Origin of the sequence: Robinsoniella sp. KNHs210 (assembly GCF_000686105.1) — a bacterium.
GTDB lineage: Bacteria > Bacillota > Clostridia > Lachnospirales > Lachnospiraceae > Robinsoniella > Robinsoniella peoriensis.
Map to the genome: position 1 here is coordinate 980,415 of NZ_JMLZ01000001.1, position 461,373 is coordinate 1,441,787.

At 41.4% G+C, this 461,373-nt stretch carries 365 protein-coding genes, 8 pseudogenes and 2 riboswitches (2 of these 375 running past the window's edge); of the genes and pseudogenes, 293 read left to right on the plus strand and 80 right to left on the minus strand.

Annotated features, from left to right (window positions below; all coding sequences use genetic code 11):
- The 8 genes from srtB (CD03_RS32255) to CD03_RS32265 all read left to right on the plus strand — a co-directional run.
- A protein-coding gene (gene srtB, locus CD03_RS32255; RefSeq protein ID WP_052377647.1) for a class B sortase crosses the window boundary here: on the plus strand, window positions 1–531 show its 3' portion. It extends 198 nt beyond the left edge of the window; only the last 531 of its 729 coding nucleotides appear in the window; its start codon lies off the left edge, out of view; the stop codon is at window positions 529–531.
- A 39-nt stretch (window positions 532–570) separates the two neighbouring features.
- A complete protein-coding gene (locus CD03_RS0103750; RefSeq protein ID WP_027292489.1) occupies window positions 571–1,470 on the plus strand; it encodes a peptidylprolyl isomerase in 900 nt (299 codons plus the stop codon).
- 18 nt (window positions 1,471–1,488) lie between these two features.
- On the plus strand, window positions 1,489–1,980 hold the full coding sequence (locus tag CD03_RS35740) for a hypothetical protein (RefSeq protein ID WP_052377648.1): 492 nt from the start codon (window positions 1,489–1,491) through the stop codon (window positions 1,978–1,980).
- 35 nt (window positions 1,981–2,015) lie between these two features.
- Window positions 2,016–2,549: a V4R domain-containing protein gene (locus CD03_RS0103760; RefSeq protein WP_044288883.1), complete on the plus strand. Its 534-nt coding sequence runs from the start codon at window positions 2,016–2,018 to the stop codon at window positions 2,547–2,549.
- A 23-nt stretch (window positions 2,550–2,572) separates the two neighbouring features.
- Complete coding sequence (locus CD03_RS0103765; RefSeq protein WP_027292491.1) at window positions 2,573–3,646, plus strand: ATP-binding protein; 1,074 nt, start codon at window positions 2,573–2,575, stop codon at window positions 3,644–3,646.
- 28 nt (window positions 3,647–3,674) lie between these two features.
- Complete coding sequence (locus tag CD03_RS0103770; protein ID WP_027292492.1) at window positions 3,675–4,400, plus strand: LytR/AlgR family response regulator transcription factor; 726 nt, start codon at window positions 3,675–3,677, stop codon at window positions 4,398–4,400.
- A gap of 4 nt (window positions 4,401–4,404) precedes the next feature.
- A complete protein-coding gene (locus CD03_RS0103775) occupies window positions 4,405–5,208 on the plus strand; it encodes a LytR/AlgR family response regulator transcription factor (protein ID WP_047833785.1) in 804 nt (267 codons plus the stop codon).
- A 67-nt stretch (window positions 5,209–5,275) separates the two neighbouring features.
- Complete coding sequence (locus CD03_RS32265; RefSeq protein ID WP_052377649.1) at window positions 5,276–5,902, plus strand: HD-GYP domain-containing protein; 627 nt, start codon at window positions 5,276–5,278, stop codon at window positions 5,900–5,902.
- Here CD03_RS32265 and CD03_RS32270 read toward each other — a convergent pair.
- On the minus strand, window positions 5,891–6,868 hold the full coding sequence (locus CD03_RS32270) for a LysR family transcriptional regulator (protein WP_063837227.1): 978 nt from the start codon (window positions 6,866–6,868) through the stop codon (window positions 5,891–5,893). The two genes, CD03_RS32265 and CD03_RS32270, sit on opposite strands and share 12 nt — an antisense overlap.
- A gap of 79 nt (window positions 6,869–6,947) precedes the next feature.
- A riboswitch (cobalamin riboswitch) is annotated at window positions 6,948–7,136 on the plus strand.
- 117 nt (window positions 7,137–7,253) lie between these two features.
- Between CD03_RS32270 and CD03_RS0103790 the strand changes: the two genes are divergently transcribed.
- The 12 genes and pseudogenes from CD03_RS0103790 (at window position 7,254) to CD03_RS0103845 (ending at window position 21,844) form a co-directional block, all read left to right on the plus strand.
- Window positions 7,254–8,405, plus strand: coding sequence for an ABC transporter substrate-binding protein (locus tag CD03_RS0103790; RefSeq protein ID WP_242849033.1), 1,152 nt, complete (start codon window positions 7,254–7,256; stop codon window positions 8,403–8,405).
- A 99-nt stretch (window positions 8,406–8,504) separates the two neighbouring features.
- Window positions 8,505–9,451, plus strand: a pseudogene (locus CD03_RS32275) (FecCD family ABC transporter permease).
- A complete protein-coding gene (locus tag CD03_RS32280) occupies window positions 9,448–10,266 on the plus strand; it encodes an ABC transporter ATP-binding protein (RefSeq protein ID WP_044288884.1) in 819 nt (272 codons plus the stop codon). Before CD03_RS32275 ends, CD03_RS32280 begins: the two are co-directional and overlap by 4 nt.
- Window positions 10,232–10,408, plus strand: coding sequence for a hypothetical protein (locus CD03_RS37710; RefSeq protein WP_156042762.1), 177 nt, complete (start codon window positions 10,232–10,234; stop codon window positions 10,406–10,408). The genes CD03_RS32280 and CD03_RS37710 overlap by 35 nt, the downstream gene beginning before the upstream one ends.
- A complete protein-coding gene (locus CD03_RS0103810) occupies window positions 10,395–11,255 on the plus strand; it encodes a nitrogenase iron protein NifH (RefSeq protein ID WP_044288885.1) in 861 nt (286 codons plus the stop codon). Before CD03_RS37710 ends, CD03_RS0103810 begins: the two co-directional genes overlap by 14 nt.
- 19 nt (window positions 11,256–11,274) lie before the next feature.
- Window positions 11,275–12,888: a cell envelope integrity protein TolA gene (locus CD03_RS0103815; RefSeq protein ID WP_081820102.1), complete on the plus strand. Its 1,614-nt coding sequence runs from the start codon at window positions 11,275–11,277 to the stop codon at window positions 12,886–12,888.
- Window positions 12,889–13,310: 422 nt separating this feature from the next.
- Window positions 13,311–15,110 carry a cache domain-containing sensor histidine kinase gene (locus CD03_RS32285; protein ID WP_197041618.1) on the plus strand — a complete coding sequence of 600 codons (1,800 nt, stop codon included), beginning with the start codon at window positions 13,311–13,313 and terminating at the stop codon, window positions 15,108–15,110.
- Window positions 15,083–16,705 carry a response regulator transcription factor gene (locus tag CD03_RS0103830; RefSeq protein ID WP_027292498.1) on the plus strand — a complete coding sequence of 541 codons (1,623 nt, stop codon included), beginning with the start codon at window positions 15,083–15,085 and terminating at the stop codon, window positions 16,703–16,705. The genes CD03_RS32285 and CD03_RS0103830 overlap by 28 nt, the downstream gene beginning before the upstream one ends.
- 122 nt (window positions 16,706–16,827) lie before the next feature.
- Window positions 16,828–18,066, plus strand: coding sequence for an ABC transporter substrate-binding protein (locus tag CD03_RS0103835; RefSeq protein WP_197041619.1), 1,239 nt, complete (start codon window positions 16,828–16,830; stop codon window positions 18,064–18,066).
- 250 nt (window positions 18,067–18,316) lie between these two features.
- A complete protein-coding gene (locus CD03_RS0103840; protein ID WP_027292500.1) occupies window positions 18,317–19,990 on the plus strand; it encodes an AAA family ATPase in 1,674 nt (557 codons plus the stop codon).
- 14 nt (window positions 19,991–20,004) lie between these two features.
- Window positions 20,005–20,169, plus strand: a pseudogene (locus CD03_RS39800) (glycosyltransferase); the annotation flags it as partial.
- A gap of 97 nt (window positions 20,170–20,266) precedes the next feature.
- Entirely contained in the window at window positions 20,267–21,844 is a 1,578-nt protein-coding gene (locus CD03_RS0103845) for a glycosyltransferase family 39 protein (protein WP_027292501.1), read from the plus strand.
- A gap of 191 nt (window positions 21,845–22,035) precedes the next feature.
- Here CD03_RS0103845 and CD03_RS0103850 read toward each other — a convergent pair whose 3' ends face one another.
- From CD03_RS0103850 to CD03_RS0103860, 3 genes are all read right to left on the minus strand, one after another.
- The gene (locus CD03_RS0103850) at window positions 22,036–24,102 is read right to left on the minus strand and encodes a HelD family protein (protein ID WP_027292502.1); all 2,067 of its coding nucleotides are present in this window, start codon (window positions 24,100–24,102) and stop codon (window positions 22,036–22,038) included.
- A complete protein-coding gene (locus tag CD03_RS0103855) occupies window positions 24,083–24,946 on the minus strand; it encodes a helix-turn-helix domain-containing protein (protein WP_027292503.1) in 864 nt (287 codons plus the stop codon). Before CD03_RS0103855 ends, CD03_RS0103850 begins: the two co-directional genes overlap by 20 nt.
- 526 nt (window positions 24,947–25,472) lie before the next feature.
- Window positions 25,473–25,664, minus strand: a complete 192-nt coding sequence (locus CD03_RS0103860; RefSeq protein WP_027292504.1) for a hypothetical protein — start codon at window positions 25,662–25,664, stop codon at window positions 25,473–25,475.
- Window positions 25,665–25,840: 176 nt separating this feature from the next.
- Here CD03_RS0103860 and CD03_RS0103865 point away from each other — a divergent pair, with 176 nt between their 5' ends.
- The 5 genes from CD03_RS0103865 to CD03_RS0103885 all read left to right on the plus strand — a co-directional run bounded on the left by CD03_RS0103865 (window position 25,841) and on the right by CD03_RS0103885 (window position 36,897).
- Window positions 25,841–31,060 carry a bacterial Ig-like domain-containing protein gene (locus CD03_RS0103865; RefSeq protein WP_027292505.1) on the plus strand — a complete coding sequence of 1,740 codons (5,220 nt, stop codon included), beginning with the start codon at window positions 25,841–25,843 and terminating at the stop codon, window positions 31,058–31,060.
- A gap of 192 nt (window positions 31,061–31,252) precedes the next feature.
- The gene (locus CD03_RS0103870) at window positions 31,253–32,677 is read left to right on the plus strand and encodes an ABC transporter substrate-binding protein (protein WP_027292506.1); all 1,425 of its coding nucleotides are present in this window, start codon (window positions 31,253–31,255) and stop codon (window positions 32,675–32,677) included.
- Between the two features lie 150 nt (window positions 32,678–32,827).
- The gene (locus CD03_RS0103875; RefSeq protein WP_160295815.1) at window positions 32,828–33,694 is read left to right on the plus strand and encodes a carbohydrate ABC transporter permease; all 867 of its coding nucleotides are present in this window, start codon (window positions 32,828–32,830) and stop codon (window positions 33,692–33,694) included.
- On the plus strand, window positions 33,694–34,560 hold the full coding sequence (locus CD03_RS0103880; protein WP_027292508.1) for a carbohydrate ABC transporter permease: 867 nt from the start codon (window positions 33,694–33,696) through the stop codon (window positions 34,558–34,560). The genes CD03_RS0103875 and CD03_RS0103880 overlap by 1 nt, the downstream gene beginning before the upstream one ends.
- Before the next feature lie 231 nt (window positions 34,561–34,791).
- Window positions 34,792–36,897, plus strand: a complete 2,106-nt coding sequence (locus tag CD03_RS0103885) for a glycoside hydrolase family 36 protein (protein WP_027292509.1) — start codon at window positions 34,792–34,794, stop codon at window positions 36,895–36,897.
- Window positions 36,898–37,012: 115 nt separating this feature from the next.
- Here CD03_RS0103885 and CD03_RS0103890 read toward each other — a convergent pair whose 3' ends face one another.
- On the minus strand, window positions 37,013–38,092 hold the full coding sequence (locus tag CD03_RS0103890) for a helix-turn-helix transcriptional regulator (RefSeq protein WP_027292510.1): 1,080 nt from the start codon (window positions 38,090–38,092) through the stop codon (window positions 37,013–37,015).
- Window positions 38,093–38,319: 227 nt separating this feature from the next.
- Here CD03_RS0103890 and CD03_RS32290 point away from each other — a divergent pair, with 227 nt between their 5' ends.
- From CD03_RS32290 to CD03_RS39805, 5 genes and pseudogenes are all read left to right on the plus strand, one after another.
- Window positions 38,320–42,396, plus strand: coding sequence for a glycosyl hydrolase (locus CD03_RS32290; RefSeq protein ID WP_044288886.1), 4,077 nt, complete (start codon window positions 38,320–38,322; stop codon window positions 42,394–42,396).
- Between the two features lie 222 nt (window positions 42,397–42,618).
- Entirely contained in the window at window positions 42,619–43,104 is a 486-nt protein-coding gene (locus tag CD03_RS0103900) for an amidase domain-containing protein (RefSeq protein WP_027292511.1), read from the plus strand.
- 314 nt (window positions 43,105–43,418) lie between these two features.
- On the plus strand, window positions 43,419–43,790 hold the full coding sequence (locus CD03_RS0103905; RefSeq protein ID WP_027292512.1) for a VOC family protein: 372 nt from the start codon (window positions 43,419–43,421) through the stop codon (window positions 43,788–43,790).
- Window positions 43,791–43,847: 57 nt separating this feature from the next.
- Entirely contained in the window at window positions 43,848–44,843 is a 996-nt protein-coding gene (locus CD03_RS32295; protein WP_052377651.1) for a M15 family metallopeptidase, read from the plus strand.
- A pseudogene (locus CD03_RS39805) lies at window positions 44,803–44,925 on the plus strand (hypothetical protein); the annotation flags it as partial. The gene CD03_RS32295 and the pseudogene CD03_RS39805, both read left to right, overlap by 41 nt.
- Here the strand turns inward: CD03_RS39805 and CD03_RS39810 are convergent.
- Together CD03_RS39810 and CD03_RS0103915 are read right to left on the minus strand one after the other, a co-directional pair.
- Window positions 44,899–44,958: pseudogene (locus tag CD03_RS39810) on the minus strand (hypothetical protein); the annotation flags it as partial. The pseudogenes CD03_RS39805 and CD03_RS39810 overlap by 27 nt on opposite strands.
- Before the next feature lie 107 nt (window positions 44,959–45,065).
- Complete coding sequence (locus CD03_RS0103915) at window positions 45,066–47,516, minus strand: ATP-binding cassette domain-containing protein (protein WP_027292513.1); 2,451 nt, start codon at window positions 47,514–47,516, stop codon at window positions 45,066–45,068.
- Window positions 47,517–47,996: 480 nt separating this feature from the next.
- On the opposite strand from CD03_RS0103915, the gene CD03_RS39815 reads away from it, so the two are divergent.
- The gene (locus tag CD03_RS39815; protein WP_141728711.1) at window positions 47,997–48,116 is read left to right on the plus strand and encodes a MerR family transcriptional regulator; all 120 of its coding nucleotides are present in this window, start codon (window positions 47,997–47,999) and stop codon (window positions 48,114–48,116) included.
- Window positions 48,117–48,192: 76 nt separating this feature from the next.
- On the opposite strand, the gene CD03_RS0103920 is transcribed toward CD03_RS39815, so the two are convergent.
- Window positions 48,193–48,480, minus strand: coding sequence for a CD3324 family protein (locus CD03_RS0103920; RefSeq protein ID WP_027292514.1), 288 nt, complete (start codon window positions 48,478–48,480; stop codon window positions 48,193–48,195).
- A gap of 311 nt (window positions 48,481–48,791) precedes the next feature.
- Between CD03_RS0103920 and CD03_RS0103925 the strand changes: the two genes are divergently transcribed.
- From CD03_RS0103925 to CD03_RS32320, 15 genes are all read left to right on the plus strand, one after another.
- Window positions 48,792–50,240 carry a DEAD/DEAH box helicase gene (locus CD03_RS0103925; protein WP_044288890.1) on the plus strand — a complete coding sequence of 483 codons (1,449 nt, stop codon included), beginning with the start codon at window positions 48,792–48,794 and terminating at the stop codon, window positions 50,238–50,240.
- 397 nt (window positions 50,241–50,637) lie between these two features.
- Entirely contained in the window at window positions 50,638–51,675 is a 1,038-nt protein-coding gene (locus CD03_RS35745) for a LacI family DNA-binding transcriptional regulator (RefSeq protein WP_052377652.1), read from the plus strand.
- 47 nt (window positions 51,676–51,722) lie between these two features.
- Window positions 51,723–52,961, plus strand: a complete 1,239-nt coding sequence (locus CD03_RS32310; protein ID WP_044288891.1) for an anhydro-N-acetylmuramic acid kinase — start codon at window positions 51,723–51,725, stop codon at window positions 52,959–52,961.
- A 233-nt stretch (window positions 52,962–53,194) separates the two neighbouring features.
- Entirely contained in the window at window positions 53,195–54,196 is a 1,002-nt protein-coding gene (locus tag CD03_RS32315; RefSeq protein ID WP_052377653.1) for a sugar ABC transporter substrate-binding protein, read from the plus strand.
- A gap of 24 nt (window positions 54,197–54,220) precedes the next feature.
- Window positions 54,221–55,738 (plus strand): sugar ABC transporter ATP-binding protein, encoded by a 1,518-nt coding sequence (locus CD03_RS0103945; protein ID WP_027292516.1) that lies wholly within the window; start codon window positions 54,221–54,223, stop codon window positions 55,736–55,738.
- Window positions 55,735–56,685 carry an ABC transporter permease gene (locus CD03_RS0103950; RefSeq protein WP_052377654.1) on the plus strand — a complete coding sequence of 317 codons (951 nt, stop codon included), beginning with the start codon at window positions 55,735–55,737 and terminating at the stop codon, window positions 56,683–56,685. Before CD03_RS0103945 ends, CD03_RS0103950 begins: the two co-directional genes overlap by 4 nt.
- A gap of 97 nt (window positions 56,686–56,782) precedes the next feature.
- A complete protein-coding gene (locus tag CD03_RS0103955; protein ID WP_027292518.1) occupies window positions 56,783–57,460 on the plus strand; it encodes a transaldolase family protein in 678 nt (225 codons plus the stop codon).
- A 196-nt stretch (window positions 57,461–57,656) separates the two neighbouring features.
- Entirely contained in the window at window positions 57,657–58,328 is a 672-nt protein-coding gene (locus tag CD03_RS0103960) for a response regulator transcription factor (RefSeq protein ID WP_027292519.1), read from the plus strand.
- 41 nt (window positions 58,329–58,369) lie between these two features.
- A complete protein-coding gene (locus CD03_RS0103965; protein ID WP_027292520.1) occupies window positions 58,370–59,377 on the plus strand; it encodes a sensor histidine kinase in 1,008 nt (335 codons plus the stop codon).
- A gap of 131 nt (window positions 59,378–59,508) precedes the next feature.
- Window positions 59,509–60,192, plus strand: coding sequence for an ABC transporter ATP-binding protein (locus CD03_RS0103970; RefSeq protein ID WP_027292521.1), 684 nt, complete (start codon window positions 59,509–59,511; stop codon window positions 60,190–60,192).
- 46 nt (window positions 60,193–60,238) lie between these two features.
- On the plus strand, window positions 60,239–60,928 hold the full coding sequence (locus CD03_RS0103975) for an ABC transporter ATP-binding protein (protein WP_027292522.1): 690 nt from the start codon (window positions 60,239–60,241) through the stop codon (window positions 60,926–60,928).
- A gap of 17 nt (window positions 60,929–60,945) precedes the next feature.
- The gene (locus CD03_RS0103980; RefSeq protein WP_027292523.1) at window positions 60,946–63,162 is read left to right on the plus strand and encodes an ABC transporter permease; all 2,217 of its coding nucleotides are present in this window, start codon (window positions 60,946–60,948) and stop codon (window positions 63,160–63,162) included.
- A gap of 3 nt (window positions 63,163–63,165) precedes the next feature.
- Window positions 63,166–63,291 carry a hypothetical protein gene (locus CD03_RS38760; RefSeq protein WP_255348058.1) on the plus strand — a complete coding sequence of 42 codons (126 nt, stop codon included), beginning with the start codon at window positions 63,166–63,168 and terminating at the stop codon, window positions 63,289–63,291.
- Window positions 63,292–63,422: 131 nt separating this feature from the next.
- Complete coding sequence (locus tag CD03_RS39820; protein WP_377145220.1) at window positions 63,423–63,491, plus strand: hypothetical protein; 69 nt, start codon at window positions 63,423–63,425, stop codon at window positions 63,489–63,491.
- On the plus strand, window positions 63,464–64,660 hold the full coding sequence (locus CD03_RS32320) for an adenosylcobinamide amidohydrolase (protein ID WP_052377655.1): 1,197 nt from the start codon (window positions 63,464–63,466) through the stop codon (window positions 64,658–64,660). The genes CD03_RS39820 and CD03_RS32320 overlap by 28 nt, the downstream gene beginning before the upstream one ends.
- A 55-nt stretch (window positions 64,661–64,715) precedes the next feature.
- On the opposite strand, the gene CD03_RS0103995 is transcribed toward CD03_RS32320, so the two are convergent.
- Window positions 64,716–65,384, minus strand: a complete 669-nt coding sequence (locus tag CD03_RS0103995; protein WP_027292524.1) for an SdpI family protein — start codon at window positions 65,382–65,384, stop codon at window positions 64,716–64,718.
- The gene (locus tag CD03_RS0104000; RefSeq protein WP_027292525.1) at window positions 65,377–65,652 is read right to left on the minus strand and encodes an autorepressor SdpR family transcription factor; all 276 of its coding nucleotides are present in this window, start codon (window positions 65,650–65,652) and stop codon (window positions 65,377–65,379) included. The genes CD03_RS0103995 and CD03_RS0104000 overlap by 8 nt, the downstream gene beginning before the upstream one ends.
- Window positions 65,653–66,102: 450 nt before the next feature.
- Between CD03_RS0104000 and CD03_RS0104005 the strand changes: the two genes are divergently transcribed.
- Together CD03_RS0104005 and CD03_RS0104010 are read left to right on the plus strand one after the other, a co-directional pair.
- A complete protein-coding gene (locus CD03_RS0104005) occupies window positions 66,103–66,798 on the plus strand; it encodes a response regulator transcription factor (RefSeq protein ID WP_027292526.1) in 696 nt (231 codons plus the stop codon).
- Window positions 66,783–67,838 carry a sensor histidine kinase gene (locus CD03_RS0104010; protein WP_156042765.1) on the plus strand — a complete coding sequence of 352 codons (1,056 nt, stop codon included), beginning with the start codon at window positions 66,783–66,785 and terminating at the stop codon, window positions 67,836–67,838. The genes CD03_RS0104005 and CD03_RS0104010 overlap by 16 nt, the downstream gene beginning before the upstream one ends.
- A gap of 47 nt (window positions 67,839–67,885) precedes the next feature.
- On the opposite strand, the pseudogene CD03_RS39825 reads toward CD03_RS0104010, so the two are convergent.
- A pseudogene (locus tag CD03_RS39825) lies at window positions 67,886–68,149 on the minus strand (DUF6783 domain-containing protein).
- On the opposite strand from CD03_RS39825, the pseudogene CD03_RS0104015 reads away from it, so the two are divergent.
- Window positions 68,030–68,635, plus strand: a pseudogene (locus CD03_RS0104015) (DUF6783 domain-containing protein); the annotation flags it as partial. The pseudogenes CD03_RS39825 and CD03_RS0104015 sit on opposite strands and share 120 nt — an antisense overlap.
- Before the next feature lie 208 nt (window positions 68,636–68,843).
- Here the strand turns inward: CD03_RS0104015 and CD03_RS0104020 are convergent.
- Window positions 68,844–69,395, minus strand: a complete 552-nt coding sequence (locus CD03_RS0104020; protein ID WP_027292529.1) for a GNAT family N-acetyltransferase — start codon at window positions 69,393–69,395, stop codon at window positions 68,844–68,846.
- Between the two features lie 408 nt (window positions 69,396–69,803).
- Here CD03_RS0104020 and CD03_RS0104025 point away from each other — a divergent pair, with 408 nt between their 5' ends.
- From CD03_RS0104025 to CD03_RS0104090, 14 genes are all read left to right on the plus strand, one after another.
- Window positions 69,804–70,490: a response regulator transcription factor gene (locus CD03_RS0104025; protein ID WP_027292530.1), complete on the plus strand. Its 687-nt coding sequence runs from the start codon at window positions 69,804–69,806 to the stop codon at window positions 70,488–70,490.
- On the plus strand, window positions 70,477–71,466 hold the full coding sequence (locus CD03_RS0104030) for a sensor histidine kinase (protein WP_027292531.1): 990 nt from the start codon (window positions 70,477–70,479) through the stop codon (window positions 71,464–71,466). The genes CD03_RS0104025 and CD03_RS0104030 overlap by 14 nt, the downstream gene beginning before the upstream one ends.
- Window positions 71,467–71,580: 114 nt before the next feature.
- Complete coding sequence (locus CD03_RS0104035; protein ID WP_027292532.1) at window positions 71,581–72,270, plus strand: ABC transporter ATP-binding protein; 690 nt, start codon at window positions 71,581–71,583, stop codon at window positions 72,268–72,270.
- Entirely contained in the window at window positions 72,267–74,849 is a 2,583-nt protein-coding gene (locus CD03_RS0104040; RefSeq protein ID WP_027292533.1) for an ABC transporter permease, read from the plus strand. The genes CD03_RS0104035 and CD03_RS0104040 overlap by 4 nt, the downstream gene beginning before the upstream one ends.
- Before the next feature lie 139 nt (window positions 74,850–74,988).
- Window positions 74,989–77,337, plus strand: a complete 2,349-nt coding sequence (locus tag CD03_RS0104045; protein ID WP_027292534.1) for a helix-turn-helix domain-containing protein — start codon at window positions 74,989–74,991, stop codon at window positions 77,335–77,337.
- Window positions 77,338–77,636: 299 nt separating this feature from the next.
- Window positions 77,637–78,587 carry an ABC transporter permease gene (locus tag CD03_RS0104050; protein WP_242849034.1) on the plus strand — a complete coding sequence of 317 codons (951 nt, stop codon included), beginning with the start codon at window positions 77,637–77,639 and terminating at the stop codon, window positions 78,585–78,587.
- A 12-nt stretch (window positions 78,588–78,599) separates the two neighbouring features.
- Window positions 78,600–79,493, plus strand: coding sequence for a carbohydrate ABC transporter permease (locus tag CD03_RS0104055; RefSeq protein ID WP_027292536.1), 894 nt, complete (start codon window positions 78,600–78,602; stop codon window positions 79,491–79,493).
- A gap of 48 nt (window positions 79,494–79,541) precedes the next feature.
- On the plus strand, window positions 79,542–81,113 hold the full coding sequence (locus CD03_RS0104060; RefSeq protein ID WP_027292537.1) for an ABC transporter substrate-binding protein: 1,572 nt from the start codon (window positions 79,542–79,544) through the stop codon (window positions 81,111–81,113).
- 75 nt (window positions 81,114–81,188) lie between these two features.
- Window positions 81,189–82,211 carry a uroporphyrinogen decarboxylase family protein gene (locus tag CD03_RS0104065; protein ID WP_027292538.1) on the plus strand — a complete coding sequence of 341 codons (1,023 nt, stop codon included), beginning with the start codon at window positions 81,189–81,191 and terminating at the stop codon, window positions 82,209–82,211.
- A gap of 44 nt (window positions 82,212–82,255) precedes the next feature.
- Complete coding sequence (locus CD03_RS37715) at window positions 82,256–82,414, plus strand: hypothetical protein (RefSeq protein WP_156042766.1); 159 nt, start codon at window positions 82,256–82,258, stop codon at window positions 82,412–82,414.
- A complete protein-coding gene (locus CD03_RS36985; protein ID WP_156042767.1) occupies window positions 82,362–83,495 on the plus strand; it encodes a uroporphyrinogen decarboxylase family protein in 1,134 nt (377 codons plus the stop codon). Before CD03_RS37715 ends, CD03_RS36985 begins: the two co-directional genes overlap by 53 nt.
- 45 nt (window positions 83,496–83,540) lie before the next feature.
- Complete coding sequence (locus CD03_RS35750) at window positions 83,541–85,307, plus strand: hypothetical protein (RefSeq protein WP_052377656.1); 1,767 nt, start codon at window positions 83,541–83,543, stop codon at window positions 85,305–85,307.
- A 54-nt stretch (window positions 85,308–85,361) separates the two neighbouring features.
- Entirely contained in the window at window positions 85,362–94,769 is a 9,408-nt protein-coding gene (locus CD03_RS0104085; protein WP_027292540.1) for an InlB B-repeat-containing protein, read from the plus strand.
- Between the two features lie 76 nt (window positions 94,770–94,845).
- Window positions 94,846–95,997: a hypothetical protein gene (locus tag CD03_RS0104090; RefSeq protein WP_027292541.1), complete on the plus strand. Its 1,152-nt coding sequence runs from the start codon at window positions 94,846–94,848 to the stop codon at window positions 95,995–95,997.
- A gap of 294 nt (window positions 95,998–96,291) precedes the next feature.
- Here CD03_RS0104090 and CD03_RS0104095 read toward each other — a convergent pair whose 3' ends face one another.
- From CD03_RS0104095 to CD03_RS0104120, 6 genes are all read right to left on the minus strand, one after another.
- Window positions 96,292–96,837, minus strand: coding sequence for a TlpA family protein disulfide reductase (locus tag CD03_RS0104095; RefSeq protein ID WP_027292542.1), 546 nt, complete (start codon window positions 96,835–96,837; stop codon window positions 96,292–96,294).
- On the minus strand, window positions 96,834–97,685 hold the full coding sequence (locus CD03_RS0104100) for a 4Fe-4S binding protein (protein WP_027292543.1): 852 nt from the start codon (window positions 97,683–97,685) through the stop codon (window positions 96,834–96,836). Before CD03_RS0104100 ends, CD03_RS0104095 begins: the two co-directional genes overlap by 4 nt.
- Entirely contained in the window at window positions 97,678–97,812 is a 135-nt protein-coding gene (locus CD03_RS38765; RefSeq protein WP_255348059.1) for a CD1871A family CXXC motif-containing protein, read from the minus strand. The genes CD03_RS0104100 and CD03_RS38765 overlap by 8 nt, the downstream gene beginning before the upstream one ends.
- Complete coding sequence (locus CD03_RS0104110) at window positions 97,802–98,416, minus strand: hypothetical protein (RefSeq protein ID WP_242849035.1); 615 nt, start codon at window positions 98,414–98,416, stop codon at window positions 97,802–97,804. Before CD03_RS0104110 ends, CD03_RS38765 begins: the two co-directional genes overlap by 11 nt.
- Before the next feature lie 136 nt (window positions 98,417–98,552).
- Window positions 98,553–99,734 carry a sensor histidine kinase gene (locus CD03_RS0104115; protein WP_044288892.1) on the minus strand — a complete coding sequence of 394 codons (1,182 nt, stop codon included), beginning with the start codon at window positions 99,732–99,734 and terminating at the stop codon, window positions 98,553–98,555.
- Window positions 99,734–100,411 carry a response regulator transcription factor gene (locus CD03_RS0104120; RefSeq protein ID WP_027292546.1) on the minus strand — a complete coding sequence of 226 codons (678 nt, stop codon included), beginning with the start codon at window positions 100,409–100,411 and terminating at the stop codon, window positions 99,734–99,736. Before CD03_RS0104120 ends, CD03_RS0104115 begins: the two co-directional genes overlap by 1 nt.
- Before the next feature lie 183 nt (window positions 100,412–100,594).
- Here CD03_RS0104120 and CD03_RS0104125 point away from each other — a divergent pair, with 183 nt between their 5' ends.
- From CD03_RS0104125 to CD03_RS39355, 11 genes are all read left to right on the plus strand, one after another.
- The gene (locus CD03_RS0104125) at window positions 100,595–102,574 is read left to right on the plus strand and encodes an ABC transporter ATP-binding protein/permease (protein ID WP_027292547.1); all 1,980 of its coding nucleotides are present in this window, start codon (window positions 100,595–100,597) and stop codon (window positions 102,572–102,574) included.
- 2 nt (window positions 102,575–102,576) lie between these two features.
- Window positions 102,577–104,373 (plus strand): ABC transporter ATP-binding protein/permease, encoded by a 1,797-nt coding sequence (locus CD03_RS0104130; RefSeq protein WP_027292548.1) that lies wholly within the window; start codon window positions 102,577–102,579, stop codon window positions 104,371–104,373.
- A gap of 293 nt (window positions 104,374–104,666) precedes the next feature.
- On the plus strand, window positions 104,667–114,290 hold the full coding sequence (locus CD03_RS32330) for an NPCBM/NEW2 domain-containing protein (RefSeq protein WP_081820105.1): 9,624 nt from the start codon (window positions 104,667–104,669) through the stop codon (window positions 114,288–114,290).
- Window positions 114,291–114,626: 336 nt separating this feature from the next.
- Window positions 114,627–115,286, plus strand: a complete 660-nt coding sequence (locus CD03_RS32335) for a TetR/AcrR family transcriptional regulator (RefSeq protein WP_044288894.1) — start codon at window positions 114,627–114,629, stop codon at window positions 115,284–115,286.
- Window positions 115,287–115,979 (plus strand): M23 family metallopeptidase, encoded by a 693-nt coding sequence (locus tag CD03_RS0104145; protein WP_027292549.1) that lies wholly within the window; start codon window positions 115,287–115,289, stop codon window positions 115,977–115,979.
- Window positions 115,980–115,990: 11 nt separating this feature from the next.
- Window positions 115,991–116,539 carry a TetR/AcrR family transcriptional regulator gene (locus CD03_RS35755; RefSeq protein ID WP_052377657.1) on the plus strand — a complete coding sequence of 183 codons (549 nt, stop codon included), beginning with the start codon at window positions 115,991–115,993 and terminating at the stop codon, window positions 116,537–116,539.
- Between the two features lie 250 nt (window positions 116,540–116,789).
- Window positions 116,790–119,027, plus strand: coding sequence for a bifunctional diguanylate cyclase/phosphodiesterase (locus CD03_RS0104155; protein WP_330377156.1), 2,238 nt, complete (start codon window positions 116,790–116,792; stop codon window positions 119,025–119,027).
- A gap of 12 nt (window positions 119,028–119,039) precedes the next feature.
- Window positions 119,040–120,941: an extracellular solute-binding protein gene (locus CD03_RS0104160; protein WP_027292551.1), complete on the plus strand. Its 1,902-nt coding sequence runs from the start codon at window positions 119,040–119,042 to the stop codon at window positions 120,939–120,941.
- Between the two features lie 145 nt (window positions 120,942–121,086).
- Complete coding sequence (locus tag CD03_RS0104165) at window positions 121,087–122,355, plus strand: Y-family DNA polymerase (RefSeq protein ID WP_027292552.1); 1,269 nt, start codon at window positions 121,087–121,089, stop codon at window positions 122,353–122,355.
- A 1-nt stretch (window position 122,356) separates the two neighbouring features.
- A complete protein-coding gene (locus CD03_RS0104170) occupies window positions 122,357–122,677 on the plus strand; it encodes a YolD-like family protein (protein ID WP_027292553.1) in 321 nt (106 codons plus the stop codon).
- Window positions 122,678–122,697: 20 nt separating this feature from the next.
- Entirely contained in the window at window positions 122,698–122,895 is a 198-nt protein-coding gene (locus CD03_RS39355) for a DUF6783 domain-containing protein (protein WP_081820107.1), read from the plus strand.
- Between the two features lie 204 nt (window positions 122,896–123,099).
- Here CD03_RS39355 and CD03_RS0104180 read toward each other — a convergent pair whose 3' ends face one another.
- The 4 genes from CD03_RS0104180 to CD03_RS35760 all read right to left on the minus strand — a co-directional run bounded on the left by CD03_RS0104180 (window position 123,100) and on the right by CD03_RS35760 (window position 126,935).
- Window positions 123,100–123,843, minus strand: coding sequence for an ABC transporter permease (locus CD03_RS0104180; RefSeq protein WP_052377658.1), 744 nt, complete (start codon window positions 123,841–123,843; stop codon window positions 123,100–123,102).
- Complete coding sequence (locus tag CD03_RS0104185; protein WP_027292555.1) at window positions 123,840–124,691, minus strand: ABC transporter ATP-binding protein; 852 nt, start codon at window positions 124,689–124,691, stop codon at window positions 123,840–123,842. The genes CD03_RS0104180 and CD03_RS0104185 overlap by 4 nt, the downstream gene beginning before the upstream one ends.
- Before the next feature lie 155 nt (window positions 124,692–124,846).
- Window positions 124,847–125,602, minus strand: a complete 756-nt coding sequence (locus CD03_RS0104190; protein WP_027292556.1) for a LytR/AlgR family response regulator transcription factor — start codon at window positions 125,600–125,602, stop codon at window positions 124,847–124,849.
- A gap of 4 nt (window positions 125,603–125,606) precedes the next feature.
- Entirely contained in the window at window positions 125,607–126,935 is a 1,329-nt protein-coding gene (locus tag CD03_RS35760; protein ID WP_156042769.1) for a sensor histidine kinase, read from the minus strand.
- 326 nt (window positions 126,936–127,261) lie between these two features.
- Between CD03_RS35760 and CD03_RS0104205 the strand changes: the two genes are divergently transcribed.
- The 4 genes from CD03_RS0104205 to CD03_RS0104220 all read left to right on the plus strand — a co-directional run bounded on the left by CD03_RS0104205 (window position 127,262) and on the right by CD03_RS0104220 (window position 129,275).
- Window positions 127,262–127,495, plus strand: coding sequence for a hypothetical protein (locus tag CD03_RS0104205; RefSeq protein ID WP_027292557.1), 234 nt, complete (start codon window positions 127,262–127,264; stop codon window positions 127,493–127,495).
- A 165-nt stretch (window positions 127,496–127,660) separates the two neighbouring features.
- Window positions 127,661–127,825 (plus strand): hypothetical protein, encoded by a 165-nt coding sequence (locus tag CD03_RS37720; protein ID WP_156042771.1) that lies wholly within the window; start codon window positions 127,661–127,663, stop codon window positions 127,823–127,825.
- Window positions 127,826–128,136: 311 nt separating this feature from the next.
- The gene (locus CD03_RS0104215; RefSeq protein ID WP_027292558.1) at window positions 128,137–128,745 is read left to right on the plus strand and encodes a hypothetical protein; all 609 of its coding nucleotides are present in this window, start codon (window positions 128,137–128,139) and stop codon (window positions 128,743–128,745) included.
- Window positions 128,746–128,768: 23 nt separating this feature from the next.
- Entirely contained in the window at window positions 128,769–129,275 is a 507-nt protein-coding gene (locus CD03_RS0104220) for a hypothetical protein (protein ID WP_138002892.1), read from the plus strand.
- 139 nt (window positions 129,276–129,414) lie between these two features.
- Here CD03_RS0104220 and CD03_RS0104225 read toward each other — a convergent pair whose 3' ends face one another.
- Window positions 129,415–129,633, minus strand: a complete 219-nt coding sequence (locus tag CD03_RS0104225; RefSeq protein WP_027292560.1) for a helix-turn-helix domain-containing protein — start codon at window positions 129,631–129,633, stop codon at window positions 129,415–129,417.
- Window positions 129,634–129,969: 336 nt separating this feature from the next.
- A complete protein-coding gene (locus CD03_RS0104230) occupies window positions 129,970–130,329 on the minus strand; it encodes a hypothetical protein (RefSeq protein WP_027292561.1) in 360 nt (119 codons plus the stop codon).
- A gap of 486 nt (window positions 130,330–130,815) precedes the next feature.
- On the opposite strand from CD03_RS0104230, the gene CD03_RS0104235 reads away from it, so the two are divergent.
- The 19 genes from CD03_RS0104235 to CD03_RS32360 all read left to right on the plus strand — a co-directional run bounded on the left by CD03_RS0104235 (window position 130,816) and on the right by CD03_RS32360 (window position 164,054).
- Window positions 130,816–131,085 (plus strand): CD3324 family protein, encoded by a 270-nt coding sequence (locus tag CD03_RS0104235; protein WP_027292562.1) that lies wholly within the window; start codon window positions 130,816–130,818, stop codon window positions 131,083–131,085.
- Window positions 131,086–131,203: 118 nt separating this feature from the next.
- Entirely contained in the window at window positions 131,204–131,965 is a 762-nt protein-coding gene (locus tag CD03_RS0104240; RefSeq protein WP_027292563.1) for an alpha/beta fold hydrolase, read from the plus strand.
- 385 nt (window positions 131,966–132,350) lie between these two features.
- Window positions 132,351–133,199: a hypothetical protein gene (locus CD03_RS0104245; protein WP_197041620.1), complete on the plus strand. Its 849-nt coding sequence runs from the start codon at window positions 132,351–132,353 to the stop codon at window positions 133,197–133,199.
- 102 nt (window positions 133,200–133,301) lie between these two features.
- Complete coding sequence (locus tag CD03_RS0104250) at window positions 133,302–135,311, plus strand: glycosyl hydrolase 115 family protein (RefSeq protein WP_044288897.1); 2,010 nt, start codon at window positions 133,302–133,304, stop codon at window positions 135,309–135,311.
- 63 nt (window positions 135,312–135,374) lie between these two features.
- Window positions 135,375–136,211, plus strand: a complete 837-nt coding sequence (locus CD03_RS0104255; protein WP_027292566.1) for an alpha/beta hydrolase — start codon at window positions 135,375–135,377, stop codon at window positions 136,209–136,211.
- Window positions 136,212–136,633: 422 nt separating this feature from the next.
- The gene (locus CD03_RS0104260) at window positions 136,634–141,193 is read left to right on the plus strand and encodes an Ig-like domain-containing protein (RefSeq protein ID WP_027292567.1); all 4,560 of its coding nucleotides are present in this window, start codon (window positions 136,634–136,636) and stop codon (window positions 141,191–141,193) included.
- A 78-nt stretch (window positions 141,194–141,271) separates the two neighbouring features.
- Window positions 141,272–145,666 carry an InlB B-repeat-containing protein gene (locus CD03_RS35765; protein WP_027292568.1) on the plus strand — a complete coding sequence of 1,465 codons (4,395 nt, stop codon included), beginning with the start codon at window positions 141,272–141,274 and terminating at the stop codon, window positions 145,664–145,666.
- A 474-nt stretch (window positions 145,667–146,140) separates the two neighbouring features.
- Window positions 146,141–147,106 (plus strand): Rpn family recombination-promoting nuclease/putative transposase, encoded by a 966-nt coding sequence (locus tag CD03_RS0104270; RefSeq protein WP_044288898.1) that lies wholly within the window; start codon window positions 146,141–146,143, stop codon window positions 147,104–147,106.
- Between the two features lie 364 nt (window positions 147,107–147,470).
- Window positions 147,471–147,947 (plus strand): IS200/IS605 family transposase, encoded by a 477-nt coding sequence (tnpA, locus tag CD03_RS0104275; protein WP_027292570.1) that lies wholly within the window; start codon window positions 147,471–147,473, stop codon window positions 147,945–147,947.
- A gap of 471 nt (window positions 147,948–148,418) precedes the next feature.
- On the plus strand, window positions 148,419–149,198 hold the full coding sequence (locus CD03_RS0104280) for a DeoR/GlpR family DNA-binding transcription regulator (protein ID WP_027292571.1): 780 nt from the start codon (window positions 148,419–148,421) through the stop codon (window positions 149,196–149,198).
- Window positions 149,199–149,308: 110 nt separating this feature from the next.
- A complete protein-coding gene (locus CD03_RS0104285) occupies window positions 149,309–150,403 on the plus strand; it encodes a substrate-binding domain-containing protein (RefSeq protein ID WP_027292572.1) in 1,095 nt (364 codons plus the stop codon).
- Between the two features lie 95 nt (window positions 150,404–150,498).
- Window positions 150,499–151,995: a sugar ABC transporter ATP-binding protein gene (locus CD03_RS0104290; protein WP_197041621.1), complete on the plus strand. Its 1,497-nt coding sequence runs from the start codon at window positions 150,499–150,501 to the stop codon at window positions 151,993–151,995.
- Window positions 151,996–152,037: 42 nt separating this feature from the next.
- The gene (locus CD03_RS0104295; protein WP_027292574.1) at window positions 152,038–153,003 is read left to right on the plus strand and encodes an ABC transporter permease; all 966 of its coding nucleotides are present in this window, start codon (window positions 152,038–152,040) and stop codon (window positions 153,001–153,003) included.
- Between the two features lie 39 nt (window positions 153,004–153,042).
- Window positions 153,043–154,044 (plus strand): dihydroxyacetone kinase subunit DhaK, encoded by a 1,002-nt coding sequence (locus tag CD03_RS0104300; RefSeq protein ID WP_027292575.1) that lies wholly within the window; start codon window positions 153,043–153,045, stop codon window positions 154,042–154,044.
- A 17-nt stretch (window positions 154,045–154,061) separates the two neighbouring features.
- Window positions 154,062–154,715, plus strand: coding sequence for a dihydroxyacetone kinase subunit DhaL (dhaL, locus tag CD03_RS0104305; RefSeq protein WP_044288899.1), 654 nt, complete (start codon window positions 154,062–154,064; stop codon window positions 154,713–154,715).
- Window positions 154,712–155,956, plus strand: coding sequence for a uroporphyrinogen decarboxylase family protein (locus CD03_RS35770; RefSeq protein ID WP_081820110.1), 1,245 nt, complete (start codon window positions 154,712–154,714; stop codon window positions 155,954–155,956). The genes dhaL and CD03_RS35770 overlap by 4 nt, the downstream gene beginning before the upstream one ends.
- An 18-nt stretch (window positions 155,957–155,974) precedes the next feature.
- Window positions 155,975–156,913, plus strand: a complete 939-nt coding sequence (locus CD03_RS0104315; protein ID WP_027292577.1) for a 1-phosphofructokinase family hexose kinase — start codon at window positions 155,975–155,977, stop codon at window positions 156,911–156,913.
- A gap of 1 nt (window position 156,914) precedes the next feature.
- The gene (locus tag CD03_RS0104320; RefSeq protein ID WP_027292578.1) at window positions 156,915–157,748 is read left to right on the plus strand and encodes a class II fructose-bisphosphate aldolase; all 834 of its coding nucleotides are present in this window, start codon (window positions 156,915–156,917) and stop codon (window positions 157,746–157,748) included.
- A 276-nt stretch (window positions 157,749–158,024) separates the two neighbouring features.
- The gene (locus CD03_RS32360; RefSeq protein ID WP_052377661.1) at window positions 158,025–164,054 is read left to right on the plus strand and encodes an Ig-like domain-containing protein; all 6,030 of its coding nucleotides are present in this window, start codon (window positions 158,025–158,027) and stop codon (window positions 164,052–164,054) included.
- 122 nt (window positions 164,055–164,176) lie between these two features.
- Here the strand turns inward: CD03_RS32360 and CD03_RS0104330 are convergent, their stop codons facing one another.
- From CD03_RS0104330 to CD03_RS0104340, 3 genes are all read right to left on the minus strand, one after another.
- On the minus strand, window positions 164,177–166,930 hold the full coding sequence (locus CD03_RS0104330; protein ID WP_242849037.1) for a PAS domain-containing hybrid sensor histidine kinase/response regulator: 2,754 nt from the start codon (window positions 166,928–166,930) through the stop codon (window positions 164,177–164,179).
- A gap of 304 nt (window positions 166,931–167,234) precedes the next feature.
- Complete coding sequence (locus CD03_RS0104335) at window positions 167,235–167,441, minus strand: helix-turn-helix transcriptional regulator (protein ID WP_027292580.1); 207 nt, start codon at window positions 167,439–167,441, stop codon at window positions 167,235–167,237.
- Window positions 167,442–167,445: 4 nt separating this feature from the next.
- On the minus strand, window positions 167,446–167,757 hold the full coding sequence (locus CD03_RS0104340; RefSeq protein WP_027292581.1) for a DUF6442 family protein: 312 nt from the start codon (window positions 167,755–167,757) through the stop codon (window positions 167,446–167,448).
- 231 nt (window positions 167,758–167,988) lie between these two features.
- Here CD03_RS0104340 and CD03_RS0104350 point away from each other — a divergent pair, with 231 nt between their 5' ends.
- Window positions 167,989–168,222: a hypothetical protein gene (locus CD03_RS0104350; protein ID WP_027292582.1), complete on the plus strand. Its 234-nt coding sequence runs from the start codon at window positions 167,989–167,991 to the stop codon at window positions 168,220–168,222.
- A gap of 19 nt (window positions 168,223–168,241) precedes the next feature.
- Here the strand turns inward: CD03_RS0104350 and CD03_RS0104355 are convergent, their stop codons facing one another.
- Window positions 168,242–168,598, minus strand: a complete 357-nt coding sequence (locus CD03_RS0104355; protein WP_027292583.1) for a winged helix-turn-helix transcriptional regulator — start codon at window positions 168,596–168,598, stop codon at window positions 168,242–168,244.
- A 178-nt stretch (window positions 168,599–168,776) separates the two neighbouring features.
- Between CD03_RS0104355 and CD03_RS0104360 the strand changes: the two genes are divergently transcribed.
- Complete coding sequence (locus tag CD03_RS0104360; protein WP_027292584.1) at window positions 168,777–169,295, plus strand: nitroreductase family protein; 519 nt, start codon at window positions 168,777–168,779, stop codon at window positions 169,293–169,295.
- Between the two features lie 193 nt (window positions 169,296–169,488).
- Here CD03_RS0104360 and CD03_RS0104370 read toward each other — a convergent pair whose 3' ends face one another.
- Window positions 169,489–170,400, minus strand: coding sequence for a DUF2268 domain-containing protein (locus tag CD03_RS0104370; protein ID WP_027292585.1), 912 nt, complete (start codon window positions 170,398–170,400; stop codon window positions 169,489–169,491).
- A gap of 216 nt (window positions 170,401–170,616) precedes the next feature.
- Here CD03_RS0104370 and CD03_RS39830 point away from each other — a divergent pair, with 216 nt between their 5' ends.
- Entirely contained in the window at window positions 170,617–170,733 is a 117-nt protein-coding gene (locus tag CD03_RS39830) for a DUF1648 domain-containing protein (protein WP_442969719.1), read from the plus strand.
- Window positions 170,734–170,950: 217 nt separating this feature from the next.
- Here the strand turns inward: CD03_RS39830 and CD03_RS0104380 are convergent, their stop codons facing one another.
- A complete protein-coding gene (locus CD03_RS0104380) occupies window positions 170,951–171,718 on the minus strand; it encodes an EFR1 family ferrodoxin (RefSeq protein WP_027292586.1) in 768 nt (255 codons plus the stop codon).
- Between the two features lie 272 nt (window positions 171,719–171,990).
- Between CD03_RS0104380 and CD03_RS35775 the strand changes: the two genes are divergently transcribed.
- Together CD03_RS35775 and CD03_RS35780 are read left to right on the plus strand one after the other, a co-directional pair.
- Entirely contained in the window at window positions 171,991–173,622 is a 1,632-nt protein-coding gene (locus CD03_RS35775) for a response regulator (RefSeq protein ID WP_027292587.1), read from the plus strand.
- Window positions 173,619–175,352: a cache domain-containing sensor histidine kinase gene (locus CD03_RS35780; RefSeq protein ID WP_052377662.1), complete on the plus strand. Its 1,734-nt coding sequence runs from the start codon at window positions 173,619–173,621 to the stop codon at window positions 175,350–175,352. The genes CD03_RS35775 and CD03_RS35780 overlap by 4 nt, the downstream gene beginning before the upstream one ends.
- Before the next feature lie 142 nt (window positions 175,353–175,494).
- Here the strand turns inward: CD03_RS35780 and CD03_RS0104395 are convergent, their stop codons facing one another.
- Window positions 175,495–175,890: a hypothetical protein gene (locus CD03_RS0104395; protein ID WP_027292588.1), complete on the minus strand. Its 396-nt coding sequence runs from the start codon at window positions 175,888–175,890 to the stop codon at window positions 175,495–175,497.
- A gap of 384 nt (window positions 175,891–176,274) precedes the next feature.
- Between CD03_RS0104395 and CD03_RS0104400 the strand changes: the two genes are divergently transcribed.
- The 5 genes from CD03_RS0104400 (at window position 176,275) to CD03_RS0104420 (ending at window position 184,766) form a co-directional block, all read left to right on the plus strand.
- A complete protein-coding gene (locus CD03_RS0104400) occupies window positions 176,275–177,672 on the plus strand; it encodes an ABC transporter substrate-binding protein (protein ID WP_027292589.1) in 1,398 nt (465 codons plus the stop codon).
- A 14-nt stretch (window positions 177,673–177,686) separates the two neighbouring features.
- Window positions 177,687–178,589, plus strand: a complete 903-nt coding sequence (locus CD03_RS0104405) for a carbohydrate ABC transporter permease (RefSeq protein WP_242849038.1) — start codon at window positions 177,687–177,689, stop codon at window positions 178,587–178,589.
- Window positions 178,579–179,418 (plus strand): carbohydrate ABC transporter permease, encoded by an 840-nt coding sequence (locus tag CD03_RS0104410; RefSeq protein ID WP_027292591.1) that lies wholly within the window; start codon window positions 178,579–178,581, stop codon window positions 179,416–179,418. The genes CD03_RS0104405 and CD03_RS0104410 overlap by 11 nt, the downstream gene beginning before the upstream one ends.
- 34 nt (window positions 179,419–179,452) lie before the next feature.
- Entirely contained in the window at window positions 179,453–181,495 is a 2,043-nt protein-coding gene (locus CD03_RS0104415) for an alpha-amylase family protein (protein WP_027292592.1), read from the plus strand.
- 121 nt (window positions 181,496–181,616) lie between these two features.
- The gene (locus CD03_RS0104420) at window positions 181,617–184,766 is read left to right on the plus strand and encodes an alpha-mannosidase (RefSeq protein WP_027292593.1); all 3,150 of its coding nucleotides are present in this window, start codon (window positions 181,617–181,619) and stop codon (window positions 184,764–184,766) included.
- On the opposite strand, the pseudogene CD03_RS39835 reads toward CD03_RS0104420, so the two are convergent.
- Window positions 184,756–184,896 (minus strand): annotated as a pseudogene (locus tag CD03_RS39835) (DUF6783 domain-containing protein); the annotation flags it as partial. The gene CD03_RS0104420 and the pseudogene CD03_RS39835 sit on opposite strands and share 11 nt — an antisense overlap.
- On the opposite strand from CD03_RS39835, the pseudogene CD03_RS39840 reads away from it, so the two are divergent.
- From CD03_RS39840 to CD03_RS0104430, 3 genes and pseudogenes are all read left to right on the plus strand, one after another.
- Window positions 184,873–184,923, plus strand: a pseudogene (locus CD03_RS39840) (hypothetical protein); the annotation flags it as partial. The pseudogenes CD03_RS39835 and CD03_RS39840 sit on opposite strands and share 24 nt — an antisense overlap.
- Before the next feature lie 112 nt (window positions 184,924–185,035).
- Entirely contained in the window at window positions 185,036–185,158 is a 123-nt protein-coding gene (locus CD03_RS38770) for a hypothetical protein (protein WP_255348060.1), read from the plus strand.
- 777 nt (window positions 185,159–185,935) lie between these two features.
- Window positions 185,936–186,316 carry a hypothetical protein gene (locus CD03_RS0104430; protein ID WP_027292594.1) on the plus strand — a complete coding sequence of 127 codons (381 nt, stop codon included), beginning with the start codon at window positions 185,936–185,938 and terminating at the stop codon, window positions 186,314–186,316.
- Between the two features lie 201 nt (window positions 186,317–186,517).
- Here CD03_RS0104430 and CD03_RS32375 read toward each other — a convergent pair whose 3' ends face one another.
- On the minus strand, window positions 186,518–186,877 hold the full coding sequence (locus CD03_RS32375) for a zinc ribbon domain-containing protein (RefSeq protein ID WP_081820113.1): 360 nt from the start codon (window positions 186,875–186,877) through the stop codon (window positions 186,518–186,520).
- Between the two features lie 305 nt (window positions 186,878–187,182).
- On the opposite strand from CD03_RS32375, the gene CD03_RS0104440 reads away from it, so the two are divergent.
- The 8 genes from CD03_RS0104440 to CD03_RS0104475 all read left to right on the plus strand — a co-directional run bounded on the left by CD03_RS0104440 (window position 187,183) and on the right by CD03_RS0104475 (window position 197,817).
- A complete protein-coding gene (locus CD03_RS0104440; protein ID WP_027292595.1) occupies window positions 187,183–188,301 on the plus strand; it encodes a sugar ABC transporter substrate-binding protein in 1,119 nt (372 codons plus the stop codon).
- A 4-nt stretch (window positions 188,302–188,305) separates the two neighbouring features.
- Complete coding sequence (locus CD03_RS0104445; RefSeq protein ID WP_027292596.1) at window positions 188,306–189,802, plus strand: sugar ABC transporter ATP-binding protein; 1,497 nt, start codon at window positions 188,306–188,308, stop codon at window positions 189,800–189,802.
- The gene (locus CD03_RS0104450) at window positions 189,799–190,797 is read left to right on the plus strand and encodes an ABC transporter permease (RefSeq protein ID WP_052377663.1); all 999 of its coding nucleotides are present in this window, start codon (window positions 189,799–189,801) and stop codon (window positions 190,795–190,797) included. Before CD03_RS0104445 ends, CD03_RS0104450 begins: the two co-directional genes overlap by 4 nt.
- Before the next feature lie 13 nt (window positions 190,798–190,810).
- Window positions 190,811–192,055, plus strand: coding sequence for a uroporphyrinogen decarboxylase family protein (locus tag CD03_RS0104455; RefSeq protein WP_027292598.1), 1,245 nt, complete (start codon window positions 190,811–190,813; stop codon window positions 192,053–192,055).
- Between the two features lies 1 nt (window position 192,056).
- Window positions 192,057–192,890 (plus strand): substrate-binding domain-containing protein, encoded by an 834-nt coding sequence (locus tag CD03_RS0104460; RefSeq protein WP_027292599.1) that lies wholly within the window; start codon window positions 192,057–192,059, stop codon window positions 192,888–192,890.
- A gap of 283 nt (window positions 192,891–193,173) precedes the next feature.
- Window positions 193,174–194,820: a sensor histidine kinase gene (locus tag CD03_RS0104465; protein WP_197041622.1), complete on the plus strand. Its 1,647-nt coding sequence runs from the start codon at window positions 193,174–193,176 to the stop codon at window positions 194,818–194,820.
- Window positions 194,798–196,006 (plus strand): response regulator transcription factor, encoded by a 1,209-nt coding sequence (locus CD03_RS0104470; RefSeq protein WP_027292601.1) that lies wholly within the window; start codon window positions 194,798–194,800, stop codon window positions 196,004–196,006. Before CD03_RS0104465 ends, CD03_RS0104470 begins: the two co-directional genes overlap by 23 nt.
- Window positions 196,003–197,817 (plus strand): extracellular solute-binding protein, encoded by a 1,815-nt coding sequence (locus CD03_RS0104475; RefSeq protein WP_027292602.1) that lies wholly within the window; start codon window positions 196,003–196,005, stop codon window positions 197,815–197,817. Before CD03_RS0104470 ends, CD03_RS0104475 begins: the two co-directional genes overlap by 4 nt.
- A 5-nt stretch (window positions 197,818–197,822) precedes the next feature.
- Here the strand turns inward: CD03_RS0104475 and CD03_RS0104480 are convergent, their stop codons facing one another.
- Together CD03_RS0104480 and CD03_RS0104485 are read right to left on the minus strand one after the other, a co-directional pair.
- Window positions 197,823–199,415, minus strand: coding sequence for a response regulator (locus CD03_RS0104480; RefSeq protein WP_027292603.1), 1,593 nt, complete (start codon window positions 199,413–199,415; stop codon window positions 197,823–197,825).
- The gene (locus tag CD03_RS0104485; RefSeq protein WP_027292604.1) at window positions 199,393–201,237 is read right to left on the minus strand and encodes a cache domain-containing sensor histidine kinase; all 1,845 of its coding nucleotides are present in this window, start codon (window positions 201,235–201,237) and stop codon (window positions 199,393–199,395) included. The genes CD03_RS0104480 and CD03_RS0104485 overlap by 23 nt, the downstream gene beginning before the upstream one ends.
- Window positions 201,238–201,452: 215 nt before the next feature.
- Between CD03_RS0104485 and CD03_RS0104490 the strand changes: the two genes are divergently transcribed.
- The 4 genes from CD03_RS0104490 to CD03_RS0104505 all read left to right on the plus strand — a co-directional run bounded on the left by CD03_RS0104490 (window position 201,453) and on the right by CD03_RS0104505 (window position 206,252).
- On the plus strand, window positions 201,453–202,775 hold the full coding sequence (locus CD03_RS0104490) for an ABC transporter substrate-binding protein (protein WP_027292605.1): 1,323 nt from the start codon (window positions 201,453–201,455) through the stop codon (window positions 202,773–202,775).
- 60 nt (window positions 202,776–202,835) lie between these two features.
- Window positions 202,836–203,699 (plus strand): carbohydrate ABC transporter permease, encoded by an 864-nt coding sequence (locus CD03_RS0104495; RefSeq protein ID WP_027292606.1) that lies wholly within the window; start codon window positions 202,836–202,838, stop codon window positions 203,697–203,699.
- A 12-nt stretch (window positions 203,700–203,711) separates the two neighbouring features.
- On the plus strand, window positions 203,712–204,536 hold the full coding sequence (locus CD03_RS0104500; protein WP_027292607.1) for a carbohydrate ABC transporter permease: 825 nt from the start codon (window positions 203,712–203,714) through the stop codon (window positions 204,534–204,536).
- Window positions 204,537–204,599: 63 nt separating this feature from the next.
- Window positions 204,600–206,252: a glycoside hydrolase family 66 protein gene (locus tag CD03_RS0104505; RefSeq protein ID WP_027292608.1), complete on the plus strand. Its 1,653-nt coding sequence runs from the start codon at window positions 204,600–204,602 to the stop codon at window positions 206,250–206,252.
- Window positions 206,253–206,357: 105 nt separating this feature from the next.
- On the opposite strand, the gene CD03_RS0104515 is transcribed toward CD03_RS0104505, so the two are convergent.
- The 3 genes from CD03_RS0104515 to CD03_RS0104525 all read right to left on the minus strand — a co-directional run bounded on the left by CD03_RS0104515 (window position 206,358) and on the right by CD03_RS0104525 (window position 207,878).
- The gene (locus CD03_RS0104515) at window positions 206,358–206,864 is read right to left on the minus strand and encodes a YbhB/YbcL family Raf kinase inhibitor-like protein (protein ID WP_027292609.1); all 507 of its coding nucleotides are present in this window, start codon (window positions 206,862–206,864) and stop codon (window positions 206,358–206,360) included.
- Window positions 206,865–206,946: 82 nt separating this feature from the next.
- Window positions 206,947–207,312 (minus strand): winged helix-turn-helix transcriptional regulator, encoded by a 366-nt coding sequence (locus CD03_RS0104520; protein WP_027292610.1) that lies wholly within the window; start codon window positions 207,310–207,312, stop codon window positions 206,947–206,949.
- Between the two features lie 185 nt (window positions 207,313–207,497).
- The gene (locus tag CD03_RS0104525; RefSeq protein ID WP_027292611.1) at window positions 207,498–207,878 is read right to left on the minus strand and encodes a carboxymuconolactone decarboxylase family protein; all 381 of its coding nucleotides are present in this window, start codon (window positions 207,876–207,878) and stop codon (window positions 207,498–207,500) included.
- A gap of 179 nt (window positions 207,879–208,057) precedes the next feature.
- Here CD03_RS0104525 and CD03_RS32380 point away from each other — a divergent pair, with 179 nt between their 5' ends.
- From CD03_RS32380 to CD03_RS39845, 8 genes are all read left to right on the plus strand, one after another.
- Window positions 208,058–208,399: a MerR family transcriptional regulator gene (locus CD03_RS32380; protein ID WP_330377139.1), complete on the plus strand. Its 342-nt coding sequence runs from the start codon at window positions 208,058–208,060 to the stop codon at window positions 208,397–208,399.
- A 74-nt stretch (window positions 208,400–208,473) separates the two neighbouring features.
- Complete coding sequence (locus CD03_RS0104535) at window positions 208,474–209,487, plus strand: transglutaminase domain-containing protein (RefSeq protein ID WP_027292612.1); 1,014 nt, start codon at window positions 208,474–208,476, stop codon at window positions 209,485–209,487.
- On the plus strand, window positions 209,484–209,612 hold the full coding sequence (locus tag CD03_RS38775; RefSeq protein ID WP_255348061.1) for a hypothetical protein: 129 nt from the start codon (window positions 209,484–209,486) through the stop codon (window positions 209,610–209,612). Before CD03_RS0104535 ends, CD03_RS38775 begins: the two co-directional genes overlap by 4 nt.
- Before the next feature lie 56 nt (window positions 209,613–209,668).
- Window positions 209,669–210,109 (plus strand): LytTR family DNA-binding domain-containing protein, encoded by a 441-nt coding sequence (locus CD03_RS0104540; RefSeq protein WP_027292613.1) that lies wholly within the window; start codon window positions 209,669–209,671, stop codon window positions 210,107–210,109.
- A 10-nt stretch (window positions 210,110–210,119) separates the two neighbouring features.
- Window positions 210,120–210,581: a DUF3021 domain-containing protein gene (locus CD03_RS0104545; RefSeq protein WP_027292614.1), complete on the plus strand. Its 462-nt coding sequence runs from the start codon at window positions 210,120–210,122 to the stop codon at window positions 210,579–210,581.
- Window positions 210,582–210,587: 6 nt separating this feature from the next.
- Window positions 210,588–211,337 carry an ABC transporter ATP-binding protein gene (locus CD03_RS0104550; protein WP_027292615.1) on the plus strand — a complete coding sequence of 250 codons (750 nt, stop codon included), beginning with the start codon at window positions 210,588–210,590 and terminating at the stop codon, window positions 211,335–211,337.
- 27 nt (window positions 211,338–211,364) lie between these two features.
- A complete protein-coding gene (locus CD03_RS0104555; RefSeq protein ID WP_081820117.1) occupies window positions 211,365–212,129 on the plus strand; it encodes an ABC transporter permease in 765 nt (254 codons plus the stop codon).
- A 14-nt stretch (window positions 212,130–212,143) separates the two neighbouring features.
- Window positions 212,144–212,260 (plus strand): DUF6783 domain-containing protein, encoded by a 117-nt coding sequence (locus CD03_RS39845; protein ID WP_377146505.1) that lies wholly within the window; start codon window positions 212,144–212,146, stop codon window positions 212,258–212,260.
- Here the strand turns inward: CD03_RS39845 and CD03_RS0104560 are convergent.
- From CD03_RS0104560 to CD03_RS0104575, 4 genes are all read right to left on the minus strand, one after another.
- Entirely contained in the window at window positions 212,257–212,898 is a 642-nt protein-coding gene (locus CD03_RS0104560; RefSeq protein WP_027292617.1) for a TrkA C-terminal domain-containing protein, read from the minus strand. The two genes, CD03_RS39845 and CD03_RS0104560, sit on opposite strands and share 4 nt — an antisense overlap.
- 103 nt (window positions 212,899–213,001) lie before the next feature.
- The gene (locus CD03_RS0104565; protein ID WP_027292618.1) at window positions 213,002–214,567 is read right to left on the minus strand and encodes an ABC transporter permease/substrate-binding protein; all 1,566 of its coding nucleotides are present in this window, start codon (window positions 214,565–214,567) and stop codon (window positions 213,002–213,004) included.
- Complete coding sequence (locus CD03_RS0104570; protein ID WP_027292619.1) at window positions 214,564–215,700, minus strand: ABC transporter ATP-binding protein; 1,137 nt, start codon at window positions 215,698–215,700, stop codon at window positions 214,564–214,566. Before CD03_RS0104570 ends, CD03_RS0104565 begins: the two co-directional genes overlap by 4 nt.
- A gap of 294 nt (window positions 215,701–215,994) precedes the next feature.
- Window positions 215,995–217,125, minus strand: a complete 1,131-nt coding sequence (locus CD03_RS0104575; protein WP_027292620.1) for an ROK family transcriptional regulator — start codon at window positions 217,123–217,125, stop codon at window positions 215,995–215,997.
- A gap of 230 nt (window positions 217,126–217,355) precedes the next feature.
- On the opposite strand from CD03_RS0104575, the gene CD03_RS0104580 reads away from it, so the two are divergent.
- Window positions 217,356–218,381, plus strand: a complete 1,026-nt coding sequence (locus tag CD03_RS0104580; protein WP_027292621.1) for a zinc-dependent alcohol dehydrogenase family protein — start codon at window positions 217,356–217,358, stop codon at window positions 218,379–218,381.
- A 338-nt stretch (window positions 218,382–218,719) separates the two neighbouring features.
- Window positions 218,720–219,217, plus strand: coding sequence for a GNAT family N-acetyltransferase (locus CD03_RS32385; RefSeq protein ID WP_242849039.1), 498 nt, complete (start codon window positions 218,720–218,722; stop codon window positions 219,215–219,217).
- Between the two features lie 116 nt (window positions 219,218–219,333).
- Here the strand turns inward: CD03_RS32385 and CD03_RS0104590 are convergent, their stop codons facing one another.
- Window positions 219,334–220,179 carry a class I SAM-dependent methyltransferase gene (locus CD03_RS0104590; RefSeq protein ID WP_027292622.1) on the minus strand — a complete coding sequence of 282 codons (846 nt, stop codon included), beginning with the start codon at window positions 220,177–220,179 and terminating at the stop codon, window positions 219,334–219,336.
- Window positions 220,180–220,536: 357 nt separating this feature from the next.
- A complete protein-coding gene (locus CD03_RS32390) occupies window positions 220,537–221,037 on the minus strand; it encodes a methyltransferase domain-containing protein (protein WP_052377664.1) in 501 nt (166 codons plus the stop codon).
- A 257-nt stretch (window positions 221,038–221,294) separates the two neighbouring features.
- Here CD03_RS32390 and CD03_RS0104600 point away from each other — a divergent pair, with 257 nt between their 5' ends.
- The 6 genes from CD03_RS0104600 (at window position 221,295) to CD03_RS0104625 (ending at window position 226,613) form a co-directional block, all read left to right on the plus strand.
- A complete protein-coding gene (locus CD03_RS0104600; protein WP_044288903.1) occupies window positions 221,295–221,972 on the plus strand; it encodes a TetR/AcrR family transcriptional regulator in 678 nt (225 codons plus the stop codon).
- Between the two features lie 4 nt (window positions 221,973–221,976).
- Complete coding sequence (locus tag CD03_RS0104605; protein ID WP_027292624.1) at window positions 221,977–222,687, plus strand: flavodoxin family protein; 711 nt, start codon at window positions 221,977–221,979, stop codon at window positions 222,685–222,687.
- Between the two features lie 175 nt (window positions 222,688–222,862).
- A complete protein-coding gene (locus CD03_RS32395) occupies window positions 222,863–223,648 on the plus strand; it encodes an APH(3') family aminoglycoside O-phosphotransferase (protein WP_052377665.1) in 786 nt (261 codons plus the stop codon).
- 252 nt (window positions 223,649–223,900) lie between these two features.
- A complete protein-coding gene (locus tag CD03_RS0104615) occupies window positions 223,901–224,665 on the plus strand; it encodes an SDR family oxidoreductase (RefSeq protein WP_197041623.1) in 765 nt (254 codons plus the stop codon).
- Window positions 224,666–224,932: 267 nt separating this feature from the next.
- Entirely contained in the window at window positions 224,933–225,229 is a 297-nt protein-coding gene (locus CD03_RS38210; RefSeq protein ID WP_197041624.1) for a hypothetical protein, read from the plus strand.
- Window positions 225,230–225,476: 247 nt separating this feature from the next.
- Window positions 225,477–226,613 (plus strand): ROK family transcriptional regulator, encoded by a 1,137-nt coding sequence (locus CD03_RS0104625; RefSeq protein ID WP_242849041.1) that lies wholly within the window; start codon window positions 225,477–225,479, stop codon window positions 226,611–226,613.
- A gap of 565 nt (window positions 226,614–227,178) precedes the next feature.
- Here CD03_RS0104625 and CD03_RS38505 read toward each other — a convergent pair.
- The 5 genes from CD03_RS38505 to CD03_RS0104650 all read right to left on the minus strand — a co-directional run bounded on the left by CD03_RS38505 (window position 227,179) and on the right by CD03_RS0104650 (window position 231,291).
- Window positions 227,179–227,370, minus strand: a complete 192-nt coding sequence (locus tag CD03_RS38505; RefSeq protein WP_242849042.1) for a hypothetical protein — start codon at window positions 227,368–227,370, stop codon at window positions 227,179–227,181.
- 104 nt (window positions 227,371–227,474) lie between these two features.
- Window positions 227,475–227,927: a GNAT family N-acetyltransferase gene (locus CD03_RS0104635; RefSeq protein ID WP_027292628.1), complete on the minus strand. Its 453-nt coding sequence runs from the start codon at window positions 227,925–227,927 to the stop codon at window positions 227,475–227,477.
- A 21-nt stretch (window positions 227,928–227,948) separates the two neighbouring features.
- Window positions 227,949–228,698, minus strand: a complete 750-nt coding sequence (locus CD03_RS0104640) for a M23 family metallopeptidase (RefSeq protein ID WP_027292629.1) — start codon at window positions 228,696–228,698, stop codon at window positions 227,949–227,951.
- A gap of 454 nt (window positions 228,699–229,152) precedes the next feature.
- Window positions 229,153–229,797 carry a cobalamin B12-binding domain-containing protein gene (locus tag CD03_RS0104645; RefSeq protein WP_027292630.1) on the minus strand — a complete coding sequence of 215 codons (645 nt, stop codon included), beginning with the start codon at window positions 229,795–229,797 and terminating at the stop codon, window positions 229,153–229,155.
- Between the two features lie 231 nt (window positions 229,798–230,028).
- Entirely contained in the window at window positions 230,029–231,291 is a 1,263-nt protein-coding gene (locus CD03_RS0104650; RefSeq protein ID WP_027292631.1) for a uroporphyrinogen decarboxylase family protein, read from the minus strand.
- Window positions 231,292–231,692: 401 nt separating this feature from the next.
- Here CD03_RS0104650 and CD03_RS37730 point away from each other — a divergent pair, with 401 nt between their 5' ends.
- From CD03_RS37730 to CD03_RS0104810, 35 genes are all read left to right on the plus strand, one after another.
- On the plus strand, window positions 231,693–231,986 hold the full coding sequence (locus tag CD03_RS37730; protein WP_156042777.1) for a hypothetical protein: 294 nt from the start codon (window positions 231,693–231,695) through the stop codon (window positions 231,984–231,986).
- Window positions 231,913–232,956: a GNAT family N-acetyltransferase gene (locus tag CD03_RS0104655; RefSeq protein WP_027292632.1), complete on the plus strand. Its 1,044-nt coding sequence runs from the start codon at window positions 231,913–231,915 to the stop codon at window positions 232,954–232,956. Before CD03_RS37730 ends, CD03_RS0104655 begins: the two co-directional genes overlap by 74 nt.
- A 112-nt stretch (window positions 232,957–233,068) precedes the next feature.
- Window positions 233,069–233,251 (plus strand): DUF6783 domain-containing protein, encoded by a 183-nt coding sequence (locus CD03_RS39365; RefSeq protein WP_081820118.1) that lies wholly within the window; start codon window positions 233,069–233,071, stop codon window positions 233,249–233,251.
- 77 nt (window positions 233,252–233,328) lie between these two features.
- Window positions 233,329–234,675 carry a sensor domain-containing diguanylate cyclase gene (locus CD03_RS32410; RefSeq protein ID WP_052377666.1) on the plus strand — a complete coding sequence of 449 codons (1,347 nt, stop codon included), beginning with the start codon at window positions 233,329–233,331 and terminating at the stop codon, window positions 234,673–234,675.
- A 297-nt stretch (window positions 234,676–234,972) separates the two neighbouring features.
- Window positions 234,973–235,725 carry a LytR/AlgR family response regulator transcription factor gene (locus tag CD03_RS0104665; RefSeq protein WP_027292633.1) on the plus strand — a complete coding sequence of 251 codons (753 nt, stop codon included), beginning with the start codon at window positions 234,973–234,975 and terminating at the stop codon, window positions 235,723–235,725.
- A gap of 34 nt (window positions 235,726–235,759) precedes the next feature.
- Window positions 235,760–235,891 (plus strand): hypothetical protein, encoded by a 132-nt coding sequence (locus CD03_RS38780; protein ID WP_255348062.1) that lies wholly within the window; start codon window positions 235,760–235,762, stop codon window positions 235,889–235,891.
- 212 nt (window positions 235,892–236,103) lie between these two features.
- Window positions 236,104–236,946, plus strand: a complete 843-nt coding sequence (locus tag CD03_RS0104670) for a tyrosine-type recombinase/integrase (RefSeq protein WP_027292634.1) — start codon at window positions 236,104–236,106, stop codon at window positions 236,944–236,946.
- Between the two features lie 414 nt (window positions 236,947–237,360).
- Entirely contained in the window at window positions 237,361–238,080 is a 720-nt protein-coding gene (locus CD03_RS0104675; RefSeq protein WP_176731048.1) for a helicase associated domain-containing protein, read from the plus strand.
- Between the two features lie 31 nt (window positions 238,081–238,111).
- The gene (locus tag CD03_RS0104680; protein ID WP_027292636.1) at window positions 238,112–239,536 is read left to right on the plus strand and encodes a sugar transferase; all 1,425 of its coding nucleotides are present in this window, start codon (window positions 238,112–238,114) and stop codon (window positions 239,534–239,536) included.
- A 61-nt stretch (window positions 239,537–239,597) separates the two neighbouring features.
- A complete protein-coding gene (cps2T, locus tag CD03_RS0104685) occupies window positions 239,598–240,824 on the plus strand; it encodes a beta 1-4 rhamnosyltransferase Cps2T (RefSeq protein WP_044288905.1) in 1,227 nt (408 codons plus the stop codon).
- A 7-nt stretch (window positions 240,825–240,831) separates the two neighbouring features.
- Window positions 240,832–242,094: a glycosyltransferase gene (locus CD03_RS32415; RefSeq protein ID WP_044288906.1), complete on the plus strand. Its 1,263-nt coding sequence runs from the start codon at window positions 240,832–240,834 to the stop codon at window positions 242,092–242,094.
- The gene (locus tag CD03_RS0104695; protein WP_027292638.1) at window positions 242,063–243,205 is read left to right on the plus strand and encodes a polysaccharide pyruvyl transferase family protein; all 1,143 of its coding nucleotides are present in this window, start codon (window positions 242,063–242,065) and stop codon (window positions 243,203–243,205) included. Before CD03_RS32415 ends, CD03_RS0104695 begins: the two co-directional genes overlap by 32 nt.
- Entirely contained in the window at window positions 243,198–244,448 is a 1,251-nt protein-coding gene (locus CD03_RS0104700; RefSeq protein ID WP_027292639.1) for an O-antigen ligase family protein, read from the plus strand. Before CD03_RS0104695 ends, CD03_RS0104700 begins: the two co-directional genes overlap by 8 nt.
- Window positions 244,449–244,450: 2 nt before the next feature.
- Window positions 244,451–245,998, plus strand: coding sequence for a lipopolysaccharide biosynthesis protein (locus CD03_RS0104705; RefSeq protein ID WP_156042779.1), 1,548 nt, complete (start codon window positions 244,451–244,453; stop codon window positions 245,996–245,998).
- The gene (locus CD03_RS32420) at window positions 245,988–247,100 is read left to right on the plus strand and encodes a glycosyltransferase family 4 protein (protein WP_052377667.1); all 1,113 of its coding nucleotides are present in this window, start codon (window positions 245,988–245,990) and stop codon (window positions 247,098–247,100) included. Before CD03_RS0104705 ends, CD03_RS32420 begins: the two co-directional genes overlap by 11 nt.
- 84 nt (window positions 247,101–247,184) lie before the next feature.
- Window positions 247,185–248,516, plus strand: coding sequence for a UDP-glucose dehydrogenase family protein (locus tag CD03_RS0104715; RefSeq protein WP_027292641.1), 1,332 nt, complete (start codon window positions 247,185–247,187; stop codon window positions 248,514–248,516).
- A 33-nt stretch (window positions 248,517–248,549) separates the two neighbouring features.
- A complete protein-coding gene (locus tag CD03_RS35785; protein ID WP_027292642.1) occupies window positions 248,550–249,641 on the plus strand; it encodes a glycosyltransferase in 1,092 nt (363 codons plus the stop codon).
- Between the two features lie 14 nt (window positions 249,642–249,655).
- On the plus strand, window positions 249,656–250,597 hold the full coding sequence (locus CD03_RS0104725) for a UDP-glucuronic acid decarboxylase family protein (RefSeq protein ID WP_027292643.1): 942 nt from the start codon (window positions 249,656–249,658) through the stop codon (window positions 250,595–250,597).
- Between the two features lie 7 nt (window positions 250,598–250,604).
- Window positions 250,605–251,348 carry a glycosyltransferase family 32 protein gene (locus CD03_RS0104730; RefSeq protein ID WP_027292644.1) on the plus strand — a complete coding sequence of 248 codons (744 nt, stop codon included), beginning with the start codon at window positions 250,605–250,607 and terminating at the stop codon, window positions 251,346–251,348.
- A gap of 6 nt (window positions 251,349–251,354) precedes the next feature.
- Window positions 251,355–252,581, plus strand: coding sequence for a glycosyltransferase family 4 protein (locus tag CD03_RS0104735; RefSeq protein ID WP_027292645.1), 1,227 nt, complete (start codon window positions 251,355–251,357; stop codon window positions 252,579–252,581).
- 37 nt (window positions 252,582–252,618) lie between these two features.
- Window positions 252,619–253,602 carry a glycosyltransferase gene (locus CD03_RS35790; protein WP_197041625.1) on the plus strand — a complete coding sequence of 328 codons (984 nt, stop codon included), beginning with the start codon at window positions 252,619–252,621 and terminating at the stop codon, window positions 253,600–253,602.
- Entirely contained in the window at window positions 253,603–254,634 is a 1,032-nt protein-coding gene (locus CD03_RS0104745) for an acyltransferase family protein (RefSeq protein ID WP_027292647.1), read from the plus strand.
- Window positions 254,635–254,646: 12 nt separating this feature from the next.
- Window positions 254,647–255,390, plus strand: coding sequence for a tyrosine-protein phosphatase (locus CD03_RS0104750; RefSeq protein WP_027292648.1), 744 nt, complete (start codon window positions 254,647–254,649; stop codon window positions 255,388–255,390).
- A 23-nt stretch (window positions 255,391–255,413) separates the two neighbouring features.
- Window positions 255,414–256,349, plus strand: coding sequence for a hypothetical protein (locus tag CD03_RS0104755; protein ID WP_027292649.1), 936 nt, complete (start codon window positions 255,414–255,416; stop codon window positions 256,347–256,349).
- 9 nt (window positions 256,350–256,358) lie between these two features.
- Window positions 256,359–257,783 (plus strand): CpsD/CapB family tyrosine-protein kinase, encoded by a 1,425-nt coding sequence (locus CD03_RS0104760; protein ID WP_027292650.1) that lies wholly within the window; start codon window positions 256,359–256,361, stop codon window positions 257,781–257,783.
- 1 nt (window position 257,784) lies between these two features.
- Entirely contained in the window at window positions 257,785–259,221 is a 1,437-nt protein-coding gene (locus tag CD03_RS0104765) for a polysaccharide biosynthesis tyrosine autokinase (protein WP_027292651.1), read from the plus strand.
- A gap of 43 nt (window positions 259,222–259,264) precedes the next feature.
- Window positions 259,265–260,938, plus strand: a complete 1,674-nt coding sequence (locus CD03_RS35795; RefSeq protein WP_052377668.1) for an LCP family glycopolymer transferase — start codon at window positions 259,265–259,267, stop codon at window positions 260,936–260,938.
- On the plus strand, window positions 260,935–261,786 hold the full coding sequence (srtB, locus tag CD03_RS0104775) for a class B sortase (protein ID WP_052377669.1): 852 nt from the start codon (window positions 260,935–260,937) through the stop codon (window positions 261,784–261,786). The genes CD03_RS35795 and srtB (CD03_RS0104775) overlap by 4 nt, the downstream gene beginning before the upstream one ends.
- The gene (locus CD03_RS0104780) at window positions 261,779–262,903 is read left to right on the plus strand and encodes a hypothetical protein (protein WP_027292653.1); all 1,125 of its coding nucleotides are present in this window, start codon (window positions 261,779–261,781) and stop codon (window positions 262,901–262,903) included. Before srtB (CD03_RS0104775) ends, CD03_RS0104780 begins: the two co-directional genes overlap by 8 nt.
- 2 nt (window positions 262,904–262,905) lie before the next feature.
- Window positions 262,906–264,327: an MBOAT family O-acyltransferase gene (locus CD03_RS32440; RefSeq protein ID WP_052377670.1), complete on the plus strand. Its 1,422-nt coding sequence runs from the start codon at window positions 262,906–262,908 to the stop codon at window positions 264,325–264,327.
- Window positions 264,328–264,515: 188 nt separating this feature from the next.
- Window positions 264,516–265,193, plus strand: coding sequence for an LPXTG cell wall anchor domain-containing protein (locus CD03_RS0104790; RefSeq protein ID WP_027292654.1), 678 nt, complete (start codon window positions 264,516–264,518; stop codon window positions 265,191–265,193).
- A gap of 95 nt (window positions 265,194–265,288) precedes the next feature.
- A complete protein-coding gene (locus tag CD03_RS0104795; protein WP_156042781.1) occupies window positions 265,289–268,138 on the plus strand; it encodes a SpaA isopeptide-forming pilin-related protein in 2,850 nt (949 codons plus the stop codon).
- Window positions 268,135–269,676, plus strand: a complete 1,542-nt coding sequence (locus CD03_RS0104800) for a SpaH/EbpB family LPXTG-anchored major pilin (protein ID WP_027292656.1) — start codon at window positions 268,135–268,137, stop codon at window positions 269,674–269,676. Before CD03_RS0104795 ends, CD03_RS0104800 begins: the two co-directional genes overlap by 4 nt.
- 145 nt (window positions 269,677–269,821) lie before the next feature.
- Window positions 269,822–270,658, plus strand: a complete 837-nt coding sequence (locus CD03_RS0104805) for a class C sortase (protein ID WP_044288907.1) — start codon at window positions 269,822–269,824, stop codon at window positions 270,656–270,658.
- Window positions 270,655–271,404 (plus strand): class C sortase, encoded by a 750-nt coding sequence (locus CD03_RS0104810; protein ID WP_027292658.1) that lies wholly within the window; start codon window positions 270,655–270,657, stop codon window positions 271,402–271,404. Before CD03_RS0104805 ends, CD03_RS0104810 begins: the two co-directional genes overlap by 4 nt.
- Window positions 271,405–271,429: 25 nt before the next feature.
- Here CD03_RS0104810 and CD03_RS0104815 read toward each other — a convergent pair whose 3' ends face one another.
- The gene (locus tag CD03_RS0104815) at window positions 271,430–272,368 is read right to left on the minus strand and encodes an AraC family transcriptional regulator (protein WP_242849043.1); all 939 of its coding nucleotides are present in this window, start codon (window positions 272,366–272,368) and stop codon (window positions 271,430–271,432) included.
- Between the two features lie 141 nt (window positions 272,369–272,509).
- Here CD03_RS0104815 and xylB (CD03_RS0104820) point away from each other — a divergent pair, with 141 nt between their 5' ends.
- The 4 genes from xylB (CD03_RS0104820) to CD03_RS0104835 all read left to right on the plus strand — a co-directional run bounded on the left by xylB (CD03_RS0104820) (window position 272,510) and on the right by CD03_RS0104835 (window position 276,524).
- Window positions 272,510–274,021, plus strand: coding sequence for a xylulokinase (gene xylB / locus CD03_RS0104820; protein ID WP_027292660.1), 1,512 nt, complete (start codon window positions 272,510–272,512; stop codon window positions 274,019–274,021).
- A 106-nt stretch (window positions 274,022–274,127) separates the two neighbouring features.
- Window positions 274,128–275,135 (plus strand): aldo/keto reductase family protein, encoded by a 1,008-nt coding sequence (locus tag CD03_RS0104825; RefSeq protein WP_027292661.1) that lies wholly within the window; start codon window positions 274,128–274,130, stop codon window positions 275,133–275,135.
- Window positions 275,136–275,138: 3 nt separating this feature from the next.
- Window positions 275,139–276,080, plus strand: coding sequence for a 2-keto-3-deoxygluconate permease (locus CD03_RS32445; protein WP_044288909.1), 942 nt, complete (start codon window positions 275,139–275,141; stop codon window positions 276,078–276,080).
- A gap of 3 nt (window positions 276,081–276,083) precedes the next feature.
- Entirely contained in the window at window positions 276,084–276,524 is a 441-nt protein-coding gene (locus CD03_RS0104835; RefSeq protein ID WP_027292662.1) for an RbsD/FucU family protein, read from the plus strand.
- 104 nt (window positions 276,525–276,628) lie between these two features.
- Here CD03_RS0104835 and CD03_RS0104840 read toward each other — a convergent pair whose 3' ends face one another.
- Window positions 276,629–277,012, minus strand: a complete 384-nt coding sequence (locus tag CD03_RS0104840) for an iron chaperone (protein ID WP_242849044.1) — start codon at window positions 277,010–277,012, stop codon at window positions 276,629–276,631.
- Between the two features lie 490 nt (window positions 277,013–277,502).
- On the opposite strand from CD03_RS0104840, the gene CD03_RS0104845 reads away from it, so the two are divergent.
- The 3 genes from CD03_RS0104845 (at window position 277,503) to CD03_RS0104855 (ending at window position 280,654) form a co-directional block, all read left to right on the plus strand.
- On the plus strand, window positions 277,503–278,636 hold the full coding sequence (locus CD03_RS0104845) for a tyrosine-type recombinase/integrase (protein ID WP_027292664.1): 1,134 nt from the start codon (window positions 277,503–277,505) through the stop codon (window positions 278,634–278,636).
- 246 nt (window positions 278,637–278,882) lie between these two features.
- Window positions 278,883–279,491 carry an HD-GYP domain-containing protein gene (locus CD03_RS32450; protein WP_052377671.1) on the plus strand — a complete coding sequence of 203 codons (609 nt, stop codon included), beginning with the start codon at window positions 278,883–278,885 and terminating at the stop codon, window positions 279,489–279,491.
- A gap of 155 nt (window positions 279,492–279,646) precedes the next feature.
- The gene (locus tag CD03_RS0104855) at window positions 279,647–280,654 is read left to right on the plus strand and encodes a MerR family transcriptional regulator (protein WP_027292665.1); all 1,008 of its coding nucleotides are present in this window, start codon (window positions 279,647–279,649) and stop codon (window positions 280,652–280,654) included.
- A gap of 64 nt (window positions 280,655–280,718) precedes the next feature.
- Here CD03_RS0104855 and CD03_RS39370 read toward each other — a convergent pair whose 3' ends face one another.
- The 3 genes from CD03_RS39370 to CD03_RS0104870 all read right to left on the minus strand — a co-directional run bounded on the left by CD03_RS39370 (window position 280,719) and on the right by CD03_RS0104870 (window position 282,785).
- Complete coding sequence (locus tag CD03_RS39370; RefSeq protein WP_027292666.1) at window positions 280,719–281,126, minus strand: DUF3795 domain-containing protein; 408 nt, start codon at window positions 281,124–281,126, stop codon at window positions 280,719–280,721.
- A 54-nt stretch (window positions 281,127–281,180) separates the two neighbouring features.
- Window positions 281,181–282,089, minus strand: coding sequence for a helix-turn-helix transcriptional regulator (locus CD03_RS0104865; protein ID WP_027292667.1), 909 nt, complete (start codon window positions 282,087–282,089; stop codon window positions 281,181–281,183).
- Window positions 282,090–282,152: 63 nt separating this feature from the next.
- Window positions 282,153–282,785: a GyrI-like domain-containing protein gene (locus tag CD03_RS0104870; protein WP_027292668.1), complete on the minus strand. Its 633-nt coding sequence runs from the start codon at window positions 282,783–282,785 to the stop codon at window positions 282,153–282,155.
- A 152-nt stretch (window positions 282,786–282,937) separates the two neighbouring features.
- Between CD03_RS0104870 and CD03_RS32455 the strand changes: the two genes are divergently transcribed.
- From CD03_RS32455 to CD03_RS32465, 11 genes are all read left to right on the plus strand, one after another.
- Window positions 282,938–283,366, plus strand: coding sequence for a MarR family winged helix-turn-helix transcriptional regulator (locus CD03_RS32455; RefSeq protein WP_044288911.1), 429 nt, complete (start codon window positions 282,938–282,940; stop codon window positions 283,364–283,366).
- A gap of 149 nt (window positions 283,367–283,515) precedes the next feature.
- Window positions 283,516–285,261, plus strand: a complete 1,746-nt coding sequence (locus tag CD03_RS0104880; RefSeq protein ID WP_027292669.1) for an ABC transporter ATP-binding protein — start codon at window positions 283,516–283,518, stop codon at window positions 285,259–285,261.
- Window positions 285,251–287,131, plus strand: coding sequence for an ABC transporter ATP-binding protein (locus CD03_RS0104885; protein ID WP_044288913.1), 1,881 nt, complete (start codon window positions 285,251–285,253; stop codon window positions 287,129–287,131). The genes CD03_RS0104880 and CD03_RS0104885 overlap by 11 nt, the downstream gene beginning before the upstream one ends.
- Before the next feature lie 340 nt (window positions 287,132–287,471).
- Window positions 287,472–290,075, plus strand: coding sequence for a hypothetical protein (locus CD03_RS0104890; protein ID WP_027292671.1), 2,604 nt, complete (start codon window positions 287,472–287,474; stop codon window positions 290,073–290,075).
- Window positions 290,076–290,217: 142 nt separating this feature from the next.
- Window positions 290,218–291,138 (plus strand): ABC transporter permease, encoded by a 921-nt coding sequence (locus CD03_RS32460; protein ID WP_044288914.1) that lies wholly within the window; start codon window positions 290,218–290,220, stop codon window positions 291,136–291,138.
- Window positions 291,139–291,185: 47 nt separating this feature from the next.
- Entirely contained in the window at window positions 291,186–292,106 is a 921-nt protein-coding gene (locus tag CD03_RS0104900; protein ID WP_027292672.1) for a carbohydrate ABC transporter permease, read from the plus strand.
- 61 nt (window positions 292,107–292,167) lie between these two features.
- The gene (locus CD03_RS0104905; RefSeq protein ID WP_027292673.1) at window positions 292,168–293,871 is read left to right on the plus strand and encodes an extracellular solute-binding protein; all 1,704 of its coding nucleotides are present in this window, start codon (window positions 292,168–292,170) and stop codon (window positions 293,869–293,871) included.
- A 7-nt stretch (window positions 293,872–293,878) separates the two neighbouring features.
- Window positions 293,879–297,022 carry an alpha-mannosidase gene (locus CD03_RS0104910; RefSeq protein ID WP_027292674.1) on the plus strand — a complete coding sequence of 1,048 codons (3,144 nt, stop codon included), beginning with the start codon at window positions 293,879–293,881 and terminating at the stop codon, window positions 297,020–297,022.
- Between the two features lie 34 nt (window positions 297,023–297,056).
- Window positions 297,057–299,345 carry a helix-turn-helix domain-containing protein gene (locus tag CD03_RS0104915; RefSeq protein WP_027292675.1) on the plus strand — a complete coding sequence of 763 codons (2,289 nt, stop codon included), beginning with the start codon at window positions 297,057–297,059 and terminating at the stop codon, window positions 299,343–299,345.
- A 29-nt stretch (window positions 299,346–299,374) separates the two neighbouring features.
- Window positions 299,375–301,588, plus strand: coding sequence for a glycosyl hydrolase family 95 catalytic domain-containing protein (locus CD03_RS0104920; protein ID WP_027292676.1), 2,214 nt, complete (start codon window positions 299,375–299,377; stop codon window positions 301,586–301,588).
- A gap of 57 nt (window positions 301,589–301,645) precedes the next feature.
- Window positions 301,646–304,249, plus strand: a complete 2,604-nt coding sequence (locus CD03_RS32465; RefSeq protein ID WP_052377672.1) for a glycoside hydrolase family 38 C-terminal domain-containing protein — start codon at window positions 301,646–301,648, stop codon at window positions 304,247–304,249.
- 38 nt (window positions 304,250–304,287) lie between these two features.
- Here CD03_RS32465 and CD03_RS35800 read toward each other — a convergent pair whose 3' ends face one another.
- Window positions 304,288–306,126: a sensor histidine kinase gene (locus CD03_RS35800; protein ID WP_052377673.1), complete on the minus strand. Its 1,839-nt coding sequence runs from the start codon at window positions 306,124–306,126 to the stop codon at window positions 304,288–304,290.
- A gap of 363 nt (window positions 306,127–306,489) precedes the next feature.
- On the opposite strand from CD03_RS35800, the gene CD03_RS0104935 reads away from it, so the two are divergent.
- From CD03_RS0104935 to CD03_RS0104950, 4 genes are all read left to right on the plus strand, one after another.
- On the plus strand, window positions 306,490–307,239 hold the full coding sequence (locus tag CD03_RS0104935) for a cyclase family protein (RefSeq protein ID WP_027292677.1): 750 nt from the start codon (window positions 306,490–306,492) through the stop codon (window positions 307,237–307,239).
- Window positions 307,240–307,322: 83 nt separating this feature from the next.
- Window positions 307,323–307,814, plus strand: a complete 492-nt coding sequence (locus CD03_RS0104940) for a hypothetical protein (RefSeq protein WP_156042783.1) — start codon at window positions 307,323–307,325, stop codon at window positions 307,812–307,814.
- Window positions 307,815–307,951: 137 nt separating this feature from the next.
- Window positions 307,952–308,839: a DUF2935 domain-containing protein gene (locus CD03_RS0104945; RefSeq protein WP_027292679.1), complete on the plus strand. Its 888-nt coding sequence runs from the start codon at window positions 307,952–307,954 to the stop codon at window positions 308,837–308,839.
- Between the two features lie 175 nt (window positions 308,840–309,014).
- Window positions 309,015–309,839 (plus strand): SDR family NAD(P)-dependent oxidoreductase, encoded by an 825-nt coding sequence (locus CD03_RS0104950; protein WP_027292680.1) that lies wholly within the window; start codon window positions 309,015–309,017, stop codon window positions 309,837–309,839.
- Between the two features lie 33 nt (window positions 309,840–309,872).
- Here CD03_RS0104950 and CD03_RS0104955 read toward each other — a convergent pair whose 3' ends face one another.
- Window positions 309,873–311,027: an ROK family transcriptional regulator gene (locus CD03_RS0104955; RefSeq protein WP_027292681.1), complete on the minus strand. Its 1,155-nt coding sequence runs from the start codon at window positions 311,025–311,027 to the stop codon at window positions 309,873–309,875.
- Between the two features lie 286 nt (window positions 311,028–311,313).
- Here CD03_RS0104955 and CD03_RS0104960 point away from each other — a divergent pair, with 286 nt between their 5' ends.
- Genes CD03_RS0104960 through CD03_RS0104970 form a run of 3 tightly spaced genes read left to right on the plus strand, consistent with a single transcriptional unit; the run spans window position 311,314 to window position 315,026 of the window.
- Window positions 311,314–312,090, plus strand: a complete 777-nt coding sequence (locus CD03_RS0104960; protein ID WP_027292682.1) for an SDR family oxidoreductase — start codon at window positions 311,314–311,316, stop codon at window positions 312,088–312,090.
- Between the two features lie 45 nt (window positions 312,091–312,135).
- Window positions 312,136–313,656: an FGGY-family carbohydrate kinase gene (locus CD03_RS0104965; RefSeq protein WP_027292683.1), complete on the plus strand. Its 1,521-nt coding sequence runs from the start codon at window positions 312,136–312,138 to the stop codon at window positions 313,654–313,656.
- 29 nt (window positions 313,657–313,685) lie between these two features.
- Window positions 313,686–315,026: an MFS transporter gene (locus CD03_RS0104970; protein ID WP_027292684.1), complete on the plus strand. Its 1,341-nt coding sequence runs from the start codon at window positions 313,686–313,688 to the stop codon at window positions 315,024–315,026.
- Here the strand turns inward: CD03_RS0104970 and CD03_RS0104975 are convergent.
- A complete protein-coding gene (locus CD03_RS0104975) occupies window positions 315,019–315,765 on the minus strand; it encodes a DeoR/GlpR family DNA-binding transcription regulator (RefSeq protein WP_027292685.1) in 747 nt (248 codons plus the stop codon). The two genes, CD03_RS0104970 and CD03_RS0104975, sit on opposite strands and share 8 nt — an antisense overlap.
- 278 nt (window positions 315,766–316,043) lie before the next feature.
- Here CD03_RS0104975 and CD03_RS0104980 point away from each other — a divergent pair, with 278 nt between their 5' ends.
- The 3 genes from CD03_RS0104980 (at window position 316,044) to CD03_RS32475 (ending at window position 318,999) form a co-directional block, all read left to right on the plus strand.
- Window positions 316,044–316,721: a fructose-6-phosphate aldolase gene (locus tag CD03_RS0104980; RefSeq protein ID WP_027292686.1), complete on the plus strand. Its 678-nt coding sequence runs from the start codon at window positions 316,044–316,046 to the stop codon at window positions 316,719–316,721.
- A 41-nt stretch (window positions 316,722–316,762) separates the two neighbouring features.
- On the plus strand, window positions 316,763–318,244 hold the full coding sequence (gene xylB / locus CD03_RS0104985) for a xylulokinase (RefSeq protein ID WP_027292687.1): 1,482 nt from the start codon (window positions 316,763–316,765) through the stop codon (window positions 318,242–318,244).
- 230 nt (window positions 318,245–318,474) lie between these two features.
- Entirely contained in the window at window positions 318,475–318,999 is a 525-nt protein-coding gene (locus CD03_RS32475) for a TetR/AcrR family transcriptional regulator (RefSeq protein WP_052377674.1), read from the plus strand.
- Window positions 319,000–319,800: 801 nt separating this feature from the next.
- Here CD03_RS32475 and CD03_RS38785 read toward each other — a convergent pair.
- Window positions 319,801–319,932 carry a hypothetical protein gene (locus CD03_RS38785; RefSeq protein ID WP_255348063.1) on the minus strand — a complete coding sequence of 44 codons (132 nt, stop codon included), beginning with the start codon at window positions 319,930–319,932 and terminating at the stop codon, window positions 319,801–319,803.
- Between the two features lie 116 nt (window positions 319,933–320,048).
- On the opposite strand from CD03_RS38785, the gene CD03_RS0105000 reads away from it, so the two are divergent.
- The 4 genes from CD03_RS0105000 to CD03_RS0105015 all read left to right on the plus strand — a co-directional run bounded on the left by CD03_RS0105000 (window position 320,049) and on the right by CD03_RS0105015 (window position 323,311).
- The gene (locus CD03_RS0105000; protein ID WP_197041626.1) at window positions 320,049–320,789 is read left to right on the plus strand and encodes a hypothetical protein; all 741 of its coding nucleotides are present in this window, start codon (window positions 320,049–320,051) and stop codon (window positions 320,787–320,789) included.
- 253 nt (window positions 320,790–321,042) lie between these two features.
- A complete protein-coding gene (locus CD03_RS0105005) occupies window positions 321,043–321,792 on the plus strand; it encodes a DUF2087 domain-containing protein (protein WP_027292689.1) in 750 nt (249 codons plus the stop codon).
- A gap of 48 nt (window positions 321,793–321,840) precedes the next feature.
- On the plus strand, window positions 321,841–321,963 hold the full coding sequence (locus CD03_RS38790) for a hypothetical protein (protein WP_255348064.1): 123 nt from the start codon (window positions 321,841–321,843) through the stop codon (window positions 321,961–321,963).
- A gap of 928 nt (window positions 321,964–322,891) precedes the next feature.
- A complete protein-coding gene (locus CD03_RS0105015; RefSeq protein ID WP_242849045.1) occupies window positions 322,892–323,311 on the plus strand; it encodes a VOC family protein in 420 nt (139 codons plus the stop codon).
- 228 nt (window positions 323,312–323,539) lie between these two features.
- Here CD03_RS0105015 and CD03_RS0105020 read toward each other — a convergent pair whose 3' ends face one another.
- Window positions 323,540–324,610, minus strand: a complete 1,071-nt coding sequence (locus tag CD03_RS0105020) for a uroporphyrinogen decarboxylase family protein (protein ID WP_027292691.1) — start codon at window positions 324,608–324,610, stop codon at window positions 323,540–323,542.
- 72 nt (window positions 324,611–324,682) lie between these two features.
- Between CD03_RS0105020 and CD03_RS0105025 the strand changes: the two genes are divergently transcribed.
- Entirely contained in the window at window positions 324,683–325,600 is a 918-nt protein-coding gene (locus tag CD03_RS0105025) for a helix-turn-helix transcriptional regulator (protein WP_027292692.1), read from the plus strand.
- 445 nt (window positions 325,601–326,045) lie between these two features.
- Window positions 326,046–327,242 (plus strand): MFS transporter, encoded by a 1,197-nt coding sequence (locus CD03_RS0105030; protein WP_027292693.1) that lies wholly within the window; start codon window positions 326,046–326,048, stop codon window positions 327,240–327,242.
- Here CD03_RS0105030 and CD03_RS0105035 read toward each other — a convergent pair.
- Window positions 327,235–327,543 (minus strand): hypothetical protein, encoded by a 309-nt coding sequence (locus tag CD03_RS0105035; protein ID WP_027292694.1) that lies wholly within the window; start codon window positions 327,541–327,543, stop codon window positions 327,235–327,237. The two genes, CD03_RS0105030 and CD03_RS0105035, sit on opposite strands and share 8 nt — an antisense overlap.
- A 21-nt stretch (window positions 327,544–327,564) precedes the next feature.
- Window positions 327,565–327,864: a hypothetical protein gene (locus tag CD03_RS0105040; protein WP_027292695.1), complete on the minus strand. Its 300-nt coding sequence runs from the start codon at window positions 327,862–327,864 to the stop codon at window positions 327,565–327,567.
- A 10-nt stretch (window positions 327,865–327,874) separates the two neighbouring features.
- Here CD03_RS0105040 and CD03_RS37015 point away from each other — a divergent pair, with 10 nt between their 5' ends.
- From CD03_RS37015 to CD03_RS0105060, 4 genes are all read left to right on the plus strand, one after another.
- Window positions 327,875–328,099, plus strand: a complete 225-nt coding sequence (locus tag CD03_RS37015; protein ID WP_255348068.1) for an EamA family transporter — start codon at window positions 327,875–327,877, stop codon at window positions 328,097–328,099.
- Between the two features lie 173 nt (window positions 328,100–328,272).
- Window positions 328,273–328,920, plus strand: a complete 648-nt coding sequence (locus tag CD03_RS0105050) for a hypothetical protein (RefSeq protein ID WP_027292697.1) — start codon at window positions 328,273–328,275, stop codon at window positions 328,918–328,920.
- Window positions 328,921–329,107: 187 nt separating this feature from the next.
- Window positions 329,108–330,625 (plus strand): catalase, encoded by a 1,518-nt coding sequence (locus CD03_RS0105055; RefSeq protein ID WP_027292698.1) that lies wholly within the window; start codon window positions 329,108–329,110, stop codon window positions 330,623–330,625.
- 24 nt (window positions 330,626–330,649) lie between these two features.
- Window positions 330,650–331,048, plus strand: a complete 399-nt coding sequence (locus tag CD03_RS0105060; RefSeq protein ID WP_027292699.1) for a Fur family transcriptional regulator — start codon at window positions 330,650–330,652, stop codon at window positions 331,046–331,048.
- 160 nt (window positions 331,049–331,208) lie between these two features.
- Here CD03_RS0105060 and CD03_RS0105065 read toward each other — a convergent pair whose 3' ends face one another.
- The 4 genes from CD03_RS0105065 to CD03_RS0105080 all read right to left on the minus strand — a co-directional run bounded on the left by CD03_RS0105065 (window position 331,209) and on the right by CD03_RS0105080 (window position 335,140).
- Window positions 331,209–332,051: a sugar phosphate isomerase/epimerase family protein gene (locus CD03_RS0105065; RefSeq protein ID WP_027292700.1), complete on the minus strand. Its 843-nt coding sequence runs from the start codon at window positions 332,049–332,051 to the stop codon at window positions 331,209–331,211.
- Between the two features lie 62 nt (window positions 332,052–332,113).
- A complete protein-coding gene (locus tag CD03_RS0105070; protein WP_027292701.1) occupies window positions 332,114–333,118 on the minus strand; it encodes a Gfo/Idh/MocA family protein in 1,005 nt (334 codons plus the stop codon).
- Window positions 333,115–334,287, minus strand: coding sequence for a Gfo/Idh/MocA family protein (locus CD03_RS0105075; RefSeq protein WP_027292702.1), 1,173 nt, complete (start codon window positions 334,285–334,287; stop codon window positions 333,115–333,117). Before CD03_RS0105075 ends, CD03_RS0105070 begins: the two co-directional genes overlap by 4 nt.
- A 94-nt stretch (window positions 334,288–334,381) precedes the next feature.
- Window positions 334,382–335,140: a sugar phosphate isomerase/epimerase family protein gene (locus CD03_RS0105080; protein WP_027292703.1), complete on the minus strand. Its 759-nt coding sequence runs from the start codon at window positions 335,138–335,140 to the stop codon at window positions 334,382–334,384.
- A gap of 166 nt (window positions 335,141–335,306) precedes the next feature.
- On the opposite strand from CD03_RS0105080, the gene CD03_RS32480 reads away from it, so the two are divergent.
- From CD03_RS32480 to CD03_RS0105145, 12 genes are all read left to right on the plus strand, one after another.
- Window positions 335,307–336,206: an AraC family transcriptional regulator gene (locus CD03_RS32480; protein ID WP_044288915.1), complete on the plus strand. Its 900-nt coding sequence runs from the start codon at window positions 335,307–335,309 to the stop codon at window positions 336,204–336,206.
- A gap of 34 nt (window positions 336,207–336,240) precedes the next feature.
- Window positions 336,241–336,366, plus strand: coding sequence for a hypothetical protein (locus CD03_RS38795; RefSeq protein WP_255348065.1), 126 nt, complete (start codon window positions 336,241–336,243; stop codon window positions 336,364–336,366).
- A 48-nt stretch (window positions 336,367–336,414) separates the two neighbouring features.
- Entirely contained in the window at window positions 336,415–336,819 is a 405-nt protein-coding gene (locus tag CD03_RS0105095) for a Fur family transcriptional regulator (protein ID WP_027292704.1), read from the plus strand.
- Between the two features lie 42 nt (window positions 336,820–336,861).
- Window positions 336,862–337,185, plus strand: a complete 324-nt coding sequence (locus CD03_RS32485) for a hypothetical protein (protein ID WP_052377675.1) — start codon at window positions 336,862–336,864, stop codon at window positions 337,183–337,185.
- A gap of 211 nt (window positions 337,186–337,396) precedes the next feature.
- Complete coding sequence (locus CD03_RS0105110) at window positions 337,397–338,347, plus strand: metal ABC transporter substrate-binding protein (RefSeq protein ID WP_442969720.1); 951 nt, start codon at window positions 337,397–337,399, stop codon at window positions 338,345–338,347.
- Between the two features lie 45 nt (window positions 338,348–338,392).
- Window positions 338,393–339,055 (plus strand): metal ABC transporter ATP-binding protein, encoded by a 663-nt coding sequence (locus CD03_RS0105115; protein ID WP_027292706.1) that lies wholly within the window; start codon window positions 338,393–338,395, stop codon window positions 339,053–339,055.
- Window positions 339,052–339,852: a metal ABC transporter permease gene (locus tag CD03_RS0105120; RefSeq protein ID WP_027292707.1), complete on the plus strand. Its 801-nt coding sequence runs from the start codon at window positions 339,052–339,054 to the stop codon at window positions 339,850–339,852. The genes CD03_RS0105115 and CD03_RS0105120 overlap by 4 nt, the downstream gene beginning before the upstream one ends.
- A gap of 14 nt (window positions 339,853–339,866) precedes the next feature.
- Window positions 339,867–341,429 (plus strand): permease, encoded by a 1,563-nt coding sequence (locus CD03_RS0105125; RefSeq protein WP_027292708.1) that lies wholly within the window; start codon window positions 339,867–339,869, stop codon window positions 341,427–341,429.
- Window positions 341,426–342,316 carry a TIGR03943 family putative permease subunit gene (locus CD03_RS0105130; RefSeq protein WP_027292709.1) on the plus strand — a complete coding sequence of 297 codons (891 nt, stop codon included), beginning with the start codon at window positions 341,426–341,428 and terminating at the stop codon, window positions 342,314–342,316. The genes CD03_RS0105125 and CD03_RS0105130 overlap by 4 nt, the downstream gene beginning before the upstream one ends.
- 53 nt (window positions 342,317–342,369) lie before the next feature.
- Window positions 342,370–343,359, plus strand: a complete 990-nt coding sequence (locus CD03_RS0105135) for a CobW family GTP-binding protein (RefSeq protein WP_027292710.1) — start codon at window positions 342,370–342,372, stop codon at window positions 343,357–343,359.
- A gap of 66 nt (window positions 343,360–343,425) precedes the next feature.
- Window positions 343,426–343,659, plus strand: a complete 234-nt coding sequence (locus CD03_RS0105140) for a helix-turn-helix transcriptional regulator (RefSeq protein ID WP_027292711.1) — start codon at window positions 343,426–343,428, stop codon at window positions 343,657–343,659.
- Window positions 343,643–344,056, plus strand: a complete 414-nt coding sequence (locus tag CD03_RS0105145; protein WP_027292712.1) for a hypothetical protein — start codon at window positions 343,643–343,645, stop codon at window positions 344,054–344,056. The genes CD03_RS0105140 and CD03_RS0105145 overlap by 17 nt, the downstream gene beginning before the upstream one ends.
- Window positions 344,057–344,132: 76 nt before the next feature.
- Here the strand turns inward: CD03_RS0105145 and CD03_RS0105150 are convergent, their stop codons facing one another.
- On the minus strand, window positions 344,133–346,307 hold the full coding sequence (locus CD03_RS0105150; RefSeq protein WP_027292713.1) for an alpha-L-rhamnosidase: 2,175 nt from the start codon (window positions 346,305–346,307) through the stop codon (window positions 344,133–344,135).
- A gap of 145 nt (window positions 346,308–346,452) precedes the next feature.
- Between CD03_RS0105150 and CD03_RS32490 the strand changes: the two genes are divergently transcribed.
- The 6 genes from CD03_RS32490 (at window position 346,453) to CD03_RS0105180 (ending at window position 353,567) form a co-directional block, all read left to right on the plus strand.
- Window positions 346,453–347,313 carry an AraC family transcriptional regulator gene (locus CD03_RS32490; RefSeq protein ID WP_044288916.1) on the plus strand — a complete coding sequence of 287 codons (861 nt, stop codon included), beginning with the start codon at window positions 346,453–346,455 and terminating at the stop codon, window positions 347,311–347,313.
- A 234-nt stretch (window positions 347,314–347,547) separates the two neighbouring features.
- The gene (locus CD03_RS0105160) at window positions 347,548–348,621 is read left to right on the plus strand and encodes a LacI family DNA-binding transcriptional regulator (protein WP_027292714.1); all 1,074 of its coding nucleotides are present in this window, start codon (window positions 347,548–347,550) and stop codon (window positions 348,619–348,621) included.
- A 170-nt stretch (window positions 348,622–348,791) separates the two neighbouring features.
- Window positions 348,792–350,093, plus strand: coding sequence for an ABC transporter substrate-binding protein (locus CD03_RS0105165; protein ID WP_027292715.1), 1,302 nt, complete (start codon window positions 348,792–348,794; stop codon window positions 350,091–350,093).
- Window positions 350,094–350,203: 110 nt separating this feature from the next.
- Window positions 350,204–351,112 (plus strand): carbohydrate ABC transporter permease, encoded by a 909-nt coding sequence (locus tag CD03_RS0105170; RefSeq protein ID WP_027292716.1) that lies wholly within the window; start codon window positions 350,204–350,206, stop codon window positions 351,110–351,112.
- 17 nt (window positions 351,113–351,129) lie between these two features.
- Window positions 351,130–351,981 carry a carbohydrate ABC transporter permease gene (locus CD03_RS0105175; RefSeq protein ID WP_027292717.1) on the plus strand — a complete coding sequence of 284 codons (852 nt, stop codon included), beginning with the start codon at window positions 351,130–351,132 and terminating at the stop codon, window positions 351,979–351,981.
- A gap of 53 nt (window positions 351,982–352,034) precedes the next feature.
- Entirely contained in the window at window positions 352,035–353,567 is a 1,533-nt protein-coding gene (locus tag CD03_RS0105180) for a glycoside hydrolase family 43 protein (RefSeq protein WP_027292718.1), read from the plus strand.
- Window positions 353,568–353,666: 99 nt separating this feature from the next.
- On the opposite strand, the gene CD03_RS0105185 is transcribed toward CD03_RS0105180, so the two are convergent.
- Window positions 353,667–355,421: a S8 family peptidase gene (locus CD03_RS0105185; protein WP_027292719.1), complete on the minus strand. Its 1,755-nt coding sequence runs from the start codon at window positions 355,419–355,421 to the stop codon at window positions 353,667–353,669.
- 100 nt (window positions 355,422–355,521) lie between these two features.
- On the opposite strand from CD03_RS0105185, the gene CD03_RS0105190 reads away from it, so the two are divergent.
- From CD03_RS0105190 to yicI, 4 genes are all read left to right on the plus strand, one after another.
- Entirely contained in the window at window positions 355,522–355,731 is a 210-nt protein-coding gene (locus CD03_RS0105190) for a hypothetical protein (RefSeq protein ID WP_027292720.1), read from the plus strand.
- On the plus strand, window positions 355,728–356,306 hold the full coding sequence (locus CD03_RS0105195) for a LemA family protein (protein ID WP_027292721.1): 579 nt from the start codon (window positions 355,728–355,730) through the stop codon (window positions 356,304–356,306). Before CD03_RS0105190 ends, CD03_RS0105195 begins: the two co-directional genes overlap by 4 nt.
- 22 nt (window positions 356,307–356,328) lie before the next feature.
- On the plus strand, window positions 356,329–357,147 hold the full coding sequence (locus CD03_RS0105200; RefSeq protein WP_027292722.1) for a TPM domain-containing protein: 819 nt from the start codon (window positions 356,329–356,331) through the stop codon (window positions 357,145–357,147).
- A 204-nt stretch (window positions 357,148–357,351) separates the two neighbouring features.
- Window positions 357,352–359,721, plus strand: coding sequence for an alpha-xylosidase (gene yicI / locus CD03_RS0105205; protein WP_027292723.1), 2,370 nt, complete (start codon window positions 357,352–357,354; stop codon window positions 359,719–359,721).
- A gap of 57 nt (window positions 359,722–359,778) precedes the next feature.
- Here the strand turns inward: yicI and CD03_RS32495 are convergent, their stop codons facing one another.
- Window positions 359,779–360,732 carry a helix-turn-helix domain-containing protein gene (locus tag CD03_RS32495; protein WP_052377676.1) on the minus strand — a complete coding sequence of 318 codons (954 nt, stop codon included), beginning with the start codon at window positions 360,730–360,732 and terminating at the stop codon, window positions 359,779–359,781.
- Window positions 360,733–360,801: 69 nt separating this feature from the next.
- Here CD03_RS32495 and CD03_RS35805 point away from each other — a divergent pair, with 69 nt between their 5' ends.
- Entirely contained in the window at window positions 360,802–362,580 is a 1,779-nt protein-coding gene (locus CD03_RS35805) for a sensor histidine kinase (RefSeq protein WP_052377677.1), read from the plus strand.
- A 12-nt stretch (window positions 362,581–362,592) separates the two neighbouring features.
- Window positions 362,593–363,321: a response regulator transcription factor gene (locus CD03_RS0105220; protein WP_044288918.1), complete on the plus strand. Its 729-nt coding sequence runs from the start codon at window positions 362,593–362,595 to the stop codon at window positions 363,319–363,321.
- Window positions 363,322–363,333: 12 nt separating this feature from the next.
- On the opposite strand, the gene CD03_RS0105225 is transcribed toward CD03_RS0105220, so the two are convergent.
- Window positions 363,334–365,496, minus strand: coding sequence for a HelD family protein (locus CD03_RS0105225; protein ID WP_027292725.1), 2,163 nt, complete (start codon window positions 365,494–365,496; stop codon window positions 363,334–363,336).
- Between the two features lie 332 nt (window positions 365,497–365,828).
- On the opposite strand from CD03_RS0105225, the gene CD03_RS0105230 reads away from it, so the two are divergent.
- The 6 genes from CD03_RS0105230 (at window position 365,829) to CD03_RS0105255 (ending at window position 372,542) form a co-directional block, all read left to right on the plus strand.
- Window positions 365,829–367,202: an ABC transporter substrate-binding protein gene (locus CD03_RS0105230; RefSeq protein WP_027292726.1), complete on the plus strand. Its 1,374-nt coding sequence runs from the start codon at window positions 365,829–365,831 to the stop codon at window positions 367,200–367,202.
- A gap of 146 nt (window positions 367,203–367,348) precedes the next feature.
- Complete coding sequence (locus CD03_RS0105235; RefSeq protein ID WP_044289149.1) at window positions 367,349–368,257, plus strand: carbohydrate ABC transporter permease; 909 nt, start codon at window positions 367,349–367,351, stop codon at window positions 368,255–368,257.
- A 1-nt stretch (window position 368,258) separates the two neighbouring features.
- Window positions 368,259–369,104 carry a carbohydrate ABC transporter permease gene (locus tag CD03_RS0105240; RefSeq protein WP_027292728.1) on the plus strand — a complete coding sequence of 282 codons (846 nt, stop codon included), beginning with the start codon at window positions 368,259–368,261 and terminating at the stop codon, window positions 369,102–369,104.
- 45 nt (window positions 369,105–369,149) lie between these two features.
- A complete protein-coding gene (locus CD03_RS0105245) occupies window positions 369,150–371,156 on the plus strand; it encodes a glycoside hydrolase family 31 protein (RefSeq protein ID WP_027292729.1) in 2,007 nt (668 codons plus the stop codon).
- A 148-nt stretch (window positions 371,157–371,304) separates the two neighbouring features.
- A complete protein-coding gene (locus CD03_RS0105250) occupies window positions 371,305–372,096 on the plus strand; it encodes a nitroreductase family protein (protein ID WP_027292730.1) in 792 nt (263 codons plus the stop codon).
- Window positions 372,097–372,326: 230 nt separating this feature from the next.
- Entirely contained in the window at window positions 372,327–372,542 is a 216-nt protein-coding gene (locus tag CD03_RS0105255) for a hypothetical protein (RefSeq protein ID WP_027292731.1), read from the plus strand.
- A 360-nt stretch (window positions 372,543–372,902) separates the two neighbouring features.
- Here CD03_RS0105255 and CD03_RS0105265 read toward each other — a convergent pair whose 3' ends face one another.
- Window positions 372,903–373,529, minus strand: a complete 627-nt coding sequence (locus CD03_RS0105265) for a Crp/Fnr family transcriptional regulator (RefSeq protein WP_027292733.1) — start codon at window positions 373,527–373,529, stop codon at window positions 372,903–372,905.
- Between the two features lie 179 nt (window positions 373,530–373,708).
- Here CD03_RS0105265 and CD03_RS0105270 point away from each other — a divergent pair, with 179 nt between their 5' ends.
- The 5 genes from CD03_RS0105270 (at window position 373,709) to CD03_RS35815 (ending at window position 384,187) form a co-directional block, all read left to right on the plus strand.
- Window positions 373,709–374,455 (plus strand): Nif3-like dinuclear metal center hexameric protein, encoded by a 747-nt coding sequence (locus CD03_RS0105270; protein ID WP_027292734.1) that lies wholly within the window; start codon window positions 373,709–373,711, stop codon window positions 374,453–374,455.
- A gap of 318 nt (window positions 374,456–374,773) precedes the next feature.
- Window positions 374,774–376,732, plus strand: coding sequence for a hypothetical protein (locus CD03_RS35810; RefSeq protein ID WP_052377678.1), 1,959 nt, complete (start codon window positions 374,774–374,776; stop codon window positions 376,730–376,732).
- A gap of 13 nt (window positions 376,733–376,745) precedes the next feature.
- A complete protein-coding gene (locus tag CD03_RS32510; RefSeq protein WP_044288921.1) occupies window positions 376,746–377,714 on the plus strand; it encodes a glycosyltransferase family 2 protein in 969 nt (322 codons plus the stop codon).
- A gap of 196 nt (window positions 377,715–377,910) precedes the next feature.
- Entirely contained in the window at window positions 377,911–378,084 is a 174-nt protein-coding gene (locus CD03_RS39850) for a DUF6783 domain-containing protein (protein ID WP_442969721.1), read from the plus strand.
- A 13-nt stretch (window positions 378,085–378,097) separates the two neighbouring features.
- The gene (locus tag CD03_RS35815; protein ID WP_052377679.1) at window positions 378,098–384,187 is read left to right on the plus strand and encodes a family 78 glycoside hydrolase catalytic domain; all 6,090 of its coding nucleotides are present in this window, start codon (window positions 378,098–378,100) and stop codon (window positions 384,185–384,187) included.
- A gap of 86 nt (window positions 384,188–384,273) precedes the next feature.
- Here the strand turns inward: CD03_RS35815 and CD03_RS32520 are convergent, their stop codons facing one another.
- The gene (locus CD03_RS32520; protein WP_044288922.1) at window positions 384,274–385,692 is read right to left on the minus strand and encodes an MATE family efflux transporter; all 1,419 of its coding nucleotides are present in this window, start codon (window positions 385,690–385,692) and stop codon (window positions 384,274–384,276) included.
- 10 nt (window positions 385,693–385,702) lie between these two features.
- Window positions 385,703–386,326 (minus strand): sugar O-acetyltransferase, encoded by a 624-nt coding sequence (locus CD03_RS0105295; RefSeq protein ID WP_027292735.1) that lies wholly within the window; start codon window positions 386,324–386,326, stop codon window positions 385,703–385,705.
- A gap of 203 nt (window positions 386,327–386,529) precedes the next feature.
- Here CD03_RS0105295 and CD03_RS0105300 point away from each other — a divergent pair, with 203 nt between their 5' ends.
- Window positions 386,530–387,429 (plus strand): AraC family transcriptional regulator, encoded by a 900-nt coding sequence (locus CD03_RS0105300; protein ID WP_027292736.1) that lies wholly within the window; start codon window positions 386,530–386,532, stop codon window positions 387,427–387,429.
- A gap of 173 nt (window positions 387,430–387,602) precedes the next feature.
- Here the strand turns inward: CD03_RS0105300 and CD03_RS0105305 are convergent, their stop codons facing one another.
- Window positions 387,603–390,323: a YfhO family protein gene (locus CD03_RS0105305; protein ID WP_027292737.1), complete on the minus strand. Its 2,721-nt coding sequence runs from the start codon at window positions 390,321–390,323 to the stop codon at window positions 387,603–387,605.
- 192 nt (window positions 390,324–390,515) lie between these two features.
- On the opposite strand from CD03_RS0105305, the gene CD03_RS0105310 reads away from it, so the two are divergent.
- The 6 genes from CD03_RS0105310 (at window position 390,516) to CD03_RS0105335 (ending at window position 398,806) form a co-directional block, all read left to right on the plus strand.
- Window positions 390,516–392,270: a S8 family peptidase gene (locus tag CD03_RS0105310; RefSeq protein WP_027292738.1), complete on the plus strand. Its 1,755-nt coding sequence runs from the start codon at window positions 390,516–390,518 to the stop codon at window positions 392,268–392,270.
- An 85-nt stretch (window positions 392,271–392,355) separates the two neighbouring features.
- Window positions 392,356–393,402, plus strand: a complete 1,047-nt coding sequence (locus CD03_RS0105315) for a LacI family DNA-binding transcriptional regulator (RefSeq protein WP_027292739.1) — start codon at window positions 392,356–392,358, stop codon at window positions 393,400–393,402.
- A 384-nt stretch (window positions 393,403–393,786) separates the two neighbouring features.
- The gene (locus CD03_RS32525) at window positions 393,787–395,676 is read left to right on the plus strand and encodes a beta-glucoside-specific PTS transporter subunit IIABC (RefSeq protein ID WP_052377680.1); all 1,890 of its coding nucleotides are present in this window, start codon (window positions 393,787–393,789) and stop codon (window positions 395,674–395,676) included.
- Entirely contained in the window at window positions 395,663–396,943 is a 1,281-nt protein-coding gene (locus CD03_RS0105325; RefSeq protein WP_242849046.1) for an apiosidase-like domain-containing protein, read from the plus strand. Before CD03_RS32525 ends, CD03_RS0105325 begins: the two co-directional genes overlap by 14 nt.
- Before the next feature lie 16 nt (window positions 396,944–396,959).
- Window positions 396,960–398,366: a glycoside hydrolase family 1 protein gene (locus tag CD03_RS0105330; protein ID WP_027292741.1), complete on the plus strand. Its 1,407-nt coding sequence runs from the start codon at window positions 396,960–396,962 to the stop codon at window positions 398,364–398,366.
- Between the two features lie 182 nt (window positions 398,367–398,548).
- Window positions 398,549–398,806: a hypothetical protein gene (locus CD03_RS0105335; protein ID WP_027292742.1), complete on the plus strand. Its 258-nt coding sequence runs from the start codon at window positions 398,549–398,551 to the stop codon at window positions 398,804–398,806.
- A 91-nt stretch (window positions 398,807–398,897) separates the two neighbouring features.
- Here the strand turns inward: CD03_RS0105335 and CD03_RS38800 are convergent, their stop codons facing one another.
- Together CD03_RS38800 and CD03_RS0105345 are read right to left on the minus strand one after the other, a co-directional pair.
- Window positions 398,898–399,020: a hypothetical protein gene (locus tag CD03_RS38800; protein ID WP_255348045.1), complete on the minus strand. Its 123-nt coding sequence runs from the start codon at window positions 399,018–399,020 to the stop codon at window positions 398,898–398,900.
- 86 nt (window positions 399,021–399,106) lie between these two features.
- Window positions 399,107–399,397, minus strand: coding sequence for a DUF3795 domain-containing protein (locus CD03_RS0105345; protein WP_027292743.1), 291 nt, complete (start codon window positions 399,395–399,397; stop codon window positions 399,107–399,109).
- 198 nt (window positions 399,398–399,595) lie between these two features.
- Between CD03_RS0105345 and CD03_RS37020 the strand changes: the two genes are divergently transcribed.
- The 18 genes from CD03_RS37020 to CD03_RS0105435 all read left to right on the plus strand — a co-directional run bounded on the left by CD03_RS37020 (window position 399,596) and on the right by CD03_RS0105435 (window position 422,670).
- The gene (locus CD03_RS37020) at window positions 399,596–400,120 is read left to right on the plus strand and encodes a GNAT family N-acetyltransferase (RefSeq protein WP_052377681.1); all 525 of its coding nucleotides are present in this window, start codon (window positions 399,596–399,598) and stop codon (window positions 400,118–400,120) included.
- A gap of 106 nt (window positions 400,121–400,226) precedes the next feature.
- Window positions 400,227–400,790, plus strand: coding sequence for a TetR/AcrR family transcriptional regulator (locus CD03_RS0105355; RefSeq protein ID WP_027292745.1), 564 nt, complete (start codon window positions 400,227–400,229; stop codon window positions 400,788–400,790).
- 245 nt (window positions 400,791–401,035) lie between these two features.
- Window positions 401,036–401,659 (plus strand): class I SAM-dependent methyltransferase, encoded by a 624-nt coding sequence (locus tag CD03_RS0105360; RefSeq protein ID WP_027292746.1) that lies wholly within the window; start codon window positions 401,036–401,038, stop codon window positions 401,657–401,659.
- Between the two features lie 87 nt (window positions 401,660–401,746).
- Complete coding sequence (locus CD03_RS0105365) at window positions 401,747–404,098, plus strand: glycoside hydrolase family 3 N-terminal domain-containing protein (protein ID WP_027292747.1); 2,352 nt, start codon at window positions 401,747–401,749, stop codon at window positions 404,096–404,098.
- 3 nt (window positions 404,099–404,101) lie between these two features.
- Window positions 404,102–405,190: a hypothetical protein gene (locus tag CD03_RS0105370; protein ID WP_027292748.1), complete on the plus strand. Its 1,089-nt coding sequence runs from the start codon at window positions 404,102–404,104 to the stop codon at window positions 405,188–405,190.
- Window positions 405,191–405,204: 14 nt separating this feature from the next.
- Window positions 405,205–406,650, plus strand: coding sequence for an alpha-L-fucosidase (locus tag CD03_RS32530; RefSeq protein ID WP_052377682.1), 1,446 nt, complete (start codon window positions 405,205–405,207; stop codon window positions 406,648–406,650).
- Window positions 406,651–406,847: 197 nt separating this feature from the next.
- A complete protein-coding gene (locus CD03_RS0105380; protein ID WP_027292749.1) occupies window positions 406,848–408,437 on the plus strand; it encodes a response regulator in 1,590 nt (529 codons plus the stop codon).
- Between the two features lie 57 nt (window positions 408,438–408,494).
- The gene (locus CD03_RS0105385; RefSeq protein ID WP_197041628.1) at window positions 408,495–410,297 is read left to right on the plus strand and encodes a cache domain-containing sensor histidine kinase; all 1,803 of its coding nucleotides are present in this window, start codon (window positions 408,495–408,497) and stop codon (window positions 410,295–410,297) included.
- A 260-nt stretch (window positions 410,298–410,557) separates the two neighbouring features.
- Complete coding sequence (locus tag CD03_RS0105390) at window positions 410,558–411,484, plus strand: ABC transporter permease subunit (RefSeq protein WP_027292751.1); 927 nt, start codon at window positions 410,558–410,560, stop codon at window positions 411,482–411,484.
- A 12-nt stretch (window positions 411,485–411,496) separates the two neighbouring features.
- Window positions 411,497–412,399: a carbohydrate ABC transporter permease gene (locus CD03_RS0105395; RefSeq protein WP_081820126.1), complete on the plus strand. Its 903-nt coding sequence runs from the start codon at window positions 411,497–411,499 to the stop codon at window positions 412,397–412,399.
- A 68-nt stretch (window positions 412,400–412,467) separates the two neighbouring features.
- Complete coding sequence (locus tag CD03_RS0105400; RefSeq protein WP_027292753.1) at window positions 412,468–414,240, plus strand: extracellular solute-binding protein; 1,773 nt, start codon at window positions 412,468–412,470, stop codon at window positions 414,238–414,240.
- Window positions 414,241–414,366: 126 nt separating this feature from the next.
- Entirely contained in the window at window positions 414,367–416,460 is a 2,094-nt protein-coding gene (locus CD03_RS0105405; RefSeq protein ID WP_044288929.1) for a glycoside hydrolase family 52 protein, read from the plus strand.
- On the plus strand, window positions 416,457–417,629 hold the full coding sequence (locus CD03_RS0105410; protein ID WP_242849047.1) for an iron-containing alcohol dehydrogenase: 1,173 nt from the start codon (window positions 416,457–416,459) through the stop codon (window positions 417,627–417,629). The genes CD03_RS0105405 and CD03_RS0105410 overlap by 4 nt, the downstream gene beginning before the upstream one ends.
- A gap of 39 nt (window positions 417,630–417,668) precedes the next feature.
- Window positions 417,669–418,733: a uroporphyrinogen decarboxylase family protein gene (locus tag CD03_RS32535; protein WP_052377683.1), complete on the plus strand. Its 1,065-nt coding sequence runs from the start codon at window positions 417,669–417,671 to the stop codon at window positions 418,731–418,733.
- Between the two features lie 27 nt (window positions 418,734–418,760).
- Window positions 418,761–418,945, plus strand: a riboswitch (cobalamin riboswitch).
- Window positions 418,946–419,264: 319 nt separating this feature from the next.
- Entirely contained in the window at window positions 419,265–420,440 is a 1,176-nt protein-coding gene (locus CD03_RS32540; protein WP_052377684.1) for an ABC transporter substrate-binding protein, read from the plus strand.
- Between the two features lie 69 nt (window positions 420,441–420,509).
- Entirely contained in the window at window positions 420,510–421,559 is a 1,050-nt protein-coding gene (locus CD03_RS0105425; RefSeq protein WP_027292756.1) for a FecCD family ABC transporter permease, read from the plus strand.
- Window positions 421,559–422,326, plus strand: coding sequence for an ABC transporter ATP-binding protein (locus CD03_RS0105430; RefSeq protein WP_027292757.1), 768 nt, complete (start codon window positions 421,559–421,561; stop codon window positions 422,324–422,326). The genes CD03_RS0105425 and CD03_RS0105430 overlap by 1 nt, the downstream gene beginning before the upstream one ends.
- Before the next feature lie 5 nt (window positions 422,327–422,331).
- Window positions 422,332–422,670, plus strand: a complete 339-nt coding sequence (locus tag CD03_RS0105435; protein WP_027292758.1) for a CGGC domain-containing protein — start codon at window positions 422,332–422,334, stop codon at window positions 422,668–422,670.
- 140 nt (window positions 422,671–422,810) lie between these two features.
- On the opposite strand, the gene CD03_RS35820 is transcribed toward CD03_RS0105435, so the two are convergent.
- Together CD03_RS35820 and CD03_RS0105445 are read right to left on the minus strand one after the other, a co-directional pair.
- Window positions 422,811–424,601, minus strand: coding sequence for a M56 family metallopeptidase (locus CD03_RS35820; protein ID WP_197041629.1), 1,791 nt, complete (start codon window positions 424,599–424,601; stop codon window positions 422,811–422,813).
- A gap of 26 nt (window positions 424,602–424,627) precedes the next feature.
- Entirely contained in the window at window positions 424,628–424,987 is a 360-nt protein-coding gene (locus tag CD03_RS0105445; protein ID WP_027292759.1) for a BlaI/MecI/CopY family transcriptional regulator, read from the minus strand.
- A 470-nt stretch (window positions 424,988–425,457) separates the two neighbouring features.
- Here CD03_RS0105445 and CD03_RS0105455 point away from each other — a divergent pair, with 470 nt between their 5' ends.
- The 14 genes from CD03_RS0105455 to CD03_RS38215 all read left to right on the plus strand — a co-directional run bounded on the left by CD03_RS0105455 (window position 425,458) and on the right by CD03_RS38215 (window position 450,052).
- Window positions 425,458–427,242, plus strand: coding sequence for an ABC transporter substrate-binding protein (locus tag CD03_RS0105455; RefSeq protein WP_027292761.1), 1,785 nt, complete (start codon window positions 425,458–425,460; stop codon window positions 427,240–427,242).
- A 126-nt stretch (window positions 427,243–427,368) separates the two neighbouring features.
- Window positions 427,369–428,370 carry an ABC transporter permease gene (locus tag CD03_RS0105460; RefSeq protein ID WP_027292762.1) on the plus strand — a complete coding sequence of 334 codons (1,002 nt, stop codon included), beginning with the start codon at window positions 427,369–427,371 and terminating at the stop codon, window positions 428,368–428,370.
- 28 nt (window positions 428,371–428,398) lie between these two features.
- A complete protein-coding gene (locus CD03_RS0105465; RefSeq protein ID WP_044289157.1) occupies window positions 428,399–429,220 on the plus strand; it encodes an ABC transporter permease in 822 nt (273 codons plus the stop codon).
- Between the two features lie 9 nt (window positions 429,221–429,229).
- A complete protein-coding gene (locus CD03_RS0105470) occupies window positions 429,230–430,177 on the plus strand; it encodes an ABC transporter ATP-binding protein (RefSeq protein WP_027292764.1) in 948 nt (315 codons plus the stop codon).
- Complete coding sequence (locus CD03_RS0105475; RefSeq protein WP_027292765.1) at window positions 430,167–430,781, plus strand: ABC transporter ATP-binding protein; 615 nt, start codon at window positions 430,167–430,169, stop codon at window positions 430,779–430,781. Before CD03_RS0105470 ends, CD03_RS0105475 begins: the two co-directional genes overlap by 11 nt.
- A 1,465-nt stretch (window positions 430,782–432,246) precedes the next feature.
- Window positions 432,247–433,092, plus strand: a complete 846-nt coding sequence (locus CD03_RS32550; RefSeq protein ID WP_052377686.1) for a hypothetical protein — start codon at window positions 432,247–432,249, stop codon at window positions 433,090–433,092.
- 379 nt (window positions 433,093–433,471) lie between these two features.
- Window positions 433,472–434,113, plus strand: coding sequence for a DUF2291 domain-containing protein (locus CD03_RS0105490; protein WP_027292767.1), 642 nt, complete (start codon window positions 433,472–433,474; stop codon window positions 434,111–434,113).
- Window positions 434,114–434,137: 24 nt separating this feature from the next.
- On the plus strand, window positions 434,138–435,670 hold the full coding sequence (locus CD03_RS0105495) for a sugar ABC transporter ATP-binding protein (protein ID WP_027292768.1): 1,533 nt from the start codon (window positions 434,138–434,140) through the stop codon (window positions 435,668–435,670).
- 17 nt (window positions 435,671–435,687) lie between these two features.
- Complete coding sequence (locus CD03_RS0105500; protein ID WP_027292769.1) at window positions 435,688–436,737, plus strand: ABC transporter permease; 1,050 nt, start codon at window positions 435,688–435,690, stop codon at window positions 436,735–436,737.
- 271 nt (window positions 436,738–437,008) lie between these two features.
- Window positions 437,009–438,604: a response regulator transcription factor gene (locus tag CD03_RS0105505; protein WP_027292770.1), complete on the plus strand. Its 1,596-nt coding sequence runs from the start codon at window positions 437,009–437,011 to the stop codon at window positions 438,602–438,604.
- Between the two features lie 7 nt (window positions 438,605–438,611).
- On the plus strand, window positions 438,612–440,306 hold the full coding sequence (locus tag CD03_RS35825; RefSeq protein WP_052377687.1) for a sensor histidine kinase: 1,695 nt from the start codon (window positions 438,612–438,614) through the stop codon (window positions 440,304–440,306).
- A gap of 64 nt (window positions 440,307–440,370) precedes the next feature.
- Window positions 440,371–441,855 (plus strand): ABC transporter substrate-binding protein, encoded by a 1,485-nt coding sequence (locus CD03_RS0105515; RefSeq protein ID WP_027292771.1) that lies wholly within the window; start codon window positions 440,371–440,373, stop codon window positions 441,853–441,855.
- A gap of 124 nt (window positions 441,856–441,979) precedes the next feature.
- Window positions 441,980–443,098 (plus strand): D-ribose ABC transporter substrate-binding protein, encoded by a 1,119-nt coding sequence (locus CD03_RS0105520; protein WP_027292772.1) that lies wholly within the window; start codon window positions 441,980–441,982, stop codon window positions 443,096–443,098.
- A 51-nt stretch (window positions 443,099–443,149) separates the two neighbouring features.
- Window positions 443,150–450,052 (plus strand): nucleoside hydrolase-like domain-containing protein, encoded by a 6,903-nt coding sequence (locus tag CD03_RS38215; protein WP_052377688.1) that lies wholly within the window; start codon window positions 443,150–443,152, stop codon window positions 450,050–450,052.
- A gap of 191 nt (window positions 450,053–450,243) precedes the next feature.
- Here CD03_RS38215 and CD03_RS0105535 read toward each other — a convergent pair whose 3' ends face one another.
- Window positions 450,244–450,987, minus strand: a complete 744-nt coding sequence (locus CD03_RS0105535; RefSeq protein ID WP_027292773.1) for a 6-phosphogluconolactonase — start codon at window positions 450,985–450,987, stop codon at window positions 450,244–450,246.
- The gene (locus CD03_RS0105540) at window positions 450,984–452,381 is read right to left on the minus strand and encodes a trimethylamine methyltransferase family protein (protein WP_027292774.1); all 1,398 of its coding nucleotides are present in this window, start codon (window positions 452,379–452,381) and stop codon (window positions 450,984–450,986) included. Before CD03_RS0105540 ends, CD03_RS0105535 begins: the two co-directional genes overlap by 4 nt.
- A 178-nt stretch (window positions 452,382–452,559) precedes the next feature.
- On the opposite strand from CD03_RS0105540, the gene CD03_RS0105545 reads away from it, so the two are divergent.
- The 7 genes from CD03_RS0105545 (at window position 452,560) to CD03_RS0105575 (ending at window position 460,538) form a co-directional block, all read left to right on the plus strand.
- Window positions 452,560–453,717, plus strand: a complete 1,158-nt coding sequence (locus CD03_RS0105545) for an ROK family transcriptional regulator (protein WP_027292775.1) — start codon at window positions 452,560–452,562, stop codon at window positions 453,715–453,717.
- A 145-nt stretch (window positions 453,718–453,862) separates the two neighbouring features.
- A complete protein-coding gene (locus CD03_RS0105550) occupies window positions 453,863–455,005 on the plus strand; it encodes a PfkB family carbohydrate kinase (protein WP_027292776.1) in 1,143 nt (380 codons plus the stop codon).
- A complete protein-coding gene (locus tag CD03_RS0105555; protein WP_027292777.1) occupies window positions 454,977–455,999 on the plus strand; it encodes a uroporphyrinogen decarboxylase family protein in 1,023 nt (340 codons plus the stop codon). The genes CD03_RS0105550 and CD03_RS0105555 overlap by 29 nt, the downstream gene beginning before the upstream one ends.
- An 11-nt stretch (window positions 456,000–456,010) precedes the next feature.
- Entirely contained in the window at window positions 456,011–457,285 is a 1,275-nt protein-coding gene (locus tag CD03_RS0105560) for a family 4 glycosyl hydrolase (RefSeq protein ID WP_197041630.1), read from the plus strand.
- A 46-nt stretch (window positions 457,286–457,331) separates the two neighbouring features.
- Window positions 457,332–458,681 carry an ABC transporter substrate-binding protein gene (locus tag CD03_RS0105565; RefSeq protein WP_027292779.1) on the plus strand — a complete coding sequence of 450 codons (1,350 nt, stop codon included), beginning with the start codon at window positions 457,332–457,334 and terminating at the stop codon, window positions 458,679–458,681.
- Between the two features lie 109 nt (window positions 458,682–458,790).
- Window positions 458,791–459,711, plus strand: coding sequence for a carbohydrate ABC transporter permease (locus CD03_RS0105570; RefSeq protein ID WP_081820128.1), 921 nt, complete (start codon window positions 458,791–458,793; stop codon window positions 459,709–459,711).
- Complete coding sequence (locus CD03_RS0105575; protein ID WP_027292781.1) at window positions 459,708–460,538, plus strand: carbohydrate ABC transporter permease; 831 nt, start codon at window positions 459,708–459,710, stop codon at window positions 460,536–460,538. Before CD03_RS0105570 ends, CD03_RS0105575 begins: the two co-directional genes overlap by 4 nt.
- A 116-nt stretch (window positions 460,539–460,654) precedes the next feature.
- Here the strand turns inward: CD03_RS0105575 and CD03_RS0105580 are convergent, their stop codons facing one another.
- On the minus strand, window positions 460,655–460,960 hold the full coding sequence (locus CD03_RS0105580) for a hypothetical protein (RefSeq protein ID WP_027292782.1): 306 nt from the start codon (window positions 460,958–460,960) through the stop codon (window positions 460,655–460,657).
- A gap of 205 nt (window positions 460,961–461,165) precedes the next feature.
- Between CD03_RS0105580 and CD03_RS0105585 the strand changes: the two genes are divergently transcribed.
- Window positions 461,166–461,373, plus strand: the 5' portion of a protein-coding gene (locus CD03_RS0105585) for a helix-turn-helix transcriptional regulator (protein WP_027292783.1). Its footprint extends 707 nt past the window's final position; 208 of the gene's 915 nt are visible here — the first part of the coding sequence; the start codon lies at window positions 461,166–461,168; the stop codon falls past the right edge of the window.

Sequence of the window (461,373 nt, forward strand, 5' to 3'; positions counted from 1 at the left end):
GGTCTGAATCAGGACGGGGTTGCCTGGCTTACAAGCCCGGGTACTACCATAGATTATCCGGTGGTACAGGGGAAGGACAATGAATATTACCTTCACCACCTGTCGGATGGAACACCTAATGAAATAGGGGCTGTTTTTTTAGATTACCAGAACAATCCGGATTTCACCGGTGAGATATCTATGATATACGGACACCATATCACTTTGGGGAGAATGTTTTCCCCACTGTCTTCGTATAAAGAGCAGCGCTATTACGAGGAACATCCCCGGATGATACTCTACACGAAGGAGAAAACCTATCATATAGAATTATTTGCAGGAAATATCCTGAGTGGAAGCGAGGGATTCCCTTTGAGCTTCCAATCCGGTAAAGATAAAAAAGAATGGATTCAGGAGATCATCCGTAAATCCACTTTTTCCAGCAACGTTACACCGGCAAAGAATGACAGAATTCTGATTCTGTGTACCTGTTCTTATGAATTTTCCAATGCCCGGTATGCGGTGTTTGGAAAACTGACGGAAGTGAAGTAAGTTCTGTACAAACAGGGTCGTATACTTAGGAGATGAAGCATGAAGAAACAAATATTATTTACAATATGCGCCGTTATGGCAATGGCAGTACTGGAAGGCTGCAGCACCAATCAAAACTATGTAACGAAAAGTGCGGACATATCAGAAACGTTTCCGATTGAAGCCACAGATGCAGGAGAGAATCCCCAAACGGCGAAGAGTGATGGACCTTATGCCATTTTCCATACTACAGCCGGAGATATAACCGTGATCCTCTATCCTGATCAGGCACCGGAAACGGTTGCGTATTTTATAAGCCTGGCAGAACAGGGATATTACAATGGCAGCCCGTTTGACTACATTGATAAAGATAATACCATACAGGCGGGAACAAAAGGAACCGATGAAGAAAAAACCGATGAAGAAAAAACTGATGGAGAAATGACCGGTGCGGAAAAGTCTCCGGCAAAAGAATATGATGACGGCCTTCACCATTTTCCAGGTGCGCTGGCTATGGCGGGAGGCAAAACGGATGCGGAAAAAAGCCAGTTTTATTTCATAGTAAACCAGGAGATACCGGAAGACCAAAAGTTAGTTTCTGCAAATTTGTACATGAATGAACTGGTTCGGGATGGTACGTTGGAATTAAATGAAAAAAACAAAGAAAGCAAAATGAGTGAAGAAGAAATTAAAGAATACGAAGACCAGTTAAATCAGAAGATACAATCAATTGGTACAGAAGGCGTACCGGAAAACGTTTTGCAGAGATACCAGACAGCATTAGATACTTATATGAAGATTGGCGGAGCTTACTATCTGGATTATAAGAGTACCGTATTCGGTCAGGTGATCAAAGGCCTGAATGTAGCCGAAGATCTTTCTAAGGTTCATGTAGACGCAGTAAAAAAACCAAAGCAAGAGCTGGTGGTTAACAGCATTGAGATAAAAGATAATCTGTAGTAAAGGAGGTACCGGTACATGCAGAGAAAACATGGGCAGATGGGTGTGCGCAGATGGAAAAAGGGGGTATTGTGGGGCGGAGTGTGTATAATCGTGTGTCTGGCAGGTGGATTTCACATATATGAAGGTTACAAACTGGATCAGAATGCAAAAACAGGGGTACCTGTAATAGAAGACCTGCAAAAGAAGGCGGATACGGAAAATTTCCGGTTTCAGATATTGGTGCATCCTCAGTTTGAGAGTGCAGATGAAAAGGGAGAGGTTATGATTACAAATCCGGCAGAGAATCCCTACAAGATGTCTGTGAAAATAACACTGGATGAGTCTGATAAAGAAATATATGCATCCAAAATATTAAGTCCGGGTGAGCGGATCCGCTATGCCAGATTATCAGGCCATCTGGACAAAGGTGAATACCCGGCAACAGCTGTCTTTTCCGTTCTGGATCAGGAGACGGAAGAGGTGGTAGGGGCAGTAGAAGCAGGAATGATAATCACTGTGAAAAGCTGAAGAAAAGTTAAATATAATGAAAAGAGATGACAGATATGCAAAAATATGAAAGCAAAAAACAAAATATATATTCTCTCGATGTTCTGGGAGATGTGGAGACAGGAAGAAAAAACCTGGGACCGGAGATGCCCGTAATTGTCTATCGTTTATTTATGTACAGTATGAGGGATACATTGGAGCAGCAGTATGGGATAGAAAAAACAGTTCAGATCCTGAGGATCTGCGGTAAAAAAGCCGGTATGGAATTTGCAGAAAAAGTGCTGGATCTATCGCTGGATATGGATACATTTCTGATCCACCTGCAAAAAACTCTTTCCGATTTTAAAATAGGGATTCTGAGAATGGAATCCTTTGATGACAAAAAACGCAAGGCGGTATTTACTATCAGTGAAGATGTAGACTGTTCCGGACTTCCGATACTGGGGATGGCAGTTTGTAACTATGATGAGGGATTTCTGGATGGCATTTTGGAAAAATATACGGGACATTCCTACACGGTTACAGAAATAGACTGCTGGGCAAAGGGGGATCGTGTCTGCAGGTTTGAGGCTGTGGAAGGCAGCAATTAAGATCATGAAAACAGGTGAAGTTTATGGATAAAAATATAGAACGGATGCAGAATTATGTGAATCATGTTCTCTATGACCATCCCTCGGCTTATCTGGATCCGGAGCAGTTCGACCCGCCGTACAGGGAATTTTCCCAATCATTACTGTTTTTGGGGAAATCTATATTGGACATGTATGAATATATCTGTGAAATGTCAGATGGGGTGCTGGACCGGCAGATGGAAAGACAAAATCCGCTCCTTGGGCCTTTAAAAGATTTACAATCGAAACTTAGCCATATTACATGGCAGACCAAGCAGGTGGCAAAAGGAAATTTTGATATCCAGATCCAGTATCTGGGAGAGTTTTCGGAAGCATTTAAAATGATGGTGGATCAGCTGAGAAAACGTGCTGAGATAGCAAGACGAAATGCGGAGATGGAGAAGCAGATTCTGGAAACAGAAAAACAGCTTCTGGAACATGAGATGGAAAACCAGGTAAGGCATTATAAGTCAATCGTGAACATGAATCAGGAAATAAGGGCATACCAGCACGATATAAAAAATCATTTATTATGCCTGGGAAGCCTGTTAGAAGACGGCAATACAGAAAAGGCAAAAGAGTATCTGAAAGGGATCTCAAAACAGGTATACCACAATGAAAAGATTGTACATACGGATAATTACATATTAGATGCCCTTATATCAGAAAAAGCCCAGATAGCAAAAGAAAAAAATATCCGGTTGACAATGGACCTGAAATTGAAGAAAGAACTGAACATACAGCCGGCAGATTGGTGTGCAATTTTTGGAAATGCTTTGGATAATGCCATTGAAGCATGTGAAAAGGTAGAAGAAAGTAAAAGATATATCCATGTAGTTGCGTACTGTGTGGGGAGCCTGCTGAAAATTAAAATAGAAAACGCAATGCAGGGAACCATCGAAGTCAATGGCAGCGGGTTTGAAACTACCAAAAAAAGAAAAGAGTATCATGGATTTGGATTAAAGAATATAGAAAAAACAGTACAGCGTTATGACGGCATCATGGAACTGACTACCGAAAAAGGAATATTTATTATGCAGATACTGCTTTGCGATATTATGAGCCAGGCTGTTTAAATATTTAAAAGAGACAGGGAGTGATATTATGGTAAATATTTGTTTATGCGATGATAATACCGTAATCTTGGAAAAATATGAAGCATGTTTGAAGAAAATTGCTGAAAAATACAATCTTGATGTTTACATTAAGTTATTTACCAGTGGTGAGGAAGTCATTGATTATTTTGAAATATTTTCAGAAAGCCATATAGATATTATTTTTATGGATATAATTATGGACAGGATGAATGGTGTGGAGACTTCAAGGATGCTGAGAGAAAAAGGATATAAAGGAGAAATTATTTACCTAACCTCCAGCAAAGAATTTGCGGTAGATGCGTATGATACTTTTCCCTTCTACTATTTAATGAAAAGTGAATACTCAAAAAAACTGGAAGATGTGTTCCTTCAGGTAATGGGACGTAAGAAGGAAAAAATTAAAGACGGGATATTATGTAAAAAAGGCAGTGTGATGAAGAGAATCCAGCTGGATGATATTCAGTTTATGGAAGTTTACGGGAGAAATATCATCATACATATGCAAAAAGATGTGTTTGAATTTATTGCGAATATGGAAATAATAGAAGATAAGATTAGAAACAAGGGATTTTTAAGAACCAGCAGGTCTTATATTGTAAACTTAAAATATGTGAAAAATATCATGAAAAATAAACTGGAAATGTATTCCGGGGACATGGTTCCGCTGAGTACAAAGAATAGTCTTGCAGTAAAAAAAGAAATTTTACAGATAAATCCGGATAGCTGGAATTAATATTATGATTAACGAAACAGAAAGCAGGATGGTGACCATGAAAGATATGTCAGATTCCGGTATATCTGCGGATGAGAAGACACTATATATTTTATTATGCAATGCATCCTTTTACCTGCTGCAGGTTTATGAGAGCCTGATCCGGTATGTAGCACACAAGTATGGATATCAGACAAATTTTCTTGTATATGAAAATGGAAAAGAAGCAGTTTTCTGTAAAGATGACTGGATGCAGGAAGTAGATATTTTGGTGATTGGATGGGAGCCTGGAAGGATGAAAGGAATAGAAATCGCAAGGGCTTTTCGTGAAGATCAATGCCAGGCCCAGATTCTTTTTCTGGGCAATCAGAAACAAGATATTATAGAATCTTATGAAGTGAATCCATTCTACTATTTTATCGAAAATGAGGTTACTCATAAGAAATTTGAATTGGTTATGAAAAAATGTTTTTGGGAGATTGTGAGAAGCAAGAAGAACTCCCTGCAATTTATCAGCAATGGGAAAATACAGCGTGTTCAATTAGAACTTATCGTATATCTGAAAGTAGACCACCGTATGATTAGCATAACATGCAGGGATAAGAGAGAGATTCTTTTTTATGACAGTTTAAAAAATATTGAAGAGAAAATAAAAGATGACACATTTATGAGGACTCACAGAGGATATATTGTGAATCTGAAATATGTAGATTATTTAGATAAAAATGAATTGTTTTTAAACACCGGAGAATCAATTCCTATTGCCCGAAAATATAAACAGGAACTTGTAGAACGGATGATGGATCAGGAAAAGAATATACTGATCTGATCATAACAATAGAAAGCCGGTTAAGCAGGCTTTCTGTTTTGAAATGAGCGGTAAAGGAGGGAAACGCATGCAAACACTAACAACAAATACAATGCAGAAAATTATATTAAGATTGTATCAAAATCTGCCAAGAGAGGTCTATATTCATCAGAGTTTTACAGCAAAGAATGCCTGCCAGCTTTTTAAGAAATCCTGTGAAGAACAGATCTATCCGGATGAAATCGCACAGATTTGTCTGGAAGGCATAAGACTGGGTGCACTTTATCATGATGCCGGTAAGATATTGGTACCGAAAGAAGTACTGTGCAAAAAAGATCTGCTTACGGAAAAAGAACGCTCTATGATTTACTGGCACGCGCTGTATGGCGGAGATATTGCGATCAGCTTGTTAAAGGAATCACATCATAAATATCGGCAGACAGTATGGGCAATGGCGGAGTACCATCATGAGCGCTGGGATGGTCAGGGTTATCCCAAAGGCCTGAAAGGAAAGAAAATCCCTGTAGCGGCAAGAATCTGTGCAATAGCAGACAGTTATGATGCCATGGTCAGCTGCCGTCCCTATAACAAAGACATTTCCAAGGAATATGCCTGCAATGAAATAGAGCGTAATGCAGGGAGCCAGTTCGATCCTTTGCTGGCAAAATTGTTTTTATCCTATCAGAAACAAGAAGATGCGGTTTTATGTATCTGAGGATTTAACCGGGGAAATTTGGTCTGTCAGTTTCACAGACGCATTCTGAATCAGTGCCACATCTTCCAGCAGAAAATCCAGATATTTTTCTCCCAGAGTGGTTTTGTTATGACCTTTTTTCTTAATGTAGCCAAGATGCAGCCTGCCAATTTCCTCCTGGAGCGGTTTGGCAAGGATTTCACCCATGCCTTTGTGGAAAGTATCGGCATTGCTGTTGGTTAAATCGGGTCCGATGCTGAAACAATCCGTTTTTCGCACCAAGGCAATCTTAGTACAGCGGTCACAGACATGGACATTTTTATTCAAAATGTTAAAAAATAAAGGCTCTTCTGTGAAGTGTGAGGTTTTTGTCTCCTGATCATAGGTGACAAAAGGGAAATCCTCCAGGTCTTTTAATGTGATCCGGGATTTTCCGGAAAGGGGATGGCCGTTACGGAAGAATACGTAATTCTGCATCAGGGCAATTTCATGGAACTCAATATCATAGGAAGTTAATAATGTCTGAAGTGTACGAAGGTTGGATTCCTGTATTGCCAAAATGCCCAGTTCGCTTTTGCTGCTGGAAACATCATGGATCACGGAATTTGTATCACATTCCCGTATTGCCATATCATAGGTATTAAAATCCAGTTCTGATAAAAACCGGGTAAATGCCCGAATAGCGAAAGGAAGATGCTGGGAGGATACAGAAAAGCGCATTGGGATAGAATTTCTGGCTCGATAGCGCTGTTCCAGATACTGTGTCTGTCCAACGATTTCCTTTGCATACCGGATAAAATCTTCTCCGTCATAAGTCAGGGTTATGCCGCGGTTGGTGCGGTGAAACAGTGTAATCCCCAGATCCTGTTCTATTTCTTTTACGGCTGTAGAAAGTGTGGATTGGGAGACAAACAATACCTGAGCGGCTTTTGAAAATGACTGGTAATTAGATATTTCAATAATATATTTTAAGTTCTGTAAGGTCATGACCGTATCCTCCTTTGGTTTATACTATCAAAAAAATTGATAGCAGGCAATAGAAAAATACTTTTAGATAAGCGGTTGTATTAATAAAGTTGATATGTTATATTAAAAATAGTTTAAGCAGAATATTTTATGGAAGCCGGTCTGAAGCCGGCGCGGTGCCGCCACTGTAGGACGGAGCTGTAACAAAAATGACACTGGAGGAAACTCCGGGAAGTCTGTTGCAGCAGTGAAGTCGAGCCAGGATACTTGAATATTTTGCCGGAACCCTTTATTTAACGAAACATTGAATGAGGGTATAGCAAAGGGGAGTACCTCTCTTTTTTGCATATCCTTTTCTGATGTTCGGAAAAGGATTTTTTTAATTTAGAAAAGTGAGGATAAGAACATGAAGAAGGAAATGCAAAAGAACAGCACAAGCAAACTGACAGGCAAAATCGGTAAAAAGGCAGCGGCTGTGATCCTGACAGCGGCTATGTGTATGTCACTGTTTGCCGGATGCGGGCAGGGAACAAAAACAGGTGAAACGAATGGGGCGCAGGAAACCGCTGCAGAGGAAGCTGTCCGGGAAGTAACGGATGCGGCAGGAAATGTAGTAAAGGTGCCGGCAGATATTTCAAAAATTGCAGTAACGCCGCTGCCCTGGTCGTCCGTTATCTATGCGATAGACGGAAGTTCTGACCGAATGGTTTCCATTAATCCAGGAGCTATGAAGGCATATACCGGTAATTTCTTTGAAAAGCTGGACAGCCATTACGGCACACTGGATACTTCCAGTATCGGGAAAGATTTTTCAATCAATATGGAAGAAATGGTAAAGGCAGGCGTACAGGCTGTAGTCATCTGGGATTATCAGACAGATGAAGCGAAGCAGCTGAAGGATTTGGGAATAGTTCCGGTCATGGTGAAAAACGAAACCGTTGAGGAGCTGCAGAACAGTTTTAACGCAATCGGACAGCTGCTTGGCAAGGAAGACAGGGCACAGGAATTTATTGATCTCTATGGGAACACCTATGACCGTATCAAATCTTATCAGGACAAGACAGCCGGAGCTGAAAAGCCAAAGGTTTTGTATTTAAGGAATACCGAATTAAAGCTGCAGGGAAACGATAATTTTATCAAAGAAGCGCTGGAATTGGCAGGAGCAGATAATGTGGCAGCCGATATCTCTGATATTACCATGGAAGAAATAATAAAAATCAACCCGGATATTATTTTATTGAGCTGGTTTGATGATTTTGTCCCTGAGGATTTATATGAGAATAAGATTGACGGTCAGGACTGGAGTAATGTAAATGCCGTAATCAATAAAAAAGTGTATAAGACGCCCCTGGGAATTTACCGCTGGGATGCTCCCGGTGTGGAAACCCCTCTGATGATGATGTGGCTGGCAACGTTAATACAGCCGGATATTTTCTCGGATATCAATATAGAACAAGAAGTGAAAGATTATTTCACTAATTATTTCCAATATACATTAACGGATGAGGACTTGGCACAGATCATGAGTGACGCGGCTAATGCAGACAGTGTAAAATAGAAACGGGAGAGGCACCTTATGGAATCAAAAATAAAAAAGAAGAAAACCTATGGGGTGATTTTAACTTTCATGATATTGCTGCTGCTGGCACTGACAATAATGGCGATTGGATTGGGGAGATACTTTATCTCTCCAATTGATGTTATAAAAATAATTTTTTCAAAGATTCTGGACATTCCCCAAACATGGGAGAAGCAGGCGGAAGGAGTTGTTTTTACGCTGCGGCTACCTCGTATCCTGGCGGCGCTTCTTGTAGGAGCAGCGTTATCCTTATCGGGTGCATCTTATCAGGGAGTCTTAAAAATCCATTAGTGGCACCGGATATGCTGGGCGTATCCGCAGGAGCCTGTGTCGGGGCATCTTTGGCAATTTTGTTTCAGTCAAATCAACTGGTAATCCAGATAGCTGCTTTTGGAGGTGGAATAATAGCCGTAATGGCGGCCACTGCAATTCCCAGATTTATCCGGAATAACTCCATGATGACTTTGGTGCTGGCAGGGGTAATTGTGGGAGGACTGATGAACTCTGTATTAGGGCTGCTAAAATACCTGGCAGACCCGGATACACAGCTTGCATCCATAACCCACTGGCAGTTAGGAAGTCTTTCCAGCATAGTGTGGCGGGATATTTTTTATGCAGGACCCGCGATTATTGTGTCTATGCTGGTATTATTGCTGATCCGCTGGAGGATCAATATTCTTTCCCTGGGAGAAGATGAGGCAAAAACTCTGGGGACAAATATTAAAAAATCCAGAGGGCTGGTTATATTTTGTGCTACGGTTCTTACAGCCAGTGCGGTATGTATCAGCGGAACAATCGGATGGATCGGTCTGGTCATTCCACATTTTGGAAGAATGCTGGTGGGGCCTGATAACAGAAAACTGCTTCCGGTTTCTGCAGTACTGGGTGCCATATTTTTGCTGTTGATTGATACGCTGGCAAGAAATTTAACCAGTGCAGAGCTGCCGCTTTCTATCTTGACAGGATTAATTGGAGCGCCGTTTTATTTTTACTTATTATTAAAGCAAAGGATGAAGCTGTCATGATTTTAGAAGTAAAAGACCTTGCATTTTCTTATCATAGTGATCATAGCCGGATGCTGTTTCAGGATGTTAATTTCACTCTGCAAAAAGGAGAAATCTTCTCCATTTTGGGAGCGAATGGTGCAGGAAAATCCACTCTTCTGAATTGCCTGGCTAACTTATTGCGTCCGGCAAAAGGGCAAATATTATTAAACGGACATAATCTCACTGATTCTTCTCTGAAAAAAATAGCCCAGACAATCGGCTACGTTCCCCAATCCCATACCCCGGCATATGCTTACTCCACCGAAGAGTTTATCGTCATGGGTAGGGCACCCTACCTTGGATTATGTGCACAGCCAGGGGAACAGGATTATGAACTGGTCAGGGAAGCGATGGGGGAATTGGGGATTACTCATCTGTCAGAACGTCCTTATACGGAATTAAGCGGAGGGGAACGGCAGCAGGTAATCATTGCCAGGGCAATCGTACAGCAGCCCGATATAATCATGCTGGACGAGCCAACCAACCACTTGGACTACGGTAATCAACTGCGCATGATCCAGCTCATTCAAAGATTAGCGCAGAAAGGTTATAGTGTCATTATTACCAGCCATATGCCCGATCACGTTCTGCTATTAGGAGGTGCGGTGGGTATGCTTGGAACGGATGGCAGACTGCAGGTGGGAAGTACGGAAGAAATCATGACGGAAGAGAATCTGAAACGTCTGTATGATATTGATGTCCATATGGTTTATATAAAAGAAGTTGGAAGGAAAGCCTGTGTAGCCGGGATGGAAGGCAGTGAAAAGGAAGGCAGTGAAATGGAAGGCATTTAATAGTTATGCAGTTAATAGGAATGCAGTGAATAGGAAGGTAGTAAAAAGAAAGGCAGTGAAATGGAAAGCAGTAAATATGGAAAGCAGTAAAATTGCAGGGGAATCTGCAGTAAGATATGGGGAGAAAGATGAAAACTATTAGAATTGCATTTTATGGAAAAGGAGGTATCGGGAAATCAACGATTGCCTCTAATGTATCGGCAGTACTGGCCTTGGAAGGGAAAAAAGTATTACATATAGGCTGTGATCCCAAAGCGGATTCCACAAGAGGTCTGACAGGGAAGAGGATACCCACTCTTTTGGATCAGCTGAATCAGAAAGATGAGTTATTAGTCCGGGAGGATGTGCTGTTTGCAGGAGTAAACGGTGTGCAGTGTCTGGAGGCAGGTGGCCCTCAGGCAGGCTGCGGCTGTGCAGGACTTGGAATAACGGCAGCTATGGATGAACTGGAACGTATGGGAATCCTGGATGAATCATGGGATGTCATTGTGTACGATGTTCTGGGAGATGTGGTATGCGGCGGCTTCTCAGTACCGATGAGACAGCACTATGCGGATCAGGTATATATTGTTACTTCACCGGATTATATGTCCATTTATGCTGCAAATAATATTTTAAAAGGCATCAGGCGCTATTCAGCAGAGGATAACAGTTTATTGGGCGGCCTGGTTTTGAATCATGTGAAAGATGAACGGGATATACGGATCGGTGAGAGGTTTTCAGTAAAAACCGGAGCACCGATCACCGTAACAATCCGGGAGAGCAGCGAAATGAGGATGGCTGAATTTCAAAGAATGCTCTTTACGCAGGAATTTCCGTACGGCATGAATACGGCTGCATTAAAAAAATTTGCAAATGCTCTGTCTGGACACAAGGCAGTAAGGTGTTTCCGGGGATTGGATGCAGAGGAAATGGAGCAGTTTGGAATGGAGATATTTAGAGAGGAAATATCGGAATGGGATGAGGCTGCGGAAGGAACATCCTATTAAACACCGGTAAGGAAAATGGATGATGAATAAATGTGAAATTGAAATTGTTCTGACAGACGAATCACCTGATATGCAGAAAATTCCGGATCAGATTTTAAAGGAGAAAGGGCTGGCATTGGTAGCAGCAGGCTCTTTAGCCTGTGTACGGATACTATATTTTCGGGCCTGCAAGCTGGGAAAGCTGCAGCAATTTTTTGGCTGTCCGGTGACTGCCCGGGAATATGGAATGGGAATGCAGGGTAGAAAACTGAGAAATTGCATTGGGAAGGCGCTGAAAATGGAAGGCATACGGGGTGTTATTGTCTATGCATCCTGTATGGAAGTTCTGACTCTATGGGATTTTCAAAAAGAGTTGGAACAAGTATCCAATCCACATAACATTCCGGTCAAAATACTGTACCGGGGCCCGCTGGTGAAAAGAAGAAAACCTCCGGCGGAATCCTTACGACGAATCCTGGCGGAGATAGAGAAGAATCAGGAGGCAGTCCAGGCAGAGCAGGAGGCCGTCCAGGCAGAGCAGGAGGCAGTCCAGGCGGATCGGGAGGCGGTCTATACAGAGCAGCAGCCAGCTCATACAGAGCAGGAGGCATCCCAGGCAGAGCAGGAGGCAGCTCAGCCAGATCAGCAGCCAGATATCCCGCTGCCTCCGCCTGCGCCGGATTTTTCCGGGATTGCGTCACTGCTTCAGGAATGGAACTGTGAGACTTTACTGCTTACACCCGGAGGATGTAAAAGCTGTATTGAAAGTGCTGATGGAACAGACGGTATGCATGACCTGAAAAGCACCAGATTTCATGATGCCAACGTCTGTCTGGGATGTGAAAAACAGCTTATAGATGCAGCTGTCCATCAACTTACCGGTAAGGGACTTTTATGCCTGTTGGGAAGTGCGGTCATTAAAACGGTTGGAATGGATGTAAGAGGCATAACCGGAGAACTTGAAAAATCCGGCAGACCCTGTGTATATCTGCCAAGCGACGGATTTGAGGGAGCGCCCCCGGCAATGGCTCAGGCATGGCTTATGCTGGGACAGAAACTGCTCTTAAAGCATTCGCCTGATGAAAGGAACAGCTGCCACATCTGGATTTTGGGATATTCAAGATTAGGAACAGGTAAAATCGAACATCTGAATCCTGTAATAGAGAGTTTAAACAACATTGGATGCAGTATTACGATCTGGAGTAACAAGGAAACAGAAAGTAATGCCCCACTCCCTTTTCTGACTTGGGTTGTGAGTACGGAAGGATTGAAACTGGCACAGTGGATAAAAGATAAATACAACATACCATATGTGGATGCAATGCCAGTGGGTGAAAGGATGCTGGAAGGTTTTATAAATAAAATCGCATCCATCAAAAATAAAACCCTGTATTTGGAACAGGTAATGAAGCAGGCTGAGAGTCCAGACAGTAGGGACAGCAGAAATGTTGTGATCATTGGTGAACCTGTGCTGTCTTATGGAATTAAAAATTATCTTCAAACGGAAAAAGGGTTTACAAATGTGCAAATATCAGCATATGCCCCAACCCGGGGATGCAGTCCTTTTACCGCCAATATGCAAAAGAGGTGTTACAATTCACCTCTCCTGAAGAATTGTGTGGGCAATTGTGTGGACAAAAGGCAGACATTGTAATTGCAGATCCTTTGTTACTGCAGGTATTTCAAGGAGATATTGTGCGCATACCATTACCCTATCCGATATTCAGCGGACGCATTTTTGCAGAAGATTTCTATGAATATGCGGGTGGGCCTGGAGCAGAGTATTTGAATCGTTATTTAGATTAATAGAGTAGGCATGTCCCTTCATCTGTTGTGAAATATGACACGGATTGAAGGGATATTTTTTATCAAAAAGTATTTTTACACAAAAACAGGGTGTTTGACATTTGCAAATTTATAAATATATGATAATATGGTAACAGTTGACAGGACAGTTTATACAACGAAAATACAGCGGTATAAAATAACAGTGCAAAGGACAGGTACCATTTAAATATGAAAGACCATGACAAAGAAAAAAGGAAAAAAAGATTGGAGTTAAATCTTAAGATGAGGGTGAAAATATTAATCCTGTGCCTGGGATTGACTTTGTTTGCACTTATTTTACAGACCATCCTGTTTGAAAATTCTTCATCAGGTCTGATCTATAATCAGGCGAAAGAGGAAAGTTTTGCTTCGCTGCAAAACATGCAGAACGAAATATATGGATTTGTAAAAAATATGGAAAGCAATATGATCGAAATTTACAGTGAAAAAGACTTGATTCAAGGACTGAAAAATAAAGAGAAAATAGAAAATCTGAGAACCGGTTATTATCGTTTGGCTTATAATTTTGGCACCAGCCATTTTGCCACTACAGATGGAGTGGTGGCAATGTATCTATACAATCCGCAGCACGAGATTATCAGCACTTATCGAAGGGCAGTTACGCCCAAGCATAATTATCAGACGGATATTTATGAGGATGCGGAGAACCAAAACGCAGGGGTTGTGAAAGAGTATGTGGAGTCGGACGACACGACGATGCTGATATCCAGTTATTATAACCAATACCGGGAAACGGATATTATTCGGTTGGTTTTGAAGATTTATAATAACAGCAATTTAAATGATGTAATCGGATATGCGGTCTGCGATATTGACAGCAAAGTTATCCGTTCCATCATGGAAAAGTACAGTACGGATAAAACCATGTTTATGTGGATTCAGCCATCCGGAGACAGGCCGGCGGTAAGTATCGGCAGCCTGGAAGGCAAGGATGTGGAATACTACAATGAAATCAGCGCCAAGATACAGACTACATCATCCAGTGATGTAGCAAAATTATTAACTACATCGAAACGGGTGTTTTTCCAGGTTCCTCAGAAGAAGTATAACATGGATGCCTATTCTCTCATGCCCAGGTCACTGCTGGTGCAGAATCAGAAGGCGCTTACAAAGAATCTGATTTTCATTGCATTGATTATGATTATAGCCGCAGCCATATTGACGATTCTGGTATCCCGGGGACTGACAAAGCCTCTTGATAAGCTGATGCAGACCATAGAGCGGATCAAAGGCGGAGAAACCCATTTGCGGGTAGATGTACATAACAAAGATGAGGTAGGGATTCTGGGACAGAGTTTCAACGAGATGCTGGATCAGATGGAGGTACTGATCAGCCAGGAGTATGAGACGAAGCTGCTGCTAAACAGGGCAGAATACAAGGCGCTTCAGGCGCAGATCAATCCACATTTCCTGTACAATACCCTGGACACCATGAGCAGTATCGCTCAGATTCAGAATTGTCCCGAAGTCAGTGGACTCAGCCAGTCCCTTTCTAATATTTTCCGGTACAGCCTGGATATGAAAAATCCCTTTTCTACGGTAGCAAAAGAAATTGTGCATCTGAAAAATTATATTTATGTTATGAATGTAAGGATGCGGGATAATGTGAAATATAGCTTTGATATAGATGAAACAGTGCTTCAGGATACAGTTCCCAGAATTTCCATACAGCCATTAGTAGAGAATGCTTTAAACCATGGACTGCGCAACACCAGGGGGGACAAGGAGATTATAGTCTGCGCCCAGGTGCGGGAGGGAAATTTATGGATCAGTGTGCAGGACAACGGAGTTGGAATGGATGCTGCAAAAGTGAATGAGATTCTGGAGAAAAACGATATTAACCTGGTGGAAAAAGGAAGCTCCATCGGATTAAATAATATTAATGCCCGTATGAAAATGCTGTATGGCAGAGAGTATGGAATCCATGTGGAAAGTGAGGTGGGAAAAGGAACCAGAATATATCTGAAAATACCAAGAGTAAAAATGGAGGAGGTCAGTTCATGGATGCAGCAGCCTATAAAGTCCTGATTGCAGATGATGAGTATTGGACAAGGGAGAAAATAAGGAATATGATATGTTGGGAGAAATATTCCTTAGAGTTTATGGAACCGGCAGTAGACGGGGAAGATGTGTTAAATAAAATCCAACTGGAAGAGCCGGATATACTGATAACCGATATAAACATGCCTTTTATAAATGGAGTAGAACTTCTGTCCATTATCAAAGACAAATACCCTGATATAATTACTTTCGTCATAAGTGGGTATGATGATTTTCAATACGTAAAGGATACATTTATGTCAGGGGCAATAAACTATCTGGTAAAGCCTGTGACCAAAATCGATCTGGTAAATGCGCTGTCGAAGGCGCTTGAAATTATCAGCACCCGCAGGTGTGCAAAACAGGAGGAAGAAGAACGGCAAATGAAGCTGCTAAAAGCAGCCTCGCTGATACAGGACCGTGAATTCAGCCTTTTGGTGGAACGGGAAGATACGCCGTTTACACCAACCATTACTATGAACAGTGAAATTAATTTTGCAGGCGCAAGCCTGATGCTGATTAAAATACATAACTTGAATGAGCTTATGAAGAAGTATCAATATGATATGAATAAGCTTTCTTATCATGTGAAAAAGGAAATCAAAAATATTGTTTCAAAAGAGAGCTCTATGGTATTTAATCATATTTTCCGATCCAACGAGTTTATTGTAGTTTCTGAAATCGAAAATGAAGAATTGAAGAAGGCGGCTGAAAAACTTATTATATATCTTGCACCGGCAGCGAATTCTCCGGTAACAGCCTGCATCAGTGAGCACAGCTATACCATGGACAGCATACATATGGCATATATTCAGACCGTGGCGCTTTTTATGACCAGAATTTACGAAAATCGAAATGAGATTCTCATTGCCGGCAGGGGCACGGAAAACCAGAAAAAGGTTCATAACCAGTTGAGCAGTGAGTATGAAAAACAGATTAAGAGCCTCTTGCAAAGGGGAAATAAATCAGCGTTAAAACAATTGATCTTTGATACTATTGGACTGCGAAGATGTCAGGAAGAAAAGTGGGAGTATCTGGAGGTAAAGCAGACAGTCAAGAAAATCCTTAATATTTTTACAGATTATACCGCAGAGCAGGGAAATCCGAAAAAATTAATGGATATGGAAAATATGGCAGATGTGGCAGATAAGATCATCGAACTTCTGGATGCGGATGTGCTGTGTGAAGTGCTTTGTGACATTATAGAGTTTGCCGTCACCAATCAGGGAGAAGCTGCAACAGACTCTATACGAAGTGTAGTAAAACAGGCAGTACAGTTTATAGACAGCAACTACTTTGAAGAACTGAGCCTGTCCTCTCTTGCTCAGCAGTTCAATGTGGAAAGTTCTTATTTTTCCAAGATGTTCCGGCAGGAAACAGGGGAAAATTTAATGGTCTATATCACTCGATTAAGAGTTGAAAAGGCAAAAGAATTTATGGCTAATAAAGAGGTAAGCCTTACCGAAATCGCCTTTATGGTTGGATACGATGATTACACTTATTTTAGCCGTGTATTCCGGAAAGTAGAGGGGAAAAGTCCGAGAGACTACAGAACGGGTATTACCGGTCAGAGGGAAGTATGAGAAAATATCACGATTACAAAAAACCAGCCCGCAGCGCCCCCTTCATGCGGGCAAATTCTCCCGCAAACTGTGATGTACAGCCAACGGAAAGCAATTTTAAAACATGCCAAAAAATAATCCTGATGTGCATAGCTGTCCTTTTGTTTCTTACAGGATGCGGGCAGAAGGAAGTGCCGGTGTACCATCAGGACGAAGACGGGATTTTGCTGACGGTTCTGGCGGGACAATCGACTTCCGATGCAGGTATAGAAGATATGATTGATGAAGTTATCGCTGAAGAATATCCAAATGTAAAACTCCAGTGGGAGTGCGTGGATTGGGGAGAAAAATTCAATTCCCAAATGCAGGGCAGGTTTGCGGCAGGAGACATTCCCGATATTATGATTGGAAAAGCGCAGGATGTTCAGGCATATGCCCACACCGGGAATCTGTCTGTTCTGCCGGAAGATTATACAGACAGAATCAGAGCAGAAGCGTTAAAAGCAGTGACGGTAGACGGGGCTGTGTATGGAATGCCATATAATGCCTGGTATCAGGGCGTCATTTATAACAAAGAGATATTCAGAAAGTATAATCTGAAAGTGCCGGAAACACAGAAAGGGCTGAGTGATATTATAAAAGTTCTAAAAGAAAATGGTGTAACACCCTTTGCCAGCCATTTCAGGGAGAGTTGGAAAGTGGGAAATATGACCATGCAGTTCTTTATGAATGAAATATTCAGCAGCACACCTGAATGGGGAGACCGGTTCAGGCAGGGTGGGGTTAACTTTACGGACAGCCCGGTTATAAGGCGCTGTCTGTCTTATAACAAAATGATACTGGATGCCAGCTGGCAGGACGCACTATTGATTGATCAGTTTGAAAGTGACAGCCGGTTTACGCAAGGACAGGCTGCAATGTATCTGACCGGATCCTGGTCCATGCAGTTTACGAGCCAGTATAACGAGAATATGGAGCTGGGAATCTTTCCATTTCCCAATGAAAATGGTGATGCCCGGCTCATCAGGGAGACAAACATGACCTTTATGAAAAGTTCCAAAACAAAGCACAGTGAATTGATTAACGATATCTTCAGCACCCTGCTGACAAGCGAAAAACTGGAACGTGAAATTCTGGACTTTACCCAGACGGCTTCAGTCGTAAAAGGAGTAGAACCGGCCAGCCGCAGCAGGATTCAGGATGACATAGACAGATATGAGAAAGATGGCAAGGTCGTAGAAGTGAGCCTGGGCAACTCTCAGTTTGTCTGGTCCTTTCAGAATGATCTGGCTGCCCAGCAGCTTTTATGGCTCCAGGGGGAGAAAACCCTGGATGAAGTATTGACATATGCGGATCGGGAGCGGGAGGAGAGTGCGTATTGAATTAGTAGCTGAAAATATTGATTATATTTTATCACATAATAGGTTAGATTATAGGTTAAATGATAGCTAAATTAGAAGTTAAATTAGAAGCTAAATTAGAATCAGATGTCTCCCTTTTCAGATTGATTAGAGAATGGTATAATGTTTATAATTAATAATATAGTGCAGCATATGTTAAGAACAATATGACATTTATAGAAAAGTCATAATGATTGCAAATAAATATGTTGGATAGAGATGAGGTGGGTATTTGGAACTTAAAAAATTACCGGTTGGAATTGATGACTTCAAAAAAATAATTTTACAGGGATATTATTATGTAGATAAAACATTGCTTATTAAAGAACTTATAGACTTAAAAGGTGAAGTAAACTTATTCACAAGGCCAAGAAGATTCGGTAAAACCCTGAATATGAGCATGTTACAATATTTCTTCGAAATATCAGAAGAAAATAATAAAGAAATTTTTCTGGATTTAAAGATCGCCCGGACCGGGGAACAATACATGAAATATCAAGGAAAGTATCCCGTCATTAATCTTACATTAAAGGGTGCAAAGCAAGCAAACTTTGAGTATGCTATCTTAAGCATTAAGAGAGCAATTTCAAGTGAATTTCAGAGGCACAGAAAAGAAGTACTGGAATATGAAGCAGAAAAAGACCGTATTCTAAAAATACTGGACGCAGAAGGTGATACAGGTGTTTATCTGGATTCCATACAGCTTTTATCCAAGTGTCTGTATGAGTATTATCAGACGCCGGTAATTATTCTGATCGATGAATATGATGTTCCTTTGGAAAATGCATACTTCAGCGGATTTTATAATGAAATGGTTTTTTTCGTGAGATCCTTATTTGAATCGGCATTAAAAACTAATAAATATCTGGAATTTGCCGTAATGACGGGGTGTCTGCGCATCTCAAAAGAAAGCATTTTTACAGGCTTAAATAATCTGGAAATTATTTCAATCCTAAGTGTGCACTACTCAGAGCATTTTGGCTTTACAGAAATTGAAATAGATGATATGTTAAAGTATTATGGTTTGGAAGAAAAGAAGGAAGCAATCAAAGACTGGTATGACGGTTACTTGTTTGGAAACACAGAAGTCTATAATCCCTGGAGTATCGTGCGTTATGTAAAGGATAGTTACTATGGGTCACATGGTTTTCCCATATCCTATTGGGGAACAACCAGTTCCAATTCAATAGTCCGTACAATGGTAGAAAAGGCAAATGATCTCCAGACAAAGAGCGATCTGGAAATGTTAATGCAGGGAGATGAAATAGAGAAGCCCGTACATGAAGATGTCACTTATGATGAGATATACAACAGTACCAATAACCTGTGGAATTTTATGTTTTTTACAGGTTATCTGAAAAAGGTAAGTGAAAGATTTGATGATAACGGAGATCATTTCATAACATTGAAAATACCAAATAAAGAAGTAGCTTACATTTTCCGGCACAAGATAATGGGATGGTTTCAGGAAATGATTCAATCCAGAAATTTACAGAAATTGTATTTAGCAATTCTCAGATCAGATGAGGCAGAGGTAGAGCAGGAATTAAAACAGTTGTTAAGAGATACCATCAGCTACGAAGATTATAATGAAAACTTTTATCATGGATTTCTGTTGGGATGCCTTTCCGGAATGAGTGATTATTATGTAAAATCAAACAGGGAAAGCGGAGATGGACGCAGTGATATTATCATTCGTCATCCGGATTTTAACGAAAAGGCCGTCATCATAGAATTAAAGTGCACTGCCAGTCCCCGGAAAATGGAAGATAAGTGCCAGGAAGCCCTGAATCAGATTGAAGTAAAACACTATGATGATGAACTGATAGAAGAAGGGTATGAAGACATTATTAAATATGGTATAGCATTCTGTAAGAAAAATTGTTTGGTGAGAGTTAAAAAATAGTGTTGAAATTATAAGGCGATCCGGTTGCTGGCTGGCCATCTTTGGCCTGTATTATTTTATTTATTGGTGGTATTCCATTATTTTGTATAGGGATACTGGGATAATATATGGCCAAAGCCTATCTGGAAGTGAAGGAACGTCCAATTTTGTTTGTAAAGAAAAATGCTGTTCCTGGCTGATCCCTTCAGGTGGGAAGGTCAGACTGGTGCAATAATTTCTAAAACACGCTCCAGGAAAACTGATATATAGAAAAAATAATAACGGAGTAAATATCTGATGGAAAAGAAAAAACATGGTAAAATAATTGTAGGCATATTAGTGGTTCTTATTTTGCAAAGCCTAATTTATATTTATTTTGGCAATCAAAAAGTAGGATTTCACATAGATGAATTTTATACATATGCATTATCTAACGGTCAGGAACGCGCCAATGACTTCATAGAAGATGGCAGAATCTATTCTGGCGGCAGTCCATTTACAGAACATTATACAACTAATAAGGATAACAGATTTGATTATGAGATGGTTTGGAGGAACCAGGCAGAAGATGTCCATCCACCATTGTACTATTTTTTTATACACACAATTTCTTCTTTTCTTCCTGAGGTATTTACAAAATGGATTGGATTAGGAGTTAATATATTTTTTTCTCTAGTTGTGACAATATTGGTTTATTTAGTGTCAAAAGAACTAATAAAAGATAAAAAAGCAGTTTTTTTGTCTACAGTTCTTTTTTCAGTATGTCCGGCCGTCATTAACAGTATCATGTTTTTACGAATGTATATCCTTTTAAATATTTGGATATTAGCGGTGGTGTGGCTATTCTTATTATACTATGACAAGAAGAAGCTGGATAAACTTTTTTATGTGGCTTTATTGTGTATTACAGTTCTGGGGACATTGACACAATACTATTTTCTTATATTTTTGTTTTTTCTTTGTCTTTATTTTGGAATAAATCTATTGATAAAAAAAAGATGGAAGGATGTGGTTGGGTATATTTTTACCCTTGCTGCGGCAGGGATAATATCCATAGCAGTATTTCCAGCAATGCTTAATCAAATCTTTGGTGATGGCTACAGGGGAGAGCAGTCATTTGAAAACCTTGCTAAAGGAGGAGATTTTTTTGAGCGCCTTGATAAATATTTGGAGATATTCAAAAATAGTTTCTTTGGAAATAAGTTTGGAATTTTTGCATTTATTATAATAATATTAGCGGTAATAGCAATTTTAATGAATATAAAAGACTTGAAAAAGAAGACTGTAGTTTGTTTTTTTAAAGGCAAAGTGATGATGGTTATTTTCACTGTTTTGGCATATACAATATTGGTTATTAAAATATCTCCATTCCAGACACCTCGTTATATATTCTGTATTTATCCATTTATTATAATCGGACTTACAGGCATTTTATTTCGTAGTATGATAACCATATTCAGAGGCAGGGCAAACACTATAGTATTGACCATAGTCAGCCTTATATGTTTATTATCTTTTTATTCCAGTTATAAACAAGGGATGTCCTATTTATTTCTGGAGGAAGAGAATATAATTGATATCGCAAAACAACACAAAGATGAACCAATGATTTGCATCTATGATGGTAAGCAGTGGAAGCTAATGGGAAGTTATTTTGAATTATCTTATAATGAATCAATAATTTATATATCAAAAAAGAATCTTAAGAAACTAGAGAATATAGATATAACAGGTTTTGATAAGATGCAGGTTTATGTAAGTGACTCATTAAATCAGGATAAGATGGTCAATAAAATTTTATCTAAAAATAAAAATTTTAAAACCAGTACACTATTATATAAAGTATCTTATGGGAGTGTTTATGAGTTAGAGTAAGACGTGAAAAATAGATTAATTTCTTTTTCCAATTTTATAAATTTATGGATGCATTTTTCTTCAAAATATATTATACTGTTAATCATAGAGAACACTTCTTTTGTATGTATTTGGTTTGGTCGCCTAATACAGTTTAACACAAAGTAGTGTTCTCTTTTTATATTTTTCATCAAGGCGAATAATATTTTACGTTAGTCATCCCTTTTTCTAATCAATTCAGTCATCTCCCCAACAAACATCAGCGTCAAACGGTGCATCGCCCGCGTGCAGGCAATATAAAGCAGGTTTCTGTCATATGCAGTAGTATAGGTTTTCCTGTCTGCCTCAGGAATGATGACTTCATCAAATTCAAGACCTTTTGACATCTGGATAGAGGTGATGGATACCCCGTTAATAAAATTAGTACTTTCCGGTGTAATCAGATGTATAGGGCAAGGGCAAGTTGCTGCAAGCTGGTCATAGAGAACTTTTGCTGCCTGATTTGTCTTGGTTATGATTCCAAGAGAAGCATTTTCACGTTTCAGAAACTGTTCAATTTCCATTTGGATTCGTTTGATTTCGTTTGGGCTGCTGCTGCATTGTATCAGCCCAGGGTCATCACCGTGGCGTTCCATAGGTTCCAGGGATGTCACATGCTGTATGCGTTTGGCAAAGGTTATAATTTCATATGTAGACCGGTAACTTTTATTTAGTTCGATTAGTTCGGCATCCTCATATAATGCCTTTAAATCCTCCAATGTATGCACATGGTTTGGATTGATAAACTGGCCAAAGTCCCCCAGTATTGTTTTCTGGCATTTAAACAAAATATTGATGACCGCATATTGGATGGGCGTGTAATCCTGCATTTCATCAATAACCAGATGTTTGATCCTTTTACTTTCCTGCAACCCGGCAAATGCCGCGTGAAGGTAGAGAAATGGATATACATCTGCCCATTCCAGAGTCTTGCCGGACGCCATTACAAGCATGTCCGAAGCTTCTAGCTGTCTGTAGAATTCCCGGTATAGTGAAAGTGTATTTTTAATTTTAAGCATAGTATTCAGACTCTTCAGTATGGAGTTGATCCTGGGTAAATCATGTTCCATGATATTATCGGTCTCAAAGCGTTCACGTATATCTTCTGCGATCATTCGCAGACGCTTCTTTACAGGGTAGCTGCCGTAGGCATGGTAGCGTGCATGTATCCAATTAGATTTAGCGGTAAATGGTCCAAAAGTATAATCTGAGGGTTGGAATATCTGGTCATGCATCTGTCCGATATACTTGTCCATAAGCCGGACAAATTCAAGTGTTGATTTAAAACGGACTCTTCTGTTCCAGGATTCATCCTTTGACTCCAGCGGATCATGGTCAGGTTCAAATCCAATCACTCCTTCTAACTGAATTTCAGCGATATCAGCAAATCCGGATTCATAAATAGGTTCCTCTCCAAGCTCGGGCAGGACGCTGGAAATATAATCGCCAAAAACTTTATTAGGGGATAGTATCGTGATATTTTTGGCGGACAGCCGGTCTTTAAATCGATAGAGCAGAAAAGCAATCCGGTGCAGTGCGATAGAGGTTTTTCCTGACCCGGCAACACCCTGGATGATCAATGTTCCGGATTTTTCATTTCGGATAATGCGGTTTTGATCTTTTTGAATAGTGGAAATAATAGATTTCATCTTTTCATCTGAGGTGTGGCTAAGTTCCCGTTGTAAGACATCATCCTGAATATTAACGGAGCTTTCAAGAGCATACTCCAGCTTCCCATTTTTGATTTTAAACTGGCGTTTGCGGGTTAAATTGCCGTTTACCCTTCCGGAGGGGGCATCAAATCCTGCAGGACCTGTCTCATAGTCATAAAACATGCCGGCTATGGGCGCACGCCAGTCGAAGACAAGGAGTTTATTCTCATGGCTGAATGTGAAGCGGCCAATATAATGCTTCATTGCATGATCTTCATCTTCCGGGCAAAAATCAATGCGGGCAAAATATGGGGAATCTTTCAGTTTGTATATTTTATCCCGTACTCCTACCGCAAAAGCACCAATGTGGTCTATTTGCTTTAAAGCAAGTTCATTTTGAAACATTTCGTGGGGGTCAATTTCACCACGGTAATCTGCCATGTAGCGTTTGGCTTCCATATAGTCTTTATCCAGCCGGTCTACTTTCGATTCCGCTTCCTGCAGAGCGTCTTTTAGTTTTTCGTTCATTTCAGCGAGATGGGTGATTTCATCCGGAAAAGGAATTTCATTATTCAGATCGTTTGACATTTTTCCCCTCCCCCGGCAATACAAATCGTTGAGTGGGATAACCGTATTCTACCAACAGCTCCGCCTCTGCAAAACCCAGCTCCAGAATTTCTCTGCGATGTCCGGTGTCCGCCCTGTCACCTTCTCTGTAGGTGGTAATGCTGATGTCTTTCCCTTTTAGCAGTTCACTCATTACTTTATTCAGAAAAGCCTTGGGAACACCCTTATTACGATAGAGCGGGTGGGTTCCCATGAAATCAATGCTTCCGTTCTGATAAGAAAAAAGCATAATTCCCGTTGCAATTCCGCCATCTTTTAAGATCAATGCCTGCTTTGTGTCTATTCGCTGTTTAAGTACCTGAATATATTCTTCTTCATACAAATGAGGAAAACCATCAATAACAAGCCGGACTAAATCCATCCAGCATGGAATATCTTCTTTTGATGCAAAAGTAACTTCCCATGCAGGTTTTTTATCACTGTGAAGCATATGATACCTCCCTTTAAACTCAAATTTTAATTGCAGCGGGTAAAATTTTTCATTTTCCCTGTATTTATTAGGAGGCTGCTTGTACATCGCAGTAAAAATATTTGTAAATGCCTGCTGGCTCTCATATCCGGCAATCAGGGCAATTTCCAATATCGATTTATCAGAAAATACCAATAATTTGGCTGCTTCTGTTAATTTTCTCCGCTGGATGTAATCATGAATAGTAAGACCGACACTGGTAGTGAATGTGCGGTGTAAATAGTACTTAGAATAGTGGACCGCGCTAGCAACCACATCCAGATCGGTTTTTTCTGACAAGTGTGATTCGATATAATCAATAGCGGATATAATTTTTTCAATGCTCTTATTCTGCATTCTTTTTCCTCCTTTCAACTGCAATAATTTAAGATTATAACAAAAATGTACGGCTTATTTTTAATCATTCTTGCTGTTTTTCCGGGTGGGTTAAAATGAGCTCTTTACACAAGTTCTTGCTTAAAAAATAAAAACGGCGGCTTTGATCGTTATTTCAAAACCGTCGTTAAGCTATTTATTTTTTTCTGGCAATGTAATTCTGCTTCCCCAAAAATGTTTTTGTGTTACCGCTGGACAGCAGTGGCATGATAATTATTTTGATTTCAAGGCTGAAATTATCCGGTTAAATCCATATTTATTTTTAACGCTGCCGCTAACCCCGCGCAAACCGTTCATAGTGCTATTGTTACCAATAGAGTAAACCAATGTGGAGCTTAACGGAAGGTAATACCACCGGATTTTAAGCATCAGCGGGTTAAGCTGCAAATGCGTAAACCGCCTTCTTATTCTCATCATCTCTAATTATATACATACATACAAACAATATCAATAAATAAACTTCAAACCGCGGAAATCCAAACAGATTCTAATTCTGCCGGGCAAATTCATTTATTTTTTGCTGGGATTCTAAGATATTTTTCTCCACTCTGCTCAGATTCTCCTGTAATTCATCATCGGTTTTTTCAATAGATGCCAGTTGTTCCTTTATATTTTCAATATTATCTTTCATTGGCTGTATGATGCTTGTGATTGCCTGTAGTAATTCATTATCTGTCATGGGGACACCTCCTGTTTTATATACGACTGTTCTTTAAGTGAGTCAATACACCTTAGTGTTCCACTGAATTTTCCAAATATTCACAAGAAAGTACAAGTCCGTTTTTCAATTTTGTCCTACAAGAACATTTTGCAATGCTGTTAAAATAAAGCTATCAAATTGCAAGGAGGAAGAAAATGAAGAAGAAAGCAGTTAAGAAACTATTGTCGGCAGTTTTGGCAGCAGCTATGGTTGTGACATCAGGAGTTCCGGCGGCGTCTTTGACGGCGCAGGCTGCAGGTAATGAAAACAGTCCTGTTTTAACGGTGGATATGTCCTCGCAAGGACGGGCACTGAAGCATGGGGCTACCGGATGGCTTTACGGACAGGGAGATGACCAGGTTCCAACATCCAATATGATTACACCGTTAAAACCCAACACGGCTGTGCAGAAAGCGCCAAATGGCATGCAGCATCCCAATGGTGATGTTCTGGATACGGCGAAGACATTTCTGGATTCAGGCGGCAAGCATATTCAGATCTATGTACCGGATTATTATGCCCTTTGGTTCTATGAGTTTACCGGTACAGAGTACTATCTGGAAATTCTGAAAATGCAGGCTCAGGCTTGTATTGATCAGGGTATCCAGGATGAAGCAGTCTATGTATTATACAATGAACCCAGTGAAAACTGGGTAGGCGAATATCATGATGACAAAGGAAATAAGGTAACAGGCTGGAATAGCATGTTCTGGTTCTGGAATGACATGGTTAACGCCCTCAGAGAAGTATACCGGGAAAACGGCATAGAGACAGAACCAAAGACAGCAGGGCTTAACCTGGCTGGCTACAATAATTCAGTTATGGAGCAATACATTAAGTTTTGCGTAGAACATAGCTGTATGCCGCAGATTATCTCCTGGCACGACTTATCCACCTGGCAGTTTAACAACTTTGGCAATGAGTACAATCATTACCGCAGTCTTGAGGCGAAGTACCTTACAGAAGAAAACCAGGAGAAATACGGGGTGGATATTACCCCAAGGGAAATTGTAATTAATGAGTATGCAGACCGTTATGAATGCGCCTCACCCGGCAATCTGGTTCGCTGGATAGGCTTGTTCGAGGATTACGATGTTGCCGGATGCCTTCCGTTCTGGCACTTTTCCAATAACTTAAATGGCCTTGCCGCAGATAACAACGAGGGCAGCGGAGCATGGTGGCTGTTCAAATGGTATGGGGATATGTCCGGCAGTTATTTGAATGTACAGACATCCAACGCAGAAAAATCTGATTTTTATGGTGCGGCATCCATTGATGAGAACAAAAAAAGTGCAAATGTTATTTTTGGCGGAAAAAGCGGAAATGCAAATATTGTGCTGGACAACTTAGACAGTACACAGACTTTTGGTGAGGCGTCAAAAGTCCATGTAAAGGTAGAAGCTACGGATTACACCGGTTTCCATGGTGTTGCAGATGAGCCGCGTACGGTAAAAGAAGGCGCTGCGACGGTAGAGAACGGAACCGTAACAATTCCCATGAGCGACATGAATTCTATGAGCGGATACCGTGTAACGGTGACTCAGGCAAGTGATGATGAGGCAGTAGGGCTTCTTGGCAGCACCTGGAAAGCACTGTATGAGGCGGAAGATGGTATTCTGGGCGGAAATGCCAAAATTGGAAGTGCGGATCAGTTCTATGCGTGCTCCAACAGAAAAAAAGTGGATTACGTAGACACCGCAAATGACAGTGTAACTTTAAATGTATCTGTTCCAAAAGACGGTTACTATAAATACGATATGGTTTATTCTGCGGCAACCGGTGTGAATACCGGAGATCCGGACAAGAACACGCCATATACGGCGATTCAGACTCTGACCGTTGATGGTAATGAGACGATACAAATGGAGCTTCCCAATACCCTGCATTGGTCAATGGGAGGTATGTACAGCACTTATCTGAAACTGACAGCCGGGAACCATACACTGAAAATTGCAGGTTCCGACAGCCAGGGTAAGGCGACTCCGGACTGTGTTTACCTGACTTACAAGGGAACAGAGGAAGAAGATACCCGGTATAATACAACATATGAAGCGGAACTGGGAGAATTTAATGAGCTGAAGGGTGAGCAGACAACCCTTACAACCGTAAAGGAAGGTGCAAGAGGCTATATAACCGGACTTGGAGACCGCAAAGTTACAGAGGGCGGTGGTGTCCGCTTTAACGTAGTCGTACCGGAAAACGGAATGTATACAATTGCCCTGAACTATTCGGCAGAACAGGATGGGACAGCCAATATTTATATTGATAATGATGCAGTGAACCTGGACAATCTCCGTGCATCCATTGCACTTGTGGCAACCGGTGATAACTGGATGAAAGCATATCAGACCGTATTCCTGCAAAAAGGAATTAACATCCTGGATATTGATGCTGACGGCAGCGTAAATCTGGATTATGTAAATGTAAGACTTGCCGGAGACAGCCAGCCGGTATCCGTGGTAGAGGCAGAATCTGGAGAACTGACAGGAGCGGCAGCAGTAGGAAACAGCCGGAATGTACAGGCATTTGCATCAGAAGGCGGTTATGTAAGCGGTATAAAGGCTGCAAACAGCGTAGAATTAATTCCGGAAGATGATCCCGACTTTACCATCCTTGGTTTGGGACGTGTGAAAGACCTGGGAGAAGCTGCAGATCAGAACAGTCTGGTACTTCACGTAAATGTGCCTGAAGACGGCGCTTATAAAATGGCGGTTTATCAATCCAGCGGTGAGCTGTTTGGAAAGCATGACTATAATGCACAGATGACGGAACGCTATGCATCCTTCTCTGTAAACGGCGGTGAAGCAGTAAAATATGTATTCAGAAATACTTACAGCGATGAAACATTCCGTGCACAGGTAGTAGATGTAAGCCTGAAAGCCGGAGATAATACAATTCGTATTTTCAATGACAATTCTAAGGTCGTTACAAATGGAGTACTGAAAGAAGGAAAATGGGAACACCGTCCGGAGAACATTGATTATGGCGTATTGACAAATTACACCCCCAATTTTGATAAGTTTGAAATATATAAAACCACAGGTGAAACTGCTGTGGAAGAAAATACTACCTGTAAAGTCACCACAAAGTCTACAGACGGAGGCCAGGTAAACGCAGACAGAACCAATGTACAAAAAGGAGAAGACGTAATACTGACCTTTACAGCTAATCAGGGCTGTACTCTAACGGAGGCTTTTGCCGGTGGAAAAAGTATCATGGATCAGCTGACGGCAGACGGAGGGATTGTCCGCATCACCGATGTGCAGAAAGACATGGATGTGCAAGCTTATTATGAAGTTAAAGAATATAAAACCCAGAAGAAACAGCTGGAATATGTATATGCAGTAAACGCAGGAGATGTTGACCCATCTACGGTAAGTTCGGGAGACAGCTTTGGTTCCAGAAATACGGTAACAGACCAGTTCTATGGGGAAGATCCCGCAACCGGATACAAATGGGGCGTGGTAGATAATTATGTGTATAATGACCGGTATCCGAATCTCTTAACCGGTGAGAAGACATGGCCATGTGAAAATGATGGTGCTACCGATGCATCACCCAAATCCAAATCATTCCGCTATGCGAAGGATCAGAGTGTGGACGATATAGGAGTTGAATATCAGTTTGACCTGGATGCAGGAACCACTTATGATGTGGAAGTGGGATATTATGTGCCGGCTAACTGGACAAATGCAGGGAACCCCAGAACAATGAAGCTAACATTTAATAACGAAGTAATTGAAGACGGTTTTAAGGCTTCTAATGATTCCTACAATCCATATATCATTAAAGCTAAGGCCACGCCAGATGAAAACAGACAGCTGGTAATACAGACTTCCTGTGCAGCAAATGCCGTTTGGGGACCTGTGATCAGCTATATCAATATCATGAACCAGGCGGATACCAACGAATTACAGGCAGCAGTTGATAAATATTATGATCTGAAGGAAGAAGACTATGATCCGGATACCTGGTCAGCGTTTGCCAGTGCCTATGAATATGCCGAAGGGATCATTGGTTCCGATAGCATTACCATGGCTGATGTGAATAATGCACTCTACGATCTGGAATTAGCAGTAGAAAAACTGGAAAAAGCAGTCCATAAAGATGAATTGGATAGTTTATTTAAGAAATATGAGCATTATGAAGCGGAGACCGGACAGGGAATTACATCTGATGAGGACTGGAACGAGTTCCTGATCTCTATGGAAAATGCAGCCTTTATTCTGAATAAAGACCAGGTACGCCAGGAGAGTGTGGAAGCAGTTCAAAGCCGTCTGGAAAATGCAGCAGATAAGCTGAACGCAATCGCCCGTATTGAAATTACGAAGACGCCGGACCGGATGTCTTATTATGTAGGAGACGGTTTTGATCCGTCCGGACTTGTGGTTACAGCTGAGGATACAAAAGGAAATAAAAAAGTGCTGGCAGATGATGCGTATACCTTAAGCGGGTATGATTTTGATACCGCGGGAACGAAAGAAATCACAGTTTCTTATATGGGTAAATCCGCAGCATTTACGGTAGAAGTATCGGTAGCACCGGTACCGGATCCTGTATTAAGGAATATTACTGCATGGGTAAATAAGGCAGTCTATATGACTGGGGAAGCATTTGATAAATCCTCTCTGTGGGTGACTGCGCTTTACAGTGACGGAACCACCAAAACGGTATCCGATTATACGATAGCGGGATTTGATTCAGGTAAAGGCGGTAAAATAACCCTTACCATAGGCTATCAGGGATATACTGCAAATGTAGAGCTGTATATTCAGGAGAAAACTACGCAGCCGGAACCTTCACCGGATAAAGCAGTTCAGTCACCAAAGGTAAAAGCGTCACCGGCTGGTTATAATAGTATTCAGGTAAAATGGAATAAAGTCAGTGATGCGGATGGCTATGTCATTTACCGCTCCACAACGAAAAAAGGAAAATACAACAAGGTAAAAACCATCACCAAAGGCTCTGTCATAACATATAAAGACACCAGACGTGTGTTTAACCGCACCTATTACTATAAAGTAAAAGCATACAAAAAAGCGGAGGGTCAGACAAAGTACTCCGATTATTCCAACATAGTAAGTGTGAAGACAAAAGTAGCGGCACCTGTTGTAACTCTGAAAAAATCATCATCCACCAGCCTGCGCCTGTCCTGGAAAAAGGTGAGTGGTGCCTCCGGATACCAGATTGCTTACTCCACCAAAAAAAGTTCCGGATATCAAACGGTTAAGGTGAAAAAGAGCAGTACCGGATATACCATAAAGAATCTTAAAAAAGGCAAAACCTATTATGTAAAAGTGCGGGGATACCGTACCGTAAAAGGAAAAAATGTCAATGGCAGCTGGTCGGCTGTTAAAAGTATCAAATTGAAATAAGATGTGCATAAACGGGAGCCGGTTCATGGTGATACATGAACCGGCTCCCGGTTTTTTGTAACACATAGAACAAAAAGAATTTTAATTTTCAAAATTGTACAACTTATTTTTTCCGTTTTGTCCTACCTGCTGCCTAATTGAAAACGCTATAATTTAGACATAACAAAGACAAGTCCTAAGGAGGAATAAAAAATGAAGAAGAAAACAGTGATCAGTTTTATGTTAATTACATCTATGACAGCTTCCATGCTGGCAGGCTGCGGTGGAGGAGCAAAGGAAACAGAAGCTAAAAGCGAGGCGAAGACAGAGGGGCAGACAGAAGCGAAAACAGAAGCGAAAACAGAAGCAAAGACAGATGCCGTGACGGAAGCGAAGACAGAAGCAAAGACAGATGCGGCAGAAACCCAGGCAAAAGCAGAGGGCAGTGCAGCAGCTGTTAATCCGGAGGAAGAAGTAACCCTTTCCGTATTGGCAGGACAGTCAACCACGGATGCAGGTATTGAAGATATGATTGATGCAGCATTAGCTGAGAAATACCCAAATGTTAAACTGGAATGGGAATGTGTAGACTGGGGAAATGATTTTCAGCCTAAAATGCAGCAGTACATGCAGTCAGGGCTGCCGGATATCATGATCGGAAAGGCTCAGGATGTAGCCACTTATGCACCCCAGGGTGTGTTGGGAGAAATCGACAGTACATACCTGGACAGAGGGCTGGATGCAGCCAGAGAAAATGTAACGATTGACGGCAAGACTTATGGTATGGTTTACAATGCACTTTACCAGGGTGTTTATTATAACAAGACTATGTTCAAAGACAACGGATGGGAAGTTCCTAAGACAATGGACGACCTGCAGAAAATAATTGACGACTGTAAAGCGAAAAACATTACCCCATTTGCAAGCCATATGGTGGATACCTGGTCTATCGGAAATGTAACCATGCAGTTTGCCATGAATGATGTATTTAACAAAGATCCTGAATGGGGAAATAAATTCAGGGCAGGAGAAGTATCCTTCAGCGACAGCACAGAAATGCAGGCAGCTTATCAGAACAACAAATTAATCTTTGATAATACATTTGAAAATACATTCTCCATGGAACAGACAGATTGTGACGCAAAAATGGTATTAGGCGAAGCGGCAATGAAAGTTTCCGGATCCTGGTCCATTCAGAATTTCCTTGACATTGATGAGAACTTTGACTTTGGCATTTTCCCGTTCCCGAATCAGACAGGTGATTCCAAATTAATATTCGAACCAAATATCACAGTTATGACAAGTGCAAAGAGCGAAAATCAAAATGCGATCAACTGTGTACTGGATGTGCTTACATCTGACCAGGAGCTTGCAGTAGAAATCTATGACTATACCAAGACAGCATCCATGTTAAAAGACGTATCACCAACCTTTACAAATCCCAGCCAGGAAGATATTGATCAATATGCAGCCGATGGTATGATCGTAGACGTAACTCTTGGTAATAACCAGCTGGTATGGGGCGGATTCCAGGAAGAGAATGCAAAAGATATAGCAGCATGGCTTCAGGGAGATGAGACTTTTGAAGAATGCCTGAAAGCGTCTGATGCAAGGGTAGATGCCAGCTCAGCAAACTAATTCCTTCCGGACATTAACAATAGTGACAGCACTGTCCGGCTGGAGCACACTTTATAGCAGGCTTCGGGGGAAAAGGAATTTTCCCCCGCTGTCTTTTACACTTTTCAATGAAAGGAAGCGGAAATAATGACTAAATATAAGAAAAAAAGCATGGATAAAAAACTGTTCCGCCAATACCTGATACTGGTTCTGCCGGGTTTTATTATTTTTACGATCGGATTAATTATACCAATGTTAATGGCATTTCGGTATTCGCTCACCAGCTGGGACGGTATGTCTGCGGTGAAGCCATTTGTAGGATTAAAAAATTATATAGACCTGTTTCAGGATTCCGATTTCAGGTCGGCATGGTGGTTCACAATATTATTTACTATTGGCAATACCGTTATCCAGAATATTGTTGCACTTTTATTTGCAGTAGCTCTGGACAGTGGAATTAAAGGTCAGAAAATTTACCGTACCGCATTCTTTGTGCCTTGTCTGATCAGTGCGGTCATCGTAGGTTTTGTATGGCTGAAAATGTATTCCAATGTACTGCCGGCAATCAATGATGCACTGGGAACCAATATCAACTTTATGTTGTTTGGAGACGGGAAAACAGTATTGTCAGGATTATTGATAGCGAATAACTGGCAGTGGATCGGTTACTGGATGCTGATTTATCTGGCTGGACTGCAGTCAATTCCGTCAGAACTTTATGAAGCAGCCAAAGTGGATGGGGCCGGAGCCGTAAAAAGATTTTTTAACGTTACCATTCCCATGCTGGCACCTGCAATCACGATTTGTGTGGTAGGGATCACCACAGGCTCTTTAAAAGTATATGATCTGCTGGTTTCCTCCACAAAGGGAGGGCCTGGAAGGGCATCCACATCCATTATTTATCAGACTTATACAACGGCAATTAACGGGAGGCAGTATGGTTATGGTTCTGCGATGTCCGTAACTCTGGTGCTGGTACTGTTCCTGGTAGCACTGATACAGGTAAAAGGATTAAAGAAGAAGGAGGTGCAGGCATAATGTTTGGAAGAAAAAAGATAAAAGAAGATACGCCTTCCCAGCCATATACAAAAAGCACCTTAATCATTCAAATCATAATGAGCCTGTGTGCAGTTGCTTTTATGGCTCCAATCTTCATGATTTTAAATTACTCCTTTAAGACAAAGAAAGAACTTTATCTGAGCAGCCCGATTGCACTTCCCGAAAATTTCAGCCTGGATAATTATGTACAGGCATTTAAAAAACTGAACCTGGTAACTACGTTTGGAAATACATTTTTATATACGGCAATCAGTGTTCTGATCCTGGCACTGCTGTGCGGGACAACAGCCTGGGCAATCGCCAGATGCAATCATAAATTCTTCAAATTCTGTTACATTTATTTTATAATCGGAATCCTGATTCCATATCAGGCATTGTTTTTACCAATCTACATTATTGGGTTCAATATGCATTTGACTAATACCAGAATTGGAATTATCTTTATGTATATTGCCACAGGGGTTTCCTTTGGGGTTTTTCTGATGAACAGCTTCATGTCCACTGTTCCCGTAGAACTGGAAGAATCCGCGCGTATTGACGGATGCTCCGTATTTAAAACTTATTATAAAATCGTTCTGCCGCTGTTGAAACCTGCTATGGCTACACTGGTAATCATGCAGTCATTCCAGATCTGGAATGATTATCTGCTGGCAAGCCTCTATGTGAGCAAGAAACAGTTAAAAACGCTGACAGTTGCAATCCAGTCCCTGTTTTCTGCACAGTCCAGTGATTATACCACGGCTATGGCGGCGATTGTCATATCGGTTCTGCCCATAGCGATATTGTTTATCTGCCTGCAGAAGTATTTTATTAAAGGAATGACAGTAGGAGCTGTAAAGGGCTGAATTTTTGCAGTATAGCAGAGGAGCACAACCCAGACTGTGCTAGTCATTGGGTTAAGTGTGAAAGAAAATCGCTTTCACACTGCTGATTTTGGAATAGAACAAGCCATCTTGCGCTATTCATTGGGTAAAAATTGAAAGAAAATAAAGAGGAAGGATGCCACTGGATAAATCTTTCAAATCATTTATTGTGGCAGTATAGCCGGACTACCAGCTATATAAAGAGGTGAAAACATGATTCAGATTTTAGAAGAATATTTATTTGGCGATATGACGGCAAGATATGTAACAGACCAGAAAAAAGAAAAGGTCGGACTCATACTGCTTCCAGCGTCAGAACCGGCACCTGCCGATATTGAAAAAAAACAGGAACCGGATTCCCTGGTTCAGATAAAGGTTGCCGGAGATACCTATGGAGGCGCATATTCACAGGGCAGTACCCTGCGTAATTCCCAGACGGTGCAGCAGTTAAAATTTTGGAAACAGGAACATTTGCAGGAGGAAAAAAAGCAAACAGTCGTTACCAGTTTAAAGGATGAGCGGGGGTATGTTGTCCGCCATTTTCTCACATGGACAAAAGGCGACCTCTTCTGCCGAAGCTTTTGTGAATTTGAAAATAACAGCGGTGAAGCGGCAGAGCTTGAGATGTTCGAAAGTTTTTCGCTGGGAGGAATTTCTCCATATATAGAAGGTGACTGCCACGATCAGATTGTAGTTCACAGACTGCGCAGCAGATGGAGTCAGGAAGGCCGCCTGGAATCCCTGCCCATTGAACGCCTGGAGTTAGAACCGGCATGGGCAGATCATGCGGTACGATGCGAACGGTTTGGGCAGGCAGGATCCATGCCGGTGAATAAGTTTTTCCCTTACCTGGTTCTGGAAGACAGGAAAAACCACATTTTCTGGGGAGCACAGATTGCACATGGGGCGTCCTGGCAGATGGAAATATACAGAAAAGATGAAGGAATTGCAATGAGCGGCGGTCTGGCTGACCGGGAGTTCGGGCATTGGATGAAAATTGTAGAAGCAGGTGCCTGCTTTCAAACGCCTCAGGCAATTTTAAGTGTTGGGAAATGCAGGGATATTGATGACATCTCTTACCGGCTTACAAAGTCAGGAGAGGAAGGCGCAAATCAGGCACCTGAGGCAGAACAGGATCTGCCCATTGTATTTAATGAATATTGTACCACCTGGGGATGTCCGTCCCATAAGAATATCAGCAGCATATTGGAGGCAGTGAAGGGAAAAGGATTCACCTATTTCGTAATTGACTGTGGCTGGTATAAAGAAGAAGGAGTGCCCTGGGATATCAGTATGGGAGACTATGAGGTATCGGCAGACCTGTTCCCGGAGGGGCTGGCTAAGACTGTAAATGCAATCAAAGAAGCAGGTTTACAGCCTGGAATCTGGTTTGAAATTGAAAATACGGGACGTGCATCCAAGGCATACCAAATGACGGAACATTTGCTGAAACGGGATGGAAAAGTACTGACCACAGATATGAGAAGGTTTTGGGATATGCAGGACCCCTGGGTAGAGGCTTATCTCACTGAACGGGTAATCGGCACTTTAAAAAAATACGGATTTACCTACATGAAAATTGATTATAATGATACCATTGGAATCGGCTGTGACGGTGCGGAATCCCAGGGTGAGGCACTGCGTCAGAAAATCGAAGCAACGATGAAATTTCTGGAGAAAATAAAAGCTGAGGTTCCAGGTATCGTCCTGGAAAATTGTGCTTCCGGAGGACACCGTCTGGAACCCGGCTTCATGCAGGCAACCAGCATGGCATCGTTTTCCGATGCACACGAATGTGTGGAGATCCCGATTATAGCAGCCAATCTGCACCGGTGCATTCTTCCAAGACAGAGCCAGATCTGGGCGGTGATACGCAAAGAAGATTCATTGAAAAGAATTGCCTATTCAGTTGCCAATACATTTCTGGGCAGGATGTGTATTTCCGGTGATGTTACGAATTTAAATGAAGGCCAGTGGGAAGTAATCGATTCCGGGATCACTTTCTACAAAAAGATTGCAAAAATTATTAAGAACGGTAAATCCTTCCGTTTTGGTCCGGATATCAACAGTGTACGAAATCCGGAAGGATGGCAGGGACTGCTTCGAACCGGAGAAGAGGAGAATGCCTATATAGTACTGCATACCTTTGGAGGTGTATTGCCGGAAACGATCCAAATTCCACTTCCCGATGACAGATCCTGGGAACTGGCTGATATTTATTCTGATACATCGGAGGTTGTCAGTTTGAAAGAGCGGACATTATCTTACCAGCCGGCAGAAAACTTTAAAGCGGTGGCAATACTGCTAAAATGCATATAGACCAGATCGTTAGATAATACAGGGAAAATGAAACCCTGACAGTCACAGTATAAAATCTGTGTAACTGTCAGGGTTTTGTTTTCCCCATATTATATTTTCAGTGCAAGAACCTTTCTTATATCCCGCGTTTGGATTGCGGAAGCGGTTCAGACTGCATTTCCCTGAATTTCACAGGCGGCATATGATATTCTCTTGCGAAGATGCGGCAAAAATGGCTGGCATCAGAGCAGTTAATTTCCGCAGCTATTTCAGAGACTGTCATATCCGTTTCTTTTAAGAGCCAGCGCGCTTTCTCCATACGCTTATGCTGAATGATCTGAGAGAATGACAGCCCAAATGATTTTTTGATTAAACGGCTCAGATAAGAAGAAGAATAATTAAAATGCCGGCATACATCAGAAAAAGTAACCGTATTATAATTCTTCTGTATGTATTCCAGAATGCCCAGCAGCCGCTGGTCACAGGATGGTTTCTGTGAAGTAATAACATCAGAGATATGATGCCGGAGAAGATTAATTAAAACGGTATTCAGATAATTGCTGATCATATTCTGATGGTACTGTTTCTTCTCAAGGAACTCATCGTAGATCAGATACATATAATACCGGATCATAATATTCTCACCGGTTCTGAAAATAATCATTGGATGATCGGTATTTCCATACAGAATACTCTTAAAATAATGAGATAAAATACTCTGTTCCGATAACAGTTCAAAAAAAATAGAGTCAAATGAATTCTGTCGGATCAAAATATTGATTCCGATAAAATCATCAGAGTAGGAACGTATCTCGTGAGGTGAATTAAATTCCCAAAAACAAAAATCTCCTTTCTTTAAATGGTAATCATGTGAGCGGCAGGTGTGGATACATTCTCCCCTGGCAATATAAAATAATTCAAAGAAGGAATGGGTGTGAGGACGGGGAGGAAGGAACCGGCAGTGCTTTATTACCACAATATTGGATTCCATATGAAACATCTCCTCCGTTAGTACATGGGATATTTCATCAGCCGGTCTGGAAGCAGCAGAGAAAAACTTACGATATTTTTCCGCGCGGCGTCTTTGCTCCGATGGAGAGCAATGATCTAACCCGTGTTCCATCCGGTACATATCCCGGCACACAATTTCCAATGGGTTAAATTCCATTAATTTCACTTCAATAGCTTGCATGATGTCTAAAACAGGATTTTCCATAATATTTACGACGAAACCTTTCTTTTTGGTTGAAATGACGATTCATCATAAACTTTTAAAATCATATTTTCCTTATATGAGTATTATTGTACAACAAATTTGTGGAATATGGAAGAGTAAAGAGCAAAAAGTCATAAAAATACAACTATAAAGAGAGATATATACAATAAAAGAAAAATGGAAAGTGTTAAAATAGGGAAACAAAAGAAGAATCAGGAGGGCCTAAGATGAGAAAAAGAAAAAAAGTAATAGCCGCTTTACTGGCGGTATCCATGACCGCAGGATTGTGGTCGGTACCGGGAGTAGAAGTACTAAATGTTCAGGCTGCTGCTGCAAGTGCAATCAGCAGTGAGGAATTTATGCAGCCGGGAATGGATTACAGACCGGGAGTCCGCTGGTGGTGGCCGGGGGGTGCCGTGGATGAAACGGAGCTCCAGACAGAGATAGACTATCTGGCTGCAAATGGATTCGGTTATGTTGAAATCAATCCCTTTGGCAAAATCGAAGCAGTAAACGGTGATGAGGACCGGATAAAGTCCATCTATACACCTGAGTTTTACAAATTGCTTGACAAGGCAATAACAATGGCAGAAGAAAAAGGTATAGTGGTTGATCTTAATATGGGTTCCGGATGGAATGCCAATAGCCAGAATGTAACACTTGCAGATTCTATGGGGAACATGGCGCTTGGAAGGGTTACAATCAGCGGAAATAGTCTTGCGGGAGAAGAAACACTATCGGAAAATAAAGCCGCAGAAGCAATTACCCTGCCGGAGTTGGAACAAAGTCTGTTCTATACTGAGAATAATCCAAAGGGAACTTTGGATGAAAGTATGGTAGAACTTCAGGGTGTGCTGATTGGTGAACTGACCGGAAATCAGGGTATGGAGTTTGTTCCCGGATCTTCCTTTATGGGTCCCACACCTGCCTATAATGAATTCCAAACCAAAGATGCGAATGGGGATATTATTACCAAAACCTATAGTAATCAGCTGGAACTGAATATGGACAACAGCTACTTTATAGATGCCGGGGATGAAATGATTCAGGACGGACAAGTGGTACTCAGCCAGGATATTCTGGACAAAATAGATAAGGAAAAAGATTATGAAGTGATTGCGCTGTATTACCTTCCGTCCGGCGGAAAGGCCATTGACTGTGCTAATGACTGGTTTGTGGTTGACCATATGGACAGCGCTAAAGTTACGGACTATATCAATGATTGGCTGGGGGAAGCAAATTTAAATCAGATCCTTCAGGGCCATCAGAATATCAGAGCCGTATTCAATGACAGCTACGAATTTTATTCTGATATGTATTATACGAAAGATCTGTATGCGCTGGCAAAAGACAGCATAGCAAATGGTCTGGGTTACGATTTTACAAAGTATCTGCCAACGGTGTATAAACAGTACAGTGCGGCTCCATTTTATATGGGTCTTGGGACAAAAGACAGCTTTTTAACGTATTCCCTGGATGCTAATGAAAAAAGCAGGATTACATATGACTATAATACACTGGTAAATCAAAAATTCCAGGAAGGCCTTGCCGCTTTTGAATTTTCCGCAAACAGCTATGGGCTATTATACCGTCAGGAAGCATACAATCCGCCAATTGACACCATTGGTGCTGCTAAATATGTGGATATACCGGAAGCAGAGCAGGCAAATGAATTCTCTCTGATCAGAGTAGCCTCCGGTGCACATCTGTATGGCAGAAATCTGGTTACCTGTGAGCAGTATACACTTGGATGCACACCATTTAAGAATACCCTGGAACAGGTAAAAGCAGGATACGACATCATGGCAACCAGCGGCGTGAATAACTTTTTCTATCATGGTTTTAATTACCGCTATGGTGCCGGCTCTGAACAGTACGGAGAAGAGGGGTGGTCACCAATGCCGACTACCGGAATCAACGTTACCCAGAGTAATACTCTGTCACCTTATTTTACCGAGATGAATGCTTATGCATCCCGTGCCAATTATCTGATGCAGCAGGGAAAAGCCAGCAAAGACGTCGCCCTGTATATGCCATTTAACGGCAGTTTATCAGAGACGGATGCGGTAAAGGCAATGAACTACAACGGATATACCTGGGATGCTATTAATGATGACAGCATCGTTACAGCAGATACACAGTATTCAGATGGAAAGATTCAGGTAAATGGCGGAAACATGACTTACGATGCAATCATAGTGGAGACATCGAAACTGCCTGTTGATACCATGATGAAACTGGCACAGATGGCAGAAGCGGGAGCAAATATTATTTTCTATGGAACTCTTCCTAATGCGCAGCCGGGATATGCTGATGGCAATTATGAGACAGAGGACCAGAAGGTAGCGGATGCCGCGGCAGCCTTGCTGGAGAACCAGACGGGTGTTCTGGCAAATTCTGTGGAGGAACTGGCATCTGTTCTTGCAAATGTATCCGCTCCTAAGGTATCCTATGCTGAGAATACCAGCCTCAGATTCAACAGACGTACCTTAGAAGATGGCGGAGAACTGGTATATATCAGAAATATTGGTGAAAGCCAGAATGAAGTTACTCTTCAGATCAATGGCGATTATCAGAATTATTACTGGATGGATCTGAATAATGGAAAAATATATGAAGCCCGGGCTAATGGGGATCACACCATAACAATGACGATGAAAGCCGGCACCGATACGCTGTCATCTACAAGAAGTATGGCAATTGCACTGCTGTGTGAACCGGCAGGCGCAGGATTTGAAGAAACTGTTATCAGCAAAGGAGCTCCGGACACCTTAGATGTTGCCCCAGCGGATAAAACAGAGGAAGTTTCCGTAGAAAAACTTACGGTAACAGCTGATAATATTGGTGGGGATAGTGGAAATACCAGAACGGTGACTTATACCGGAGAGGTTCTTGGAAAATGGAACGACCAGGAATTTCAGGGCGGTGAACTGCAGAAAGTTTCCGCTGACGGTGTATATCAGGCAACTTATACATTAAATGGTGATCTAAATGGACAGAAAGCAGTACTGGATCTTGGAAATGTATATACTGCGGCAAAAGTAACAGTCAATGGCAAAGAAGCCGGAAATGTGCTTTATACTCCATATACGCTGGATATCTCCAATTTATTAAAGACAGGTAAAAATGATATTCAGATTACTGTGACACCAAGGAAATATAACCGGCATTACGACACGCTGGTAGACACCGGATTGGAAGGCCCCGTTACCATTGGATTTACCCAGAAAGAAATAAAGGCGCTTACCATTACTAAAAATCCGGTAAAAACCACTTATACAGCAGGAGAAGATCTGGATTTAACCGGGCTTGAGGTGAGTGCTTCCTATGCAGATGGCACAACCAGTAAGATTACGGGTTATACCGTAAGCGGATACGATAAAACGAAGGCAGGAACCCAGGCAGTCACCGTGTCTTTCCAGGGGATGACAGCATCTTTTTCCGTAAACGTAAATGAAAAAGCAGTTGCAGTAAGTAAAGTCACCTTAAATTTCAGTGCGAAAACGCTGGATATCGGGAAAACAATTCAGCTGTCCACAGCTATCTATCCGGATAATGCGTCAAACAAAAAGGTTGCTTATACTTCCAGTGATTCCGCCATTGCAGCAGTAGATGGAAACACAGGAAAAGTAACTGCGAAATCAGCAGGAAAAGCTGTGATAAAAGTAACGGCACAGGACGGAAGCAGTCAATCGGCACAGTGTACCGTTACTGTGAAACCTGCAAAGGTAACGTCTCTGAAAGTAAAGAGCCGCACGACAAACAGTATCGAATTGAAGTGGAACAAATCAGCGAAAGCAGATGGTTATGCTATCCTGCGCTATGACAGCAGCAAGAAAAAATATGTATCAATAGCTGACGTAAAAGGAACCAAAAACACTTATAAAGTAAGCCGCCTGAAAGGTAAATCCGGTTCAAAATTATCTCCGGGATACATTTATAAATTCAAAGTACAGGCATATAAAATGATAGCCGGTAAAAAAGTATATGCGAACGGAGCAGTTCTGAAGACAGCAACTAAGCCAAATACAGCTGTAATTACAAAATTGACAGGTAAATCATCAAAAGTAACCATTACATGGAAAAAACAGAGCAGGGTAAGCGGCTATGAAGTATGGATGTCCAATAAAAAAGGAAGTGGATATAAGAAAATTAAAACGATTTCAAAAGGAAAGACTGTTTCTTATACGAAGAAAGGGCTGAAAAAGAATAAAAAATATTATTTCAAAGTAAGAAGCTACCGATTAGTTAATAATCAGAAAGTTTATGGAAAACTATCTGGTGCTAAGGGTTATCAAATCTAAATTCCAGTGTAAATAGTGAAGTCCGTATCAGAAAGCATGCGCTTTTTGATGCGGATTTTTACGGCCTGCCAAACCAAGGACCGTTCAACATGAAAAAAGCCGGCCGCCAAGTCAAATAAATGGTCATATATAAATCAAAGTCACCATTTAAAGCAGCGGGCATAAAATATAAAAAAGCCGGCCGATATGGCAAGTCTGCTTGCGATATAAATGGAGTCAAAGATGAGACAGTTGGAATATCAAAGAAATAAAGTATTAGATTATGCAAAAAAATGGGCATTTGGGCGAAATCCGGCATACCTTGATTTCGAGAATCTGGGTGGTGATTGTACAAACTTTGCGTCTCAATGTATCTATGCAGGAAGCCAGGTTATGAATCCTACAAAAGTTTATGGATGGTATTATTACAGCAGCACTAACCGTACTGCTTCCTGGACAGGAGTGCAATACCTGTATAATTTCCTTACCAAGAATAAAGGGGTGGGACCGTATGCAGCGGAGGTTAAGGCAGAGGATGCAGTACCCGGAGATATCTTGCAGCTGGGAACTTCCGGCGGGTTCTTTTACCACAGCCCTGTAATTGTAAAAGTAACAGATCAGAATATTTATGTGGCTGCACACACATTTGATGCATACTTAAGACCCTTGGATAGTTATATCTACGAAGAGATAAGATTTTTGCATATATTGGGAGTACGGGGGTACTGATTTTATTTTCTTGTTGTTTGATAAAAATAAATGCGGTATACTATTAATAAGAAAAAATGTAATCCGTAAAACCTGGAGTTATCTATCTGTATTATATGAAATAGAAGTATTAATAATATTGGAAGCAAAATACATGAAATCACTTGTAGTATTGGTACAATGAATTTGGATGTGATAATTTTTACATTCAGAACAACAGGAGATAAAGGTTGAAAGAAAAATATGATATAGAAAGGATGCCACGGTGTGATGCTTTCAACTTGTTTTATTGTGGCAGTATTGCAGGCAGGCCTGCAATATGCAATGGTATAAATATGATTAAAAAAATTGACCATATCGTTATTACTACCGCAGATATAAATGCCTGTACTGCATTTTACAGGGCACTTGGATTTGACTGCCGGGAAGCAAATGGACGCTGGGAACTATTTTCCGGAGATTTTAAGATCAATGTACATAGGAAAGGGTTTGAATTGGAACCCAAGGCGCAGAATGTGGCAACCGGAAGTGCGGATTTATGTTTTGAACTGTGTGATCCAATTGAGGTGTGCAAGGATAGGCTGCTGGAGCAGGGGCTGGAAATTGAGTTAGGAATAGTGTTGCGCCATGGTGTTTTAGGAGAAATGAAATCACTTTATCTCAGAGATCCCGATGGCAACCTGATTGAATTGTGCAGCTACGAATAGAGGTATCTTCTAAGAGGCATAAAAGCCTGTTAGAACTGACAGGAGATAAGATTTATTATGAGAGAACAAAAGAACAAGCCGTTCAACCATTTACCGGGAAAACGGAAGATAAAAAAAATATTAGGGGTATCTGTCCTGTCCCTGGCTGTTATGACCGGAGTTGGCGGCTGCAAAAAAATCGACCGCATTCCGGAAAAAGATACGGCTCAGATTCTGACATCTGTAAGTGTAAAGAAGTCAGGGGTGAGTACGTCTGGCTCAAGAATGACAGATCAGCTGAAGGAGAGTCAGCTGCAATTGAGTCAGTTACAGTTGAGTCAGTTACAGTTGAGTCAGTTACAGGAGACTCAGTTGCAGGAGAGTCAGGAACAGACAGCAGATAAACAAGAAAAACAGAATGTCACAAAGCAAAATAAGAAGCAGGACAATTTGTCAGCTGAAAGCCAGAAACAGGATAAAAAGAAAGCAGATCAGATAAACCGTGAACAGTCAGATCTCCTCGTTCTGGTAAACAAAGAACATCCTTTGAGCGAGGACTACAATGTCAAGATGAAGACATTGGAAAACAGTGATAAAGTTGTAGCGGAAATGATAATTCAGGATCTGCAGGATATGCTGGCTGATGGTACGAAAGAAGGGCTCAGGTTCTGCATTGCTTCTGCCTACCGCAGTTCTGAGCGCCAACAGGAAATCCTGGATGCAGATATAAGAAAGCTGACGGATAAAGGTATGACTGATGAGGAAGCCTATGAGCAGGCTACCAGAACCGTAATGCCGGCAGGTTACAGCGAGCATGAAACAGGTTTGGCGGTGGATATCGTGGCACTTAGCAACCAGCTGTTGGACGACAGCCAGGAGAATACGCCTGAAACACAATGGCTTCAGGAGAATTGTGATCAATACGGCTTTATTCTTCGATACCCGAAAGGAAAAACAGATATTACCGGGATCGATTATGAATCCTGGCATTATCGTTATGTAGGAAAAGAAGCAGCGGCTTATATCAAAAAGCATGATCTCACATTTGAGGAATATCTTGAGGAAAAAATATAACCCTAGAGCGTGTTTTGAAATTGCTTTCTGGCAGCTGTGCGTCACAGTTTGTGGGAGATTTGCCCCGGATGAAGGGCGCGTAGCGGGCTACGTAACCTGAATTCGGGGGAAATATGCCGCAAAGCGTCCCTTAATCAGCAAAACCCAAATTCAAGAAATTGTTCGCTCTAAAGCTCTGCACAGATCCCGTAAATGCACTCCTGAGATCTATGCAGGGCTATATTACAAATATTTTGCCGTTACACTATTGCTTGTCTCCTTCATTTCTATTGGTGTTCCCGCAAAGATAATCTGGCCGCCCTTTATACCGCCCTCCGGTCCTAGGTCTATGACCCAATCGCTGTTTCTGATAATCTGAGTATTATGTTCAACGACTACCACAGTATTCCCGGCATCCACCATACGATTCAGAAGAACAAGAAAATGTTCCACATCTTTAGGATGCAAACCGGTTGTAGGTTCATCCAGCAAATAAAGATTCCGCTTTCCAGAGCTGCTTCCGATCAGTTCTTTCGCAAGCTTAAGACGTTGTCCTTCCCCGCCGGATAAGGTGGTCAGAGTTTGTCCAAGTTCCAGATATCCAAGTCCCACATCCATAAGAAGACTCAGGATCTTTCTGATTTTGGGATGCCCTGCAAAGAAATGGGAGGCTTCTTCCACAGAGAGATTCAGTACATCTTTAATGGAAAGTCCTTCATACTTTACTTGCAGCACATCATAATGGAACTGATTTCCATTGCAGACAGGGCAGACAACTTCAACATTGGAAAAAAACAGCATGTTGCTGTCTACATATCCCAGTCCCTGGCAATTCTCACATCTGCCGCCAGGTGTGTTGAAAGAGAAATGCTTTGCGGTAAATCCTGCTTTTTTTGCTGTATCAGTCTTGGAAAATACAGTTCTGATTTCGGAATAAACCTCGGAATATGTTGCAACGTTGGAACGCTTCATCTTTGTGACTGCCGACTGGTCAATTTCAACCAGTTTATCAAATTGTTCAAGTCCAGAAACATAATTGTTCTGTCCATGATGATTCCCTTTGGCAAGCACTTCAAATATTAAAGTTGATTTTCCGGAACCGGAAGGACCTGTTATAGCAGTCAGGCATCCCGCTGGAATATCTACATTGATCTTTTTTAAATTAAATTTATCCGCATTTCCGATATGGACGATATCTCTGTCAGCTTTTCTAAAAGTTGTTTTACCAGGCGGTGGATTTTGCAGATAACTGCCGGTTAGTGAAGTTTCCCGGCTTTTTATTTCGTCAAATGATCCGGCGGCTATAACCTTACCGCCATATTTTCCGGAGCCGGGACCAATATCTACGATATAATCTGCACTTGCCATGGTATCCACATCATGCTCAATTACAAGTACAGTATTGTCCAGATCACGTAATTTTTTAAGAATTTTTATCAATCCTGCGGTATCTTTTGGGTGCAGACCTACCGTTGGCTCATCTAAAATATAGATCACACCTGACAAATCCGAATCCAGGATTGCCGCTAGCCTCAACCTCTGTAATTCGCCCCCTGACAGAGTCACGGTCTGGCGGTCAAGAGAGAGATAGCCAAGTCCCACGTTGATAAAGCGGTTAAGCTTAGTCCGGATATCCAGAAGATACGCTTTAACGTAATTTTCATGCTGTTTTGTAAGTGAGGCACTAAGTTCCAGAATCCATTGATTCAGTTCCTCTAAAGAAAAGTTTGAAAGCTGTGGCAGGCGTGTACCGTTTACTGTAACGGTTCTGCCTGATTCAGCGAGCCGCTCGCCTTTGCAGTCGGGGCATTCTATGGTCTCAAAATATGGAGTAAACTGTTTCATATCTCCGTTTTTTTCGGTAAACCTGCGCCATAATATAGGCAAGACACCTTCAAATTTACCCAGTGCCACAGTTTTAGGAGGAGCCAGATTAGGAAAAGTACTTTTCATTCTTTCGCTTTCAATGCCATCATACAAAATAGATTTTTGCAGCTCACTAAAATGCTGTACAGGGGTGTTTACAGGAACTGGGATGCCGTAATGTTTAAATGCAGCGTATAATACAGCGGTCTGATATTCCCCGTATTTTTTCTCCCAGTAATTTACCGCGCCTTCTTCCAGGGACAGTTCTTCATTCACTGCCTGTTCTTTTAGTATCGTATGGATTTTTCCCAGACCTTCACAAGTGGGACAGGCTCCCTCTTTGGTATTGAAAGAAAAATTCGTGCGGGTAATCTTATCCATGCGTTTGCCGCATTCGCAGCAATACATATAAACAAAAAAATCATTCCCTGCTTTTCCGGTTTCTTCTTTGCAGTCGGATGCCTTAATTATTTTCCCGCAATAGGGACAGGCCCTGACCCCAAGTTTTTCATATACCATTCGCAGGTCGGTGTAAATATCGGAAATGGTTCCTACTGTTGAACGGGGATTTTTGTTGGCGTCTGTCTGGGAAATTACAATGGCGGGAGAAACTCCCCGTATGCGGTCCACCTTAGGTTTATGAATACCTTGAAGAGACATAGCCTCCAGGTATTGCCTCTGACATTCATTAAAAAGAACATCAATGAGTAATGTTGATTTCCCGGAACCGGAAACTCCTGTAAATACCACAAGCTGGTTCTTGGGTATTTCTAAGGAAACATTTTTTAAATTACCTTCATTCGCGTTTTCTATTTTAATACTTTGCATAAATTCCTCCTGTCAGTTCAATCTTCATACCTATATTATACAACATGAAAGCAATAAAGGAAGATTTATGGCGGAAAGTACTTGATTTATGGAGCAAACCTTATATTTGTGTTAGAACCTGGTACTACAGCTAACAATTTCATCTTGTATTTGGGTTTAGCTGAGGAATGACGCTTTGTAGATGTAGGTAGTGTACGGAAAGAGAAGGGGGCGGACCAGGACATTGGTTTGGAAGGCTTACCGCAGAACTGGTATTTTCTAACCTTCCCGGAGCACTTTTTGGCGGCACGCGGGCATTCGCTCCGAAATCCTGATGCATTTCGCAGCTCACTGCCCGCTTAGTATTCGACTGGCTCCCATCGGATACTAAGCGGGCAGTGACTCATAAATAAGGCATTGACAGTGCTTCAAAAGGATAATGTCATCTGTACCCAGATTAAACAGAGATTTTTACAGAAAAAGAATGATGATGCATCACGGATGTTTTCCATTGATGATGTAAGTAAGGCTACGGGGATAACCCCGACTACAATAAGATATTGGGACAAGATAGGGCTTATATCGGCTAATCGGTGTGCGGAGTATATCTGCATTATATAATCTGTGCAGACATGTTGAGCTAAACAAATATGATGGCGATGGGTAAAATATCCCATCGCCATGTTACGAACTGCTATCAGTTATTTTGTGAATCATTTTTCAGGCACTGCCGGATGATTCTCTGGATACTTTTCAATGAAAGAAAATATTTCTTCGCCAGATCATCTTTATTAATTCCGGATAGAAAATCCTGATAAATTTGCCGGTTTCTTGATTCCAATTCTTCCCGGATATATGTTCTTTCACCCCAGGCTTTTTTATTGCCTGACATTCTTGGAATATAAATATATTCACCGTCTATATATTCCTGGATTTGTTCCACTAATTCCGGTGGTAAAATATGTGTAGCTTTTATATAGCTCATTATGCACTCCTAATTTATTTAATAATGAAATAGGAATAGCAAAGGCTATTAAATAATACTTTATGTAATTTTCTACACTGCATCAGCCTTTGCTATGCAGTAATAACGATAGGATTAAGCATAAGTCATCCGCCCCCCTGATTCTTTTTAGGGCAAGTATATCATTGGTATTTGGGGGTGTCAAGAATAACGTAGAGGGATTGCTGATCTGGCAGTGACAAATTAAACGTTTTGCATATATTTTTCATGTAAAAGATGTTACAATAAAAACAGAAAACAGATAACAGAAAGAATAGGAATAAATCCAAACTATGAAAACAGAAAACAATCTATTTAAAGAATATAATTTATCCGGAGAAATCCTGGAGGCTTTGACAGGACTAGGCTACCTGAAACCAACGGAAATACAAAAAGAAGTCATTCCTACAGCTTTGAGGGGAAGAGATATTGTAGCGAAATCACAGACAGGAACCGGGAAAACGGCAGCATTTGCAATACCCTTATGTGAGAAAGTAATCTGGGAGGAAAATTCACCCCAGGCTTTAGTCTTGGAACCAACCAGGGAACTGGCGGTGCAGGTGGGGATGGAGATCTTTCATATCGGCAGGAAAAAACGTCTGAAGGTTCCGGCAGTCTTTGGAGGATTTCCCATTGACAAACAGATACAGACTTTAAAACAGAAATCTCACATTGTAGCGGGAACACCCGGGCGCGTTATGGATCACGTCCGCAGAGAAACATTAAAGCTGAATCAGATTAAATATCTGGTTATTGATGAGGCGGATCTCATGTTGGATATGGGATTTTTGGAGGAGGTAAAGGAAATTATCTCACTGCTTCCGGGAGACAGACAGATTCTTCTGTTTTCAGCAACTTTAGATGAAGGTGTAAAGCAGCTAATTGAAGGATATATGAATGAAGCGGTATCCATAATACTGGAATCAGAAACGGAAACCGTTGCAGGCATCCGGCAGACCGTATATGAAGTGGATCAGGAAGAAAAATACCAGGCACTGCTTCGGATACTGATTAAGGAAAACCCCGTGGACTGCATGATTTTCTGTGGAACCCGGGAGATGGTAAATGTACTCTGCCATAAGCTTGGAAGGGATAGGATACCATGTGGTATGATTCATGGGGAACTGGAACAGAGAGAAAGGCTCAGGATGATCGATGGATTTCGGGAAGGGCGTTTTCATTATCTGATTGCTACTGATGTAGCGGCAAGAGGAGTTGATTTTGAGAACATTACCCATGTGATCAACTATGATTTTCCAACGGGAAGGGAGACTTACGTACATCGGGTGGGAAGAACCGGAAGAAACGGAAAAGAAGGAACTGCTATTAGTCTGGTCAGTGAATCTGATCAGAAAATGAAACAAATGGTGGAGGCATATACCGGTGACAGATTGCCTATAGAAGAGCTGCCGGAAATCAATTCAGAGGATGAGAAAAGATTCTGGGCATATCTAAAGAAAAAGGCGGTACTGAAACCAAAAAAAGGTGCAGCTCTAAATAAATCTATAACGAGATTATCGGTAGGCGGCGGGAAGAAGTCTAAAATGCGTGCAGTGGATGTCGTGGGAGCAGTCTGCAATATTCAGGGAATGACGGCAGAGGATATAGGAATTATTGATGTAAGGGACAGCTTAACATATGTAGAAATCTTAAATGGAAAAGGTAAAGCCGTTCTGGAAGCATTACAGGAAAAACCAATTAAAGGAAAAATACGTAAAGTGCGGATAACCAGAAATGTATGAGTGAAATACAGTTACGGAATGTAGTAATGAAATGATGTGACGAAATCAGATAATAGTATACCCTCAAGAAATCAGGTAACGGTATGCTGCAAAGAAATAAAGTGTGTATTGAATAGCAGTAACAAAAAGCGATGCAGTTTCGAGAAATCGGAATTGTGACCGCTTTTTTATTGTCATAAAAGATGATACTGATGGTGTATAAAAAGGAGAACGTTAACATTTTATAACATAAATAGTTAAATATGAAAAATACCTATTATACATTATGCATAAAATATAAAGCATAAATCTGTTATAATTGGTGAAAATAATTTATATAATTGACATATTAGAAAATAGATGTATAATGTAATTAAAGAGAACGTTCTCAAAAAAATTCATTAGTGAGGTTGGACATATGGGGGATAATGGAGAAAATAAGGAAAAGACAATCAAAGATGTGGCGATATTAGCCGGTGTATCGGTTGCAACTGTGGGCAGAGTAATCGGCAATTATGGATCTGTTTCAGAGAAGACCAGAGATAAAGTAATGAATGCAGTCAGGGAATTAAATTATTCGCCTAATGCCATTGCTCAGGGTATGAGAGGCCGGAGTATGAAGACTATCGGCATTGTAATCGGAAGTATTAAAAATAGTTTTTTTGGAGAAATGGTATATTCCATAGAACGGGTAGCAAGAAAAAATGGTTACAATACATTGATCTGCAATACCCATGAGAAACCGGAATTAGAATTACAGCACATGGAAATGCTTCGTACAAAGCAGGTAGACGGCATTATTCTGGCATCCATATTTGACAATATTAAGGCAATTCCCAAAGACAAGCGGGTTTTGTATAATGGTCCGATTCCGGTTGTTTGTGTTGACCGGAAAATCGAAGGCTTAAACCGTGATTTGATTGAAACTGCAAACAAAGATGTGGCTTGTGAGGCTACATCCTACTTATTGGATTTGGGTCATCGTAAGATTGGTGTCTTTGGGGCAGGGCGTCCCATGATCACTACTGTCAGGGATCGTGTGGAAGGCTACCGCAAAGCCTTTCGGGATAAAGGAATTGATTTAGATGAAAGGTACATAGAAACCTTCGACTGGGAGGAAGAAGCGGTAGAGAAAGAAATTGATGAGTATCTGAATAAAAACGAAGATATTACAGCCATTCTTATTTTAAACGGATCACTTACAACTGCTATATTCAGGGAACTGAAACTTCGTTCTGAAAACTGGCTGAGTGAAAGGTCCATTATTACATGGGATGAAGAAGATATGATACAGTTGATGGATATTACTACAGTTGAACAGCAGGTTGAGAAGATGGGAAGAATTGCGGCTGAGAGAGTATTTACTCAGGTGGAACATCCCGAAAGAGAAGAAGATGGAATGAAGATTGTATTAAAAGGACATTTGAATATCCGAAAGTCCTGTAAAAAACGATAGCAAACCGGTAAGGTTACTATAAATAAAACAAAAATGGAGGTAAACAAATGGATTTAATTATGGGAATGAACAGTGGTTCATCATTTGATGGTATTGACGTTGTTCTGGCTGAAACTGAAATGGATGCAGATGGGTTTCCAAAGGCACCGAGATTTATTGCGGGAGGCTCATACGACTGGCCCGAAGAGGTTAAGGAAATCGTTACAGCTTCCTTTGAAAACAAAGTGGATATGGTGGGACTGAACCGATTAAATTATATCTGCGGCGCAGTCTTTGCAGAAAAAGCGGTTCAATTTATGAAAGAAAATAATATTAACTCCAGAGATATCAAGGTTCTTGGACTGGATACCCAGACTATTTACCAGGAACAGCCGGATCACAAAGCAATCGCTGAGATGACGGTAGAACAGAAAGCGGACTGGCCGGGCAGGTGGCTGTCGAAAGCATATCCTGCAGGCTTCCAGATGGGTGAAAGTTCCGTGATTGCAAATCTTACAGATATTGATACCGTTACGCATTTTCGTCCGGCAGATCATACCTGGGGCGGCAGTGCAGCACCTCTTATGCCGTATCTGGATTTTATTATGTTTAGAAAAAAAGAAAATCCATCCATGACATTAAATATCGGAGGTATTGCAAATCTTCATCTGGCAAGTAAGGACAGACGCCAAATGTTTGGATTTGATACAGGTCCGGGGAATGTAATTTCTAATTATATGTGCAAAAAGCTTTTTGGCCTGGAATATGATAAAGATGGTATGATTGCGGAGCGTGGGAATGTCAATGCAGATTTACTGGATCATTTTATGAAGCATCCGTTTTTTGACAGGCCGGTACCAAGATCCGGATGGATTGCGGACTATAGTGCTGAGTACATAGATAGTGTTATAGAAAAGTTCAAATATCTGCCAAAAGAAGATATTATTGCAACTGCATGTGCCTTTACCGGTGCGGCGGTAGCAAAATCAATGACGGATAACATTCCGGCTGATATTGTTGCAAAGACAAATACTCTTTATGCAAGCGGCGGAGGTGTGAGGAATCCGGCGATTATGAAAGAAATTCAGGCAAGAATTCCTCAAAATATCAGATTGACTACTTCTGCAGAGATTGGAATTCCTCCGGAATACAAAGAAGCAGTAAAATTTGCAACAATCGCATATTCCACGATTCATTGTGTACCTGGAAATATTCCGGCAGCAGGACACGCATCACAATATGCAATTCTTGGTAAGATCGCTTTGGCTCCAAGAAATATTAAAGGCGGAGCAGAGTTTGTGAGATAAATCTATAATAAAGTGATAGTAAAACGATAGATAATACCATGAATAAAAGATTGCTGGGCTTAGCTCTTCCCGGGATTTCATTTGGGATCAATCCCAGGAAGGGCTTCACATAAACATAAAACATCTTCATTATAATATAGGTATAGTATTAATTCAAGCATCATTATACGGCAAAATATAAAATAAGGTAAAAAATCGGGCAGGCAGCCTGATTATATATAAGGAGGATTCATATGAAGAAGAAAATATTATCAGTTTTATGCTGTGCTGCATTGGCAGTTAGTTTCGCAGGCTGTGGATCAAATGATGCGGGTACCGCTTCTTCCTCTGCCGCAGGAGTCACGGAAGTGAAAGAATCTGATTCCAAGGCAAAATCAGATATTGCACTTGGTATTTCATTTGGGCAGAACGTACATCCATTTTTTAAGGCAATGCAAAAAGGTGCGGAAGATGCGGCAAAAGAATTGGGTGTGGAACTAGTTGTACAGTCAGCAGACAGCAGTGTAGAAAAACAGACAACACAGATAGAAAACCTGGTACAAAGCGGTGTAAAAGCAATTTTATTAAACCCATATGATTCTGCAGCAGTGGCACCAGCTTGTCAGGCTGCACTGGATAAAAACATAGGCATATTTACGATGGACATCACAGTAGACGGGGCGGAAGCAACTTCCTTTATTGCTTCTGATAATGTGAAAATCGGTGAAATGCTGGCTCAGTATATAGATGAACAACTGGGTGGTAAGGGAAAAATTGCATTGTTAGTTGACCCTTCTGTTTCTTCATTAAAAGACCGTGAAAAAGGATTTACCGACTATATTAAGGCAAAAACCCAGATTGAAATGGTAGCAACCCAGAACGGTGCTATTGAGCGAACAAAATCTTTGGAATCAGCAGAAACTATTCTCCAGGCACATCCCGATATACAGGCATTTCCGGGAATAAATGAGAACTCCGCATTGGGAATAGCAAGCGCTGTTAAGGCTTCCGGATTAAAGGATATTATCCTTACCGGAGTTGATGCTACGGAAGATGTTATGAATGGAATCAAAGACGAAACGCTGGCGATTGGCGTTGCCCAGGATCCATATCAGATGGGATATGAATCCGTAAAAAATGCAGTAAAGTGGATCAACGGCGAAACAGTAGATAAAGAAATTAAACTGGAATGTGAATACATGACAAAAGACAATATCCAGGAATACATAGACAGAGAAGCTCAGTATCTAAAATAATCGCAAAAATTATGAGGTGAAGCTGTGGGAAAAACAATAGTAAAGATGGAAAATATAACAAAATCATTTGCAGGTATCAAGGCACTTAATAATGTACAGCTGGATCTCAGAGAAGGCGAAGTACATGCTCTGATGGGGGAAAACGGGGCAGGAAAGTCAACCCTGATGAAGATTCTTACCGGAGTATATACAAAGACAGAAGGGAAGACTATGATCGCCAATGCTGCAGGACAATTGGAAGAGATAGACATCAAGACGCCTTTGCAGGCACAGCAGTTAGGGATCAGTATGGTGTTTCAGGAATTTAATCTTCTGGAAAATATGAATATAGCAGAAAATATATTCCTGGGTAGAGAGCATTTAGACAAAAAGCACTGTATCGATAAAGCTGCCATGTATGCGGATGCGGCAATGGAATTGGGAAAAGTCAATTTAAAGCTGGATCCAAAGACAACGATCAGTTCTCTGAGCTGCGGACATAAACAGTTAATTGAAATTGCAAAATGCTTATCTTTCCATGCAAAGGTAATCATTTTAGATGAGCCCACAGCCAGTCTGACCGATAATGAATCACACATTCTATTCGAGATTATACGGGAACTGAAGTCTCGGGGAATCAGTATCGTCTACATTTCACACCGTATGGAAGAAGTTTTTGATCTGGCAGACAGAATTACAGTTTTTCGTGACGGGGCTTATATCAGCACGGTAGAACGGGATGATTTTGATGAAAAGGCAATCATTAAAATGATGATCGGACGGGAGCTGGAAGAAAAGATTCCAAAAGGGAATGTGACGGTGGATGAGAATAACGTTGTGCTGGAAGTCAGAAATGTAAAAATATATCCTGGATCCATACCTGTTAATTTTAAACTTTATAAGAAAGAAATTCTTGGATTTTTTGGACTTGTGGGAGCGGGCAGAACAGAGCTTTCCAGGATCATATTCGGAATTGACTCCATTGCAGACGGTGAAATTTATATAAAAGGGAAAAAAGTAAGTATTGGATGCCCAAGAGATGCAATTAATGCCGGAATCGGGCTTGTTCCGGAGGACAGAAAGGATTTGGGGCTGGTGCTTGGAATGAGTATAAAAGATAATATGCTGCTGTCGAAACTGGCTCAGTTTAAGCATGAGATTCTAAGAAAAGAAGAATTGCAGGATATCACGGGGACATATATTAAAGACCTGGCAATAGCCCTTGCCAATGAGAACCAGGCAGTGAAAGAATTGAGCGGAGGAAATCAACAGAAAGTGGTAATTGCGAAGTGGCTTTCCATGGCACCGGACGTACTGATTATGGATGAACCTACCAGAGGAATTGATATCGGTGCAAAGACAGAGATCTATAACCTTATGCGCAGGCTCACCGAACAGGGAATGAGCATTATTATGATTTCGTCTGAGATGGCTGAAATCATGAAAATAAGTGACCGTGTGGTAGTTATGCATGAGGGAAGTAAAACAGGGGAAATGAATTCCCAGGAAGTTACACAGGAGGCACTTATGAGCGCAGCTATCGGAGGAGGAAAGGGATTATGACTACTGCAAACAAGAAAAAATTGAGTTTTGATACAATGAGACAACTGGTGCTCGTTTTCATCCTTATATTTATCTGTCTGTTATGGACGGTGTTAACACCCACATTTCTGACATTTAACAATATTATTAATGTAATCCGCCAGGCATCTTATACAGCAATAGCATCTATTGGTATGACGATGGTTATTATCGTTGGGGAGATTGATTTGTCTGCCGGTTCTCTTGTTGCAGTAAGCGGTTTGGTTGCAACCTGGACATTTAAAATGACCAATTCTGTAATTCTCGCTGTTTTAGCAGCGATATTCATGGGAGTTGCCGTTGGATTATTTAATGGATTTCTTACGGCAAAAGGAGATCTGCCGGGGTTCATAGCAACTTTGGCAAGTATGACGATCTTAAGAGGAATGGCGTATATTGTAACGGGCGGTGATCCTATTTCAATTACAGATGACAGGTACCTAAATATTGGTACGGGATATGTGGGGTTTTTACCGATTCCGGTAATAATTATGGCAGTCTGCGTGATAGCCGGTTCATTTATCATGAATAAGTTACGTTTTGGGCGATATGTCTATGCAGTGGGTGGCAATGCAGAGGCCAGTAAGTGGTCAGGGCTGAATGTAGATAAAGTTAAAATTATTGTATACCTGATTATGGGCGTACTGACAGCGGTTGCAGGTCTTATAGTTTCAGCCAGACTTGGTTCAGGCCAGCCTTCCGCCGGGCAGAGTTTTGAAATGGATTGTATTACTGCTGCGGTTGTAGGCGGTACCAGTATGTCAGGCGGAAAAGGCAAGTTATTCGGAACAATTGTGGGTGTTTTACTGCTGAGTGTACTAAGTAACGGGATGACGCTGATCGACATTAACTCTTATTGGCAGCAGGTTATAAAAGGCGGAATTATCGTGGTAGCTGTATTAATTGATACAAAAACAAAGAAACGTTAAATATGTTTGGGACTTTAAGAAATTGTAGAATTAATTTTCAGAACACGTTTAACATCATAAAATATCACGTAATTCGTGAGAATAAGTGGAGGTAAGCATGCAGTTAATTTTAGATACGGCAAATTTGGATCAGATTAAATTGGCAAATGAATGGTTTCGCATATCCGGGGTCACTACAAATCCAACCATTATAGCAAGAGAAAACACTGATTTTCTCCAAAGGCTTTATGATATTAAGAATATTATTGGAAATAAGCAGCTTCATGTTCAGGTGGCGGGAACATCCTGGCAGGAAATGGTTGCAGATGGACTTGCTCTAGTGGAGAAAGTGGATAGAGATATCTTTGTAAAAATACCATCAAATTTTGAAGGCTACAGAGCAATGAAAGAGCTGAAGGAAAAGGATATTCATGTTACAGCTACGGTAGTATATTCACCAGAACAGGCATATATAGACGGTTTGGCAGGAGCAGATTACATAGCAGTATATTATAATAAAATGTATAACAGTAATATGGACCCTGCAAAAACTGTTCGGGAGATTACTCAGCTGTTTGAAATGAATCATATAAGCAGTAAAGTCCTTGGAGCAAGCTATCGCAATACAAGACAGGTAATCGATACTTTTCTGGCTGGAGCAAGGGCAGTCACATTACCGTATCCTATTCTGGAAGAGTTTTGCAAAAATGCATGTGTTTCTGCAGCGGTGGAGGGATTTGCAAATGATTGGAGAAAAGTCTATGGTAAAAAAACGGTAAAAGATCTGCTTGCCTAAAACGCTGATACAGGGGCAGCCGTGATGTGCCGGAAAAAGATGGGCTGGCAGATTTTTTGCAGAAAGAATGAATTTTCATATAGCAATTATCTTGAGAATGAAATATACTGAAATAATATCTGTAGTTCATAAAGTTAAGATCGGGCTGCAGATCAGTAGTAGTTTATGGCAGCTGTTCTATGGAAATGAGGTATACATGATCAGGATATTACTTATAGAAGATAATGAGGATATTATAAAAAACCTAACAGAGTTGTTAAAGGAGGAAGGTTTTGCGGCTGTATCCGGCAGGACCAGAAGTGAGGCAATGGAAATACTGGAGCAGGAGCAGTTTGACCTGGTATTATTAGATTTAATGCTGCCGGATGGAAGTGGTTATTCTATCTGCAGGTATATTAAGCAGGAGTGGGAGCTGCCGGTTATCATGCTGACAGCATTGGGAGATGAAGCAAGTGTAGTCACAGGATTTGACCAGGGTGCAGACGATTATATTGCAAAACCATTCCGGCCGTTGGAATTAATATCAAGGGTTAAAAATGTATTGCGGCGGTGCGGAAAATCGCAGTCTGTATTTCGGATTTCTAATTTAAACGTAGATACGGTAAAAGCATATGTTTCTAAAGATGGGAGGGAAATCAACCTCTCTTCTTTAGAGTACAGGCTTTTATTGGTATTTTTGAATCATCAGGGAGAGGTGCTGTCCAGAAACCGCCTGCTGGAAGAAATCTGGGACATTGCCGGGGATTTTGTGAATGACAATACGCTTACGGTCTATATTAAACGGCTCAGGGAAAAGGTGGAGGATGATCCTGCGAATCCTGTGATCATCAGGACGATCCGGGGACAAGGCTATAAAATAGGAGATTAAGAGAGACTGCAAATCCGCCAAAGGCAATAAGGAGTGTCGATATGAATTTTCTAAGAAACTCAGAAGTAAAAAGACAATGTATACTTTATGCCGTTTTCTCAGTTCTGGCTGTTTTCGGCGGTGTTTGGATATCAGTACCTAGCGGTATTTATGCAGGGATGATCTGCGTCATTGGGGGTGTGATCTATTATTTATTTACCCGCAGGCGTTATAAAAAAATATCTGTCATGAATGAGGGGCTGGATCAGATACTGCATGGTGATTATAGCATGGATTTTATGCAGGATCAGGAAGGGGAGCTGGCGATTTTAAGCTGTGAGATCTATAAGATGACTGTCAGATTAAGGGAACAGGCAGAAATGCTGCAAAGAGACAAAGTCTATCTTAGCAATTCGATTGCAGATATCTCGCATCAGATTCGGACTCCTCTTACGTCCATACGTATGATTACGCAGCGGCTGCAGCGGGAACAAATTTCTGCAGAAGAACGGGTAAGAAAAGTACAGGAAGTGAACAGCCTGTTATCCCGTGTAGATTGGCTGATCGCCTCTCTGCTGAAGATTTCACAGCTGGAATCCGGTACGGTGAAATTCCATTTCGAATCTGTTCCAGTGAGCACACTGGTGAAAAAAGCAATGGAACCACTGGAAATTCCCCTGGAGTTAAAGGAACAGAGGTTCCTTATGGAAGTCGGAGATGAGATCAGCTTCAGAGGGGATGTTTTATGGAGTGTGGAAGCGATTGGTAATATCATAAAAAACTGTATGGAACATACTCCGGCAGGCGGAAGTCTATGTATAACAGCAGAGGAAAACCCTGTATACACTAAAATAGTAATTTCAGACAACGGTGAGGGGATTGCGCCTGAGGATCTTCCGCATATTTTTGAAAGGTTCTATAAAGGAAAAGGATCCGGCCAAGGGAGTTTTGGAATCGGACTGGCGTTGTCTCAAATGATTATTAGCCGGCAGAATGGTACAGTGAAAGTTCAAAATGGAATAAATAGCGGTGCAGAATTTCAGATTTGCTTTTATAAGGGGGCTGTGTAAGGCCTTCTTTTTTTGCTTTCAAAACAGAGGCATTGTATAATAAACTTCAGTTGTTAATGACAATATTGTAATTTTAGAGTCACGGCAGAGTCACTTTATTTTGCTATAATAATTTCAGGGAGAGGTGCAGCATGGAAATTTTAAGGGTGGAAAATTTAAATAAGAAATATGGAAGTGGAAGTAATCAGGTTCATGCTTTACAGGATGTTTCTTTTTCGATAGAGAAGGGAGAGTTTGTTGTTATAACCGGACCCTCTGGTTCCGGAAAATCTACACTGCTTCATCTGCTTGGAGGTGTGGATACTCCATCCTCAGGCAGTATTTCTGTGGATGGAAGAAATATTCTGCAAAAAACAATTGACGAAATGGCAATCTACAGGCGCCGCCAGATTGGTCTGGTCTATCAGTTTTACAATCTGATTCCTACCCTTAATGTGGAAGATAACATCACACTTCCTCTAAAACTGGATGGACGTAAGGTTAATCAGGAACATTTATCCAGGCTTTTAGATATTCTGGATCTGAGTAAGGCAGTAAAACAATTGCCCCGGCAATTGTCCGGCGGCCAGCAGCAGAAAGTTGCTATTGGACGCGCCCTGATCCATGCGCCGGCATTTCTTCTGGCAGATGAACCAACTGGTAATCTGGACAGCGTAACCAGACAGGAAATAGTGGAGCTGTTGAAATATTCAAATAAGTATTATAAACAAACGCTGATTGTTATTACACATGATGAAAGCATCGCTTTGCAGGCAGGCCATTTAATTGAAATCTGTGATGGTAAGGTAAAGACAGACAAAGTCATAAATGAATAGGCGAATAGGCCACTTGAAGTACGTATAGAAACAGGAGGTTTGATAAATGGACATAGTGAAATGTGTTGGTCTGACTAAAATTTATGGTTCAGACAGTAACCAGGTAACAGCTCTTAAAAATGTAGACCTAACCGTAGAAAAAGGGGAATTTGTAGCAGTGATCGGATCATCCGGATCTGGCAAATCCACATTGCTGCATCTGATTGGTGCGGTTGACCGTCCTACGAAAGGAAAGATTCATATAGAGGGTGTTGATATAACTGCTCTCGATGCGGTTAATGCAGCAATCCTGAGACGGAGGCGGGTAGGGCTAATTTACCAGTTTTATAATCTGATACCTACTCTGACGGTGGAAAAGAATATCATGCTTCCGTTACTATTAGACAAGAAAAAACCGGATATGGAGTATTTTAATGAAATTGTGAATGCATTAGGGCTTGCAGATAAAAAGAAATTTTTGCCAAGCCAGTTATCCGGCGGCCAGCAGCAGAGAGTGGCAATTGCCCGATCTTTACTATACCGTCCGGCTATTCTGCTGGCAGATGAGCCCACCGGTAATCTGGACCAAAAAAATTCCAATGAAATTATGGAATTATTAAAATTTTCCAACCGTAATTATGAACAGACAATACTGATTATTACTCATGATCAGAAAGTAGCGCTGGAGACAGATCGGATCATAACAATCGGAGATGGGAGAATCCTGTCAGATGAACCAGTGGAAAGCTTGCGATAAATCGGGGGGAAGATGAAATGTGGAAAGTGTACTCAAAGAGTTATATTAAAAATAATAGAGCTGCAAGTATTTCAATTATAGTGGCGGTCCTGATATCCTCCGTATTTATATCTGCAATCAGTGCAATTTTTTATAATATGTGGACAGATAACATAGACCGCATTGTGGCTAAGGAGGGGGCATGGCATGGAAAGATCGTTGGAAATGCCACAATGGAAGAAATAAAGGCAATAGAAAACAGTCCCAAAGTTGAGAAAGTAATGCTCAGCCAGGATACAAATGGGGAAACCAGTATTGAAATTTATTTAAAAAATCCCAGAAGTATTTATAAGGAATTACCGGAGCTTATAAAGCAGGCAGGGATAGATATACAGGGGGATGCAGAATTACAATACCACAATATGCTACTCTCCCAGTATTATATTTATTCTCCGGAGGAAAAGAAAAATCCTCCGCTGCTCATGACTTTTTATATATTTGTTATGATAGTTACCTGTTTTTCTCTGGCTATGATTATCTATAATGCATTTGGAATTACCATGAAGTCCAGACTGCATCAGCTCGGTATCCTGCAGAGCGTCGGTGCGACACCAAAACAGATACGTGCAGCGTTGATGCAGGAATCTTTTGCATTAAGCCTGCTGCCAATCCTGGCAGGGATGGTTTTTGGAATTGGGATTGATATTCTCTTCCTGAAGTTTGCCAATGTGATCGGAGACATTGATAATAGAGCAGATGCGCGGTTTTGCTATCACCCACTGGTATTTCTTGTTGCCTCTGCAGTTTGCGTGCTGACTGTTTATGCGGCATCTGCAAGAGCTGCCAGAAAATTAAGTAAAGTAATGCCTTTGGACGCTATTAGCGGAGGGGCTGAACCGCCGGTTAAGAACGTTAAAAAATACCGTCTGCTTTCTGCCATATTTGGGATAGAAGGAGAGCTTGCCAGAAAATCACTGTATACAAGAAGGAAAGCCTTTCGCACGGCCAGTATTTCACTTACACTGTCCATCCTGATGTTCAGCTTTTTCTTAAACTTTATGACCCTGTCCGATATGAGCACCCAGCAGACCTACTTTGAAAGGTATAAAGACGCCTGGGATTTTGTGGTTACGATAAATGGAACAGAAGAACAGGAGAATCGACTGTTAAATGAGTTCCGTAATATACCGGGAGTCTCTGATTGTACAGCTTACCAAAAGGCAGAAACCTATACATGGATAGATAAAAACATGCTGTCTGAGGAACTGAAAGACCTGGGGAGCATAGACAGCCTTGGTGATGTGGGTATTCTGAAAGAGGGAGAAAAATACCGGGTACCTGTTCCCATTGTAATACTGGATGATAAAAGTTTCCAGGCTTACTGCAAAGAGATTGGGATAGAGGATATGCTGTCTATAGGAAGCAGCGTGGTTACTGTAAACAGAATCTGGGATAACATTCACAGTGATTTCCGAAACAGAGAGTTTCTTCCTTTCATAAAAGAAGGGGAGGGGAAGATTCTGGAACTGGAGCCGAAGAAAGAAGGAAAGAAGGAATCAAAAAAGGAAAAGAAACCGATACCCGTAAAAATAGGTGCTTATACAGATCAGACACCAAATCTTCGGGAAGAATATAATTATTTTTCGCTGCTGCAGATTATGTCAGCTAGTTTCGAGCAGAGATTTCCAGATCGCATTGTGGGAAATGAGCGGTACGTTCGAATACTGACTGATTCAGATAAGGAAATAGGACAAGTGGCAGTAAAGCTCACGGAAGTTCTGGATAAAAGTGGTTGTAACTACACTCTGGAAAACCGTAAATCAGAAGAAGCGTATAATACGTTGTCCAGAAAAGGAATGAATATTATAATGGGTATCTTGTGCGGAATGTTATCCTTTATTGGAATAGCCAATGTTTTTGCTAATACACTTGGGAGTATTTATCAACGCAAACGGGAATTTGCCCGGTACATATCGATTGGACTTACTCCGGGCGGGGTTAAGAAGATTCTATTTATGGAAGCGCTGATTATCAGCATGAAACCGATTTTAATCTGTCTGCCCCTGAATATTATGTTCGTGGTATTCTCTGTATATTTAAAATATGGGGATTTTGTGAAAATTTTGCCGATTAAGCCCCTTTTCATAATGGCATTGTTTATTATAGTGACAGTAGGTTTTGCTTATTACTTTTCTGGCAGGAAAATTTGCAGGGCGGATATAGTGGAAGCATTGAAAGATGAAACTATGCTTTAAATTTTGGAGTGCGGGTATGCGGCTGGAGTCAGTGGATCAGTGACCCTTGCTTATGTGGACGCTGTGGCACTGGCTATGATCTGCACTGGAATGTACAGCCAGCCCGGGAATCAGGCAAACATTCAATGAGAATTTATCATATTTTTAGGACGCACTTAATAAAATGTGGAGATAGACAGCGTACCGGAACATTAGCTGATTACGGGATAATCATTGTGGGAAGCTAACGGAACAAATTCCCCAAAAAGTGTGATGAACAGCTGTCAGAAAGCAATTTTAAAACACGTTCCCGAGCAGCTGCATGTATAAGGAAATGGGGTATGAAATGAAAATTTATAAGCTCTCCTCACAAGATGATGTTTACCGTTATAAAAAATCAGTTGTAATATGCTTTAAAGGAAAACGCAAGGTATTGAGTACCGGGCCAAATAACGGCGGATACCGCACGGACCTGACTGCTGTATTTAACAATGACGGGAACCCGGGAGCCGGGATGGCATCTGCATTGCGGGCGGCTACCTATGAAGAACATATGCATATCATAGCAAAAGAAGATCTGGGAATTGATCCCAAAAGGGCTACGGGACTGAATACGGCGGCATATATGGAGAACCTTTCGATAAAATCATTGACGTTCCAAGATTTTACGGTTACGGCTTTAGTAACAGCGGGTATTCGTGTAAATGGAGGGAGGGTGGGAGATCCGGCAACATGGCATGAAAAGTCCGGTGTCTCTTATGAAGTAAAACCCGGTACCATTAATATTATCTTGTTTATTGATGCGGATCTTTCGCCGGATGCCCTTGCAAGGGCGCTGGTTACCTGTACGGAAGCTAAGACAGCAGTTTTGCAGGAACTTCTGGCACCCAGCCGATATTCTATGGGAATTGCCACTGGTTCAGGTACAGATGGAAGTATTATTGTGTGCAATGCAGAATCGGATACCCACCTGACGAATGCCGGTAAGCATTGCAAGCTTGGAGAGTATATCGGAAAAGTGGTAATGGATGCGGTAAGAGAAGCACTGTTTTTACAAAGCGGGATGAACCAGGAATCTCAGCACAATATCATTTGCCGCATGGACCGGTTTGGGATTACGGAAGATCTGATATGGGCGATTTATGATAAAATGAATATCCCCGATAAACTTAGCCGGGCTGAGTATACCCATCGTCTGCATGTATTATGCCGGGATGATAAAATGGTTACATATACCTCCCTTTACGCTCATCTGCTGGACCAACTTCTATGGGGGATGATTAGTGAAAAAGAGGCATGGATGGCGGGCAGGGAGCTGCTATATCTGATGGGGATGGAGCCGGAAGGGGATGAGGCAGATTTACAAAAAATGATTGGTCATTTCCGGGATGGGCTGGCAGAGCTGGCACAAAAGGATATTTCATCATTTGCAGCATGCAGCAGTAAAAATAGTGATGCAAAAGAAGGGAGTATAGTCCAAGAAGAAAGTGGAGAGATTTCAAAAAGATATGGACTGTAAAACAGAGGCATGAAAAATAAAAATGACCCTGTTTTACAGTCTTATAAAGGTGCAATTATTGTTTTTCCTGTCCTTTATACAAAAAGAAAGAATACATTACGGGTACAATTGCAAGAATTAGTACCACTGTGATGGTAAGAGGTACTCCATAAACCAGATTATTCGTAAGTAAAAATGCGGAAACAATGATAATGATGCCTCCGAATATCCACAAGATGCCTGCCAAACGGTGTGTTTTATTCCAATTGTCATCGCTGTGCAGTGTCCAGGGTAATTTCAGGCCTATCGTATAATTGCGTCTGCATTTTGGAAGATAGTTACCGCAGATAATCATAAGTCCGCCGGCTGTTACCAATGAAATCAGGGCAATTGGTATGTTCACTCCCATGCTGATAAAAAGGGTTACCGGTACGATGATCAGGGACAGCAAAGGGATCAGCCATATGCTTAATAATCTTAACGCTTCGGAGTGTGCTGCTCTTTTGGGATCGCCAAATAAACGTATTTTGGAATATAGATTTACTGCCAAAAATAATATTGGAAGCCCTATGGCGGCAATGGACTTCGGCAGATATCCGTCCGCAGTTCCGGTATTATTCCAGTGGACTGCAATTTGAACCGGCAGATCCTGATAGATTACAACAGATAAAATAATCGGCAGTAAACAGATAAAGGATGTTATCCACATAATGATCGTATCTTTTTTTTCTATTCTTTTATTCATTTTTATTACCTCCATTGAATTGTGAAATCCATAGCATTAATTCTTCAAAGACGGATACATTCAGCTCGTAATAAATGTAGTTTTTATACTTGCTTTCATATATTAATCCAGCCTTTTTTAACTGTGACAAATGATAGGAAACAGTAGCACCGGTCATCTCAAAGTTTTTAGCAATTTCTCCAGCAGACATTTTCCCTTCCTTAAGCATAATGAGAATATCACGTCTGACCGGATCAGAAAGTGCTTTGAATGTTTCTGCAAATCCCAATGGATCACCTCCTGACTATTTAGAAATATTTCTAAATAGATTCTAGTACAAACGAAATGAAAAGTCAACTCTATTTAGAAAAAATTCTAAATAGAAATATTTACCAGACAGAGGAAAACTCATTGATGTTATCCGGGACTGCATATATAATGTTAGAATACTGTTATCATATTTTGCAGATACCAGAATTTGTTTGAAAATTCATTTCCTTTATCTGCATGCCCCTGTTTGCGTGGAATTTACCCGCTGCGCCTCCATATATGGCGCATCCCTACCGGTTCGCATATATTGATATAAGCAATTTTAAATACGCTCTGGGACGATCAGGAGTCAGGAGAGATAAGGCTGAAAGAAAATTATGATATAGAAGGGAAGCCACGGTGTGATTCTTTCAACCTGTTTTATTGTGGCAGTATTGCAGACAAGTCTGCAATATGCATGGGTATAAAAATGGAGAAAACATATAACATACTGCTTGTGGAAGATGATTTAAGTCTTCTGGACGGACTGGTCTATTCGCTGGAGAAGCATCACTTTTCTGTAACAGTTGCCAGAACGGTCAGAGATGCAATAACGCTGTATGCAGCTGGATCTTATGATTTAATACTGCTGGATCTGACCCTCCCCGACGGCTTAGGGTTTGAAGTCTGCACCTATGTGCGGGAGTGTTCTGCAGTTCCGGTTATTTTTGTCACTGCTTCTGATGAAGAGGTGAACATTGTGAAAGGGCTGGATATAGGCGGGGATGATTACATTACCAAACCCTTTAAACTGAACGAGTTAATTTCCAGAATAAAAGCCCTCATGAGGCGTGCCGGGATGTCCGGGCAAAATAGCGGGGTGGTGCTGAAATCCAATGGGATTACCATTAAATTTCTGGAAAACCAGGTCATCTGCGATGGTGAAACACTGGATTTGATCGGAAATGAATACAAGCTTCTTTGCCTTTTTATGCAGAATCCCAATATTGTACTTACCCGGCAAATGATACTGGACAGGCTCTGGGATGACAAAGGAAACTTTGTGGATGATAATACCTTATCCGTTTATGTACGAAGGCTGAGAAATAAAATAGAAGAAAACCCTGACCGCCCGGCGAAGATTTTGACTGTACGGGGGGTTGGATATCAGTGGAAGGTCAGGTGAGTGACATGATTGTACTGCGTCAGAAAGAAATGAATAAGATGCTTACGGCAATAGCGGGCATTGTATTTGCAGCTGTTGTAATAGGGCAAATCACTGCCGGCTGGTTTTCCGGTCAGTATACCCGGTTTATCATTTTAGTTTTAACGCTGCTGCCGGGGATCACAATTCTGATAATTGTGCATGTTCATTTTCGCAAACAACTGCTGGAGGTTGAGCAGTCCATTAAGACCATCAATTCTTTTATCGATGGCAACAGTGAAGCCAGACTGGAAGATGACAGTGAAGGCAGTTTTTCAAAATTATATCATACAGTTAACCGAATGGCTACCGTGCTGGAAGCCCAGGCAGCCAGGCAGAAGAACACAAAAGATTTCTTAAAAGATACCATTTCCGATATTTCACATCAGCTGAAAACGCCTCTAGCAGCGCTTAATATGTACACCGAAATCATACAGGATAATCCCGAGGACAGCAGCACGGTCAAAAACTTTATGGTTAAGACTCAAAGGGAGCTGGACCGCATGGAGATGCTGATTCAAAATCTGTTAAAAATTACTAGACTGGATGCTGGTGCAGTAATAATGAATAAAAAGATAGAAAATGTATCCGAATTAATGAATGAAATAAAACAGCGTTTTGAAACCCGCACAATCAGGGAAGAAAAGCTGATGACCCTGTCAGGAGATACATCCCAGAACTTACTGTGTGACCAGGACTGGATTTTGGAGGCAGTGAGCAATATTGTTAAAAATGCGCTGGATCATACAAAAGCGGGAGATGAGATTCATATATGCTGGAAACAGCTTCCGGCAGTGAAACAGATTATCATAGAAGACAACGGGAGCGGCATCCATTCCGATGATATTCATCATGTCTTTAAAAGGTTTTACCGCAGCCGTTTTTCAAAGGATTCGCAGGGAGTCGGACTTGGACTCCCCCTTGCAAAATCCATTGTGGATGCCCATGAAGGAGATATACTGGTTGAGAGTGAGTTGGGTAAAGGCTGCAAATTTACGCTTAGTTTTTTAAATCTTACATAAATATGTTTTCTTATTAGTACTTATAGATAAATAATCAAAACCATTCATTAAAAATTATTAACAATTTCTGAACTTAATGTCATTAGACACCATGCATGGTATAATAAATTTCGTGGGATGTTAGAGCGTGTTTGAAAATTCATTCCTGCCATCTGTACGCCCCACTTTGCGGCATATTTGCCCCGAATTCAGGTTACGTAGCCCGCTACGCGCCCTTCATCCGGGACAAATCTCCCACAAACTGTGACGCACAGCTGCCAGAAAGCAATTTTAAAACACGCTCTAGGCAGATAGATACTAAAATAAGTTATGAAGGGGATGGTGAGTTTATGAATAATCCAATATCAAAAAAAGTAGTATTTGGCTTTATCGGTGTTGTTTTGGCTTTTTTTCTTGTGATTTTTGCACTAAGCTTTCCTTCGTATTCCAAACATCATCTTTTTGGCTCAGAATTGAGCAAAGTTGTAAAAGAATATGATAAGGATAAGCAGGTAGAATTATTTGGCGATAATGAGGCTTATGAAATGGGATTAAATGCGGAAGATCATCCTGTTTTTAAGGATAAATTTAGAGCGTTGGCTCAGCTTAAAAAAGATTGTCCGGAAGGTATAAAGTATATTAAAAAAGAACGTAAGCTGGGAAGAAACCTTTCCATATTTTATTGGGATTGGTATGCTACTTATTCTGGTTATATATATGAAGATGCGGATGAAGAGATTCAGCCACAATTAACAAAGATTCAAGAGTTCTTTTATGTTTATGATAATAGCTTTAAAGATCCGGAAAATGAGTTATAAAAAATAGGAGGGCAGACATTAATCTGCTCTCCTAATATATTTTAAAGAAATTTTAAATTTTAATTAATTCGAAGGAAATTATACTTCTAACCGAGCCATTCTAATAAAACATGTGACTATATTGAGAATGAAATAAACAAAAATTGCTATATTGAAAAGAATTCGATTATTTCTAAAATATGTTTTCCATTCTTTTATAAAGTCCCGATTAAATTTCTTGCATGCGAAGATCAGTCCCCAGATTATTAAAAGGGTAATCCCTTATTAAAGCATACATTTTCATATCTGTCACTTTTCCGTTTTTGATGGCATTGCTATGTAAAGTGCCTTCAAATTGAAAGCCTGCATTTTCCAGAACGTGACAAGAAGCAGTATTATAAGCAAATGGTTCAGCAAAAATTCTTATAATATCAGTATGGTCAAATATATACTTACTTATTTGCTTAATGGCATTTGTTGCAAAACCTTTTCCCCAATATTGTTCGCCTATATAGTAGCCCATTTCTGCAGTCTGAAAATGAATATTGTCACAACGGAATACTCCGATGCTACCAATAACCATATCATTTAAAGTGATAGCAAAAGCAAAAGTTTTCGTTTTGTCTGCCGATAGCATTGATGTGATAAATTCTTCAGCATCTTTGACTTTATAAGGATATGGTAGTCCATCACGTAAATTGTTCAAGATGTTTTTATTATTCAATATTTCTGCCAAATTGTATTTATCTTCAATTCTCCATTCCCGTATATCGCAATCCATATATGTCACCTCACTTAAATTTAATTATTTAATAGTATATAATTTTTTAGAATAAATGTCATTAGGCTTAATTATTATTTTTTACTAATAGTGAACACATTTGCCAGTATCTTTAAGAATATACGCAAGTATTTAATGAATATATAATATATCTTCCAAGTTAGTTAGTCAATTAGTATTGACTAACTGGTTTGATATATTGATTACTTGGTAATAAATGCATTTATAAAACTTAAATTTATCGAGTATTTTAAGTTAACACCCGTATACAGCGTTTACAAGCAACAATCATAGGGCGAATGTTACACAATGTTGAATTCAAAGTCCCCGGCTTGTATATTTCTGCAAAAAGAAATATAATAGAGCAAAAAGAAATAAAACCAGTAAAGTAAAGGTTGGTGAATATAAATGAAACAGATATTTTTAGTTGAAGATGATAAGGAAATTGCAAAAAACCTTGGGCGTTTGCTTCGTTCGGAAGGATTTATAGTTACCCATGCCCCCACCCAGAAAGATGCCATTGCTATGCTGGCTGAAAATAAATTTGATTTGGCGCTGGTGGATATCTCTTTGCCGGATGGGAATGGATTTACCGTCTGCACAGAGATCAGGCAGAAGCAGGATATTCCCGTGATCTTTCTGACGGCTTCCGGTGATGAAGCGAGTGTCGTTACAGGGCTGAACATGGGGGCAGATGATTATGTCACGAAACCTTTCCGCCCACGGGAATTGATTGCGCGGATAGGAACAGCTCTTCGAAAATACGGCCGTTCTCCATCTGCATTTGAATTATTCGGACTCCAGGCCGATACGGCCAATGGCGTTGTGAAAAAAGATGGCAAAGAAGTTTTCCTGTCGGCATTAGAATATCGCCTGCTGTTGATATTTATTAACAACCCCAAAAGCATTATCACCCGGAACAGACTGTTGGACGAACTGTGGGATGCGGCAGGGGAGTTCGTCAATAACAATACCTTGACCGTCTACATCAAACGTCTGCGGGAGAAAATTGAGGATGATCCGGCTAACCCGAAAATCATTCTGACTGTTCATGGAACAGGGTATCGATTGGGAGGCAGCTATGTTTCGGAATAGAGAGATTCAACAGTTTTCAGCCTTGTTTGCCGCAATAACCGCCGTAGCTGCTGCGGTGGGATTTGTCATCCATCCGGCGGCTGGAATCCTGACCCTTATCTTTGCCGCCGCCGCTGGAGCGGCATTTTTAGCTTTTACCAAAGCCCGCTACCAAAGTCTGGCACAGCTCGCCAGCCAAATTGATCTTGTACTGCATAACGATGACCACCTGTATATTACCGAATTGGACGAGGGCGAACTTTCTATTTTGCAAAGCGAGATTACCAAGATGATGCTGCGTATTCGAGAGCAAAACGTCGCATTGAAAAAAGAGAAAAATCATCTTGCGGATTCTCTTGCCGATATTGCACATCAGCTTCGTACTCCGCTTACCTCTGCCAATCTGATTCTGACTTTGCTGCAAAATAACCCCGAAGAAAAAGAAAGGAAAGACCTGCTTCGGGAAACTGAGGAACTGTATATACAGATGGACTGGCTGATTACTTCTTTGCTGAAATTGTCCCGTTTGGATGCTGGCATTGTGGTTTTAAAAAAGGAGCCGGTAAATCTAAACTGTCTGATAAACACTGCAATTCACCCGTTTCTGATTTCAATGGAACTGCACAATGTACAGGTACAAATAGACGTACCCAAAGGAATTGAGATTACAGGCGATTCAGGCTGGCTATCCGAGGCAATCCGGAATATACTGAAAAACTGTATGGAGAGCGCAGGCGACAACGGGAAGATTGAAATTGTTTGCGAGGACACGCTGCTGTATACGAAGATTATGATTCACGACAGTGGCGCGGGTTTTGAAAAAGAAGATCTGCCCCATCTGTTTGACCGGTTTTATCGTGGAAAAAATACAGGAGCCGCGGGATATGGGATTGGACTGGCGCTTTGCAAAATGATTATAACCCGGCAGGGTGGGAGAATTACTGTTAAAAATCACCCCCAGGGTGGTGCGGTTTTTTCGATTCGCTTTTCAAAGTGACAAAATTCAAATTAAAAAGTGACGGATCTCTCACAAAAAAGTCACTAAAATGTAAGTGAAAAGTTCTATTATTTGGGTATAGCACAAGACATGTTTGAAAAGGAGGCTCACATAATGGAGTTTTTGAAAGTTGAAGATTTATGTAAAGTTTACGGGAAGGAAGATAACCAGGTCACTGCGCTTGACCACGTTTCGCTTTCCATTCGAAAAGGAGATTTTACTGCAATCATAGGTTCCTCAGGTTCTGGTAAATCCACTTTGCTTCACGCGATTGCCGGCGTGGATGTGCCCACAAGCGGAAAAGTATATTTGGATGGTCAGGATGTATACGGCCAAAGCAATGAAAAACTTGCTATATTCCGCAGACGGCAAGTTGGACTGATCTATCAGTTCCACAATCTCATTCCCACTTTGAATGTAGTGGAAAACATGACTCTGCCAATCCTGATGGATAAACGGAAGGTCAATAGAGAACGGCTGGACGATCTGCTGGATCTTCTTGGACTGCAGGAACGAAAAACACATTTGCCAAACCAGCTGTCAGGCGGTCAGCAACAGCGTGTCGCCATCGGCCGCGCTTTAATGAATGCCCCGGCAGTCATGCTTGCAGATGAACCCACCGGAAGCCTGGACAGCCATAATGGACAGGAAATCATCCATCTGCTGAAAGAAAGTCACCGTAAATACCATCAGACGCTGATTATCGTCACTCATGATGAAAATATCGCCTTGCAGGCAGACCGCATTATTACCATTGCAGACGGAAAAGTGGTGCGGGACGAGAGGCAGGTGGCGTGGTCATGAACATTTTCCATAAAGTTGCCCTGCAAGGGCTTATAAAGAACCGGACAAGAACGTTAGTAACAATCATCGGAGTTGCCCTGTCTGCTGCCCTGATTACCGCAGTCGCAGCCTTTGCTGTTTCCCTGCAAACCTATATGGTAAATGGAGCCATCATGAAATACGGCGGCTGGCACGTTGAGTTTCCGTATGAAGATTCTGCTTTTGCACAGGAACAGGCGAAAGACAGCAGAGTTTCCAATACTGCAACTTTTGAAAATGTTGGCTACGCAAAGCTAGAAGGAGGACAAAATCCCGACAAACCATATTTATTCATCGCCGGGTTTAATAAGGAAACGTTTGATACTCTGCCCCTTGAACTTCTATCAGGCAGATTGCCGGAAAACAGCAATGAGATAGTTGCTCCGGCGCACATTTCATCAAACGGCGGTGTAAAGATTGCGGTTGGGGATACCCTTACCCTTGCAGTTGGAACCCGTCAGGCTGGAGAAGAAACACTCAGCCAGCATAATGTGTATCAATCCGGAGAAGAAACACTGACACCCTTGACAGAGAAAACTTACACAGTTGTTGGCATTTGCCAAAGACCCTCATTTGAGGAACGCTCTGCGCCCGGCTATACCATGATTACAACAGCCGGTTCCATGGATGCTGCAAAGAGCCTGAGCGTATTCGTCACACTGAAAAAGCCCTCCATGGTCCGCACATATGCAGGAGAAGCTGCTGGAAACCCTGCTTATCTCCTGAACGATGATGTGCTGCGCTTCATGGGAATTTCGGATGATACAATATTCAATACCCTTCTCTATTCTATAGGGGGAGTTTTGGTGGCGCTGATTATGCTGGGGTCGGTATTTCTGATTTATAACTCTTTTCATATCTCCCTGGGCGAACGAACGCATCAGTTTGGCATTCTGATGTCGGTAGGTGCCACGGAAAAGCAGCTGCGTAATTCTGTATTGGTGGAGGGACTTTGTATCGGTGCAATCGGTATTCCGATTGGCATATTAATTAGTATCCCAAGCATCAGGCTCGTACTTGCTCTTGTGGCAAAGAATTTCGCCAATGTACTGTATGCCAATGTGCCGTTGACTTTAAAGGTGTCTGCTCCTTCACTTGTGGCGGCAGTCGTGATCAGTATGATCACCATTTTGATTTCGGCATATATTCCGGCAAAGAAAGCAGCCGGTATACCTGTGATGGAGTGCATTCGCCAGACCAATGAAATAAAGGTTGAAGCAAAAGCCATAAAAACATCGAAATTTATACGGCGTATTTATGGTTTGGAAGAAACGCTTGCTTTAAAAAACTTTAAGAGGAACAAGCGGCGTTACCGCAGCATTATTCTGTCGCTTACTTTAAGTGTTGTGCTGTTTGTCTCAGCCAGTGCCTTTCGAACAGGTTTGAATCAGGCAGCAGAGCAGGCAAAAGCAGTTACGGACTATGACATTGGTTTTGGCACACAGGATATGGATGAAGGCGAAATGCCTGCACTTTATGATAAACTGAAGACCACAGAAGGTGTTACCAAAAGCTCCAGTCAGATTGTTATGAAGTATACCTGCGCTGTTCAGGCAAGTGATCTGTCGGAGGATTACCTGAATGCTGCAGGAGAAACTTTGCCGGAAGAAACGGTGAAATTACCGATAGAGATTCAATTTCTGGATGACAACACCTATTACGAAATCATCAATGGTCTGGGCCTGCCTGCTGAAGAATATACCGGAGAAAATGCAAAGCTCACAGCGGTTGCCAAAATGGAGGATCAAAGTGGTCAGGCGGAGGATGTCAGCCAGCTTCGGGATGTATTCAGGAGTTCTTCGGCCAGTGTCACTGTCATACCACAGGAAAATGGCAAGCCTGTCATGGAACAGGGGCAAAACATAAATATTACCTGTGTGGAAACGGTACCGCCGGATACACCCCCATATTCAGGAACCAGCCGGCAGCAGCCATATTTCTTTCAGATCATGGCTCCCTGGTCGCTAAAGGAGAAGCTTGCGCCCCCGGATACCGCTGTGGATGTGAAGGTCAAAGGATTTACGTTTCAGTCAGAAAATCCCTCGCTGTCAACAGCCATGATGCAGACTTTGATTGAAGGATCGGGGATTACCGCAAGCTACAGTTTATACAATGTTCATGCGATGATGGAGTTAAACCGTAATATTTTATTCATTGTTAATCTGTTTACGGTTGTTTTTATTCTGATGATTTCACTGATTGCAGTTGCAAATGTATTCAACACTATCGCTACCAATATCAAGCTGCGCAGGCGTGAGCTTGCCATGCTCCGCTCGGTAGGGATGTCCGACCGCGATTTCAATAAGATGATGCGTTTTGAGTGTGTTCTATACGGGGGAAGGACGTTGCTGTTCGGTCTTCCCATTTCAGGAATTTTATCATGGCTGATCTATAAGGGAATGGTGGCAGGCGGCGCAGCCATAGATTTTAAGTTCCCGTGGACCAGTATCGTGATTAGTATGCTTGGGGTGTTCTTTGTAATATTTATTACAATGCTGTACGCTGTGAGTAAAATCAGAAAAGAAAATATCATTGATGCTCTTCGGGATGATATGGCATAATAAAGATTGACGGCAGTGAGGATTCTGATCCTCATTGCCGTTTGTTCGATAAATAGGTGAAAACAGATAAAAATTTATGGTAATATTCAAAGCTTTATGATAATATATCCAATAGACAGGGAAAGGAGGGTGAAAACCGTTGTTAAAAAAATACAAATCCAAAAATTATTTAAACCAGATTGTAGTTTCTATGTTTATCTTTTTTACCCTGATTAGTATCCCGTTTTCCTATGCCGTATATCATCTGGCTGAAAAAACTTATCTTGAGACGACGAATAACACAAATAGAAAACTACTTCAGCAGATGCGTTTTAACTTTGATTATAACAGAGATACTGTCGGGAGTGTGATGCAGTCCATTTACCATCAGTCATCCGTTACCTCTCTTTTATATAATGAAGATATAGAAGGGTATCAGATCTACTCTACACTAGACGGGCTGAAAAAAAATGTGCTTAGTGCGAATCCGTCCTTACATTCCATCTACATATATAATCAAAACAGTGACAGTATGGTATCTGTGGAAGCTTCCGGCGATTTTAAAGACAGGCAGCTTATTGAGTTTATGGAAAAGAATAAGCCGCTTACCAGGATGCAGCCCTATTTGAGAAAGGTACAGCGATCCCCCGATGATCCGGATACTTACATCTATGTTTTTACTTATTTTATCTATGATTTTGAGGGCAGTGATTCACAGCCGCAAAGTTTTCTGGCAGTGAATCAAAGAACGAACTGGATTCTGGACAATTTGGTTACAATGAATAAGCCCAGCGGCGGCAGCAGTGAATTTTTATTGATTGACGGAGAGGGAAATATATGCAATAACAATGTGAAAATTGAAAATAATGAGGAATATCAGGCGATTATCCGGGAATTTCTTGCAAAGGAAAATCAATTAAAAGAACAAAATGAGGATGGTTTAGGTTTTTATACGGCAAAAATAAAGGAATCTAAATATCTGATATCTTACGTAAATATAGGTTCCTATAATAATCATATACTTTCCATACAGGAATATGATCAGGTATTTCATGCGCTGAATCAATTAAGAAGAAATTTTATTCTATGTACCTTGGTGTTATTTGGTTTCTCCATGATGTTATTGTGGATTCTGGCGAAAAGAATTTACAGGCCCATAAATAATTTAGTAAAAGATGTATCCAGTTTACTTCCGCCAGATACCAAAGAAGCGGTGAAAGAGAATGAATTTGATTATCTAAAAAATGCTTATGTAAAAATCAGTGAGAAATATGTGAGCATTGAAAATCAAACCCTGGCAAACCAGGATATTGTGGCTCAATATTACCTTGAAAATCTTCTTCTAAGCAGTCAGGAACAGCATATTGATAAATTGCGGAAGAAGTTTGCAGGTCATTGGATTTTTGAAGCTGGTATGCGTTTTTGTGTGCTGGTAATTCGGCTTGATGATGAAAAGTATATTTTGGAACATAATACAGTCAAAGAAAAGCAATTATTGGTTTTTGGAGTACAGAATATTCTGTTAGAATTACTGAAAACGAAGGTAGAATGTGAAGTGGCACGCGTTGAGGAAAATTCTTTTGTCGTACTTCTTGGCGGGAGGGATGCAGGACGTGTTTATGGCGGAGATTTAAAGGAGTCTGTTCTCGAATGCCAAAAATATGTGAAAGAATATTTTAATATCACATTTTCATTGGCTTTTAGCGAGGCAGATTCAGATAAATATAAGATATCGGCTATGTACCGGCAGGCAGAACAGGCCATGGATTACCGGTTTGCCTTAGGAAGAGCAGTGATCATAGACTGGAAAAAATGCACCCCGAACATTCAGAATGCAGAGCTTTTCGATCCAAAAGAGCTGGCATCTGAAATGGCGGCAAAGGCAGGTGACGCACAGGTAAGGGAAAGCGTTATTTTGCAGCTAAGCCATGAGATTCAAAAGTTAAATTATGATAATATGGTAATTGTATTACTGGACTTTTTGACGGCTTTAAAATATCAGATGGATCATATGAGAACATGTGCTGTCGATGTGGAAACATTTGATTTCAGATTCTTATTTAAAAGTGTAACCAATATGGAATATCTGGATGATATTATGGATCTGATACGGAAGCGGTTTGAAGAAGCCTTTTCATCTCAGAAAAAAGAGGCAGATACTAAAGAAGTAAATCTGGTGAAGACTGTGACTGAGTATATGAACAGAAACTATATGGACAGCAGTTTTTGCCTGAATATGATTGCGGATGAGCTTGGAATTTCATCGAAATACCTGGCATCTGTTTTTAAAAAGCATACCGGGATGTCTGTTGGAGAATATATGTTAAGCGCCAGAATGGTTAAAGCGGCGGAAATGATGGCGGACTCCAATCAGACAATCACCTCAATTGCAAACAAAGTCGGGATGGAAAATGAAAGTTACTTTTACCGTATGTTTAAAAAATATTATGGCTGTACACCAAGAGAATATGCGATCCAGTGTAAGATGGAAAAAATAGCAAAGGAATGACATGAAAGGCAGGATAACAGGACTTTTTAAGCCCGGTTATCCTGTTTTTTTCTCTTTTGTACAGGAAATTCCGATTTGTACATAGCCTTGTACAGTAAAATCTGATATGTACAGTAGCAATATAAAGGGAAAGAAGATAAGATAATCCCAGTAGAGCAAAAGCAAAACAAAAATTAAAATGAGGAGGAAATTGTTAAGTGTGAAAGTGAGGGTTCGTGTAAAAGAATAACACTTTCATGGCTGAGAGAAAATTAAATAAGAAAGGAAGCCACGCGACGATTCTTTCAGCTTGTTTATTTGTGGCTGTATTGCAGGCGGGTCTGCGGTACACAATGGGTGGTTTAAAAATGAAGAAAGTAAAAAAGTTTAATTGGAAACTTTTTATCCTGGCAGTTCCGGGGTTAGCTTTTTTAATAGCATTTAATTATGTGCCCCTATTTGGTTTAATTATTCCATTTAAAAAGATGGACTATGCAAAAGGGATACTGGGGAGTGACTGGGTAGGATTGAAAAATTTCGAATTCTTCTTTCAATCACAGGATGCATTTCGGATAACCAGAAATACCATCTGCCTGAATCTTCTATTTATCAGTGTTACCATTTTCCTATCTGTTCTCTTGGCGGTACTGCTGTTTGAACGGTCGAAAAGGCAGGTAAAGGTGTTTCAGACAGCGATGTTTGTTCCTTACTTTATATCGTGGGTAGTAGGAGGATATATTCTATACGCTTTGATTAGCCCGCAGCTGGGTGTTGTGCCGAATATGATCAAGGATGCCGGAGGGGTTTCACCAAGCTTTTACTTTGAACCAAAATATTGGCCGGCAATCTTATTAATTGCTTATTTCTGGAAAAATGTGGGATATATGACTCTGATGTTTTACACGGCACTGATGAGTATCGATATTTCTTATTTAGAAGCAGCTTCTATAGATGGTGCCAACCGGATACAGCGAACGCTCAGAATTACGATTCCATTTATTGCACCCACGATTGTAATGATTACCTTATTGCAAATTGGTAAGATATTCTATTCAGATTTTGGAATGTTCTATTTCTTAACAAAGGATTCCGGTGCATTATATCCGGTGGCAGATGTAATAGATACTTATGTATACAGGGCGCTGCGGGTCAGCGGTGATATTGGAATGGCATCAGCCGTGGGCTTATATCAATCATTGGTAGGATTTATTCTGGTATTGATCAGCAATTATACCGTAAAACGATTTGATAAAGATTATGGAATATTCTAAGGGGAGGTTACTATGGTTACAGAAAAAAGAAAGAAGTATTCGGCTTCAGACGTGGTCAGCATAATTATTTTCAGTATACTTTCTATCTGCTGTGTTGTTCCGATATTGTATATTGTGTCGGCGTCATTTACAAGTGAGGCATCATTGGCACAGCACGGATATTCGCTTATTCCCAGCGACTGGTCGCTGGATGCTTATGAGTTTGTACTGAAAAGCCCCGGACAGATTTTAAATTCATATGGAATTTCGATTCTGGTTACGATAGCAGGAGGGGGAACAAGTTTGCTTTTTACCGCAATGTTAGGTTATGTAATGTCAAGAAGGGATTTTTCGGGATCTAAGATTATTTCCTTTCTGGTAGTATTCACATTGCTGTTTAATGCGGGTATGGTTCCGGCATATATTACGATTACCCGGTATTACCATCTGAAAGATACGATATTCGCCTTAATACTGCCCTATATTATTGTTCCATGGCATGTGATGCTGATGAGGGGATTCTTAAATGACACACCGGTGTCTCTGATTGAAGCAGCAAAATTGGATGGTTCCAGTGAGGTTGGCATTTTCTTTAAAATCATTATGCCCATATCAAAACCGGCACTGGCAACCGTTGGTTTATTTGGAGCTTTTATGTACTGGAATGATTGGTGGCTTGCAATGTTATACATAGATAATCAGAAGCTGATTCCGCTGCAGTATTACTTATATAGAATCATGAATAATATACAATTCCTGGCATCCTCCCTGCAGGCAGGAAATCTTGGAATTGACGTATCTAAGTTACCAAATGAGACAGCCAGAATGGCATTATGCGTTTTAGCTGTAGCGCCCATGTTATTTGTATTTCCTTTTTTCCAAAAACATTTTGTAAAAGGATTAACAGTTGGTGCGGTCAAGGGATGATTGTATAATGATATACAATATAGAAAGCAAAATAAGGAGGATTTAGAAATGAAAAGAAGAAGAGCAATGGCACTTTTATTGGCGGCGGCAATGAGTGTTACGGCGTTGGCAGGATGTTCTGCAAATACGTCAAATGAGGAGACGAAGGCAGGGACAGAAACGAAAGCGGAGACAGGAGAGACAAAAGCAGGTGAAGAATCAGCAGCGGCTGACGGCGAAGAATCCCAGTCGGCATCAGGAGATGTGGTAGAGATAAAATGGTATGCCCCTATGTCGGAGATTCAGGCAGATCAGGAATCTGTCCAGAATGCGGTTAATGAATATTTAAAGGATAAATTAAATGTACAGGTTAAATTTATATCCACAGATTTCGGAAGCTTTGATCAGAAAATGCAGATGGTGATCTCATCCCAGGAAGAATTTGATCTTTGCTTTACATCAAACTGGTGCAATAACTTCTATAATAATGTAAATAAAAATGCATTTTTAGATATCGGTGAAATCGTAGAGAAAGAAGCACCAAAATTAAAAGAAATTATGCCGGAGTCAGGATTTGCTGCGGCAACGGTTGGCGGGAAATTGTATGCAATTCCCAATTACCAGATCTGGGCAATGACCAATGGCGGTTACATCGTAAAGGATTATGTGGATAAAAGCGGCGTTGATATCAGCAGCGTAAAATCACTGAAAGATTTGGATCCTATTTTTGAAAGCATTAAAAAGGATAATCCGGATGTATTCCCGATGATTAATTCAAAACAAAGTATATATGGGTTCACAGCGGCAGCATTAGGACTTGACGAGTTATCCGGCATGAATGTTCCGGGAGCAGTTAAATATGATGACAAAGAATTAAAAGTGGTGAATCAGTTTGCGCTGCCGGAGGTTATGGAACATTTCAAATTGATGAGAGAATGGAATCAGAAAGGATATTTCAGACCGGATGCAGCTACGATTACCGATTATAAAGCAGAACAAAAAGCAGGTAAGTATGCAGCTATTATGGCGGGAACCCTTAAGCCCGGAGAAACGCCTGTACAAAAAGCAGATTTTGGTAATAAGGACGTGGAACAATTCCGTATATCGGATTCCATTTTAAAGACCAGCGGCATTAATGCAACTATGATCGCTGTGAGCAGAACATCCAAGCACCCGGTAGAAGCGGTTAAATTACTGGAATTAGTAAATACAGATCCGGTTCTCTATAACTTACTCTGCTTTGGTATTGAGGGAACACATTATACAAAAACAGAAGATGGACATGTAAAGCCAATCGAAAATTCAGGCTATAATCCTAACGTAGACTGGACCTTTGGAAATCAGTTTAACGGATATCTTAGAGAAGGTCAGGAAGATGGCGTCTGGGAAGAAACGAAAGCATTGAATGAAGCAGCAATTCCATCTGAAGCATTAGGATTTGTATTTGATCCGGAAAAGGTTCAGACAGAAATTGCAAGCACCAGTGCAATTGTTACGGAGTATCTGCTGATGCTGGATACCGGTGCAGTTGATCCGGAGGAAAAGATGCCTGAATTCCTGGACAAGTTAGAAAAAGCAGGATCCCAGAAAATTATTGATGAAATGCAGACACAGATTGATGCATGGAAAGCAGCGAAATAAAAAGGATATGAAGTTATCATAATAATGCCCATCTCTTTGGTGGGCATTATTCATAAAAAACAAAGAGGTGACATCATGACTTCAAAGGAGAGAGTGATAAAAGCAATAGAATTTTCATGTCCCGATCGAATTCCTTATAATTTTGATTCTAACCGGACCCCAGCAATACCGGAAAAGTACGGTGATGACTTTGAATGGGTATTTGTTAATCAATATCAACATGCTGCTGAATCTGCCTCAGGGAGAAAAAGCTGGGAAACGGAATGGGGTATAGTGTACGAGACGATACATACAGAGTTGGGAGAAGCGGTTGATTTTCCATTATCGGACATCACAAAGGTATACGAATATCAGATTCCCGATTTTACAAAAGAAGAACGGTACGCGGAGCTTGAGAAGGCTGTAAACCAGAATGAAGAAAAATATATTCTGGGTATGTTTCCACATTTTCTGTTTCTGCAAATGCTGGATCTGGTTGGATTTGAAAATCTGATGTATGAGTTTATAGACAGCCCGGATGAGATTGAATACTTAATCGCAGAGCTGACCGGAAGCTGCCTTCGTGTGGTGGATTGTATGCATGATCGCGGTGTGGACGGAATGATTGCGATTGAGGATCTGGGTGTACAGGATCGACTGATCATCAGCCCGGTTTTATGGAGGCAGATCTTTAAGCCGGCATATAAAAAGATTATAGAAAAGCTATATCAGTATGGTATGCATTTCTTTATCCATTCCTGTGGATATATTATGGATCTCATTGAAGATTTTATTGAAATCGGAGTAGATGTGGTTCAAATAGACCAGCAGGACAATATGGGAATCGAAAACTTGAGTGAAAAATACAGAGGAAGAATCTGCTTTTTCTGCCCATGTGATATCCAGACAATATTGCCAGATGGTTCAAAGGAGCAAATCGAAGAGAGTGTGCAGAAATTAATCCATCTGCTGGGCAGCGAAAAAGGTGGATTTATGGCAAAAACTTATCCACAGCCGGAATCCATCTGTCTTCCAGAGGAAAGTGTAAAGTATATGTGTGAACTGTTCAAACGACATGGAGCAGGAGAGGAAGGAATCAAGGTTGAAAGAAAATTATAATATAGAAAGGATGCCAGGGTGTGATTCTTTCAACCTGTTTTATTGTGGCAGTATTGCAGGCAAGCCTGCAATATGCGATGGGTATAAGGTTGAAAGAAAATTATGATATAGAAAGGATGCCACGGTGTGATTCTTTCAACCTGTTTTATTGTGGCAGTATTGCAGGCAAGCCTGCAATATGCGATGGGTATAAATATGAATAGCTATGAGCGGGTGAAAAATACCATTCTGCATCAGCCGGCAGACCGCGTGCCCTGTGATTTCATTGCGGAGGATATAGTATGGGACCGGATGAAGGAATATTTCAAAGTGAATACCAGAGATGCAGTGCTGGATATTTTAGATATTGATTTACGTTCGGTCGGTCCCAGATACATTGGACCTGAGCTTTTAACTGATGAGCATGGATATGAAGAAATTATTGTAAGCGGAGGACCCAGAAACCGGAAGATCTATAATGATGCAGGAGACTATACGACAGCGATTGCATATCATCCCTGGGGTGATATCGAAGAGATCGGAGACCTGGAAGGAAGAACCGGATGGGATGGGAAAATGGAATGGTGGGATTTTTCCAATATCGAAGAGGACATTGACCGCATCAATGAAAACGGCCGGCGATGGATTAAGACTCACGGAGATCCATCAGGCCTGCAGCATCTCACTATGTGGGCAGGTGATGAGAAGTTTCTCTGTGACTTGATTGCAGATGAAGAACTTGCCGTGGCAATGATCGAAAAGCACAATGAAATCCGTCTGGAACATGCCCTGAAGACACTGGAAGCGGGAAAAGGAAAAATTCATGAGCTGGATGGGGGCGGGGACTATGGTTCTCAGGCGGGGCTGCTGATCTCCAAAGAGATGTTCCGTAAGTTTTTTAAAGATCTCTATGTAAAATTTTATAGAGAGATCAGGAAAAACTTCGATGTAGAGATTTTTTTCCATAGCTGCGGGAGTATCCAGGAATTAATTCCGGAACTGGTGGATGTTGGCGTAACCATCTTAGATCCCATTCAGGTGAGTGCAAAAAATATGGATATTGAAGTGATAAAAAGAAGATTTGGAAATCAATTGACCTTTCATGGCGGAATTGATGTACAGCAGGTACTTCCTTACTATACGATACCTGAGCTTCGGAAAAATGTGAGAAACAGCATAAAGGTGCTTGGGGAAAATGGCGGATACATCCTGGCACCTACACATAATATTCAATTTGATACAAAAATTGAGAATATTATTGCAATGTATGAAGAAGCACAAAACCGTGTCATTGCAAAATTATGATGATTTTCAGACTGCTTGGCGAAGAATTCAGAAAGGAAAAAGAAAATGTCCAGAATACAAATTAACATAGAAAACTGTACCGGTAAGGAATATATACTTTTCCCCGCCTGTGCGTACAAAGGGAATCAATTTGACGTTCTGCCAAAAGAATATCCTCCGCTATTAGAGCCGGAAGAAATGGGGGTGAATCTAAATACCATAATCACGGATGTGCCGCGTTTGAATAAGGATGGAAGCGGCAGGATAGAAGTAACCACGGGAGATGTATCTGTGCCCTGCGTTGGAATCTTTGTGCAGGCGGAAAAAAAGGCTGTTTTTGTATTTACCATTCAGCAGATCAAAGGCAGAAATATAGGTCTTGCCTATGAAAAAGGGTGTGTCATTTTGACCTGGCCGGCATATCGCGAGATGATATACCGATGGCCGCATATGGTTAAAAATGATGAAAAATATGTGGATGAAGAGGCTGAAATCCCATTTCAGAAATTAGAAGTGCCCTGCAAATCAATAGCAGAGTTCTACGAGATTTTCTTCCGGAACAGAAAGCTAATGAAACTGAATGATGAACTGCCGGACGAACCTTCCTGGGAAGAACTGAGACAGATTCAATTAGAAAAGCATAACACCATGAACTGGTTTGAAGAAGGTCAGTTTTACGGGAGCACTACTACAGGAAGTGAAGGAAATGCCTGGGAGACAGGCTGGGTAGGCGGCGGTATCTCCAGTTACGCTCTCATGAAGCTTGGGGGAAAAACGGAATACGAAAGGAGTATCAAAACGCTCGCGCATTTATTCCGTCTGCAGGGAGAAAGCGGCATATTCTATTCCGGGAGTAATGCAAAGGGCGAAGTAATAAAGGAAAAAAAATACGAAGAAACAGACGGACTGAGGGAGTTCAGTTCTGTCCGGGACAGCGGTGATGCACTTTATTTTCTCTTTCAGCACTTTGCGCTTATGAAAGAGGTGCCGGAAAGTATGAGAAAAGGCACAAAGGGATGTGCTGATGCATTTGTAAAATTATGGAATACCTATGGGCAGTTGGGACAATTTGTAAATGCGGTGACAGGTGAAATCCTGGTGGGGGGATCCACAGCAGGAGGCATTGTTCCGGCTGGTCTGGTGTCTGCATATGAATATTTTGGTGACCGGAAATATCTCGATGCGGCGGAAGAAATCGCAGCTTTTTTCTATCATAACTTTGTAGAAAGAGGATACACAACCGGAGGACCAAATGAGATTTTACAATGTCCCGACAGTGAGAGTGCCTTTGCGCTTCTGGAAAGTTATACAGAATTGTACCGGGTTACATTAAAGCCCGAATGGCTCTCTTATGCAAAGACAGCGGCGCATCTGTGCAGCAGCTGGGTAGCTGCTTATAATTATGAATTTCCGCCGGCCAGTGAATTTAACAGACTGGAGATGAAGACAATCGGCACAGTCTTTGCCAATGTACAGAATAAGCATTCTGCACCGGGAATCTGTACCTTATCGGGGGGCAGCCTTAAAAAGCTCTATGATTGGACAAAAGAAGAATGCTATCGCCGGCTATATGAGGAAATTACCATTACAATCAGCCAGTATATGTCTACGGATAAAAGACCTATTTATTCCTGGGACGTTCCGAAAGATGCGACTTCCAAAGGGCTGAATCATGTAACGGTACCCCGGGAGAAACTTCCGGCAGGATTTATCTGCGAGCGTGTGAATATGTCCGATTGGGAAACGGACAGATGTGTGGGGGGTGTCTTTAATGGGAGCTGTTGGAGTGAGGTGAGTAATTTATTGGTTTTAACGGAACGCTTAGCACGGTAAGTTACTAAGGTTCCGAAAGCAGTAAAACACTATATAATATGGAGGAAACCCAGGATGAAAAAGAGAGTGATAGCACTTGTATTATCAGTATTTATGGTTTTAAATCCGTTAACGTCTTATGCAGCAGCTCCGGAAAAGACGGAAGCTTCGGAAACGACGGAAGTCGCGGAAACTACAGAAGTCCCGGAAACGACGGAAGTCGCGGAAACTACAGAAGTCCCGGAAACGACGGCAGTTACGGAAACTACAGAAGTCCCGGAAACGACGGCAGTTACGGAAACTACAGAAGTCCCGGAAACGACGGCAGTTACGAATACAGCAGCAGCTTCGAATACAGCAGCAGAATCTGTGGCTGTAGCAGACCGGTTCCTGCTGAATTATCAGGAAATCAGTATAAATATGGAAAGCGGTTATCCATTGCCTTTATATCTGACAACGGGATATTACACGGAACCCAGCGGTACCGGAAAGATTACGTGGAGCAGCTCTGATGAGTCCATTGCAGCTGTTGATGGAGAAGGCCGCGTAACCCCGGTCAAACCTGGTGAGGCAATTATAAAGGCAGTACATAAAGATTATGCCGGAAAAACGGCGCAATGCAAGGTAACAGTTTATCAAAGCAAAGAATGTGAGACATTTTATTATGTGTCACCACAAGGCTCTGACAACAATCCGGGTACGGAAGCACAGCCTTTTCAGACAATCCAGGCAGCCAGAGACACGATTCGTGGACTGGATCAACTTCCGGATGGCGGAATCACAGTCCTGTTAGAAGACGGGAAGTATTATGAACAGGAGACAATTGTATTCACACCACAGGACAGCGGTACACAGGAGAATCCGATTGTATATAAAGCCAGAAACGAAGGGAAAGCGGTCATTACCGGCGAGGTACCAATTACAGGCTGGGGAAAAGCTGAAGACGTGGAGGGCATGAATCTGGCGGCAGAAGGAAAGCTGTATGTGGCTGATGTAGATCAGGGCTGGCGTTTCCATGATTTGTATGTAAATGGAGAGCGTCAGCAGGTATCGCGCAGCTTCAATACGGATAAGTGGCGGGACTGGCCTGTGTTTTACGGACGGGCACCACTTAGTTATGATCCTGAGAAAGGCGCGCGGGTTGTATTTGGGGACGGTGAGCTGGATGGCCTTGACGGAAATGAGGATGTAGAAGTGGTTCTGCTTCCTGTTATGTACTGGAATACGATTCCCCTTGTAAAACACATTGATTCCAGTAATAATACGGCATATCTCCAATCCCAGATCCCCTCCAATTTCTGGCCGGACCATTTTGGTACTGGTGAGGGCTATTACAATATCATCAATACTCTGAAATATCTGGATCAGCCCGGTGAGTGGTGTATCGACAGCCAGGCGGGAAAGGTCTATTATTGGCCTAAGAATGAGGAAACAATTAATACGGATGAAATTGCAGCTCCAAAACCCTATGAGCTTCTGCGTCTTCAGGGTGACGGCATTGATGAAGATTTCAAAAATATGGTAGAGTATCTGACCTTTGACGGAATTACGTTCCAGTATACAGACCGTCTGCCGGAGAATGAATTTCCAGAAGACTGGATCATCCGAAATGCAGAGAACCCGGATGCTGCCATTTACTTTGACGGAACCAGAAACTGCCGTTTAATCAATAATGAAATACGGCATTCAGGAAGCTATGGCGTTACCGTGAACCACTACGGTCAGAATAACGAAATCCTTCATAATCAGATGCACGATCTGGGAAGCGGCGGTGTGCAGCTCTATGGATACGGGGTAGGAACTGTTGATGTAAACTATAATAATATCGTGATGTACAACTCTATTTATAACATGGGTGTGGCGCCGTATCAGCATGCACCCGGATTAGGTGTTTTTGGAAGCGGCACGAACACGATGGCATTCAATTATATTGCAGGGGCTCCCTATGCGGGTATTTCCATTGTGGGAACTGATGAAAACTCAATCAGCAGGACAAAACCGGATACACGTGCAGCTTATGATATGTTCGGCAGACAGAGCAGCCAGTACGGCATTCGGTTTGAAGATCTGAACCAGCTGCCCCAAAGCGAGCTGGACGGTAGTAACGGAGAATATTTTTCCATTGGAAATCTGGCACAAAAATATCAGCATTCGGAAAGAAATGTGGCTGAATATAATATCTTAGAAGATTATTCACAGTCCATGGATGACGGAGGTGCATTATATTCCTGGTATTGCGGACTGGGGAATGTGTATGCCTATAATGTACTGAAGGAACAATTGGAGGGCTCCAGAACATGGGTATTCTGGCAGTACATGGATGACCGGGCAATCGGGTTTACGTTACAGAATAATCTCTGTACAGGCAACTTTAATGCAACGATTGATAAATCCTTTGCACCGTATTCAAACAGGCGCGTTGATAATGTCTACGCTAAATTCCCTCAGGTTCCCGCAGGATATGATGTGCAAAAGGAAAAAGTATTGGATAACGTGCAGGATGCTATGGGGGGATATAAGCTGGCAGAAACGAAAAAGCCTGCAATTCTCAGCCCGGAAAATGGCAGTGAAAATGCTAAAATTCCAACCACAATCGTTTTGAATCACTGTGAAAATGCTTCTCTCTATAAGATAGAAATCGCCACAGATGAAGCATTTAAAAATATTGCAGAGACAATCGAAACCCGCCTAAGCGTTGCGACTACGGATAAGCTGGAGTATGATTCTTCATACTATGTCCGTGTGACGACCAGAGAATATTTAGGCACTCCCCAGGTGAGTGATGCTGTGTCATTTAAGACGGCAAAACAATCAGCCCCGGATGAAGTGCTCCGTAATGCAAAGCTGACAAATGATATTGATGCCGTTCTTGTACAGTGGACTCCTGTGGCAAAGAACAGGGTAAATGTATATCGGAAAGCGGAGGGGGAAGCAGACTATACACTGATAGGAGAAAATGTGGAAGGCAAGGGCTTCCTTGACAGCCAGATAAAAGAGAAAACAACTTATACATATCAGATAGCGGGAGTAAATGCTTCCGGAGAAGGTCCGCGCAGTGAAGAATTGAAAATTAACACGCGGGAACTGAATATGCTGTTCAGTGATGATTTTGAAAATGAAACCATTAGTGACCGGTGGACGGATCAGTCCGGAAAGCAGACAAATTTAAATCCTGCGGATGCTGTTGTAAAGGATGGAAAATGGGAACCTTCCGGCAGCTGGCGTGAATATTATGTAGGACTTAATAATAAGAATTGGGACGATTATGCAGTAGAAGCGGACATTACATTCAAAGATCTGCAGCCGGGTGCAGAGAACTATTCAGCATTCGGGTTAATCACACGTGCATCCACGGAAAAGGGAAGAAAATTCTATCAATTTTTGATTCGTTCAAATGGACAAAAGCAGATGGAACTTCAGAAGGCGGATGGTAATTACTGGACGCAGCTTGCAGCTGTAAAAATGAAGGAAAATCCGGTACCAGGAACGCTTTACCGTATGCGGGCGGAAAGTGTGGGAAAATCACTTCGTATTTATCTGAACGGAAGCTTGTTTGCAGAAATTGAGGATGAATCTCTTACCTATGGAGGTATCGGATTCGGGTATGGCAAGGATTATATATCCGTTGATAATGTGAGAGTTTCTCAGCCAAAGCAATATAAGATCCATGTGGATGAATCTATGAAAGGCGGAACTGTTACCGCAGATCAAAGCCAGGCGGCCCAGGGAAAACCGATATTCCTTACCGTGAAGCCGGATAAAGGCTATACATATGAAGAGGGATCACTGAAAGTAAACGGTAAACAGCTTACAGATACCTTGTTCACTATGCCGGGTGAAGATGTAACGGTCACTGCTTCATTCCGATTAGCAGCAGCAGATGGAAACCGGATCTATGTATCACCGGATGGTTCCGATGACTCGGGCAATGGCTCTTTTGAAGCGCCTTATCAGTCATTGGCTATGGCACAGGAGGCCGTGCACAATCTGGTGGCAAAAGGATTGGACAGTGATGTGCAGGTAATCCTGAGAGGTGGAAACTATTATCTGAAGGATGCTGTTCATATCGGTCCGGAGGATTGTGATGATACTTATCGAATTACCTATAAAAATTATGAAGAGGAAGAAGTACGTGTTGTAGGAGGTTCTCCCGTTACCGGATGGACAGATAAAGACGGGGACGGCATTTATGAAGCTGATATTACAGGTCGGGAAGGATTTTATTCTCTGTTTGCAAATGGAGAACGCCTGCCAAATGCCAAAGAAGTGAAGTGGCAGAATGTTAAGGTTGAGGATCAGTCACATATGCAGGCTGTATTAGGAGGTGCTACCAGCTGGTTTGGCGAAGTGCTGAAAGTAACTTCAGTAAATGGCAGCAATCTGGCAACCGATTTTCCAGGGGGGCAATTCTCCGGAGGAGTGCAGTATCTGCAGGGTGCAAAGGAATATATCAATGAGCCGGGTGAATGGGCGATTGCAGGCAGCACGCTTTACTACAAACCGTTAGATGGAACGTTGCCGGAAAACAGTGAAATCATTGCACCGTCCACAGACAGAATTTTTTATCTGCAGGGAACAAATGAAAATCCGGTCCGGAATATTACAATTGACGGATTGCAGCTGGAAATGAATGGATTCGGGGAAAATCTGCTGGCACATGCCGGTCGCAAAGGTGACAAGACGGAGGAATATGAGAGCAACCTGAAAGGTATTGTTGATTTGGACAATACATCCAACGTTACCGTAAGCAATTGTATTCTGAAGAATGCCGGATATATGGCGGTAGTGATGAACCATTACAGTCAGGAAAATACAATCTCCGGAAATGATATCCAGGATACCGGATATGCGGGAATTTTCATGATAGGAGAAAATCCCGGAAGCTTAAATTATATCAACAAGAACAATACGGTTACCAACAATAGAATTAAAGATGCAGGGAAATTCGTCAGCCATGGATCTGGGATTTATCTCATGAACAGCGGAGATAATACGATTACGCATAATAATATTTCAGAAGTTCCACGTTATGGAATTTCCATGAAGGGTGTAAGGTATGGTGTCTTTTCTGCAATCGGTGTAGATGTACCGTTTGAAGATCATTGGAAATATAACCAGACAATGAATAATTATATCGGGTACAATACCATATTCAATACCGGTATCCGTTCCGGTGACGGCGGAGGAATTGAAGGCTGGGGAACCGGACGGGACAACTGGATCGACCACAATATTATCTATAATGCATACCGTGGGGTAGCGACTACCGGCTGGAGGGGACATAGTATTTTTACGGACGATGCCACCCATCACACTATGGTAACCAACAATGTTATATACGATGAAAATGCAGTTTCAGTTAACGCGGGAACGATGATGAAGAGTATCTCCAACTATGTGGCAAATAATGTGTTTGATATTGGATACGCCTATAATGGTGCAGCAAATATAGGGCCGTATATTGAGCCGAGCGGAGGCATGGCATTCAAAAATAATATTGTTTATTCGAATACAGGCGGAACTTTGCATAATAACGGTACGTGGAGTGAAGACGGAGCGGGAGATCGTGTTCTTCTGAAATTTGATGATGGGTCCTATAATGTATCGGGTACAGCAGCGCTGGATTCTCTAAGCGTTATGGACAATAACCTCTACTTCAATGCAAAGGGCAAGGCGGAATTTGAGGTGCTGGGCAGCAAACTCAGCCTGTCAGACTGGAAGCAAAGCAGTAAAAATAAGCATAAATATGACCAAAACAGTATCATGGAAGATCCGCAGTTTGTGGATGCCCAAAATCGTGATTACCGCTTAAAAGCAGACTCACCGGCAATGGCAATTGGAATTTCTCCAATAGATACAAGCGGAATTGGATTATTGCCGGAATTCCGTTATGGTGATAAGAACGATACACCGAAAACATTATTTATATCGGCTGAAGATAACGGTCAGGCATCTGCGGCAGTCAATCCGGGTCAAACGATTCAGATGTCGGTATCAATGAGAACCGAAAAAGGCTATTCCGTGGAAAATCCGGAAGGGACAACCTTTGCCAGCAGTGACGAATCAATTGCCTCGGTAGGAGAAAATGGGCTGGTCACAGCAATTGCTCCGGGAACCGCAGTCATAACGGCAGAAGGAAAAGGTCTGAGAGACCAGTATACAATCTATGTAGGAGAACAGGGAGCGGAATTGACTGCAGATGACGTGAACCTGGTACTGGAAAAGAATGACACCGCATGGATTGATGTGAAGGCTAAGACCTCGGCAGGACATTATGTATTACCGATAAATATCAGCTATGAATCCGGCAACGAAGAAGTAGTTACTGTTGATGACAGAGGATTTCTTAAGGCACAGGCAGAAGGTGAAGCTGAGATTCGGATACAGGCATCAGTTAATGGAGAAAATCTGACTAAGGATGTGAAGGTAAGTGTTCATAAGACGGCCATTCAAACGAGAGATCTGTATGAAAAGGCAGATGCAGTAACGGCAGATACTTATGGAAATGGTGCTGTTAACCAGGGAACCAAGGCCGGGATGGATAAAAACGGAAGCTACGTTGCATTTAAGAATGTGGATTTCAAAGAAGGGGCAAAAAGGTTCACTGCAGTCTATGAGACAGGAAATTTATCAAGGGTTGGAAGCATAGACCTGCGATTGGATTCCAGCACAGGTCCATTGATTGGCAGAGTAGATTGCGAAACTACAGGAGCATGGGGAATTTCCGGACAATCCTGGATTGATGTAAATCCGGAACAGGTGAAAGGAATCCATGACTTATACATTGTTGCAAATCCAGGAGCTTTAAATCTGGTTAATTTACAATTTTCACAAAAGGATGCAGGATCAAGTGTTCAGAGCCTGGAGCTGTCCGGTGAGGATATTGTATGTGCACCTCAGGACGGGGAAACAGAATATACATTGACCGCATTAACATTGGATGATCTGGGTTACAGGACAGAAGAAAAGGCAGTTACCTGGGAACTGGATGGAAATGCTGCCAACATTTCCATAGATGAGGCAACCGGAGTATTAACAGTTGGTATACCGGAAGAAAAGGAAACGAATCTTGTCATTAAGGCAGTATTAAATTCTGATCATTCTATAAAAGCTGAGAAACCGGTAATGGTTTATGACGGTACTATCGTTGAATTGAAAGGTGCCGAGGCTGATGAGAAGAGTTCTACAGCTGCTGATGGAGTCAGCGGGGTGGCATTTCAGGGAAAAGATGCCTATATCCTCTATAAGAAAGTGGACTTTAAAAATGGTATAGAAAAATATCAGGTAAAATACAGCTATCCGAATGCCAGAAATATCCTGAAACTGCATACCGGATCTGCTGCAGGTGAAGTGTTCTCTTCTGTATCACTCAGCAGCGGAAGCTGGGCGAATTATGTAGTCACAGACCAGAGTATATCAGAAGGATGCCCTGTGGGAATACAAGATCTGGCAATTACACAGAGCGACTGGCTCAATTTTCACTGGATACGTATGTTCATGCCGAATAACAGAGTACCAGTACAATCTTATGAAATTACAATTGATACCAATATGACAAATGGAAAAATTGAGAGTGATAAGACGGAAGCGGTAGCAGGAGAAGAGGTAAACCTGACCGTTGAACCTGATGAAGGCTATATTCTGAAAGAGGGAAGCCTGAAGGTTAACAATGGTGATGTGGAAGTGACTGACAACAGGTTTATCATGCCGGAACAGGATGTAATGGTTACGGCGGAATTTGAACAGCAGCCTGCACAAATGCATACAGTCACCATAGATCCGGCAATGGAACACGGTAGAATTGAGGCAGATAAGACAGAGGCAGCAGCAGGAGATACAGTTACGCTGACGGTTACACCGGAAGAGGGATATCTGCTGACCGAGGGAAGTCTGCAAGTGAATGGCGGTGAAGTAGAAGTAACAGATAACAGCTTCCTTATGCCGGAACAGGATGTAATGATTACGGCAGAGTTTGAACAGCTGTCTGCAGAAACGCATACAGTTACGATTGACCCGTCTATGGAACACGGAAGAATTGAGGCAGATAAGACAGAGGCAGCAGAAGGAGAGACAGTTACACTGTCGATTATTCCGCAAGAAGGATATATGCTGACAGCGGGAAGCCTGAAAGTAAATGACGGTGCCGTAGAAGTGGCAAATAACAGCTTTGTTATGCCAGGGCAGGATGTAACGATTAAGGCAGAGTTTGAACAGACGACAGAAGAGATGCATACAATTTCAATTGATCCGGCAATGGAACACGGAAAAGTCGAAGCGGATAAATCAGAAGCAGCAGCGGGAGAAATGGTTGCGCTGACGATTGTACCGGAAGAAGGATATCAGCTGAAAGAAGGAAGCCTGAAGGTTAATGACGGCGCTGTGGAAGTGACAGATAACAGCTTCCTTATGCCGGAACAGGATGTAATTATTACCGCAGAGTTTGAACAGCTGGCAGCAGAAACGTTTAAAGTAATAATAGATCCGGCTATGGAACACGGAAACGTTGCAGCAGACAAACCGGAAGCGGCAGCTGGAGAATTAATTACGCTGACGGTTGTACCTAATGACGGATATTTCTTGAAAGCAGGAAGTCTGAAGGTCAATAATGGAAATGTGAAACTGACCGGCAGCAGCTTCGTTATGCCGGAACAGAACGTAAACGTCACCGCAGAGTTTGAGCAAAAGACAGTAATCACAACTTACAAGTTAGCATTTGACCCAAGAGGCGGAAAAGTAAGCCCTGCTTCGATTACGGTAACAAAGGAAGCAGCATATGGCAGGCTTCCGGTTCCGTCAAGAGAAGGCTATTCCTTCAAGGGCTGGTTTACCGCAGCATCGGGCGGAACCCAGATCAGGGAAGGCGAAGTATGCAGGTTAAACGCAAATACGACTGTCTATGCACAGTGGAGCAAGTTGATCCTGAAGAAACCAGGAAAGCCAACCGGATTAAAAGCATCCAGACATAAGTCAGGCAGCCTTCAGATCAGCTGGAAGAAAGCATCGAATGCCAAGGGCTATGTCGTATACCGATATAACAGCACTGCAAAGAAATGGACAAAAATAAAGACTACAGCATCCACGAGTTATGTGGATACGGGACTGAAATCAGCATCAGACTACAAATACAAGGTAAAGGCATACAGCCAGCTTGGAAAAGAAAAGAAGTATGGCTCCTGCTCATCCGTAATGACCACGGCAACGGCACCGAAAAAACCTCATCTGCTTAAAGTAAAGAAAGACGGAAAAGGAAAAGTCACCATTAACTGGAGCAGAAGGTCAGGAACGGACGGATATGTGATCTATATGAAGACAAATAAAGGTGATTATAAGAAGATAGCTACAAAATCATCCAAAGTTTCTTCCTATACCAAATCCGGATTGAAAAAGGGCAGATCCTACCGGTTTAAAGTAAGAGGATACAATAAGGCGGGAAGCAAGAGAATCTATAGTTCGTATTCTGACAGTAAGAAAATAAAATTTTAGTATTTAGTTCAGCTGCAGGCCCATGTGGCCTGCAGACACAGAAACAAGGAAAATGCCGGGAAAGAAGGAATTATAAATGAGCATACATTTCAGCAAAGAACGCTGGTCAGAGACAGAGAAAAATTACAGTGCATGGTGGAAAGGGGAATTAGGCAGGCCGCTGTTTAAGGTTACAGTAAAACATGCCTTTGAGCCAGAACGGAAGAAGCCCCCGGTTCCATTGCTTTCCCAGAAAACATGCCATGATTTTCAATATAGTGCAGAAGAATTAATAGATGCCCTGGATTATGAATTATCCCAGAGTGAGTTTTTGGGGGATGCATTCCCCTTTGTGAACATGGCGGCATTCGGACCGGGATCACTGGCGGGATTCTGCGGGGCCAGGATGGATAACAGTACAGGAAGCGTCTGGTATTTTCCGGAGGAAAGAAAAGAAATTCAGGATATCCATATACAATACGACAGGGAAAATAAATGGGTCAGACGTATCAAGGATATTTACCGCGCAGGACAGAAAAAGTGGGGCGGGATGGTACTGATGTCCATGCCCGATCTGGGCGGGCCCCAGGATGTAGCCGCAATCTTCGCGGACAGTACGGAACTTATGTGCCAGCTGATGGATGAGCCGGAGGAAGTGCACCGCCTGCAGACGGAGGTCTACCAGGCATTTCAGGAAGCCTATGAGGATCTTAATTCCGTATTAAAGCCGTTAAATCCGGGATACAGCGACTGGGGAGGACTTTACAGCAAAGATCCGTCCTATATCCTGCAGGACGATTTTGCATATATGATCAGCCCTCAGATGTTTGCGGAGTTCGGGCTGCCGGATATTCGGAAATTTAGCAAATATTTTACCAATACCATATACCACCTAGATGGAATTGGAAATCTAAACCACCTGGACTATTTGTTAAAAGAAGATATCAATGCGGTCCAGTGGGTCTACGGCGCAGGACAGCCAGGCGCACGGCATTGGATGGAGATCTATGAAAAAATATATAATGCCGGGAAGGGAATTGAGGTAATCGGGGATTTAGATGATTTTCTTGCATTGTACGGGAAGTATCCGGAGCGTCTGTACTATCATGTGCTGGTAGATGATGAGGAAGGAAATGCAATGAAAACGATGGATGAAAAGGATTGTCTGAATGATTACTGTGTGGTATCCCGAGATAGAAAGGAAGAAGTGGTAAGATTATTAGACGAAGTTTTAAGGATTGAGGCTTGAACCCGGAAATCGATTCTTATGCTTCGGGTAAACGTGTGTCACACCCACATATAAAAATATCCGGAAATTCTTTATTATTTAAAGATTTCCCGGATATTTTTTCAGGTTATATTAATTAACACTCAGACATGAGAAAGATTCGCTTTGTAAGCAATTACCATGAGAAAGAACTGCCTCGCAAGTACTTACCCGAATATGTTTTTATGCGATCATTTATTATATGATATTTGTTTTGTAGGACAGAAATAATGGTTCCTATTTTATTGATCAAGATATCTCGAAGCTTATAATTCATTATTTCTGAATAATCTTATCTAACCGTTTCATCAAATTCTCTTCCTGCTTTTTCACAACCCCAACCAGCGGAGCACCGACCATATTACCTTCGCTGTCCACGATATAAGTCATCGGATATCCGGATATTTCACCAATAAAATCCTGATAAAAGCTGCTTGCGTTATCGGGAATAAGGTTTGGATAGGTCACTCCTTTTTCCTTCAGAATTGTTTCTGCCGTCCCTTTCGATTCGTCCGACTCTCCGGCACTTGCAGCCACCCCGATCAGGTTAACGTTGATATCTTTGAAATCCTGAAAATAGGCTTCTAATTCCGGCATCTCGGCAATACAGCTGCCGCAGCCATTTGTCCAGAAATTAATGACGGTGGCATCGTAGTCTTTAAAGATATCATTGGTAATTTTATTTCCTTCAAAATCCACACCTTCAAATTCAGGAAATGGTTCTTTCGAAGCTTCTATATCCGAGTTGCCGCAGCCAGCTAAAGAAAGCATGCATACAGCACTTAATGTAATACACAATAATTTTTTTCTATTTATTTTCAAACCTTGTCCTCTTTTCTTAAATTGATACTTTTACATATTGCACTCCGGGGGCATGTGCGGATGCAGTCACCGCAGCGGATACATTCCGGGTGGTTTGGGGTCTTACAGACTTCCACATCCATTTTACAAACCTTTGTACAGGCTCCGCAGCTGTTACATTTATCCTGATCAATATGAAACTTATAGAAGGATATTTTATTAAACAGGGCATAGAATGCGCCAAGCGGACAGATCCATTTGCAGAATGGTCTGTAAAAAAAGATGGATAAAGTTATAATTCCAACCAGCAAACAGCTTTTCCATGTGAATAAGGCACCAAGTGCTGCCCGGATGCCGCTGTCTGCGAGAGAGAGAGGAATCGCACCTTCTAAGATTCCTGCCGGACAGATCCACTTGCAGAACCAGGGATCTCCCATACCGACTTCATTTAGGATAGTCATGGGCAGTATGATGACAAACAGCAGTAATATAACATATTTAAGCCAGGTTAGTGCTGCAAGTTTTTTTGTGCTGAATTTTTTAGAGGGAATCTTATGAAGCAGCTCCTGAAACCAGCCAAAAGGACATAGAAAGCCGCATACCAATCGTCCAAACAGCACACCGAACAAAATCAGCAGGCCTACAATGTAGTAGGAAAATTTGAATTTTGAGGAACCAATCACCGCCTGCAGGGAACCAATTGGGCAGGAACCTACTGCTCCGGGACAGGAATAGCAGTTAAGGCCGGGAACGCAGATCCCCTTTAAATTTCCTTTGTAGATTTTACCGGTAAAGAAGCCTGTAATGTGGGCATTCGTCAGCAGTGTGGCGCCTGCCTGTATCTTCCAGCGATTTTTATTCTTAGCCAATACCCACACACTCCAGACATAAGTTTATTCCCTTTGAGAGTACTTCGTAAGCTTCGCCACGGCAGGCACCAATACAGATAAGGACAATAGCCAGCAATAAGGTACCTACCGTATATTTACTCTTCATCTTTCAACTTCCTTGCAAATGACAGTAATTCGTCCCCTTCGGGATTACTGTTCCAGGCAGTATAAAAGCCACCTTGTTTTGTAAATATGGATACCAGATCAGAGTTAATAAGTTCTTCATAGCTCTTTAAAGATTGCTGCATGGAATCATTGTATACAATTATGGGGAACTTTATATCTGCCAGTTTCTCTTTTGCCGCGCCGAAGTCTTTGTCCGTGATAATACCAATAACAGGAACGCCGGCAGTCGTCATTTCATCAGAGATATCGTTGAAAACCTGCAGTTTTTCCAGCGTTTCCTCACCCTGGGTATTAAAAAAGACCAGGCATGTTTCTCCTTCAATGATATTGGAAGAAGCGGGTGTTCCATCCAGATATGTAGTTTCAAAGGGATCAAACAGGTAAATTTTTGATTTTGCTTCCACTGTTTCGTAATTCGCTTTTATCCAGTCATCATCAATCCATCCCTTCTCTTTTGCATCCTCTACGGTAATAGTACCTTCATCCAGAGCAGATTTTATTTTTTCTTCCGAAGGCTTGGAACTGCAGCCGCCAAGAGAAAGAATCAATAGGGATGAAATTATAATGACAAATTTTTTTTTCATTTCGATACCTCACTTTTTCGTTGATGAGGCCATTGTAGCAAATCTAACATAAAATTTGTGTTAAGAGAAAATGTATTTCATCAAAACATCTCTCCGTCTTATTTTGTTTCTTCGTTCACAGCAGCAAAGCATGAGGCTATAATTGGTTATTGCCGTACGGCAGCAAGATTTCAAAAATAGTTCCGCCGCCCTGATGATCTGATACAGAAATTGTGCCGTTGTGCTTTTCAATAATGGATTTCACAATGGAAAGACCAAGTCCCGCCCCGCCCATCTTCCTGGAACGGGATTTATCCACACGGAAAAATGGTTCAAAAATAAGAGGCTGCATTTCAATTGGGATGCCGATACCATGATCTTTTATGGTGATTGCCGTATTTCCCTCCCGGGTGGAAATAGTAATTTCAACCATACCATTTTCAACGTTGTATTTTACAGCATTCTCAATGACATTATAAAATGCTCTGTGCAGCAGGTTTTTGTTGCCGGTTAGGATGGGGGCCTCACCGCTGACCGTAATATAGATATTTTTTTCCTTTGCCAGTGGAGACAATTCTTCTGCAGCATTAATCAGCAGTTCGTTTGCCTCAATTCTTTGATCACACACCAGAGCATCCATATTTGTAAGATCTAAGAGCTCTTTTACCAGATCAGACATTCGATTTGTATGGGCAGATATGATGGATAATAATTTACTGTATTCCTCCGGAGTATGGTCATTTTTCTTTTTAAATACGTCCACTTTTGTTTTGAGTACGGTGAGAGGAGTGCGAAGCTCGTGCGCCGCACTTTGGGAAAAGCGTTTTTGCATTGCAAAGGCATCATTTAATTTATTCGACATTTCATTAAAAGAGCGGGTTAAATCAGCGATTTCATCATGGGTTTCCGGTACCATTAAATCTTCGGAAAGGTTATGAACGGTACAATTTCGCATCTGTCTGCTTAGTATATGCAGAGGCTTTAAGGCTTTGCCGGAAATATAGTAGGTTAAAAATCCGCCAATAACCAGCAGCAATATCATATAAAAGATACTCTGGTATAAAAAAATCTGACGTGCTGCCTGTGAGTTCCGGGTTGAAGCAGAAGGCATGGTACTATTAGCAGCAGTATCAGGATTGAGCTGCGTATTAAGTTCCGTATTTGCAGAATCCGTATCCTGCTCAACCTGAATTGCGGGAGTCACAACAGTAGCTTCGATTACATTTGCCATCCGGTTTGCCGAAAAGTTTAAAATGATGGTCAGGACGACGCAGCAGATGGTAAGCAGAATAACATTCAGGATCGTAAGGCGAAGACGGATAGATATTTTATTTAACATTATTTACTACCTCCGATTAAATAATACCCGGCACCAATTTTAGTTGCAATGGTGTCGTAAGACAGAGCGGCTTTTAATTTTTTTCTTAATGATGCAATATGTACGCGAACAGCATTACTCAGGCTGTCTGCTTCCATATTCCAGACATGTTCCATCATTTCTTCCTGGCTGATTACTTTGTCTGGATGAAGGAGAAAATATTCAAGCAGTGCCAGTTCCTTTTTTGTCAAGGCCAATTCTTCGCCATTTACGGATGCAGAACGTCTCACAGTATCCAAAGATATACTGTCCCAGACGAGTATAGTGTCTTCCTGTATAAAGGTGCGCCGCAGTAAACAGCGGATTCTGGCTTCTAATTCTTCAAAATCAAAGGGCTTAGCCAGGTAATCATTTGCTCCGGAATCCAGTCCGGTTACTTTATCAGAGACGGTGCTTCTTGCGGATAAGATCAGGATTTTTATATTTTTATCCTGACTGCGTACTTTTGAAAGTATATCAATGCCGTCCATTCCCGGCAGATTTAAATCAAGTACAACAAGATCATAGGTTTCCGTTGTGATAAGTTCATAGGCTTCCTCACCATCATAGCACGTGTCTACCGCATAGCCATCTATCTGCAGCCCCTCAGCAATGGAGTCACATAAATCTGTTTCATCTTCTACAATTAAAATTCTCATTTGCCCACCTCCTGGATCTTACATTATTATACCACGTACACATAAAATCTTTGTTAAGAAAATCATTAACTGCCTTAACAAAGATTTTATGTCGGACGTGATAATATATTCGTATTAAAACCGAAACCGGGTAAAATCGTAAAGCAGAAATGAAATTACCTGGCAATTAGAGGAGATTACTATATGTTTGAAATTAAAAATGTATCAAAACAATTTGGAGATGAATTTGCCCTGCGGGGAATTTCAATGACCATAGGCAAAGGACTTCATTTTATTGTAGGATCCTCCGGAAGCGGAAAGACTACATTATTAAAAATTATCAGTGGAATGGAACAGTCTTTTGACGGGGAGGTTTTTTACCGGGGACAAGATATCAAAAAGCTAACAGAACGGGATAAGAGTTATTACTATAATAATATCTTTGGATTTGTATGGCAGGATTTTAACCTGCTGGATGACCTTACCGTTTTAGAAAATATCATGCTTCCCGGGTATCTGAAAATGAAACAGAATAAAAAAGAAGTCATGAAAGTCCTGGCGTATCTGAAAATTGACGGGCTGGCAATGCAAAAGACAGGCAGGCTGTCAGGCGGACAGAAACAGCGCGTGGCAATTGCCCGTGAACTGCTGAAAGACCCACAGGTAATCATAGCAGATGAACCAACAAGTGCATTAGATGAACAGTCTTCAAAAATTATTATGAAAATTTTGCGGGAAATTTCAAAGAAAAGAACCGTGATCATAGTAACCCATAATACTGCATTGATTGATCAAAAGGATAAAGTACATGAATTGGACAAAGGGGAACTGGTCAGCACAACTGATGAAACAGACAGAAAGGAGATTAAAACCAATCGATATGAAAACAAAGCCGGCCAAAACAAAGCCGGCCAAAACAAAGCACATAGCCTGGGCATATATCATGCAATAAGGCTGGCCTGGAGCAACCTGAAAAGCAAGTGGGGAAGTTTTGCCATCCATGTGCTGTCGCTCATGGTGGGGGCGGTTTTATTACTTGTCACAGTGAGCGGCGGGATTACCGATACGGGTCAATCAGCCTTTGATGAACTGTTTCGTACATATGGTGACAGCATTTTGGATATCAGCGTTGTTAACAGTTTTATGAGTGCAGGAGGTACGGACGGAAAAGAAAATGATGAGCCGGATGCAAATGTATCACAGGATATTGACGGGCTGTACGAGAAGTATTTATCTGATGACCGGGTTTCACATATCGTTTTTACCCAGGCGTATAGCGATATCCAGGTAACCGTTGACGGTAATGACATAAAAATTGATACAAGTAATTCCGTACCCGTTATAAACAAGCTGACTGCAGGGGTAATGCCAATGGGAAACGAAAATGAAATTGTTGTTCCGCAGAGCTTCGTGAAGAAATTAGGGTGGGCTGACAAAGAGGCATTGGGTAAGACGGTTACTTTTACCGGTGCAGTCTATAATTGGGATAGCGGAGAACCTGTTTTGATGCCGGTTACATCGGATTGTAAAATTGTGGGAGTGATGGATACAACGGTAAAATATGATGCTGGTGAGGAGTTAATGGAATATTCTGTGGATGATGCCTTTTTCTTCACTAAATCAGCCATTGATGAAATGAGGAACCAGGCGGGGATTAAGAACGAAGAAGTTAATTTTTCCATTCGGGCGAAAACTCCGGCAGATATGATAGCAATAAAAGACGAATTGAATGCAGACGGTATTGTGCCTTTAGGACGATTCGAGCTTGTGGAGGATATGGTACGTTTAAACCAGCAGACGAGCCAGCAGTCCGGGGCGGCAGTTGTTGTTATTGGGATCATGTCGGTTGTCATTATTCTGGCAGTGTCAATCATCACTGCCTTGATTCGGAAACGGGAATATGCGATTTATAAAGTCAGCGGTTATGCCGGAAGACATCTGGCACTGATGTCATTTACTGAGGCGTTTTTTTCCATAGTGGTGTCAGCCGTTTTATTCTTGTGTATGTCACCGATAGCTGATTTTGCAGCTACTGCATTCTGGAATGTGAATATTTTAAATGGTAAGATGCTTGGAGCGGGGGTATTACTTGTCCTTGCAATGGGTATGCTTTCCGGAAGTGTAACAACTCTGGTGAGTTTGTCAGCGAAAATTACGAATTCCCTTAAGACAGGAGACCGGTAAAGATGATCAGAATAAAAGATGTTACAAAAAAATATGGGAATAACGTTATACTGGAGCACAGCAGTTTTGATTTCCCCGATACCGGGATTGTATGTCTCATGGGACCTTCCGGAGGCGGTAAAACCACCTTACTGAATCTGCTTGCGGGATTTGATACCGATTACAGTGGTGAGATTTTAGCAGGAGGGGTTTCCATCAGTAAGATGAAGGCTGATTCTCTTTGTGAATACCGCAGGGATAACATAGGCTTTGTATTTCAAAACTATCATCTGCTTCCCGGATATACCGTTCTGGAAAATGTATTACTAGCCTGTGAATCGGAAAAGGAAGGGAAGGAATTTCAGAAAAAAGGAAAGGCCCTACTGAAAAGGCTGGGTCTGGAAGAAAAAGAAAATCAGATGTCAGAGACTCTTTCGGGCGGTCAGAAACAGCGGGTTGCCATAGCCAGAGCCCTGGTAAATGACCCGCAGATTATTTTTGCAGATGAACCTACCGGTGCACTGGATCGTGCAGCGTCTACAGAAATCATGAATTTGCTCAGGGAAATTTCCCGGGACAGACTGGTGGTTGTAATTACGCATGACCAAAAAATAAGCGCATTTGCAGATGAGGTTATTCAGATTAAGGAGAAAAAAATATTAGAAGACCAATCGTCAAATCGAAAAGAATTAAATGAAAATAAAAATACATTTAAGAAAAGTAGTCCGGATAAAAGATCTATGGTATCCAAAGCAGTTAAAAATTTTAAGGTTCACATAAAGCGTTATATCGCCGTTTCACTGGCAATATCCATCGGTATGCTGGCATTTTTATTTTCCCTTTCCTTTGGCAATGTGATGGATCAGTCTATTCAGGAGTTTGAGGCAAAGAACACGGCATTTAATAACGGATACATCAGGGGTGCTGATGACGGGACTATTTTATCCTATTTAAAATCGGACGAACGTATAGAAAATGTTTATTACCAATATAAATTAGAAAATATATCTTTGCATATCAATGGAAAAAGCGAGGTTCTGGCTGAAAAATTTCCAGTCCCAAAGGCAGCACAGGGGCTGTCGTATGGGATTATGCCAAGGAAAGGAATGAATGAGATTGCAATTACCCCAAGCCTTGCCAGGAAAATGGCAGCAGATATTAAAACATTGCCTGGCAGGGAGCTTGTTTTGGAATTGGATGGTCAAAGTTATACCGTTACAATTAGCGGTATCTATAATGCGGGTTATGACGATTTTACCATCAGCTCGGATATAGAACAGAAGTTCTATCAGAATCTAACGGACCAGGACAATTATTCCATCAGTTATGATGTGAAAAAATTCTCTGATATCGTGGCGGTCAGCAACCGGCTCAAACTGCAGGGACTGGATTCCACCAATGCTTCAGACGAAGTATACGCATTACAGAATACCTTTCAAAGTCTGGGTAAGCTGTTTCTGGTACTGTCTGTTCTGATTCTGGGGATCGGACTGTTTATCTGTGCCGTACTTCTGATTAAGCTGCAAAATACGCGATACCGGGAGGCAGGGTTATTGTCTGCGCTGGGTTATTACAGGCATCAGATCACAGGTATGATCCTCCGGGAGAATCTGTTTCTCTCCATACTCACAGCAGTGGTGGAACTGGGATTACTTGGGGGAAGTATGTTAATCAGCAGTCTGTTTGGGTTACCCCTTGTTGTGTCCGGTACACAGGCCGTTTTGACAATCATCGCTGCTTTTGCTGTTGTTATGGTTATAAGCGGTGGTGCAAGTCTGCCGTTAGTGCATACGGAGCCGGCGGCTGCATTGCGGAAATAATAATATCCGTGGCAAACGGGCAGCGACCAATGTTCAGGACCCGGATCCTGAACATTGGAAATATCATAATAAAATTCTAAATTCTAAAGAAAGTTCTAAAGCCTGACAGAAATCCCAAAATAGTGAAAAATACCAGGTAAATAGTCCTAAAAGATCTTAAAATCACCATGCTATAATAATTCCAGGAAAGTCCCATTCGATAGAGCGAGTTTGAAAATTCATTCCCGCCATCTGCACCACTTCGCGGTATATTAGCTCAACACGCTCTAGGGGACGGTAATTATGGAGGGTACATGATGAAGAGAAGAGGAATTACATGGGTTTTTGTTCTGATGATGGCAGTCGGACTGGTGTTATCCCCGCGTATGATACTGTCTGCAAAAGATGACATTGTGCAGATAGAAGCGGAACAGGCACGGGAGAAACTGCATTTTAACCAGGGATGGAAGTTTGTAAGGCGGAATATTCCGGAAGCAATAAAGCCAGATTATGATATGGCGGAGCTGGAACGGTGGGAGAACGTAGATCTGCCCCATTCCGTAAGACTTGAGGAAGAAAATACCAGCGGAGGAAAAAACTATCAGGGGCCTGCCATGTACAGAAAACATTTTTATCTGTCAGATTCGTACAAAGATAAAAAGCTGTATATAGAATTTGAAGGTGTCATGGGTGTGACGGACGTATGGGTAAATGGCAAGCATCTCCAGGGACATATGGCGGAAAAAACAGGAGAAAATACCCAATACGGCGGATATCTGCCGTTTATTCTGGATATTACAGATGCTGTTCATTGTGACGGCGAGGCAAATGTAATCACCGTTTTAACCGATAACAGCGATAATGTAAATGTTCCCCCGGGTAAACCCCAGGGTCAGCTGGATTTCACTTATTTTGGAGGAATCTATAGAAATGTCTGGCTTCATTCCGTGAATAACGTTCATATTACAGATGAGCTTTTTGAGGATGAGACAGCAGGAGGCGGGATCTTGGTAGATTTTCCGGAGGTGTCCCCGGAACAAGCTATTGTGGATATTAAGACGCATATCAGAAATGAAGATAAAGAAGAAAAGCAGATTTCTCTGGTTACAAAAATTGTAAATCAAGATGGTACCGTGGTAGGTGAAGACAGGAAAACATTGTCCTTGCCGGGTGCTGGCGCCGGAGAGGTAAAACAATCGGTTACTGTTGAAAATCCTGAATTATGGGATCTGGATCATCCGTATATGCATACCATTGTGTCTGAAGTATATGCTGACGGTGCAGAGACAGACCGGACAGAGACTCCGGCAGGTATTCGGAAAATCGAGATGGACGCACAAAAAGGTATTTTGATAAACAATAAGCATGCCGGGTTTTTATCAGGTGTCAACAGGCATCAGGAATATCCCTATATCGGATATGCGGCATCTGATTCCCTCCAGAGGAGAGATGCCATAAAGTTTAAATCGGCCGGGTTTCATATTGTGAGAACAGCACATCATCCCCAGTCGGAAGAATTTTTAAAGGCCTGTGATGAACTGGGAATTTTAGTCATCGAGGCGATACCTGGATGGCAGCATTGGTCGGATGATAAAATTTTTGCACAGCGTGTGAAAAATGATATCAGGCAGATGGTTCGAAGAGACAGAAATCATCCCAGTATTCTTACTTTTGAGATATCACTAAATGAATCTCCCGGTGTACCGGAAGGATTTACAAATGAACTGGAGCAAGTGGCAAAAGAAGAGCATCCCTCACTGAAAACTTCTGCAGAAAATCCACATGGGGGAGCAAAAGGAGATATCTTATACGGGACACCGGAAGAAGTAGAATCCTGGTCAGATACTGCACTGTCCCTTATTCGGGAATATGGAGATCACTGGGAAGAGCAGTTTGGTAATTTTATTAATGACTGCCGCGTTACAAGGGGAAAAGAGTCATTTTATCCCGGTGGTGAGGCAAGAATGGTGAAACAGGCTAATAACAGACTATGGAAGGGATACTCATTTGAAGGAACCGGAGCGGTCTCTCTGTCAGAAGGAATACAGAATTACAAGGATAGCGCACATCGTTTTGCAGGCATGACCATGTGGATTGGAATTGACCACAACAGAGGATATCATGAAACGATGTCTCCTTGCGGAATATGGGATTTAAAGAGAATACCGAAATATTCCTACTATGCTTTTGCAAGCCAGAGATCAACCGCAGAGGATGAATACCTGGAATCTCAGGATGTTGCGACAGGCCCAATGATTTTTATAGCCAGCAGTTGGGGGACGAAGGCGCCTGTGGTGGATAAGTCTAATCAGGAAACGGTGGGAACAGATAGCAAAAGAATGATCTATGTGTACAGTAATGCCGACAAAGTTAAACTTTGTGTTATGGGCAAGAATGAAGAAATATTATGGGAACAGGAAAATGTCCCGCTGGATGAGGGAACATCTTCTAATCTGGAACACCCGCCCTATTATTTTGAAAATGTACCATATACGGAAGGTTCTTATTTAAAGGCGGAAGGTTATGATGCAGATGGAAATGTAATTGCCGGTCAGGAAGTACATACGGCAAAGGAACCGGCCAGACTCAGGCTGGAAGTGGATGATTCGGGTAATGGACTCACAGCGGATGGTTCTGACCAGGTTATGGTATATGCATATGTGCTGGATGAAGAAGGAAACGTATGCGCAGAAGCCGACAATAAATTAAAGTTTTCGGTAGAAGGACAGGGAAGTATTATCGGAAATGGTGATAAAAGAGTAGGTGCTAATCCTGTTAATGCAGAAGCAGGAGTTGCAGGAATCTTTATTCAGGCTGGTAAGAACCCGGGGAAAATCCAGGTAACGGTCAGTTCGCCCGGTATGGAGCCGGAATCCGTTGAGCTTCAAACCAGGGAGATGACAGATAAAAGGGTTCCTTATGAAGAGATTGCACAGGGCACGCCTATGGACCAGGTGTCAATGTATCTGACGGACAAACAGGAAAGTGTTCCCGGAGAGGATCCTCCTGGGATTGTAAAAGACACGGTCTCTATAGATGGAGAGGATTATACCAAAAGCATGGAAGTGAAAAACATGGCTCCTGTTATGTTCGAACTGGACGGAGGCTATGAGAAGCTGACTGGGAAAGCCGCTGTTAAAAATCCGGAAAAGACAAAAAGCGGAGTGAAATTTAAGATATATGGAGACGGTGCGCTTTTGTATGTAAGTGACCCGGTAACGTCAAAAGCAGCAGAGATCGATGTGGATATTACAGGAGTAAAAACCCTGATGCTCTGTGCGGAAGATGAAAAAGGACTAAATGAAGTTATTCCATGCTGGCTGTCTCTTTATATAACAGAAGGAAAGGGAAATCCCGATGAAAGTGAATTGCAAGAGAATGTGGCTGTAAAAGCTGCAGTTACGGCAACAAGCAGTGATGTGGGTACCGTACCGGACAATGCGGTGGATGGCGACATTCTCACCCTGTGGAGAAGCGGAAATAAAGTAACAGAACAGAACAGTGAATCCCTGTATCTGGATTTGGGACAGGAATACGATATCCGGAATGCCAGACTGGCTGTGGAACATGATTATCTGAAGTGTACCTATACAATCTACACGTCTTCGGATAATGTAAATTGGGATAAAAAGTCTGAGTCTTCAAAAACTGCCCATGCAAATGGCGAACTGGACTATTTTACTGCATCTAAGATCCGTTATATTAAAATAGAATTTACGAAAGTAGAATCCACCCAGGGAGAAACAGGAGGCAGCCTGCCCCGTGCTTCCATAAAAGAATTGGAACTATTTAAAGATAAAGGTGTGGATACGGTTAAAGATTATAATCTGTCGGGACTTTCAGTGGCAGGTCATGACATTTTATTCCGGCAGAACCAGACAGCGTATGAGATAAGCTTAACCGGTAATGAAAAGGAAGTCTGGGTGAAAGCATTTCCGGCAAACACTGCTTCACAGATTACCATTAATGGAGAAAAAGTGGAAACCGGGCATGGGGATACTTTGATGGATATGGAGTATATCCGTATAGTGCCCGATGAAAATAATAATATTACGGCAGAGGTTGTCTCCCCAGACAAAAAGGGTGTGAAACAATACAAGATTCACATCAGGGAAGAAGAGCGCAAACAAAGGTATGGAGCCTGGGAAAGTTTTGTGCCGGGTGTAAATGGTGCTAACGGATGGACATACCGGAAAATGGATAAAGAAAGCGGTGACATTTCCGATTTAGAAGGCAAAGGAGGTTATATAGCAGGTGAATATGCATGGGAAGGCGGTAACTGGCTGTATGCAGGTCCCAGATATATGCACCCTGCATCCAATGTAAATGCTGTCCGTACCTTTGAGGCACCACAGGCAGGACGGCTGTCCCTTCGGGCATCTGCACAGAAATATCTGAACCAGCCTGGGCAGGTTTCCCTTTCGGTATTAAAAAACGGGGAAAGAATATGGCCGGTAAATAAAGATAAGGAAGTACTGGAAGCCGGAAAGACACTGCAGATTCTTAACACCAGTCAAGTACTAAAGGGAGATCTGATCCAGATTGTACTTGATGCAGAAGGTGACAATGGAGGAGATGCCACTTATATTGAATCTTACGCAGAATACCAGCAGGATGCACAGGAGGAAAATGCCGTATATTTATCCGATCTTGAATGGAAAAGCGCAGAAGCAGGATATGGTTCGGTAAACAGGGATGTTTCCTCATCAGGGCAGCAGATCTGTCTAACGGATGAAGAACAGAATCCGGCAGTATATGAAAAGGGTCTGGGAACCCACGCAGAGTCCAGGATCGTATATGATATCAAGAATAAAGGTTACACGCGGTTCAGAAGTAATGTGGGAATAGATTATTCTCAGAACTCAGCAGGCAATCCCGCAAGTGTAAGGTTTAAAGTATATTTTAATGATGAAAAGCAGGATCCGGTATATGACAGCGGTGAAATGGTCAGTAATACACCCCAAAAAACGATTGATCTGGAAATCGGCGGCTTAACGGAGAAAATCATACTTGTTGCAGAGCAGGGAGAAAATAACTGGTCGGATCACGCGGACTGGGCAGATGCCAGATTTCTGACAGAGTATCAGAGAGGAGATAAAACACTACTGGGTAAACTTTTGCAAGAGGCACAGGATATAGTACTGCAGGATTATACCGATCCTGACGGTGATGGATTCCGGAAATTCAAGGCATCACTGCTTCAGGCAGAAAATGTCTTCCAGGATGAAAGGGCCAGTCAGGAAGAGATCAATGCTGCACATGATGAGCTCGACCGGGAAATGAAGAGGCTGAAAGAAAAAGAACCGGAAAAGCCAGAGGATTATATCATTCACGTCACTGATTACGGAGCAGATCCCAAAGGAAGCAAGGACAGTGCCCAGGCCGTTATAAAAGCACTGGACAGAGCTGCATATCTGAGAAAGAAAAATCCGGAACAGGAAATTGTAATTGATTTTCCTCAGGGTAAATACCAGATTTATCCGGATAAGGCAGAAGAAAGAGAGCTTTATGTCTCGAATACAGTAGGTGCCGATTCGGCTTATAAAGATAAAAAAATAGGTATTCTGATAGAAGACCTCAATCACATTGTGATGGAAGGCAATGGTTCAGTCATTAATTTTCATGGGAAAATGACGGCTTTTGCGGCGATCCGTAGTGAAAATGTAAGATTTCAGAATTTTACCGTTGATTTCGAGGTACCCACCGTTGTAGATATAACCGTGGAATCTGTGGATGGAAATACAGCTACCGTATATATTCCGGAGTGCTACGAGTATTCCATAGAGAATGGCCAGATTAACTGGTTCAGTGACAAAAGCCCCTATACAGGCAAATACTACTGGACAGGTACAGACAAGTTTGAAAATAATTATGCCCAGAGCATAGACCTGAGGACAGGGATAACTACACGCAGCAATGAACTTTTTGATAACCGGGCAGGAATGGAAGACTTGGGCAATCGAAGAGTAAAAATTACCTACAATGGAAAGCCGGACAGTGTGACAACCGGCATGTGTTACCAGATGCGTCCTACCCGCAGAGATACACCGGGAGCTTTTTTCTGGCTCAGTAAGGATATTGAGATGGAAAATTTAGATATCCGGTATCTCCACGGATTTGGAATGGTGGGGCAGACTACGGATAATATTTCACTGCGGGATGTAGACTTCCGGGCACCGGAGGAAACCGGCCGAACTACGGCAGGATATGCGGATTTTCTCCAGATGTCAGGCTGTGGAGGAAAGATTCTGGTAGAGGACTGTTATTTTGCAAATCCTCATGATGATCCGATTAATATACACGGAACTTTCCAGCAGGTAGTGAGTATCAGCGGTGACAGAAGAGAAGTGACAGTAAGATATAATCACGATGAAACAGCAGGATTTCCAAGTTTCTTTGAAGGAGATCAGGTAGAGTTTACAAGGCAGAGCAACATGCTTCCCCTGGAGGATTCCATTTGTACAGTGGAGGAAATCATCAGCGGCCCTACCGGCAGCAGCAGTGAAGGAATCAGTCTTACGGATACCGTAATACGGTTTACAGAGCCGATTCCGGATGAGGTACAGGAATGGCAGTTTGTGGCAGAGAATATTACCGATACGCCGGAAGTGGAGATTCGCAGAAATACATTTAAGCAGATCCCAACCAGAGGAATACTGGTTACAACACGCAAACCGGTGCTGATTGAGGAAAATGTGTTTGAGGGCACGTCCATGGCGGCAATCTATATTTCCTGTGATGCACAGAGCTGGTATGAGTCTGGAAGAGTGGAAGATGTAACGATACAGAATAATAAGTTTTACCGCTGCCAGGGAAATGGTGTGATCTTTATTGAACCCACAAATCCCAATGTCTCGGTAGACAGTACCGTTCATAAAAACATTCAGATTACAGGAAATGAATTTTACCAGTCGGGCAGCAAGGTAGTAGATGCCAAGAGTGTGGACGGAATAACGATAGAAGGCAACCGTATATTCCGATTTGAACCAAATGTGGATCTGGCGTTGACTTTAAACGGCAAAACGGCACAAGAATGTACGATAAGTGTTGGAGAAGGTCTGCAGGCAGAAGTGAAATCTTCAGCAAGCCAGCTGGATAATGATCTGTATTCCTTTAACGGATGCAAGAATGTCTCGATACAAAATAATGAATATGATGCAGGAATGAAAATGAATGTGTCCATAAATAATATGGACGTTAGTGATATTAATTTGTCAGATAAGGAAGGGATATCCATAGGAGAGGGGGAAAAAGCTGCTGCTCTGGGAGAAGTTTATTATGAAAGCAGCTCACCGGATATTGCAAAAGTTTCAGCAGATGGAAAGATATTGGGAATTTCCAAAGGAGAGGCATTGATCCGGGCATATAGTGTTATAAATGACCGAAAATATGCTTCCGCCCCGCTGCAGGTAAATGTGGGAGCCCAGACAGAAATAATCTACCCCCAGTCTGTAAAGCTAATTTCTGAAAGTGATGTGCTGGATGGGGCAGGAAGTACCCTGCAGATTACCGCTGCCCTATATCCGGAAAATGCGCAGATGAAAGATGTGGTTTATACGGTGGAGGATATCAGGACAGGAGCGGCTTCTGACGTAGCAGCTATCAGCCAGGACGGTCTTCTTACCGCCAAAAAAGCAGGTGCGGTACTTGTGAAGGGAACTGCTTCCAACGGTATATCAGCAGCAAAGCTGGTAGTGATCAGGGAGAATACCAAGGTTCTTTCCAATGCACTTACGATTCTAAATCCGGTGAAAGGAACCTGGGGACTGGATCAGGAGGATCTTTATATATGTCCTTCGGGAGCGGGAGATTGGGAGTCAGGCAATGGCGCTACGAATATTGTACTTGCGGAACTGGCTGATTCCAGTCAGGCTGTCATAACTGTAGAAATGGAAGGAAAGACACATCAGGGATACGAAGAAACGGGGCTTGTCTTCTACCGTGATGCAGATAATTATACTGCGATTCAGAGAAAACATGCCAATGGAAATCCAAAGCTGAATGTAATTACAGAAAAAGAAGGAAACCCATCCGAATCAGGGATTGATGATATCTTTGGAGAAATCATATATCTGAAACTGGAAAAAACAGAGTCTGTTATCCGCGGCTATTACAGTACGGACGGCAGCACCTGGAATCTGGTACAGGAAGTGGAAAATACAGGGCTTGATGATTCCTTAAAGGCGGGCATTCTTTGTACCTGCGGTGACGGAACATCGGTTATCCGGTTCCGGGATTTTATGGTAAATGAAGAAGCGGTTCCGTTTGGAGAAGAAGCGGTGATTCAGGAAGTCAGCAGTGTGGAGGCGGCCTATGATGAAAATAGCCGGAGTCTGACTGCAGATTATCTGACAAGTGCAGAAAAAGTAAACGATGTAATCCGCTGGATGGTTTCGGATGCCCCCGATGGTAATTATGAGATTCTGGATGGATATCAGGGAACTGAAATCAGGGTGCCCTACAGTTTGAATGGATTTTACTTTAAACCGGTCGTGATACCAATGCTTTCCAATGGGGCGGCAGGTGTGCCGGTGGTGGCAGCAGAGCCTGTTCAGACAAATATGAAGATACCGGAAGCAGCTTCCAACAGCAATCTGGAGACTGTGTTATGTGAAGAGACGGATTTTGGAGAATTTGATAAAAATCAGAAGTATTATATTGCAGCAGAATATGAGAATAAGGCAGTTCGTTTCCAGGTAGTTCCAACAGAGGGTGCGTCGGTGCAGGTACTTTTAAATGGTAATGAATTAGGCAATATTCAAACAGATACCATAACGGTTCCGCTGTTTAGAGGAATTAATGCGGTTGAGATGTTTGTCACTGCAGAGGACGGCATCACCCAGAGCGTATACCGATACGTAATACTTCACTATGTGGAGAAAGGAAGCGAGGCACCGGATGCAGATCTGACGAGCCTGAATCTGGCAATTTCCATGGCAGAGGCAATGGAAAAGGAACAGGAAGAAAACCAGTGTTATACGGAAGAAACCTGGGCAGCAGTGGCGAAAGCTTTAAATGCAGCAAGAGCGATTCTAAAAGACCCGTCTGTCACTCAGGAGCAGGCAGATGAAGCTTTTATAAATCTGATTACAGCATGCTTTCTTGTAGAAAACGGCCCACAGAAGACAGGCCTGAAGGCAGCCATAGAAGGGACAGAGGCAATTCTTGCAGATACAGCAGGCCTGTCTCAGTACACAGAGGAAAGCGTGGCAGAAGTCAGAAAAGCACTTTTGCAGGCACAGCAGGTATTTGACAGCAATCTTGCAGATCAGGGAACAATCAACGAAGCAACTACAAGACTGCTGACGGCAGTGACATCTATGATGGTAGAAAAAGCAGACACAAGGCTGGATATCCTGATTCAGAAGGCAGAAGAAATATTGAAAATGCAAGATCAGTATACAGCTATAAGCGTACAGAACCTGAAGGATATACTGGCTCAGGCAAAAGAAACAGCAGAAAACAGCCAGGCATCCCCGGAGGAGATGAATACGGCTTATGAAAAACTGGCAGATGCCATGGTATCACTTGTAAGAAAAGGCAACAAAGAAGAATTGAAAAACGCACTGGATAAAGCAAATGAAATCCTTAAAGATGCCAAAAAATATCTCGAAGCCAGTATGGAGGGGCTGTCGGAGATGACTGCAGAAGCGCAGACAGTTTATGATAACCGGAATGCAGATCAGGATATGACAGGAGAAGCCCTGAAGAAGCTGATTATAGAAATCCTGGAGGTACGGTTGTTGGGAGATGTTGATTTAAACGGTGTGGTAGATACGAAAGATGCTGCTAAACTGTTGAAATATAATGCAGAGAAGGAAGAACTGTCAGAGGAACAGCTGCAGATCGCAGACATGAATGGAGATAATCTGGCAGATAGCAGGGATGCGGTCACTATACTTCGGTACGCAGCAGAATTAACAGTTTTTGAACCATAATAAAGCGGGAATCATTGTATTTACGAATGATTTTGCCTTATTGGTAATAAGGATATAACAGATTATAAACCGGGCTTTCTATGATCAAGAATGAATCATAGAAAGCCCGGTTTCTGACTACGTTTGTAAATAAATGTATTATTTAATTATTACCATATACCAAAAAGTTCGTCTATGCATTATTTTTCTAATCTAATAGTCCATAAAGTTTGAATAGATGCCGAAAAATCCATTGACCTGTCAGGTAAAAAGATGTACAATGGCATTAACCTATAAGGTCAATATCATCGCATATATATGAACCTATATAAAAGCCAGCAGATGAGGAGGAAATACATGCCAGCCAAATTATCAGATTTAGATACAAGCCGCCGCAATGCTATTTTGAATGCCGCACTAAAAGAATTTGCACTACGGGGATTTGACAACGCTTCAACAAATGTGATTGCGAAGGAAGCCGGATTTTCCAAAGCCTTAATGTTTCATTATATAGGAAGTAAACAAGAACTTTTTCTATTTGTTTTTGACTACTTTTCGGAACTGCTTAATAAAGAATATTACCAGTTAATCAATTATGATGAATTGGATTTATTAAAGAGGCTGCATCAATCTTATTTACTGCAGATTAAATTATTAAAAGAATATCCTTGGATATTTGAATTTAATAAACTTTCTGCGGTTACCAATTCCAGTGAAATAAATAATGAATTAAAGGAGAGAAGCAGCAAGAAGGATGCAGATTGCTATCCAACAATATTTGATACCATAGACAAATCCAAATTCAGACCGGATTTAGAGATCGAAAAAAGTAAACATATAATTTTATGGTCGTGTACTGGATTTGCCAATCAGATGTTAGAAGACATCAGAAATTCCGAGTATTCGCATTTAGACTATACAGCTATGGAAAAAGCATTGGATGATTTATTTACAGAATTGAGGCATGTTTTTTATAAGCCGGAAGCTTATAATCCGGAAGCTCAAATGGAGGTGTAAATGGAAGAACTCATGAAACCAATTGTTGTTGATTTTCCTCTACGGGGTGAATGGTCCGTCCCGAATACGCCGGGGACACGTATTCCCAGCCACGGAACAAATATATTAGGAACGAGATATGCCTACGACTTTCTTCAGGTGGATTGGATGCAAAAAGGGAATCCCTGTTATAGCGTCACTCCCTTACACTATCTTCTGTCCGGTGTACCTGTGAACAAGTGTTATTGTTATGGAAAGGATATCTATGCTCCATGTGAGGGTACCATTGTAGAAATAGAAGAGCATTGCCTCGAAAGAGAAAAGGCACGATTGTTTTCAGATTTCAAACGTGCCAGAGCTAACAGTAAATTTAATCCTGGGAGCGATGATATAAAAAATTTAACCGGTAATTACATCATTCTGAAACATGGTAATGGTGTCTATGCAGCATTCTGCCATCTGCAACCTGATTCTATCAGAGTGTCAGTCGGGCAAACGGTGAAAAGAGGAGATGTTCTGGGGAACATTGGCCATACTGGAAACTCCATGTTTCCCCATCTGCATTTTCAGCTTATGGACAGTTCTGATATCACCGCTGCAAATGGCCTGCCCTGTTCCTTTGCACAATATGAACTGTTACATAATGGAAAGTGGGAAAAAATTTATGGGGGTATTCCAAAATCTACGCAGAGAATACGGTTTTTGTGCCAATAAGGAGTAGATCGATGAATTTGAAGGAAGAAAACAAAACTAAAAAATGGATTATAGATGCACTATTTGATTTATTGAGGCGTAAAGATTATCAGGATATTACAATTTCCCAGATAGTCAATAAAGCCGGATTGGGAAGAAGAACCTTTTACCGCTATTTTAAAACAAAAAACGAAGTGATCGAATATACTACGAAGCTTCTCATGAATGAATTTGCAAATACAATTATAATTAATCATGCAGAAACACAGGAAAGTATTGCGAAATCATATTTTGAGTTCTGGGAAAATCATGTTGATATACTGATGTTAATGAACAAAGCACATCTGCTTTATTTTATAGAAGATCATCTGCTTTCACTTATATATGAGGTTGCCAAAAAAGTGGGACATGTGCCGGACCATCTGGATGAAGAAGAACTGGCGGAATATTACAAAAGATATAAATTTGCTTTTGCAGTGAAACTTGCAGGGTTCTGGAAAGCAACGGTTCTGTGGTCTGAGGAAGAACCACGCAGGTCGCCGGAAGAAATGAGCCGACTTATTAACGATATTTTAAAATAAAAATATGCTCCGGCATGCCTTTTGGGCTGAAAACAGTCTGTGCTTATGTTAATTGCGAATTTTACGACAATTAAGGTATATATAAAGAAATTTTTTTCAAAAAAATTGATTATATATTCACTATACACATATCGACAGATTTTAAAATTGTGTTATAATAATACTATAAAATCAACTGTTCTCATAAAAGAAAGTGGGAGGAAGCAAAATGATCCGGAAGGAAAAGAAAAATCCTTTTTTTAGTTTAAGGATGTATCACAGAGTATTTTTGATATTTTTTATTATATGTATCCTTATTACTATATTTAGCTTTCAATATTACAGTCGGTTATCTTCCACAATACGGGAGGAGAGTGAAGCATATCTCCAGGAGATCTCAAGACGTATAGGAGAAAATGTGGATCGTATTGTTAATGACAATTACGATGTCCTTCATACAATGGCGGCTTCCCTGGAATATGCAGACATCAGTCGAATGGATGAAGCTAAGAAAATGCTGCAGAAGCAAAAGGAAGGCTTGAGCTATGAGAGCATTTTTCTTATCGATACGGATGGCACGGCATATGATTTAAGCAATACACAGACCTTTCTCACACTTGATAAATCGGTTCGGAAGGATCTGCTCAGTGGAAAGGACTCGATGTCAACCACTCAGATAATCCAAAATAAGGAGTACATACTGTTTTCCGTTCCACTGGACAACATGAGCATTGACGGTAAAAACATAGTTGCACTGGCTGTGAGCTACGCTCCGTCTTCTTTTGACCAGGTGCTGTCAATGTCATCATTCAACGATCAGGCATATTCCCAGATTGTAACCATGAAGGGGGCTGTTGTGGTACGTTCATCTTCCACTTATGCCTTTAAGAGCGGATACAATATCTTTTCTACCCTGGAAGGATTAATCATCGGGGAAAAGGAACTGGACGATGTGATGCAGGAAATGTCTGTCAATGCATCCGGGCAGATCCGTTTTAAATTGGATGGTCAGGAGACTTATATGGTCTATACTCCGGTAGCTCCGGATGACTGGTACCTGCTTTCCTTTGTTCCGGTAGAGGTTGTAAACGAAAAGTCAAATTTACTGCTGCAATCTACGCTGATAATATGTGGATTGATCACCATTACTTTTGCCGGACTGGCGGCGGCACTGGTGTATATTTTTAACAATCATAAACGCAAGCTGGAACAGATTGCTTATGTGGATGATATAACCGGTGGACATACGATACAGCGTTTTTATGAGTTGGCAGAGGAGCTGCTTACTTCGGATCATAATATGCAATATGCACTGGTTTACACCAATATTGTCAAGTTCAAAGTGCTTAATGATGAAATTGGACGTATTAACTGTGATGCCATTTTGCGGTTTTTCAGCGAATTTATGAACAAAAAGATATCGGAAAGAGAGTGTATGGGAAGGCAGTCAGCAGATAATTTCTGTATACTAATGGAGTTTTCCAATGAATCGGAATTACTGGAGAAATTCGGCAGATGGCACACAGAAGCGGAGCAGAATGTTCTGGATATGAATGTGGCATGGAGCCTGCCGATTATGGAATTTGGCATTTATGTGATTGAGAACAGTACTCTGACATTCCCGCAAATGATTGACAGGGCAAAGCTGGCTTTACGTGAAACACACCGTACAGTTGACAGTAAGCTGCGATGTGCTTTTTATGACGATGGGGTGCGCCGTCAGCTTCTCCGTGAAAAGCAGCTGGAAGACAGAATGGAAACAGCGCTTAACAACGGAGAGTTTGTGGTATTTTTACAACCCAAGTACCGGTTGCCGGAGGAACGAATTGGCGGTGCGGAGGCTCTTGTCCGCTGGAAGAGTGTCACGGAGGGTATGATATATCCGGATGAGTTTATTCCACTCTTTGAAAAAAACGGTTTTATCATCCAACTGGATTTATTTGTGTTTGAAACGGTTTGCCGCACATTACGCAGATGGATTGATCAGGGAATGACACAGGTAAGAATATCAGTGAACTGTTCCCGTCTGCATTTCAGAGATAACAATTTCCTTTTTGAATACATCCGGATCGCCGATAAGTATAACATGGATAGGTCACTGATTGAAATTGAGGTAACAGAAAGTATGGTGCTGGAAAATAGCAGCCGTCTGATTCATATTATCCGGAATATTAAGGCAGCAGGATTTGAATGCTCAATGGACGACTTTGGCAGCGGATATTCTTCACTGAATCTGATACAGACGATTCCGGTTGATGTACTTAAACTGGATAAAATATTTTTCCATGGAGAAGGTGTTGATTTGAGCCGCACAGAGGCTGTGGTAACAAATATTATAAGCATGGCAAAAGCGTTGTCAATGGAAACAGTTGCCGAAGGCGTGGAAGAACGGGAGCAGGTAGACATGCTCAAACGCGCAGGCTGCGACTACATACAGGGGTACGTTTTTGCAAGGCCAATGGATATCCCAGCGTTTGAAAAATTAGTGACAGATAACGTTTCTTGTTAAGAGGGGGAACTGATGAGAGTGCTTAAACGATCTGAGAAGATTCAGAGGCGAGTGTTAATGATCATAATTATGATGACACTTCTGCTATGTTTGCCGGGCTGTGGGGCAAAGGTTTCGGACAATGAAGATATTTTAACCCAGAAGGCTATCGCTAAGGGTAAGACACCAATAACAGTTCTGGTTAAGTATGCATTTTCCATTAATGAGTTTGAAAAGGCGGTAGAGGAAAAGTTTCCTGAAATTGATATCGTACAGGTTGGAAATTTTACACGTAATATGGGAATAGAGGAATATGCTGCACGATTGGAACATGACGATCTTCCGGATATCGTCATGACCTGGCCTTTAGATGTGGGCAAGGAGTATTGGAGTGACCGGCTGCTGGATCTTTCCGGAATGGAATTCTCCAGCCGCTATAATACATCCATGTTAAATGATATTTCCACAGATGGAAAGCTCTATTATCTGCCCGGACCGGCTCAGGTAAGGGGGATTGTATATAATAAAACGCTGTTTCAGGAAAATGGCTGGGAAATACCCGAGGACTTTGAAGGCTTTCTGAAATTGTGTCAGACAATTGAAGCCAGTGGTATCCGTTCCATTCAATTGGGATTTGAGAATCCCGAAGTACTGGCTACTGCTTTTACGGGCTACAATTTTGGCAGTTACTTTAGCCGTCCACAGGATTTGGAATGGATGGATGATTACAATCAGGGAAAAGGCAGCTTCGGCAAGCACTTTGACGGGGCACTGGATGTGTTCCGGCAAATGATAGATGCCGGCGTATGGAAATCGTCTGATTTGGATATTAATTATTCGGAACGGGAGAAGATGCTTTTTACCCGTCAATGTGCAATGGTGGAGGATTCATCATTGATGGCAAAAATGGGATATGAACAAACCGGTACTACGGATGAATTTGCCCTTATGCCATTTTTTAATCCCGGTAGTAATAATGACTGGGCACGTCTCTATATGGTATGTTATATTGGGCTCAACAAGCATCTGGCAGAGTCGGACAACAAGGAGAAATATGAACTTGTTATGGAGCTGATGAATTATATATCTACAGTTGAAGGCCAGCAGACACTTGCGGCGGATACAGGCGCGATGTTCTCAAGCCTGATTGATGCAGCACCGCCGGATGTTCCTGAAATAGAAGAGCTGCTTCCGGCATTGAACCAGGGCCGCTATGCAGTATTTCCTACATTGGAGAATGCCCAGGATGCATTGCAGGAAGGTCTTGCCGGGATGTTGGAGGGGAAGCTTAGCAAGGCAGCGGTTATCAGCATGGTAGATGAACAGAATCTGTCACCGCCGGCGGCGGAGCCTTCAAAGGTACTGGGCAAAGCAAGCGAGAGTTTTACACTGACAGACACAGGCAGCTTTGTGGCTGATGCCATGCGTGCCTGGGGAGACTGTGAACTGGCACTTATTCTTGACAATGGCAAGGATGGATGCTACAACGGCAAGGGTATCAGCGGACGGATATATGCCGGGGATATTACTGCTGCAGATATAGACCGCATTATGCCGGATTTAAAAGCCAACGATAGTGGAGCATTATGGAAGGCATCCATAAGTGGTGAGGATTTACGGAAAGTACTTGAATATTCTGTGAGTGTGGAGAATAACCAGACCGGATGGTTTTATTATTTTTCCGGACTTAAAATAGAATTTGACCCTACGGCAGAGCCTGGCAGCAGAGTGAAAAAAATCACTGCGGCGGATGGGAAGGCAATTGATACTGCGCGCAGTTACACAATTGCTGTTACGGAAGGCTCCGTACCAGAAGAGTGTCTGCAAAATTGTTCAAAGACGGATATCTTATCATATGATATTGTAACTAAGGCGGTTACATCAGCAGGTACCATTACTCCGGCTAAAGATGGACGATTCATCGTGTATCAATAAAATGTAATTAAAAGATAAACAGGAATAGTGATTATGAAAATAGTTGCAGCAAGTAGTCCTGCCAGGTTAAATGGCAGGGCTTTTGCGTGCAGATGGATGAATATTCTGACACGGTCCGGATTAAAATAAGAGTGAGGTGAAATGGATGTCACAAAATAAAATCTATGTCTGTATTGATTTGAAATCATTCTACGCTTCGGTGGAGTGCGTAGAGCGCGGTCTTGATCCAATGACAACCAATCTTGTAGTAGCGGATCCGGAACGGACAGAGAAGACAATATGTCTGGCTGTTTCACCGTCCATGAAGGAGCAGGGGGTTCCGGGCAGATGCAGGGTATTCCAGATTCCGGCACATATAGATTATATAATGGCACCGCCCAGAATGCAGTTATATATGGAATATTCCGCAGAAATCTATGCCATCTATCTGAAATATATAGCAAAAGAAGATATCCATGTCTACTCGATTGATGAAGTATTTATGGACGTAACGGACTATTTAGCCATGTATCAGATGACGTCAAAAGAACTGAGTATGCAAATCATGAAGGATATCCTTGATACTACAGGAATTACGGCAACCTGTGGGATTGGAACAAACCTGTATCTTGCGAAGATTGCCCTTGATATAACGGCAAAACACGTGGAAGACCATATTGGTATTCTGGATGAAGAAGCTTACCGGAAGACGTTGAGCAGCCATAAGCCGCTCACAGATTTCTGGAGGGTAGGTGCAGGAATTGCAAAACGGCTGGAACGGATGGGCATATATACGATGAAGCAGGTTGCGGCAGCAGATGAGTCGATGCTGTACAAGCTGTTTGGTATTGATGCGGAATTACTGATTGATCATGCCTGGGGAAGAGAAACGACTACAATGGCAGATATCAAAGCATATAAGTCCAAGTCAAATTCCATATCCAGCGGTCAGGTATTGGGCTGCGATTATGACTATGAAAAAGGAAAGCTTATCGTAAAAGAAATGGCGGATTTACTCTGTCTGGAATTGGTGGATAAAGGTCTTGTTACGGATTCCATTACCCTCTATGTGGGCTATTCTAACCGCATTGAGAAGAAATCGTCACATGGGACAACATCCATGACCGTGACCACCAGCTCCGCAAAGCAGATCATCGCCTATACACAGAGGCTGTATGAAAAGATCGTGGACAGGCACACTCCTGTGCACAGAGTATATTTAACTTTTAATAACGTTGTGGATGAGATGTATCAGCAGTATGATTTATTTACGGATCCTGCAGAGCTGGAAAGGGAACATAAGATGCAGAAAGCAATGCTGGATATCAAAGAGAAGTTCGGAAAAAATGCAATTCTAAAGGGGATGAACCTGCAGGAAGGGGCAACTACAATGGAGCGGAACCGCCAGATAGGAGGGCATAAAAGTGGTGTCTAAAATGACCAGAGAAGAACGGGCAAAACAGTTTATGCCGTTCGCTGCATTAAAAGGGTATCCGGAAGTTTTACGGAAGAAAGAAAAAATTGTGGTCCCGAAGATTGAACTATTAGAAGAATATCAGGAAGAACTGAGCCGGAAACTTCGCCAGGTGCAGAAAAATGATATTGTAACAGTCGTATATTTCTGTAAAAATGAATACCTGAAGTTGACGGGTATGGTGTCCAGAATAGATGATACTGCAAGAATCCTGAAGATTGTGAATACTAAGATATCTTTTGAGGATTTGTATGATATTGTGGAGATGCGAAGGGAGAGATAGGGGCTGGTACTAGAGCGTGTTTGAAAATTCATTCCTGCCATCTGCACGCCCCACTTTGCGGCATATTTGCCCCGAATTCAGGTTACGTAGCCCGCTACGCGCCCTTCATCCGGGACAAATCTCCCACAAACTGTGACGCACAGCTGCCAGAAAGCAATTTTAAAACACGCTCTAGTGCTACAGCGAACAATTTCTTGAATTTGGGTTTCGCTGATTAAGACGCTTTGTAAATGATAGGTAGTGTGCAGAAAGATGGGTGTGGGAAACTGGCATGGACTCCGTCAGCTCTGCTCTACGTTTCCTCCGCCCATACCAGTTTCCCACACCCATCTTTCCGAGATAGCATTCGTTGATACAAAGCTGGGTTTCTCAACTAAACCCAATATTTTATCTCCCCATACATTTATCGCTCTGTGCGTCTTCTAATCTTTCTCAAATCCATTTTTTTTATAAAAGAAGAGAAAAACAAAAATAGAAAGTACAATCTCTGCCAGCATTATGGCAATACTTCCGACATTCAGAATCTTATCGGGATTGGATGCCATATTCATGGTCATTTCCATAAGAATTCCGGTAAACATAAATTTCGAGATATCTGCCAGCGATTTAATAATTTCTGAGAATATGGGGATGAAAATAAATATCATCAGTACTGGAGTCATAAGCGTTCCGGCACTGACCTGATTCTTAGCAAAAATGCCCAGAATCATGCCAATAATACAGCTGATCAGGGAGGAAATAACAGACACAATGGTAAACAGCACCAGGTTGCTGCCTGTAATGATAAAGCCGCTGATTGGCATCAAAATGTAGTTTAAGATAACGGTAACAATAAATACGGGTAAAATACTTCCTAAAAAGAACTCTAATCCATTCACAGAGGATGTCATAAGAACTCTCAGCGTTTTTTTCTCTTTTTCTTCCGCCAGCAGCAGACAGGGGCAATAAATACCCGTCATGCCGATATTCATAACCAGTCCCATACTTAATACATATGCGTTGAGTGATTCCGGAGAGGAAGATGAACCCATTTTGCTGTAGAGAAATTTCATGAGAAGCGTGAATCCCAATGCAAAAACCGGCATGATAATACAGTTCTTGCCCATAAATGCTTTCGTTTTTACCTGTGCAATTGCCAGGACCTTGTTTAGATGGATTGTTTTCATGATAATTCCCTCCCGGTAACTTCTAAGAATACACTTTCTAATGTTGGTTCACAAGAATGAATCGTCTGGATTTTATTTTCTGTCATCCAGCTGTTGATCTGTCTGATGCTTTTTTCATCCTGCTCCAGAAGATGTTCAGAACCATCCTCTAATTGAATGCTGTATTTTCTGACCTTGTTATACTTCAGACAGATCTCTTTGGGTGTACCGTATTCAACAATGATTCCTTCATTGAGCAATGCCACATGATCGCACATTTTTGTAGCTTCTTCCATGTTGTGAGTAGTCAGAAAGATTGCCATGCCTTCATTTTTCATTTGCAGCAGCATTTTATGGATTTCAATAGCTGTGGATGGATCTAATCCAGACGTTGGTTCATCCAGAAACAGAACTTTTGGCTTATGAAGAACAGCTCTGGCAAGAACCAGCCGCTGTGTCTGACCTTTTGATAATTTACCAGCTGTTTTTTTCTGGTGTTCATATAGTCCGACCTGCTTTAAAACTTCTGTAATTCTCTCTTTTCCCACTTTTAGGATTTTTGCAAAATACTCCAGGTTCTGATAGACACTCAGATATTCATAGATACCGCTGCTGTCGGTTACGATGCCAATCTGTTCATAGATGGTTTCGTCAATATTTTGGGCATTAATGCCCAGAATATAGGCTTCACCCGATGTCTGCTTTAACTGCCCGGTAATGATTTTAATCGTTGTAGTTTTGCCGGCTCCGCTTGGACCCAGAAAGCCCAGGATTTCGCCCTTGTTAAGCTTTGCATCGATATCTTTTAGCACAAGTCCATCACTGAATTTCTTTGAAATATGTTCTAACCTGATAAATTCTTTATTCATGTTCCTTCCTCCTCATATAAAAGTTTGCAGCCAGGTTTAACAGGCTCTTCGTACATGAATATATCATTTTCTGTCAGAATATGGTACGTTAATTCCTGAATGGCAGCCGGGAATTCCTAAACGGTTAAAAAAGAGAAATAGAACAGTGAAAAGGGTCAGGCTGGCCGCAATGAATTTCCGATACGTTCCAGCAGCTTAGATTTTTCTTTACGGGAAATACTGCAGATTTCCCCGCCGATGGTAACGGTGTTATGCTTTAAATCGATTTCTTCAATTTTATTGACGGCTACCAGAAAAGAACGGTGAATCTTAATAAAGCGCTCGCCCAGGTTATTTTCTATATTGCTCAGATTTCCCAGAAATTCAATTCTTTGTTTCAGTCCATGGAGGATTATAAAATGAGATTTTGGAGAGGTTTCAAAAAAAAGAATATCATCCAATGGTACATTTCGTATGCAGTCACCGGTTTTAACAGTGTAATATTCTGTGGGATCAGCTTTTTCCTTCTTCAATCGGTTTTCCAGGGAAGACAGACATCCTGAGACTGCATTTGTAAGCGCCTGTGGATTATCCTTTACAATATAATCAAAGGCCTCTATATGATACTGAAACGTCTTATATGCCAGGTCTTTAAAACTTGTAATATAAACGATGGTTCCATTTGGATCCAGTTCCCGGATTTTCTTTCCCAGGAGAAATCCGTCATATTCCGGGTGATTTAAGTCAACATCCAGAAAGTAGATATTTCTTTTCGTAACTATCTTTTTTAATTCTTCCAACAGGATAACCGGGCTGTCACAACTGACAGCAATCTCCATATCATACTGCTGAATCAGAATCTGGTTGTTAACTTGCCTTGCAATTTCATTTCTTATTTTGTCATCATCATCACATAACAGTATTGGTATCATTAATCTAAACTCCTATTCTTAATTCCTGATAAAAACGTTCATCTCTGCAGTCAGTCAAACAGCTGACATTTGCATATTGATTTGCGATCTGCTGATAGCTGTACAGCCCCAGCCCCCTGTTAACCCCTTTTGTGGAATAGCCCTTTTTCCAGATTTTCAATAAATCCGGCTGTTCTTTAATAGAATTGCTAATGAAAAAATCCACGTAGTCACTCTGGGCTGTAATTATGATTTCGATATTACCGGCTGTATTTTTAACTTCTTCTATGGCATTGTCAATCAGGATTCCAATACATCTTAAAAGATCCTGAATATTTATACCACATTTTTTAACCGGATACATCACTTCAAAATGATATGGAATATGGAGTGTCTGCATCAGGGTGAGTTTCGTCATAAGAAGGCTTTTTAATTCAATAATTTCAAGATTCATCATTTGATTTGCAATCTGAATCTTGGCACCGATACGCTGGTCGAAATCATTTAACATCCCCTGCATATAATTTTCGATGGCCTCTGTCTTTCCTTCTTTTACGTCCAGGTACATGCCTGTCATAATATTTCTGAAATCATGACGATAAATACGCACATCCTTTTGTATCTCTTCCAGGCTTTGAATGTAGGCATTCTGCTGGGTAATAATATTTTTTTGGGATTTCTCATTTTCTTCATGAATTATATTTCTCGTGGCAAATTGATAAAACACGGCAAATAAAAACAGCAGACCTAAACCGATGACAGCCACCAGGGTATTGTAATCTTTGATAATGCGGGATAGTACCACAAAATAATTTGAAGAGCCGGCCAGTAAAAATCCGGTGATGGATCCGTAAATCCGATGTTTCCTATTTGCCATACAGCGGTTTACAAAGGAGATCACGTTAAGCCTGGTAATCACTTTTCCAATCAATAGCGTAAATAGGATCAAAACAGAACAGGATATGAATTGATTTGTAATGCTGTTATATGCAAACTGCATTGGTACAAATAAGAATGAAATCAGATACGTCTGGTAAAAGATAAAATAGGCAAACGTACCCGAAATGATGATCTTAAAAACATTGCGTTCAAAAATGATGTACATAGATACAAGATTTATGATTACTACTGACATATCCAGTAAATAGTACAGCAGGTTATTAGGAAGAAATGTTTTGAGGTATCCTGTCATAAACAGATATAAAACAGGAGATATTGTTAAATTGATGATAAGAGATGCAATGATAATACGAATCCAGGGAACTCTTTTATTCAGAATCTTACACCCTAAATAATGAATTACTATTTCTGTACAATAACTTGCTGCGATATAAATGGTTAAACCTGTTATCATGGAGATCTGCCGCCTTTTATTATTTTTTTCATTATCGCACTTTCTGGAAAGATTGACAATATTTTTGTGAATATCTTTAATGCTGGCAGATAAGAAAACGATTGCCAATGGATGAATTGGGGGGCATTTTTATGAATGATTCCTATATTTTAAAAGAACTGGAGAAATATATCTATACAACATTTGTGAAAGAGATTTGAGGAGAAAAGAATGTTCATCCATAAGTATATAAACTTTTATAAAATACCTATATAAAACATAGACAAAAAGTCAATAATGATTTACAATATTAGAAAAAAATGTAAATTATATTGGAGGAATTTATTATGTCAAGAGGTCAAAGAAAAACAATTGACGATCAAATCGCAGTTTTGGATGAACAAATTGCAAAAGTGCAATCAAAAATGGATGCTTTGTTAGAGCAGAGAAAAGGATTAGAGCAGAAGAAAAGAGAAGATGCCCTGGGCCTGCTCTATGATATGATTCAGGAGAGAGGAAAGACAATTGATGATATTATGTCTATCATCACAACAGAAAATATTAATATAAATGACCTTTAATTTTCGCTGAAAAACCTAGTAAAATCAAGGACTCACAGCACTTACATCAACCACTAAAATACACCGCTTTTAAAAACATCAACAATAACAACCAAAATAAGTGTCGTAAAATTGTCGTAAAAATAATAACAACCTAAAGGAAAAATTGATGATCAGATCGCAGTTTTGGATGAGCAAATTGCAAAAGTTCAGTCAAAAATGGACGTATTATTAGAAGAGAAAAAAGGTTTAGAGCAGAAGAAACGTGAAAAAGCTTTAGGTCAGCTTTACGATATGATTCAGGAAAGCGGAAAATCTATTGAAGATATTATGATGTTGATTACGGATTGATTTTAACTTATATGTGAATAAAATGTAGATAAAAGAGTAGAGATGTACAGTTATATAACTGTATGTCTCTATTTTTTTATTCATGTTATGCTCAAAATAAATGGAGATTACAACCAACTAGTCAAGAATTATGACCAGTTAAGCAAATGATATTGTGTATAGCATACTCTTGTGATATAAATATGATATTACAAAACAAAGTTAAGCCAATATATAATAAAAGGAAAGTAGGTGGATAGTGTTCAACGAGATTGCTTAACTTTCTTGAGAAAGAAACCAAATAATTCAACAGATGAAGGGAGTAAGAGCATATGAGAAAAAAATTTTTTAGAGGAATTATAGTTACATTTTTGTTGGCACTTATGTTATCTGTTAATGTTTTTGCAGAAGAACAAGATGACCTATCATTGAAAAATGAAGCCATCGTATTAGAGGACGAAGATTACAATGGTGGAATCTCTACATACGATTATAGTTATTACGATGTTAATGTGTGGGCATATAAATCAAAAGGGACACCAACTAATGTCTCAAAGGGTGGTTGGATAAAACTGGGGATACCGTTTACTGCCAAATCAAAGGGGGAGCAAGCGACTATAGGAAGCATTTCAGGTTATTCAAGCGAATTATCTGGAAGCGTAAGTGTTACTTTAAAAAAACAGATTGAAATTAAGTTGGGTTACACTTTTACAAAACATAGCGCTTTTTATGTAGGTGCAGTGAGTAAACCTTTGAAAGTAAACCAATCAGCGACAAGATATTATAAAAAATGTTACGAAAAAACGCTGGTGACTCTAAAAGAAGTTAAAAAAACATATAAAAATGGTCAAGTAATACGTCATAAGGACACAGGAAAAACGAAGACTGTGTATGCTTATAAGGCGGTAGAACCAGATTTCCACTTTACATATTCTAAATAATAGAATTTAGGGACGTGAAAATATTGAAAAAAAAGACTTTATTAATAGTTATAATAGTGGTGGTAATTATTTTGATAATAATTAGTGGATTGTTTTGGAAAGTGGCAAAAAAAGAAGCACTATCAATAACATATGGAGATTGGGAATTCCAAAGAGAAATCACAATAAAGGAAGATGGAGAATCGGCTTTTACAATTGGAGAATACACCTATGATGATTCTAAAAATAAAGGTATTCCATCTTACATTATCTCATCGCTTTCACTTAAATCAATATATGAGATTAATGCAGCTGATGGGTTGAGTATGCATGAATTACCAAGTGGTGCAATTGTAAAATATTATATTCAGCCAGTATACCAACAATCGGAAATTACAATTAAAAATATGTATACACAGAAAAGTTGTATATTATTAGAGCCACTACCACCTAAAATGAAAATGATCTTTACTAATTTAGGAGAACAGAAAGATTTTGAAGAAGTATATGAAGCAGGTGAGGACGGAAAGTACAGATATGCAAACAAATGATAAGCGGTAACAGTAGACGTATATGTTTGTATACCTCTATTTTAATTAATAGAATTATGAAGAAGTAAGGGGCGTAAATGATACGTCCCTATTCTTGTTTGTGAATAGAGCGCTTGCGCACGTGCCCTTTAAATTTCACCTACTCCCCAAATGGTCTCTTTATATCCGAGACACCCAAAAGATAATCCACACTGCAATTATAATGCTCTGCCAATTTTATAGCTGCCCACACCGGAATTTCCCTGATACCTTGCTCATATCGTCTGTAAACCTCTCTTTGACACATTAGCAATTCAGCTATTTGCTCCTGTGTTTCATCATGATCAATTCTAAAATCACCTATTCTTCTAAAGAACATAAATTCACCTCTTGGTTATGCTACCATACAGTGGCATAATATATTCGTAAATGCTGCTATTTGGTTGCAAATGCGCAATAATTAATAACGCTTGGATAATTGGGCTGTTGAGAGTAAATGGTTCGTAGGTTGTTGGTGTGGAACCTTCTTCCAACTGGATATTCGTGTAAGTATTTGTGTAAGTTTCTGTGGAACTGGTGCCAAAAATATTTGCATAAAACTTTATCCGATAGAAGTAACCTGCTTTATTGTTATAGCTGATACTCCTGAAAGAGTTCTATTCTCAAAATTTTTATCAGTTGCTTCATCCAAATTTATTCCAGTATTTTTCCCAGTTTAAACCGAAGACGGCTTATATGTTTTTCCAACTGTCAATCCGTTAAGTTCAAAAAAGATAAGTGAATACATTTTTGGGCTTGTGCAGCTTAATGTGAGTGAGAATGCATCTTTGACGTTATAGGATGATATACCGATGTCATTTCCGACTTTTGGAGTTAACTTAGTTAAATCCAGTAAATTCTTCCCCAGCGTACTCTGCACCTGCTCCGACTTCCCCTGTATTTCTGTAACCCTGACACATCCCTGATCCTGTGCGTGAGTACATTCGATGAGTCCGGTTGTGGTGTCGTGGGTACAGATGTCTTCGTAGGTATGTTCTTCTATATTAAGTATTGTTAATTGATTACTTGCTTTCATTTTTGATTTCTCCTTCCTGTGCCTCGTATTCTTATATAGGCATAAAAATAACAAGGCACTGAAAGACCTTGTTTATCTATTCGACTTCTACGACAAAAGTACATTTACTGTCAATGATAAATATAAAATAAAAGTAAGCCATTGAATATTCATATACGCATATTCAATGGCTTACTTTTGTCCAAAATTTGTATACCATAGGAAAGTCTATTAAAAAGAAGGAAATAAATCTTCAGGTAAGGGGTGGAAAGGTTATCTGAATTGTTTAATTTTGGTGTTAATTCTTAAATAAAAAATAAAGACAGTTGTTAGTAAATATGCTAAAATATTTTTAACATAAAGAAAGAGGGGTATCTTATGGGAATGAGAATTTGTGCATAGCAAAGGCTACTGCACGTAACAGCTAAATATATTGTATATCGTGAGTAATAATAGCCTTTGTTAATCCAAAAAGATTTGAAATCAGTGGAATCAGGAGGATGCAGAATGAGCTATCAAAACTCAATTAATTTATTGCCGAAAGAGCTTTTAGAACAAGTGCAGAAATATGTGGAGGGCAAAGTGATTTATATTCCCAAAAAGAAAGCTAACAAAAAACATTGGGGAGAAAATACAGATACTAAAGAATTGCTGGCTTCCCGCAACCATCAAATGTACTTAGATTTTCAAAATGGAATGAGTGTCCAGCGATTATCAGAGAAATATTTTTTGACAACAAAAAGCATACAAAGGATCATTAAACAGAATAATTTATAATTAGAAATGTGCCATGATAACAGTGGCACATTTTTGTTTTAAGAAAGAACGTGAGGTTTTGTATCCATACTTTTACTGATATAATGAAAATAAAAAATCGAATAGGAGGAACAAATAAATGGCCGATTTTAAGTATGGAGATAAGAATATTTTCTATGAAGAAGTTGGTTCAGGCTTCCCATTAATATTGCTGCATGGTAATACCCTATCATCAAAAATGTTTACTCAAATTATTGATTTATATAAAAAGGATTTCAAAGTGATTCTAATCGACTTTTTGGGGCATGGAAACTCTGACAGGCTGGAACAGTTTCCGATCGACTTTTGGTATGACCAAGCCATGCAGGTTGTACAGCTCATAACTCTCAACGACTATGGTAAAGTTAATTTAATTGGTACAAGTGGCGGTGCATTAACTGCGTTAAATGTCGCTTTAGAGCATGAAGAGTTAGTTAACAAAGTGATAGCAGACAGCCTGGAAGGAGAAACCCCCCTTAACGCATGGACAAGTACTATATCTGAGGAACGAAATAAATCGAAAACGCGAGAGTTTGTATGTATGCTTTGGGAATATTGTCATGGCGAGGATTGGGAAAGTGTTGTAGATAATGATACAGAAGTTATAATCAGACATGACAGGTTTATTAAAAATTTTTTTCATAAAGATTTAACCCAGCTTAAAGTGCCGGTTATGATGTCTGTCAGTCTTAAAGATGATGAATACGCAGCTATTATGGATATTGAAGAGGTATACCAGAGCATGTTAAGAAAAATACCAGATGGAAAACTGCATTTATTTCCGGATGGTGCGCACCCGTCTATGTTGACAAATGCAAAAGAATTTGCAAGTGTGGCAAAAGTGTTTTTGAAGAATAAATAAAAGTATATCAATATTAAGAAATGAGCCTGAGGAGGAGTCTTTTAACTTTCTCAGGCTTTTGGCGTTTGTGCAGGTGAATCACGGCAGAATAAAGTGATCTGTAAATTAAGTAATAAAGAGGTAATCTGGAGCAACTGTTGTAATAATATGCACATAGAAAATACATAAGCAAGCATTTATAATAGAAATAATCATTTATGTTGATAGAGCATACTTGAGACATGGCAACGGAACGGTCCTTAAATGTCAGATGAGAAAAAATATTTTTTGATTGAGGAATGGCAATTCGCTTTAAACAAAGGTTTGCAATTGTGTCGTAGCGGCGCAACCCGTACGTTATGAAAATGAGGAACCGAATGTCTTTTTGCTGGACAGATGTAATTATGTGTTAGATAATGGAACATATCATGAAGAGTCCGACATGCTAAGTATTGATAATCGTTTAAGGGAACAGCTGGGATATGAAAAGCGCAGCGAGTTTGTAGCTCAGCCATATGTGGATCAGGAAGCGGATATCAGAGATCATGTACTGCATCTGAAATTCCGGTTTTTCTCAGAAGAAGCTGTGAGTGGGTGCCGTCTGGCACTGGAAGAAGCTGCATATACCCAAGGAGAGCTGAATGGAAATAAAATAGACAGGAATCCAGATGGTTACTATGTAGATGAATGTATTCAGACAATTCCCCTAACGGATGTAAAAGCCGGAGAAAATGAACTGGTACTGCACATGCAATTTGGAAAACGTACAAATCTGGAGTGGATGTATCTACTTGGAGAATTTGGCGTACAGGTTATGGGACCGGAAAAGAAATTGTGTAAGAAACTGAAAACATTATACTTTGGAAATTATGGAGAACAGGGATTTCCGTTCTATACAGGAAATCTTACTTATAAAATGGAAGTAGATAACGGCGGACAAGATATGCTCGTGGGGGTGCCATATTATGCTGGCGCGGCACTCAGAGTATCTTTAAATGGAGTAAAAAAGGGGTACATTGCATTTCTGCCTGATGAAATCTTGATTACCGATGTACCTGTTGGAAAAAATACCCTGGAGATTACTTGTCTGGGAAACCGGTTTAATGGATTTGGACAGGTACATCTGATTGGCGATGATTTAGCATGGGTTGGTGCGGATTCCTGGAGAACTGAAGGCAATTCCTGGGCAGAGGAGTATCAGCTTAAGCCTATGGGAATATTAAGGGCGCCTGTGATCAGAACCAATCGTGCTTGAGTATAAATTGGCAAAACCGGTCAGGTACAAACAGATATTCTTATTACCTATCACAGCGTAAATAAATTGAGTTATGGAAGAATCATAAAGGAGAGTGAGACAATGTTCTTCAACAGAAACACAAAGATTAACTGTTCTAAGGTGGATACGGCTATTTACCATGCCATTGATAACCTCAAAAGAGATATACAGGATGTATTTCTCCCTTCTGATGAACAGTCAGGCGAGGTTATACTGACAGAAAGGCATATGGAAGAGGAACAATTCTATTTAAAGGAAAAGGAAGGAAATCTGGTACTGCAGGCTGGAGATACGCTTGGATTTGTTTATGGAATTTATGAGATCAGCCGTCGTTTCCTTGGTGTGGAAAACTTCTGGTTCTGGAATGAACAGCGCTTGGAACCGAAGCCTTTCATAAATATAGCAGAAGGTTTTGCTTATGCTTCAGAACCTTTCCGGGTGAAGCTGAGAGGGTGGTTCATCAATGATGAGGTTTTGCTGCAGGGATGGCAGATTGACCGGGATAAAGCAAAGCCATGGGAAATGGTATTCGAAGCACTGCTTCGCCTTGGCGGAAATATGGTAATACCAGGAACAGATAAAAACTCTGGAATTTATTGTCATCTGGCATCTCAAATGGGGCTTTACATTACACATCATCATGCAGAGCCGCTGGGTGCAGAAATGTTTGCAAGACGTTATCCAAATCTGAATCCATCCTATGATGAGTATCCGGAATTGTTTCAGGGGCTTTGGAAGGAAGCAATAGAAAATCAGAGAGGGCAGAAAGTCGTGTGGAATCTCGGCTTTCGAGGTCAGGGGGACTGCCCGTTCTGGGAGCATGATTCCAGGTATGTAACAGAAGCAGAACGGGGGGCTTTAATCAGTTCTTTAATTCGTTTGCAGTACGATCTGGTCAGGGCGGAAGATCCAAAAGCATTGTGTTGTACAAATCTCTATGGAGAAACCATGGAACTTTATCAGAAAGGTTTTATGAATATGCCAACAGACGTGATTAAAATCTGGGCTGATAACGGCTATGGAAAAATGGTATCCAGACGTCAGAATAATCATAACCCGCGTATAATGGCTTTACCGGATAATCCGGGAAAGCTGACAGGATGCCATGGAATCTATTATCATGCATCTTTTTACGATCTGCAGGCAGCAAATCATATGACAATGTTTGTGAATTCCATGGAATTTGTAAAAAAAGAACTTCAGCAGGCTTTGGACCGTGGTGTGGATGATTACTGGATTATTAATTGCTCGAATGTGAAACCTCATACATATGTGCTGGATTTTCTGGCTGCTATGTGGAAGGACGGAAAAACAGAGGCTGCTGATCACCGGCATGAATATGTGAAAAAATATTACTGTCAGTCAGCAGAAAATTTGGAAATCGAAGAACGTATCCGGGAGTATGCAGAATTTGCCCTGCCATACGGAGATCAGGAGGATGAACATGCGGGAGAGCAATTCGCCAATTACACAACCCGTATGCTTGTAAGCCAATGGATGAAAAACACCGGTAATCCCGTGGATGAACTTAGATGGGCAGTAAAAGCAGATTCCCTGCAACAACAGATGAACTGGTATGAAAGACTGTGTAAAAAAGCAAGGATTTCTTATGGGGAATATCTGGAAAAATGCCAGGTCACGCGTATGAAGCTGTCGGGACATGCCAGAACATTCTTTGAACATTCTATTCTTTTACAGGCTGAGATTTATTTTTATTGTTATGAGGGGGGAGTAAATGTCTGCCAGGCATTTTCCGAGTCGGAGAAAGGAAACTATGCAAAGGCTTTTTATCTGACGGGGAAGGCAAGGGACAGTTACCGTATGGCGAATGACAGTATGCGAATTACGGAAAGTGGAAAATGGAATGGATTTTATGCGAATGACTGTCTGACTGATATGAAACAAACTGCCTGGGTGCTGGATATGCTCATGAGCCATTTGAGAAATCTTGGTGATGGGCCGCATTTTTATCAATGGCAAAGAGAATTTTTATATCCGGAATCGGACAGGCGTGTATGCCTTGTTACAAATATGGAAAATCATATGCAGAATGAGGAAATATACGGGTTGATGCAGGAAAAATGGGGATAATGTAATACTTTGTATTTCAGGTAAGTCCCGGAAAAGTTGTATTGTTTAATAGGAGGATGAAGTATGGCACTTATACAAGTAAATTTTATGTCACAATGTCTGATGCGGACGGTAACGATTAATGCAGTTATACCCTTTGATAAGATCTATATGCCCGGAGAGGCGCCAGGGGAGAAAAAGCCTTTTCAGACTTTATATCTGCTCCATGGTATTTTTGGGAGTTATACAGACTGGATCAGCGGAACCTGTATACAGCGTTGGGCGGAAGAAAAGAATCTGGCAGTGATTATGCCATCTGGTGAGAATCATTTTTATGTGGATTGCAAGGCAAATGGAGAACGTTTCGGAGAGTTTGTCGGAAGAGAACTTCCGGAAAAAATGAGAGAATTATTTCCGCTCTCATCCAGAAGAGAGGACACTTTTATTGGCGGACTGTCGATGGGAGGCTATGGGGCAATTATCAATGGTTTGAAATACCACAGTACATTTGGAAGGATAGCCGGATTGTCAAGTGCACTTATTTTTGATGATATATGTAATGATAAGCAGGATTTGGCACAGACGGTTTTCGGTAAGAATTTTTACCGGACAGTATTTGGAGAGCAAGAGCAGCGAGAAGGCAGTGACGGTGATTACTTTGCACTTGCAGAGCGGGCTGCAGCATCAGAAATTGATATACCGGAAGTGTATCTGTGCTGTGGAACGGAAGATTTTCTGCGGGCAAAGAATCAGGAATTTGCAGAGTTTCTGAAAATAAAGGGAATTACCTGCTGTTATGAAGAGGGACCGGGAGGCCATGAGTGGGATTTTTGGAATCGGTATATTAAGAAAGTCCTGGACTGGCTGCCTCTTGATAAGGAGAACGGTGGAGTAAACAGTGGAAATGTCGGAATACAATAGATAACTGTAAAATGATAATTATCATGAAGTCGGGTAGATTTAGCACGGTGAGGTGTTATCACTGCCCGACTACTTTTGTGCCTGGTAATTTTCCGTCAATTCAGCATCGAAGAGATTCAAAACAAATCATAAAAGTGTACAAAGATGAGTGATTTTTATAAATACATAATCTTTTCAAGTAGGTTATAATGATAATAATTGAGTTTCATTTTCCCACCTCTAATATATTTTCTTTCGTCTTAGAAATAGTCAGGAAATCATTTGAAAACATAAAAAATAACATATTCTGATAAAAATTCAAACAAAAATCATAAAATACTCCGTATCATATATAATAAGAGAGTGATATTATTTAAATAAGATAAATATAAACTCTGTGTTGTATCTATCTGGAAAACTATTATAAAGAGAGGGATAGTCTTATGGAGGAAAAAAGGACAAAAGGATTCAAAAAAAAGGCAAAAAGAGTTTTGAGTTTTGCATTGGCTTTCTGTGTCATGGCGACTGGTGTGCCGGCTACAGCATTTGCGCAGACAGAGGAAAAAGCGGTGTCCGGTCTGATAGCTCATTATGATTTTAAAGAGCTGTCTGACAATGTGCCAAATGGTACTACAATTAAAGATGTATCAGGCAGTAATCATGATGCTGTAGCCAGAGGTAACAAGCTGACAGCAAAAGACAGTATTCTGGCATTTCCAGGAGGAAATTATGGAAGTGGGGCAGGTTATGTTGAACTGCCGAGAGGATTGTTTGATGGTCAGGATACCCTGACAGTTTCATTATGGCTGCAGAATAAAACAGGTGCAGGAAATTATGGGGGGTTTTATTTTGGAACAGAGGCAAATAGTGTTAATAAGGACATGCCGACCCAGTATTTTATTTTGGATCCTATGAATCCGAAGGGAGTCATGAAGGCAGTTATGACAAATTCTTATAATGCATCTGCGCCTTTTAGTACGGAAATCGGTCTGGGAGCTTCCGGCAATCCATCTGATGGACCGGCTACCAGCAGTGACTGGGAGCTTTATTCTATTGTTATTACACCGGATAATATCACAGGATACTTAAACGGAGTAAAATATAAAACATATCCGTTGAATCTGACTGTTTCCGATTTTGGATCAAATCTGGTATCTTACATTGGTAAGTCGCCATATAAAGATATGTTTTATAAAGGTGGAGTTAAAGACCTGCGAATTTATAATACGGCACTTTCGGAGCAGGATATTGCGGATCTCTACTACGGAGGTACTTCATCAGGAGATTTATTGAATAGAGCAAAGAAAGAACTGACAATACCTGAGATCAGGAATGGTAAGGTAAATTGTTCCTTTGTTGAAAAGATTACGCTCACGGATACCCTTTTAGATGGCAGCGTAAAAGTTGAATGGGAAAGTGATCGCACGGACATTATTGCGGCAGATGGTACGGTAATAAACCCGGAAGAAACAGCTACGGTACATCTGACAGCAAGATTAACCAGCGGATCCAAAAGTGATGCAAAAAACTTTGATATCACGGTCATTCCAAATGGAGATACCGTTTATTCTATGGTAGTGGATCCATACGATCAGGGAGCGGATATCAGCCAGCAGATGATTGGATTATTCTTTGAGGATATCAATAGTGCAGCAGACGGTGGACTGTATCCGGAAATGGTAAAGAATTATTCTTTTGAAAATTATTTCAATACAATCAGTATATCCGAACCTGGAAGAGGAAATCAGTACTCTTGGAAATTACACTGGGTCAGCGATGCGGATAACCGTTTCGTAGTATCCCAGAATGGCGGATTAAACGAAAAGAATACAAATTATGCACAGATTACCGGAAACATGATTCTGCAAAATGGCGGGTTTGCTCCAATGAATAACCCGAATTCTGCTGCAATGCCAATGGTGAAGGGGGAATCCTTCGACTTTTCTGTCTGGACTAAGGCTGATAGTGATTATGCCGGAACGTTGAAGGTAAAAGTAATCAGTGAAACAGGCAAAGATCTGACAGAGGAAGCAGTTATTGATCTGGTAAACGATGGAACATGGCATAAAGCAACGGCAACTCTGGAATCAAAGAAGACCCAGAAAGGCAAGCTGGTTCTCTCTATCAGCGGTGCAGAAGACAGAGCTGTGCTGAATATGGATATGGTTTCTTTAAGTCCGCAGAATACCTATGGATATGGTGATACCAACTATGCATATGGAAAAGGAATCAGAAAAGATCTGGTTGAAAAGCTCCAGGGGTTGAATCCAAGTTTCATCCGATTCCCGGGAGGCTGCATCATTGAGGGAAATGCGGGCAGAGAGAGTTACTATAACTGGGAGAATTCCATTGGGCCTTTAGAGGAAAGGAAAGCAATTGGAAACCAGTGGGCAAGTGATAATGGCTCTTACACCAATACATATGGGTATATGCAGTCCTATGGATTTGGTTACCACGAAATTTTGAAATTATGTGAAGATTTAGGGGCAGAACCATTTCCAATTTTAAGTGCAGGTGTCTTCTGTCAGTTCGCAAATGGGGATAATGCACCGGCTGCGCAAGGAGAAGAACTGGATAAATTTGCACAGCATGCGACAAATTTAATTGACTACTGCTGGGGAAGCGTGTCGAGCAGTGATCCTACGCAGCGCGAATGGGCAGAAAAAAGAGCAGAAAATGGACATGAAGATACCTTTAATTTAAACTACATCGGGATCGGAAATGAAAATTGGAAAGAAAAATACCTTAATAATTTTGAGTATATTAAAGACTATGTGGAAAGTTATGTTAGTGCCAACTATCCAGACAGAAAGATTACCATAATTTCTTCTTCCGGTCCGGCTGCAGAAGATGAGAATTATCGTTTTGCGTGGGATTGGCTTAATGAAAAAAATCCTGGAGAAACCCTGGTAGATGAGCACTATTATCAGTCGAAGGAATTCATGCTGAATTCTGACGACCGTTACGACTACTATGCCAGAAAAGAAAATGGAGGAAGTGACGTATTCCTTGGAGAGTATGCAACTCATCTTCAGGACAACCGCAATAATAATTTAGAATCTGCTATTTGTGATGCAGCGTATATGACCGGTATTGAAAGAAATGGAGATATTGTCCGCCATGCATCTTATGCACCATTGTTTGAAAAAATCGGAAGCACTAACTGGTCACAGAATATGATACATTTTGATGAATATGACAGTTTTGCAACACCAAACTATTATACACAGCAGATGTTTGCACAAAATTATGGTACCCAGGTGGTCAATACCACACTTGAAAAGCAGGGCGAAAATTATTCTCAGAATACAGGAAGTCCAATTATTGGAACCTGGTTATCGGAAGGCTATGTATCTCATGTAAAAGTAACCAGGGAAGATGGTAAGGTATTGCTGGACGATAACTTTACTGCAAACGGGGCAGCAGGGATGACCTGGAAGGCAGTACCAGGATCTACCGGCAGCTTTAATATCGCAAATGGGAAGATGTCATTTTCACAGGGAAGCGGTATGAATGCAGTATGGATTCCACAGGCGATTAATAATCCGGAGTGGTACGATTATGTAGTGGAAGCAACTGTAGTGAAAACTGCCGGAAGAGAAGGATTCCTGGTAGGGGCAGGAGCAAAAGATACCGAGAATTATTTCTGGTACAATATTGGCGGCTGGGAAAATAAAATGACGGCTGTTGAGCGTGCAAGAAGCGGACGTGGAAAGGTAGTTATTGGCAATAGTTTTTATGGAGATTTTACTCCGGTTCTGGTAAATGATGAAATGAAAGTTACCTTTAATTATGGTGTAAACGGTAAAATAGAAGCCGGGTATGTATCAGATACAGTGGATAAATCCAATGATTTTTCTGGGAATTTAAAACCATATCAAAATGACATTTACCAGGTTTGTTCCAAAGATGATGAGTACATATATCTGAAATTGGTAAATCATGACAACGTAGATAAGGATATCACCCTTACTTATCCATGCCAATTAGCATCTGATCAGGCGGAGATAATCTGTCTGAGCGGAGAAGCTGGTGGAGAAAACAGAATTGGTGATGAGTGGATTAAACCGGTTGAAACTACACAGAGTATTGTAAATTCACAGATAAAATATCTGGTACCGGCTATGTCTTTTTCTGTAATCAAGGTACCATACCAAAAAGAAATTAAAGTAAGTGATATTACCTTAGACAGACAGAGTGCAGTTATGGAAATCGGTGAGAGTATTACCTTAAATGCGCAGGTTTCACCGGAGGATGCAACAGATCCGAGTGTGGAATGGATCAGCAGCAAACCGGATATTGCTGCGGTAGAAAATGGAACAGTAAAAGCCTTAAAGGCAGGAGAAGCAATGATTACGGTAAAAGCCGGCGAAAAATCAGCCTCATGTGCAATAACAGTAAAGGCAAAAACAGTGATACCGCCAACACCAAAACCAGACCCGAAGCCAACGCCCAAACCGGATCCAAAACCAGTTCCAAAGCCGGATGTAAAACCGGTCACGAAATCGAAGATAAAATTAAATGCAGCTTCAATCCCTTTGCGTATCAAACAAACAACAAGTGCTGTTAAAATAAAATCTTCTTCAATCAAAGGAGATAAGTTAAAATCAGCAAAGAGCAGCGATAAAAAAATAGCCAGTGTAAAATTGAAAAAAGGCATCCTGCAGATTACCGGAAAGAAAAAAGGTACGGCAACAATTACGGTTACCAGTACAAAGGGTGGAACAGCAAAAGTAAAGGTGCATGTTCAAAAGAAAGAGGTTGCAACCAAGAGTTTAAAAATAAGTAAGAAAGTGAGCCTGAAACGAGGAAAGAGACTGACTTTGAAAGTAACGAGAAATCCAATCACTACCATACAAAAGCTAAAGTGGACATGTTCTGACAGCAAGATTGCTTCTGTCAGCTCCAAAGGTGTGGTAAAAGGGTTAAAGAAAGGAGAAATTACAATCACAGTAAAGAGCAGCAATGGTAAGAAAGCAAAGTGCGTTGTTAAAGTGAGGTAGTCTGATTAGGGACAGGCATGATATAGAAGTGCTTGTCCCAAAAAGGTATTTAAATTGATTTATGAAGGAGATAAACCAATGAAAAAATGGGTAAAGAGGGTAATACCGGCGATATTAACAGCAACTATGATTTTGACTTCGATACCGGGAAGTATGCAAGTGGAGGCAGAGGAGCAGGAAAGTCAGGCATCTGCCAATGAGGCTGTCCAGTTAATTACAAATTATGAGATGACGCTGACCGAAGATGGAAAATTAGAGGATAAGGCAGGCGGGCATAATGCAAATATGGTATCCATGGGACAAGGGGATATCAATGAGGGAAATCTTATTTTTACCGGAAATAAGAGTCAGTATATAGAATTCCCGGAAGGTACATTTGGTAACGACGAAAGTTTTACAATCGATTTGAAATTTAATACCAGTCAGAAGGCATATGCCTGGGTATATAATCTGGGTGCCAGAGATACTGCGGATTATGTATTTTTGAATCCTATGCGCAGTGAAGGTAATACAGTGTTTGCCCTCAAACAGAAACCGGCAGGGGAAAAGTTTGTTATGAAAAATAATGTGGTTACACCCGGTGCAGATACTTGGGCGACAATGGTATTTCAAGACAATAACACAGCTAATCTCTATATAAATGGAAAACTGTCAGGCAGTATCAGTCATGGTTATTCTGTACAGTCTATTATAAACAATGCAAAAAAAGATAATTGCATTGGATATTTGGGAAAATCCCTGTTTGATCCGGATCCTGGATATGTGGGCAGCATCTCCTATTTCCGGGTATATGATAATGCTCTGGATGCTGATCAGGTATGGAGAAACTATGCGGAGCAGCAGGGACTCTCTGACGAAGAAAAAGCGGAGATGGATATCTCTGAATTATCACTGGAAGAAGGAGAAGCAAAAGGGGATCTGGATCTTCCTGCAACCGGCAAGAATGGAGCAGCTATTAATTGGACAAGTTCACATCCCCAGATCATATCGGAAACAGGAATTGTAACTAAAGCAGCGGAAGATACGGAGGTAACATTAACAGCATCCGTAATTTATGGAAGCATAGAAAAAACGAGAGATTTTCATTTCATGGTGATCTCAAATGCTTCTATAGTCGCAGAAGCAATCGAACAATTAGCCATAGACAATGCAGATCCGGTTGTAGAAAATATTACGCTTGCAACAGAATTAAATGGGGCATCCATTACCTGGGAAAGTTCGGATACAAATGTAATAACGGATAAAGCTGTTGAAAATGAAGAATATGCTGAAACTCCGGCAGGCGTGGTCACCAGAGGTGAGAAGGACAAACAGGTAAAGCTTACAGCTACGATTACTTTGGGAGACATCAGTGATACGAAAGAGTTTGACCTGACCGTAAAGAAAAAAGCGGCTCAAAAAGAATATGCAGCATATCTTTATGTCCATTTTAATGAGCTTGTGGTAGGAACCAGCCTACAGCAAATTTATTTTGGTGTAAGTAAGGATGGGCTGCAATGGACGGCGTTAAATGATAACGCTCCGATTCTTGAGTCTGCCGTGGGAGATTTGGGCGTAAGAGATCCTTACATCGTCCGTTCACCGGAAGGAGATAAATTTTATCTGATTGGAACAGATCTTGATATCCACCATCCTAAATATGGCGGTAATTGGGGTTTGATGGCAAGTATAGGCAGCAATGCATTGGTAATATGGGAGTCAACTGACTTAGTCAACTGGACAGAGAGCAGGACGGCAGATGTGGCTTCTGGCATAGGGGCCGGATGTGCATGGGCACCGGCTGCAATTTATGATGAAACAACCGGTGAATATCTGGTATTTTGGTCCAGCCCGCTGACTGGCCTGACTGGAGACAGCGGACACGGGTATATTTTTGTATCCAAGACCAGAGATTTTGTAACCTTTACAGAAGCGGAACTCTATTCAGATCCTGGCATTAATACAATTGATGCAGATATATATAAAGAAGGAGACAGTTACTACCGGCTATTGAAGGAATCTGCCAAAGGGTATGTATATTTGCAATCCTCACCAAAGTTACTGGATTATACAGAGCCGCCTGTTTATAATATCGGAGGCAGAGATTTTACAGCAAGAGGCATGGAATTCCAGCGCATTGAAAATACTGCGCCGGGATGTCTGGAGACTTTCCGGGGTACCTACGAAGGTCCTACTATGTTTAAGTTCTCTGACCGTAATGAGTGGTGTATCCTGGTAGACGAATATGGATTTCCGACAGCAAGAGGATATGTTCCGTTCTTTACGAATAACCTGGATGAACCAAATAGTGTGAAAGTTGCAGCGGATAACACTTATACCTTAACGGATGGTGCAAAACATGGTTCTGTGATACCTATTACACAGGAAGAATATGATAACCTTGTGGCAAAATGGGGAGTCAATAATGAAAAATATGCTGAAGAAAAAACCGAGGCTATTTTAAACTATGATTTTGAAGAAAAGGTCGAAGAAGGTATAGTAAAAGACAAAGCGCAAAATAATGACGGACAGCTTTTTGGCAAGGCTGCATATAGGTATGATGCAGAAAAGGGCAGCAATGTGTTGTATCTGGATGGTTCAGAAGGAACTTATGCACAGCTTCCAACGGGGCTTTTTGATGGCCTGGATAATTTGACAATATCAATGGATATTAAGGCCGAGTCTACCCAGGAGTACCATTTTGACTTCGCTATTGGGAAGGATATTAATAAATATATGTTCCTGAAAGTAAGACCCAATGAAATTCGAAATGCCATTACGGCCAGAGGAAATTTTTTGGAAAAAGAAATTAAGCTAAAAGGGAATGAATTTCTGAATAAGTGGATGCGTGTATCTGTAGTAATGGAAAATCACAAAATGTATCTCTATGTAGATGGAGAAAAGGCAGGAGAAACAAGTGGAGTGGGTGTCCGTAATATCAGTGAACTGGGCGAGAACCTGATTTCATACCTGGGTAAATCATTTTATCCGGATCCATATTTTAAAGGTTCCTATGACAATGTGAAAATCTACAATAGAGCATTAAGCGCAGAGGAGATAAAAAATGAACAGGCAGAAGAGCCGGAAGTAACAGAATATACGGCATCTTACCTGGCAGGCGAAGGCGGAGCTATCAGTGGGCTGTCAGTGCAGAAAGTGAAAGAAGGAACTGCAACGAAGGAAGTAACAGCCGTGGCAAAGGAAGGTTACAGTTTCTATAGATGGAGCGATGGAGTGCCAACGGCGAAGAGAAGTGATGTGCTGAAAAAAGACCTGACAGTTATTGCTGAATTTTTAAAGGACGCAGAGCCGGAAATAAAAGAATATACAGCTGTCTATCTTCCGGGCGAAGGCGGAACCATTACTGGACTGTTAGTACAGAAAGTGAAAGAAGGAACCGCAACAAAAGAAGTAACAGCCGAGGCAAAAGAAGGCTATAGTTTCCACAGATGGAGCGATGGAGTGCTAACGGCGAAGAGAAGTGATGTGCTGAAAAAAGATCTGACAGTTACTGCGGAATTTGTAAAGAACGCAGAGCCGGAAATAAAAGAATATACAGTGTCTTATCTGGCAGGTGAAGGTGGAACCATTAGTGGTATGTCAGTGCAGAAAGTGAAAGAAGGAAGCGCAACGAAAGAAGTAACAGCTGTGGCAAAAGCAGGCTATAGTTTCCGCAGATGGAGCGATGGAGTGACAACGGCAAAGAGAAGTGATGTAATGAAAAAGGATCTGACAGTTACTGCAGAATTTGTAATGAATGAAGAGCCGGAAGCAAAAGAATATACAGCGTCTTATCTGGCAGGCATAGGAGGATCCATCAGTGGTATATCAGTGCAGAAAGTGAAAGAAGGAAGCGCAACGAAAGAAGTAACAGCCGTGGCAAAAGCAGGCTATAGTTTCCGCAGATGGAGCGATGGAGTGACAACAGCGAAGAGAAGTGATGTGCTGAAGAATAATCTCACAGTGACAGCAGAATTTACAAAGAATCCTGTAAAGCCAGATCCGAAAACACCTGTTAAAGTAAAATTGAATAAGTCATTGATTACGCTGGGTGTTGGGGAAAAATTTTCATTTAAGGCAGTGGTTTCTCCGTTAACGGCATCACAGAAAGTGACATGGAAGTCAGATAAAAAATCTGTAGTATCCGTATCGGCTTCCGGTAAAATCACGGCCAAAAAAACAGGAAAATCTACGATAACTGCTGTGACAAAGAATGGAAAGAAAGCAACCTGCAAAGTAACAGTACGAAAAGCGCCTAAAAAAATCACCCTGAAAGTATCAAAAAAGACTTTGAAAAAGGGCAGAACATATCAATTAAAAGTGAATTTCCCATCAAAGACAGCCAGCTATAAAATGCGTTACAGTTCCAGCAAGAAGAATGTGGCATCTGTGTCCTCTACTGGGAAAATAACAGCAAAAAAGAAAGGAAAAACAACAATTACGGCAAAAACTTTTAATGGTAAGAAAGCAGAGATTGATATAACAGTAATATAATACTTCGCCATTCCTTTACTTGAGATAAAAAAATAATATACGATACGATAAAATGTGAGTTATAGCGCAGGTTATATGCGCTATAACTCATAGAATTTATTATAACAAAAGGAAGTAAGTTATGACCACAATTTCACAGAAACCGGAAGAATGCAAATCGGTTTTATGATAACGGCTTTAGAGTTGTTATGACAATAAACCTATGAACTGGCAAGAACAAAAATCACATATAATATATAATGAAATTAAAATAGAAATCACGTTTCACAAAATATAAAAATACTGCTTGAATTTTAAAATGGTTTATTGTATAATAAAGAAAAGCAATACATAGATACATTTCATTGAATCAACTCTTATTTCTAAAGTTCTTAAAATTCTATTTTTCGTTTGGTACATATTCCGTACCGTTTCCCTTTAGAATCGTTACATTCATTTTTGTGTCTTTGTATTCGGAATGAAAAGGAGGAATCTATGACACATGAAAGAGATATTGCAGCTAAGATATTTTTTGGAAAGCCGGAACATTTTGCGGACTTATATAATGGGGCTTGTTTTGAGGGAAATCAAATCATACATCTCGAAGATTTATCCCCATTGGACTCCGCACAGGAATGCATACCGGGTAATCAGGAAGTTGGGAAAAGGGTAGTTCGAAGAAACCGGGATATAATTAAAATGGCAGCTTCGGGCGCAAATTTTATGATCCTGGCCTGCGAGAACCAGGAACATATTCATTATGCAATGGTAATTCGAAATATGTTGTATGATGCTTTGAATTATGTAGATCAGGTGCAGCAATTAAAAAAGAAATATAGAGAAACAGGAGATTATGGCAGTACAGATGAATTTTTATCAGGCATGAAGAAACAGGATAAACTGCTGCCGGTTTTTACATTGATTGTATACTTTGGTGAAAAACCTTGGGATGGCTGCATGGATTTACATAGTATGTTGGATATACCTAAGGAAATGGAGAATTTACGCCAATACCTGCCAAATTATAGGATACACGTTCTGGATGTAAAAAAAATAGAACATCTGGAATATTTTAAAACTGATTTAAGAGAAGTATTTGGTATTATTAAGTATGCAGATGATAAAAACCGGATGAAAACCCATGTGAAGATAAATAAGGTCAGATATAGCAGGTTAAGTAGAGAAACGATAGAAATCATTTTCATCTTATTGGGCGAAAATGAAAAGTTAACAGAGATTATAGAACAGGCACAGGTAGAAGATAAGGAGGAATATGACATGTGTAAAGCATTTGAAGATATGAGAAGTGAAGGTAGATTAGAAGGAAGGATAGAAGGAGAAGAATTATTAGCTAAGTTAACATTATATTTAATGAATGATGATCGTACTATCGATTTAAAAAGAGCAGTAACGGATAAAGGCTCCAGAGAAAGTTTATATAAAGAATATTGTCTTGTATAGGTGGACGTTTACTGGAGTAAATTGGTTTTCTAAGATAATTTGATACTTTTTCATAAGGGTTATAAAGATAACATATTGGCCGTAGATGATGTTTTGTCTACGGTCTTTTATTTGTTATGCAATATAACGGACATAAGCAGATGGCGTACTTTTTCGTGCTGATCCATCTGCTTTTTTTGTTAGGGCATGGCCTTGTTCTCCATTGAGGAGTTTTTCGTTGATCCGAAAAACGGAACTTTGGAGAACATATAAACCACCTGCTCTGCGGGTGGTTGGAATAGCTTTAGCGTTGTGTAAAAAACCTCCAATGATATAATAAAAATAGGTTCGCCAACCGTTTTATAAATCAAAGGAGGTAGTCCAAATGGACAATAATAGTTTAGCACACACAAAGTGGAATTGTAAGTACCATATAGTTTTTGCACCGAAATATAGAAGAAAAATTATATATGGCGAGTTGAAAAAGGATATTGCAAATATCTTAAGTATGTTATGCAAGCGCAAAGAAGTGCATATTGTGGAGGCAGAAATCTGTCCAGATCATGTTCATATGTTAGTAGAAATACCGCCAAAGATAAGTGTGTCAGATTTTGTAGGGTATTTAAAGGGAAAAAGTACCTTAATGATATATGAGAGACATGCTAATCTCAAATATAAGTATGGAAATAGACACTTTTGGTGCAGAGGATACTATGTAGATACAGTAGGAAAAAATGCAAAAAAAATAGAAGAGTATATTCGGAATCAACTAAAGGAAGATTTGGAATATGATCAAATGTCTTTGAAGGAGTATATTGACCCGTTTACGGGTGAGCCAGTAAACAAAAGCAAAAAGAAATAAGCCCAAGGGGCTTAGCAGGTAACTGACGTTGCGGCTGGCGAACCTTTCGATGAGTCTTTAGACTCCAGTACCGGAAACGAGCCCTTATAGGGCGGAAAACAAACCACCGGCTAAGCCGGTGGTACTGATTGAAAGAAAGGAAAAGGTACCTGCTAAATGCTATGTTAGCCGATAAAGTTTCGTTCCGGTTTTAAAAAAAATATCGAAACATCACAAGAATTTAAACGAAAGCCTAATGAACGATAATAGTAGGTTTTTAAGAGAAACATCTGAATATAAAAATAAAACGAAAGATAAAAAGGTTTCGTTTTAGTAAAAATGCATAATAAAATATAAAAATAGAGATAAAATATAGTAAATATTACTTGACAAATAAAACCGAAAGGTATATTATAAGGTCAAACAAAAACAAACGTAATACAACGAAATTAAATGTAAGGATTTGAAAGTACTGGAATGGGAGATGAGTTTATGTTTATTGAAGAACGAAAGGAAAAAATAATTAAAGCGGTAGAAGCGAATTTATCGGTAACAGTGAATGAATTGTGTGATTTATTCGGGGTTTCGGAGGTTACTATCCGAAAGGATTTAAATGAATTAGGGAATGCAGGATTAATTATCCGTACCCACGGGGGTGCTGTAAAAGTAAAAGAAACAGCATTTGAACAAAGCCAGGCAACGAAAGAAAAAGAAAGAATAGTTGAAAAAAGAGAAATAGCGAAAAGAGCTTATGACGAAATCAAGGAGCACGAGACAATTATACTGGATGCCGGCACCACAGTTCAGGAACTGGCAAAGCTAATCAGGACCGGAGAGAAGAATCATCTTACTGTAATCACCAATGCGTTTAACATAGCCAGTGAACTTATGGAGTGTGAAAAGGTGGAATTGATTTTTGCAGGAGGATTTGTCAGATCCCAGATTCTTTCCTGTGTAGGCATGTTTACAGAAGATATGTTAGGAAATGTGGTTGTGGACCGGGTGTTCCTGGGTTCGAATAATATCAGCGCCGAGCATGGGTTAACTACACCCAATATGCAAGAGTGCCGGGTAAAACAATGTATGCTTAAGTCAGCGAGAAAAAAATATGTGCTGGCGGACAGCAGTAAATTCAGAACAAATTCTTTATACTGCATCTGCAAGTTTAAAGATTTGAATCTTATCATCACGGATGATGGGATAGGCAAATCCTATATGGCTAAAATCACAGAAAAAGGAGGGAATGTGGAAGCTGTTAAGATTGAAAGTTAAATAGTTAGATAGGAACAATAATGAAATACAAAGCAGAAGAAATAATGAAATACAATGGGGCATCAGATGAAACTATGATGTAAAAGTACAGAAAGATGGAGGAGAAGGATATGAGTTTAAGAAAAATAGGTGTAATTGGGTTGGCATTAGTTATGATGACGGGGGTATTGTCCGGATGTTCAGGCGGAACGCAGACACAGGATACCAAAGCAGGTACTGAGGATGCAAAGACAGAGGCGGCAAAAGCAGCAGGAACGGATAAGACAGAAGCCGCTAAAACAGAAGCAGCAGATGCCGTGGGAGAAACAAAGGCGGAAGAAATCATAACTGAGGCAGCGGCACAGACTGGGAAGGATAAGGAGAACAAGGATATCACGTTAGGTATCTCTATATTTACCAGAACCCATGTGTTTTATAACAGGGTAGAAGAAGCCATGGAGAAGAAGTGCGAGGAACTTGGAGTAAAGGCCATTTTCATGGATGCAGATACGGATAGTGAAAAGCAATTGTCACAGGTGCAGGATTTTATTACACAGAAGGTGGATGCCATTATTATCTGTCCGGTATCTACTGCGGGAAGCAATAGCTGTCTGGAACTGGCAAACAAAGCGGGCATTCCATTGTTAACGGCATTTACAAAATCGGATGGAGATTCTATCTGCCATTTTGGTACGGATGAGAATGTGGGAGGTGAACTGGCAGGCAAATACATCGAAAAGGCTTTGCCGGAGGGCGGAAAAGCTGCAATCATTACTTATGATGACGTTGAAAATTGTGTTTTGCGTGCAGAAGGATGTAAGAAATATCTGGAAGCAAACTGCGAAAATATAGAGGTTGTTGATGAGCAGAATTATCAGGGAGATGCGGAAAAAGCGTCTGCCATTACGCAGGATTTCCTGTTAAAGTATCCCGACCTGGATTTGATATTTGCAGTAGGGGATCCCGCAGCTATGAGCGCTTATACTATTATTAATGGTGCGGGAAAAGAGATTAAGGTAATCGGTTACGACGGTAATCCGGAAGCAGTCAATGAAATTGCAAAAGGCGGTATTTGGATTGCTGATGTGGCTCAGGACCCGGAAGGGATAGGACAGGCTATGATTGATAGTGCAGTCAAAGTAATTCATGGAGAAGAAATTCCCAAAGAGAAATATATTGAGCCATATATTATCGATAGCGAAAATGTCAGTGAGTTTCAAAAATAGAAGAATTAACAGTGAAAGACAGGCAGTGAAAGACCCGATTTGCAGATCGGGTCTTTATAAAATAAGGTTATGGAAAATACAAAGAGGTACACGGGATGGAAAAACAGCCGATGATTCAAATGAAACATATTGTAAAGGAATTTCCGGGTGTAAAGGCCCTGACAGATGTAAATCTGGAGTTCTATGCAGGAGAGGTACACGCTTTGTTGGGTGAAAACGGAGCCGGGAAATCTACGCTGATTAAAATTATCAGCGGTGTATATAAAAAAGACAGTGGCGAAATGATCTATGAGGGGAAAACGTGTAATTTTGATAATGCGAAGCAGGCATTAGACAGTGGAATCAGCGTAATACACCAGGAATTAAGTGTGATACCGGATCTGACGGTTGCCGAGAATATTTACCTGGGCAGAGAGCCGAAGCAGAAAAATGGATTTCTGGATAAAACCCGGATGAAAAAAGAGTCGCAGGATATTTTATCGATGCTGGGGCTGAAGATCAAACCGAATGATCTGGTAAAAAAATTAAGTGCTGCTGAGAAACAAATGGTTGAAATAGCAAGAGCGATATCCCAAAATGCCAGGGTGGTCATTATGGATGAACCTACTTCTTCTATTTCAGAGCAGGAGGTAGAAGCCCTTTTTCGCATTATTAAAAAGTTAAAAGAAGAGAAGGTGGCAATAATTTACATTTCCCACAGATTAAAGGAATTGTTTACAATTGCTGATAAAGTATCCATTTTGCGGGATGGGTGTTATATCAAGACCGTCCCTATGCAGGATATAGACGAAAAGGGGTTAGTCTCGCTGATGGTTGGCAGAGAGATCAAAACGTACATAGACAGAAGCGGTAAAACGATTGAGAAACCTGTATTGGAATTAATCAAAGTATCCAGGAATAAGGCATTTCAAAACGTAAGTATTGAGGTGGGACAAGGGGAAATCGTAGGGATTGCAGGATTAATTGGAGCCGGCAGAACGGAAGTACTAAGAGGGATTTTCGGGGCAGAGCCTTTTGAAGACGGTATAATGAAGCTGTACCAGAAAGAGGTGCGGATCGAACAGCCGATGCAGGCAATCGAAAGGGGAATTGGTTTAGTTCCGGAAGACAGGCGCATGCAAGGGGTGATGTTAAAGAAATCCGTAAAGGACAATATCACCTTGCCCAGTGTAAAAAAGAAAACGAAGATGGGATTTGTAGATGTCAATTGGGAAAATAAAAGCAGCGAGGAATATATTCAGAAGCTGAAGATAAAAACGCCCGGCAGTAATACCGTTTCTAAGAATTTAAGCGGCGGCAACCAGCAGAAGATCGTCATTGCCAAGTGGCTTTTGGCTGGATCTAAGATTTTATTACTGGATGAGCCTACCAGGGGAATTGATGTCGGGGCAAAATTTGAGATTTATACGTTGATGAATCAGTTTACAAAAGACGGTGGAAGCATCTTAGTGGTTTCTTCCGAATTGCCGGAGCTGCTGGGAATCTGTGACCGCATCTATGTAATGTGTGAAGGCAGGATTACCGGATGCCTGGACAACCATGAATTAACAGAAGAAGTTATCATGCATTTAGCCAGTACAGCAGTATCCTGACAATGATGATATCAATAATACTTAAATTAATGAGGTAGAACAATGGGAAAGAATAAAATAAACATGGGAAAAATAGCAAAACAATATGCGCTGATTGGATTTCTCCTGATTTTGTGTCTCATCATTTTCATAGTGGAGCCACGATTTGCTTCTAAAGAAAACTTAATTAATGTGCTGATTCAGATTTCTATTAATGCATTTATAGCAACCGGGATGACGTTTGTTCTGTTAACGGGAGGGATTGATTTATCGGTTGGACCGGTATGTGCCTTAAACGGTATTCTGGGTGCTCTTCTTTGCAAACAGCTGCCTGCAATGAATATAGGGATGACTTTACTCGTTGGTATCCTGCTTTCCGCTGCGGTAGCCATTGTAATTGGAGGAATATCCGCAGTTATTATCTGCAAGTTCAATGTGGCACCTTTTATTGCCACGTTAGCAATGATGAATGCAGCAAGAGGCGTATGTTACCTCTTAACCAACAGCAAGCCCGTATATGAGCTACCGGAAAGTTTTTTATGGATTGGGCAGGGATATGTCGGTCCCGTTCCATTCATTGTAATCCTGACGGTAATAGTCCTGGTGGTATCCCACATTATACTCAGCAAGACCGCATATGGCAGGCATATTTATGCAGTTGGAAGCAATGAAGAGGTAGCAAAATTAAGCGGAATCGGTGTTAATAAAATCAAAACATCCGTTTATATGATCTGTGCAGGTTTATCCGCTTTTGCAGGAATCTGCCTCTCGGCTAAAATAGGAACTGGACAGCCGGCAGCAGCTGAAGGATATGAACAATTTGCCATTGCAGCAGCTGTTATGGGAGGAACCAGTCTGGTTGGAGGTACTGGAGGAATCCCGAACACGATTATCGGAATTATTGCCATAGGGATTATCAATAATGGATTAAGCTTAATGCAGGTGAATTCCTACTGGCAGAAGGTGGCAATGGGAGTCATTATTGCATTCGCAGTAATTATGGACCGATTAAAAATAAAGGCAGAATAAAGAAGGAAAGTTACAGCCTGTATGAAGAGGAGATGTCATATGAATACAATAAAGAACCGGCCGGAAGATATGGTAGAGGAGATGATAGAGGGGTACATCCGTTCCAATTGTGACCTGCTGGAAAAAGTGGAGGGTGTAAAAGCAATTCGTGTTAAAAATACAGCCCCCAGGGTCATGGTCATTGCAGGTGGAGGTGCAGGCTGCGAGCCAATGTATATAGGATATGCAGGGGAAAGGATGGCAGATGCCATTGTCAGCGGGAATATTTATGCAGCACCTTCTGCAACTGCATTGCTGAAGACCATACGTCAGATGTATCATGAGGATGGAGTACTTATGATTACGGGAAACTATATAGGTGATGTTCTCAATTATGAACTCGCTGTAGAATTATGCGGTTATGAGGGAATTAAGGCCAGGGCAGTATTTGTAAAAGATGATATCTTACATGCTCCCAAAGAAAACCAGGAGAACAGAAGGGGAATTGCCGGTATTATGTGTGTGATTAAAGCTGCGGCAGGAGCAGCAGCCTGCGGCCTGACTTTAGAGGAAGTGGAGCAGACAGCCATCAGAGCCAGGGATCAGATTGGAAGTGTCTCTGTTACTTTCTGGCCGGGATACCGACCTGAAACCGGAATGCCCATGTATGAAATGCCAGCTGGAACCGTTGAAATTGGTATGGGATTTAATGGGGAACCGGGTATTCTGAAAATGCAGATGCCCACAGCAGACCAGCTTGCAGAAAAGATTCTGGATTACCTGATTGCAGATATGAATCTTACCGGGGGAGATGAAGTACTTCTGTTGGTAAATGGCAAAGGAGCAACTTCCAATATGGAACTCTCCATAATCAGTAACAGCCTTCATCAGTATTTAAGCCATAAAGAAATAACGGTTTTTAAAACAGAAGTGGGAAATTTCTTTACAGCACCCGGAATGGGAGGAATCAGTGTGACGCTTATGAAACTGGATCCTCATTTAAAAAAGTATTATAACCTGGATTCTTATACGCCTATGTATACTTATCGGGCAAAGGTATAGAAGGGGGAGGAGATAAAATGAAGGATTATCTGGAAATAAAAGAGGTTAAAGAGATGTTCCGGTTTATTTCCCGGCAGATTATATCCAGTGAACAACAGTTGACTGATATTGATAAAATCATCGGAGACGGTGATCATGGGATCGGAATGGCAATAGGATTTCGGGCTGTTGATGAGGCACTGGACAAGATGGAATTCGATACGGTAAATGAACTTTTCAAGGAAATCGGTATGACATTATTAGATGCCATGGGCGGTGCTTCCGGAGTGATATTTGGAACTATGTTCATTAGCGGCTATGGTGCCGCTCCGCAGACGAATGTACTGGATTTAGATACCTTAAGTAAAATGATGCAAAAGTCATTGGATAATATCAAGCTCAGAGGCAAGGCAAAAGTGGGTGATAAGACCATGCTCGATAGTTATGAGCCGGCTGTTCAGGCACTGGAGGAATGCAGCAGAAATAAGTTAAGTCTGTCAGAAAGTGTGAAGCAGGCCTGGACTGCAGCAAAAAATGGCGTAGAAGCCAGTAAGAAATATTGTGCGAAGAAAGGAAGGGCAGAATCTTATGGTAAATTATCCATTGGCTTGCCTGACCCGGGAGCAGTTTCTGTAAGTATTATTTTTGAGGCTATGAGCAGGTATATTCAAATGAGAGGGGAGAATAAATGATGATGACATCCAGAGAACGTGTAAGAGCGGCAATTGCGCATAAGGAGCCGGACCGTGTTCCAATTGATATCGGAGGGACTAAAACAACAGGAATACATGTGGATGAATATATTAAAATCGGTAAGTACCTGGGGATTGATACTGAGCTCCCAAGATGTTATGAACAGTTTCAAATGTTGGCGCGGGTAGAAGAGCCAGTCAGAAGATGGCTCCATAGTGATGTACTTCAATTAGAAAATCTGTATGAGACCTGGGGATATCGCAATTCGGACTGGAAGCCCTGGAAAAATACGGCTGGAAATACTATTTTAATGCCGGGGGATTTTCAATATGAAATCGAAAATAATGGTGATATTGCATTGTTTGATATAAATGGCAGGCATGTGGCAAATATGGCATCAACAGGCAGCTATTTTGAACGGCTGGCTAATCCGCCGTTGGATTTGTCAAAGGAAATAACCATGATGGACACAGAACAGTTTAAGAAATCAGTTACCCTTTATACGGATGAAGAACTGCGCATTTTAGAAAAGAGAGCAAAACTGATGTATGAGACTACAGACTATTCCATACATGGGGGAGCTTTAAAAGGGAAACTGGGAACCACTGGTATATTTGCAGGCCATCCTTTTACGGAATGGCTGTGTATCTTGGTATCCGAACCGGAATACGCAGAGGAAATACTGGGAGCAGCAGGTGACATGGCAGTGAAAAATATAGAAATGTATCTTCAGGCAGTTGGCAGTTATATTGATACCATTTTAATTTCAACTACTGATTTTGGAACACAGACAGGAGAATTGTTCAGTCCCGCAGTATTTCAGGAACTTTATATGCCAAATTATAAAAAGATGTGTGACTGTGTACATGAGAATTCTGATGTAAAGACTATGTTCCATAGCTGTGGTTCCATTCGAAATATAATACCTTATTTTATAGAAGCCGGTTGTGATATTTTAAACCCGATACAGGCAAATTCCTATCGTATGGATCCTGCAGAGCTGAAAGCAGAATTTGGAAATGATCTGGTATTCTGGGGAGCCGGTGTGGACAGCCAGACGGTATATCCCGGCGGATCACCGTCAGATGTGAGAAATCAGGTCAAAGAGAGGCTGGATATCTTAATGCCGGGAGGGGGATGCGTATTTACGCCCATACATAATACACAATTTGATGTACCGGCAGAAAACATTCAGGCATTTGTAGATACTGTCTTAGAGTATGGAATATATGAAGCATAGGAAAGGGGGAGAACGAATATGATTACTGCTGTAAATCTAAATCCATGCATTGATAAAAGCATTCTTGTATCAGGATTCCAATATGGCCAGCTGAACCGTGTCGTGGATTCCTGTGAGGAAGCGTCGGGCAAAGCAATTAATGTTGGCATTGCAGTGAAAAGAATTGGCAAAGACGTGGAATGTCTGGGATTCAATTATAAAGGAAACGGCAAGGTTTTAGAAAATACGTTAGATGATTATGGGATAACATCTGAATTTGTATGGGTAGAAGGCCGGCTTCGGACAAACACAAAGATATTAGACCGGGAAACGAATATACTGACAGAATTAAATGAATATGGAAGTGAAGTTACAAAAGAAGACATTTATAAACTAAAGTCTGTAATAAAAGAACATGCGGCAAGAAGCAGTCTTGTAGTCATAGGCGGAAGTGCTCCTGTTGGAGTGGACACTACGATATACAGGGAGATTTTAGAAGAGTTGTCTGTATATCCTGTCAAAATTATTTTAGATGCAGAAAAGGATTTTCTATTAGAAGGAATCAAAGCGAAACCATACCTGATAAAACCAAATTTATTTGAGTTAGAGACTGCGTTTGGTAAAAAGTGTAAAACAATAGAAGAAGTAGTGCTTTTGGCAAGAGAGATACTGGAAAAGGGAGTGGAGGTAGTGTGTGTATCACTGGGTGAAAAAGGAGCCGTTATATGTGATAAACAAGAGGCATTTTATTCCCAGGGACTTCTGTTGGAAATCCAGGGTATCCAGGGTGCAGGAGACTCTATGGTTGCCGGAATCTGTGCGGCCTTAGAAGAAAAGCTGCCTATACAGGAAATGCTCCGTTACGGAATGGCAGCTTCTGCAGCCTCTTTAGTTTTGAAGGGAACCCAGATGTGCAGCCAGGAAGGTTTCTGTAAATATAGAGAGCAGATAAAAATTCAAAAGATGGAGGTATCATGAAATGGAATTTGCATCGGTAAAAGAACTTCTCTGTAAGGCACAGGAAAATGGATATGCTGTTCCTGCGTTTAATGTGGAAAATATGGAGACGGTACAGGGAGTCATACAGGCAGCAGAAGAATTAAACTGTCCCGTAATTTTACAGACAACCCCCTCCAGTGTAAATTATGCAGGACTGGACTTTTTCACAGCATGTGTCAGGAATGCAATCAGAAATACAAGAGTTCCCGTTGCACTGCATTTAGATCACGGTTCGTCCTATGAATTAGCTGCCAGGGCAATGAAAGAAGGATATTCCTCCGTGATGATTGACGGCTCGCAATTAAATTTTGAGGATAATGTTGCTTTAACCTCCAGGGTTTCCGAGCTGGGTAAAATTCTTGGGGTATCTGTAGAAGCAGAGCTGGGCAGTGTCGGAGGAAAAGAAGACGGTTTAACATCTGAATCCGTATTGCTCACCAATGCAGCAGAAGCGGTTGAATTTGCTGAAAGAACAAAGGTGGACAGTCTGGCTGTTGCAATCGGTACGGCGCACGGATTTTATAAGGGGGAACCTAAACTGGATATAAATCGCCTGAAAGAAATAAAAGCAGCAGTTGACATTCCCCTGGTATTACATGGAACATCTGGCGTGCCGGATGAGATCGTAAAAGAATGTATTAAAAATGGGATCTGCAAAGTAAATTATGCAACAGATTTAAGAAATGTATTTACAAAGGCAGTGAAGTTAAATATGGAGAAAAATCCGGATAACATAGATCCTAAGAAATATCTGGGAGCAGGAAGGGAGGCAGTTTCAGAGATAGTTAAGAAAAGGATCCGGTTGTGTTATTAAGAATTAGATAATAGATAAGTTATCATATTGGCCGTAGACAATTTATGTCTGCGGCCATTTATTGTCTTTATACCAATCAATTCTGGTACAAGTATTAAAAAATAGAGTCATTGTTAAAAAATAGAGTGTTAGAATCCTTAAAAAACTATGTGGAAATTAAAAATTGATGTGGAAAAAGAAAAAGTGGAGTGTTAGAATCCGGTACAAGTGGATGGGGGATGACATACAGGATGGATATGCGGTATCCACATTTTAAGGAAAAAGGAGAGATAAAAAATGAAAGTGAAAAAGAAACGTTCCAGATTGGTGAGACGTGCTGTTGCTATTGGCTTGGCGGCAATGGTTACAGTCACCTCTATCGATGCAGGAACAATCGGGCTGAAGGCCCACGCTATGACTGTAGTTGGAACCGCGCCATTTATTAATACATGGTTGGTGGCTGGGCCGAGTGATACGTCCTTATTAGCGGGAATTAATTCGGAACGGACTATCGGCAAAGAGGACGCTGCAGTCATGGTAGAAACAGAGAACCAGAGTGAAACGGATGAGGTCATAGAAGAAACAGCCGGGAACAGTGATACTATTGAAGAGAACGGAGTTGAACCAGAAGAAGATCAAAATGAAACTCCCGATGTCCAGGCAGTGGAGATGCTTGAGACTACGGAAGAACACAGAGAAAATTTGCAGAAGGAAGGCATCAGGCCAACCCTGGGAGAAGAGTTTAGCAGCAGTGGTACGCAGTGGCAGTACTTGGATGACCGTATTTTCAACCGTAATACCGATGATTATCAGGATCTGTATGGATATTTTACCGTAAAGCAAGGACTGGATGTTCAAGGCAAGTATACCTATGCACATACTTACATATACAGTCCCAAAGAGCAGAATGCTCAACTGCAGTTTGTGACCAGTGGTCTGCATAAAGTCTATGTGAACGATGCTCTGGTGGATCAGAATACAAATGCAGTGGAGTCAACGGAGAAAGACAAATACAAAGCCGATATCACGCTGAATAGAGGCTGGAATAAAGTTTTGTTTGAAATCAAACATGACAGGGTATATTATCTGGGATTCTATGCCAGAATCAGTGATGCTTCCGGAAATGAGATTCCCGATCTGGAGTATTCGGTGGAAGGCGATACTGTTTCAGCGCTTCAGATTGTTACTCAGGGATTGGACATCGACAGGGAAGCATTTGAAAGTCGTAATGCAGATCTTGCTGCAAATCTGTATCCTGAGAATGAGATGCCTTACGGATATGTGGAATCCCCATACGTATGGAATAAAGCTATTCACAGGACGAATGCAAAAGAGGGACCGCAGGCTTCAAGGTTTCGGTTCCAGGCGGCAGGCGGCAGCCCGGGGTATGAGTGGGAGATCACAGAGGGTAATTTACCGGATGGCCTGACGATGGATAAAGAAGGGGTTATCGATGGTTTCTGTGAAACACAAGGTGAGTATTCATTTACCGTTCAGGTGACGGATGCAGATAAACGGACAGCAGTAAAAGAGACGAAAATAATCGTAAAAGAGCGTCCAAGCAAGTGGTTTGAAGAAGGGAAAATGTCCGCATTGTCCCATGATACAGGAGCATATACCCAGTTTTGGGATCCAAATTTTTCATTTGATACCTGGGCAGAACGTGCAAAAAAAGCAGGCATGACGATGCTGTCTACGGAAGCGGTACAGGGTGTATATTACTGGCCGGCGCCTGGTGCCTATCCAGGTGACCCAAATGGTGCAGCTGTTAATCAGCATCCCAACACACTGGAACTAAATGAGGAAGGGGTAGCTCAGCCAAAAGACATGCTGCAGGAGGCAAAAGAAGCAGTAGAACGTCATGGAATGAGGTTTGGTCTGTACTATGCTTCTGAGGGGTCTAATCAGACCAAAGATCCCCGTGTCAACAACTCCAGCGGATTTTTCCGGAATGTGGAGGATCTTGTGGTTCGTTATGATCCTAAGTATCTGTTCTTTGACGGGAATCCGGAAGGAAAAGGAAATACTGATGCTATGTGGAGCGCTGTGCGTGCTTACAATGACTATACCCTTATACAGGCAAACGACCGAAATGAAGTCAGCGATAATGATTTGACAATTCTGGAGACGGAGTATACCGGAGCAATGCCATATACCCATGGGGGTCATTGGGAAACGAATATGTGGAATCAGAATAAATATACGGTTGATGAGGCATGGTCGCACCCTATTATTGATGAGATGGATGCCTGGTCAGGATATGCGGGAGGACATACAAGAGATGATTGGCGTTTGTGGGCAGAATTCATCATCAATAATATCGGACATGGTATGGTGCCAAATTACGATCAGATGATCATCGCTATCCGGGGTGTTGACTGGGCTGGCAAGAATTATAGTAGTGGGATTAAAGACGCATATTATCAGGGACCACTGAATGCACAGCGTTTCCTGGAAATACGTGACAATGTAAACTTGTGGATGGCCAATGATGGAAAGCCTGACTTGCACGAATCCCTGTTTGGAACAATGCCGTACTATTTTGACACTTATGAAAAAAAGGAAGGCTACCATGAGAATACCGATAAAGAGCCATTCCTGACTGCAAAATACGGGGAGGGGCCTGAATGGGGATATTCCGTTGCCCGAGACCAATTCGTGTATATGCATATGGTAGAGAATACAATTGGAAATGGCAGGGCAAAAAAAGGATTTACCGGTCAGGAGAGTGTCTATGCAGGGCCATTTGATTATAATGTAACCAATGTGGAGTGGCTTAATGAAGGAATAGCACTGCCCTATAGTGTAGAGTCAAAGGATGGAAAGAATTACATCACCATCGATACTTCTTCGGTCAAAGAAGATCCTGTGGATACCATTATCAAAATCACCACGGATAATGACACCCGCAGTTTCAAGCTTACTGGTGTGAAATTATTCAGCAGCCAGGAAAACAAATCCGAACTGCAGTTGCGTGCAGAAGCCTATCTGAAGAACTTTACCAATGTATTCGCAGATGCAGATCTTACCTATAGCAGTGATGATGCATCGGTTGCATCAGTTGATCAGAATGGACTGGTAACAGCCGGGCATCCTGGAAATACAACCATACGTGTAACAGCAGAGTATGAGGGAGAGGCAGCAGTCGACACTTATCATGTTCAGGTAAAAGAAGATGGAAGTATCACTTCAAATGAAGAACTAATAGGTGTAGTATTGCGTACTGATGGAAAAGAGGCATTTGGTAAATTTTCATCAGACATCAATATTCCGGTGACTTTTGAAGGGCGCACCCAAAAAGGGGGCGGAGTGAACCTCCTTTCTTATGACAATATCACATGGCATTATGGAGTCTGCAGCGGCCAGGCAGGAGGACAGACCTCGGATCCGGATATCTACTGGCAGGCACATGAGGTTGAAGATCTGGACCTTCTGGCAGTTAAAGATGACGAAGTAGTTTTTAACAGATGCGTTTCAGAAGAGGAAAATGTTGCAATCTGGGCTGATATTACAGTTGATGGAGTAACCTATACGACCAATAGAAATTATCTGAGAATATTACCGAATACTGTTTTAAGTAATAATATCGTACCAGAAGTGACAAGCGGCAGCAATCCAGCCGATCTTACAGATAACATTTTAACCAGTTCTGACGGTGGAAATACCTCCAGATGGACACCGGCGAAAGAGGATGAGAATCCAGCCATGACAATGGATTTAAATTCAGTGTGCGATCTGTCAAATGTGAGTGTTTATTTTAACAACAAAGACCGGTATTATAGGAACACGCCAAGTGCTATCCGGATAGAAACGAGTGAGGATGGAGAAAACTGGGAGATACCCGTGGAACAGGGAGCCGTTCCGGACAATGATACAAAATACCGTTATAATTCAGACAAGTATACATACCCACTCAATCAGAAAGGCAGATATCTGCGCATCAGTTTCCCGGGCGGTGCCAGAGACGATTTGATGGATGTGCTTGAAGTAAGGGTACGGGGAATAGATCAGGGAAAAAGGCTGGGAGATGTAGCGGTAGAGACAGAACTTTTAGATGATAAGACTGCAGCTATCCATCTAACGGGTATTTCCGGAATCGGAGAAGAGATGGATCTGAGCAAGGCGAAGATTCAGATACAGAGCACTAATCCTGAAATAGTAGAGATCAATGAGGCAAATCAGGCTCTGTCCGTATCGGAAGGACGGGCCCAGATTTTCATAGATGTAACGCTAAATGGGATTACGGTATCAAAACAGATATATATCGATGTAGATGCTGACGGAAATCTGCAATTAGTTAATTATTTGTCCCAGGTGAATCTTTCTGTGGATAAAAATAAGATAGCTGTTGGATCACCGGTGGTATCAGAGATTGAAGCATTGGATAATAACGGAAAACCGGCCGATCTTTCTGACGCAGAGATTACATTTATACTGGACAGTGATAATTTGTCAGTTGTGGAAGGGTCATCTGTAATCACCATGAAGGATAGTATTCCGCGATCCTCTGAATCGACAATTCAGGTAAAGGTGACAGTGGATGGAGTTACGGTGGAAAGTAATAAAATGATCCTTACCCAGTTAGGTACCAATGTAGCAGATAATGCTGTGGTTTCGGTTTCTTCTGTACGTGACAAGAACGGAGATCCAAATGGTTCCAATCAGGATGAGCGATATATTGGTGTTAAGACTGTTGATGGAGACAAATCGACTGCATGGGCAGCTCGTGGAGGAGATAAGTCACCATGGATAGAACTGGATTTTGGGGAGGAACAGATGATCGCAAGTCTGAATCTGATTGACCGTGGTCATAAAGTCAATGAAATCGGTGAAGGTAAGCTGGAATTTTTTGACAGCACTGGAAACCTTGTTCACGAACAGATTGTTTCTGACATTCAATGGGAGGGACAGCCTGATAACTTAGTGAAGTTAGAGAAACCTCTCAGTGCACAGAAATTAAAATTCACAATAGATCCGGAGCTGAAGTATTATCATGGCGGAAATGGGGAGAAACCGGAACGGGGACTGGCTGAAATTGAGGTTGCTCTTGCAACCGATTTAAGCAAGACATTTATCGTTTCCAGCAAACCAGTCTATGCAGCTACTAATATAGGAGTGCAGCCAAAGCTTCCGTCTGTCATCACGGCAGTATTGAATAATGGAACAATGACCGAAAAAGAAGTACAGTGGGATACAATCCCGGAAGAAGTTCTGAAAGAAGCAGGAATCTTCCATATTCAGGGAACAATAGCCGATACTGAGGTTAAAGCATCAGCAGAAATTAAGATTAAGAACCATGTAGATGTGACCGGTATAACAGTTGATCCCACAAATTTCACTCTCATTGAAGGAAATAATACAGTCTTAAAGGCAGCCATAACACCTCAAAATGCAACCAATCAGGCAGTAAAATGGGATAGCAGCAACAAATCGGTGGCAATTGTTGATGTGAATGGGAAAGTAACGGCAATGTCACAAGGTTCAGCAAAAATTACAGTTACGACACAAGATAACAACAAGACTGCAAGCTGCCTTGTTACGGTCACGCCAAAAGATATTCCTCAGCCGGTAAAACATACAGTAACATTGAACGCAGCAGGAGGTCAGGTAAACCCGTCCACAATTACAGTGCAGAATGGAAAGCCTTATGGAGTGCTTCCAACTCCTGCGCGCAGCGGATATAAATTTGTGGGATGGTACATGGGTAATCAGATGGTTAAATCCAACGATATCTGTACATTAAATGTCACATTAACTGCAAAATGGGAAAAAGTAATCGAAAAACCAGGAAAAGTCACCGGCATAACGGCTGCTAAGCTGACAACAGACAGTATTAAGTTATCATGGAAAAAGGTATCTGGTGCCACATCCTACAAGGTATACCGTTATGATGATAAGAAGAAGAGATGGAGTAGCCTTAAGACAACAAAAGCGGCTTCTTATACCGATTCTAAAAAGAAATCCGGAACAAAATATAAGTACCGTGTAGCAGCATACAACAGCGCAGGAAAAGGATCACATTCTTCCACGTTTATTACGGCCACCAGACCTGTAAAACCAAAGCTGAAGGTAACGAGAAGCGGATCAAATAAGGCGAAACTTACATGGAAGAAAATTAGTTCTAACAGGGTACAGGTTTATATGAAAACGGGAAAAGGAAAATACACAAGGATCTCCACTAAAAATGGAAATAAATCTTCCTATACAAAATCAGGTTTAAAGAAAGGCAAGACTTATACATTTAAAATCCGGGGATATATGCAGCCAACTTCTAAAACAAAGGTTTACGGATCTTATTCATCGTCCAGAAAAGTAACTATTAAATAAAATACGCTTATTTTATGTGTTCACAATAGAAAAAGAGGGTATTGCAAAAGATTGCGGTAAGAAAAGAGGAATGATAAGAGCCGGAAGTCAAATAAGACTTCCGGCCCATTGTAATGGTATTTTCATAAGAAGTGATTATCAGTCTGATGGATCCATTTTTCCAGGGTTCTATTTAACCCATTCACATCAATAGGCTTTGTTATGTAATCATTCATACCGACACTGTAAGCTTTGCTGATGTCGGTTATGAAGGCATTAGCGGTCATTGCCAGGATGGGTACCGTCTTTGCATCATCCCTGTCCAGAAGACGAATTGCTGCGGCTGCTTCATAGCCATCCATCACGGGCATCTGAATATCCATCAGGATTGCGTTATAATATCCTGGGTTAGAAGAGCGGAAGGCTTGAACGGCATCCAGGCCATTTTCGGCTGTTTCAATAAGCATTCCCTGCATACTAAGCAGCTCGAATGCAATTTCACGATTCAGTTCATTGTCTTCTACCAGCAAAATCCGTTTTCCCTCCAAAGTAATATTTGTGTCTTCTTCAACAATATCATCTTCTGTTTTATGATCAGAACAGAACAACTGGAAAACATCTATAATCTTTGAAATAAAGAGTGGTCTGGTAATAAATGCGTTTGCTCCTGCTTTCAAGAACTCATCTTCTATATTTGGGTTATTATAGGATGTGATAATGATAATAGGTATACTTTCTCCCAGGCATCTGCGTATATTTTGTACTGTATCCAAGCCATTTCTTTCATGCATCTCCCAGTTCAGAAGCACTGCGGAAAATTCATCTGAACGGGCATGTGCGGCTGAAATGATGCCCAGTGCTTCTGCACAGGATGATGCCCAGTATCCCTGCATCCCAAGCTTTTCTAAAAATACTGTAATATTCTCACAAGTTTTTTGCTCGTCTTCTATGATCAGAACAGGCAGCCCTGCCAGCTCGTGGTTTACTGATTCTTCTTTGTCTGCCAGATGAAAAGGAATGGAAACCGTGAACTTACTTCCTTTACCTAATTCACTTTTTACTTCAATGGAGCCGCCCATCATTTTTACGATATTTTCGGTGATAGACATTCCCAGCCCGGTACCGGGAACTTTGCTGATACGAGAATCTTCAGCACGTGAAAAGGGTTCAAAAATATGGGGAATATATTCACTTGTCATTCCAATGCCATTGTCTGTAACTATAAATTCATATTGGGCCTGATTCTGGCTAAAAGGCTGATATTCATTAATACTGAGACTGATGGTTCCGCCGGGAGGGGTATATTTGATCCCGTTGGAGAGCAGATTCATAAAAACCTGATGCAGGCGGTCACCGTCAGTTATAATTTTTTCATGGAGTACTTTTCCAACATAAACCTCAAATTCCAGATGCTTTTCTTCCAGCAACGATCTGCACATATCTGAAACATTTTGTATTAGGTTCGGAAGGCTGATTTCTTCGGGATGAAGGTCAATTTTTCCGGATTCAATTTGAGACATATCCAATATTTCATTAATCAGACTTAAAAGATATTGACTGGAGGTGTTAATTTTGTTCAGACAATCATTCACTTTCTCAGGTGCAATAAGATTTGCCCTTGCAATAGCAGTCATGCCAATGATAGCATTCAGTGGGGTACGAGTGTCATGGGACATAGATGACAGAAATTTAGTTTTCGCTGAATTCGCAATCCGTGCCGCCATGTAGGCTTCTTCCAGTGCTGTTTGCTGGCGTGCCTGTTCCCGACGGTCTTTTGTCACATCAATGCCAACAGTGTAGAAAGAAGGGATACCATCCCAGCTGTCTTCCCCATTTGCATAGCATAAAGTAACGGTCAGGATTTTGGTTTCTCCACTGCGTGTGATAATCCGGGCTTCCATAATAATACTCTGTTCGGTTCCCTCTATTTCTTTTAGCATGTGCTCAATACGTTTTAAGTCATCGGGATGCAAATATTCACATGTCGAATGCAATTCTTTTTCGAATTGTTCTTTTGTATAACCGATCATCCTTAAGAAGTCGGCATCATACCAAAGAATGGTTCTGTAATCTCTGGCATCCAGACGGGCAAATCCACCCGGAAGAGTCCGGAGTAGAATTTCACGTTCACGCTCTTTTTTAGCCAGCTTAAACTCGGAACTGTACATATCATAGGACAGTTCTATACGTGACTTGTGGCCGTACCAGTTAATTTGACGGTTTTTAATCATAAAAGTTCTGTTGAGTACCGGATTGAAAAATTCCCATTCGTAAAATTCATCTGTCCGTAATCTGTCATTGGTGCAGAAAGGGCATGGTGAGGTTCTTCCCTGAATTACTTCATAACAAGGTCGCCCAATAACTTCCTCACAAGTTGTATTCATAGTTTCAGTGCCGGTGCGGTTTATAAATAATAATTCATAAGTATCCATATCACTTATATAGATATTCCCGATATACTCATCCATCAGCCACTCAAAATACTCTGTTTTTTCATCTTTCAACCGAACCAAATCGCTGATATCTGAGTTGATCATATAAAAAACCGGATGTCCATCCACGGTTTCCTTTGTGATAGTTCCAGTGATACGTATCCAAATGAAGCCGCCGTTCTTAACAGGCAAACGGCAATCCAGAGAAAAACCTTTTTTGCCCCGGGAAAGAGCATGAGTTAAAGAATCTCTGATTTTATAAAATTCATCTGTATGATTTCTATAATACTGACGGAGATTCGGGAAAAGGGATGAATATTCTTCCTTTGTATAGCCAGTACTCTGATAAAAATTTATATTACCGTAAAGAAAAGTGATATCGGTATCAAAAATACATTTGTTTGTGCTGTTTTCAATTGTTTCTATAAACATATCATATTCTTTTTCAATAAATGGCATCTCCATATTCGGACTCCTTTTCAGAAAGTAATTTAGATATAATATGATAAAGCTATCTTGCATTTATTATATCTGATAATACCGGATAAAGCAATATAACAATGTTATTTGAAAGTTGATTTTACAAACTGTAAAAAATATAAGGAGATTGTAAGAAGCTTCCATGGCGGATGGGTAAAGTATTCCCGTCCCATTGGAAGTTGCAGAAGATACTCAAAGCATATCATTACCGGCTATTCGTTCCAGGATTAAGGGAGGATGTAAATGGACCATCCGGCACCTTAATCTCTGTGCGGGACGGTCCACTCTGCTAAAAATAAAAGAGATCTTCGAATTTTTTATCCAATGCAATACATAAAATCAAAGCTAATTTTGCAGTTGGATTAAACTGCCCTGTTTCAATAGAACTAATGGTATTTCTGGATACGCCCACCATTTCCGCCAGTTGGCTTTGTGAGAGCTTTTGTTCTGACCGTATTTCTTTCAGATTATTTTTTAGTACTAATTTTTCATCCATATTTTTACCTCAACACACTTATAACAAAGCTTGCCAGTGAAGCTATGGAAGCAATGGCACCGGCAACGGTAGATATTAAGTATGCCTTATTTTTAGTGAAACGGTATTTCGGATATGCCTCGGCTGCAACAAATGCCCAGAACATTGCGTAGGGTGCGTAACTATGCTGTCCATTAAATACGTTAAATATAGCTATAAAAATAAATACAAGGCAAAAGGCGCTGATACCTATTCTGCGTCCTCTGTTTTCTGCCTGCTGCATGCCTTCATCTGTTTTTTCTGCTCTGCTTCTTGCTAAAATCTGTTCTTTATTCATAACAATACCTCCTGATTAGGTTGCCAAGTTTTCTTTACATTACTATCATACATCTGCCAAGCGTACTTGTCAATAAGTTTTGCCAAGTTTTCTTTGCAAAATAAAAAGACGGTCTTCTTCTCAATTGTTTTATCTGGAAATGAATGGTATAATAACACCAACAATTGTTATCCTTAAAATCAAAAAAAAGTTAAGAAGAAATAGAAATGTACGGTCAGAAAGGGGATTGGAATGGCATACAAACAAGAGCTGTGGGATGAGGCAAAGAAAAAATGCAGGATATCAGAAGAAGAGATACGAATGGCAAAAGAAATGGGATTAAATCCGAAAAGTCTGATAAAAAACATCCCAAATAAGAAGGAGCAGTGGAAAGCTCCGGTTAAAATTTGGATACGGGAAATGTATGAAGAAAGGCAGGAAAAGGCAGAAAAAAAGAAGAAAAGAAAATCTCAGATTATAGAATAACAGGTTTTTGAATTTTGCTTTATTTTGTTTCGGATGACGCGGAAGTAACTGTCAGATCAAGCCCGCTAAGATAGTTGCTCCCCCAGTCACACATAGATTCCAGAACAGGAATAATACTTTTTCCAAAGTCTGTAAGCTGATATTCTACTTTAGGGGGGATAACCGGATAGACAGTACGCAAAATCAGGTTGTCACGTTCCAGCTCCCGAAGCTGTTGTGTCAGCATTTTAGGAGTAGCATTTGGAATGTTCCGGTGCAGTTCGCTGAAACGAAGGGTCCCTTCTATCAAATGAAACAAAATCAGTGCTTTGTATTTACCGCCAATCAGTTCTAGTGTGGCTTCCACGGGACAGTTATATGTGCCTGGACATTTCATTTTTTCACCTCTGTATTTTTTACACTATCTTTTTGGGTACTATATACCATAAAAGTGCATACTTGTTCTAATGAATATTAATGCTATAATTATAGCTGAAGTTGGTAAATATATCAACCTTTGCCTGCAGGCAGATACTATTTACTACAATTTAACACCCTGATTAAAGGAGGTAATTATGAGTTTTCTTGAGATTGCGAAAAAAAGGTCTTCTGTGCGTTCTTATACAGAACAGAAGGTAGAAAAAGAAAAGCTGGATCAGATTCTGGAAGCAGCACATGCAGCGCCGACTGCGGCAAATCTTCAGCCTGTTCATTTGCTGGTTGTTCAGGAAGCGGAAGGTATGGCAAAGATTGAAAAGGCAGCAAATGTATTTCATGCACCGTTGGCGATTATTGTGTGTGCAGATCACAATAAAGCATGGGTTCGCCCATTTGATAAAAAGCAGACAGGGGATATTGATGCTTCAATTCTGACAGACCATATGATGCTTCAGGCGACTGAACTTGGACTGGGAAGTGTCTGGGTTTGCTATTTTAAACCGGATATCCTGCGTGAAGAATTTCATATTCCTTCCAACCTGGAGCCGATTAATATACTGGTGATCGGATATTCTGCCCAAGAAGAAGGGGATCCCAATCGGCACAGCCAAACACGTATCCCGGTGGATGAACTGGTTTCATACGAGAAACTTTAGAATAACTGTTGAAAGAATTAGGTGCTCGGAAAGAGAAGGGGTGAGCGCTTTTTGGGGCCTGCGGGCATTCGCTGTGAAATCCTGATGCATTTCGCAGCTCAGTGCCCGCTTAGTATCCAATGGGATCCAGTTTATTGATACAAAGCTGGTACAGGACAATGGAATCCTGTGCCCTGATAACAATTGGCATTCCTTAATCTTCCCAAAAATCCTCTATTTCTCTGAGTATTTCATCGGTAGGGATAAGTGTTGCTTCAATAATGGTTTTACACGTCTTTTCTAAATAATGCTTAATCATATAATACCCACATGCATAGCCGGCACAAAAGGGCAGACCCACAGGAAAATAACCCTGCATTTTTGCAATTTCATCCCCATAGAGATATGATGTTAAGTTATCCATTCCTTTCACGTCCAGGGCATCTCGGATGAGTGGTTTTATATAGTTGTCCAGAGTGTCCATATCTATTTTACTGACCCAGGGCCCCAGTTTTTCTTCTCCGTAGATGAAGGTGGCATAGTTTTCAGCCAAACCCTCCGTGACCATCATACCTGCCAGGGATATATCATCATGCCATTTCTCAAATTGAAACCGCACATTATGGTTGCACTCATGAGCGAGGGCAGCCGGTATACGCCCAATGGTGTATTCGTTTGGTGTAATTGCACCAAAAATGTATCCAGGTATGCCGCCGTCGCCGGAATAGCCATCGCTAAGTATGGTATATGGACTCTTGGGATCTGCAAGCAGAATAGTATATAAATATTTCTCAACCGGTAATTCAATACCGGCATGTTCAAACCGGCCAAGTGCGTCTTCTATGGAGTGCTGGCAGCTTTTCCAAAATGCGTCATCAGACAGCAGCTGAACGCTTTCTTCCTGGCTCTTATCTATTTCTGAAGGATTCAGATATCCTAACATATTACTTGCCATAATTACGTCATAACCATTTTCCTGCTTCGCCTTGAGCGGTACGCAGTAACAAGCCCATTTTTTCTCAAAGGGTTTCATCATTTCATAACGATATATGTCGTTCTTTTTTTCCATAGGGACAGATATCATTTTCTTGTAAATTACATCTGATCGTATATTCTTGATTTCCATATTATTGCTCCTTTTCTATCTGATCTATAGTTATCATACAAGTTGACGCGACGAGAAGGTCAATAGTTTTTTGTGTATTTTTGTAAGTACATAATATCGTTGCTAATGGTATTGATAAATGGTAGAATATACCTATAATTTTGAAGTTGTGGAGGCGATGGGTTGAAGATAAAGAATAGTAAATTTGATATTGCTATAAATAAGTTGTGTCTTATTATGATAATAGGGACAGCCATATATCTGATAGTGAATTGGACGAATATACCAGAAAATGTACCTATGCATCATAACTTTTATGGAGAGGTTGATATCTTACAATGCAAACAGCATTAGTGATTGAATTACCATCACTGTTTCTGCCGGCTTTCATACTAATATTATTTGGAGATATGCTTTTTTGGATTCTCAAGTTAGTAAAGGTAAATCAGAAATTGAAAAATTGACAACTGTAACTTAAATTCGCACGTACCATGAATCAATCAAATTTATTATGAATAGCATGATCAGATTTAAAATGAGTAAGGTATGCATATAGACTTTCCTCCGTATTTTATTTTTGCAGATATTTTTCTATCCAGCCTTGTTCATATACACGATGACCTAATAATGTAATTGCCTGTTTTGGACAATGATTAATGCAGCGATAGCACATAGTACACTGATCTCCCGATTTGGCAATGCCATTTTCCATAACGATGTTTTTCATAGGGCATAACTTAACACATTTACCGCATCCGATACATTTTTTGGAATGTATGGTTAGCTTGTCTGTATATCGTTTTGTTTTATTGTAAAAATACAGCCTTTGACCAAACAACCCGGCAAGATGGCTGAAAGCACCTAATCCCTCTTGCGGAGGTTTGCCCATCTGTAATTTTTGTACTGCCTTCTTTATTTTTTCTTCTGATTCTGTGACAAGCTGTCTGTTCTTTTCTAATGTAGTTTTCAGAACTTTTTCATCACTGATACTGTCTGGCATTTTTAAGTGTAAACCGCCGGTTACCGCTGCACCAAAAGTTTCCAGCAGTCTTGCCAATACACCTGCTCCGTCTCCACTGAACATTCTCATGGTTGTCAGAATGAAAACTTTTTTTCCCTGCCATAGCTCCTGATTTTGGATCATAAAATCGCGCAGTATTTTTGGCATGCTGCTGTATTGTGTGGGATATCCAAATACAATCTCTGTTTCACTGCGGATTAGTTCTGGCAGCCGAATGTCTTCAATCGAATAAACGATTGCTTCAGGGTCATATGCTTTTGTAAATTTTTCTACGCAATGTCTGGTATTGCCTGTGCCGCTAAAATAGATTCCGATCATGATAAGATTCACCGCCTTTAACACGCTTTGTGGTGTTTTTATTTCTTAAAGTATAATGAAGAATAAACCGTTCGTCAATAGCCGTGGTAAGAAGTGCAGCACAAAAGATAAGAGTGGCATGGAAAAGGATGTTTATATTGCAAATATGAAATGATTGTTTTATAGTAAATTTATATGAACATGCAGAGATGGAAAGCATCCGGAACGTTACAATGGAGACTGTGGACTAACCGGGGAGTCTGTTTCTGAGCGGACCGAAAGGATTAAAAATTATGAAGATACTGGTTGTGGAAGATGATTTTATTGTACGAAAAGGCATTATTCTTTCCCTGGATTGGGAAAAGGAAGGATTTCAGATCTGCGGTGAGGCAGCTAATGGAGTCAGCGGGTTTGAGTTAGTAAAAGAATTACAGCCGGAAATTATTTTGACGGATATTCGGATGCCGAGAGAAGATGGGCTGTCCTTATCCAAGAGAATCCGCAGTGCTTACCCGTGGATGAAAATTGTAATTCTAAGTGGTTATGATGATTTCTCTTATGCGAAACAGGCATTGCAGATTGGAGTTTTTGAATATCTACTGAAACCAATTGACGCCGATGAATTGCTGGAGACAGTTGTAAAATTAAAAAAAGAAATAGAAAAAGAAAAGGCGCGTCAGGAACGGGAAATTTTTCAGCAGACTTTTGTGGAAGAAAATTACGATTATGTGCGCAGCAGGCTGCTGAATGCTTTGATCAGTGAGAAATTGACGGATCAGGCGAGAAGGGAAGAGGTGACAGGGCAGCTTTCAAAGCTGGGCCTTGAGTTTGCAGGTCCCTGTTATCGGGTTTTACTGATTACGGTGGATGATTTTTTCCTTTTGACACAGCATTCTGTGGAGGAAAGGCGCTGCCTGGAAGAATCCATAGAGGAGTCCATAAGAAATATATTGGGACTGTCGTCTCAGGAGACGGTGTTCCGGGACAATGGCACGCATTTTGTGGTGATCCTGATGGAGCAGGGACAGGAAGAAAAGGCGGACAGAGAAGCTTTGAGCAGGCTTTATCAGCAAATAAAGGGTGAGTTGGGATTCTATATTACGGTATCTCTGGGAGATCGTAAAGATAAGATAGAAGAGATAAGGCAATCTTACCGGGAGGCACTGCAGGCGCTGCGGTGCAGACCTTATATGCCGGGAGAGTATATGATTCACTATCATGAGAGTATGGGAAAAGAGAGGAAAACTTATCTGAATATCCAGAAGAAAGAAAATGAACTGGTACAGGCGATGCTTCAGTATGATGGGGACAGAATGCTTGAGATTGTTCAGAACATTTTTGAAGAAGCCTATCAGAAACAAACAGAATTTGAAAAGGTGAAAACAGCATGTGTGCGTATCTGGATGATTGTGGCTTCTAATTTAGAAGAGATGTCCATCAATCCTTTGGAAGTGACGGGGGAGAGCAGGGACTGCTTAAGGGAGATGGAAGGCATCGGAAGCTTTTCGGCTTTAAAGCGGTATATATTGAATCTATGCCGGGAAACTGTACAGGTGTTAAATTCTACAGAAGGTGCGAAATATAATTTGATTATACAGAAATCTATGCAGTACATAGCTAAACATTATATGGACGAAATCCGCATCAGCCAGATCGTAGCGGAACTTTATATCACGCCAAATCACTTCAGCCAGGTATTTAAATCCCAGACCGGAATGAATTTCAGCGATTATCTGAATCAGTTCCGGATCGATATGGCAAAAGAGCTGCTAAAAAATCTGGATTTAAAAATATATCAGGTTTCGGAAAAGTCAGGCTACCAGAATTACAAATATTTCAACCTGGTATTTAAGAAGTATACCGGATACTCACCAAAAGAATATAGAAATCACATTGACTTGCGAGAGGATGGAAAAATAACTTGAAGAAGATAAAATCCAGGTTTGTAAGCTTGAATATTAAGGTGTTTTTACTGGCAATTGCCATGTCAATGATTCCAATGGCGATCATAGGAACACTTTTATATCAAAAGGCATTGGAAATTGTGAGGGAGAAGCAGGAGGCGGCCTCTCTCTATATACTAAATAATATCTCTGAAAATATAACATATGTGACGGATTATGCCCACAGCCTGTCTCTTTTTATCATTCAAAATCAAGACGTACGTGCCACCTTGCTGGCTGAATCCATGACAGAACAGGAGCGGGTACGCCACCAGAACCAGGTGGCAAAAAGCCTGATGTTTTATACCGGACAGAATCATTTTGTGAAATCTATTTTTATACAGGGGAAGAATGGTCTGATCTTAAGTGCCGGAGGGCTTACTTCCTATGATCTGGGAGAAGAACAAGAGAAGCAGCTTGAAGCGATGAAAGGGAAAATTCTATGGACGGGAACCGGGGAAAGGGATCAAAATGGGAATGCAGAATACCTGACTTTGTTGAGGAGCATCCAAAATACAGAGAATTTGAAAGAAACACTGGGAACACAGTGGATTAATATTCCTGTCTCAAAAACGGAGAAACAGTTTCAGGAGTATATAGACACGTATCCCGGTTATATTGCATTGGTTGATTCCCAGGGGGAAATATTACTAAATGCAGGGGAAACAGAGATGGTGGAATCTGACATAAAGGATGTGCGCAGTGCTAAAAAGATGCCCTTTATTAACAGTGGAAAGAATACTTTAGTTTATGGAATTGATATATCGGATACCGGATGGACCCTTATGAGTGGTATTGATATTACTAAATTATTGGCAGAAAACCGTAAGATACGCAGTCTTTTACTGTTGGGAATTGCAGTCAGTACGATGTTATGTTTCTGGATTACGTTTATTTTTGCAAGAAGTATTTTAAGGCCGCTGAGGCTGCTGACGAATAAGATTGTGGAAGTAAAGGAAGATAATTACAACGTTCAGCTGGAATTTGAGAGCAATGACGAGATTGGGATTTTGAGCAGGCAGTTCAATGCAATGACAAAACGCATGAATGAACTGGTCAATGAAGTGCTGACAGGAAAAGTGCTGCAGACCGAGGCTGAGTTAAATGCACTGCAGGCACAGGTAGATCCTCATTTTCTATATAATAATCTGGATACGGCATATTGGATGAGCAGGCTGGAAAAAGCGGAGAAGACAGGAAAAGTGGTACTGGCTATTGCAGATTTATACCGACTGACCCTGAATTCGGGACACCGGCTTATTTCTGTGGAAACAGAAGTGCGCTATATGGAAAATTATATAGTCATTCAGGAACTGCGCGTGTCAGACCAGATTCAATTCCATATTGAGATCCAGGAGGGAGTGAAAAAATGGGCGACTATGAGGTTTGTAATACAGCCGCTGGTGGAAAATGCCATCCAGCATGGAGTTCTGCCCACCGGAAGAGAGGGCAATATCTATATCCGGATTTACCAGCGGGATGACAGGCTTTACTTTGAAGTAGAGGATGACGGTGAAACGGCAGATATGGAAGAAATGAAGAAGATGCTGGCGGATATCAAGAGTGAAGAAAAGAAGGGCATGGCTATCCGCAGTATTGCCCAGAGGATTAAACTGCAGTTTGGGGAGAATTATGGGCTATTCTTTCAGGAGGCGCCGTGTGGAGGGACAATAGCCAGGGTGATACAGCCGTTAGTGGAGTATGAGGAGTAGAGGGAGAATTCCGGAAATGTTGCGAACTTTCTGTAAGCTAAATCTTTAATAATTTGAATTTTTGTATACCGTCAGCCGATTGGCTGACGGTATTTTAATATGTACCCGGCACGGGCACAATTCTGATGGGGTATAGGAACCCCTATCTGGTTTCCTGTTTCTTTTTATATATTGAATATATAAGTAAAAATAAGTACATACCTAAAAACATATGAATCAATGTTGGCGAGCCTGTACTTCCATTGAATGTAACGATAAGGGTGTATAAATTAATTTCCTGTAACAAGGACACTATAAAAGCAATCAGGAATCCCACAACTAAATGACTTGCTTTTGAAATATACTGAAAGAACAATAAAGCTAACAATAATCCTAATATAATCCCGCTAATGCTATTCGCCAAATATCTTGGATAGGGATTATAGGTCATTTGGGCTAATCGATCCAGTTTATCCAAAATAAAAATAGGAATAAGCCCAGAAAATATTATTGGAAATAAAACAGTTATGATATTGAGGAATACATATTTTTTTTTCATTGACTCAACCTCCCGTCACTTACTCATAATAAACTTTATTTTCAGAATCCAATGGATTCACCTCTTTCTTTTTCCTATTTATAGTAAATATTATCACTTTAAAATTTACTTGTCAATCTTAATGAGTATGCCATGATACTTTTCTGACAATTGAGCTACCCACGGTTAAAAATTTTGTAAACCTGATCATATCTTTTTGCTTAATTGAAAAAGTGATTGTATAATATAGACAAAGGAATAGAAAAATAGGTATTTTATGTGCTTTAATCGTATAAAAGAATAGAATATTGGATGTTTTCATAGATTATATGGTTTTTTGGAGTGGGTTTCATTCGTTATACTAAGGATGTAAAAAACAAACAGAAAAGGATAAGGAGAGGTATTATGGAGAGAAGAAAAAGAATCTTAGCGGTTGTATTGGCAGCGACGTTGCTTGGTGGAACTTTAGCGGGATGCGGAGGCCAGGGAGGCGATACATCTAAGGATACCGGAAGTACCCAGGGAACTCAGGAAAGCAAAGGTGAAACAGGGGGTTCTTCTTCGGGAGAAAAGGTATCACTGACCATCATGCATATGGGGACGGAAGAAGGCATCAAAAACGGGGATATTGAATCAATTATAATGCATCAGGTTGTAGAAAATTTTAAGGCAAAATATCCGGATGTGGACTTGAAAGAGGAAATAGTAGGGCAGGAAGCGGGATATGAGACGAAAATCAAAACGCTGGCAGCCGCCAATGAAATTCCCGATTTAGCTATGCTGCTGCCTTCCATGATGAGTTCTTTCTATGAAAATGGACAGATCTTGGATTTGGCACCGATTTTAAAAGAAGAGTCGGAATGGGCAGATACTTTTGCAGACGGTATGTTTGGAGATTATACTTTTGGAGAACAGATTTTGGGAGTTCCAAGGTGCAGTATCGCAAATCATGTTATTTATTATAATACAGAAATTTTTAAAGAGTGCGGGATGGATAGTTTCCCGGCAGATGAAGTGGAATTTAAAGATGCTGTTCAGAAGTTAAAGGAGAAAGGATATATTCCGCTGGCTACTGGAAATAAAGGAAAATATGCAATTGCTTCCCAGGTAATGCCTGGTATTCTGATGAAATTCAATGAAAGTGACTGGTATGACAAAGTAAAAAATTATGATGGTGCTTCTTTTGAGGATCCCGATTCAGTAGCAGCGATTAAATATATGGAAGAGCTGATGCAGATGGGTCTGTTTAATGAAAATGTAAACAGTCTGGACCCAAATCAGGCAAGACAGCTGTATTATGACAAGAAAGCAGCCATGTACATAGAAGGATCCTGGTCCGTATCCAATTTAATCAGTGAAGCGCCTCAGGAAATACTGGATACTACCGATATGACAATCTTCCCGACGGTAAAAGGGAAAGAAGACCTGAAAAACCAGATCGTCGGAGGTCAGGGCTGGGGAATCAGCATCAGTGCCAATGTTACGGATGCACAGAAGGCAGCAGCAATTAATTTCTTGAAAGAAATGTCCGCGCCGGAAATCCAGACGCTTCTGATTGAAGGCGGTTCTTTAGCAACAGCTAAGAATATTGATTATGATGAAAGTAAATTGAATCCGTTTTTTGCAGAATTTCTGGAAATGTATAATTCACACGACAAAATTGTGGGATGCCCGGAAGTTCAGTTATCAACAGCATATATGGATGCCAGTTATGTAGGGTACCAGGAAATGTCCATTGGAGCAATCAATGCAGAAGAACTGGCTGCAAAATTACAGGAAGCTCATGAAAGTGCGAAAAAATAGTTGGAGGTGGCAATGTGAAAAAAAGAAAATATAGGAATCCGTTGATGCCCTCAGGCATAAAGTTAGCGGCTTACTTAAGCATTCCGGTCGGCGTCTATATTTTTATCATCATTATTCCTACTCTGTTCGCATTTGGTTATAGCTTTTTTGAATGGTCAGGAGGTCCGGCAAAGAAATTTATTGGTTTTGAAAATTATATTGCGCTATTTAAAGATGATACATTCTGGCTGTCTTTCCGAAATACGATTTTATTTACATTTCTTATGGTGATTGGTCAGGTAGGAATTGCGTTTCTCTTTACCCTGTTCTTTACCATGAAGTGGGTTAAATTTGTAGAATTACACCGCAGAGTTATGTATTTTCCAAGTATTATTGCGGCGGTTGTCATTGGTCTTATGTGGCAGCTGATTTACAACAACGATTTTGGTATTCTGAATCATATATTAAGGTCTATTGGGTTGGAACAGTGGATTAAACCCTGGCTGGATGATCCTAAGATCGCCATGTTCTCTGTAGCAGTACCGGTAATCTGGCAGTTTATCGGATATTATCTGGTACTGCTTATGGGAGCAGTTGCTACTATTCCAAAGGATATTATGGAAGTGGCTGAGATAGACGGGGCAACCGGATTCAAAAAAAGTATCTATATTACTATCCCATTGATATGGGATACACTGAAAATCTGTCTGATGATTTGTTTTGCCGGATCTTTCAAGGCATTTGACCATATTATGGTAATGACAGGAGGAGGACCTGGAAGAGCCACCAGTGTATTGTCACTGTATAATTACAATACCTCTTTTGTGCAGATGAAAATGGGATATGCAAGTGCGATGGCAGTGGTCATTCTGGTGGTTTCCATGGGATTAACGATAGGAATACAGCGGCTAATGGAGGGAAAATCATATGAACATTAAAAATATTCCCGTAAAAATATTGAAACTGATCGTCAATATCATATTCATGCTGTTTTCAGTTTCCTGCATTTTTCCGATTTTGTGGATGATTAATTCAGCATTAAAGACCAGCAATGAATTTATGCAGGACAGCATCAGCCTGACCCGCAGTCTGTATGTACAGAACTTTATCGATGCCATACAATCCAGCGGGTTTCTGAATTGCTTTATGAATTCCGCCATATTAGGAGTGATAAATGTAGTTTTAACAGTGGTATGTGCGCTGGTAACCGGGTATTTCATATCCAGATATAATTTCCGTTTTAAAAAGGCAATTTACCTGTTGTTTGTTTCTGGAATGGTCATTCCTATGCTGTCGCTGCTGATCCCGGTGTTCTTACAGTTTAAAACGCTGGGTATGCTGGACAAGCCCTGGACGCTGACACTGCCTTACCTGGCATTTTCCATGCCATTCGCAGTTATGCTGACAGAAAATTATATCAAGTCGATTCCCGTAGAACTGGATGAAGCAGCTTATATGGAGGGATGCAGCACGTTTCACCTGCTGAGCCGTATTGTTTTCCCCATGTGCTCTCCGACAGTTGCCATACTGATTATTACTTCTTTTATGAATGCATGGAATGAATTTCCCTTTGCGCTGGTTTTATTGAATAATGAAAAATTAAGAACAATATCAATTGGAATTCGTATGTTTAACTCAGAACATAATATTAATTACCCGCTTTATATGGCAGCGCTGCTGGTTTCCATTCTGCCGATATTGATTATATATCTGATTTTTTCTAAGCAGATTATGAAAGGTATGACGGTAGGAGCAGTGAAAGGTTGAGTTTAAAAAAATTATGAAATAACAGGAGGTTTTTATGTGGTTTGAAGGTAATTACAGAAGGATTTTTTTAGATATGCATATTGATGACTGGAATGATGAATTTATGTCCAATGTGGACCCGAAAGGGTTAGTAGAACTGCTGAAAAATGCAGGCGCACAGCAGATTGTAGTAAAATGCAGGCCGCATACGGGGCTGGCACATTACCCCACCAAAATCGGGAGGATGCACAAAGGGCTAAGAGGCAGAGATTATGTAGGAGAGATGATTGAATTATGCCATAGCAGCAACATTGCCGTAAAAGCATATTTTTCTCAAATTTTTGATAATTGGGCATATGAAAATCACCCGGAATGGCGTATGATAAATGGATACGGTAAAACATCCAGAGAAGAAGCAGATCCGGCAAGTGATTTCATGAGCAGAAAAGGCAGATATGGTATTGTATGCCCCAATAATGAGGAATACAGAGCTTATGTGAAAGCTTGTCTGACTGAAATGACGGAAATGTATGATTTTGAGACAATTTTTCTGGATATGCCGTTTTTCCCGGAAGTATGTTACTGCCCAAGCTGCCGCAGGAAATATTTTGAGCAGACGGGAAGAGAAATGCCCAGAGTAATTGACTGGGGTGATCCGGCATTCCGGGAGTGGCAGAGTATCCGTGAAGAGTGGATGGGTGATTTTGCAGCATTTTCAACGAATGTTATTAAATCTATCAAACCGCAGGTTACTATCGAACACAATCTGTCCATGATGGCTGATCCATGGGAATATGCCCACACCGATCTGGTGGCAGAGGCAAGTGATTATGTAGGTGGTGACTTATACGGAGGATTTATGCAGCAGACGTATATGTGTAAATATTACCGCAATCTGAGCAAAGCTCTTCCGTTTGTATTTATTTCTTCCAGATGTGATCCGGGACTGAGCTATCATACTACCACAAAGACGGAAGAAGAGTTTATGCTGCATACCATCATAGCACTTGCACATAATGGGGCATTTTCCATCTGTGATGGTGCGAACCCCGACGGAACACTGTGTGAGGAAGTCTATACCGGTCCGGTTAAGAATGTATTTGATGAAAGCCGCCACTATGAAAAATATGTGAGCGGTGATATGCTTACCAATATCAGTGTATGGTTCCCAAGCAGGTCAAAATGCAGCTGGAGTGATAACGGTAATCCGGTAACAGGAGAAAAATGCAATAAAAGTTTTATGGATACTCATATCAACATGGGCAGGATCCTGCGGGAAGAAAATCTTCCGTTTGACGTTATCCCCAGCAAAAAGTTAAAGGGGCTGGAAAGCGATGCCCTTGTAATCTGTGATGCGGCAGTCATCCATGATGAGGAAATGAAGGGTATCGAAGAGTATGTGCGCGGAGGCGGAAACATTTATCTCAGCGGGCATGTGGGACATGAGCGTTTACTGGAGCTTCTGGAAGCAGAATATCAGGGACTGACGGAACACAACGTTACATATATGAGTTCTACGGAAGCAGGAAAAGAATATTTTGGAGAATTTGCAAAGAAATCTCCAATGAATGTACAGAGTAAAATGGAAATTCTTGATTTCAAAGGAGATTATGAGACACTGGCTACGCTGACTCTGCCTTATACCATGACCGGTAAATGTGAATTTTCATCCATTCACTCCAACCCTCCGGGAATCTATACCGACAGGCCTGTGGCAGTGAGGAAAAAAGTTGGAGAGGGACAAATTCTCTGGTTTGCCGCTCCAATCGAGAATTCCAGACCATACATGAGCCGCCGCGCAGTTGGCAGGATCTTAAAGAGTCTGTGCAAAGACCTGGAATTTGAGTCTAACGCACCATCCTTTGTAGAAATACTGGGGTGGAAGAAAGATAATAAGCGCTATTATGCAGCGATTAATGAGCAGGAAACTTCCCCGGTAGCACCGATGTTTCATATTGAAATTAAGATACCGGGAGAGATCAGCAAAGCAACAATTGCAGAAAAGAATACCGAACTTAAAATCACCAGAGAGGATGGCAGAACGACCATTTATCTGCCGGAGTTGAAATTGTTTTCGGTGATAGAAATTGAAGAGTAATGACAATGAGAAAATGTTATTACTAAATTAAAAGAGTAAAGGAAGCCATTGCAGATCAGGTGATGGGTTTCTTTACTTTATGTGGCATTGGCAAAAACTTATAAATATGAGGAGGAAATATATGGATTTCAGAGAAGAACGATTGGGGAAATTACTGGAAGATTTGAATGTCATGCGGTATTGCAATACGGTGCTGCTGGAGAATTTTGATGTGGATAAGAAATGGGAAGATGGTGTTCATTCTGTTCTTCGGCATAAAATTATTCTGCCGGCTTGTTTTGAGGGAAAATATGTGGAGTTTTGTCTCTCTACCGGAAGAGAAGGAGAATGGGATGCCGTAAATCCCCAGTTTCAGTTATTTGTTAATCAGAAACGGATTCAGGGGATGGATGTGAACCACAGAACGGCAGTTTTAACGGAAAATGGACGGAAAGAGGAAGTGTTTGATCTGGAATTAAGAAGCTATACGAAATACCAGAACAGGCCAATATTACTTCGTGGAGAAATCCGTGAGGTGGATAAAGAAGTTGAAGAACTGTACTATGACCTGCGGGTTGCATATCAGGTGGCGTGCCTTCTGGAAAAAGACGAGGAAAACTATCGGAAGCTTATCGCTGCCCTGGAATCAGCATGTGGGCATCTGGATCTCAGAAAACCCCATTCTTCGGATTTTCACAAAGGTATTAAAGCAGCTAAAGCCTGCATTATGGAGGAACTGTATCACAGCTGTAACGGTGGGGTAAGCCCAGTGGTTCATTGTGTCGGACATACCCATATCGATATTGCCTGGCTCTGGACGCTGGATGTGACCCGGGATAAGGCAGTCAGAAGTTTCTCTACGGTACTGGAACTGATGGACCGGTATCCTGAATATATATTTATGTCCAGCCAGCCTCAGCTTTATCAGTATGTAAAGGAAGATGCTCCCGATGTATATGAAAAAATCTGCCAAAGAGTGGCAGAGGGCAGATGGGAAGTAGAAGGCGGAATGTTTGTAGAACCAGACTGTAATATACCTAACGGAGAATCCCTTGTACGGCAGTGTCTGTACGGCATTCGCTTTTTTGAAAAAGAGTTCGGAAAGAAAAATCATATACTGTGGCTGCCGGATGTATTCGGATACTCCGCCTCCTTACCGCAGATCATGAGAAAGTGCGGACTGGATTATTTTATGACTACGAAAATAAGCTGGAATGAGACGAACCAGATTCCTTACGATACGTTTTACTGGGAAGGGATTGACGGAACGAAGGTGCTGACACATTTTATCTGTGCCAGGGACTATTCTTCGCCTACCCGCAGTGTGAGAACAAATAATGAACATTACTCTGCCTTTACAACAAATTATAACGGCTATGTTACACCTGCCCAGATAAAGGGAGCATGGCAGAGGTATCAGCAAAAGGAGCTGAACAGCCAGATACTGCTGTCTTATGGATACGGGGATGGAGGCGGCGGGCCTACGCAGGAAATGCTGGAAACCCAGAGAAGGCTTGCTCTTGGAATTCCCGGATGCCCCAGAACCAGACAGTCCTCCGCAATAGAGTTCTTCCGGGAGCTGGAGCAGGAAGTAAAAGGGAAAAAGAGGATGCCCCAGTGGTATGGCGAACTGTACCTGGAATACCACAGAGGTGTCTATACTTCCATGGGAAGAAATAAAAGGTCTAACCGGAAATCAGAATTTCTGCTGGGCAGAAGTGAGTTATGGTCTGTTATGGCAAATACACTGCTTTCCATTCCAAATGACAGGGAAACGCTCCTTGAATGCTGGGAAATTCTAATGAGGAATCAATTTCACGATATTCTCCCCGGTTCTTCCGTTGCGGAAGTATATGAGGATTCCAGGCGGGAATATGAAATCCTCGGTGATAAACTCCTGGCCCTGGAAGAAAAACTGCTTCAGACAATGACAGATCAGATTGCAGGAGACAGGGGAATCGTCGCTGTGTTTAATCCGAATAGTTTTCAAAATACAGACATTCTGGAGATACCGGAACCGGTAAGCCGGAAAGTAAGCAGTTTTAAGACTGGCGGCACCGTGTCTGTCATCCAGGAAAACAGTGACGGTTCCAGGATATTCCTGGCAGCGGATGTACCTGCGAAGGGGTACTGTGTGTTTGAACCGGTTGATGAAGAGATGGCAGAAGATAAAAAGTCGTCGCAGGTATTGAAACGAGATATTACGAAGCAAAATGCGGCACAGGCAAATCTATTTACAGAGTTCGCCCTGGTAAATGGTGAAGTGGAAACAAAGTGGTATCACCTTTGCTTCAATGATAAAGGGCAGTTTACCTCTATTTATGACAAGGAAGAAGGGCGGGAATTATTGCAGATAGGACACCGGGCAAATGTACTTATGGCATATGAGGACAAACCCCATGATTTTGACGGTTGGAATATCTATGACTACTATCAGGAGAGAAGCTGGGAAGTGGATCATTTGATCCGTATGGAAGTCAGTGAAAAAGGTCCCCTGCGATATGCGATTGAACTGGAATGGAAGTATCAGGATTCTGTTATTGAACAGACGATTTACCTGTATTCCCACACAAAGAGAATTGATATGAAGACCAGAGTGGACTGGATGGAGAGCCAGACCTTGCTGAAAGCACTGTTCCCTGTAGAAATACACAGCAAAGAAGGAACCTTTGAAATCCAGTATGGAAATATCAAACGGGATCTGGTAAAAAATACTTCCTGGGATCAGGCAAGATTTGAAGTCTGCTATCAGAAATGGATGGATATTTCGGAAGACGGATACGGTATCGGCTTTTTGAATGATTGTAAATACGGAGTCCATGTACAGGATGGAACGGTAGGATTTACCCTGATTAAATCCGGTATATATCCCAATCCACAGGCCGATCAGGAAGAGCACTTATTTACATATTCCCTATATCCTCATCAAGATGGCTGGCGTCAGGGAAATGTACCCAGACAGGCATATCAGCTGAACCAGCCCATGACCGCAAATGTAAAGAATCTGGAAGGCGGAAACCTGGCGAAGGAGTACAGCACTGTGTCCGTATCAGCAGAAAATGTCATAGTAGAAGTCGTAAAACCTGCACAAGACAGTGATGATGTGGTAGTCCGCATGTATGAATGCTACAATCGGAGAACAAAAGTGACAGTGGAATTTCCACAGGAAATACGTGAGATTTACAGATGCAATCTGCTTGAGGAAGAAGAAAGACTGGAAGCTGTAAATGAAAAGAGCTTTCAGATAGAGATTGCGCCTTATGAGATTTTGACGTTTAAAGTTAAGAGGTAGAAATGTTTGAATATATTTCTCCGTAGCTGAACGTTCTAGAGCGTGTTTTAAAATTGCTTTCTGGCAGCTGTGCGTCACAGTTTGTGGGAGATTTGTCCCGGATGAAGGGCGCGTAGCGGGCTACGTAACCTGAATTCGGGGCAAATATGCCGCAAAGTGGGGCGTGCAGATGGCAGGAATGAATTTTCAAACACGCTCTAGTACTACAGCGAACAATTTCATCTTAAATTTGGGTTTAGCTGAGGAAGGACGCTTTGTAGATGTAGGTAGTGTACGGAAAGATGGGTGTGGGAAACTGGCATGGGCTCCGTCAGCTGGCCGCAGAACTGATATTTTCTAACCTTTCCGAAGCGCTTTTTGGCGGCACGCGGGCATTCACCGAGAAATCCTGATGCATTTCTCGGTTCAGTACCCGCTTAGTATCCGATGGGAGCCAGTCGAATACTATCCGCCAAAAAACGCTTCGGCAAGGTAAGTAAATACTCAGCTCTGCTCTACGCTTCCTACGTCCATACCAGTTTCCCACACCCATCTTTCCGAGATAGCATTTGTTGATACAAAGCTGGTTTTCTCAGCCTGGTGAAGACCCTTGGGTTGTGACGGTCTGTTCGTTTTTGGATGCAGCAGAGTGTGTTACGGCAGTTCAGTGTGATAACATCCAGCTGGTTTATTGGTTTTTAAGTGTTCTATGCCAATAGCGTACAGCATGCCACAACCCCGGGGCCCAATCATGCTGAGAAAACCAGCTTTGTATCAATAAACTGCATCCCGGAAAGAGAAGGGGGCGGACCATGGCAGGCGTTTGGAAGGCGTATAGCAGATCTGAGCATTTACTTACCTTGCCGGAGTGTTTTTTGGCGGATAGTATTCGACTGGCTCCCATCGGATACTAAGCGGGCAGTGAGCTGCGAAATGCATCAGGATTTCGGAGCGAATGCCCGCGTGCCGCCAAAAAGCGCTCTGGGAAGGTTAGAAAATGCCAGTTCTGCGGTAAGCCTTCCAAACGCCTGCCATGGTCCGCCCCCTTCTCTTTCCGCGCACTACTTCAATCTACAAAGCGTCCTCTTAATCAGCTAAACCCCAATATAAGAAACTGTTCGCTCTAGTACAGAATCTTATAGTAATGGTATAATGTCTTTATAAGAAACCAATCTTAAAAGGGGAAAATAATGAAAAAGAAAAATACAATAGTAATAGGTATCATCGCTATCATTGTTATAGCAATAGTATTTAGCGTTTATTTGTATACGCGACCAGTATCGCTGGGTAATATCAACCGTAATTATAAGGAGCAGACAACGATAACTTCTAGCATTTCATTTTCAGGCAAGGCGGGTGACAGAATAAAATTTTCATTTAGGTCCAACATAAAAAATGGTGATTTAGATATAATTTTATTTGATTCAAAGGGAAATGAAGTTTATAAATTGGCGAAGGCAACAGAGCTGGAAACTTTTTTCACATTGGATAAAGCAGATACCTATACGGTAGCTGCAGAGTGTAGTGACTTTATAGGAGGATTTAAGATTAGAGTATACGAAGCAGATTAAAAACAGTTTTTTTAGATCCTATATATACTAAAAACTCAAGTATTTTATTGTCTGCTTGAAAGGTATCAGTTCAGCTTAAATCATTTTAAACCGATACCTTTCAAAACTTCATTGGTTGTGATTCCGGCACAGTCATATTCAAGCTCATGCAGGCCCAATGGTAATAGTGCCGAATTCGTTTAGCAGTAAAGCAGCCTACTTCTATTTGCTTTTTTCCGTACAATGACATTCACTGGAAGTGCAGGTACAGTTAGGATTATAGCCACTGGCACATTCTTCGGTACAGGTACAATGCCATCTCTTTAACTCCGGGAAAAAACTACACATAAATTCACGTGCTTCTTCTTCCGTTTTATTCTGCTCTTTCAATATACCGGATTCTTTCATATGCTTTACACTGATTTCAATCATTTCGTTCATAGTGCAATCACTGGTAAATTCACCGTCCTTGTAACAATAAATACAGTAATCTTCATTTAATCTTTCATTTTTGTCTGTGCCTAAAACGTCCCTAGATTCAAGGGGCATACCACAACTTTGGCAATATTTCATCTTGCTCATAATTAATTCCTCCAATATTATAGAAAACTTTTCTTAATAATATCATATGTAAATATACATTGTCTATTTATTATTATTGCATTTTTTACCAGGGGCAAAAGGGAATGCAGTAGATATGAATCCTGTCTGTTTTGCTATGGTAAAATGTAGGGATTTCCTTTTCAAATCAGACAGACCACATGTATTTATACAATTTTTATAAGAAACTAAAATTATTGAAATTGCACAAAATTTAAATATGATTTACTATAATATTAGTCAATAGAGATAAAGGCTGGTTGGTAAAAACAATAGGAGGTAAACAAATGAAGGGAACTTTGAAATGGAAGGGAATTGCGTTAACAGCAGCTATGGCAATGTGTATGACCGTCGGATGTTCATCAGGTGAGAACAAAAAGGTGGAAGATACCACAAAGGGAACACAAGCAGTAAACACGGAAGAAGCGGATGCTTCCGGTGATTCAGCTGAACTGAAAATTGGAAGGATTGAACTGGATCTGGCAATGCCTTATCAGCAGGCAGATGCGGCGGCATTTGAGCAATATGCTCAGCAAAAGGGAATCAAGGCAGTCGTATTGGATGGAAAATCCAGCCCGGAAACCATTGCCAGTTCAATGGAAGACTTAATTGCGAAAAAAGTAAATGGCATTATCGTCCAGGCAAACGATGGGGAAGCAATCAGCCCGTTTGTACAGCAGGCACAGGATGCGGGGATACCGGTGCTTACGTTTGTAAATGCCTCTAACGTACCGGGACCGAATGCTTATCTGGCGGAATATGATATCTCATATGATTTAGGCGCAGCAACGGCAAAAAGATGGATGGAATTTCACCCCAATGAACCAGTTAAAGTGGCAACACTGGGAATACCGGCAGCACCGGTAGTGGAAAAGGACAGATGTGATGCGTTTATAGAAGGAGTGAAGTCGGTTGCCGCAGATGCGGAAGTGGTGGCAAGACTCGACTCGGCAGGCGTGAGGGATCAGGCGGTTTCAGCAGCAGAAGATCTCCTGCAGGCACATCCGGATGTCAACGTAGTACTGGGCGTAAATGGAGATGCGGCTCTTGGAGGCATTGCAGCATTTGAAGCTGCAGGAAGGGGAAAAGCAATTGACGGAGTTCCCCAGACAGAGATTTTTGCCAGTGTTGACGGTTCAGAGCAGGAGATGGTGAAGCTGGCTGATCCCAACTCGTCAATGAAGCTTTGCATGGCTCTTCCACCAAAGGATTTCGCAGAACAGCTAACGGATATAATGCTGGACTGCATTAATGGAAAAATTGATTATAAGCAGAAACAGGATATCAATATGTATGATGTGATGTTTGACTATTGGAATACCTCAGTAGATGAACTGCAGGAGTTCTTGGATGTGCAGTATCAGACTAAAATAAATATTAAAAAAGAACTGGGGCTTGAGGGGTAACGATATGAATGAAAATATTGTGGAAGTCAGGAGCCTCTCCAAGAAATACCCCGGAGTGATGGCATTAAAGGATGTCAATTTTGACATTCAAAAGAATACCGTACATTGCATAGTGGGGGAAAATGGCGCTGGTAAGTCTACCTTTATCAAGATTATGACCGGAGCAATCCAGCGGAGCGGCGGAACTATACTCTACAATGGGAAAGAGTATGCCGCAAAAAATATTAAAGATGCTATGAATGCCGGAATGAGCGTTTTATATCAGGAACTGAATGTGGTGGATGATCTTACGGTACAAGAAAATTTAACCCTGGGCATAGAAGAATCGGTACATGGGATATTAAAATACGGAAAAGCCTCTGAAAAGTTGTTTCAGGTACTAAAGCAATTTGCACCGGAGATTGATTTATACAGCAAAGTTGAAACGCTCAGTGTTGGTAAGAAACAGATTATAGAAATCGCCAAGGCAGTTGCGCTGGAGACGGATCTGATTATTATGGATGAGCCTACAGCTGCGATTTCGGAGAAAGAGGCGGAACGCCTGTTAGACATTATCCGCACTTTAAAGAAGCACAATGTAACGGTTATTTATATTTCACACAGGCTGAATGAAATTATGGAATTAGGAGATAACGTCACTGTATTCCGGGACGGCAGGGTAATTGGTACAAAAGCGGTAGGAGACCTGGAGTCCCAGGCGGAGCTTATACGGATGATGATTGGCAAAGTAGTTGCCCAGGAATATATTCCGGGCAGTGTGGACAAAAGCAAGGTTGTTCTCTCGGCGAAAAATATTACAAATAAAAAACTGAAGGATATTAATTTTGAACTGTATAAGGGGGAGATTCTGGGATTCTATGGGCTGGTAGGTTCGGGTAAGACAGAGATCTGCAGGGCGGTTTATGGAGTGGATAAATGCAGCGGATCAGTGGAAATTAATGGTGAGGCAGTGAAGAAGCAGAATGTAGTCAGCAGAATCAGGAAAGGGCTTGCTCTGGTTCCGGAGGAGCGCAGGACGGAGGGACTGTTCACACAGTTATCCATTAAAGAAAATATTCCTTACATGAGCATACATAAAATATCCAGATATGGGATTGTACAGAAGCAAAAAGAACGTCTGATGGCAAAGGCATATATGGATAAAATGAGAATTGCTGCTACAGGTGAAGAACAAAATGTAGCAAGCCTTTCCGGTGGAAACCAGCAGAAAGTAGTGCTGTCAAAATGTATTGCATCCAATTGCTCGGTATTGATACTGGATGAGCCCACCCGCGGAGTTGATGTAGGGGCTAAGGAAGAAATCTATTCTCTTATCAGGAAAATAACAAAAGAGGAAGAAGTGTCTGTCATGGTTATGTCATCGGAGCTGCCTGAAATTCTGGGTATCTGTGACAGGATTATCCTGCTGTACGAAGGAGAAATTGCGGCGGAATTTCCCAACGGGCAGGAAACAGACAGCAGAAAAATTATGCATATTGTGACAGGGGGAAGCTCGAAATGAACAAAGGTGTAAATACAGCAGAAACGTTGGAACGTAAGATTTTTCCAGGCAAAAGGAAAATGTCCGCGGCGGGGAACCAGGGAATCATTATACTGGCAATATTAATTATTATTATGTTTGCACTCTCTATGATGTCTCCGGAATTTTTTACGTATACGAATCTTATGAATGTAACAAGACAGGTGGCGACAGTGGTGATTGCAGGAAGTGCGGTGACGCTGTTAATGATTGCCGGCTGTATGGATCTTTCCGTAGGCAGTATCATTGCCTTTTCCGGAGTAATGTGTGCAAAATCTGCAGTAGCAGGAGCACCCATGCCAGTGGCAATTCTGATTGGAATGCTTTTTGGGGCATTGATTGGATTAATTAACGCATTGATTGTGGTGAAGCTAAAGATTACACCGGTAATCGCTACTCTGGGAACAATGTATGCAGCAAGTGGGCTGGCATATATTCTCTGCGGCGGAGTTGCAATCACCTCTGGGATCCCATCCAGTTTTAAAGTGATCGGAACAGGTTATATAGGTCCGGTTCCGATACCTCTTTTGATCTGTGTGGCAGTAGTGGCTGTCTTTGTCTTTATCCAGAAGAAAACAGTACTTGGAAAATATGCAGTGGCAATAGGCGGTAATAAGATGGCGGCGCAGCTCTCCGGAATCAATGTGGGAGGATATACAGGAATCTGCTTTGTGCTTTCGGGATTGATGACAGGACTTGCGGCATGTCTGATGGCATCCAGACTGGGGGTTGGACAGCCAAATACGGGAAGTGGGTTTGAGTTTGACGTAATTGTAGCAGTTGTTCTTGGCGGAACCAGTCTTTCCGGTGGAAAAGGCTCTGTTCTTGGTATGGTAACCGGAGCATTTATTGTAGGCTTTCTTTCAAATGGATTAAATCTGATCGGGGTGCAGTCCTTTTGGCAAAGCGTATTTAAAGGAGCAGTATTAGTCGGCGCTGTTGTGCTGGATGGGGTTTTGAAGAACAGAATGAAATAGGGAGGACACAAGAATGACATCGAGAGAACGAATTTTAACAGCAATCAACCACAAAGAAGCAGACCGGGTACCAAGGGATCTTGGCTCCACGCCAAGCTCTAATATTTCGGCTATTGCTTATAATAATGTAAAAAAGGAACTGAAGTTAAAGGGAGGACATACCAGAATCTATGATGTTTGCCAGCAGGTAGTTATTCCCGAAGAAGAAATTCTGGAAAAGTTTAAAATTGATATTGTGGATATCGGCAGAGCATTTAATACGGAGGAGTCTGACTGGAGAGATATTGTACTTTCCAATGGAAGCACAGCTCAGTATCCGGTATGGTTTCATCCGGTTAAGCAGACGGACGGTCAGTATTTTGCATATTTAAAGGATGGCAGGCTGTCGGCCAGAATGCCGGTAGGAGCTACTTTTTTTGATCAGGTGCTGTTTCCATATGCAGATGGTTATCCGGATAATTTTGACAATCTTGCACAAGATCTTGCATCCGTACAGTGGAGTGCTTTTACCCATAGTCCCTGGGATCATGCAGGGGAGCCGGATTTTTGGACGAAAATGAGGGAAAAGGCAATGACATTAAGAGCAACTACAGACAAGGCAGTAATGCTTGTCATTGGCTGCAACCTATTTGAGTGGGGAACTTTTCTGAGAAGAATTGATAATTTTATGATGGATTTGTACCTGGAAGAAGACAGTGTATTCAAACTGGTGGATGCTTTACTGGAGATCCATATGGAAAATGTCAAAAAGGCATGCCAGTATTTGGGGGATGTAGTGGATGTCATTAGATTTGGAGATGATCTGGGAATGAATACCGGTCCGCTTATGAGTCCGGACTTGTATCGTAAGTATTTTAAAAAGGGACATAAACAGATGTTCCGTTATGTGAAGGAGCATTCGAATATGAAGACTTTCCTCCATTCCTGTGGATCGATTTACCGTATGCTTCCGGATCTGATAGATTCCGGTCTGGATATTATTAACCCGGTACAGACGAGTTGTTTTGAGATGGAACCGGGGCGTCTTAAGAATGAGTTTGGAAAGGATATTACTTTCTGGGGAGGTGGAGCAGATGTGGTGAGCCTGCTGAACAGGGGAACGCCTGAGCAGGTCAAAGAGGATGTAAAGCGAAGGCTGGACATTTTTATGAAAGACGGCGGATATGTATTTAACAGCATTCATAATCTGATGCCTGACCACAGAGCGGAAAATATTATTGCCATGTATGAGGCAGTTGACGAATTCGGGGGATATTGATATGGGTAAAAGAAAATTTATATATATCACACCTTTTATTGAGGAAGATTTTTTCACCGGGGTGAAGCTGGGAATTGCGGATGCGGCAGAAATGCTTCAGGTGGATGTATTATTTACAGGAACCCCGGATGCGGACTGCAAGGCTTTGTCAGGGCTGATAGACAAAGCGGCATGTGAAAAATATGATGGCATTGCAGTCAGCCTCGTAGATGAGGAGGCACTTACTCCGGCAGTGAACCGGGCGGCAGAAGCAGGGATTCCTATTGTGGCATTTAATATCGGAAGAACAAAGGAAGCCAAAGTATTATCCTCTGTCTGCCAGGATGCTTATAGAGCAGGATGTGAAGCCGGAAGGCGCCTTAAACCGGGGCTAAAAGAAGAAGGTAAGATCCTGTTTACCCTGCATGACAATGTGGAGGTGTTAAGACTGAGACTGGATGGGATGCAGAGTGTGATTGGTGAGTGCAGTATGACGGTAATGGTTTCCGGCAACACACCTGAGCTGGCAAAGGTAGCCATCATTGCAGAGCTGGAACGTGATCAGACTATTTGTGCCGTGATTGGGACCGGTCAGTCCGATACCCATGGTGCGGGATTAGCAGCAAAAGAGTTGAAAGGCAAAAGAGATTTCTATGTAGCGGGATTTGACGTATGCCCGGACATCCTGGATATGGTTAAGGATGAAACAATTGATTTTACCATAGACCAACAGCCATACGTACAGGGATTCTATCCGCTTGTACAACTCTTTCAGAATGCAGTGCATAAGATTATGCCGTCAGATATCAATGCAGGAAATGTGGTAATTGACAAAACCAGAATGATTAGTGGATAATGAATTCCAACAGGATGTGCTTCTGATAGACAGGCTGCGACAGCAGGCTGTCTATCAGAGCATATTTTCCTGATATTAAAAATACATAGTGATACTGCGGGGGAAGGCTATGAGAGGGAATTCTAATGATACGGAAAAAATTAGAGTAAAGAAATATTTTGCGGGCCATTTTCTGAATAAAGTATTTTTGGTATACCTTATGATCACTATATTTTCAAGCATTGCGCTGCTGTATATATTATCGGAAAATCTGCAGACCCTCAAGTATAATGAAACATTAAAGATGAGTAATCAGATTCTGACAACAGTGAGCAGCTTTATGCGGAACAAATTTGATGCAGAAAAATCTATATTTCAAAGGTTTATCGGAACTACGGAAAAGTGGGATGAAGTAACGAAAGCGCTTATGAGAGATGCAGAAGCGGAGAATATTGACGGCCAGGAGGAGGTGAGGCAGGATTTTTCCAAGATAGCCTATTCCATTGACGGGCAGTTTTCCGGCATTTATGCTTATAGCAATGAGAATGGAAAGATTTTACAGCTGGGAAACAATATGAATTCCAGCGACTATTATTATTTTGAAACTCTGACAGACAGCATACAGGAAAATAAAATACCCTGTCGGCTGGTTACCAGCAGAGGGAACCATTTAAACAATATGTTTTCGGTTTTTCTGATTGATGTAATCAATCATCCAAAAGACTATACGAAAGACATCGGGCTCATCGGGATTTCTTTCAATGCCAGAAACATCCGGCAATCCTGCCAGGAATTTGATCCGTATATGAAAGGGCAGATTTACATACTGGACGGGAACGGAAAAATTGTCTATGATTCAAAAGCAGAATATCTGGAAGAAAAGATACCGTTTGAGAGGCTGGAGAATAAGAACACAAAATTTATGTTGGGAGACCGCATATACAATTCTATCTATAATGAACATCATGAATATTATGTGGTGAATCTGATACCAATGGAAGAAATCAGACAGGATGTGGCCATATTACAGGAGAGTATTTTTCGTATTATGATTATTGTGATTCTGCTGTCACTGGTATTGACTTTTTTTAGTACACGATATTTTTCTGCCCGGTTACGTACCATTAAACTTACCATAGACCAGGTAAAGAATGGAAAATTAAGCGGATTTCATGAGGAAAAGCAGGTTAGGGATGAAGTAGGATATATTTATCGGGAACTAATTGATATGTGTGCCACACTGGAGGAATATATCAATAAAGAATATGTATATCAGCTGAGACAGAAGGAAATGGAGCTTTATGCCTTACAGGCTCAGATAAATCCCCATTTTCTTTATAATACCCTGGAATCGATCCGTATGAACTTGTATGTTAAGGGGGAGAAAGAAGCCAGCAAAATGATTTATATTTTATCGGAAATGTTCCGGAATATAATGAAAAAAGGTGCGGTGGTATCCGTCCGGGAGGAGATAGACTATGTGAATTCCTATCTGGAACTTTACCGGTTTCGTTATGGAATCAGGATGAAATATGAAGTGGAGGCAGAAGACGTAGCATGCAGTTACGCTACGATTAAGCATATCCTGCAGCCCATTATCGAAAATGCACTGATCCATGGCATTCAGGACAGCGGAACTGCAAGTGAACCGGCGAGTATTCTGATAAAGGCCTGTCAGGAGGGTGAAGATATTATATTTACAGTTGAAGACGATGGGTGCGGGATTACGGAAGCCCGTTTAACAGAGATTCGCAGTAAACTTGCCGGAGATGATATGTTTCAGGAATCCGTAGGAATTTATAATGTAAATAACCGGCTTCGAATTGTCTATGGTGAGAATTACCGTCTGCAGATTGAGAGCCGGGAAGGTGCGGGAACGAGAGTAACTGTTAGAATCATAGCGATGCGGAAAAAGGAGTTGGAAGATTATGTACGAGGTCTTAATTGTTGATGATGAGCCCATGATCTGCGCAGGTCTGGAAATGATGGTAGATTGGGAAAAATATCATTTTGCGGGAATAAGAAAGGCTTATAATGGAGCAGAAGCATGTGAGGAAATTGAGAAAAAGGTACCGGATCTGCTGATAACGGATATCAGGATGCCCAAGATGGACGGGATAGAACTGCTTAAAAGTATACGGGAGAGGGAACTGGATATCCGTATTATAGTGTTGAGCGGATATGATGATTTTGAATATGTGCGTGCTATGGCTGTGTTGGGGATTGAGAATTATCTGTTAAAACCCGTTAACGAGGAAGAGATTAATCTCAATGTTTCAAATGTGAGCCATAAGATACAAAAGGAAAAAGAAATGAAGCTGCGTTCCCAGATGGATATCAGCATTATTAAAGAGAATATTATTAATCGGTGGCTCTATGGGGCGATTGGTGAAAAAGAGCTGCAAGAGAGGGCTGATTTTCTGGAATTGAATCTGGAGGCAGAGAGGTATCAGCCGTTTCTGCTGCGAAAACTTGGGGAGGAAATACAGGACAGCCAGGTGAAAAATGATATTTACGGTATCTGCGCCAGTGTTTTGCGGGAATGGCAGGAATGCTATTATTGCCAGAATCATGCGGGGGATACTATCGTAATATGGAGTTTTGCGGGAGGAACGGGAACGGATACCGTGATTGATGAATGTCTGAATAAAGTAGAACGGGAAACGGGAATCAAACTGTATGCCATTGTGGGAAACGAAGTAAAGAGCTGTTTTCGTGTAGGGAACAGTTTTCGGGAAGCTGAAAAAAATGGCATTTACAGAAATGAGTCAGGAGCAGATAGATGGATTGCTGGAAGCGACCTGGAAAGAAATCTTGCTCCTTTTACTATACGAATGGCAAAATATGCTCTGGAACATTACCACGAAGAGCTGTCACTGAAAATACTTGCGAAACATTTTAAAGTCAATGCAGCTTATATAGGGCAGAATTTTCGAAAAGATACAGGAAAGTCTTTTTCTGACTATGTAAGGGAGATCAGAATTAAAAAGGCGAAAGAAATGCTTTTGGGCCATGATAATACGGCAAAAGAGATCGGGGTAAAAGTAGGGTTTCTAAATGATGCTTATTTTTCAGCTACTTTTAAGAAAGAAACCGGATTGACCCCTGCAGAGTACAGAAAGGAATTTTTAAAATGATGCCGGGATGGGGAAAAAAAGCAGCTGTAGTGCTGGCTGTAATGGGAAGTTTTTGCACGGCAGGATGTACGTTAAAAGCGCATTTGCCAGATGTTCAGAATTTTCAGCATAAAGCACAGACGGGGGAGGAAGAGAATGTCATTACTTTGACAATGTTCATACAAAACCAGTCTAAATATACAGGGCTGCAGGAAGATCCTGTAGCGAAGTATATTGAGGAGAAGTTTGGTATCCGCCTGGAACTGACGGTAGATGCCAGCCTGGGGAATACATCAGCGCATACGGGAACCTTTTACGATCTGCTGCAGACGAAGCTAATGAGCAATGATCTGGATGACATCATGTATTTTGGATCTCCCGCTGAAAATCATGAAGTCTGGGATAATCTAAAAAAAGCAGCAAAAGGGGGATTGATTCTGCCTCTGGACGAACTGGCAAACGAATATGCTCCGGGCATTTCAGGGGATCCAAGACTTGCTGTCCGCAACGAATACAGGCGAAAAGCAGTATATGAAGACGGCGACTACTATAGTCTGGGAGGACAGGGCGGAGTTTGTGCGGATCAGCTTCCGGGAGCGGCAGCCTGGGTGCGGTGGGACATCTATTCAGAACTGGGGTATCCGGCTGCTGCGACGGATGATGAATTTTTAGAACTGCTGGAGGAGATGCAGAAATATTATGTGAGTACACCCTCAGGAGAAAAGGTATATGGGTTTGGTGGGGCATTTGGCGAAGAGGGTTTGGGTGATTCTTTTATACTCCGGGACTATCCATTAACAAAGGGATATGAGGCGGTAGGAGGAAATTATGCAGTATATCTGAATCACGCGGAAAAGACAATAGAAGATCCGCTGACAGATGCAGACAGCTTTTTCTGGAATGGGGTAAGGTTTTATTACAAAGCAAATCAAATGGGGCTCCTGGACCCGGATGCAGCAGATATGAAGATTTCGGAATATAAGAAAAAAATAAACCAGGGTGTCTATCTGGCATCTTTAAATGGATGGCAGGTGATGGAGAAAGAGTCCATTCTTGCCGGGAAGGGAATGAAGGATGCCGGCTACATGCCGATAAAGCCTTTTGAGGATGTGAAGACAGTGCCTGTTTATTGGGAACGTGTCCTGGGTCTCAATGAATTTGCGATTTCCGGCAAATGCAAGCACCCGGAAAAAGCAATGGAATTTTTGGACTGGTGTTTTTCAGAAGAAGGCTCCCGTGTTATTACCCAGGGAGCAAGGAATCTGGCTTGGGAGGAGCAAGAAGGGGAAGAGGTGCTTACAAAGCAGTACGAAAGAGATGATTCACTGGGAATTACAGATATGGCGGAGGTATACGGAACGGGCAAATATACCGGGTTAAATGGATATTCCGGCAGAGATCTGGATAAAAAAGGTTCTTATATACAACCGGAGTATAATACAGATCCCAGCGGTTATTCTGCAGTAGAAAAAGATGCCCTTTCTTTTTATGGTACGAAAAGTTTTTATGAGTATTTTAGCAATTATACAAATGGAAAAGGAGAACGGCTGCCTAATATCATATGGTCATCCTATCTGACAGAAATAGGAAATCCACCGGAGGAAATTATAAAAAAATCTGACCGCATCAATGCTTATATGAATGAAGCGGTATTTCGCTGTATCTATGCTGCAGATGACCTGGAATTTGAAGAGTTAAAGAGGGAGACCATGAAAGCGGTAAAAGAGCTGGATGCCAACGGGGTTACGCTTTGGTACAGCAGCCGCTTTCAGGAAGTGAGAGAGGGTATAGACGGTTTAATGGACGAAGCACTTGAAGCATATAGAAAATAACATAATTATTTATCCTTTAAATAATTCGTTGGTGTAACTCCATAATATTTTTTAAATACAGTATTAAAATGCTTTACCGATACAAAACCAGTCTGCTCCGCTATGGAATAAATTCGAATATCCGGATTTTGGCGTAATAGCCTCACAGCCTGTTCCATTCTGATTCTCAAAATAAATTTGGAGTAGGGTTCCTTCAGTTTTTTATGAAACAGATCGCTTAAGTAACTGTTGGTTACCCTGCAGTGGTCTGCAACATCAGATAATGAAATATTCTCCTGGTAATGGGATAGAATAAATTCTTTTGCAGCTGTAACGATTTGCATGGATTCCGGCAGAGCAGGTTTGGATTCCAGCCCAATCAGGGTGCTGATTGCATTGCTGATAATCTGAGTGGCAGTGGATTCTTCGGGCAGACCGGCAGGAAGCTGGGTATTTACCTGTCTGGTCAGCTCATCATATGCTTTGCGTATATAGGGCAGATTAATATTGGATCTTTCGCTGATATATTGAATCAGATAGGAACCATACCGAAGTACCGAGGAAAAACTTTTTGTTTCCAGAAAAAGGGTACAGAAAATTTTTACGTCAATGTACAGTTTATCTATGGATTGTATCAGGTAATCGGTGAAAATGTTCTCGCTGATCCTGTGTATTTTTTCCTTAAAAGCGGCATGCTGTTCAATGAGCCCCGCTATAAGCGGATAGTTTTTATCAATCAGCGTAATGGGCAGCATATCGTAAATACTTTGCATGGAAAGAGGCAGATCCATAATATCGGTTACCGTTTTTCCGCAGATGCCGGTTAACCTGGGCAATTTTTGTTCTTGGGATTTTTTTTCTATTTGTAAGTACAGCCTGCTCATGTTTTGTATAAGCTTTGTTTCGGTGTCTTCACTGATTAGTATGAAAGTGGAGCCATTTGCATTGTAAAGAGTCATATATCCATATTCCTCACAAATGTCCTGAACAATTTGATTAAGTTTTAAATGATCTGTCGTAACATCAATTGCAGTATTGTTTTTCAGTATAAGATCCAGTTCATCGATCGTACATTTTAAGATGCATCCGTATGCGGACATCAATGACAAGTCCGAGTCCTCCAGCTTTTTGAAAAGTTCATATGTCATGTTTGTATTTTCCTCAATGATGGATAATAACAGCTGTTTTTTCATCTCTGCATCGGAGGACAGATTTCCCTGGTCCAGGAATTGGGAGAGATTCTGTCCTTTCAGACGTTCTGCAATAGTCTCCAGAAGGTCTGTCAGTGTCTGATCCACTAACGGTTTTAATAAATAATCGGTAACTTGATATTTGATTGCTTTTCTGGCATATTCAAAATCATTGTAACCGGAGATAATAATGACTGCTATAGACGGAAAATTTTCATGGATATATTTTGCCAGACTTAGTCCGTCTACTTCCGGCATCTGTATATCAGTAATAACTAAATCATAGTGCTGCTTCTTCAGCAGTTCCATAGCCTCCAGCCCATCTTTTGCAATTCCGCTGACCCGGAATTTGTTTGTAAATGCAGGAATGCAGCTGGCGAGATATGTACGCATAAGTGTTTCATCATCAACTACTAATACATGATACATTGTTATTATCCTCCTTCCTTTTCTGCATATCTCTTTCTGGGAGATATAGGGTAACGGTGGTTCCTTTCCCGTAAGAAGAGATAAGTTCCAGTTCTGCTTTTTCTCCAAATTTTAAATAAAGTCGTTTCCAGATATTTATCAAACCAATGTTTCCCAGAAGTTCGGTGGTATCTTCCTGATGATGCAGTTTAATATCCTGAATATGTTTTTTTACGTTCTCCAGAGTTTCCGGCTCCATACCCAATCCATTATCAGAGATTCGGATCTGGTATCCATGGGCAGTCAGCTTGGAAGAAATCAGAATGCGGGTTGCCCCTCTTTTGGGTTCACAACCGTATTTTACCGCATTTTCGATCAAAGGCTGTATGGAAAGAGATGGAATTTGGCAGGAATACAATTCTTCTTCGATATCTATATGGTAAGTCAGTTTGTCCTCATATCGCAGCTGCATGATGGATAAATAGGATTGACAGATCTGTATCTCTTTTTCAATGGAAATTTCCTTGTCAATGTTCATTATTCCGCCCAGATAATAAGAAAAGGATTCAATAGCATGTACGGCTTTGGAATTTTCCCTGCATTTTATCAGAAGACTGATGGTATTTAAGGTGTTGTACATAAAATGAGGTTTTATCTGGCTGCACAAGGCATTGTACTGTGACTCTTTATATAGATATTTAGTTTCGTAAACTTCCTTGACGAGCTGAGTATTTCGGGTCAGAAATTGCTGGAGATTCTGAACCATTTTGTTAAAAGAAGCGGCAAGATAACCAATTTCATCCTGATTTTTTACAGCTACCTGAATCTCCAGATTTCCATTTTCCACTTCCTTCATAAGACCAATGATTTCAAACAGTGGGGTTAGAAATTGTTTAATAAAAAGTGCAAAAAATGCAATGGTAAGCAAAATACAGGAAAAAGCCAGAAGGATTGTTTTCTCCAGATTATCTTTTATGGGCTGCATTAATTCGCGGTAAGAATTTAAAGCAATTATTTTTAAACCGGAAGAAAATATAGAATAGCTGTTAACCAGGTACTTGTTTCCAAGTGAATCCACCAGGAAACGATCATTCGGATTGGTATCCGGGTTAATATGTTCTGCCAGTGAAGGTTCCGTAAGTTCAGAAGTCTGGTAGATAATCTGATTATCATCATTCAAAATAAAAAGGGCGCCGTCATTTTTTAATTCCACACGGTCACATATTTTCTTAATTCCGGTATAGTCAGCATCAACTTTCATGACACCCAGAATTTTTTTATTATCCTGTTTGCTTCGGATCTGTCTGACGATGGAGAAGATCGGAGTTTTCTTATTTCCAAATGCCTTTTCTAAATGAGGCGGTATATAAATCGGTTTGGTAGTTGACAATGCTTCCCGGTACCAGGAGCTTTCCGGGTAGGAATCATAATCTGACATTTCATAAGGGGTTCTGGTATATGCATAAATATGATCTTCATTCATCATATAAACCCGCAGTATTTCATCCCTTGGCAGTGTCATTACGGATGACAGAAAGTTCTCAATTTTCCGTTTGGAATTCAATTGTTCCTGCGGCGTACCAGAAGCTTTTTCAAGATTTTCAAGTATAGTGTCATTATAGTAAGGGGCTAAAGTCAGCCGGTTTAATTCATCAAGGTAAGTGTTTATATTTGAGCCGGCCTGTTCAATGATCTGCTGAGTCTGATTAATTGTCTGTTTTGTCAGCTGCCTGGAATACCAACGGTAATTCAGAAAGGAAACAACCAGTACAATGAAAACGGTGAATAGGCAGATCATAAAAATAAGTTTTGTACGAAACGTTGGATGTCTGAAATGTTTCATAATAATTCCCTTTCCCTTTCATTTGCAGTTCTTTTATTATATTATTATACAGTCTGAATAAAATGGCAAGCGCCGGTTCACAAATATAAAAAACTGAAACCATGATCTAAAATATATGGTATTTAATACTGAAAAAAGGAATGTTAAGATGAAATCATCAAATAAACATTTTCAGGTACGGATATGTTACCTGACATATGAAGGAGGAACGTAAAATGAAAAAGAACAAAATTACAGCATTGGCTCTTGTATCTGTGATGGCATGCAGCAGCCTCGCCGGCTGTGGGAATACCGGTGAAGCACCTGAATCCGCCACTTCCAAAAATGCTGAAAAAGTGAACATTAAACTCTTTACCGGAAAAATTGAAACCATTGATGTGATGAATGAAATTATTGATGATTTCAATAAATCACAGGACAGAATTACTGTGGAACAGGAGTATCAGAAGGATGCAAGTAATATAATTAAGATTAAATTTGCATCCAATGAAGTACCGGATATCATGACAACATATGAACAGGGATTTGTGGATGAAGGCAAGTATATGGACTTGTCTGATCAGAATGAATGGTGGGACAGAATGTCGCCGGAAATGAAAGAGGCTTGTACCGATGTCAACCAGGAAAAGGCATTTCGTGTATGTACTAATATGACCATGGCAGGATTCTTCTATAACAAAAGTATTTTTAACGATCTGGGTATGAAAGAATTTCCCGCGAAATGGGATGATTTCGAAAAAGCCTTAGAGAAAATCAAAACGGAAAAACCGGATGTAGTTCCATGGTTCATTTTCGGAAGTGAAGCCTGGCATCTGGGACATTTGATAGAATTTATCCCACACGGTTATATCAAATCTACGCTGGGGACACTGGATGCAAAAAAAGCAATGCTTAAAAATGACCAGAGCAAACTGCGGTTTGCAGACAGTAATGGAGCAATGGCTGTTTTTGCAGATAAGATGAAGAATCTACAGGATAAAGAGCTGATCAACAAGGATGTTCTGACGGCAACCAATGATAACTGTGTACAGGATTTTGTCAGTGGAAAGACTGCGATGTTCAGCAATGGTATGTGGGCAATCTCCAGTATACTGGATGCCAATCCGGACATGGAGAACCAGATGGGGTTTGCACCTTATCCGGCTTATATGCCTGACTCCAGCCCGGTTGTATTAAGCGCAGAAGATTCGGGTTATTCTATTTCTGCAACAACAGAACATAAGGAGGAATGTATCGAATTTTTAAATTTCCTGTTTCAGCCGGAAAACCAGAAGAAATATTGTGAAGCGGCAAAAGCTCCCAGTGCATTTCAGGATGTAACTGCTGAATGGGCACCGAAAACAATCGCAGATGAGGTAACCGCAGCATTAAAAAATGCAGTGAATATCGGTTATACCAATGAAAAACCCGCAGGATTTTCTGGTGACGACGCAGGCAGGCTGCTGCAAAATCTTTTTGCGGGCCAGTATACACCGGACGAATTTGCCAAAGCTTATGCACAGGCATGGAACGATGGTTTTGATAAAAAATCAGAATAATTTCAGTTATACTGTGCGCAGACATTTTTCAGATATACTCCGGGAAAGAGAGGGGTCAGAATGAGAAGGTACAAAATAGGATTACACCAGTTTATGGCAATCCCGGCATTCACATTATTTTTTGTGTTTTTTATCTATCCGCTGATCAAAGGAATTGGCATGAGTTTTACCGACTGGGATGGCATAGGGAAAGCAAATTTCATAGGATTTCAGAATTTTATAGATTTTTTCAGGGATGAAAGGGCACTATCCGATATAAAGACGACGGTTTTATTTGCATTGGGAAGCGCTCCGCTGCTGAATATCATTGGTCTGTTATATGCTCTTTTATTGAATTCGTCCTTTAAGGGGAAATCTGCAGCCAGAATGTGCATTTATATGCCGGCAATTATCAGTCCTTTAATCATGGGTTACATATGGTATCTTCTGCTTCAGCCCGGACGGGGTTTTCTCTTTCACCTGGCGGATCATGCAGGCCATCCGGAATGGTTTGGAAACTGGATGGGAGGATATGGCACCACACTTTTGGTTCTTATCCTTGTAAATGTATGGCAGTATGCCGGGATGACTATGGTTATCTATCTCGCAGGGCTCCAGGGGATTTCAAAGGAATTGTATGAGGCTGCAGAAATTGATGGAGCAGGTAAAATGAAATGTTTCCGTTATATTACCTTACCGCTGCTGGGACCATCAGTAAGAATCAATGTGATTACCAATATTATAGGTTCTCTTTCTGTATTTGATATTGTAATGTCACTGACCGGAGGAGGACCGGGGTATCAGACGGAGACACTGAGCATTTATATTATGAGAATGTGTTATGGAAGTAAGACCGGTTATTCTACCGCTGTTGCAATGATTATGTTTGTAATTGTACTGATTCCGGTTGCTGCATCTTTGCGTCTCATGAAAGAAAAAGAATAGGGGGAATTCGATGTGAAAAAATTATCTTTGTGTGTTCGGTATCTGGCAATTGTCCTGATCAGCCTTCTATGCCTGACACCCTTTGCCATACTGCTGATCCTTTCGCTGAATACGCCCCAGCGTAATTTTTATGACGGCAATATGTTTCTTCCGGATTTTTATTTCCTGAATTTTATAGAAGGATGGAAACAGTCTCATATAGGAAGGGCCATGATTAATTCCGGAATAATCACGCTGCTTGCAATCTTATTGATCGTCATACTGGCAACTATGGCGGGATACGCTATCGCGCGGTTTTCCAATAAACTGAATAAATCTATATTTGCGATACTGCTTTGCTGTATGATGGTACCGGGGATTATTAATACAGTTCCGCTGTATAGCCTAATGATTCGCATTAAGGCGGTGAATACCTTGTGGGGAATGGCATGTGTATGTGCCACCCTGGCAATTCCCCAGGCGGTTTTTGTATTCACTGGTTTTATCAAAGCACTGCCGGGAGAAATCGAGGAGGCAGCCATAATAGATGGATGCAGCTATTTCCAGGTGTTCTGGAAAATTATATTTCCGCTGCTGAAACCCTCCATATCTGCTGTGATTATATTAAATGGATTCGGGATATGGAATAATTATGCCCAGTCTGTTTTCTTCCTGCAGGACAGCACAAAACATAATGTTCCCCAGGCGCTGTCTGTCTATTTCCAGCAGTTCGCAGGGGCAAAATGGAATCTTCTGGCAGCAACTGCAGTTATAGCAATTATACCGGTTGTTATTGTGTTTTTAGCTTTTCAGAAGAATCTGATGCAGGGGCTGACTGACGGTGCATTGAAAGGATAGATAGATCAGATTAGTGGAAAGGATCAGGTATATCGACAGGATAGAAGTAGACAGGAGGAAAAAATGATGGATTTATATCCGCTAAAGGCGCAGTATCTAAGGAATGAAGAAATTACTTTACGTCTTGAATTGCAGGAGGAAAAATTTAATAATGCCGTGATTCAGATTTATATGCTGGAGAAAGAGGCATTAGTAAAAGAAATACGAACCCTGTCGGAAGTCACCGACATCCGTATAGGGGGTTTTGATGAACCATTTGCCGGATATGGCGTGGAGGCTTTGCTCTATGGAGAACATGGAACGGAAATTCTGGAGACAGCATTTGATGTTGCAGATAATCCCAAACGTTCCCTGCGCTATGGCTTTGTCAGTGATTTTGAGGAAAAAGACACAGATAATGGAGCGATAGAGCAGTTAAGAAAATACCATATAAATATGGTGCAGTTCTATGATTGGTCTTACCGGCATGACACCCTGGTTCCGCCTCATGACGTTTATCAGGATATGATGGGAAAACAGATTGATTTCAGGACGGTCAAAACTAAAATAAAAACAGCCTCCGGGTATGGCATGAAGTCTATGGCATACGGGGCAGTCTATGCCGCTTCCGGGGACTTTTATAATAGCCATAAAAATTGGGCTTTTTATAACGGAAACCAGGAAGTATTCCGTTTTATAGATGTTTTTTATATTATGAATATAGAAAAGGGGGCGCCCTGGAGAACCCATTTAATCGAACAATATAGGGATGCAATTGTAAGAGCGGGATTTTCAGGAATCCACATGGACACTTACGGGTTTCCAAAAACTGCATTTTCCCATTTACAGGAACGGCCGAAACTTGTGAAACTGGATCAGGAATTTGGCGGACTGATCGATGAGACACGGGAGGAACTGCAGAAAGCGGTGGATGAGCCTTGTCTTGTTTTCAACAACGTGGGAAACTGGCCGGTTGCTGAAACAGCAAAAAGTACAGTGGATGCTGTATATATTGAAGTATGGTCTCCCTATGACCGCTATTACCATATCAAGCAGCTGATACAGGAAGCAAAGCAGTTATCCGGGAACAGGAAACCGGTGATTCTGGCTGCCTACCTGGCACCATTCCGTACGGAAGATTCCTTTTCGGCGGCTAATGCAGCATATATTCTCACAGCAGCCATTGTTTCAAATGGTGGATATCATCTGTTGATAGGAGAGAATAATGCAGTACTGACACAGGGATATTATGGTGATTATAGTATTATGTCAGATGAGACAGCGGCAGTTATGCGTAAATATTATGACTTTATGATACGCTATCTAAATCTATTTTATGACAGTACGTTACAGGATGTATCCATGACCCATATTGGATGGGATAATTATGAATACCAGTGTGGATTTGAAAACTGGAGTGTAAACGGAGAAGCGGGTAAAGTCTGGATTACGATCCGGGAAAATGAAAGATTTAAATGTCTCTATTTAATAAATTTATGTGGCTGCAGCGAAGATAGCTGGAATAAAGGGAAAGCAGTACCTTTCAAACAGAAGAATCTTACTTTTACTGTGAATGTGGATGGTGATATCCAGGGAGTCTACTGCGCAAGCCCAGACAGAGATACTTGTAAAAGTAAATCATTAGAATATGCTTACATTGATAATGAGAAAGGGAAATTTATTAACTTTTCAGTAGAGGAACTTTCCGTATGGACGGTTCTATTTATTAGACTTTAATGTGATAAAAGAAACATCTGGAAAAGCGATGCGTTAAAAAACCGGGATGAAACAGCCAGGGAATGTGCTGTTTTCCCGGTATTTTTGTGCACCCGTTTTAGAATATCATACTTTATCATAGATGCCTTTTAATGTGTACTGATCTAAAATATGTCCGTCCATCGCCCGGTATAATTCGTTCAGGAGAAATCCGGAATCTAAATGCAGCAGCGTATCAAGTGCAAAAACGTGAAGTTCATAAATGTGTGCCTGATCAGGAGGAGTCATACCGCTGTAATAGCAGGAGAGTTCCTTTGACTGGTTATTTCCCTGCATGCTGGTCCAGCTGTTGACACCCTGGGTAAAGTCGGTTGCTGTCTGGCTTTCATTTGCATTTATTACATTGCGTGTAATATCAGCCGCCAGCCAATGCACCCAGACGAAGCCCCCGGTGACAGGATAGGCATCTTTGTCTTCCAGAACAAGAGCAAATGATGCAGTCCCCTCCGGTGCATTTTCAATCCTGAACGGCAGGGAATAGGTGGGAATGCCATTTTCATTAAATTGGCTTCCTCGGCCGCCATAAGGATCTTGTATGATTCCATTTATAATTCCATCACTTGTTACTACCATATTGTTACCTCCTTGCTGTATTGGTTAATGCCATTATAGCAGTGGGAGGATAGAGCGTAAATTACCCACTTTTTTGTGGGTATTATTCCGCAGTAATGCCTTTTTCTGTTAACATATCATCCTTACCATTTTTCTTTAGATAGTCAATTCCAATATGCTGCAGGATTTTTAATGCCTCTAAAATCTGAAGCCCCATGTCTTCAGTAAGGGAATATTCAACATGAAGAGGATATCCCTCATAAGATTTCTTTTCTACCAATCCATATGTGATCAGCTCTTTCAGCTGTTCTAAAAGCATTTTCTGCGTAATACCGTCGATATCCTTTTCCAGTTTGGCTAATGAAGTGCCTCCCAGACGCAGCCGCCATAAAATAATTGTTTTCCACTTTCCCTTTATCATGTCATGTACCAGTTCTAAAGGGCAGGTATATTCATCACGAATTTTCATAAAAATGTCCTCCGTCAATAATTGTTTGCCAGCATTTATACCGCAAAGTGGGGCGTGCAGATGGATGAAATGAATTTAAAACACACTTTGGCATAAATGATTCTCTGCAATAAATGATTGCTGCATTATTTCCACTACAGTAACATGAAAAGGATGGGGTTTCAACTGAAAATGATCAATTTGTTTTAAATTAATCCTCTTTCAGTAAATACCTTTTTGGCAGCCTGAATGGCATTTAATACTTTGGCAAATCCGGTATAGGGAATACATTGTAAAAAGGTTTCTGTTATTTTTTCCTGAGTGATGCCTACATTAAGAGAACCGTTGATATGAACCTCCAATTGCGGTTCGCATCCTCCGGCAGTCAGCAGGCAGGCTATGGTGATCATCTCGCGCTCCTGAAGAGATAACCCCTCTCTGTCATAAATTTCTCCAAATGCGAATTCTACAATGTATCTTTCCAAATCGGGCGATATGGAACTTAAAGACTGAATCACTGCTTCGCCGCCAATGCCGTCAATTCTTTTCAAATTTTCCATACCTGTTTCAAATCTAGTTTTCTCCATTTTCTTTTTCCTCCAAATCATTTATAATCATAAGGATATGATTTAGACTATACTCTAAGTCAAGCACTTTTTTGCTGAGAAAACCATCTTTCTGTACACTACCTACATCTACAAAGCGTCTTAATCAGCTAAACCCAGAGATACCTGATAATGTAAATAAGAGGAAAGCAGGAAAATATATGACTATCGGAAAATTTTCAAAGATCACAGCAATCAGTACCTATACACTACGTTACTATGAGAAGAAAGGTTTAATCCATGTGAATCGGGATTCTGCCGGACGGCGGGATTACTGTGAAAGTGATGTGGAATGGGTGAAATTCATACAGCGGTTGAAAGAGACGGGAATGCTTTTAAGAGATATCAGGCATTATTCCGAATTAAGGTATGAGGGAGATGCAACTATGGGCGAAAGAATGGAACTGTTGGTCCTTCATCGGAAATCTGTGGTGGAGGAAAAGAAGAGGTGGGATGAATACCCTGAAAAACCTGGATGGAAAGATTGCATTTTACCGGGATAACATTCAGTGATACCAAAATAGCATAAAAAACATATAAAACCATATAAAAAAACATGAAAAATACGGAGGAAATAATGGAACGCTACTATTATAATCATATGAACAAAATACAACAGAAGGTGTACCAGGCAATGAAAGCAGGTCTTTTGACAATGGACTCCGCATTTCTTGTTCCGAGGCTTGAGGTACGGGAATTGGGAGAGATTTTTTTCAAACTGAGGCTGGATTTTCCTGAAATATTCTATGCGGTGGGGCTCCAATACCGTTTATATCAGGGCTCCACTAATGTGGAGGTTATCCCGGAATATTTGTTTGAGAAAGGAAAAATGAAAGAACATCAAAAGGCAATTAATGCCAGAATCACAAAGCTGGTTCGCCCTGCTCAGTCCCTGCCGGACTTGGAAAAGGAGCTGTACATTCATGACTTCATCTGTAACAATGTCCGCTATGACAAACTGAAAAAACCGTATTCCCATGAGATCATCGGTCCGCTCGGCCAGGGGGTAGGGGTGTGCGAGGGCATTGCCAAAACGGTAAAAATTCTCTGTGATGCTCTGGGAATCTGGTGTATCATTGCAATCTCAGAAGCCAATCCGGACAAAAAAATCAAGTACCGGCATGCCTGGAATATTATAAGAATGGACGGTAAGTATTATCAGCTGGATGTAACCTTTGACAACACCCTTGGACACGAAGGGATCATCAGATATGACTATTTTAATCTGGAGGATAAGCAATTTTTCCGGGATCATGAGCCGGTCATTTATGAGGCACCTGTCTGTAATGATGGGAACCATTTTTATTACCGGGAAAAAAAGCTGTCTTTTACAAAGACGGAGGATGTGGCTAAGAGGACGCTGCAAGCTATCCGAAAGGGGAGGCCATTGATTTTCCATTGGAGGGGCGGCTACCTGACCAGGGAGGTTTTGAATGAACTGCTGTTATTGCTGGAACAGACGGCGCGGCAGAAAGGCAAACATGCCAGGACGAGCCTGAACTGGCCCCAGGCGGTTTTTTACATAACTTTTACCGATGAATCTATGGTAGAAGAGGTTATAGTAGAAGCTGCCAATGAAGGCGAGTTATGAAATGTCGTGAAGCTCAGATTACCATTTGTCATCCCAAAATGACCAGTTGTCGCAGCAGCATTGACTTTACCATTTTGAAATGGGATAATCCGTTTATCCACAAGGCATGGAGCGTTAAAGCATAGATCAATAAGCTTTGAGCAATGCATCCGTAAGCATTTAGGAATTTAGGAAGGGAACCATGAAAATACAACTTTTGATTGATAAGAAATATAAGCAGCCGGAAATTCATATATGCAGTGATGAAAAGAACCATATTACAGACAGCCTTGTTCAGATTATCGGGCAGGCAGTCAATTTGACATTGACCGGATATCAACAGAATAGCGCTGAAATTCTACCATGTGAATCTCTCATCCGCATTTATTCACAGAGTAAGAAAGTTTTTGCAGTTTCGGATACCGGCACCTATCAGCTGCGAGAGAGGCTGTACGAACTGGAGAAAATCCTGGATGACAGCCACTTTGTTAGAATATCGAATTCCGAAATTATTAATATCAGGAAAATACGGCGGCTGGATACAGATATCGTAGGAACCATACGGATTTATTTTAAAAATGATACAGAAACATATGCATCCAGAAGATACGTTTCCAGAATCAAACATGCTTTGGGAATATGAGGTGAATTGTATGATAAAACGGGTTATTTATAAAGGACTGAGCAGCTTCTCCTATGGTGTAACCATTAATCTTATTTTTGGGGTTATACTGATTTTTACAATCGGAGAGGGTAAAACCGCTCCGGTGGTTCCGGAATTTGCAGCACATTTTCCATCCGATCTGATAGCTTTTGCCGTACAATGCCTTTTGATCGGCATCACTGCAATGTCATTTGCTATGGGGACGGAGATAATGGAAATAAAAAGCTGGAGTCTGGTAAAGCAGAGCATTGTATATTTTATAGTCACAGCCGCTGTCTGGGTGCCGGTAAGTATGTTCTGCTGGGGCTTTGGAAAATATTTGCAGTCAACAGTCACTGTTGTATGCAGCTATGTAACCGGATATGTCATAAGCTGGTATGTCCAGTACAGAATCTGCCGCCAGGATATAGATGCTATTAACCGGAAGCTGGAAGAAATGAATCAATCATAAAAGGAGATGAGTAGGATGAAGGACAAAGCAATTGTAATAAAAAATCTGAGAAAAGAGTTTGGTTTAAAAGCTGCCGTCAAAGATATTTCCCTGGAAGTGGAAGAAGGAACGATTATTTCACTGCTTGGCGTCAATGGCGCAGGAAAAACAACCACAATCAGAATGCTGAGCGGACTTTCCAAACCAACAGGCGGAGAGGCTTTTATTTTCGGTAAAAGCATTCGCAGTGAAATGCAGGAAATCAAAAATATCAGCAACCTGTCTACGCAGGAAACGGCAGTGGCACCAAATCTGACGGTTCTGGAAAACCTGGAGTTTATGGCGGAACTCTATGGACTGTCTTCAAATGAGGTAAAAGAACAGGTGGATAAAATCATACAGATGTTTTCCTTTGAGGAAGTAAAGAAGCAGAAAGCGAAGACCCTTTCCGGTGGTTGGCAGCGGAAGGTCAGTATCGGCATGGCATTGATAACCAGTCCCAAAATTCTCTATCTGGATGAACCGACACTTGGGCTGGATGTACTTGCGAGACGAGAGCTGTGGAAAGATATTGAAGCATTGAAAGGGGAAGTGACAATTGTACTTACTACCCATTACATGGAAGAGGCGGAACATCTGTCTGACCGCGTTGCGGTTATGGTGGACGGAGAGATTAAAGCCTGCGGCAGTGTAGAGGAATTAAAAGCCCTGACAAATGCAGATTCATTGGAAAATGCTTTTATTACCATTGCACAAAATACGGATTCCCATTTTTAAGCGTGCTTTTAAGCAGAAGGAGAGATTATGATGAGGAGCATTGTGTTTGCAAAAAGAGTCGTAAAAGAAATGTTGAGAGATCCATTAAGTTATATTTTTTGCCTGGGATTTCCCATAGTTATGCTGATTGTGATGACGGTCATTGACAGAAGTATCCCAAATGAAGCGGGTATGACAATTTTCCATATCCAGTCACTTGTACCCGGAATAGCAGTTTTTGGATTAACTTTTGTCATGCTGTTTACGGCACTTCAGGTTTCCAAAGACCGTTCGACTGCTTTCCTGGTCCGGCTGTATGCATCTCCCATGAGGCCATTTGATTTTGTAATGGGATATACACTGGCAATTTCGATCATAGCCATATGCCAGGTGCTGATTACTTTTTGCGTTGGGTTTGTGACCGGAAGGATAATTGGTTACAGCTTTCAGATTGGATATCTGTTTGCAGGAATATTGGTGCTGATCCCGTCAGCTATTATGTTTATCGGAATCGGTATGTTTTTTGGAACTTTATTAAATGATAAAGCGGCACCGGGAATTTGTTCCATCATCATTACCCTTGTCAGCATGCTCGGAGGCGTGTGGATGGATGTGGATATGATAGGCGGCACCATAACGAAAATTGCACATATATTACCGTTTTATCAGGGAGTGAATGGCGCAAGAATGGCTGTGCAGGGGAATTTCGGAGATTTGGCAAAACCCCTTTGTATTATTCTGGTGTATGCATTTTGTATATATTGCGCTTCTGCCCTGGTTTTTGGCAGAAAAATGAAGAGTGATTTGAGATAGCCGTATGGATGGCAATGCCCGTAATAGGTTACGTAGCCCGCTACGCGCCCTTCATCCGGGACAAATCTCCCACAAACTGTGACGCACAGCTGCCAGAAACAAGGAAATCAGACGTAATTCCTCGACATTAACATTTTTGCAGCAAAAAGTTTGTGACCCGATCCGGTGAATATTCATCACCAATAAAGTAAATAATATCCTTCTCATTTAATGTAGCATAGGAACCGGGGGAAATTAAAACCTCACCATTTCTGCGAATTGCAATCACAGTTGCTGTGGTGTGTTCCCAAAATCGCAATTCTGCTAAAGTTTTTCCTATGCACAGCATCTCTGAAAGAATTTCAAATTCATAGGGCATAAAAGGGTGCAGCATTTGAAACCGGTTTGTACTTTCGATCAGTGCCGCTACCTTTTCATTTAAATTGTCCAGTTCTTTTTTTTGACGGGAAATATTGTCAAGCAGATCTTTTTTATAGTTGTGAATGGTTTGTACACTGTTAAACTGCTGTAGAAACCGCCACGCTTTTTCCTGGGACAGGATCGTAACACCGCTGCCTTTTGTTGTTGAAACAATTTCCAAATCTGCCAGTATGCAGATTGCCTTACGAGCCGTCTCCGGTGATACAGAATACTGACTTGCAATCACAGAGCGTGAATAAATTTTCTCGCCCACAAGGTATTTTCGCTCTGCTATTTTGGCAGCGATATCTGCTGCGATTTTTTGATAAACCGGTAGTTGAACTACTTTTTCACTTTTGTTTTCTTCCATGTGAAATACATCTCCTGTATAAATAAATTATCTGTTATAAATATATCATAGTCCAGTACCGGTCACAAGGATTTTTTCGTGGTTTGAATACTAGCTATTGCTATTAACTGATTAAACCTTTCTCGGTCAAAAATTCCCTGGCAACCTGCTCGGGGGGCTGCTGTAATTCGTCTACCTTGTAATTCAGATCCATCATGACTTCATCAGTAAGATATTCTCCCAGTTCTTCCATAAGGGGGGCAATTTCCGGACATTCCTCCAGCACTTCCCCACGAATGATGGGCATTGCATAATAGGGCGGAAAAAAGGATTTGTCATCCGTCAGAACCTTAAGATTAAATTTTTTCAGAAGGCCGTCAGTTGCAAAAGCATCAATGACATCCACATCACCATTAATCAATGCTGTGTATCGGGGGGAACCATCCAGCGTCAGGCTTTCGCCTATGGTAAAGCCGTACTCTTTCTGAAGACCGGGCAGCCCGTCGGCACGATTAGAGAACTCAAATACGGTACCCGATTTCATAGTGTTAGCAACCTTTGCAAGATCGCTGATGGTTTCAAGCTTATATTTCTGTGCGGTTTCCTGGGTGACCGCCATAACATAGGTGTTGTTAAACTGCATCTGTTTTAGAACATCAATATCATACAGTTCTTTCAGCTCTGCCTTCGCGGTATTATAGACCAGTTCCACATCATTGACAGGGGGATGCTGAAGGGTATCGCTGTATGCCGTGCCGCTGTATTCTACATACATATCAATATCGCCCGTTTTCATGGCACCAAAGCAAACCTGTGTGCCGCCGAGCTCTACCCGTCGGTTAACCGTAATATCCGTGCGGTCTTCAATAAAATCCGCTGCCATATTACCTAAAATAGCCTGTTCCGTATAATCCTTAGAGCCCACTGTAATTGTTCGTCCGGTACTGGAGGTACTGCCAATGGAAGTAAAAATAAGAATGGCAGCAGTAGCAACAGCGGCTGTCACCAGAATACCTTTTTGCATATTTCGATGCTTCTTCTTTATGCTGTTATCCCCTTTTTGCAGGCTGATTGGCGTTACCAGTTTTTCCACGGTGCCAATCAAAAAATCCACCAGCAATGCCAATATACATGCGGGTATTGCGCCAGCCAGAATTTGATTGTTGTTAACGGTACGAATTCCTGAAAATACCAGATAGCCAAGCCCTCCGGCGCCGATAAAAGCCGCCATGGTCATTAAGCCTACAGCTGTGACGGATGCAATTCGTACACCCGCCATAATGACAGGAAGGGCAAGCGGAATCTGAACCCGTGTTAACACCTGAAAAGGAGTGAGTCCGATTCCTTTTGCTGCCTCTAAGGTTTGCGGGTTGATGTTCTCAAGTCCGGTATAGGTGTTTTTGATAATTGGCAGCAGAGAATACAGCACGACCGCGCATATTGCCGGTACCGTTCCGATCCCAAGAAAAGGAATCATAAAGCCCAGAAGCGCCATGCTTGGTATTGCCTGTACAATATTTGCCACCGATAAAATCGGCTTGCTTGCTTTGCTCACATAGGAGATTAGAATGCCCAGAGGCACACCGATTAAAATCGCCAGTCCCACAGAAATAGCTGTCAGCTTGATGTGTTCCACCAGCAAGCTAATGATTTGAATATAATTTAATTGAATATATTCTATGAAATTCACTCTTCATCCTCCTCTCCCACATCCAGATATTGCTGACTCAGTGTTGTTACCAGACTGCTCCTGGTAATCAAGCCAACCAATCTGCCGTCCTCATTTGTAACGGGAACGGTGGATGACTGATTCTCTGTCACCAGTTTGATTGTATCCAAGATACTTTCTTCAGGTTTCAGAGTCAGAACATTTTGCTTCATGAATACTTCAGCAGTCTGTGTTTTGTCCTCCACGCCTCTGAGCCGGCTTGCCTTTACAATGCCTAAAAGCTGCTTGCTTTCCGGATCCACTACCAGCAGACTGTCTACCTTATTTTGCCTCATTTTGTCAATGCACTTCAAGACAGACATGTCCTTTGCCGTCGTAATGGGCTTTTCTATCATAATATCTGACACTTTAATAAACTCCGGAGAGGACCAGATTCTGTTCTGTCCGACGAAATGAGAAACAAATTCATCTGCCGGATTTTTCAGAATGTTTTCCGGTGTGTCGTACTGCAGAATAGTTCCGTCCCGCATAATGCATATTTTATCAGCAATTTTTACAGCCTCATCCATATCATGCGTCACAAAAACTATCGTTTTCTTAAGTTTAGACTGTAACTGTATCAGCTCGTCCTGCAAATCTGATCTAGTAATTGGATCCAGTGCCGAGAACGGCTCATCCATAAGAATAATATCCGGATTGGTTGCAAATGCCCGGGCAACGCCAACACGCTGCTGCTGGCCGCCGGAAAGCTGGGTGGGGTAGCGGTTCAAAAACTCATCGCAGTCAAGTCCCACCATCTGCATCATTCTTTTGGTGTTCTTGGCAAGTTCTGCGGGAGCTGTCTTCTGTAGTTTGGATATCAACTCAATATTTTCCTGAACGGTCATGTGGGGAAATAAACCGGTTTGCTGAATGACATAACCGATTTTCCTGCGCAGTGCCACCTCATCTACGTTTTTAATATTCTCTCCATGGATAGTAATGGTACCGCTGCTGGGCTTAACCAGCCGGTTGATCATTTTAAGCAGGGTAGTTTTTCCACATCCGCTTTCTCCGATTATGGTAACTAATTCTCCTTTGTCAATGGTAAAATTGACATCTGACAAAACTCTTTGTGTTTTGTAGGCTTTAGTTATATGTTCAAATTGAATCATTTGTCAGCCTCCTTTCAAAGTAACTACTCATAGTATATTGGAAAGTTGTTACTTTGTCAAGGCTTGTACAGAGCCATATCCTGGATTAAGGTTGAATGTATTTGTAAAAATGAGGCTATTTTCCGGGTAAATTCCACGCAAAATATAATTTTAAAATTAGTAAAAAAACAAAAAAAAGCCAACATCAACCCAAGAGCGTTTTAAAACACACTTTTGTGTTAATGTTGGCTATAATGCGGCAGAAAGATCAGTTTCCGGAGCATGTATGGAAAATTATTTCATAATCTAATGTTTTCAGACATTCTGCAAAAATTCACTGACATAATGAAGAGCGGCACCGACTGCCGGAGTATATTGTCCCTGAGTGCCCAAAATGATCTGATCTCTGGAAAGGGTAAAAGGTGATGTGGAATTTATTTGATTCAGAAGAGTTACCACATCCTCTTCCAGAAAAAATGGAGCCAGATATCCGCTGATAATAATGGAACCGTCGATCATAATATTCAGGTTGCGCATGGCAAAAGCCAGATGTTCCAGATAGCTGTCCCAAATTTGCCGGCAGTCAGAATCCCCGTTCCTTAATTTCTGAAAGAAAGGTGTGATACCCATACCGGAAGCTTGTTCCAATGCGTTGGCGGAACAGTAAGTTTCCAGGCAGCCCCGGCTGCCGCAGTAGCACATCGGTCCGTCGTGCGTAAGACATAGATGTTCAATAATACCGCTGTGCATATGAATCCCCTGGTGGACCAGACCGTTCGTAATGATAGAGCCGCCCATATTTCGGTTCAGCAGAAACACAACTGCGCTGTCTATTTCTTTATGATTCCATAGTTCCAGGTAAGCCGCTGCCTTGGAATCGTGTTCCAGCCGGCAGGGATAAGTAATATATTCTGTAAAATCAGATAGTTTCATCTGAATATTATCCATGATTACACCATAGCTTACAGATTGTCCATCAGGTGCAATAATCCCCTGGGTAGCAATGGATACCCCTAAAATGGAAGATCTGTCTAAGACATTTCCGGATATAAAACCCTCTAGTTCCTGTCCAAGCTGCCGGTAGTATTTTCTAGAAGTCTGATAAGGGATGTCCAGTGTGGAATCAAAAATCACAGTACCATAGAGATCGATTGCCACAAAATGAACCATCTTTTTTAAAATTCCAATCCCGATCGAGACTCTTGCAGTACGTCGAATCTGGATTGCCCGGGCTTTCCGACCTCCCGTAGAATCAAAGTATCCATTTTTTTCAAGCAGACCTTCTTCTTCTAAAATTTTTAAGTTCTGACTTACGGTAGATAAACCCATTTGCAGTTTTTGGACTATCTGCAGTTTTGATGTAGTGCCCTCATGGTAGATAAAAGAATATACTTTATTTTTGTTAATTCTTTTGACTGCCATGGTAGTCATTCCTTTATCGCTCATAGAACCTCCTAATTCGCTAAATTCATCTCATCGACCTATCGTTCTTTCTATCATAGTATGTCTGTATTTAAAAAGCAATGAAAATATATTATTATGCAATTTATACAAGAAATCAATAAGAAAATTGGGATAAAAATCAATTGTTATTCTAAATATAAAGTAATATACTCTACTTATGATTAGGTGTTACGTATAAGTATAAAATAAAAGAGAAAAAATGGAGGAAGATCATGAAAAGTGTAGTATTTTACGGGAAGCATGACTTGAGAGTGGAAGAATCAAAAAAACCTGAAATCGGACCAAAGGACGTATTAATCCAGGTAAAAGCATGTGGGGTATGCGGTACGGATGTACATATTTATGAGGGAGATAAAGGGGCGGCAGAAGTAACCCCTCCCACGATTTTGGGACATGAGTTTTCAGGAGTGGTGGCTCAGACAGGAGCAGAAGTAGTAAATTGCAAAGTCGGGGACAGGGTATGTATAGATCCCAATTGTTATTGCGGAACCTGTGAACCCTGCCGCAATGGCGCGGCACATTACTGTGAGAATATGATTGGATATGGAACTACCGTAAACGGAGGATTTGCAGAATATTGTGCAGTCAACGAAAGACAGGTGTATCTGCTGGGTGAAAATACAACATTTGAGCAGGGGGCTATGGCGGAACCGGTAGCCTGCTGCCTGCACGGAATTGATATGTGTGAGATTCAGCCCGGACATCAGGTAGTGGTAATCGGCGGCGGAATGATCGGTCTATTGATGATGCAGCTGGCGAAACTGGCTGGAGCAGCCAAAGTAGCTCTGCTGGAGCCGGTGGAAAATAAAAGAGAAGTAGCGAAGAAATTGGGTGCAGATATCTGTATTGACCCTATAAAGGAAGATGTTCAGGCGGTATTGAAAGCGGCAGGAATGACCTGGATCAACACCGTGATTGAATGTGTGGGAAGGCCGTCTACAATCCGGCAGGCAATTGATATTGCAGGAAATAAAGCTGTGGTTATGATGTTCGGGCTCACAAAACCGGATGAAACTATCCAGGTGAAACCATTCGAAGTTTTCCAGAAGGAGCTTGTGCTAAAGGCATCTTTCATCAATCCTTATACACAAAAGCGTGCTTTGGATCTGATTGATACCAGACGTCTGGATGTCAGCAGCATGATTTATGAAGTCTGCGGGTTGGAAAACCTGGAAGACGTATTAAGCAAACCGGAATTGCGTGCTAATGGAAAATATATTATTTCCCCTGAAAAATAAATAGAAATGAGTATGTGACAACGTATAACAGACACTTCTGCGGTAAAAGGCAGGAGTGTTGTTTGCTTTATAATGCAGTTGAGGATTTTAGATAAATGCAGTATAATAAGACAAAGTTTCAGGAGATAGGGTGGCGGCTTGCAAAATAAAATGGACCTGCTGCGTTCAGGGGGAAGGAAATAAGTCCCCGGGAAGAGTATATCGATACGGTATGGGGAATTGGGTATCGCTTGCATAAAGGTTAGCGCGTATTTGAAAATTGATGGAGTTCATCTGATAAATATCAGATATATAACAGATAAAGGAGAACATGATGCATGTGTATTGAGTTCAGGAAAGTGAGCGGATTTAATAGAGGGACTATTTTAAATTTATTGTCTGATGCTTATTCCTTTGATGAAAGAATGGGACAATGCTGGAGATCTGATTGGGAAGAATTTGATGATTTTTTCTTTGATAATCTTCAGATTGCAGATCAATATGGTTTTATCACAACGTTAGACGGCGAAGCAATCGGGCTGGTTTCCTGGGATCCAAGAAATATGCCGGAGTATGTAGAGGTGGGGCATAACTGTATTAAATCAACTTACAAGGGCAGGGGCTATGGGACAATGCAGCTTGAGGAAGCTGTCAACAGAATCATGGAATATGATGTGAAAAAAATAATAGTAACCACTAATGCGGGTCTTTTTCCGGCACAACGGATGTATGAGAGTGTTGGATTTAAGACAGTCCTACGAAGAAAAAATTCTGGCATTGCAGATTTTGCCGGTGAATATATTGATTATGAAATTATTGCAGATGAATTTGCAGGTCTGCGGCATTCCGGTAAGTGAAGCTGCCGGCAGAACGCAATTGTATTTGGGGAAGTGTCTGAAATGGGCTGAGGAGTTTTTCCTCAGCCTTATATAGTCAAAAAACAAATTATTACCGGATTATATATTTACGGTTTTTAATGGATCGCAGAACACTTTTCAAGAAGAATAGCGATAGTATGGCTCTTTTCATCATAGTGATTTCCAGCAACATCACCATATACACTGCGTACCTGAAATCCGGCTTCTTCTGCTTCCTGTATCAGGGCTTCTTGTGTGAAGCAGCAATTCCATAGATAATAAGATTTAAGGTCTTGATCTGCTGCAACGATGATTTGTTCCAGGGTGATATTATCTGAATACTTACAATTTCTATTTAGAACGACATGTTGTTTTGCACTCCAGAATCCTGCGCTCTGGTGCAGTTCCCAGGTTTGTTCTTCATGAAAAAGGTTGTATTTTACCATGGAAAAAACATCTAATAATAGCTTCCCGCCAGGCTTTAAATGCTGGTGTATCTGCTTCATGACTATGCGTCTGTTTTCGGCTGACAGTGCACCATAATCGCAGTAAATCATGGTAGCCAGATCAAAATGTGTTGCTAAATTCAGCGTGAGATAGTTCTGACGGATATATTTAATATTCAGATTCTTTTCTTCTGCGGAATGGCGTGCATAGGAAATAGAACGTCTTGAAAAATCCACGCCGGTTACCGAATATCCGCATTTTGCAAATCTCTCTGTATATAATCCGGGGCCGCAGCCAAGGTCAAGCAACGAGGGATAGCTATGGGGAGGCAAAATATTTTTTATCCATGACACGGACTTTTCGATGAATGCTAATTTTCTGCTTGCACCGTTAAATTCCGGGTCAAGGTGTGCTTTGAGCATTTGTTTTGAGATATAATCATCATCCCAAAATGCGCTTTCTGTCTCTTTGTAAAGTACAGGTAATTCTAAATTTTTGATGATTTCCTGAAACATAATGATCTCTCCTTTTCATTTGGGCATAAAGAAAAGCCGTAGATTTTACTCTACGGCTCATCTTTGTAAGATGAAGAAAAGTGAAGAGTAAAATAAAACCAAACATTCGGTACACAAAATAAGCTGAATCAACAGCCATTCTGTTTCCTAATTGAATTGATTTTATCTACTCTTTTCCAGTCATCCCCATGCCACTGATTTTGTGACATCTGGTACGCCGGACTTCCATCACCTTTTCTTTAATAGTTATATGGTGATTCTATATTAGGCAGACGGTTTTGTCAACCTTTACAGGCTATCATAGGTATATCTTTACAGGCGCATGATTGAAACGCCTGCGGCAGATTAAATCACGGTCTACAGCTTCCTTGCTTTAATAATAAAAGTTACAGGAAGCATTTTTGCTTTATTACTAAAATCATCTTCCCCATATGCATTTATGATATCTTCATCTGTTTCTTCAATCATCTGCTCAATTGTAAACCCATTCGCTGATAACGCGTTAACATAAGTAGAAAGTTTACGATTTGATAACATGATTTCTTTATCTTCCAAAGCTACGGAATACCATGCTTCATCAAAGTAGGAATTGCAAAAGATGAGATTGTTATTTTCTGCGGATACGCATTTATGTATAGGATGCGACCAGCTGAAAATGAAGATGCCGTCCTTTTTCAGATAGGATGATATTCTGCTGAATGTCTCGTTTAAATCCGTTGTCCAGCCTATCGCATAGATAGAATAAACATAATCAAAATATTGTACGGGTATTCCGCATTCACTTTCCATTGGTCCACATACAAGTCTGGCGTAAATTCTCTGTGATGTCAAGAACTCTTTCGTACGTTCAATTTGCATTGGGGAGATAAAGCAGATAGTTCACCGACTTCCCCACCTCCGATAATACTTTTCTTACTCATATTTTTAATCCTCACATCATAATTTTTACTTTAAAATTTTGTTCTTTGGTATTTTAATGTTATTCAATTATACTATAGAGTATTTTCAAAAACAATCGTTCATTACGCAAATACATTACGCAGATTTAGATTGACAAGCTAATGATAATTAGCATATAATAAAGCTAATTATCATTAGCCAAAGGAGATTTATAGATGAAAACGGTATCTGCAAAAGTATCTGGAAAAGAGTCCGGAAAAATATCTGGAAAAGTATCTACAAAAAGAAGAATCCTGGAACATGCCTTAACGCTGTTTTCGGAAAAAGGTTTTGATGCAGTGAGCGTAGGGCAGATTGCAGATGCAGTGGGAATAAAAGCCCCGTCTCTATATAAACATTATAAGAGCAAACAGGATATCTTTGATGCGATTCTCGATGAGATGGCAGTTCGTTATCAACAGCAGACTGCTTCCATGCAGATGAATGGAGTGGAACCAAATAAGGATATTGACCGCTATAAGGATATTTCGGAGGAACAGCTGATTCAAATGGGAAAGGAACTGTTTTTATATTTCCTCCATGACGAATATGTCCGTAAATTTCGCAAGCTGCTGACAATAGAGCAGTATCACAGCAAAACACTTGCAGACCTTTATGCTAAACAATATGCAGATGATCCGCTGTCTTATCAAAGTATTCTGCTTGGACTGCTTTCCAATATGGGCGTTTTCAAACAGGAAAATGTGCAGATTATGGCACTTCACTTTTATGCGCCTTTGTATTTGCTGCTGAACATGTGTGACTGTCAGCCTAAACGTGAGCCGGAGGCCCTGGAGATATTGGAACAGCATATCCGGCAGTTTAACCGGTTGTATCAGAAGACAGGAGGATGAGAGGATGAAAATTACGGTTATACATGGGCAGTCACACAAAGGGGTAACCTATACCATGACCAGAGAAGTGCTGAAACACCTGGCAAATGATCAGGATGAAATCAGGGAATTTTTTCTGCCTAAGGATGGCCCGGATTTTTGCTGCGGCTGCAACAGCTGTTTTATAAAGGGAGAAGAGCATTGTCCTGCCGCCAAAAAAGTACAGCCGATAGCCAGGGCAATGGAGTGGGCGGATATTATTTTTCTGGACAGCCCCAACTATGTTATGGAGATGAGCGGTTCCATGAAAAATTTCCTGGATCATATGGCGTATCGATGGGTGACTCACAGGCCACATGGTCGAATGTTTAAAAAGGTGGGTGTGACATTTTGCTCATCTGCGGGAGCCCCTGCCGGACATACTGCCCGTTCACTTGCAAGACAGTTAAAATGGATGGGCGTATCAAGGGTATTCTGTTTCCCATTTGTCAGCAATGCCATGGGGATATCAGATGTAAAAGTGAAAAAGCGGGAAAAAATGGAGCGGGAAGCTGTCCGCATAGCAGCCAGGGTGCGGCAGCGGGCAGAACGGCCCAGAGCCAGTATCAGGGGGAAACTGTTTTTTTATGTTTTTCGGAAAATGCAGTCCAGTCCCGGCGCAGCCTGGAATCCGGTGGATCGGGACTGGTGGGTAAATCAAGGTTGGACCGGGAAGAAAAGGCCGTGGAACAAATAATTGCTGTCCTGGAATATTAGAACTGCAGGCCGCCATCAAAATAAAATTATTTTTGGGGTATGCACAGTTATCTAAGGATGAGATGTAGAGGGGCATGGAGATTTTTAAATTCGAATTAAATGCTGAAAATGATTTGGAGTTGAAAATGATATCAATGATTAAGTGAGGTAAAATAATGGATATTCCTACAAAAATTAATAATATAATCGGTTCCCGTTCATTTACCTTAGACAAAACCGGGATGTCCGATTCCCAGGTTATCTGTTTTGATGATATGATTCTTAAAATAGAAAAGCAATGTGAAGAATCAGATAATGAACATCAAATGCTGTCCTGGCTCTCCGGCAGACTTCCAGTGCCGAAACTGCTCTGCTCCGAAAAGAGCTGCAGTACAAATTATCTGCTTATGGAACGGGTGGTTGGAGAAATGTCCTGCTCCACGGAATTTCTGGAAGATCCCGAGCTGTTAACGGAATTGCTGGCAGAAGGGCTGCGAATGTTGTGGAATGTGGATATTTCAGCGTGTCCTTATCATAATGGGATTGATAATAAACTGCGGCTGGCGGAAATTCTCGTTTCTAATAACCTCTGCGAAATGGAAGGAGTAGAGCCGGGAACCTATGGGGATAATGGATTTGCTTCTCCGGCTGATTTACTTACATGGTTAAAAGATAACAGACCCGCCGAAAATCTTGTATTTTCTCATGGTGATTATTGTCTTCCAAATATTTTTATCAATCAAAATAAAGTCAGTGGTTTTATAGATCTGGGGAGAAGCGGAATAGCTGATAAATACCAGGATATCGCTCTTTGCTACCGAAGTCTAAAGCATAATTTTGAAGGCAGGTATGGAGGAAAAATATATGAAGACTTTAATGCGGATATTCTTTTTGACAAGTTAGGGATAGAACCGGATTGGGATCGGATTCAATATTATATTTTATTAGATGAACTGTTTTGAGAAGAAGGTTCAGGCACATTAGATACATAGATAATAAGGGTGATACAGGAGGCTGTATCGCCTTTTTATTGTGTAAATGATATAAAATACAGGTTGGCGATACTGCATCTTCAATTTGTACATAATAGTGGATTGACAGTTAAAAAATATCGTAGTATAATTTAAATACTTAGATAAAAGCTTTTATAAAAGAAATACAATGAATACAAAAGAAATAAAGAATTATTTGTGAGGTGGAAAGGAGAATTTATAATGTATCTGGAAAGTATTTTTGGGTTAGCGGGGAAAACAGCCCTGGTTACAGGGGGAAGAGTAGGAATCGGACAGGTAATTGCCATTGCATTGGCAAGGGCGGGAGCCGAGGTAGTTATTATGGGAAAGACGGATTCCCGGGAGACAGTCAGGATGATTGAAGGGGAAGGTGGTAAAGCGTATAGTATTACGGCTAATGTGACAGATGAGGAGGCGGTAGAGAAGGCGATGGATCTCATCATGGAACGTTCCGGACATATTGACATTGTGTTTAATAATGCGGGAATCTGTATACATAAGGATACTTTAGAGGCTACGATAGAAGAGTGGAGACAGGTTATTGATGTCAATCTGACAGGAGAATATATTGTGGCAAGAGCCGCAGGCAGAAGGATGATAGAGTCCGGAACCAAGGGTAGTATTATAAATATGGCATCTATGTCTGGCACAATTGTTAATATCCCGCAGTGGCAGGCATCTTATAATGCCTCTAAAGCCGGAGTAATGCACATGACCAGGTCTCTTGCCATTGAATGGGCAGAGCATGGAATTCGGGTTAACAGTTTAAGCCCGGGTTATATTGGTACGCCTATGTCAGCGGATACTCCTCAGGAATTAAAAAATGCCTGGATGCCGCTTATGCCTTATCACCGTATGGGTAAACCGGAAGAGCTGATTCCTGCAATATTATATCTGGCATGCGATGCGGCCGGATACACAACAGGGTCGGATGTGATTGTGGATGGAGGATATGTTGCACAATAATCAGAGTGTTAAATTGAGATTTTGACGATTGTTTGAATTAAATGATAGTTGATATATTAATGAACGTTTAAATTCTATGATCGGTCAAATTACATATGGATTAAGTGACGAATGTTGCAGGAGAGCATGTTATAATAAAACCAAGTTATAATAAGACCAAGTTAGCAAGGAACCCAATAGAATCAGGGGTTTGCGGCAGCTCTGGTCTTATTTTTTACTACAATCGAACATCTTTTTCATTAAAAATCCAGTTTTATTTTCCAAAATGTGAAATATTTTAGGAGCGGAATAGCGGAAAATACAGGTCAGGCAACAGAGAAGGATTTTAATGTTACCTTTGAAAATGAGACAGCACGGTTGTCAATAGGACAAATGGCAGACCTCTTCCAAAGAGATAGAAGTGTGATTTCTAAGCACATAAAAAATGTTTTTGCAGAACGTCAGGCAGAACGAGAGCAAGCCATGACAATGCAGGATTGGGCAAAACATCTGGATAATATACTGACAATGAGTGGGGAAAACTTCTCAATGGCAATGGCTCTATCTGCCATTCTCAAGCTATGAAGAAGGTTGAGGGTGAGTATATAAAATACAAAGCCCACAATTTGACAAGTAACCGTTAGATATAAAGCAGTTTGCCATATGGGCTGTGGAGCGGATTATTCAGAAGATAGAACATTATAGCTTTGATTCCACAACGATAAGAGTGGGATGTGATGATACGGGATAGTGTAAAAAACATAAATGAAATATAGTGTAGTTTCTTGCAAAAATCATGCCGTTGGTATAATATACTTTTATATAACTTTTTATGAAAGCGAGAATATGTATGGTAGTCAACGGCGTAGATGAAAGCAGGCAGTCCAATAAAGTCAGAATAGCTAAATGTATTTTAGACTGCGGAGAAATATCAAAAGCAGAAATAGCGTCAAAGCTGGATTTGAGTATGCCTACAGTATTTAAAAATATTAAGGAGCTCATTCAGCTTGGAATTGTAACAGAAGGAAATGAATATCAGTCGACCGGAGGGCGTAAGGCGAAAGGCCTGTCCATAGCCAATCATTTTATGTATTCAGCAGGTATTGATATTACCCGGAATCATATCAGTTATGTATTTATTGATTTAAAAGGGGATTTATTATGCCAGAAGAGAATACGCAGGTCTTATGAAAATACGCTTGATTATTATGAAGCCCTGTATGAGAATTTTGCCTGCTTTCTGGAGGAAAGCCGGATCGAAAGTAATAAAATTCTTGGGGTGGGAATTTCCGTTCCAGGAATTATAGATGCCCAAAACCAATTGATTATTACTTCACATGTTCTGAAAGTAAATAATGTGAGTCTGAAAAATTTAAGTCAGCTGTTCGAATATGATGTCTGCTACGAAAATGATGCTAACAGTGCGGCAATTGCAGAGTTTGCGAACCGCAATAAGGATGCTGTCTATGTCTCTCTCAGTGATACTGTAGGCGGCTGCGTTTACATCAACCAAAGAATTTATACTGGTGAACATTACCGAAGTGCGGAATTTGGACATATGAATCTGGTACGAAACGGTGCGAAATGTTATTGTGGCAAAAAGGGTTGTGCAGATGTATATTGTTCTGCGAGAGTTCTGGCGGGTCATGGGAAGGGAAGTCTGGATAGATTTTTCGATCAGCTTCAAACTGGGGATGAAGGATCAAAGAAAGTCTGGGAAAAATATCTGGAAGACTTAGCTGTGCTGGTGACAGACTTACGTATGGTTTTTGACTGTGACATCATATTAGGCGGATATGTGGGAGGCTATTTGAAAAAATATATTATGGATCTCAATAAGAAGGTAGTGAAGTTGGATCCTTTTGATAACGATACTACTTATCTGCAGACTTGCCGGTATGAACGGGAAGCTTCTGCTGTTGGGATTGGGATGCGATTTATTGAGAAGTATCTTGATACGCTGATATAATCCGACTCTATAATACAATAATTTAATTTGTCCGCTGCGTTTGCGATAGAAGATAGTATAATGAGCAACGGAAATAAACTCCCCTATCTCTCTGTCGTTCATTCCTACAAAATAACTTAGCATGGATAGCTTCATGCTGTTTTGGGGTAAGCTGTTTTATTGCCTTTGCCAGCTTGTCATTCGATACGGGTATAGCACAGCCATGAACACAAAATCGTGTAACATCACTTGGGTATATATCATTCATTCCGAAAAAGTTTAATTGTTCATCAAAGGCACAAAACGACACTTCATGTTTTCACCTCCGTTAACGTAAAAAGCGGTCAATCATGTATGACTAACCGCTTAAATGTAATTATAAAATTCTCAAACTGAATTTATTACTGCGTAGATTGCTTTTGTTTTTTTATAAAGATAAAACTCATAACTAAGACCACAAATAATACTACGCTAAAAATTAAAGTATGGATTGTATCAATCGGATAGGATGCAATCCACCCTTGATTAAAAACAAGTATTGAAATATATCCAGTTATTATAGAACATGGCATAAAAGCAATACCAACTATATTAAACCAATCAACATAAAATGGTGCTTTTTCTGTCGACAGTTTTTCCCAATAAAATAGCCGGCAATCCCCACTGTTTGAATAATCTTTGAACCCCACACCGCTTCCATAGTTTGTTCTTCATACCATCTACCAAAAGCGCAAAACAGCCCAATAGCAATAAAGGCTGTTGAGGCAATATAAAGCACTTTACTTGTAAGTTCTTTGCTTTTTTGGCCTTCATTGGCACTGGCTCAATTCCTTTTAAAATGTAATCTGTTGTTACTCCGAAAAAGTCGCTCACGCACTATTCTTACACTACACCTAAATCCATTTTGAGATAAACTTTATCTTTTAACTGAATACCTGAATCAAACATCGGTTGATCATAATGTTCTATAAAGTAATTTTCAAGACGGTGCGATAGAATAAATCCGCAGCATTCGTAAAACGAGATGATCCAGGGGATGTCTCCGGTGCCGACAGATAACGTTGTACCTTTATCTTTGTAATAACGGGATATGTGGCTAACTAACTTTTTTCCATACCCTTTTCCTTGAACTTGCTCGTAAGTTGCCAAATTTTGAAGTTCATAAATACCGTTTCCCTCGTCAGTTACAACGCAGATACTTTTTAATCCGTCATCATATAGTGCAAAAAGGTTTCCTCTATCTAAATATTTATCAATCATGCTTTCCTGTTCGTCTGCTAAAAGCAACAAATCGAGAAAGTCTTTTTTGTTACTTTCAATGATTTTTATTTCCATATGTATATCTCCTCACGCACATTATTTATTTCCAAAATTCTTTACCAATAATCCCCGATGGATATATCCATCTTTTATATCTTCTTTTTCTGGCAGCGGGCGTGTATCAACTATATTGTACTTGGCATAGAGCCTTTTTTGAATATTACTAAAATAGACAGGTAAGCCAATGCAAGAATAAAAATGGGCAGTGTCCTGCACCTGAAAGTGAATGTGGGGTTCTGTCGTATTACCAGAGTTACCGCACTGAGCGACAACATCACCTCTTTTTACAGTCTGCCCTTTTTGTACTTTTACACTCCCAGGCATAAGATGACAAATGGTACTATATTCATTTGGCGAGTGTTTTATAATAATTCGATTACCGCCAATATCAGGTGTGTCTGGGTCGGGCTGCCCATCGTTCATTATGCGGCAATCAGGGAAGTTATTTTTTACTGAGATAACTATGCCGTCGGCAGGGGCAAGAATGTCTTTTCCATAACAATAATAACTATGCAAATCCTTTTTATCGCCTTGGCAGCTCTCCCCATTTTCATCCACGATAAAGAAATCATAAGCAAAACGTTGTGGTAAGACTTCCCACGAGTGGGATGTGTTTTTAGTAACACCGCCATTTCCTATATACCATTCTCCAGCGAATGGCAATGCATACTCTACTTTTGGCACATAATCATCTATGGGATCAATATCTTTTTTTCGATACTTAATTTTTGCATAATATAAGCCGATTACTTGCAATACAGCCTGTCCTAGAAGTCGTTTATTCATATGAAATTTCTCCTTTATACGGATTTCCTAATTCAATGGAAAATTATTTGATATCAATCAAATAATCTCAAATCCCATACTTTAACATGAAAAGTTCAAGAATTATTAAACTCATATCAACAACCCCTTTCACAGACTTATTTTAGTTTAATTAAAGTATATCAGAGTAGTAAGTGAAAGTGAAGCACCGTATATCTTTTTTCATAGAGAATTTCATTGGATTTTCAAGCTTCCTTTAAGAGAATTTCATTAATTTCCTGAAATTAATGAAATTTGCTCTCATAGCCCCTGGAAGGGTTTACTCTTGCACAGATAAAAATAATTCTGTCTACAGCATAAGGCTGGCAGATTCCGCTGTCAGCCTTTTTATAAAAACAATATTGATCTGAAATAAAAAATTATAATCTCAATTACCTGAGAAATCCGATCTTAAATTCTTAATTCCCGTTCAAATCTAAGCCCCCCGCACCCAGTCCAAACAGACATTTACCGTTTCCGCCGCATTATTAGACCAAGCATCCGCACCCGTTACCACCATAGTGTCATAACTGGCACATGCGCCTCCAATTGTGACTTTAACATCATCTCTAATGCCGGCATCCTTCAGCCCGTCGATGGTATCTTTCATGGAATCGATTGCCAGAGTGAGGACTCCGCTCAGTCCCACTATCTCAGGTTTTACTTCAAGTACTTTTTCCACAAAGGAACTGACGGGCACATCAATGCCAAGATCATATACTTCGAAACCGGAAGCTTCCGCCATACTTTTAAAGATATTTTTTCCAATATCATGCAGATCTTCATGGACGGTTCCCAAGACAATTTTACCGACTTTTTCACTGGAATCGGAGCCAATGATGGGTTCCAGAATTTTAATCGCTTCTGACAGCACTTCTCCGGCAAACATCAGATCGCCAACATAATATGCACCGGTTTCGAACTGCTCTCCGACAACTGCCATTCCTTTCTGGCAGGCTTCTATGGCTTTGTTTGCTTCTGCTTTAGTTGGGTTTCCAGCAGCGAATTCATTGAGCATGAAGAGAACTTTTTCTTCATCAAGCTCCCCGAGAGCTCTTGTTAGTGTGGCTAAATCAATCATAATTAACCTCCTTTGAAAACGATTCATAGTTACTATTAATGAAATAACGAATTAGTATGGTATGGGATTCAATGACGAATTAGTTTGGTGTGAGATCCAATAACGAATAGTTTGGTGTGCAATCCAATAACGAATTAGTCTGATATGAAATCCAATAACGAATTAGATAGGAACCAATAACAAATTAGTTTGTGTATGGGATCCAATAACGAATTGATTTATGTATGAGGTCTACCGGTAGATACCATAGTTGTGGACAGCGTCAGTCATTGCGGCAACATTTTCGATTTTTGCAGGACCTATGGCGTTAAACGGAAGGGTAAATATGAACCCGGACGCAGTTTTCATTTCGTCTAAAAGTTCTTTTACCCGTGTATCAACTTCTTTAACAGTGCCACCAATTAAAAGCGCCGGTGATATACCGCCTGCGATACACATGTGCTCTCCAATGACTTGTTTTGCCTTTATAGGGTCTGTCCGGTCAAACCAGGCAATTGCTTTACCGGCCGGCAGTTCAAGAAGTGTATCCAACAAATGGTCATAACTGCCCTGCAGAGAAAGGAGTGGTGTAAAATCTGCTTTGATGAGTTCTTCACAAATGTACTTGAGATATGGCCAATGAAATTCACGGAACTGTTTTTCTGACAGGAAGCTGTTATACCAGACCGGACAGAATACCCTCCTGGAGCCCGTCAGCTGATATGAAATCTCTCCCGTAGCTTTTCCAACAGCCAATAGTACCGGAGCCAGAGCCGCACAAATCTTATGAACCTTATCCGGAACACGCCGGAGATCATAAATAACCTGATCAAAATCTCTGAGAAATGCTCCAAGTGCATCCAGTGGATTTGGATTAAGTGCCATATACCATGGCGGGCAGTTTACGTCTTTCATTTCCTGAGTAAAGGTTTGTAAATCCCCCAATGCAGGACCCAGCTTCATGCCAAATTTTATGAGGGCAGTTGTTGATTCACTGCTGCCAGGTCTGCTTAATGAGCCATATACCCGTGGAACTACCTTATTATTAAGGAAGCCAAAAGGATCGTCAATAAATTCGTCATATTCTTCAACGCTCATGACCGGACTTTTGATTTTAAATTGTGATTCCACAAAGGGTGGAACCTCTCTGCCGGGTTGGGATGAATAATTGTCTTTTAGAATGTCATGTGCAAATCCGCCGCCCAGAACAGAAGCAGCTGCTGCATTTACCGCAGTTTCCGGATCTGTTCCTGCAAGTGCCAAACCCAGTGTCACAGACTCAAATGAGCGAAGCATACATGCTGCATCCCAATTGAAATCCTTTGCAAACTTAGTTGAGGCCTTCATGTACTTATCCTGGTCATAATACATGTCTTCATATGAGATACCAGAATATTTTGCTGGAAAATACAGTGTTGCCGCTCCGATTGGTACACGGTCGACCTTTTCTAATCTGGTGCACCGGTCCAATCGCTCTAATTTTTCACTGTAACTGCTTGCTTCCATGCTTTTCATTAGATTCCCTCCATTTCATTGTGGGCAGAAGAATGATTAAAGTTTTATACCTTATAAATTAATAGTATATTATATGGAAAAACATGTCAATGTCTAATTTAAATAGTTTTAAAAAAGTATTTCATACACTATTTAAATTTATAATATATTATAAACTGTATAAAATATAATAAATATATAATATAAATACAATATAAACTGTATAATTAAAATATGTAATATTATGTAAAATATATAAAACTGTGTGTAAACTAAAAATTATCAATAAATGTTTGACATTATTCGCTATTGTATTTTTCTTAAATGATAAACTGTGAAGCCTGGGCAGTGGTTATGGTTTCTCTGCTGCAATGTTTGTGAAAGTGATCTTATTGTAACCAACTGAACGGATTAAACTTTTCTTGACAGTAAGAGAAAGCTTTTATATACTTTTAGTAAATAAACCACAAGGAGGGACCTATGGACAACGCCGTATCAGACGCTGCCTTTTGGATCATATTCATATGGGTCAACCACAAATAAATAATCAGGCATGGCTTGTAAGGGAAGATACAGGCTATGCCTTTTTGCGTTCCCATTGGGCATCTACTAAAAAACGTGGAATGAAAAAGGAGGAAATCAGTGGAGATTGTAATTCGCACTATGGAGCAGGAAGAAGCCAAAGAGGTGAAAAAAATTGGCAAGCGGGCATTTAATTTTATTGAAGGAATGTTTGTAAGTGAACCAAAACATGCATTAGTAGCAGTAGTTGATGGAAAAATTACAGGAGCCATTATCTACAAAATTACTGAAGTCCAGGGGAAGAGAACGGGGTACTTTGAATATGCATTTGTAGACCCGGATTATCATGGGAGAGGAATTGGCAGAAAATTGTACCAGGCAACCACGAATCATCTTTGGGAGCAGGGATGTGACTCTCAGGCAGCATTAGTAAAGGATGACAATGTCGGTTCCTGGAGTTTATTTCTGAAAAATGAATTTTCCAGGGTTGGATTGCCGGAAATGTTCCGGCATCTGGGGGTTTTGGGTGTCTTGTCCCAGTTTATTCGAAATTTATTCTGGCTGGCTATCGGGATGGATTTTTATCTGGCAGTGCGCAATGAGACACTGGAAAGTAAAGACAGCACTGGCAGACAGATTGGGGCATATCTTCTGATCAATGTTTTGCTGATTCTTTTAACTTTGTACCGCATAAAAGAACCCATGATATTTCTGGGGGTCTATGCAGGAATCCTGGCTGGCAGAATCGCCGTGGGCAGAATAATGGCCATGTCCAGTAAGAGGGAATGGCAGTTTCGTATGAATAATGGAGGAGCAGGTGTTGCTGCAATCGTAAATTTTTTTAGCGGAGTATTTCCAATGAGCGGCAACTGGTATCCCCGGGACTACGAAAACACGAACGAATTCCGCAGGGATTTGGGAATGGTGGCTTTAGCAGAATGGTTGTTCATGATTGTATTAACGGGAGTATCTATGATATTTCAATCTTCTCATTTGATTTTTCACTATGCCTCATGGATTGGAGAAATACTTTTGATCTATCGTATCCTGGCATTTTATCCCTTTGAAGCTTATGGCGGAAGCAGGGTCTTTTGCTGGAACAGATGGTTATATTGTGCAATGGCGCTGATATCGGTTCTGCTTATTGCTTTTATGCAGCTTTAATGAGTGTTGTGAAGTGTCGTTTAAGTGAATTTAAATGTCATATAAGTGTATGTTTCCCTAAAGTATTGCTTTTATAGTAAAATAGCTTAAAATAGAAAATAAGTATTATAGCGTGTTTGTAATTCATTCCCGCCATCTGCACGTCCTACTTTGCGGCATATTTGCCCCGAATTCAGGTTACGTAGCCCGCTACGCGCCCTTCATCCGGGACAAATCACCCACAAAGTGTGATGCACAGCTGCCAGAAAGCAATTCTAATACACGCTCTAGACCTATACTTTCAGCCATGTTCTAATTTTGAAGAAAAAAATTATAATCCTGAATTCTATACTGATTGTAAATGGAATAAATGTTTAGAGGAAGGAGACAAAAGTGGAATTTAAACGGGAAACATTACAGGAGCTTCAGTCTAAGTTAAGGGAGATGTCTGCCTTGACAAAGAATGTTCCATGTGGACTTCACCAATGTAAGGATGATGAGGAACTGACGATAATTAATATGAGTGACAGTTTTTTCGAGATGTTCGGATATAGCAGAAACGATATTGAGGAAAGATTTCAGAATCGATTTGCAAGAATGATATATAAAGAAGATCGGGACGCTGTGTTTGAATCAATGAAACACCAGCTGGCATTTAAAAATGATCTGGAGTTGGAGTACCGGATACCGATTAAGGATGGCGGTCTGGTGTGGATACTGGATAAAGGGAGGCTTGCTGTAGGAGAAGATGGACAACGGACATTATATTGTGTTATGTTGGACATAACAGAACAGAGGAAGCAGAGGGAAGCCCTGCGGCTTTCTTTAGAGCGGCATCAGGTTATTATGGATCAGGGGACGGATATTATCTTTGAATGGGATATGGATGCGGATAGTCTGACTTTTTCCAAGAACTGGAGTAAGAAGTTTGGCTATACTGCCATAAGGGAAGGCATTAGCAGTAGGATTCCCCAGTCACCGAATATACATCCGGATGATATGGCTGCGTTTATTGCAATTATGACGGACACTGCAGCGGGAGTTCCTTATTCAGAAACAGAATTTCGCATAAAAAATGTAAAGGGCAGATTCACCTGGTGCCGTATTCGGGCTACTACACAATATGACAATAATAAAAGACCTGTAAGGGCAGTCGGCGTGATCGTAGATATAGAGGAAGAGAAGAGAGAACGGCAGGAGCTGATAATTAAAGCCCAGAACGACTGCCTAACGGGGCTTTATAATAAGGCGGTATCCCAGAAGAAAATGGAAGAGTATCTGGAGTGGAAGGATTGCGAAAAGGGTGCGTTATTTCTAATTGATGTGGATGACTTTAAATATGTCAATGATCAGTTTGGTCACTTGTGTGGGGATAAGACGTTATCAAAGATCGCTTCAATGATGAAAAATAAATTTCGTTTTACGGATGTGCTAGGCAGAGTTGGGGGAGATGAGTTTCTTGCATTTCTTCCGGGGTTGTCAGATCAGTTAGCAGCTGAACTGGCAGATAAAATTTTAATAGGAATCAAAGAAATTTCTTTCGAAGAGTATGATATTCATTTGAGCTGCAGTATAGGAATTGCATTTTATCCAAAAGACGGCAGGGATTTTTATAGCCTCTTCAGCCATGCTGATCAGGCGCTTTATTATGTGAAAAATACAGGCAAAGGCAGTTATGCCGTCTATAATCCATCGATGCATGAATATAGGGTATCATTAGATGAACATACCTGGTCATGAGATGACATAGCCCAGGATGAAGTAGTTTCTGTTAATGCGGTTCATTAATCAGCCCATATAAATGACTACCAAAGGTGTAAAGGTAAGGAAAATAATATATTCAGCCATTAGGAGAATCCTCTGTATATGATCCTGATGGCTTCTCTTTGCAAATATTTCAAATTTGAAAGTTTCAAGATTTTTTCAAGAATTTGATCTCTGTTTGACATCAGGATTACCTTAAGATACAATTATTCTACAGCTATTAGGATTTTTGCTATTTATTATGGCCTGTTATGACACCTTGGGAGGGATAAAATGATTAAGATTGCTATCTGTGATGATGATGAGGTAGAATTACATCGGCTGAATGTTATAGTGCAGCAGATAATAAAATTATATTCAGAAAAGGAAATTTCAATTGCCGTATTTCATACTGCTAATAGTCTATTGAATGCGATTCGTTACGAGAATTTTGAAATTTATTTGATGGATATTATCATGCCGGAAAGAAATGGTATAGAGCTGGGACAGCTCATAAGGCAGAGAGATGAACAGGCTGTTATTATTTATCTGTCAAATTCACCGGACTTTGCAGTTCAGTCTTATACGGTACATGCCTATTATTATTTGTTAAAACCAGTGAAATACGAAGAACTGTACCTGGTTTTACAGAAAGTATTGAAACGTTACGAGCGGTTTAACACTAGTGTCTATATAAAAACAAGTAATGGCATGGTTACAGTCAGTAAGAGTTCCATTATCTATATTGAGTATCATTATCATTATTTATCCTATTATCTGGAGAATGGAGAAGTAATTGACAGTGTTATTTTTCGGGAGTCTTTTGGTCAGAAAATGCAGGATCTGTTAAAAGATTTCCGTTTTACTAAGGTTTCCTCGTCCGTAATCGTTAACATGTTATTTGTCAATAAAATTTCAAAGAAAGGTTTTACTCTGATTAATAAAAAAGAGCTGAGAATTACGCGAACTTATCAAAGTGCCAGAAAAAGCTATATGGAGTTTTTATTCAAAGAAGCCCAGGAGAGTGATTTCTATTCTAATATTTAGTGATGACATTCTTTACAATCTCATTAAGGTTCTAATGACCACTTCAATGACTTTGGGATTAATGTTTACTTTAAACGAGGTATTGGGAGCAGAAGCATCCAGGCTTTTGTTAAGAAATATAATGGCAGTATTGATTATGATATTCAACCGGGGCTATTCCGGTTAAGATTGATATTATATTGAAATGTGAATATGCTAATTAGATAGCGTTATTATTTATTTTAATTGGGAGAACTGTGTAAGCTTTTATATTTTAGCTAACACAGTTTTTTATTTTTTAAAAATACCTCATAATTATTAATTATCTTGAAGATAATAGTCAAATAAAGATATACCAGAATTAAATAATATAAGGAAGACATTTTTAGGAGACAAAATATGAAACCAGAGAAAGTTTCGGAAGACGCGATCGTACTTTTTATAAGACAGTTACAAAAAGAGGAAAAAAGTGATTTAACGATACAGAAATATATGCGGGATATCAGAAGATTTCAAGTATTTCTTGCTGGAAATGAAATCAGAAAGGACCTTGTAATTGCTTACAAGAAATATCTAAAGGATAATTTTGCAGTAACCAGTGTTAATTCCATGATAGCGGCAGTGAATAAGTTCCTGCAGTTTTTTGGGCTAAATGATTTCTGTGTAAAGCAGCTGAAGGTACAAAAAAAGCCATTCCGTTCTTCGGAGAAGGAACTGAATAAAGAAGAATATATACGCCTGCTGAATACAGCAAAGTCCATTAATAACGAAAGAATGTTTGTAATACTCCAAACGATAGCATCAACGGGTATTCGTATATCTGAATTGAAATATTTTAAGATCGAGGATATTAAACAGGGAGAGATTACGGTATCCAGCAAGAATAAGACCAGAATAATCCTGATACCCAAAAAGTTAAAAAAGGTACTAATTCTTTTTTCAAAGAAATATGGGATTAAAAGCGGAGAAGTTTTCATTACGAAAGGCGGCAAATCACTCAATAGAAGTAATATCTGGGCAGACATGAAGAAATTATGTCAAAAAGCAGGTGTATCAAAAGAAAAAGTGTTCCCTCATAACCTGAGAAAGCTGTTTGCCAGATGCTTTTATGAATTAAAAAAAGATATTGCCAAGTTAGCAGATGTACTGGGTCATAGCAGTATAAATACGACACGTATCTACATTATGACATCGGGGTATGAACATCAGAGAGATATTGATAAACTGGGATTAATCCTATAGAAAATAAAAACTACATAATTACCATTATGTAGTATCAGACATTTATAAATTACATAACTATTTTTTACGATTGGTATTATATTAGCACTATTTTGATAAAAATGCAAATACATAATAGAAAAAAAGTCGAATTTTAATCAGTTACTTAATTTTGAACATTCAAACAAGTCTTTTGCATTAAAAATTGTAAAAGACTTTTCTTTTCATATCTTAAATTTTCCTATTGACTCAGATTAATTTCACATATTGCATATAAAACACAAAATGATCCCTTTTCTCTGGTCCTGATACTACATAATGGTAATTATGTAATAGGGAAAACGGTAAGGAACCGCGTTCTTGGAAATGTAAAAAGTTGTACCACATATATGGTGAGGCGTTGCTAAAAAAGAAAGAATGCAGAGAAAAAAGAAAATGAACAAGACGAGTAAGCGCCAGTATACGCGCCTTGATTGGGATGTATGGTATGAACTGGCAAAGGAATATTATGAGACAAACCATCACTTAAGAATACCGGTAAAATACAGAACAAACAATGATCTTTTGCTTGGGCGGTGGATTGAGCGGCAAAGAGCTGCGTATCATGAAAAGGGTGTTTACCAGATTGATGAAAGAAGAATATATCTGTTGAATCAGATTGAAATGGAATGGACGCTGGGGATACGCACACAGTGGGAGATCTGGTATCAGTATTGTGTCCAGTATTATGAGGAGTACAAAAATATAGATATTCCAAAGGGATATATGGTCAGGCATCTGCCATTGGGCGAATGGATCAGTTATCAAAGGAAACGTTACAAGCAAAACAAACTTCGTCCGGAGGAAACAGATAAATTAGAACGGCTGGGTATTAACTGGCAGATCCGTACTAGAAGGGAATGGGATGAATGGTATGAGCAGGCAAGCTGCTACTATAAGACCTATGGGAATCTGGAAGTACCTTTTAATTATGTAACGGAATCCGGATTTAAATTAGGAATATGGATCAATGTTCAACGGGAAAAATACAGAGGGACCAGGAAAAATAAACTGGAGGAGAGTGAGGTCTTCAAATTGAATCAGATTGGAATGCTCTGGGGAATTCGAAGTGAAAGGCATTTAGAGAAAAGTACAATTTTACAAAAAAGCAGTTAAATATAAAAATAAGGTAGAAAAAGAGTTAATTATGTACCAGAAAAATTTAAATAATTGGATGAAACACCTTGATTTTATCATTATTGATCTGATTTGTGTGGAAGCAGCCTTAATGATTGCCTTTATGATTAGATATGGAGTTCAAACTTTTTACTTAAGAGATATTTATTTAGGTTGGTCAGTCATTTTTATCTTTATTGATGGATTGATCGCTCTTGCATTTGGGAGCTATCAGGATATTTTAAAAAGAGGTATTGGAAAAGAAGTAAAGGAAACGATCCACCATACGTCCTGTGTGATGATTTGTTTCTTGCTGTATCTGTATCTTGCAAAAACCATGAATATGTATTCGCGTTCCGTTTATGTAACTATGTGGGCTTTCTTTACCCTGTTGAGTTTTTGTTTCCGATGTGTCAGAAAGAAGACTTTAAAAAGCGGAAGCTTATTTTTAGTGAGCCAGGGAAAAAGAAATTTGATTCTGATAACAGATAAAAAAAGTGTCAGGAAAATGATCCTGGATTTCCAAACCCGTAGTTTTGGGAACTTTTGCATTATGGGCGTCATTGTTATGGATGAAGACATGCGGGGAGAGAAGATTCTGGATATTCCGGTACTGGCTGACCGCAGCAATGCTTTGGACTATATGAAAAATGAATGTATTGATGAAGTATTTTTTTCATTACCGGAGCTGGACCCTATTTACAAGCCGCTGATAGATGGATGTACGGAAATGGGACTTACAATACATATTAATTTAATTCATATTCCGGAACTAAAAACCAATCAGTTTGTGGAAAACATTGTGGGATATACGGTGCTTTCCAGTTCCGTGAATCTGGTGACAACCGGGCAGCTGTTCTGGAAGCGGTTACTGGATATCTGCGGCGGGCTGGTGGGGTGCTTTATGACACTGGTAATAGGTTTGGCTGTGGGACCGCTTATCTACTTTAAGTCGCCGGGACCGATCTTTTTTTCACAGGTAAGAATCGGAAAAAACGGACGTCGTTTTCATATATATAAATTCCGCTCCATGTATCTGGATGCGGAGAAAAGAAAAAAAGAGCTGATGGAGCAAAACAATATCGAAGACGGGCTGATGTTTAAGATGGACAATGATCCCAGAATTATTAAAGGGATCGGAGACTTTATACGAAAATCTTCCATAGATGAGCTTCCGCAGTTCTGGAATGTATTGAAAGGTGAGATGAGTCTTGTTGGAACCAGGCCTCCTACCCTGGATGAATGGGAAAAATATCAGTTCCACCATAGAAAAAGAATAGCCATTAAGCCGGGGATTACGGGGCTATGGCAGGTAAGCGGCAGAAGCAACATCACAAACTTTGAAGAAATAGTCAAGCTGGATGTCAGTTATATCATGAACTGGTCCATTTTTTTAGATGTCAAAATCCTTTTGAAAACAGTTTGGGTGGTTTTAAAAAGGGAAGGTTCTTCCTGAAGATTGGAAAACGAAGGATTTAAATGATGAAATGATTATGAAATGGAGATGAAAATACGAGATGAAACCAAAGGTTACGAATGATAATAGGAATAAGAAAAAAGTACAGCATGTATTTATCATCGGTTCGAAAGGGATTCCAGCAAAATATGGCGGATTTGAAACATTTGTAGAGAAGCTGACGAAGTTTAAAAAGTCAGATGAAGTAGAGTATCATGTTGCCTGTGCAGCAGAACCGGAAGATTACAATGCCCGGGAGGCCGAATTTTCTTATAATGGTACTGACTGTTATACCATTAAGTGGAAGAAGATAGGTCCGGCAAGAGCTATCTTATATGATGCGGATGCCTTGCGATGGGCGCTCCGCTACGTAAAAAAGCACCACGTCAGGCAGCCTGTTTTCTACATATTGGCATGCAGGATCGGAATATTTATCAGGCATTATAAAAAGAAGATAGAAGAAATAGGCGGACTTTTATATATTAATCCCGATGGTCATGAATTTCTGCGTAAAAAGTGGAGTCCAATTGTCAGAAGATATTGGAAATATTCGGAATCCCGTATGGTGAAGTATGCGGATCTTTTAATTTGTGACAGTAAAAATATCGAAAGTTATATCCGTTCGGAATACAGAGTTTACAGCCCCAATACCACTTATATTGCCTATGGTGCCGAAACCGGTAAATCTGTAATTTCCGACACAGATGAAAAGCTGGTTCACTGGTATCAGGATAAAAAATTAAGACCAAAAGAGTATTATCTGGTGGTTGGAAGGTTTGTTCCTGAGAATAATTATGAAATCATGATTCGGGAGTTCATGAAGTCCGGGACAACAAAAGATTTCGCTCTAATAACGAATGTCAGCGAAAAATTTCTGGAGGAATTAAAGCAGAAAACAGGATTTGCAAAAGATCCCAGAATTAAATTCGCAGGCACAATGTATGATTCTGAAATCTTAAAGAAAATACGTGAAGATGCGTATGGATATTTTCACGGTCATGAAGTAGGAGGAACGAATCCAAGTCTGCTGGAAGCCCTCAGTGCAACGGATCTGAATCTTCTGCTGGACGTGGGATTTAACCGGGAAGTGGGAGAGGACGGCGCATTGTACTGGAATAAAAAGGACGGAAATCTTGCGCGTTTAATTAATGAGGCAGATCAAATGTCACCTGCTCAGATTGCTGACATGGGAAAAACGGCAAAAAAGAGAATATCAGACTGGTACAACTGGGGATATATTGTAGATCAATATGAGAAACTGTTCCTTGGAAAAAATGAGAGGAGATAACACGAATATGAAAATATTGCTGGTTAACAAATTTCATTATATTAAGGGAGGATCGGAAACGTATTATTTTGGACTGGGTGAACTGCTCAAAGAAAAAGGTCATGAGGTTATTTATTTTTCCATGAAAGATGACCGGAATTTCCCTTGCGGGCAGGAAGGGTATTTTACTGAACATGTGGATTTTAACGGCAAAATGGACAAGGTCCGCATGCTTCAAACCGGAATGAAAATATTATATTCCAGAGAGGCAAAAAAGAAAATCAGTGCTCTGATTCAAAAAGAGAAGCCGGATGTGGTTCACCTGAATCTGTTTCAAAGGCAGCTGACCCATTCAATAATTGATGCTGTGACAAAATATCATATCCCCATCGTCTATACCGCCCATGACCTGAATTGTATCTGCCCCAATTACATGATGCTGACCCACGGAAATATCTGTGAAGCATGCAAAAGCGGACATTATGGTGCATGTTTCCGTAATCAGTGCGTAAAGGATTCCAGCGTGAAAAGTCTCTTGTCTGCAGCAGAAGCGTACCTTTATAAATGGAAAAAGACGTATCAGAAAATTGATCTGTTTATAACACCCTCTGCTTTTTATAAACGCAAGATCGAAGAAGCTGCCATTACCACTTCCCCGGTCATACATATGAAAAATTTCCTTCCTGCCAAAAGCGTATACCAGGCTGTGCAGGAAAATGACTCTTATTTTCTCTATTTCGGAAGGCTTAGCAAAGAAAAAGGAATCATGACAATGTTAAAAGCTTATCAGGAATCCGGTCTGGAAAATCCGCTGTATCTTGCCGGAAGCGGAGATTTAGAAGACGAAATTCAGGAGTATATCAGCTGTCATCAATTAAAAGAAAGAATCAGGCTGATGGGGTTTCTGTCAGGGGAGGTGCTGCAGCGTATCGTACAGAGAGCAAAATGCATCGTTCTTCCTTCGGAATGGTATGAAAATGGTCCATATACCATTATGGAAGCAATGGCACAGGGGAAACCGGTAATTGTCAGCAGCAACGGCGGTCTGCCGGAAATTGTAGAGAATGGGCAAACCGGATACATTGCCAGACCCAAAGACACTGCAAGTCTGGCGGAATGTATGAAGAAGATGGCAGGGCTTTCCCGGGAAGAGTACCGGATCATGGGTGAAAAAGCAGTGGCGAATGCAAAGAGAGATTTCGATGCAGACCAGTATCTGAAGAAATTGGTACAGTACTACGAGCAGGTAAGGAGATCATATGGCAAAAATAGGAGTAGTAACATTACATAAATCCATTAACTATGGTGGAGCTCTTCAGGCCGTGGCGCTGAATGAACATTTAAAAAAGCAGGGGCATGAGGTGGTTTTTTTGAATTATCAGAAATCATGGCCGATATATAACAGTCCGGTCAGATACCGGAAACTGCGGATACATTACTATGGCAATCATGGAGTTGTGACAAAATTCCGGATTTTAGCCGGAATGGGTAAGACTGCATTAAGCAATGTTTTTTATTTCAGACGGAAGAGGAAGCATGATGGCTTTCAAGATTTTGTCCATAAATATTTAGTGGTAACACCTTATTACCACTCTTACCGGGAGTTAAAAGACAATTATCCGGACTGTGATTATTATATCACTGGCAGCGATCAGGTATGGAACAATTATTATACCATGGACAAGTTTGACAAAGGTTATTTTTTAAGCTTTGTTGCGGAAAGCCACAAAAAAATAGCATACGGAGCCAGTATTGGCGGGGCAAGAGACGACACCTATATTAAAAAAATCATATCATTGACGAAAGATTTTAAGGCGGTATCGGTAAGGGAAAAAAGCCTGGAGGAACAGATGCACAGGCTGGGTGCCGCTCAGGTTGTTACCGTACTGGATCCCACATTACTGTTAACAAAAGAACAATGGCTGGGATTTATAAAACCGTCTGATATAAAGGAACCCTATATCCTGATGTATGGGTTGGAATATTCACAGGAACTGGACCGGGCAGTTGAATATTTGAGAGAAAAATACGGTTATAGTATTGTGGATATTTTTCCAGGGGTTACCAGATTAAAAAATATTAAATATGTGGATAAGTATTGTTCTCCGGAGGAATTTCTCAGATATATCAAAAATGCCAGTTATATCGTGACCAACTCGTTTCACGGAACGGTATTTTCCATTATATTTGAAAAACGGTTTTTAACCATTCCAAGAGTTCATCAGGAAAGTCGTATGTACGATCTGTTAGATTCGCTGAAACTTTCGAACAATCTGTGGGATATGCGAAAAGAAACGTATACTTTTGATAAAGACGGAATTGATTACCTGGCTGTAAAAAATAGATTAAAGGAATTGCAGAAGTTGTCTTTTCAATTTTTAGAGGGGGCACTCAATGCTTAGTTTAAAAAATACGACAGGACAAAACATAAAAACAGATGCCTGGAGTTTTTTTACAGTCTGTTGGATGCTTACTTTGCTGTCTTCTTCCATCGGAAGATATATGAATTACAGCTATGCGATGACTCTGATTGCTTTTATTGTTTATATCATCAGAAGCCGCCAGATCAATTTTAACTATATTAATATTCTCTGGGGAATATTAATTGGAATTTTTCCGCTTTTCAATTATCTGATACATACCCCGGACTTTTTACTTATTGATATTCTTGGGTATGTTGTTTCCCTGTCAGGCATATTTGCAGTTAACGAACCGGCAAGAAGGTTTGACGGCATTATTTTATATATGAAACTCCGGGCGTTGATTGAAGCTTTTTTTGTGATACTGCAGCAATTTGTTTATCCGGTGTATGTTAAATTTGCCTGGCGTATTCTTGGAACATGGAATTATGATGCCGGGGGAATGGCACTGAGTATTTCGCTGTCAGCGTACATCATTGTTTTTGGGATAGGTGCATTTTTATTCTGCAAAAATGGAAAGAACTCTGTTGGTTATATGCTGTCTGTTATTTTTTGTTTTACTGCACTTGTGTTCACGGACAAAAGAACCATCATGTTAATTGCACTTGTATTATGTATGTTAGTTTATTTTATCAATTGTAATCAGAAGACAAGAATGCGACGTATTCTATTATTACCGATTTTAGTGATTTTCCTTGCAGGATTTAGTATTTGGTTTTACAGAGCATATGGAAATGAAAATGCAATTGGCAGAATTATTGAAACTCTGGTCAATTTTTCGGAGCAAAAAGATATATCAAACAGCCGGAACGATATTCACGCTGTTGCGTGGAAATTGTGGGGAGAATCTGCATATACAAAGTTGTTTGGGATAGGATGGGGAGAGTTTAAGCAGAACTTTAACTTATTTAAAAATACATCTCAGGTGCACAATATATACTTACAATTACTTTGTGAGACAGGAATTACCGGCGTAGTTTGTTTTGTATCGGTTCAGTTAATCTGTCTGTTCTCTTCTGTGCATCTGTTCATACGATTTTTTAGGGAGAACAGCAGCAGAAGAGATCTGATCGGATTTTCAATTACAGGCCAGTTCGTTTTTGGGGTATATGGATTTACCGGAAATCCACTGTACGACAGCACCTGTTACCTGATGTACTTTATGATGATCACAATTTTAATCGTAGTCAGGCGAAGCTACAGACTGGAGAGAAGACAGCAATGAAAATGGAAAGAACAAAAAATTTTGTCAGAAGTACTTTTTACGGGGTTATTAATACACTTGTTATGATGCTGCTTCCTTTTGTAATCCGAACGGTAATGCTTTATATTCTGGGCGAAGAATATATTGGGTTAAATAGCCTGTTTACTTCTATTTTTAGTGTTTTAAACTTTGCGGAATTAGGATTTGGCGGAGCCATTGTCTATTATATGTACAAACCGATTGCTTCCGGTGATGAAGACACGATTTGTTCGTTATTAAATCTGTTCCGCAAATTTTATTATATTGTTGGCGCAGCGATGCTGCTGCTGGGAATAGCGATTATGCCATTTATGGAACACCTGATTCATGGTGCCTGGCCCCGGGATATTAATATATACGTTTTGTATCTGGTATTCCTCTTTAATGCGGTTTTCGGCTATTTTTTCTGGGGATATAAAGCATGTTTACTGGCTGCACATCAAAGAAATGATGTGTCAAGTAAAATATCTCTATTTGTATACGTGGGGATATATCTGGTGCAGGCAGCTGTTTTGATTTTATTTAAGAATTATTACATCTATGTAATATTAACGCCTGTTTGTACTATTTTGATAAATGTAATCACAGCGGTTGCCGTCAGAAAAATGTATCCGCGGTATTTTTGCAGGGGAAAGGTATCGGCTGATATCAGGTCGGGGATGAAACAGAAGCTTTTAGGATTAATTTGTTATCGTTTAGGCGGTACTGCTTTGGTTTCGGTAGATAATATAGTGATTTCCAGTTTTTTGGGACTTCTGATTCTGGGTAAATTCAACAATTATTATTATATCCTGTTTGCAGTAGGAAGTATGCTGACCATATTTCATAATTCATTGACTGCAGGCGTGGGAAACAGCCTGGAAACAGAGTCTTTGCAAAAGAATTACCAGGATTATAAAATGTTGATCTTTATTAATCACTGGCTGTGCGGATGGTGTGCCATCTGCCTGCTCTGTCTGTATCAGAGTTTTATGTGGTTATGGGTGGGACAAGACCGGCTGTTTGGAATGGATACGGTGATTTTATGCGTTTTGTATTTCTATATCAGCTATGTCAGGAAGATTGTAACAGTATACAGAGATGCGGCAGGTGTCTGGTATGAAGATCGGTTCAGACCCCTGGTTACCGTAATTTTGAATTTGATTTTAGATGTTGTACTGGTAAATATATTTGGAATCAATGGGATTTTATTTTCCACAATCTTCATATCCCTGTTTATATCATATCCATGGGAGCTGAAGGTATTTTACAACATTGTTTTAAAAAGAAATTCCATGGAGTACTATTGGGATTTATTGAAACAGCTGCTTATAACTGTGACAGCTGCCCTGTGTACTTACTTACTATGCCAATTGATTTCTACCCCGGGATCTGTAGTTTCATTCTTAGGGCAGGCGGGAATATGTCTGATCATACCAAATTTGCTGTATGTGATTGTATTCCGTAACAGACCGGAGTTTGGCAGAGTGACCGCTATTATGAAGAGAAAGCCATGGAAAAGACAGAAAGAGGAAGAAGAATATGAACATTGAACATATCTGGAAATGGACGGATAACCCGGTGATGGATTGGTCCGGAATTCCTTATGGTTTATTCGAAGCTATGAGAAAGCAGTCGGAAGCAGTCACAGACAGCGCTTACTGCCTGAAGAACAGGAGCAGGGAGCGGATTTTCCTGTCCCGTGCTGCGAACAAACTTTTAAGACATTCAGATTACCGGTTAGATGATATTGCCTGGGGAGAAAAATGCCTGAATGAAAACCTGAAGGTTATTCCCCAAAACCGTTATTTTATGTATCGGGAATATGATACGAAAGTAACTGAAAATACATATATCTATATCGATTTATCAGATGATTACCTTTACCGGCTGTACCAGGCGCAAAGCCCGATTTTAAAATATACTGCAATGCCGCCGAACACTTCCGCCGAAGTCATGAAAGTGAGAAGGGATAAGGCAGTGGAGTTCTATAAAAAATGTAAAGGGATTTTTACTATGGGACAATGGCTTGTGGACGACCTGGTCAGCAACACGGGAGTAGATCCGGGGAAAGTCCATGCAATCGGCGGGGGATGCAATGTGGATATTTCCAGCATTGACCGCTCAAGAAAGCAGTCCAATAAGATCTTATTTGTAGGAAAAGAATTCCAGCGAAAAGGCGGAGAAGTGGTACTTGAGGCATTTCGGATATTAAAAAAGGAAAAGATGCCGGATGCAGAACTTTATATAGCAGGTCCTGAAACGTGGCCTTTGCCGGGAGAAATACCCGACGGAGTGAAGTATCTTGGATTGATGAGGCCTGAAAAGCTGGCGGAATATTATAATCTTTGTGATATTTTTGTTATGCCATCACGGTCAGAACCTTTTGGTATCGTTTTCGCAGAAGCATTGATCTTTGGGCTTCCCTGCATAGCCCGAAATGCATTTTCTATGAAAGAAATTATTACAGAGGGGAAAAACGGGTATCTCATTGATGAAGAGAACCCCCTGGATCTGGCTGGTAAAATGCACCGGCTGTTAAACAATGCAGAAATCAAAAATTACGTGACCAGTCATCAGGAGGAGTACATAAAGAAATATTCCTGGGATACCATTGCCGGGATTGTATTAGAAACCATTGAAAACGACAGGTGATCAGCAGACAGGAAAATATCAAAAAGAATAATACAATAGAAGAAGTACAAATCTGAAAATTACTGAAATACGGAGGAACCGGTTATGAGAATTACCGTCATTGGGACAGGGTATGTGGGACTGGTAACAGGGGCATGTCTGTCTGAAATGGGAAATGAAGTAGTATGCGTGGATACCAATGCAGTTAAAATTAAAAACCTGCAAAATGGAACCATTCCAATATATGAACCTGGATTAGAAGAAATTGTAGTCCGGAATTTAGAACTGGGGCACCTTAGTTTTACAACATCGTTGCAGGAAGCAATTCAAAAATCTAAAATCTGTTTTATTGCAGTTGGAACACCTATGGGTGAAGATGGAAGTGCAGATTTGCAATACGTGCTTTCCGTGGCGGCATCCATTGGAAAATATATGGAGAACCACGTCTTTGTTATAGATAAATCTACAGTTCCGGTGGGAACGGCAGGAAAGGTACGGAAAAAAATCCAGGAAGAATTGGATAAACGATGTCTGGAAATGACATTTGATGTAATCTCCAATCCTGAATTTTTAAAAGAAGGTAATGCCATAGCAGATACCATGCGCCCGGACAGAATCGTTATAGGTGCAGATAATGAACATGCCTTTTCCATGATGAAAGAACTTTACAAGCATTATGTACTGAACACCAATAATTTTATCTGTATGGATATTGCCAGTGCAGAGATGACGAAATATGCAGCCAATTCCATGCTGGCGGCTAAAATAAGCTTTATGAACGAAATGGCTAATATCTGTGAACTGGTGGGTGCGGATGTGAATCATGTCAGGCTTGGGATCGGCAGTGATTCCAGGATCGGCTACAGTTTCATTTATCCCGGCTGCGGCTATGGCGGCTCCTGTTTTCCAAAGGATGTGCAGGCATTGATCCGCACAGCAGAAGAGTCCGGATATCAGGCATCCCTTTTAAAATCGGTAGAAGAGGTCAATTTTATGCAGAAAAAAGTCCTGGTACAGAAAGTGGCAGATTATTTTGGTGAAGATCTGAGTGATAAATGTTTTGGTGTATGGGGGCTGTCTTTTAAACCGGAGACAGATGATATGCGGGAAGCGGCATCCATTACCATTATTTCGGAACTGACAAAAAGAGGTGCGAAGATTAAGGCTTATGATCCAAAGGCGGAAAACGAAGCCCGAACCTGTTATCTGAAAAATAACTCCCATGTGGAATATGTGAAAAGCAAATACTCTGCACTAGTGGATGTGGATGCCATGCTGCTGATAACCGAGTGGAAAGAATTCCGCTCACCTGATTTTCAGGAGATGCTGAAGAGAATGAAAACTCCGGTTATTTTCGATGGCAGAAATCAGTATGAGAAGAAAGCGGTGGAAGAGCTTGGATTTACATATTATCAGATTGGGGTGGGGAAAAATTGATTTCATTTCTGTGGATTAAAGGAGCTATGGATTATGGAACAGTGTCTTTTTAGTATTATAATTCCGTGCTATAACGTGAGCGCCTATTTAAATGTATGCCTGGACAGTATTATCGAAAATCGATTCCGTAATTATGAAATAATATTGGTTAACGATGGATCGGATGATGACACTTCTGCTATATGTAAAGATTACGCGACAAGAGACAGGAGAATTATATATATAGAAAAAGAAAACGGTGGTGTCTCATCAGCACGAAATAAAGGCTTGGACCAAGCCAGGGGAAAATACATTTTATTTGCAGATCCTGATGACGAAATAGATAAAGATGCACTTAAGATATTATCATCCTTAATTGAACAAAAGGAGTCAGACCTTGTCTCATTTGGATATTATGCTGTATTTCCAGATGGGATAACAGAAAGTGTATTGCCAAAAGATAAGTATGAATACAATTCCAATAAATTGATAATGAAAAATTATTTTCCACGGTTAATTGGAATATCAAAACTAAGTATCAGCAGGTGGAATGGTAAAGGAGACATTGATCCGAAAAGAGAAAAAGGTATGGTCTGGAAGCATTTATTTCGAAAGGATATTATTGACAGACATCATATTCGTTTTGATGAAAAAATTATTCTGAATGAAGATTCAATGTTTATCTGTGAGTTTTGCATCCATGCCCGTTCCATGTGTTCTATTCATAAAGAGCTCTATTATTACTATATCAGAAATAGCGGTGCGCTTCTGAGAACTTTACAGGGAAGTAATTTACTGCAAAACAAAATAGCTCTGTCAGAAGCGAGAGAACGGATCCGGTCTGAGGTTATGGCTGAGATGTGCGTAGATATATTTGAATTATATTCCGGATCTAATGTTTTATCTATTATAGAATTGATGAATAATATTACAGAAAAAGAAAAGATAAAGAAGTCATATTATCTTTTAAATAAATATTTATCATTGCCATGTGTGGAAGAGGCAATTAAAAATCTGACAGTGCATGGTGGAGGATACAAATTAAAAATTATATTGATTTTATTGAAATGCAATATGAGTTTAGGAGTACTTTTCATCATTTATCTGTTAAAAAAAGTTGGAATTAACATTAATAAGTTTTATTGAAAGAAGGATAAAAATTGAAGAACAGAATTTTAGTAACAGGAGGAGCAGGATTTTTAGGTTCTCATTTATGTGAACGTCTGGTAAATGAGGGGCATGAAGTAATCTGTGTAGATAATTTATTTACAGGAAGCAAAAGAAATATAGAGCATCTGTTTGATAAGAAGAATTTTGAATTTTTACGTCATGATATTGTGAATCCCCTGTATGCAGAGGTAGATATGATTTACAACCTGGCATGTCCTGCCAGTCCGATTCACTATCAGTATAATCCGATAAAAACAACCAAAGCAAGTGTACTGGGTGCCATGAATATGCTGGGACTGGCAAAAAGAGTACATGCAAGAATACTGCAGGCAAGTACCAGTGAGGTATATGGCGATCCGGAGATTCATCCACAGCCGGAAAGCTACCGGGGCTGTGTGAATACCATCGGAATCCGTTCCTGCTATGATGAGGGAAAACGTGTGGCGGAAACGTTATTTTTTGACTATCACAGACAGCATAACGTAGATATAAAGGTTATGAGAATCTTTAATACATATGGACCCAGGATGCATCCTAATGATGGAAGAGTCGTATCAAATTTTATAGTTCAGGCGCTGAAAGATGAGGATATCACCATTTATGGAGATGGAAGCCAGACAAGAAGTTTCTGCTATGCAGATGATTTAATTGAAGGAATGGTGAGGCTTATGAATTCCCACGAAGGATTTACGGGTCCTGTAAATATCGGGAATCCGGGTGAATTTACGATTAAAAGCCTTGCGGAACTTGTGATTGAACTGACTGGAAGTAAATCGAAACTGGTATTTCACCCACTGCCTTCCGATGATCCGATGCAGAGAAAACCAGTGATTGAACTGGCGAGAAAAGAACTGGGATGGGAACCGGGTATCTGCTTAAGAGAAGGACTGGAAAAAACGATCCAATATTTTTCGGATTTGTCATGGAGGTAAAACAGATATGCAAACAATTCCTAAGATACTGCATTACTGCTGGTTTGGTAAAGGAGAAAAAAGTAAGTTAATACAATTTTGCATAAGTACCTGGGAAAAAATGCTCCCGGAATACCAAATCATAGAGTGGAATGAAAACAATTTTGAGATACACCTTGCACCTGCGTATGTAAAGCAGGCTTATGAATGCAATAAATACGCTTTTGTGAGCGATTATGTAAGAGTTCAGGTGTTGTGTAATTATGGCGGTATCTATCTGGATACGGATGTTGAAGTAGTAAAATCCCTCAATGATATTTTAGATAATGAAACTTTTGTATCCGGATTTGTGACAGAAACTTTGTTAACGGCAGCATTCATTGCATCGGTTCCGCACCATCCATTTTTAGCAGAGTTTTTAAGAACTTATCATACCCGCAATTTTCAGTCAGAGGATGGAACGATGGACATAACACCCATCAATGATCATTTGACTATGCTGGCAAAGAAGTATGGTTTACAGATCAATGATACCTTACAGATTATACATTCCGATATGAAGATTTATCCGGTTGAGTATTTTACTGGTTATGACATGGATAATTCACATATCAGGAAAACTGAAAATACATATATGATTCATCACATGATGGGGACCTGGCTTGAAAAAAAATTATCGGATACGATCAAAATGGCATTAAAGAAAATGCTTCTGAAAATAATGGGACATGATAGATTCGACAGGTGGAATAACGGACGTAAAAGGAGATAAACCCAGATGAGAATCTTATACTATTCTTTTTCCTGTGAACCCAATGCAGGGAGTGATGAGGGGCTTGGATGGCTCTGGCCATTTTATATGAGAACTGACCATGAGGTATATGTGGTGACACGAAAAGACAGGGAACCACAGATTGAAAGATACTTATCAGAGCATAACATAACCAATATGCATTTCTTCTATTGTGATATACCGAATTGGATGAATTTCTATTATAAAACAGGAAAAGGGTTTCTGGTATACCAGAAATTATGGCAGTATCCGGCATATAGTATGATAAAAAAGCTGCATAAGATATATCAGTTTGATCTTATTCATCATGTTTCTACCAGCGATTTTCGTTTAATAGGATTTCTGTACAAGATAAATACCCGCTATCTGCTGGGACCTATCGGCGGTGCACAGCAAACGCCGAAGCCGCTTAAATATTATACCAGGCATAACAGGGCAGAAGAAGATATTCGATCATTGATTAATAAAATAACGATTCGCAATCCCAGATACAAAAGAGCCATTAATAAAGCAGATTCTATTTTTTTTACCAACAGGGAAACGTATGATTTTTTGCTGCCGCATATTAAAAATAAGCAAAAATGCTATTTGCTTCTGGATGTGGCAATTGAAAAAGAAAAGGTTCTAATGACTGATAGAATAGCAGGATTATCGAATCAGCCAGAAAAAATAATGACCTTTATATGGTCAGGCCGTATGGTGTTCCGAAAAGGTCTTTCGCTATTAATAGATGCCTTATCGATTGTGGATTCTGAGTTGAAGTATCAGGTGATTTTGTGCGGTGATGGCCCGGAGTCAGACTATTTAAAAGAATCCTGTAATAAAAAGAATTTAAATAAAAAAGTGATTTTTACTGGAAAATTATCATATGAAAACATGCAAAAGTATTACGATAAAGCAGATCTTTTTATATTTCCAAGTCTCAGGGAAACTACAGGAACTGTATTAGTAGAAGCTTTTTCTCATGGATTACCGGTAATTACATTAAATCAAGGTGGGGCGGCTCTGATGGTTACCGACCAGGAAGGATTTTTAATATCTGGGAATAGCCGTGAAGAATACATAATGAAGCTTGCAGAAATAATGGAAGAATGTATTAGAAAGCCGGAACTGGTAAGGGAAAAGGGATTAGCAGCGTATAAGAAAGTACTTGATAATTATACATGGGATAAAAAGATATCATTTATGAATGAAATCTATAAAAAACAATAAAGATATATTTTCACAAGAGGAGTCAGGGTATATAAAAATGCAAGATGAAAAAAGCAGGATATCAAAGAGCATAAGTGTAGTATTGGCTACTTATAATGGTGAGCGATTTATTGTTGAACAATTGGAATCATTAAGGAATCAGACATTACAGGTAGATGAAGTACTGATATCAGATGATGCGTCTGCCGATAATACAGTTGAACTTATAAAAGAATTTATCAGGCAACATTCTTTACATAATTGGCGGATATCAGTGAACAGGCCCAACAAGGGGTATGTTCGGAATTTTATGGATACGATAGAAATGGCGTCCGGAAAATATATATTTCTTTGCGATCAGGATGATATATGGGTAAATACAAAAGTTGAGATCATGGCCGGGGTGATGCAGGAAAACAAAGAAATAAATGTACTTTTAGCAGAATGTGCAAACTTTTCCGGGAAATATAATTCTGACGAGGCAATATTTTATCAGAGCTGTAATCCCAAAGATTATGATCTTAGGGTCCGGTATATACCTTATTCTAGCACTAACCATATTTTAAAGGGTTTGGGCTGCTGTATGTGTTTTAAAAAGGATTTTTTCAATGAGATCAGAGAGTACGGTGTTTTTGAGATAGGACATGACTTATATTTATGGGGCTTTGCAAATTTTATGGATAGCACTTATAAAATAAATTTTTGCTCTATTTATCGCAGATGCCATGATACGAATACATCCTGGCACGAAGTGAAGACTTTGGAAAAGCGGGTGAAATCATGCGCACAATGGAAATTATATTATGAAAGCATTTTAAATCTGCTTCTTTCGGAAAAAGAAGAAAGTAAATCTGCAGGCGAGAAGAAAAGATATTTAAAAAAGGCAATTCAATGCAATGATTTGCGTTATCAATTTCTTACGAAGAAAAATATATTTATATGGCTTTACTATATGCTTTTTTTTCAGAAATACAACAATAATTATAAAGTGGGTTTTTTAGATCTTTACCTTGCTGTAAAAAAGAAGTGGGGTAAATTGTAAATGAAAAACCAAAATCAAACCAACTATTTTCTGAATTACCTAAAAGGCCTTGCCTGTATGGGAATTGTATTAATCCATTGCCGCTTTCCTTCGGTTCCCGGTGCGGTAATATCTGCTTTTGCAAGAACCGGTATTCCTTTCTTTTTTATGCTGAGCGGGTATTATACATTCTTTGCAGATAAGGAAACAACCCTTGTGGTTACCGGGCGAAGGATTAAGAAAACATTACAGTTACTGGTGGCGGCCATGATCTGCTATATCGGCTGGCGCTTTCTGCCGAAATTATTAAGCGGCGGCATAGCAGAAGCGATGGAATGGCTGAGCCTGGCAATCTTTCAGAGTCAGAATATATTCGATTTTCTGCTGTTTAATGTAACCGATTCGATCAATGGAGTACTGTGGTATATTCCCGCAGCGTTATATGTTTATCTGTTGTTTGGGATTCTGGTAAAGATATTTGGAAAACGGTACTTTGTTCTTTATTTAACCGCAAGTATTTTACTGATTGTGAATCTGGTACTTTGTGAGCTGGGAACCGTATTGGGATTTGGTATCCATTTGAAATGGTACCGGAATTTTCTGCTTACAGGTTATCCGTTTTTTATGCTGGGACATTATCTTCATAACAAAGAAAAAGATATTCAGTTGATAAAAAATAAAAATATTCCCCTCTTAATTTCAGTGTTGGGAACGGTAATGATTATAATGGAAAGCCGGTTCGTGGGCAATGTATTGTTATATACCGGAAATGTAGTGTTTATTACCGGACTTTACCTTTATGCAATACAAAACGGGAACAGCAAAAAAGGAACGTTAATAGAACAGATTGGTTCTAATCTATATTTGTATATTTATATTAGTCAGGTTGCTGTCATTGAAGTGGTGGGAAAGTTCTGGGAACGGATACCGTTTTTTGCAGGAGATTTTGGTCTGTATGCGAAACCGGTTCTGGTACTTGGACTTGTAATTCTTTTTTCCGCCTTCTTACATTTTGCACAGTTGAAAAATCCATATAAAAAAATGAAAGGATAGGAGGTATCTTCCGTGACAGATATCCATGCACATATTTTACCCGGTCTTGATGACGGACCTAAGACAGTGGAAGAGAGTATCGATATGATATATACGGCTTATGAAAATGGCACAGACAGGATCATCGCAGCCAGCCATGGAAACTGTTATCCTTATTCCACGGTAGATTATTATGAGGTTTTGGAATATCTGCGAAAGAAACTGAAAGGTTATCAGATTCCAGTAGAAATATTACCGGGAATGGAGTTGTATTTCGATGATCACTTATGTGAGAAGCTGGACCGCAAAGAAGTGATCACGATGAATCACGGCAGTTATGTTCTCTTAGAGTTTGATTTCCGGGAACGGCCGGAGCAGGTTAACCAGGCAATTTGTCAGATACAGGCAATAGGGTACCGGGTTATTCTGGCACACCCGGAACGGTATTATTTTATGCAGGATAATCCGGAATTTATTTATGAATTAATAAAGCAGGATTGTGCAATGCAGATTAACAAAGGAAGTCTCTTTGGAGAGTTTGGGACATATGCAGCGAGGCTGGCATATGCAATGCTCCGCTCCAATCTGGTACAATTGGTGGCTTCCGATGCACACGGTTATGCCGGGAGAACTATTTCCATGGATAGAATCCGGAGGTTCTTGATAAAAGAATTTTCTGTGGAATACGCAGAATTACTTTTGGAAAAAAATCCGGACCGCATTATTAATAATGAAGAGATACAAACCTTACAGCCGCATCATTTAACGTTTATATAGTACAGAAAGAGGAGATACATATTATGAAATGGATTAAAAGATTCATTATATTGGCTTTTATCATTTCTCTGGGTTTTGGTGTATATGAGGTATATCAGATGCAGAAGAAGCGGGATGTGACCGGTCCGGATCTTATTTGTGAAAATGAGGAAATATCAGCTTCCATTGAGGCGGGGAATGAAGAACTGATGAAAGGGATTAAAGCCATCGATGAACAGGATGGAGATGTTACGGATTCATTGCTGATTGAGAGTATTGAAAAAGATCAATCAGGTGCTGATAACGAATTTATGATTTCTTATGCGGCATTTGACCATTCCAATAATATTGGAGCTGTAACGAGAAAACTGCATTATACAGATTATCACAGCCCAAGGTTTTCCATCACCAGTCCCCTTCGTTTTTCTAAAAATGAAGACATATCTCTGATTCAGTATGTAAAAGCAGATGACTGTCTGGATGGTGATATCAGTCCGTTCATCAAAATTGAAGGAGAAGATAAATTTGATGAAGATCCTAAAGCGGGAATCTATGACTGCACACTTCAGGTGACTAACAGCGTAGGGGATACCGCCGCCTTGCCTGTAAAAGTGGAAATCTATGATGACAGTTATGAGGAAAGAAACTTTGTTCCTAAGATTATGTTAAAGCAATATGTCATTTATCTTTCAAAAGGTGATGCTTTTGAGCCAACGGATTATCTGGATTATGTATATGACCAGATGACCCTGAGTATCGATTTTGGTCCTATGGTAAGCATGAAAGTGAACGGGAAAAAGAAAGAAGTCACAGAAGCAGAAGCAAAAGAGAAGTCTGGAAAATGGATTAACATTTCCCGAATAAAATACGCATCCAATGTTGATACCGGAAAAAAGGGTAATTACTCTGTCGTATATACTTATACCACAGACAGCCAGGAGTATACCTGCAATGCGGAGCTTCTGGTGGTAGTAGAATAGGAGGAAATTATGGATTATGACAATCGTCAGGAGGAAATAAAGGATTCCGGAATCGATTATATATCGATAGGACGGACATTGCTGAAAAATATTCCGTACATACTGATGCTGGCATTTACCTTTGGAATTTGTTTTTTCGGGATCTGGAACCGGATCAGACCGGACGTGTATGTATCCAAAATGAACATGGTTGTAATATCCAGAGATAATACACTCAGTTCCTTAGGGGATTATAACATAAACAATGTGGTGGGAAGATGTGTCAGCTCCCTGAACAGTGATGTTTTGGGCAGCCGTGTCCGGGAAGAGCTTGACTGCAGCAAACTTCCCGGAACGATACAGGCAAAAAGTGTAGAGGGCTCCAACATGATTCTGCTGGAAACCAGGGCTTTATCAGCAGAGGCTTCCTTTCGGATGATGTCTGCTGCTTTAAAGAATTATGCTAAGGTATCCTCCTATCTGACAGGCGGATACCTGATGGAGAAAACCGGTGCGCCCCTGGCAGCGAAGATTACCCGTGAGTCTAATAATGCCATGGCAATTTCCATAACCATTTTTATATTTGTGTTCTTAATGGAAATAAGTATGATAGGCATTGCCAATATATTCAGCGGGAGAATTCAGAACGCCACGCAGGCAAAGAAGCTGATAGACGCTGACTATCTGGGTGAAATACACTTTGAAAATAAATACGCAAAAAAGAGTATCTTACTTTCCAATCCTACGGTCAGCTTTACTTATTCTGAAGAAATGAGTAAAACTGTAACGATGCTGCTGCGTAAGCTGGAAAAAAGCCGGGATAAAACTTTCATGGTAACCAGTGTTATGGAAAATGAAGGAAAATCTACAATTGCTGCAAACCTTGCACTAAAACTGGCATCCAGAGGGAAAAAAGTACTTCTGATTGATGTAGATATGAAGAAACCTGCATTGTATCGTATCTTAGACCGGGAGATTCCCAAGGGGAGGGATATTGTCTCGTATCTGGAGGGCAAAGCATCCTATGAAGACGTTATTTTCCGGGAAAAAAATGATCTGGTTAACTATTGTTTTTCCACAAAAACCATGATCGAAAGCGATATCCTCTTAACAAATGAAAAAGCAAAAGAATTGTTAAAAAGAGCAGAAGAAGAGATGGACTACATTATACTGGATGTCCCTCCAGCCGGAATCATCAGAGATGTGGAAGTTCTGGCTTCTATCATTCCACAGACAATTTTAGTGATCAGGCAGAATATGGCAAAGGCCAGAAATATCAATGACATCATTGATCTGTTAGAACGGGGAGGGACGGAAGTTACCGGGTTTGTGTTAAATGCGGTTTGTTCCAGAGTTGTCGGCAGGGCAGGAGCGAAGGCATATGGATATAAGAAATATTATGGAAGATATGACAGAGGTCCGGCGAATAACCATGACGTGAAGGTGAGGAATTAACATGCAGCTATACAATGATAAAATAGACATCATTTATGATGACGATAAAATTCTGGACGTGAGAAATTTTATTGATAATATGTGGAATGGATTGAAGCGTTGGAAAATTCTGCTTCTGCTTGTCTTTCTTATGACTTCAGGCGGAATAGTTGCAGTTAAATCGTGGAATTATACCCTGCTTTATCAGGCAAAACTGACATACGTGGTGACGAAAACAGGAGATGCAGCAACAGATGTGGTGATCACAGGGCGGCTGAGTGCATCGTTTCCGGATATTCTGGCAAATACCGGTTTGTCCTCTGATATAAAACAGAAGATGCAGATTAAGGAAGAAAAGCTGCCCGGGAGCATCCGCATGTATAATACCAGTTCCTCTAATATGCTAAATGTAATGATAACTTCTGCGGATTATAACCAGGCAAATGCAATGATGGAAGCTTTCCAGGAAACTTATCCGGTATATGCATCCAAAAATGTTGGAACGGTAGAGTTAAATGTAATCGATTACACCCTGGCAACAGAGAACCCAGTGAATCCATATCCACAGTTAAAGTACATCCTTATGGGTATTCTGTCCGGAGGCTGCTGTGTATTTGTTCTTCTGGTATGCTATGCCCTCACAAGAAAAACAATCCGCAGAGAGACGGATATGAAAAAAATTGTGAATCTGGACTGCCTGGCGTACATTCCGAAAGTGAAGGAGAAGAAGCGGACCAATAAAGAAGTACGCCATATCTTAATATCGGACAAGAAGGTTTCCTATGATTTCCGCCAGGCCATAAGGTCCATACAGTCCAGAACTGCAAAACACCTGAAAGAAGAGAATGCCAAAATCCTGATGATCACCAGTTCACTGCCAAGTGAAGGCAAGACAACATTTGCGGTGAATCTGGCTCAGGCTATGGCAGATGAAGGAAAAAGAGTGGTTCTGGTTGACTGTGATCTGAGGCATCCTTCCATCGGCACGATGCTGGGAATAGAGAGCAGTGGAGAAGGCTTGCAGGATGTTATAGAAAATAAATTGGAATTAGAGAAGGCAGTTAAAAAGTACAGGGATCATATTATGGTTTTGTGTGCCGGAAAAGCAAGGGAAGATACTGAAAATGTTCTTTCCAATCCCCGTTTTCAGGAAATTCTGGATTCTTTGGGCAGTGAATATGATTATGTGGTCATAGATACGCCGCCGGTTTCTTTTTTTACAGATGCATCTATGATATCCGAGTATGCAGATGCCGGAATATATCTGGTGAGACAGGATTATGTAGAAGCAAGGTACGTGCGGGAAGGCATGGAAATGCTTGCAAATTCAGAACTAAAGCTGGTGGGTTACGTTTTAAACTATGTGGAAGCAGGGTTCCTAAAGTACGGATATCACAACTATTATTATGGAAAGTCTTACCGTTATTACAAACAAAAAGTATCGGATGGGGAAAATTAAAGATACAGATCGGATTTAGAATACAGATGCAAAGGAGGATGTTATGAAAGCGATCATTAATTTCGGTAAAGTGCTGGAAACCATGTCAGCAGAATTAGAAAAAGTTCCCTTTTCCTTTCTGATTATGGTGTTGTCAGCTGTTTTATTGTGTATTGCGGTTTATTTTACCGCAGCGCACCTGCATATCACCGATACTGCTAAGATAAAGGTTCGGAATATCTCCGTAATCAGTATGCTGCTTCTGTATCTAGGGATCATACTCAGCATTACACTTTTTACAAGAGTACCGATGAAAGAAGCGAAAGTGAATCTGATTTTATTTGATGAAATATTTCGTGCCGGATATCCCAACAGGGCGATCGTCCGGATATTTGGTAATATCCTTCTTTTTGTACCAGTGGGAGTTTTTATACAGTTAATCCGATCCGGCGGAAAGAAGAAATATTTTTTACTCCTGGTGATTCCTCTTTGCAGTCTTTTTATTGAGACTATTCAGTTCCAAACCAGGACAGGTGTATTTGATATAGATGACCTTGTTTGCAACACCTTAGGGGGATTTCTTGGATTTGGTTTGGCGATGTTCTACCGCTATGTATTTTCAAAAGGCAGAAAATTTAAAATATTAATCAGGATTGTGCTTGTCTGCTTTACTTTATGCGTGTTTACGGGGATGGGCGGGTTTGGAGTCTATCATACGTACCGGGTTATGGGGAAGAACAGCCTGCTGCAAAAGAACACACTGAGCAAGGCCCCCACACTGGAAAAAGAAAGTGAGGATGCCAAAGGTAAGCAAGATGGTAAAAATGAAGAGCAAGCGTATGATCCGTCCTTATACTACCATGATGGAAAAGCATATCGTTACCAGGAAAACGTAATCAACATTTTATGTATGGGTATCGATAAGCGCACCCAGGAAATAGAAACCATACCGGGAATATCCGGGAAAGGTGGACAGGCGGATGCTGTTTTTCTCCTTTCCCTGAATCCGGATACCCGAAAAATGAAAATATTTGGTATTTCGAGAGATACCATGACTGCAATTAAAAATTATGATTACGAAGGAAATTATCTTGGTGAAGAAAAGAATCATCTGGCCCTTGCCTATGCATATGGGGATGGTTCTGAAAAATCCTGTGAAATGATGAAGGAAGCTGTTTCAAAATTAATGTATAACCTCCCGATTCATGGATACGCTGCAATTAATCTGGAAGCTGTTTCAAAATTAAATGATGCGGTAGGCGGCGTTACGGTAACCATACCGGAAGATATGGAATATGATGACCCGGCATTTCAAAAGGGAGCGAAAATCACCCTGACCGGAGAACAGGCTATGAAATTTATCCAAAGAAGGGATATTACTAAAAGCGGCGGCAATGGAATGCGTATGCAGAGGCAGAAAACATATATATTGTCATTTTTAAATGCAGCAAAAGGAACGATCAGAAAAGACCCGTCTTTGCCGGTTAAGCTTTATCAGGAGCTGTCTAAAAATATGGTGACAAACCTTGGGCTTGATCATGCAGTTTACCTGGCAACCCTGATGCTGGATACTAATTTCAGCGGGGACGACATTCAGATGCTTCCCGGTAAAACAGAAAAAGGAACTTATTATGAAGAATTTCATATAGACCAGGATCAGTTATATGATGTAATACTCGATAATTTTTACGCGGAGGCAGAAACCGAAACAAAGAACAGCGGCGGTGATGGAAGTTGAATAAGAAGAAAAGGGCAGGTTTAAAGTGGCTCATTGTGGGAATTGCAGCATTTTTACTGGCAGGGTTATGTATTGGTTTTGCGGTAAACAGACAAATGCAGAAGCTGGCTGCTGCGAAACTCTATGAGTATGCTGCGGTAACGGAAAGCGATGCTGAAGAAGAAGGGACTAAAAACCAGGACGAGAAGGATTCGGTAAACAAAGACAATAATCCAAAAGAAACAGATTCGAAGTCTCCCTCATCCACCGATACAACAACAGATCAGCCAACGGACCTACCGGTAAATATTGTGAAGATACAAAAAGAAATGCCGGATGTCTATGCGTGGATAGAGATACCGGGTACAAAGGTAAATTATCCGGTTGTCCAGCGAAAAGATGACAATAGCTATTATCTGGACAAGACACCGGACGGCAGTGCCAATATAGAAGGATCTATTTTCAGTGAAGATTATAATAGCAAAGATTTTATGGACCCTGTAACAGTTTTATACGGACATAACATGAAAAACGGAGATATGTTTGGGGAGTTACGCCTTTTTGAGGATAAAAGTTTTTTCGATGCCAACCGGGAGATTTATATTTATATGAAAGATAAGAAACTGACTTACCGGATATTTGCGGCAGTGTTATTTGACAACCGGCATATTATGAAAAGTTATGATTTTTCAGGCGATGAGTCCTTCTTTCCCTTTCTAAAAGAAATCATGAATATCCGTGATATGAGAAGCAATACTGACGAGAATACTGCACTCCTTCCAACCGATAAAATTCTTACGTTATCAACCTGCCACGGGATGGGAAGTAATTACAGATTTCTGGTCCTTGGGGTAATGCAAAATGATTAGAATATTCGCTGCAGCAGCTGCAGCTGGTGCACGGATACGAAAGGATGTAGAGATGAAAAGAACAGTCAAAACCCTGGCAGCCTGGATATCTGCCATAATAATTTCCTTTTGCTTCGTCAATTTATTTATATTCATCTATTTTCATCAGCCTGGGTGGATCAGCAGATCGGAATCAGCTACCAGTGCAATTTGGAATCCCGGTTCCTTTTATTCCAATGCTTTGGAAGGCTTTGGAATCGGAAAAGTGGATGAGAATGGGTATATCAACCAGTATCCGATTGCCAGGGACAACTATATTCTGGTGATGGGATCTTCCCATACACAGGGAAAGGAAGTTCCAATAGGTGAAAGATATACCGATCTGGTGAACGGGAAGATTACAGGAGAGCCCAGGGAATATATCTATAATATCGGCACGGACGGACATTATATGCCGGATCTTTTAAGACATTTTTCGGCGGCGGTGAAAGAGTTTCCGAATGCCAGAGGGGTTGTACTGGAAGTCTTTAATACCGATTGTGACATTCAGACTTTAGAAAAATGTCTGGATCAGATTCCGTATAATAAGGAAGAAAACGGACCCGCTATCGCGGAAAATATATCCGGAATGCAAAAGCTGGCGATTACAGTAAAAGAAAATATGCCGCTGCTGAATTTATTACAGCAAAAACAATTTGCAGATTTTAAAATTGATTTCAGCGGGGCATTTGGTATTCATCAACAGGAGCAGGAAACGGAGACGCAGGATAAAAGAAGTAACGTTTACCGCTATAAAGAAATATTGGATCAGATATTTACGAAGATGAAAGAGGAATATCAGGGTAAGATATTCATTCTATACCATCCCATAGTAAAAATAAGCGGTGACCATATGGAAGTAACCTGCGATGATACTTACCAATATTTTCAGCAGGTCTGCAAAAAACAGGATATTCAGATCATCGATACCGGGAATGCATTTTTGGAAAGCTATGAGAAGGAGTATTGCGTTCCCTATGGTTTTAACAACACTTCGATGGGTGAAGGGCACCTGAACAGGACAGGGCATCGGATTCTTGCAAAAGAACTATACAATGCTTTGAGTCAAGCAAATCTGATTTCTTGTGAGGATAATTAACTATGGGATTTATATCAATTCAGTTTTTGATTTTATTTAGTGTAACCATCATTTTGTTAATGATTACGCATGAAAAGAGACAGCATAACAAAATTCTGCTGGCCAGCAGTTACATATTTTATTCCTATCTGGATGTGAGATTTTTAATTTTACTAATCCTGCAGACCTATGTGACTTATATTGCAGGGAAAAATATAGCCAGGGAAAATAAGAATCCTGCAAAAAGGAAAACAACTCTATTTATATATATTGCTTTTATGTTAATTATTTTGGGATTTTTTAAATATTATCATTTTTTTACAGAATCATTCCTGTCTTTATTTCAGATAAAAAGCAATGTACAGCTATGGAAAATAGCAATGCCACTTGGGATTTCCTTTTACACATTTCAGGCAATCAGCTATGTGGCGGATATCTATAAAGAGGAATTAAAGCCGGCAGATTTCATATCCGTGGCACTGTTAACAGGTTTTTTCCCCAAGATCTCAACGGGACCGATTGTGAAGAACAAACAGTTTCTTCAGCAGATCAATGAAAAAAGGCAGATTACAAAAGCAAATGCAGAGGCAGGGATACAGATTGTACTTTTCGGAATATTTAAAAAGTTTGTGATAGCGGACCGGTTGTCTGTATGTGTGGATGCAGTCTTTCAGGCTCCGGCGGCCTACAGTGCGCTTTCTATTATATTTGCGGTAATCTCTTATTCCATTCAGATATATTGTGATTTTTCCGGTTATTCCGATATGGCTATCGGAATTGCTAAGATATTGGGATTTGAGATCCCGCCCAATTTTAATATTCCATACATATCGAAAAATTTATCAGAGTTTTGGAAGCGCTGGCATATCAGCCTGTCTTCCTGGCTTATGCAGTATTTGTATATTCCGCTGGGCGGAAACAGGAAAGGAAGAGGGCGGACTTATTTAAATCTGGTGATAACCATGACTTTGGGTGGGCTTTGGCATGGAGCTAACTGGACTTATATTGTATGGGGGCTGCTCAATGGATTTGCTTTGGTTCTTCATAAAAACTATTTAACCTTTAGGAAGAAGCATCCTGTCAGAGTTGAAAATAAGGCGATGCAGGGGGTGGGTGCTTTCGTATCCTGGCTGCTTACCTATGCTTTTGTCTGCGTCTGCTGGATATTTTTCCGGGCAGACTCAGTGGAACAGGCAGTCCTCATATTGGGCAGGATTTTCTGCTGGAAACCGGGGATAGATTATATTTACATATATACGATTATATTTGCCCTGATAATGATTATTGCAACACTGATTGCTAAATTCAAAAATCAGGGAAATGGATTTTACAAACTGCTTCCTATGGACAAGTTTTCATCAAAGGTACTCATATGTATTTTAATTTGGATCCTATTAAGCTTATTTTATCCCGGAAATACAGCATTTATTTATTCCCAGTATTAAATTAGTAAGGCCATTGGGTTATCTGCCTGTCATAGAAAGTAAAACATTTATATCTGTGGCAGTTTTAGATAAATAGAAAGCGTTAAAAAACGCTTCAGGAGAGGAGGAGTGAAATATATTGTGCACATCGACAGAAAAAACTTAAGAAAAGAATTAAAAATACTTTTATTGAAAAGGAGGATTTGGCTATGAAACAAAAAATGGCAGTCATTTTAGTTGTCTGCATGCTGCTGATGACTGGAATGCAGGTAAATGCCAGCGGCATAATTCACAGTGTCTCAACAGGTATCGGGGGCATTGTAAGCGCCAGCTCCGACAGAGGAACCGTAAGCTTGTCAGATAAGTTTGATGATCCGGAAATACAAAGTGAGGTGGATAAGATTAACGAAAATCTGAATAAGAATCTGGCGGAAGCACTGGGAAAGGATGAACTGGAACTTTATAACAGTAAGACAAAGGTTATTTCCCTGGAGAAGCTGTCTGATTACAAATTCCTGACGAAAATAAGCAATTTAACAATTCAGGCGGATCCTATGCCATCCAGTGAAAACCCGGTCAGCATTGACCTGGTATGCAATAGTATTACATCAAATATTCAGGTTTATGTGCTGCATAAATGTGAGGAGCATGGATGGGAGTTATTAGATACCACAACGAATGGGAATATTGCAAGTGCGGTCTTTCATTCGGCATCACCGGTGGCATTGGTATATCAGGAAAAGGAACAGGGAAAAAGCGAAGAGACTGGTGTTTCCCCGAAAACAGGTGAAAATGGAAGTGAGCTCATTGCAGTTATAGCAGCTATTATATTTATGGGACTGGGAACGTATGCCGTCTTCCGCAGTAAAAAAAGCAGCCAGTATTGATCATTCCGGCAGCAGGAATTTCCATCAAAGCTTTGGAGCTTATATTTACAGGGTAGTCTGTCAGAATAGCAGCATCGTGGATAGGGGGGAATACATTGAGGTTTAAAAATAGGATAACAAGAATGATAATACTCGTTTTATGCTTTGCTGTATGTCTCACTGCTAATCCAATTTGGAAGCAGCAAGTGGAAGCTTCTGCAGGGCTTACAGGAGATGTGTCAATTCCGCCTGAAGTAACTGCAGAGCCTGAAACAGAAACACAATCCGAATCCGGAAAGCAGGAAAATTCAGAGACGCAGGCACAAACTGAGTCAAAGGCACAATCAGAGACACCGGCAGAGAATGAAAAGCAGGCAGAGACAGGAAAACAGACAGAATCTCAGCCAGAAACGCAATCTCACACAGGAACAGAATCCCAGGCACAATCAGAATCGGAAAGTGAACCACCCGGCAGCGATCAGGGAATGCCGAAACTGGATAACAGCAATTTTAATCCGGAATCTATTCAGGCAGCCGGAATAAAGGATCAGAATTTTGCCCAGGCAATTTATGATTCTATTATGGCAGATCCTGCAAACTTTCTGAATGGAAATACATTGGAGAAAAATAGTTTTTCAACGGTTGCAGATTTATTAAAGTCTTATACCGGAACTATTTATGCAAGCAATAAAGAAATTAGAGATATACAAGGTATCTCTATACTGAAATCATGTGCGAAATGGGATATTTCCTATAATCATATTGTGGACATCAGACCCCTGTCCATATCAAAGGCGGTTATTGAATCAGATGTAACACCGGAAGAACAGACCTACTATGGAATTTTTGGACGGTCCATGGAGGTAAATGTATATGGTAATCCCATCCGCAAGTATCCTCTTTGGGTGGGAGGAAGATTTAATCTACAGCCTCTTTTGACAGAAAACGTTGTGAAGCTGGATGATGAAGTTCTGAAGTATGTCGTGGATGGAACAGAAAACTTTGCCGGAACATATACAGTGCCTCTCTCATTTTATGCAGGAGATGACCATGTCAATATCCGGGAAGACAGCATTAAGATCCGGGAATTGGACGGGATATCCACAGGAGCGCAGGTTTCCCAGCAGGGTGGTAAAATTGAAAGCCTTCAGCTATCGAATATTTTGGGAAGCGGAAAACTGTTTATCACCCTGGGAGCAGCAAATGATTCCAGAATGAACTGGTTTGTTATAACCGATTCCGGATTTGATGACGTGCAGTCCAATGCATCAACTCTTTCCTGGAGAATACCCTTTGAAATTAAAATGTATACAAAAGTTGAGAAAGGTACCGTCAACACTACTCACAAGATCTCCCTTATCAAAACGGGACAGGATGACGGTAAACCGAAAGCGGGTGCAAAATACGTCCTGTATCGGAAACAGGGAGATAATCCGTCTCCGGAATCGGATATTGTGACAGGAAGTTATATTACCGATGCAAACGGGAGAATTGATGTAGAGGGACTGGAGGTAGGAGACTATTATTTTTTAGAAGACAGTCCGCCGGGCGGATATGACAAAAATCCGATGCCTGTCGCTTTTTCTGTACGTGACGGTAAACTGAAAATCAATGGAAGAAGCGGCAGCATAATTGATACGGGAGAGCTGCAGGGAGTTCAGGAATTAGAAGACGGGTCATTTGTCCTGGGCGGCGATGATACGGATACTATTGATTTGGAAATTATACCTCCGGAAGGGGGAGATCTGGAATCAATAACCCTGAAATGGACTGCGGGAAATCACAATGGGAAAGCAGGTATGATTACCTATATTGTCGGCAGCGGCGAATCAACGGATCCGGCAGTTGCATATGTACCGGACAGAGCGGCAGCTAAGGCGGCGGCAGAGGCAAAACTTGCAGAAGCGCGGGATTTATATCAGAATGTATCCGTTGCAGCAGCCTTTACCCAGCACCTGACAGCAGAGCAGCAGGACCCCTTGCATCCCGTCGATGTATCCTTAGAAGTATTAAAAAAATTAAAATACCCTACAGGAAAAGAAATTACGGCTATTCCGGAAGGAATGTTTGAGTTTTCGTTGAAAAACGATCCGGCATATCCGGCAACACCCGCATTGGCGTCACCGCTAATTACAGTAAATGAAGCCGATGGAACAGCAAAATTCGGGACCATCAGTCTGGGAAGTGAGATTACACAGGATACCCTGAAAGAAGGAGCGTTCTATGTGTATCATTACCTGATTACCGAAAAAGATAACGGAGATCCCAATTATATATATGACACGAATGTTTATGCAGCAGCAGTTGCTATTGGGAAAGCCGAAGGTACAGACAGCCTGGAAGTGAAAAGCATTACTTATACATCCGCCGATGGGACAAGCAATACAGATCATGTTTTATTTGTCAATACTCTGATAGCAGTTCCTTTTCAATTCTACAAAGTGGATGGAAATGATCATAGTAAACCTTTAAGCAATGTGAAATTTAAACTTTACAGCTGTTCTGCAAAACATCAACAGGATACACAACACGATGAATTGGTAACGAATGAACCGGGAAACTGCTGGACCGAGAGAGATACAGTGGTAAGTGACCAGAATGGACTGGTAGACTTTGCAGATGTTCCAAGCGGTGATTATCAGCTGGCAGAGGTTCAGACCAATCCGGGATATAGTCTGCCATTGGGACAGTGGCGTATTCATGTGGATGTGACCAACAAAGAGAATCCCATAACCATAAAAGCAGCAGGAGAACCATTGCCCCCTGCATTTATAAAGGAAATCCAGGGCGATAAAGTAATATATAAATTGCCTAATTTTAAAAACACAGAACTGCCGCTTGCAGGAGGCAGCGGAACACTGCTCTTCTCTGTGACCGGAGTTGGCATAATAATGCTGGCTGTATTTCTGTTGGTTTTTACTGGCAGTAAATCAAATAACAAGAAAAGGAGAACCAGAATAAAATGAAAAAAATGATAAAGAAGATGAGTGCAGTTTTTATGGCAGCAGTTTTAACAACTGGTATGTTTGCTGTTTCTGCAGCAGCAGCCGGTAATAATACTGATCTGCCGGAGGCCACAGGCAGCCTTACCATCCATAAATATTTAATGGATGACTTAACAGATGCAGATACACCTGGAAACGGAAATGAGACCACAGATATACCGGCATCCGCAGTACCTTTAAATGGAATTGAATTTGAAATAGTAAAATTAAAGATTACACTGGATGCGGATGGAAATGCGGTATCCTCAACTGATGGAAAAATCCCCACAAATGCATCGGAAGTTACAGAGGATATGTTAGATAAAGATACAGCACAGACGGTTATCACATCCGGAACAGATGAAGATGGTAAAGATCTGGGTATTGCAGCAATTGACAATCTGCCAAGAGGTTTTTATTATGTAACCGAGCTTCCAAGTGAAAAGGTAGCAGAACCTGTCGCACCTTTTATTGTAAGCGTGCCTATGACGAATCCGGAAGGTAACGGGTGGATTACCGATGTTCATGTTTATCCCAAAAATGAAAGTGCAGACATTGATAAATATGTGACTAAAGTTCCCAACAAACATGAAACTTCGGATACCCACGGCGGGAAAGTAACCTGGATTATTCAGCCTTCCGTACCGACTAATGTAGCAGCAGCGAAAAAATATGATATTACCGATGCACTGGATGGTGTATTAAAGTACGTGGCAGATTCCGTTAAGGTATATGGGGTAAAAGACAGAAGTACGGAGACAGGCAGTGAGGGTGAAGTTTTGATTCCAGCCGGGAATTATGATGCCTCAGAAACAACCCAGAGCAATATAAAAGTCAGCTTTACTCAGACGGGACGCCAATATCTTGCAGACAGCGGATATAAATTTATAAGAGTTGTATTTGATACAACTCTGACGGAAGACGCTCCGATGCAGACCGAGATTAAGAATGGTGCCAGGCTGGATTATAAAAATCAGTTTGACCAGGATAAGAGCTATGAAGTTCTGCCTGAAAATAAGCCGGAAGTCCATACCGGAAAAATTGGTATTATGAAAGTAGACGCAAATGATCAGGAAACGAAACTTCCGGATGCCAAATTCGCCATTGCAGCCAGTTTAAGCGATGCAAAAGATAAAAAATACATCAGGGATGTAAACGGAAATGACATTATCGTAACCACAAAAGCAGACGGAACGGCTGAATTTTTAGGGTTTGCTTATGGAGTAACCGGTGATAAAGTTACGGAAGATAACAAACCTACTACCTATTATTTAGTAGAAACACAGGCACCGAATGGTTATAACCTTTTAAATGAGCCAATCAAGGTAACGGTAAATCCTGCCGGGATTGAGAATACCGGCTGTATTGCCCAGGTAACCGTGAAGAACAGCAGTGCATTTATACTGCCGGTAACCGGTGGAATGGGTACCACAATCTTTACGGCAGCAGGTATCGGATTCATTGTATTGGCTGTCATACTGCTGATACATTCCTTTAAAAAGCGTAAAGTAAATCATTAATATCTGATCAACAAGGTTTGAGGGGGAAGGACAGCTTCCCCCTTTCATTGTAAAAAGATACCGTAATTCAGCCTGCAAAGTAGTCAGCGCAGCCCGCTGCGTCTCCTGTGTCCGGAACAAATACCCATTCAAATAGGAGCCTATTATGAAGAGAATAATTTCAATCGTGGTTTTATTATTGCTGGGCATGGGATTCTTCCTGTATCCTCATGTCAGTAATTTACTCATGGAGAGAAACCAGTCATATGCCATTCAGAATTTTGAGGATCAGGTGAAAAATAAAGCCAGGGATGAGATGGAGGAAGAATGGAAAAAAGCAGAAGAATATAATGAAAGTCTGAGCGGAAATGTGCTGAGGGATCCGTTCATGGAAGGAAGCGGTATGGTGCTGCAGGATAATTACAAAGAAGTATTGAATATAAATGGAATTATGGGATATATTGATATTCCGGATATTGATGTGAATCTGGCTGTCTACCATGGAACAGGTGAATCTACATTAAAAAAAGGTGTGGGACATCTGGAGGGGACTTCTTTGCCCGTAGGAGGGGCAGGTACCCATGCGGTATTTACCGGACATACAGGGCTTACAACGGCAAAACTGTTTACCGATTTAACAGAACTGGGAGAGGGAGATATGTTCTATCTGCATATTCTGGACCGGGTACTCGCCTATCAGGTTGACCAGATTAAGGTCGTGGAACCGGAAAATACAGATGATTTAAAACCCGTGGCGGGAAAAGATTATGTGACTCTGGTTACATGTACTCCATACGGTGTTAACAGCCACAGGCTTCTGGTTCGGGGCAAAAGAACAGACTATCATGCATGGCAGGAAAAGCAGGCAGCTGAAAAGACAGAGAGAAAGAGCACCCGGGAGGAACAGACATTATGGATTACAGGTCTGACAACAGCTGTGATCATACTGCTTATCATTATTACTGCAGTCATTAGAAATAGAAAGAAAGGAAATGAGAGATGATCTTAAAAAAGAAAATCATTTTAATTATGGCAGTAATTTCTTTGGCTGCAGGTATGGGATTATTGCTCTATCCTTACATTTCTCAGCAGGTATATGACCGGGAAGTAAGAAAAGTTCTGGAAGCGTTTGATCAGAAAACCGATAAGATGAAAAGGGAAATGAAAGCGGAAGTGTCGGATACCTCAGTTCCCAAACCATTTTTCGATGAACTTTATGAAAAAATATTAGCTTACAACCGGAACTTGTTTTTATCAGGACAAAAAGATCTGGTTGATCCGTTTTCCTATGAGCAGATCGGCTTTAGCCTGAAGGAATGGGGATTCGATGAAGATATGATCGGAAGCTTAAAAATCCCCAAAATGGACATCGAACTGCCTGTTTACCTGGGAGCTACCAATGAAAATATGGCAAAAGGAGCGGCACATCTTTCTCAGACATCCCTGCCTGTGGGCGGTATAAATTCAAATGCAGTGATAGCAGCCCACCGTGGGTACAGTAGAGCGGCAATGTTCCGGGATATTGAAAAACTGGAACCGGGAGATGAAGTAATCATTAAAAATTTCAGAGAAACATTAACTTATCGGGTGGCGGAAATCAAAATACTGAAACCTACAGATATTCAGGAAATTTTAATTCAGGAAGGTAGAGATCTGATAACGCTGCTTACCTGCCATCCCTATGGATTTAACCTGCAGCGGTATGCAGTGCTTTGTGAAAGAGTTCCGTCGAAGGCAGAAAAGCACTGAAATGGGAGTCCCTCATCCCCCTTACCTATTCATTTTCTGCATGATTCTTTCGATACTGCCTAGCCGTTATCCCATAAAACAATTTAAAAGCATAAGAAAAATGTTCCACAGAGGAATAATTCAATCGGATGGCAACCTCTGAAATACTCAGTGTTTCGTCCGATAACAGGATTTTAGCCATAGACATCTTGGCCTCGCTCTTTTTCTGGGAAAATGTTTTGCCGTAATAATCTTTTAAAAACCGCTCGGTCTGCCTGGTGCTGAGGCCCAGACGAACCGAGAGTTTCTCAAGTGTAATGGTTTCGTAGTCATATAAAAAGCATTCCTCTACAATGAGATATTTGCTGTCTACCAGGTTCGAAGGAGAAAAATGTGCCCTGGATTCCTTTTTATTTTCGTAGTTCCGAACCACCTTTACAATGCACTGCTGCAGCAGGGTTTCAACCTGTGTGATATAACCGGTGTACTTATTTTCCAATTCGTAAAAAATCTGCTGCATCAGGTGGTAGATATCCTGTGAGTCTTTTCCGAACCAGAACTTCGTTTTTTGAAACTGTACCGTAATGGAGTCAGTATTAGCCATAGTTCCGGCAGAGGAAGAAGGCGCTTTACTTATTTTGAAGTAAATACAGTATTCGGTCATCGGATCATCTTTAATGGGAATCTGCTCGTGTTCCACATGGGGGCCTGTCATATAAAGCGTATTAGGCTCCACATCATAGATTGTGTTGTCAATATTTACTTTACCATGACCGTAAGGAATATAGTGAAGTTCATAACTGTTGCTTCCATGGCTGTGCTTTGGCATGGAACGCAAAAAACGTTCAAATACAATATTCAGCACATGGAATGTAGTGTCTTCAATTGAAAATTTTATATTTAAATCCGTATAAACAGTGCGCATAATTCGTATCCAACCAGCTTCTTTTTTCTTCATCGTACCAGTTCGATATTCGAAAGTCAAGAAATATTCGATAATGCGACATATATTGGTTTGTTCTGTCAATTTAATCTCTTGTATTAATATTAAAAAAATCTATAATATAAGAAAAGGCGTTGGGAATACCAGACAATAGCGGCATAGTCAGCCGCCAGGAGGTCATGTATGGGACAATTATTATTAGGAATCGATATCGGTACGAGTGCCTGCAAGATAGCAGTGTTTGAAAAAAATGGCTCGGTAATTGCATCCGGTACCGGTGAATATCCGGTCTATTATCCACAGCCCGGCTGGGCAGAGCAAAATCCGGACGAATGGTGGAAAGCTGTATGCGGCACGATTAAATCATTATTGGAAATGAATCATATAGATGCTGCAGACATTGCAGGCGTTGGAATCGACGGTCAAAGCTGGTCGGCAATTCCAATTGATAAAGAGGGTAATGTGCTTGCAAATACTCCGATCTGGATGGATACAAGGGCGCAGGATATCTGTGACAGAATCAACAGCGAAATCGGAGAAGAGAATATATTCGCACTCACAGGGAATTCACTGCAGCCATCTTATACCACAGCAAAAATTCTATGGTATAAAGAGCACCTTCCGGAAATGTATAAAAAGATTGACAAGATTCTTCAGTCAAATGCATTTATTGCATACCGGTTAACGGATGTTTTAAGTCATGACCTGTCACAGGGGTATGGGGTGCATTGCTTCGACATGAGAAATGGCTGCTGGAACGATGATATGTGTGAAAAAATGGGCATCCCCAGAAGTTTTCTGCCGGAACTGGTACCCTGCCATCAGGTAGTTGGGACCGTAACCCCAGGTGCAGCACAAGAAACCGGGCTGGCTGTGGGTACTCCGGTAGTTGCAGGGGGACTCGACGCTGCGTGCGGAACACTTGGTGCCGGAGTTATCCACGTTGGAGAAACCCAGGAACAGGGTGGTCAGGCAGGTGGAATGAGCATCTGTATGGAAAAGTATGCAGCAGATCCCCGGTTAATAATGGGTGCCCATGTAGTTCCCGGACAGTGGCTTTTACAGGGAGGAACCGTTGGCGGCGGCGGTGTCATGCGCTGGTTTGAAAAGGAATTTGCTGATTATGAACGTGAAATTGCAGAGAGAGTCGGTAAACCATCACTGGTGCAGCTAAATGAGATTGCGGAATCGGTATCACCCGGAAGCGACGGTGTAGTATTCCTGCCTTATATGGCTGGTGAACGATCCCCGATATGGGATCCAAATGCAAAAGGTGTTTATTATGGCCTGGACTTTAATAAAACAAAAGGGCATATGGTCAGGGCGGCTATGGAAGGCGTTGCTTTTTCTTTAAAGCATAACCTGGATATTGCAGAAGACACCGGGGCAAAGGTGGAAGAACTAAGAGCAATGGGAGGCTCGGCAAATTCACTGCTGTGGACCCAGATAAAGTCGGACATTACAGGAAAGCCGATTGTAGTTCCGTCTTCTGATACGGCAACCACACTGGGAGCAGTGATTCTCGCCGGTGTGGGAGTCGGCGTATACAAAGATTTTGAAGAAGCGGTACAGTTGACGGTCAAAGTTACCAGACGGCATGAGCCGGATATGGAAAAGCACCGGCTTTACCGGAAAAACTATGAAACATATCTGGAATTATATGAGTGCCTGAAAGGTCTGATGAAAAAAATATAATGAACCGGGAGATCAGGGAAATACAAATCTTTATAAACTGAGATATGTATAATACAGATTTATTAACTTATCAATAAAAAATAATTATAAATAGGAGGAAACAAACATGAGTAATTTTATCAATCCGGCTATCGTGCCAAAAAGAAAACTTTATACAGGTGAAGAAATTCCCTGCATCGGAATGGGTACCTTTGGTTCCGACCGTTTTACTGCTGAGCAGGTTTCAGCAGCAGTTGCGGGAGCAATCCGCTGCGGATACCGTATGTTTGACTGTGCAGCGTGTTATGGAAATGAAGATCAAATTGGAAAAGTATTTAAAGATGCAATGGATGAGGGTGTGGTAGAACGTAAAGATCTTTACATAATGACAAAAGTATGGAATGACATGCATGAGAGAGTGGAGGAGTCCTGCAGAAAGAGTATTGCAGATTTACAGTGTGAATATGTGGATTTATTCTTTATTCACTGGCCATTCCCGAATTACCATGCACCACACTGTGACGTAGATTCCCGTAATCCGGATTCCAAACCATTCAGTGTTGAAGAATTTGTGGCTACTTATCAGAGATGTGAAGAATTAGTAGAAAAGGGATTAATCAAAAGCATCGGTATCTCCAATATGACAATTCCGAAATTAGAGGCGGTACTGCCAAAACTAAGAATCAAACCGGTTGCATGTGAAATGGAATTGCATCCATGCTTCCAGCAACAGAAGTTATTTGACTACCTGACAGCTCATGATATTCAGCCAATTGGCTTTATGCCCATCGGTTCCCCAACAAGACCGGAAAGAGACATGTGTCCGGAAGATATCGCGGATATCCAGACTCCGGAAATGGTTTCCATTGCCAAAGCTCACAATTGTCATCCTGCGGTTATCGCACTGAAATGGGCCGTACAAAGAGGACAGATTCCGATTCCATTCTCTATTCATGAAGCAGAATATGTAAGCAATTTAAAACTTACAACGGAAGATCCGTTAACCGAAGAAGAAATGGCGTCTATTGCGACTTTAGAGAGAAATAACAGATTGGTAAAAGGTCAGGTATTCTTATGGGAAGGTGCCAATGACTGGCATGACTTATGGGATGAAGACGGATTTATCGTAAAATAATATATGATATGGAAGGTATTAAAAAAAGTACCGGCAGGATTAATGATTATCCCTATGTTTATGGGGATAATCATTCACTCTTTTTTCCCGGATATCTTAGAAATCGGATCATTTACAACCGCTGTCTTCTCTTCGGAAGGAGCAATTACCATTATGGGCGTGCAGCTATTGTGTCTTGGAAGCCAGCTTCAGATGAAAAAATTGGGTCTGGTGGCAAGACGGAGTGCAGCGCTTCTGGTATCCAAATTTCTGCTTGGTTTCCTGAGTATTTTGCTGATCGGAAGGCTTGTGGGAAACGAAGGCATATTTGGAGTTTCATTATTGGCACTAGTTTGTGCAATTACAAATATTAACGGAAGCATTTACCTCTCTCTGGCTGCGGCCTATGGAGATGAAGCGGATGCAGCAGTAGTGGGCCCCCTTTCATTGACCAATGGCCCATTTCTTACCTTAATTGTTCTGGGCGTATCGGGGTCAGCCAGTTTTTCAGCGATCTCGCTGATCGCTACGGTAATCCCCCTGCTGATGGGAATATTAGTTGGAAATATCAGTAAAACGATAAGGGAATTTCTAAAGCCCGGAATACAGCTGCTGCTGCCATTTATAGGATTTACCCTGGGTGCGGGCATTGATTTGAAAAATGCAGCCAGTGCCGGAATAGAAGGCATACTATTAAGTGTCATCGTTCTGGGGATTGGCGGGGCATTTACCGTGCTATGCGATAAATTAATTGCAGGCCGTCCGGGATATGCGGGGCTTGCAGCCTGTGCCACCGGTGCCAATGCTACCGGAGTGCCGGCGGCGATTGCCCTTGTGGATCCTGCCTGGAAACCATATGCTGAAACAGCGGCAACCCAGATTGCGGCAGTTGTTGTTATCAGTGCAGTAGTAGTACCGATTCTAACCGGCATCTATGCAAATAAAAGAAAAGTTGGAGGACATTAAATTATGTTAAAAGGAATACCACAGATATTATCACCTCAATTATTAAAAGTTTTATGTGAAATGGGACACAGTGACAGAATCATCATTTCAGATGGCAATTTCCCGGCAGAATCCATGGGAAAAGATGCAATAGTTATCCGCTGTGACGGACATGGGGTACCTGAAATATTAGATGCCATTTTAAAGGTAATGCCATTGGATACCTATGTGGAACAGCCGGTTAATCTTATGGAAGTAATGGCTGGAGACAATGTAGAGACACCAATCTGGGATACATACAAAGAAATCGTTGCAAAGTATGATGAAAGAGGCGAGAACGCAGTTGGTAATATCGAACGGTTCGCATTCTATGAAGAGGCTAAGAAAGTCTATGCGATCATTACTACTAGTGAAAAAGCGCTTTATGCAAATGTAATGCTGCAAAAAGGTGTGGTGGTGGAGTAAATAATTATAAAAAAGGGCGCTGCCTGATGACGAAGTATGAAAGTCTTTGTCATTGGTCAGCGCCTTTTTTATATCCACTGTCAAACAAATGATTAAATGCAGTGTCATTTAGATTTTTTCTTTAACTTTTCTTCATATATCTGCATATTTTCCTTTAACCGGAATGCAACAATCTCTTTTATAAGGTCAAGAGGCAATGGTTCTGCATATGGAAATTGAATTGCTCCCTTACTGCACTTGTATTTTGTCATTTTTTGCTTAAAGCATGCAACGCCATTCTCACCGGGATAAAATCCTAAATGATGTTTATTAGCGGCAAAGTGCACCAGATTACCGTGATAAGTAAAGGTTGGCATACCCCAGCTGATTTTTTCGGCTGCGTCAGGGGCACACTCCCTGATGTGGTTTCTTATGATATTTAATATCTCTTGAATCTCTGGCGTGTACTGGCTAATGTAGCTGTCAATGGTTGTAATTTCGGTAGTCATGGTCTGCATTCTCCTTACTTTTCCTTTTGATTTCTATTTGAGGTTTGGACGGTTTATTTATATTGAGTGGTTTTTGAAAGGTTTTTAGTTATTTTGATGGTTTCATCGTATTATAGTTATGGACTTATGTCAAGGGATAGGGATAGAATGAATTTTCCGGAATCTCTTTTTGGTTCCTTTTTTTCAGCTTATTTATACTCAAAAAAAGAACCGCTGAAATAGCCTGTAGCCTATTTGCCGTTCGTAAAATACTTTATTTTATGATATTGAATAAAAATCTTGTTAAAAACAACTTAAATTATGGCATGAGTCTACCATAATTGGATATAATTGTCAATACTATGTAGATTTTTCTCAATATTTATGAAAGAATTTGTGAAATAATAAAGTTCTTTGAAGCATTTGTCCAAAAAGTTCTGTATTGTAGAGTACGGGGTGGAATTTTTAAGCCGTCAGATAAGCCGTCAAATTTAGAAGGAGAGTGAACAGCATGGCAAGACGAGGAGAGAATATCTATAAACGGAAGGATGGCAGGTGGGAAGGCAGATATGTAATAGGAAGGAAGCCTAACGGCAGGACTGCTTTTTCTTATATATATGGAAAGACCTATACAGAGGTTAAGAAAAAACTGGAGATTTGCAAAGCGGACAGGACGCTGGCAAAAACGATTGACAGGTCTGAAGTAATTTACCGGGACGGATCAATAGGTGCATGGCTGGAGTTTTGGCTGGAAGCAGTAATTAAGCCAGAGGTAAAGTATTCTACTTACGCGGTGTACAGAGGCCAGGTAGAGCGTCATATACTTCCATCGGCTGGTAAAATTAAATTGAAGAATATGAATAACAAAACAATGGAGATTGTTTATAATGCTATTCTTAATAAAAATATTACAACAGCTACTGCACAAAATATATGTAAACGTTTTATGGCAGCTCTGTGCAGCGCCCGGGATAGAAACCTGATATCGGGTCTTCCGCTTTTACCCTATAAAAAGAAAAAATATAAGCGGAAAAAACCGAGATTTATGACATTGAATGAACAGAAGCGGATAGAAGAGAAACTGGATGATAAAAAATCAAAGGATTTGGTAGTGTTATTGGCTCTTTACAGCGGCAGCAGGGTAGGGGAATGCTGTGGCTATACCTGGCAGGATTTTGATCCGCTGACCGGGGGAATTCATGTATCACACAGTATTCAAAGAGTCTCGCTGTATCATCAGCAGAAACAGAAGACGAAACTGCTCCTGACGGAAACAAAGTCAGACTCATCCAGACGATTTATTCCCCTTCCCCGTTTTCTGGTGAAGATACTGGTTCAGTTCAAAAAAGATAACCAAGCCCTGGGGAGTGATTATATCTTCGGAACAGGCAGAAAAGCGATGGATCCCAGAGTATTACAATATCATCTGACCAGGGTAACTGAATCAATCGGGCTTCAGGGCATTCACTTTCATACACTGCGGCATACGTTTGCCACAAGGTTTATTGAAAAAAACGGGGATATCCAGGCATTGAAAGAGATTCTGGGACATAGTTCCGCAAAGATCACCCTGGAATGGTATGGACACTCTACAAAACAGCATATTCAAAAATCCATGTTAAAGCTGAATCGTCTTACAGCATAAAAATATAAGCCGTCATAAGCCGTCAGGATCGCTGCTGGGAACGGTGATAGGAAAAGGGGAAAAAGGTTATTTTCGTAAAATAAAGTATTTTGCGAAAGATAAGCCGGATATCATGATTTGTTAATATCATAAAGATATAATATAACAGAAGCAGTGGAGAAATATACAGGAAAATTTTCCCGGATTTTAAATTATTTTTAGCCGCCTCTTGTATACGAATCGCAGTCTGGTGAAGGAGGGAAAATTATGCAAAGATTAAAACAAAATAATGTGCAGGAAATTTTCAAAAGGCTTTATTTAAATTTGCCGAAAGATCTTTATATTCATCAAGGTCTTACTGCAAAGTACGCTTGTGCCCTGTTTGTAAAAATGTGTTCTGCCCAGACGTATGCGCAGGCTGCAAGAGAACTTTCTATAGAAGCCGTTCGTTTAGGTGCCCTCTATCACGATGCAGGTAAAATATTAATACCAGGAGAAATACTTTGTAAAAAGGCTCCCCTGACACAAAAAGAGCGTTCTATGATCCATAATCATGCCGAATACGGCGGAGACATTGCGGTCTGTATGTTAAAAAAAGACCAGGAGAAATATGAGAATACGGTGTGGGCTATGGCAGAATACCATCATGAACGCTGGGACGGAAAAGGGTATCCCGATGGCCTTCGGTGTGAGGAAATCCCGTTGGAAGCCCGGATATGCTGTATTGCAGACAGTTATGATGCAGTGGTTAACGATGTTAATAATCAAAATAGAACAAAAGAGTACGCCTGTACGGAGATAGAAAAAAATGCGGGAATCCAGTTCGATCCCCTTTTAGCAAGGATATTTTTGGAATGTATCAAAGAGGAATTTTAGAAAAAGAGTGAAATATAACCGTTTTTCTGTTTTCAATGCCAAATTTCATGGGAAGGAATGTTCATCTGAGTCAGATACTTATTTTACTTGACTTTGACACCGTGTCGCAGTTTAAAATATAAACTATAACATGAGATATAATAAGGAGGTATAAAATGGAGGAAATGACAATAAGCCAAGTATCCAGAAGTTTGGGAATTTCAACGAGAATGCTTCGCTATTACGAAAAGGTTGGATTAATCAGCAGTTCCCGGCGGGAAGGATATTCCTACCGTATCTATGATAATAATGCAGTTACCCGAATGAAACAGATCATACTATTGCGTAAGCTGCGAATACCTGTCCGCCAAATTTCTATTATATTGAATAATACAAATGCGGTAGCGGCAATCGAAATTTTCCGGAAGAACATGGAAGAATTAGACGAAGAAATTACAGCTCTTTCCACAATTAGAGATATACTAAATCATTTTGTTGAAGAACTCAGCAAGTCGACTGAGCTGCCATTGAAGAATTTGATATCCCAGGATGATACACTGCTGGCGACTATTGAGTCTCTCAGTCTTATTAGTATTAATTTTAAAGAAGAACAATCCGCAGACAAATTAAAGAAAGCAGATGAGCGCCTCTCCAAAATCAATGATGTACGAATTATCTATCTGCCTCCGGCTACTGTAGCTGCGGCTCATTGTATTGGGGATGAACCTGAATTAAATGCAAACTTCTTAATTGACAAGTTTGTAAAGGAAAGTGCTTTGGGTAAATTAAAACCGGATCTAAGACTGTATGGCTTTAATCACCCTAATCCGGTTGATGAAACAGGTTATCATGGTTATGAGACTTGGGTAACGATTCCTGATGAGATGGAAGTACCAGATCCACTTGAAAAAAAGAAATTCTGCGGAGGCTTATATGCGGCTCATATGATTACTTTTGGAAATTTTAATGAGTGGGATTCATTTCTTGATTGGATTATGAAAAACGAAAGATATGATTTTGCAGGTGACTTACAAGATCAGGAGCATATGTGCGGCCTATTGGAGGAACACTTGAATTTCTACAATCATATTGAACAACCCGATAAAGATGATGAACATTTACAGTTAGATCTTTTGATGCCTATAAAAGAAAAGGTGACACCGGCAGCAAATATAGTGAAATAAACAGGGGGATAAAACAACATAATTTGAATTTCTAAAGGGAAGGTGTGCAAGCGGCTACGTTTAGTTACGCAGGATTCCGACAATCACTGCATACTTTATCGTGCAGAGAAATCACACCCCCGCATTTTGGGCAACAATAGATTTTGCTGTGTGTTTCCAGCAGGTATGGAATACCATTATCCTTAACAATTAAACTATTTGCTACAAGGCTTTCTCCGTATCGTTTATTGTAACTTTTTTCAAGATTATTTATTAACTTACATGGGAAATCGGTACACTCATAACAGTAAGTCAGGCTTTTTTTCTGGACACAATCTTTTATTTTACAACTACGACAATGTTTCGGCTTTCCTGTATTCATACCCATACATCCAGGGCATGGTTTTTTTGTGAAACAATGTTTATAACAGACCATGCAATTCATCCCGCAAGGCGCAAACATCTGCTCCTCAATTTTTAATGTCATTTTCATTAGACTTTCGCTCCTTTAGTGATATGGTAACGCAAGAAAGGTGCCATTAGTATGTCACCTTTCATAATTTCCGGTAATTTCATTTACTATCTCCAAGATATGCTTTTTTACATGGTCCGGTTCCAGAACCACCACTTCTTTTCCGAACGATAGGATATAACCGTATACCCAGTCATTTAAGGGATATTCCGCAGTTACGATTAAATTTCCTTTTTCATCTTCTTTTATCTGTTCCAAATCAAATTCATCATAAACCCGGTAAGCGATTTCACTGGAAAATTGAAGTTTTAAGTTCACAAGTTCAAAGGGGGATTTCATTTCTATGCCGGCAGATTCGGAAGGCAGTTCCCTTTTGGCAAAGGATTGGGATGCGGCTTTTAAATTTTTAATCCGTGTCATTTTGTAAATTCGAAAATCCTCGTGTTTGAGGCTATATCCTTTTAAATACCATGATTTTTCTTTAAACCATAGCTTGTATGGCTCTATCCGGTTGCAACTGCTTTGTCCGAAAGAATTAAAATAATCAAATTCAATGATAATCTGCTGTAAAATACTGCTTTTGATTATGGAAAAAGTATCGATTTCATCTGTATGGCTTCCCCAATGCGAAAAATCGACAGAAATCCAATCATCGTTGGTCTTCTGAAATAGATTTGCCAGTCTGCCAAGAGATTCTTTGGCATTTGGATATTTCAATTCTTCCAATATCTTTAAGGATGCTAGAATTTCCTGCTGTTCCGAATCAGTCATCAGTGATTTATCTAAAACGAAATTGTCCAGCAGGCTGATTCCGCCGTATCTTCCCTTATTGGCATAAATAGGAATGCCGGCGAAAGAGAGCATCTCAATATCCCTGCAAATGGTACGTCTTGAGACTTCAAAATACTCAGCCAACTCCGTAGCAGTAACTTTTTTTTTATTCAGCAGTATATAAATAATTTCAAACAACCGATTACTCTGCATAGCAATCCCTCCTGGTATACCCCATGTCATTATTCTAACATAAATGTAACAAGAGGAACATATTTATTTTGGGAATACATCGTAGCGCAGAACGGTTTTTAAATTAGCCTGAATGACGGTTTTAACAACGATATATATTTCTTTATGCGTATCATCGGTTCTTCTGAGGTTATAATCCTGACAGAATTGATCCATCAGTTTAAAGCTGGCTGGTTCATCATCATAGGATCCGCTATGGAGTATTTGAACGGATAAACGTTCTTCCATGGTAATCACAGAAAATTCATTCAGGAGAGGATTCGGTTTTTTCTTCTTAACATTTGCAATCCCTTCTGCAATTACTTCGTCCGGCACAAAATCCGGAATAGCGATCATCATTTCATAAATAAGTTCACTTTTTATTAATTTGTCAGACTGTTTTCCGTCTTCAGTCATGTCCCATACAGCTTCCAGAGGGTTAACGGAATAATTATCATATAAAACATCCTGGGCTGTGGATTTGCAATATTTTTTATATTGGGATTTTATGCTGTATGCAGCAGGGAATAGTACACTGATTTTTTCACTGAATTCGCAGCTGTTTGGGTCTCCTTTTCCTTTCAGGGATATAAATCTTTGTTTGGGTACGGAGACCATCACAGCCTTTGCTTTCGGCAGATATATTTCTTTTTCTTCTTTTTTCCATTCGTAATTCATAATAAATACCTCCTTTTTGATATAATCATACCATGTATATTGTGACATCTGTGTGTCACAATTAAAATCAAAAAAGAATAAAAAATAAAAAAGAAGTTGCGCACGCAATAATATAGTGCTATAATGACTAAAAAAGAAAGCAGGGTGCTGTCATGGGTCAAGTATTTAAGTGGCTGTCTATTTTAGGAAGATTAAGTAATGTATACGCTGATCAACAATTTAAAGAGCTGAATATCAACAGCAGCCATCATGTCTTCATTATCCACATTTGTATAAATCCCGGCATTACCCAGGATAAGCTGAAGACGTTAATTTATGTCCATCCAAGTAATATTACCAGAGCTTTGGATTATTTAGAAAAAGAAGAGTATCTCACCAGAGAAACTTTTGTAAATGATAAGCGCACCAGCAGGTTATATCCCACTGAAAAAGCTTATAAGGCATTTGACACAATAAACAAAGTAATGTCAGACTGGGAAACTATGATTACAGAGGATATGACAGAAGAGCAGGCAGCAGAATTTCTCACATTATTAAAGCAGGCAGGGAACAAGGGAACAGAATATTTTTTTGGAAGGTAATCATTTACCCAACTAGTTGCGGGCACAAATAAATAGAGAAGCTAAAAAGGCGAAACGAGTAGTGTTAATCACATAAATCCGGTTGATTAACCTGCCCGTTATTTTGTTGGTAAAGATGATGGAAAATAGAAAAGGAGATAGGAAAAGCAATGATAAAAGAACTTATGAAATGTATCAGAGAATTTAAAAAAGCCTCCATACAGGCACCGATATTGGTTTCTTTGGAAGTTGTTATGGAGTGTATTATTCCATTTTTGATTGCGCAACTGGTCAATCAGATAAAAGCGGGCTGTGATCTTATAGTTCTGCTTCAATACGGATTGCTGCTGGTAGTCATGGCAGGATTGTCCCTGACTTTTGGAGCACTGGCGGGAACTGCATGCGCAACGGCATCCTGCGGTTTTGCCCGTAATATCAGAAAGGATATGTACTATAAAATACAGAGTTATTCCTTTGAGAATATCGACAAATTTTCAACATCATCCCTGGTAACCCGGCTTACCACTGATGTTACCAATGTACAGAATGCCTACATGATGATTGTGAGAACGGCTATCCGCTGTCCGTTAATGCTGTTATTTGCCTTTGCCATGGCTTTTATTATGGGTGGGAAAATGGCATTTGTTTTCCTGATTGTAATCCCGATTTTGGGGTTTGGACTCTTTTTGGTAATCCGAAAAGTAATGCCATTATTTAAGCAGGTATTTAAAAAATACGATGCTCTTAACAATTCTGTGCAGGAAAATATCAAAGGCATGCGTGTTGTAAAATCTTATGTGAGAGAAGACTACGAAAAAGAAAAATTTGGAACAGCTGCGGGAGATGTCTGCAATGACTTTACAAGAGCGGAGAGGATATTAGCCATTAACAATCCGCTAATGCAGTTTTGTATTTATTCTGTAATGATATTTGTGATGTCATTTGGTTCTTATACAATTATTACTTCCAGAGGCCTGGACTTGGACGTAGGGCAGTTATCCTCTCTGTTAGCATACAGCTTTCAGATATTGAGCAGCCTGATGATGCTGTCTATGGTATTTGTTATGATCACCATGGCAAGTGAATCTTCGAAACGTATTGTTGAAGTATTAAGAGAAGACAGTTCGCTGGCGAATCCGGCAGAACCGGTATTTACAGTGGCAGACGGCTCTGTTGATTTTGAACAGGTTAATTTTAAATATTCAATGAAAGCAGAAAAAATGGCGCTTGCCGACATTAATCTTCATATAAAATCAGGAGAAACAATAGGTATTATCGGAGGAACCGGTTCATCAAAATCTTCATTAATCCAGCTGATTTCAAGACTTTATGATACTACAGAAGGGGTAGTGAAAGTAGGTGGGATTGATGTTAAAGATTATGATATAGAAACCCTTAGGAACCAGGTATCAGTTGTACTGCAAAAAAATATCCTGTTTTCCGGTACCATTAAAGATAATCTGCGGTGGGGAAATAAAGAAGCCACAGACGAAGAAATGATAGAAGCATGTAAGCTGGCTCAGGCAGATGAATTTATTATGCAGTTCCCGGAGCAATATGATACTTACATAGAACAGGGTGGTTCCAATGTATCAGGCGGTCAGAAACAGAGGCTTTGTATTGCCAGAGCTCTTTTGAAGAAACCGAAAATTATTATTCTGGATGATTCTACAAGTGCGGTGGATACGAAAACGGATGCCCAGATCAGAAAAGCATTTCGGGAGTTTATTCCCGATACGACTAAGATTATCATTGCACAGAGAACTTCTTCTGTACAGGATGCTGACCGCATTGTGGTCATGGATGGAGGTACCATTAATGCAGTGGGAACCCATCAAGAGCTGTTAAGAGGAAATACGATTTACCAGGAAGTATACAATTCACAAAATAAGGCAGGTGGTTCTGATGAAGAGTAAAAAAGGAGTATTAGGGCGGGTAATTAAGACACTGTTTAGTTTTTATCCTGTAATGATGCCTGTGGTACTGATCTGCATTATTTTCAATGCGGTTGTCAGTTCCATCCCGGCTATTTTTATGCAGAATGTAATTGCAACCATAGAACAGAGCTGGCAGAGCGGTGACTGGGATTCGGTTTCTGCCAAAATCATCGGACTGGTATTGCTGTTGGTAACCTTTTATGTACTGTCCCTGTGTGCATCTGTTATTTACAACCAGATGATGGCTGTAATCACGCAGGGTACACTAAAAAAGCTGCGCCAGAAAATGTTTAACGGTATGCAGGATCTTCCAGTCCGCTATTTTGATACCCACAACCACGGTGATATTATGAGCTACTATACCAACGATATTGATACTCTGCGTCAGATGATATCCCAGAGTTTCCCTCAGCTTTTAGTATCTGCCGTTACGGTGCTGACTATATTTTCTATTATGCTTTACTATAGCGTATGGCTGACAATTGTAGTCGTTATCGGTGTGGTATTTATGGTGCTTGTCACAAAGAAAATTGGAGGAAATTCAGCTAAATATTTTATCCGCCAACAGATTGCTCTGGGAAAAGCAGAGGGGTTTGTGGAGGAAATGATGAATGGGCAGAAGGTCGTAAAGGTATTTTGCCATGAAGAAGAGAGTAAATCAGATTTTGACCGTTACAATGATGCATTGTTTCACGATGCCCAGCAGGCAAATAAATTTGCCAACACGCTGATGCCGATCCTTAACAATATTGGAAATGTACTCTATGTAATAGTTGCTTTAGTTGGTGGTATTCTGCTTCTTAGTAACGTTCCAAATGTTAGCATATCGGGTATGGCAATCAGCATCAGCATTGTAGTTCCATTTTTAAATATGACCAGACAATTTTCCGGAAATGTCAGTCAGGTATCCAACCAGCTGAATGCGGTTATTATGGGTCTGGCTGGTGCTGACAGGGTATTTACCCTGATTGATGAAATACCGGAAGTAGATGAAGGATATGTAACTTTGGTCAATACAAAAGAAGTTAACGGAGAGATGGTGGAATGTACAGAACGTACCGGCACCTGGGCATGGAAACATCCTCATGAAAATGGTACCACAACTTACACCAGATTAACCGGAGATGTACGGCTGTTCGATGTGGACTTTGGCTATGAAGAAAATAAAATCGTGCTTCAGAATATTACTCTTTATGCAGAGCCTGGGCAGAAAGTAGCTTTTGTAGGGGCAACCGGAGCAGGAAAAACGACCATTACCAACTTAATTAATCGTTTTTACGATATAGCGGACGGTAAAATTCGTTACGATGGTATTAATATTAATAAAATTAAAAAGGCTGACCTGCGTCGATCACTGGGCATTGTACTACAGGATACAAATCTTTTTACAGGCACAGTTATGGAAAATATAAGATATGGAAAATTGGATGCTACAGAGAAAGAGTGCATCGAAGCAGCAAAGCTTTCCGGTGCCCATGACTTTATCACCAGGCTTCCGGATGGATATCATACGCAGCTGTCCGGAAACGGCGGGAACTTATCCCAGGGGCAGAGACAGCTTCTGGCAATTGCCCGTGCCGCGGTAGCCGATCCTCCGGTAATGATTCTGGATGAAGCGACAAGTTCCATCGATACGCGAACGGAATCCATTGTTCAAAGGGGAATGGATGCACTGATGAAAGGCAGAACAGTATTTGTAATTGCCCATCGGCTTTCTACCGTCAGAAATTCAGATGTTATTATGGTTCTGGATCATGGTAAGATTATTGAACGCGGAAGTCACGATAAACTGATTGAAGAGAAAGGCAAGTATTATCAGTTGTATACAGGTGCATTTGAGCTGGAATAGAAAAATTTTTAACTTTTAATTGTAAATGATTTTGATAGTGAAAGAAGAGGACTCTGGTTTACAGAATCTTCTTCTTTTTTTATATATTATTGCGTAAGGGATAACATAGATCCCGTTTTCTTTGAAGGCTAATCCGATACTAGTAAACTGTTTGCTCCAGACTCCGTTACCAGATTGTAAAAAATAAACACTTGCCACAAAAATCCTCCCCCTGGAATAATCAAGTATTATAAGCTTTCACAAGTATACGTTCTATACGGGTGAATCATTTAGGTGTAGTGTGATTACAGGAAGGAATTAAATCAAACAATTGCCTGTTGTGCAGTAAAAAGGAGGAACTATGATTAAAGAAATATGGTGTATGTCTCACAGCCACCTGGATATTGGTTATACCCATCCGCAGCCTCTGATAATGGAGCTTCAGTCGGATTATCTGGATCAGGCCATGGAGTTAATTGAGAAAACGCGGAATTATCCAGAAGAGGCACAGTTCAGATGGACCATTGAGGCCAGTTGTGTTTTGAAACGTTGGCTGAAGACGGCCGCACAGGAGCAGATTGTAAGGCTCAGGCGTCATATAAAAGAAGGAAGAATCTGTGTGACTGCGCTGCCCATGCATACAACACCTGGAGTGGATGCAAGTGAATTGGTGTATATGCTTTCGGATCTCAGGGAGCTGGAACAGGAGCTGGAAATGGAAATTAAAGTGGCGGTCAATCATGATGTGAATGGACAGCCCTGGACGCTGGGGCAGCTGCTGATTGACAGTGGCATTGATTTTTACCTGACTGGTATCAATACACATTTTGGGGGAATTCCCTTTCCAAGAATGACTTTCTTTCAATGGGAGATGTCTGATGGCAGAAGACTTCCCTCTTTTATAGGAGAGCACTATTCCATGTTCAGTCAGTTCATCCGCTCGTGGGAGCCGTCCACCGATACCATGCATAAAGGCCTGACCGAATATGTGAAATGGATGGAGGACCAGGGATATGAAAGAGATTTTCTTTTCCTGACTGCCACAAATCCGCCGCTATACGACAATAACCCTCCGGATTGGGAGCTTCCGGAATTGATTTGCCGCTATAATAAAGAAAATCCAGAGCTGAAGATACGCTTTGTGACGGCAGATATGCTGAGAGACAGGCTGCTGCAGGAAGAAGCGGTTCCCGTGCATAAAGGGGACTGGACCGATTACTGGAACTTTGGATGTGCCAGTACTGCAAGAGAAACCAGAGTAAACAGGCTGGGAAAAGACTTACTGCAGACAGCTCAGATGCTGGAATGCTTCACGCTTGAGAAGGACCGCCATTATGAGTGTGTGAAAGAGGAATGCAGGGAAAGTATGGTCATTTATGATGAGCATACGTGGGGAGCTTCCCAGTCTGTTTCAGAACCGGAATCGCCGGAAACCTTTTGCCAGTTGAACTATAAGCTTCAAAATGCCTATAAAGCCGCTGATCTTTCCTCCTATATGCTAAGCCGTCAGATGGAACAATATTGCCGTAATCCGTATCAAAGCGATAAGCTGGAAGGAGTAGCGGTAGTGAACCCAACGGCGTACAGTCAGACATTCCAGGTACAGTTTCCCAAGGATTATCTGGAAGAAAAAAGACATATTGGTGCCCACAGAAGCAAATATTATGTTCCTTACCTGGAAAAGACAGAGCCGGTGGAAAACTGCGGTGTAATGACATTGCCGCCTTATACCGTAAAAACCATGCCCTTTGAAGCTCTGAGGGAAATTCAAAAGGAAAGCAGTGTGTTGAAAGAAAATTATAATCTGGAGAATCATGTGCTTACCACTCCTTTTTACCGGGTTTATCTGGATGAATCCACCGGCGGTATCCGGCAGATCGTTGATCAGAAAAGTGGCAGAGAAATTTTGAGTTCCGAAAGTGGATACGATTTTTTTGAGGCAGTCAGGGAAACTGTGGATACCCAGTGGAATGAAGCTGTCAGGGAAACCATGTATGGAGCCCGCAATGAAGTAAATGATCATGATAAATCACATTGGAATCATGAGTGGAAGGCAAAGCATACGAAAAGAAGCAGCTGCAGCTGGCATGCAGAGCGTCAGGAATATCAGATTTCCATTGTTACAGAAGGTGTCATGGAGGGAACAAGAGGAATTCGTCAGAAAATCACCTTTTATACATACCGTCCGGATATCAGAATGGAGGCTGCTTTCTATAAGGAACCAGTCAGTGAGCCGGAGTCACTGATGTTTGTTATCCCGCTGAAGATGTCAGAAGGCTGGCAATGCAGCTATGACACTGCTGGTGAAATGGTTCGTTTGGATGAGGAGCAGCTTGGCTTCTCCTGCAGAGATTACCTGACTGTGGACTCAGGGGTGAGCATGTATGATGATAGGATGTGTGTTACATTGTCATGTCCGGATGCGCCGATGGTTCAGGTGGGAAACTTTCAGTTTGCAAAAGAAAACAGAAGCATTGAAAGAAAAGAGAATCCGCTGCTGGCAGCCTGGCCCCTGAATAATTACTGGAGTACCAATTTCTGTGCCAATCAGTCCGGCAGGATGACCTTCGCTTATGAACTGAATCTCCATGAACAGTTCCGGGAACAGAGCATGCATTCCGATGGTATCAGAGCGAAGCATCCAGTGACCATAGGAGCAGCGGTAAAAGCCGTGGAAGAAGAGCAAAGGCTTCTGGAGTTTCAGGGAGAGAGTACGGTATTATCTGTTTCACCGTCAAAAAATCATGATGGTATCCATATCCTGCTGAAAAATAATACAAACCAAAAGGACATCTGCTATTTAAAATCGTCTGTCTGGAAAATCAGGGAGGCAGAACGAATCTCACCTTCGGAAGAAAGCTTGGATATTCTTGAAACAGAGGGAAATCGGGTTCGTATCATCATGCAGCCCAGAACAATGAAACTGATACATCTCAAGGCTGAAATGCACAAATGGAAAAAATAAACACTTGCCACAAGAATCCTCACCCTGGAATAATCAAGGATTATCAGGTATCACAAGGATACGTTCTATACGGGTGAATCATTTCGTTGTAGTGTGATATCAGAAAGGAATAAAAAACAAATAAGACAGAAAGGGAAAAAGAATGGAAAAAAAGAAAAAATGGAGCCTGAAGGAAGATATAAAGCGTCGGTGGCAATTGTATCTGATGCTTCTGCTGCCCCTGGCTTACATTATTGTTTTTTGCTATGTGCCTATGGGCGGAATCGCAATTGCCTTTAAAGATTATTCTTTTAAGAAGGGCATAATGGGAAGCGACTGGGTGGGGATGAAATATTTTGTACAGTTTTTTGAAAACCCGGATTTGATCCGGCTTTTGAAAAACACACTGATCCTTAGTTTTTATCAGCTTCTTGTAAGTTTTCCGGCACCGATTATTCTGGCTCTGGCATTAAATATGATAGGCGGAAAGCGTTTTAAGAAATTCATGCAGTCCTTAACTTATGCTCCATATTTTATATCGACGGTAGTTATGGTAGGAATTATACTACAATGTCTCCATCTGAACATCGGGATTGTTAACAACATGATGGAGACGGTGAATATAGACCGGGTAGATTTTATGGGGAAAGCCTCTTATTTCAGGCATATTTTTGTATGGTCAGGAGTTTGGCAGACCACAGGATATTCCGCAATCATTTATATTGCTGCCCTGGGCAATACAGATCAGTCGCTGGTAGAAGCATCTCTGATAGATGGTGCAAATCGTCTGCAGCGAATTCGCAATATAGAACTGCCGGCGCTTAAGCCGATTATTACCATACAGCTGATTTTAGCAGTAGGAAGCATTATGGGCATTGGATTTGAAAAAGTATTTTTGATGCAGAACAGTCTGAATCTTCCTATTTCAGAGATTATATCTACTTATGTTTACAAACGAGGTCTTCGGGATATGCAGTACTCCTTCGCTACAGCGGTAGGATTGTTCAACTCAGTAGTAAACTTCATATTACTGTTTGCTGCTAACAAAATATCCAAGAAATTTGGCGATACAAGTCTTTGGTAGGGAAGGAGTCAGTATTGCAGGCAGGCCTGCAATATGCAGTGAAAAAAATGTGGACAAATATAAGACGAAAAAAAGATAATAAAATAAAATTGTATCATTCGACATCTGACAGAATGCTGATGGTCTTTGTATGGATTTTACTATTTGTAATTATGGTGATTATTCTGGTTCCCATCCTGTTCGTTTTAGCATCCTCGTTCAGCGATGCAAGTGCAGTATCTTCCGGTAAGGTCTTTCTGTTTCCGGTTGATTTTTCACTGGCGGGATATCAGGTTATTTTCCAATCACCCAACATCATGAAGGGATTTTTGAATTCCATTGCATACACAGTTGTTGGTACCATCATTAGTGTAAGCCTCACATTATTGGCTGGATATCCGCTGTCCAGAACAGATTTGAAAATCCGCGGCCCGGTTATGTTTTTGTTTACCGTGACCATGTTCTTTAGCGGAGGCATGATTCCTACTTATCTGGTGGTCAGCAAGCTGCACCTGATAGACACCTTCTGGGCAATGGTAATTCCCTCGGCTGTTGGAGTATGGAATGTCATTTTGATTAAGACCTATATACAGAGTTCTATACCTTTGGACATTTATGAAAGTGCCTCCATTGACGGCTGCTCGGACTGGAAATATTTCGTAAATATGGTAATACCTCTTTCGAAACCAATTATTGCCGTAATGATTTTACTGTATGCCGTAGGAAAATGGAACGATTTCTTCTCGGGTCTGCTTTACATAAATGACGTGGCAAAACAGCCTCTTCAGATGATCCTGAGAAATATTCTGGTATTGAATGACAGCATGGGCATGTCTCTAAGTCTGGCAGAGCAGATGAACCGCCAGGAATTGAAAACGTTGATGCAATATTCTCTGATTATCGTATCATCCCTTCCGGTTATGATTCTGTACCCTTTTATTCAGAAATATTTTGTCAAAGGGATCATGATGGGATCGATCAAGGGATAACAGAAAGTATTTGTATCTTAAAAAAATATATTATAATATAAAAAAGTGAAGGAGAAAGAATATGAAAAGAAAAACATTGGCAACAAGAGCTGCCGCAATAGGACTTGCCGCAGCAATGATGCTTGGAGGCTGCAAAACAAGTGAAGACACACAAACACCTGCAAACACCAAATCGAATGAAAGTACGGCATCCGAAGCCGGTACGAAAGGCAGCTCCGAAAATCCAGGGACAGAAGAAAGAGAAACTATTACGGTAGCAGTTCAGATGAATGAAAAAGGAGAATACTCCGATAAGAACTATGCAATCCGCTGGCTTGAAGAGCAGACCGGAGTAAATCTTGAATTTGTTGCACTTCCCAGTGATGCTGCGGATGCCGATACAAAGCTGAACCTGATGCTTTCCAGCGGAGATTATCCGGATGTAATCTGCTATAACCTGAATAAACAGAAGATGGTGAAATTCGGTAAAGAGGGCATATTTATTCCGATCAATGACTTATATGAAAAGTATGGGAATAACATGAAGAAAATGTTTGAGGAGAGACCGCAGTACGAGCAGAACGCTTATGCACCGGATGGAAATATGTATGGATTCCCTACCGCAAGCGAATCCTATCATGGTCAGGCTTATCCGAAGCTGTGGTATAATTCAGAATGGCTGAAGAGTCTGAATCTGTCCGAACCGACTACCACAGAAGAGCTGAAGGAAGTTCTGACGGCAGTGAAAAACAGTGATTACAACGGAAATGGAAAGGCGGATGAGATTCCATTGACCGGAAGTCCGGACTGGGACTGCCAGCTGGAATGGTACCTAATGAATTCCTTTATACCTTGTGATAAAGAGAGCCTCTCTTATGCAAAAGACGGAAAAGTTATCTTTGCCGGCAATAAACCGGAATTCAAGGAAGGCCTTGCATATATGCATGATTTATTCCAGAACGGACTGATTGATCCTACTGCTTTTTCACAAAAGAGCGACCAGATGCAGCAGGTAATCCATTCTGATGAAAAATTAGTATTTGGATATACGGCAGATCACTTTGCCATGGGTATTGATCTGGAAAACAAACACTTAAATGAGATTACACATGCTATGGTACCTGTAGAAGGATCAACAGGTGCAAGATATCAGCCTCACAAAGATTATATTGATATGACAAAGGGATTTAACTGGTTTATTACTGATGAATGCGAGAACCCCGAAGTGGCATTTAAAGTAGGCGATTTTATCATGGGGGATGAGGCTTCCATGGTTATGATGTATGGAGAAAAAGGAAAATACTGGGGTGACATGGAGAAGCCCGTAGAGTCTATTCTCCCTGGAACAGAAGCTATTTACTGGATAAAGCCGGGATACACATCCAATGAAAATGATGAATACAATAAAAACACATTTTGGACAGGCCTGGAGAATCAGATGGCAGAATTCCGCTCTTCTATGAATCCGCTTCCGGAGGATATGTATGTTTCTACTTCCTACGAAGCCAGATTATATGAAGAAACAGAAAAAGTAGTCGGTTATTTCTATAAAGAATACCTCCCAAGACAGATCTTTTTAGAGGAAGATGCAGATGCAGAACAGTTTGCCACGCTTCAAACCTCCCTGCAGGAATATGTAAAAACCTCCATGGCACAGTTTATCACCGGTGAACTCAGCCTGGATAAGGATTGGGATACCTATGTGTCAACCCTGGAAAGCTATAACGTAGAAACTTATACACAGTTGTATCAGAAAGCATACGATTTATACTACAAAGCAAAATAGTGAGGTTATGATGATATTAAACGCGGAGTGGAATGACAGAATACAGCATTGGATCAGAACCCTGAAGGCAGATTTTTATACACCAATAGAAGAAATTCATTTTGAAGCACACAGAACAGACAGGCACTATGAGTATAAGGAGCTGAAAAGCCTTGCATTTGAAGCCGTGAATCCTGGTTATACATGGGGAGAAACATGGGAATACTGCTGGTTCCGCGGGAAGATTACGCTTCCCGGGGAAGCGCAAGGCAAAAAAATTGTCCTGAATCTCCAGCCCCGGGGAGAGTCTGCACTATTTGTAAATGGACAGGAATTTGGTACATACCGGGCTGACTGGGTAGCGCATCCCCACCATTTTATGGTAGATAATATTCTGACGGAAGAAGGGCTGGCTGGGAACATCTATGAAATTTGTATGGAAACTTATGCAGGTCACTATTTTCCTAATTGTGAAACCGGGTATTGTGCCACAGGTCCGGTGCTCCCAGGCAGCTTTCAGGATCCGCAGAAGGAGGGGGAAAGAAGGGTTCTGGGGAAATCCACCTATGGCATCTGGAGGGAAGAGGCATACCAGCTTTTTCTGGATGTGAATACCCTCTTTCATTTGCTTGAAGTGCTGGATGGAAGTTCTTTGCGGGCTTATAAAATTGCAGAGGCATTAAAGCGCTTTACCTATGATGTGGATTTTGAACAGGATGAGTCCGGCAGGGCGGTATGCTATGCCAAGGCGAGGCTGCACCTGCAGAAAGTGCTGGCTGCAGAAAACGGCACAACCGCACCGCGTTTCTGGGCTGTTGGAAATGCACACCTTGATCTGGCATGGTTATGGCCTCTGGAGGAAACAAAACGGAAAACAGCCAGAACCTTTGCGGCACAACTGCGGCTTTTGGATCAATATCCACAGTACCGGTTTATACAGAGCCAGCCAGCCGCTTATGAAATGTGCCGGCAGCATTATCCCGGGCTTTTTCAGAGGATTCAGGAAAAAATTGCCCGGGGACAGTGGATAGCTGATGGAGCGATGTGGGTAGAACCGGATACGAATATGGCGGGAGGAGAAGCTCTGATCCGCCAGCTGCTTTATGGAAAGAAATATTACAAAGAGGTACTGGGGGTGGACAGCAGGGTGCTCTGGCTTCCGGATACCTTTGGCTATACCGCCGCACTGCCGCAGATTCTGTTGGGATGCGATGTTCCTTATCTGGTGACACAGAAAATCTTCTGGTGCTGTAATGATGGAGAACGCTTTCCGTATCATTATTTCTACTGGGAAGGACTGGATGGCAGCCGGGTAACCTCATTTTTGCCTACCAGCTATACATACCAGACAGACCCACAGGAAGTTGGGACGGTATGGAATGAACGGGAGCAAAAAGAGGATTTGGAGACCTTTTTGTTTCCGTTTGGATATGGTGACGGAGGAGGCGGACCTACCAGAGATCATATAGAATATGTGCTCAGGCAAGAGAATCTGGAGGGAAGTCCCAGAATGCAGATGGGGGCTCCGGAGGAATTTTTCAAAATGATGGATGCGGAGGGAGGCCCCGGACATACATACTGCGGAGAATTATATTTCAGCTCTCACAGGGGAACCTACACCTCACAGGCACAGGTGAAAAATCATAACAGAAGATGTGAGCTGGCCATGAGAGAAATGGAAATCTGGAGCAGCCTTGCATTGATACAGGGAATGGCGTGGGATCACAAACGGGCAGAAAGCTTATGGAAGTCGCTGCTGTTTCAGCAGTTCCATGATATACTGCCGGGATCTTCGATTGAAAGGGTCTATCAAGAAACAGAGGCAGCACATAACTCCATTTTAGAAGCAGCGGCGGAAATGACCTATAAGGCGGCAGCTTTTCTGACTTCGCAGGGAGAGGACATAACCGTATTGAATTCGCTGTCATTTCCAAGGAATGTGCTGGTGGAACTTCCGGAAAGATATAAAGATGGTGCCGTTACTGCAGAGGGAAAGGCAGTACCAGTCCAGAAGGATGAAAACCGGGTATTGGCATGTGTGCAGCTCCCGTCATGCGGATGGATTACCCTGAAAGCCTGCAGTTGTGAAAATGAGGTGCCGGAAGAAAGGGCTGTGGAAATAAAGCAGCCGCGAGCCTGTGCGTGGCAGGATGAAGCCGGCTGCCATATGGAAAACGAATATGCTTCAGTTCTGATTAATGAATGCGGACATGTGATTTCTTACATACTGAAATGCTCAAAAAGAGAAATGGCTGCCGGAGAAATGAACAGACTGAGGCTGTTCAAGGATGTGCCGAGACATTTTGATGCCTGGGATATTGACGACAATTATCTGGAGCAGGAGACAGATGGAGCATATGGGCAGGAGATTAAGATTATGTCCCAGGGACTTCAGGCAGTAGTGAAGGTCAGCGGGCGGATCAGTCAATCCACTTACGTGCAGTATATTCGTCTGGATGCCAATCAGCAGAGACTGGAATTTGAAACCATCATAGAATGGCATGAGCTACACAGACTGCTAAAAGCAGCATTTCCCGTATCTTTATATGCGCTTAATGCGAAAAATGAAATGCAATTTGGCTATGTGGAACGCCCAACCCACCGTTCCCGTACTTATGACAAGGATCGTTTTGAGGTGTGCAATCACCGGTATACGGCACTTTGTGACAACGGTCATGGAGCAGCAATCCTGAATGATTGTAAATACGGAATCAGCGTGGAAGGAAATCAGATGGAGCTGACGCTGCTGCGGGCGGCTTCCAGTCCCCACATGCGTGCAGATAACGGAACCCAGCATTTTACTTATGCGTTTTATGCATGGGAAGGCAGCTTTGTGGAATCGGATGTGATTCGACAGGGGTATGAACTGAATGTAAAGCCTCAAATGATCAGGGGTACGGCATCACTTTTTGAGTTTATCCAAATGAATCGTAAAAATATTTTGATGGAGACCTTGAAGCCTGCAGAGGATAACAGCAGAGATCTGATTCTGCGTTTGTATGAGGCAGCAGGTGCAGCAGTTTCCACAGAGGTCAAAATTAATCAAAATGTAGAGAGTGCGTGGAGTTGTAATATGCTGGAGCAAAACCAGGAGGTATTAGAGGTCACAGATGGCGTACTTCGGTTGAACTTCAGAGCTTTCGAAATTAAGAACATCCGGCTGCGCATGTAGCCGGAATATCTGACAACACACGAATAGGGTGAAAATGAAGAATAAAAAAGTATATACCAGACTGATTATTACCTATCTGCTTGTTTTTTTAATTCCGCTTTTGCTGAATATTGTCAGCCTGGAGAATATTTCAAATGTCACAAAAGACAATATCAGCAAAAGTGTACTGGCAAACCTGACACATGCCAGAGATACAATTGATAACAATTTCCGGGAAATAGATACTATCGTATACAACTTGTCTGCAAATAATACCATAAAGGATATTTCTGCCCATATGAAGGAGAAGGATAAATATATCCAGATTTCAAAACTTTTGTCGGCCCAGGATTATATGAGTGCCATGCGTATACAGACTTTTGTGGAAGAATACTATCTGTTCCTTCGTGAGAGCCAGATGATTATCAGTCCGGATCACATTTTTCTGGACCAGTCTTCCTGTAAGGCTTTTTTTCAATATGACGGCATGGAGTGGGATGAATGGGAAAAACGGATGCAGGAGAGTTATTCAAAGCATATTTTCCCGGAAGCGGTCAGTATGCAGAACAGGAATAGCCAGAATATGATTTTGTATGTACAGTCTCTGATTACCTATTCCGGAGTAAAAGGAAATTTTGTATTCCCCATTAAAAGTCAGGCTATCAAATCTTTGCTTAAGGATCCATACGTGGCAAATGCCGGTTGGGCGTATTTGACAGATAAGGAGGGAAAGGTAATCTTGACCATTCCCTCTGCTCAGAATGAATTGGAACTGGTACCTGCCAAATATCTGGAAAACGGGCAAAGCATTCAGGAGGCAGAGATGGGTGGCCGCAGTGTGGAGATTATACGTTCTGTTTCCGATGAAACCGGACTGTCTTTTGTAGCGGTGCTGCCACAGGAATACATATCTGCCCAGATTACGGATGCGCAGCATAAAACAGTTTTACTGATTATGCTGGCTGTAGTTTTGGGAATCGCCAGTATTCTTCTGGTTTCCTGGCATCGTGGGAGAAAGGTTGACCAGATGCTGCAAATGCTGTTTAAAATGGAGAACAAGGAAGACAAGTCGATGAAGGGAGATGAAATGAGTTACATTTCAAATTCCCTCAGGCAATTGATCCACAGCAATACCAATCTGAAAGACAGCATTCGGGAGAAGAAGCTGGTGACCAGGGGGCTTCTTCTGGAAAATCTTCTGTGCGGGATGGAGAGCAGGCTGGACAGCAGCCTGGAGGAATATGATATCTATCTGACAGGTAAAAAAATTCTGGTGATTGCATTCCAGATTCATGCGGATACCCTTACGGCAGATCAAATGTATGCCACTGAATCAGCATTATATAAACAGGTGATTCAAAATGGACTGGAGGAGATGATACCGGGGACAAAGTATGCCTGTGATATGGATATACGTGCAGGTGCAATGATCTGCACCATGGATCAGTCCTATGAATTGAATAAGGCAGAGATGAAAGCACAAATGGAAGAACTCCTGGATGCCCTGTGGGAAAAATACGGGATTCGGGCTAGAATCGCCGTAGGAAATCTCTGTGAAGAAATCTCACAGATTAGTAAAATTTACGACAAGATATATGAGATGCTTCAGTATGGACCCGTTTCTGACCGGAATGTGCTGTTCTATGAAAATTATGTCAATAGCAATGAATATTATTATTTCCCGGCACCACTGGAGGAAAGACTTGTAAATGCAGTGAGAACAGGGAATGCCAAAAGTATGCATGAGCAGTTGACGGAAGTTTATCAGGGAAATGTCATAGAGCACAATGTCAGCCCCGCCATGATGCATTTTCTTGTAAATGATCTTCAGTGTACGGTGTTTAAGGTACTGCATAATCTGAATGGGCAGATTGATATTGAAGAGGAGGAACTTTACCGGCAGATTGAACAGCTAAACCGGGAAAGCGATATCCTGCTGCGTTTCCAGCGGATTAATAATATATTTAAATTTATTTGTGAAAAGGTTCAGGATGAAAATAATGTAAGAAGTGATCGTCAGGTGGAAAAAATTAAAGAATATATCAGCAATCATTATAGCAGCAGCGATATGAGCCTGACGAAGATTTCAGATGATTTTGGGTATGCCAGTACCTATTTTTCCAAGCTGTTCAAGGAACTGTTTGGAGAGAATTTTGCTACCTATCTTGAAAAGGTAAGAATCGAGCAGGTGTGTCTGATGCTTCAGACGAATGCCACCGTAGAAAAGATTGCGGAACAGACTGGTTATAATAGTGTCTATGTGATGCGTACAGCGTTTAAACGGATTAAGGGGGCAACACCAAACGAATACCGAAAGATGATTGCAAAAGAACCGGAAGAATAATTCATAATGAAAACAGAGGTAGTAAATAGATGGATAGAAACATAATAATTGACAGAATTCCCTATCAGTTCTGCGAAGGACCATTTTGGGGAAACGGAAATATGGGAGCGGTATTATACATTCGTGATGAAAAATTATGCATCTCGTTGGATCATGTGAAGCTGTGGGAATTAAGAGAGACCCTTCCTGATGAACCCAAAGCCGTATTTCAGCAGATCTTGCAGCATAAAACGGAATATCTGAAGGGAAATCCGGAATATGTAGAGGATACGAATATTTTTGAAGAGCATATCGGAAGGACCAAGCTTCCGGCTCTGGCAGTTGAAATTGGAATTCCGGGAAAAGTAACCGGATTTTGTGCACGAACAAATCCAAAGCATGCGCAGTCCGTTATTTCTCTGGAACTGGATCACAAAAGAACCATGGAAGGACGTATCTGGCTGGATTCCTGTGTGAATATTCTGTATATGGAATGGAGCAGTGACATACAGGGGGAAGAAAAGGGGTTAGAGATTCATGCGCTTGGCTGGGATCTGGAATCTCCAAGACTGAAGCCTTTGAAAAACTGGAATTATGAGCCATGCATCCAGATAGAGAAGGGGGATACCTTTACCGTAAAGCAGCATTTCGGCAAAGATATGTCAGCGGTACTTTGCGGCCGTCAGAAGCAGCTGCAGCAGGGAATTGCCCTGGCAGTTGGAATTAATGCGGGAAATCTGGAAGAGGAATCCTGTATGAGTGCGGCAGGTGAGAGCCTGGCGGAGGATTATCTTGCCAGAACAGAATGTTATCTCAAGAGTCATGAGAAGGATTGGAATGCCTATTGGTCTGGTTTTGGGATAGAGGTGCCAAGTGAAAGGCTGCAGGAGGCTTTTGAGCAGGAAATGTATAAGCTCTACTGCAATGAAAGGGAAGATGCCTCCCCCATTACCCTTCAGGGAGTATGGAATCCAGACAACCGGATGCCGGCATGGTTCGGAGATCTGCACAATGACCTGAATGTGCAGTCCTGCTATTGGCCTGCCTATAAAACAGGAAATGTAAAGCTGGTGCGTCCATATATTGATTATTATGCAAAAGCAATGCCCAGACTGGAGGAGCGGGCATGGAAGCTGTTTGGTATTAAAAATGCCATCCATGTACCCACTATGATGGCGCCGGACGGAACAGGAGCTGCCTCTGAGTGGTGTTACTGGAATACGATTCTGGGACCGGAGCTGTTCGTAGCAGTGGATTTTACCTGGTTCTATGAATATAGCAGAGAACAGGATACCCTTAGAGATAAAATCTATCCTTTTATAGAGAAGGTAATTCATCTGTATCAGTCCATTGCTTATGAAAAGGAAGATGAATATTTACATATTCCGTTTACCCAATCTCCGGAGGTAGACCGGGATGGTCATATGCTGATGGCGGATGATTCCACGTTTACGTTATCCTGCCTGCATTATTTGTGCCGGAAAATGGAAGGTTATTCAAAAGTTCTCGGCAGGGATGGAAGTAAATTTTTGGAATGGGAACACCGCCTGGCGCCAGTAGTTCCCACGGGAAAAGGATTTTCACTGTTTGACGGGATCGAGGTGTTTGGCTCACACCGTCATTTTTGCCAGATGTACCCCATTTATCCCTTGTGCCAGGAGTCCCATAATGAGGTGGCAAATCGTTCTCTGGATACGGCAGTCAATCAGGGATTTTTGGAATATGCGGCTTTTTCATTCCCATATATGGGAATTATGGCAGCCAGATGCGGAAGAGGAAATATGTGCCGTACCATGTTGGAAATCTATTGCATGGTTTTTAGATCCCGCAATTCTTTTACGGTAAATGGAGATCCCTATCAAAACGGAGTTCTGCGGATATCTGACACCAACGCAGGAGAGAGCTCAGATGCATTTACACTGGAATCGGGCTTCTTTATTCCTGCCGCTCTATGTGAAATGTTTGTACACAGAGCAGAAAGTGGAATATGGCTGATGATGGGGATGCCGGATGAATGGAAGGAATGCAGCTGCCGTGGACTTACGGTAGAGGGCGGACACCGCATATCTCTGGAGAGAAGGAATTATCATATGAGAAGAGCCGTGATTCATACGGCAGAGGAGGAAACCCTGATACTGCATTGGAAGGAAGAAAACCATTTGAAGTGTATTATGAGAAATGGTGAAGAAATAGTCACTTATGGAAACGGAACCTGCTCGATTTATGTGCGTCCCGAAGAGGAATGGGTACTTGAGTTCCTGTGATTGTATTCAAATTTATTCCGGCTTAAAATAATGGAAGAGACAGGAGTATAAGTTATAATGAAAAATCTGCATTTAATCTGTAATGCCCATATTGATCCCGTATGGCTGTGGGATATGGAAGAAGGAATATCCACAGCCCTGTCAACCTTTCGTATGGCAGCTGCTTTCTGTGAAGAATATGACGGACTGGTGTTTAATCATAACGAGGCACTGTTATATGAATGGATCGAGGAGTATGAACCCAGGCTGTTTGCCCGCATCCGCAGTCTTGTGGAAAAGGGCAGATGGCATATTATGGGAGGCTGGTATCTGCAGCCGGACTGCAATATGCCAAGCGGCGAATCCATTCTTCGGCAGATAGAGTTGGGAAGAAACTATTTTCAGGAAAAGTTTGGTGTAACAAATACTACGGCAATCAATTTTGATTCCTTCGGACACAGCAGAGGGCTGGTACAGCTTTTGGCAAAGGCCGGATATGAGTCGTATCTGTTTTGCCGTCCGGGGCAGGGAGACTGCTTGCTGCCGGAGGATGATTTCATCTGGGAAGGATTTGACGGATCCAGAGTGATGGCCCACAGATCGGATACCTATGGAACCCTGATGGGAGAAGCAGGAAAGACTATACACAAATGGCTGAAAGAACAAGGGATGAATCCAAATCTTCAGATCGGATGCATTTTGTGGGGAGTGGGTAATCATGGAGGCGGACCATCCAGGATAGATCTGGAAGAGATCGGGCGAATGATGATGGCAAAAAATCCGGATGTGAAATTATCCGTATCCGCTGTGGATTCATCAGATGAGCCACAGTGGAATCTGATTCACTCTACGCCGGAAGCCTATTTCTCGGAACGCAGACAGTTGTGCATGAATTCCGGGAAAACAGAACCGATCGTGAAAAAGGATTTGAATGCCTGGTCTGTGGGCTGTTATACATCCCAAATACGCATCAAGCAGAAGCACAGAGAGCTGGAAGGGGAATTGTCTGTAACCGAGAAGATGCTGTCACAGGCTGTTGCCCTGGGACTTCTCTCTTACCCGGAGGAAGAGTTACAGGAGGCACAAAAAGCATTGCTGTTTTGTGAATTTCACGATATTTTGCCGGGCACAGCTATCCGGTCCGCAGAAGAAAGAAGTCTGCAGACCTTAAGCTTTGGATTGGAAATCGTAAAAAAGTGGAAGCGCAAGGCCTTTTTTGCCTTAATGAATGGAGAAGAACCGGCTCAGGAGGGAGAGTTTCCTGTGTTGATCTACAATCCGCACCCCTACCCGGTGGAACGGGATTTCACCTGTGATTTCCAGCTGGCAAATCAGAACTGGACAGATAAATATGCGCTGCCATATATTACCCGGAATGGAAAAGAACTCAAAAGCCAGGTGGAAAAAGAAGCCTGCAATTTGAATCTGGACTGGAGAAAGCGAGTGACCTTCCATGCTGCTTTGGCACCGGCTTCTATGAACCGTTTTTCTGCCGGAATCCGGATGACAGAGCAAAGACCGGGAAATGCACAGAATCAGGCACTTGAGATTTCTAATGAGCAGATTGTATTTGACAATGGTACGCTATATGCGGCTGTAAACTGCAAAACAGGCCTCCTGGATGCTTACCGGGTAAACGGAAGAAATTATCTTAAAACAGGAGGATGTGCCCTAACGGTCATGAAGACGGACTGTGATCCATGGGGAATGAACCGCAAAAGCTACCAACAGGAGGAAGGGCGGTTTGTCTTGATGGAAAAGGAGGAAGGGAGCCGCTTCAGTGGAGTGTACAATGATTGCCATGGCAGGGCAGGAACGGTGATAGACAGCGTGCGGATTATTGAAAGTGGTCCCGTCAGAACTGTGGTAGAGGCTGTATTTTCCTATGAAACCTCCAAGGCCTGTATCAATTATATTCTTCCTGTTTACGGAACTGCCGTTACGGTAGAAGTAAAGGTTAATTGGACAGAGAAGGGCAAGTTTTTAAAATTTGAGATCCCCACCTGTCTGAAAGAAGCCAAAGGGCGCAGCGAAACGGTCTGCGGTGTAATGGATCAGGAGACGGATGGGAAAGAAAAGGTTTTCCATCGCTGGTGCGGGCTATGGGACGGGCAAGAGAATTCTGCTCTGACCGTACTGAATATGTGCAATTCCGGCGTAGATTTTATGGATGGAACCATGAGGATATCGCTGATTCACTCTGCCGTATATTCTGCTCACCCAATTGGAGACAGACCCCTTCTGGTACAGGACCGTTACCTGCCTTACATAGATCAGGGAGAACGGGAATTTTCTTTTGTGATACAGGGAGGAAATGGCTCCGAACGTCTGGAGCAGGTGATGAATGAAGCCATTGTGTTCCAGGAGGCGCCGGTTGTACTGCAGGCATTTCCCTCAGGAGAAGGAAAGAAGATGGGAAGCGTCATATTAGTGGATGATCCCGCTGTAATTCTATCTTCCTGGAGAAAGGCTGCCGGTCAGGAGGCTTATGTGATTCGCCTGTTTGAAAGCACAGGACGCAGGCGAAAGGTGAAGGTATCCCTTCCGCTGGACGGGTATGAGCAGGAGCTTGAGCTGAAGCCCTTTGAGCTTAGAACCTTTCAATGGACACCTGGGGCGGTTGGATTAAAAAATTGTGATATTTTTGGAAAAGCGATGGTTTCCGGTTCCACCGTGCTGTGAAACAGCTTTGCAGCGACAACCTGAATCCAATACCCCAATTACTGAGATTTCAGCTCCACGTTCTGCGGCAGAATGATTTTAACTGTTGTACCCACACCTGCTTCACTCTCGACCACCAGGGAGCCGCCGCATTGCAGCATGAGCCGGCTGCGTACATTTTCGATTCCCACGTGTGTACGTCCATCCTCTTTCGGAATGTCCAAATCAAATCCAAGTCCGTCATCACGGATGGTAATCATAATGTTATCGTCAGTTCGCTCACTTTTAATACGCAGCGTACCCCCGGATTTTCTCTTGATAATTCCATGCCGTACTGCATTTTCCACGATTGTCTGGACCGTAAGAGGGGGAAGCAGAAAGTCCTGATACAGAATCTCGGTTTCGATATGCAGCTTATTCGGAAACCGCATCTTTTCCAGATACAGATAATTGTTCACATGAAACATTTCCTTCTCAAAAGAAATCAGCTGTTTGTCCATCAAAGAATCCAGGTTACCCCTGAGATAAAAGGAAAAACGCTCTAATGCTTCTGAAGCCCGGGCAGGTTCTGTGTCACAGAGCTGTTTGATACCCTGCAGGGCATTAAAGAGAAAATGGGGCTGTACCTGGCTGAGCATCACGGAAATACGATTTTGGTTTAACTCATTTTCAAGGATAAGGGCACGTTTTTCACTGTTCATACTCTCTTTGATCCTTCGTATGGTATAGATTTCCTCAATTAGGGAAAAGGAGATTAATCCCAGTCCCAATAGAATGGCGGCCTCTGAAAACTGCACATATCCATTGATTAATTCTAAAACTGCACAGACTGCCAGAGGGAAAATGGCTTTCAGTAATTGGGCAGATTCTCTGTTGTTCAGCCTGCGTGTTTCGTAAAACAGGCAGAAGATTACCCACAGTGCAATGAGCAGGTCCAGAATGGAGAAATAATTAATGGCCGTATAGAGATCCTGTATAAGGAATATCTGATTCAGCATTGCAGCAAGGGTGACAAGCATCAGAAGGCCGGTACAGTATAATAAGGATTGCTTTCTCCAGCCGGAGAGATGTTCAGCTGCAAATAGTACAACAAATACTGCGATTCCCTGCATGGAAAAGGCATAAAGGACATTCAGAAATACAGGAAAGGGCAAAACCAGCGTAGGGGCAGGAGACAGGGTATAGAACCAGATGGAGGAAAACAGTGTAACCAATCCAAGCCACAGAAAACGGCGTGCACCTTTAAGTTTCAAAATGGCACATTCCAGAGCAACGATTAGCAAAAATAACGTCAGGAACAGAAAAATCGTACCGATGCTCATCGTCCACCCGTCATTGCTTACTGCTTTAAACAACATCATTCGTTCATCACCGGTATGCATTTGCCGGAGTAATTCATCAAACTGAATCATATAGGCATTCCCATAGAGATTGCCAAAATTTAATTCCACACTGTCGCTGGAGGTAATGCCCGGTGAAACAATGGTAACCCACTGTTTCCCAACTGCCTGGGTGGGATTTCCCTGGCTTCTTACAGGTCCGGTAGCATAAATTTCTTTACCGTTTATGCTAAGGGAAACACGCATATGGTCGATGTTAATAAAGAACTTATCTCCTTCCGGAATATCCCTGCTGAAGTAACCACGCACCGTAATATCCCTTAGATCCTTATTTTCAAAATCAGTCTGGTGGGTTAAAGTCTTCCAGGGGCCGCCTTCTTCACTGTATTCCCCGATGATTTCTACAGGAAATAACTTTCCATCCACTTTCATTTGCTGGTCAAAGCGAAACAATGTGGTGAAAAGTATAACTGCCGTTATGGAAACAGCAGCAGATAGAATGATCAGTGTAACTCGTAATAGTAAGGTATTTTTATTGGAATAATGTTTTATATACATAGTGGTCCTTCCTCATTGTATATCTGCTGCAGAAAATGTATTGGGAATCCTCTCTGCCAGATAAACGTTAAGTTTCAATTGTGTCTGTTTTTGTTTTATATTTTATATTACTATAATACAATAGGCTTTGCAATAAACATATCATTCATTAATTAGAAGATAAATAAGTACAGAAAAATGCAAATAATTTATCTTATATATCTTGTAACTTCCAATGTTACCTGCTATACTTTGCCTAATATGAGATTTGCAGCAGAGCTGTCGGTCATAATTCATGATATTTACGTTACGTAACATTTTAACTGACAAATAGCTGATATTATGGCTTTTTGTAAAAATATAACAGATAGGGAGGAAACATATATGTACAAACTATGGGAAGAACTAGAGAAACTGAAAAATTACCGCTGGATTGAACTTTCGCATCCCCTGAACAACACCAGCCCTTATTGGAGCGGTATACCGGAAGGAGCAGTGGAGCTTTCAAAAACGGTATATGACTGGGGCAATGAATTGGAGTGTCTGATTCAGTCTTTCAAATTTCCGGGTCAGTTTGGTACGCATATTGATTTCCCGGGGCATTTTATTAAAGGGGAAGCTTTATCGGAAGCATATTCCGTTAAGGATATGGTATTTCCATTAGTGGTTATTGATATTTCGGATAAGGTAAAACAAGATGTGCACTATGCGGTTACGGTAGAGGACCTTAAAGCGTATGAAGAAAAATACGGTGAAATCCCGGACGGGGCCTTTGTGGCACTGTATACGGGATGGAGTTCCCGCTGGCCGGATATGGATGCCATTTCCAATTTCGATGAAAATGGCGGTGAACATTTTCCTGGATGGTCTATGGAGGCGCTGCAGTATATTTACGAGGTGAGAAATGCAGCAGCAAACGGCCATGAGACACTGGATACTGATGCATCCGAGCTGGCTGCACAAGCAGGGGATCTTGCATGTGAACGCTATCTTTTGAAACAGGGTAAGCTTCAGGTAGAGGTAATGTGCAATCTGGACAAAGTCCCTCCTGCGGGAGCCGTAGTCATTGCGGCATTTCTTCCCATTGAAGGAGCAACGGGGCTTCCGGTGCGGATGTGGGCGATTGCAGAATAGTTTTTATACCTGACGGATCCCATTGGGCGGTATGAAAGCGCTGGTTGTATTTTGGATGAATGGGATTCCATCTTAAAAAATTCATGACAAAAGATGAAAAAGAAGATTATCTTGGTCAGAGTATATCTTTTGATGAAGTGAAGCAGTGGTATGATGGTTATTATCTGAGCGATAGTAAAAGCCTTTTTAATCCTCGTTCTGTAAGTAAAGCTTTAATGTGCGGTATGTGTTTGAATTACTGGACGGAGACCGGGCCTATGAATGAGATTGCAGACTGCATCGAACATAACGTAGATGAAGTGCGGGAAGATATTGTGAAAATGGTAGCAGGAATTAAGGTACCTGTGAAATTAAAAGGATATAGTGCATCAGAATTACAACTGGATACCAGGGATGAAATTTTATCAGCTATGGTGGTCTATGGTTTCTTATCCTATCATGATGGTTATCTGTGTATTCCCAATTATGAATTAATGGAAAAATACCAGGATGTTTTGACCAGGAAGAGCATGGGTGAAGTGAAGAAGATTGTAGATCGCTCAAAAGAGATGCTGGAAGCAACTCTGGCTTTGTAAGCCAGCTATCATTGAAAAGCTGAAATTGATCTAGATGGCGGGAGAATAGAATTTATAAAAATTTCAAACAAACGGACCCCTTCCGTAATGTCTTGCATATAAATAAAAAGAACGCTTAAACTTACCGGAGATTCAATATGCATCACTTTATTTCACAATCGTTAGAATTACATCTGTTTTTTGCACGAATCATGAAAGAACATTCACTGTTTCTTGAAGCAGGGTTCATGAGAAAAGATGCGGCATGTATCAGGACAGCATCATGCTACAGAATACAATTTGAAAATTTATTAGCAGAAACTGCAAGAATCAGCGATGGGATTATCAGCTGTGAAGTTTTGGAGTCCTGTGAAATTGTAACGCCTTATACGTTACTTGCAGAAAAGAAGACCCAGCATCTTACAGGAATCCCAATCAATAGTAACATTACCCTGATTGAGCATCAGCTTAGGTGTAACTGTGAGGTTTGTAATGTGAAAGAGATAGAAAAACGGACGAGAGCATTAAACCGAAGAGCCCTGGAGCTGGTAAGCGGATTAATCGATTTCAAAGAGAATATTCTAAAAGATGTTAATACATGCCGGCTTTTTACAGCCAATTATCCGTTGCTCATTCAGCATATCATCAGGGAAGCAAAGTTATATCAGTCATTTTTAAGGGAATTAGAGTGTGAAGGTACCATATGTCCTGAAAACAGAAGAGAGATGGAATTATTCTGGAATCAGATTATGATGGAACATGCCTTGTTTATCCGTGGATTACTGGATCCTTCAGAGGCGGAACTCATAGAAACTGCGAATAATTTTGCGAATGAATATGCCTGTCTTCTGGAAGAAGCCAATACAAAGAATTGCATGACAATGGATGAACTTACCCAGAGAACACTGGAGGAAACCTGCAGATACCGTGATTTTAAAGAAGCCGGAACAAAAGGAATTTCTGATTGTGAGATTTCCTCCATTATACTTCCGCTCCTTGCAGACCATGTACTGAGGGAAGCGAACCACTACCTGAGATTATTGTAGGAACAGGATTAGATAAAATGAAAATAAGAAGTATAGAGCGGAAGTGACGATCCGCCCATATACTTCTTATTTTTATGCAATAACCCAGAAACATCTGAGGGCCATTCATATTGCAGATAAATAATGGACTAAGATCCGCTTGTTAAGTATACACTACTGAAAAAGGAGGTTTAGAATGACGATGGTATTTAAAGGGAGATTTGAAGATATGGTTATGATCATAACCGGTGCATCCAGAGGAATTGGGAAAGCAACGGCAAAAAGAGCGGCGGCAGAAGGAGCAAAGGTGGTATTAGTTGATATACGGGCAGAACAGGGAGAAGAGGTGCTGCGGGAAATAAAGGAAAGCGGAGGAGATGGGATCTTCTTAAATCTGGATATTTCCACGGAAGAAAATGCAGAAAGGATGGTACAGGAAACAGTGGCTCATTATGGAAAACTGGATATCGCGGTTAATAATGCAGGAGTGATGGGAAACCCCGGTCCTTTGCATAACTTAAAAAAAGAAGATATGGATTTTACAATGGCAAATAACTTTTACAGTGTATATTTTTGCTGCAAAAGTGAGCTGTCCCAATTCTTAAGCCAGGGCAGGGGCGGCGTAATTGTTAATAATTCTTCCATTGCAGGAGTGACAGGACTTCCTGGAAATCCTGCTTATGTAGCTTCAAAACATGCAGTAAATGGACTGACTAAGAATCTCGCCCTGGATTATGCACGTTATGGTATCCGTATCAATTCCGTAAATCCTGCAGGTACGGCAACCCCTATGGTAGAGGAAGCCTATGCATTTGTAATGAAAAAGCAGAAAGAGGCTTTGGATGCGGGATTAGATCCGAAAAAAGCGCAGTCCATGGCAGGGCAAAAAACGAAGACCATGCAGGAGAGAGAAGCGACGGCAGAGGAACAGGCAGCATCTATTTTGTTTTTAGTTTCAGAGGATGCGACGCATATGACAGGTGCCGTGGTTCAGACTGATGGCGGATGGACTTCGTTTTGATTTTGAAGTCAGGGGTATGATCTACCAATCATTCTACCAATCATGCCCGCCGCTTAAATTTTGAAGAAAATCTTTTATATAGTATAGAGCAGCTCCGGTAGCCACGGTGCTGCTTTTTCTCTTTCCAAGTGACAGGAATGTATCCGCTTCGGGAAATGCTGTAGTTTTCTGCATGCGGGCATGGAGATATTCCAGATCCTGCTCGTTCATGTAAGGTGCCAGATGTCCGCCCAGGATTACCTCGCTGTCGATTACCATGTGAAGATTATTAATTGCCATGGCAAGATAATTGAGATAGCGTACCCAGCGGTCTTCCTGTTCCCGGCTGCCGGCATTTTTCGCTTCGAAGAAAGCATCCAGATCTTCGTTTCCGGAATCCCCGTTTCCGGCAAGCAGGGCATTGGCAGAACAATAGCATTCCATACACCCCATTTGTCCGCAGTAACAGGGAAGCCCCCCTGGAACAAGGGTCATGTGTTCAATTGTGCCACTCCGACCAGTGCGCCCGCTCTGTATTTCCCCATTGATTATAATTGCACCGCCCAGATGGTACCCAAGTGAAAAATATACCGCGTGTGAAAGCTTTGGATGATCCCAGAGTTCTGTCATGGCAGCGCACTCTGCGTCATGTACAAAACGGCAGGGATAGTCCAGGTGTTCTTCAAACGAGGAAATGGATAAACCGGTACAGTCCAGAATCTTTCCATAAATAATGTTCCGGCTGTCCTGGGATACCAGCCCTTGGAGTGCAAATGCAATGCCAAGAACATTTTTACTTTCAATTTCCTGCTCCAGGATAAACTGTCTGATTTCCGTGCTGACCTCTTTGAAATAATCTGCAGAATCCCGGAATGGAATCCGGCATATTTTCTGAAACCAGATATGCCCATACAGATCCAGAACAGCAATGGTTAATTTGTTTTTTAAAATTTCCACACCGATGGAAACTCTGGCAGAAGGGGTAATGGTATATGCAACTGCCTTTCTGCCAATCTGGGACTGAAGCTGTCCGCAGGTCTCAATAAAGCCTTCTTGCAGAAGCATATTCAGATGCTGTGTTACAGTAGGAAGACTCATTTGCAGTGCATTTGCAATAGATTGCTTTGAACATTTATCATTGGAATAGATATAATGATAAACGTCAGAATAGTTCATTTTTTTTATGTCGGTAAGAGAAAATTTTTCCATGATAACTCCTTATATAAAAGTAAAACGTGGATTTCACTTCGTTATGTAAAATAGATTTGCAAAATCATTATAGCATATAATTTTATGTAAAGTAATTAGAAAAAGACTTTTGGTAAAATTATCTAAAAAATATAACAAAATTTTGAGTATTATTCCATCTTGCACAAGAAGATAAAAAGAGCTATTATGTAATTACATTTTAGAAAATCATTTTATAAAATGAATATGTATAAAATGAAAACGAAAAAACGAATCTACATAAAACGGTAGGAAGGATGGAATGGATATGGGAATTATTGAAAAGATGAGACTGGACGGTAAAAAAATCTTTGTAACAGGAGGAGCAAGAGGAATAGGCAAATCGGTTGCCACGGCATTTGCACAAGCGGGAGCAGATCTGGCAATTGTGGATGTGGATATGGAAGAGGCGAAAAGAACGGCTGACCAGCTTGCCGCAGAAAATGGAGTAGAAACAATAGCGGTTAAAACGGATGTAACAAAACCGGACGAAGTTGATGCGATGATAGAAACCATATTAAGCAAATTTGGAAGGCTGGATGTTGCTTTTTGCAATGCGGGTATCTGTATGAATATCCCGGCAGAGGAGATGACATACGAACAATGGAAAAAAGTGATCGACATCAATCTGACCGGCGTATTTTTAACGGCACAGGCAGCGGGAAAAGTGATGTTAAAGCAGGGCGGCGGTTCCATCATTAATACGGCGTCCATGTCTGCACATATTGTAAATGTGCCGCAGCCGCAGTGTTCCTATAATGCCTCAAAAGCGGGTGTAATTCAGCTGACCAAATCACTGGCAATTGAATGGGCGAAGAGAAATGTACGGGTTAACAGTATCAGCCCGGGATATATCGGGACTGAACTGACCCTGAATTCACCTAGCCTGCAGCCTCTGATTGAACAGTGGAATGCCATGGCGCCCCTTGGCAGAATGGGCAGGCCGGAGGAACTCCAGTCTATCTGTGTCTATCTGGCAGGAGATACCAGCTCCTTTACAACCGGATCTGATTTTGTTGTGGATGGAGCATTTACCTGTTTCTAGAACCAGTAAAAATGAACAGTTTAGAATCCCACAGGAGGAAGAAAGATGAATTATTTATTAGGAACGGATATCGGAACATCCGGAACAAAAACTATTTTAATGGATACCGAGGGGAAATTGATAGCCCAGAACCTGCAGGAATATGATGTGCTGACCCCTAAACCATTGTGGGCGGAGCAGTGGCCGGATGTATGGGCGGATGCAGCGTTGGCATCCATTAAGAATACAGTAGCGGAATCGGGAGTGAATCCCAGGGACATCAGGGGAATTGCAGTCAGCGGATTATATGGAGGATCCGGTATTCCACTGGACGAACGGATGAACCCGGTCAGACCGTGTATGATCTGGATGGACAGACGTGCAGATGAAGAGACTTCCTGGGTGCTGGAGAAGATTGGGGAAGAAAAACTGCTTGAAATCACACACAACGGGGCAGATCCCTATTACGGCTATACTAAGATTCTATGGATGAAGAACCATGAACCGGAAAACTGGGAAAAGACCAAACTGTTTCTCCCGCCAAATGACTATGTAATATATAAAATGACAGGGGAAATTGCCATTGATTATTCTTCAGCGGGAAATATCGGAGGCATATTTGATATGAACCGGAGGGAGTGGTCTGAAGAAATGATGGAAGCCATGGAAATTCCCATGTCAATGATGCCTCAGAAGATTGTGGAGTCCACGGATATTGTAGGAGGACTTAAAAAAGAGCTGGCGATGGAACTGGGACTGTGGGAAGGAATGCCGGTAATTGCAGGAGGAATTGACTGCGGAGCTGCGAATATAGGCCTTGGTGTTTTTGATTCCGGTATCTATGCAGCAGCCATCGGAACTTCCATGTGCGCAGCACTGATTTCGGATAAACCGGTAAAAGGAAAAGGCCTGATCGTATGGCCCTATCTGTATGATGCTAAGAAATTATCCTATTATTTTGCAGGCGGAGCTACTGCAGGGGCGATAGTGAAGTGGTTCCGCAATACGATCTGCCAGTTCGAAGCTGAGGCGGAAAAGGCAGGCGGTCCAAAGGCATACGACGTATTAAATGCAGAAGCAGAAAAGCTTCCAGCAGGAAGTGAAGGGCTTGTGGTGCTGCCCTATTTTATGGGAGAAAGAAGCCCTGTCTGGGATTCCGATGCAAAAGGTACTATCCTGGGACTGTCACTGACCCATACAAAGGCACATCTGTACCGGGCATTTTTGGAAGCAGTGGCATATTCCCTTAGAAATGCCATGGAGGCTACCGGTGAATATCTGGGTGAATACATTCTGCTGGCAGGGGGAGTTACCAAGTCAAAGGTATGGAGACAGATCTTTGCTGATGTAACAGGATATCCAGTAGTATGCCCCATCTATGATGTGGAAGCAAATATGGGGGATGTAATGCTGGCGGGTATCGGAACCGGTCTGCTTACCTATGAGCAAGTGAAAAAATGGCAGGTTCTGGATGAAAAAATAATGCCTGATCAACAAAACCACGAAAAATACAATGCGTATTACGGTGTTTACCAGTCCATATATGAAAATTTAAAAGAAGATATGAAAAAGCTGTCAAAGATATAAATCAGTAAGTCTTTTGGAGGAGAATGATTATGAAAAAGTGGAGAAAAAGAGTGGGTTATGGAATCGGAGATCTGGGTTGCAATCTTGTATTCAGTACAATGGCATCCTATTTGATGATATTTTATACGGATGTATTCGGCATATCGGCAGCAGTTGCCGGTACGCTGATGCTTGTTACAAAATTTATTGATGCTCTAACTGATACCGGAATGGGAATTATCGTGGATAAGACTCACACCAGATGGGGACAGGGCAGGCCTTATTTTCTGATTGGTGCGGTACCCTTTGCCATATTTACCATTGCGACTTTCTATATACCAGAGCTGGGAAGTGCAGGGAAAATCGTTTGGGCTTATATTACGTATTGTCTTCTCTGCACCGCGTATACCGTTGTAAATATTCCGCTGAATACAATTGTGCCAAGACTCACCTCTGACCTGCATGAGAGAAACTGCCTGGTATCCACCAGGATGATCTGTGCCATGCTTGGAACGGCCATTGTTATGACCATTACAGCTCCGTTAGTAGAGTACTTTGGAAAAGGCGACAAGGCCCGTGGATATTTAATTACCATGAGTTTGTATGGCATTGTGGCAATGATTATATTTGTTATTACTTTTCTCAGTACCAAAGAGGTCGTTCCTTCTACCGTACAGGAAGAAAAGGTAACACTCCGGGAAAGCCTGAAAGGACTGACAGACCAGAGCATATTATTTTTTATATTGAATTTTCTATATTTTGGACTGTATGTATTCCGAAGTACCACCGTAATTTACTATTTTACATATAATCTCCAAAAGACACAATGGCTGACCCTGGTGGGACTTCTTGGAATTCTTTCAGGACTTCCGATGCTGTTAGTTCTTCCGGCTCTTCAGAGAAAATTTGGAAAGAAGTGGGTGATGTATTTAAGTATCGTCATCTATATTGCAGGAGATATGATGATTTATATCGGCAGGTCCACTTCCTTTTTCCTGCTGGCAGGCCTTGTCGTTACCGGACTTGGAATTTACGGAATCTTTGGAGTGACCTTTGCCATTCAGCCGGATGTTATCGATTATTCGGAGTATAAAAAGAACAAGAATATATCAGGACTGATTGCAGCGTTCCAGGGATTCTTCGTGAAAGCAAGCATGGGACTTGCAAGTGCGGTGATTGGAGGAATATTGAAGTGGGGCGGCTATGCGGCGAATGAAAATCAGTCTCCAAAGGCTCTGGCATGTATTGAAGCAAGCTTTATCTGGATACCCCTGGGACTGTGCCTGGTAATTGGAATTTTGATGTATTTTTATAATCTGGATAGAAAAAGAGCGGAAATGAGCAGGGTTCTGGATGGAAGAAGAAACGGTCAACAGTCTGAATTTATGTGACGGTGACATCCACCCCTTTGCTTCTTAAGAGCTCCACCTTTTCTGGAGAAATCCCGTTATCCGTGATCAGGCAGGATACCTCATGATATTGCAGCAGAGAGACAGCTCCTTTCTGGGAAAACTTCTCGCATTCTGTTAATATTGTGGTGTGTTCTGCCTGTTCTGACATGGCACGGATGACCTCCCGGCGCATTAAATTACTTCCGGTAAAGCCAAAAATCTCCTGGAATCCGTCTATCCCGATAAAAAGTCTTTTTACAAAGAAAGTACGCACATTATGAATGGTTAACGGACCCACAACAGCCTGGGAATCTTTCTGGTAGGTTCCTCCCAGCAGAATGACCTGAACCGTGGGATAGTGGCGGATATACCCGGCAATAAATGCAGAGTTGGTAATGATAGTCAGATCTTTTCTGGTACGCGCCAGTTCATCGGCGAGCAGGATGCAGCAGGAACCGGATTCGATCATTAACGTTTCCCCGTCCTGTACCATGCCGGCAGCTGTCCTTGCTATCTGTTTCTTTTTTTCATAATGGAATGCCAGATGGTAATTCATATCTTCCCGGGAACCAAGAACCGCGAATCCATGTTCCCTTTTAATTAATCCCTTTTCTTCCAAGCTGTCCAGGTCTTTTCGGATCGTTACTTTAGATACGTCTAACAGGTCAGAAAGCCTGGCTACTTCTATTTTATTTTCCAGCGTAAGCAGTTCTAAGATTTTTTCTTCACGATGATTCATCTGGCATTCCCTTTCGTTGTATAAATTTTATTTATTATAACATAAGAAAAGCAGAAACGCAATCATTTGGTTTCGTAAGAAAGAGATATTGGATTCGAATAAAAAATTGCGATTATGGTGGTATCAAAAGAACTGAAAGACAGGGGGACAATGTAATTATAGAAAGTAATTAAAACTTACGAAAGAAATAAAAAATAGTTTCATTAGTAAATATGGTGTTGACAAACCTTAGAAAAAAAATTATAATCCTCTTATAGAAAAAGAAAGAGGAGATCAGTATGGAACTATTATTTGATACAGCCAATTTAGATGAGATTAAAAAGTACAGCCAGTATTATCCAATAACAGGGGTTACCAGCAATCCCAGTATACTTAAGGCAGAGGGGAATGTGGATCTGTACGGTACCCTTCGTGAAATCAGGAAAGTTATTGGCATGGAAAAGTCTCTCCATGTACAGGTACTTGCGGAAGATGCAGATGGGATGCTAAAAGAAGCAGAGGCAGTTTTGAAAAATGTGGATGATAAAGTATTTATAAAAATCCCGACTACAGAAGAGGGATTAAAAGCAATGATGATGTTAAAATCCAAGGGAATCGGCGTCACTGCTACTGCTATTTATACAAAGATCCAAGGATTTATGGCAATTATGGCCGGAGCGGATTTCATTGCACCCTATTGCAACCGTATGGAAAATCTGGATGTTGATTTTGAAGAAACGATTGCAGATTTCCGTCAGATGATTGACGAAAATCAATCTTCCTGTAAGATTCTTGCAGCCAGCTTTAAGAATATCCGCCAGGTGAACCGTGCTTTTACAGTTGGTGCACATGCGGCTACGGTACAGCCAATGCTGATGCACAGTTCTTTTGAAATGGCGGCAGTGAAGAAGGCAGTGGATGACTTTAAAGCAGACTGGGTGGCAGTCAGGGGAGATGTTTCTCTTACTGATCTGTAGAGAAAATGTTTCGTATGAAAGCAGGAAGGAAGGTGGACTTTATGAAACAGTATTTGATTGCCCATGATCTTGGGACATCGGGAGATAAAGCAACGCTGTTTACTGCAGAAGGAGAGATGATTCGAAGTGCGGTGGTTTCCTATGACGTGGATTTCTCCGGAGATAAGCGGGCAGAGCAAAATCCTCTGGACTGGTGGAATGCTTTTTGTAAGGCAACCGGAGAGATTCTGGAAGGTATTCACCCTGAGCAGGTTTTGGCAGTTTCTTTTAGTGCCCAGATGCAGGGATGCCTTCCGGTAGATGAGCAGGGGAATCCCCTTCGGAATTCGATTATCTGGGCGGATCATAGAGCCGTGAAGGAAGCGGCCTTATTGGAAGAAAGACTGGGTGCAGACCGCATCTATGAACTGACCGGGCACAGAGTCAGTCCAAGCTACACCATTGAAAAGCTTATGTGGCTGAAAAAACATGAGCCGGATATCTATCAGAAAACTTATAAAGTACTTCAGGCAAAAGACTACATTATATTCCGCCTGACCGGAAAATTTGTCACGGATTATTCCGACGGTTCCGGCACCCAGGCGATGGACCTGAAAAAAATGGAATGGTCCAGGGAAATATTGGGGGCAGCAGAGATAGACGGTGATAAATTTCCGGAATTACATAACTCTACGGACATTGCCGGAAAAGTAACGGCAATTGCATCTTCTGCCTGTGGACTGGGAGAGCATACGCTTGTAATCTGTGGAGGCGGAGACGGACCCTGTTCCTCAGTAGGGGCAGGATGTGTAAAGGATGGAGAATTGTTTACCACCTTTGGTACCTCTGCCTGGATTGGCGGGACTTCTTCGGTTCCCTTTGCAGACGAAGAGAAAATATTGTTCTGTTTTGCCCATGTAATTCCAGGAAAATACATGCCATGCGGGACAATGCAGGCAGCAGGAAGTGCTTATTCATATGTCCGCAGCGTAATTTGTGACGGAGAGGACTATGACTTGCTGGATGAACGGATGAAACGTTCCCCGGCAGGTGCAAAAGGATTGATTTTCCTGCCTTACCTTCTGGGTGAAAGAAGCCCCAGGTGGAATTCCGACACCAGCGGAGCGTATCTAGGGATTCATCCGGAGCATAAGAAGGATGATTATGTCCGAGCTTCGATGGAAGGCATAGCAATGAATCTGGAATTGATTTTAAAGGCATACCGCAGGAAAATGTCCGTTGATACGATGATACTGACCGGAGGCGGAGCCAAAAGCCCAGTAAATGCAGGGATACTGGCTGATGTTATGCAGGTAGATTTTCAGGTTCCGGATCATGTTGAAGAAGCGACCTCCATTGGAGCGGCTATGATCGCCGGTGTTGGTGCCGGGGTGTTTCAGAGTTTTGACGAAGTGGAAAAATTTCTGCACATCCGTCAAAGATATCAGGCAGACAAAGAAAAAGAGAACGTGTATCGTTTTGTAAAACAAAGATTTGAATTGGCTTATCAGGGGCTTTTACCTTTTTTTAAAGCTCACGAATGATAGTATCATAAATTTAATACGTTATACTGTGAAGGCGGTTTTGAGATTACTATTTCAAAACCGCCTATTGTTTATGGTAAGAAAATTTTTATACTATTTTTCTTTATATAAAATTTTAAAATCACTTGACTGAATTAAATTCAGTGATATAATTGAACTATATTCAGTTTAGAGGAGATGATATTATTACAAGGATAAGCAAGAGACCGGAAATACGCAGGCAAGAGCTTTTGGAAATTGGGATAGCTCTTTATATGGAAAGTGGTGTAAAAGGAATCAGTGTTCAGCAAGTGGTGGAAAAAGCAAATGTCGCCATTGGGTTATTTTATTATTATTTTAAGTCAAAAGATGATTTTCTTGACGAAGCATTAAATTATTATGTGGAAAAAAGCTTTTGCTCTTTTGATCATATTTTCAAAAAGGAAGGCTTAACGGTTACAGAAAAAGTGGATTCTTTGTTAGATGCATTTTGTAAATACAGCCAAAAGATGTTACCGTACCGAACAGACCGTGTTTTTCATTCAGAAAGACATTCTGTTTTATCAGATAAAATTACAGAAAAAATGAGGGAATCCGTCCGTAATTTCATTGATCAAGGCTGTGAGGAAGCACTTTTTGATGTAAAAGACACGGAGCTGGCAGCAGCCTTTGTCGTAAATGGTATGTCTAGTATATTTGATCCTTCTCTGGAAATAAATGCGGCATCCTTTTCTGAATTAAAAAAATATATACTGAGAGTTATTGGTTTTAGGTAGAAGCAGGTTTATTATATTGGGGTTTAGCTGAGGAAGGGGACGCTTTGTAGATGGAAGTAGTGCGCGAAAAGAGAAGGGGGCGGACCATGGCAGGCGTTTGGAAGGCTTAACGCAGAACTGGCATTTTCTAACCTTCCCAGAGCGCTTTTTGGCGGCACGCGGGCATTCGCTCCGAAATCCTGATGCATTTCGCAGCTCACTGCCCGCTTAGTATCCGATGGGAGCCAGTCGAATACTATCCGCCAAAAAACACTCCGGCAAGGTAAGTAAATGCTCAGATCTGCTATACGCCTTCCAAACGCCTGCCATGGTCCGCCCCCTTCTCTTTCCGGGATGCAGTTTATTGATACAAAGCTGGTTTTCTCAGCATGGTGTGACCCTGGGGTTGTGGCATGCTGGACGTGATTGGCTGAAAGCAGCTTGATCTTATCACTGTAGTGGGATTCTTCATTCTAATACAGTATATTTATGGTTATAGTACTTACATCCAGTTACTTCTGTGATAGGAAAGCAAGTAAAATTAAACTTATTTCTCCCAATTCATACTGAACTGCCGCAACACACTCTGCTGAATCCAAAAACGAACAGCTGGTCACAGCCACGGGGTCTCGACTCGGCTGAGAAAACCAGCTTTGTGGCAGTAAACTGAATCTCGGAAAGATGGGTGTGGGAAACTGGTATGGGCGGAGGAAGCGTAGAGCAGAGCTGAGTATTTTACTTACATTTTCGAAGTGTTTTTTGGCGGATAGTATTCGACTGGCTCCCATCGGATACTAAGCGGGTACTGAACCGAGAAATGCATCAGGATTTCTCGGTGAATACCCGCGTGCCGCCAAAAATCGCTTCGGAAAGGTTAGAAAATACCAGTTCTGCGGCCAGCTGACGGAGCCCATGCCAGTTTCCCACACCCATCTTTTCGCGCACTACTTCCATCTACAAAGCGTCCCCTTCCTCAGCTAAACCCAAATGTAAGATAAAATTGTACGCTGTAGTACAAGGCTGTTTCAGACACGTTCAAACGTAATAGGATATAAATAGGAGGATCCGGGATGATGAAGATTGTGATAGATGGTAAAGTAATATTAAAAGCAGAACTGGACGCATGGAAATTAAAGAGAATAAAAAAAGTTATCCGTAATTTGAAACTAGACTTACCTTTTATGAATGATGCGGATGAAATGAATAAGTTATTAACGGACAAAAAAATGCAATATTCCTATCAGGATATGATACGGATACTTAGAAGGAAATTAAAAATTGGGGAAATTGCAATGAAATTTGCAGGCAGAATCTCCGGCAGCAGACGCCGTCATGCACTTACGATCATCTATATTGATGGTATCACAGCTGAAAAGTTAAGTGAATTTCTAGATGAATTAATGCTGCAGCCAAAGGGAAAGTATCGTAAGGTTAATTTATCCGCATGCCCGGATCACTACGTTTTGAAACCAGATAAAAATGGTACACTTGAGGTGATAGAGACTACGGGTAATGCACCTGTACCTGTGCAATTCTTTATAACATTTGGAAATGAACAGGGAATCAGAGAACCTCGAAATAAAAAATACTCTCATCAATCCGTGGGAATAGCAAAGTTACGGGACGGTACTGTCATAGGCGGTGTGCGGCACCAGTTTAAAAATACGCGGGCAGGAGTAAAGGTACGGTTATTAGTAGAATTCCCCGCAATTTGTCCAAAAGGTATCATCCGAGAACATGAAAAACATCTTGCAACGGAATTTTCTAATTGGATAGAGTGGATGATTGATCAGCAAAATGATGAATTGTGATAGACTCAATTGATAAAGATCTAAGATAAAGGTCTAAGATAAAGATTTAGGATAAAGATTTAAGATTAAGATGAAAGATTAAAATTTAAGATTAAGATTTAAATCAAGCCAAGTCTGTAACAGTAGTTATAGGCTTGTTCTGCATTCTGCAATTCATTGTTCTGGAAATATAATTATAGTAAAATAAAAAATGTTTACAATTTCTATAAACAATGTTATATTTAGTTTATAAAAAAGAGAACAGGAGGGAATTATGGATTACGGTAAACTCACATTGGAAGAGATAAAAAAGGGATATCAGTTTGACAAAGAAAAAGATGCCTATGTCTGTATTTATTGTGATCAGACTTTCCAGGAAGGGCAGATTTTTTCAATTGGAGGTCATTTTTATGTGGCGGAACACGCGGTGGCAAAACATATTGCAGCAGAGCATGAGAGTAACTTTGCTCAGCTGGTAAATTCAGACACGAAGTACAATACATTAACGAAAAATCAAAGAGAACTTATGACGTTATTTTATGCGGGATTGACAGACGGTGAAATTGCAAAAAAATCCGGTATTTCCGATTCTACGGTCAGACGCCAGAGATTTACATTTCGGGAAAAAGCAAAACAGGCAAGATTATATCTTGCTATTTATGAACAGGTGTTTGAAGAACATGCTGAAAATGAGAATGCCTTTATTCCCATTCACGACAAAGCAATCTACGTAGATGACCGGTATCTGATAACAGAACAGGAAAAGCGACACATTTTAGAAACATCTTTCAAAACACTTTCACCTTTAGTATTAAAAAACTTCTCCCCAAAAGAAAAGAAAAAGATTGTTATTTTAGGAAAAATAGCAGAAGAATTTGATCGGGGAAAGCATTATAGCGAGAAAGAGGTAAATGAGATATTGAAGCCGGTCTTTGAAGATTATATGACCTTACGGCGCTATTTGGTTATGTATGGGTTTATGGAAAGAACGAAAGACGGAGCGGAATACTGGCTCACAATTTAATTGTTTAATTTGGGTTTAGCTGATTAAGACGCTTTGTAGATGTAGGTAGTGTACGGAAAGATGGGTGTGGGAAACTGGCATGGGCTCCGTCAGCTGGCCGCAGAACTGGTATTTTCTAACCTTTCCGAAGCGATTTTTGGCGGCACGCGGGTATTCACCGAGAAATCCTGATGCATTTCTCGGTTCAGTACCCGCTTAGTATCCGATGGGAGCCAGTCGAATACTATCCGCCAAAAAGCGCTTCGGAAAGGTTAGAAAATACTCAGATCTGCTCTACGCTTCCTCCGCCCATACCAGTTTCCCACACCTATCTTTCCGAGATTCAGTTTACTGCCACAAAGCTGGTTTTCTCAGCCTGGTGGAGACCCTTGGGTTGTGACGGTCTGTTCGTTTTTGGATGCAGCAGAGTGTGTTACGGCAGTTCAGTGTGAAAGGGGGATGATAAGACGAAATTTTACCTGCTTTCCTGATCACAGACTTAACCGGATGTAGGTACTATAACCACAAATATACTGTAGTAGAATTTAGAGACAGTTCACAGTGATAATATCCAGCTAGTTTATTGGTTTATATGTGATCTAAGCCAATAACGTCCGGCATACCACAACCCCAGAGCCCCCATGCTGAGAAAACCAGCTTTGTATCAATAAACTGCATCCCGGAAAGAGAAGGGGGCGGACCATGGCAGGCGTTTGGAAGGCGTATAGCAGATCTGAGCATTTACTTACCTTGCCGGAGTGTTTTTTGGCGGATAGTATCCGACTGGCTCCCATCGGATACTAAGCGGGCAGTGAGCTGCGAAATGCATCAGGATTTCGGAGCGAATGCCCGCGTGCCGCCAAAAAACGCTCTGGGAAGGTTAGAAAATGCCAGTTCTGCGGTAAGCCTTCCAAACGCCTGCCATGGTCCGCCCCCTTCTCTTTCCTCACACTACTTCAATCTACAAAGCGTCCCCTTCCTCAGCTAAACCCAAATATAATAAACCTGGAGTGAGTCTCAAGTTCAAGTAATGACACACAAGAGTGTGGTTGAGAATTCATTTAAGTAAAAATATGTAGTAGAGATCATATATGAATAAAAAATCAAAGAGGAGATCAGTATGGAACTATTAAAAGAATCTGATATGGAGAAAAACAGACCCAATATTAAAATGGGGCCTATTGTGATGGACTGTGGTATGGGAGGCGCTAAAGTACTTTCGGAATTTTATAGCAGACTGCTTGGATGGAATCTCTCGCATCCGGCGCAGAATGGGACGTCTGCCATCACCTCTTCCCAGGGAAATGTGATGGCATTTCAGGAGGTTGAGGGGTATGAATCTCCGGTCTGGCCGTGGAAAGCTGGAAAACAGGGACAAATGATACACTTTGATCTAGAAGTGGAAGACTTGGAAGAAGCAATCAGCTATGCTGTGCTTTGTGGAGCAAGGCTGGCGGAAGAGATATTTTTCGAGGATTCCAGAACGCTGTTTGATCCTGCGGGGCATCCGTTCTGTCTGGACACTTACCGAGAGGATTAATGGGAAAAAAGAAAATAAAAGAAAAATAAAAAAGAGTCGTTTTGTCTGAACGTGATTTTTAGCACGCAGTCAGACTAAACGATTCTTTTTTGCATTTTTTACTGGTGTCGTAAGAGATATTTTGCCTGAAGTTAAAAAAACGATACATTTAAGCAAAAAAGCCTAATTATAATATCCGATAATACCTAAAAGGTAACCACTGTAGCCGACAATGCTTTTAAAAATATACTAAAATTGCAGAGTATAATTTCTGCATGCTTCTACATATGCCGTGATATTTTCCCAGGGTACCTCCGGCTCCAGCATATGGGTAGGTGCCAAAAAGAGCCTGCCGGTTTTGCCGGCAATATCCAGTAAATGGATGGCGGTTGCTTTCACTTCCTTCGGGGAGGCAAAGGGCATGGTGGTCTGGGTCCCAATGGTGCCATGGAATCCAATCTTCCCGCCATATTTTTGAAAAATTTCCTGAAAGTCCATGCATTCGCTTTGAATAGGATTCAGAACATCAATTCCTGCTTCGATCAGATAGGGGATAAAAGGGGTAACATACCCACAGCTGTGGTAAAATATAATAATTTCCGGATTAACGGAACGGATTGTCTGAATTACTTTCTTCAGGCGCGGTAAAATCCATTCGCAATAGAGATCTTCACTCATCATCTGGGTGTGCTGCATCCCAATATCGTCACCCAGGTAAATGATATCCACACCTGCCAGGGCAAAAGACCTGGCACGAATCTGCGCCTGTGCCGTGACTTTGTCAAAAATGAAAGAAGCAATTTCTGGATCACAGATCATATCAGACATGAGATTTTCCATACCCCGGATGTACCAGGATGTTTCCCAGATAGTCACCTGCATACTGCCTACAGCAGCCAGTCCCTGTTTATGGATTGCTTTAACCTGTTCTGGCTGATGGGATGCATTGCCTGCAGCGAAATCGGGAAAAGGGTAGTCCTTAATTTCTTCCAAATCCTCTGTCAGACTAAGCGGATAGCGCATTCTTGTCATATGCTTGGCAGCGGCACTGCCTGGTTCATGTGCAATTCCCCATACATCGATTTTAGATCCTTCTTTCAATCCGTAGGGATAATATTTAAGAAACTGTTCCGGATTTTCTTTGATGGTGATATCATCCACATAGCGCCAGGGCATCTGGAAGTACTCCATATAGCTCAGGTCACTTCCTGTTTTTTCATGATAGGTCGCCACTAGTTCCGGGCATAAATTAAATTCTACGGGCACCTCCTGGTAAGGTTTACCCTTTAGCATAGCGATTAAGTTTTCTCTTTTTGTCATATCAGCACCTGTTTATATTCCTTTCACAATATTTTTCTTTTTCGTTATTGACTTATCCACATGTTAGCATATATGATTAAGAATATGAATGGAATTATTGGTCAGGGCATGTCATTTTTGGAAATAGAAAGGACGAAGGAGATGAAAATACCGGAGCGGTTGTACCGCAATCAAACGATGCATTATAATATTACCCACAGTCCCCAGGACGGCGTTTTAAGCTGTGGTTTCCTGCATAAACCAAATGCAGGTTTTTCTCAAAGTGGTCTTGTCTTTGAACACTATGGTGCATTTTTGCTGCTGGACGGATCGGGGAGTTATACGGATTCAGAGGGATATGAATATGATCTGGAACCGGGAGCTTACATACAGAGGCTGCCGGGCAGGATGCATACAACCATGGTAAATCCGGATGGAAAATGGCTGGAGTTTTTTGTTTGTTTTGGCAAAAAAACTTATGAGAATTTAAGAGATCTGAAACTAATTTCGGATACACCTGTGATTTATCCGGGACTGACCCCTCATACTTTTCAAAAGTGCAATTATTTAATGGAATGTTTCCGGAAACTGCCGGAAGAGCAGCTGTCGGTTTTGTATCTTTACAGTCAGGAATTTGCAATCGAGATGTTTCGAAGTGCCAGAAATTCATATGTGGATGGCAGGGAATTTGTGAAGATGCAGAAGGCAGAGGAATTGCTCTGCCAGAGGAAGCCACGCTTTTTAAATGCCAGAGAGGTGTCGGATTGTATCGGCATGTCTTATGACAGATTTCGGAAAAAATTTAAGGATATGTACGGGATTTCCCCGGGAGCATATCAGATTGACAGCCGGATTAATTATTCAAAGACCCTGCTGTTAGACACCGGGAAGAATTTAAATGAAATAGCACTTTTATGTAATTTTGCAGATGGATTTTCATATTCTAAAGCATTTAAGAAGCACTGCAATATATCACCGCAGGAGTTTCGGAAGAATCATTTGAATTTGTGAATAATAGCTAGATTTAACAGTTTATAATTGGCTTATGGCTCCTGTTCAAAACAATCTTATGAGTCAATATTTGAAATAGAGAACATTAACGGTAAATTTAAACTTTATGAACTAATGGATAAAAAATATGTATCTCCGTTTTTGATATTATGTTGGATTGCAGTACATTTTCAACATGTGAGTAACATGTTGAGGGACATGTGAGCCTTTACATGTGAATATGACATAATATTCATATAAAATGACATTTTTATTATATGAAAAGTTAATTACAGACATTATAATAATATTCTATGCGGCGCAGAATCCTTAGTGATTTTTAAGTGGTGAGATTTTCTCCTGGCATTATCAGATTGTGCAGGTGAAGGTTTTGATTTGTATTAAATTCCAATCATGTATTTGGATTCCAAAACAGGCGCTATCATATAGAGTTGGAGAGTTTGCTATGTTTTCATTTTTACTAGTGATTATTTATGTTGCATTTATCAGTCTGGGACTGCCGGATTCCCTGGTAGGTTCTGCATGGCCAGTGATGCAGTCAGAATTGGGAGTTCCTTTTTCATACGCGGGAATCATTACGATGATTATAGCCTGTGGGACAATTGTCTCAAGCCTTCTGTCAGACAGGCTTACCAGGAAATTTGGAGCCGGATTAGTTACGGCATTCAGTGTATTTTTAACAGCCATGGCGCTGTTTGGATTTTCGGTATCGAATTCTTTTATTTTGCTGTGTTTATGGGCGGTTCCGTATGGACTGGGAGCAGGAGCGGTAGATGCAGCACTGAATAACTATGTTGCCCTGCACTATGCATCACGCCATATGAGCTGGCTGCATTGCTTCTGGGGAGTTGGGGCGGCTGTCAGCCCGTACATAATGAGTTTTTGCCTTACGGGTGGCCATGGATGGCACAGTGGTTATCGTGTGGTCAGTATCGTGCAGATTATATTAACTGTAATTCTCTTTATCAGCCTGCCGCTTTGGAAGAGGGGAAATACAGATCATATACAACATGCGGAACTTGATAAGGAAGTTTCATCCAGACCCCTGGGGTTTGCGCAGATTTTAAAAATGAAAGGGGTTCCCCTGGTTCTGGTAACATTTTTCTCATATTGTGCGCTGGAACAGACGGCAATGTTATGGGCAAGCAGTTATCTGGTGCAGCATAGGGGACTGGACGTGAGTATTGCAGCAAGGTTTGCCTCTCTGTTTTGTCTTGGTATCACAGCGGGGAGATTTCTCTGTGGATTTATAGCAGATAAATTAGGAGATAAGTTACTAATCCGTTTTGGTATTTTGCTTTCATTGTTAGGAATCATTTTCGTTGCCCTGCCGGTAGAAGGAACGTTTTTTGCAATGATTGGATTAATTATTACGGGCCTGGGATGTGCTCCCACGTATCCGGCTATTATCCATTCAACACCTTTTAATTTTGGCAGAGAAAATTCACAGGGGATTATCGGGATCCAAATGGCAAGCGCCTACGTGGGTACAACGATTATGCCGCCGCTTTTTGGTTTTCTTGCTTCCGCTATCAACATTAGTATATTTCCATTATATTTAAGTATTTTTGCAATTTTGATGCTGGTTATGTCCGAGCGGTTAAATAAAATTGTTGCAAAAAAATATGCATCGTCTAGGTAATGACTTTCCTAAGAATATGGACGCCCTCTGCAATATTTTCAAAACTCAAATGAGAGTAACCCATAAGTATTTCGCTGGCATGATTGCAGCCGGAGTGTTCCAGCAGATAATTTTCAATCGGGTATATGCGGACGCCCTGATGTGCTATTTCCTGTACCAGATCCCTGGAAAAGGTTGTGTTATGAAACCGGACTACCATATGCAGTCCGGCAGCCTGCCCGAGGATTTTAAACTCACTGGCAAATTGATCCGTTAATTCCCGGATCAGATGATTTCGGTTTTTGTGATAGTACTTTTTCATTTTCCAGTATTCTGAAATTCTTCAGTGTTTTGAAATTTTCCAGTATTCTAAAAATTTGCCAGTGTTCTGTAATATTCCGGTATTCTTATATTTTTCCTTATGATGAACTTTTCCTGAATCCTCTATTGACTCTGTATTAGCTGTTTTGTCTGTCTTATTTCTATTCCCTATAGTATTTATATTATCTGTCTGATTTAACTTATTTTTGCTTGGATTCCCAGCTATACCTGCATGATTCAGCGGTTTTTTTAACTCCTGAATGCCGTATGCTACAATCGTGCCGGATCCCTGGTGTCCTTCCAGATAGCCTTCTGCAAACATTAGGACAAGAATAGATCTTTCCTCTGTTATTTGCGTGATTTATTACGGTTTTTTCGTTTCGATTCTCTCTTATGTGTTCTGGTTTAAAGGAATAGAAAAAATTCCCGCCAGCAATGCGGCAGTCTTTACCAGTATGGTTCCGGTCAGCAGTATTGTATTGTCGGCGGTTGTTTTGAAAGAAACTGTTATGGGGAACATATGGTTGGACTGGGGTGTATTATTGGGGGGATTTTGATTTCCTGCCTGCATTTTAACGAAAAACAAGATTCTTCAAATTCATAGGCATAGACGGGTATCTTTTACATATTTCCATCATTTGGAATAAAATTCCTTGACACGGATCATATAATCGGCTATTATTAGTACTAAGTACTATTACTGTTTTATTTGGAAGATAGGAGAATTATAATGAAACGAGTTTTTGGAAAGATTGAAATTGCTTTTGATATATTGTACCTGCTTTCAGCCTTAATAATGGGGATTTTTCTGCTTATGGTATCTGCTTCCAAATTGCATATGCTGGCTGGAATTATGGCTTTGATATTGGTAATTGGAGATTCTTTTCATCTTCTTCCCCGTATCAGGGTTATCATTTCTAAAAATGAAAAAGCCCGGCGAACTGCATTGGGGCGTGGTAAGCAGATTACCTCTGTTTCTATGACTGTATTTTACCTTCTGCTTTGGCAGATAGGACTGCAGATAAGCAATATTTCGGTTTTACCATTCTGGAACTATATAATCTATGTCTTGGCTGTTCTGCGCATAGCACTTTGTTTACTTCCGTGGAACCGTTGGACAGATGCCCAACCTCCGGTGAAGTGGGGAATTTATCGCAACATTCCTTTCTTTGTTATGGGCCTTATGGTGTCTATACTCTTTTTTGTGAATCGAAATGTGATAGCAAGTGTCCATTATATGTGGCTTGCCATTTTATTAAGCTTTTCCTTTTATCTTCCGGTTGTTCTTTTTGCAAACCGTAACCCTAAGATCGGAATGCTGATGCTGCCCAAAACAGGATGCTACCTCTGGATTATCGGCATGTGCTTATTTCTGTAGGGGATAATAATCTTTCGAATACATAATTATTTATCCCGCTATCGTTCTATTAACAGGGAGAAAAAGGAGGGGTGGATAGGTGGAAAAGGGCTGGTACCCGAAAAACCAAAATTTAAGTAAGGCAGCAGCTGTTCAGAAAGATACTCATTAACACATCACATATATAATAATTGAAAGGAGTTTTGCTATGAATGAACATAAAAATTTGACAAACGAGGTCGGCGCTCCGGTAGCCGATAATGAAGTTTCAATCACCGCCGGTTCAAGAGGACCAGTGATGATGCAGGATGTATGGTTGATGGAGAAAATGGCACATTTTAACCGTGAAGTAATTCCGGAACGCCGCATGCACGCAAAGGGCTGGGGGGCTTATGGGAAATTTACAGTAACCCATGATATTTCCAGGTATACCAAAGCAAAGGTATTACAGCCTGGCGCTGTAACAGAAACTTTTACCCGTTTTTCCACGGTAGCCGGAGAACGTGGAGCGGCAGACTGTGAGCGTGATATACGAGGTGTTGCCACGAAGTTCTACACCGAAGAAGGTAATTGGGATCTGGTTGGGAATAATACCCCCACTTTTTTCATCAGGGATGTTCATAATTTCTCTGACTTGAACCGTGCAGTCAAAAGAGATCCCCGCACAGGGCGCCGCTCTGCACAAAATAACTGGGATTTCTGGACCCTCCTTCCGGAATGCTTCCATCAGATAACGATAGTTATGAGCGATCGCGGAATTCCAGCTTCTTTCCGGAATATGCACTTTTTTGGCGAGCATACATTTTCTCTATACAACGAAAAAAATGAACGTGTATGGTGCAAATTTCATTTTAAAACGCAGCAGGGTATAAAGAATTTTTCAAATGAAGAAGCCGCAAAAGTTAATAGCTTGGACCGGGAATATCACGGGAAAGATTTGTATGATGCCATTGAAGAAGGTGATTTTCCCAAATGGACCATGTATGTCCAGATTATGACAGAAGAACAGGCCGCAAACCACTATGAAAATCCATTTGATATCACTAAGATCTGGAGACACGCGGAATACCCGCTTATTGAAGTGGGAGAGCTGGAATTAAACCGAAATGCGGATAATTATTTTGCTGAGGTTGAGCAGGCTGCATTTGCCCCTGCGCATGTGGTACCGGGTATAGGATTTAGTCCGGACCGATTCTTACAAGGAAGACTTTTTGCTTATGGAGATGCACAGCGCTACCGTCTGGGGGTAAACCATAATCATATCCCGGTAAACCGCGCAAAAGTGGAGGTAAATGAATATCATAGGGATGGTGCCATGCGTACAGATGGAAATTATGGGGGAGCTCCTGCTTATACTCCTAACAGTGCCGGGGTTTGGACTGCACAGCCTGAGGTCATGGAACCTGAGCTTTCTCTGGAAGGTGCTATGTACCGTTATGATCCAAAGGACGATCCCACGGATGATTGTTTCCGTGCAGGTGGTGACTTATGGCGGGTTCTGACAGAAGAAAAAAAGCAAATCCTGATACAGAATACGGCAGATGATATTGCAAGCGTTACCCCTAATATTAAGTACCGTCATGCCGTTCACTGCTATCTGGCAGATCCGGAATATGGCGAACGTTTTACTGAGGCTGCAGGTTTATCAATGGACAAGGTCAAAAAGCTTGCAAAATTGGACAATAAAAGCTTGAATCAGGCAACGATTTCACCTATAATGGAGTAAAATATAATTTGTTAGGTGTGTTTTATGAAACAGCAAAGAAATACCAGACAGCGTGAACTTGTGTTACAAATTGTCAGATCTCACCATGACCATCCAAGTGCAGATGAAATCTACCTGGAGGCACGGGAAAAGGATGATAAAATCAGCCGTGGAACCGTATACCGCAACCTAAATCTCCTGACTGAATCCGGAGAGATTCTACAAGTTAAAGTGCCAAGTGCAGACCGGTTTGACTGTCGGCTGGATTACCACTATCATATAATCTGTACGAAATGCGGAAATATAACAGATCTGCCGCTTTCTTATAACGAACATCTGGATACTACAGTCCAAGAGCAGACCAGTTATATTGTAATGCGCCACCGCACTGTATTTGATGGCATATGTTGCGACTGTCAGAAGTCAATACTTAATAAGGATTAGAAAACGTAGGCAGGGAAGATTGATTCCCTGCCTATTTCCTGTATTTAAAGGCTGTTTATTACAACAAATATCATATTTCTCAAAAAGCATAGTATATCACACCACATGAGATCAAACGTATGAAGTTAGAAAAATGTACGATGTCTTTGGGCGGGGCAAGTTACTGTATGATGCTCATTAATGCCTGATAGGCCATTCGGAATGCCTCGGCTCCATCTGTCCTCCCTCTTTGCTGCCCTTCCTGTTCCAGTGATTTCAGGGCATCAAAGTCCGCAAGATGAGGTTCCAGACTGATATATCCGCTGTATCCACACTGATCCAGTTGTTTCAGGATAGAAGAGATATGTCCGTCTCCTTTGCCGGCTGGAACAATTTCCCCGGTAGCCTGTATGGCATCTTTGATATGAAGATACACAATATATGGTTTCAGCATTTCGTAAGCTTCCTGGGTGTCCTGCCCGCATTGTATAAAGTTGGCAAAATCATAGGTGGCACCGAAATACGGTCCGTAGAATTGTTTCATCAAATCCAAACAGCGTGAGGCAGTATCGCCGTAGATCCCTTTTTCGTTTTCATGAAGCAATATCAGATTTTTCTTTGCAGCGTAATTCACCATCAGATCCATGCGTTTCAGGACCTCATACCTATGGGTCTGGGGCGCGCCATCTTTGGGGAGATAGAAGCTGAACATCCGGATATAAGGAGTCTCAAAAATATCAGCCAGTTCTGCTATATGCTGAAATTGTTTAAAGTGTGAAGTGAAATCATCAGTGATATGTATTTTCCCTATGGGTGAGCCGATGGCAGAAACAGCAATACTGTTATGATCCAGTTCTTTCCTGACTTTTAACGCTTCTGCAAGGGTATAATCTGCAATGCCTTTGTGATTGGCACTACGGAATTCTATAAATTGTATATCTAATTCTCTCAAAAGCCTCATCTGTTTTTTCAGGTCTGTGTCAATTTCGTCAGCGAAACAGGATATCTTTGCATTTTTCAACATATTTGTAATCCTTTCTATTCCAACGTGTTAAATACTATTTGAGTATGTTATATAGTTTTCACTTAGTTATCTAAGAGAAAAATTTCTTTCTGAGTTCGGGCGGATTCATAAGAAGCAAGCATCAGACGGATGGTATCCAGTGTTCCCGGAAGATCCAGGCTAAACCGGCTGTTTTCACAGAGGGATTTATAAAAATCTGCTATACAGCTCACGTGCCCGCTTCCCCAGTAGCTTTTCCCCAGTGCTTCCACGGAGGAAAGTTTGGGAGTTTCTATGCGCCCATCCCGGTAGTAATAAGTGACCGCGTGGTCTTCAATCCGAATGGTTCTGTCTTCACAGGACAGTTCGATCAGTGGAGGGACATTTTCGCAGTAAGCAGTGGTTGCATAGAAGACAGCACTTGCATCTGGAAAACGGATATATGCCTCCAGTGTATCCTCTACTTCAATCACCCCTTTTAAATGATGATTGTGCATTCCGGCATCTACACTTAGCGGTGTCCCCAGCAGATAAGCCAGCAGATCCATGGTGTGGATGGCCTGGTTGATCAGCGCACCGCCTCCTTCTGTGTCTTGTTTCCCCCTCCAGCCGCTTTCGTTGTAGTAGGATGCATCCCTTTCCCAGGTAACGATTCCTCTTGCACCTATGACATTTCCGGCAGCTTTTGACTCCAGCAGTTTTTTTACCAGGCGGATGCTGGGATTATAACGGTTCTGAAAGCAAAATCCCATATACTTTTCTGTATGGAGAGAGAGCAGTTCATCCAGCTGATCTTTTGAGATTACCGGTGGTTTTTCTGAAAAGACGTGTATTCCGTGCTTAAGTGCATACAGCATCATTGGTACATGTAAATAATGGGGTGTACAGATATGCAGCACATCCGGTTTTTCCTTTGCCAGCATTTCTTCCAGTGAGGAATAGGCATTTCCACCGTAGCGGTTCCTGAAATCCTGTGCCCGCTCCCCGATGATATCAGCAAATGCAGTCAGGGTGATATCGCTTAACCGGGAGATGCTTTCTGCGTGGACGTGGGCAATACTGCCGCATCCTACTATAGCCGCTCTCATGGTTTTCCCCCCGAACCGTAAGTTCCTTCTGTATTAAATGTTATTTCCTGCACTTCTTTCATCTTAGAATTCGCGCGCAGCTCATTTAATTTTTCCAGGAACAGATTCTCATCTATTGGAAGTTCCACTGTTTTGCCCAGCCAGCCGGATAGGTACATAGCATTGGAAAGTGCAAGACCGTTTATGCCTTCTTCGCCGTTTGCCACCAGGGGCTCCCCTCTTAAAATGTTTGCGGCAAATGCTCTTAAGACGCCTGTATGCTGTAGATTTTCGCCTTCTGTAACTATTTCGGTCCAGTGTCCGTCTGGAGGCCGGAAGCCTTCCAGGGTAGTAAAGCAGTATTCCCGTTCGCTGCAATCCAGTTCGTAAAAGCGTAAAACATTATTTTCACAGACTATTTTTCCTTTTTCAAGGGTGATTTCCAGACGGTTGGTACCAGGAGCATCCCCCGTTGTAGTTACAAATACGCCGGTGGCTCCATTTGGGAACTCCATATATGCGGTTACATCATCTTCGACTTCAATATCATGCCATTTTCCAATGTGGCAGAATGCGTGTACCTTTGCAGGCATTCCGCAGATCCATTGCAGAAGGTCCAGGTTGTGGGGACATTGGTTAATCAGAACGCCGCCGCCTTCCCCTGCCCATGTGGCGCGCCAGCCACCGGAATTATAATATGCCTGGGTCCGGTACCAGTCGGTTATAATCCAGTTCACTCTTTTCAATGCACCATATTTTTGGCTGTGCACCATTTCATATATCTTACGGTACACAGGATTGGTGCGCTGGTTAAACATCATGCCGAATACCCGGTCAGTTTTGGCTGCCGCTTCATTCATTTTACGTACCTGCAGCGTGTATACACCCGCCGGCTTTTCACATATGGCATGAAGTCCATGGGCAAATGCGTTTATGACAAAACGCGGATGGTCATAGTGGGGGACAGCGATCAGTACGGCATCACAGCATCCGTCTTCCATCAGGCTGTCTCCATCTGAAAAGATCTGTACATTGTTAGGAAGCTGTTCTTTTGCCCAGCGCCTTCTGGATTCCCGTATATCGGCTACTGCGGTTAATTCCAGTTCAGGGATATTTCCCTCAATCAGCGAAACAGCGTGAACGCTGCCCATATTTCCAATTCCGATAATTCCAAGTTTTATTTTATCCATATTCTATTCCTCATTTTATTTTTCACTTCTTACGGAGGTTGGGATGTGTCAGAGTGATAAAATGATTTTCCAGACACGCCCCGGGATGATTGTTTTAACGGTAACCTGCAGCAGCAAGATTGTCATAGCTTTTCTGCAGGCAGTCAAAGGGACCGGTCTGGCAGATATCCTGTTCCACCAGCAGATATTTGCAGTTTGTATGTTCAAGGGTTTGCAGAATCTGAGTGAAGTTTAGGTTTCCTTCCATTACCGGTGCCATGACAGCAGTACCATGATCAACTGCCATATCTTTCAGGTGGACGCAGGGAATACGGTCTTTTAATTTCGTAATCCAGTGGCATACGTCACCGCCTGCAGCCTGGACCCAGTAAGTATCCAGCGTAATGCCCAGTTCATCCGGCGCAAAGGCTTCCACAAGATATTCCAGGATACGCTTCTGTCCCAGTTTTTCAAATTCAAAGTTGTGGTTATGGTACATAAAGAGTTTTCCGGCAGCAGCAATTTTTTTAGCAGGTTCCAGAAAATCATCGGCAAAATGAGAAATCCAGTCTGTACTGCGGTATTTGTCCGGCATACAGCCCAGCCCGATATAGTTACAGCCCATCAGATTGTGTTCTGCAATCAGTGCATCCGTATCATATAGAATCCGGTCAGCACTATTATGGGTTAAAACGACCTCCACACCTGCTTCATCACACACCTCCCGTATCCGCTCAGCAGGAATATCCTTGCCGATCGCAGATATCTGCACAGTCGTGTAGCCCATAGCTGATATTTTCTTAATTGTAAATGTGAAATCTTTTTCCGTTTGGATATAATCTCTGACGGTATAAAGCTGTGCTCCTGTTATCATAATAATATCCTTTCTGTCCGGTGTTTTTATTTTTGTTTACCGGAGCTTTGAAGAAACTATAGCCTATTTATAATGAAAATACCATTGCCTGCAGAGTCGATTATATTGCAAATATCGCTCTGATGTTTTATAGTATTTTTATGTTACGGTTGAGGGAGGTTATAAAATGCCAGAAAATGAAAAAGAACAGGACAGCCGTTATCTGGAACTGATCAATGTCGGCTATAGTGATACACAGTATATGACGGATCAGTATGATCTGCATTGTCACAATTATTACGAGATTTTTTACTTTGTAGAAGGAGAAGCGGACTACCTGGTGGAAGGACAGCGATATTGCCTTACTTCCCACAGCCTTCTTTTGCTGTCGCCCCATGTATTTCATGGAGTAAAAATTAATTCCGACAGCCATTACCGGAGATATGCGCTTCATTTTCATCCGGATATTATCTCCATGGAACATCGAAGGCTATTATTATCGGTATTTCAAGCTTTTGAGAAAAATCCAAAACAGAAAATATATTTTGAAAATGTAAGACAATTTCAACTGGATGCCTGCCTGCAGGCACTCTGTGAATATGTGAAAAGCCCGTCCGGACTTCAGGAACAGCTAATCCCCATAGGTATGGAAGCCGTTCTTGGCCGTATTGTTGCCATAATCGGTAAAGAAAGCGGAGTTCATGGGCATAATCTGGACAATGACCTGGCAACAAAGATCTTAATTTATCTGAATCGCCATCTTTCAGAGGAAATTACGCTGGATAATCTAGCTGAGAAATTTTTGCTGAGCAAACATTATTTGAACAGAGTTTTCCGCAAGGCAGTTGGGACTACGGTTTTTGATTACCTGGTGCAAAAGCGGGTGATCTTTGCCCAGCAGCTGCTGATTAACGGGTGCAGCGCAGCTGATGCGGCGGCCGCCTCAGGATTTGCAGATTATTCCGCTTTTTATCGTGCTTATAAAAGAATCCTTGGACATTCTCCACTTAGGGACAGGGGAGTGCTTCCGCCTGTGAGCGGTATCATTGATCCGCATACTGCAGAAAGTATTATGGTGAAAAAGTAGGAAGCAGTTTAGCTGAGAAGGGGACGCTTTGTAGATGGAGATGGTGCAGGTCAAGATTGGAGTGGGAAACTTGTATGGACTCCGTCAGCTGGCCGCAGAACTGGTATTTTCTAACCTTTCCAAAGCAATAGCAGTTGACAAAATATACAATCTACTATAAAATGAAAATGATTTTCAAATTCATATTTGAAGAAAAGAGGAAAACACGGTGGGGGAACGCGGTCAGTATCAGACCAAACAAAGGGAGAATATCCTGCAATGTCTGAAAGCGAACCAGGAGAAATTCTATACAGTTGAACAATTTATGGATTATATGCGCAACGAGGGAATGCATGCAGGTCAGACTACTTTATATCGTATGCTGGAGCGGATGCACCAGGAAGGGATGGTTACTAAAATTCCATCTATGGACGGTTCCCCTGCTCAATATAGGTATATAGGAGATGAAGATAAACAGAATCATGGGAAACTGGTTTGTCTGAAATGTGGACAAACGGTTCCTTTAAAATGTGATTGTATGGAGGATTTTTCCATCCATATTTTAAGAGAACATCATTTTGAACTGGATCAGCAGCACACGACACTCTATGGCTATTGCAGTCATTGCCGCTGAAGCTGAACAATAAATGCAATCTGAAAGGAGGGAGAAATAACGATGATGATGAATCTGCATAATAAAACTCAAGAAGTCTACAAAAAAGCTGCCGCCATTCTTCTGATTGCAGCTGTTTTAAGCGTTCTATTTCTCTCTAATTTTTTTATTGCAGAAAATATCCATCATCAATGTACAGGTGAAAGCTGTCCGGTGTGTGCCGAAATACAGCATGCAGAAAGTCTGATTCATCAGATTGGAAGTGCTATAATTTGTTTTGCTTCCGTAGTTTGTATTGTAGCAGCATTTATCGCTATGATACCGTCATTTTATCAATTCTTTCAGAGAAAAACACTCATATCTTATAAGGTAAGGCTGAACGATTAAATCAGCGGACGCAAGGGAGAATTCTGCCTTTTTGCAGAAAGAAACCTTGTTTTTTTGCGCCCATTTTACCAAATTACCAAAATTATAATTGAATATGGAGGATTTCATCATGAAAAAATCAGTGTACATTATCCTGTCTGCGCTGGCGGTTTCTTTGTGCTGCGCAGGTTGTGGAAAACAAAGCAGTATAGGGGCAGATGAGAACAAAGAAATGGCTAACCAGATAAACAGCAATGCCAGTGGGAAAACCGATGAAAAAAATGCCGGAGATAAGTTAAAAGTGATAGCAAGTTTCTATCCTATGTATGATTTTGCCAAAAAAATAGGCGGGGAAAAAGTAGAAGTTATCAATATGGTACCGGCAGGAACAGAGCCTCATGACTGGGAGCCGGCAGCAACGGATATCAGAGAATTAGAGACGGCAGATGTGTTTGTCTACAACGGTGCCGGTATGGAACATTGGGTAGAAAATATATTGGAATCACTGGATAATCAGAAGCTGACTACCGTAGAAGCGTCGAAAGGATTAAAACTCATGGAAGAAACCCACAGCCATGAGGGGGATGGTAAGACAGACGCTGAGAGTGAAACCGATGATAAAGGCAAAATAAATACCTCGGGTGAAACCGAAGAAGCCTCTGGCTGCGACCCTCATGTATGGCTTGATCCGATGAATGCTAAATCGGAGATGGAGAACATTAAAAATGCTTTTGTGGCAACAGACCCGGAGAACAAGGATTACTATGAAAAAAATTATGAAACTTATGCAGCGGAATTTATAAAGCTGGATCAGGAGTATAGAGAAGGAATTGCAAAAACAGCAAGCAAAGACCTGATTGCGGCGCATGAAGCTTTTGGGTATCTCTGTAAAGCGTATGGACTGAATCAGATTGGGATCGAAGGTCTTTTGCCGGATTCCGAGCCGGACCCGGCAAGAATGAATGAGATTATTCAGTTTGCAAGGGAAAACAATGTTAAAACAATCTTTTTTGAAGAGCTTGTAAGTCCGAAAGTTGCAAAAACAATTGCAAGCGAAATTGGAGCAAAGACAGAAGTTCTGAATCCGCTGGAAGGATTAAGTGATGAGGAGCTTTCGGCGGGTGCGGACTACTTTTCTGTAATGCGGGACAATCTGAAAACGCTGGAAGAAGCCTTAAAATAGAAGTGTGCTAAATAGTTAAAAATAATAGTAAGGAAGGAACGCTTCATGAATATAGTCAGCATGGATAATATCACTTTTCGGTATGCAGATGTACCGATTCTGAAAAATTTGAGTTTAAAAATCGGGGAAGAGGAGTATGTGCTTCTTACCGGAGAAAATGGAAGTGGAAAAAGTACCCTATTAAAACTTTTACTGGGGGAATTACAGCCCCAGGAAGGGCGAGTGGAAATATTCGAAAAGGAAACAACCCATGTTTTTTCCGGTGGCCGCATAGGTTATGTCCCGCAAAACAGTATTAGCCATAACCAGAGTTTTCCGGCAACGGTGGAAGAAATTATGCTGACAGGTCTTTATCTGCAGATTGGCAGATTTCGTTTGCCGGGCAGAAAGCACCGGGAGCGTGTACGCAAAACATTGGAGGAACTTGGAATGGAGAGTTTTATGAAGAACCGGATTGGAGAACTGTCCGGAGGGCAGCAGCAAAGAATTATGCTGGCACGGGCGTTAGTGGGTAATCCGGAGCTGTTGGTTCTGGATGAACCCACTGCAGGGATGGATGCGGAATCAGTTAAGAATTTTTACCGGTTGTTAAAGGAACTTAATCTGAGCCGCAAAGTTACGATATTCCTGGTTACCCATGGAAGTACCACAGACTGTATTGGAGCGCATCGGATACTTAAGATGAAAGAGGGGAAAATCAGAGAATGAGTATACTGGAATATAGTTTTATGCAGAGAGCCTTTTTGGCAGGCATTTTGCTGGCGCTGATAACCCCGTGTATTGGGATGACAATTGTGCTTAAGAGAATGTCAATGATCGGGGACGCCCTTTCCCATTCTTCACTTGCAGGAGTGGCAGCAGGCCTGATCTTTGGTATCAATCCGGTTCTGAGTGCGGCAGTGGTATGCGTGGCTGCGGCACTGGGGATTGAGCGGATCCGTAAGAAACTGCCCCGCTATTCGGAGATGGCTATTGCAATTGTTATGTCCGGGGGTATTGGTTTAGCTGGGGTATTGTCCGGGTTTGTAAAAAACAGTGCGAATTTCAGCAGTTTTTTATTTGGCAGCATTGTTGCGATCAGCAGGGAGGAACTTGTACTGGTTACTGTTGTCAGTCTGATTGTGCTGATTACGGTTTTGCTACTTTATAAAGAATTATTTTACATAGGGTTTGATGAAAATGCAGCGCGTATTTCCGGTGTACCGGTTCAGAGGATTAATTTTGTGTTTACTGTTTTGACGGCGCTTACCATATCGATAGCATCCCGTACGGTGGGGGCGCTTATCATTTCTTCCATGCTGGTGGTGCCGGCAGCCTGCGGAATGCAGATGGGACGAAGCTATAAAAAAGCCCTTCTGTGGGCCGTAATCGTTGCGGTGTCAACAACAATTGCAGGATTAATACTTTCCTATTATGCCGGTTGGAAACCGGGAGGTACAATTGTACTTTTGGAAGTGATATGGTTTGTCATTATTGTTTTTCGAAAAGCGCTGATAAAAAAATAGGAAGGAGGAGCATTATGACAACACCTTTATATGTAGTTGCCGGCTTCCTGGATAGCGGCAAAACAACATTCATATCCCGGATGCTTCGCCATTGCAGAAGAAAAGAAATACTGGTTCTGCAATTTGAAGAAGGGGAACAGATATTGTATGCCACGCAGCACTGCAAGCTTCTTGGTTGGTCGAAAAAAGAACTGGAGCATTCCTTTGAACGTATTGCAGATGAAATCTGCCAGATAATGCAGCATCAGAAGTTTGATGAAATTTGGGTGGAATGGAATGGGATGGAGGCATTTTCAAAATTGGAACGTATTTTTCTGCAGCTTCGGATGGGCGAACTTTTCCATATCGCAAAAGTGATCTATCTTGCAGATGTGCCTGTGGCGGATATGCTGCTTGGGCAGACCGGAGAAGCACCAATTTCTCAGGTGGCAGCCAGTGACCTGACATTTCTTCGCAATGCAGAGACCAAAGAGGACAGAAGCAGGTTTGAACAGAAGATTCACGGTATTTCCAGATCGGAAGTCCACCTGCTTTCTCAACCGGAAATGAAGCAGACGGTTCAGAAAAAAAGAATGGCACCCTATGTTCCGGCGGCTGCCAGCATAGGGGTAATAGGGAGTCTGATACTGGCGGCACCATTTCTGGAACAAAAAGGGCTGCCACTCAACACCATTCTTACTCTTTTTATGGGGGTATTCCTGCAGGGGGTACCGTTTTTATTGCTGGGCGTTCTGCTGTCTTCGGCAATCCAGGTCTTTTTGCCCCAGAGCTGGATGGAGCGTGTATTTCCGAAAAATCCCATATTTGGAATGTTCATTGGGATGGCGGGGGGATTTTTTCTGCCTGTCTGCGACTGCGCTTCTATACCGGTTTTCAAGAGCCTGCTGAAAAAGGGAGTTCCCATACAGGCAGCCATTTGTTTTATGGCCGCAGCGCCGGTGGTCAATCCGGTAGTACTGCTGTCTACTTACTATGCATTTAACCTGGATATTCGGATTGTAATCTACCGGATGGGGTTGGGACTGCTGTGTGCGTTTTTAATTGGACTTACTTTTTTTCTGAAAAGACCGCAGCAGATCTTAAAAGAAGGGGCTGAGGATTTTGGCTGCTGCAGCTGCGGATGTTACGAAGAGATCGGAGTACAGAAAGGAATTTCTGGTAAAGTCCAACTGTTTTTCAGACATTCCCAGATGGAGTTTTTTAATGTTGGGAAATATTTGATTATCGGAATCTACATTTCTTCTGTATTTCAGGTAGCTGATTTGAGTTGGCTGAAAGGGCTGGGGACTATCAGCCTGCCAATTGCGCTTTTGGCTATGATTGCCCTTTCATTTTTGTTATCCTTATGTTCTTCTTCGGATGCAGTGGTTGCCAGAAGTATGTCCGGTACGTTTTCCTTTGTGCCAATGATGGGTTTCCTGGTTTTTGGACCTATGATGGATATTAAGAATCTGCTGATGTTAAATGGGTATTTTAAGAAGTCATTTGTAGTCAGGCTGGCATTAACGACTCTCGTTGTCTGCTTTGGCATTGTTCTGATATTTGGTTTGCTGGGAGGAGGCGGTGTAGTTTTATGAAACGTTACGTGAATTATGAAGCGGTACTGGAAGGTGCCTGCTACCTGTTGTTCTCCGTTATGATGTTTGCTATGGCTTACAGTAAAAGTTATCTTATTTTTGTTACACCAAGGATGGAGCCTTTTCTGTATTTTACAGGAATTGTCATGATGATCTGGGCGCTGTCTCGTTTCTGGAAGGCAGGCATACCAAAGTATAAGATCAATATGAACAGATGTCTGATTCTGGTGATTCCATTAATGATTATACTGCTTCCCCATGGATCATTTACGTCCGCTGCAGCAGTTGGAAGCTATTTAAGTGGTGGATCGGGAAAGTCAGAAAAGATGATAGATGGGGGGAATCCAGAAGACGGGCAGGCTTATGCAGGAGAGTCCGAAACGGATGAGACAGATATGAAAGCCGGGAAATCAGTTACAGATGGGACGAATCCGGAAACGAAAGTTAATACCGAGGCTCAGGATAATACCACACCAACTACGCCAAATAAACAAAAACAACCGGTTCCGGCAGGTCTGGATGAGGCAAACAGAACCATAACAGTTCGTGATGAAGATTTTTATAATTGGCTGCTGCAGCTTAGCTATTATTCGGATAAGTATGATGGATATCAGATAACAATGCATGGGACAGTTTACCGGGATCAGTCTTTTGAAGAAAACGAGTTTGCCGTGACCAGGTTATTAATGAGCTGCTGCATAGCAGACCTTTCTCCCTGCGGACCAATATGCATTTGGGATGATGCGTCAAATCTAGAACAGGATAAATGGGTTTCCGTAACGGGAATTTTCCATTATAATAAAGATAAAGGAATTGAAATCCAGGTAACCGGAATAGAAGATGCGGATAAGGCAGAACAGGATTATGTCTATCCAGTAGTTCGTTAAGAGAAATGAGGCGTAGCACGTCTTAATAAACTTCAGCAAGGAGAAGAATCAAAATGACAAAGATAAATATTATATCAGGATTTTTAGGTGCAGGAAAGACAACGTTGATTCAGAAATTACTACGGGAAGTATTTCAAAAGGAAAAGGTTCTGTTAATTGAAAATGAGTTTGGAGAAATCGGCATCGATGGAGGTCTGTTAAAAGGAACCGGCATTGAGATCCGGGAAATGAATTCGGGATGTATCTGCTGTTCCCTGAAAGGCGAGTTCCGCAAGGCATTGGAGGAGGTGCTGAAAAAATACAGCCCGGATCGTATTCTTATTGAACCGTCCGGTGTTGGGAAACTATCAGATGTAATCAAGGCAGTTCAGGAGATGAAAGGGAAACAGTCCGTAATATTGGAAAGCAGCCTTACTGTGGCGGATGTAATGAAGTTTGGTCTGTATCAAAAGAATTTTGGGGAATTTTTTAACGACCAGGTCAGGAATGCAGATACAATTTTGCTGAGCCGGACCGATAAAGCAGACAGAGCAAAAATAATAGAGTGCAGAGAGGAAATCCGTAAAGTCAACCCCAGGGCATCCGTAATTACGACGCCTCTGGAAAAGTTAAAGGGGCTGCAGATTTTGGAAGTAATGGAAGGGAAAGCAGAAGACACCGGGGGAAAAAAGAAGGATGTTTTCCATGAGAAAGGCGGTCATGAAAAATCCCTTCATCATCGGAATGCACCTCGGGTATGCAGCTGTGAAAGCCATCATCATTCAGATGAAATATTTAGCAGCTGGAGCAAGGAGACGGCAAAGGTTTTTACAAAACAGGAGTTAGACCAGATACTGAAAAAATTAGATGAGGATACCGTTAACGGCATGGTTTTACGTGCAAAGGGTTCTGTAGAAAGTATAAAAGGAGAGTGGATTTATTTTAATATGGTGCCCGGTGAGTGGAAAATTATAAAAGGCGAACCACAATATACCGGAAAAGTCTGCGTGATCGGGACTTCTTTAGATACAGAAAGGCTGCAGGAATTATTTGTTGACAAATGATATGTTCCGGTATAATATGAAGTTAGCTTCATGAGAAGTCTGCTTCACATTAGAAAGAGGTTTTGTATGAAGACTAAAGTTAAGGAACTGCGAACGAGTATGGGATTAACGCAGCAGCAGCTTGCTGACCTGGTTCATGTTTCGTCAAGAACGATTATTTCTATCGAAAAAGAACAATATAATCCATCTCTAATGCTGGCATACCATATTTCTGAAATATTTGACGTAAGTATTGAGGATTTATGCTGTCTAAAAGAAAACTCGAAAATGGAGGAAAAAGAGAATGAAAGTAAAAAATAAACGTGGTTTAGTTATTGGAATTATGACAGCAATTTTATCTATTGTATGTTTCATTTCCTATTTCGGCTATTATGAAAAGAGACTCATGATATCAGGCGTTTTGCTGGCAGCTTTATCAGCAGTTAACTTTATAAGAGGGTTTTCGAAAAAGGGTGTTTTAGAAGAGTTGGCAGAAAACACGGATGAAAGAGATTTATATCTGGTTATGAAAAGCAGTCATTTAGTCATCAAGGCTATGAATTATGTGATATGCGGTCTAACCTTTACCTTCACACTTTTATATGGAATCTTTAAGTATCAATATTATTTAGTCATAGCCGGGACATTATGTGCAGTGCTTGTTCTAATGTTTCTTATATACCTGGCCGTTAATATTTATCTGGAAAAACACGAATAATCCAAATGCTGAACGAGTCTTCTTTGAAACTTTATCCAGCAGCTGCCCAGTACTGCGGCAGCTGCTATCAGATAGATTATTTAATTTTACTATAGAAAAGATAACTGCCTTTTTCTAAATGATATTCATGTCCGGCAATTACTATATCAGCTGCTACAGGAGTTACTATCTCATAGCGCCATGATGCATCTTCGATTTTCCAGCCGGAGCGGATAATTCCATGCCGCGTTTCCAGTGTTGCTTCCAGCCAGTCAAGCCTCTGATCCGGCATAGGAGCAATTCGAACTTTTTCATAACCAGGATATTCCTCCAGAGGCGTAATGCCTGCAGCTACTCCATATACCCAGTCCGCTACGGAGCCATACGCATAATGGTTATAGGAGTTCATATCTTTACTCCAAAAATCTCCGTTTTCCTTAATTCCATCCCAATGTTCCCAAATAGTAGTAGCACCTTTTGTGATTGGATACAGCCAGGAGGGGTAAGTTTCTCTCAGCAGAAGGTCATATGCGAGCTGTGTATAACCATATTCGCTTAAAACATGCAGCAGATACGGCGTTCCCACAAAACCTGTCTGAAGCTGTTTACCACAGCTTTTCACGAGATCTGCAAGCTGGTCTGCTGCAGCCTGGCAGTCAGGTGCCAGTTTAAAATATACCGCAAGCACACATTCGGTCTGTGTATGATACTCAGTATAAGTCTTTCGGAAAGCTGTTAAGATTTTCTTGTAGAGTGTCTCATATTCTGCAACATCTTCTTCTAAAACTTTACCGGCTTTTATTACCAGCGAGGTGGAATATGCATAAAATGCAGATGCAATAAAATCTTCCCTGGAGGATCCTTTATAGCTGCCATCCGGTGCGTCCAGTCCCAGCCAGTCTCCGAAATGGATTCCGCCGGTCCAGAGGTATTCATCTTTTGTATGGGTGGTAATATATCCAATCCATTTTTTCATACAATTGAATTGGGATTTTAATATTTCATCGTTGCCGTAAGCTAAGTAGAGTTCCCAGGGACAGATTGTGGCAGCATCTGCCCAGGCAGCACTGCTATCCGGATCATCCAGCAAATTGGGTATTACATGGCCTACCTGCCCATCCTCTTTCTGGTCTGCTGCCATATCGCCCAGCCATTTCGTGAAAAATTTTTCTACGTCGTAATTCAGGCATGCCGTTCTAATAAATACCTGTGCGTCTCCGGTCCAGCCAAGGCGCTCATCTCTCTGGGGACAATCGGTTGGAACATCTACAAAATTACCTTTCTGACCCCATATAATATTATCGAAGAGTTTATTCAGCAATGGATTCGAGCAACGTAAAAATCCGGTTCTTTTCATTTCGGAATGAACAGCCACAGCAGTAAAATTCTCTGGTTTTGCAGCGGACACAGCAACCGGAAATTTATCAATACGAATATAACGGAAGCCAAAGAACGTGAGCTTTGGTTTGTAGATCTGGTGCCCGTCTTTGCAGATATAATGCAATTGTGCCTTGGCGGAACGGTAATTCTCGGTATAGAAATTACCATCCTGATCCATAACTTCGGCATGGGACAGCAAAACTTCTTCACCTGCTTTGGCATCAACTTCAATCTCAATATAACCGGTAACCTCCTGACCGAAATCAACTACGGTCTCTCCGCATGGGGTTGTAAAAATACATGCGGCAGAAACTCTTTCCTGTTCCCGTATCTCTTCACCCTGCTGTGAGATCAGTGTATCAAAAGGTCCGTCAAAAGTACACACTTCTGTCTCATCGGCAGATTGGAAAGAAGCATCATAGGTTTCCCCGTCATAAATTTCTGAAAAACGGACATTGCTTTCGGCAGCAGTCCATGTCTCATTTGTCATAATTGTTTCTTTACTGCCATCTTCGAAGACAATATCTAGCTGTGCCAGAAGCCCTGCCGGATTTTGCTGTAATGCAGACTGCACTTTTGAAATGGCCCATCCTGGCATTCTGCTGCGGTACCAGCCTTTTCCTACGGTGACAAGAAGCAGATTTTCTTCGCCCAGCAGATCCGTTACATCATATACCTGATATTGGAGCCTTTTTTTGTAAGAAGTCCAGCCTGGTGCAAGGATGAACTCACCTACCCGGCTGCCGTTTATCAGAGCCTCATACACCCCCAGAGAGGTGATTGTCAGTGTTGCTTTTTTTACTTTTTCCGTAGTCTGAAATTTCTTTTTAAACATAGGACACACATCGCCCATTTCAAGTGAGGGTTTAATCCATTTTGCCTTCCATTCCATAAAAGTTACCTCCATTTTACGTAAATTTCCTGAGATTGTAAATTTCTTTAAGTATGTACTGTTGTTTCTTGACATTAATGATACCAGAGAATAAAATGGAAAAAAAGACCTGATTTCTACTTAAATAGGGGGTGAATTTATCTTTATGGAGAAAAAAAGTACGATTGATATGAAGCAGATTGCTTTAGGAGATAAAGAAAATCTGGTGATGATGCCTTGCAGCCAGGATGATATGGAAAGCCATGACCATCGTTTTTTTGAACTGGTTTATGTAACCTGCGGCACTTGTATCCATACCTTGAATGATGTAAGCAGCGAGCTTACGCAGGGGGATTATTTTATTGTGGATTATGGGAGCGTCCATTGTTATTCCCAGAGCAGGAATCTGAATCTGATTAACTGTCTGTTCCTTCCGGAAGTTATAGATAACACACTGCATGGGTGCCATTCATTCGATGCACTGATACAGGGGTGTCTCATCAGGTACTATACACCATCACTTATGCAGACTCCGGCTAACTGTATCTTTCATGACGAAGACAAGAGGGTTTTGCAGCTGCTGACCGGTATGTCAGAAGAATACCGGGAAAAAAGACCGGGGTATACGGAGATTTTCCGCTGCAGACTGATCGAGATTCTGATACTTACTCTGCGTGGTATAGTAAAGAGCAGTGTGAGAATCACTAAAAATGAGATTGTTTTAGATGCGATTCAATATGTGGACAGGAATTACAGGGAGCACATCACGCTTGGTATGTTCTGTCAGGAGCATCATTTCAGCCTGCAGTATATAAGCAGGAAGTTCAAACAGGAGACCGGAATTACTTTTCGGGAATACCTGCAGAAGATTCGAATAGAGAAAAGCTGTGTGCTCCTTGCCGGAAGCGATTTGCGGATATCTGAAATAGCAAGTGCCGTGGGATATGATGATATTAAGTTTTTTAACAGCATGTTTAAAAAACTTGTTATGATGTCTCCCAGAGAATATAGGAAGCTGATGCCATAACAGGATGCCTTTTTGGGAGCGTCGTAAGCCGATTTCGTAATTTGAAATCGGCTTTTTTTAGCTTTAAAATTTACAAAATAAATACATAGAAAAAAATTTAAAAATTTACTTTTATTCGGTATTTATCCTAGTGGATTCGTGACCACATTTTTGTATATTGATATATTTGACGATATAATATAGTATGTTGATTATACAAATAGTATAAAAGAGACAAATAAATGAGGTATTTTTATGGGGAAAAATGTAACTAGAAAAGATATCGCCAATGAAGCAGGAGTATCTGTCTCTGTAGTTTCCAGGGCACTGAATAACAGTGGATATGTGGATAAGGAGAAGAAGAAAAAAATTCTGGATATTGCCAATAGGGTGGATTATATGCCGAACCCGGTAGCAATGGCTTTGCAGCAGAAGAAAACATATCAACTATTATTTTTCTGTGGAGATATGACGGGGGTATACTATAATCAGATGTATCATGGGATGGCAAGAGAAGCTGAAAAAAAGGGATACCATGTTTTGGCGATTATGAATGAAGAAGACTTTGAGATTGTGAAAAGGATATTAGCGGATGGAATTCTTTTTCCAACGGAAAGTGTAGCACAGGCTTATGCAGAATCAGTAGGAAAAAATTATTATCTTCCGACTGTTACGGCCTCGTTTGACCCATCCTGTGCATTTAAAAAGCCTATGCCGGCAGTAATAATTGACAATCAAAAAGTTATTAATATGGCGATTGATTACCTGATTGACCACGGGCACAAAAAAATTGGCATGGCGCTTCCTTTCAATGAGGGATATGCAAACCTCCGATATAAATATTGGAAGGAACGAATGACTAATGAGATAGGTAAGCGGTGTATACAGTATTTACTGGATATTCAGGGCAATTTAAATAATACTGATATTCCGGGTGAAGATAAACCGGATTTTAGCAGGGCTGCTGAGGGATTTATTTATCTGGATTTGTTTTTTTTAGGAAAGAAAGCTGCTGATATTTACAGAAATTCAAAACATAAGGCTACTGCGGTAATTTGTTTTAATGATGATATGGCATTTGGTATGATGGAGGGGCTGAAAAAGCACGGTTTGCGAATACCGGAAGACATTTCTATCATGGGAATAGACGGATTATTTACCCGGGAACGCTATGAACCAAAACTGACTACTATTGATATTTATCCAGAGCGTCAGGGTGCAAAATGTGTGGACGTCCTTATAGATATTCTCGAAGGGAATAAATATAGATACATGAATTATTCTCCCTTAGCAATCTTAGAAGGAGAGACGGTAAAGAATTTGAATTGAGAAAGGTTGAAAGAAAATTACGATGCAGAAAGGACGCTACGATGTGATTCTTTCAACCTGTTTAATTGTGGCAGTATTGCAGGCTTGCCTGCAATATGCATGTGTATAAATATGTCAGAGTTAAGCGCGCAGCTCAGATATATAAGTAAAAATGGATGGAGGAAAGAAGTATGATTTTTAAAAAAGTAATATCTGTTGGTTTAGCGGTAATTATGTCAGTATGCCTCCTGGCATGTGGAGGAAAATCAGAGGAAACCAAAACAACTGGAGAGGAAGTCAAAGGAAAACAGAAACTGGTTATCTGGTCCTGGGGGGCAGATGAAGAAAAAAAATCCAGAGAAAACATGATTGAAGTATTTAAGAAAGCACATCCGGAAATAGAGGTTGAACATTCGGTAATTCCCACAGCTGACCATGTATGGGACCAGAAAATGACTGCAGCATTATCAGCCGGTACCGGACCTGATGTTATACAGATGTCTCCGGATTACTATGGGCTGTACACAGATTATTATGAAGATCTGAACCCATATGTTGAAAAAGAAGGAGTGGATTTAAAGTCTGTTATTTCAGAGGGGATGGTTGATCCATATTATCGTCCTGATGGGAAACTGGAAGCAATGCCTTTATTAGAAAATGTATTTGTCTTAGCGTATAACAAAGATATGTTCGATCAGTTCGGAGTGGACTATCCTACAGCAGACTGGACGTGGGATGACCTGGCGGAAGCAGCTAAAAAGTTCGTGGGCGGTGAAGGCGCAGATGCAACTTATGGAATGGTAAATCACTGGATAGATGCGGGGTTGTCTGTTATCTGCAAAGGTGGAAAAGCTTATTCTGATGATTTGAAGTCATGCGAAGTAAATAGTCAGGAGGTAAAAGACGGCCTGAATCTTTTTGGGGATTTAGTGCAGAGTAAGGCCATGCCTGATGACACAGCAGCAAAGGGTTTGCCCAAGGAACAGTTATTTGTATCCGGACATGCTGCGATGTACACACTGGGAGGATTTGAAACAAAATTGATAGCAGATGAAATCGGAGAGAATTTTGAGTGGGAAGCAGTAACCATGCCAAGGGTACCGGGAGGTAAAAATAACCTTATGTACGCAACTGGTTATGCGGTGTTGAAAACGTCACAGAATAAAGATGCGGCATGGACTTTTGTAAAAGATGCTGCTTATGCAAATGAAGATATGGCGAAAGAAACCAGCAATATAGGACTTACCTCATGCAAAATAATAGCAGAGAGTTATTATAAAGATTTGAAATATGGTCCTGTCAGCAACAGTATTTATCTGGATGGCATGAAGGATGCGAAGTTAAATATCTGGGGAGGTGCGTTCTCAGCGGCAGGAGACGTATATACACAGATTTGGCAGTCTGTGACCATTGATGGCAAGACAGCGGATGAAGCTATGAATGAATATTATCCTGCTCTGGAAAAAGCTTTCAACGAGGCAAATGGAAATTAATAGGGTTGCAATTTTTGTATGTTTACAGTAAGAAAAGCCGGTTAACATGTCCGGCTTTTTACAAAAAAAGAAGTTGTAATGTATTAAAAGAAGAATTGGAGGCAAGGAAAATGAGTAAACCCAATATAGCTAAAAAAGTTTCCGTCATGAAAAGAAGAGAGTCCAGAAATTTTTATTTATATACTGCACCATGGCTGATCGGCTGTGTCGTTCTTACACTGTATCCAATACTATATTCTTTTTATTTGATGTTCACGAATATGAATCTGACAGGAAACGGAGAATTTGTAGGATTTGAAAACTGGGTATACGCACTTACAGATGATCCTTTATTTATAAAGGCATTTATGAACACTTTGAAATTTGTAGTAATGTTTGTACCCGGAAGTATTATCCTTTCATTTTTCATAGCATTATTACTGAGCAAGAAAGTTAAAAATCTGGGATTTTTCCGTACGGCTTTTTACATACCATATATTACTTCTGGTGTTGCCGTTACAATTTTGTGGGGATGGATTTTCCAGAAGGATTATGGGATCATCAATTATATATTATCTCTGGTTGGCATAAAAGGCCCCAATTGGCTTGGTGATAAAAACGTGGCAATGATTTCTATTGTAATTCTGTCTTTGTGGACGATAGGAAATAATATTATTATCATGCTGGCTGGAATTCAGGATATCCCCCAGTCCTATTACGAAAGCGCGCAAATTGATGGTGCCGGATCAATTCGTCAGGTATGTTATATTACAATGCCGCTGTGTACGCCTACCGTTTATTTCAATTTGATCGTTACAGTAATAGCTGCTTTTCAGGTATTCCAGCAGCCGATGATCCTAACCAACGGAGGACCATTGAATAGCACTTATACAGCGGCGATGCACTTGTATAATAATGGATTTTTGTACGGGAAGATGGGATATGCTTCTATGATGGCATGGAGTATGTTTGCTGTGATTATGCTGTTTACCATTATTACAGTTTCAACATCCAAGTACTGGGTGTTCTATGATGATTGATGGGGGAGGGAAATAAGATGCGTATAAGATCACAGAAAAAGACGAAGCTTGCAGCAAGAACCATGACATACTTTGTGCTGATAGTGGCAGCAGCAATCTGCCTTTTCCCGTTTATATGGATGATTTCAACATCCTTTAAGCCTATGACAGATATTTATAAAATGCCTCCGGTATTGTTTCCGGAGCATGTAACATTGGAAAATTTTGTGGAAGGATGGAAAGGAGCAAATTTCAGTTTGTATTTTAAGAATACGGCAATGATTACATTTATAGCTACTACAGGGACGGTACTTTCTTCTTCGATTGTAGCTTTTGGATTTGCCAGGTTTGATGCCAGGTATTCCAAGGTATTGTTTATGGTACTTCTGGGGACTATGATGCTGCCTGCACAGGTCACTTTGATTCCACAATATCTTTTATACTATAAACTGGGAATGGTGGATACAATGTGGCCATTGGTTATCCCCAGTTGGTTAGGTGGCGGGGCATTTAATATATTTCTATTTATTCAGTTTTTTCGCACATTACCCAGAGAATTAGATGAAGCTGCAAAAATAGATGGTGCCAATTCACTGAAGATATTTACCAAAATACTTCTCCCAGCAGTCAGGCCGGTTATGCTTGCAGTTTTGGTTATGGCGCTTGTGTATAACTGGAATGATTTTTTTAACCCGTTGATTTACTTGAATTCTGACGATAAATTCACAATTGCAATTGGATTGCAGTTTTTCAAAGGATCCCAGGGAAACGTTCAGGTGGGACAGATGATGGCAATGGCTCTTATATCTTTATTTCCTGTACTTTTGATCTTTTCAACTTGTCAGAAATATTTTATACAGGGCATTAAAATGTCGGGGCTAAAGGGATGACGCACCCAAGCAAAGTTACAGAAACAAATTCAAAAAAATTGGAGGACATTTAAATGAAATACAAAAACCCGATCATCTCCGGATACAATCCCGATCCTTCGATCTGTAGAGTAGGAGAAGATTATTATATTGTTAATTCATCTTTTGAATTTTTTCCGGGAGTACCTGTTTATCACAGTAAAAATCTAGTCAATTGGGAACTACTGGGACATTGTCTTGTAAATGAGACACAGCTTTTTTTGCATAATTGCAGACCTTCCGGAGGAATTTTTGCACCTACGCTGCGTTATCACGACGGAACATTTTTCATGGTAACAACAAATGTCTCGGGCAGAGGTAATTTCATTGTACATACAACAGATATAGTGAGGGGCTGGTCTAATCCGGTTTGGATAGATCAGGGAGGAATTGATCCTTCTCTGCTTTTTGACGATGACGGATCTGTATATTTTGTTTCCACTGATCTTGATGAAAATGGAGAGACTGCAATTTACCTGTGCCGGATCGATCCTTTTACCGGAGAAATCCTTACCGGGAGCATGATAATTAGCAGAGGATGCGGAGGAAGATATGCCGAAGGTCCACATCTTTATAAATGGTTTGGGAAGTATTACCTGATGCTGGCTGAAGGAGGCACAGAATATGGGCATATGGAAACGATAATGCGTGCTGACAGCCCTTATGGACCCTTTGAAGAATGTCCTGATAATCCGATTCTTACACACAGAAATGATATGAGAGAGGAAGTTTACTGCACAGGACATGCTGACATGGTAGAAGATCAGAATGGAAACTGGTGGTTAGTGTGTCTCGGTATTCGTCCATGCCAGGAAAAAACGAACCGTGTACTTCTCCACAATTTAGGCCGCGAAACATTTCTTGCACCTGTTAAATGGACAAAAGAAGGATGGCCGGTAGTTGGTGAAGACGGACTGATTGCGCTTGAGATGGATGGTCCTCTTCCAGGAGAAGCAGTACAGCCTGTAAACCGGGATTTTTGCGACAATTTTTCATGGGAATCTTTCTATCCCCAGTACAATTTCCTCAGAAATCCTATGATGAAAAACTATATTAGAGATACAGTAAATAAGGAACTGATTCTAAGAGGTACAAATATTACCTTAAATGACATTGGCAGTCCGACCTGGCTTGGAGTTCGGCAAAAAGGTTTTTATACTATTTCAACGGTCAAAGTACGTATAACAAATGCAATACAGGGCATGCGTGCCGGCTTGACAACTTTTTACAATGATTCTTACCATTATGAAATATATCTCACCAGAGTACTCAATACATGGAAAATCTGTCTGGCTAAACATATTCATGATATTTTTACGGTTACTTCCAGTGTTGAAATTCCAATGGCTGAAGAGATAATGCTGAAAATGGAATCGGATCGTACTTACTATAAATTTTTTTATAGCCTGAATGGGAATGATTATATTGAATTGGGTTCTGGACTGGTAGCAGGGCTTTGTACAGAAGGTACTAAATCAATGACCTTTACAGGGACATTTATAGGGTTGTTTGCGGAAAATGGCGAGGCTGTTTTTAAAGATTTCGCAGTAAAAGTATTGGATTATTAGGCGGAAAGCCAATCATTCCACAAACCGGAGAATTTTATTACTTCTTTGTAATGAATCCTCTGGCTTGCGGATATATTTTTGTTTTCAAAAGCCCGTTATCTACTCACGAAGCCTGAGAATCGTCTGATAGAGATTGAGCGTCCCCATACCCCACTCCCTGTTCGGATAAACATACGCAGGATTTCGGTCAGCACCACGGATTAAATAGGTTCTGATAGAATTTGCATTCATACCGGGATTATGTCCTTGCACAATGCCCCAGGTCATCAGATTGGCTGCAGCGCCTGCAACATGTGCTGCGGCTACGGAAGTTCCGGTCTGATAGGTCATGGGTATGCCGGATTCTGCAGGTATGCCGGACACAGCAGGGCCATATACATTCACTCCGGGTGCAACCAGGTTTGGCTTCAGAAAGTTAATGCGGTTATACCCATAGCTGGAATGAATATACAGACTGCCATCCCGATGGTTGTAGGCGCCGACAGTAATACAACTGTAGGCATTTGCCGGTTCTGTGATTGTAGTAAACGGATTTGGTTTTAAAAAAACGGTTGAGCTGGAAATAAATCCCTGAATCGGGAGCCACATATGGTAATTACCGGTTATAAAAAGATAATTATACACGCGGATTCTCCAAATTCCCGGTGTAGGCGACTGAAACCGCATAGTGATAAACTGACTGCCGGAGCCCATTTCCGATATGTCGTAATGAACTGTAATCTGTGTGTTTTCCAGTGTGAAAGTCACATGTGTGTCTCTTTCCTCGATCAAGGGAATGCGTGGGATCGTTTGTCCGGTAGGTGATACAAAACCGACGGTGTAAAGTTCCGGGGGAGATGACCATAGTTCAACCACAAATCCTTTTTCATCAACGCCAACGGATACTTCTGCATCCTCATATTCCAAACCGGTTTTGATATTGCCTAAAAAATGATGGTACATTCCTACTTCATTTCCGGCAGCTACAACTGATGCAAATCCTGTCATCAGATTTAATCTTCTTAACAGCAGCCCAAGCGGCGATGTTCCTTCATGGCTTCCCATGTTAGTCCCAAGTCCGAGACAAATGATCAATGGCATTTTATATCGGGCAGATATAAGTGTCAGATATTTAATTCCCATCATAATATCATTTTCCTGATATGCTACAGCAGAGTCCTGTATTAAGTAGAAATCCCGTAAATATTGTTTTGCAGGTTTGAGTTTAACGACTGCAATATTACATTCCGGCGCGGCTCCGATAAAATCTCCATTTGGTGATTGTGTACCTGCGGCTATGCCAGCCAGAAAGGTTCCATGTCCGTTGGTGTCTGTACTTGGAACTAACTCTAATGGATTTTCGGATGCCAGAGCTTCATTAATTTCGGTATTCGTAAATTCTGTTCCATAAATAATGGTGTCATTTACAGTGAAACCTGGTATTCCCGGCGGTAATTTCTGGGGAATTTCCAAAGACGGTAAGGTCTGATCCCAAATTCCCAAAATACGGGAACTGCCATCTGAAAGCCGGAATAACGGATTTTGATAGTTGATTCCGGTATCAATAAATCCAATAATAGTTCCCTGTCCCCGCAAATTCAAAAGAGGTTGTTCAATGGTATCCAATATACCGGATGCTTCCATGCTGGATGTATCGAGAGTGGTATAAAGATTTGGAATAGAATAATATTCGTATTTTTCTGTAGTTATTGGAGCTGCTTCCTGCATGGGAATATATACTATAGAAAATTGGTTGTCGACATAATCCCCACATGCCGAAGGATTGTTCTGAAGTGTATCATCTAAACTATAATTGCTATTCGATATGATAAAATCAGCAAACTCTTCAGAGGCAACATTTTGATTGCATTCCATGAAATTCTCCCAGAATCATTTTCTACAATATATGTAAATCGCCGGAAAGAAAGACCATAGTTCTTATTTTTCACAGAAAGCCTGTTTTTAGTTTGTTTTTATGTATAGAAAGATAAAAAATTACTATAATAAAAATCTGAATGGATTACAAAGGATAGTAAATACTAATATAGAATTAAGAAAGAGAAAACGTTCATACAATAAAAATAAATATAATATATTTCAAATAAGGCAGCAGAATCAACAGAAATCAATAGGAGGCGGCAGCATTGCTGATGTTAACGGCAATGTGCAGAGGGTGAAAACATGAAAAGATCTGGAAGTAAAATCGCAATATGGGTAATTGTTGGAATTATTGTAATACTGGTAGTTGTTGGTATCAGCCAGTATAATTCCCTGGTAGGAATTAATGAAAATGTGGAAAATCAGAGGGCTAATATTGATACGATGCTCCAAAGAAGAGTAGATCTCATTCCCAATCTGGTAAATACGGTAAAAGGTTATGCAGAACATGAGAAAGAGGTAATCGAAGATGTAAGCAATGCCAGAGCAAAACTGGCAGGAGCTGCAAGTATGGAAGAAAAGGCAGATGCTGACAATCAATTGTCCGGTGCACTGAGCAGACTGCTTATGGTTGTGGAAAATTATCCGGATCTAAAAGCAAATCAACAGTTTATCGCTCTTTCTGATGAACTTGCGGGCACGGAAAACCGGATTGCAGTTGCAAGAAAAGACTATAATGATGCAGTGAAAAATTATAACCAGAAAATAAGAAGATTTCCTTCCAACATTTTTGCTAATCTGCTGGGATTTGAGAAAGCAGAATATTTCCAGGCTGCCGAAGGGGCGCAGCAGGTACCGGAAGTCAATTTTGAGGGGCAATAGGAGATGGTATGGTAGGAGTCATATGAAAAAAATAAAAAATATTTTTGCATATAGCCTTATGGTTACGATGGTGCTGATGCTGGCTTATTTACCGGTAAAAGCGGCAGCCGGTATTCAGGCTCCCACAAGAGAGTTTTATGTAAATGATTTCGCAGGACTTTTGAGTAATGAAACGAAACAATATATGATTGCACAGAGTAAATTGCTAAATGACAAGTCGAAAGCACAGGTTGTTGTATCAACGATACAGACCCTGGATGGAAATTCTATTGAAGATTACGCCAATGAGATGTTCCGGGAATATGGAATTGGTGATAAATCCAAGAACTCCGGTGTCTTAATTCTTCTGGCTTTACAGGAAAGAGAAGTTAGAATTGAAGTGGGATATGGACTTGAGGGGGCGATTAATGATGCCAAGGCAGGAAGAATCATCCGCAATCTGGGTACACCGGCTTTAAAAGAAGATAATTGGGACTTGGGGATGAAGACCATGTTTACCGGTGTATTAAAGGAAGTGTACGCAGAATATAACCTGGAAGAACCATCTAACCTGGACGATGCCAATATACAAGAGGGCTTTGCTGATGAGGATTACGGGGAATCATCAAATGGAGGTTCGTTTATCAGCATAGGTCTGATATTATTTTTTATCGTAATCTTCTTAAGAGGCGGCGGCAGAGGCGGACGCGGCGGCGGATTCTTTGGAGGCCCATTTGGCGGTGGCTCCTTCGGCGGCGGCTCCTTCGGCGGCGGTTCCTTCGGCGGCGGTTCCTTCGGTGGAGGCGGCTCCTTTGGCGGCGGCGGTTCTTCAGGCGGCGGCGGGGCTTCCGGGAGATTTTAAAAGTCCATGCAATTCCCCAGGCCAAACAATTTTGGCTTAAATTGGGGTTTAGCTGAGTAAGGGACGCTTTGAAGATAGAGGTAGTGTGCGGAAAATAAAATAGCTAATTTGCATAATAAAAAAGACAAATAAGCCCATGTTTAATTTATCAATTCTGTATATACTTTTTACAACAAGAAAAATTGATCATACAGGAGGGAAAACATGAGGTTTACAGATGGAATATGGGAAGAAGCAAAGGGAATCAGGCAGCATAAAGTACACTCATTATGGGAGTATAAGATTTCAGATGAGGGGATTGAGGTATTCGTCCCCTGTGCTGAAATCCGGGATTTAAATGATACTACATACGGACCTGCAATGACGGTATGGTTTACTTCCCCCAGAAGGGATGTTATCAAAATCAGGGTGAACCATTATGACGGAAAAATCGAAAAAGGACCTGAATTTAAGTTATTTCAGGAGCAGACAGACCTGCAATTTGCAGATACGGAAGAAACCATTTCGATGACCAGCGGCAAAACTACGGTAATCATAGAAAAAAAAGGAGAATTTGCTTTCAGCTTTTATTATGAAGGGAAGAAAATGGTTTCCAGTAAAGACAGGAGCCTGGCATATGTGACAGATTTGGATTATGAGGCAGACCAGTGGTGTGACTTCAATCATTGTCCGCCGCGTCCCCATTATATGAAGGAAACCTATATGAGAGAGCAGCTTTCGCTAGGGGTAGGGGAATATATTTATGGTTTGGGGGAGAGATTCACATCACTCGTTAAAAATGGCCAGACGATCGAAATATGGAATAAAGACGGCGGAACATTTGGCGATCAGAGCTATAAAAATATTCCGTTCTATCTGTCTAATTACGGATACGGCGTGCTGGTAAATCATCCTGAGCATATTACATTTGAAGTGGGAACGGAGAATGTGAGAAAAGTGCAGTTCAGTGTGGAGGGTGAGACTCTGGAATATATGGTAATCGGAGGGGGTACACCGAAGCAGGTTCTTGGAAATTATACTGCGCTGACAGGAAGAAGCCCGGTTCCGCCGGCATGGTCCTTTGGGCTTTGGCTGTCTACCAGCTGGACACCGAGTTATGAGCCGGAAGTGGTGCACGGTTTTGTGGATGAAATGAAGAAAAGGAATATTCCCCTTGGCGTATTCCATTATGATGCAGGATGGATGAAGCCATTTGAACTCTGCAACTTTAAATGGGACAGCAAATTTAAAGATGTGAAGGGGATGTTAGCCAAAATAAAGGAAAATGGTGTTAAAATCTGTGTTTGGATTAATCCGTACATAGGACAGCGTTCTGAATTGTACCGGGAAGGAAAAGAATACGGTTATTTACTCAGACGGAAAGACGGAAGCATCTGGCAGAGTGATCTTTGGATGCCCGGACAGACCATTGTAGATTTCACAAATCCTGATGCGTGCTGGTGGTTTGCAGGGAAATTAGAGGAATTGCTGGATACGGGGGTAGACTGCCTGAAGACGGATTTTGCGGAAAGAATACCCACAGAGGTGCAGTGGTTTGATGAATCTGATCCCCAAAAAATGCATAATTACTACACCTTTCTATATAACCGGACGGTTTATGAAATGCTTAAGCGCAAAAAAGGGGAACGGGATGCCTGCGTATTTGCACGGTCCGCAACGGTAGGAACCCAGCAGTTCCCGGTAAACTGGGGCGGAGATAACCTGGCAACGTATGAATCTATGGCGGAGAGCCTAAGAGGAGGCCTGTCCTTCTGCCAGTCCGGTTTCGGATTTTGGGCGCATGATATCAGTGGATTTGACAGCACCGCCACACCGGATCTATACAAGAGATGGTCGGCATTTGGTCTTTTATCTACCCACAGCAGGCTTCATGGACATGATTCCTACCGTGTGCCCTGGATGTTTGATGAAGAAGCCTGTGATGTACTGGGATTTTTCACCAGGTTAAAATGCTCTCTGATGCCCTATTTGTTTTCTCAGGCAGTGCAGGTTCATGAACAGGGGATACCGATGATGAGGGCTATGATGCTTGAATTTCCGGAAGATCCAAATTGTGCATATCTGGACAGGCAGTATATGTTAGGTGACAGCCTTTTGGCAGCACCTGTATTCCGTGAAGACGGCATAGCAAACTACTATGTACCGGAGGGTAACTGGACCAATTGGATCACAAAAGAAAAATTAGTGGGAGGCAGATGGTATACACAGAAGTTTGATTATTTTTCCCTGCCGCTGTTAGTGAAGCCGAATACACTGCTGGCAGTGGGAGACCGAGATGACTGTGCCGAATATGACTACTGCAGCAATGTGACGTTCCATCTGATTGAACCGGAAGAGGGAAAGAGCATAAAAGCCGTAGTGTACAAGAAGGAACTGAATGATAAATTAGAGCTTCAGGCAGAGAAGAACGGGGATATCTTAAAGGTGACGGCCACACATGATTCAGGCTGGAAGCTGTGTTTGGAAAATCCTTGCAGCAATACTGGAGGCAGAGGAAGTCTGGAAGAAGAAGATAATCAGACATATCTGATTCCGGAAGCGGGTTGTAAGGAATATAAAATTCAGGTATTATAATTACAGGGACAGGTGCGGTTATGAAAGAATGGAAGTTTTCTTTCATAATGGCGCCTGTCAAACATGATCAAGTTCCAGCTCAGGATAATAACTGCATAATATGGAGAAGTTTTCACTTAGAGACTCATTGGTAAGGGAACACTCCCGGATATAAGGGATAGGGACAGGGGCGCTTTGTTTTTCTCTTAAACGGCGGCGGTACTGACCGGGGGTACAGCCGAAATATTCCTCTGATAGCTGGTTCAGATACTTGATGTCTGAGAAACCGCTGGCAATGCAGATATCCAGGATACTGCTATCGGTCTCGGTAAGCAGATTGAGGGCTTTTTCAAAACGAAGCTGCTTCATATAGTTCTGAAAAGAAATGCCCAGGGTTTTTTTGAACAGGTGGGACAGATAATGCAGAGACAGTCCTTTCTGCTCAGAAATATCGGAAAGCAGCAGCTTTTCCGTATAGTGGTTTTCTATGTGGTTAAGGATACTCTGCATACGGAATATATTTTTCTCACGGCTGCTTCGTTCCTGCATGTCCAACAGGCCGTAAGGCAGATTTAGGAGCATCTGTTCCGTCAGCAAATTTAATAGCCCGATACAATGGAGGGAAAAATAATCCGGTTCCCGGAAAAAAGAGGAAGCCATCTGAAGCATTAGTTTTTGCAAGGTTGTGTATTTGCTGCAGGAACACAGCAGGTTTTGATGAAAATAGGTATATTCAAAGGACGGATAATAACTGCGGCAGAAGGATGAGGAAAACTGGACAGCCAGCACAAGCCCTTTTCCGGAGGTGCAGGTAAGCCGATGGGTTTCATAACTGTTAAAAACAATCATGTCATGTTCTTTGGCAATGGGGTTATCCGGCAGAGAAGTTATAGTAAGCGTTCCATCCAATACCAAAAGTAATTCCATGTCGCTGTGCCAGTGCTGGGGAGTGCATTGGAAAATTTCAGCCAGAAATATTTTGCAATAACTTGTTTTACTGTGTTTGATATATTCAAATTCGTGATTAGGCATAAGTCGTTCCTCCTGAATTTTAATGTAATCGTTTTTAGGAGAAAAGTCAAGATAAGGTAAGAGAAGAAAATGACAGAGAAAAAAGATAAAAAAGTAATGCAGCTGAAGAATAAGATTGTGCTGGGATACATATTGCTGGGGATCATTCCGTGTATCCTCATCGGAATTGGCAGTTATCTGGTATACAGCCGCAGCATCAATTCCAAAATAGAGGCAATTGTGGATAACAACGCACAGAGGGATCTGCAGGTAATTGAAGAACGGCTGAAGTCCAACCGGAATATTCTCTATAATATCGTAACGGACAGGGAGCTTCTAAAATTGGTCCGAAAAATGGATCAGGCCGGCAGGGAGGGGGAATATACGTACAAATCAAAGATCCTGGAAAAAATTCAGAGTTTCACATCTATTTATGACAATGTAAACAGTATTACTTATTTAAGTGACAGCGACGAATATATTTTATACGATAAGCGGCTGGGACGTCTGGAGACAATATGGAATAACCGGATCTACCGGGATTATTTTTACCTGAATGTATGGGATCAGGACGAAGTGGTATATCTTCCCACCCTTTGCCTTACGGAGAACCGGGAAGAAAAAATCTACTCTTTCTTTTTGTCGTATCCCCTAAAGGATGCGGTTACGAAAGAAAAGTTCGGGATCATTGTAGTGGGCGTGGACGAGGATATGTTTCATTATACGAAAATCAGCAATAATCAAATGAAGAAATATATGGAGGAACTGGGCATCACTACGTATGTGATTGATAACCGCAGTAAGGTAATTGCTGCAGAAAACAGGGAACTGATAGGCAGTGATTTTGAAACAGCAGCCAATGCCGTCGGAAATGGCAGTAATCACAGGATATTCTTTAATGAAATTGAAGGAACAGGCTGGCAGCTGGTACAGGTTATTGACAAAACACTGCTGTTTCAGGATGTGACATTTTTTAGGCAGATCAGCTTTTTAATCGTAGCTGTTATCATGGGGTCCTTTACACTCCTGACGGTTACAATTACGAACCGCTTATCCCGCTCTATTATAAAAACGGCACGGTATATTGAAGAGTACCAGCCTGGAGAGACAAAAGTTCTGCCCCGTCTGGAGGAAAAGGATGAATTGGTATCGATCATCTATCAGTTTGATAAGATGCGGGGTAAAAATGAGAAGCTGATACAGGAGCTAAAAGATAAGAACTATGAAATTATGACCATGTCCAACCGGCAGAGAAAGGCAGAACTCAAGGCATTAGAAGCTCAGATTAATCCTCATTTTTTATATAATACCCTGGATTCCATCAATTGGATTGCCATAGAGAATGATCAGGAAGAGATCAGTCAGATGCTGAGTTCACTGGGGAGCCTGCTGCGGTACAGTGTTACGAATATAGATATGCAGGTACCGCTGGAAGTGGAGCTGGAATGGATGAAAAAATACACCTTTTTGCAGCAAAAAAGATTTAACGATTCCTTTGTGTGCCAATATGACATTCAGGAGGAGTCACTGAATTATCCAATTTATAAAATGCTGCTGCAGCCGATTATTGAAAATATTATTCTTCATGGTTTCCAGGATAAAAAGCAGGGAGGAGTTATCTCTGTTAAGGCGGAGGTTTTAGAAGATGGGAAATTAATGATATTCATTGAGGATAACGGATGTGGTATTAAATCCGATATCCTAAAGCGGATTCACAATGATATCTCCAATAAAACGCCTCTTAACAGCGAGAGTATCGGTATCAGCAACATTGTAAACCGTACGAATCTGTATTACAAAGGTGAAGCACAGATTCAAATTGAGAGTGAACCGGGAAGGGGAACAAAAGTCGTTTTAATGATTCCATAAGGGGTGAACTATATGCGTATTGTAGTAGTAGAAGACGAACTGCGGGTGCGGCATAGTCTGGTTAAGTGTATTGAGAAAATAAATCCGGAATACTGCGTAGTCGCAGAAGCGGATAATGGTTATGAAGGAATGAAGGCTGTCAGAGATTTTGAGCCGGATGTAGTAATTACAGACATACAGATGCCAAAAGTAGACGGACTGAGTATGATCAGGCAGCTGAAAAACATGAGCCTGAATCCGGTCTTTATCATACTGAGCGGTTATGCGGAATTTGGTTATGCCCAGGAGGGAGTAAGACTTGGCATCCGTGATTATCTTCTAAAGCCGATTACGGTGAATAATCTGCGGGAAACGCTGGCGAATATTGAAAACAGAGGCAGGGAGGAGCAGCCAAAAGAGGAGAAGCACTACTCCGCCTGTATCTGCGCAATGGTGGAAACCATACATAAAGAATACGGTAAACACCTGGGTCTGGATTTGTTTGCCTGCAAGTATAAAATGGCACCGGAGTATCTGAGCACATTATTTGCCAAAGAGACTGGCAAGACCTTTTCCAATTACCTGAAAGAAGTAAGAATGCAGAAAGCAAAACAGTTATTGGAAGAAACAGATATGAAGATCTATGAGATCGCATGCCAGACCGGCTACCCGGACCAGAAATATTTTTCCAAGGTGTTTAAAGAATATGCAGGGGTATCGGCGAAACAGTATGTTTCAAGTTTAAAGCGTGGGTTTAGCTGAGCGAAACCATAACTACAACAGCGGACTCATATCTCCCAGGCAGAACAGATTAAGCCGGTGAAGTGCCCTTGTACATGCAATATATAAAAGGTTTTTGTCATCTTCATTGTTATAATTCAGGGCATCGGTGTCACATATTAAAACAGCATCAAACTCAAGTCCTTTTGACATATAGACAGGAATGATAAACACGCCGTGAAGGTCAGCCACACTTTCGTTTTTTATTAACTGAAGATCAATCTTGTCCTTTAAGGAATCAAACAGCCTAAGGGCATTTCTTTCACTTTTACAGATAAGTCCGATGGAGCGATATCCCTTTTCCATACAGGTGTTTACTTCTTTAAGGATCATACCGCTAAGAGCTGACGGGTCAGAAGCAGCATGAATTTCCGGTGCATCGCCCTGGCGGTTAAAGCTCTTGATACCTGGGTTATGTTCGATAAATTTCAAACTATAATTCAGGATCTCATTGGTGCAGCGGAAACTTTTATCCATGGTAACCAGAGATGATTTTTTCTTATTCAGAATACTGCTGATCTGATCGTAAAGCGATAGATTTTCCTGTTTCCCCAGGGTCTGGTTCATATCTCCTAAAATGGTAAATTTGGAATTCGGAAATAATAAATTGAAAATTTCAAATTGCAGAGGATAATAATCCTGGGCTTCATCAATTACCACCTGTTTGATGCTTTTATAGTCGTTTGTTCCATATATCTTCAGATGCAAATAAGCCAGAACAGCTGCATCATCATAATGCAAAAGGTTAGAGTCTAAGTTTTCCTGTGTGAATTCTAAAATTTCTTCCATGTATTCATTATGCTCTAAGTTATCTGCTAAGCTATAAAAATATTCTTTATCAAGGAATAACTGTCTGTACAGGTCTGAAATATTGAGTTCTGTGAATTTTTTTATTTCTTCTTTTATCAAAGATTCCTGAGCTTTTGACAAACGTTTTTTCTGTGCTGCATTTACAGATTCCAGAATAAAAGTCTCTAATTGTTTTAATTTCATTCCCAAAGGAGTTTCTGCTCTTCCGGATATTTTATATCTCATTATATCTTTGCTTACAATACACTTGTTATCATAATAGACATCTTCAAAGGCGATCCATCTCTGGGGCAAATCCGAAATAAACCGGTCAATCATTTCCAGAAATCTCCGGGAGGTTTTGAATTCGATACTGCTTTTTATAACCGTGCGGTATTCGGGACTTGTGATCAAGTTTTCTAAAAACTGGTTTCTTGACTGTAAATGTACATTCGGGAATAGTTTTGTAATAATTTCTTCGAACACCATGGAAACAACATTACTTTCGCCGAGTTCCGGCAATACGTCAGAGATATACTGTTCAAATAGCGAGTTTGGAGAGATAATAATAATATTATTCGCAGAAAGTTTCACCTGCAGGTCCTGATACATCAGGTATGCAGCCCTATGGAGGGCAATGGAAGTTTTTCCGCTCCCGGCCACGCCCTGCACCATCATCAGGTCATTTTCCATGTCTCTTATCACAATATCCTGTTCTTTCTGTATGGTTTCAATTATGGTTTTCATTTTTGAAGAAGTATTCTTAGACAATAGCTGTCTTAAAAACTCGTCTACAATCTGAACATCGGCGTCAAAAAAGTATTCCAGTTTGCCGCAGCTTATTTCAAACTGGCGCTTTAAGTTAACCTCTCCGTTAATTCTCCCGCTGGGGGCATCATAAAATACCGGCCCTGTTAAAAAACGGTAAAAGACACTTGCAATTGGCGATCTCCAGTCGTAGATGTACAATTCGTGTGTAGTGAGGTTTTTCAAAGAAGAACGTCCGATATATATTTTTTCAAAAGTATCTTCATCATCGAACTTAAAATCAATTCGGGCAAAATATGGGGATTTGATCAAATTTTCCAACAGAAATATTTTGTTCTCCACCTCTTCATAGTCTGCAATTTTATCCAGAACCGGATTCACATATTGGCTTAACTCAGCGAGAGCTTCAAAACCTTCCGATGACCAGAGCCCTGATATAGAGTGTGACGTATTTTCGCGCATCTCTTTTTTTGCTGAAATAATGGCTGACTTATTCTCTTCGTTGTTCTGTCTTGCCTTTTCCAGTTGTTCCTCTGCTAAAGATATCGTTTGTTCCAGCCTTTTGTTTTCAAATTCTAATTCAGATTGATTATTTACCATTATGAAAAACACCTCTCATCCAGAATTGGCCGGAACTTAGTCCCATAGCCGTTGTCCATCAAGTCTAGCACAACTAAAACTTGAAAAACAGTCTTGTTGTTGCTGATTATGTATGATACAATAAAGGCAAGAGAAAAGGTGATTGGTGCTTATGCGCAATTGCCTTTTTTTCTATACTAAATTTCCCTCAAATCTTCTTATTTATACGTCATCCACAAAGTTTAGGATATGACTGTTATTTATAATCATTTACACTTTTCTTATAATATTGGAATTTTAATTTTCCTCAGGGTTTCTTATAATAGAGTTATAAAAAGCAGGAGGTAGGATAAATGAAAAAGAGATTAGCAATTATACTGGCAATGGCATTAGGAGCAACGACACTTTTTGGCTGCAGCGCTGCATCAGATTCCGGTGGAACCACAGAAACCGGGACGAAAACAGACGAAGCGGCGGAAACAGATGCAGGAACAAAATCTGATGCAGGTACAGAAGCCGTAAGCGAAGCAGGTTCAAATGAGGAAAACACATCTGCATCGACCCAGGGAGAGAGTACGGCAGCAGCAGAGGGCAGAGAAGAGGTGGTACTCTGGCATTACATAACGGAACTGGAAAAAGAAGCTCTGGAGAATACCATAAGTGAGTACAATGAGTCCCAGAATAAAGTCTATGTAAAAGCGGAATATGTACCCAGGGAAGAGCTTTTAAAACAGTATACCATCGGGGCTGTATCCGGTGAACTTCCGGATATCGGAATCATTGACTGTACCGACCATTCCTCTTTCGCATCCATGGGAATTTTTGCAGACCTGACAGAAAAGTTCCAATCATGGGAAGAAAACCAGTTTCTGGAGGGACCTATGGATTCCTGTACATATCAGGATAAAATATATGGGATTCCGTTTAACAGCAACTGTCTCGCGCTGTATTACGATAAAGACGAGCTGGCTGAGGCCAATATAGAAGTTCCTACAACATGGGATGAATTGGAGAAAGCAGCGGAGGCGCTCACAAAGGATGGCCGTTATGGACTGGCGATGAGTGCCATTAAAACGGAAGAAGCAACATTCCAGTTTATTCCGTTCCTCTTATCGGCTGGTGGGGATCCGGAACATTTAAATACACCGGAAGCGCAAAGCGCATTGGAATTTATTGCCGGCCTCATAGACAAAGGATATATGAGCAAAGAGATAATTAACTGGGGGCAGACGGATATAGAAAAACAGTTTGCAGCAGGACAGGCATCCATGATGATTAACGGACCCTGGTCCAATAACCTGATTGAAAATGATGCACCTGACAAAAACTGGGGTGTAGCGATGATACCAAAAGATAATGAATTCGCATCTGTTTTGGGCGGAGAGAATCTGGCTGTTTCCAAAGATGCCAATATTGATGCCTGCTGGGACTTTATAACATGGTTTGAAAGTAAAGACGTATCCAAAAAACTGTGTGGTGAAATCAAAAAATTCTCTCCTAGGTCCGATGTTTCCGGAGAAGAGACTTTCCCGGATGACGAGGTTATGGCAGTGTTCGGGGAACAGCTGAAAGTGGCAAAGGCAAGAGGACCACATCCAAAATGGACAGAGCTTTCCACCGCGATTCAGTTAGGAATCCAACAGGCTCTTACCGGAGAAAAATCAGTGCCGGATGCACTGGAAGAAGCTCAGAAAACAGTAGATGAAATTAATGCTACGATTAAATAACTGTTGTTTTAAATGAAAATACAGGAGTCCTGCCGCCAGGGAAGACGGTGGCAGGACTTTTTATGTCAAAATTGCAGGATTTATTAATGAAACAGAAAGTGGACAGATGAAATTCATTAGCAGAAAGGATTTTTATGGGTGGTTGTATGAAAAAAAGAAAGGTTACAGGAGAATACAGAAGGGATATGATGATGGGATATTCTTTTATCCTTCCGGCAGTTGTCTTTATGCTGGCTTTAATCGGTTATCCGATTATCTACAACATCATAATCAGTTTTCAGGATGCCACTGCTTTGACCATTTCCCAGAATAACAAAGCATTTGCAGGTTTAAAAAATTACCGGGAAATTTTCGGGGATCAATTATTTTGGACTTCCTTAAAAAATACATTTGTATATACGGGAGGATGTCTGGTTTTTCAGTTTGTAATCGGTTTTGCACTTGCTCTGTTTTTTTCGAAAAAATTTACCTTTTCCCGGTATACCAGGGGTTTGATCGTGATCAGCTGGATGCTGCCGGTTACGGTCACGGCACTTACTTTTAAGTTTATGTTTGCAGAAGGAAACGGCATTGTCAATGAGATTCTGCTCAGCCTGCATTTTATTAAGGAGCCAATCGGATGGCTGATTGAGCGGAAAACAGCCATGCTGGGAGTTATCATTGCCAATTCCTGGGTAGGAATACCATTTAATATGCTTCTTCTTTCTAATGGTCTTGGGAATATTTCTGAAGATGTATATGAGAGTGCCGGCATTGACGGGGCAAATAAAATTCAACGTTTTTTTCACATTACGCTTCCTTTGTTAAAGCCTACTATTTTGTCTGTTTTGATTCTGGGATTTGTGCTTACTTTTAAAGTATTTGATTTGATATATGTAATGACATCCGGCGGGCCGGTGGATGCAACAGAAGTGCTATCCACTTATTCCTATCAATTGTCCTTTAAGAATTTCAATTTTGGAAATGGTTCAGCGGCGGCTAATGTACTGTTCCTATGTCTGTTCATAGTAGGCCTGATTTATCTAAAATTTATTTCGGATGACGAGGTGATGTAATATGATAAAAATACATTTAAATGAAAAACAAAGAAACCGGATTAATAATGGACTGGCAGTTCTTGTAGTGATTATATTTTTATTTCCGATCTACTGGGTCGTTGTCAGCTCCTTAAAAATGGATCAGGAGATTTTCAAAAAGCCGCCTACGCTGATTCCCCATCTGCCTACGTTATCGGCATATATCCAGCAGTTTACCGGTGCCAACTCGGTATTCAGACCTTTTCTGAATTCCGTTATTGTGGCAGTGGGTTCTATGCTGATATGCCTGACTCTCTCCGTACCGGCGGCATATGGACTGGCAAGATATAAGGTGAAAGGGTCCAAGTTTTTTATGCTGGTATTTCTGGTAACCCAGATGCTTCCGGCTTCCTTAGTGTTGACACCCTTGTATCTCATTTATTCCAGACTGGGACTTTTAAATAATTATCTGGCACCGATTTTATCTACAGCCACTGTCTCGGTACCTTTTGTAATTCTAATGCTGCGGCCCATATTTTTGAATTGCCCCATAGAATTGGAGGAAGCAGCCAGAATTGACGGATGCAACCGGTTCAGTGCATTTATCAGAATTATTATTCCCATATCCAAGCCCGGAATTGTGACTGCTTTTTCTTTTGGATTTATTATGGCTTGGAATGACCTTGCATATTCTATGACCTTTAATACAAAAGAGGCGATGCGGCCTATGACAGCGGGAATATATCAGTTTCTGACGCTGTACGGAACCAGGTGGAACATGATTATGGCTTATGGGGTTTTATTAATTCTGCCTATTGTAATTTTATTTATGTCTTTGCAGAAACATATAGTCAGTGGACTGGTAAGCGGAGCGGTTAAGGGATAAATAATGAAAAAACAGCGTACAAAATAATAAACAGGAGGAATGACTATGTCGGTATTTCAATTAGATGGAAATCGTTTGGTGTTCCATTATGATTCGGAAAAATTATGGGTAGAGCCCTGGGGAGAAAACAGTTTAAGGATCAGAGCAACAAAACAGGCAGATATGCCCGGGGAGGACTGGGCGCTTCAGAAAGTAGAAGAGAAATCCTGCTTCAGAGTAATGATTGAAGATGACCAGGCATCTGTTTCAAACGGAAAAATAAAGGCAGTTATTTCCAAGTATGGGAAAATGATCTTTTACAACCAGAAAGGAGAGATTTTATTAGAGGAATATCTGAGGAACCGCCTGGACGTTTTTGCAGACTATTGCAGTGCCCTGGAGGTTGAGGCTAGAGAATTTTGTCCGATACCCGGTGGTGATTATCATTTGACTATGAGATTTGTATCTGATCCTGATGAAAAAATTTATGGAATGGGGCAGTACCAGCAGCCGTATTTAAATTTAAAGGGTACGGACTTGGAATTGGCGCAGAGAAATTCACAGGCAAGTGTGCCTTTTGCATTATCTTCTCTGGGGTATGGATTTCTCTGGAACAATCCGGCGGTGGGAAGGGTTGTCTTTGGAAAGAATATTACCAGTTGGGAGGCAGTTTCAACAAAGGTACTGGACTATTGGATTACAGCAGGTGATACTCCGGCTGAAATAGAAGAAGCCTATGCCTCCGTTACCGGAACGGTTCCAATGATGCCGGAGTTTGCCATGGGATTCTGGCAGTGCAAACTCAGATATCAGACTCAGGAAGAACTGCTTGAGACAGCCAGGGAATATAAGAAAAGAGGACTGCCCATTTCGGTAATTGTAATTGACTATTTTCACTGGCCTTTGCAGGGAGACTGGAAATTTGATCCGAAATATTGGCCTGACCCGGATGGAATGATAGCAGAACTAAAAGAAATGGGTATAGAATTGATGGTGTCTGTCTGGCCCACGGTTGATTATCGTAGCGAAAATTTCCTGGAGATGAAGGAAAAGGGCTATTTAATCAGAACAGACAGAGGATTTCGTATGGTCATGGATTTTCATGGCAATACCATTCATTTTGACGCTACCAACCCGGATGCAAGAAATTATATCTGGAATAAGGCGAAGAAAAATTATTATGATAAAGGTGTAAAAGTATTCTGGCTGGATGAAGCTGAGCCGGAGTATTCCGTATATGATTTTGACAATTACAGGTACCATCTGGGACCCAATGTACAGATTGGAAATATTTATCCTGCAATGTACGCAAAAGCTTTTTATGATGGAATGAAAGCGGAGGGACAGGAGAATGTTATAAATCTTCTGCGCTGTGCATGGGCAGGGTCACAAAAATACGGTGCACTTGTCTGGTCCGGCGATATCCATTCTAGCTTTTCCAGCCTTCGTAATCAGCTGGCAGCCGGGTTAAATATGGGATTGGCGGGAATTCCCTGGTGGACTACGGACATTGGAGGATTTCATGGAGGTAATCCTGCAGACCCGGAATTTCGGGAGCTGCTGATCCGGTGGTTTGAATATGGAACCTTTTGCCCGGTAATGCGCCTTCATGGATATCGGGAACCGCTTAAAGCGCCTATGGGATCAGAAGGCGGTGCCGCCTGCGTATCGGGCGCGGATAATGAAGTGTGGTCATTTGGCGAAGAAGCATACGAAATATGCCGGAAATATTTAGCACTTCGGGAACAAATGAAGCCATACATCACCAGAATGATGAAAAAGGCACATGAAAAAGGAACGCCGCCTATGCGTCCATTATTTTATGATTTCCCGGAAGACGGGCTTTGCTGGGAAATAGAAAATGAGTACCTGTTTGGAGATGAGCTTTTAATTGCTCCGGTTTTATATGAAAAACAGAGACAGCGGGAAGTCTACCTTCCAAAAGGAACAAAATGGACGGACATTCGGACGAATGAGAAATATGAAGGCGGGCAGACGATCCTGGCAGAAGCACCGTTAGATGCGTTGCCGGTATATTGCAGAGCTGGGAAGGCTTGTAGATCAGAAGCGTGAACTTCCTGTATCTTTATACTGTTTTCTTCCAGATTTTAATGTTATACTTAGGAGGTGAATTACTAGAAATTGAGAGCATTTATCTTTGAATCCGGTGTTGGCAGTTTCCAATCCGGATTATGAAGAACAGGCTCGGTCAGGAGGAATTATGGTAGTATTTGATAAAGAATTATGTACAGGATGTGGGGCATGTATAAAGGACTGCCCGGGTAAGGCAATCAAATTGGCAGAGGATAAGGCGCAATCCTGCCGCCCATGCATACAATGCGGACATTGTGTGGCTATCTGCCCTGTGAATGCTGTAAGTATTCCGGAATATGAGATGGATGAGGTTGAGGAATATGTGGAGGCAGATTTTAAGGTCTGTCCTGATCACTATCTTCATGCATTGAAATTTCGAAGGAGTATCCGCGATTTTAAGGAGCAGAAAATAGAAAGAGATAAACTGGACCGTATATTAGATGCAGGACGATATACCGCTACTGCAAAGAATATGCAGGCGTGTACTTTCGTGCTGGTGCAGGAGCAGATGGAAGAATTCAGGGAATTGCTTTGGAATGAAATACCGGGAGTTTTGGAAATCTTAAAGGAATCAGCGCCGGATTATGAAAGAGCATTTCGAAGTTTTTATAAAAAATGGCAGCGAAATCCAAAGGATGATACATTTTTATTCAATGCACCGGCATTTCTGGTGATTGCTTCCCAAAATCCTCTGGATGGAGGACTGGCAGCGGCAAATATTGAGAACATGGCTGTGGCAGAAGGAGCCGGAGCATTGTACAGCGGATATATGATGCGGGTTCTGGGAACGAGTCCGGCATTGCAGGAATGGCTGGGCATTGGAGAGAAAAAGGTGTCTTGCTGCATGCTGTTGGGATATCCAAACGTAAAATACAGAAGAACTGCCCCAAGGCGAAAAGCAGACGTAATCTGGCGGTAGAGTTCTTTAGTCTTTGCATTTACAAAATATTACCTGATTAATTTTGCCTGAGATACAAAAACTAGAGTATGTTTAAAATTTGATTTCTGACAGCTGTGCGTCACACAATGTGGGATTTTGTTATGAAAATGCCAGGTGCAGCGGGCTACGCTGATTATTTTTGGGACAAATTTCACGCGAAGGGGCGTACAGATGGAGGGAATGAATTTCAAACAAGAGGAGGTATGATCATGGCAAAAGCAGGTATGAGAAGGCCAAGTCCTTATGACCCTAAAAATCACGGAACAGAGAATCATGAACGGATGCATCATCCTAAGAATGAACAGGCAAAGGTTCCTGAGATTCAGGGTGCTGCGAAAAGCGGAAATGCTAAGGCTGGTCCTGTCAATGCTCCAAACTGGGCAAGAGACGATTACAAAGCGGGAAATAAGAGCGAGAGAGATTAAGAGAAAGATTTTGAAAAAGCGGGGAAAGAGTTTCCTCGCTTTCTCTAATTTCCAACAATTTTTATGTTATTACTTATGGGTTTCCCATCTTTCCCAGATTCAGGGTGTCGCCAGAAATGTTGTAAAATAGGCAATGGAAAGTATTATCATGGCAACGACAGATAAAATGCCGTTATAAAGGATATATGTTTTTGAAGGCTCGGTACTTTTACCGAAAGCCCGCCAAAATTTGAAATACCATAAAACTCTGGGATTAAAGATATTCAAAACCAATAATAAGATTGAAATGATATATGTAATCACAATAAAACCTCCCTGGGCAGATTTTTGCTGCCCCTTTATGTGTTATGTGTATTGATTTTAAATATGGGGAAGAAAGTTCAAGACAGCTTCCTTATTTAATATGTGTATTTTTTTGTTTTCATAACAGAACAATTCTTCTTTTATACATTGTGCGATCGCACGGTTTATACTTCTGATGGGAGCATTCGCTTCTAATGAAATCTGTTTCTTTGTAAGCAAATGCAGACGATTCTGTTCATAATGTACAGCAATACATCTTAAAACCCGTTCACGCACATTCATTAATGATAATTCTTCAATTAACAGACTGTTTCCTACAAGCTTTTCTGCAATTATGGAAATTAATGCCGATACTGCGTCAAAATCATTCCGCAGCCATTCTATAAAATCTTTTTTATGAAGTACGTCAACCGTGCAGGAAGTATTTGCTGTAATACTTACCGGCTTCAATTCATCATAGAAAGGTTCAATTTCTCCAAATATACTGTTGGATTTGTATACATATACGGTAGTCATTGTACCTTCCGCATTTTGAATAAATGCTTCGGCTTCCCCCTTGAGTAAGAAAAATACAAAGGAATTATCATGACCGGCAAGCAGGATTGGGCTTCCGGCAGAATAATGTTTTCTCACTAATTTTTCCTTTATCCCCGGAGGCATATATAAAAGTAAATCTTTGCTCATATAAAAATCTCCTTAAGTGGGTCAACTGACCTTATCATTAATCATACTTTGGGGTTATTCTATTGTCAAGCTTTAAAGCTGTGAGATTATTATCTAATACACAATTAGATACACTCTGTATATGTAAAGCCATGTGGTGAAAAGTGAGAGATATTAAATAAACAGAAAAGGAGATATGAATGAAATACTGTATATTAAAATCTAAATTAATAGGTCTGTTTGATTCGGATAAACTGGCTGCTAAACCGGAAGAGTGGGGGATTTATAATGAAATGGAGCTGGATGTGCGCCGTATCGGATATGCCACGAATCTGACGCCGGAAATTATTCTTCGAGCAAAAAAGATGGAGGTCAATTTCATGCTGACACATCATGATTCCTGGGAATTCGTTTTCGGAATGAAAGAAGAGTGTAATGCATTGCTGAAAGAATATCATATAATCCATGCATTTTTTCACGCACCGCTGGATGATGCGGATTTTGGAACAAGCGCCTCGCTGGCTAAGGCGCTGGGAATCAGAAATTTAAAAAAGGATTTGCCTTATGCGGAAATTTATAATGGTGGGTGTATAGGGGAACTGGATACCGGGATGCAATTTGAAGAATTTTCTGTTAAGCTGACTGGAATCTTAGAGGAACCCGTTCGGCAATATAAGAATCATAACAAAAAGATTAAAAAAATATGCGTAGCTGCAGGTGGTGGGAACCTTACAACGGAAATGAAAATTGCGGTAGAAAAAGGATGTGATACCTACGTCACCGGTGAATATGCATTGTATTCACAGCAATATGCACGTTTTGCGGGAATGAATCTGTTTGTTGGCAGCCATACAAATACGGAGATTTCAGGAGTATATGCTATGGCGGAAAAACTGGTTTTGGGTACAGATGTGGAAGTGTACCGGATACCGGAAAGTAACGATTGAAATTAAATTAAACATTGGTTTTTGCTGAGAAAAGGTCCTTCCTTTTCTTAGCTAAAACCAAACTTTATGAATTACTAATTGACGATACAAAAGAAAAATGGATTTCAATTCAGGGTCCATGTCTTTCCATATCGCTGGTTAGTATTTTTTATTTTATGGCAAAAATATAGGTTCAATCCAGGGTTTTAAACAAATTATGACAAAACTGTAAGAATGTTCTCTGATTTTGTAAGGGTGTTGAAAGATTCTTATTTTAAGATAACAGTAAGGTCTACAACGAGAAAAAGTAGACAGACAACAGAATGGAGCTGGCAATAAATGAAAATGAAATGTGAGTCAAAGAGAAAGATGATAAAGAGTGTAATCATTGGTTTATTGATTGCAGTCCTGGCAGAATGCTTTCTGGTCAATTATCGGACCTGGGAGTCTTTCACCTTTTCACCCATAGAGGGATATTCGGTTGACTATAGTGTGGAGAAGGAGACGGAAGAGCCGGGCAAAGTGCATTTTAGCAAAGAGGAGGCAGTAATTGAAATTACAGATATCAATGAAGCAGTTCACAATTTATATCTGGATTTGCAGCCGGAAAAGGAGAGTATCAGTCAATTCCAAATTCGGATTTCAGCGGCGGATGAAGGAAATGAGCTGTACTATGAACTTCCACCCCTTGTTATAAGTGTTAACAGCGCTGCTGGTAAATATGTGAAACTAAACCTGAGTGGTAAAGCAAAAAAGCTGAAAATAGAACTGGAAGATTTAAAAGGAGAAGCAGTTTGGATCAAACAGATTGGTCTGAATGTTCATAAGCCTTTAAATTTACATATTTCTAATATAGCAGGGATTTTTATATTATGGATGCTGTTATCCGGACTGTATTACATGCGGAATTTATTGAAGGCTAAATGTGATATGAGGAATAAAAAGCAATACTGCATCTGTGTGGCGGTGATTGGTATTGAGTTAGGCGTGGTATTGTCTGGCGCATTTGCGACTGCAAAATATGTGGATCCGCCATGGGTTCATCACTACCAATATGAGAAGCTGGCGCAATCATTGGCGAAAGGACATTTTTATCTGGATATTGAACCATCGAAAGAATTGCTGGCTATGGATAATCCCTATGATACAAAGCTTCGGAAAAACCTGAAAGTTCCGTCCGAATGGGATACCGCCTACTTTGAAGGAAAATATTATGTTTATTTTGGAATTGCCCCGGTACTGTTTTTTTATCTTCCATATTACTTGATTACCGGACAGGGGTTTCCGACAGTTGCGGGGACAGTCTTTTGCGAAGCACTGTTTGTTTTGGGAATTGTAATGTTGCTGTTGGAATTGGTGAAAAGATATTTTAAAAAGACTTCTTTTGGAATGCTGCTGCTTCTGGAAATATTAGTATTTTGCGGAAGCGGAAGCCTGATTGTAGCAGAATATCCCACATTTTATGCCCTCCCGATTATTATGGGAATGTGCTTTGTGGTATGGGGAATGTATTTTTTAATATCCGGATTGGGGCAGGAGAAAATCCATATAAAACGTGTCCTTACAGGATGTATCTGCCTGGCACTTACTGCAGGGTGCCGTCCACAGATGCTGGCGGCCTGTTTCCCCTGTTTTTGCCTTTTGGCTCCGCATTTAAAAAAGACATGGAGGCTGGATAAAAGAGTCTGGGCGAAACAGGCTGGTATTTGCCTTTTACCCTTTCTTCTGATTGGAGCAGGGCTAATGTATTATAATTATGCAAGATTTGGATCCCCTTTTGATTTCGGGGCAAATTATAATCTTACTACGAATGATATGACAAACAGAGGATTTCATCTGGACCGCTTTCCTTTGGGAATCTATATGTTTTTGCTGCAGCCGGTAAACTTTCAGACACAATTTCCGTTTATGCAGAAAGTAGACGTTGCGGCTGCCTATCAGGGGATCACTATTTTCGAAGGAATGTATGGGGGGATTTTAATGCTGCATCCTTTCCTATGGCTCAACGTGTTCATTATAAAAATGAAAAAGGGACTCCGGCAAAAAGGGCTGTTTGCTTTTGCTTTGGTTTCACTGGCAGCAGCAATTGTAATTATGGGTGCAGATGTGCAGATGGCAGGTATATTAATGCGGTATATGTGTGACTTTGGAATCTTTTTATGCATACCGGCAGTGTTGGTAATAATGCAGGCGGAAACCGAGATAAGAGACAGGCAGTTTAAGGCAGCAATCCATGCAGGCACAGGCGTATTAGCAGGGATCAGTGTGTTGTTAAGCGGTTTGTATCTTTGCAATTGAAAGAGGTGAGATAATGGATGAATTAGCAGTTTTAATACCATGCTATAACGAAAGTACTACCATTGGGAAAGTGATCAGGGATTTTAAGCGTGCTTTGCCAAAAGCGGTTATCTATGTCTATGATAACAATTCCAACGACGGAACGGATGAGATAGCAAGAATGGAAGGAGCGGTTGTCCGCTATGAAAAGAAGCAGGGGAAAGGAGAAGTGATCCGGACCATGTTCCGGGAGATAGATGCACAGTGTTATCTGATGGTAGATGGGGATGACACTTATCCGGCAGAAGATGCCCGGAAAATGGCAGATCTTGTGTTAGATAAAGGAATTGATATGGTAATCGGCGACCGTCTGTCTTCTACATATTTTGAAGAAAATAAAAGACTGTTCCACAACCTTGGAAACAAAGTGGTGCGCAAGCTGATTAATCTCCTTTTTGCAAACAATATACGTGATATCCTAACGGGCTATCGGGCATTTAGTTATCGATTTGCCAAGACATTTCCAGTATTATCAAAAGGATTTGAGATTGAGACAGAGATGACGATCCATGCACTGGATAAAAATATGCACCTGGAAAATGTGATCATTTCTTATAAAGACCGCCCCCAGGGAAGTATCTCCAAACTGAATACTTTTTCTGATGGAATCAAAGTTTTAAAAATGGTGGCGAGACTATACAAACATTACCGTCCCTTTTCCTTTTATCGCATTATTGCCGTTATTTTGTTTCTTTTATCTGTTGCTTTTTTTGTACCGGTATTGGGAGAATACTTCAAAACAGGCTTGGTAGAGCGCTTTCCAACCCTGATTATCTGCGGCTTTCTTGTTGTGGCTTCTTTACAGTCATACTTCAGCGGTTTGATTTTAAATGTAATCAGCACCAATCAGAGACAGCAGTTTGAATTATCTCTGAATCAATTTGAGGGATATAAGACAATGCAGGAAAAAGGGGATCATGAAAAGGCAGAAAACCCGGTTTAAAATCTATACCGAACCGTCTAAAATACATAATTAGAATGAAATTGGCAAACACGGGGAATCCTGTTGTTTGCCAATTTTTGTATCCGTATCCTGAAAAGGTTTTTACAAAAAGAAAGATTTTACCTCTAATCAAAAGATATTACTCTAGTAAAAAAGACGGGTTATTGCTATTCTAAATGAGAAAAAATTGATAATAGTGATATTTTTTTCTGTATTAAAAAGGAAAAATTGTGAATTTTGCCCCGAAGTTAGTCAGGCAGCTCGCTGCGCCTTGTATTTTCGGAACAAATTCCTCACAATGTGTGACACACAGATGTCGGAAAGCAATGATCAAACACGCTCTGGAATGAAGCAAAAGAAGAAGGGATAGGGAAAAGATACGTATGAAATGGAGAGAAAGTATTTGTAATCGGTTTTGGAAGAAAAGAAAACAAAGTTTAGCGCTGCTGTTAGCTGTTGTAATGAGTGTTGTATCTCTCGAAGCACCTGTATTTGCAGCAGAAATCAGCATGGTGGGTGAAGAAGATACCAGCAGCTTTGCTGACGATACCCAGGATACTACGATATATGATTTAAAAACAGATGACCTGGTGAATCCAGTTGGGATTGATACAGCTAATCCGGTTTTTAGCTGGAAAATGAACTCAACTGCAATGGGACAGTGCCAGACAGCATATCAGATTATAGTGGCAAAGGATGTGGAATTTGCTGATGTATACTGGGACTCTCAAAAGATATTGAGTGACATATCAGTGGGAATCAAATATGCAGGCAATCCTTTAGAAGCATCAACAACCTACTATTGGAAGGTGGTAGTATGGGATAAAGACGGAAATGAAATACAGTCAGATGCAGCCAGCTTTGAAATGGGATTGTTGGGAAATGAAGGATGGAACCAGTCCCAGTGGATACAGGTAGGAAATTCTACGGAACCGCCAACATCCACAGCAGGAGAGACGAATTATGTTGTGGAAGCCGATATTCAGATTGTAACTACCAGCGTCAGCCTTCTGTTGGAAGCTACAGACAATAATAATTTTCTGTTATGGCAGTTTAATAATAAAAACGGGTATATGGAATTTAAACCACATTACAGGAAGGCGGGTAATTTCCATACGATTCGGCAAATGAATGTGTCACAGTATATAAACGGAAAAGATACGGATGTTCAGCACGTAAAAGTTGTTGCCACTAATGAATCCATATCCACTTATCTGAATGATCATTTAATTGAGGAGATTCCGGCATCTGACCTGGGAGGAATTGGATTAAACGGAACCATAGGGCGTTTGGGCTTCCGCTCTCATTCAATGGAAGATGAAGCAGGGTGGATGGACAATATTACACTGACTGATTATTCTGTAGATCCGGACGGAATTGTATTGAAAAAATATGATTTTGAGGATGGTTATAATCCTTTTGATGACGGTGCCGTTGAAAATGGCAGGCTGAATACAAAATATACAGGAGTAGAAACAATTGCGCTTGAGAAAACAGAGGAAGAAACAGTAGAAAAAGTGCATTATTCCGTAGAGGCGGATATTACCTGCCATACGGATGCGGTAAGTTTATTATTTAATGCGACAGATACATCTAACTTCTACATGTTTCAGTTAAATACAAAAGATCAGCCGGGAAAGGTTTTATTCAAACCCCATACCTGGAAGGATGGCAGCTTTGCTACATACAGCAGTCATAATAAAGATGTCACTTCATATTTAGGTTCAGCAGAGGAATTTAAGACCAATTCCGCACATATTAAGATTGATGTAACGGAAGAAGAAATAAAAACTTACATAAATGAACAGTTAATAGATACTTTTTCTATTGGTGAACTGAGCGATCAGAACTCAATAGGAATTGCTCCTCAAATTGCACATCTGGGATTTCGTGCAGATCTTGAGGAAAACGGAACAGTAGATAATTTTAGATTAGTAGATTATACGGATAATATCAGCGGAGATATTGTATATGACTATGATTTTGAAAATGAAAACCCATTTCTTACCGGTGCGGTAGAGGATGGCAAATTTGTAACAAAGGGCGTGGGTATTCTTCTGCCGCCTCAGGGGATTTCCACTTTTCGTAAGGAAGTAACGCCTGGTGATAATCTGGTATCTGCAAAACTGTATACTGCCGGATTGGGTGTATATGACGTATTCATCAATGGGGAACGTGTTGGAACCAGGCAGGATGATGGATCTGTGATTTATGACGAACTAAAACCAGGTTATAACCATCACTCCAAACGAACAATTTACCATACTTATGATGTTACACAAATGGTAAATGGAGAAGAAACCAGTGTGATATCAGCACATGTAACCTCAGGGTGGTGGTCCGGACAGGTTGCAGGTTTTTATGGCAAAGAAGAGGCATTCCGTGCTCAGCTGCTGCTGACTTATGGAGATGGTTCGACCAGAGTGATCGGAACAGACAGAAGTTGGAAGACTGCGCTTCAGGGACCTATCCTGTATGGTGATATTTATAATGGTGAAACCTATGATGCGAATGCAGACTTGTCATTCCGGCAGACCGGCTATGATGATTCAAAGTGGACATATGCGGATCTGAATAAAGAATTTAATGGTATCATCTGCCCGCAGGATGGGCCGTCTGTACGCGTTCGTAATGATCTTGAACTTACTGCACAATCTGCGGTAGTATATGATGGTGCTGTGGATGCAAATGAAAATCAGTTCGGAAGGATCAATATAACAGGAACTTATGCTCCGGTATCCGCTTTTGTTCTGAAAGCAGGAGAGACAGCAGTATTTGATATGGGACAGAATTTTGCAGGCTGGGATGAGATACAGGCTGAAGGCAGAAAGGGTACGATCCTGACCATGCGTCACAGCGAAATGCTCAATGATAATAACGGACTGAAATCCCGTGGAAATGATGGCGCACAAGGCAGCATCTATACAGCCAATCTCCGGTCGGCAAAGGCGGCGGGACGCTATATCATGAATGGTGAGGGAATTGAAAGCTATCATTCCACCTCCAGTTTTTATGGTTTCCGGTATGTGGAAGTTACAACAACGCAGGATGTGACGATTCATGGAATGAAAGGTATTGTGGTGAGTTCCGTGGCAGATGATACTGGAATGATCTCCACTTCTGATGACGATGTAAATCAGTTGATCAGCAATATTTTGTGGGGACAGTATAGCAATTATCTCTCAGTGCCTACCGACTGCCCGCAGCGTGATGAGCGGAAAGGGTGGACGGCAGATACTCAGGTATTCTCAACTGCTGCTGCATATAACGGAGATTCCAAGGGATTCCTCAGAAAATATATGGATGATATGAATGATTCCCAGGTAACTGAGGGCGAATACAATGGGGCTTATCCGGATACTGCACCTTACAACGGATATGGCGAGATCGGACAGCTTGGATGGGGAGATGCCGGTATTATCATACCCTATAACCTTTATAAAATGTACGGGGATGCCACAGTCATTGAAGAAAATTATAGTAACATGCAGGACTTCATGGATATTTTTATGGCATCCACGAATAAGATGGGCGGAGGCCATAATCACGGTGACTGGTTAGCATATGAAAGTAATGACGATGAAGTACAAAATCTGTTTGGTATCGCCTATTATGCCTGGGATGCCGCAATGATGTCAGAAATGGCTGCGGTATTGGGAAAAACAGAGGATGCAGAGCGGTATCAGGCACTTTATGAAGAAGAAAAAGCATTTTTCCAGGAAATGTTTGTACAGGAAGACGGCAGTCTGAAGCGTACAGAACAAACGGCATGTCTGATGGCATTAAAAATGGATTTACTGCCGGATGAAAATTCTAAAGCGGTAGTAAAACAGGCGCTATTAGATAATATCAAACGCAATGGCAATAAACTGCAGACTGGATTTTTAGGGACCGCAATTATCATGCAGACATTATCAGATATCGGAGCAACCGATGTGGCTTATCAGCTGCTGCTTCAGCATGGTAATCCATCCTGGCTGTATTCAGTTGATCAGGGAGCTACTACTGTATGGGAACGATGGAATTCTTATACAATTGAAGACGGATTTGGTCCGGTCAGCATGAACTCATTTAACCACTATGCTTATGGGGCAGTTGCAGAATGGATGTATGGCTACATGGCAGGAATTATGTATGACACCCAGAATCCGGGATTCAAGCATATTATTCTTCAGCCATCACCGGATCAGTCTATTCAGAAAGTGGATTGCACATATGATTCGGCATACGGCAGCATTGTCAGCAACTGGAGCTATCAGGATGCCAAATTTAATTATGATGCGGTAGTACCTGCAAATACAACTGCAACCATTTCTATTCCGGTAGAGGATGGTGAAACAGTTACGGTAAATGGAAAATCATATACAGAAGTGACGGCAGAAAAAGATGGCTTATCCTACATAGAAACAAAAGATAATAAAGCTGTGTTTGAAGCAGTTTCCGGCTCGTACCACTTTAGTACAGGTGTGGCTGAATACTGTAATATCACACTGAAAAATGCAGATACAACAATTCCTTGTCTCATAAGTGTGGATGGCAGTGAGATGCAGGTAATGCCTTCCGGAATTAAAGTGGAAAAGGGAAAAGCTGTTACAATCAAAGCGGTACCGGTTAATGATGTAGATTACGCCTGTGTGGGTTGGAGTGGAGATGAATCTGCTAAGAGCTCACAGATTACAGTTACACCTCAGGGCAATATGACATTAACAGCAGAATTTGCATGGATTGGCAGTGAAAACCTGGCGGAACAGCAGCCGGTCACCAGTAATGAAACAGGTTGGGATATCGATGCATGGTCACATGCAAATCTCGTAGATGGTATTTTAACCAGTGAATCCCAAAGCTTGGGCTATACTACGATGCAAGGTCAGTCACCGGACGTGGATTATTGGGTAGAAATTGATTTAGGGGAAGATACGGACTTCAATCGTATCCAGCTCTATCCAAGGTCAGATACCCTCAGTATCAACGGAGGGGCACCGAATTTCCCGAAAGATTTTTCATTTGAAGTACGCAAAGAAAATGAAACGCAATACGATACAATTGTAACCAATACGGATTATGAAGCGGCAGTTGGTAAGCCTTCCGTATTCACTTTTGAATCCGTAAATGCAAGGTATGTCAGACTGCATGTAACAAAATTAGGCGATCCGGCAGCAGCGGACAGAGATTATTATTTCCTGCAGCTGGCTGAAATGGGGATCTATAACCGGGATAACAAACCGGTAATTGATAGAGCTGCTCTGGAAAAAGCAATCGAAGATGCTAAAACTTATGAGGGTAAGCAGGCTGATTATACGGAATCAAGCTGGAAAAATTTCCAGGATGCATTAGAAGAAGCACAAAGAATACTTAGTGATGAAACTGCAGATCAGGAAACCGTGGACACTGTTGCCCAGGCTCTGAATCAGGCAATGAAAGACCTGATAGCAGCAGACAGAGAACCGGTTGTAGAAAGTGTAAAAGTATCTCCGGGGTCAACAGTACTGGAAAGAGGAAGCGCACAGAAATTTACGGCATCTGTAATTGGTAAAAATGAACCTCAGCAGACAGTAACATGGTCCGTTACCGGAAATTACAGTGCGGCTACCACAATTTCCAAGGATGGTGTACTGACAGTGGGAATAGATGAAACAGCAGCACTGTTAACGGTTCGGGCTGCATCAGCGGTAGATCCTGATAAATTTGGGACAGCCACTGTAACATTAAAAGCAGTGCCGCCGTCCGATGTAAAGGTTAGTCGCATTTCCGTTACTGCATCAGCTAACCGGATCTTTATTAAAGAGAAAACTACGGTAAGAGCGGTGTTACTTCCGGAAAATGCCACGAATAAGAACCTTAATTGGACTTCATCGGATACAAAAGTCGCAACTGTTGATAACCAGGGAAAAGTCACAGCTAAAAAAGATGGAACGGTAAGGATCATCGCCACAGCGGCAGATGGAAGTAACGTATCCGGTTCCTGTTCTATAAAAGTAGTAAAACCAAGAGTTAAATTAAACGCATCTTCTATAAAACTGCAATTAAAGAAGAGCACAAAAGCGTTGAAAGCATCGGGACTCCTGTCAGGAGATAAAATCAAAAGCTGGACAAGTAAAAATAAAAAAATTGCGACGGTAACGAAATCAGGCAAAATTACTGCAAAAAAAGCTGGAAATACCAGTATTATAGTTACAACCGTAAAAGGTGCAAAAGCGGTCTGCAGAATAAAAGTTGTAAAAAGCGCTGTAAAAACGAATAAGATTACTGCAGATAAGAAGAAAGTTACATTGAAAAAAGGGAAGAGTTACCAATTGAAGATCTCCAGGTCACCAATTACGGCAACGGATAAAATTACCTATACAACTTCTGCCAGTAGATTTGTTTCAGTAAATAAGAAAGGAAAAATAGTGGCTAAGAAAAAAGGAAAAGCCGTAATCACAATTAAAACCAGCAATGGAAAGAGCACAAAAGTAAAAGTAGAAGTAGTTTAAAAGTAGTTCAAAAGTAGTTCAAAAGTAGTTCAAATACAGAAGATATATAACAGAAGATAAAAAAACAGACGGTATAGCATGATGCGCTATACCGCCTTTTTTTTAATTGCTGCTAAGTCTCCATCAGGATTAATGTTGTCAAACTCCCGTGTAATATTCTTAAGCCAGAGGTATTTCTTATAATGCCGGTATACGAATGGCAGCTTTACAAGTTCATCCATACTGATGATAAAGTATACCCAGCCAACCGGCAGGTTGAAAATGAATGCACATAAAAGTCCCAAAGGGACCGCAAACAGCCACATATCAATGGTATCGCAGATAAAGCCAAATTTAGTATCCCCTCCGGCACAGAAGATCCCCGCGATAATAGTAGAATTGATTGACTTCCCAATAACGTAATAGGAACAGATATACAGCATCGTACTTAAGTATCCTCTTGCCAGATCAGATAAAGATGCAAAATCCAGGATAAAGGGTCTGGCGGCAAGTATAATGCCTCCGCCGATCACACCGGTAATCAGGGAAAGTTTACAAAGCCTGGCAGCATATAGTTTAGCCAGTTTTAAATCTCTTTTTCCTAACTCGATTCCAAGTAGAATTGCACCTCCGCTGCTGACACCGATGCAAAGAGAGATTGCTAGGTTTTTAACGATATTGGCAATGGAATTTGCCGCTACAGCATCACTTCCAAGATGTCCCATAATAACGGAATACATGGTGAACCCACAACCCCATACCAGTTCATTTCCTAATACAGGTGTAGAATAGTGCATAAAATCTTTAAACAGTTCCCAATTATTTTTTATAATATATTTGATTCGAATGTGAATATTATTTTCTTTGAGGGATTCTGCGATACACCAGATTAGTTCCACTGCCCGGGAAATAGTTGTTGCAATAGCCACGCCCGCTACACCTAATTTAGGAGCGCCGAAAAGGCCAAATACAAATACTGCATTTAATAAAATATTTAAAATCATAGCAGTGGAACTGATAATAGTACTTAACAATGCCTTGCCGGTATTTTTCATAATGCAGAGATATATCTGGGAAACACTGGTAAACAGATAAGAAATTCCCACGATTCTTAAGTAAGGAATCCCCGTAGCTATCAGTTCGGGATCAGATGTAAAAATCATCATCAGCTGTCCGGTGAAAAAAATCGCTCCAACGGCAAACAGGACTGAGATGACAAGTGATAATTTAATAGAAATCCCAAGAACTTGTTCCACCACGGACTTATCACCTTTACCCCAATACTGGGCGGCAAGAATTGTAGTCCCTATGGTAAGACCTGCATAAAACAGGCTGAGGACAAATTGAACCTGGCTCGCCAGGGAGACTGCAGACAGCGCAGTCTGGCTTACAACCCCTACCATAACAACGTCCGCCGCACTCACGGCAGCGGTCATTAGATTCTGGAATGCAATCGGAAACACAAGGGCTAAGAGATTACCATAAAATCCCCCTTTTGCAGGGATCATACTTTTTAAATTTTTCATCTTACCTTAATCACTTTCCGGAGATATTTGCCCATGCTTCCTCATCGAATTCTCTATCTTTATAATAATATTTGCGGTCATTTTCCGTAATCTGTTTCATTACTCTGCAGGGATTTCCAACAGCTACTACATTAGCGGGAATATCTCTGGTAACTACACTTCCTGCTCCGATTACTACATTATCCCCAATGGTCACTCCGGGATTGATTACAACATTTCCGCCAATCCAGACATTACTGCCAATGGTTACCTTTATTCCGTATTCATACGCGGAATTTCTGGAATCAGGGTGAATCGGATGTCCAGCTGTGTAAATTGCAACATTTGGCGCTAACATTACATTATTACCTATCGTCACTTTAGCCACATCGATAATGCTGCAATTATAATTAGCAAAAAAATTGTCACCTACTTCAATATGGCTTCCATAATCACAATAAAAAGGTGGATTAATAAAAGTGCCCTCTCCGGATTTTCCAAGTATCTGTTTTACTAATTTACCAAGACCGTCAAAATCTGACCGATCCATAAAATTAAATTCCTGTAAAAGTTTTCTGGTTATTTTTTGTTCCTCAAATACCGCATCATCTGAAATATACGGCATTTCCCGATCTCTTCTTTCAATATTATCCATTCGTATATCCTCCTTACACTGTTTTGTATTATTTTTTCATATTATTTTATGCTGTTCCTTTTACGGACCTTATGGTATTATATTACTAATATTTATTTGTTTATATAGTGATAATGTCATTTTTTATAAATATATTGTCAGAAAGCTCCCGAATAGGCTCACTAGTAAAGCCAGATCAGGCATAGTGCGAAAGGAATATGTAAATGGAAACACCTATTATAAAAACGGATCACACATTGAAGCAGTTAGAAGAACATGGAACCTCTATATATCCCATTCTGATATCCACCGGTCTTACCCTTAATCTGGATATGGGTATCGTCCCCTGGCATTGGCATAATGATTTTGAATTAACCTATGTTGAATCCGGTCATTTTCATTTTTCGGTAAGTTCTGATACTTTTGAGATGGGCCCTGGAGAAGCAGTTTTTATTAACTCCAAGGTTCTGCATCAGGTAAAACCTGCCCAGAATGAAAATCCGGTTTATTACAGCTATACTTTTGCACCGGAATTTATTTCAGAAACCATGCAAAGTTTAATAGCGGCCAAATATATTATTCCGCTTATGCAAAATGGCTGTGTTCCATATCATATTTTCAATCAATCCACTTCATGGGAAATGATCTGTCTGTCACATATACACAAACTGAATCAGGCGGCAGCTTCCAATGGTTTTGAAAGAGAATTTTTAGTACAGCATTCATTACAGCAGATATTTATTGATATGATACAAAACATTCCGGGGCTTTGTACTGCATCATCTTCACCGGTAGATTCCTCCAATTACAGCATTATGAAAATCATGCTGTATATTAAAAAACATTATACGGAATCAATTACCCTGGAAGATATGGCAAATGCCGCGAATATCAGCAAGAGCAGCTGTAACAGGCTTTTCCATCGAATCCTGAATATGACACCCTTTGGCTATCTTCTGGAATTCCGGATCAATCAAAGCAAGAAATTGTTAAAACAGGAAACCCAATCTATTACAGAAATAGCGTACGCCTGTGGTTTCCATGACGCAAGCTACTACTGTAAGGCATTTCGCAAACAGAATGGAATCTCACCGGAAAAATACAGGAAAAATGACTGGACCTAGTGCCGCCTGGCACTAGTGCCTCCCGGTGTAAATACGTCGATATATAGTGCCTGATATCTGTGTCAGGTGTGCGTCTGTGAATCGACGGCGTAGCGGGCTACGACTAGATTCACAGACGTGCAGCTGGCGCGGATAGCGGGTGCTATATAGTGGCGTATTTACGCCGGGAGGCACTAGGATCTCCTGTTCTGAAATTTCCGGTATCGTATAATAACTATAAAGGAAATGATGCCCAGCAGAGAACAAAATATGCCTGCCCCCAAGCCGGGAGTAAAATACTTCAGTTCCACTTTATGCTCACCTGCATCCAGTAAAATTCCGGAATAAATAGTATTTACTCTGTAAAGTTCTGTTTTATTGCCATTCACATAGGCGCTCCAGCCCTTGGAATAAGGGATGGTCATACATAAGAGCCTGGAGGAATCCAAATGAATAGATCCCTTGATCCGGTTAGGCGAAAATACCGTATTTTTAAGATAATCCTGTTTCAAAAGGTTTATCTGCGAAATATAATGATCCATTGGCTGGCAGTTGACAATGATATCATCAAAGGTATAGGAACCTTTACGCTGAAATGTAATCGTGATCTCTTTCAAGGGGCTGCTGCTGTAAGCAAAGTTTAAGAGATAGTTGTTTCGGCCTTCATACCAGCGGTATTCCGGAGTCAACACGGTCAGGCTTTTCGTAATATCGTTTGCTGCAGCAGTGATCTCGGCAGATGTTTCTGTACTTTTACTTTTGCTCTGAGTTTCTCCTTTATATTGGAGATTCTGGAAGATAAGGTAATTTTCAGAGTCCGGAATTCCATTAAAAACAAATGTTACCGATGCAGAAGGTTTTTTTACATAAAAGCTCCCGTTTTCATAAGTTACATTTTTAGAGGATTTTATTTTGTATGGCACTTTCAAATCGGTATATTGAACTTCCGCTTTTTTGAGATTACCGGTATCTGAATCCAGAACAGCAGCCTGAAGCATCGCCGCCTGTTTTTGTGTAGGGCTAAGCGATTCATAATCCGCTCTGGGGAGATAACTGTCATAAGTATATCCAAAGGGCAGCATATTCTGATTCTGGTATATTTGGCAGGCCGAGGTCCCGGCTTGAGGTGTTTGAAGCAATGCATAGCCGTAAAATGGATTTTCTTTTGTTGTGTTGTCGGTAACCTGATATTTCACATTTGCAAGGGAATCCAGAATAATGCGATTGTCCAATCCGCGATAGCAGTTAGTACTGCGAAAGGACCCTGATACTTCAAACAGAAATTTGCTCACATTTTCATCTGCTATACTATAATAAAAATCCATACCATTTAAGCCGTTTAGCAGGGCGGAGTTAGTACGGGAGATATTCGAAGCCTGTCCCATAAGTTCATAGCGGAAGAAATCAGGATCATTTAACTGATTTAGCGTGCTGAGCGGTTCATTCACAATGACGGAATAGGCTGCATCTCTGTTGTGGAATCTGCTTTCGTCCGGGTGTTCCGAATAAAATTGGTCAAATCCATAACATGCAATTCCTGCGGTAATCAATATGAGAATTGATAAATATGTTATTGGCTCGCGCAGACGAGGTCTGATAGACTGATTCTTATATAGAAAAGATATCAGTGGCAGAGCCAGAACTGTTAGTACCAGTAAAGTTCCAAATTTAAGAAAACTGTCCCCGGTGTTTCTTCCAATGGTATTGCAGAGTATGAGATAACAGACAGTGATGCATGTTAACAGTATGAATTTTTTCTTTGTTATATGTAAAAACTCAGGTATCATACACACCAGGATAAATGCCATCATAAAACAATATGCATAACTCCAACGGTTTATGGAATAGGAGAAAACATTAAAAATATGTCCAATGTAAGGTATTAACAGAAATCCTGTCAGGATCAGGTAGCAGACTTTCAGGTTCCGGTATTTTTTTCTCTGCATTAATAAAATGACAAGCGCAGGAAAGGTTATAATGGAGCAGCCAATGAAAGTCCAGTTCCCGGCACCCTGACCTGTAAAAATACCAAACAGAAGCTTTTTGTAGTAACTATATTGATAGAACAACGGTACTGCATTGTCCATGTTGAAGCGCCTGGTAGATAATGCAGCCAGGATACCGGGCAGTAATAAGATGCCGGAGAGCAGAACACCTGAAAAGTAAAAACCACTGAAGCGTCCCAGACATAATAAAAAATGGTGTCCCCTGCGTTCTTTGTAATAATCAAAAAAGCGAACCACTGCATATATGAAAATTAAAATACTTAAAACGTAGAAAAAGTAAAAATTGCTGAGTGCTGAAATAAAGACCATGATTATAAAGAGATAAGGTGTTTTATTTTGAAAAATTTTTTCGATTCCTATTAACAGGAAAGGCAGGTATATCATAGAATTAGCGAAAAAAGGGTGTGTTGTGGAAGCATACAGTGCATATGCAGAAAAAGTGTAGACAAATGCTCCGCAAATAGATGAGAGCCTATCTTTTTTCATAACACGGCAGTATAATAAAAATCCCAAACCTGAGAGATAGAGCCGCAGAATAATTAAAAATCCATATAAATACTCTGTTTTAGAAGCTGGAACAAGCGCCGAAAGCAGCGTAAGGGGATCTCCGATTACATAATAATTTAGAGTAGTGATTACGTCTGCACCAAATCCCAGCTTAGAATCCCATAGGGGGATAGACAGATTTCCCGTTTCAAAAAATGTTCTTAGGATTCCCCGTAAATACTTTCCATAGTAGCCAAGGGCAGAAAAATGCTGATTAAGGGCATCTCCATTAGAGACCAGAGATTTATTCTGAGAAAACAGGCAGAAAAAACATATGCCGCCGATCATTAAAAATAAAATACTGTATAATGCGTAATAGGGAATACCAAAATCATCTTTACTTTTTGTGACGTTCTTTTTCATCGAAGATAGCATATTTATAAAACCTTTCTGATTTTTGTAAACGGGATCTTTTATTAATAAAATAATACCATAATTAACCAGTGAAGTATACAGATTTTTGGACTGCGTGCCGCCAAAAAGCGCTCTGGGAAGGTTAGTATGTTTCCATCTAGTTCAGCATAGATTTTAAGAAAAGCAGTACGGGAGAATTACATGGAGTGCCAGAAAAATGTAGCATCAGAGGAATTTGCTGATTTTATTATATCAAACAACACCTATGATTTAGACGGTGTCCTTAAGGATAATACGGGGGCATGTGCAGATTATGCGGACAGTCAGTTTTCTATCCTGTATGTTCCTATGGAAGATGCAGTCCCAATTACCACGCACAAATATAAATATTTTTCCATCCCGAAACTTTATACGCTACTAGACACATCAAGTCTGGAAGCTTCCGGTATTATTGAAACAATTAATCAGCCTGTTTTGAACCTGCGGGGGCAGGGCACCATTATAGGTTTTATTGATACGGGCATTGATTACCGGAATCCATTATTTAGGCATGTGGATGGAAGGTCCCGTATTTTAGGTATTTGGGATCAGAATCTGCCGTCTGAAAATGGAACTAATGAGCTGCCACCTGGAATACCGGGATTTACGGTAAATGATACAATTATTTATGGAACAGAATATACCAACGAACAGATTAATCTGGCACTGGCTTCGGAACAGCCTCTGTCTGTTGTTCCAAGTATAGATGAAAACGGACATGGAACTTTTATTGCAGGCATAGCAGCCGGTTCGGAATCGGAAAATTCTGATTTTATCGGAGTAGCGCCTGAATGCAATATTGCAGTTGTAAAATTGAAAGAATCTAAAAAATATTTACGTGATTTTTACTGCATTCAGGATTCTGCTGTGGCATATCAGGAAAATGATATTATGATGGGGATAAAGTATTTGGCTCTTGTATCGGCACGCTATAGAATGCCTCTGGTTATCTGTATTGGGCTTGGAACTAATCTTGGAAGCCATGAAGGATCATCACCGCTTGGGCTTCTGCTCAGGAGGACAAATCTGATCACGGGATTTGCTTCTGTGGTAGCAACCGGGAATGAAGTGGGAAGACATCATCATTTTCTTGGAAATATAACATCGAATATGGAGTACGAAGATGTTGAATTGCTTGTGGGGCCGGATGAAAAAGGATTCGTAATGGAGCTTTGGGCATCCACTCCTGAACTTTATACCGTAGGATTTGTATCACCCGGAGGACAGGTCATTCAAAGGCTGCCGCTAGATTCAGAAAATGATACTCTGGTTACCTTCACATTAGAAAATACACAGATTTCCGTTCATTATGGAATTTCGGAGCAGGGATCCGGGAGCCAGTTTATTATGATGCGTTTTGTGTCGCCGACTCATGGGATATGGAGGATTCGGGTATATAATTCTCTTTATATTACAGGCAGTTATCATATGTGGCTTCCAATAACTGGGTTTATTACAGAACATACGGTTTTTTTGAATCCTGATCCATTTACCACAATTACCGAGCCGGGAAATACGTACAGCAGCATAACGGTTGGTGCTTATAATCACAGGGACGGCAGCCTTTATATTCATACAGGTTATGGATTTAACAGGGTTAACTTTTTGAAACCCAATCTGGTGGCTCCCGGGGTGGACGTATATGGTCCGGGGATATCCGGTGTCCTGTCAGAGTCTGGAATTCCCATGACATATCAGTCGGGTAGCTCAATTGCGGCAGCCCATGTGGCAGGTGCAGCTGCAGTTTTGATGTCGTGGGGAATTGTGCAGGGACATAATCTCAGTATGAATTCTGCTTCCATCAAGACTTATCTGTTACGGGGAGCCGATCGGAATCCGGCTTATATTTATCCCAACAGAGAGTGGGGAATGGGAGTGTTGAATTTATACCAGTCAATACTCAGGCTGAGGGAATGATTGGAAACAGTTAGCGATAGGATATTTAATGGAATTATGATACAATGGACAAAACAACAGATAAATATAGGTAAAAGGAGTAGGAATGCGTTTAAAAGCCAAAGACATTGCAAAAGCACTGAAAGTATCCCCGGCAACGGTTTCCCTGGCATTAAATGACCGGCCGGGTGTAAATGAGGAAACCAAAAAGAAAATACTGGAATATGCAGACCGGATGCAGATGCTGTATAAAGAAGAAAGACTGAGTGGATGCGCGGTGGATAAAGGGATGGTGCTGATGCTTAATTACGTCAAACATGGGGTGATTCTTGAACGCAGCACCAGTAAAAGCGGAGAAATTTTTATGGAGGAGCTGGAGCGTGTTGTCAATCGGAACGGATATCAGTTTCTGCACATGACTTTTCATGAAAAAAAAGAAAATCTGGAAAACCTGATAAAGAAATGTAAGGATAAAAATGTCAGGGGAATATATATTATGGCTGCTGAAATGCTGCAGAGTGATATTTATCCATTTCTCCAAATGAAGATTCCCATTGTTGTGGGGGATAATCTGTTCTATGACCAGGGATTGGACAGCTATCTGGTAGACAACCGGGAGGGAATCCGACGGGGTGTGGATTATCTGGTTGATAAAGGGCATAGCCATATTGTTTATTTAGCTGAGAATATCGATATCTTTAATTTTGTAGAACGGCGGGAAGCATTTATCCTGGAGATGGCAAAGCGGGAATGCGGGGATGCGTGCAACCGGATCAGGCACCTGGGGAATACAGTTGCTGATGTTTATGAGTCCATGGTCAAATACCTGGATGAAGGAATCTTTCGTACTACGGCTTTTATTTTGGAGAGTTCGGTGATTTCACTGGGAGTCAGCAAAGCACTTCTGGAGAGGCAGATCCGGATTCCAAGGGATGTTTCCCTGGTGGGATTCGATGCACTGCCTCCGGTTAGTCTTCTCGGAATTAATCTGACGCTTATAAAAGGAACGCATACAAAGCGCCATCTGGCGGCAGTCAAGCACCTGCTGCGTCATATGGAAGAAGCGGAAGAAGAGACTGTCAGAATCTATTATAAAACCAGAATTCTGGAAGGGGACAGTGTTTTCGATAAAACTAAGTATATTTATTCCTAAAGCCTGTTTGATAATTCAATTCTGCAAAGTAATTCCGCCACGCCCCATCTTTACGTACACTCCCCCGGCTACAAAGCATCCCTTTCTCAACGAAACCTCTATTTAATGTTTTATAATTACTTTCTAACAATGCTGTACGGTTTATTATAGCAACAACATGCTTTTAAAGAAAATTTAAAAGCATGTTGTTTTTTTACAAATTTTTTAAAATATCTGTTCGTTTTTGGGAGAAAATTAGCATATAGATAGAAAAATCCAGAGGGGATTGTATGTGGAATTGAGAAATGCTAAAATTCAGACAAATAAGATTTGAGCATTTTAAAACATGCTCTGGCGCGCATCTTAAAGAAACAATTCATGCAGTTGATTTTAGGAGGAGAGATCATGGCAAAGAAAAATTATGATGATTTGTCAAAAAAGATAGAGACCTTTGTAGGCGGGTCTGAAAATGTAATTTCTTTATTTCATTGTGCAACGCGTCTTCGTTTTAAAGTGAAGGATGGCAGCAGGGTAGATAAAAAAAGACTGGGTCAGCTGGAAGGCGTCATTAAGGTCATTGACAGCGGAGGGCAGATACAGGTTGTAATCGGAAACCAGGTTGCAGATGTATACGAGGCAATTCTGAAAAATACGAAAATTAAGGCACAGGATGAAGCGGAAGAAGTGGAGAACAGGGGAAAGAAAAACATTCTGAATCTGTTCATGGAAACGGTCTCCGGAATCTTTGCACCGATTCTGGCAGCTATGTGCGGAGCAGGTATGCTAAAGGGAATCCTGATCTTGTGTACTACACTGGGCTGGCTGACGGCAGATATGGGAACTTACCGCATTTTGTATGCAGCCGCAGATGGAGTATTTACATTTTTACCTGTATTTCTGGCGTTTACTGCTGCTAAGAAATTTCACGCAGACCAATATGTATCCGTAGGTATTGCGGCAGCACTGGTATATCCGGATATTACGGCGGCTTATTCTGCAGGAGAGGCCCTGACTTTTATGAATATACCTGTGGTATTGGTAAGTTATACTTCTTCCGTTATTCCAATTATCATCTCTATTTATGTATTATCTAAATTAGAAAAGGGACTGAAACATATTCTCCCTGAAATTTGTAAACGGTTTATGACACCCTTACTCAGCCTGGTTATTATGGTACCGATCACGTATCTGGTAATTGGCCCGGTTGCTGATTTTGCAGGGAATCTCCTGGCATCTGGTTATACAGGCATGGTTGGCTTCAGTCCGATCATTGCAGGATTTGTGCTGGGGCTGCTATGGCCGGCAGTGGTTATGTTTGGACTCCATTGGGGATTTGCTCCAATTGTATTTAATAATATAGCAGAATATGGACGGGATACTTTATTTACCATAACAGGACCGAATAATATGGCACAGGCAGGTGCAACTTTAGGTGTATTTTTAAAGACAAAGAATAAAGAGTTAAAATCGCTTTCCGGATCTGCAGCATTATCAGCTGTACTTGCCGGTGTTACAGAGCCGGCAATTTACGGTATAACATTAAAATATAAAAAACCATTTTTTATTGGAGCCGTATTTTCCGGAATTGCAGGAGCAATTGTGGCAGCCAGCGGAGCAGGAGCCCCCACGCTGTTATCCACCAGTATTCTGACACTGCCGGGATATATTGGTAAAGGCTTTGCTGGATTTTGTATCGCTTGCGCCATCGCATATTTTGGTTCTGCGATTGTAACGTATTTATTTGGATTCCAGGACAATATGATACTGGAGCCGGACAAAAATTCTATAGCGGAAGACGCAGGGACAGTTATCAGCGGCAAGCAGGAAGCAGAGATTAAATCCCCTGTAAATGGAAAAGTTATTCTGCTCTCCGAAGTTAAAGACGAAGCTTTCGCAGCTGAAGCACTCGGGAAAGGGATTGCAATTGTTCCCCGGGACGGTAAAATCTGTGCGCCATGTGATGGTGTGGTAAGCGCTTTGTTCCCTACCGGACATGCTGTAGGCATTACATCAGCAGAAGGGGCAGAAGTCCTGATTCATGTGGGAATGGACACCGTGAAATTAAATGGAGCAGGATTTACCGTACATGTTTCTGAGGGGCAGAGGATAAAAGCCGGAGATCTCCTGATGGAAGCCGACCTGGAAGTGATTAAGAGAGCCGGATATGATACCACTACTCCAGTCATTATCACTAATACAGAGGAATATTCAGAAGTAAAATCAGCCGGTGAAGGAATGGTAAAAGCAGGAGATCCTGTAATCATGTTGAAAATGCGGGGTAATGAAATTGAGTAGGGTAAAGATTCATCAGAATGGAAGTAATTTTATATTGAATGGAAAGCCGTTCTTTTACCTGGGCGATACGATCTGGAGTGCTTTTACCAACGTAAGCCTGGAAGAATGGGAGTATTACCTGAGCATTAGAAAGGCACAGGGCTTTACCGTGCTTCAGATCAATACCCTGCCTCAGTGGGACCGTTGTATATCGGATATCGGTTTGTATCCGTTTCCAACCAAAGACGGACATAAATTTGACTTTTCAAAGTGGAATCAGGATTATTATGAACGGGCAAAAAAGATGTGCCGCATGGCGGTGGATCAGGGATTCCAGCTTGCCCTGGTCGTACTGTGGCTGAATTATGTACCTGGTACATGGGGAAGCAGAATGCTGGATATGAATGTAATGCCAGCAGAATTTGTGGAAGACTATGCCAAAAAAGTGATTTCAGAATTTGATGATTTTGAACCTATTTATGTAGTAAGCGGGGATACGGATTTTGATACCCCGGAGGCAAAAGCATATTATGGAACAGCCCTGAAGATCCTCTGTGAAAACAGCCCGGATTCCCTGAAAACCATGCATATCAAAAGGGGATATGATGTGATACCGGAAGAATTTCTGGATAAGATTGACTTTTATATGTTTCAGTCCGGTCATAATGCCAGGGAGCAGCAGATGGCCTATGTGCTTCCGGAACGTTTCCGGGAAAAATATCCGAAGAAACCTATGATAAATGCAGAACCCTGTTATGAACAGATGGGATTTAGCAGGCAGGAATACGGGCGGTTTGAGGCAGTGGATATCCGAAAAGCAGCATGGAGCAGCGTTTTATCCGGTGCCTGTGCAGGAGTAACTTACGGGGCCCATGGTATCTGGAACTGGCAGAAGGTAAACTGCCCGAAAAATCCGGTTCTGGGTGAAGGTTTTGATGAACCGCTGCCCTGGCAGGAGGCTATTAAATTTCCTGGGGCGTGGGATTACGGATTTATCCGGTTTAAACTGGAGGAGTATGGGATACAGGAGCTGATTCCGCAAAATACCTGCCTGGAAAATCCTTCACCGGACATCCGTATGGCGGCAGCAGAAGATTGCTATCTGATTTATCTGCCTTATAATACAAAAGTGGTTCTCGGAATGGAACTCAGAGGTTACAGAGCAAAAGCTTTCGATCTGGAAACCAGATATGTGGCGTGCGCGGAGATGAATATAAAGGATGGCAGCACTGTCATATCCATGCATCCGTTCCATAAAGATGTATTGCTGATACTGGAAAAGAAATAGCACAGGAGGTGTAAGTATGTGTGAATTTCCAAAAAATTTTCTTTGGGGAGGGGCAGTTGCCGCTAACCAATGTGAAGGAGCTTATAAAGAAGACGGTAAGGGATTGTCCATTCAGGATGTCCTGCCCCGGGGAATCCGGGGGGACAGAACGGCAGTTCCAACAGAGGATAACAAAAAATTAATTGGAATTGATTTTTATCACCGTTATCAGGAAGATATCAGGCTGTTTGCGGAAATGGGGTTTCAGGTATTTCGAACCTCGATTGCCTGGAGCCGGATATTTCCAAATGGTGATGAAGAAGAGCCTAACGAAAAAGGACTGCAATTTTATGATCGTCTATTTGACGAATGCCATAAATACGGAATGGAACCACTCGTTACCATATCTCATTATGAGACGCCATTGTATCTGGCGGAACATTATAACGGATGGGCAGACAGGAAGCTGATCCAATTTTATGAGCGTTATGTCAGAACCCTGTTTGAACGGTTTGGGAGTAAGGTAAAATACTGGCTTACATTTAATGAGATTAATTCTGTGCTTCATGCCCCATTTATGAGCGGCGGCATCCATACACCGGCAGAAAAACTGACGGAACAGGAGCTTTATCAGGCGGCGCACCATGAGCTGGTTGCCAGTGCCCTGGCAACGAAAATAGCACATGAGATAATGCCGGAGGCAAAGATCGGATGCATGATTTTAAGTATGCCGATGTATCCTTTAACCCCATCGCCGGATGATATGATACAGTTAATGGAAGAGGAACACAAAAACTACTTTTTTGGAGATGTTCATGTAAGAGGAACCTATCCCGGATATATGAAGCGATATTTCAGAGAACAGAATATTCAGATCCACTTTGAGCCGGAAGATGAAGAAATCCTGAAACATACCGTAGATTTTGTATCGTTTAGTTACTATATGAGTGTCTGTGCCACAGCCGATAAAGAGAAACAGAAAAAGGGCAACGGCAATTTGCTGGGTGGGGTACCGAATCCTACTTTAGAGGCATCCCAGTGGGGATGGCAGATTGATCCGAAAGGGCTGCGCTATGTGCTGAATATGTTCTATGACCGTTATCAAAAGCCCCTGTTTGTTGTAGAAAATGGACTGGGTGCAGTGGATTTACTCATTGAAGATGAGCATGGGAATAAGACTGTGGAAGACGATTATCGAATTCAATACCTGCATGACCATCTGGTGCAGCTTCGTGAAGCAATCGAAGACGGTGTGGAGGTTCTGGGCTATACAACCTGGGGATGCATTGACCTTGTCAGCGCTTCCACCGCAGAATTGAAAAAACGTTACGGTTTTATCTATGTGGACCGGAACGATGATGGAAGCGGGACACTGGACAGATATAAGAAAAAGAGTTTTTATTGGTATAAGAAAGTAATCCAAAGTAATGGGAGGATATTGTGAAATTTACTTTATCCATACTACAGCGAACAGTTTAATTGGTGGCTTATGGCTCACTATCCAGACTATGATATGAGCATAACTTGAAACTGAGACTTCCTGTAAGATTAATATATTGGGGTTTAGATGAGTAAGGGGACGCTTTGTAGATTGAAGTAGTGCGCGGAAAGAGAAGGGGGCGGACCATGGCAGGCGTTTGGCATAAAGCAACTGATCTTGAGAACGAATTTGTTTTTCATTCTGTAACCAGAAAAAGGAGCAAACTTTCATCTTCTTTTACGCAAACAGCCGAAATATACTACGCAGCATCCAATAAAGAACAGCCTGCCACAGCCCAGGGGTTCCAACCTGCTGAGAAAACCAGCTTTGTATCAACAAATGCTATCTCGGAAAGATGGGTGTGGGAAACTGGTATGGGCGGAGGAAGCGTAGAGCAGAGCTGAGTATTTACTTACCTTTCCGGAGTGTTTTTTGGTGGATAGTATTCGACTGGCTCCCATCGGATACTAAGCGGGTACTGAACCGAGAAATGCATCAGGATTTCTCGGTGAATACCCGCGTGCCGCCAAAAAGCGCTTCGGAAAGGTTAGAAAATACCAGTTCTGCGGCCAGCTGACGGAGCCCATGCCAGTTTCCCACACCCATCTTTCCGTACACTACCTACATCTACAAAGCGTCCCTTACTCAGCTAAACCCCAATATAATCTAAAATTCTACTCTCTAGAACAAGTTTCAAACACCCTTTAACTCCATTGTTTGAGATTCTCTAATTGTCTGAGATGATCTTGTGCATTTTCTTCCGGAGACTTTGTAGGATCATCTCCATCAAAATGTTCACAGGGCAGCTTGGTGCACTTGCCGCAATGGGCGTGCTTCTTTTCATTTACACAGCATTGATAGATACTGCAGACATCCTCTCCGGTATATTCCAACCAGTAGGCTTTGCCCTTTTCCTTGGGACATCCTTTGCAGGTTTCCGGGTACGAAGTGCAGTCAGAGCAGATCACACCGCAGCAGCTGAATATTTTTTCCATTGGTATCCTCCTGAAAATTTAAACATATTTGGCTGTTAATTGATTCCAGTATAAATGATTCTTTTAAAATATACCAGAGCGTGTTTGAAAATGTTTTTTGGCAGCAGCCCGTTCCGGTTAAATAAAGCGGTATTTTCCTTGCAAGGGAATGCTTATGGTATTATAATGATTGGGCTAAAGAAGTTAAGGAGAATAAATATGAGCATTCAAATTATATCTATTGACACAAGTCAACAACACGAACTGGAAAAAATAGAAAATCTTTATTTAAAATCGTTTCCCAAAGAGGAACGTATTGATTTTAAACTATTAACTGCCAAAGCTAAAGAGGGGAAAGGTTACTTTCTGGGACTTTTCGATAAAGGTGATTTAGCGGGGTTTACGTTTTATACCGGGTTCAAAGAAACAATCTATGTCTTTTATATTGCAATTGATTCTAAGTATCAGTCAAAAGGATATGGTAAATTAATCATTGAGAATTTTATGGAGAAGTTTCATGATCATAATATTATGCTGCTTGTTGAAGAGTTAGATGAAAACGCAGAAAATAATGAACAGAGAATCAGGCGGAAACAATTTTATCTCAGGAATAATCTTGCGGATGATAGTCAGTTTTTAGAGGTGATGGGAGTTCATTATGAATTGCTTCACCGGCAGGGGTATACTGCTGATGTGGAGGAATTTGAAGAAATCCAGGCATATTTTTTTAGTGATGCAGTATAATATGTGCATTACCAAATAGTAGATTTACCTCAAAAATTATTCGGTTCCTGAATTTCTGATTGACTCATATTCAATCATATGGTAGAATGATTTTCGAGGTGATAATATGCGCATATCAAAAGAACCGGAAGTAAGAAAACAGGAGATCATAGATGTGGCTATGAAAGTATTTGCTGAAAAGGGATATGAAGCCGCAACAATGAAGGATATAGCAAGAGAAGCAAATGTTGTGGCAGGTTTGTGCTACCACTATTTTCAAAATAAGCAGGAACTTTATAAAACAGCCGTGACACAATATGCAAAGGAATGCAGCAGTGCATTCATTTCCATTTTTCAACAGACTGAATTACCATTAGATGAATGTCTGGATGCCATGGAGAAAATCTCTATCAGCCAGGAACACGGTTATAAATACAAAGAATTTTTTAACAAAGAAGGAAATGAACTATTTCATAAGCAGCTGGAATTGTACATGTCAAAAGAGATCTTTCCGTTTATGCAGAATTACATAGCGTGTCTGGCTAAGCGTAAGGAAATCCAGGCAGAAGATACCGGTCTGTTAGCACATTTTTTGTGGAATGGACAGTCTTCGGTTATGAATGAGGAAAGTGTACCGGTTGAAAAGAGAATTGCGTTTATCAGGAAGATATTTAAAAAAATATTAGATTAGAACAAGATTTTAGACATTTAGAATATGACATTCATGTTTCTATTGCTACGTCGTACAGAATAAGCAAACAGCTATTGATACTAAGTATAATCAGCCCTGCCAAGTTTGGCAGGGCAAACAAATACCTTGTGATTGAACGAAAGTCAATGAACATATTTCAATGAATGCAAGTCAATGAATATTAATCAATGTGCTTAGAATCTGCACAAATGCAAAAAAAATCAGTTTCAGGAAAGGAGAAATTTATGCGTAAAGAAAGCAGTAAGGAATTAACAAAACAATATTTTAACAGTACCGCGGAGGATTATGATCAAAGTCATGACGGAAAATTTGTATATTGCATGTATCAGGAGATTGTGGAGAGGGCGGCAGCTTTGAAGCCTGACAGTGTACTGGATTTGGGGTGTGGAAATGGAAATGTCATACATTTGCTGAAAAGCCGGATATCTGCAAAGTACTACGGACTGGATATCTCAGAAAAAATGATAGAGGAGACAAAGAAACGTTTTGGAAATGAAGTGGAACTGTGTGTAGGGGATGCAGAAAATCTTCCATATGAGGATCATACCTTTGATCTGATTATCTGTAATGCTTCCTTCCATCACTATCCCAGAGCAGAGAAAGCAGTTGCAGAGATGAAAAGAGTTTTAAAGCCTGACGGAACGGTCATATTGGGGGATCCGACTCTGCCGGGGAAAATCTTTACCAATATGCTGAACTGTCTTATGAAATACAGTCATTCCGGGGAGGCAAAGATCTGGCATAAGAAGGAAATTATTCCATTATTCCAAAGGTATGGTTTTCAGATTAAAGATTGGAAGAAGATAAATTATAAGACATTTATGTTTTCGGCGACACCTGAAACATAACAAATTGCAAGAAATCGAAATACAGTGAATTAAATTACAAATTCCTCCATGCTATAATTTCCCCAAAAGATACGAGGAGGATTAGGTATGAAATATAAAAATGATTCTCTTTCCATAGAGGAAAGGGTAGAGGATCTGATGGGGCGGATGACACTGGATGAGATGGCTGCGCAGCTTGGATCTTACTGGATCTACCAGTTAGATGACGGGAAGAACCTGTCTCAGGAGAAAGCACAAAGATATCTGCATGATGGGATTGGACAGATTACTAGAGTCTGCGGCGGCAGCAGCCTGAAACCGGATGAGGCAGCCAGGATGGCAAATCAGATTCAGAAATATCTGGTGGAAGAAACCAGGCTGGGGATACCAGCGATGATTCATGAGGAGGCTTGCAGCGGCTTTACGGCAATCGGCGCTACTACATTTCCACAGACCATAGGAGTGGCATCTTCTTTTGATCCGGAGCTGAGTGAACAGATAGGCAAGGTGATTGGCAGACAGATGAGGGCTGCAGGAGCACATCAGGCCCTTGCGCCGCTGTTAGACGTTGCAAGGGATCCGCGCTGGGGACGTATGGAAGAGACCTATGGGGAAGATCCCTATGTGGTGGGGACTATGGGCACAGCCTATGTAAAGGGAATCCAGGGTGATTTGAAAGAGCAGGGAGTTCTGGCAACCGGGAAGCATTTTGTAGGCTACGGCGCATCGGAAGGCGGTATGAACTGGGCGCCGGTTCATCTGCCGGAGCGGGAGCTGCGGGAAGTATACCTGACACCATTTGAGATGGCGGTAAAGGAAGGAAATCTGGCATCCATTATGAATGGATATCATGAGATTGACGGCGTACCCTGCGGTGCTTCGAAGAAGCTGCTGAACGATATCCTGAAAGAAGAGTGGGGATTTGAGGGCATTGTAGTTTCTGATTATTTTGCCATTAACCAGATCTTTGATTATCACAATATGGCAGCGGATAAAGAAGAAGCAGCAAAAATGGCGCTGGAAGCAGGCATGGATGTAGAACTTCCCAATGTGGACTGCTTTGGGGGACCTTTAAAGCGCGCGGTAGAAAAGGGAGATATTTCCATGGAACTGATCCGGACCAGTGTAAGAAAAGTCCTGACATTTAAATTCCGTCTGGGATTATTTGAACATCCATATGTGGAAGCGGAGAAGACATTGGAGCAGTTTGATACGCCTGAGGATCGTCAGCTTGCCCTGGAAGCGGCAAGAAAGTCCGTTGTTTTACTGAAAAACGAGAACCGGCTTCTGCCTTTATCAAAGGATATCAAAAAACTGGCTGTCATCGGTCCTTCTGCAGACAATATCCGGCATATGATCGGGGACTACACCTATCAGGGACAGATCGAAGGTCTGCTGGAGCTGCATGAGAGCCAGGGGAATGCCATGAATCAGCCCATACCGGAGAATATTGAAATGTCCGGGAATATCGTGCAGATGGAGAGTTACCTTGAGGCAATCAAAAAAGCGGTGTCTTCGGATACGGAGATTATCTATGCAAAAGGATGTGAGATAAAAGGGACTTCCAGAGATGGATTTACAGAAGCGGTAAATGCTGCCAGACAGGCTGACACCGTACTGTTGTTTTTGGGCGATCTGGCTGGAATCACTCTGGAATGTACGGTGGGAGAATCGGTGGACCGGGCAGAATTAAGTCTTCCGGGAGTACAGGGAGAACTGGTACGCGCCATTGCAGCCACCGGGGTACCGGTAGTTCTGGTGCTGAGCAACGGGCGCCCCTATTCGATTACCTGGGAAGAAGAGCATATTCCGGCAATTCTGGAAGCGTGGTTCCCTGGGGAAGAGGGAGGTAAAGCCGTAGCTGAAATTCTATTCGGAGACAGGAACCCGGGCGGCAAACTGCCGGTATCCGTACCACGGACCTCCGGGCAGATTCCGGTGTACTATATGCATAAAAAATCCGGCGGGCGTTCCCACTGGAGAGGAAATTACGATGACGTCAGCGCTTCCCCTCTGTATGCTTTTGGCTATGGACTGAGTTATACAGATTTCCGTTTTGAAGATTTCAAAATAGAAAAAAAGGAAATAGCGGTAGGAGGCAGTCTGGAAGCCTCCGTTAAGATCACCAACATCGGAGACCGGGAAGGTGATGAAGTAGTACAGCTTTATATACGGGATGTGGCTGCCAGTGTCACCAGACCGGTACAGGAACTGAAAGCATATAAGAGAATCACATTGAAGCCCGGTGAAAGTAAGGTGCTGGAATTTACCATTAAATCGGCGCAGATGGGATTTTATGATATCAATATGGATTATGTGCTGGAGCCGGGAACAATCGAGGTTATGGTGGGGGCAGCCTCCAATGATATCCGGTTCAGAGACAATATCATCCTGACAGGGAATAAGTGTAAAGCAGACCGGGTATTTGAAAATCAGGTAATTGTTAGAAAGCAGGTGTAGTTTATGTACTATAAAGAAGACTGGGAAAAAGCAAAAGCCAGACTGACAGCGTTATGGGACAATGAGATACTGGATCGCTGCTGTATATCCGTTGCAGCTCCACGGGACGGTAAAACAAATGTACACATATTTGCTCCCGGTGAATGTAATCCAAATGACCCGGAAGATCTGGAAGATTACTGGATGAACCCGGAGCGGATCTGGAAACGTAATATCCTGAGGCTGGAACATACCTATTTCGGAGGGGAGTCACTGCCCCTGGTGATGCCAAATTTTGGAGCCTCCGGGCACTGTGTTTACTACGGTGGTAAATACACATTAAAAGCGGATACGATCTGGTTTGATGCAGTGGTGGAAGACCTGGAGGAGCACCAATGGAAATATGACCGTGAAAATAAATTCTACCGCCGCCAGCGGGAGATTGTCCAATACCTTGCAGAAAAGGGCATGGGAAATTATCTGCTGTCTATGCCGGATAACTGCGGCACACTGGATGCCATCGGACATCTGCATGGTTCTATGGAAACCATGATGGACATGTATAGCTGTCCCGGGGCAGTTCAGGCGGCCATATCAACAATCAATGAAGGCTGGACAGATGCGGCGGAGACTTTCTATCAATTGGGGAAGAACTGCAACGAAGGGGGCAGCTGTGTTGGGTGGATGGACACCTGGGCACCGGGGCGCCATGCCCAGATGCAGTGTGATATGTCTGTCATGTTCTCGCCGGACTGTTATCAGAAGTTTGTGGTACCGGAACTCAAAAAGCAGATGGAATGGGAAGAATATCCTGTTTACCATTTTGACGGAAAAGAACAGATCAGCCATCTGGATCATTTACTGGACCTGAAAGAGCTTCAAATGATTCAATGGACTAATGTGGATGGGCAGGAAAGTCCCGCACATTTTATTCCTGCACTGAAGCGGATGCAGGAGGCAGGGAAAAAGATCCTGGTGCTGACTCCGGCATCGGATATTCCCGCATTGCTTGATAACCTGTCATCCAGGGGGCTGTATCTGCATACTTATGCAGATACCGTGGATGAAGCCAATAAGATTATACGCTATGTGGAAAAAAATACACATGCATGAGGAGGAAGTACATTATGAAATATGAAGCATCCTGGAATTCACTGAAAACCCATCAAACACCGTCATGGTTTCAGAAGGCAAAGTTCGGAATCTACACACACTGGGGGATTTATTCTGTACCTGCCTGCAGACCCAATGGAAGTTGGTATGGCTTTTATATGTATCAGAAAGGCAGTCCCCAATATGATTACCATACAAAAACATACGGAGATCCATCCGTATATGGATATAAGGATTTTATCCCGGCATTTACCGGAGAAAAGTTCAATGCCAGGGAATGGGCCGAATTATTTGCCAAGGCAGGAGCAAAATTTGCAGGACCAGTAGGCGAGCATCATGACGGATTTAGTATGTGGGACACCGGTTTAAACCGGTGGAATTCTGCGAAAATGGGTCCCAAAGCAGATGTTGTGGCGGAGATGGAACGGGAGATCCGGGCGCAGGGAATGAAGTATATGGTGGCGCTTCATCATGCGGAAAACTGGAGGTTCTTTCCACACTGGGCAGAGGGAACAGATTTATCGGATCCGGAGTATTTTGATCTGTACGGTACCCCGCATGACCTGGACTGGAAGGACGGGATACCGGATAAGGGCGAATGGCCGATCTGGAATGCACAGACTCTGCCAGATAAAGCATTTTGTGACAAATGGCTTGCAAAATGCAAGGAAATTATCGACCGGTTTTCACCGGATATGCTATGGTTTGACTTTGGTCTGGGATTTATGCCGGAAACCTACCGGGAAGAGATGCTGGCTTATTACTATAATAAAAGTGAAGAGCAGGGAAGAGAAGTAGTCATTACCTATAAATATCAGGATCTTCCGGTGGGAAATGGTGTCATTGATCTGGAACTGGGAAGATTTGACCGGATGATGTATCACGAATGGATCACCGATACCACCGTAGATGACGGGGAGGGATGGTGCTATCTGTTTGATGCGGAATATAAGCAGCCGGAGGAACTGGTACACTATCTCATTGACAATGTGAGCAAGAACGGATATCTCCTGCTCAATGTAGGTCCAAAACCCAATGGAGAGATTCCGGAAGAAGCCAGACATATCCTTCTGGAAATGGGAAAATGGCTGGAAGTTAACGGTGATGCAATCTATGATACCACACCCTGGATGACATTCGGAGAAGGCCCGGCTAAAATGGAAAAGGCCGGTATGTTCAGTGAAGGAGAAAAGCTTCAGTATGGGCCGGAGGATATCCGGTTTACCGTTAATGGAAACATGCTTTATGCGGCACTTCTTGGGTGGCCGCAGGATGGAAAGGCAGTCATCAGAAGTGCCGCCCGGTTCTATCCGGGAGAAATAGAAGAGATTACCATGCTGGGTGATGGAAAACCGCTGCAGTGGAGCTGTACGGATGAGGGGCTGGTTGTAAATCTTCCGGATCAAAAGCCCTGTGAGTATGCCTGGGTACTGGAAATTGCCCGGAAGTCTCCTTTTTAGACCGGGAATCCTTTTGTGGCAGTATCAGCACTGCTTTTTGCAGAAAGGATGGCTGAAGATATACGAAACATGCTATAAATTTTACGAACGTTGCATATATTCATGAACGGATTTTATGATATAATAAATACAATGAATCATCAAATACTCTCGGAGGCGCAAATCGGTCAGATTTGGGGTTCGGAGAGTTTTGATGTATGAAAACATGGGATCATGGGGGAAAGAACATGTATAAGGTTGTAATTGCAGAAGATGAAATGTTTGTGAGGCTGGGAATCAAGATGTCTGTTGACTGGGAGAAGCTGGGGATGGAGGTGGCAGCTGATGTGGAGAATGGGCAGCGGGCACTGGAAGCATGGGAAGCCTTTCAGCCGGATATTGTCATAACGGATATTAAGATGCCCGTGATGGATGGAATTTCACTGATCAGGCAAATACGGCAAAAGGATGAGCGGACCAGATTTATCATCCTCAGCTGCATGGAAGAATTCAATATTGTGCGGGAAGCCATTTCACTTGGGGTTTCCGATTATGTATTAAAGCTGACCATGACACAGAAAGATATGGAAAAAGTCCTGGAGAAGGTCAAAAGAGAATTGGTTGTCATGGACAGAAGCCAGAAGAAACAGGAAAACGGGATGGAAAGAAAACGGTTTGAGGACTCACTCCGCAATTTCCTCTATTACCGCCTGGATGTGGGCCAGGATTGGAAAATGATGCTGGAAGAACAATTTTCTGATGCGGAAAAGCAAATGCAGATGGTGGCACTGGAGATTGATAACTATACGGAAAGCAAACGGATATTCAACGATTCTTATGGCAGTATCCTGGATTCGGCAGTAGAGAATATCCTGTCAGAACTGCTGGTGGAGGAAAACCATATTCTGCTTCCGGAAAAGGATGGGAGATTTATCATGATCCTGGAAGAGGCCGGGGACAGTGAAATTCTGTCCGGACAGCTGCAGCAGCAGCTGGAAAAAATGCGGGAGGTATTGCAGCGGTGTGTGAAAAGCACGGTTTCCTTCGCCATAAGCAGCCGGGGCAATAGCGGTGACGAACTTTATGAAATGTACCATCAGTGCTGCCAGGCGCTGGAAAAGAAATTCTTTTATGGATTGAACCGGAATACCTTGTATAATGCACAGAACCCGGATCACTGTAAGCGGCTGATCCGCAGAAAGATGGGGCGGTTAATTTTACAGATGAAAATGGATGAGTCTGCTGCCAGGCGGCTTCATGAGGCGGAAGCAGGATTCTGCCAGCATGAAAATCCGGTTACCATCCGGCATTATTTTGAACATGCCATCAATGTAGAGATGTGCAGAATTCTGCCAGAAGGCCAGCAAAGATACCAGATCACAGAGCAGTTTATAACCAGACTGAAAAACAGCCAGACTTTTGACGGGGTCCTGGAGGTTTATGAATCCTGTATGGAATATCGTCAGGTTAGTTCCGGTGAGCAGACATTATTAAGTAAGCCGGTCAAAGATATCCTGTATTATATCAGCCTGCATTATCCGGAAGATATCACCCTGGATCAGGTTTCCCAAATGGTAGAATTGAGCAGGACTTATGTGTGCGGCTTGTTCAAGAAGGAACTTGGTGTAAATTTAACCAATTATATTATGAACTACCGGATTGAAAAAGCGAAGGAGCTGCTGCGCAGTACCAACTTAAGATCATATGAGATAGCTGAGAAGGTGGGGTTTCTCGATGAAAGTTATTTCAGCCGTACCTTTAAGAAAGTGACCGGTCAATCTCCCAATTCATTTAAAAAAGGGGTATAAACATGCTCTGGCTGGTATTAGAGGATGTGCTCCGGGACAGGAAAGGCGGAAGAAGCCATGAGAAGAAAAAAGAATAACGGACAGGCATTCAGCAGACGGCTCCAGTCACAGCTGCTGGCAGTCTTTATGGTGACGATCACAATCCTGGTGGGAGTTGTGTCCATATTCAGCTACAAACGTTCCGAAAAAGTGATTCAGGAACAGTCAGCCAGTATGATGCAGCAGTATTTCCAACAAAATCAGTATAACATTATCCGCTACACCCAGGAGGTGGAAAAAATACTGCGTCTTTTTATGATTCAGGACTCTCTTCAGGACTATATGCGTCAGGGATGGAAAAACCAGTTTGACAGCATCCAGAAAGCGATGCAGATTTTTGATTATACCAATGTCGTGATGGGGAATTATGAATACCTGGATTCTATTTATTACTATGGAAATGACGGTACGGCTCTGGGAGTCTTGGAGAAGAAGAATATGGTAACCAGGATACCGGCTCTGGATCTGCCATGGTATTCCCTGGGGATTCAGGAGGAAGCTCTGAAAAATCCGGGGAAGGTACTGTGGTTTGGAGGGTATACGAATCTGGATTTTGCCATGGAGCAGGAAGCGAAGGAGGTGCCATATATAACCGCAGCCGGCAGTATTTGGCTGGGAACGGGAAGATATGCCACTGTAGTAGTGAATATCCGCCAAAATGCACTTGCAGATCTTTTTACAAAGTCAGATACTCCGGATGAAAGAGAAAGTTATCTGATGAATGACCAGGGCATAATCGTAGTTCATCAGAACAGCGAAAAAGTAGGAAAACAGGCAGAGTTTACCCCTCGTGAGCTGGAAAAGACCGGTGACGGCTACCTGATGAAAGAAAATATTCAGATTAATTACCATCGGATACAGGGACTGCCCTGGACCATTGTAACGGAGATTCCCAAAGAATCGCTCTATGGAAGCCTGGTTTCATTGAAACGCTGGTTTCTGGTTCTTGCGGCAGGGGGGCTTCTGGTAGCACTTGCATTGTCGGCGTACAGCCTTTATCGGCTGACTGAACCGCTGAAACGTCTGAGGGCGGCGATGGAGCGGATGGAAAATGGTTCTCTGGGAGAACAGCTGGATGAAAGCAGCAAAAATGAACTGGGAATGCTGGGACGGCAGTTTAACCGGATGTCCAGGAGTATTCATACCATGATCGACCAGATCCGGGATATGGAAGAAGAGAAAAGAATTTTGGAAAAAGAAGCCCTGCAGGGTCAGTTAAATCCGCATTTTCTATTTAATACCCTGAGCACCATGCGCTTTATGGCAAAGCTGGGACAGAATGAACCCCTGGAAGAGTGTTTCTGCGCACTGGGAAGAATGCTGCAGCCAATGTACCGCAGTCAGGGAGAATTGTGGAGCCTCAGACAGGAAGTAGACTACATGTCTACCTATATTACGATCATGAATTGCCGTTACGGTGGTAAGCTTATCATGGAATTTGAGATACCGGATATGCTGATGGAGCTTCTGGTACTTAAATTCATTTTGCAGCCCCTGGTGGAAAATGCCATTGAACATGGATTTGCAGATTCCGGTGGAGCCGGCATGATTGTGATGGGAGCAGAGCAGAAAGAGAATCAGCTTCAGGTGTACGTTGAAGATAACGGCAGCGGAATTCAGGAGGAAGAGCAGGAACGACTTTGCCAATTACTGAAGCAGGCGGAGAAACAGAAGGAGCTTTATAAGAATCATGTAGGCATTGTGAATGTGCATCGGAGGTTAAAGGTACACTTTGGGGACGCATACGGAATCAGGCTGGAAAGTATACCGGGGAAATCCACCTGTATATATCTGGTTATGCCGGTTATAAAGCCTGTTTAAAAATCATTGCTGCAAAGTGGGAACAGCAGATAAGTTATAAACAATATATAATGACAGCAATTATATAAAAGAGCACAAGAAAGTACATAAAATCATAACGAAATACAATTTTTAGAAAATCTCCTTCGTATTCTGAAATATGGCTGACTGAATTTAAGACAGAAAATGAGAATATCCTTTATCGAAATGTAGTGTGGGATTCCCTATAATATTGTCTATAAGGTTAACCAATAAAGTTCAGAAGAGAAGGAGGTTTTTTTATGCGAAAGATACCAAATGGAAAGGGTATTGTCAGAAGGAAAATGCCGGAGGGAAAGAAGTTTTTCCTTGCGTCCGTTCCTTTCCTGATTTTGGTTTTCGCATTTGCTTATGTCCCGCTTTTGGGATGGGCATATGCATTTTTCGATTATCATCCCGGAATGTCATTGTTTGATTGTGATTTTGTGGGACTGAAGACATTTGCTAAGATCTGGGCAAATAAGTCAGAGTTATTCCGGGTAATGCGAAATACCCTGGCGATGAGTGCAATCTGTATTACAACAATGCCCCTTGCAGTTGTTTTTGCAATTATGCTGAATGAGATAAAAAATTCGAAATTCCGCAAACTGGTTCAGACCACCACTACACTTCCGAATTTCATCAGCTGGATTGTAGTATTTACACTGGCATTTGCAATGTTTTCTACCGATGGTATGGTTGCGGGCGTCTTTAAATCATTAGGGATAGAGAAAACGGTGAATCTGCTTGGTGACAACAAACATGCATGGGCATTCCAGTGGGCGCTGGCAACCTGGAAAAGCCTGGGGTGGAGTGCAATTATCTATATCGCATCCATAGCGGGTATTGACAGCGAACTTTATGATGCTGCTCATGTGGATGGTGCAAACAGGCTGCAGACCATACGGCATATTACCGTACCGGGATTATACGCAACGTTTTTTGTACAGCTTCTGCTGGCAATCAGCAATATGCTGAGTAATGGTTTTGAACAGTATTTTGTATTCTATAACCCGTTGACCGCAGACAAGATAGAAGTTCTTGACTACTATGTGTTTAAGATCGGTGTATTGACGAATGATTATCCCCAGTCCATTGCCCTTGGTATGTCAAAAACGATTATATCTGTCATACTTCTCTTCACGGCAAACCAGCTTTCCAAGAGGGTTCGCGGTGAGTCGATTGTATAGGAGGGGAATAGAATGATAACGAAAAGATTGAAATCGAAAAAAACATTGTCGGAAAGGATAGCAGATATTTTTATTTATTTAATCTGCATTTTACTGGTCATTATCTGCATTTATCCATTTTACTACGTAATAATTTATTCCATCAGTGATCCTGCACAGGCATCCAAAGGGATTTTCCTTTTGCCAAAAGGGTTTAACCTGGATACTTATAAAGGGATTATCAAACTGAACGACATACCGGGAGCATATCTGATCTCCATTCTCAGAACGCTGCTGGGAACCGGGATTACCATTATCAGTTCTTCTTTCTTTGCATACCTGGTTACGAACCAGAAAATGTATTACAGAAAAATTGTATACCGTTTTGTTATTATTACAATGTACATCAATGCAGGTTTAATTCCATGGTATATCACCATGAAAGCATACGGGCTGCAGAATAATTTCCTGCTTTATATTTTACCGGGTGCGCTTTCTGCTTATTATGTCATCCTGTTGAAGACTTACATGGAGTCACTGCCAAAAGAGCTGGAAGAGTCCGCGAAAATTGACGGGGCGGGAATGATGACAATTTTTGGGAGAATTATTTTCCCACTGTCAAAGCCAATAGTGGCGACTGTAGGGGTATTCTCCATGGTGGGACAGTGGAATCAGTGGCAGGACAACTACTTCCTGGTTTCCGATGCAAAATTACAGACCCTGCAGATGGTGCTCTATAATTACCTGAATCAGGCAAACCGGTTTCAGAGCATGTCCAGTAATGCAATTGATGCATCCGCAGTAACCAGTTCCATTACACCTTCTTCGATTAAAATGTGTATCACGGTGCTGGTAGTATTACCAATTATGTGTGTATATCCGTTCCTTCAGAGATATTTTGTAAAGGGTATTATGATGGGAGCAGTCAAAGGATGATTAAAATAAGAAAACAATGATTAACGATATAACAATGATAACGATATAAAAATGGGAGGAATCATCATATGAAAAATAAATTAAGAAAAATAACGGCTTTATTATTGGCAGGAGCAATATGCATGTCTGCTGCAGCGTGCGGAAAAAGTGAAGAGAAGACGGATACAGGAAGTACTACAGCCGGTTCACAGGCAAGTTCTGATGAACCGGTGACCCTTACCATCTGGAATACAGAAGTTCTGACTCCCGGTATCCAGACTAATGAAGTAGCAAAGGAAATTGAAAAAAAACTGGGAATCAAAATGGAAATTGTGCAGGGCGATGCTCAGAAATTCAGTATTCTGGTTGCAGGGGGAGATCTGCCGGATATCATCTATACCAATCCGGCTCAGCAGAACGTGGCATCCAACAATCTGATAACAAGCGGGCAGCTGATGCCCATGGACGAACTGATTGACCAGTATGGGGAAAATATTAAGAAAAATTTTCCGGACCGCCTGAAGTATTCTAAGCAGTTTGCAAGTAACGGAGAAGATAAGGTTTATTATCTGCCGGTACTGGCATACCAGGCAAATGAAGAGCATCCCAATGTCAGCTATTCTATTGAAAATGTAGGATTGATGACAAGATGGGATATCTATGAGGCAATCGGATGTCCGGAAATTAAAACTACCGATGACTATCTGAATGTACTGAAAGAAATGCAGGAATATGCAAGGGAAAAGAATCTGGCAGACGGAAAGCAGATCTATGCAATTTCCGGATGGAGTGACTGGGGTCTATGGCCATGGTGGCTGGCAAATACCAGAGAAATGGGATATACGGATCTTGCCAACTCAACCATCTTTAACTATAAGACGAAGTCCGTAGAGGGAGTGTTTGCAAGTGATGCATTCTGGCAGTCCCTGGAATTTTACAACAAAGCTTATAACATGGGCATTCTGGACCCGGAAGCATTTACAATGAAAAATGATCAGTTCTGGGAAAAATGCAAGAACGGACAGGTGATGATGGCATATGCAAGCTGGCAGACGGAAGGTATTAATACATTTTTCCAGACGAACGGACATCCGGACTGGAGTTACCAAAAACTGCCGTACGACGGATATGATTATATTTCCGGTATTGTTTCAACAACCGCACCTCTTGGAAGTGGTATAGAGTATGCCACAGCGATTACCAAGAATTGTAAGAATCCGGAGAAAGCAATGGAACTGATTGATTTCATGAATTCAGAAGAAGGTGCCCGTCTGATTTACAGCGGAGTAGAAGGTACACATTGGACCAGTAAGGATGGCGTTGTGCAGCCATCAGAGGAATTTATTACCCAGTCTAAGACAGATCCGGATTATAAGCTTAATGTTGGGGTTAACCTTTACAATAAACTTTGCGGATTCAAAGATATCCAGGTACTTTCCGACGGATATCCGGCAGACCTGATGAAATCGGATGAGCAGAAAGCAGCCACAATTACCGATACAGATAAGAGCTACTGTGAATATTACTCCCAAAAAGAAGGGGGAGATTATCAATATCCGGGCCAGGTTCTCTATGATATGTGGCAGAAAGAAAAAGTCGATACGATCACAGATTTCTATCTCTATCCCACCTTGGTGCAGAGTCCCGATGAGGAAACACTCAACATCATAGCACAGTGCGAACAATATATGAATGTACAGGGTGTAAATGCAATTATGACGGCAACGGCAGAGGATTTTGCTGCCTGCAAAGAAGAGACATTGAAAGGTCTGGAGAGTAAAGAATACTCAAAAGCAACTGCGAAAATAGAAGAGCTGTATGCGGCTGCGGAAAAAGAAGCAGAAGCCTTCGGGATGAAATAAATGCAGTTTTGCAGATGCCGGGCAGCATGGAAAACCAATGCAATAGTATGCTTGTGCAGCAGAATTTGAGTATGAAATGATATATAACCGTATTGAAATTGCAGCAGGATATAAGGAGCAGAAATAATGAAAAATATAATGTTTAATGCAAATCACTCACCAATTGGCGCATATGCCAGTTTCACACTTGGATTCCCCGGCGCAGCCGGGGGTCCCGGGATGGAGCGCAGAGGACCTGCAGATACAAATGTTTATATCGGAGTGGAACGGCGTGAAGGAGGAAGCTATGAGAGCTTTCCCTTTTTTAAAAATGAAGATGATGAGAGTAAACAGTACGATGTGGAAAAAGAAGACACCCAGGAACAGGAAGGATATTTTGACCGGTTTCCGGCTTCTGAAATAGAGAGAGACTTCCGGGTAAGCAGCGATAGCTGGAAAGCCAGAGACATAACGTTCACCCTCTATAATCAGGTGGAATCCATACCGGATCCAAAATTCTGCGATGAGGAATGTCTGAAAGAAGTAATTGTACCCGCTGTACTGGCTGAGTTAACCATTGATAACCGCGGATGCCCCAATGGAAGAAAGGCATTTTTCGGATTTAATGAAGTAGAAGAACGGTATGGCATGCGTCCTCTTTCCTCGGGAAAAATGCATGGTGTGGGACAGGGGGGAAATCTGGCGGTTTTTACCCTGGATCAGGATGCCCATCCGGCGGGCGGATTTTGCCCAGAGTGTATCTTGGGAGAAGAGGATCGTGATAACTGGAACTTCCGGCTGGGAAAGACAGCATTACTGGTGCTGGATGTACCAGAGGATACAAAGAAGACCTTTCGCTTTGCAGTCTGCTTTTATCATGGCACACAGGCAACTTACGGGATTGATACAAAATATTACTATACCAGATATTTTCGTAACATTGAGGAAGTAGGCAGCTATGCACTTTACGTATTTGACCGGATTGTGGAAAAATGCCGGGAAGCAAACCTGAGATTTGACAAGGAAAGCCTTACCCCGGAACAGCGTTTTATGTTGTGGCATTCCATAAAAAGTTATTACAATTCATCACAATTTCTGATCAAAGACGGAGAGCCGCTCTGGATCATCAATGAGGGCGAATTCCGGATGATGAATACCATGGATCTGACGGTTGACCAGTTGTTCTTTGAAATGAAAATGAATCCATGGACGGTCCGTAACGAACTTGATTTTTATCTCCGGAATTATTCCTATGAGGATAAGGTACGGTTTCCGGGCAGTGACACTGAGTATGAGGGCGGCATAAGCTTTTGCCATGACTGTGGCGTGGCGAATGTATTTGCACCAGAGGGGAGGTCTGCCTATGAAAAATGCCGGTTAACGGATTGCTTTTCTTATATGAGCCATGAACAGCTGGTAAACTGGACCTGCTGTGCCCTGGTGTACATAAAACAGACCGGGGATCAGTCATGGAGTGACAGCCGCAAAGAGACATTGAAGAGCTGTTTTGCCAGCATGGTTAACCGGGATCATCCCGATCAGCACAAACGAAACGGGGTTATGGGACTGGACAGCACCCAGACGAAAGGGGGCGCGGAGATCACCACTTATGACAGCCTGGATGTATCTCTGGGACAAGCCAGGAACAATATCTATCTGGCGGGAAAATGCTGGGCAGCTTATGTGGGCCTGAAAGATTATTTTGAAACGAACCGGGAGGCAGGTCTTGCCAAACAGTCGGCACTGCAGGCGCAGAGGTGTGCAGAAACGATACGGTCTCATATGACGGAAGGCGGATACATACCGGCTGTTATGGATGAGGATAATGATTCTAAGATCATTCCTGCAATTGAAGGGCTGATTTTCCCATATGTGCTGGATTTAAAAGAAGCCTGCAGAGAAGACGGCATTTACGGAGCATATATCCGGGCATTGAAAAAACATTTTGAAACAGTGATGCAAAAGGGAGTCTGTATCTTTTCAGACGGCGGATGGAAGCTCTCTTCCACAAGTAATAATTCCTGGCTCAGCAAAATTTATCTCTCTGAGTTTATTGCAGGAAAAATTCTTGGATTTGACCGGAAGACTTATATGGAAGAAGCAGACCGGGCGCACGTGGACTGGCTGACCCATCCGGAGCATTCATACTGGTGCTGGTCGGATCAGATTGTAAGCGGCATCATCAGTGCAAGCAAATATTATCCCCGTGGTGTAACAAGCATTTTATGGATGGAGGAATGACAAAAATGAAGGCATTTACTTACTATAGCCCCACCGAAATAATCTTTGGGTGCGGGAAGCTGGTAGAGACAGCAAAATTGGTAAAGCGGTTTGGAAATAAAGCACTGCTGGTGACTGGAAAAGGAAAATCCTCTGTAAATGCAGCCCGCCGGGTTCTTGAACTTTTGCAGGGGGCAGGTATTAAAACGGCACATTATGACGGTGTATCACCCAATCCTACTACTGATCTGGTAACAGAAGGCGCTGAAATGGCAAAAAAACTTGGGGCAGAGGTAATCATTGGACTGGGGGGCGGATCTGCAATGGACACCGCGAAAGCAATCGCAGTGGAGGCGTCACACCCCGGTACCGTATGGGATTATAACTGCCATACAGAGGGGCCCACAGATAAGACACTGCCGGTGATTGCAATCGGGACAACCGCAGGAACGGGTTCACAGGTGACCCAGTGTGCTGTGATTACCCGGACGAAAGACAAGGATAAGTCTGCAGTCTGGCATCGGAATATTTTTCCCAAAATTGCAATTGTAGACCCGGAACTGACCAGGAGTATGCCAAAAGCGGTAACAGCACAAACCGGGTTCGATGCATTCTGTCATAATTTTGAGGCATATCTCTCGATAAATACCAGTTCAATGGTTGAACGGATGGCATTGGAAGCCATAGCAGCCATTGTGGAATATTTGCCCAAAGCGCTGGCAGACGGGAATGACATGGAAGCCCGTTCCAGGATGGCATGGGCGGATACCCTGGGTGGATTGACAAACGCCAATGCCGGTGTAACGCTGCCCCATGGACTGGGCATGCAGGTGGGAGGCCACTGTCCCCAGGTGACTCATGGACAGGCACTGGCTGCGTTTTATCCCGCATTTACCAGATACACTTACCCCGCAGCAGTGGAGAAATTTGCTGCAGTAGGAAGAATTTTAAATCCCGGGCTCCAGTCGGAAACCGAAGATACAGCTGCGGCAAAATGCTGTGAGGAAATAGACCGTTTCTTAAAAAAGATCGGTCTCTGGACTGGCTATAAAGAACTTGGGGTTACCATGGAAGATATCCGTGAGATTGCAGACTGCGGACAGGTACTGGGCGATTATCTGAACAACCCGAGAGTGGCTGACATTGAGGAAATGTATGAGCTGCTGGTTTCCTGCTATGAGCGGGATTAGAATCTGGCACCTGCATGAAAGAAAAGGAGTGTAAGGCAGATGAACTGTTTAAGCAAGCAGCAAGTAAAAGACGTAATTGAAGGCAGAGGAGCAGCATCCAGACCGCCGATTCTCTATGATTTGTGGATCGGAGAGAATGTGTTTGGCTGGAATCCAAAGGAAAGAGAAGCATGGCTTTCCGGTTATCCAAGAGATATTGAGGATGTGTTTCTGAACATTCCCGATCTGATTCATGCTCCGGCAGATGATCCGGATTACCGCTGGGCAGGCACAGATATGAAAGATATGGAGGAAAAAGGATGGGATGCCAGGATTTTAATTGAAGACTGGGAGAGCGGGGAAGCAGAAAAATTCTTTGAGACATTTCCGGATCCAGAGTATCCTGGGCTGATCCCGGAGAAGAAGCCCTCCGGAGAACGATATACCCTGGCAAGATGGTGGTATGGATTATTTGAACGCCACTGGTCGCTGCGGGGCATGGAAAATGCGTTGATGGATTTTTATTTATACCCCGATGAAATCCACCGCCTCTATCAAAAACTGACGGACTTCTATATACGGATTATGGAGAGAGCCTGCACGGAGATGAAAATCGACGGATTCTTTGTCTCAGATGACCTGGGAACACAAAACTCCCCGTTTTTTTCACTGGATATCTTCCGGGAATTCTTTAAACCCTATTATCAGCAGATATTCGGGAAGGCCCATGAACTTGGTACCCATTTCTGGCTTCATACCTGCGGAAACATTGAGTTGTTTCTTCCGGAGTTTATTGAAATTGGGCTGGATGTCATTCATCCCATACAAAAATATACCATGGATGAAAAAAGGATTGCCGCCTTATACGGAGACAAGATTTGTATTCTTGCGGGATTCGATGTGCAGCAGACGATACCTTTTGGAACACCGGAAGAGGTGAGAGAGGAAGTCAGGTATCTTCTGGATGCCTATTGGCGGGAAGATGGACGCTTAATGGTTACCATGGGGAACGGGTCAACGGAAGACTGGAAATTAGAAAGCCTTCGGGCGTTGTATGAAGAAACTGTGGGGTATGTTGGAATGTACGAAAGAACAAAAGTTATCAATACTGCAATTAACGGTTGACTTTATATCAAAACAGGGTGTAGAATGTACAAGCATAAAATATTAAGTGCCCGCTGCATGTGGGGTAAAAGGGAATTAGGTGTAGAATCCTAAACGATCCGGTCACTGTGATTGGTGAGCAAAGCCATAGAGAGCCATTGCATTTTTGTGAGAAGGCATGTCTTTGCGTTATAACCATAAGTCAGGAAACCTGCTTAATATAGGGTTGGTATCTTCCGCAGAAAGTATCCATTCCATATACAGAGAAATAAGTCCATCAATATTCTTTGAGTGTGTCTGAAAAATGCTTGTATCTACAGAACTCTGACTGATCTGTCCAGTTAAGAGGGGTGAATGGTGCAATTATTTTTCAGAGACACTCCGGTCAGGGCCATCAGATAAAGTTTGCCCGGATTTCTGAATATTTTATGTGGCTTTTAACAAAATGTCTGCGATTACGCGGGCATTTTTTTTGTTTAAAACAGATAAGTATTTTCTTTTTAAAATATGGGATATGCGGTGGTATAAATAAAAAACAAAGGAGAAATTCAGATGAAAAAGAAATTAGCAGTTATCGCACTGGCAGGCTTAATGGGAGTATTGACAGCCTGTGGATCAGGAAATAGTACGGCAGCAACGCAGGCGCAGACAGAGGCAAAAACAGAAGCTGTTACAGAGGCGAAAACAGAGGCAAAAACGGAGACAGAGACTGCGGCACAGACCGATAATAAAGCGGGAGAGTCTTCAGAAGGTTCTACAGATGTATCCGGTGAATCTGAAACAGCAGCGCAGTCAGCATCAAAATCAGAGACAGACCATTATCCGGTGACAATCAGTACTTTCAATTTTAATAAGGAACCCGTGGAAGAGACCTTTACGGAAGCACCGAAAAACGTAATCACGGCATGGCAGAATTCCGTTGAGACAATGCTGGCACTTGGATTGGAAGACAACATTATTTCCATCATTGGGGTGAGCGAAGATGATATTTCGCCGTCTCTGCGTGAGGCTTATGCCAAAATTAAAGATAAGGAATTTAATGATTTCACGGATTCCAATGCAGCGATGAGCAAGGAAGCAGCCATTATGCTGGAACCGGACTTTATTCTGGCATGGAAATCCACTTTTTCAGACAAGTCCCTGGGGGACGTGGATTACTGGCAGGAGAATGGCGTTAATACCTACATGGCATTGAACTCCAATGATATCAGTGAAAACAGAACCGTAGACAATGAATATCAGGATATCCTGACTGTAGGAAAGATTTTCAATGTGGAAGACAAAGCCCAGGCACTTGTGGATGAAATGAAAGCGTCCGTAGACAAGGTAACCACAGCGACACAGGGCCAGGAGAAGAAAAAAGTCCTGGTTATAGAGTTCCTCGGCGACACTATCAGTATTTACGACAAAACATCTCTGGCGGGGGATATGGTAACCAAAATGGGCGGAGAACTGGTGGATACCGCAAAGGATATTAGCGCCGAGGATATTGTAAATTTAGATCCGGATGTTATTTTTACGATCCACATGGATGGATATGGAGAAGGTGCAGGTTCAGATGCGGTAAAGAGTATCACGGAAAATCCGGCTTACAGCAGTCTGAAAGCAGTAAAAGACAGCCAGGTATTCCCACTGAATCTCAGCGATGTTTATACAAGCGGCATTCGTACAATTGACGGCTTAAATGCGATTGGAAAGGCACTGTATCCGGAATTATATCAGGATTAACAGTGGTAGTAACCGCAATTACCTTAATAAAATCGTATCGCAGCGGCTGCGGTACGCAAGGGGGTAGTCATGAAAAATAAGGCATCTTATGCCACGCTATGTATTTTGCTGCTGGCTGCATTGGCAGCTACTATTCTGACGGCGGTCACGATAGGCTCTACTGGCATTACCGTCCGGGAGGTTTATCAGATTGTCATGTTTAAACTCTTTGGGATCGGTGATGCAGCCAGTCTGAGTTCCGGCAAAATTCACGATGTGGTATGGTTTATCCGCATGCCCCGCCTGGTGCTGGCACTTCTGGTGGGAATGGGGCTTTCCGTCTGCGGCGTAATTATGCAGGCGATTGTGAAAAATCCGCTGGCGGATCCCTATGTGCTGGGAATTTCATCCGGTGCATCCCTTGGTGCAACTCTGTCGATTATGCTGGGGGTGGGAGTTGCTTTCGGAGCAAATACAGTGGGGATTATGGCGTTTCTGGGGGCTTTTGGCATCTCGGTAGCAGTGGTGATGATAGCAAATATAGGAGGACGGGCAAATTCTGTAAAACTGCTTTTAGCAGGTATGGCATTAAGTGCCGTCTGCTCTGCATTTTCTAATTTCATCGTCTATCTGGTTAATGACAAAGATAAAATCCAGACCGTCACTTACTGGATGATGGGAAGCCTGGCAGGTGCAAAATGGGAAAAGCTGCTGTTCATTGCACCTGTAATATTATTGGGAACCCTGTTTTTCTGGACCCAGCACCGCACTTTGAACCTGATGCTTTTAGGGGATGATGCTGCGGTAACCCTGGGTACAGATCTGCATAAATGGAGACAGTTATATCTGTTGATTTCTTCAGCCATGATTGGATTTGTAGTATACAGTTCCGGAATGATCGGTTTCGTAGGTCTGATTATTCCACATATCGTACGCATGGTTGTTGGTACCGACCATAAAAAACTGATTCCTTTAAGTGCGCTGCTGGGAGCGGTTTTTCTGATCTGGGCAGATGTATTATGCCGTGTTATCATACACGGCTCAGAGTTGCCGATTGGCATTCTGACATCCATGATTGGTGCGCCTTGCTTCATCTTTTTGATGGTTCGTAAAAAATATGGGTTTGGAGGAAATAACTGATGGAAATAAGTACAAAAGATCTTGAAGTATTTCTGGAAGGTACCCGGATCATAAAAGGGATGAGTGTAGAAATTAAAGAGAAGGAATTTGTCGGTATCCTGGGTCCCAATGGCAGCGGGAAAAGTACACTTCTAAAATGTATTTACCGTGTGCTGCATCCGAAATCAGGTGAAGTGCAATTAAATGGTAAAGCGATTCAAGCCTACTCTGTCAAAGAATCTGCAAGAGAAATGGCGGTAGTGGCACAGCACAATTATTATAATTTTGATTTTTCAGTTCAGGATGTTGTCCTTATGGGGCGTTCACCTCACAAAAAGGCAATGGAAAGAGACAATGCGAATGATTTTGGCATTGTATTGGAGTCACTTGAAAAGGTAGGCATGAAAGAATTCCGGGACAGAAGTTTTTCAACACTTTCCGGCGGTGAGCAGCAAAGAGTCATTCTGGCAAGGGCTTTGGCACAGAAAACCAACTGCCTTGTTCTGGATGAACCTACTAACCATCTGGATATTAAATACCAGCTCCAGCTGATGGATATCGTCCGCTCCTTAAACCTGACTGTAGTATCTGCAATTCACGATCTCAATATTGCAGCCATGTACTGCGATAAAATATTTGTTGTGAAAGATGGAAAAATCGTAGCTTTTGGTACACCAGAAGAAGTACTGACCAAAGAATTTATAAAAGAAGTCTATGAGGTAGATGTGGAACTGTTAAAAGATCAAGATGGGCTTTTGCACATTTTATACAGACCGGGGTTTAAATAATTATTATGAAAAAAATAGGAATGTTAAATTGCCTCAAGGCAAATGAAATATGTACAGGAGCAGCCTGTATGAAAGCGTTTTATGCACGCAGCAAATCATTTTCCCGTTACGCGAAAGAGGAAGCAGAGGTTGCTGTTTTTATGCGGTGCAACGGCTGCGAAAATGATCCGGCAACAGATAAAGGGATGCAGGAAAAACTGCAGCGCCTGGTGGAGGAAGGAATTCAGACGGTACATGCAGGGGTGTGTACAAAAGACCGGGATGGAAAGGAATGTCCCGTAATTTCCAGAATACTGGATATGATAGCAGAAAGCGGTATTGAAGTTGTACGGGGGACACATTAGATTTGGGATTTTAAATGGCAGGTTTTAAATGATAGAGTTTTAAATAATTGGGTTAGAAATGATACAAAATGATGGAGGATGCGTAAAATATCATGTTGATTGATAGTTTGCGGCATCCTCTTTGCTATATATCAGATAAGCTATGAAGGGCGGTATGCACTGGTTTTCGTATAGGCGCCCGAAATAGTATCAGGTGAAGACGAAATGTTTAAAGTGTCACCAGAGAAGGTGAAACTGCAGGTCAGACCACTGTCGGTGGTGACGTCATATTGGTTAACCGTATCTGTCATGATAAGCTCACCATAAAATCCGGATTCCGTCCCATCATTGTTTGTGATGGTGCCCATGACATTTCCCCGCGCTGAGGTGTACCAGTCCGTATAAGAACTGATGCTTAATTTAATTGTCATGCCGTCTTTTGCCATCTCATAGCTGCCGCTAAAATAATCCCCGGTATCTATCGGTTTTGTACCCGTACCATCTCCGTTTACCTCTGTGGCAACATTTTTTCCGTCTTTTTTATAGTAATGGACTTCAACGGTTTGATTCATTCTGACACCATCCGGTATGTTTATCACGGCATTGATTAATTCATATGCAACCTTGCTGTCTCCATGTCCCTCTTCCTGTAAGTACATGGTACTGCCTTCAATTCTTGTAACAAAGCCAGTCGAGGTATACGAACTGGTTTCGAGGGGCACCGTTTGATTAGTTTCTGTTTTTGCTTCCGTTATGGCTTCTGTTTCCATGGGTTGTGTTTTTGGCGTTTTATTTTCATTCCCTGATTTCTTTTCGGAATCTGTAATTTTTTGATTCTGCCGGTCAGATTTTTTTGATTTCATATCGGCTGCCGGCGTTATTATTTTTTTCTGGTTTTCTGTCTGTGACAGGTCACTTTTGCCTCCGGTTTCTTTCTGGCTGTCGGAGGTTGCCTGGGCTTCTTCGGTATGTTTATCATTTTCGGAAGCAGAGGCAGGAATCTGATCATTGTCCGGTGAGATGAACCAAAATACGGATACAGCGGTGATTAATACAATCACGCATATAAAACTTATCATAGAAGTTTTTTTGTATTTCATAATTGACACAATCCTTTCTTTGATTACATTCTTACCAAAACTGCTGTGCAGAAAGGAGATTCCGGATTTGTTCCCGGCAAGATTAATCAGCGTAAGGGCATATTCCTGCCGCTGTTCTGCGCCCACCGATGTTATCACCTTTTCGTCACAGGACAGTTCCAGATCCCGGTTAAACAGAATCTGCATGATCCAGACAGTAGGATTAAACCAATGGATACACAGGGCAGCCAGTGCAACGATCTTCCAGAGATTATCATGGCATTTTATATGGACAAATTCATGCTCCAATACAAACCTAAGTGCATTGTGGTCAGTCAGGTCCATTGTACGTGGAAGTATAATTTTAGGCGAGAAAATACCATAAGTAACCGGTGTATTTACCCGGTCTGAAAGCAGGATTACAACCTTTCTTTTAAGCTGTTTTTCCTTCATCCAGTGGTTTAAGAATATATTGTGTTTTATGGGCAGTGCTTCCCGCAGCTTCCGATAGTCTCTATAGTATGCAATCATAAAAAATAGGGATAATGCAATCAAGCCGGATAACCATATGATTTGAAAAACAGGAATATTTTCCTGTTGTGAAACTCCCGCGCCAGCCGGAAGATAAGTACCGGGGGTGCCTTTTATAATTGGAAGATCCGAAACTCTCTGCTGGATAACCTGGTCTATTTGTTTTGGTACTGATGTAAATAAATTTGTTGTGATAAATTGAATAGTGACAGTAAATGGAAAAAGGAGCCGCAATAAAACAATATCCCACAGTAAGACAAAAAACTTTTTTGAAATCCGGTTGATGGAAAGTGCCCGGACAACCATAATTCCGATAATCAATAATCCCCCTGAAATGCTCATCTGAAGAACATTCATATTTATTCACCTCATTTCAGCTTTTCAACTAAAAGCCGTAATTGTTCAACCTCATCATCTGTGAGATTTTTACCATTTAAAAATGCGGCAAAAAATTGTTCCTTAGATCCGTCGAACATTTTATCAATTAATTCCGTTGTCTCATAATTCTGCGCCTGTTCTCTGCTGATCATGCTGCGGCACATAAAATTCGGTTCATAACGTTCAATGGCTCCCTTTGCAATACATTTTTTAATCACGGTATAAGTTGTGTTTCTGTTCCAGCCGGTTTCATCTTTTAACATTTTTGCTAGTTGTCCGGCGGAAAGATCACCTTCCTTCCATAAAATCTCCATTACTTTTAATTCTGAATCGAAAAGTTTCATATCCATATCTAAATACTCCTCTCACGTGACTACTACAATAGTTAACTATATTGTTATACTATCACAATAGTCACATGAAGTCAATGACTATTGTAGTAGTGAGCTAATTTCTTTTTCGCCACTTATTTAAAATGGCTGATATGATTGACAGCACGGGTAATTCAATTACAGGTCCAATTACCAATGCTAAAGAGATGAGGGGCTGATCCGGGAATGTGGCTACTGCAGCGATGTATCCTATCCCCCGGGTTGCCGTTGGACAGAAAAATGCAAAGTATTGGTAAGCACACATTCCTTACAAGGGATTACAGGCAGTTATCAGAACGGAGAATTGCCTTTTTTCGAGTTTTTCTGCTATTTTTATTTCCCTCTGGCATATTACTTATAAATAAAAAAAAGAACCCCAGGGGGAGCTTGTGTGACATATTGTTTATAGATATAATGGAAAAACACAACAGAAATGGGAGGAAATACAAATGAAAAAGAGAATGAAAACGGTCATTGCGCTATTTTGTATGGCAGCAATCTTATCAGGCTGCAGTGGTTCAGGCGATTCGGGAACAACTATCGCTAAGCAGAATGATAAAGCAGCACAAGGGCAGAGCACTGAAAGTCATAGCACCGGAGACAAAAATACCGGGAGCCAGGGAAAAGACAGTCAGGATAGCAGCATTCAGAGTTCCGAAAGCCAGGGTACCGAAAACAAAAATATGGAAGCGGGAGAGAAGGAAAGCAAGAAGGGTGATGACACAGACACTTCTGCAAAATCAGAAATTACTGTTGGTTTTTCTAATGATACGGATAGCTGGGATCCATGTACCGGATTTGGTTACACTGGTTCACCTCTCTATAGTACACTTGTTAAAATCAACGGAGATAATAAACTGGAGAATGATCTGGCTTCCGATTACAGTATGAGCGAAGACGGATTAACCTGGACATTTAAAATCCGGGATGGCGTTAAATTTACAAACGGAGAAGAACTGAATGCATCCGATGTTGCATTTACTTTTAACACAACGAAAGAAAAAGCCACCTATGTGGATTTGACAATGTTAGATAGCTGTACGGCAGTTGATAATAATACAGTTGAATTCAAACTTAATAAACCATGTGTAACTTTTATCTACACAGTGGCGGGAGCAGGTATCGTACCGGAAGACTCCTATACCGATAATTTTGGAATGGAGCCTATTGGATCAGGTCCCTATAAATTAACCCAGTGGGATAAGGGTCAACAGTTCATTTTAGAGGCAAATGAAGACTATTATGGGAAACAGCCGGAAATTAAAAAAGCTGTATTTCTTGTTCAGGAAGAAGATGCCCGCTTTGTAGCTGCCCAGTCAGGGGACGTGGATATTGCGCTCACATCTGCTACGTTGGCAACCACACAGATTGACGGAATGAGGGTAGAATCGGTAGACTCCGTTGATAACCGGGGAATCACTATGCCGACTGTTCCAGATGAAGGAAAGGTTACGGAAGACGGATATAAAATCGGCAACAATGTAACTTCCGATATTGCGGTCAGAAAAGCGATGTGTTATGGAATTGACCGTGAAAAAATCATTAATGAAGCATTGAACGGTTTTGCTAATCCGGCGTATTCAGAATGTGACGGACTTCCCTGGTGGAACGAAGAAGACAAAATAGATACTGATATTAATTTGGCTGTGAAGGGTTTGGAAGATGCCGGATGGATCGATTCTGACAACGATGGAATCCGTGAAAAAGATGGACTGAAGGCAGAGTTTAACCTGATGTATTTTGCAGGAGACTCCATGAGGCAGGCAGTAGCCATGTCTGTTGCAAACCAGGCAAAAGATAACCTTGGAATTGCGATTAATGTTGAAGGTGTAAGCGCAGATGACACCGTGAAGAGAATGTTCTCCGAACCCATGATCATGGGCTGGGGATCGGACAGCCCGATGACTTCCTATATGTTATTCCACAGCAGCAATGCCGGAAAAACTGATTTCTATAATCCTGAATTTTTTACAAATGAAACAGTGGATAAATATCTGGATACAGCTATGAATTCAAAGACATTTGAAGAATCACTGGAATGGTGGAAGAAAGCACAATGGGACGGGACAACCGGCACATCCATGCGCGGTGAGGCACCATGGGCATTCTATGTGAATATGTCTCATCTGTATTATGTAAAAGACGGACTGGATATCGGCAAACAGAGAATCCATGCACATGGCGCCGCATGGCCATTGATTGCAAATCTGGCAGAATGGAAATGGAATTCATAATGAAACTTTACGGGGACAGGCGATTTAGCCGCGTCCCCTAATTGCGTTGGTGCGAGACTTCAGGGGTGTGGCATACTGGACGCTATACATTATATTTATGGATATAAATTTTGGAAAAAAGGAGAAATGAAAGTGGGGAAAAAGAGATTTATTAAGACTACCGGCCGCTATATGGTCAGGCTGGTTACACTTTTAATTGCAATCAGTATCATAAGCTTTATTCTGGTAAGTATGTCGCCGGTGGATCCGGTACAGCAGTATGTGGGTGCTGTACCAAATGTAAGTATGGAACAGAGAGAGAAGATTGCCCAGTACTGGGGACTGGACAAGCCGCCTGTAGAACGGTTTGGTATCTGGGCGAAATCTCTGCTCCAAGGGGATTTCGGGACCTCTCTGATCTATAGAAGACCGGTGCTGGATATTATAGGGGAAAAGTTTGCGGCATCCCTGGCGCTTATGATTACTGCATGGCTGCTATCAGGAATTATCGGATTTTCCATCGGCTGTGTGATGGGTGCGTTTAACGGAAAATGGCCTGACAGGATCTTAAAAAAGATCTGTCTGACTATGTGCGCTATTCCCACCTTCTGGATTGGAATTGTACTGCTGATGGTCTTTTCGGCTAAGCTGGGATGGTTCCCTATGGGAATGAGTGTTCCAAAAGGGGTGCCGTCGGATCAGGTCACGATCTGGCAGCGCCTGCACCATCTTATCCTGCCGGCGCTCACACTCAGTTTTTTGTCATTTGCCAATATTGCACTGCATACCCGGGAAAAACTCACAGATGTATTGGAAAGCGATTACGTTCTTTTTGCAAAGGCGAAAGGGGAGTCCCGGTTCTGCATTCTAAAGAGACACGGCCTGCGCAACATTATGCTTCCGGCAGTTACCATGCAGTTTGGCTCCTTTAGTGAACTGTTTGGCGGATCGGTGCTGGCGGAGACCGTATTCTCGTATCCCGGACTGGGAGCGGCTGCCTCTGCTGCAGGCATGGGGTCAGATATTCCGCTGCTGTTGGGCATTACGTTATTCAGTGCAGTTTTTGTATTCACGGGTAATCTGCTTGCAAATATTATTTACGGGGTCGTTGATCCGCAGATCAGGGAGGGATATCAGAGTGAACAATAGTGTAGCTGAGAGAACTAAAGTAAAAAAGATGCGCATAAACCGCAGAACACACACGATTATTACAATCATTGTTATCTTTCTTTTTATACTGGGGGTATATCTTGCGGGGACTTTTATGAGCAATGATCTGATACAGGCTGATTTTTCCCAAAAAGGGCTTAAGCCATCCTTCAAGCATCCATTTGGTACAGATTTATTGGGTAGAGATATGTTAGTGAGAACGGTAAAAGGTTTGTCAATCAGCATTGTAGTTGGGACAGTTGCATCCACAGTAAGTGCGGTAATTGCATTATTTGTAGGGGTGGCTGCGGCATCCGGTTCCACCCTGCTGGATCATTTTATTAACTGGCTAATTGATTTAGTCATGGGAATTCCCCACACAGTATTATTAATTTTAATATCCTTTGCATGTGGAAAAGGTTTAAAAGGTGTTCTGATTGGAGTTGCGGTAACACACTGGACCGGACTGGCGCGTCTGATTCGAAGTGAAGTACTTCAGATCCGTTCCCAGCAATACATAGAAGTATCCAGAAGGCTTGGTCATTCCAGCAGATGGATTACAATTAACCACATACTGCCGCATATGGTTCCCCAGTTTATCATTGGATTGATCCTGATGTTTCCCCATGCTATCATGCATGAATCTTCCCTGACATTCCTGGGATTTGGGTTGTCACCGGAACAGCCGGCGATTGGAATTATTTTATCAGAATCCATGAAATATATTTCCACCGGCATGTGGTGGCTGGCATTTTTCCCGGGACTGATGCTGGTTATCATTGTTCTGCTGTTCGACAGGCTTGGTGAAAATTTAAAGAAAATCGTGGACCCATACAGTGCACATGAATAGGAGGTTAAAATGTCTGTAAAAAGTGATTCACTCAGAGAGCCTGTTCTTCAGGTAAAGGATTTATCAGTTTCTTTCCACATGTATGATACCGGTCTGGAACAGTATGACCTGAAAGTTATTTCGAATTTAAGCCTGGATGTAAAGCCTGGGGAAATCGTAGCAATAGCCGGATCCAGCGGTTCGGGAAAAAGCCTGCTTGCCCATGCAGTTATGGGGCTTCTCCCGGAAAATGCTGCAATATCCGGTGAAATGTTATATAAAGGAGAAATCTTAACACAAAAAAAGAAAGAAACACTGCGTGGAACGGAAATTGCATTGGTGCCCCAGTCGGTAGCTTATCTGGACCCGTCGATGCGGATTGGTTCCCAGGTTTTGGGAGAGCATCCGGGGGCAGAAAAGAGAAATGCACAAAAAGAAGTATTTGAACGGTTTAAACTGGACGAGAAGATAGAAAAGTATTATCCGTTCCAGCTGTCGGGCGGGATGGCACGAAGAGTCCTGGTTTCCACGGCAATCATCAGCGGCGCACAGCTGATTATCGCAGATGAGCCAACACCCGGTCTGGATCTGGAAATGGCATTGGAGGCACTGCAGTGCTTCCGTGAAATGGCGGACAGCGGGAAATCCGTAATTTTAATTACCCATGATATTGACCTGGCATTTCATGTGGCAGACAGGGTGGCTGTATTTTATGCAGGAACAACGGTAGAGATGGCACCATCCTCCGATTTTATCACAGGACCATCGGCACTGCGACATCCGTACTCCAAAGCGCTCTGGAACGCGCTGCCCCAAAACGGATTTGAACCAATACCGGGATTTCAGCCATATGCAAAAACCCTTCCTAAAGGATGTCTGTTTTCACCAAGATGTCCATTTCGGACGAAGGAATGTGAAGAAAAAATACCTATGCAGGAATTGCGTGGGGGAACTGTGAGGTGTATTCATGCAACTTGAGGCTAGAAATGTCAGTTTTCGATATCATGAAAATGCTCCCTGGATATTAAAGGATGTGAACCTGAAAGTGGAAGAAGGAGAGCGGGTAGGGCTGGTGGGGCCTAGCGGCTATGGTAAAAGTACACTGTTACGGTTGATGGGCGGATATTTAAAGCCGGATCAGGGAGAGATACTGCTGGACGAAAAACCAATGACTCCCAAAGGCGTCTGCCCGGTCCAGCTGATCTACCAGCATCCTGAAAAGGCAATTAATCCCAGATGGAAGATGAAAAAAGTACTGGAGGAATCCGGCATGTTCCGGGATGAGGTGATGGAGGCGCTGGGAATAGAAAGCGAGTGGCTGGGTCGATATCCCAGGGAATTATCCGGGGGAGAGCTGCAGCGTTTTTGTGTGGCAAGATCCTTATTTCATGGAACACATTTTTTGCTGGCAGATGAAATGAGTACCATGCTGGATGTGATTACCCAGGCGCAGATCTGGAAATTAATGCTCCGGGAAGTGGAAAGCAGGAATCTGGGGCTGCTGATGGTAACCCATAATAAAGCTCTGGCTGAACGGGTTTGTACAACTATTATAGATTTGCGTGATCAGAACACGCTCTAGTATTACATTGAACAGGTTGTACGGGGAAGGGACACTATTGTGTATTATATATGGGTTTTGTTGAGGAAGGGACGCTTTGTATATGATAGGTAGTGTACGAAAAGATGGGGGTGGGAAACTGATATGGACTCCGTCAGCTTGCCGCAAAACTGGTATTTTCTAACCTTTGCGGAGCGCTTTTTGGCGGCACGCGGGCATTCACCGAGAAATCCTGATGCATTTCTCGGTTCAGTGCCCGCTTAGTATCCGATGGGAGCCAGTCGAATACTATCCGCCAAAAAACACTCCGCAAAGGTAAGTAAATACTCAGCTCTGCTCTACGCTTCCTCCGCCCATATCAGTTTCCCACCCCCATCTTTCCGAGATTCAGTTTATCGCAACAAAGCTGGTTTTCTCAGCAGGTTGGAACCCCTGGGCTGTGGCTGGCTGTTGTTTATTGGATGCAGCGTAGTATGTTTCGGCTGTTTATGCGTAAAAGATGAAAGCTTGCTATTTTTTCTGAAATGAAGAAACAAATCACTGTGATTAATTCAGTTGCTTCAGTTGCTTTATGGTGCTCTTTTACAGCATGACAGATCCCCTGGGTGTAGATGGATGTTCTTTATTGGACGTAGAGCTGTGTATTTTGACAGTTTATGCATAATAGAAGATGAAAGTCTACTCCTTTCTCTGACTGCAGAATGTAAAACAAATCCCGTTCTCAAGATCAATTGCTTGACATCATTAGCTTAACGCCAATAGTGTTCAGCATGCCACAACCCCAGGGTCCCATCATGCTGAGAAAACCAGCTTTGTATCAACGAATGCTATCTCGGAAAGAGAAGGGGGCGGACCAGGACATTGATTTGGAAGGCGTATAGCAGAGCTGAGCATTTACTTACCTTCCCGGAGTGCTTTTTGGCGGATACAATTCGACTGGCTCCCAGCGGATTGTAAGCGGGCAGTGAGCTGCGAAATGCATCAGGATTTCGGAGCGAATGCCCGCGTGCCGCCAAAAAGTGCTCCGGGAAGGTTAGAAAATGCCAGTTCTGCGGTAAGCCTTCCAAATCAATGTCCTGGTCCGCCCCCTTCTCTTTCCGTACACTACCTCCATCTACAAAGCGTCCTTCCTCAGCTAACCCCAATTTAGTATTTTATAACCGCATGGACTCCCGATATCCTCGCTAAGTAAAGACCAGTAATGTTGTAGTATATTTATAAGCGGAAATTATGAATTGTAGTATTAGTAGAATAAACCCTTGCATTATTCTTATAGTTATGATATATTAAAAAAAAATAAGAAATTCACCGATCAATTTATGTGTATTTTATAATCTTTTATTTTCTGTAAACTTCTGATTTATTCAAATCAAAAACCCCTGTTTGTTAAGCAAAGTATGATGTTACATATATACTTAAAAGTTATTTTCCTTTTCACGTAATATATGTATGATGGTACGTTTGCACGTGAAGGAGAGTGCTGTCGTTGGAAGGAATTGCGTATCAAAACAAAGATATTTTATCTAAAATTTTTGCTGAGTCACTAAAAGAGAAATCATTTTCTGTTTACGGAATCGATTTACCCAGGATCATTGAGGTACTGCCAACCAATCTGCCCAGCATTCAAGTAAATGAGCTGAGATTAGACAATTTGTTTTTGCTGGAAGATAACAGCATTGTACTGGTAGATTATGAAAGCAAATTTTTAAATGATGATATTTTAGATTATCTGAGCTATGTCTGCAGAATATTAAAAAGGTTGGGAAAGGGATGGATAGGGGTGAAAATTAGGGTTTTAATCCTATATACCTCCGATGTGGAACAGGCAAACGATGTTCTGGATATTGGATGCCTTACTTTTAAAATTGAGCAGGCATTTCTATGCGGCTTAGACACTGCCCGCATTTATGAAAATATAAAGAAGAAAATAAAATGCCATGAGAAACTGACAGATGATGAAAATATGCAAATGATTATATTACCATTAACAATAAAAGGAAAACAAGAAAAACAAGTTCTTCTAAAAGAAATCATCATGTTAGCAAAAGAAATAGAAAATGAAAACGACCGCACGTTTATTATGGCGGGACTATTGACTTTCGCTGATAAGATTATAAGCAGTCAGCTGGCAGAAGAGATAAGGAGGGAAATTCGTATGTTGAAAGTAGAGAGAATCATATTTGAGGAAGGGTTGGAGGAAGGTGAACACAGAAAGCAGATAAAAATTGCAGAAAACATGATTCGTGCCGGGAAAACCATACAGGAGATAGCAGAATTTACAGAAATGGCAATAGAAGATATCCTGAAGATACCAAAAAGTATATCAATGTAAGAGGATAGGAAAAGTACGATCTACATGCAGATTTTCCATACCAGTTTTCCCCATCTTTTCGTACATTACCTATATACAAAGCGGATAGAAAAAAGATTGTAAAAGAACGAATATAAAAAGATTCCGGTACTGCAATTTAACGTGCAGTACCGGAATCTTTTTCGTCTGCCCGAAATTATATATAGAAGGAACATAGAAAACCGCCGTCCGAAAAGTAAAAAGTCAGAATCGTTATATTTTATTTCAGAATGATTATATTTTTGGATTAGGGAGTTTGTTAAAATGTATATAAATAATTTATATAAAAGTTATTAATTTTTTATATCAATATGTTTGAAAAGAATGAAAAGAATGAAAAGTATGGAAAGAAGGAGAATGTATGAAAAAAAGAATTGTGATATTGCTATTAGCCCTGTCATTGGCATCAACCTCACTGACAGGCTGTATTAAGGTAGTAAAAATAGGAGATGAGGCAGCTCTGACAGGTGAAGAAAAATTCAGTGCAGGAGACGATGTTGCCTCTTTCTGGGAATCAAAGGCTTTGCCGGAGCTGGGTGAAAAAGCGGTGGATCTTGGCACGTTACTGACAGAAGCAAACGGGGATCTGAAATCTGTTGCAGAGAAGTATGGAAAATATTCCATGGGAGATTCGGGAGAATTGACCTATACCGTAAAGGGAACGGTAACGGTTCAGGAAGTGGAGGCAGAAAAAAAAGCGGGCTTCATGACGGTTTCCCTGGAGGGCTATTCGGGACCGGAAGAAATCAAAATGCAGATAGGTTCCGTTATTAAAGGCTCGGCCGTGAGAGATGCGTTGTCATTTATTAAGTTTGGGGACTATACCAATCAGGAAGAATATGCCCAGGTATCCCAGGGCATCCACGCTTTGATTCAGAAGACGGTTATTAATCCGGACATTGCAAAAGGGCTGAAAGGAAAGACCATAGAGTTTGTGGGATGTTTCTCGGTCAGTGACAATACATCCATACTAATTACACCAATCAGTATCACCGAAAAATAAGCGAAATGGCAGTGAGGTATATAAATGAAAGAAAATGTGGTTTTACATGCCGAGTGCATGAATAAAATTTATCCCGGAACAAAGGCGCTAGACCAGGTTTCCTATGACGTGGAGAAAGGAAAGGTCAATGTTTTAATCGGAGAAAACGGAGCAGGCAAATCTACGCTGATGAAGTTAATTGCGGGTATCGAGCAGCCGTCCTCCGGTAAAATGTATATGGATGATAAAGAGGTCGTCTTCAAAGATACAACAGAGGCGAGAAAACATGGAATCGGCATTATCCATCAGGAGCTCAGCCTGTATCCAAACCTGAATGTATACCAGAATATATTTATGGGTAGAGAACAGACTAAGGGACTGAAGCTGGATAATAAAAAGCATGCAGAACTGACCAGGGCAGTATTAGAGAGGCTGGAACATCCCATTAATGAGAATATTCTCGTGGGGGACCTGAGGGTTGGACAGCAGCAGATGATCGAGATTGCCAGGAATGTAGTGCAGGAAGATTTAAAGATCCTCATTATGGATGAGCCAACTTCTTCCTTAAGTGAACAGGAAGTAGATGTTTTATTCAAACTTATGAGGGAATTTACCAGCCAGGGTATGTCAATTGTATACATATCCCACCGACTGGAAGAGATCATGCAGATCGGTGATAACGTAACGATTCTGCGGGATGGAAAGTTCGTAGCCAAGGCAGAAGTAAAAGATATTGATGTACCGTGGATTGTTCAGCGAATGGTAGGCGAAGGGAAATCCTATCCGAAAAAAGAGCGGGGAATTAACTGGAAAAAAGTAGAGACGGTAATGGAGGTGAAAGGGCTGACACTTCCCAAAAAGGGCGGTGGATATCTTCTGAAAGACATAGAATTCAACCTGAAAAAAGGCGAGATACTGGGAATATACGGGTTGATGGGTGCAGGGCGGACAGAAATCTTTGAATGCATCATGGGAATGAGGCCGGAACATACTGGGGAGGTAATGATAGACGGTGATAAATTACAGATTCGTAACATCTCCGAACAGATTGCCCGCGGTTTTGCACTGGTGCCGGAAGACCGTCAGGCAGAAGGGCTGGTGCAGACATTAGATATCGGGAAAAATATTTCCCTTTCCAGCCTGAAGAAATATGCCAGACATTTTTTCCTGAATGAAAAAGAAGAGAGCAGGCATGTTGAAGAACAGATTCAGGACATTCAAATTAAAGTGGCTGATAAAAAGCTGCCGATTCTTTCCCTTTCCGGGGGGAACCAGCAGAAGTGTGTCATCGGGAAAGGAATCCTGACCAATCCCAAAATACTGCTATTGGATGAACCCAGCAGGGGAATCGACATCGGAGCCAAAACGGAAGTGTTTGATATTATCAACCAATATGCGGAACGGGGCTTATCAATCCTTGTAGTTTCCTCAGAGCTGAAAGAAATCGTAGCAATTGCAGACAGAGTCATTGTCCTGTCCAACGGGATTAAAACCGGTGAATTCAGCGGAGATGAGATTACGGAAGACCAGTTAGTACTGTCCTCTTATAAAGGACACCATACACAGATTAATGCATAGAAAAGAGGAGAATTAAAATGGGTAAGAAAAATAATACAGGTACATATAATTCCATTGCCATGACACTGCTGAAAGGAAGGACATTTATTGTTTTAATTGTGCTGGTACTGTTTTTCAGTATCATAACACCTACATTTTTCACATTGAATACAGGACTTCTGGTTGCAAAACACGTTGCCCTTTATGGAATTCTGGGACTTGGTATGACTTATGTTATCATTACGGGCGGAATTGACCTGTCAGTAGGCGCTATCGCAGGGCTGGGAGGAATGATTGCAGGCGGATTGATTAATGAAGGACTGACACTTCCCATGTTTGGGGTTACGATTTATTTCAGCGTACCCTGGGTAATCTTAATTACTGCCCTGGTAGGTATTTTTGCAGGATGGCTGAACGGTTTTATTATAACGAAATTTAATGTGGCACCATTTATTGCCACACTTGGAATTATGAACGTGGCAAGAGGATTTGCAAATCTCCGTTCCGGAGGTAAGACTTTTTCCAATATTGTAGGTAACAAAGTGTTGGGCAACAATGGATTTGAGTTTTTGGGAAGTACAGTAGCAGGCATCCCGGTGGGTGTAATCATACTTGCGCTGATTGCAGTGGGAGCTGCGCTTATCTTAAAGTATACACCATTTGGCTGGCATGTTCTGGCAATCGGTGGAAATGAAAGGGCAGCCAGGCTGTCCGGTATCAAGGTGAAAAGAGTAAAGACATACGTATATATGTTTTCAGGCTTTTGTTCCGTAATGGTTGGTATGATCGCTGCAGGACAGTTGGTTGCTGCACATCCGGCAACCGGTGAAGGCTGGGAGATGAACGCGATTTCGGCGGCAGTACTTGGCGGAACTTCCATGGCTGGCGGTGTGGGCACCATAGGCGGCACAATCGTAGGTGCATTTGTAATCGGCGTTATTAATGACGGTATGGTTATGTGCGGAGTTTCGGAATTCTGGCAGAAGGTAATCAAAGGTATCGTAATTGTGGCTGCGGTTATCATAGACCAGTTCCAGAGAAATATGCAGGCGAAGATGGCGCTGCAGGTTCGCAATGAATCCAAATAATCAGAGAAGAAAGAGCTGAAACATATATCATCCACCGCAGACCGGGTTACACGACTGGAAAAACATAAGGAATTGTATGGAAAAATAAGGAAATAAAAAAATTTACAGATGTAGTATAATAGTAGTATGGTAAGTATAGTCAGATGACTTTACAGTTTATAGTGGAAGCTTATGGACAGGGAACGGTGTTTTCCTGTCTTGTTCCGCATTCAAAAGTCAATGGATTTTCAAGAGCGTCCCTCCGGTGTCAGCCTGGGGGGACAGAAGAACAATGAAAAGGAAAGAGGGGACTCCGGTAATGAATATTTTAATTGTAGATGATGAAAAACTGGCAGTTGAAGTAATCAAGAACATGATTCAGTGGGAAAGTTATGGAATAGAGGAGGTCTATACGGCTTATAGTATGAAGCAGGCTGTGGAGGCGATGGAACGGCATCAGATATCCATCCTGTTGTGTGATATTGAGATGCCAAAGGGAAGCGGGCTTGAAGTAGCCGCCTGGATACAGGAGCAGAAGCTGGATATTAAAATCATCTTTCTGACAAGCCATGCCGTATTCCAGTATGCAAGCCAGGCGATTAAGTATGGTGTATCCGACTATCTCCTAAAGCCAGTGGTTCCGGAGGAATTGGAACAGGCAATCCAGCTGGCATCGGAAAAAATTCAATTACATAAGCAGATAGAACAGAATGAAAAATATGCTTCCTACTGGAATTCCGGTAAAACAATTATGCAGCAGGATTTTTGGAAGTCCTATTTATCCGGTGGAAAGGAATATAAGAATCTGCAGAGCATGTCAAAGAAGATTGATATTGATGCAGAACCGGGGACGATTTATTATCCGATACTTTTATACTGGTCCAGAAAGAAAAACAGAGGGACTGTGTGGGATGATGAGATCATCGAATTTTCGATCCGGAACATCGTATCTGAGGTGTTGTTCGGGAAGATGCAAAACGGGAATTTTGTACTGCTCCGAAACAACTGCATATTGGCGGTCTACCCTATGCAGAAAGAGACCCGGTTGTGGATGAGGGAAAAGTGTAAGATGATGCTGGACCGGTGCGGGGAATACCTGAGTTTTTGCAATATCAGCTGTTATGTTACGGGAGATACGCCATTTGAAAAGCTGAAGGAGGCTGTGGACATGCTAATAGAAACCGAAGAAGAAGATATCCTTAAAGAAAACAGGGTCATAATGGCCCAGCAGGACAAAGAAGTGTTCAAATACCAAAAACCGGACATGGAGCCCTGGGTGAATGGCCTGTTTGATAAAAACCAGAGTAAAGTGCTGAAGGAAATACAGAGATATCTGGAAGAAGTAGGCGTGGTTTACCATGCGGATTCAAAGTCTTTAGGGCAGTTCCAGCATGATTTTTTACAGGAATTATACATCGTCCTGGAGCGGAAAGGGATCTATGCCCACAGTGTCCTGTCCAGCCCGCAAATGCTGGAGTCCTTCAACCGGGCATCCAGGAGTATCGCGGATATGGTCAACTGGGTTTCTGACCTTTCAGACTCCCTGGTACAGTATGATTATAAAAAAGAAAAAACACCGGATATGATAAAAGAGATTAAAGTTTTTATAGAAGAAAACTCTGGGGAGGAAATCAGCAGAAATGATCTGGCGGCAAAGGTTTTCCTGCATCCGGATTATTTAAGCCGGATATTTAAAGAACAGATGGGAATGTCCTTGTCAGATTTTATCATTCAGGTCAGGATTGACAAGGCGAAGGTACTGCTTCAGAAAACAGATGACCGGATTTCTGATATTTCGGCAAAAGTAGGATATCCCAATACGGCGTATTTTACAAAATTATTTAAGCGCGCAACCGGTATGACACCAAAAGAATTCAGGAAGGCATAGGTAGAAAATGAAGAAAAATCATTCACTTCGCTATTTTATTGTGGAAATAGTGAGCGCTGTCCTGATTATATTGTGCGCATGTGTTATGTGTTATAATTATTACATCATGCATCTGATGGAAAGACGCGTGACAGATTCGGTGAAAGCTACAATTGGCATTTATAACCGCCAGATTGAGAGTAATCTGGACAATATCCAGACTTTTTTGCTTACCCAAAGCCTGATGGAAGAGGAAAAGAGGAAACTGGTGAATCCGAAGAGGGAACTGGACCGGTATATGGCGGAATTATCCATAAAATCTGATTTTATGAAGCAGATAGGCAATTACAAAATGCTGGATGGAATATTTCTGTATGACAGGAAAAATGACATTTACTTAAGCGGTGTGCAAAATGGCGTAACGTCTCAGCAAAACACAGATATTTATAAGAATATATACGATACCCTTGCCAAGTTTGAAAGAGAGGGGCAGGGTTCGTGGTTTACCGTACAGATATTAAATGATACCTGCCTCATTAAAGTACTGGAGAACCAGCAAATCTATGTGGCGGGCTGGGTTAAAATAGAAAATATATTAAAAGAACTGAAAGTAGGTCTGGGTGCGGACTCAGACTTTATCTTCCTGTGCCGGAAAGACGGTAAGGTACTGGATCTTCACTACACTGAGAGGCAGATCAAGCTGACCGGACAGAATGAGGTGGTTCTGAATAAAAACCGCTATCAGAATATACAGGTGGATATCGAAAACCATGGACTATCCATTGCAGTACTGAAGAAGAAAGGCGGATTCCTGGATGAACTCCGGGTGGCTGGAATCAATGTGGCGGTAACCCTGGTATCTGTGGCGATCCTCTCTGCATTGGTACTGTTTTTGCTAAACCGGTATTTTTTAAAACCGTTGAATCGGCTTGTGCAGGCAATGCAGCAGCTTAAAAACGGGAATCTGAAGGTGAAGCTTGCAAATGACAAGGAGTTTGAAGAATTCCAGATTGTAAATAAAACCTTTGACCTCATGACGGAAGAAATAGAATCCCTGAAAATTCATGTTTATGAAGAACAGATACACAAGCAAAAAGCACAGCTCCAGTATCTGCAGGTACAGATTGCCCCTCATTTTCTGACAAATTGCATGAGCCTGATTCAGAATCTGCTTCTGCTGGACCGAAAAGATTCAGCCAGGGAAGCGACGGTTGTCTTAAGCAAATACATGCGGTATACATTGAGAAGTGATACAAAAGTATCCGTTTTGCATGAGCTGGAACATGTAGAGAATTACATATGCCTGCAAAAACTGCGTTATGAAGACCAGCTGAGCCTGGTGCTAAGTAAAAAGGGGGAAGTGGATGGAGAGATGATCCCCAACATGCTGATTCAGACCTTCGTGGATAATTCGGTCAAACACCAGTTAAGCCCGGAGTCGCAGCTTCTCATTACCGTGGAGGTAAAATATATTATGGGGGAAGAGGAAAAAGAATATCTCTACATTTCAGTATCGGATAACGGAGATGGATTCGAAAGTGATATATTGGAAAAGCTGAAAAATAATGAAGTTATATTAAAACAAAACGGGGAGCATATCGGAATCTACAATGTATGTCAGAGAATGGCACTTATATATGGAGAAGAAGCACATATTCAATTTGGGAATGGAGATGCCGGAGGAGCAGTGATCGAGATACGCCTGCCAAAGAGTGAGGTATAAAGCGTGATTAAAAATTTAAGAAGTTTATTAAAAACAGATGTCTGCCAGGCAGACAGGAGGGTCAATGAAGACAAATATGAAAAAGTTATTTATTTTATTGGTTATTGCATGTGCAATGTCCGGTTTAATGCTCTTCTTAAGATGGTGCCACCCGGTAAATAAAGAACAACAGGCAGAGCATGAGGAATATGAAAAACTGGTAGTAGCGTATTCCGGAAGTATTGGCGGGACAAAGGATCTGCAGCTTGTCCAGGATGAACTGAATAAGATCACGCGTAAAAAGCTGGGTATAGAAGTGGAACTGAAGGTACTTGATAATTTTAAAAATACAATTAATCTGATGCTCTCAGGCAAGGAACAGCTGGACATTATGACGATTGATAATCAGATGTATATGGAAGCTTATATCAATCAGAATCTGTGGGAATTGGATGATCTTCTGGATCAATATGGGTCCGGTATAAAAGAAGCGCTGGGGATGGATAATATCAATGCCTGCCGGATAAAAGGAAAGCTGTACGGCCTTCCGAATAACCGTGATTTTGCTGCTGGCTGGGATGCATATATGCTGAGAAAAGACATTCTGGATAAATATAACATCAAAAAAGAAGACATCAAAAGTATTGAAGATTTGGAAAAAGTATTTGATCTGCTTCTGGAAAAAGAGCCGGATATTACCCCTATAGCATCCTCCGGTTCCATGTTCGGTAATTTTGCGCTGGCGGACGGCATAAACAGCTTCCCGGCAGGCGGCCACCTGAACTATGGCCAGGATGAGGAGATTGTAAATATATTTGAGACGGATGAATATATGGAAAATTTAAAACGTGTGAGGGAATGGTATCTGAAAGGATATATGGGAGACAGGATTCTGGAAGATACCCAGTCTCTGCGGGACAAGATTCGGGAGGGGACGGTATTTTCTTATCCCCAGAAGGGGAAGCCGGGAATTGAACGGCAGGAATCCATGTCTTATGGAAAAGAACTGGTGATTGTCCAGTTTGGTGAAAATGCTATCAGTTATAATTCCCTGGCTGCCCTGCCATGGGTGATTACCAAAAATTCAATATCAAAAGAGAAATCCATGCAGCTTCTGAATCTGATGTATACTGATGCAGATATTATGAATCTGTTATCCTATGGGGTTGAAAATATTCACTATGTTAAAACGGAAGACGGCCATATTAAGCTGCCTACAGGTGCCGCAAGCAACGTATTTATAAAAGGCTCCTGGAAGATGCCAAATCAGTTTATTACATATGTATGGGAAGGAAATCCCCTGGATTTGTGGGAGAGGATGGATGAGTATAATAATTCTGCCCTGCGATCCTGCGAAATCGGATTCAATTTTGATGTATCGGAAGTCTCAACGGAATATATCACCCTGGAAAAGATCTATAATAAGTATAAACCAATTTTAGAAAGCGGGCTGGTGGATCCGGAAGAAGGGCTACGGGAAATGCTGGGTGAGTTGAATGCAAATGGGCTGCAGGAAGTGATAGCAGAAAAGAGAAAGCAGTTTGAGGAGTGGAAAAAGGAGTATAAGTAAAAAGTCAGAATACTACACATTTAGTTCAGAATCGTTATATTTTTCTATTCCCTGATTTGTTAATATATATATAAATAATTTATATAAAATTATTAAAAATATTTATAAAAAAGGAGAAGATGATATGAAGAAAAAAGTGGTAAGCGCAATTTTATGTACAGCAATGGTAATGGCTATGGTCACCGGATGCGGAGGTGGTACGAAAGAGACTCAGAAGGCTGAAACACAGGCTGCAACAGAAGCAACAGAGGCTGCGACAAAGGCAGAAACCCAGGCTGAGACAAAGGCTGAAACCCAGGCGGAAACAAAAGCAGCGGAAACCCAGGCACCTGAAACACAGACAGAAAAAAGTGCCGATGCAACAGCATTAACAGGTGGCGGTTCCAACATAGTTTATATCATTACACCTTCCCATTCCAATCCATTCTTCGGTACGGAAGCTACTGCTGCAGAAGCAAAGGCAAAAGAACTTGGATACGAAGTGAAGACTTTGTCACATGATGATGATGCAACGAAACAGATGGAGCATTTTGAATCCGCAATTGCAGATAAAGCAGCGGCTATTATTTGTGATAACGCAGGTGCAGATGCAACAATCGAAGCAGTGAAAAAAGCAAAAGATGCAAATATCCCCACATTCCTGATCGACCGTGAAATCAATGAAGAAGGTGTGGCAATTTCCCAGATCGTTGCAAATAATTATCAGGGTGCCAAAGCAGTAGCGGAAGTATTCGTAGAGGCAATGAACGAAGAAGGAAAGTACGTAGAGCTATTAGGTAAGGAATCTGATACCAATGCAGCGGTTCGCTCCAATGCATTCCACGAAGTAATTGACCAGTATCCGGATATGGAAATGGTAGCACAGCAGTCAGCAAACTGGGAACAGACAGAAGCATTTGAAAAAATGGAAACCATCCTGCAGTCTAATCCGGATATTGCCGGTGTTATCTGCGGTAATGATACTATGCTGGAAGGCGCAGTGGCAGCATTAGATGCAGCAGGTCTGAATGTTCCGGTAATCGGCGTAGACGGTTCTGACAATGCAAGAGATCTGATCAAAGAGGGAAAAGCAACCGCAACAGCATTACAGCAGGCAGCGAAAATTGCAAGAATGGCAGCAGAGCAGGCAGATGCTTATCTGAAAAACGGAACGACAGGGCTGGATGAAAAGCAATTGGTAGACTGTATTGCAATTACAAAAGATAATGCAGACAAATTAAGCGCATTTGATTATCAGGAATAGAAAGGGAACAAACAGAGATTTTAAGCACGTAAGAGAAAGAGAGGGAAAGGAATGAAGTTTAAAAAAGCAATTGCCAGTATACTGGCAGCTGCAATGGTGTGTTCTTCAGTGGTGTATACAAATCCCATGGAAGCCCAGGCAGCATCTTCTAAACTGAAAAAGATTACTATGAGTTCGGCTAAAGCGTCCGTATATAAAGGACAGACAAAGCAGCTGAAGGTAGTAAAAGCGCCTGCAAGTGCTAAAGCTGAAATTAAATGGTCAAGCTCTGACAAAAAAGTGGCAACTGTTACCAAAGACGGATTGGTAAAAGGTGTAAAACCAGGTACCGCGACAATTAAGGCAACGGCGAAGGTTGGAAAGAAAACCCTGTCAACAAAGTGCAATTTTACTGTAAAAAAACCTACTTATATTACGAAAATCACACCTAAAGTCTCCAGCAAAACTTTAAAAGTAGGTAAAAAATTTACAATTAAAACTACGATAGCTCCTGAAAATGCGTCAGTTAAGAAATTGAAATACTCTACTTCTAATAAAAAGGTAGCTACGGTTACATCCAAAGGCGTTGTAACTGCAAAAGGCAAAGGAACTGCAAAAATTACGATTAAAGCGACTGACGGAAGTAAAGAGAGCGCAACGGTTAAAATTACGGCAAGTGCAGTTCCGGTTACAAAAGTGACGTTAAAACCGGCACAGGTATCCTTGTCTATCGGTATGGCGAAGCAGTTAAAAGTTTCCGTAAAGCCAGCCAAAGCAACTAATCGGAACGTTACCTATACCTCTTCAAATGAGAATGTAGCATCCGTATCCAGTGCCGGAGTTGTAACGGCTAAAGCAACAGGTACCGCAGCAATTACAGCAACGGCTCAGGATGGAAGTAAAAAATCCTCTACAGTATCTGTAACGGTTAATCCGGTTATGGCTGCAAATGTAGCAGTTACTCCTGATACATTAGCCCTTAAAACCGGCGCCAGCCAAAAATTACAGACAGTCGTATCACCGGCTAATACCACAAATAAAAATGTAAGCTATACCAGTTCCGCACCGGATGTAGCATCCGTATCTTCTGACGGAACGGTTACAGCTAAGGGGAAAGGCTCTGCAGTAATTACGGTAACAACCCAGGATGGAAGCAATAAACAGGCATCTGTACGTGTCAGCGTCTCTGACATGGAAGTTAAAATTGCAGATTTGGCAGTAGTGGAAAATGATCTGGTTCTGGCACCCGGTGAAGCAAAGCAAATAACTGCAAATATAACACCAGCCAATGCTACTAATCAGACATTGCGTTACACCTCATCTGACAGCAATGCGGCTGAAGTTTCAGAAACAGGCGTGATTACAGCCAAAGCTCAGGGCTCTGCTGTTATAACCGTTGAAACGACAGACGGAAGTAATAAAAAGGCAGAACTTAAAGTTGAGGTAACAAACAAAGACAAAGTACGTACCATCGTAACGACAGATGGTGAAGTAGATGATATGGATTCCTTCATGCGTCTGATGCTGTATTCCAACGAGATGGACCTTGCCGGATTGATTCTTACAAGCTCTACCTATCACTATGCCGGAGATCCCGATAAGGGAATTGCCCCTAAGAGATGGACAGGCACTGCATGGGCGGGCGAAGTTCTGGAAGATTACAGTGAAGTATATTCAAACTTAACTGTTCATTCAGCAGATTATCCAACCCCGGCATATCTGGAAAGCATTTTAAAAATCGGTAACATTAAGAATGTAGGCGAGATGGATGAAATCACGGAAGGCTCAGAGTTCATGAAAGAGATTCTGTTAGACGACGATGACAGAACACTTTATATTCAGACCTGGGGCGGAACCAATACCACTGCAAGAGCTCTGAAATCAATTGAAGAAGAGTATAAAGGTACAGACCAGTGGGAAGCAATCCAGCAGAAGATTTATGACAAAGCAGTTATTTACATTATTTTGAACCAGGATGCTACATATTCCAACTATATTGCAAAAAACTGGCCCGGTATTAAAGTAATCAACGACGGCGGTAACTTCTGGAGATTCGCTTATATGTGGAAGAGTGTTCCCGAACCGCTGACACTAAAACTCCAGGGCGACTGGAATTATAACAATATCAAAACAGGACATGGTCCATTACTTGAAAATTACAAATTAATGGGTGACGGAACTATTCTTGAAGGCGAAGATGCCAATGAGCAGCGCGGAAGTGAAGATTATCTAATCAAAAATACGCAGTATAATCGTTATGATTTTATTTCCGAAGGAGATTCACCATCCTTCTTCTATCTGCTGGATACCGGACTTAGAAGTATGGAAGATCCGACATATGGCGGCTGGGGCGGAAGATTCGGTGTAGAAGCGGACGGCACCTATAAGAATACGGTATCAGATTACAATATTTACACCCAGAAAGAAGACAAAACATACACACTTACCCGCTGGTTCAATGATATCCAGGGTGATTTTGCGGCACGAGCCGACTGGTGTGTAGCAGATGAATTCAGCGATGCAAATCACAGGCCAACCGTAACCGTTGAAGAAGGGCTTGATCTGACGGCGCAGCCGGGAGAAAGAGTAAAATTACATGCTGACGGTGCAGACCCGGATGGTGATCTGTTAACTTATAAGTGGTGGCAGTATTATGAAGCAGATACTTATAAAGGAACAGAAGACGGCAAGTTCAAAATTATCGGTGGAGATTCAAATGTTGCAAGCTTTGTGGTACCCGCAGATGCAAAAGACGGCGATACAATCCATATGGTAGTTCAGGTTACTGACGACGGCGCTCATAATATGAACCACTACCAGCGTGTAATCCTGACTGTAGCAGGCGCACAGCAGGTAGAAAGCGTTACAGTAAACGGAGATTCCGAAATTCAGGCTGGAAGTAAAACAACATTGAATGCAGTAGTATTACCGGAAACATTAACCAATAAAAATGTAACCTGGAAGTCTGATAATGAAGCAGTAGCAACCGTTACAGACAAAGGACAGGTAACCGGCGTATCCGTTGGAACCGCTACGATTACCGCAGTTTCAAAAGTAGATAATACAATCACAGGAACATTTGAAATCACGGTGACAAGGGCGGCTAATGACCCTGCAAACCAGAATCCAAGAGCCATTATCACACAGGATGCGGAAGTAGATGACCAGAACTCCTTAGTGCATGCTCTGCTTTACGCAAATGAAATTGATTTCCAGGGAATCATCCAGACAAGTTCAAAGTTCCACTGGATTGGTGATCCGGATGTGGCAGATGCAGCTTCCCAGACCAAGTACCGCTGGCCGGGAACAGACTGGATGAATGAATATGCAGACGACTATGAAGCAGTATATGAAAATCTGCGTACCCATGACCCGAATTACCCCACACCGGCATATATCCGCAGCATTATCAAAATCGGAAATATCGGATATAAAGGCGAAGTGAAAAATGAAACAGAAGGTTCAAAATTAGTAGAAAAAGCCCTTTTGGATAACGACCCAAGAAAGCTGTACCTCATGGCATGGGGCGGAACAAACACCATCACCAGAGCGCTTATGAGTATTGAAGAAAAGTATAAAGGTACAGATGAATGGGCAGCAATCCGTGAAAAGATTGTAGATAAGTCAATGATCTGTGCATTTGGTAAACAGGATCAGACCTATGATGAATATATAGGAGAAGAATGGCCGGAGATCCCATTCCTGAATGTAGGAGGCGGAACCACATACGGATATTCCTGGTCAAAAACAGCAGGCAGCGTAGACAGTGAAGGCAAGAGAACATTGTCCGGAGCATGGATGAGAGAAAATCTCGATTACGGACACGGCGCATTGTTAGACAATTATGTAACCTGGGGCGACGGCACATACTTAGACGGCGAAGAAGACGGCAGCCAGTTCGGTACCAATGAAGACATGCTGGACAGCACAAACTGGTGGGGAAGAATGAAATACCAGCGGTATGATTTCCTTTCTGAAGGGGATTCACCAAGCTTCTTCTATCTGATGGATACAGGCTTAAGATCCTTGGAAGACCCGGCATTCGGAAGCTACGGCGGACGTTATTACCTGGATACCAGCATGAAGAACTCCAAGGGACAGCAGCTCAACTGGTACAAGACAGTACAGGATTATGATCCGTTACAGGATAAGAAGGTAAATTCTGACTGGCGCTGGATGGCAGACCTGCAGCATGAATTTGCAACCCGTGCAGACTGGTGTATCACACCGAACTATGAAGATGCAAACCACGCACCGACCCTTTCCATCAAAGAAGGACTGGACTTCACCGCAAAACCAGGGGAAACTCTGAAACTCCACGCAGAAGCAAGTGACCCGGATGGCGATTATGTATCCGTAAAATGGTCACAGTATTTTGAAGCAGATACTTATGTGGAACCGGAAGCGAATAAAGGCATTTACATCAAGGGAGCCAACTCAGATATGGCAACCATCACCGTACCGGAAGACGCAAAAGAAGGCGATACACTGATCATCTTAGTACAGGCATCGGACAATGGAACACATTCCCTGTCCCACTATCAGGAAATACTGATCACTGTAGAGGGTGCACAAGCAGTAGAAAGCGTTACTGTAGAAGGCGCTTCAGAAGTTGAAGTTGGAAATAAGGTAACATTGAATGCAGTAGTATTGCCGGAAACATTAACCAATAAAAATGTAACCTGGAAGTCTGATAATGAAGCAGTAGCAACTGTTACAGATAAAGGACAGGTAACCGGTGTATCATTTGGTACAGCAAACATAACAGCTGTTTCTCAGATTGATAAAACTGTAATGGGAACATTTGAAATAAAAGTGACCAGAGCAAAAGATGATGCAAACAGCAGTAAAGTAAGAACGATTGTAACAACAGATGGAGAAGTGGATGACATGGATTCCTTTATGCGTCTGATGCTTTACTCCAACGAAATGGATATAGCAGGCTTGATTTTGAGCAGCTCCACATACCACTACGCAGGTGATCCTGACAAGGGAATTGCACCAAAGAGATGGACCGGAACAGCATGGGCAGGCGAAGTATTAGATGATTACGAAGAAGTATATGAGAATCTGAAAGTACATTCACCGGATTTCCCGGCTCCGGAATATTTAAAGAGTATTCTGAAGATTGGTAATATCAAGAACGTGGGAGAAATGGAAGAAATTACAGAAGGTTCAGAATTTATGAAAGATATTCTTCTGGATGATGACGATCGTACCCTGTATATCCAAACCTGGGGCGGAACAAATACCACGGCAAGAGCTTTAAAATCAATCGAAGAAGAGTATAAAGGAACCGACCAGTGGGATGAAATCCAGCAGAAAATATATGACAAAGCCGTAATTTATATCATTCTGAATCAGGATGCTACTTATTCAGATTACATTGCAAAACAATGGCCTGGAATCAGAGTCATCAATGACGGCGGAAACTTCTGGCAGTTTGCTTATATGTGGAAACGTGTAGCAGAACCGCTGACAGCAAAACTCCAGGGTGACTGGTATTACAATAACATTAAGACCGGACATGGAGCATTGCTTGCAAATTATAAACTAATGGGCGATGGCACGATCTTAGAAGGTGAAGATGCAAACGAACAGAGAGGATCAGAAGATTATTTATTAAAGAATCCTCAGTATAACCGCTATGATTTCATATCAGAAGGTGATTCACCATCCTTCTTCTACCTGCTTGACACAGGACTTCGAAGCTTAGAAGATCCAACCTATGGAGGCTGGGGCGGAAGATTTGGAGTCATGGAAGACGGAACATACAAAAACACAGTAAAAGATTACAACATCTATACCAACAGCCAAGACACCGCATATACCTTAACCAGATGGTTCAATGATATTCAGAGCGATTTCGCAGCACGTGCAGACTGGTGTATAGCATCTGATTATGCTGATGCTAACCATATGCCTTCCGTAAGCGTAAAAGAAGGAATTGATCTGAGTGCAGCACCTGGAGAACGTCTCAAACTCCACGCAGAAGGTTCTGATCCTGATGGTGACAAACTGACTTACAAATGGTGGCAGTATTATGAAGCGGATACTTATGATGGTACTGCAGACGGCAATATGTCTGTTACAGGTAAAAATACCGATACGGCAAGCTTTGTGATTCCGGAAGATGCTCAGAACGGCGATACCATCCATATGGTAATACAGGTAACTGACAATGGTGCACATAATTTAAATTACTATCAGCGAGTTATTATAACTGTTACCGGCAGAGAAGAGATTCAGAATGTAGAAATAAAGACACCACAAGGCGTTGATGCAAATGCAATTGCATTAGGAACCAAGACGGCAGGAAAGGGTGGAAGCCCATACGCAGTACAGTTAACCGCAGAAGTAACACCAGCGCTTACAACAGGAAAGACATTTACATGGTCCTCAAGTGATGTAAGTGTTGCAACAGTTGACAGTACAGGAAAGGTTACACCTTTGACAGCAGGAAGTGTCAGAATCACGGCAGCGGCAAATGATGGTTCCGGTAAAGAGGCATCCATTGATCTGACAATTGTTGAGTTAAAACCAAGTGCAGTTGAAGTTACATCCGGCGGCTCTACGAAGCTTTACGTAAATGCCACTCTGTCTCTGAATGCATCTGTAAATCCAACAGATGCAGTAGACAAATCCGTTACCTGGACATCAGATAATGAAAATGTAGCAGTTGTATCCCAGGACGGTGTCGTAACAGGAATCGGTGCAGGAACCGTAGTCATATCAGCGGTATCAAATGCAGATCAGAGTGTATTCGGTGAAATTACCCTTGTGGTAGAAGAAGAAAATGTAAACCGGAGGTCAGCACCAGTAACAGAAGACGCTTCTGAGGTTTCTACAGAAGCAGAAGAAGTACAGGAAGATGTAATCCGGGAAGAGGTTCCTAATGTAGAAAACCAAAATGAAGAGACACAAAACGAAGAAACACAAACCGAAGTATCATCAAACGGAGAGACACAGTTGTAATCGTATGGCTGAAGAAGCACATGCCAGACAAAGATAAAATCGTATGGCTGAAGAAGTACATGCCAGACAAAGATAAAATCGTATGGCTGAAGAAGCACATGTCAGACAAAGATAACTCCTAAAATAATGAAAACAGGGAAGACGCTGAGAAATCAGTCTGGCTTCCCTGTTTTTCGTTCATGATCATATAATTAATGCGCTGTCCATTTAGAAGCAGCAGTCCGGTCGCAGTAAAGGGAAGCATTTTCAAATTCCAGAATGGCGGTAGCGGGAATAGCGGGATCACTTTGGTTTGCCTGCATTATCTGATACAGGATGCCGGCTTTGTGAGAATCATTAATCATAAGGATACAGCGTTTCGCTTCCCGGAAATTTTGTATGCCCAAAGTGGCACCTCCTTGCAAAACTGCATCACCTTCAAAATATTTCTGTCCAACTTTCTGGGTAATGGGATCCAGAGATGAGACATGTGCCCTTCCGTATAAATCTGATCCCGGTTCATTGAGCGCCAGATGTCCATTCATGCCGGCACCCAGGATCAAAAAGTCAATGCAGCGATTACAGGAATGATCTTTGATAAAAGTTTCGATTTCATTGCATTCAGTAGCCATATCCTTTTTTGATGCATCCCATAAGCGTACATTTTGTGGATGGTAATTTACATGATTTAAAAAATGCTCCTTAAGAAAGCAGCCGCAGCTGTCTTTGGTGTCCGGCGACATATACAGCCATTCATCCATTGCTACAAAGGATGCTTTTGAAAAGTCAGCCCTGCCTTCTTTATATGCCTGAACCAATTCCCGGAATAATCCAAGGGAAGTATGACCGGCAGCGATGCAAAGTAATTGCCGGGGATTATCTTTTAGATCTGCCAGTATATCCTTCGCAGTTCTGCGGCACATATCCGCGTAGGAGTCAAAAATTTCTATATTCATAGAATTTCCTCCCTGGCATCAGCGATAATACGGTCTATTTCTTCACAGAGAGATTCTGATATTACAGGCTCCCGGTTCAGATATCCATCTGTAGCTGTTTCAACCAGATCATGGGCGCGTTCCAACAGTTCTTTCTGAGATCCGCCAGTCCAGTTCGTCCAGTTATCCCTTAAAAAGATCCCAGGCTGGAGGTAACTTTCATGCATCCAGTCTAAAGTATGTTCTTCGGACAGGAAATTACCGCGGATACCTACTTCACGGATTACATCCAGACCGATGCTATCTTCCGATACCTCAAATCCTTTCGTGATATAATTGTAGTAATTAATCCATTCGTTATCCAATGCCAGCTGTTCGAGACTGATACCCTGGTCGGCTCCCACAATGCCCTGTGCGCCCATGGAACGGGTTCCGGAAAGAAAATTAAATGCTGCAGTAAGGCCCTTTTCAATACCAGCCTGAAAATCAGGCATGAGAGCATCGGTAAGGCCTGCATTAGACATGCCGGTGACCCCATAGAATCGCGACATCTGTCCAACCGCAATGCCGAACAATGCCTGGTTTGGACTGCCGAAAGAGCAAAGTGTGGTTTTGAGGTCCATCGAATGTACAGGAGCGCTATAGTTAGATATCTGCCCGTTTAACGCGAAAGCAATAAACATACTTGCAATTATCTCAGCATTTTCCAGAGTCAAAGTTCCTGCGATCGATGCAGGGGAAGTGGCAGCGCTCATGCCCATTGGACCCAGGGAAAGTGATCCGCCATTTTTGGCAAATAAAAGAGCCATTTCCAGGGTGTCTTTTTTGAAGGAAAGCGGAGTAATCGTTTCCAGAAGATAATTGCTTTCTTTACCCATAAGCTTATTCAACTCCAGTATGTATTTGGCAGACAAAGGAGTCAAAACATAAGTTCCGCCTGGTTTGCTGGAATATTTATAGATATCCTGATAATTAATCAGATCCGATATCTGATCGGGAACATCGGAAGGAACAACTACAGGACTGGAGTATGGAAAGTTTTCCAGGTGCTCAAGCAGGGCAAACCCCTTTAAATTATCTTTTCTGATTCCATAACGGCTGGTTTTCGTATTGTAATCTGTATAAAATACCTGTGTGGAAATATGTGCCTGGATATCATTTTTTAATGATTCCGTTTCAAAAGACTGTTGGTTGCGTTTTTTGATCGTGTCCAATACTGTCACCATCGCATTTTCTGGAATACGCAATATCTCTTTTTCATAATCCACGTTCCCGCCCAATTCAGAACAGAGGTCCAGTACTTCTTTACAGGGAACATGGATTCCAATGGTCTCTAAAATTTGAATTGAAGAGTCATGGATCATCTGGATCTCAGTGGGAGACAGAACCTCGATGCTGGAAATGATTTTTCTCATGAATAAATACCTCCTTAATAATAATTAACTAACTTTCTTAATTAATTGGATTATATGATTTCTTTGATTAAAAGTCAACAGTTTTTGTGAAAATATTATAATTTAAATTTAGTATTGACAAAATAGTAGTCATAATATACAATTAATTAAGAAAGTTAGTTAATGAAGGTGATGTGAAATGAAAAATTATGTACCGTCTCATTTAAAAGATATGAATCGGCAGATTGTATATCAGATTATTAAAGAAAAAGAAACCACTTCGAAAGCGGAGTTAGCAAAGCTGACGGGAATCAGCTCCCCTACAGTAATTAAAATTGTTAATTTCTTAATAGAAAAAAAGCTTGTCATAGAAGTGGGACAGGGAGATTTCAGCCAGAGTGAAGTTTCTGTCGGAAGAAAGCCACGTATGCTGAAGTTGAATACCGGATTAATGTATGTTGCAGCATTTTTCCTGGAAGGTGATTTTTTAAGTATGGGCGTGGTAGATTTAGCAGAGCGTATCATATATAAAAAAAGTATGGAAATAACTCCGGACTTCTCCTTTATCATGCCGGAAATTCTGAATAGACTTGTCATGCAGCTTTTAGAAGAAGCCGGAATTTCGGAATCCCAGCTATTTGGAATAGGAATTGCCCTTCCGGTAGCATATGATGAAAATAAATGCACGATTATAACGGCGCCGCTGATTCAGGTAAATGAACCCCTTGTGATCAGAGATGAAATAAAGAAATTAGAAGATAGATACGATGCGATTGTAATGATAGAAAATGACGCAAATGCTCAGGTACTGGGAGAGTTTCAAAGGGCTGGATACAGTGAAAAGGAAGACTTGATATTTATTTCTATTGGAACCGGACTGGGCGCGGGCATTGTTCTAAATGGACAGCTTCGCAGAGGAAAACATCATATGTGCGGAGAGATTGGCTATATCTGTTTCCTTGGTGATAATATTGAAAGAAAGAAAAATGCCGGCTGGCTGGAATCCCAAATCAGCTATCGGGTACTGGAAGAAAAGTTCGGAGTGGATTTTAGTAATGGCAGCGGGCTGGATTCCGATACAAAAAAGAAACTTATAGAATATGTGGCACTTCCCATTGCGCTATGCATAAACAATACAACCATGCTTTTGGACTGTGGAAATATCGTCTTGGGGGGTATTGTAATAGAAGTTCTGGGAGAAGAATTATTAACTGAAGTGAAGAGGCACGTAGATCAGATGTCAGTAATCGGGAATTCTATCCGCCTTCAAACTTCATCTGACAGCGGACTGATTGGAATTGCATCCATGGTCACAAAGAAAAAAATAATTGACTTATTAACATTGGAGTCTGATTAATCTATTTTGGTATTGGGAAACACATACCAAAACAGGTTGAAGTATTATAATAAAAAGTTGTATTCCAAAAGGAGTATAACTTTCTATAAATGGAATTAATTAACAAAGTTAGTTAATTAATGAAAAAGAAAGGAGGAATCCTTAAATGGAAAAAGTATTAAACAGTGTAGAATCCTGTCTGGAAAATCAAACGAACGGACATTTTCAGTGGAAAGTCTTTGCCGGCTTTGACGGATATGTAGATTTGCTTGTAAAACCTGTACGCTCCGGAATCAATGATCAAAAGAAGTATTTTGAAACCATCTCGGAGTTTGGAAGCTATTTAAAGACCAAGGCGAGTAAAAGCTGTTCGATTGAATTGCAGAAAATTACAGAAAAGGTTGGAGGAAACACCATAATTTTTGCCGAAGCCCTGGCGGCTTTTGGCATAAGCAGCAAATGTGTAGGCGCTTTCGGATATCCTAAAGTGCAGGAGGTATTTTCTAATGGAAACAGCAATGTAGAAATAGTGAGTATTACAAACCCGGGACACTGTACGGCATTAGAATTTCAGGACGGTAAAGTTATGCTGGCTGAAAATTCAGATATCAACGAATTGGATTATGAGGTTCTAATAAGCCGTATAGGTGAGAAAAAATTCTCAATGTATTTAGAAGAAGCAGATGTTTTGGCTTTTATGAACTGGAGCGAGATGGCGGGAGGAACGTTAATCTGGAAAGGGATATTGAAAAATATACTTCCGAAAGTGGCTGAAAAGAAAAAAAAGTCGGTTTTTATTGATATCTCGGACTGCTCCAGAAGAAGTAAAGAAGATATCGGCGAAATGTTGGAATTGGTTCGGGAATTTTCATCTTACTTTGATGTAATCATGAGTTTGAATAGAAATGAAATGGAAACCATCTGCAACACAATGCCGGAGGAGTTACAGGAAGCAGATTTTGAAAAGATGGGAGAAGTGATCAGAAACTACTGCGGGATTCAATATCTGGTAGTGCACTTACTGGATGGAGCATATGCTTTTGCAGGTGGGGAACCGTATTATATTGCGAATAAATATGTTGACAAACCTCTGATTTCCACAGGGGGCGGAGATAACTTTAACGCAGGTCTGGTATATGGAATCATGATGAATATGGATATTGAGCAGGCATTGGCAACAGCGAATGCTACCAGCGGTTTTTATGTAGTCAATGGAAAAAGTCCAGCCCCGGATGAATTAAAATCTTATATCAGTCAATGGAAAAAGGAGGTGAGAAGTCATGATAAGACCTCCCAAGAGAGAGCCTGACTTTCGCAATCTGGAATTGGTTTTAGAAAAGAAGAAACCACAAAGACCTACGCTGTTTGAATTATTTGTATGCGATGAAATTATTGAAAAAGTTTCAGGAAGACATTTAGCAGGGAAAAACAAGCTGGAAAAAGATGTTGCGCTGATTGAAACTTATGATAGCCTGGGCTACGATTATTCGTTAATAATGCCCACGGAATTTGCATTTATCGCAAATAATAAGCTGGAGAAAAAGTCTTTTTCTTTAAATGATGGTGCGGTTATTACAGACAGAAAATCTTTTGACCAGTACAATTGGCCGTCAGCGGGTGATTATGACTATACATATGTAGACAAACTGGCAGAATATCTGCCAAAGGGAATGGAATTTTTAGCCTGGTCCAGTGATGGACCCCTGGAAAGTGTCATAAAGCTGGTAGGTTATGAGAATCTCTGTTACATGCTCTATGATGATGAAACTTTGGCTGCTGATATTTTTGAACAGGTAGGTAAGCGTACGGTGGAAGATTACCGCCAAATGCTGGAGAATCCCCATATTAAAGGGGTGGTGGTCGGGGATGACTGGGGATTTAACACACAGACGCTGCTGCCTATAGAAGTTTATCGAAAATATCTCTTTCCATGGCATCAAGAAATTGTATGTATGGCACATGCCGGAGGCAGATATGCTATTTTGCATTCCTGTGGGCAATATCAAGGAGTGATAGAGGATATTATCCAGCATATGGGATATGATGGTAGGCACTCCTATGAAGATAATATTATTCCCGTAGAAAAGGCATACGAAGATTTATATCCGGATATCGCGGTTCTGGGGGGAATTGACGTTCATTTTTTATCCGTTGCTTCACCGCATGAGATAGGAAGGCGTTCAGAAGAAATGCTGGAACGTACTTTTAACAGGGGAGGATATGCACTGGGGTCCGGAAATAGTATTCCCAATTACATTTCCTGGGAAAATTATAAAGCAATGATAACAAAAGCATATGAATAAGGAGGATCATTATGAGTAAGGCAAAAATTGTATTTATTGGAGCAGGCAGTATGTCGTTTGGGATTCCCACATTCAAGGATCTCTTTACCACCAGAGAATTGGCGCAAAGCACCCTTTCGCTTGTGGATATTGACGAACAGAACCTGGAAAGAATGTATCAGCTGGCATTGAAAATGAATGAGGCATCAGGTATGGAGCTTAAGATTGAAAAGACGGTAAACAGAAGGGATGTGCTGCAGGGGGCAGACTATGTGGTAAACAGTCTGGCTATTGAAAGGTGCGAGCTTTGGCGAAAAGATTTTCAGGTTCCTTTAAAATATGGCATCAAGCATTGTCTTGGTGAAAATGGAGGTCCCGGTGCTCTGTTTTTTGGAATGCGTACAATTCCCCTAATCATGGAAATCTGTAAAGATATGGAGGAGTTATGCCCCGATGCATGGTTTTTGAATTTTTCCAATCCGGAAAGCCGAATTGTACTGGCGGTTAATCAGTATACCAAGATTAAGTGTATTGGTCTTTGCCATGGAATCTTCATGGCGCAGGAAGATGTGAGTAAAGTACTGGGCAGGAAAAAAGAAAGTGTTGAAGTATCTGCAGCCGGAATGAATCATTTCCAATGGCTTCTTAGCATTCGTGACAGGGAGAGCGGAGAAGATCTGTATGAAGAATTAAGGGAAAAAGAGAAAAGCTATGACAGCAGATTTCAGCCGTTTACCCGAAAAATGTTTCGTGCAGTGGGAATTTGGCCCACCTGTTCGGATGATCATCTGGGCGAATATCTCCCGTATGGGTATGAGGCAGGTATGGAAGGCTATGATTTTGATCAGGATGAGCAGGATCGCATCCGGATGAAAAAGGATGTCCGTGAAGTAATAGGAGGAGAAGCCGGGGCAGAAAAGTGGCTGGTAAAATCGGGAGAGAAAGCAATGGAAGTAATTACCGCCCTTCATACCGGCAGGAGAACCTATATTCCATCAGCAGTAGTATATAATGGCGGAGCAATTACAAATCTGCCGGAAGATGTGGCTGTAGAGATTCCAATTATAGTGGATAAAGATGGAGTGCATAAGGTACATATCGGCAAACTGCCTCAGAACATCTGCTCGCTGCTGTCTCTTCAGGTAGGGGCACAGCAAATGGCTGTCCGTGCTTCAATGTACGGTGACAAAGAGATGGCTTATCAGGCACTCTTAGCCGATCCGGTTATAAACAGCACAGATGCTGCAAGAAATATTGTAGATGAACTTTGGGAAGTGAACAAGGCTTATATAAAAAGTACCCTATAGCGGAGATATTATGGAATGTAGCAGATCGTAAAAGGAGAAGCAGAGTATGAGGAAAAAAATAATTGCGGCAGCATTATGTGTATGCATGACAGCAGGAACGATAACGGGATGTATGGGGATTGGGAATAAAGAAAAGCAGCAGGAGAATACAAAGGAAGAAAAGGCGGAACAGGGCAGCGGGGGAGCAGAAAGCCAGGCGGGAAAATCAGAGGACATTGATTATAATGCAAGCTTTGAACTTCGGTTTACCTCATCCCTGAATGGTGAGGTGAGAACAGCACTGTTAGAGGAGGCAGCACAGAAATTAAATGAGAAGTGGCCCAATGTAACGGTGGTAAATGAGAGCACCGGTGATTATGCCCAGAAATTGAAACTGGAATTCAGTTCTGGTGACGGATATGATATGGTTTACCTGGATGATTTGAACCAGCAGGCACTGATGGAAAACAATTATCTTATGGATATTACGGATGATGTTCTTGAAAGAGGCTGGATTGACAAATCTGTTCCTGGATCTATAGAATTTAATAATCTTCGTACACCGGATAAATATTACAGTGCGTCTTTCCTGATGGCACCGATTGTCGTGTATTACAATAAGGATATTTTTAAGGAAATTGGAGCTGAGGTGCCAAAGACTGTAGAAGAGCTGGAAGTGATCATGCAAAAAGCAAAGGAAGCGGGCTATATCCCGACGGAATGCGGTGGGGATAATTATTATCAGATTATCTGGGCGGCAGAGAGTATGATTTTAAATTCTGCGCCCAAAGATGATATTGATGACTGGTATTACAAAAGAACGTTTTCAGAAAATATGAAAAAAGCATTCACCGATGCATTTGCCCGTATCAGTGACTGGCATAAAAAAGGTTATTACAGAGAGAACTTTGAAGGGGTAAAAGGAGATGATGTTCCTGCACTTTTCAGTCAGGGAAAAACAGCGTTTACTATCGATGGAGATTGGAGTCTGGCAAATTTTGAGGCAAGCGGACTGAATATGGGCGCATTTATTTTTCCAGGGTTTTCTGCAGATTCAGAACCGTATATTGTCGATGCGACAGATGGGGCATGGGCATTAAATGCAAATCTGGATACCAATAAAAAAGCGGCGGCACTGGATTGGATTGATATATTTTTTGAAGATGATTTTGTGAAGAAGTGGTATGAAGCCAGCTTTACACCTGCAACTTTAACGGATGTATCTGATGTGGAGGCCACAGACCTGCATAAAGAAGTAGCTGAAAGTACAAAGAATGCGAAAATAGGATTCTATTTAGATAACGTGAAGCCCGGCTATCTGGATTACATGATCAAAGAAACACAGCTTCTGACACAGGGGCAGCATACACCGGAATCATTATGTGAAAGCCTTGAAAAGGAATGGAATAAGAAGTAAGTGTGACGCACAGCTGTCAGAAAGCAATTTTAAGACATGCTCTAAAGCGTTTTCACACTGCCTATTTGGAAATATTGTAAGAAAATTACGATATTTATGCGGGACAAGTATGAAAGAAGAGGTGAACGTAATGGAAGAAGCAGCGATATCGCACACGAAGAAAAAAATAAATGTAATGGCATATGTATTTATATTACCAGCATTGATTCTGTTTCTTGTTTTTGTCTGCTGGCCTTTGCTGCAGACGGTTTATCTGAGCTTTAACAGCTGGGATGGATTAGGAGAAATAGAATTTACAGGCCTTACAAACTACAAGGAATTTTTTACAGATCCGCTGGTACTGCAGGCTGCAAAAAACAATGTTTTGTGGATGCTGTGTTCATGTACCATTCCAATTGCTATTGGTTTGATACAGGCCTCTTTGCTGGTGAATTCGAATATTAAGCATGGAAAGATCTTTCAGCTGATTTTATTTCTTCCTCAGGTTTTTTCCAGTGTGGTTGCAGCAGTTATATGGGCCTGGATCTATAATCCGGCAATGGGGCCTCTAAATAAAATGTTGGAAAATATCGGACTGGGCAATTTGGCGCAATCCTGGCTTGGGGATTCAAAGTTTGTTATGATTTCTTTACTGGTTATGTCAATCTGGATGGGATATGGGTTCAGTACGGTAGTTTACAGTGCTGCCATTCAGGGCATCAGCTCGGAATTATATGAAGCAGCTACCATGGATGGCTGCGGACCGTTTAGGAAGTTCTTTTTTATTACGATACCCAGTGTAAGGCTTACGACTACAACACTTTTATTGTTTGCCCTGATTGATTCGTTTAAGGTATTTGATATCGTATATCAAATGACAAAGGGAGGTCCTGGTTACAGTTCCTATGTATTGTCTTATTATTTGTATAATGAAGCATTTGTTAAGAACAGGATCGGATATAGCGCAACGATTGCTGTCATAATGACTGTATTCATTCTGCTGGTATCAAAAGGATTTCTGCGGTTTCGGAAAGGTGGTGAAGAGATGTGAGGAAGAAGAAAAATTATACTCCGGCAGTATATGCGGTATTGTGTTTCTGCTGCCTATGTACCCTGGTTCCCTGCGTATTGATTGTAATTACATCTTTGCGGACAACAGCAGAAATCGTACAGTCGGGATTGTTTGGCAATATTCAGAAACTGCATTGGGAAAATTATATACAGGCATGGAAAGTGGGGCATTTTCCGAAGTATCTTTTTAATAGTATGTTTATTTCTTTATTTTCCGTAATAGGAGTGCTTTTGTTTTCGCTGCTATCATCCTATGCTATGAGCTGCCTGAAATTCAAAGGCCGGAATCTCTTTCAAACATTAATTGTCATGGGACTTGTAATACCGCTGGAAATTATCGTGATACCGTTATTTTACGATATGAAATCCATGGGGCTTATGAATACACACTGGGCAGTTATTCTTCCTACGATAGCTATGAATGTGCCTTTTGGAACCTTTCTGCTAAGCGGTTTTGTGAAAGAAATACCGGCATCCCTATTGGAATCGGCACGCATGGATGGTACAAACGAGTGGCAGACTTTATGGTATATTGTGGCACCAATTATCAAACCGGCACTTATTTCACTGCTGATCTTCACCTTTATGTGGTCCTGGAATGCATTTATGCTCCCTAATATCATGATTAAGAGTGAAACGATGCGGACATTGCCTCTGGGGCTTGATTTTTTCCGGGGGAAGAACTCACAGAACATACCGTTAATATCTGCAGCATCTAATATTATCGCATTACCTGTTATTATCGTCTATCTTACCTTCCAGAAAAACCTGATTAAAGGTATGATGGTTGGAGCCGTCAAAGGATAATGAGCAAAAAAACAAAATTTGTTACATAGTAAAGCACTGCATATTTAATGATTTTAATATGCGGTGCTTTATTTTTAATCCCCCTGTCTTTTCATTCTATCAATTCGAAAAATATACTAATAGCTTTTTTCAACAGAATAAAATTGGCTTTTCAGGCTGCTAAAGTCTATGAAAGAATAATACTTTTGCGAAACCGGATTCGTATTATCTTCATCGTTCGCAGCGTTTTGAGCATCCTCCATAGTTTCCCAGGTTACTAAGTCAGCCCAGGTATCGCCATCGACAAGTACCTTCCAAGAAATGAATCCTTTCTTCTTAGATAAAATTTCGTTATGTGTTTTTTCTGACGCAAGCAAGTAATCTGATACAGACGCTCCTTCTATTAGTTTATAAGTGATAAACCAAACTGTATTCGACATCATATTTTGTCTCCTTTCATTTTTCGTTAGTGTATCACACCTAATGCGACATGTAGCTGTCGCATTAGAAAAAAAACTTGGGACAAATTTACTCGAAGTACCAGAATATAATTCAGTTTACAAAGTCATATTTTTGCCCAGAGGGATAGGTTGTGGTGCAAAAGTATTTGGAAGTGTGATATTATAAATATAAAAAAGGGGATAAGTAATGCAGATTGAGCGTTTGGTGCAGATGGTATTTTATATAGTCAATCGGGAGCATGTCACGGCGAAAGAATTAGCTGACCATTTCAGTGTATCAACGAGAACGATATACCGCGATATAAACACGTTGACCCTTGCGGGAATCCCTGTAACATCTTCCAAGGGAACGGGTGGGGGAATATCGTTAATAGATGGATATACGATTAACAAAT

Coding starts and splice junctions, on each gene's coding strand:
- CD03_RS0103750 (WP_027292489.1), top strand. CDS start 571: ATGAAGAAACAAATATTATTTACAATATGCGCCGTTATGGCAATGGCA.
- CD03_RS35740 (WP_052377648.1), top strand. CDS start 1,489: ATGCAGAGAAAACATGGGCAGATGGGTGTGCGCAGATGGAAAAAGGGG.
- CD03_RS0103760 (WP_044288883.1), top strand. CDS start 2,016: ATGCAAAAATATGAAAGCAAAAAACAAAATATATATTCTCTCGATGTT.
- CD03_RS0103765 (WP_027292491.1), top strand. CDS start 2,573: ATGGATAAAAATATAGAACGGATGCAGAATTATGTGAATCATGTTCTC.
- CD03_RS0103770 (WP_027292492.1), top strand. CDS start 3,675: ATGGTAAATATTTGTTTATGCGATGATAATACCGTAATCTTGGAAAAA.
- CD03_RS0103775 (WP_047833785.1), top strand. CDS start 4,405: ATGATTAACGAAACAGAAAGCAGGATGGTGACCATGAAAGATATGTCA.
- CD03_RS32265 (WP_052377649.1), top strand. CDS start 5,276: ATGCAAACACTAACAACAAATACAATGCAGAAAATTATATTAAGATTG.
- CD03_RS32270 (WP_063837227.1), bottom strand. CDS start 6,868: ATGACCTTACAGAACTTAAAATATATTATTGAAATATCTAATTACCAG.
- CD03_RS0103790 (WP_242849033.1), top strand. CDS start 7,254: ATGAAGAAGGAAATGCAAAAGAACAGCACAAGCAAACTGACAGGCAAA.
- CD03_RS32280 (WP_044288884.1), top strand. CDS start 9,448: ATGATTTTAGAAGTAAAAGACCTTGCATTTTCTTATCATAGTGATCAT.
- CD03_RS0103810 (WP_044288885.1), top strand. CDS start 10,395: ATGAAAACTATTAGAATTGCATTTTATGGAAAAGGAGGTATCGGGAAA.
- CD03_RS0103815 (WP_081820102.1), top strand. CDS start 11,275: ATGATGAATAAATGTGAAATTGAAATTGTTCTGACAGACGAATCACCT.
- CD03_RS0103830 (WP_027292498.1), top strand. CDS start 15,083: ATGGATGCAGCAGCCTATAAAGTCCTGATTGCAGATGATGAGTATTGG.
- CD03_RS0103835 (WP_197041619.1), top strand. CDS start 16,828: ATGTGCATAGCTGTCCTTTTGTTTCTTACAGGATGCGGGCAGAAGGAA.
- CD03_RS0103845 (WP_027292501.1), top strand. CDS start 20,267: ATGGAAAAGAAAAAACATGGTAAAATAATTGTAGGCATATTAGTGGTT.
- CD03_RS0103850 (WP_027292502.1), bottom strand. CDS start 24,102: ATGTCAAACGATCTGAATAATGAAATTCCTTTTCCGGATGAAATCACC.
- CD03_RS0103855 (WP_027292503.1), bottom strand. CDS start 24,946: ATGCAGAATAAGAGCATTGAAAAAATTATATCCGCTATTGATTATATC.
- CD03_RS0103860 (WP_027292504.1), bottom strand. CDS start 25,664: ATGACAGATAATGAATTACTACAGGCAATCACAAGCATCATACAGCCA.
- CD03_RS0103865 (WP_027292505.1), top strand. CDS start 25,841: ATGAAGAAGAAAGCAGTTAAGAAACTATTGTCGGCAGTTTTGGCAGCA.
- CD03_RS0103870 (WP_027292506.1), top strand. CDS start 31,253: ATGAAGAAGAAAACAGTGATCAGTTTTATGTTAATTACATCTATGACA.
- CD03_RS0103875 (WP_160295815.1), top strand. CDS start 32,828: ATGGATAAAAAACTGTTCCGCCAATACCTGATACTGGTTCTGCCGGGT.
- CD03_RS0103880 (WP_027292508.1), top strand. CDS start 33,694: ATGTTTGGAAGAAAAAAGATAAAAGAAGATACGCCTTCCCAGCCATAT.
- CD03_RS0103885 (WP_027292509.1), top strand. CDS start 34,792: ATGATTCAGATTTTAGAAGAATATTTATTTGGCGATATGACGGCAAGA.
- CD03_RS0103890 (WP_027292510.1), bottom strand. CDS start 38,092: ATGGAAAATCCTGTTTTAGACATCATGCAAGCTATTGAAGTGAAATTA.
- CD03_RS32290 (WP_044288886.1), top strand. CDS start 38,320: ATGAGAAAAAGAAAAAAAGTAATAGCCGCTTTACTGGCGGTATCCATG.
- CD03_RS0103900 (WP_027292511.1), top strand. CDS start 42,619: ATGAGACAGTTGGAATATCAAAGAAATAAAGTATTAGATTATGCAAAA.
- CD03_RS0103905 (WP_027292512.1), top strand. CDS start 43,419: ATGATTAAAAAAATTGACCATATCGTTATTACTACCGCAGATATAAAT.
- CD03_RS32295 (WP_052377651.1), top strand. CDS start 43,848: ATGAGAGAACAAAAGAACAAGCCGTTCAACCATTTACCGGGAAAACGG.
- CD03_RS0103915 (WP_027292513.1), bottom strand. CDS start 47,516: ATGCAAAGTATTAAAATAGAAAACGCGAATGAAGGTAATTTAAAAAAT.
- CD03_RS39815 (WP_141728711.1), top strand. CDS start 47,997: ATGTTTTCCATTGATGATGTAAGTAAGGCTACGGGGATAACCCCGACT.
- CD03_RS0103920 (WP_027292514.1), bottom strand. CDS start 48,480: ATGAGCTATATAAAAGCTACACATATTTTACCACCGGAATTAGTGGAA.
- CD03_RS0103925 (WP_044288890.1), top strand. CDS start 48,792: ATGAAAACAGAAAACAATCTATTTAAAGAATATAATTTATCCGGAGAA.
- CD03_RS35745 (WP_052377652.1), top strand. CDS start 50,638: ATGGGGGATAATGGAGAAAATAAGGAAAAGACAATCAAAGATGTGGCG.
- CD03_RS32310 (WP_044288891.1), top strand. CDS start 51,723: ATGGATTTAATTATGGGAATGAACAGTGGTTCATCATTTGATGGTATT.
- CD03_RS32315 (WP_052377653.1), top strand. CDS start 53,195: ATGAAGAAGAAAATATTATCAGTTTTATGCTGTGCTGCATTGGCAGTT.
- CD03_RS0103950 (WP_052377654.1), top strand. CDS start 55,735: ATGACTACTGCAAACAAGAAAAAATTGAGTTTTGATACAATGAGACAA.
- CD03_RS0103955 (WP_027292518.1), top strand. CDS start 56,783: ATGCAGTTAATTTTAGATACGGCAAATTTGGATCAGATTAAATTGGCA.
- CD03_RS0103960 (WP_027292519.1), top strand. CDS start 57,657: ATGATCAGGATATTACTTATAGAAGATAATGAGGATATTATAAAAAAC.
- CD03_RS0103965 (WP_027292520.1), top strand. CDS start 58,370: ATGAATTTTCTAAGAAACTCAGAAGTAAAAAGACAATGTATACTTTAT.
- CD03_RS0103970 (WP_027292521.1), top strand. CDS start 59,509: ATGGAAATTTTAAGGGTGGAAAATTTAAATAAGAAATATGGAAGTGGA.
- CD03_RS0103975 (WP_027292522.1), top strand. CDS start 60,239: ATGGACATAGTGAAATGTGTTGGTCTGACTAAAATTTATGGTTCAGAC.
- CD03_RS0103980 (WP_027292523.1), top strand. CDS start 60,946: ATGTGGAAAGTGTACTCAAAGAGTTATATTAAAAATAATAGAGCTGCA.
- CD03_RS32320 (WP_052377655.1), top strand. CDS start 63,464: ATGTATAAGGAAATGGGGTATGAAATGAAAATTTATAAGCTCTCCTCA.
- CD03_RS0103995 (WP_027292524.1), bottom strand. CDS start 65,384: ATGAATAAAAGAATAGAAAAAAAAGATACGATCATTATGTGGATAACA.
- CD03_RS0104005 (WP_027292526.1), top strand. CDS start 66,103: ATGGAGAAAACATATAACATACTGCTTGTGGAAGATGATTTAAGTCTT.
- CD03_RS0104020 (WP_027292529.1), bottom strand. CDS start 69,395: ATGGATTGCGATATACGGGAATGGAGAATTGAAGATAAATACAATTTG.
- CD03_RS0104025 (WP_027292530.1), top strand. CDS start 69,804: ATGAAACAGATATTTTTAGTTGAAGATGATAAGGAAATTGCAAAAAAC.
- CD03_RS0104030 (WP_027292531.1), top strand. CDS start 70,477: ATGTTTCGGAATAGAGAGATTCAACAGTTTTCAGCCTTGTTTGCCGCA.
- CD03_RS0104035 (WP_027292532.1), top strand. CDS start 71,581: ATGGAGTTTTTGAAAGTTGAAGATTTATGTAAAGTTTACGGGAAGGAA.
- CD03_RS0104040 (WP_027292533.1), top strand. CDS start 72,267: ATGAACATTTTCCATAAAGTTGCCCTGCAAGGGCTTATAAAGAACCGG.
- CD03_RS0104055 (WP_027292536.1), top strand. CDS start 78,600: ATGGTTACAGAAAAAAGAAAGAAGTATTCGGCTTCAGACGTGGTCAGC.
- CD03_RS0104060 (WP_027292537.1), top strand. CDS start 79,542: ATGAAAAGAAGAAGAGCAATGGCACTTTTATTGGCGGCGGCAATGAGT.
- CD03_RS0104065 (WP_027292538.1), top strand. CDS start 81,189: ATGACTTCAAAGGAGAGAGTGATAAAAGCAATAGAATTTTCATGTCCC.
- CD03_RS35750 (WP_052377656.1), top strand. CDS start 83,541: ATGTCCAGAATACAAATTAACATAGAAAACTGTACCGGTAAGGAATAT.
- CD03_RS0104085 (WP_027292540.1), top strand. CDS start 85,362: ATGAAAAAGAGAGTGATAGCACTTGTATTATCAGTATTTATGGTTTTA.
- CD03_RS0104090 (WP_027292541.1), top strand. CDS start 94,846: ATGAGCATACATTTCAGCAAAGAACGCTGGTCAGAGACAGAGAAAAAT.
- CD03_RS38765 (WP_255348059.1), bottom strand. CDS start 97,812: ATGAAGAGTAAATATACGGTAGGTACCTTATTGCTGGCTATTGTCCTT.
- CD03_RS0104110 (WP_242849035.1), bottom strand. CDS start 98,416: ATGAAAAAAAAATTTGTCATTATAATTTCATCCCTATTGATTCTTTCT.
- CD03_RS0104115 (WP_044288892.1), bottom strand. CDS start 99,734: ATGTTAAATAAAATATCTATCCGTCTTCGCCTTACGATCCTGAATGTT.
- CD03_RS0104120 (WP_027292546.1), bottom strand. CDS start 100,411: ATGAGAATTTTAATTGTAGAAGATGAAACAGATTTATGTGACTCCATT.
- CD03_RS0104125 (WP_027292547.1), top strand. CDS start 100,595: ATGTTTGAAATTAAAAATGTATCAAAACAATTTGGAGATGAATTTGCC.
- CD03_RS0104130 (WP_027292548.1), top strand. CDS start 102,577: ATGATCAGAATAAAAGATGTTACAAAAAAATATGGGAATAACGTTATA.
- CD03_RS32330 (WP_081820105.1), top strand. CDS start 104,667: ATGATGAAGAGAAGAGGAATTACATGGGTTTTTGTTCTGATGATGGCA.
- CD03_RS32335 (WP_044288894.1), top strand. CDS start 114,627: ATGCCAGCCAAATTATCAGATTTAGATACAAGCCGCCGCAATGCTATT.
- CD03_RS0104145 (WP_027292549.1), top strand. CDS start 115,287: ATGGAAGAACTCATGAAACCAATTGTTGTTGATTTTCCTCTACGGGGT.
- CD03_RS35755 (WP_052377657.1), top strand. CDS start 115,991: ATGAATTTGAAGGAAGAAAACAAAACTAAAAAATGGATTATAGATGCA.
- CD03_RS0104155 (WP_330377156.1), top strand. CDS start 116,790: ATGTATCACAGAGTATTTTTGATATTTTTTATTATATGTATCCTTATT.
- CD03_RS0104160 (WP_027292551.1), top strand. CDS start 119,040: ATGAGAGTGCTTAAACGATCTGAGAAGATTCAGAGGCGAGTGTTAATG.
- CD03_RS0104165 (WP_027292552.1), top strand. CDS start 121,087: ATGTCACAAAATAAAATCTATGTCTGTATTGATTTGAAATCATTCTAC.
- CD03_RS0104170 (WP_027292553.1), top strand. CDS start 122,357: ATGACCAGAGAAGAACGGGCAAAACAGTTTATGCCGTTCGCTGCATTA.
- CD03_RS0104180 (WP_052377658.1), bottom strand. CDS start 123,843: ATGAAAACAATCCATCTAAACAAGGTCCTGGCAATTGCACAGGTAAAA.
- CD03_RS0104185 (WP_027292555.1), bottom strand. CDS start 124,691: ATGAATAAAGAATTTATCAGGTTAGAACATATTTCAAAGAAATTCAGT.
- CD03_RS0104190 (WP_027292556.1), bottom strand. CDS start 125,602: ATGATACCAATACTGTTATGTGATGATGATGACAAAATAAGAAATGAA.
- CD03_RS35760 (WP_156042769.1), bottom strand. CDS start 126,935: ATGATAACAGGTTTAACCATTTATATCGCAGCAAGTTATTGTACAGAA.
- CD03_RS0104205 (WP_027292557.1), top strand. CDS start 127,262: ATGTCAAGAGGTCAAAGAAAAACAATTGACGATCAAATCGCAGTTTTG.
- CD03_RS0104215 (WP_027292558.1), top strand. CDS start 128,137: ATGAGAAAAAAATTTTTTAGAGGAATTATAGTTACATTTTTGTTGGCA.
- CD03_RS0104225 (WP_027292560.1), bottom strand. CDS start 129,633: ATGTTCTTTAGAAGAATAGGTGATTTTAGAATTGATCATGATGAAACA.
- CD03_RS0104230 (WP_027292561.1), bottom strand. CDS start 130,329: ATGAAAGCAAGTAATCAATTAACAATACTTAATATAGAAGAACATACC.
- CD03_RS0104235 (WP_027292562.1), top strand. CDS start 130,816: ATGAGCTATCAAAACTCAATTAATTTATTGCCGAAAGAGCTTTTAGAA.
- CD03_RS0104240 (WP_027292563.1), top strand. CDS start 131,204: ATGGCCGATTTTAAGTATGGAGATAAGAATATTTTCTATGAAGAAGTT.
- CD03_RS0104250 (WP_044288897.1), top strand. CDS start 133,302: ATGTTCTTCAACAGAAACACAAAGATTAACTGTTCTAAGGTGGATACG.
- CD03_RS0104255 (WP_027292566.1), top strand. CDS start 135,375: ATGGCACTTATACAAGTAAATTTTATGTCACAATGTCTGATGCGGACG.
- CD03_RS0104260 (WP_027292567.1), top strand. CDS start 136,634: ATGGAGGAAAAAAGGACAAAAGGATTCAAAAAAAAGGCAAAAAGAGTT.
- CD03_RS35765 (WP_027292568.1), top strand. CDS start 141,272: ATGAAAAAATGGGTAAAGAGGGTAATACCGGCGATATTAACAGCAACT.
- CD03_RS0104270 (WP_044288898.1), top strand. CDS start 146,141: ATGACACATGAAAGAGATATTGCAGCTAAGATATTTTTTGGAAAGCCG.
- tnpA (WP_027292570.1), top strand. CDS start 147,471: ATGGACAATAATAGTTTAGCACACACAAAGTGGAATTGTAAGTACCAT.
- CD03_RS0104280 (WP_027292571.1), top strand. CDS start 148,419: ATGTTTATTGAAGAACGAAAGGAAAAAATAATTAAAGCGGTAGAAGCG.
- CD03_RS0104285 (WP_027292572.1), top strand. CDS start 149,309: ATGAGTTTAAGAAAAATAGGTGTAATTGGGTTGGCATTAGTTATGATG.
- CD03_RS0104290 (WP_197041621.1), top strand. CDS start 150,499: ATGGAAAAACAGCCGATGATTCAAATGAAACATATTGTAAAGGAATTT.
- CD03_RS0104295 (WP_027292574.1), top strand. CDS start 152,038: ATGGGAAAGAATAAAATAAACATGGGAAAAATAGCAAAACAATATGCG.
- CD03_RS0104300 (WP_027292575.1), top strand. CDS start 153,043: ATGAATACAATAAAGAACCGGCCGGAAGATATGGTAGAGGAGATGATA.
- dhaL (WP_044288899.1), top strand. CDS start 154,062: ATGAAGGATTATCTGGAAATAAAAGAGGTTAAAGAGATGTTCCGGTTT.
- CD03_RS35770 (WP_081820110.1), top strand. CDS start 154,712: ATGATGATGACATCCAGAGAACGTGTAAGAGCGGCAATTGCGCATAAG.
- CD03_RS0104315 (WP_027292577.1), top strand. CDS start 155,975: ATGATTACTGCTGTAAATCTAAATCCATGCATTGATAAAAGCATTCTT.
- CD03_RS0104320 (WP_027292578.1), top strand. CDS start 156,915: ATGGAATTTGCATCGGTAAAAGAACTTCTCTGTAAGGCACAGGAAAAT.
- CD03_RS32360 (WP_052377661.1), top strand. CDS start 158,025: ATGAAAGTGAAAAAGAAACGTTCCAGATTGGTGAGACGTGCTGTTGCT.
- CD03_RS0104330 (WP_242849037.1), bottom strand. CDS start 166,930: ATGGAGATGCCATTTATTGAAAAAGAATATGATATGTTTATAGAAACA.
- CD03_RS0104335 (WP_027292580.1), bottom strand. CDS start 167,441: ATGGATGAAAAATTAGTACTAAAAAATAATCTGAAAGAAATACGGTCA.
- CD03_RS0104340 (WP_027292581.1), bottom strand. CDS start 167,757: ATGAATAAAGAACAGATTTTAGCAAGAAGCAGAGCAGAAAAAACAGAT.
- CD03_RS0104350 (WP_027292582.1), top strand. CDS start 167,989: ATGGCATACAAACAAGAGCTGTGGGATGAGGCAAAGAAAAAATGCAGG.
- CD03_RS0104355 (WP_027292583.1), bottom strand. CDS start 168,598: ATGAAATGTCCAGGCACATATAACTGTCCCGTGGAAGCCACACTAGAA.
- CD03_RS0104360 (WP_027292584.1), top strand. CDS start 168,777: ATGAGTTTTCTTGAGATTGCGAAAAAAAGGTCTTCTGTGCGTTCTTAT.
- CD03_RS0104370 (WP_027292585.1), bottom strand. CDS start 170,400: ATGGAAATCAAGAATATACGATCAGATGTAATTTACAAGAAAATGATA.
- CD03_RS39830 (WP_442969719.1), top strand. CDS start 170,617: ATGATAATAGGGACAGCCATATATCTGATAGTGAATTGGACGAATATA.
- CD03_RS0104380 (WP_027292586.1), bottom strand. CDS start 171,718: ATGATCGGAATCTATTTTAGCGGCACAGGCAATACCAGACATTGCGTA.
- CD03_RS35775 (WP_027292587.1), top strand. CDS start 171,991: ATGAAGATACTGGTTGTGGAAGATGATTTTATTGTACGAAAAGGCATT.
- CD03_RS0104395 (WP_027292588.1), bottom strand. CDS start 175,890: ATGAAAAAAAAATATGTATTCCTCAATATCATAACTGTTTTATTTCCA.
- CD03_RS0104400 (WP_027292589.1), top strand. CDS start 176,275: ATGGAGAGAAGAAAAAGAATCTTAGCGGTTGTATTGGCAGCGACGTTG.
- CD03_RS0104410 (WP_027292591.1), top strand. CDS start 178,579: ATGAACATTAAAAATATTCCCGTAAAAATATTGAAACTGATCGTCAAT.
- CD03_RS0104415 (WP_027292592.1), top strand. CDS start 179,453: ATGTGGTTTGAAGGTAATTACAGAAGGATTTTTTTAGATATGCATATT.
- CD03_RS0104420 (WP_027292593.1), top strand. CDS start 181,617: ATGGATTTCAGAGAAGAACGATTGGGGAAATTACTGGAAGATTTGAAT.
- CD03_RS0104430 (WP_027292594.1), top strand. CDS start 185,936: ATGAAAAAGAAAAATACAATAGTAATAGGTATCATCGCTATCATTGTT.
- CD03_RS32375 (WP_081820113.1), bottom strand. CDS start 186,877: ATGAGCAAGATGAAATATTGCCAAAGTTGTGGTATGCCCCTTGAATCT.
- CD03_RS0104440 (WP_027292595.1), top strand. CDS start 187,183: ATGAAGGGAACTTTGAAATGGAAGGGAATTGCGTTAACAGCAGCTATG.
- CD03_RS0104445 (WP_027292596.1), top strand. CDS start 188,306: ATGAATGAAAATATTGTGGAAGTCAGGAGCCTCTCCAAGAAATACCCC.
- CD03_RS0104450 (WP_052377663.1), top strand. CDS start 189,799: ATGAACAAAGGTGTAAATACAGCAGAAACGTTGGAACGTAAGATTTTT.
- CD03_RS0104455 (WP_027292598.1), top strand. CDS start 190,811: ATGACATCGAGAGAACGAATTTTAACAGCAATCAACCACAAAGAAGCA.
- CD03_RS0104460 (WP_027292599.1), top strand. CDS start 192,057: ATGGGTAAAAGAAAATTTATATATATCACACCTTTTATTGAGGAAGAT.
- CD03_RS0104465 (WP_197041622.1), top strand. CDS start 193,174: ATGAGTAATCAGATTCTGACAACAGTGAGCAGCTTTATGCGGAACAAA.
- CD03_RS0104470 (WP_027292601.1), top strand. CDS start 194,798: ATGTACGAGGTCTTAATTGTTGATGATGAGCCCATGATCTGCGCAGGT.
- CD03_RS0104475 (WP_027292602.1), top strand. CDS start 196,003: ATGATGCCGGGATGGGGAAAAAAAGCAGCTGTAGTGCTGGCTGTAATG.
- CD03_RS0104480 (WP_027292603.1), bottom strand. CDS start 199,415: ATGTATCATGTATTAGTAGTTGATGATGAAACACTTATGCGTACATAT.
- CD03_RS0104485 (WP_027292604.1), bottom strand. CDS start 201,237: ATGAAACATTTCAGACATCCAACGTTTCGTACAAAACTTATTTTTATG.
- CD03_RS0104490 (WP_027292605.1), top strand. CDS start 201,453: ATGAAAAAGAACAAAATTACAGCATTGGCTCTTGTATCTGTGATGGCA.
- CD03_RS0104495 (WP_027292606.1), top strand. CDS start 202,836: ATGAGAAGGTACAAAATAGGATTACACCAGTTTATGGCAATCCCGGCA.
- CD03_RS0104505 (WP_027292608.1), top strand. CDS start 204,600: ATGATGGATTTATATCCGCTAAAGGCGCAGTATCTAAGGAATGAAGAA.
- CD03_RS0104515 (WP_027292609.1), bottom strand. CDS start 206,864: ATGGTAGTAACAAGTGATGGAATTATAAATGGAATCATACAAGATCCT.
- CD03_RS0104520 (WP_027292610.1), bottom strand. CDS start 207,312: ATGAAAATTCGTGATGAATATACCTGCCCTTTAGAACTGGTACATGAC.
- CD03_RS0104525 (WP_027292611.1), bottom strand. CDS start 207,878: ATGGAGAAAACTAGATTTGAAACAGGTATGGAAAATTTGAAAAGAATT.
- CD03_RS32380 (WP_330377139.1), top strand. CDS start 208,058: ATGACTATCGGAAAATTTTCAAAGATCACAGCAATCAGTACCTATACA.
- CD03_RS0104535 (WP_027292612.1), top strand. CDS start 208,474: ATGGAACGCTACTATTATAATCATATGAACAAAATACAACAGAAGGTG.
- CD03_RS38775 (WP_255348061.1), top strand. CDS start 209,484: ATGAAATGTCGTGAAGCTCAGATTACCATTTGTCATCCCAAAATGACC.
- CD03_RS0104540 (WP_027292613.1), top strand. CDS start 209,669: ATGAAAATACAACTTTTGATTGATAAGAAATATAAGCAGCCGGAAATT.
- CD03_RS0104545 (WP_027292614.1), top strand. CDS start 210,120: ATGATAAAACGGGTTATTTATAAAGGACTGAGCAGCTTCTCCTATGGT.
- CD03_RS0104550 (WP_027292615.1), top strand. CDS start 210,588: ATGAGTAGGATGAAGGACAAAGCAATTGTAATAAAAAATCTGAGAAAA.
- CD03_RS0104555 (WP_081820117.1), top strand. CDS start 211,365: ATGATGAGGAGCATTGTGTTTGCAAAAAGAGTCGTAAAAGAAATGTTG.
- CD03_RS39845 (WP_377146505.1), top strand. CDS start 212,144: ATGCCCGTAATAGGTTACGTAGCCCGCTACGCGCCCTTCATCCGGGAC.
- CD03_RS0104560 (WP_027292617.1), bottom strand. CDS start 212,898: ATGGAAGAAAACAAAAGTGAAAAAGTAGTTCAACTACCGGTTTATCAA.
- CD03_RS0104570 (WP_027292619.1), bottom strand. CDS start 215,700: ATGATTCAATTTGAACATATAACTAAAGCCTACAAAACACAAAGAGTT.
- CD03_RS0104575 (WP_027292620.1), bottom strand. CDS start 217,125: ATGAGCGATAAAGGAATGACTACCATGGCAGTCAAAAGAATTAACAAA.
- CD03_RS0104580 (WP_027292621.1), top strand. CDS start 217,356: ATGAAAAGTGTAGTATTTTACGGGAAGCATGACTTGAGAGTGGAAGAA.
- CD03_RS0104590 (WP_027292622.1), bottom strand. CDS start 220,179: ATGTTTCAGGAAATCATCAAAAATTTAGAATTACCTGTACTTTACAAA.
- CD03_RS32390 (WP_052377664.1), bottom strand. CDS start 221,037: ATGCAAATTGAACGTACGAAAGAGTTCTTGACATCACAGAGAATTTAC.
- CD03_RS0104600 (WP_044288903.1), top strand. CDS start 221,295: ATGAAAACGGTATCTGCAAAAGTATCTGGAAAAGAGTCCGGAAAAATA.
- CD03_RS0104605 (WP_027292624.1), top strand. CDS start 221,977: ATGAAAATTACGGTTATACATGGGCAGTCACACAAAGGGGTAACCTAT.
- CD03_RS32395 (WP_052377665.1), top strand. CDS start 222,863: ATGGATATTCCTACAAAAATTAATAATATAATCGGTTCCCGTTCATTT.
- CD03_RS0104615 (WP_197041623.1), top strand. CDS start 223,901: ATGTATCTGGAAAGTATTTTTGGGTTAGCGGGGAAAACAGCCCTGGTT.
- CD03_RS0104625 (WP_242849041.1), top strand. CDS start 225,477: ATGAAAGCGAGAATATGTATGGTAGTCAACGGCGTAGATGAAAGCAGG.
- CD03_RS0104635 (WP_027292628.1), bottom strand. CDS start 227,927: ATGGAAATAAAAATCATTGAAAGTAACAAAAAAGACTTTCTCGATTTG.
- CD03_RS0104640 (WP_027292629.1), bottom strand. CDS start 228,698: ATGAATAAACGACTTCTAGGACAGGCTGTATTGCAAGTAATCGGCTTA.
- CD03_RS0104645 (WP_027292630.1), bottom strand. CDS start 229,797: ATGATTGATTTAGCCACACTAACAAGAGCTCTCGGGGAGCTTGATGAA.
- CD03_RS0104650 (WP_027292631.1), bottom strand. CDS start 231,291: ATGAAAAGCATGGAAGCAAGCAGTTACAGTGAAAAATTAGAGCGATTG.
- CD03_RS0104665 (WP_027292633.1), top strand. CDS start 234,973: ATGATTAAGATTGCTATCTGTGATGATGATGAGGTAGAATTACATCGG.
- CD03_RS38780 (WP_255348062.1), top strand. CDS start 235,760: ATGACCACTTCAATGACTTTGGGATTAATGTTTACTTTAAACGAGGTA.
- CD03_RS0104670 (WP_027292634.1), top strand. CDS start 236,104: ATGAAACCAGAGAAAGTTTCGGAAGACGCGATCGTACTTTTTATAAGA.
- CD03_RS0104675 (WP_176731048.1), top strand. CDS start 237,361: ATGAACAAGACGAGTAAGCGCCAGTATACGCGCCTTGATTGGGATGTA.
- CD03_RS0104680 (WP_027292636.1), top strand. CDS start 238,112: ATGTACCAGAAAAATTTAAATAATTGGATGAAACACCTTGATTTTATC.
- cps2T (WP_044288905.1), top strand. CDS start 239,598: ATGAAACCAAAGGTTACGAATGATAATAGGAATAAGAAAAAAGTACAG.
- CD03_RS32415 (WP_044288906.1), top strand. CDS start 240,832: ATGAAAATATTGCTGGTTAACAAATTTCATTATATTAAGGGAGGATCG.
- CD03_RS0104695 (WP_027292638.1), top strand. CDS start 242,063: ATGGCAAAAATAGGAGTAGTAACATTACATAAATCCATTAACTATGGT.
- CD03_RS0104700 (WP_027292639.1), top strand. CDS start 243,198: ATGCTTAGTTTAAAAAATACGACAGGACAAAACATAAAAACAGATGCC.
- CD03_RS0104705 (WP_156042779.1), top strand. CDS start 244,451: ATGGAAAGAACAAAAAATTTTGTCAGAAGTACTTTTTACGGGGTTATT.
- CD03_RS32420 (WP_052377667.1), top strand. CDS start 245,988: ATGAACATTGAACATATCTGGAAATGGACGGATAACCCGGTGATGGAT.
- CD03_RS0104715 (WP_027292641.1), top strand. CDS start 247,185: ATGAGAATTACCGTCATTGGGACAGGGTATGTGGGACTGGTAACAGGG.
- CD03_RS35785 (WP_027292642.1), top strand. CDS start 248,550: ATGGAACAGTGTCTTTTTAGTATTATAATTCCGTGCTATAACGTGAGC.
- CD03_RS0104730 (WP_027292644.1), top strand. CDS start 250,605: ATGCAAACAATTCCTAAGATACTGCATTACTGCTGGTTTGGTAAAGGA.
- CD03_RS0104735 (WP_027292645.1), top strand. CDS start 251,355: ATGAGAATCTTATACTATTCTTTTTCCTGTGAACCCAATGCAGGGAGT.
- CD03_RS35790 (WP_197041625.1), top strand. CDS start 252,619: ATGCAAGATGAAAAAAGCAGGATATCAAAGAGCATAAGTGTAGTATTG.
- CD03_RS0104745 (WP_027292647.1), top strand. CDS start 253,603: ATGAAAAACCAAAATCAAACCAACTATTTTCTGAATTACCTAAAAGGC.
- CD03_RS0104755 (WP_027292649.1), top strand. CDS start 255,414: ATGAAATGGATTAAAAGATTCATTATATTGGCTTTTATCATTTCTCTG.
- CD03_RS0104760 (WP_027292650.1), top strand. CDS start 256,359: ATGGATTATGACAATCGTCAGGAGGAAATAAAGGATTCCGGAATCGAT.
- CD03_RS0104765 (WP_027292651.1), top strand. CDS start 257,785: ATGCAGCTATACAATGATAAAATAGACATCATTTATGATGACGATAAA.
- CD03_RS35795 (WP_052377668.1), top strand. CDS start 259,265: ATGAAAGCGATCATTAATTTCGGTAAAGTGCTGGAAACCATGTCAGCA.
- CD03_RS0104780 (WP_027292653.1), top strand. CDS start 261,779: ATGATTAGAATATTCGCTGCAGCAGCTGCAGCTGGTGCACGGATACGA.
- CD03_RS32440 (WP_052377670.1), top strand. CDS start 262,906: ATGGGATTTATATCAATTCAGTTTTTGATTTTATTTAGTGTAACCATC.
- CD03_RS0104790 (WP_027292654.1), top strand. CDS start 264,516: ATGAAACAAAAAATGGCAGTCATTTTAGTTGTCTGCATGCTGCTGATG.
- CD03_RS0104800 (WP_027292656.1), top strand. CDS start 268,135: ATGAAAAAAATGATAAAGAAGATGAGTGCAGTTTTTATGGCAGCAGTT.
- CD03_RS0104805 (WP_044288907.1), top strand. CDS start 269,822: ATGAAGAGAATAATTTCAATCGTGGTTTTATTATTGCTGGGCATGGGA.
- CD03_RS0104810 (WP_027292658.1), top strand. CDS start 270,655: ATGATCTTAAAAAAGAAAATCATTTTAATTATGGCAGTAATTTCTTTG.
- xylB (WP_027292660.1), top strand. CDS start 272,510: ATGGGACAATTATTATTAGGAATCGATATCGGTACGAGTGCCTGCAAG.
- CD03_RS0104825 (WP_027292661.1), top strand. CDS start 274,128: ATGAGTAATTTTATCAATCCGGCTATCGTGCCAAAAAGAAAACTTTAT.
- CD03_RS32445 (WP_044288909.1), top strand. CDS start 275,139: ATGATATGGAAGGTATTAAAAAAAGTACCGGCAGGATTAATGATTATC.
- CD03_RS0104835 (WP_027292662.1), top strand. CDS start 276,084: ATGTTAAAAGGAATACCACAGATATTATCACCTCAATTATTAAAAGTT.
- CD03_RS0104840 (WP_242849044.1), bottom strand. CDS start 277,012: ATGACTACCGAAATTACAACCATTGACAGCTACATTAGCCAGTACACG.
- CD03_RS0104845 (WP_027292664.1), top strand. CDS start 277,503: ATGGCAAGACGAGGAGAGAATATCTATAAACGGAAGGATGGCAGGTGG.
- CD03_RS32450 (WP_052377671.1), top strand. CDS start 278,883: ATGCAAAGATTAAAACAAAATAATGTGCAGGAAATTTTCAAAAGGCTT.
- CD03_RS0104855 (WP_027292665.1), top strand. CDS start 279,647: ATGGAGGAAATGACAATAAGCCAAGTATCCAGAAGTTTGGGAATTTCA.
- CD03_RS39370 (WP_027292666.1), bottom strand. CDS start 281,126: ATGAAAATGACATTAAAAATTGAGGAGCAGATGTTTGCGCCTTGCGGG.
- CD03_RS0104865 (WP_027292667.1), bottom strand. CDS start 282,089: ATGCAGAGTAATCGGTTGTTTGAAATTATTTATATACTGCTGAATAAA.
- CD03_RS0104870 (WP_027292668.1), bottom strand. CDS start 282,785: ATGAATTACGAATGGAAAAAAGAAGAAAAAGAAATATATCTGCCGAAA.
- CD03_RS32455 (WP_044288911.1), top strand. CDS start 282,938: ATGGGTCAAGTATTTAAGTGGCTGTCTATTTTAGGAAGATTAAGTAAT.
- CD03_RS0104880 (WP_027292669.1), top strand. CDS start 283,516: ATGATAAAAGAACTTATGAAATGTATCAGAGAATTTAAAAAAGCCTCC.
- CD03_RS0104885 (WP_044288913.1), top strand. CDS start 285,251: ATGAAGAGTAAAAAAGGAGTATTAGGGCGGGTAATTAAGACACTGTTT.
- CD03_RS0104890 (WP_027292671.1), top strand. CDS start 287,472: ATGATTAAAGAAATATGGTGTATGTCTCACAGCCACCTGGATATTGGT.
- CD03_RS32460 (WP_044288914.1), top strand. CDS start 290,218: ATGGAAAAAAAGAAAAAATGGAGCCTGAAGGAAGATATAAAGCGTCGG.
- CD03_RS0104900 (WP_027292672.1), top strand. CDS start 291,186: ATGTGGACAAATATAAGACGAAAAAAAGATAATAAAATAAAATTGTAT.
- CD03_RS0104905 (WP_027292673.1), top strand. CDS start 292,168: ATGAAAAGAAAAACATTGGCAACAAGAGCTGCCGCAATAGGACTTGCC.
- CD03_RS0104910 (WP_027292674.1), top strand. CDS start 293,879: ATGATGATATTAAACGCGGAGTGGAATGACAGAATACAGCATTGGATC.
- CD03_RS0104915 (WP_027292675.1), top strand. CDS start 297,057: ATGAAGAATAAAAAAGTATATACCAGACTGATTATTACCTATCTGCTT.
- CD03_RS0104920 (WP_027292676.1), top strand. CDS start 299,375: ATGGATAGAAACATAATAATTGACAGAATTCCCTATCAGTTCTGCGAA.
- CD03_RS32465 (WP_052377672.1), top strand. CDS start 301,646: ATGAAAAATCTGCATTTAATCTGTAATGCCCATATTGATCCCGTATGG.
- CD03_RS35800 (WP_052377673.1), bottom strand. CDS start 306,126: ATGTATATAAAACATTATTCCAATAAAAATACCTTACTATTACGAGTT.
- CD03_RS0104935 (WP_027292677.1), top strand. CDS start 306,490: ATGTACAAACTATGGGAAGAACTAGAGAAACTGAAAAATTACCGCTGG.
- CD03_RS0104940 (WP_156042783.1), top strand. CDS start 307,323: ATGACAAAAGATGAAAAAGAAGATTATCTTGGTCAGAGTATATCTTTT.
- CD03_RS0104945 (WP_027292679.1), top strand. CDS start 307,952: ATGCATCACTTTATTTCACAATCGTTAGAATTACATCTGTTTTTTGCA.
- CD03_RS0104950 (WP_027292680.1), top strand. CDS start 309,015: ATGACGATGGTATTTAAAGGGAGATTTGAAGATATGGTTATGATCATA.
- CD03_RS0104955 (WP_027292681.1), bottom strand. CDS start 311,027: ATGGAAAAATTTTCTCTTACCGACATAAAAAAAATGAACTATTCTGAC.
- CD03_RS0104960 (WP_027292682.1), top strand. CDS start 311,314: ATGGGAATTATTGAAAAGATGAGACTGGACGGTAAAAAAATCTTTGTA.
- CD03_RS0104965 (WP_027292683.1), top strand. CDS start 312,136: ATGAATTATTTATTAGGAACGGATATCGGAACATCCGGAACAAAAACT.
- CD03_RS0104970 (WP_027292684.1), top strand. CDS start 313,686: ATGAAAAAGTGGAGAAAAAGAGTGGGTTATGGAATCGGAGATCTGGGT.
- CD03_RS0104975 (WP_027292685.1), bottom strand. CDS start 315,765: ATGAATCATCGTGAAGAAAAAATCTTAGAACTGCTTACGCTGGAAAAT.
- CD03_RS0104980 (WP_027292686.1), top strand. CDS start 316,044: ATGGAACTATTATTTGATACAGCCAATTTAGATGAGATTAAAAAGTAC.
- xylB (WP_027292687.1), top strand. CDS start 316,763: ATGAAACAGTATTTGATTGCCCATGATCTTGGGACATCGGGAGATAAA.
- CD03_RS38785 (WP_255348063.1), bottom strand. CDS start 319,932: ATGGAAGTAGTGCGCGAAAAGATGGGTGTGGGAAACTGGCATGGGCTC.
- CD03_RS0105000 (WP_197041626.1), top strand. CDS start 320,049: ATGATGAAGATTGTGATAGATGGTAAAGTAATATTAAAAGCAGAACTG.
- CD03_RS0105005 (WP_027292689.1), top strand. CDS start 321,043: ATGGATTACGGTAAACTCACATTGGAAGAGATAAAAAAGGGATATCAG.
- CD03_RS0105015 (WP_242849045.1), top strand. CDS start 322,892: ATGGAACTATTAAAAGAATCTGATATGGAGAAAAACAGACCCAATATT.
- CD03_RS0105020 (WP_027292691.1), bottom strand. CDS start 324,610: ATGACAAAAAGAGAAAACTTAATCGCTATGCTAAAGGGTAAACCTTAC.
- CD03_RS0105025 (WP_027292692.1), top strand. CDS start 324,683: ATGATTAAGAATATGAATGGAATTATTGGTCAGGGCATGTCATTTTTG.
- CD03_RS0105030 (WP_027292693.1), top strand. CDS start 326,046: ATGTTTTCATTTTTACTAGTGATTATTTATGTTGCATTTATCAGTCTG.
- CD03_RS0105035 (WP_027292694.1), bottom strand. CDS start 327,543: ATGAAAAAGTACTATCACAAAAACCGAAATCATCTGATCCGGGAATTA.
- CD03_RS0105040 (WP_027292695.1), bottom strand. CDS start 327,864: ATGTTTGCAGAAGGCTATCTGGAAGGACACCAGGGATCCGGCACGATT.
- CD03_RS0105050 (WP_027292697.1), top strand. CDS start 328,273: ATGAAACGAGTTTTTGGAAAGATTGAAATTGCTTTTGATATATTGTAC.
- CD03_RS0105055 (WP_027292698.1), top strand. CDS start 329,108: ATGAATGAACATAAAAATTTGACAAACGAGGTCGGCGCTCCGGTAGCC.
- CD03_RS0105060 (WP_027292699.1), top strand. CDS start 330,650: ATGAAACAGCAAAGAAATACCAGACAGCGTGAACTTGTGTTACAAATT.
- CD03_RS0105065 (WP_027292700.1), bottom strand. CDS start 332,051: ATGTTGAAAAATGCAAAGATATCCTGTTTCGCTGACGAAATTGACACA.
- CD03_RS0105070 (WP_027292701.1), bottom strand. CDS start 333,118: ATGAGAGCGGCTATAGTAGGATGCGGCAGTATTGCCCACGTCCACGCA.
- CD03_RS0105075 (WP_027292702.1), bottom strand. CDS start 334,287: ATGGATAAAATAAAACTTGGAATTATCGGAATTGGAAATATGGGCAGC.
- CD03_RS0105080 (WP_027292703.1), bottom strand. CDS start 335,140: ATGATAACAGGAGCACAGCTTTATACCGTCAGAGATTATATCCAAACG.
- CD03_RS32480 (WP_044288915.1), top strand. CDS start 335,307: ATGCCAGAAAATGAAAAAGAACAGGACAGCCGTTATCTGGAACTGATC.
- CD03_RS38795 (WP_255348065.1), top strand. CDS start 336,241: ATGGAGATGGTGCAGGTCAAGATTGGAGTGGGAAACTTGTATGGACTC.
- CD03_RS32485 (WP_052377675.1), top strand. CDS start 336,862: ATGATGATGAATCTGCATAATAAAACTCAAGAAGTCTACAAAAAAGCT.
- CD03_RS0105110 (WP_442969720.1), top strand. CDS start 337,397: ATGGCTAACCAGATAAACAGCAATGCCAGTGGGAAAACCGATGAAAAA.
- CD03_RS0105115 (WP_027292706.1), top strand. CDS start 338,393: ATGAATATAGTCAGCATGGATAATATCACTTTTCGGTATGCAGATGTA.
- CD03_RS0105120 (WP_027292707.1), top strand. CDS start 339,052: ATGAGTATACTGGAATATAGTTTTATGCAGAGAGCCTTTTTGGCAGGC.
- CD03_RS0105125 (WP_027292708.1), top strand. CDS start 339,867: ATGACAACACCTTTATATGTAGTTGCCGGCTTCCTGGATAGCGGCAAA.
- CD03_RS0105130 (WP_027292709.1), top strand. CDS start 341,426: ATGAAACGTTACGTGAATTATGAAGCGGTACTGGAAGGTGCCTGCTAC.
- CD03_RS0105135 (WP_027292710.1), top strand. CDS start 342,370: ATGACAAAGATAAATATTATATCAGGATTTTTAGGTGCAGGAAAGACA.
- CD03_RS0105140 (WP_027292711.1), top strand. CDS start 343,426: ATGAAGACTAAAGTTAAGGAACTGCGAACGAGTATGGGATTAACGCAG.
- CD03_RS0105145 (WP_027292712.1), top strand. CDS start 343,643: ATGAAAGTAAAAAATAAACGTGGTTTAGTTATTGGAATTATGACAGCA.
- CD03_RS0105150 (WP_027292713.1), bottom strand. CDS start 346,307: ATGGAATGGAAGGCAAAATGGATTAAACCCTCACTTGAAATGGGCGAT.
- CD03_RS32490 (WP_044288916.1), top strand. CDS start 346,453: ATGGAGAAAAAAAGTACGATTGATATGAAGCAGATTGCTTTAGGAGAT.
- CD03_RS0105160 (WP_027292714.1), top strand. CDS start 347,548: ATGGGGAAAAATGTAACTAGAAAAGATATCGCCAATGAAGCAGGAGTA.
- CD03_RS0105165 (WP_027292715.1), top strand. CDS start 348,792: ATGATTTTTAAAAAAGTAATATCTGTTGGTTTAGCGGTAATTATGTCA.
- CD03_RS0105170 (WP_027292716.1), top strand. CDS start 350,204: ATGAGTAAACCCAATATAGCTAAAAAAGTTTCCGTCATGAAAAGAAGA.
- CD03_RS0105175 (WP_027292717.1), top strand. CDS start 351,130: ATGCGTATAAGATCACAGAAAAAGACGAAGCTTGCAGCAAGAACCATG.
- CD03_RS0105180 (WP_027292718.1), top strand. CDS start 352,035: ATGAAATACAAAAACCCGATCATCTCCGGATACAATCCCGATCCTTCG.
- CD03_RS0105185 (WP_027292719.1), bottom strand. CDS start 355,421: ATGGAATGCAATCAAAATGTTGCCTCTGAAGAGTTTGCTGATTTTATC.
- CD03_RS0105190 (WP_027292720.1), top strand. CDS start 355,522: ATGTATAGAAAGATAAAAAATTACTATAATAAAAATCTGAATGGATTA.
- CD03_RS0105195 (WP_027292721.1), top strand. CDS start 355,728: ATGAAAAGATCTGGAAGTAAAATCGCAATATGGGTAATTGTTGGAATT.
- CD03_RS0105200 (WP_027292722.1), top strand. CDS start 356,329: ATGAAAAAAATAAAAAATATTTTTGCATATAGCCTTATGGTTACGATG.
- yicI (WP_027292723.1), top strand. CDS start 357,352: ATGAGGTTTACAGATGGAATATGGGAAGAAGCAAAGGGAATCAGGCAG.
- CD03_RS32495 (WP_052377676.1), bottom strand. CDS start 360,732: ATGCCTAATCACGAATTTGAATATATCAAACACAGTAAAACAAGTTAT.
- CD03_RS35805 (WP_052377677.1), top strand. CDS start 360,802: ATGACAGAGAAAAAAGATAAAAAAGTAATGCAGCTGAAGAATAAGATT.
- CD03_RS0105220 (WP_044288918.1), top strand. CDS start 362,593: ATGCGTATTGTAGTAGTAGAAGACGAACTGCGGGTGCGGCATAGTCTG.
- CD03_RS0105225 (WP_027292725.1), bottom strand. CDS start 365,496: ATGGTAAATAATCAATCTGAATTAGAATTTGAAAACAAAAGGCTGGAA.
- CD03_RS0105230 (WP_027292726.1), top strand. CDS start 365,829: ATGAAAAAGAGATTAGCAATTATACTGGCAATGGCATTAGGAGCAACG.
- CD03_RS0105235 (WP_044289149.1), top strand. CDS start 367,349: ATGAAAAAAAGAAAGGTTACAGGAGAATACAGAAGGGATATGATGATG.
- CD03_RS0105240 (WP_027292728.1), top strand. CDS start 368,259: ATGATAAAAATACATTTAAATGAAAAACAAAGAAACCGGATTAATAAT.
- CD03_RS0105245 (WP_027292729.1), top strand. CDS start 369,150: ATGTCGGTATTTCAATTAGATGGAAATCGTTTGGTGTTCCATTATGAT.
- CD03_RS0105250 (WP_027292730.1), top strand. CDS start 371,305: ATGGTAGTATTTGATAAAGAATTATGTACAGGATGTGGGGCATGTATA.
- CD03_RS0105255 (WP_027292731.1), top strand. CDS start 372,327: ATGGCAAAAGCAGGTATGAGAAGGCCAAGTCCTTATGACCCTAAAAAT.
- CD03_RS0105265 (WP_027292733.1), bottom strand. CDS start 373,529: ATGAGCAAAGATTTACTTTTATATATGCCTCCGGGGATAAAGGAAAAA.
- CD03_RS0105270 (WP_027292734.1), top strand. CDS start 373,709: ATGAAATACTGTATATTAAAATCTAAATTAATAGGTCTGTTTGATTCG.
- CD03_RS35810 (WP_052377678.1), top strand. CDS start 374,774: ATGAAAATGAAATGTGAGTCAAAGAGAAAGATGATAAAGAGTGTAATC.
- CD03_RS32510 (WP_044288921.1), top strand. CDS start 376,746: ATGGATGAATTAGCAGTTTTAATACCATGCTATAACGAAAGTACTACC.
- CD03_RS35815 (WP_052377679.1), top strand. CDS start 378,098: ATGAAATGGAGAGAAAGTATTTGTAATCGGTTTTGGAAGAAAAGAAAA.
- CD03_RS32520 (WP_044288922.1), bottom strand. CDS start 385,692: ATGAAAAATTTAAAAAGTATGATCCCTGCAAAAGGGGGATTTTATGGT.
- CD03_RS0105295 (WP_027292735.1), bottom strand. CDS start 386,326: ATGGATAATATTGAAAGAAGAGATCGGGAAATGCCGTATATTTCAGAT.
- CD03_RS0105300 (WP_027292736.1), top strand. CDS start 386,530: ATGGAAACACCTATTATAAAAACGGATCACACATTGAAGCAGTTAGAA.
- CD03_RS0105305 (WP_027292737.1), bottom strand. CDS start 390,323: ATGAAAAAGAACGTCACAAAAAGTAAAGATGATTTTGGTATTCCCTAT.
- CD03_RS0105310 (WP_027292738.1), top strand. CDS start 390,516: ATGGAGTGCCAGAAAAATGTAGCATCAGAGGAATTTGCTGATTTTATT.
- CD03_RS0105315 (WP_027292739.1), top strand. CDS start 392,356: ATGCGTTTAAAAGCCAAAGACATTGCAAAAGCACTGAAAGTATCCCCG.
- CD03_RS32525 (WP_052377680.1), top strand. CDS start 393,787: ATGGCAAAGAAAAATTATGATGATTTGTCAAAAAAGATAGAGACCTTT.
- CD03_RS0105325 (WP_242849046.1), top strand. CDS start 395,663: ATGAAATTGAGTAGGGTAAAGATTCATCAGAATGGAAGTAATTTTATA.
- CD03_RS0105330 (WP_027292741.1), top strand. CDS start 396,960: ATGTGTGAATTTCCAAAAAATTTTCTTTGGGGAGGGGCAGTTGCCGCT.
- CD03_RS0105335 (WP_027292742.1), top strand. CDS start 398,549: ATGGCAGGCGTTTGGCATAAAGCAACTGATCTTGAGAACGAATTTGTT.
- CD03_RS0105345 (WP_027292743.1), bottom strand. CDS start 399,397: ATGGAAAAAATATTCAGCTGCTGCGGTGTGATCTGCTCTGACTGCACT.
- CD03_RS37020 (WP_052377681.1), top strand. CDS start 399,596: ATGAGCATTCAAATTATATCTATTGACACAAGTCAACAACACGAACTG.
- CD03_RS0105355 (WP_027292745.1), top strand. CDS start 400,227: ATGCGCATATCAAAAGAACCGGAAGTAAGAAAACAGGAGATCATAGAT.
- CD03_RS0105360 (WP_027292746.1), top strand. CDS start 401,036: ATGCGTAAAGAAAGCAGTAAGGAATTAACAAAACAATATTTTAACAGT.
- CD03_RS0105365 (WP_027292747.1), top strand. CDS start 401,747: ATGAAATATAAAAATGATTCTCTTTCCATAGAGGAAAGGGTAGAGGAT.
- CD03_RS0105370 (WP_027292748.1), top strand. CDS start 404,102: ATGTACTATAAAGAAGACTGGGAAAAAGCAAAAGCCAGACTGACAGCG.
- CD03_RS32530 (WP_052377682.1), top strand. CDS start 405,205: ATGAAATATGAAGCATCCTGGAATTCACTGAAAACCCATCAAACACCG.
- CD03_RS0105380 (WP_027292749.1), top strand. CDS start 406,848: ATGAAAACATGGGATCATGGGGGAAAGAACATGTATAAGGTTGTAATT.
- CD03_RS0105385 (WP_197041628.1), top strand. CDS start 408,495: ATGAGAAGAAAAAAGAATAACGGACAGGCATTCAGCAGACGGCTCCAG.
- CD03_RS0105390 (WP_027292751.1), top strand. CDS start 410,558: ATGCGAAAGATACCAAATGGAAAGGGTATTGTCAGAAGGAAAATGCCG.
- CD03_RS0105395 (WP_081820126.1), top strand. CDS start 411,497: ATGATAACGAAAAGATTGAAATCGAAAAAAACATTGTCGGAAAGGATA.
- CD03_RS0105400 (WP_027292753.1), top strand. CDS start 412,468: ATGAAAAATAAATTAAGAAAAATAACGGCTTTATTATTGGCAGGAGCA.
- CD03_RS0105405 (WP_044288929.1), top strand. CDS start 414,367: ATGAAAAATATAATGTTTAATGCAAATCACTCACCAATTGGCGCATAT.
- CD03_RS0105410 (WP_242849047.1), top strand. CDS start 416,457: ATGACAAAAATGAAGGCATTTACTTACTATAGCCCCACCGAAATAATC.
- CD03_RS32535 (WP_052377683.1), top strand. CDS start 417,669: ATGAACTGTTTAAGCAAGCAGCAAGTAAAAGACGTAATTGAAGGCAGA.
- CD03_RS32540 (WP_052377684.1), top strand. CDS start 419,265: ATGAAAAAGAAATTAGCAGTTATCGCACTGGCAGGCTTAATGGGAGTA.
- CD03_RS0105425 (WP_027292756.1), top strand. CDS start 420,510: ATGAAAAATAAGGCATCTTATGCCACGCTATGTATTTTGCTGCTGGCT.
- CD03_RS0105430 (WP_027292757.1), top strand. CDS start 421,559: ATGGAAATAAGTACAAAAGATCTTGAAGTATTTCTGGAAGGTACCCGG.
- CD03_RS0105435 (WP_027292758.1), top strand. CDS start 422,332: ATGAAAAAAATAGGAATGTTAAATTGCCTCAAGGCAAATGAAATATGT.
- CD03_RS35820 (WP_197041629.1), bottom strand. CDS start 424,601: ATGAGCATTTCAGGGGGATTATTGATTATCGGAATTATGGTTGTCCGG.
- CD03_RS0105445 (WP_027292759.1), bottom strand. CDS start 424,987: ATGGATATGAAACTTTTCGATTCAGAATTAAAAGTAATGGAGATTTTA.
- CD03_RS0105455 (WP_027292761.1), top strand. CDS start 425,458: ATGAAAAAGAGAATGAAAACGGTCATTGCGCTATTTTGTATGGCAGCA.
- CD03_RS0105460 (WP_027292762.1), top strand. CDS start 427,369: ATGAAAGTGGGGAAAAAGAGATTTATTAAGACTACCGGCCGCTATATG.
- CD03_RS0105465 (WP_044289157.1), top strand. CDS start 428,399: ATGCGCATAAACCGCAGAACACACACGATTATTACAATCATTGTTATC.
- CD03_RS0105470 (WP_027292764.1), top strand. CDS start 429,230: ATGTCTGTAAAAAGTGATTCACTCAGAGAGCCTGTTCTTCAGGTAAAG.
- CD03_RS0105475 (WP_027292765.1), top strand. CDS start 430,167: ATGCAACTTGAGGCTAGAAATGTCAGTTTTCGATATCATGAAAATGCT.
- CD03_RS0105490 (WP_027292767.1), top strand. CDS start 433,472: ATGAAAAAAAGAATTGTGATATTGCTATTAGCCCTGTCATTGGCATCA.
- CD03_RS0105495 (WP_027292768.1), top strand. CDS start 434,138: ATGAAAGAAAATGTGGTTTTACATGCCGAGTGCATGAATAAAATTTAT.
- CD03_RS0105500 (WP_027292769.1), top strand. CDS start 435,688: ATGGGTAAGAAAAATAATACAGGTACATATAATTCCATTGCCATGACA.
- CD03_RS0105505 (WP_027292770.1), top strand. CDS start 437,009: ATGAAAAGGAAAGAGGGGACTCCGGTAATGAATATTTTAATTGTAGAT.
- CD03_RS35825 (WP_052377687.1), top strand. CDS start 438,612: ATGAAGAAAAATCATTCACTTCGCTATTTTATTGTGGAAATAGTGAGC.
- CD03_RS0105515 (WP_027292771.1), top strand. CDS start 440,371: ATGAAGACAAATATGAAAAAGTTATTTATTTTATTGGTTATTGCATGT.
- CD03_RS0105520 (WP_027292772.1), top strand. CDS start 441,980: ATGAAGAAAAAAGTGGTAAGCGCAATTTTATGTACAGCAATGGTAATG.
- CD03_RS38215 (WP_052377688.1), top strand. CDS start 443,150: ATGAAGTTTAAAAAAGCAATTGCCAGTATACTGGCAGCTGCAATGGTG.
- CD03_RS0105535 (WP_027292773.1), bottom strand. CDS start 450,987: ATGAATATAGAAATTTTTGACTCCTACGCGGATATGTGCCGCAGAACT.
- CD03_RS0105540 (WP_027292774.1), bottom strand. CDS start 452,381: ATGAGAAAAATCATTTCCAGCATCGAGGTTCTGTCTCCCACTGAGATC.
- CD03_RS0105545 (WP_027292775.1), top strand. CDS start 452,560: ATGAAAAATTATGTACCGTCTCATTTAAAAGATATGAATCGGCAGATT.
- CD03_RS0105550 (WP_027292776.1), top strand. CDS start 453,863: ATGGAAAAAGTATTAAACAGTGTAGAATCCTGTCTGGAAAATCAAACG.
- CD03_RS0105555 (WP_027292777.1), top strand. CDS start 454,977: ATGATAAGACCTCCCAAGAGAGAGCCTGACTTTCGCAATCTGGAATTG.
- CD03_RS0105560 (WP_197041630.1), top strand. CDS start 456,011: ATGAGTAAGGCAAAAATTGTATTTATTGGAGCAGGCAGTATGTCGTTT.
- CD03_RS0105565 (WP_027292779.1), top strand. CDS start 457,332: ATGAGGAAAAAAATAATTGCGGCAGCATTATGTGTATGCATGACAGCA.
- CD03_RS0105570 (WP_081820128.1), top strand. CDS start 458,791: ATGAAAGAAGAGGTGAACGTAATGGAAGAAGCAGCGATATCGCACACG.
- CD03_RS0105580 (WP_027292782.1), bottom strand. CDS start 460,960: ATGATGTCGAATACAGTTTGGTTTATCACTTATAAACTAATAGAAGGA.